This is a genomic window from Pseudoxanthomonas sp. Root65 (genome assembly GCF_001427635.1).
In the GTDB taxonomy this organism is placed as follows: Bacteria; Pseudomonadota; Gammaproteobacteria; order Xanthomonadales; family Xanthomonadaceae; genus Pseudoxanthomonas_A.
The window spans coordinates 567,388-952,500 of the sequence record NZ_LMHA01000001.1 but is presented as its reverse complement, the minus strand read 5'-3'; the positions used below and the strand labels follow the sequence as shown (position 1 = coordinate 952,500).

Genomic DNA, 385,113 nt, shown 5'->3' with positions numbered 1-385,113 from the left:
CCGGGGAAAGGCGGTAGGTTTGGATCTTTGGCAAATCCGGGATCCTTTAAGACCGAGCACCGAGACGAGTCCTTTTGGACGAAGTCACTGATACCACGCTTCCAGGAAAAGCTCCTAAGCTTCAGCTCACGCAGACCGTACCGTAAACCGACACAGGTGGGTAGGATGAGAATTCTCAGGCGCTTGAGAGAACTCGGGTGAAGGAACTAGGCAACATGGCACCGTAACTTCGGGAGAAGGTGCACCCTCTTTGGTGGCCCATGCGGGCTATAGCTGAGGGGGGTCGCAGAAACCAGGCCGCTGCGACTGTTTATCAAAAACACAGCACTCTGCAAACACGAAAGTGGACGTATAGGGTGTGACGCCTGCCCGGTGCTGGAAGGTTAATTGATGGGGTCAGCCGCAAGGCGAAGCTCTTGATCGAAGCCCCAGTAAACGGCGGCCGTAACTATAACGGTCCTAAGGTAGCGAAATTCCTTGTCGGGTAAGTTCCGACCTGCACGAATGGCGTAACGACAGCGGCGCTGTCTCCACCCGAGACTCAGTGAAATTGAAATCGCTGTGAAGATGCAGCGTTCCCGTGGCAAGACGGAAAGACCCCGTGAACCTTTACTATAGCTTTACATTGAACGTTGAGTTCGTCTGTGTAGGATAGGTGGGAGGCTATGAAACCTAGGCGCTAGCTTCGGTGGAGCCAACCTTGAAATACCACCCTGATGTGCTTGACGTTCTAACCTAGGTCCGTAATCCGGATCGGGGACCATGTATGGTGGGTAGTTTGACTGGGGCGGTCTCCTCCCAAAGAGTAACGGAGGAGCTCGAAGGTACGCTCAGCGCGGTCGGACATCGCGCACTGTGTGCAAAGGCATAAGCGTGCTTGACTGCGAGATCGACGGATCAAGCAGGTACGAAAGTAGGACTTAGTGATCCGGTGGTTCTGTATGGAAGGGCCATCGCTCAACGGATAAAAGGTACTCCGGGGATAACAGGCTGATACCGCCCAAGAGTTCATATCGACGGCGGTGTTTGGCACCTCGATGTCGGCTCATCACATCCTGGGGCTGTAGTCGGTCCCAAGGGTATGGCTGTTCGCCATTTAAAGTGGTACGCGAGCTGGGTTCAGAACGTCGTGAGACAGTTCGGTCCCTATCTGCCATGGGCGTTGGAGATTTGAGAGGGGCTGCTCCTAGTACGAGAGGACCGGAGTGGACGAACCTCTGGTGTTCCGGTTGTCACGCCAGTGGCATTGCCGGGTAGCTATGTTCGGAAGCGATAACCGCTGAAAGCATCTAAGCGGGAAGCGCGCCTCAAGATGAGATCTCCCGGGGCACAAGCCCCCTAAAGGAACCATCAAGACTAGGTGGTTGATAGGTCAGGTGTGTAAGTGGGGCAACCCATTGAGCTAACTGATACTAATGATCCGTGTGGCTTGACCATATAACCTCAAGTGGCCTTGGACTCGACGATATCGTCAGAGAAAATCCAATGCCCGCTACGTCACAAGACCCTATGAGAGATTGGCGCCTTAATCCGTTACCTGGATGGCGACACTCCAACCCTCTCCCTGGTGAAATTAGCGCTGTGGTCCCACCCGTTCCCATCCCGAACACGCGCAGCCGCGCCGATGGTAGTGTGGCTTAAGCCATGCAAGAGTAGGTCATCGCCAGGGGCTTTACCCCAAAACCCCCAGCCAAAAGGCTGGGGGTTTTTTCTTGTGCAGCTTTCGCCAACAATCCTGCTTCATCTCACGAAGGGGCGGATGCATGACGTTGTGTCGAGTGGCCTTGGCCAGTGCGCTGGTGCTGATCTGCATCGATGGCGCAACCGCGAAGGAAGCGGGCGCGGATGCGCGACGCGTCCACGAAGAAACGCTGGTGCTGGACACGCACCTGGATACGCCCGCCAACTTCCGTCGGCCCGGCTGGAACATCGCCGACAACCATCAGCATGAAGGCGATCTGTCGCAGGTGGATCTGCCGCGCATGAAAATGGGTGGCCTGGATGGCGGCTTCTGGGTCATCTACACCGCGCAGGGCGCGCGCGACGAGGCAGGCAAGCGTTCTGCGCGCGATCATGGCCTCGAGCGCCTGGTCAGCATCCACGAGATGCTCGCCGCCCACGCGTCGGAGCTCGAGTTGGCGCGCACCGCCGAGGATGCGGAGCGGATCGCCGCATCAGGCAAGCGGGTGTCCTTCATCAGCATGGAAAATGCCGCGCCCCTGGCCAGCGATCCCAGCCTGCTCACGGCCTACCATCGGCTCGGTTTGCGGATGCTGGGTATCACCCATGTCCGCAACAACGATTTCGGCGACTCCTCGACCGATCCCGCGGGCGCCGAGTGGAAAGGCCTGAGTCCGGCAGGGCGCGCCCTGGTGGAGGCGGCAAACGATTTGGGGATCGTGCTGGATGCCTCGCACGCGAGCGATGCCGTGTTCGACCAGGTGCTCGAGTTGTCGCGGGCGCCCATCGTGCTTTCGCATACCAGCGCCGACGCGCTGTACGACCATCCCCGCAACATCGACGACGCCCGGCTGCGCCGACTGGCCGCTAAGGGTGGTGTCATCCACGTCAACGCGTATGGCGGCTATCTAATCGATATCCCCAAGATCCCCGAGCGCGAAGCGGCCATGGAGGCCCTCGGCAAGAAGTACGGCGCTGAGGGCCAACTGTCGGTCGAGCAGGCACGCGGCTATCTGGCCGAGCGGCGCGAGATCGAAGCCCTTTATCCGGTGAAGCAGGCGACATTCGACGATTACATGGCGCATCTGCTTCACATCCTGAAAGTGGCCGGCGTGGATCATGTCGGTATCGGCGCGGATTGGGACGGTGGCGGCGGCGTGATGGGCATGGAAGACGTCAGCGCGCTGCCGCGGATCACCGAGGCACTGCTTGCCGCCGGCTACACGCAGCAGGATGTCCGCAAGATCTGGAGTGGCAACCTGCTGCGGGTGATCAGGGAAGCTCAAGCGATCGCAAAGGACTGACGGCTTTCGCGGCCACCAGGCCCACGCATGCGAGCAAGACAACATTCCGGTCTCCGCCACGGAGGTAGACGTCATGGAAGAGTCCATCACGGCGCGGCGGTTCACCGCGACGCTTTCCCGCGACATTCCGCGGCACTGGTTGCCGGGCAACGAAGTGGTGTCGTCGCTGCTCAACGCCTACACCATCCTGGTGCCGGCAAATGAAGCGTTCTACATCCGCACGCTCAATGCCTGTACGCCCCGGCTGCAGGATGACGGTCTGCGCCAGCGCTGCCAGGCCTTCATCCGGCAGGAGGCGCAGCATGGGGTGGCGCACAAGCGTTACTGGGACAACCTGGACGCACAGGGGTATGCGTATCGCGGCATCGAGCGTGTGGTGGACCGTGGCATCTTCCGGGTCATGGACCGGGTGGCGCCGCTGTGGCTGCGGGTGTCGCTGGTGAGTTGCGTCGAGCACATCAATGCGTTCCTCGGCTACAAGTTCCTCTCGCAAGCCATCCTCGCCAACGCCGATCCACGCGTGCGCGACCTGATGGAGTGGCATTTCGCCGAGGAGATCGAGCACCGCGCGGTCGCGTTCGATCTGCTGCAGGCGGTATCGCCCCGTTATCCCGTGCGCGTGATCGGTGCGGTGATGACCACCACGCTCTTCTATCTGTTGCTCGCCAGTCTGGCGGCGTTGCTGCTCGCGCAGGATCGCCGCTTGTGGCGAATGGCCACGTGGCGGCAACTGATGCATCACCTCGGCGCCGGGCACGGCATGGCTCGACGCACCGTTGGACACCTGCGCGACTACCTGCGTCCCCGATTCCATCCCTCCCGTCTGGCGGACGCCGATGCCCTGGCCACCACCGTGTTGGCGCGGCAGGCGGCTGCGGAGCCGCCTTCGATCGTGCCAATGCCGCCGTGAACCTGAATGAAAACCCGCCTGTGCTTCAGCCAGCGGGCGGCCACGGACTGGACGTCGCCGGACGGATTCGCAAGCCCATGATTCCAAAGGCTATCCGGGCGCGGGTCCGGCGCGCGTATTGTCGTTGCACGGCTGGAACAATACGGAACTTCCGGCACGGTTAGCAGTCGAACCCCCCGACTGCTAACATCCTTGCCCATGAGCCAGATGACCCCCACTACCGCCCTGGTCGCCAACAACCTCCCGATCCCCAGTGCCCTCGGATCGCTCGACGCCTACATCAGCGCCGTGCACCAGATTCCGGTGCTGACGGTCGAAGACGAGCGCTCGCTCGCCAACCGTTACCGCGAGGACGAAGACCTCGACGCCGCGCGCGAACTGGTGCATTCGCACCTGCGCTTCGTCGTGCACGTCGCCCGCGGCTACAACGGTTACGGCCTGCCGCTGGGCGACCTGATCCAGGAAGGCAATATCGGCCTGATGAAGGCGGTGAAGCGCTTCGATCCCGACATGGGCGTGCGCCTGGTGAGCTTTGCGGTGCACTGGATCCGTGCCGAGATGCACGAGTTCATCCTGAAGAACTGGCGCATCGTGAAGGTTGCCACCACCAAGGCGCAGCGCAAGCTGTTCTTCAACCTGCGCAAGTCGAAGACGCGCCTGGGCTGGATGAATGCCGAGGAAGTCAGCGCCATCGCCAAGGACCTCAACGTGTCCGAACGCGAAGTGATGGAGATGGAATCCCGTCTGTCCGGGCGCGACATCGGCTTCGATGCGCCGTCGGATGAAGACGAAGACCATGCGCCGCCTTCGCCCGCCAGCTATCTGGTGGCGCGCGACGAGGATCCGTCGCAGGCCTACGAGCGTGCCGACAGCGAAGACAACCAGATGGAACTGCTCCGCGAAGGCCTTGCGAACCTCGATGAGCGCTCTCGCGACATCATCAAGCGCCGCTGGCTCGACGGCGAAAGCAAGGTCACGCTGCAGGAGCTGGCCGACGAGTACGGCATCTCCGCCGAGCGCGTCCGCCAGGTCGAAGCCAATGCGCTGAAAAAGATGAAGGCGTTGTTCGCGGCCTGACCTGCTGCTGAGTGATGCGATATCGAAGAGGCCCCTGTGGGGCCTCTTTTTTTTGGTGCCGACCGGCGACGGATGTGGTCCACTACGCCGCGATCCGCCCGGGGGCGGCACGACATCGAGAGGAGCAGCGCATGGGGTGGGGCAACAAGCGGCAGTGGGGACTGGCGGTGGTGTTGGCGTGCGGCGTGCTGGCGGGTGCGGGCATCGCGCCGGCCATGGCGGCGGTAAGCGACAACACCAAGTCGCAGGGCGAAGAACGCGGTGTGCGTTTCAGCATCGATCGCGAGGAGTACGACGCCCAGGCGCGTGCCGCGATGCAGGTCGATCCCGTGGTATCCGCCCATCTGGGCGCGATCCGCAAGGTGGCGTTGGACGATGCAGCGAGCATGGACGAACCCGGCCCTGACGTGCTGGTGTTCGATGTCGAAGGCAGCCGCGGCAAGGGCCGCGTCACGGCACGCTTCCTCACCGTCAGCGCCACGCAGGAGGCGCTCGGTCCCGGCGTGCTGGTGATGGCGGATGGCACCGAGCATGCGATCGAAGGCGATGCGGATGCATTGGCGGCCGAGGACGATCATCACGGGCACGACCATGATGAAGACCTCGAGACAGGCGCCGGTCTCTTTACCCGCCAGGCGCAGGACGCCGCGCAACGCTATCCGCTGATCCGCCAGCACATCGGGCAGATCACCGCGTTCGAGATCGACACCGACGCGACCGGCGCTGCGCCGGGCATGAACACCTTCGTGTTCGACCTGACCGGCGACAAGGGCCGTGGCAGACTCGAAGCCGATTTCATCACCGTCAGCGCCGATACCGAACGGCTCGGCAAGGGCGTGCTGACGCTGGCCGATGGTCGTCGGCTGCCGTTCGATGGCGAACCGCCGGGCGAGGACGAGGCCACCGATGGCGTCGATGTCGATGACCTGTTCGGCGACATGCAGGACAACATCTTCACCCGCCAGGCCCGCGAGGCCGTGCAGCGCTACCCGCTGGTCCAGCAGCATATCGGCGCGCTGAGCACGTTCGAGATCGACATGATGGCCAGCGGCGAGGCCGAAGGCGCCGACGCATTCGTGTTCAACCTGGTGGGCGACAAGGGACGCGGGCGTATCCTCGCCGACTTCATCACCGTGGACGCCGATACCGAGCGCCTGGGCAAGGGCGTGCTGACGCTCGCCAACGGTCGCGAGATCGCCTTCGAGGGCGAGGCGCCGATGGAGGGCGAACAGGCTGCGGCGCGCATCGATGCGGACCGCGGCGAGGCGCCGGACACGTTCGCGCGCGAGGGCGGCATTTTCGTGCTGCAGGCCAATGCGGCGATGCAGGCGCATCCGGTCGTGCAGCGCCACATCGGCGACCTCCGCGAGGCGGCGTTCGATCGCGACGCCTCCTGGGCTGCGGAGGGCGAGCGTTACGTCTTCGATCTGAGGGGCAGCAAGGGCCAGGGACGGCTGGAAGCCGAATTCATCACCGTCGATGCCGACAGCGAACGCATCGGCGATGGCGAGCTGGTCATGGCCGACGGCAAGCGCTATCCGCTGGATCCGAAGTAGCGCGCAACAAGATCCGGATAGCGCCACCTTCCGGGCGGCAGCAACATGGCATCCCGCCTACCGCAGCGTGATGCCATGTCGTTCGTGATCCGCGGGCTGTCGCCCGAACCCTTCCGTCCCCTGTCCGCCCTCGACGATGCCGCACTGGCGGCGCGTAACATCCGCCGTGTCGTCGCCGATGCCGACCATGGCTTTCCCTGTCGCGTGTCGCTGCAGGATGCGCGGCAGGGCGAGACGTTGTTGCTGCTCCCCCATCAGCACCACGATGTCGCCGGCCCGTACCGTGCCAGCGGCCCGATCTTCGTCAGCGAAGCCGCCCTGCAGGCGGCGGCGGTCGAATTCCGCGACACCCTGCCGCCTTCGTTTCCGCGCCGCCTGCTGTCGCTGCGTGCATACGACGCCGACGGCATGATGCGCGATGCCGAAGTGGTGGAGGGAGTCGACGCACTGACGTATCTGCAGCGCCTGCTCGACCTGCCGGGTGTCGCCTACCTGCACGTGCACAACGCACGCCGCGGCTGCTACGCCTGCCGCGTCGATCCGGCCTGATCGTCGTCCTTGCCCAGGATGATCCGCGCGCCGCGCTGGTAGCTCCAGTACGCCCAGAACCAGTTCAGCAGCACGACCAGCCGGTTGCGGAAGCCGATCAGGAAGAACACGTGCGCGGTCAGCCAGAACCACCAGGCGAGCAGGCCGGAAAACTTCAGCCGGCCGAAATCCACCACCGCCGCCATGCGCCCGATGGTCGCGAGATTGCCGTAGTCCTGATAACGGAAGGCGCCGGGTGCGGAACTACCCGACAACCGCGCGCGCAGCACCTGAGCGACGTGTCGGCCCATCTGTTTGGCGGCCGGCGCCACGCCGGGGACGGGCTTACCGTCCGTGGTCAACGCAGCGAGATCGCCGGCGACAAAGACGTCCGGGTGATCCGGTACGCTGAGGTCCGGCTGCACGAGTACGCGTCCAGCGCGGTCCAGCGGCGCGCCCAGTGATCGCGACAGCGGTGACGCGGCCACGCCCGCGGCCCACACCACCGTTTTCGCGGGCACGAATGTCTCGCCCAGCCGATAGCCCTCGTCGGTGATGTCGCTGACGGGGGTGCCGGTGACGACCTCCACGCCCAGTTTCTCCAGTTGCTTGCGCGCCTTGGCCGACAGTGCCTCGGGAAACGAGGCCAGCACGCGCGGCCCGGCTTCGACCAGCCGCACACGGGCCTGCGAGGGATCGATGCGGCGAAACTCGTTCTTCAGCGTGTGGCGTGCGATCTCGGCCAGCGTGCCCGCCAGCTCGACGCCGGTCGGTCCGCCGCCGACGATGGCAAAGCTCAGCCACGCGGCGCGCTTGTCGGGATCGGTCTCGGCTTCGGCACGCTCGAAGGCGAGCAGCAGGTGGCGGCGCAGTTGCAGCGCATCGTCGAGCGTCTTGAGTCCGGGTGCGTGCTGCGCCCATTCGTCATGGCCGAAGTACGCGTGTGTCGCGCCGGTGGCCAGCAGCAATGTGTCGTAGGCGATCGTCGTGCCGTCGGTGAACACGACCTGCCTGTCGTCCGGCGCGATCGAGGCGACGTCGGCCAGCCGTACCTCGACATTCTCCTGCTCGCGCAGGATGTGGCGCAGCGGCGCGGCGATGTCGGGCGCGGACAGTCCCGCGGTCGCCACCTGGTACAGCAGCGGCTGGAACAGATGATGGTTGTGGCGGTCGATCAGGGTGATGCGCACCGGCGCCGAGGCCAGCGCGCGCGTGGCCCAGAGGCCGGCGAAACCCCCGCCGACGATGACGAAATGGTGGGCTGCCTGCATGCCGTCTCCCGTGGCCACGGGCTGCGTGGCGCCTTATTGTGAATTGTCGCATGCCGTGGCGGCGGTGGCCGCTCATTCGCCGCGACGTTAGACTGGATGCGACGCCACACGCCGGAAACGTATGGAGACGCAGCCGATCGCACTCTCGGACGTGCTGATCGTGGAAGACAACATCCATGCCGGGCAGCGCCTGCAACGCTTGGTAGCAGACCTGGCCAACGAGGTGCGGATCGACGTGGTCGATACGCTGGATGCGGCGCAGTTGCAGCTACGGGCGCATCCTTACACCCTCGCGCTTGTCGACATGTATCTGCCCGATGGCGACGGCAACCGTCTTATCGCGTGGATGCGGGTGCACGTCCCCGAAGTGGCTGCAGTGATCGTCTCGTCGTTCGCGGAGGAAGAGAGCGTACTGACCGCCTTGCGCAGTGGTGCGGTTGGCTACCTGTTGAAGGAGCGGGACGACGAGGAACTCGTGGTGTCGCTGAGGAGCCTGCAACGCGGCGGCGCCCCCATCGACCCTTCCATCGCACGCCGCATCCTGGCGCTGCTGCCTGCCAGTGCCGATCCCGCATTGCCGTCCTCTCCCGCGCCGCCGCTGTCGCCACGCGAGTTGGAGATCGTGCAACTGGTGGCGCAGGGTTTCACCAACCGCGAGATCGCCGAACTGGTCACGCTGTCGCGACTGACCATCGAAACCCACGTCAAGAACATCTATCGCAAGCTGGCCGTCGGGTCGCGGACCGAAGCGGTCTACGAGGCGCGTGCTCGGGGCCTGCTGAAGTGACACGCCTCGTCCGCTGCCTGCTCTTCCTTTTGGCGATGCTCGCCGCGCTGCCTGTACAGGCGCAGGACGTGACGCGGATCGACCAGGCGGAAGCCGTGCGGTCGGACTGGTCAGCGCAGACGCCTCCCCCGGAGGGTTGGGTACCGGTCGAACTGCGCGACCTGTGGGAGAAGCGCTGGCCGGATCACGACGGCGTAGTGTGGTACCGCGTGCGCTGGCAGCAGGCGGACGCGTCGCAGCCCATAGGATTGCTGCTCGACTACACTTGCCTGGCCGCAGCGGTCTCCCTCAATGGCCAGCCGATCGACCGCGACGCTTCCCTGGTGGAACCGTTGTCGCGCAAGTGGCACGTGCCGCGTTACTACACGGTGCCGCCAGCGCTGCTGCGCGAAGGACAGAACGAACTCCTCGTGCGGGTCTCCGGCCTGGCCGCCTATCAGCCCGCGTTCGGCACCGTCAGCGTGGGCGATCCCGTCGTACTGCGCGGCCAGTACGAGCGGGAGCGCTTCGCACGCCGCGACATGCAGATATTCGATGCCGCTGTGGGACTGGTGCTGGCGGCCATGATCGGCATCTTCTGGCTGCTGCGTCCCCAGGACACGTTGTACGGCTGGTACGCGTTGAGTGCCGTGTTCGGCAGGTTGTACGACTGGAATTTCATCGCCGGCAGCCCGTGGCCATTCCGCACCACGGACGGCTGGCAGGCATTCATCGCCGCGGTCTTCGTTGCCTCCGCCGCCACCCACACGATTTTCCTGCTGCGGTTCTCGGAGCGGCAATGGCCGCGCTTCGAGCGCGCGCTCCTGGCGTTGGCGGGCGTCGCCCTGATGCTGGCGCTGTTGTTGCCGCAGTGGATGGGGCCGCTGCGCAATCTGTACGTGAGCCCCACTATCCTGTTCCTGTACGTGGTCAGCGTGGTCTTTGTAGTGTTTGCTTTGCGTAGCGGACGACGCGATTTCCAGGTGCTCGCGGCATGCATCAGCGTGCCCTTGCTGGTGTCGCTGCATGACCTCGGCGTATACATGGGCTGGTATGGCGGCGTGAGTTATCTGGGATCGTTCACCTCGCCGGTCATGCTGCTGGGCATGGGGTTCGTGCTGGCCTATCGCTTTGCGCAGACCATGAAGCGGGTGGAAGGCTTCAACGCCGAGCTGCAGCGGGAAGTGCAGGCTGCCACCACGACGCTGGCGGACACGCTCAACCAGCAGCACGCATTGGCGCTGGCGCACAGCCGCGCAGGCGAGCGTCTGCAACTGGTGCGCGATCTGCACGATGGCTTCGGCGGCACGCTGGTGGGTGCCATCACCCGTTTGCAGCAGGCACCGGATGACACGCCGAAGGCCGAGGTCGTCGACCTGTTGAGGGACATGCGCGACGACCTGCGGCTCGTCATCGATACCACGGCGCAGGAGCAGGCCGACCTGGCCACGCTGATCGCTCCGTTGCGCCATCGTGCCAGTCGCTTGCTGGAAGCCGCGGACATCGACGCGCATTGGCAGGTGGATGGGCTGGAGGGCCTGCAGTTGGGCCCTGGCCGCAGCCTGGACCTGTTGCGGTTGCTGCAGGAGGCGCTGACGAACGTGTTCAAGCACAGCCGTGCGGCGCGCGTGGATGTCCAGCTGCAGCGTGCCGGCGATCGGCTGCAGCTGCGCGTTCGCGACGACGGCGTCGGTCTGGCCGGCGCGCGTGCACCCGCAGAGGCGCGCGTCGGCGCCGGCTTGGCCAGCATGCGTCACCGTGCCCAGCGGCTCGGCGCGGAACTGCGCATCGCAGGCGACATCGAAGGGAAAGGCACCACACTGGAACTGGACCTGCCGCTGGCCGTGTAAGCGCGGATCGGCGCGCTTTACCTGATTTCAGGGATACCCCTGCCGGGAGGCGGCACCTACCGTATGCGCCATCGTCGCCGGTGGGTGGCCGCGCCATGGGCGCGGCGGCCGGCGGTATGCCACAGGGGGCATCGCCATGCGTACGTATCGCCGCAACATCACTGCTGTCCGTCACTTCATGCTGCCGCTCGTTGCGGGTGGCAGCCTGCTTGTATTGACGATGTCGGCCGACGCCCAAGTGATCGGTGGTACCACACCGACGCAGCCGTGCAGCCAGAACACGGCCAGCGGCGGCATGGCATGTATGTCGGGTAGTACGGTGGGCGCGAATGGCAGCGACGGCCCAGCAGTGCCAGGCTGGTCGTCCTCGCCCGGTGGGCCAGGCAACGAAACCGGCAACGTCGCAATAGGCGAAAACAGCGGTGCAGGCAACGGCGGGCAGGGCGCGACCGGCACTGCCGGCGGCACGGGAGGCACGGGCGGCGCGGGTGGTGCGGGGAACCTGGCGCTTGGCGCGGACAGTCGCGCAGGCAATGGCGGTGCCGCAGGCAACGGTTCCGCAGGCGGCACCGGCGGCGCAGGCGGGATGGGCGGCAACAACAACATCGCCATCGGCAACGGCAGCAGCGCCGGCACGGGTGGACAGGGGGCGGAAGGGTGCTGTGGCTTCTCAGGCGCCTCGGGTTCCGCCGGCACCCACAACAACATCGCGCTTGGCACCGGCGCATCGGCCAATGGCGGCGGCTCAGTCGCGCTGGGCTACAACAGCAATGACGGGGGCCGGGCGAACGTGGTGTCGGTCGGCTCGTCGGGCCAGCAGCGGCAGGTCACCAACGTCGCGGCCGGTACCGCCACCACCGATGCGGTCAACGTCGGACAGCTGAGCGCGGTCGCGGGGACCGCCACCAACTACACCGACACGCGCGAAGCTGCCGTGCGCAATGATATGGGGGCAGGCGATGCGGCAACGCTGACCACGGCCAACGGCTACACCGACACGCGCGAAGCGTCTGTTCGCAACGACATGGCATCGGGTGACGCGGCCACGCTGGCAACAGCGAACAACTACACCGACACCCGCGAAGCCGCGGTCCGCAACGACATGGCGGCGGCCGATGCGGCGACGCTGGCGACGGCCAACGGCTACACCGATACGCGCGAAGCGGCCGTACGCCTCGACATGGCGGCAGGCGATGCGACCACGCTGGCGACGGCGAACGAATACACCGACGCGCGCGAAGCCACGGTGCGCGTCGAAATGGCGGCGGGCAATGCCGCCACGCTGGCGACCGCCAACGGTTATACCGACACGCGCGAAGCGGCCGTGCGCATTGACATGACGGCAGGCGATGCGGCCACGCTGGCATCGGCGCAGGACTACGCCGATGCCGGCGACGCCACCACGCTGGCCTCGGCCAATGCCTATACCGATGCGCGCTTCACCGAACTCTCCGGACTGAGCGACGACTTCAACGCCTTCCGCGGCGACGTGGACCGCCGCATCAACCACCTCGACCGCCGCATCGACACCATGGCCGCCATGAGCGGTGCCTACGCCGGCATGGCGATGAACACCGCGGGCCTGGCCGGCAAGAACCGCGTAGGCGTGGGCATCGGTACGCAGGGTGGTGAGCAGGCGATGGCGGTGGGCTACCAGCGTGTGATCGGCAACCGCGCCAGCCTGTCGCTGGGCGCGGCGTTCGGTGGTGGCGAAAAGAGTCTGTCGGCAGGTGCCGGATTCAGTTGGTAGGGGCACGTCGGGCAGGGTGCAAGGCAATGGCACGGCCAGGGAGACGGGGAGCCGGCGGAAAAGGCATTTTCCTGGTCGTGCTGGCGCTGCTTCTGGCCTGGCTGGTGATGCTGCCGTGGATCCTGGTGGCAGAGGAGGATCTCGAACTGAGGCCTCTGCCCTCGCCCGTGGACCCGGCGACTGTACCGTGACGGGGCGCGTCAGTCCGGGTCGCGGTCGATCAGCGAGGTCTCGCGCGTGTCCGGCATCCACAGATACACCAGCAGCGAGCAGGCGATGCAGGCGGTGACGTACCAGTAGAAGCCGGTCTCGTGGCCGATGTCCTTGAACCATAGCGCCACCATGTCCGCGGTACCGCCGAAGATCGCCACGGTCAGCGCGTACGGAAGACCGACGCCGAGCGCGCGGATCTCGACCGGGAACATCTCCGCCTTCACCACCGCATTGATCGCGGTGTAACCGCTCAGGATCACCAGCGCGGCCATCACCAGCCAGAACGCCTGCACGGGGCTGGACACGGTCTGCAGCGTCGACAGGATCGGCCAGGTGCACAGCGTGCCCAGCACGCCGAAGGCGATGAGGATGCGGCGCCGGCCGATTCGGTCCGACAGCGCGCCTACGACCGGTTGCAGCAGCATGAAGAAGAAGAGCGTCGCGGCGTTGATCAGGCTGGCCGTCTCGCTGGCCATGCCGGCGCTGTTGACGAGGAATTTGTGCACGTAGGTCGTGTACGTGTAGAACGCGAGCGTGCCGCCCATCGTCAGTCCGACCACGGCGAGCACCGCACGCGGATGCTGCATCAACGCGCGCAACGTGCCCTGCGCCTCCTGCTGGGACGAGGCGCCCGCGGCTTCGCCACGCGCGAACGATTCGGTTTCCACCATGTTCCGGCGCAGCCACAGCGCCACCAGCGCCGCCACCGCGCCGATCGCGAACGGAATGCGCCAGCCCCATTCGCGCAACTGCTCATCGGTCAGGAACACGCGCTGCAGCGCGATCAGTACGGCCAGCGCGATCAGGTGGCCCATCACCAGCGTCACGTACTGGAAGCTGGACCAGAAACCGCGGTGTCCGCGCGTGGCCATCTCGCTGAGGTAGGTCGCCGACGTGCCGTACTCGCCGCCGACCGACAGGCCTTGCAGCAACCGCGCCAGTACCAACAGGATCGGCGCGGCCACGCCGATGCTGGCGTAGCCCGGCGTGCAGGCGATGATCAACGAGCCGGTGCACATCATCACCACCGACAGCATCAGGGCGCGCTTGCGGCCATGGCGGTCGGCGTAGCGGCCGAGCAGCCAGCCGCCCAGCGGACGCATCAGGAAGCCCACCGCGAAAATAATTGCCGTGTTGAGCAACTGCCTGGTGTCGTTGTCCTCGGGGAAGAACGCTTCAGCGAAGTACAGCGAGAACGCCGCGTACACGTACCAGTCGTACCACTCCACCAGGTTGCCGACCGAACCGCTGAAGATGCTGCGCAGGCGCTGGGCGGGCGTGAGGGCGGCGCGGGGTGTCGGCGTCATCAGTACAGGTCCATGGGATCGACATCGAGCGACCAGCGCGTGCGGCGCGCTTCGGGCAGGGCATGGATGTCCGGCAGGGCGAGGTCGAGTGCGCGGTGCAGCGTGCGGCGCTCCGGCGAGGACAGCAGCAACTGCACGCGGTGCAGGCCGGCGCGGCGCGGCATCGGCGCCGGCAGCGGCCCGTGCAGCTCCAGCGTCGCATCGTGCCGGCGCAACGCCTGCTTCGCCGCCTGCAGGAACTGCTGCGCAGCCTCGACATGCTGGGCTTCCGCGCGCAGCAGGGCGAGATGGGCGAACGGCGGAAACCCGGCCATCTGCCGCTGCTCCAGTTCGGCCTCGGCGAAGGCGTGGTAGCCGCCGCTGATCAGCGTGTTCAACAGCGGATGGTCCGGATGGTGCGTCTGCAGCCACACGTCGCCGCGCTTGCCCGCGCGTCCGGCGCGCCCCGCCACCTGGATCAGCTGCTGCGCCAGCTTCTCGCCGGCGCGGAAGTCGGTGGAGAACAGGCCCTCGTCCACGCCGACCACGGCCACGCGGGTCAGGTGCGGCAGGTCGTGGCCCTTGGCCAGGATCTGCGTGCCGACCAGGATGCCGGGCGCGTCGCCCAGCTTGGCCAACTGCTGCGCCAGGCCGTCGCGCTTCTGGGTAGTGCTGCGGTCCACCCGCAGCACCGGCACGTCGGTGAACTGCTCGGTCAGCAGTTCCTCCAGCCGCTCCGTACCGATGCCCTGCGGCTGCAGCGCCAGCCCGCCGCAGTCGGGGCAGGCGGGTGGCGACGCCTGGCGCGCGCCGCAGTGATGGCATTGCAGGCGCCGGCCGCCGGCGTGCACGGTCATCGCGCTGTCGCAGCGCTTGCAGTGCGCGCTCCAGCCGCAGTCGTGGCATAGCAGCACCGGCGCGTAACCCCGGCGGTTCTTGAACACCAGCACCTGGCCGTCGGCATCCAGCGCCTGCCGGATCGCCTGCAGCGTGTCGGCCAGCAGGCCGGCCTGCTGGGCGCGCTTGCGCATGTCCAGCACGCGCACGGCCGGCGGTTGCGCCTCGCCGGCACGCCGCGACAGGCGCAGGTGCGCATAGCGGCCGCTGCGGGCGTTGTGCAGCGTCTCCAGCGACGGTGTGGCGCTGCCCAGCACCACCGGCACGTCCAGCGCCTTGCCGCGCACCAGGGCGAAGTCGCGCGCGTGGTAGCGGATGCCGTCCTGCTGCTTGTAACTGCCGTCGTGTTCCTCGTCGACCACGATCAGTCCGGCCTCCGGCAGCGGCGTGAACACCGCCGAGCGCGTGCCCACGATCACCCGTGCCTCCCCACGCAGGCACGCCGCCCACGTGCGGGCGCGCTCGCCATCGTTGAGGCCGGAGTGCAACGCGTGCACCGGCACGCCCAGCCGTTCGCGGAAGCGCGCCAGCGTCTGCGGGGTCAGGCCGATCTCCGGCACCAGCACCAGCGCCTGCCGCCCGCGTCGCAGGCAGTCGGCGATCGCCTGCAGGTACACCTCGGTCTTGCCGCTGCCGGTCACGCCATCCAGCAGCAGCGCGCCGAAGCCGGCCGTGCCGGTGATCGCGAGCGCGGCCGCCTGCTGTTCGTCGTTGAGCGCCGGGCCCGGTCGCGGCGAGGGCAGCGGCGGGGAGGCAGCGGCAGCGAAACGTTCCGCCAGCCCGCGCTTGCCCAGGTCCCGGGCGGTGGCCCGGCCGGCGTCCAGATGAAGATCCAGCACGTCCTCGTCGAGCGAAGCGTGTTCGGCCAGCAGGTCGGCCAGGCGGCGCGGGCGGCTGCCGGCGCGCAGGCGATCCCGCTGCAGCCGACCAGCCTCGGTCAGGCGCCAGTGCCAGGCGTGGGTGTCCGGCAGCGGCTCGCCCTGGCGCAGCAGGACCGGCAGGGCGGTCGCCACCACTTCGCCCAGGGGGGCGTGGGTGTAGCGCGCCAGCCAGTGCAGCGAGTCCAGCAGCTCCCCGTGCAGCAGCGGGGCGGCGTCCAGCAGGGCCTCCGCGTGGCGCAGCTCCAGGCCGGGATCGGCGGGCGGAGCCACCCCGGCAATGAAACCGGTCAGCGCCCGGTTGCCGAACACCACGCCCACCCGCTTGCCGACGTCCCCGGGCGAGGCGGCGTGGCCTGCCGGAGGCAGGTAGTCGAACAGCCGTGGCAGCGGCACGGGCAGGGCGACTTGCAGGACGGAAACAGGCGACATTGCGTGCAGTGTATCGGCCCGCCCGGACGCGGGTCAGATCTCACATAGTTGCGGTGATGTCCTGTCAAAATCTTGACGAAAATCACGCAAGTGCCCATCCCGGAAGGAGATTCCGGTTTATCCACACCTGCTGTGGATAAATCTGTGCATGGCGCCCATGCTTCACGGCGCGACGGCGCTGCTGCAAGCGTCCGGGCCGGGTTGGCCAAAAAAGTGCCATCAACCCTTTTTCCATTTGAATCATGCAGTTAGGCGTGAAACCGAACTGAAACATTGAGCCCCGGGGGGCGGCCGTCCGTCTGCATGACGAAACGATGACCGCTGTGCACAACGTTTTTCGCGGAAACCCTTGTGGCGCCGCAGAGAGCAGATTTCGGCGCTCTGTCAAGCGTCCATACCGGTGCGCCGGGTCACTATGATCGACCCATCCGCAACCGGTTCCACGATGGCCCCTTCCGACTCCGCCGCGCCCCTTCCCCCCGCTGCGCTCGCCGCCTTCCTGCGCGGCTGCGAACGCCGCGGAGCCGTCTTCGCCGAACTCCAGTGCGGCGACGCCGACCGCGGCGATGTCGCCCTGGCCGCCGCCCTGCGGGCATTCCGGAGCAAGGCGGCCGCCCTGCCGATGGCCGACTGGCCGGCGCGCTTCTGGTCGCTGCTCTCCGCCACCCCGCAGCTGCGGACCGACGGCCCCAACGCGCGCTGGCCCGGCGCGTTCGCCGCGCTGGCCCGGCCCGCACCGGCCGACCGTGCCGCCCTGCTGCTGCGCCTCGCCGGTGGCCTGCAGGAGGCCGAGGCCGCCGACGTGCTGGGTCTCGACGGTGCCGCGTACCGCGATGCCCTGGCCCGTGCCTGCCCGCGCGACAGCCTGGGACATCCCGATGCCGCCGCCTGGCGGGTGCTGGCCGACGCCATCCAGCAGCACCTGCGCGAACTGCCGGCCGACCGGCTGGCCACGCTCGCCCGCCTGCGCGAAGAAGCGCTGGCCGGCACGCGCCTGCCCCCCGCCGTCGTGGCGCAGGCCGTCGAGCCTGCGGCGACCCCGGCGCCACACCGGTGGCCTTGGGTCCTGTTGGCCGCGGTCGTGCTGGCGGCGGCGGCCGGTGCCGCGCTGTGGGCGTGGCGGGGACCGGGACTGCCGTCGTCCCCGTTGCCCCAGGCGCTCCCCACGGACGAACCGGGCGTCGCCATGCTGCCGCCGGATCCCGAGATCGCGTCTGTCGAACTGCCACCGGCGGAGGCGCCTGCCGCACGCGCGGAGCCGATGACCGCGCCCGAGGCGCACCCCGATTTCCTGCTGCTCGCCGATGCCGACGACGAAGCGCGCGCACGTGAAGCGGATTTCCTGGCCTGGTACGTCGCCGGGGCCGGCGCCACCTCCGCCGCGACAACCGACGCAGGAGACCCCGATGCGACACGCTGACCGGCGTCGGGGACGCGTCGTGGCCGCCGGCCTGGCCTTGCTGGCCGCCATGGCGACGTCATTTGCCCAGGACGCTACATACGCGACCCGCTGGGCGGCGATGTCGCCGGCCGCGCAGGCCGCGTGGCAGCAGCGGCGTCTGGCCTGGGACGCCTTGCCCCACGAGGAACAGGCAGACCGCCGCGCGCGCTATGCCGCCTGGCGCGCGCTCGACGAAGTGCAGCGTGCACGCCTGCGCGCCGCCGCCAGCGAGATCGCCGCCTTGCCGCCGGAGCACCAGGCCGCGTTGCGCACCCAGTTCCGCGTGCTGGATGGCATGCAGCGGCAAGGCTGGCGACTCGGGCCTGACCTCGGCGCCGACTGGCCGCGCCTGCAGCCGCTGTTCGCCTACGTACCGCCCGGCGAACGCGACGCCCTGCTGTCGCTGCTGCGGCGGATGGACGCCGAACAGCGCGACGACCTCGCCGCGCTGGCGCAGCGCCTGCCCCCGCAGGACCGCGCCGCCTTCCGTCGCGAACTGCTCGCCGTACCCGAAGGCCAGCGCCGCACGTGGCTGCGCCAGCGGCGCGACCGCTGACACGGGGAGCGCCGGAACGTGGAAGCGGATCGACCGCGTCCCACGTAGCGTGCGCCATGCGCACGAAGCGGATGGGGTGGTTGTGGGGTCGTGAGGTCGTGCGCACGGCGCACGCTACGACGGCGTGCATGTTTCGACGGCGCGCATGATCGAACAAGAGAGATCCCGTTCGTGGCGAGCCCGTCGAACCACGCTGTTCGCGCCAAAGCCCGACCACCGCGGCCTGACGATCCATCGCAAAGTGCGTGGTTCGACAGGCTCACCACGAACGGCATTCGAGGCGTCGTGCTCGCGTGACGACGCGGTACATCAAATCGCCACGGACTCCTCAAGGCGTTCGCCCGTAGCGTTCGCCATGCGCACGACCTCATGACCCCACCCTCGCGCGACGCCCCTCGTGCGCACGGCGCACGCTACGAAGACGCCTCGCCAGGCTCAGCGCGCCGCTACGCGTTCACCAGGCTGGTCAGGGACAGCAGGACCATGGCGGTGACGACCAGGAAGAAGTACAGCATGCCCAGGGCCAGGTACTTCAGCAGCGTGACGACCGGGTGCTGGCGATAGACGCGCTGCTGCATCCAGAACAGGTACACCGGCATCCAGCACATGATCAGCAGCTCGGCCATCCACACCGGTGCGCGCGCCACGGTCGCCTGCGCCGGCAGCAGGCCGTCGAGGAAGGACAGGGCGAAGAACACCAGCACGCACAGGCACAGGTAGGCGTGGCTGTAGAGCGCCACCACCAGGTGTTCCAGATACACGCGGCCCGTGCCGAGGTAGGCCAGTTTCAGCAGCAGCGCGAACACCGGCACCAGCACGAACAGCGCCGACGGCACGGCGCCCATCAGCGCGTTCTTGAACAGCTCCGGATCCTTCTGCAGGCGCGGGATGTTGTCTTGCGCCCGCGCGATCTTCTTGTTCAACCAGCGGTTGCCGAAGGCGGGCAGCCAGTCCACCTGGACCGGATTGTCGGTCTGGTGCCAGGGCTTGCCGTTCTGCGAGAACAGCGAGCCGGTGGAGTCCGGCATCGGCCCGTTCTCCGGAATCCGGTCGGGTTCGGCCAGCGCCGGATGGTCGGGCTGCAGCGCGGCGATCCGCGCGCGTGCCCGCGCCTGGGTGCTACGGATGTTGTTCTCCACCTGCTCGCGTGCGAACGCCAGCGGCGGTGGGAGGGCGGCGCGTGCGGCCAGCAGTCCGTCGATGGTGCGGTCGCGCAGGCGGATGACGTCGTCGGCGCTGGTCAAGGCGTCGAAATCCACGCCCTCGTCTCCTGCCCCGGTCACCTGGACGGTGGTGCTGCCTCCCGTGCCGCCGGCAACCGCGGGCGGGCTCAGCGGGTCGCCGCCGCCGGTGGCGAACTTGCCCACGAAGAACGTCAGCACACTCAGGATCACGAACAGCCGCAGCGGCGCCACGTACGGCGCGCGGTGGCCGGCCAGGTAGGCGTTGGCCAGTTTGCCTGGCGAGAGCAGTGTGCGCAGGGTGCGGAAGATGCGGCCGTCCAGGTGCCAGAACGACTCGAACACCTCCTCCACCGCATGCCCGAAGCTGCGTAGCGGGTTGTGCGCGTTCTGCCCGCACTGGTGGCAGAAGCCGCCCTGCAGCGGTGTCTTGCAGTTGTCGCACGCGGCAGCGTGCACGGCATCGTGCGATGGGGTCATGGGGCGTTGGGGTGGCGCGGCGGGCGAGCGGGTAAGATACCGGCCTCCCGTGACCCGGTGCCAGCGCGCAACCGCGCGACCGTAGTCCGGTGGTTGATCCCCATGTCCCTTTCCCCCTCTCCGACCCCGCGCTTCGGCCAGGAAGTGCGCTCGACGGCCACGCTCGCCCTGCCGCTCGTGCTGGGCCATGTGTCCACCGGCCTGATCGGCTTCGTCGATAACGTCATCGCCGGCCACCACGCCACCGCCACGCTGGCGGCCGTCACCGTGGGCACGGCCCTGCTGTGGCTGCCGATGATGGTGCCGATCGGCACGCTGATCTCGCTCACCGCCTCGGTGTCGCAGCTCGATGGCGCGAACCGGCGCAGCGAGATCGCGCCGCTGTTCCGCCAGGCGCTGTGGCTGTCGCTGGGCCTGGGCCTGCTGATGTTCGCCTTCCTCAGCGTGGCGCCGTATGCGCTGGCCGCGTTCGGCATTGCGCCGGACATCATCCCGGGTGCGACCGCGTTCCTGCACGGCATCCGCTGGGGCGTGCCGGCGCTGACGTTCTACTTCTGCATGCGCTATCTCAGCGAGGGCACGCACTGGACGCTGCCGACCATGATCCTCGGCTTCGGCGGCCTGCTGGTGCTGGCGCCGGTGGGCTACGTGCTGGCGTTCGGCAAGTTCGGGTTTCCCGAGTTGGGCGCCGGCGGCCTGGGCATCGCCTCGGCGCTGACCATGTGGTTGCAGGCCATCGCGTTTGCGATCTACCTGACCCGCGCGCGCCGCTTCGCCGACCTGCAGCTGTTCGCGCACTTCGATCCGCCACGCCGCGAGCCCATCCTGCAGTTGCTGCGCACCGGCCTGCCGATCGGCATCACCGTGTTGATGGAAGGCAGTCTGTTCATCGTCACCGCGCTGCTGATCGCGCGGCTGGGCGCCACGCCGGCGGCGGCGCACCAGATCGCCATCAACGTGTCGGCGCTGTGCTTCATGATCCCGATGGGCGTGGCCGAAGCCACCACCGTGCGCGTGGGCCATGCGGTCGGTTCCGGCGATACGCAGGGCATCCGCCGCGCCGCGCACGCCGGCTACGTCATCGTGCTGGCCACGCAGGCGATCTCCGCGCTGTTCCTGCTGCTGGGCCACGACCTGGTGGTGTCGCTGTACACCGACGACCTGGCGGTGGCCGCGCTGGCCGGCACGCTGCTGCTGTTCGCCGCCGCCTTCCAGTTCCCCGACGGCATCCAGGTGCTGTCGGCCGGCGCGCTGCGCGGGCTGAAGGACACCCGCGTGCCGATGTGGCTGGCGGTGCTGTCGTACTGGGGCCTGGGGATGCCGCTGGGTGCGGGGCTGGGCCTGGGGCTGGGCTGGGGTCCGCAGGGCATGTGGCTGGGGCTGATCGTCGGCCTGACCGCCGCCGCCGTGCTGCTGGGCTGGCGCTTCGAGCGCAGCAGCCGGCGCTGGCAGGCCGTCAGGTCAGCCTGACGGGTGACCAAAGGGGCATGAAACCCTCACACCCGCACGCTACAGTGGGGTCAGTTTTCCGGAGTTTTCCATGAGCCAAGTCGCACCCGCCCCCCCTCCCCGCCGCAATCCGGTCGTCGCCTTCTTCGCCGGCCTGTGGGATGTGATGAACTTCACCCGCAAGCTGGTCCTCAACCTGATCTTCTTCGGGTTGCTGTTCCTGATCTTCATCGTCTTCGTCATCGCCGCCGGCAGTGGCGGGGTGAAGCCGCTGATGGAACGCACCACCTTCGTGCTGGCGCCGGAAGGCCGCCTGGTGGAGCAGTTCACCGCCGATCCCGCCACCCGCGCGCTGGCCAAGGCGTTCGGCGACAAGAGCGCCGAGGAAGTGCAGCTGCGCGACCTGCTGCGCGCCATCGACGCGGCGCAGAAGGACGAGAAGATCGAACGCATGCTGCTGCGCGTGGACCAGCTGCAGCCCACCGGCTACGCCTCGCTGCGCGAAGTCGCCGCCGCGCTGGCCAAGTTCCGCGCCTCGGGCAAGCAGATCGTCGCCTTCGGCGAGAACCTCAGCCAGACCCAGTACCTGCTGGCCGCGCAGGCCGACGAGGTCTACATCGACCCGATGGGCAGCCTGATGCTGGAGGGCCTGGGTCGCTACCGCCAGTACTACCGCGAGGGCCTGCAGGACAAGCTGGGCGTGGACGTGCACCTGTTCAAGGTGGGCGAGTACAAGTCCGCCGCCGAACCCTACGTGCTGGACGCCGCGTCGAAGGAAGCCAAGGAAGCCGATCTGTTCTGGATGAACGATGTGTGGCAGCGCCTGCTGGCCGACATCGCCAAGGTCCGCAAGACCACGCCCGAGGCGCTGGCCGCCGGCATCGACACGATGCCCGAAGGCATCGCCGCCGCCGGTGGCGACCTGGCCAAGTACGCCCTGCAGCAGAAGCTGGTGGACGGTCTGAAGACGCAGGAAGACGTGGAGAACCTGCTGATCGAACGCGGCGTGGCCGATGAGGATTCGGATACCGGCTTCCGCGCCATCGGCCTGACCGGTTACCTGACCCAGCTCGACGCCAAGCTCAATCCGCTCGACAAGCGTCCGCAGGTCGCGGTGGTGGTGGCCGAAGGCGAGATCACCGACGGCGACCAGCCGGCCGGCCGCGTCGGTGGCCTGTCCACCTCGGCGCTGCTGCGCGAGGCGCGCGACGACGAGGACGTGAAGGCCGTGGTGCTGCGCGTGGATTCGCCCGGCGGCGGCGTCTACGCCTCCGAGCAGATCCGCCGCGAAGTGGCCGCGCTGAAGAAGGCCGGCAAGCCGGTGGTCGTGTCGATGGGCGACCTGGCCGCGTCCGGCGGCTACTGGATCAGCATGAATGCCGACCGCATCTACGCCGATCCGTCCACCATCACCGGTTCCATCGGCATCTTCGGCCTGATCCCCACCGTGCCGCGCACGCTGGAGAAGATCGGCGTGCGCACCGACGGCGTGGGCACCACCCGCTTCGCCGGCGCGTTCGACATCAGCCGCCCGCTGGACCCGGCCGTCGGCCAGGTGATCCAGTCCGTCATCGACAAGGGCTACGCCGACTTCACCGGCAAGGTCGCCGAGGCGCGCAAGAAGCCGGTCGACGAGATCGACGCCGTCGCCCGCGGTCGCGTGTGGAGCGGCGCGCAGGCGAAGGAGCGCGGCCTGGTCGACGAACTGGCCGGCTTCGACGCCGCCATCGCCGACGCCGCCAAGCGCGCCAAGCTGGGCGAGGCCGGCAAGTACCGCGTGCGCTACATTGAGAAGATGTCCTCGCCGTTCTCGCAGTTCATGGGCGGCTTCGCCGGCAGCCGGATCGGTAGCGCCTGGCTGAAGGACTCCGATTTCGCCCGCGCGCTGCTGGCGCGCAGCCTGCCGGAGATGGACGCGCAGCTGCGCTTCGTCGACGAGGCCGTGAACGACCGCCATGGCGCCCCGGTGAAGAGCCTGGCGTACTGCTTCTGCGGGTTCTGAGTTCTTCCGACATCGTGTGATCGACGGGCCGCGCGGGCAACCGCGCGGCCCGTTGCGTTTGCGGGTTCGCCGCTCGCCTGCGGCACGCGACGCGCCGTGTCCGGCGCTCGGGGCATGGCGTCCGGAACGGGGAACGTCGGGTCTTCAACACGGCGACCTGGGCCGGAAACGGCGCGTCCCGAGTTCGGAACCCGCAGCGCGGCGTCCGACGCAGGGCGCGCCGCGTCCGGAGCCCCGGATATCGCGTCTTCAACTCAGCGATCCGGGTTGGCAACGTCGCGTTCCGAGTTCAGAACTCGGAATGCCGGGCCCGGAACCCGGAACGTCGGGTTCGACACGGGGCGCAAGGCGTCCGGAATACAACGCGCGGGGTTCTGCAGGTGATGCTCCGAGTCCAGGCCTCGGCGCACCGGGTTCCGGACTCGGTCTGCAAGGTTGCCGACGCCGCATCACGGGCGGCGTCGCGCATCGGGATCTTCCCCGGCGCCCCCCGGACGCCGACGACGATCCATCGTCATACCGGCGGCGCGATGGATTCTGCAGGGCATCTTGTGCGGAAGCGTGCCGGCGCCAGCGGCCAGCATCGCAGGCACGTGGCTGCCAAACCGATCCTGGACGTCGAGGAGGAGGGACGGTGGGTGGGAGGAGGCGGGGTCTGGACACGCCTGGCGATCGCCGGACGGCGGGCGCGGGATCGCGTCCGCCCGCTGGCGCACACCCCTACTGGAGGCGGGACTATGGATCGTATATGATTCATATATTCCTGTTCCCCGAGAGCTCCCCATGGGCATCGTCAACATCGACGACGCGCTGCACGACCAGTTGCGTCGTGCCTGCACCGTCAGTCACCGCTCGATCAACGCGCAGGCCAACTTCTGGATCAAGGTCGGCATGCTCTGCGAGATGCATCCGGAACTGAGCTTCCAGGACATCGTGGCCAACGAGCTGCGTGCCGCCGGGGTGCAGCCGGCACCGCTGCGCGCCGGCCACACGTGATCAAGACCGAGGCCGAACTGGCGCGCATGGCGGAGGCCGGCGCGCTGCTGGCGTCCGTGTTCGACCGGCTCGGCCGGCTCTCGCTGGAAGGCATGAGCACGATGGCGATCAACGATGCCGTCGAGCGCATGATCGTGGACGAGCTGCACGCGCGCCCGGCCAGCAAGGGGCAGTACGGCTTCCCGTACGTGCTCAACGCCTCCATCGACGACGTCGTCTGCCACGGCATGCCCTCGCATCAGGACGTGCTGCGCAGCGGACAGATCGTCAACCTCGACATCACGCTGGAGAAGAACGGGTACCTCGCCGATTCCAGCACCACCTACCTGGTGGGTGAGGTGGCGTATCCGGCGCGACGGCTGGTGGCGGCCACGTACCACGCCATGTGGAAGGGCATCGCTGCCGTGCGTCCCGGCGCGCGCCTGGGCGACATCGGCCACGCCATCGCGCAGTACGCGCGCCAACAGGGCTACAGCGTGGTCAGGGAGTACGGCGGCCACGGCATCGGCCGCGAGATGCACGAAGCCCCGCACGTGCATCACTACGGCAGGCCCGGTACCGGTCTGGTGCTGGAGGAAGGCATGGTGTTCACCATCGAACCGATGCTCAACCAGGGCCGCGCCGCGATCCGCTCGCACCCGGACCAGTGGCCGGTGCATACGCGCGACGGCACGCTGTCCGCGCAGTTCGAGCACACCGTCGCGGTGACGCGCACCGGCGCGCGCGTGCTGACGCTGCGCAGTGATGAAACGCCGTTGTGCGAACTGGGGTAGTCGGACGGCCCGAAAGGACCCTCAGACAGTCGCCCGCAGCGTGGCATTGAGCACGTATACGACCTCGCCGTGCGCCACGATGTGCAAGCCCTCCTGGACGGTGAACGCGAATCCAGGATAGAGACGGCCTGCCTGATACTCGGGCGCGAGAAGCCAGAGCTGCGCTCTCGTTGTGGCCCCGGGGGAGACCGAGTCGACACCGATGTACTCGTGGTGCGCGTCATTGAGCATGCCCTCGACGCCGAAATCATGAGTTGGTCGGTATCCGGAAAGGGCCGGACCCGATCTGCCGCCCTCATCGGTGCTCAGGAAGCGGATATCGGCTTCGATGTCGGGTGGGCGGCCAGGTCTGCTCATGGTGTCGAACGCGTGACGGGACGGAAGAGTGGAAAGGAACTTCAGTCGTCGCGCTTGAAGGCTGACCAAACAGGTTCGGGGTGAGCAACGACTCAGGCCGCGACGCTGTCCGTATCCGCCTGCGGTTCCGGCGGTTCGTCGGTTGGTGGGGGTTCGGGGGCGCGGCAGGCGGTGCAGGCCAGCAGCACGGCGGCGAGCAGGGTGAGGCGGATCCGGGTCACGGCGACGGTCCTCCTGGGGCGTGGCGCTATGCTACGCCCATCGACGAAGGAGGCGCATGTGGCGGCGAACCGGTGGCGGCTGGACGGACAACGGGCGCTGGTGACCGGCGCCAGCGCGGGCATCGGCCTGGCGATCGCGCGCGAACTGCTGGGGCTGGGCGCGGACCTGCTGATGGTGGCGCGCGACGTGGACGCGCTGCAGGACGCACGCGCCGACTTGGGCGATGAGTTTCCCGAGCGCGAGATCGGCACGCTGGCCGCCGATGTCGCCGATGACGAAGACCGCCGCGCCATCCTCGACTGGGTGGAAGACCACGGCGACGGCCTCAACATCCTGGTCAACAATGCCGGCGGCAACGTCACCCGCGCCGCGGTGGACTACACCGAGGACGAATGGCGCGGCATCTTCGAGACCAACCTGTTCTCCGCGTTCGAGCTGTCGCGCTACGCGCATCCACTGCTCGCGCAGCATGCGACCTCGAGCATCGTCAACGTCGGCAGCGTGTCCGGCATCACTGCCGTGCGCAGCGGCGCGCCCTACGGCATGACCAAGGCCGCGCTGCACCAGCTCACCCGCAACCTGGCCGCCGAATGGGCCGAGGACGGCGTGCGCGTGAACGCGGTGGCGCCGTGGTACATCCGCACGCGCCGCACCTCCGGCCCGCTGTCGGACCCGGACTACTACGACGAGGTCATCGCCCGCACCCCGATGCGCCGCATCGGCGAGCCGGACGAAGTCGCCGGCGCCGTCGCGTTCCTGTGCCTGCCTGCCGCCAGTTACGTCACCGGTGAATGCATTGCGGTGGATGGCGGATTTTTGCGGTACGGGTTCTGAGGCGTCGTCGGGTCGTGGCGTGCGGTATGAAATTGCTTGGCCAGAATCTACTTCTTGGCATCAGCCTCATGCTCATTCCCGCGCTGGCGGAAATGGCGACCGCACTTCTTGGCCACCATCCAGGCATTGGCTTGGACATACTGCTTTATCGCCCTTTCCATTTCGCATTCGCGGGACTGGCGATTCTGCTGTTCGCTGCACTCAATGCCCGGATTTTCGCGCGATCAGCGGGATCCAAGCTGGGCGGCGCTTTGGTGGGAGCGGTTTTCGCAGTCCTGTGGTTCGCTCTAGCGTTCGTTGCGGTGGCTCAGCTGCACCTGATCCGTGGAGGCTCGTTATGAGCATGAGCCGAAGCATCCGGATGCAGGCGATGCGCGAGCCTCCCACTGCGTGCATCGCATCGGATGGCCGCTGCGTTACGGCGTACGGGCGGCCGCCTCCGGCGCGCTGAACACCACGCGGCCGTCGGCATCCAGCACTTCGATGCGGGCGTCGCCGGTGCGATCCACGCGCAGGCGGATGCGGTCCTTGCCGCGGGCGTCGGCCAGCAGGATCTCGGCATCGTTGTGCTGGTTCTGCACGGCGATGCGGCGGGTGGCCTGTTTGGCCGCGTCCAGCACCTTCACGTGCGACGGCACGGCCTGGTTGATCTGCAGGCCGCTGCTGATCGGTTCGCCGTCGGCGCCGATGCGCGTCATCAGGCCGATCGCATCCATGTTGGGATTATCGAAGGCGAGCGCGGAGACCTTGCCGGCCTCCACGTCGGTCAGCGCCAGTCCGCCCACTTCGTTGCCCTTGCGGTCGTAGAACACCAGCCCGGCCGGGGTGACGGCGCGCTTGAAGGTTTCGCCGTTCAACATGGGCGGCGGAAAGCGCTGCTGGTTGGCCAGCACCACGCGCGTGGCGCCATCGGCATCCACGATGTCCAGCCGCTCCACCGACAACCGCTGGAAGTGCGGGTCCGGCGCCTTGAACGCCGTCAGCAGCACGGCGATGAAGGCCAGCGTCAGTGCGCCGGCGTAGAGGCGCAGCAGGCGCATTTCGCGCAGCAGGCGGTGCGTCGGATCGTGCGGCATCGGAGGTCCTGGTGGTGGAAATGTCCGATTCTAGCGACGCGTCCGGGGCGGTTCCCGCACGGGTGTCCGCAATCCCGACAAGCCACCGCGCGCGTGGCGCGATTGAAGTTCGTTTTACATGCCGTGCGTAGCGTGCGGGTATCGACGGACGATGGGTGCGGACATGAAACGATGGATCACGTGCGGCCTGCTGGCCTGCGCAGCGAGTGTATTGCTGGCCTGCGCGGGCGGTTTCTTCTACGTGCAGACGCTGGACCTGGACAGCCAGCCGCTGCCGGACCCGGCCAGCACGGTGGCGGATCTGGATTTCATGCGTGAGCCGATGCCGGCGACACGCGGCAAGATCCTCGCGGTGGTGACCAGTACCTCGCACTTTCCGGGCGGGGACAAGAAAGCAGGCTTCGAACTGAGCGAACTGGCGCGCGCGTATTACGTGTTGCAGGCCAATGGCTACGAGGTGGACATCGCCAGTCCCCAGGGCGGATCACCGCCGATGCGGCTGGACGACGAAGACGCGGTGGCCGCCGATTACGCGTTCCTCAACGATGCGGCGGCACGGCGCAAGCTCGACGGCAGCCTGCCGCTGCGCGAGGTGGATGCCACGCGCTACGTGGCGGTGTACCTGGTCGGCGGCAAGGGCACGATGTTCGACTTTCCCGACGATCCCGACCTGCAGCGCATCGTGCGCACCGTCTACCAGCGCGGCGGCGTGATCGGCGCGGTCTGCCATGGACCTGCCGGCTTGCTGGAGGTGATGCGGGACGATGGCACGCCGCTGCTGCGCGGCCGTCGCGTGACCGGCTTCAGCAATGCCGAGGAACTGTTCCTGATCCAGGATGCGCGCGTGCGCTTTCCGTACCTGCTGCAGGACCGCATGGTCGAAAAGGGTGCGCAGTACGTCGAAGGCACGATGTATCTGGACAACACCGTGGTCGATGACCGGCTGGTCACCGGACAGAACCCGTGGTCGACGTGGTCCACGGCCGAGGCGATGGTGCGCGCGCTGGGCCAGGTGCCGGTCGCGCGTGCACCGGGACGCGACGAACTCGCCGTGCAGGTGCTGGCGGTCTATCACCGCGAAGGCATCGAGGCCGCGCGCGCGGCGCGCGCCGCATTGCCCGAGGCGGACAAGCGCCTGCTGCTGATGCATGCGCTGGTGGCGGGCATGCAGGGGCGGCTGGGCGAAGCGTGGCAGCTGCAGGCGCTGGCGCGCGGGTGAGTGCCGCTTACGCGCCGCAGGTGCTCTCGGCGACGATGCGCGCCACGCGCTCGAAGTCGGCGCGGTTCTTCTCGGCGTTCTCGGGGCGGGCGAAGCGGGCGGCCACTTCGGTTTCGTCGCGGCGCTTCTTCCAGGCATCGCACAGCGCGCCATCGGGCACGCGGGCGCAGGTGTCGCGGACGACTTCGCAGGCCTGGCCGGCGCCGGACTGCGGGTTGCCGTCCAGGCCGACGGTGCGCAGCGTCACGCAGCGCGAGGCGGGAATCGGATCCTCGGTGACGTAGCTGTCCTTGTCGTGGGTGGTGCACTGGAACAGCACCGGCGGCGGCAGGCGGCGCGCATCCGACGAGGGCGGTACTGCGTCGGCCGCGGGTGGCGTCGGTGCGGTCGTAGCCGGAGCAGGTGTCGTCGCCGCGGCGGCCGCGGGCGCTGCGTTAGGCGTCGCCGTGCCGGCCTGGCCCGGGGCCATCGGCACGGTGTTGATGCCCTGCATGGTGCGCTGTTCCTGCTTCATACCCTTGGGGCAGGGCGCGTTCTGCAGGGTCAGCGCGCCGCTGGCGTCGGTGCAGCGGTAGATGACGACCTCCGCACGGGCGGCGGGGATGCCGGCATGCCAGGACAGGCCGAGCATCGACAGCACTGCGAGGGAACGTACGACGGATTTCATGCTCATCTGCACTCGTTGGCCAGGCGCGCATCGATACCGCGCTGTTCCAAGTCTAGCGTGCGGCGGTCGCTGGGCAGCGCGGCGCCGTAACGGCGCAGGATCTCGTAGCGGCGATCGGACAGGCGTGCGCACACTTCTTCCTGCGGCAACGGATGGCAGGTATCGCGCACCCAGCCGCCGCCGGGCACGAACACCGGGCCGGGACGCGGCCCCGGATGATGGCCACCGCCGGGTGGCCGCGGCCGTGAGCGGTCGCCGCTTTGGAAGGCGAGGTTGCCGTTGCCGATCGACACGCTGCCCGAGACGCTGCCGCCGCTGCGCGGCCACGCCGGATAGGCCGAGTAGCCGATGCCGTACGGCACCCAGCGCGGATTGCCGTCGCCGTTGTCGCTGGTATAGACCTGGCCCTCCGGCGTGGTGCATTCGTACATCGGCTTGGGCGGGGTGAGGTACACCACCCGGGTGGTGGCGGGCGGTGGCGCGGGAACGGTCTGTGTGGCGGGCGGCGGCGCCACGGCCGGGGCGCGCGGGGGATCCTGCGGGCGCTGCATCGCGCGGACTTCCTGCTTCTCGCCCTTCAGGCAGGGCGAGTCGCGCAGGGCGACGGTGCCGTTGGCGGCGACGCAGCGGTAGATGGTGACCGGCGTGGCAGGGGGGGCGGCCGACTGCGCGTGCGTGGCCGACGGCGAAGCGGTCAGCAGGGCAAGCAGCAGGGGCAGGAGGGCGCGGGGCATGTCCCCATGGTGCGCGCCGGGGCGGACGATGGAAAGGCGATGGCGCGGCCCGTATGGCCGTCAGTCACGCAGCGACTGGCCGGTCAGGGCGTCGCGGATCGCGGTGGGACGGTCCAGCCCGCCGGTGGCGCCCGGTACCACCGCGTCGACGCGCGCCAGCAGGGCAGGGTCGAGCGCGGCCTGCTCGCTGACCGCCGGTTCGCCGCTGAGGTTGGCGCTGGTCGACACCAGCGCGCCGCCGTAGGCCTGGCACAGGCCCACCACGACCGGGTGCTCGCTGACGCGCACGGCGATGCCGCGGTGCGCACCGGTGATCCAGCGCGGTGCCTGCGCGGTGGCCGGCATCACCCAGGTGTACGGGCCGGGCCAGCTGGACAGCACCTCGGTCAGGCGCTCGGTGGGCACGGCGGACACGTCGATCAGCGGCTTGAGCTGTTCCAGCGTGGCGGCGATCAGGATCAGGCCCTTCTCGACCGGCCGTTGCTTGATCGCCAGCAGCCGGTGCACCGCGCCCTCGTCGAACGGATCGCAGCCCAGCCCCCACACCGCTTCGGTGGGATAGGCGACGATGCCGCCGCTGCGGATGGTCTCGGCGGCTTCCTCGATGGTCCTTTCGATCGGCATGGCCTGGGTCCTTCCCGCGGCGTCAGAACGGGGCGTCGTCGCCGGTCGCGGCGGTGGCGGTCTTCTTCACCGTCGTCTTCTTGGCGACGGCTTTCTTGGGGGCGGTTTTCGTCGCGGTCTTCTTGGCGGCTTTCTTGGTGGCCTTCTTCGCCGGCGCCTTCTTGGCGGCGGCCTTCTTCGGCGCGGCTTCTTTCTTCACCGCCGCCTTCTTGGCCGGCGCCTTCTTGCCGAAGCCCTTGCGCACCGGCTTGCCGGTTTCCTCCAGCAGCTTGGTCACTTCGTCGAAGGTCAGCGACGCCGGCTCGCGATCCTTGGGGATCTTGCCGTTGAGCTTGCCATCGCTGATGTACGGGCCGAAGCGACCGTTCAGCACCTGGATGTCGCTGCCGTCGAATTCCTTGATGATGCGGTTGCGCGCGATCTCTTCCTTCTCTTCGATCAGGAACACCGCGCGCGCCAGGTCGATCGTGTACGGATCGTCTTCCTTCTTCAGCGACGCGTACACGCTGCCGCGCTTGGCGAACGGACCGAAGCGGCCGATGCCGACGCTGACCTCTTCATCCTTGTCCTGGCCCAGCTTGCGCGGCAGCTTGAACAGCTCCAGCGCGTCTTCCAGGGTGATGGTGTGCATGGACTGGCCGGGGCGCAGCGAGGCGAACTCCAGCTTCTCGTCGGTGTCCTTGTCGCCGATCTGCGCGTACGGCCCGTAACGGCCCAGCCGCACGCTGACCGGCTTGCCGGACTTCGTATCGGTACCCAGCTCGCGCGCGCCGGTGGCTTCGCTGCGGTCGACGGTCTCGGCTTTCTCGTCCACCAGTTCCTTGAACGGGCCCCAGAACTTCTCCATCAGCGGGATCCACTCTTCCTCGCCGCGGGAGACGGCATCGAGCTCGTCTTCCAGCTTGGCGGTGAAGTCGTAGTCCACGTACTGGGTGAAGTGGCCGGACAGGAACTTGGACACCGCGCGGCCCACGTCGCTGGGCTTGAACGCGCGGCCTTCCATTTCCACGTACTTGCGGAAGATCAGCGTCTGGATGATCGAGGCGTAGGTGGAGGGACGGCCGATGCCGTATTCCTCCAGCGCCTTGACCAGCGCCGCTTCGGTGAAGCGCGGCGGCGGCTGGGTGAAATGCTGGTCGGCGTGGATGCGGTCCAGCGGTACGGTGTCGCCGGGCTTCATCGGCGGCAGCTTGCGCCCTTCGTCGTCGTCCTCGGCGTTCTTCTGGTCCTTGCCTTCCTCGTACACGGCCAGGAAGCCCGGATCGACCACGGTGGTGCCGCTGGCGCGGAAGCTGTGCTGGCTGCCGGCGGCGAGGTCGACGCTGACGGTGTTGAGCGTGGCCGGCACCATCTGGCAGGCGACGGCGCGCTTCCAGATCAGGTCGTACAGCTTGCGCTCGTCGTCGCTCAGGTACTTGGCCACCTGCGCCGGCGTGCGCAGTGCGCTGGTGGGGCGGACGGCTTCGTGCGCTTCCTGTGCGTTCTTCGACTTGGTGACGTAGACGTTGGGCTTGTCCGGCAGCGCCTGCACGCCGAAGTCGCGCGCGATGACGTCGCGGATCTCGGCCAGCGCGTCCTGCGACAGGCTCACCGAGTCGGTACGCATGTAGCTGATCAGGCCGACGGTGCCTTCCTCGTCGCCGATGTTGACGCCTTCGTACAGTTTCTGCACCACCTGCATGGTCTTGCGGGTGGTGAAGCCGAGCTTGCGCGAGGCTTCCTGCTGCAGGGTGGAGGTGGTGAACGGCGGCGCCGGGCGGCGCTTGCGTTCCTTGCTGGTCACGTCGGTGACGTGCAGCATGCCCTGCGCGGCCTGCTGGATGCGCAGGCGCGCCGCTTCGGCGGTATCGCCGTCAGTGACGGTGAACTGCTCGAACTTCTGCCCGTCGAGCTTGGTGAGCTTGGCGGTGAAGGCCTGGCGCGGATGCGCGCACTCGGCCTCGATGCTCCAGTACTCGCGGGCGATGAAGGCTTCGATCTCTTCCTCGCGCTCGACGATCATGCGCAGCGCCGGCGACTGCACACGGCCGGCGGACAGGCCGCGCTGCACCTTGCGCCACAGCACCGGCGAGAGGTTGAAGCCGACCAGGTAGTCGAGCGCGCGGCGCGCCTGCTGGGCATCGACCAGGTCGCCGGCGATCTGTCGCGGCTGGGCCATGGCTTCCTTGATGGCGCGCGGGGTGATTTCGGTGAACACCACCCGGTGCAGCGGCTTGTCCTTCAGCAGGCCGCGTTCCTTCAGGATCTCGGCGATGTGCCAGCTGATGGCCTCGCCCTCGCGGTCCGGGTCGGTCGCCAGGAAGATGTCGTCGGCGCCCTTGGCGGCCTTGGCGATGGCATCGACGTGCTTCTCGTTCTTCTCGATCAGGTCGTAGCGCATCGCGAACCCGTTGTCGGGGTCGACCGCTCCTTCCTTCGGCACCAGGTCCCGGACGTGGCCGTAGGACGCCAGGACGGTGAAGTCCTTGCCGAGGTATTTATTGATCGTCTTGGCCTTGGCGGGCGACTCGACGATGAGCAGGTGCTTGGGCATGTCAGGGGTTCAGGGCTCGGGTGGGCCGTCCGGGGGGCGGCTAGGGTGCCCCGGATGCGGGCGCCAGAGAAGCGGACGCCCGGGGCAGGGGCCCCGGGCGTTCAGTTTCCTATTTATAGTGGTGTCACGGCCGGGGCAGGGCTGTCAAGCCGGATCGTCACCGCCGGTCCGGGGCCGCGACCCCGGTCACGCCGCCGGCGGGCGGGCTCAGCGGCCGAGGGCGGCGGCCGCGCCGATGGCCGCGATGACCAGCAGGATGGCCCCCACGAAGAGCAGGCCGCCGATGATCAGGACGACCAGGGTCACAGTGCCCAGTTCCTCGCGCTGGCGGTCCGGGTAGGCCGTGAAGGCCCATTTGTCCACCACCAGGGTGTCGCACATCATGTCGTGCAGCGCCTGCTTGCGCTCGGTGAATCCGGCCATGACGTAGCCGATGAACAGGATCAGTCCGCTCAGGATCATGGCGAAACAGCGACCCACCGCGCGCAGGAAGCTGATGGGCTCGCCGTCGCTGCGGGTGACCTTGATGCCGATGGCGAGTTTGCCGGGCGTTGCCTGCAGCGACGAGGACTGGAACCACGAGAAGTAAACGACACTTATCGCGAAGCCGACCAGGCCGGAGACCAGTTGCAGCAGCACCATCCCGCTGTCGTCGGCAAATCCCATCATGCCGCCCATGACGGCGCCGATGATCATGCCGACAAAGCCGCCGATGACGCTGGTGATCAGGTAATCGATCAGGTAGGCCGCCGTGCGCTTCCAGAAGCCTGCGTGGACCACGTGTCCCGCCGACACGACGGCCGCGTAGGGACGCACGCCGATGTCGGCACGCGGCGCGGCATAAGGCGAATCGGCGGCCGAAGCCCCCGTTTCGGCGCGCATCACCGGCGGCGGTGTCGCGTAGCTCGGTTCGCTTGCGGTGAACACGGCGCGACCGGTCAGCGGTCGCTCGACGGGGGGCTCGATGGCGGCCTCCTGGGCCGCCGCCGGCGGTGCGGCCACTGGCGTGGCCGCGATGCCCAGTCCCTCGGCCAGATCGCCCAGCGGCGTCCACTGGCTCATGCCATCGCGCCAGGCGAGCGTGGAGGTGTTGAGGGCGCCTGTGCGGAACAGCGACACCAGCGCATCCTGCGCCACCGGACCCTGGCGCTCATGGCGCAGGTCGACGTAGTACCACTCGGTCATGACAGGTCCTTCATCAGCATCATGCCCATCACCGCGTAGATCGCGATGCTGCCGACGATCGCCAGGCCGGCCAGGGCGAGGATCACGATGGTCACCACGCCCAGCTCGTCGCGCTGGCGTTCGGGATAGGCGGTGAACGCCCACTTGTCGACCACCAGGGTGTCGCACAGCATGTCGTGCAGCGCCTGCTTGCGCTCGGTCAGCGCCACCATCAGGCCGGAGATCAGCACGCCCAGGCCGCAGGTGACCATGGTGAAGACCAGATAGGCCAGCGAGCGCAGGAAGCCGCGCCAGAAGCTCATCCGCTGGCCGTCGGTACGCGCCACCTTGATGCCCACCGCCAGCTTGCCCAGGCTGGCCTGCAGCGAGCTGGACTGCATCCAGCCGAAGTAGATGCAGGGCGCCAGGAACAGGATCGGATAGATGGCCAGCATGGAGGCGAGGCCGGCCCCGGTGGCGAACGGATTGTCGGAGCCGCCGGCGCCCATTACGCCCACACCGATCAGCATCAGCGGAATCATCAACGCATAGCTGATGACGGTGGTGACGATGCTGTCGATGAAGCTGGCGGCAAACCGCTTCCACAGGCCCGCGTGCACGAGATGGCCGGCGACGATGGTCTGGAAGGACGCCAGGTCCGCCGTCGGCGGCGTATACGGCGCGTCCGCTGCCGGCACGGCGACGTCCACGTCCGGCGTGGCGATGGCATCGAGTTGCAGGTCAAGTTCCGTGGCGACCGCGCTCAGCGGCTGCCAGTCCTGCAGCCCCTCGCGCCACACCAGCGATGCGGCGCCCAGGCGCGCATGGCGCACGTGGCTTTCCAGTTCCTCGGCCGAGAACGGCCCGTGCCGCTGCCCGTTGGCATCGGCGTAGTACCACTGCGTCATTGCGTCATTCCCCGGTGAAAAGCGTGGCCCGCGTCGCCACGCTGACGTTGTTCAGCCCCGGCAGTCCAGCGGCAGGTACTTGTCGTCGATCTCCGACGAGCAGTGCCACTCGCTGTTGTCGCTGCCGAGGTCCCACCACAGCTTGCGGCCATCGATCTGCGCGTTGCCGGTGTTGGCGAATTCCAGCTCGAAGCCGCAGGTACCGTCGTCGAACTCGCCGATGACGGCGCGAGTGACATAGGTGCCGGCATAACTTTCGGGCGTGCCGAACGTTCCTTCGCCGTTGCTTGGGCAGCGGCCTTCGGCGTCGAAGAATGCCTTCACTTCGCCACGCAGCTCGACGTTATCGACCGTCGCTTGTGTGACCTTGGTGCGAAGCGTGTAGTCGTTGTAGGCCGGAAGCGCGATCGCGGCGAGGATGCCGGCGATGCCGATACACGGCACCACCATCACCGCGGCGACGATCAGCGCGATCTTGCCGCCGGACATGCGTGGTTTGGCGACCGGCGCGGCGGGCGTGCGCAGCAGGCGGTCCTGCGGCGCGGCGGCGGCAGAGGGGCCCGCAGGCGCGGACGGCACCGGAGGCGGCGTGCCGACTGTATCGACCGGTGCGGGGTTCAGGCCGAGTTCGTCGGCGAAATCGCGTAGCGGTTGCCATTGCGGCAAGCCTTCGCGCCAGACCAGGCTGTCCAGCGCAACGCGCCCGAAGCGGTAGTGGGTGACCAGTTCATCCGATGAGACCGGACCGTGCTGTTCACGGTTCCGGTCGGCGTAATACCAACCCGACATGCTTCCCCCTGAAGCGGATCAACGCCTCAGTGTACCGGCTCGGGCTCGTCGGCAAACATCTGGGTCTCCATCCACGCGTAGGCGGCCTCGGACCCCGGCTGGTTGAACAGCACCATCAGCACGACCCATTTCAGGTCGTCCAGGTCCAGTTCGTCCTGGTCCAGCGCCATCGCCCGGTCCAGCACCAGCTCGCGCTGGTCGGCATCGAGGACGCCATGCTGTTCCAGGAACAGCAGGAAGCCGCGGCAGTCGACGTCCAGCTTCTCGAGTTCCGGGCCATGGAAGACCCGGGTCGGACCGCCGACGCGCGGCGTCGACGCCGCCGGACGCTGGTCGGCCAGGGCATCCAGCCAATCGAAGGCCTTGCTGATCTCGGTGGGGCTGAAGCCGGCCTGGATCAGGCCGTTCTGGAGAGAGTCGCGGTCGCGGACGGGGTCCGCATCTTCGGTGAAGTAGTGTTCGAACAGGTACAGCAGTACATCCAGGATGCTCTCTTTCATTGCCCCTCGGCCTGCGTCATCGACGCTGTGGAGGTGAAGAAACCGGTCTTTCTCTGGTATCGGCCGTGTTCCGCCGTTACTAAGCCATCCAGTTCCATGACCAGCAGCATGGAGGACAGTTCCGCGGCCGTCAATCGGGTGCGTGAGACGAGCTGATCCATACCTGTTGGGTCATGACCGAGCGCTTCCCACAAGCACTGGTAGTCGACGTCCAGACGGGGTGGCATCTCGCCCGGGCCTGCGATCACCCCCGATTCAGTCTCGCCGAGCCGCGCACGCAGGGCATGGGCCAGGTCGTTGGCCAGCGGGGCGAGCGCCTCGACCACCTCGCGAGGCTCCTCCACCAGCGCGGCGCCGTCGCGGATCAGGCGGTGGCAGCCCCGGGCCTTGGGGTTATGGATGGAGCCGGGAACGGCGAACACCTCGCGTCCCGCCTCGCCGGCCTGGCGGGCGGTGATCAGCGCGCCGGACTGTTCGGCCGCCTCGACGACCAGCGTGCCCAGCGAAAGTCCAGCCAGGATCCGGTTGCGGGCGGGGAAGTGACTGCGCAGTGCGGCCGTGCCGGGCGGGTATTCGCTGACCACGGCGCCCTGTGCGGCCAAGTGGTCGCGCAGGCGGTCGTGCGTGGGGGGATAGGCGATGTCGGGACCGGTACCGACCACCGCGACCGTGGTGCCGGCGCCGGCCGCCAGCGCGGCTTCGTGGGCGGCCGCATCGATGCCGCGGGCCATGCCGCTGACCACGACGATGCCGGCCGCCGCCAGCGACCGCGCGAAGAAGTGGGCGTTGTCGCGACCGCCGCTGGTCGGGCTTCGGCTGCCGACGATGGCGACGGCGGGTCGCCAGAGCAGGTCGGGATCGCCGTCCACGAACAGGGCCAGCGGAGGGCTGGAGATCGTCCGCAGGGGCGCGGGGTAATCGGCATCGTGCCAGCCGATCAGGTGATGCCCGGGCGTCTCCAGCCAGCGCCAGGTGCGCTCGAGCGCACCGTCGGGGTCGCCACCCTGCAGGCGGGCGATCTGCGCGGGGTCCAGTCCCTCCGCGCGCCACAGGGCGATGCCCGCTGCGAGCGCCTGCGCAGGGGTGCCATGGCGTTCCAGCAGGCGGCGGCGGGGCAGGACGGGGCCGCCGGCCAGCACCAGCCTGGCCAGCGCAATCAGATCGTCGTCGGGCATGCGGCCAGCGTAGGTCGCATATGACGACGGCGCCCTCAGGCGCCGTCGCGGTGTTGCGTAGGAATTGCCTGACCCCGGTCAGTAGGCCGCGTCGGGGTGCTTCAGTTCGTAGCCGACGCGCGTGACGTCCACGCTTTCCATCACCAGCGCATAGCTGACCTTGTCGAAAGTGCGGAACACCATCGCGTGGCTGGCGTACTCGTCGGGCAGGCTGACGCGGCCGGCGCCGGACTTGGTCGACTCGCTGATGCGCGAAGACTCCGGGTGGGCCATGCGGTTGGCGGTGTGGCTGCCATTGCGCCAGATCGAGAAGACCGTGCCATTGTCCACACCGTCCAGGCGACCACCGGAAATGGCGATCACGTCGCGCGTGCCGCCCGAGGTGAGGGCGTCGGCCACTGCCAGCACGCGCAGCTTGCCGGCCGGGTCGCTGGCGGGCGGGTGCGGGAAGAAGTGCAGGTCGTAGGGCTGGGCGTCGACCGGGATCAGGCGGTCGCCGACGCGCACCTCATGGCCGCCGATGTCGGCCACCAGCGTGCTGACCTCGGTGCCCGGGACCACGCCGCGGGTGAAGGTGGCGACGTTGACCTTGGCCAGCTCGTAGCCCAGGAAAGCACCCTTGCCCGATTGCTCGACGATGTCCTTCCACTGGTCGATTTCGCCGCGGATCGTCCGGCCCCGGAAGTCCAGGTCCTGCGCACGCGGGTTGTCGGTGAACTTGGCGGTAGGACGCACGACCAGGAAACGCTGGCCGGCCTGCGCGCCGTCCAGGCCGCGGACGTAGATGTTGTGGCCGCCGGAACCGCGCAGGCGGTCTTCTTCCAGGCCGGCGACATGCGGCAGCTGCTCGAAGCTGTCGACGACGCGACGGTCCTTCAGGTAGGCCTCGATGTCGGACAACGGGATCGCGCTGAGCGGCGCCTCCTGGCGCGGACCCGGCTGCACCGCCACGCGGTCCAGGTAGGCCAGGCTGATGACGTCGCCCGGATAGATCAGGTGCGGGTTCTGGATCTGCGGATTGGCCTGCCAGATCTCGGGCCACAGCCACGGCTTCTTGAGGAAGCGCGCGGAAATGTCCCACAGCGTGTCGCCACGCTTGACCACGTAGGTATCAGGATGGCTTGCCGCCATCTCGGCGGCAGCCGCATAAGTGCCGACGGTCAGCACCGCAACGGCGAAAACCGTACGAAAACATTTAAACATGGCGGTATCTACCTGATTCCCCGACAGGTGGTCAGCACTATAGTCCAGAAAACCCGGCGCAACGCAAGCGCCCGCGTTAGAATTCGTGAGGCCTTGCCGGATTCCACTGGCGCCCCCCTCCCGAGACGTACCATGGCCCTGCTCCCCATCCTCGAATTCCCTGATCCGCGCCTGCGCACGAAGGCGGTGCCGGTCGACGCTGGTGATGTGACCACGCCCGCATTCCAGCGCCTGCTCGACGACATGTTCGAGACCATGTACGACGCGCCGGGCATCGGCCTGGCCGCCAGCCAGGTGGACGTGCATCAGCGCTTCATGGTCATCGACATCAGCGAAGAGAAGAACCAGCCGCAGGTCTTCATCAACCCCGAGCTGAGCGACAAGCTCGGCGAGCAGGTCTACCAGGAAGGCTGCCTGTCGGTGCCCGGCATCTTCGCCGACGTCACCCGTGCCGACGAGGTGACCGTGCGCTTCCTCGACCGCCAGGGCCAGCCGCAGGAACTGCGCGCCGACGGCCTGCTGGCCGTGTGCATCCAGCACGAGATGGATCATCTGGACGGCAAGCTGTTCGTCGACTACCTCTCGCCGCTGAAGCGCGAGATGGTGCGCAAGAAGCTGGCCAAGCAGCGCAAGCACGTGGCGTAACGCGGCAAGGCGGGAACGGGGAACCGGGAATGACGGTTCGCTGCCGCTCCGGCGGCCCCGTCGTCGCCACGGCCGTGGTCTTCCCTTCTCTGTTTCCCATCTCCTGTTTCCCGCGCCCATGAGAATCGTCTTCGCCGGCACGCCGGCGTTCGCTGTGCCCTGCCTTCGCGCCGCCCATGCCCACCATGAGGTGGTCGCGGTCTACACCCAGCCCGACCGGCCGGCTGGTCGCGGCCGCGGACTGACGCCTTCACCGGTCAAGCTGGAGGCGATCCAGCGCGGCATCCCGGTCCTGCAGCCGCTGTCGCTGAAGAAGAAGTCCACCCAGGACGCCCTGCGCGAGATGCAGCCGGATGTCATGGTCGTGGTGGCGTACGGCCTGATCCTGCCGCAGGCGGTGCTCGACATTCCGCAGTACGGCTGCTGGAACGTACACGCCTCGCTGCTGCCGCGCTGGCGGGGTGCGGCGCCGATCCAGCGTGCCATCGAGGCCGGCGACGACGAGACCGGCGTCTGCCTGATGCAGATGGAGGCCGGCCTCGATACCGGTCCGGTGCTGCTGGCGCAGAGCCTGCCGATCGGGCCCGACGACACCGGCGGGCAGTTGCACGACCGCCTCTCCGACCTCGGCGCGCAGGTGCTGCGCGATGCCTTGGGTCTGCTGCGGGCCGGCGTCCGTCTGCCGCCGCATCCGCAGTCGGAGGTGGGCGTCGAGTACGCGCACAAGCTGGACAAGGCGGAAGCGAAGCTGGACTGGACGCAGCCGGCCGAGGTGCTGGCGCGCAAAGTGCGCGCCTTCAACCCGTGGCCGGTGGCGGAAGCCCTGGTCGCCGGCGAGCGCCTGCGTATCCACGGTGCGGTCGCGGTCGAACAGGCGCATGCCGCGTCGCCCGGCAGCCTGCTGGCCGCCAGCCGGCAAGGGCTGGATATTGCCTGCGGCCGCGGTGTGCTGCGACTGCGCGTGGTGCAGCGCGAAGGCGGCAAGGCGATCACCGCCGCCGACTACCTCAACGCGCGACGCGACCTGGTGTTGCCGTGAGCACCCAGGCTGGGGTGGCGGTGCGGGTCCTTGCGACCCGCGTAGTGGACGCCGTGATGCACCGCGGCCGTTCGCTGAAGGCCGAACTGGCCGCGACCCTGCCCCGGATCGAGGACGTGCGCGATCGCGCCTTGCTGGAAGCGATCTGCTTCGCGGTGCTGCGCTCGCGCGCCCGCAGCGAGGCCGCGCTCGCGGCATGGATGCCCAGGCCACTGGCGCGCGCCGACAACGAGCTGCGCGCGCTGCTGTATGTGGGCTTCGCGCAGGTGGTGGTGATGGAACTCCCAGCCCATGCCGCGCTGTCGGCGACGGTCGAAGCGGTGCGCGCGCTCGGGCGTCCGCACCAGGACAAGCTGGTGAACGCCCTGTTGCGGCGCGCGCAACGCGAAGGTCTGCCGACGGCGCCGGCCGATGCCCTGTGGCCGGCGTGGTTGCGGAAGCAGGTGCGCGAGGACTGGCCGCAGCACGCGGACGCGATCTTCGCCGCCAGCCAGCAGGAGGCGCCCCTCTGGTTGCGGGTCAACCGGCGCCACGGCACCCGCGACACGTACCGGCAGCGGCTGCTGGACGCGGGCATTGCGGCGGCATCGGTGGACGGCATGGCCGACGCCTTGGTGCTGGACGCGCCGGTCGCGGCCACGATGCTGCCCGGGTTCGCCGCGGGAGACGTATCGGTGCAGGACGGCGCGGCGCAGCGGGTCGCCGACCTTTTCCAGGATCTCTCGACGGGCGCGCGCGTGCTCGACATGTGTGCCGCGCCCGGTGGCAAGACCGCACATCTACTCGAGCGGGATCCCTCCTTGCAGGTGCTGGCGCTGGATGTCGACGAACGGCGCCTGCAGCGCGTACGCGAGACCCTGCAGCGTCTCGGCGTGGAGGCGGCGCTGCGCGCGGCCGACGCGACCGACACCGCCTCGTGGTGGGACGGCCAGCCCTTCGACGCGGTCCTGCTGGATGGGCCCTGTTCGGCGACCGGCATCGTCCGCCGGCAACCGGATGTGCTGCTGCACCGGCGCCCGGAAGACCTGGTGGCGCTGACCGGCCTGCAGGCGCGCCTGCTGGATGCGGCGTGGCAGGTGCTGCGCCCGGGCGGGCGACTGGTCTATGCGACCTGTTCGCTGGTGAAGAGGGAAAACGCGGAGCAACTCGCTGGCTTCCGTGAGCGACATCCGGACGCCGTGGCGGAGTCGTTGGGAGACGACTGGGGCCACGCGGCCGTGGACGGTCGACAGCGCCTGCCCGGCGAGCGCGCGATGGATGGCTTCTTCTACGCATCGCTGCGCAAAGCGTGAGTCGCGTTACAGGATGCTGCGACGAATGATCGTCTCACGCTAGAGAGCGCAACCGGAATGGCCGGCGTGCGGCATACTTCGCAGGCGCCACACGTCTATCGGTTCACGTTCCGTTGACGTTGTGACGACATGGACGGCGCAGACTTCCTCGTCGCAGGAAGTTCCGGTTGCCACCCCGATGATCGTGCCGTTGCCATTCGCAGGACCCGAAGTGATGCAGGGAAGTAGTACACGTCGACAGGATGTCGCGCGCGGGCTCGCGTGGCTGGCCGGATTCAGTGCCGCAGCGCTGTTGGTGGTGCCGAAAGGTCTGTCGGTCTTCGCCGCGTTGATGCTGGCGTCAACCGTCGTGGCCCTGCCCGATGCGTGGCGCAGCGGGCGATCCGTGCCGCGCACGGTGTACGTCCTGTTGGCGGCTGCGTTGGGCGTGATCGCGGTCGTTGCAGTGTCCATGTGGATGAGTGGCGCGTCGCTGGAGGTGTTGGACAACCCCTCGCGTGCCTTGCTGCTGCCCTGGTGCGCCTGGCTCGCATGGGTCACGCGCGTGCGCATGTCGAGCCTCTGGTACGGCGCACTGGCGGGCCTGCTGGTCGCTTTCGTGATCTCGAACGCACAGGTGTCGCTGGGCGTCGAACGGGCGGGCAGCGATGCGAATCCGATCGTGTTCGCCAATGCGGTGTTGACCCTCCTGGTATTTGCCGTCTTCTGCCGCCCGCCCCAAGGGGAATGGCCATTGCAACTGCTACTGGCCCTGGTCATCGTGCTGGCCAGCCTGGTGGTCATCCTGAGTGGCAGTCGCGGTGTCCTGCCCGGCCTGGGGCTGGTCGTGCTGATGTTGCTGGTCGGCACGGCGTCGCGTCGCCGCTGGTGGCGCCTGGGCGGAGCGGTCTGCCTGCTGGCGGGATTGTTCGTCGCCATGTGGACGGTCCCCTGGCTATCCGCCCAGTTCCGGCTCGACCAGTTGCATGCGGACGTATCGGGCTTCGCTGTCGGCGAAGTGGATCAGCCCATCAGCGCGCGCATGGCCTTGCTGTCGGTCGCCTGGGACGCCTTCCGCGAATCGCCGCTGATCGGCGTGGGGGTCGATGCCTTCGCGGCGCGGATCGATGCCAGTGCTTATTGCCTGAACGAACAGCGGCACTTCTGCGGGCTCGGCCATGCGCACAACGACGTCGCGCAATGGGGGGCCACGATGGGGCTGGTGGGGCTCGCCGGTCTTGCCCTGCTCTACCTGACGCCCTTGCTGGTCGCGGCGCGCCAGATCCGGCAGCAGCACCTGCACGTATCGATTGGCCCGTCCTGGACGGCGGGCATGCTGGTGGTGACCTACTTGGTGTCCGGCATGTCGCAGTCGATGTTTTCCCATGCGCTCAGCACCAGTGCCTTCGTGGTGTTCGGTGGACTCTTGCTGGGAAGCGCCCTGACTGGCGCCGGCCAACCCCACAGCCTCGATTCACATAAATAAACTGCAGTGAAATGCGGTGGAGACGAGGTAGCTGGCTCTCACATTTGAGTCAGACACCGCTTCCTAAAATCGGCGCTCCCCCGCAAGCCCCCTCTTTATGCCCCGCGTGAACCTGATCGGTTGGGACAACGGTGTCGGCCTGAGCCGCGACCTTCGCCTCATCGAACACGCGCTGCGGGAGGCCGGGCTGCAGGTCCATCTCCAGCCCGCGCGCGGGCGGGGCAAGCTCAGGAAGTGGTTCGGACCGTGGCTGCAGCGCGCGCGTCTGACCGGGCGGCGCCTGCTGGGCCGTGAGCGCTACGACCTCAACATCATGCTCGAGCACGTCAAGCCCGAGTACCTGCAGGCGGCGGAGCGGAACGCCTTCATTCCGAATCCCGAGTGGTGCCTGCCGGCCGACGTGCGCCGACTGCGCCACATCGACCAGGTGATGACGAAGACCCGGCATGCCGAGCCGATTTTCCAGCGACACGGCTGCGGCGTTTCGCCGATCGGCTTTACCAGTGGCGACCGTCACATGCCCGGTGTCGAGCGCCAGCGCAGCTTCCTCCACCTAGCCGGGCGCAGCAGCGCAAAGCGCACGCGCATGGTGATGGAGACATGGGCGCGGCACCCGGATTGGCCCGTGCTGACCGTCGTGCAGCACCCGCGCATGGCGGACTTCCGGCCGCGGGCGGCGAACATCGTCCACCGCGTGGACTATCTTGACGATGCTGAGCTGCGCGAACTGCAGAACGCGAACCTGTTCCACCTGTGTCCGTCGGAGACCGAGGGTTTCGGCCATTACATCGTCGAAGCGCTGAGCGTGGGCGCGATCGTGCTGACGACCGACGCAGAACCCATGAACGAGCTGGTGACCCCGGAGCGCGGCATCCTGATGCCCTATGCCCGCACGGATCGGCAACAGCTGGCCACGCGCTATCTGGTGGAAGCGGATGCGCTGGAAGCCGCGGTGGCATGCGCACTGGCGATGGACGACACGGAGGTGCGTGCCAAGCAGGACGCGGCGCGCACGTTCTTCCTCGACAACGATGCGGCGTTCCGTTCGCGGCTGGTCGATGCGGTGGTCGCCCTGGCGGGCAACCCGGTGCACGATGCGGCCACCTCGAACAGACCACCGGGACTCGCCACCGACGCCTTCGCCGACCCGGCAAGAGCGCTGCCGGCCGCGCAGGCCTGAGGCGTCAACGCCGCAGACCGTTGGCGGTAGCGGGTAGAATCCGCCGATGTCCCTTCTTCCCCTTTCGCTCGTTGTCATCACCCACAACGAAGCGGCGAACATTGCCCGCTGCCTGGACTGCGTGCCCTTCGCTGCGGACAAGGTGGTGGTGGACAGCGGCAGCCAGGACGACACCGTCGCCATCGCGAAGGCGCACGGCGCCCGGGTGGTGCACCAGGACTGGCTGGGCTTCGGACCGCAGCGCAATTTCGCCAGCACGCAGGCGGCGCACGACTGGATCCTCGTATTGGATGCGGACGAGTTCCTGTCGCCCGAGCTGGCCGCTCAGCTCGAGGCTGGGCTGCCCGGGCTTATGGCGTCGGCGAAGGCCGGTGCCTGGCTGCGCCGACGCACCTGGCTGATGGGCGCCCCGATGCGCTGGTACCGGCCGATGGTCGGCGAGCGGTCGGCGCGCGTCTACCATCGCGGCCGCGCGCGATGGACCAATGCGCGCGTGCACGAATCCCTGCGGTTCGAAGGCGAGACCGCGGAATTCAAGGCGCCGTTCAACCACGCCGATAACCCCAGCCTGGTGCACAAGCAGCTGAAAGTGCTGCGCTATAGCGAACTGAAAGCGCTGGACTGGCGGGACAAGCGTCGCCCGGTCCGCATGTGGCTGACGCCGCTGGTCTACCTCTCGGCCTTCGTCAAGGACTACCTGCTGCGGCTGGCGTTCCTGGATGGCTGGCGAGGCTTCATCATCGCGCAGACGGCCGCCAGCTACGCCGTCTACAAGCGCATGCGCTACTACGAGATGCAGCACAACCCGGCCTCCGTCGAAGCCGCGCACCGCAAGCTCGCCCGCCACGATCTGGAACACTGATGGCCAAGCATTACCTCCTCTATGGCTCCGAGCGTTACGCGCTCGCCATCCTGCGTCCGCTGCAGGACGCCATCCGCGCGCGCGGCGGCGAGGCAGCGTGGTTCTTCGATGGCCCGGGCGCCGAAGACCTGCGTCCGGACGAGAAGCTGCTGACGACCACGGAAGAGGTCCGTCGCTGGAACGCCATCGCCGTGATCACCGGCAGCAATGCGGTGCCGCACTTCTTTCCCGGCGTGAAGGTCGAGACCTTCCATGGCTTCGATGCCGGCAAGCCGCGGCACATCTACATCCGCGGCTTCTTCGATCTGTACTGCACCACGGGGCCGAACGACACCCGCGCGTTCTCCGAGATCGCCGAGCGCGTCGGCCACTTCAAGGTCGTCGAGACCGGCTGGCCGAAGATCGACCCTTTCATGAAGGACATAGCGGGCGGGCTGCCACCGGTGCGCAATCCACCCGTCATCCTGTACCACTCCACGTTCTCGCCCTCGTGGAGTGCTGCCGAAACCTTGTACGAGGAGGTGAAACGGCTTTCGCGCAGCGGCGAATGGCGCTGGATCGTGACGTTCCATCCGAAGATGAACCCGGACACGGTGGCGAAGTTCCGCGCGCTGGAGAACGATTACCTGCGTTTCGCCGACGACGACAACATCCTCGACCTGTTCCCGCAGGTGGACATGATGTGTTCCGACACGTCCTCCGCGCTCAACGAATTCCTGCTCACCCACAAGCCGGTGGTGACGTTCAAGAATCGCCGCCCCGGCCCGCAACTGATCGACATCGACCAGGCCGGCCAGTTCGAGCCGGCGATCTGCCGCGCGCTGGCGCGTCCGCCCGAACTGATGCAGGCCATCGTCGCCTATGCCGACAGCATCCATCCGTACCGTGACGGCCGGTCCAGCGAACGCGTTCTGGACGCCATCGACGCGTTCATCGCGTCCGGATCGCGCAATCCCCGGCGCAAGCCGATGAACCTGTGGCGCAAGCTGAAGATCCGCCGTCGAATCGGCTACTGGGGTCCTGCCTGACGCCAGGCCGGCGGGCACTACCAGCTGTCATCAAGGCGCGGGACAATCCGCATGGGAAGCGGGCGCCGTGCCGGGCACGGACGGCGCGCACGTGGGGAGGAGCATCATGAACATCACCGTCATTGCCAGTACGTACAACGCCGAGGAGTGGCTGGAGAAGGTCCTGCTGGGCTACCGCAACCAGAGCTGGCGGGAATTCGAGCTGATCGTCGCCGACGATGGCTCCCGGGATACCACCCGCGCGCTGGTGGAGCGGTTCGCCGCGGACTATCCGGTGCCGCTGCGCCATGTCTGGCATGCCGACGATGGCTATCGCCGCCAGGAGATCCTCAATGCCGCCATCCTGGAGGCGCGGCACGACTACATCCTGTTCACCGACGGCGACTGCATCCCGCGCCGCGATTTCGTGCAGGTCCATGCGGAGCAGGCCGAGCCGGGACGTTTCCTGTCGGGCGGGTACTGCAAGCTCAGCATGAAGCTCAGCAAGGCGATCACCGCGGACGACATCCGTGACGGCCGCTGCTTCGATCGTGGCTGGCTGCGTGCGCAGGACCGTCTCGGTCTGTCGAACACGTTGAAGCTCGGCGCTGGAAGCGCGGGCGGCAGGCTGCTGGACAGCATCACCACCACGAAGCCGACGTTCAACAACTGCAATTCGTCGGCGTGGAAGGCGGATCTGCTGGCGATCAACGGCTACGACGAGCGCATGAAGTACGGCGGCCCCGACCGCGAGCTGGGGGAGCGGCTGGAGAACCACGGTATCCGCGGCAAGCAGATCCGCCACCGGGCGGTGTGCGTGCACCTGGACCATGCGCGCGGCTACAAGACGCGCGAATCGGTCGAGCGCAACCTGGCGATCCGCGCGCAGACACGTGCGCAACGGATCACCTGGACGCCCTACGGTATCGAGAAGTCGACGCCTCACAGCCCGGCGGGCTGACCGCGGGACTCAGCCGGCGTTGCGGTCCGGCAGCGACGACCATGCCGCGATCACGTCATCGGCCGGAATGTCACGCACCCGGCTGGCTTCGCCGCGTTCGCCGCCCAGCACGGTGATCGCGCCGGGGCCGATCGGGCGCCATTTCGCGGGCGAGGCGGCGCCGAACATGACCACCAGCGGGCAACTCAGGGCGGCCGCGGCGTGCGCCGGGCCGGTGTCCACCGATACCAGGCTGTGGGCCTGCTCCAGCAGGGCCAGCAAGCGTGGCACCGGCAACTCGCGGGCGGCGTTGTACAGGCGCGCATCGCGCCCGGTGGCGGCCGCAATCTCGTCCAACACACCGTGCTCGGCGGGCGATCCGCACAGCACGATGCGGGCGTGCGGCAGGCGCTGCCAGATCGCGGCGGCGACCTGTGCCCATGCGCGGGGTGGCCAGTACTTGGGATGCGATGCCGTTCCCACGTTGCCGCGTTTGTGGGTGCGCTTGTTGCCGGGCTGGAACAGCACGCATTGACCTTCCAGCTGCCGGCCGGCGCGCCAGGCCGCCAGGTCGACACGATCCGCATCGGTGATCTGCAGGTATGGAAAGCGGTAGATGGACGGTTCGACGGTGCGCGTCGGATAAGGGTGCAACGGGTCCCGCATGCCGATCCGCAGCCAACGGTCCGGCCACAGGCGGGTCACGCCGTCGCTTTCGTCGTCCTCACGGGTGCGCTGCACGATATCGTCGACGCTCAGGCCGGCACGCGACAGCAACTGCAACGTCGCGGCATCGGTATCGCAGACGTAGACCGGACCGCGGCCACGCGCGCGCAGCCAGCGCACCGCAGCCCATTGGCTCGGGCAGAGCGGATACGGCGTATTTCGGCTGCTCACGATCTGCACGTGACCGATCTCGGGCAAGGGCGTCAGCAACGGGGATGTCCAGCCGCCAGAACCCAGCACATCGACGCGCTGGCCGTAGCGCGCATGCAGCAGCCGGATCATCGTGGTCAGCATCACCACATCGCCGAATGCCCCGCAGCGGACAACCAGGGGGGGGGCGGTGAGGCTCATGCGTTTTTCCCCAGCGCATGCAGGTGGCGGTACTTGTCGATGACGGCCTGCGCGTGGCTGGCATGGAACCACCAGCCCTGGCGGCCATCGCGCCAGGCTGCGCGCAGCAGGTACATCTTCAGCCAGTACGCGGCGGCGTGGGTCCAGGGACTGAGCGCGGAACAGCGTTTACCGTCGGCATGCCGCTGCTCGGCCCACAGGCGGGCGTAGCAGGCATTCTTCGCCCGATGCGCGTCCAGCGAACGCGCGGTGTTGTGCTCGATGACGATGTCGCAGTCCCACACGCGCTTGCCGGCCAGGTCGGGTTTCTCGTGCACGCGCATCGGCAGATAGCGATGATCCGGCCGCACCAGCCGCTCCGTGCGCTCGAATCCGCTGAGCATGCGGCCGAGGAACCAGTTGCAGCGCTTCAATCGCCACACATCGGCCTGCTCGATGTCGCCACTGGCGAACAGGGCGCGCAGCGACGCCTCGCTGCCGTCGGCCAGCCATTCGTCCGCGTCCATCAGCAGCAGCCACGGCTGGGTGGCGCGGCGGATGGCTTCGTTCTTCTGGCCGGCGAAGCCCAGCCAGTCCTGGTGTTCGACGCGTGCGCCGTACGACTGCGCGAGCGCCACCGTTTCATCATCGGATCCGCAGTCCAGCACCAGGATTTCGCTGCAGATGCCCTGCAGCGAGGCGAGGCAGCGACCCAGCCGGTCGGCCTCGTTCTTGGTGATGATGACGGCGGACAGCGGAAGCGGAGAGGTCATGACGTAAGGGCGTGGCTCGGAACGGGTTACCAGTGCAGGCGGCGTCGCGCCAGCGCGGTGGTGAGCTGTTCGTGGGCGGCCCGGGCATCTGCCTCGGGCACGAAGCGCAACGCCAGCGGCGCGGCGATGCCGCTCGCGCCGGCGGTATCCAGCCAGAGCGTCGCGGTACCGAAGCGCAGGTCCAGCGGCGAGCGAGACAGGCGCAGCGCCTGCAGCTTGTCGATCTCGGCGAAGCGCCAGTAGCGCGACCACCAGCCGCTGCGAACGGCGACCAGGTGCGCGTCGAGCGCCCATCCCATGCGGCTGGCCTGCCGGCGTGCGGCATGGGCGGCGAACAGGATCCAGGCCAGCCCCAGCCATCCCCACGCACCCCAGTGCCAGGCCGCCAGCAGGGTCACCGGCAGCAGCCATGCCAGCGACGGCAACCACAGGCGCCAGCGCGCGGACGCATGCACGGCCTGCCAGTCGCCGCGAGGCCACTGCGCGTGCGGCAGCAGGTGAGTGATCAGGGCATCGCAGGCCTCGGGTGTGGCGATCGGCGCGACATCCTTGAGCGCGCGCGTGTCCTGCTGGCCCGACTTCTCCGCCACCGCGGTATCGATGCGCAGCGATCGACGACCGAATACGCGGTGCAGTACCCCCTCGTGCAGCGTCCACGCCTGGATGCGCCGGCGTGCCACGCTGGTGCGCAGGCGCGCGAACAGGCCACGCTCCACCATCAACCGGCGGGGCTCTTCGGTCAGCCGGAAACCGTGGAACTGCGACAGCGCCAGCGCCACGGACAGCAGGCGCACCAGCGCCAGTGCCACGCCGATCAGGGCGACGCCACCGGCGGCACCGCCCAGCCAGCCCAGGTGCAGGTCTTCGGCATAGCCGTACGCCTGCTGTGCGCCCTGACGGAACATCTGTTCGATCCTGTTCTCCGGCAGGATCTGCCACATGGCACCAAAGGCGGCCGCCACCACGATCATGCCGCGATTGGAGATCAGGCCCAGCCGGATGACTTCCCATGTCGACAGCGAAAGCAGCGTGGTGCCGTCCGTGCGCGTGGCCACGCCGGGTTCGGACTCTGTGGATGCCGTACCCCGTGCCTGGTGCCGCACCAGGTCCTCCAGCGCCAGCGCCTCGCGCAGGCCGAGCACGCGCATCTGCGCTTCCGGCTTCTGCCCGCCCGCCGACTCGAGGCGCACTTCCGCCACGCCGAACACACGGTGCAGCAGCGACTGGTGGACGACGACGTTGTGGATGCGCGAGAACGGGATTTCCCGCCGTGAACGATGCAGCAAGCCTTCGCGCACCGTCAGGCCGTCGCGCCCGATCGTGTAGCGGTAGGTGAAGTACTGCAGGATCGCCAGCACCACCAGCACGGCGATGCCGATGACCGGCGCGAGCGAAGCCCACAACTCGCCATCGCCTTCGCTCCTGCGCGCGCCGAACACCAGCAGCGCGACCAGCGGGAAGATGAACTGCTTCAGCTGTTGCAGCAGTACGAACAGCCACGACCACGGGTGCAGTCGGCGCTCATCGGGTCCGTTGCCGGGCTGCAGAACGTCTTCCATCACAGCGCGTCGTCGTGGTCGACCTGGGTCGCCAGGCGCTCGCGCAGGCGCTCCGCGTCGTCCGCGTCCAGGCCCGACACCGAGACCGCCGCCATCCGCGTGCCGGCCGTGTGCACCACCAGCGTGGACAGGCCTGCGCTGCGCTCCAGCGGACCGCGTTTCAGGTCGAGGTGCTGCACGCGCGAGATCGGCACGTGGGTTTCGCTCTGCCACCAGTTGCCGCGGCGCACGGCGAATCCGCGGTCGTCCAGGCGCCAGCGCGTGCGCCGGTGGCGTCTGACCGCGACCCACGCGCCCAGCACCGCCCCCACGGCCGCCGCCGCGGGAACGGCGAGCCAGGGCGACACGACATCGGTCGCGCGCGAGATGAAGAACGCCGGGAAGCCGAGCGGGAACATCAGGGCCGCGCCGCCTACGGCCGCCAGCCAGGCGCCGCGGGTCGGCAGGGCCTGCCAGTCGGGGCGCGACATGTCATCGACCGCGAGGGTCTCCAGGGGGTCACTCATTGCAGCGGGCGCGTCCTTGGTGCGTGGAAGGCGTCGTGGCGGAACGGTGCAGGTGCATGCCGTTCGCGCTCCCCAACAGGTCAGCGGTAAGGCGTGTCCTCGCCGCTGCCCGGTGGCCGCAGCGTATAGCGTTTGTACGTCCACTGGTACTGCGCGGGATCGCGGCGCGCGATCCGTTCGACGGTTGCGTTGAGCGCAGTGACCGCCGTCACCGGATCCGCATCGGCGATCGCGGGCGGTGCGGGCTCGACGTGCAGCGCGAAGTCCGGTCCCGGTCCGATCCGTTCGCACCATGCGAACAGCACGGTGGCGCCGGTGCGTTCGGCGAGCCGCGAAACCAGCGTCATCGTCAAGGCCGGCTTGCCGAAGAACGGGGCGAATTCGCCATCGCCCGCCTTGGGCTGCTGGTCGGGCAGGATGCCGACCGCGCCGCCTTCCTTCAGGACCTTCCACAACTGCCGCACGGCCGGACCTTCGGCGCGCACCTGGCGGATGTTGTCGGCGCCGCGCACGCGCAGCAGGAAGGCGTCACCGACCGGCGAGGCGGGCGGGCGGTAGACGATGGCCAGCGGACCGCGCGAGGCCAGCCACTGGTTGAGCAGTTCCCAGTTGCCGAAATGCGGCGCCGCGACGATCACGCCCTTGCCGCTGGCCAGCGCGGCGTCGTAGAGCGCTTCGCCGTGGCGTTCGCGCAGGCAGGCGAGGTTGTCCACCGGCGGGCGGGTCCAGAAGCGGAGGGTTTCCAGCGCCTGCCGGGCGGTGGTCCGCAGGATGGCCTGGTGCAGGTCTTCACGTTGACCGGGCAGCAGCTCGGGGTAGGCGATCTCGAGGTTGCGGCGGGTCACCCGGCTTTCGCGTGCGTCCGCGCGCCGCCAGGCCCACGCCATCAGATCGCCCAGCGTGCGCAGCCAGGACCAGGGAAGGCGGCCGACCAGGGCGGCGACGTGGTAGCCGAGGGCGGCGAGAGTGTCGGGTTTCATCCGTCGAGTGTAGCCAACCCGGATGGCGGTCCCTCGCGGGATCGGGCGCGCGCGACCGTTATCCTGTCGCCCCCTGTCCGGAACCCTGTCCATGCTTTCCCTGATCCAGCGTGTGACCCGGGCCTCGGTGGCGGTCGACGACACCGTCGTGGGCGCCATCGACGGCGGCCTGCTTGCACTGGTGGCCATGGAACCGGGCGACAGCGAGGCGCAGATCGCGCGCATGGCCGATCGGCTGCTGGGCTACCGGGTATTTGCCGACGACGCGGGCCGCATGAACCGGTCCCTCGCCGATACCGGCGGCGGCCTGCTGCTGGTCAGTCAGTTCACATTGGCGGCGGACACCCGCTCCGGCATGCGTCCCAGCTTCACCACGGCCGCCCCGCCCGCCGAGGCTGAACAGGGCTTCAATCAACTGGTCGCGATCTGTCGGCAAACCCACGCGGGAAGGGTGGAAACCGGGCGTTTCGGTGCCCATATGGTGATCAGCCTCGTCAACGACGGGCCCGTGACCTTCCTGCTCCGTCCCTGACGTTTCCCCCTTGACGGGCGTCGGGCGGCAGAGCCCAAGCCGGTCCGGGCTGGTATAATACGGGGTTCTCCCTTCCTCACTCCCGGTGGCGCAACCTCCATGGCCAACGAACGTCCTGCGCAGCAGTCCGACATCAAGCTCTTGATCAGCAAGGGCTTGGAGCAGGGCTATCTGACTTACGCCGAAGTCAACGATCACCTCCCGGACGACCTGGTCGATCCGGAACAGATCGAAGACATCATCGGCATGATCAACGGCATGGGCATCGACGTCCATGAAGTCGCCCCCGATGCCGAAACCCTGCTGCTGGCCGACGGCAACACCGGCAACCGCGAAGTCGACGAGACGGCCGCCGAAGAAGCCGCCGCCGCGCTGACCTCGCTCGATACCGAAGGCGGCCGCACCACTGACCCGGTGCGCATGTACATGCGCGAAATGGGCACCGTCGAGCTGCTGACGCGCGAAGGCGAAATCGCCATCGCCAAGCGCATCGAGGAAGGCCTGGGCCAGGTGCAGGCCTCGCTCGGCAACTTCCCGTGGTCGATCGAACTGCTGCTGGAAGAGTACGAACTGCACAAGGCCGGCAAGAAGCGCCTGGCCGAAGTGGTCGTGGGCTTCAACGACGTCGAAGAGCCGCCCGTCGAAGTGCCGGCCGCCGAAGAAGTCGCGGAAGCGGCCGATGACGCCGAAGACGACGATGAGGCTGGCGACGACACCGCCGAGGAAGCCGCGCCGACCGGTCCGGATCCGGAAGAGGTCGCCCGCCGCATGCAGGTGCTGGCCGACGGCTATGCCAAGTTCAAGAAGTCCTACGCCAAGAACGGCGCGGACAACAAGGCGGTGGCCAAGCTGCGCACCGAGCTGGGCGAAACCTTCGTCACGCTGAAGCTGCCGCTGCCGCTGACCGATACGCTGGTGCGCAAGCTGCGCGAAGTCGTGGCCCAGGTGAAGGACCACGAGCGCCGCGTGCTGCACCTGTGCGCCAACGTCGCCAAGATGCCGCGCAAGGAATTCCTGCGTGCATGGGAAGGCAACCAGACCAACCTCGGTTGGGTGGACGAAGTGCTGAAGCGCAAGCAGAAGTGGTCGTCCGGCCTGCGCGACGTGCGCGAGCAGATCGTCGCCGAGCAGGAAGCCACCATCGCCGTCGAACAGGCGATGCACCTGACCCTTGCCGACATCAAGGACATCAGCCGTGCGATGGCCTACGGCGAAGCCAAGGCACGCAAGGCCAAGAAGGAAATGGTCGAGGCCAACCTGCGCCTGGTCATCTCCATCGCCAAGAAGTACACCAACCGCGGCCTGCAGTTCCTCGACCTGATCCAGGAAGGCAACATCGGCCTGATGAAGGCGGTCGACAAGTTCGAGTATCGCCGCGGCTACAAGTTCTCCACGTACGCCACGTGGTGGATCCGCCAGGCCATCACCCGTTCGATCGCCGACCAGGCGCGCACCATCCGCATCCCGGTGCACATGATCGAGACGATCAACAAGTTGAACCGCATTTCCCGCCAGATGCTCCAGCAGTACGGCCGCGAGGCCACGCCGGAGGAGCTGGCCAAGGAAATGGACATGCCCGAGGACAAGATCCGCAAGGTCATGAAGATCGCGAAGGAACCGATCTCCATGGAAACGCCGATCGGCGACGATGAGGACTCCCACCTGGGCGACTTCATCGAGGACACCAACGTGGAGTCCCCGATCGAGAACACCACCAACATCAACCTGTCGGAAACGGTCCGCGACGTGCTCGCCGGCCTGACCCCGCGGGAAGCCAAGGTGTTGCGCATGCGTTTCGGCATCGACATGAATACCGATCACACGCTGGAAGAGGTCGGCAAGCAGTTCGACGTCACCCGCGAGCGCATCCGCCAGATCGAAGCCAAGGCGCTACGCAAGCTGCGTCACCCCTCGCGTTCGGAACAGCTGCGCAGCTTCCTCGATATCGACTGACGCGCAGAAGCAGCGTTTGCACCAACGAAGCGCGGCCCCTGGTGGGCCGCGTTTCTTTTTGGTGCAAGGATCGCGTTGTCGGCGCGTTGGCCTTGGCATCGTCCTCACATGTGCGCCGTTACACTATCGTCACCCCACGAGTCAGACTTCCGCGTGCAGCGACGGGACGCAGTCAAATCCGTCCTCGCCATCGCGTTGCTGGGCACCATGCCCCGCGTGATGGCGCAGGCCACGAGTGCAGCAAGCCCTGCGGCGACACCCACGCGATTCGACCTGGAAACGGTTCCACGCCTCGCACGCGCCATGGCGCGGCAGCCGTACCGCGCGCCTGATCAGCATCTGCCCGCATCGCTGGATACCGGCTACGACGCCTATCGCGACCTGCGCTTCGATCCGCAGCAGGCCCTCTGGCGCAAGGAGGCATTGCCGTTCCAGTTGCAGATGTTCCATCGCGGGTTCCTGTTCAAGCAGCGCGTGGACCTGCATCGCGTGCACGACGGCATCGCCACGCCGATCGCCTATTCGCCCGAGCTGTTTTCCTTCCCGCCAGGCGTCGATCCGGGGCTGCGCGACGACATCGGTTTTGCGGGATTCCGCGTGCACACGCCGCTCAACCAACCGGCGGTGTATGACGAACTGATCGCTTTCCTTGGCGCCAGCTACTTCCGTGCGCTCGGCAAGGGGCATGCCTACGGTCTGTCGGCGCGCGGACTGGCGCTGGGGAGCGGCGATGCCGGTGCCGAGGAATTCCCGGTGTTCCGCGCGTTCTGGATCGAACAGCCTGCCGCCGGCGCCGATCATCTGGTGGTGCACGCGCTGCTCGACAGCCCGAGTGTGGTGGGTGCGTTCCGCTTCGACATGAAGCCGGGCACCGAGACGGTCATCGACGTGCAGTCCCGCCTCTATCCGCGTGTCGATCTCGCGCGCGCCGGCATCGCGCCGTTGACCAGCATGTTCGAGTTCGATGCCGGCGATCGGGTCGGCACCGACGACTATCGTCCTGCGGTGCACGATTCGGATGGCCTGGCGATCTTCAACGGTGCCGGCGACCAGATCTGGCGCCCGCTGAGCAACCCGCGACGCGTGCAGGCCAGCGCCTTCGCCGATGCCGGTCCGCGCGGGTTCGGCCTGATGCAGCGCAAGCGTGGCTTCGCCGACTACGCCGACATCGAAGCGCGCTACCACCAGCGGCCCAGCCTGTGGATCGAGCCGAAGGGCGACTGGGGCGAGGGCGCGGTGACGCTGGTGGAGATCCCCACCGGCGACGAATACCACGACAACATCGTTGCGTTCTGGCGCCCGCAACAGCCGCTCCGCGCCGGGCGCGAGCACCGCTTCGATTACCGCATGCACTGGTGCGACGCGCACCGCTGGAGAGCCGAGCTGGCGGTGGTCACCGACACGCGCATCGGCGCCGCCCCCGATCCCGCGCGACGCCTGGTGGTGATCGATCTGGAAGGCGGCCGCCTGGCCTCGCTGCCGCGCGACAGCCGGTTGACGCCCGATGTATGGGCGGCGCGCGGCGAGATCGTCGGCGCCGTGGTGTATCCCAATCCCGAAACGCAGGGCTGGCGCCTGAGTTTCGAGTTCCGCCCGCAGGCGCAAGTGGCTGACGACCGCGATGTCGAATTGCATGCACGCGTGCTGGAGGGGCACGTGCCGTTGTCCGAAACCTGGCTGTACCGCTGGAGTCCCTGATCATGAGCGATGCCCGCCACCCCTCTCCGTCGTCGCCGTCCTGGCTGCCGCCCGAGTCGCCGTTGCCCATGCCGGTGCAGGACCTGCGCAGCGGACGCCTGTCGCCGCGTCGCCTGCCGACATCACCGGCCAGGATCGGAGGGCGGCGCGCGCTGGTGATGGGTAACGCGGTGCTGATGACGCTGTTCGCCGCCTACCAGATCTGGTGGGTGCTGCGGGGCGATGGCATCAGCGTGCTGGAAGGGGTTCTGCTGGCCCTGTTCGTTGCGTTGTTCGCATGGATCGCCTTGTCGTTCTCCAGCACGCTGGCGGGATTCGTGCTGCTGCTGTCGAAGCGCACACAGGCGCTCGGGATCGACGCGGACGCGCCGCTGCCTGTGCTGGCCACGCGCACGGCACTGCTCGTGCCCACCTACAACGAGGACCCGGACCGCGTCCTCGCCGGGGTGCAGGCGATGCATGAATCGCTGGCGCAGACCGGCCAGGGCACGTGCTTCGACTTCTTCATCCTCAGCGATACCACCAATGCAGCCGTGCGCCAGAAAGAGGGCAGGGCGGTGCGCGCGCTGCTGCATCGCCTGGGGCCTGACGCGCGCGTGTTCTATCGGCGCCGGGAGAAGAACACCGAACGCAAGGCCGGCAACATCGCGGATTGGGTGCGTCGTTTCGGCGGTGCCTATCCGCATTTGCTGATCCTGGATGCGGACAGCCTGATGACGGGCGAAACGCTGGTGCGCCTGGCCGCGGCCATGGAGCGTCAGCCGACCCTGGCGTTGATCCAGACGCTGCCGATGATCGTCAACGGGCGCACGTTCTTCGCGCGCATGCAGCAGTTCGCCGGGCGGGTCTATGGTCCGGTGGCCGCGCATGGCATCGCGTGGTGGCATGGTGCGGAGGGGAACTACTGGGGCCACAACGCCATCATCCGCACGGCCGCCTTTGCGCGGCATGCCGGCCTGCCCCACCTGGGCGGCGGCAAGCCGTTCGAAGGCGCGGTGCTGAGCCATGATTTCGTCGAAGCCGCCCTGCTGCGCCGTGGCGGTTGGGCCGTGCACATGGCCCCCGGTCTCGGCGGCAGCTACGAAGAAGGGCCGCCCTCGCTGATCGACATGCTGGTGCGCGATCGCCGCTGGTGCCAGGGCAACCTCCAGCATGGCGCGGTGGTGCCCGCGCGTGGCCTGCACTGGGTCAGTCGCCTGCATCTGCTGGTGGGGATCGGCCACTACTCCACCGCACCCATGTGGGCGATGCTGATGCTGGTGGGCCTGGCGATTCCCTTGCAGCAGGCCGGCTTCCATCTGGCGCAGCCGCATCTCGACGGCTTCACGCCCGCGCTGTACTGGCGCGGCGGCGATCCGGAGCGTTTCCTGTGGGTCTTCTATCTCACCATGGCGGTGTTGCTGGCGCCCAAGGCGATGGGATGCATCGCCACCGTGCTGGACCCTGCGTTGCGCCGGCAATGCGGCGGTGCGTTGCGGATCGCCGGCAGCGCGCTGCTGGAGACCGTGATGGCGGCGTTGATGGCGCCCGTCACGATGTACGTGCAGTCGCGTGGCGTGGCCGAAGTGCTCGCCGGACGCGATTCGGGTTGGGAAACGCAGCGGCGCGATGACGGCAGCGTGCCGCTGGCCGGCCTGGTGCGTCGCTACGCCGGCCTCAGCCTGTTCGGTGCGTTCAGTGGCGTGCTGGCCTATCTGGTCTCGCCCGCACTGGCGGCGTGGATGGCGCCTGTCGTGCTGGGCATGGTGCTCTCCGTACCCATCAACCTGCTGACGGCATCGCCCGCGCTGGGCGATCGCCTGCGCCGGGCAGGCTGGCTGCACACGCCGGAAGAAGGCGCACCGCCCGCGATCCTCACGCGCGCCCTCGAACTGCGCGCGCCGCCGCCCGACATTCCATTGACCGCCACCGCCTCCGGTACAATCCCGGCCGCGGAGGGCCTATAGCTCAATGGTTAGAGCAGAGGACTCATAATCCTTTGGTTCCAGGTTCGAGTCCTGGTGGGCCCACCAAAAAGCGATTCGAGAACATCCAGATTTGTCCGATGCCCACAAGAAAACAAAGGAATTCTTGGGGGCCGCGCCAAGGAGGAGCTGGAGTTGGCTAGGATGAACGCGCTTGTCCGCTATGCACGGTGCTTTGGGAAGGGCGTACCCGCATGGGGTGCGTCTAGGGTACTGGGAGATTTAACCGAGTACTCCTTGCCCGACACCGTCACTTCAGGCGCCTGAGAGACACGCTCGTCAGCCATTCTGGTGGGATTGAACGCACATACAGAACTGAAGCGCTGCTAGATGCGAGCGACGCTCTACACGTCCGCTGCGAGCCAATGCCCATGTTCGCACTAGGACAGCTGGAGGCTATGGACTTTGCAGAGCTATTGTCCACTCTTCAACAGCTGGTGGGACGGCTGAGGTCCGAAGTTGAGAACGATCTTCGCTTTGACCTAGCTGAGATGTCCGATGAACAGTTTCGACAACTGCCTTTGCCAGCTCACTTGGACGGCAATCAAGGATGAACTTGATGAGTATTTGTCTGGTTCCGGCCGCGGATTCATACGATCGATTCTGTCATCCCAGACCCGGCGCGATGCCCGCCACGCGCAAATTGGGGGAAAGATGTATTGCATCCTGATGGTTGCGCATGGCTCGAGCCACGCCGATCAGCCATGCGACGTCTCTCCTAGTGGGTGGCAGAACTCACACTGCATCCGCGATCTGCTGGCGGAGCCATCTATGCGCAGGGTCGCGATGTATCCGCTCCGGCCAGACCATGACCATCTCGAAGCCAGGCACGTCCAGTGGTGGCTCGACTACACGCAGGGACGTACTGCCTTGTATCAATCGAGACGGAACTAGTGCTACCAAGTCGCTACGCTCGAGTATGGTGACGAGGAAGAGAAAATGAGGGACAGACATCGCCACGCGTCTGGCCATACCAAGCTTTGCGAGCGCCACGTCGGTGACGCCTTGGAAGCCTCCGCCATCCGGCGACGCAATGACGTGATCCAGTTTGCAGAATTGTGCCAGCGTCGGACGTCGCTTCAGTTGTGGATGATCGATTCGGCCAGCTAGCACATACCTCTCGGTAAATAGAGACCGGCTGTGCAAGTCCTGTGGAGCTTCGGCAGCCGTCATGAGGGATAGATCGATCTCTCCCTGGTCCGCCTTTATCGCTACTTGTGCTGGCGCACTCTGCAGGACCGCTAGACGCGAGCGTGGGGCAGCAGCGCGAAGCCTTGCTAGAGCGGGCAACAGAATTGTGAACTCGCCGTAATCAAAGGCCGCTATTCGCCAACTCTGCGTAGATAGCTTTGGGTCGAAAGGGGTTGAGGGAAGGATGGCTTCTGTCAGCGTCGCCAATGCGTTACGCAGAGGCTCACGTAGTTCGTTGGCGCGTGCGGTTGGTCGCATGCCGCGAGGTCCAGGAAGCAGTAGCGGATCTTCAAAATACTCCCGCAGGCGGCCCAGCTGCACGCTGACGGCGGGTTGAGACAAATGCAGGCGTCGCGCCGCCCGCGTCACGTTCAGCTCGGTAAGTAACGCGTCGAGGGTAATGAGCAGGTTGAGGTCCAAGCGCCGCATGACATCAATCATGTAAATACCTGGCATGAAGAGAATTCATTTCAACTATACCGGGGATTAGCCCCATTCTTCGCGGGCAGTTCATCCCGCGCTCGCGAATCCCCAGTTCAGGAGCTCTAACCATGTCATTGCGTTCCGTAGGGCCAGCGAATCTTTGGGATTCCTCACCCTATCTGTTTAGCCAGGTTGTCTTGGCGGATGAGCCTAAGCGATTCGCCTTCATCTCGGGACAAGTTGCGCTGTCAGCAGACGGCTCACTGGTAGGTGAGGGCGATGTTGACGCTCAACTCAGGCAGATCTTCGCCAACTTACGCGCGGCACTTGCCGGCGTTGGTGGAACGTTGAACGACATAGCGACCATGACGTTGTATGTGAAAGACGTTGCTTACCACAGGAACTACATGAACTTGCAGCGCGAGGAGTTCGAGGGTTGGCGGCCTTCGGAAACGCTGGTTCAAGTTGCTGCACTGGCGCTACCGGAGTTCCTCATAGAGATTCAGGCTGTCGCGGTCCTTCGAAGTCGCTCTTCCTAGCGAGCTACTCAGGCGAGGCGTAAGTGTGAAACCTCCAGCGCCGGTAATGCTCCAGTAGCTGTCGAGGTGCGATGTGCCCACAAATCCTTCCGCAACCTGTTACAAACTCATGAGTAAGACGGTCCTTATCATTTCGGCCCAACCAGAGCCCACGTCGCTCACCCAGAGCTTGGCGAAGATATCTCGCAAGTCCTTGGAGACTTCAGGACACAAGGTTCTGGAATCCGATCTCTATGCGATGCGTTGGAAGGCAGTGTTTGACGCACAAGACTTTCCTTATCGAGCGAACCCCCAGCGCCTCTCCTTCGGGGCCGAATCGGCACACGCCTACGCGACCAATCAGCAGACAGTCGACGTCACGACGGAGCAGGAGAAGGTGCTCGCTGCCGACGCCGTGATCTTCCATTTTCCGCTGTGGTGGTATGGCATGCCCGCCATCATGAAGGGTTGGATTGACCGCGTATGGGCAGCGGGCCTTGCCCACCAGTACAAGAGCGCGGGCAACACGTATCGCTACGGTGAGGGCGCCTTCAAAGGGAAGCGCGCAATCCTTGCAGTGTCTGCAGGTGGTCCCGAAACCGACTACGGGCCGAGGGGCATCAATGGTCCTATTGAGCAGCTGCTCTTTCCGGTGACGCACGGATCGCTTCACTTCCCAGGCTTCGATGTGCTTCCAACCTTCACCGTCTATGGGGCGGGTCGCATGGGGGCTTCCGACGTAGCGCATGCCGAAGCACGATGGGAGTCGCGCTTGAAAGGCCTGTTCTCGGACGCACCCATTCCTTTCCGCGCTCAGAACGGTGGAGACTATACGGAGCGCTTTGAACTTAAGCCTAGCGTAGCAGCCGGCCAAACCGGCCTTATGGCTCACATTGCTGCCAATGACGAGCAGCAGTTGCTCGCTACGCCGGCAGGGTCGGTCTGACCGTTGCGCAGTCGAACACCGGGCCAAGCGCGGCGCATGTAGGCTGCCCGTCGGGCGTGATTGCTGCATTCCCGGACGACTGACGTCCGCGATTCGTTCTACTCACCTTGCCGCCGCTGCTCTATCGTCGGTACCTACGATGATTAGGACACCGCCCATGCATGCAGACGACACCACCGCCGCCAATGTGATCGAGGATGGGATGGACGCCGGCCCAAGAAAGGTCGTGTTCCGTACCCGCGGAAGCAAGCATGGGCCGATAACCCGGCTGGTAAGTCCCTCCGATCTAGGTCAGGTGCTCAAGCCGTTCGTGTTCCTGGATCTTTTCGACACGCGGGACATGACGTCATTTCCCAAGTTCGGTTGGCATCCGCATTCGGGCATTGCGACGTTTACCTTCCTCCACGAAGGCGAGGTCGCTTACTCGGACTCGACGGGCAAAAGCGGCATCCTCCCCGAAGGAGGCGTCGAATGGATGCGAGCGGGAAACGGCGTGTGGCATACCGGCGCCCCCGTGGGCGACGCTCCCAAGCTTGGCTTCCAGCTGTGGGTCGCGCTGCCACCGACGGAGGAAAACGCGTCACCGGAGAGCATCTACCTTGATCCCTGCCAGGTGCCACAGCAAGGACCCGCCCGGATTCTGCTCGGTTCGCATGACGGCGTAGGCAGTGGCATCCCGGCGCCGGGCGACATGACCTACCTCGGCGTCACGTTGCGCGCCGGCGAGGAGTGGACCTACCTGCCGAATGCCCGGCACGAGGTGGGCTGGCTTGCCGTCGCCACCGGAGCCTTGCGGGCCGGCGAACAGGTGAGCGCAGGCGAACTGGTCGTCTTTGTCGATTCGGAGCAGCCCATCCGGATCACCGCCGACGAAGACACGGCGTTCGTCATCGGGTCGGCAGCCCGTCATCCGCACGATCTGTGGCTAGGCAACTATTCCGTGCACAGCAGTCGAGAGCGACTGGCCCAGGGCGAGACCGAGATCCGCCGGCTCGGCATCACCTTGCGGGATCAGGGATTTTTCAGATCAGCGGACCAGCGTTAACGCCTCCCGGCCACCGAACATCGTCGAGGGCGGCGCATGCGAAAGGCGCGCCGCCGCCAGGTCGATGAACTTTGAAACCGCCAGCGGAAGATGCTTACGGCTGGGATACAGCACGCTCAGCCCGCGGCCCACGCTCCAGTGATCTTCAAGCACCACCACCAGACGCCCGGTTTCGAGTTCGGCCTTGACTGCTGGAGGCGGCAGCAGGGCGATCCCCAGGCCTTCCACCGCCGCACTTCGCAGGGTCTGCACGGAATTGCCGCTCACGCGGATCGGCATCCGGATGCGCATGGCGTGCTGCACATTGGTGGTCAGGGCCCAGCTGACGTAGCCGCCGGCCTGCGGAATGCTCACGGCGTGATGGCTCTGCAGCTCCTCCGGGCTGGACGGCATACCGAATGCGCCCAGATACCGCGGGCTGGCTACCAGACGCATCCGGCTTGGCGCCACCAGCTCGCGCCCGACATAGGCCGAGTCCTCTAGCGCGCCCTCGCGAAAGGCCACATCGATACGCTCGGAGATGAGCTCCGACTTGCCGTCGCTCGTTACGAAGTCCAGGCGCACGTGAGGGTGCTGCGCCAGGAATTCCGCCACCCACGCCATCTTGAAACAGTCGAAGAAGTCCGCCGGCACGCCGACCCTGATCAGGCCGCACGCCTGCTCACTACCCATCATCGCTTCGCGGCTCGCATCCATCAGCCTGTCCACTTGGCCGACACACCGTTCGTAGAAGGATTTCCCGGCATCGGTCAGGGACAGCTGTCGCGTGGAGCGATGCATCAGTCGCGTGCCGATGCGGTCCTCGAGCTGCTGGACGCGCCGGCTGAGCGTATTGGCGGGCACGTCCAGCTGTCTCGCAGCGGCAGCGAAACTTCCTTGCCGCACGACCTCGACGAATATCACCACGTTGTTCAGATCAAGCATGGGGCCTCCCAGGTACGGGTGTGCGTCGATGGGCATCACCAGGCAAATTTCGTTTCCAGCCGCACGTAGTCGCTGTCGTGCGCGCCCGCAGCGCGCAGCGCCGCGCCCACGGTGTACCTGACCACTTCGATCGAGCTCGACAGTGCCGGGGTGAACCGGCGCTCCGCCCTCAGTTGCGCGTATGCCCCGGTCCAGGAGCCGCCCCGGCCAGCCATTCCCGCCACCGGGATGAAGGGAAGTGTGTAGACGGCATCGCTCGTGGTTTGACGCCACAGAGCGCCGATGCCCGCCGTGAGGGTCGTATCAGCCCTCGGAATGATCGAGACAGAGGGCTTCAGGTGGATCAGGTTTGCGTATCCGGTATGCCCGCCCAGCGAGAAGTAGAAGCCATTCGGGAACAGCGGGTAGAGGGTCTCTACACGGCCATCGTGGGCGCGTCGATCACCGGATGCCACGTCGAACTGCAAGCCGATCCTGGGCGAGCCGAGCGCTCCGATAGACGAATAGCCGAGACGGGCACCGAGCGCCCACGCTGAGATGTCCGCGCGTCCCACCTTGCCGAACTGCCCCATGGCCTCCACGTCCCAATCGAAGGGTGCCCGCGTACCGACGAAGCGGACATCGACCACTTGCCTGTCCTCCTCACCGACGGCCTCGAGGTACGCGGCCTGCTTTCGTTGATACAGCGCGTAATACCCGGTCAACTCCCCGTTGCCCCATACCTGGCGCTCGAGACGGACGCCGGAAAACCGTACATCGCCGCTCGAGGTGTCATCGAAATGCTCACGATTCCTGTATGCGACCGGCTGGCTGACCATGGCATACGCTCGCCATCGCGCTGTCTCCCAACCTGCCCAGACTGCGTCGAAGGATTGGCGCACGTTGGGCCCGTCGCGGGAGGACATGAACCTTTGCAGGTCGAATGCGATGTCCTGCCGTCCGACCCGCACTTTCAGAACGCCGCGGCCCAGCGGACGGCTGTAGCCGACGAAGGCGAGCCTGAGGTCCAGCGCATTCGCATCGATGCTGCTGACGACCTTCTTGTCGAACGCCCTGACGTCCTCGACCTGTACGAACGCCTGCCAGCCGGCGCCGAGGCGAACGTCCGCATGGACCTGCGCGCGATGAAGCCCGTACGCGTCGCTGGGACTGGCGGCCACGGTACCCAGGGCAGGTGCGTCGCTGGATTCGAAGATCTCCCGCAATGTCAGCCCGAACGAAAGATAGCGATCTGGATCGCTGTCGGAGAGGGAGATGTATTTCAGGCCATCCAAGGCACGAGTGCGTTTGTCCGGCTCGGCCAGGGACGACCAGTCCTCCCGCCAACGATCCGCCTGGAGCACCGGCCGCCCCACGTCCGTGGATACCTGATCGTCGGCCATGGCGGCACGCGGCTCGAAGCATCCGGTCAGCGCTATGGCCGCAGACAGGAGCGTCCTGATGTTTCCCCGGCGCTGCATTTCGTGCCCATTCGGATATCCGGGACGCGGGCGGTTGCATCCCCGGGCGCCCAACGCCGTCATGCGTTCTGCCGCCGCTTCCATCATCGAACCTGACGGACTGCCCAATCGATTCCAATCCCGGTTCAACCAGATGCATCCTGTGGCGAGGGGACATGGGGGGGCGAGCACATCGGGCCCGATCTGCGCCACGCACCTTGTCACTTCACTGCCCGCACCGGTAGCGCCATTTTCCGTGCAGCTGTGTCCCGGGAATCGGAACGCCGGGGTGCGGCGGATTTATGTCAGGCTGTGTTGCGCAGCGGGGAACGCCAAGATGGACATCGACGACCTGATGACGTTCGTGGAACTGGCCGAGGCAGGCAGCCTGTCAGCGGCGGCACGTCGGCTCGGTGTGGCCAAGTCGATCGTCAGCAGGCGGCTTGCGCGACTGGAGTCGGAACTTGGCGTACAACTCCTCGCACGTACGACGCGCGGCGCGGCGCTCACCGAGGCGGGCATCCTCTTCCGCGAGCATGCAGCACGGGCCTATGCCGAGATCGACACCTTCCGCGAGATCCTGCAACCCGACGGCGACCTGCGCGGCCGGCTGCGTGTTGCCGCCCCTCTGTCGTTCGGCCCTACCCATTTCGCACCGGTATTCACGGAAATGGCGCGACGACACCCGCACCTCCATCTGCAGACCGTCTACAGCGATCGATTCGTCGATCTGATCGGGGAGGGCTTCGATTGCGCCATACGGGTCGGATATCTGCAGGATTCCAACCTGGTGGCACGTCGTGTTGGACCCATCTACGGAAAGCTGGTCGCCAGCCCCGCCTATATCGAGATGCACGGCGCGCCGGACAACCCGGACGAGGTCCCCGACCATCCTGCCCTGATGCAGGGCACGGAGACGTGGCAGTTCATGGATGGCGAGCGGGTGGTCACGGTGCGTCCGCAAGGACGTTTCAAGGCCGACAATGCCGTCGCGCTGGTCGATGCGGCCTTGGCGGGCCTGGGCATCGCATGGCTGCCCGACGGCCTGACGCAGGAACATGTGGCCTCCGGTGCCCTGGTACCCCTGATGACGCGCTACCCATTGCCGACGGCGGGCATCTACGTGATCCGTCCGCCCAGTCCGCACCCTTCCCGCAAGGTGCGCGTGCTGACCGAGTTGCTGATCGAGTGCTTTGAAGAGGCGCCTCCTCCCGCGAACTTCGGCCGCTAGGCGACAGGCCGTCGTTGCGGTGCGCTGGAAGTTGCTTCGCCATTGCTGACGGTATGAGGGCACTCGTGTCGCGGTGGAATGACGGACCGCCGCGCGATCCATCCATCCATGGACGACTGCACTCCCGCGCCAGCCCTTATCAAGCTCCCCTGGCAACGCTGAAGATCCTCTTCTAGCCGGGTGACTCGCTCCGCCGCCGAAGGCCCGGATCAGCGATCGCGCACCAACCCCCAAGGAGATACCCCGTGAAAGTCCGACTTGCCCTGATGGCCCTCGTGCTGTCCGGCGTTACCAGCGGCCACGCCGCAGAAACTAGCGCCGGCGCCGACCTGATCGTCTACAACGCGAAAATCCATACGGGCACGAAGTCGCAGCCGGAAGCCTCCGCGCTTGCGGTGAAAGGAGGCCGCATCTATTCGGTAGGTTCCGACACGGACATCCTGGGCCTGAAGGGAGACAAGACGCGTGTGGTGGATGCGGGGCAGAGGCGCCTGATTCCGGGCATCCATGATGCGCACACCCATGTCCTCAACGAGAGGGGTTACAACTACGTCACGCGATGGGACGGCGTTCCCACCCTCAAGCGTGCGCTCGCCATGTTGAGCGAGCAGGCAAAACGTACCCCGGAGGGACACTGGGTGAAAGTGATCGGCGGGTGGGCGCCGTATCAGTTCGAGGAAAATCGGTTTCCTACCTTGGAAGAGTTGCGCAAGGCCGTCCCAGACCGGCCGCTGATCGTACAGTACGCCTACAACCGTGCGTTCCTGAACGATCTGGCGATGAAGGCCTTCGGCGTGGGAACCGAGAAGTTCCCGACGCCACCGGGTACCGAGTTCGAGAAGGACGCGAGCGGCAATTTCACCGGCGTCGTCCACGGCTTCACCTTCACCTTCATCCCGCTCGAATTCATGGTGCCCCAGCCTTCCTTCGAGGAACAGGTGAGCTCCATCACCAACGCCATCCATGACCTCAATCGCTTCGGCATCACCTCCATCGTCGATGCGGCCCCGTTGATCGGCTATCCCGCGGGGCATGCGCCGATACGGACGCTGATTGAGGAGGACCGCCTCAACGTGCGCTTCCCGTTCATCGATCTGCAGTTCGGCGACGAAAGCAGCGCCAGCCTGGTGGACGCGGAGATCAATGCGGTCACCCGGAAATCGCCGATCAGTGCGGGTCAGAACCTGCATCCCACGATGGGCCATGGCCATGAGTACGAGGGCGCCGGGGAACTGCTCCGTATGGAAGTGCACGATCACGAGAACTTCGACAGGCCGGCCGTCATCATCGATCCCGAGCTCATGCGGACGAGGATGGAGGAGGACATCGGCAAGCTGGTCCGCCATGGCATTCCGTTCCGCATGCATGTCAGCTACAACGAGAACATATCGCCGTTTCTCGATGCCATCGAGAGTGTCGATCGCAAGACGCCGCTGGATGGGCTGCGCTGGAGCATCGAGCACGCCGAAACGATCTCGCCGGAGAACATCGCGCGGGTCAAGAAACTCGGTGGGGGCATCGCCCTGGATACGAAGATGGCCTCCCACGGCGATGGATTCGTAGCGACCTACGGGCGCGAGAAGGCCTGGTATACGCCGCGACTGCGGACGCTGGTCGATAGCGGGGTTCCGCTGGCGATGACGACGGATGCCTTCCGTGCGTCCACCTTCAACCCTTGGATCGGCATCAGTTGGATGACCACGGGCAAGTCGGTATCGGGCTCGCGGATTCTTGCGCCCGACAATGTCCTGACCCGCGCGGAGGCCCTGGCGCTATTCACGACCGGCGCCGCCTGGTTCGTCCAGCAGGAGGATGAGATGGGGAAGATCGCACCGGGCCACCTCGCCGATTTCGCGCTGCTCGACAAGGACTATTTCACGGTTCCCGAAGACCAGATCAAGACCATCTCCTCGGTGCTGACCGTCGTGGACGGCCGGGTGGTCTTCGGCGCGCAGGCGTTTACCGGTCTCGCACCTCCACTGCCGCCCACGTTGCCCGTCTGGTCGCCGGTGAAGTACTTCGGCGGTCACCATCCGGTCAAGTGAGTTCTCTCCCGCGGGGCCTGCGACGCGCGCGCCCCGCTTCCCGCTCGCTCTCCACGCGGAGGGCGAGTCTCCACCGACGTGGCCCCCCGCTCAGATCGGCAGCCCGTGGTCCCAATAGGGCTCGGGCCCGAACCGTTCGATCAGCCAGGCGATGAAGGTGCGTACCTTCGGTGCCAGTTCGCGCGAGCTTGGATAGATCGCCCACAGCGTCTGTGTGGACACCAGCGGGAAGTCGCGAAGGACGGGCACCAGTGTCCCCGCGCGTAGCTCGTCGGCCGCACACCAGGTAGCCATCAGGGCGATACCCAGTCCGTCGGCTGCCGCGTCGCGCACCGCCCCGCCATCGTTGATACGCAATGCAGGCGCTACCCGCTTTGCGAACACCTCGCCGGCGGCGTTCCGGAATGTCCACAGGTCGAGCGTGCCGACCACGAGGCACCTGTGCGCATCCAGTTCTTCCGGCGATCTAGGCGCGCCGTGGCGTTCGATATAACGTGGCGATGCCACCAGGACACGCCGGTCGGGTGCGATCCGCTTGGCGATGAACGACGAATCCTTCAGTTCCGCATATCGAACGGCCACATCAAAACCGCCCTCCACCAGGTCGACCACACTGTCGGAGACACGCATGTCGAGCCTGAGATCGGGATAGCGGTCGGTGAAATCGGGCAACCCCGGCACGATGTGCATCCGCGCGAACGACGCAGGCGCCGCAATCCTGAGTACGCCGCTCGGCGCGGCTTGCTCACGGCCCAGCGCGCCCCGGGCGATGTCGGCGGCCTCCAGCAGATGTTCGGCATGGGGCAGGAATGCGCGGCCGTCCTCCGTCAGGGTGGCCGACCGCGTCGTGCGATGGATGAGCCGCGCGCCGAGTCCCTTTTCAAATGCGGCAAGACGAGCGCTCGCCGCCGCCGGCGTGATGCCCAGATCCCGCGCCGCGGCACTGATGTTGGCCATTCGGGCGATCCGCACGAACAGGGTCAAATCGCTGAAGTCCATCACGCCCACCTCGGTCGGACCAGCACGCATGATCGCTGAAGATCCACCGCCGCGTCACGCTCGACCGCGAGTCGCGCCACCCACAGCCTGAAGCAGACCGGCCCGCCATTTTCAATCCGTGCTTGAAGCAGCTTCATGCGGCGCGTGGCTACTGCCCGGGATATCGGCTCCCACTATATCTGGCACCACACGGCCCGACCCGGGCCGTTCCCACAACGAGGAAACATGAAGATGAAAGACTCGATGAAAGCCATGGTGCTCAGCCGCTTCGGTGGAGCCGATGCGTTCGAAATGCGCGATGTGCTGGTACCGGACGTTGGTCCCCGCCAGGTGCGCGTGCGCATCCATGCGACTGCCGTCAATCCGCTCGACTACCAGATCCGGCGCGGCGACTACGTCGATCACGTGCCGCTTCCTGCGATCATCGGTCACGATGTCTCCGGCGTGATCGAAGAAGTCGGCTCGCATGTGACCGAGTTCGCCGTGGGCGACGAGGTGTACTACACCCCCAGGATCTTCGGCGGCGCCGGTTCCTACGCCGAGCAGCATGTTGCCGACGTGGAGCTGGTGGGCCTCAAGCCCACGAACCTCACCCACCTGGAAGCGGCCAGCCTGACGCTCGCTGGCGGAACGGTGTGGGAAGCGTTCGTGACGCGCGCGCAGCTCGCCGTGGGCGAGACGATCCTGATCCATGGCGGTGCGGGTGGCGTCGGCACCCTTGCGATCCAGGTCGCGAAGGCCATCGGCGCACGGGTCATCACGACCGCACGTGCCACTGATCACGCGTTCGTGCGTTCGCTCGGCGCGGACGAGGCAATCGACTTCATGACCGACGACTACGTGGAAGCCGTCGCCACGATCACCCGGGGACGTGGCGTCAACGTCGTCTTCGACACGATCGGCGGCGATACGCTGGCCAGGAGCCCGCTGGTGCTCGCCGACGCCGGGCGCGTCGTCAGCCTTGTGGACATCGCGCAGCCGCAGAACCTCATCGAAGCCTGGGGCCGGAATGCCAGCTACCATTTCGTCTTCACCCGCCAGAATCGCGGAAAGCTTGACGCGCTGACGGCACTGGTCGAACGCGGCCAGGTGAAGCCGGTCATCGGCGCGGTCCTGCCGCTTGCGCGCATCGGCGAGGCGCATGCGTTGCTGGAGAACCCCGGCCCCTACGCGCTGCGCGGCAAGGTCGCCATCGATGTAGTGGGGCAGACGGTCTCACTGCCGGCCGGCTCTACGCCGTCCGCCACAGTTGCTTGAGGACGCCCACCATGGTGACCGAACTGGCCCTCCTGAGTATCCGGCCCGGTGAACAAGCATCCTTCGAGGCCGCGTTCGCACGCGTCAGCGTACTCCTCGCGGCGGCCGACGGTCATGACAAGCACCGTCTCGTGCCTTCCTTGGATCAAGCCGACCTCTATGTGCTTGAAGTCCAATGGCGGGATCTCGCGGCGCACGTGGACATGTTCGAGCCCAGCGACGCGCACGCGCGGTTCATGGCGGCACTGGAGCCGTTCTTCGCTGCCGAACCTCGTGTGATCCACGTGCCGGCACGCAGTGCGGACGACTGACACGACGGCCGTGATGCACGGCCGATGTCGCCAACCCGTCAAGCCTGGGCGCGATCTTTCTCTCCCTCTCCTGCTCATCATCCTCCAAACAAGGAACCAACTCCCATGAAATCCCCTGTCACCACCTTCGTCTTCTTCCTGCTTGCAGCCACTTCCTCGGCGACGTTCGCCCGTGAGCCGGTTGCCGAGCCTCAGAGCGCCCGCACTGAAGCCACAGCGGAGCGCAGCAGCACAGCGCCTGAAACGGCACCGACACCCTCGACGCGCCCGTCTTCGTCGGTGGATACCCGCAAGCAGAAGCGCTGCCGCCATTCCTACAAGACCGTGGGCATCGCCTGCCGGAAGCCCGCGTCGCGCTGATCACTACGAGAGCGCTCGAACAGCGATGTCGATACGGAAGTTAGGGTGTGGGGGCGCTATTAGCGTCCCCTCGCCTAAACGCTTCAGACTCCGGCCCGCTCTCATGTTTGCTTCTGGCCGGAAGCAGACAAAGATGGCACGGCATACTGGAGCGCCCGAGGAGATGCAAAGCGAGCCGGTAAAGAAGTGAGGCGAAAAGTGAGCCGCATCTTGAGCTGAAACGGGCTAGATTCAGGAAGATCAATTTAGTGAGATTGGTATTCGAGTGCGGGTGGCACCAGAAAAGCAGTCCGAGAACATCCAGATTCGTCTGATAGTCGCCGGGAATCGGCCATCCCCGTAGGCGGCGCGGTGGCATCCGGCGAGCACGTGGTCTCCGCGTTCGCGCATGGCCACTGGCACTGGTTCTTTATCGACGCGATCGCACTCCTGATGGCGGTGATCTTCTGACGCATGGCGGTCGCGGTGCGGCGGCGCGCTCGCACCGGGGATCCGCACGGTGTATGGCCTTTGCGGCCCGTTGTCGGACGCTGCGGGCCAGCTCGCGACGAGCACTCATCCCCTGCATCCGCCACAGCACACCGATGGCAGGCGTTCTATCGCCTGGGGCGCCAATCAGTAGCCGGTTTCGGCGAATTCGTGCAGCAACTCCACTGCCAGCGCGCTGGTCGAATAGCGCAATGCACCCACCGTACTGTCGCGATCGAACATGAGGGCGGGGTCGAGATCGAGCAGATGGCGTGCGAGGGGGGGGGGCAGCTGGGCCGGCGCATCATACAGACGGATGACGTAATCGATGACTGACTCCGTGACGCGCTGCGCCGCTTGGAGGTGCTGCAGCGGGGCAGTTGCTTGGTGACGACCAGCTCGCCCTTCATCAGGGTGGAAGTGCCGGAAGCGAAGTTTTCACACGCGCGCGTGGACATAAGCCGCGAAATGTGAGTTACGCTACGTTTGAGCCGTTGAATCCCTTGTCCATGAGCCAACACGAGTTGCCGTCTCCACGCGTTGCCGTTGTCGAGGATGAAGACGAACTGCGAGGCATGATCGTCGACGAGCTGAGCGAGCGTGGCTACGACGTGGTGGGCCTGGCGAGTGCAGAAGCCCTGTACCGCCACATGAGTGTCCAGGCCCTCGACATCGTGGTCCTGGACATCGGCCTGCCCGGAGAAAGCGGGCTGGAGGCGGCGTCGCACCTGCGGCAGCTTGCTTCGGTAGGCATCATCCTGCTGACCGGCCGCGGCGGCAAGAAACTCATGGCGAAGAGCCTTGCGATGGGCGCCGATCTTTTCCTCACCAAGCCCATCGATTACGACGTGCTGGCCTTGGCTGTCGCCAATCTCCATCGTCGGCTGGCACCCGCGATGAATGGCGCGGCACTGGATGACCAGGATGCGCCCACCTGGTCGTTGTCCGACGCAGGCTGGACGTTGCATGGACCCGATGCCAGGACGCTGGCGCTCAGCGAGGCGGAGCGCACGATCCTAGCCCGGCTTCTGGAGCGGCCTGGAACGCCCGTGTTCAGAAAGGCGCTTATCGAGGTGCTTACCGATCAGCCCTGGGATTTCGATCCCCATCGGCTGGACGTTCTTGTCCATCGTCTTCGCGGAAAGGTCAACAGCCGTTTCTCGCAGCCGCTGCCGCTGCGCGCCGTGCGGGGAATCGGCTATGTATTCGCACCCTGACGCTCGCCTCCTGTGAGAATCGGTGAGTTTGGGTGAGCCACCGTCATTGATGCCCGTCCCAACGCAATAGAGACTTCGCGCACCTCCGGCGCCGGCATCGGCACTGGAGTCGCACCGCACGAGCGGTGATGTCTTCTCGCCATCCCGAGGGTCGATCCCCGCCACGGTTGCTGCCGTGACGCGGGCAAGGCCGTCCTGATGGCTTGCCGGGTTCGATCCGGCCAGGTGGAACAGGGGAAAATCAGTGAACGAGCAGGGTGAGCCGACATCGATCGGCGGATGCGCGCGCGCGCGCGCGGGTTCGACGGGGTGGTCGCTGCGGAATCGCAGCCGGGCGTGGCGCTGGATGACCTTGGCGACATGGCTGCTGGCACCTGCCGCACTGGCGGCCGATCTGCAGATCACGGACCTTTCCGACACGGGCTACGATCCGACGCCGGCCGGCGGCGAGGTGGTCTACAACGTCACGGTCGAGAACGGCGCCGCCGATACGGTGCCCAACGCCGTGGTGATCTTCGACCTGCCTGCCGGCACGGTGGCCGGCACGTTGCCGGCATTCTGCAGCGCCGACGCCGCCGTAACCACGCGCGTGGTGTGCGCGGTGGGCGAACTGGTGGGCACGCAGACGGCGCAGGGCGCGCCGGTCAGTTTCCAACTCGGCGTCGATACGGGCGGCCAGGCACCGGGCACGGTGACGATGCGGGGCGCCATCGGTTTCGGTTCCGCGGTACCGCCGGCCGGCACGCCGATCACGGCGCTCACCCCGGGCGATGCGTTCTTCGCCAGCGACACCAACACCGCCAACAACCAGCGCAACGAAGCCACCACCCTGACGATCGCTGGCGACCTGCGCCTGCTCAAGAGCGCCACGCCGGATCCCGTGGTGGGCGGTGGCGAAGTCACCTACACGCTGACCGTCTTCAACGACGGCCCGAGCGCATCCACCAACTTCCGTGTCGTGGACACGCTGCCGGCAGCGGCGACGTACGTGGCCAGCAGCTTCAATGGCGCTGGCTGGACGTTCAACAGCGGCACCATGACCGCGACCCACGCCGGAACGCTGGCGGTGGGGTCGAGCAGCAGCTTCACCTTCCGTGCCCGCGTGAACGCCGGCAGCGGCAACATCATCAACGCGGCGACGGTGGAAGCCATCGGCACGCCGGATGCGGATCCGAGCAACAACGATGCCAACGTCACCACCAGCATCACGCCGGGTGCCGACCTGGCACTGAGCAAGTCCGCGGCACCCGCGCCCGCGATCGCGGGCCAGTCCGTCACCTTCACCCTGACCGCGCGCAACCTCGGCCCGAGCGTGGCGCAGAACGTCAGCATCACCGACGCACTGCCGGCGGGCTTCGTGATCACCGGTGGCACCCAGCCGGGTGGCTGGAGCTGCAGCAACGATGGCGCCAACGGCACGCGGACGTGCACGCGCGCGGCGGCCATGCCGGTCGGTGCGGTGGAGACACTCACCATCGTCGCCACCGTGCCCTCCACGGGCGCCAACAGCAGCGGCGACGTCACCAACACGGCGACGATCAGCTCCACGACGCCGGATCCGAACGGTCCCGTCCTGGGCGTGAACAACAACAATGGCAGCGTCACCTTCACCGTGCTGGCCGACGGTGCCGACCTGTCGATGACCAAAAGCAAGTCGCCGGCGCTGGTCGCAGTGTGGGATGGCGTCGGCCCCGACACCGACAGCCGAATGACCTCGCTGATCCGCGTGCGCAACCTGGGGCCGCGCGCCGCCAGCGGACAGGTACAGGTGGTCGACGAACTCGCCGCGGGTGAAGAGTTCGTGTCCGCATCCGGTCCGTGGACCTGCGCGGTCGACAATCCGTATGCCGTGCCGCCCGCACGGCAACGCGTGACCTGCGACTTGAATGCCGGTTCGCTTCCGCTGGCGGTGAACACCAACTCGCCGCAGCTGCAGATCGTCAGCCGCGCGCGTGCCGCGGGCTCGCTGACCAATACCGCGTGCACTGGCGGCTCCAACGGTTCGGTCGAACCGCTGACGGCCGGTGGCATCGACCAGGATCCGGAAACCGGAAACGACTGCAGTGGCGCGGGCACCCGCACCACCGACGAGCGCGCCGACCTGCGCATCGCCAAGCAGACCAATGGCCCGGGCGATGCGGACAATGTGCTGACCGCCGCGCAGGACACGGTGACCTATACGCTCACCATCACCAACGACGGCCCGAACAGCACCACCGGCATCGTGGTGAACGATGCGATTCCGGGTTTCGTGACCGGCCGCACCACCGTCAGCGCGAATGCACCCGTGGGCTGGAACTGCACGACCGGCGCGTCGGTCGTGTGCCGCTCCGGCACCACGGCCCTGGCGAACGGCGCCAGCGCCAGCATCGTGCTGACGGTGCAGCGCGCGCTCTTCGACAGCGCCGGACTGGGCGCGGGCACCTGTGGCGGTGTGCCCACGACCAATGCGTTCTGCAATACCGCCGGGGTCGGCATCGATGCCGCCGTGGCAGGGTCGGTCGGCGAGATCAACGCGGGCAACAACAACGCGTCGGACTGGCTGCGGATCGATCGCGTCGCCAACGTGCAGACCACGGCGAAGAGCATCAGCTCGGGCGCGACCGGCCAGGCCGGCGTCAACACGACCTACGTGATGTCGTTCCGCAACCAGGGGCCGTCGACGGTCCCGGGCGTGGTGTTCCGTGATGTGTTCACGCTGCCCGCCGACGATGCCGGCTTCGTACTGATGTCGGCCACCCGCACCGGTGGCGGCACCGCCGCGTGCGCGGCCTCGCCCGGTCCCGGCATCACCACCGCGCCCGCCGCAGGTGGCGTGTCGTACGCCAATCCGACCGCGGGCACCGCACAGGTCACGCTGACCTGCGCGCCGCTGTCGCTCGCCAATGGCCAGACCGAAAGCCTGACGGTGGTGATCCGTCCGAACGTCAATGTCGGCAACACCGGACGCGTCTTCACCAACGTGGCGGACTTCTTCTTCGACCGCAACAACGACGGTACGCCCGACCCCGCCAGCGGTTCGGACGCCAATGGCAGCTTCGATTTCAATACCGACGGCAGCGCCGGTGACGACCAGCGCAGTGCCAGCCTGCCGTTCAACAGCGGCAGCGTGGACCTGATCACCAACAAGGTGGATACCGGCTTCACCGGCGGCGTGGATCCGTTGGGCTACGACGCCGTGACAGCGGCCAACAATGCCATCACGTATCGCGTCACCGTGCGCAACAACGGACCGTCGGTAGCCACGAACGTACGCATCAGCGATACGTTGACGCCGCTCGTGGGCCGTACCGTGCGCTTCCTTGGCGTGTCCGCGTCGACAGCGGGGCCGTTCGTCGACACGGATTGCAGTGTGACCGCGGGCAGCAACCCTGCGGTGGGTGCGCCGCTGGTGCTGGATTGCGTGATGCCGGGCATCGGCTTCTCCACCAACCTGCCGGGTGTGGTGGCATCCGGCCAGACCAGCACGCTCTACCTGCGCTATGCCTACGAGACGCCGCCCGGCGCCTCCGGCGATACGCTGCTGAACTCGGCGACCGCCAGCTCGGCGGAGACCGACACCAACCTCGCCAACAACACCGCGGACCAGGACACGACGATCCGTTCGCGCGCCGACCTGGCCGTCACCAAGACCATGGTCGCGCTGGCACCCGACCCGGATCCCGCCGTGGCGCTGCCGCCCACCATCGGCTCGGTGTCGCTGCGACAGCCGTTCTATTACGTGATCGGCGGGGTCAACAACGGTCCGGGTGCGAGTCTCTCGCGCGACCGTACGGGTACCAGTCCGCTCAATGGCACCGGCACGGTGGTGACCGACACATTGCCGGCGAACCTCATCGTCACCGGTCCGATCACCTGGCGGAAGGATGGCCCCGATCCGGGCGGCGACGAACAACCCGTCGGGACGGGCACCTGCAGCCAGGCGGGCAATACCGTCACCTGCACCCTGGGCGACATGACGGTCACCGGTCGCGCACGCATCATCGTGCCCGCGCGCTGGGATGCGTATCCCGCGGGCGGTACCACCAACAACACCGCGACCATCGCGACCGAACAGGTCGATCCGGTCCCGGGCAACAACACGACCACCGTCCCGCTCGGCATCACGCGCTCCAGCCTGGCGGGCGTGGTGTTCGAAGATCGTGACCGCACCGGCGCCAACGGCGGCACCCACCAGGGCGCAGCTACCGAACCGGCCATCGCGGGCGTGACCATCACCCTGACCGGCATCGATGCGTACGGCAACGCCGTCAATCGCAGTGCCATCACCGCTGCCGACGGCAGTTACAGTTTCACCGATCTGTCGCCGGCCGATGCCGCCGGCTACACACTGACGCAGACGCAGCCTGCCGGCTTCGTCAACAGTCCCGTGGCCCTGCCCACCAGCGGTGGCGCGGAGCCTTCGCTGGGTGGCACCTACAGCGCCGGTTCGCCCAACTCGATCATCGCCGCCATCCCGGTCGGCGCCGACCAGGCCGGCGTGCGCTACAACTTCCCTGAAGTGCGCCGCCCGGCGCTGTCGGGCTTCGTCTACATCGACGGCAACTTCAACGACATCCGCGACGCGGGCGATGCGCCCATCAGCGGCGCCACGGTCGAACTGCTCGACGCCGGCACTGGTGCCGTCGTCGCGACGACGACGACGGATGGCAGCGGTGCCTACGGTTTCAGCAATCTGGATCCGCTGATCGTCTACACGCTGCGCGAAGTGCTGCCCACCGGCAGCTACCAGAACCGTCCGACGGCGGTGAATCCCGGCCAGGTCGGCGGCGCGCCGTGCGCCACGGGCTGTACGCCGGGCACCGGCGTGGCGGGTGATGCCGCCACCACCGATCGCATCAGTGGCATCGACCTGGGTGCGGGTACCGACGGCACCGTGTTCAACTTCGGCGAAGACGCCGTGGCCGGTATTTCCGGCAGCGTCTACGTGGACCGCAATGGCAACGGCAACTTCGACGGTGGCGACGCCGGCACGGTCAATTCGCGTCCCAACGGCGGGCTGCAGGGCGTCAGCGTCACGCTGACCGGTGCGGGCGCCGACGGCATTTTCGGCAATGGCGATGATCCGGCGCCGGTGACGGTGCAGACCGATGCCAATGGCGCCTACCAGTTCGCCGACCTGGTGGTCGGGCAGGACTACCGCGTCGGCGAAACGCAGCCCGCGGGCTATGCCGACGGCACCGAAAATCCCAGCAACGCCATCGACATCGCCAACCTGCCGCCGGCCGGTTCCGCCGGCAACGACTTCGGCGAAATGCTGGGTTCGCTGGCGGGTCTGGTGTTCGAGGATTTCTCGGCCACCGCCGCCAACAACAACAACGGCACCTTCGACGGTGGCGAGAATCCGATCGCCAACGTCACCGTGACGCTGACCGGTACCGATGTGCTGGGCAATGCGGTCAATGTCACCGCGCAGACCGATGCGGCCGGTGCGTACGTATTCCGCGACCTGCTGCCGCCGCAGGCCGGCACCACGTACACGATCACCGAGACGCAGCCCACCGGCTACATCGATGGCCGGCACACGCCGGGCAATGCCGCCACGCCGGGCAGCGCCACCACGTCTAACGTCATCGACGGCATCGCGATCATTGCGGGCCAGGCGGCCACCGGCTACCTGTTCGGCGAGCTTGCCAATGCCTCTATCAGCGGCACGGTCTATCTGGACCGCAACGACAACGGCGACCAGGACGGTGGCGAACCCGGCATCCCCGGCGTCACCGTGGTCATCGAAGGCGCCGGCCCGGATGGCGTGTTCGGCACCGGCGACGATCTGCCGCCGGTCACGCTGACCACCGATGCGAACGGCGGCTACAGCTACGGCGGTGCGATCACGGGGCAGAACTACCGCATCGTCGAGACACAGCCCACCGGTCTGGCCGATGGGCAGGAGAACACCTCCAACCGCATCACGCTGACCAACCTGCCGGCCGCCGGTTCCAGCGGCAACGACTTCGGCGAACTGGCAGCATCGCTGTCCGGCAGTGTGTGGCTGGATGCCAACAACAACGGCGTGCGCGAAGCAGGTGAGAACGGCATCGCCGGTGTCAGCGTCAGCCTGCCTGCCGGCACGCTGGATGCGCTGGGCAATGCCGTCGCTGCCGCCGTGACCGACGCCAATGGCGAGTACCGCTTCGGCGATCTGCTGGCCGGCACTTATGCGGTGACCGAGCAGGCTGCGCAACCCGTCGTGGGGGGTGCTGCCACGCTCAATGGCCTCACGGTGGCCGGCACTGTCGGCGGCAGCAGCAGCGGCACCGCCACGTCCGTGACGACCCTGCCCAGCGCCATCGCAGGCATCGTCCTGCCCGCGGGCGGCGATTCGGTACAGAACAACTTCGGTGAAACGCTGGGCGTGTCGCTGTCCGGCCGCGTGTTCTTCGATGCCAACAACGACGGTGTGCAGTCGGGCGCGGCTGAAACCGGTATCGAAGGCGTGACCCTCACCCTGACGGGTACCGATGACACTGGCGCGTCGGTGTCGGTGACCACGACCACCGATGCGAACGGCGACTACGCTTTCGACGGCCTGCGTCCCGGCACCTACACGGTGACCGAACCGCAGCAGCCGACCGGCACCAGCAACGGTCAGACCGTCGCGGGCACCGTCGGCGGCACGTCGACGGGCACCGCCACGCCGATCACCACCGTGCCCAGCGCGATCAGCACCATCGACCTGACCACGCCGGGCAGCGCATCGGTCGACAACCTGTTCGGCGAGATTCCGCTGAACAGCGCGATCAGCGGCCGCGTGTGGGAAGACACCGACAACGACGGCGTCATCGACCCGTCCGAGCAGGGCATCGGCAACGTGGTCGTGCGCCTGACCGGCACCGACCTGGCCGGCAACACCATCACCCGCGAGGTGACCACGCAGCCGGATGGCAGCTATGCCTTCACCGAACTGCCGCCGGGCACGTACATCATCACCGAGCCCGACCAGCCGGCCGGCACGCTCAACGGCACCACGATGCCGGGCACGGGTGGCGGCACCGCCACGCCGCCGACCAGCACACCGTCGGTGATCAGCGCTGTCGTGCTGGGCGTGGGCGAGGAAGCCAGCGGCAACAACTTTGGTGAAGTGCCTTCCGGCAGCATAGCCGGCCGCGTCTACAACGACGGCAACAACAACGGCGTGATCGATGCCGGCGAAGGCGGCTTCCCCAACGTGCAGGTCGTGCTGACCGGCACCAATGAGCTGGGCGAAACGGTGGACGTCACCGTCACCACCGACAGCGAAGGCCGCTACCGCTTCGACGACCTGCGCCCGGGCACCTACACGGTGACCGAGCCCACCCAGCCGGCGGAGACGCTCAACGGCATCACCACGCCGGGCACCCTCGATGGCACGCCGGTGGGCGTCGCCACGCCGGTGAGCACCACGCCGTCGGCTATCAGCGGCATCGTGTTGCCGCCGGGCGGCGATTCCATCGACAACAACTTCGGCGAGATCGGCGATTCGCCGGACCTGGTGGTCAGCAAGACCGCCACGCCCACCACGTTCACCGTCAACAACCCGGGCAGCTACACCATCCGTGTGCGCAACATCGGCCAGCAGCCGAGCGCAAGTGAGTACGTGGTGGAAGACCGCCTGCCGGCCGGCCTCACGCTGGCGGCCACGCCGACCGGCAACGGCTGGACCTGCACGGGTGCTTCCGGCGACAACCGCTTCCGCTGCAGCAGCGGCGCGGTGGTCGCGGCGGGTGCCACGCTGGCCGATGCCATCGTCGCGCAGGTCCGCGTGGATGCGTCGGCAGCGACCGGCACGCCGGTCAACAACGCTGTGCTGGTGGAAGGCGGCGGCGAGAACGAGTTCCGCACGCCGACCACCGACGAGCGCGCCGACTTCGAAGGCAATCCGGCCGACCTGCCGGTGTGCGATCCGGCGATCACGCAGAACGCGTGCCGCCTGCCCACCGCCGTGCAGTTGTCTGCGTCGGTGTCGGGCACGGTGTGGTTCGACCAAGGCAGCGAGTTCGGCCTGATCGACGGCGGCGACCGTCGCCTGTCCGGCTGGGTGGTGGAGGTGGTGAACGGCAACGGCCAGGTCGTCGGCACGGCGACCACGGGCGCGGACGGTACGTACTCGATCGCCGACCAGGTGCCGGGCATCCCGCTGGCCATCCGTTTCCGTGATCCGGCGACGGACGTGGTCTGGGGCCTACCGGTCAGTGGCGAAACCGTCACCGGTCCGCCGGTGCCGTGCGATGCGGGCAGTGCCGTCGCCAACGGCACGGCCAGTTCGTGCCGCAGCAGCGACAACGGCTTCACGCATCTGGCGGTGGTACTGGCGCCGGGCGCCAACCTGCCGCAGCAGAGCCTGCCGCTGAATCCCGGTGGCGTGGTGTACGACGCGACCACGCGCACGCCGGTCCCCGGTTCACGCGTCACGCTCACGCCGGTGGGTACCTGCGCGGGCTACGCGCCCGAGCAGCACGTGCTGAACGCCGCGCTGGGCGGTTACACCGTGCAGGGCACGTCGGTGTCGATGACGGTCGGTGCGGAAGGCTTCTACCAGTTCCTGCTGGGTCCGGATGCGCCTGCCTCGTGCCGCTTCCAGCTGCAAGTGACGCCGCCGGCCGGCTATGCGTTCGAGTCCGGGATGATCCCGGCGGAAACCGCGCCGCTGTCGCCGCCGTCCACGCCGGGCGTGGGGCATCCGGTGCAGACCAATGCCACCGCGCCGACGGCGCCGGTGGGCACGGCAACCCGCTACTACCTGGAGCTGACGCTGGGTTCGGCCGTGGCAGTGCCGGTGCACAACCACATCCCGCTCGACCCGCAGGTCGCACCGGGCCTGGTCATCACCAAGACCGGCGACCGCAAGACGGTGGAAGTGGGCGACAGCCTGGTCTACACCATCACCATCCGCCAGACGGCGGGTGCGTCGATGGGCACAGTCAACGTCGTCGACCGCCTGCCGCACGGGTTCACCTTCATCGACGGCACTGCGCGTGTCGATGGTGCGGGCATCGCCAATCCGCTGGGCAAGCCCGGCCCGACGCTGGTGTTCGATGTCGGTCCGCTCGCCGTCGGCGCGCAGAAGACGCTCAGCTACCGCGTCCGCGTCGGCGTGGGCAGCCAGCAGGGTGACGGCATCAACCGGGCGCGTGCCCATGGCTGTTCCATCGAGGGCGGTTGCGTGGATCCGACCACGCTGGCGCCGTACCCGAACGGCGGCGTGGTGCCGTCCAATCCGGCCGAGTACCGCGTGATCGTCAGCGGTGGCGTGTTCACCGACGAAGGCTGCGTGCTGGGCAAGATCTTCGTGGACTGCAACGTCAACCACGTGCAGGATCGGGAAGAGATCGGCATCCCCGGCGTACGCATGTACTTCGAGGACGGCACCTGGATGGTCAGCGACTCGGAAGGCAAGTACAGCTACTGCGGCCTGCCGCCGAAGAGCCACACGCTGAAGGTCGATCCGTCCACGCTGCCGGTCGGCTCGCGCCTGACCACCAGCAGCAACCGCAACCTGGGCGATGCGGACAGCCTCTTCATCGACCTGAAGAACGGCGAGCTGCACCGCGCGGACTTCATCGAGGGCAGCTGCTCCAACCCGGTGATGGAACAGGTGAAGGCGCGCCGCACGCAGGGCGAGATCCGCGCACCGGAGACCGAGCGCAACCAGCAGCCGTTGCGCTTCGACAGCAAGCCGGCGCGCGCGCCGCAGCAGGCCACCGATTCGGCCAACCAGCAGCCGATCGTCGCGCCGAGGGCGACCGCCACGGATGGAGATGAAGGCAAGGAGGTGCAGCCATGAGCCGCATCCCCTCCCGCCCCTCAGCCCCGTCGGAAGCCAAGCCCATGCGTGTCACGCGTCATTCCCACCATCCGCTGGCGCTCGCCCTCGCGCTGGCCATCGTGCCCACGCTGGCGACGGCGCAGACCGTGTCCGGCGACCAGCGCTTCACGCCCGTGCTGGGGCAGGGCACGCCCCTGTTCCCGCAATCCCCGCAGCTGCAGGACACCGCGTCGCAACCGCTGTACGCGCAGCCGGGCAACGTGGACTACCGCGTCAACGCGGGCGTCGACCGCGTGGTGGTCGATGTCGACCGCGACGGCGTCCCAGCCGATGGCCAGTCGCCGGTGCGCGTGGTGGTGCAGCTGTTCGATGCCGACGGCAAGCCGATGGCGGGCGACGCGTTCGCCACCATCGAGCACACCGGAGGGCGCATCAAGCTGCCGGACGGACGCACCGACGAACTCGGTCCCGGCCGGCTGGATGCCGACAAGGCCACGCCCGGCGTGCAGCTTCCCGTGCGCGACGGCAGGGCCGAATTCGAACTGCTCGCGCCGCACGATCCGCAGGACGTGCTGCTGCGGGTGACGTCGGGCGCGCACAGCGCCGAGGGCGTGGTCGGCTTCGTGCCGGAAATGCGCGACATGATCGCCACCGGCCTGATCGAAGGCGTGATCAACTTCCGCCGCAACGGCGACGGGTTGATCAACGGCACCCAACGCGGCGATGGCTTCGAGCGCGAGATCCGTCGCTGGGAGAAGCAGTTCAACAGTGGCAAGGCCAACGGTGCGGCGCGTGCGGCGTTCTTCGCCAAGGGCACGATCAAGGGCGAATACCTGCTCACCGCGGCTTACGATTCCGACAAGGAGGTGCGTGCCCGCCTGTTGCGCGACATCCAGCCGGAAGAGTTCTACCCTGTATACGGCGACGCCTCGCTGCGCGGCTTCGATGCGCGGTCGGCCGAACGCCTGTACGTGCGCGTGGACAAGGGCCGCAGCTACCTGCTGTATGGCGATTTCCAGACCGGCGACAACCTGGCGACGCAGACCGGCGTGGATGCCGGCAGCCGCGCCGCGCCGCGCGTGCTGGGCACCTACAACCGCACCGCCACCGGCCTGGGCTGGCACTTCGAAAACGCACGCGTGCGCGGCAATGTCTTCGCCATCGAGGATTCGCTGCGCCAGGTGATCGAGGAGCTTCCCGCTTCCGGCAGCGGTCCTTACGGCCTGCGCAACAATGCGGTGCTGGAAGGCAGCGAGCGCGTGGAAGTGGTCGTCCGCGATCGCAACCAGCCTTCGCGCATCGTCTCGGTGCGTCCGCTGGGGCGGCTGGTGGACTACAGCTTCGAGCCGTTCTCCGGGCGCATCCTGCTCAACAGCTTCCTGCCGTCGTTCGACAGCGACCTCAATCCCGTTTCGCTGCGCATCACCTACGAACTGGACCAGGGCACCGAAAAGTTCCTGGTACTGGGCGCGGATGCGCAGCTGCGCGTGGGCGAGCACGGCGAGATCGGCGGCTCGTACGTGGACGACCGAAATCCGTTCGCCGCCTTCGAGATGGGCAGCGCGAACATCGGCTACCGCCTGGGCGCGAACACGTGGCTGGTGGCCGAAGCCGCGCGCACGCGCAGCGAAGTGAACACCAACTCGGTCAACCAGTACGGCACGCCCGCGCTGCAGGGCCTCAGCGGGCTGGTGGAAGGCAACGCGTGGCGCATGGAGCTGGGACACGCCAGCGAGGACGTGGACCTGAAGCTGTTCGCCGGCCAGTCCGATCCGGAGTTCAACAATCCCGCGTCGCCGCTGTACGGCGGCCGCGGCGAGTACAGCCTGACCACGCGCTGGCGTCTCAACGACCGGTTCGAGCTGTATGCCGAAGGGCTGCGCAGCGAGGACCGCAATCCCGATGGGGGTGAACGCAACGCCGCCAGCGCGGGCACGCGGGTGAAGCTGACCGACAAGCTGACGCTGGATGTCGGCTACCGCGCCATCCGCGAGACCGTGGGCGCGTACTACACCTGGGCCACCAACAGCGGCTACGGCAACATCGGCGGATTGTCCGGCGGCTATGCCACCGGCGCCGGCGGTGGTGCGCTGGGCTATGGCCAGCAACCGCTCGATCCGTTGACCGGCCTGCCGATCATCAGCAGCGGCAACCCGAACGACGTGGCCAGCGGCCTGCCGGTAGGCACCGAACTGTCGTCGGACATGCTGCGCATCGGCGTGGGCTATCGCGCCAGCGACCGTTTCAGCCTGGGCGGCGAAGTGGAGCAGGACATCCATGGCGAGGACCGCAACCGCGTGGCGCTCGGCATGGACTACCAGCTGCGCGAACGCAGTCGCGTGTATGGCCGCTACGAAAAGCAGACCGGCATCAGCGGCGTCAACGGCCTGACCCAGGATGGGCGCGAAGCGGACACGCTCGCGCTGGGCGTGGATACCAGCTTCATCAAGGATACGCAGCTGTTCTCGGAGTACCGGCTGCGTGACGCCATCGCGGGCCGCGACATCCAGGCCGCGTCGGGCATCCGCAACCGCTGGGACCTGCGCGAGGGCCTGCGCCTGGATACGTCGTTGGAACATACCAACGTGATCTCCGGCAACGTCGGCGATTCGACCGGCATCGGCGTCGCGCTGGACTACACCGCCAATCCGATGTGGCGCGGCAGCGTGCGCGTGGAGCACCGCATCTCCGACGATGTGGCCGGCACGCCGACCAACGAGGGCTACAGCACCACGCTGCTGCAGTTCCTGGCGGCCCGCAAGCTGAGCCGCGACTGGACGCTGCTGGCGCGCAACTACCTGCTGCGCACCGAGTACGACGCGCGCGGCGACGTGTTGCAGGACCGTTTCCAGATCGGTGCGGCGTACCGCGACACGGACACCAACCGCGTCAACGCGCTGGCCCGCTACGAGTACAAGCTGGAGAAGGACGAGAGCGGCATGGACGGCTCGGGCTTCGGTTCGGGCACGGGCCAGGACATCCGCACCAGCGCGCACATCGTCTCGGCGCATGCCGACTGGCATCCGTCGCGGCCGTGGTGGCTGACCGGCCGCGTGGCCGCGAAGTGGCAGCAGGACAGCTTCTTCTATGCCGACACCGGCCGCGTCGATGACGACTTCAACGCGGTGCTGGTCTCCGGCCGCGTGGTCTACGACATCACCGAGAACTGGGACATCGGCGTGCTGGGTTCCACGTTCCGCGGCCAGGACGGCGCCAACCAGTATGCGTTCGGCGTGGAAGTGGGGCGGCTGCTGCGGCAAAACCTCTGGCTGTCGGCGGGCTACAACGCCACCGGCTTCCGCGGGGACGAGGACCTGACCGGTTACGAGTACACGCAGCAGGGCGCGTTCATCCGCCTGCGCTTCAAGTTCGACGAAGACCTTTTCCGTAGAGACGACGTCCGCTACCGCGACCCGGTGCGCTGAGGAAACACGACATGACCATCACCAAGCCCGCCCTTCTCGCCGCCGCCGTCCTCGCCACCCTGGCCATGGGCGCCAGCGCGCAGCAGACCGTGCTCACCCCGCAACGCGACCGGATCACCGACGAGGCCATCCACGCCGACCTGTCCGGCTACGAGCACACGCAGGGGCGCATCAAGGCGCTCAACGATGCCGGACGCCCGGTGCGCGACTACCACCTGTCCAAGGCGCAGTGCTGGCTGGACGTGTCCTTCCACGAATACAGCCGCAACGACCGCAGCGACTTCCCGCAGGAAGCGCTGACCGAATCGGAGAAGCTTATCGTCGGCATGGAACAGGGCGTGTCACCGCTGCCGACCGACACCCCGCTGGTGAACGGTGCCGCACGCGTGCGCGAGGACCTGTGGCAACGCCTGCGTGCCATCCATGGCACGCCGGGCTTCAGCTGCGCGCAACAGGCCGTGGCCTGTGGCGAAGTGGAACTGGTGCACGCGGGCAACGAGTTCAACCAGCAGCAGTGGCGCCACGCCAAGCCCTACATCCAGATCGCCGAGGACTGGATCAGCGACGCTGAAGCCTTGGCGCGCCAATGCGGCGCCACTCCCGACGCACCCACCGCAGTGCCCGCCGGCACCGCGCTGACCGTCAACGTGCTGTTCGAGTTCGATCGCTCCGGTCGCGACGACACCCGGGTCTACTCGCTATCGAGCCTCGATCGCGAACTGGCCCGCCTGCCCAAGGAAGGATTGACGCTGACGGGCGTGGAACTGGTGGGCCACGCCGACCGTCTGCAGGGGCGCGGATTCGACTACAACCAGGCGCTCTCCGAACGGCGTGCCCAGACCGTGCAGGCATTGCTCATGGAGCGCGGCATCGATCCGGCCATGATCACGTACACCTTCAAGGGTGACGTGGAGCAGGTCCAGCAGTGCGACGGTGTGAAGCCCCAGGCAGCCCTGCGCGAGTGCCTGATCCCCAATCGCCGCGTCGAAGTGCGGTTGCTCGTTCATTCCGCCCAGGTCGACTCACAGTAACGCCTATACTCCACCTGTCTTCGTGGATGGATGGAGTGGAGTGATGGGAAACCTGCGCGTCGTCCGGTCGTCCAGCGAGCGGATTCATGAGTGAGGGCGACATCTTCGTCGCCCGCGGGCGCCACGGTACTCCGGCATCGCGTCTGGCCCGCCTGTGGCGCGCGCCCATCGCGTGGTGGCGCAATGTACCCATCGCCGACCCGGTCGACAGGCGCAATGCGCCGATGCTGCAACTGATCTCGTCGCTGCTGGCGGTGCTGCCTGCGCTGGCATGGGCGTATCGCGCCTTTGCGGTCGATATCCCGTGGCGGCCGGGCGAACTCACCAGCATGGCGCTGAGCCTGTCGGTGTGCGCCGCCGCGGCCATCAGCTTCGTGCTGATCCGGCATGGACGTTTCGCGTGGGCTTCGCGGTTGCTGCTGGTGGTGTTCGCCGCCTCCGTGGTGCCTGCCTACCTGGCCACCGGGTTCGGTGCCCAACGCTTCGAGCAGCCCGTGCTGGTCATCTGGATGGCGATCGCGGGGCTCGTGGTGGGCAGGGCGGCGCTCTGGCTGATGTTCGCCTGCATCGTGGCCGCGTTCTTCCTGGGCATCTCGGTGGATGTGTCCCGCCAGGGCGACGCCGCCGCGCTGTACGGCGACGCCGCGTTCAGTGCCGCCATGTTCCTGATGATCGCCATCGTGCTCGACCGCAGTTCGGCCGCGTTGCGCCAGAGCCTGGGCGAAGCCACGGCGCGCGGCAACCAGCTCGCGGCAACGAACCAGCGATTGCAGCAGGAGATCAACGATCGCGAGCTCGCACAGGAGCAACTCATCCACGCCCGCAAGGTCGAGGCGGTGGGTCGACTGGCGGGAGGTGTGGCGCACGATTTCGGCAACATCATGGCCGTGATCAGCGGTTATGCGCGCAAGGGCCTCAGGGCGGGCCAGGTGGAGGAAGGCAGGGCGTCGTTCGAAGGCATCGAGGCGGCTGCGCGCCGGGCGACGCTGCTCACGCACAAGCTGATGACGTTCGCGCGGCAGGACGACTACGCGGAAGAGACCTTCCATGCCGCCAGTGCCCTGATGGAAATCCAGTCCATGCTGCGCCAACTGCTCAAGCCCGAGGTTGAACTGCGGTTCGCCCTGGACGATGCTGCGGCACCGATCCGGATGGACAGGGACCGGTTCGAGCTCATGGTCCTCAACATCGCGGCGAATGCCGATCATGCGATGCCCAACGGCGGCGTCTTCTCCATCGGCGTCGCGCAGGGTGACGACGGTGGCAGCGTGCTGGAGTTCACCGATACCGGCTCAGGCATGGGTGAAGAGGTGCTCGCACGCGTCTTCGAGCCCTTTTTCACAACAAAGCCAGCGGGGGAGGGTACCGGTCTTGGCCTGTCCGTCATCCGCGACTTGGTGACACGGGTCGGCGGTACGATAAGCGCACATAGCCAGCTGGGGGTTGGCACGACGTTCAAAGTGGCGCTACCCGCTGCAGTGTAGATGCGCTTCCAAGTGCATTCGCCGCCGGATGGCAGATGCTTATCACTGCTGTCTGCTCCTGGACGACGCGAGCGCATAGAGTCTTTGAGCAACGAGACATCATCATGCAATCTCACCGGCAGATCGAGTCGCATGGTCGTCATGCAGCCTCAAGCCCGACCCCATCTTTGTCGAGCTTCAACATGAGCTGGCGTACAGGCTGGGGTGCCTCGCAGACATATGAGCTGACTGCGAGATACTAACGAGCGAGTTGACCGAACTTCGTAGAGAACATCCACTGCAGCTCCGTCAGTCTCCCGGTATTTGGGCAGCAGCTTGTTGCCGAAATCCGCCATCCAACTCATCGTCTCGCTTGCCAAGCGGCATGCCAAGAACGTCATGGCGCAGCACCCAAGGCCGCTTCCGACCCGAAGCGGATTTCGCCGAAATAGGAGATTGGCATTGTTATCAGGCGTGCGCGTCGCGCCGCCGACTTTCCGGTAAAGCCGGCCCAGTATCAGCCAATCGGCGAGAAGCGCTTGAAGTTTTGAGCGCCTCGGCCCGCCAGCCCCGTAGTTGCTCCGCAGTAGTGTGAGAGCGGCTTCTAAGGCGATCGTGAATTCAGGAGTTGCGCTAGCCGGTCAGGGCGGCCGCTCATTCTGCGCAAATGCGGATAGCGCGCTCCCCTGTCATAGTCGATCTCCAGGTCGGACCGATACGCGCCTTGGTTGATCCGTAATGCCACCGGTTCATCAACGCTTCTCGCAATCGCGCGCAGTAGCGCTTCGCGAGAGAACGCTTCGCCATTGATCGCCTCCACTACCGCCCCTGGACCAATGCCCGCGCGGAATGCCGGGCCTTCCCACGTGACCGACTGCACTCGTCCGTGCGCGTCGACCACCATGCCAATGGAATGGCGTACATCGTAACCTCCCATCTCCGCCTCGTTTTGCAGGAAAGTGGCCGTGGGTTGTTCGTCATAGACCAGTTCCCAGCCGGCGCGACCCAAGCCGCCAAGTACCAGCGGCACGTGTGTGTCGAGCCGTTCGTCGAGATGTTTTGACCAGTCGATGGGCAACAGCCTGTGCAGGGCGGCACACAGATCATCGAAGGTGTAAGTGTGCGGACCTGGCCCAAGCTCAGCAGAGTAGAACGCGGCAGCCAAGTCGTCCAAGCCGTATCGGTCGCCGGAACCTTCGCGAAGCATCATGTCGACCTCTAGCCAGAGCAGAACTCCCTCTGTGTAGTAGTCCTTGCGGCGCTGCCACTCCGGCCACACTGCGGCGCGACTCGACATGTAAAGCGGGTCGTTGGTGGTGTCGCGCAGGGGCTTCCATGCCCGGCCATTCATCGCCTGGACAGTGGCCGCATCCAACGCGAGTTTGTCCAGCGTCTCCTGCTGGCTGCGGAGGCCGCTTCTGGCCGCCAGCACTCGCCCCCAGAACTCGGTCTGACCTTCGTAGCTCCACAGCATGCCATTGCGTATTGGAGTGTTCGGCGTGGGCGTCCACTGTCCTACCGGCACACGAAAGCGGCCATTCCATGCATGCACGTGTTCGTGGACGATCAGGTCGAGGTTGTTGAGTTGGCGGGAGCGGTTCCGGAAGTAATCCGCAGGGAGATAGATCTCAGCCGAATCGGTGTGCTCGATGCCCCCGGGAGGGAACGCGTCGCTCAGGATCACCAAGGCCTCGAACCTTTCGTACGGCGCTCGTCCGAATACCGCATGGGTTTCCCGCATCATGCGGCGCATGTCGGCCGCGTCCCGATCCGACAGTTCTGGAGTTTCCCCGCTGTCCGACAGGAGACTCAGCCGGAAGGCGGGCTGTCCGGCCAGGCCCAAGTCGTAAGAGCGGACATGTCTGGCCGCTATCGCCGGCGCGTCCAACAACGTGTCTAACGTCGTGACCGCGTACCTCACCGATCCGTCGGAGGCCTCTTCGGCATGCAACGAAGAAACAGCATGCAGGCCACTCGGGAGACGGACCGATGCCTGGACGGGGATGTTGCTCGCGTACCAGCCCGCGGGGTAGAGCAGCAGCCTTTGCCACTGCACTGCGACCAGGTCCGGTCCCAGGATGGCGTCGCCCGGTCTTACTGCGTACTGGAACTCGACGGTGATGTCGTCGACACCTTCTGGCACATCGAGGTGGAAGGCGTGCATCTCGAGCTCATCCCTCCGCCACTCCAGACGCTGCGAGCCGGCGAACACCACCGGCCCCGCCAAACTTGCCGCTGACAGCGTACGCGCGTGGCTGGATGCTTCCCACGCCGGGTACAGCAGGGTTGTCCTGCCTGGCGTCTGCACAGGAATGGTTTCCCGGACACGGAATATCCTGCGATTCAAATCGCTGGCATCGACCTCTAGGCGTATCGCGCCGTCGAATCTGCGGTCCTGCGGTGCTGGAATCTCGGGCTGCTGCGGACCCCACTGCGGGCGACCGCCTGCGGCGGGGGCCACGCCTAGCGTAGTCACCGCGCCAAGGATCAAAACCAGCCAGCGGGATCTGACGCCAAAACTTCTATGGCTTTCCACTTCGTGCCTCGCTGTCGTCGCCCCGGAGTCTGGGGCACGTACAATAGGCGCGTATAGACAAATTGTAAACAGTAGAGTATTTGAAAAGATCGCTAGGATCGGGCTACGCTGCTCGCTTCCCGCGCACCGCCACATACTGAAATGCCGAATCATCCCCGTCGTGTCGCGGCCCTCGTGCCGTATTTCCCCGTCGCCGATGCGATAGCAGCCTTGTTCCGACCCCACGTTGAAGTGGTCGTCCATGATCTTGTGACGATGAAGATCGCTCACATCGCCAATCCAATCTCCAAGCGCAAAGTGGGCGACAGCTCCAGCGGGGATCGCTTTCCGGATGAGGCGCTGGAGCATCAAGTGATCGGCCCCTATCGCAAGACGCACACGGATGGCCGCAACATGCGTTGCATAACTGCGGTGATACGCAATGAGAAGGGGCATCCACATGGAATGCTCTGCGTCAATTTCGATGTAACCATGCTGGAGCGCGTGCGCGACAGCCTGGGGATTCTTGCCTTCCTACCTCCGTCCCCTGAGCCTGAAAGCTTCTTTCACGACAACTGGCGACAAGTGCTGGAGCGGATCGTCAGCAACCATGAAACCGAGCAAGGGATGTCAGCCCGGGCATTGGGCGCTCCTGGACGCCGTGAAGTGATCGCCCGATTGCATGCTGCGGGGATTCTGGATATCCGCAACGCGGCACCCGTGGTCGCCGGCAGGATAGGCATCTCCCGTGCGTTGCTCTACCGATATCTGAAAGAGATTCGGGGAATCGACCCGGCCGACGGATAACTTTTGAGTGCCGCAGCTTGACGATCGCTTTGACTCGGGCGTTGGTCTATGTCCGCTCCTGGCCGGAAGCAGATGGCACGGCGTACTGAAGCGTCCGAGGAGATGCAAAGCGAGCCGGTAGAGAAGTGAGTCAAAAAGTGAGTCGCATCTCAATCTGAAATGCGCTGGCTTCAGGAGAATCAATCTATTGAGATTGGTATTCGAGTGCTGGTTGGCCACGGATCGCTTCGGACACACAATGGCTGTATGCCTTTCACCTAAGCTGAAAAACATGGCGCTTTTGCGCAAGGGCCGGCGGAGTTCAGTTGGCGGCTGTTCGACGTTGAAGGACACGCTCATTCTTCGCCGCTGTCACCGCCGCCCTGGCCGCCGCGTCGCTGACCGTCGCCTTCCCGCTGGTTTTGCTTCGGTAGGTCCTGGCCATCACCATCCTGTCGGCGATTGCTCTGGTCGTTTCCACCGTCATCACGCTGGTACTTGCCGTCTTCGCCTGGGCCCAACTCTCGGCTCCCTGTGGTGCGCTGGCCTTGGCCACCCTGATCGGTCTGGCCGCGCTGATTGTGGATCTGGTTCATCACGTGCTCCCGGTATCGCGAAACGGATGCGTCGCGTCGTCACACCGTGCGCTTCCGGGAGTGAAGGCGCGGTGCTTTTAGCGCCCGCAGTGCGTTTTCCAGGTAGCGCGCGGTGGGGCCCGTCGAGCGCGCGACCTTCTCCGGCGGGCCTTCGGCAACGATCCTCCCCCCGTGTTCGCCCGCCCCGGGCCCGATATCGATCACCCAGTCGCAGTCGGCGACCACCCGCATGTCGTGTTCCACCATGATGACGGTATTTCCCGCATCCACCAGGCTGTGCAGCTGCGTCATCAGTTTCGCGACGTCGGCAGGGTGCAGGCCGGTGGTGGGCTCGTCGAGCACGTACAGCGTATGGCCGCGGTGCGCCCGCTGGAGCTCGCTGGCGAGCTTGATGCGCTGGGCCTCGCCACCGGAGAGTTCGGTCGCGGGCTGACCCAGGCGCAGATAGCCGAGCCCGATGTCCTGCAGCAGGTGCAGCGGTCGCCAGACGGCCGGTTCATCACGGAACAGGTCCGATGCTTCGTCGACGGTCATCGCCAATATCTGCGCGATATCGTTTCCGCGCCAACGGACCTGGAGCGTCTTTTCATCGAACCGACTGCCATGACAGGTCGGGCACGGCGCGTACACGCTGGGCATGAAGAGCAGCTCGACATGCACGGAGCCCTCGCCTTCGCACGTCGCGCATCGTCCCTGGGCCACGTTGAAGGAGAATCGTCCGGCGCCGAACTTTCTGGCCTTGGCGGCAGGCGTGCCTGCAAACAGCTTGCGCACGTGATCGAACAGGCCCGTATACGTGGCGAGGTTGGATCGCGGCGTACGACCAATGGGTTTCTGATCCACGTTCACGAGGCGATCGATCGCGTCTGCGCCCGCCACCAACCGGCCGGACGCGCGGGCAGACGGCGGGGCCTGCCGCAGTTCGATGTCATGGTCTTCGGCGACAGGTTCATGGCCGAGATGCTCGCTCACCAGCTCGACCAGCGCCTGGCTCACCAGACTCGATTTGCCGGAGCCCGAAATGCCGGTAACCGCCGTCAGTGTCCGCAACGGAAACGGTACCTCGATGCCGTGCAGGTTGTTGCGGTGGATACCGGCCAGCCGCAACCATCCCGAGGCTTCACGGCGAATGCGCGGCGTCACTGCGCGGGTGGGGAACAGGTAGCGTCGGGTCTGGGACTCGGTGACCTGCCGCAAACCGCCGGGCGGGCCGCTGTAAAGTACGCGCCCGCCATGCTGTCCCGCGCCGGGTCCCACGTCGACGAGCCAGTCTGCGCGACGCAGCATGTCCAAATCGTGTTCGACCACGAACAGCGTGTTGCCTGCCGCTTTCAGCTGATCCAGTGCTTCATGCAGCGCATCGGCATCGGCCGGATGCAGGCCGGCGGTGGGTTCGTCCAATACGTACACCACGCCAAACAACTGCGACCGGATCTGGGTCCCCAGCCGCAGTCGCTGAAGTTCGCCCGCGGACAAGGTGGGCGTGGTGCGATCCAGTGCCAGGTAACCCAAGCCAAGTGCCTGCAATGCGGCGATCCGCCTGACCAGATCCTGGGCAATGCGTGCGGCCGCAATGCGCTTCTCCTCGGACAGGTCCGGGGTTCGCCGCACATCCGCGCTGCCGGCATGGGCACGCCCACCCTTGGCGACGCGCCGGAGGCTGTCACTGCGGCTGACCGCCTTGCTTCGCATGCCTGCGCGGGAGGGTCCGGCGAACTTCCCCTGCGCCGCCGGTGCCAACGTCTCGGCCATCCGGTCCAGGGACAATTGGGAAAGCGTGCCGATGTCGAGGCCGGCGAACGTCACCGACAAGGCCTCGGGTTTGAGCCGCCGTCCCTCGCACACGGGGCAGGGAGCACCGCTCATGAAGCGCGCCACGCGCTTCTTCATCTGCGCGCTCTGGGTGGTGGCAAACGTATGCAGTACATATTTCCGGGCACCGATGAAGGTGCCCATGTAGCCGGGTTCTGTCTTGCGACGCAACGCGGTGCGCGTCTCCGCAGGCGTGAAGCCGGGATACACCGGAACGATGGGCTGCTCGTCGGTAAACAGGATCCAGTTCCGGTCCTTTCGGGAAAGTGCCCGCCACGGCGTGTCGACGTCGTAGCCCAGGCTGACCAGGATGTCACGCAGGTTCTGGCCATGCCAGGCGGGAGGCCATGACGCGATGGCCCGTTCGCGGATGCTCAGCGAGGGGTCGGGCACCATCGACGTCTCGGTGACATCGTAGACGTGGCCGAGGCCATGGCAATGCGGACAGGCACCCTGTGGGGTATTGGGCGAGAAGTCTTCCGCATACAGCATCGGCTGGTTAGCCGGATAGGTGCCCGCGCGTGAGTACAGCATCCTCAGTGAACTCGAAAGCGTCGTGACGCTGCCGACCGTCGAGCGCACACTGGGGGTTCCGCGCTGCTGTTGCAGCGCTACGGCGGGTGGGAGTCCCTCGATGCTGTCCACATCCGGTACGCCGACCTGGTCGATCAGGCGGCGTGCGTACGGCGACACCGATTCCAGATAGCGACGTTGCGCTTCCGCGTAGAGCGTGCCGAACGCAAGCGACGACTTGCCGGACCCCGAAATGCCGGAGAAGACGACCATGGCATCACGCGGCACATCGACATCGACGTTCTTGAGGTTGTGTTCGCGCGCGCCCCGAACGCGGACGAAGCTTGCCGGCGCGCGACTGCCTGCCCGCGGGCCGCCGCTCATGCCCCTGACCCTGCTTGCGGGCCGCATGGCTTGCCGCGGATCGCGGCATTCGATGGCAGCCGGGCGGGCGTTTCAGCCAGAGGCAGTACTTGTGCAGTCTGGCAGCCACACCCGTACAGCGTGTGGAGGTGGCTTATCGCTGCGTTGTCCATTGCATCGCCTTCGCCGGCACGGGCAAGGACTGGTCGTTGTTCGCCGTGAAGGTTCATCGCCCGTTGCTCCACACGTCAGTCCGGTGTCAGCACCACCTTTCTGCATTGATCCTCCCGACCGTTGAAGATCTCGTACCCTTTTGCCGCATCCATCAGATTCATGCGGTGGGAGATGATCACCTCGGGCGCCAGGTCGCCATTGCCGATGTGTTCCAGCAGTTCCGGAAGCAGCGCCTGCACGTGGGTCTGGCCCATCTTGAAGGTGAGGCCCTTGTCGAAGGCATCGCCGAACAGGAACCCGTGGATGAAGCCGGCATACACACCGGGGACACTGACCGTCCCGCCGCGTCGGGTCGCCGCGATGCATTGGCGCAAGGCCTTGCCGCTTGAGCCTTCCAGCTTCAACGTGGTCAGTATCGTTTCGGTGGTGCTTCCCTTTGCCTCGAACCCGACCGCTTCGATGCTGGCGTCCACGCCGCGTCCCGCCGTCGCCTCGATGATGTATTCGGCCGGATCTTCCTGTTCGTCGAAATTGATCGGAATCACACCGTAGGCATCGCGCGCGAACTCAAGCCGGTACGCATTGTGATCCACCATGAAGATCGTTTCGACGCCCAGCATCCGGGCGCACGCGGCCGACATATAGCCCACCGGGCCAGCGCCGAAGATCGCCAAGGTGGAACCCGCGCCGACACCTGCGTTCAACACGGCCTGGTAGCCGGTCGGCAGGATGTCGGAGAGGAACAGGACCTGTTCGTCGGAAAGCGCATCCGGCACCACCAGGGGGCCGACGTTCGCCTTCGGCACACGCACGAACTCCGCCTGTCCGCCCGGCACGCCGCCGTAAAGATGGCTGTACCCGAACAGCGCGGCCGGCGGCTTCATCTGCTTGGCATTCAACGCGGCACCCTTGCCGGTATTGGTGGTCTCGCACGCGGCGAACTCGTTGAGGAGACAGTGGAAGCACTGCCCGCAGGCGATCACGAAGGGAATGACGACGCGATCGCCTTTCCGCACCCGGGTCACCGCCGGCCCGGCGTCTTCCACGATGCCCATGAACTCATGGCCGAGGATGTCGCCATCCTGCATGCCCGGGATCTTTCCGCGATAGATGTGCAGATCGGAACCGCAGATGGCGGTGGCGGTCACCCGCAGGATGATGTCGTCGGCGGCGATCAGCCGAGGGTCTTCGACCGTCTCTACCCGCACGTCGCGCGTGCCCTGATACGTCAGTGCTTTCATGGATTCGGCCTCGCTTATGGAAGACCACCATGTGCCTGCGGCAATCAACACGGTGTGATGCGACGGGCCGGTACGAGGTAAACCGAGAGGTCCGGATGACGCCGATGAACAGGCAGGTACCCCCAATGGCGGCCACGGCCGTCGTAATGCCGCATCACGACGGCATGGCGGACATCATGCGACGGGAACAGGGCTCGGTTGACGGGATGCATTCCTGAACGCTTCGGCCGCCTCGGCGGAATCCTTCCACGTTTCGTAATCCTCATCCATGCTCGCAAGCTCGTCCTTGGAGAACAGCTTCCTCACCATCTTGAACATCGTCGTCTCTTCTTCCTTGGCGTGATGATCGACGAATTCGCCGAGCACTTTCGCCGAGCCGGCGAAATCGGCGGAATCGACCTGCTTGGTCTTCAGATCCGGCAGCACCGTCAGTTCGACCGCTCTGTGTTCCTGCACTGCTTCGGCGTGCGTCTTCAGTCCTTCGCGGTCTGCGCGCTCCATGAAGGCCGGATAGAAGACCAGCTCCTCCCACTTGGCGTGCGGAATCAATCCCTTCTCGATGGACATCAGGATGTCCGCGCGCGATTTCTTTGCCCGGTCGCTGGTTTTCTCCATCTCGGCGAACAGTTTGCGCAGATCATCGTGTTCGTTCTTCAGGGTTTTCAGGATGTCGCGTGTCATTGCCGGTGGTTCCTCAGGGGGAGCCGCATCATGCGCCCGTCAGGTTAGGGGGCAGTGACGGTGCTGCACGCGCATGCACAGACGACATCGCCGTCCGTCGGACGATCGACAAAAAAGGTGCGCAGTCTTCGCGCGATCGTCACATGCACGGCGCTGTCACGAAACAGGGAACACAGTGCCCGCACTGCGTCATCGACGCGCTTCTTCGGAGTACACCCATGCCTACTTCCCGCAAGCCCGCCGCCAACGGGAAGAAATCCGTGGCCGGCAAGTCCGCGGCCCGCAACTCTGACAGCGCGGCTTCCTCGCCGCCGCCGCGCGCTACCGGCGATCTGCTCACCGAGCGCGCCGCCGACACGGATGCCACGGTTGCCGCACTGCCCTTCAACGAGAACAAGGCCGCCGAGTACGGCCGTGAGCTGGCGACGGATCCTCCCGAGGGCACGCAGATCATTCCGCCTTCCGATCTCGTCGGCGGCAGTACGCTGTCCGAGACGAACACCTCGGAAAAGACCGGAAGCCGCGCGCCGGAAGGTGCGAACCCGACGGTCGCGCCGCTGGACCGCGTGCGGGTGGACAGTTCCGGCCAGCGCATGACGACGAACCAGGGCGTGCCGGTCGCCGACAACCAGAGCTCGCTGAAAGCCGGGCTGCGCGGGCCAGCGCTGCTCAAGGACTTCATCCTGCGCGAGAAGATCACGCACTTCGATCATGAGCGGATCCCGGAGCGCATCGTTCATGCACGGGGATCCGGCGCGCATGGCTACTTCGAGAGCTACGGCGACCAGTCCGCGCTGACGCGCGCGGCACCGTTCCAGCAGGCGGGCAAGAGAACCCCGGTCTTCGTGCGCTTCTCCACCGTCGCCGGTGAACGCGGCAGCAAGGACACCGCGCGCGATGTCCGTGGCTTCGCGGTGAAGTTCTATACCGACGAGGGCAACTGGGATCTGGTCGGCAACAACATGCCGGTGTTCTTCATCCAGGACGCCATGAAGTTCCCGGACCTCGTCCATGCGGTCAAGCCCGAGCCGCATCACGGCATGCCGCAGGCGGCGTCGGCCCATGACACCTTCTGGGATTTCGTGTCGCTGATGCCGGAATCCACCCACATGCTGATGTGGTTGATGTCGGACCGCGCGATCCCGCGCAGCTACCGGATGATGCAGGGCTTCGGCGTGCATACCTTCCGGTTCGTCAATGCGGAAGGCCTGTCGAAGTTCGTCAAGTTCCATTGGACGCCCGTGCTGGGCACGCATGCCCTGTTGTGGGACGAGGCGGTCAAGATCTCCGGCTGCGATCCGGATTACCACCGGCGCGACCTGTGGGAGGCGATCGAATCGGGTGCCTATCCGGAATGGGAACTGGGTGTGCAGGTCTTCTCGGAAGAGGACGCCGATGCGTTCTCCTTCGATGTGCTCGATTCGACCAAGCTGATTCCCGAAGAACTGGTGGCCATCGAGCCGATCGGACGCATGGTGCTCGACCGCAATCCGGACAACTTCTTCGCCGAGACCGAACAGGTGGCGTTCTGCACGGCGCACGTCGTGCCGGGCATCGACTTCACCAACGACCCGCTGCTCGCCGGCCGCATCCACTCCTACGTGGATACGCAGATCTCCCGCCTGGGTGGCCCGAATTTCCATGAGATCGCCATCAATGCGCCCGTCGCGCCCGTACACAACAACCAGCGCGACGGCATGCACCGCCAGGCCATCCACCGCGGCAAGGTGGCCTATGAACCCAACTCGCTGGGCGGCGGCTGCCCGTTCCAGGCGGGCGGCGCGGGCTTCGTGTCGTTCCCTGAACCCATCGATGCCGACGAGGTGCGCGGCAAGCCGGAGAAGTTCGCCGAGCACTTCAACCAGGCTGCGTTGTTCTTCAACAGTCTCGCGCCGGTCGAGCAGGCGCATGTGGTCGCCGCCTACCGGTTCGAGCTTTCCAAGTTGACCGTTCCGGCCATCCGCACTCGGGTCGTGTCGATGCTGCGCAACGTTTCCGATGACCTCGCGTCCCAGGTGGCGGCGGGACTCGGGATGGCGTTGCCCGACGCCATGCCGCGTGCGCTGGCCAAGCCGCCGACGGCGGAAGTCAGCGTGTCCGCGCCGCTGTCCATGTTCGCGCGACCGGGCGTGCCTGGCATCGATACCCGGAAGGTCGCCATCTTCGTCGGCGACGGCGTCAACGCCGACACTGTGGCAGCACTGCAGTCCGCCCTGCTGGCGCAAGGGGCGACCGGTCGCCTGGTCGGTCACCGTGTGGGTCAGTTCACCGCAGCGGACGGCAGCGCCATAGACGCGGATGCCTCTTTCGAGAACGAACCTTCCGTGCTGTTCGATGCGGTGGCGGTTCCGGATGGCCAACAGGCGGCGAAAACGTGGGGCCTGGACGGCCGTGCCTGCGAATTCATCAAGGACCAGTTCCGCCATTGCAAGACGATTCTCGCAGTGGGCGACGCCGCAGCCTTCGTGGAATCCACCGGCGTGCTGAATGATCCGGCCGACACCGGCCTGATCATCCGGGACACCGCGGATACAGGATCCATCGATGCGTTCCTGACGGCCATGGCCCAACACAAGCACTTTGCCAGGGAGACGGATCCGCCCCTCCTGTGAGCAACGACGCCAAGGGGCGGTGCGCCATGACCGGGACACCGGCCATGGCGCTTCACCTGCCGCCTTGCACTCCTCTGGAGCAACGCCATGGCCGACATCATCGGATGGACCGCATCTGCGATCCTGCTGCTCACGCTGGTCCGCCAGATCATCAAGCAGGTCAAGGACAGGCAGCAGGAAGGCGTGTCCACGTGGCTCTTCATCGGCCAGGCCACGGCGTCTGCCCTGTTCGTCGTCTACTCCGTGCTGCTGGACAATTGGGTGTTCATCGTAACCAACAGCTGCATTCTGCTGACCGCACTCGTGGGTCAATGGATGATGAAGAAGACATCGCGCGAGGAATGACGAACGCGTTTCGCAAGCCCTTCACGCCAAAGTAAACGCCTCGCAATACTGCACATTGCGTTCACGGGTGTAGGCGTTCCCTAGTATCAAGCCAATACACGGACAGGTTCTCATCCTGAAGGCAATCCGGTTCGGCCCCCCTTCCAGAAACCGGAGTTGCATCATGAAAGTTCGCCACCTGTTCGTCCTCGCCGCCGTCTCGATCGGCGTCGTGTCCCTGTCCGCCTGTCGCGAAAACGACGACACTAACGACGTGATGGCGGAAACGTCGGACGCCGTGCCCGTAACGAACGCCGACCCCACCGACGAATCAACCGACACCATGGCGTCCACCGACCAACCCGATGTCCAGGCATCCATGGCCGAGCGCAACGCCCTTGGCGTGTTGAATGCGATCAACGAACATGAAATCGCCGCGGGCAAGCAGGCCCTCTCCAAAGGCGTCAAGGGCCCGGTCGCCGCGTATGCGCAGATGATGATCGACCAGCACACCGAAAACCGCGACAAGACGTCCGCGCTCAGTCCCGAGAGCGCCGCGCCCGATGCCGATGCGCAGCGCAAGAAGGGTGAGCAGGCGCTGGCGATGCTGGACGAGAAGAGCGGCGATGCCTATTCCAAGGCCTATGTCGCTGCCATGGTGAAGGACCATACGGAGGCCCTCGCGGCGCTGGACAGCAAGTTGATACCGGCCGCCGGCCGCGCCGAGGTTACGACACACCTGGCTGCAACGCGTGAGCATGTGGCCAACCATCTGGCACAGGCCAAGCAGCTGGAAAGTGCGGCGAACTAGGCCGAACCTGGCAAACGGGGTTGGTGTCGGCATCGTGCGTGCACGGTGCCGACCCTCCAGTTGAAGGCATCAATCACCGGCGGCATTCCCTACGACACCCCGGTGCAAGGACCCAGCGCAATGCAGGCAATCAAAGTCGGCTGTGCGGGCTGGTCCATTCCACGCCATAGCCTGGCGCTGTTCGGCGAAGGCGAATCGATGCTGGCGCGATACGCCACGCGTTTCCCGGTAGTGGAAGTGAACTCGTCGTTCTATCGACCGCACAAGCCGGCCACCTATGCGAAATGGGCCTCCTCGGTGCCGAGGGATTTCCGTTTCTCCGTCAAGCTCCCCAAGATGATTTCCCACGAACGGGCGCTTCGCCAGTGCGGTCCGGTGCTCGACCGCTTCCTGGGTGAGGCGGAGGCGCTTGGCAGCAAACTGGGCGGGTTCCTGCTGCAGCTTCCTCCCAGCCATGTGCTCGACGCCCGTGTCGCCTCGACGTTCTTCCGCCTGTTCCGCCGTCGCTCGGACGCGCCACTTGTCTGCGAACCCCGCCACACCAGCTGGTTCTCGGGCGCCGCGGAGGCGGTGCTGCAGCGGTACGGCGTCGGCCGCGTCGGCGCGGACCCGGCCCTGGTCGAAGACGCAGGCCGCCCCGATGCGCGATCGCCCTGGCCGTACTGGCGCTGGCACGGTTCGCCGCGGATGTACTACAGCGCGTACACAGAAGACAGCCTGCAGCAACTGGCGGCCGCGGTCGTTTCAGGCAAGTCGCCTGCCCGTCCGTGGGTCATCTTCGACAATACCGCCCACGGTCACGCGACCACCAATGCGGCTCGCCTGCAGGATCTGCTGCGGGAAACGTCATCGCGCCCTGCGACGGGACGTGCCCGTGCCTGAAGGTCCTTCCATCGTCATCCTGAAGGAAGCGGCGGCCCACTTCAGCGGCAAGACCGTCCGCAAGGCGTCGGGCAACAGCAAGCTCGACCTGGGCCGCATGGAAGGCAAGCGCGTTGTTGCGCTGCGCAGCTGGGGAAAACACTTCCTCATCGAGTTCCGTGGCTTCAGCATGCGCGTGCACATGCTGATGTTCGGGTCCTATCTGATCGATGAAGAAAAGCCCGCCAATCCCCGCATGTCGCTGGCGTTCGACAATGGCGTACTGAACTTCTACGCGTCATCGCTGAAGTACATCGAGGGATCGCTGGACGATACCTATGACTGGCGCATCGACGTGATGAGCCCGGCATGGAGTCCCCGTATCGCCAGGACGAGGTTGAAATCAAAGCCTTCGGTACTGGTCTGCGATGCCCTGCTGGACCAGGATGTCTTTGCGGGGGTCGGCAACATCATCAAGAACGAGGTGCTCTTCCGCATCGGCGTCCATCCCGCCACTGAAGTGGGCGCGCTTCCCCCGCGCAAGCTGGGCCAGATGATCGCGCAGGCGCGCGAGTACAGTTTCGAGTTTCTCGAATGGAAGAGGCAGTTCGTCTTGAGGAAGCACTGGCAGGTCCATACCAGGTCCACGTGCCCGCAGTGCGGCCAGCGCATCATCAAGGAATACCTGGGCGTACTCAAACGCCGGTCATTCTTCTGCACGCGCTGCCAGGCGCTTTTCTGACTCTGACAATCGCCTGCGTCTCTCTCCGAGCGAGGCGGGCGCAGCCCTGGCCGTTCCGGCACGCCGTTCATTCATTCCAGCGTGCTTCCTGTCCTGACACGCCTTGGCCTCAACGCAGGATCGCGTCCAAGCGCCGGTGGATCGCCGTGGCCGCAATGGCGGCGTGGCCGAACGCCACCGATATCTGGTTGAGATCCGTGGCCACATCGCCAATGGCGTAGAGGCCCGGGCGCGACGTCTGCAGATCGTCATCCGTGACGATGGCGCCGTCCTTGTCCGTCGTCGCGCCGGCGATGGCCGCCAGGTCGCTGCGCGCCGGTGCACCCATGGCGGCATAGAGGGTATCGAATCGGTGAATGCCGCCCGCCACATCGCGTGCTTCGCAGGTATCGCGCCCGCAGGTGAGCTGGGCCAGTTCCGGCAACACCTCGATACGCAGTTCGTTCGCACGGAGCACCGCGGCCTCCCGCAGATCCGCGGGGACCGGCGCGGCCTCGGCCACGGGAACCACGCTGACATGGGGCGAGAACGAGCGCAGAAAGCAGGCGTGGCGGATGCTGTGCAGCAACGGCCCCACCACCCCGATGTTCTTGTCTGTCGCCTCGTATCCGTCACAGATCGCGCACAACCGGATCAGTCCGCGCGCGATCGCGTCGTCGATGGAGCCGTGCTCCAGTTCAGGGAGTAGATCCCGAACACCCGTAGCCAGTATGACGCTCCCGGCATGCCAGGTCTGACTTTCATCCCGTACTTCCCAGCCATCGGGACCGGTCGAAAGGCCGACAACGCGACGTCGCAGTGGAACAACGCCATAGGTCGAGGCCTGCTCCCTCAGTTTCCGGAGGAGGCTTTCACCCGACACGCCTTGCGGGAAGCCGGGGCAGTTGTGCGTTTCGGGTATCCAGCGGGCCCTGCTGCGACCATCATCGAAGAGTTGCACGCGCCGGTGGAATCGGCGCAGGTAGGTCGCGGCCGTCAGACCTGCGGGACCTCCGCCAATGATGATGCAGTCGGTACGGACACCGCTGCCGTCGCTACCTCCACTGGCCTGTTGGGCGGAAGCCGCGGTCGCGGCGGGTTTGGGTTTCATCTGGGCGGTCCTTCCGGTAGCGGCTCAAGGCGCCCGGGCCGAACCGGGGCGCGTGGTGCAGAGGGACGTGCATGCAAGCGTCCCGTCCACGGAAAGGGTGGGCCTGTGTGCCGAAGCACGAACGATGCCCCGGCCGACACTAAGTCCATGTGAACCGTTGCGCGGCGCAGGCAAGCTGCCACGCACTCAGGTTGTGCTGCCTGCGGCGGGTTCGTGCTGGCCTTTGCGATAGCGTCGCCCCAGCCAGACGGCCAGCAGCGCCCACGCGGCCGTGAGGGGGAGGGCCACGCCCAGCAGGCTTCCTGGCCCCGTGCCCGCTCGCCCGCTCATCGCTTCGATCTGCGCGCCCAGCACATCGCCCAGCCGATAGACGAAGGTATCGATGAAGGCTCTGGCCTTGTACTTGTGCCCTTGCCGGACGTGCGTGAAAAGCAGTTCCCGGGCCGGGCGCGCGACGCCGCGCTGCACCGCCCGGTTGGCGGCGTCGAGCACGTACAGGATCGCGATGCCGCCGTGTGCCGCCAGCCCCGCGAAGCCGAGCGCGGTGGCCGCGGGCAGCGCCACCAGCGCATGCCCCGGGCCGACGCGGTGGCCGAGGCGGGTGGCCATCGCGAGCTGCAGCAAGAGGAAGACCAGCTGGGTCCACATGTCGATGTTCGCCAGCAGTGCCGCCATCGCATCCTGTCCTGCATCCACCCCGGCGACCAGCTGCAGTCGGGTGAGGTAGACCAGGGTGGTCATCACCGCCATCAGCAACACGTAGCCGGCGATGCCAGCCAGATAGGGCGACCGGACGACCGCCTGCGCGCCGTCCCATGCGCCGCCTCCCATCGGTGCCGCATCATCGGCGGGCTGTTCTTCCGTCTCGTCGCGCACCTCGCTGCCGCCCGGCGTGAGACGGATCAACCACCATGCGGACAGGATGCCCAGCACCAGCAACACCACCGAGAGCGGCAACAGGTTGGATGCGCCGAGCGATTGCGCAAGCCGAGACGTCAGCCAGGCGCCGAAGATCGCACCCACGGTACCGCCCACGCCGACGAGTGCGAACAGGCGCGTGCCCTGTTCGCGAGTGAAGCGGTCGGAGACCAGCGCCCAGAACACCATGGTGCCGAACACGTTGAGTACGCTGAACCAGACATAGAACACCTGGCCACTGCGCAGTCCCACGGCTGCGGAACCGAACGTCATCAGCGCCCACAGGACCAGCAGCGTCAGTCCGAAGAAGCCGTACGTCATGGCGATGGCGTGCGGTCGGCGGACGCGGGCCACCAGCAGGCCGAAGACAGGATTGAGCGCCAGCGTGACGAGCGCCGTCGTGATGAACAATCCGCGCACGCTGTCCAGGCCGCCGGCCATGCCGACGGCATCGCGCACGGGGCGCAGCAGCATCAGGGCCGTCAGTACGAAGAAGAATCCGTACGCGGCGGTCAGCAGCGGACCGAGGTCTCCCCGACGCACATCGAAGACCGTCTTCGTCCATCCCGCCACCCATCGCCGCGGCGCTCGCCGCGCGGGCGGCGTCAGGGTGCTTTCCAGCGAAGCCATCTCACCCGCGCGGCGACGGTGTCGATGCAGCACGCGGGAAGCGCGACGACCGGGCACGACGGACCGCGCGTGACGTCGTCAAGGCGCCGGGCGGCGTATTCCATCCGTGCCGAACACCGCGCCGGTCAAGCGCTCCGAGACCTGCCACAGGCGTTCGGCGACCGCCGTGTCCACGGCCTGCGGCGGCACTTTGGACGGTGCCGGATGGCCGCGCGTTTCGCCCAGCCTGTCGGGGCCGTAGTACGCACCCGCCTGCGCGGTCGATGCCGTCGCGGCGAACAGCGGCGGCAGCGCACCCTGTTCGGCGGGCTGGAACAGGAACCACAGGTATCGCCGTGCCAGGCCGGGGAGGCTGCTGGCGCCGGCGCCGTTGGGGAGCAGGTCGGTGCGCGAGATGCCGGGGTGCGCGGCGATGCTCTGGATGCCCCATCCCGCTTCCGCGCTGCGACGCTGCAACTCGAAGGCGAACATGAGGCAGGCCAGCTTCGATTGGCCATAGGCGACCATCGGCGTGTAGTAGCGCTTGGACTGCAGGTCCTCGAAGTTGATCGTGCCATTGCGTGCCGCAACGCTGGACAGCGACACCACGCGCGCGCCGCGTCCCTGGCGCAACAGCGGCAGCAACCGGGAGGTGAGCGCGAAATGCCCCAGATGGTTGGTGCCCAATTGCAGCTCGAAGCCGTCGGCGGTTTCCTTGCGCTGCGGCGGCGCCATCACCGCCGCGTTGTTCACCAGCAGGTCCAGGCTGCCGTGCGAGCGACGCAGTGTCTCGGCGAACGCTTCGATGGACTCCAGGCTGGCCAGGTCGAGCGAGCCGAACCGCACATGCGCGCGGGGCGCGGACTGGCGGATCTGCTCGACCGCCGCCGCGCCTTTCGCGGCATTGCGTCCCGCCACGATGACGTTGGCACCGGCCCGTGCCAATGCCGCGGAGATGTGGAAACCGATACCTCCGGTTCCGGTGACCACCGCGGTTCGACCGATCTGCGACGGAATATCGGATGTTGTCCAGCCTGCCATGACGCGTGCCTCGTTGATGTGGGGAAGGGAGAGCGCGTGTTGCGCGCGTAGAGCGATATCGACATCAGGTCGCTCGCCAGGCGTCGACCCACGTGTCGTGGATGAAGCGCCAGATCGGCGCCGCGATGAAGGCGCTGGCGACCCGCATCCGCGCACGCGGTCCGACACGGGACAGGGTCCCGTGCGGTGCCCGCTGCGAGCGGAGGCTCTGCTAGTGGATGAGAAGGTGGGGAGCAAGCGCGCTCAGCGGGCAGGTGGCGACGGAAAACGCGCACCGGTGATCTGCTCACTGAGGTCCCACAGACGTGCAGCGACGGTGGCATCGCGGGCGATGGCGGGAATGGCGGCCAGGCCCAGCGGTCCAGCGATCTCGTTCGGCCCGGTCGGTCCGTAGTAGACGCCACCCTGTGCGGTGGGTGCTGTGGCCGCGTACAGCGTGGGAACGGCGCCTTGGGCTGCGGTCTGCAGATTCGCGCGATTGCTGGCCCACTGGCGTCCCTGCGGACTGTCCAGGCCGGGACCGCGTGCGACCAGTTCGGTCACCGCGACGCCGGGGTGGGCGGCCATGCTCTGGATGCCCCAGCCACCGGCATCGCTGCGACGCTGCAGTTCCAGCGCGAAGGAGAGGCAGGCCAGCTTCGACTGCGCATACGTGCCCATGGGCTCGTACGCGCCGGTCGACTGCAGGTCGTCCAGATTGAGGGTGCCGCGATGGACCGCGATGCTCGACAGGGTCACCACGCGCGGCGCCTCGCTCTTGCGCAGCAGCGGCAGCAGCTCGGCGGTGAGCAGGAAGTGGCCGGCGTAGTTGGTGGCGAACTGCATCTCCAGCCCGTCCACCGACATGCCGCGCTCCGGCGGCGCCATGATCGCCGCGTTGTTGATCAGGCCATCCAGGTGCGGCAGCGAATCGCCCAGGCGCTCGCCCAGCTCACGGACCGAGGACAGGCTGGACAGGTCGACAGCCTGGAACTCCACCTGTGCCGCGGGTACGTCCTGGCGGATTTTGTCGATCGCTTCCTGGCCGCGCTGTGCGTTGCGCGCGGCGATGACCACGCGTGCGCCCGCGGAGGCCAGCGCCTTCGCATCCTCGAAACCCATGCCGCTGGTGCCGCCGGTGACCACGAAGATGCGTCCCTTCTGCGAGGGCATGTCGGCCGTGCTCCAGGTCGGCGGCGGTGTCTGCGCCGCGGCATCCAGCGCGGCCACGCCGCCGAGCAGCAGGCCGAGGGCGGCGAAGCGCCCGCGCCAGGCGGACGGTGCGGAGAGGGATGGGGTGTTTCGTGTGTCGATCATGGGCATGTCCTCGTGGGAGAGTGGGTCGTGCGTCGGTATGGAAAGCGCCAGCTCAGGCACGGCGCCGTGTGCAGGGATGCGTGGTGTCGCTGTCGCCGTCATGCCTCTTTTCCGGAAGACGACGGCGCACGGTGGTGTCCGGGCGTGGAGGAGAACTCGTGTTCCGCAGCGACGGCATGGCGCGCCTGCGCGCGTCCCAGCCACAGGCCGAGGGCGGCCCAGGCAACGGCCAGCGGCACCACCACGCTGGCCAGTCCGCCCAGTGCCAGCCCGAGCCGGCCGAGTACGCCTTCGGCCTGTGCGCCGACCACATCGCCGGTGCGGTACATGAAGGTGTCGACGAAGGCCTTGGCCTTGTACTTGTCTTCGCGGCTCACCACGGTGAACAAGGCCTCGCGTGCCGGCCGGGTGATCCCGCGCTGCACGGCGCGATTGGTCGCCTCCAGCAGCACCAGCACGACGAATGAGCCGTAGATCGCCAGTCCGATGAACCCGAGCGCAGTGGCCACGGGCAGGATCGCCAGCGCCACGCCCAGACCGAAGCGCTGGATGAGTTTGCCGGTCAGCGTGACCTGCAGCACCAGCACCGCGACCTGCGTCCACATGTCGATGCTGCCCAGGATCGCCGCGCGCGCATCCATGTCGTCGGTGACGGCGGCGACCATCTGCAGGCGGGTGAAGTAGATGAAGGTCGCCATCACCGTCATCAGCACCACATAGCCGGCGATGGCGGTCAGGTAGCGCGAGCGGAACACGGCGACGAGACCGGCCCAGGCACTGCCGCCGATGCGCGCCGGCTCCACTGCCGCGCACGTTGCGGATGTCGAGGCAGCGCCGGCCGCCTTGTCGGGTACCACCCGCAGCAGCAGCCAGGCGGTGCCCAGCGCCACGAGCAGGAAGCCGCCAGCGACCAGCAACAGGCTCGGCGTCCCCAACGGCACCGCCAGGCGCGACGTCAGCCACGGTCCGAAGATCGCGCCCAGCGTGCCGCCGACCGAGATCAGTGCGAAGAAGCGCTTGCCCTGGTCGCTGGTGAAGCGGTCCGCCAACAGTGCCCAGAACACCATGGTCACGAACAGGTTGAACACGCTGAACCACACGTAGAACACCTGGCCGCTGCGCTCGCCGACCGCGCCCGGCGCGAACACCAGCAAGGCCCAGAAACCCGCCAGACTCGCGACGAAGAACCCGTAGGTCGCGCCGATGAACTGCAACCTCCGCAGGCGCGCGACCAGCCAGCCGAACACCGGGTTCACCGCCAGCGTCGCCAGCGCGGTGCCGATGAACAACCAGCGGATGCTTTCGATGCCACGTTCCATGCCGAGCGCGTCGCGCGCTGGCCGCAGCAGCATCAAGGCGGTCAGCAAGCAGAAGAAGAACAGCGCGGCAATCAGGACCGGCGCGACTTCTTCGCGATGGAGATTGAGCAAGCGATACGGCAGGTGCCGGCGGTCGGACGTCGGCGTCGCATTCCGGTTCATTGGTGAAGGCCCTGGGGTGTGCGGTCCGTGGACGTCATTCGGCCGTGCCCGACGGATAGTGCACGCCGCTCAGCGTCTCGCTGACATCCCACAGGCGTGCGGCGGCCTCTGCATCGGTGGCGGCGTCGGGCACACGGGCATGACCCAGCGCGCCGCGTGCTTCCAGCAGGCCGGTCGGCCCGTAGTAACGTCCGCCTTGCGCATCCTGCGCCGTGGCGGCGTACAGCGTCGGCACGGCACCTCTTTCCGCTGTCTGGAAGAAGCGCCACAGCGGCGTGCTGCGTCCCTGCGACGGCAGCAGGTTGGTGCGCGACAGGCCGGGATGGCTCGCGATACTGGTGATGCCCCAGCCCTGCGCATCGCTGCGCCGCTGCAGCTCACGCGCGAACATCAGGCACGCCAGTTTCGATTGCCGGTAGGCTGCCGCCGTATCCCATTCGCGCTCGAACTGCAGGTCGTCGAAGTGGAGCGCGCCGCGTCGTGCCGCGATGCTGGACAGGGTGACGACACGGGGCGCGTCGGACTTGCGCAGCAGCGGCAGCAGGTCGGCCGTCAGCGCGAAGTGACCCAGGTAGTTGATCGCGAACTGCGACTCGAACCCGTCCGGCGTGATGTCGCGCTGGGGCGGTTCCATGACCCCGGCGTTGTTGATCAGACCGTCCAGGCGCGGCAGCGACGCAGCGAGACGGTTTCCCAGCGCATGCACCGAGGCCAGGTCGCCGAGGTCGAGCGCTTCGAAGCGCACGTTGGCACCGGGTGATTGCTGGCGGATGCCGGCGATCGCTTCCTCGCCGCGCTGCGGATTGCGTGCGGCAATGATGACCTCTGCACCGGCGGCGGCCAGTGCCCTGGCGCTTTCAAGCCCGATGCCGCTGGTGCCGCCCGTCACCACGAAGATGCGTCCCGCTTGGGACGGCATGTCGGCCGCGCTCCAGTCCGGCCTGGGCGCCGGCTGCGCGACCGTGCCGCTGGCCGTGCAGGCGGAGAGCAACAACGCGCCGGCCATGGCGAGCATCGCCGTCCAGTGGCTGCGCCTGCGATGCATCGCATTGCCAGCGGACGAGGAAGAAACGGGATGCGCAAGCACATCGGATACAAGCCGGTCGGCCACGGTCGGTACCTCGCAGGGAAACGATGGGGGAGAGGCCTGCGTACGATCAGCAGGTGATGCACTGTGCGGCGCGGACTTTAAGAAGCGTTTAAGGCTGCGTGAGCCCAGAGGGAAAGTTCACGCGATGCACATGCCGATCGGCGTGGGTGATGCCCGACCCACGACTGCGAGTACGGCACGCCGAGGTTGCGTGGTGCTTGGAACCTTTTGAACAACGGTCGTGCAACCGCTGCTGCCACACGGCATCGCGCCAGCGCACGCTGCGCGGGCGCGACGCCGTGCTTCCGCTGCCAGGCTCAATCCAGCGGAATCCGCCGGATGACATCGTCATAGGGCACGAGGTCGAGGTATGCAGTCACCTCGACGGCACGCAGGTTCTCCATCCGGAAGATCCATACGTAACTGTTCCGGTACGGCTGCCCATCGATGGCGGTAGCTTCGCCATCCCAATGCACGACCACGTGGTCGTCATCGGCCCAGACGTGCCTGACCGTCGGCCGCACGGGCGACGACAGGCGTGCGGCGAAGGGTGTGACCGCCTTCGCCATGAAGACCTCGCGTCCTTCGTAGCGGCCCGCCACCGGGCTGGTGCCCTTGATCGTCCACACCATGTCCGGCGCCAGCACGTCGTCGAAGAAGCTCTTTCCACCCGTACTCCACTGCGCGAAGGCCTGGGTGATGAACTGGCGATTGCGCTCGGTGGTGGCATCGTGCGCGTGTACCGGTGGCGTGCCGTTGACCAGCAGGGCGACGGCCAGCAGGGCGAGTGCAGCGTAGTGTCGGGTTTTCATCACGATGTCTCCTCGGGGTGTTTCGGTTTCGTCATGGCGAAGCGCTATCGGCTCAATGTGCGTGGCTTGTGGCTGCACGCGACAGGCGCGTCGATACGGTGTGCGAGATCCAGCCGGCGGTGCTGCCCAGCGCGCCGGCGCCGAACAGCTTGCCTACGCTCTCGAACGAAGGCTCCAGATGCGCGGCGAACCACGCCACCAGGCCGAGGAAATAGGCGAGCAGGTTGCTCATCACCGGCAATCCGCGCAGCGACACCACCACGATGGCCACGACGAAGACGACCAGCGGCAGCGCCCAAGCGGGCCCCGTGGTGCCTGACAGCGCTTGCAGGGTGAGTGTGGCCACCAGGCCGAGCAACAACCCCGTACCCACGCAGGCGAGATTCTCGATGGTCGAGCGCAGGCTGAGGCCGCGCATATAGAACGCGATCCAGCCGATGAACATCGCCCACACGGGCAGGGCCAGCGAGAGGCTGATGGCGCTGGCACCCGCGGCGGTTGCCGCGGCGACCAGGGTCGCCAGGAGATAGGTGTTGCTGGACGTCGTGGTGATGCTCATGGGGTACTCCAGGCGGGGTGGGAGTCGGATCTGGAAGAAGAGGGGGGCGTTACCTCGGCGATGTGCGCATCCATCGGTACGGGAGGCGGGTGCTCAGGCCATGCCGCCGTTCGCGCGGACGACCTGTCCGTTGATCCAGCCGCCTTCCGGGCCGGCGAGGAAGGACACGACCGCCGCGATGTCGTCCGGGGTGCCGAGACGTTCGAGTGGATTCATCTTCGCCATCCGTTCGATCAGCTCGGGCGATTTGCCGTCGAGGAACAGGTCGGTGGCCGTCGGGCCGGGCGCGATCGCGTTGACCGTGATCGAGCGCCCGCGCAGTTCGCGCGAGAGCACCGTGGTCATCGCTTCCACCGCGGCCTTGGTCGCGGCGTAGGGCGCGTACGTCTCCAGCCGCAGCGGCAGCACGCTGGACGAGACATTGATGATGCGGCCGCCGTCGCGCAGGCGTCGGGCCGCCTCGCGCATGCCGTTGAAGCTGCCCTTCAGGTTGATGGCGACGATGCGATCGAAGCGGTCGTCGCTGTAGTCGGCGATGGGATCGAGATCGAGGACGCCGGCATTGTTCACCAGCACATCGATGGCGCCGTGGCGCGCCTCGGCGGCATCGAACAGCGTGCGCATGGCGGCGGGATCGCTGACATCGGCCTGCACGGCGATCGCGTCGCCGCCGGTCGCACGGATGCGCTCGGCCAGCCGATCCGCGTCTTCACGACGCGCCGCATAGTTGATGATCACGGCATGACCGTCGGCGGCCAGACGCGTGGACATCGCCGCGCCGATGCCGCGGGCACCGCCGGTGACGATGGCGACCGGCCTGGATGACAGGTTCATGGGAGGCTCCATTGCACGCCGGAATGGGCGTGTGGCCACCTTATTGGCATTCATTGGCCGGATAATCCTGCATAATCCGATATCACAATTCGGATATCCGGCTAATGGATCGCTTCGATGCCATGAGGGTGTTCGCGCGGATCGTGGAGCGGCGCAGCTTCACCCGTGCCGCGGACGACCTGGGACTGCCGCGGGCCACCGTCACCGACGCGATCAAGGCGCTGGAGGCCCGGCTTGGCGTGCGCCTGTTGCAGCGCACGACCCGCACGGTCACGCCCACGCTGGAAGGCGAGGCCTTCTACGGGCGCTGCCTGCGCCTGATCGCCGATGTCGAGGATGCCGAGAGCGCTTTCCGCGATGTGCGTCCGCGTGGTCCGCTGCGCATCGAGGTGCACGGCACGCTCGCGCGCCACCTGCTGTTCCCCCGCTTGCCGGCCTTTCTCGAACGCTATCCCGAGATCGAGCTCGATATCGGCGAAGGCGACCGCTATGTCGACCTGGTGCGCGAGGGCGTGGACTGCGCCGTGCGCGTGGGAGAGCTGCGCGACAGCGACCTCATCGCCCGCCGCCTGACCGCGCTGCCGGAGGCCACCGCCGCATCGCCGGCCTACTGTGCACGCCATGGCACGCCGGACACCATCGAATCGTTGCAGGCCAGTGGCCATGTCATGGTCGGCTTCAAGTCGTCGTCGCTGGGAGGCCTGCTGCCACTGGAATTCCAGCGCGACGGGAAAGTGGAACTGGTCACGCTGCCGACCCGCGTGCGCGTGAGCGGTGCCGATTCCTACGTCGGCGCTGCCTTCGCCGGGTTCGGCATCCTCCAGGCGCCGCGTTACCGGCTCGACAGCTACTTCAGCGACGGCCGGCTGGTTCCGTTGCTCGATTCGTATCCGCCGCTACCCAGCCCAGTGTCCATCGTCTACCCGAAGACGCGCTTGCCCTCGCCGCGGCTGCGGGCGTTCATCGAATGGGCGCAGGAAACGCTGATGTCCTGAGTGGATGAGGTGGCAAGCGCGGCGCCATCGGCACGCAGGCACCATGCAATGCCATCGAACGTCAGGCCTTCGGCTTAGGCGCCGCTTTCTTCCGCGGAGTTTTCGCGGGCGTCGCGGCCGGTGGACGGAGCCGCTGCGCCTTGCCCTGCTGGGCGAGGCTTTCTTCGCCGTGCAGCGTCATCAGCGACTCCATCAGCTGCTCGTCCGAGCTCGAGCACACGCCGAGCAGCAGCACCTCGTCGCAGCCTTCGGCGGCGATGTAGGCATGGCCCATGTTGGAGTCGATGTAGACCGACTGGCCGGTCTCCAGCACGATCGGGTCGTAGAACTCCGTGTGCACTTCCATCCTGCCCTCCAGGACGTGGATGTATTCCTCGCCGGAGTGGTGGACCAGCGCGCCGAACTCCTCGATGGTCTTGGCGCGCACGCGGGTCAGTACCGGGATCATGCGCTTGCGCCGCAACTCGGGGCACAGGTAGTAGTAATCGTAGTTGGGCGTGGTGACGCGGATCGCGTCCTCGATGCGGCCGATGCTGCGGCGCGCGGTCACCGGCGGCTCCACGGTCTCCACGTCTTCGGCGAACAGCTCGGACATGCGCAGCTGCAGCCGCTGCGCCAGCTGCAGCAGCTTGTCGTAGGTCAGCGTCAGGCGGTCGTGTTCGACCTTGGACAGGGTCGAAAGCGGGATGCCGGCATGCTCGCTCATCTGCTTGAGCGTCCATCCCTTGCGTGCGCGCAGCGAGCGCAGCAGTCCGCCGATGGTGGGGTGTTGTGACGTCATCCTTGCGGGATCTCCTGGGACCCATGCACTTCTGCTGGCGTATCCAGCATGGCGGCATGATCGCCTTCCGCCATGGTCAGTGGAAAGAGCAGCGGGCTCAACGACCGCCCGCCCCCGACTTTCGGCACGGGTTGACAATTCTCTGATTGGGATCATTATCGCCGAATCAGGATATATCCGCCAGCCATGCCGCAGGCGTCGCCGGCCATCCGTTCCATCGCCTCAGTCGGGAGATCACTCGATGCGTTCGATTCACCAGATCCTGTGCGGCGCCGTGTTGACCGCGCTGGTGGCCGTGCCGCTGCTGGCGCAGGACGCCGCCGTGTCGCCGGCTGCCGTGCCGCCCGCGCCGGTTCCCGCAACGTCGCCGTCGCCCGCCGCCGCAGTGCCTGCCGCGAGCGACGCGCCTGCCGCGCCCGCCGGCACGCCGGCACTCACCCGCGACGACGTCGGCGCCTGGCTCGACGGCTTCATGCCGTATGCGCTGGCCAACGGCGATATCGCCGGCGCGGTCGTGGTGGTGGTGAAGGACGGCCAGGTGCTGGTGCAGAAGGGCTATGGCTATGCCGACCTGGCCACGCGCACGCCTGTCGATCCCGACGCCACCCTGTTCCGTCCCGGCTCGGTGTCCAAGCTGTTCACCTGGACGGCGGTGATGCAGCTGGTCGGGCAGGGCAAGCTGGACCTGGACGCCGACGTCAACCAGTACCTCGACTTCAAGCTGCCCGAACGCGATGGCAAGCCGGTGACGCTGCGCCAGGTGATGACGCATACCACCGGCATGGAGGAGCAGATCCGCGGGCTGATCACCGCGCAGCAGGACGAGATCACGCCGCTCGGCGATGCGCTGAAGCACTGGACGCCGGAACGCATCCATGTACCCGGCGCGACGCCCGCGTACTCGAACTACGCCACCGCGCTGGCCGGTTACATCGTCGAACGCGTCTCGGGCCAGTCCTTCGACGACTACCTCGACGCGCACATCTTCAAGCCGCTGGGCATGACCCGCTCCAGCTTCCGCCAGCCGCTGCCGCCGGCGCTGCTCGCCGGCATGTCGAAGGGCTATGCGAAGGCGTCGGACGGCGAAGCCAAGGAGTACGAGTTCATCAGCCTGGCGCCGGCCGGCAGCCTGGCCGCCACCGGCACCGACATGGCGAAGTTCATGATCGCCCACCTGCAGGACGGTGCCTTCGGCGACGCGCGCATCCTGGATGCCCCCACCGCGCAGAAGATGCACGGCACCGGGCAGGCCTCGGTCGGCCCGCTGAACCGCATGATGCTCGGCTTCTACGAGACCTCGGTGAACGGGCATCGCGCCATTTCGCACGGCGGCGACACCCAGTGGTTCCACAGCGACCTGCAGCTGTTCCTCGATGACGGCATCGGTGTGTTTGTGTCGATGAACAGCTCGGGCCGCGATGGCGCCACCGGGCACATCCGCTATGCGCTGTCGCGTGGCTTCGCCGACCGTTACCTGCCCGGTACGCCGGCGAAGGCGGCGGGCGTGTCGAAGGAGGATGCCGCGCTGCACGCGGGACAGCTCGCCGGCACGTACACCAGCAGCCGCCGTCCCGACAGCAATTTCGTCTCGCTGGCCAACCTGCTGGGGCCGATCAAGGTCGTCGCCAACGAGGACGGCACCGTCAGCGTGACCGCCGCGATGGGACCGGCCGGCGTGCCGAAGAAGTGGCGCGAGATCGCGCCTTACCTGTGGCAGGACACCACCAGCACCGACCGCCTGGCCGCCGATGTCGTCGACGGCAAGGTCACCCGTTTCAGCATGGAGCCGTACGCGCCGATCATGGTGTTCGAGCGGCTGTCGGCCTGGCGCGCGCTGTCGATGCCGTTGCTCATCGCCAGCCTGGCTGTCCTGCTGCTGACCGTCATCGCATGGCCGGTGTCGGCGCTGGTGCGCCGCTACTACGGCGTGCGTTACGCGCTGAGCGGGATCGATGCGCGCGCGCACCGGCTGGTGCGGATCGGCGCGTTGCTGTCGCTGCTGGCGACGTCGGCAGCGCTGGGGCTGGTGGTCGGCATGCTGAGCAAGCTGGAGATGACCAGCCCGGACACCGACGGCCTGATCATCGCGATGCGCCTGTTCGCCACCGTGGCGTTGCCGCTGGGCGCCGCCATCGCGGTCTGGAACGCGTGGCATGTGCTGCGCGGGCGCCGCACGTGGCTGGCCAAGCTGTGGGCCCTGCTGCTGGCGCTGGCCTGCCTGTTCCTGCTGTGGATCGGCATCGCCCACCACGTCATCGGCTTCGGCGCGAACTACTGATCCCCGGCGGCCGGCGGCATCCGTCGCCGGCCGCTCCCGTGTCCTTCTGCCTGCACGAGGCTGGCGTGTCCCTTCGACTGGAACTGCACAACGAACCCCTGCCGATGTCGGCGCCGTTCCGCATCGCCGGGCACGTGTTCGAGGCCATGCCGGCCACGGTGGTCACGCTGCGCGACGGCGATCTCACCGGTCGCGGGGAAGCGGCCGGCGTCTACTACCACGACGATCATCCGGACACGATGATCGTCACGCTGGAAGCATTGCGTCCGCGTATCGAAGCCGGCCTCGATCGCGCATCGCTGCGCGACCTGTTGCCGCCCGGCGGCGCCCGCAATGCGCTCGATGCCGCGCTGTGGGAACTGGAGGCGCAGCGGACCGGCACGCCGGTGTGGCAGCTGGCCGGGCTCGACGGTGTGCGGCCGCTGCTGACCACGTTCACCGTCGGTGCCGACGATCCCGGCGTGATGGCCGATCGCGCCGCCGCCTACGTGCAGGGCCCGATGCAGGCGCGCGCCTTGAAGCTGAAACTCACCGGCGATGCGGCGCTGGACGCTGCGCGCGTGCAGGCGGTGCGGGCGCGCTGTGCGGAGGCCTGGATCGGCGTCGACGCCAACCAGGGCTATGGCGGCGCGACATTGCCGGACCTGCTGCCCGCGCTGGTGCAGGCGCGCGTGTCGCTGCTGGAACAACCCTGCGTGCGCGGTCGCGAGGACGAACTGGACGGCATCGAGCGCGTGCTGCCGTTCGCCGCCGACGAAAGCGTCCTCGACCTGGCCGAACTGGAAGCGCGCCATCACCGCTTCGATGTCATCAACATCAAGCTGGACAAGTGCGGCGGCCTGACTGAAGGGCTGATGATGGCGCGCCGCGCGCGCGAACTCGGCAAGCAGGTGATGGTGGGCAACATGTGCGGCACCAGTCTGGCGGCGGCGCCGGCGTTCGTGCTGGGGCAGTTCTGCGACGTGGTCGATCTCGATGGTCCGATCTTCCTGAAACAGGACCGGACGCCCTCGGTGCAGTACGGGGACGGCCATATCCGCTGTGGTGACGAGGTCTGGGGGCCGCGGGTCGCCGCATGAGCGCTACCGCCGGCATGTCGGACAAGACCTGGTTCGGCCAGCCACGCGGGCTGACCATCCTGTTCCTCACCAACATGTGGGAGCTGTTCTCCTACTACGGCATGCGCACGCTGCTGGTCTACTACATGACCAAGCAACTGCTGTTCGCGCAGGAGAAGGCGTCCTTCATCTATGGCACCTACACCGCGCTGGCGTACTTCACGCCCATCATCGGTGGCGTGATCGCGGACCGCTGGCTGGGCAAGCGCAATGCGGTGATCCTCGGCGGCACGATCATGGCGTTCGGCCACTTCGTGATGGCGTTCGAGCCGATGTTCTACCTGGCGCTGGCCACCATCGCGCTGGGCAACGGCCTGTTCCTGCCCAGCCTGCCCAGCCAGATCAACGACCTCTACGCCGCCGACGATCCGCGTCGCGGCCGTGCCTACAACGTCTACTACGTGGGCCTGAACATCGGCGGCTTCCTCGCGCCGCTGGTGTGCGGCACGCTGGGCGAACTGTATGGCTGGCACTACGGCTTCGGTGCGGCGGGCATCGGCATGTTCCTGGGGCTGATGATCTACGTGTTCGGCCGGCACTATCTGCCGCCGGAACCCTCGCGCGTGTTGCTTGCACCCGTCGCGGACGCGCAGGTGCGGGCGGGTGGCGGGCACGCGCACCGGGTGTGGTGGCTGCTGCTCGGTGTCGGCATTGCGGCGACGATCTTCCGCGGCGCCTACGAGCAGGTCGGCAATACGCTGCCGTTGCTGATCGACACCGGCGTGGATCGGGTGGTCGCCGGTTTCACCATTCCGATGACTTGGTTCCAGTCGCTCAATCCGCTGCTGGTGATCAGCATGACGCCGTTGCTGCTGCTGCACTGGCGGCGGCGCGCCGACGCCGGGCACGACACATCGCCGGCGCTGAAGATGGCGATCGGCGCCCTGATCGTGGCGGCCGCCTATGTGCTGCTGGCGGCGCTGACCGCATCGGCGGGCGAGGCACGCATCGGCTGGGGATGGCTGGTGGCGTTCTTCGTCGTGCTCACGCTGGGCGAGCTGTACATCCTGCCGACCGGCCTGGGGCTGTTCGCGAAACTGGCGCCGCCGCGGCTGGGCGCGACGACGGTCGCGTCCTGGTTCCTGGCAGTGTTCAGCGGCAGCCTGCTGGCTGGCCTGGTCGGCACGCTGTGGTCGAAGACCGGCCATGCCGGTTTCTTCCTGCTGCTCGCGGGCCTGGCCGTGGTCGCCGCGTTCCTGCTGTGGCGGCTGGACCGCCCGATCCGCTCACTGCACTGACCCGACGGAGATCCGCCCATGCCGCGACTCAAGCCCGCCCTGCTGTTCCTCGCACTGTCCGCATGCGGGCCGGCGATGGCGGCACCTGTCGAGCGCTACGACCTGCTGATCCGCAACGGCGTGGTGTACGACGGCAGCGGCGGCGCGCCGCAGCGCGTCGACGTGGCCGTGCGCGGCGACCGCATCGTGGCGTTGCTGCCTACCGGGCAGTCCGCCGACGCAGCGCAGGTGCTCGATGCGAAGGGCAAGGCCGTGTCGCCGGGCTTCATCAACGTGCTGAGCTGGGCCACCGAATCGCTGATCGCCGACGGCCGCGGCGTCAGCGATACCAAGCAGGGCGTGACGCTGGAGATCTTCGGCGAAGGCTGGTCGATGGGACCGGTGAATCCGCGCATGAAGGCCGATGCGCTGAAGCAGCAGGGCGATATCCGCTACGACATTCCCTGGACCACGCTCGGCGGCTACCTGGAGCACCTGCAGCAGCGCGGAATCACGCCGAACGTCGCCTCCTTCATCGGTGCGACCACCGTGCGCATCCACGAATTGGGCGAAGACGATGTCGACCCCACACCGGAACAACTTGCGCGCATGCAGGACGTGGTGCGGCAGGCGATGCGCGAAGGCGCGCTGGGCGTGGGCAGTTCGCTGATCTATCCACCGGCGGCATTCGCCGAGACGCCGGAACTGATCGCGCTGGCGCAGGCGGCGGCCGAATCCGGCGGCGGCTACGTGTCGCACATGCGCAGCGAGGCCGATCGCTTCCTCGAGGCCATCGATGAAACCATCTCGATCGCACGCGCCACCGGCCAGCGCGCCGAGGCTTACCACCTGAAAGCCGCCGGCGAGAAGAACTGGCCGAAGATGCAGCAGGCGATCGACCGGATCGCCGCGGCGCGCGCCGACGGTCTGCAGGTCAGCGCCGACATGTACGTCTACACCGCCGGGGCCACCGGCCTGACCGCCAGCCTGCCGCCGTGGGTGCAGGCCGGCGGCCATGACGCGATGATCCAGCGCCTCAAGGATCCCGCCACGCGTGCGCGCGTGATCGCCGAGATGCGCGATCCCAATGCCCCGTGGGAGAACCTGCGCCTGCTCGCCGGCTCGGACGAGCGGCTGCTGCTGATCGAATTCAAGAGCGAGGCGCTGAAGCCGCTGGGTGGCAGGACGCTGGCGGCCATCGCGCGCGAACGCGGCACCTCGCCGGAAGACACCGCCATCGATCTGATCATCGAGGACAACCACCGCATCGGCACCGCCTACTTCCTGATGAGCGAAGAGAACATCGAGCTCGGCCTGAAGCAGCCCTGGGTCAGCCTGGGCTCGGATGCCGAGTCGTCGGCGCCGGAGGGCGTGTTCCTGAAATCCAGTACGCATCCGCGCGCCTACGGCAACGTGGCGCGCTTCCTCGGTCACTACGTGCGCGACCGCAGGCTGATGCCGCTGGAAGAGGGCATCCACCGCCTGACCGGATTGCCGGCGGCCAACTGGAAACTCAAGGACCGCGGCTGCCTGCGCGTCGGCTGCCATGCCGACATCGTCGTCTTCGACCCCGCCACCATCGCCGACCACGCCACCTACGAGCGGCCGCAGCAGTACGCCAGCGGGGTCAGCGAGGTGTTCGTCAATGGCGTGCAGGTGCTGCGCGCGGGCGAACACACCGGCGCCACACCGGGCCGCGTGGTGCGTGGGCCGGGCTGGGTGCCGGCGGCGGACTAGGGCGCGGTCGCGGATTTTCCAAATGTGTTGACAATTCTCTGATTGGGATCATTATCGCCAATCAGGATAGTCCTCGCGCGCCGGGTCGATGCCGGCGCCCCATCCCTCCTTCCCAACATCGCCCGGGAGCGCAGGCATGAACCAGTCCCAGTCCGCACGGCCGTGGTACCGCAAGCAACTCTCACTGGCGATCGCAGGCGCACTGGCCTGTTGCGCCGCACCCGCGCTGGCGCAGCAGGCCGAGCCGGCCGACGACGCGTCCGCCACCAATCTCGACACGGTGGTGGTGACCGCCAACAAGCGCGTGGAGAACATCCGCGATGTCGCCGCCTCGATCAGCGTGATCGGCGAGCGGCAGTTGGAGAACATCGGCGCGGTGTCGCTCTCCGACTACGCCGCCTACATCCCCGGACTGCAGGTGCAGAACGATGGCAGCCCGGGCCTGACCCGCGTGTCGCTGCGCGGCATCGCCGCGCTGTCCTCGGGTGCGACGGTGTCCACCTACATCGACGACGTGCCGGTCGGCTCCAGCGGCATCTACCAGGGCGCGAGCACGCTGATGCTCGACCTGCTGCCGTACGACATCAGCCGCGTCGAAGTGTTGCGCGGCCCGCAGGGCACGCTGTACGGTGCCGGTGCCGTCGGCGGCCTGCTGAAGTACGTCACGCGTGCGCCGGACATGTTCGGCGAAGAGGCGCGCGTCGGCCTCGGCCTGCGCGCCGTGCAGGACGGCGGCCACGCATGGAATGCCCGCTTCGGCGCCAGCCTGCCGCTGAAGGAGGACCGCCTGGGCCTGCGCATGAGCTTCGCGCGCAACGGCATCGCCGGCTTCACCGACAACGCGGTGGACGGCCGCGAGGACATCAACAAGGGCGAGCAGATCGGTGCGCGCACGGCGCTGTCGTGGGATGGCGAGGCGTTCGACCTGGGCCTGTCGGTGCTGCACCAGCGCATCCGCAGCGACGACCGTGCCGGCGTGGCGCTGGACGGCGACACGCTGGATCCGTTGTTCGGCGAGGACGACGACCTGGCCTGGCAGCCGCGGCCGTTCTCCAAGGACCTGACGCTGGCATCGCTGAGCCTGGACTGGGACCTGGGCTGGGCCAACTTCATTTCGGCGACCGGCTGGTCGCAGACCGACACCGTCGACCAGATCGACTCGACCGTGCAGTTCGGCGAAGTGGCCGACCTGCTGCTGGGATTGCCGGAGCCGGGCAGTTCGTTCGTGCGCTACAGCTTCGACCTGGACAAGGTCACGCAGGAATTCCGCCTGCAATCCAAGGGCGGCGGCACCTTCGAGTGGATGGTCGGCGCGTTCTACACCAAGGAAGACGCGCTGCAGAGCCAGTTCGCCTGGCTGGGCCAGCGCGATGGCACGGCGCTGCCGGCGCCGCTCGACGAGATGTTCGGCACGCTGGCGATCATCAACCTGCCCAGCACGTACAAGGAATACGCGCTGTTCGCCAACGGTTCGTGGCGGTTCGGCGAGCGCTTCAAGATCGACGCCGGCCTGCGCCAGGCGCGCAACGACCAGTGGTTCAGCCAGAACGTGCCGACCGGCATCCTGGCGCCCATCGGCGAATCGCCCGGCGACTCCAGCGAGGACGTGTTCACCTGGAGCCTGAGCCCGCAGTTCAAGCTGTCCGAGAACGTCATGCTGTATGCACGCGTGGCTACCGGCTACCAGCCGGGTGGTCCGAACGTCGCGCTGGCGGGCGTGCCGCCGCAGGTGGATTCCTCCATGCTCGACAGCTACGAGATCGGCATGAAGTCGCAGTTCGCCGACCGTCGCGTGACCCTCGACGTGTCCGCGTTCCGGATCGACTGGGAAGACATCCAGGTGGCGTCGTCGTTCAACGGCGTCGGCGGCCTGGTCAACGGCGGCAAGGCCACCAGCGAGGGCCTGGAACTGTCCTCGCAGTTCCGCATCACCGATGCACTGACCCTCGGTCTCAATGGCGCGTACACCGATGCGAGCATCAAGAACGATTTCGAGCCGACGGTGATTCCGCAGGGTGCGTTCGACGTGATCCTGTGGACGGGCCTCGCCGGCGACCGCATGCCCTACACGCCGAAGCAATCGTGGACCGCGACGGCCGAGTACGCCTTCTCCGTGGGCGGCCTCGACGGGCAGGTGGGCGGTGCGCTGCGCTGGGTCGACGACCGTGTCAACGACACCACCGAGCGGCAGCGTGTCACCGCGCCGGGCGATCCGGACACGCTGCTGGCGCCGGACGACATCACGGTGCCGCTGGAACTGGACAGCTACCACGCGCTGGACCTGTACGCCGGCATCGGCAGGAACAACTGGGAGCTGCGCCTGTATGCCAACAACGTCACCGGCGAACAGGCGTGGTCGACCCTGGCGCCGATGGACGGCGCGCTGTCGGGCACGAGGTCGCATGTGACCGGCGTGCCCATCCAGCCGCGGACCTTCGGGCTGGAACTCGACGTCCGCTTCTGACCGCGCGCCATCCGCCTGCCGCGGATGGCGTCCGCTCTCCCCGCGATCCGGACCCCGCACATGCAGACCGCTCTTCCGGCGTCGTCCGACGTCGACGCGCTTCCGCAACCGTACCTGCTGTTCCTCGGCGACACCGTCGAGCCCGGCTACGCCAAGACCGCGTTCGGCCTGCGCGACTGGGCGCGCGAACGCTGTGTCGGTGAATTCGCCTGCGATACGGCAGCGGTCAGCGCCGGCCTGCCGTTCCTCACGCCGGTACAGGCGCGCCAGGCCGGTGCGCGTGCCATGGTGATCGGCGTGGCCAATCCCGGCGGCCGCATTCCGCCGGCATGGACTCCGTTGCTGGTGCAGGCACTGGAAGCGGGGCTGGACCTGATCGGCGGCATGCACATGCGCCTGTCCGGCATCGAGCCGCTGCGCAATGCCGCGCGCGCCTTGGGTCGACGTCTGATCGACGTGCGCGAGCCGCCGGCGGAGATCCCGGTGGCCACCGGGGCCAAGCGCAGCGGGCACCGGCTGCTGACCATCGGCACCGATTGCGCGCTCGGCAAGAAGTACACGGCGCTGGCGCTGGCGCGCTCGTTCCGGGCGCGCGGCATCGACGCGGATTTCCGCGCCACCGGCCAGACCGGCATCCTGATCGCGGGTGCAGGCATTCCGATGGATGCCGTGGTGGCCGACTTCGCCGCAGGCGCGGCCGAAATGCTGTCGCCGGATGCGCACCCGTCGCACTGGGACGTGATCGAAGGCCAGGGATCGCTGTCGCATCCGGCGTACGCGGGCGTGTCGCTGGCGCTGCTGCACGGCAGCCAGCCGGACGTGATCGTCGTCTGCCACGAACATGGCCGCGAGCGTGTGCTCGGTTATCCGCAGTACCTGCTGCCGTCCATCGAGGAGACCATCGAGCTGGCACTGCGTCTCGGCGCGCGCACCAATCCGGCGATCCGCTGCGGCGGCGTCAGCCTCAACACCGGCATGCTGGACGCGGAGGCCGCACGCGAGGCGATCGACGCGCTGGCCGACCGGCTCGGCATGCCGGTCGCCGATCCGGTGCGGGGAGGCGACACGTTCACCGCGCTGGTAGCCGCCTGCCTCGCCCGGCAGGCCGGCTGAGGCGATGGCGGCCACGCGCTTCCAGCGCTGGATCCTGCCGGGACTGGCCTTCAAGGCCGCGGTGATCGGCGGCGGATACGCCACCGGTCGCGAACTGGCCGAATACTTCATCCCCAGCGGTCCGCAGGGCGGCCTGCTGGCGATCCTGGTGGCGATGGTGTGCTGGAGCGCGATCTGCGCGCTGACCTTCGCCGTCGCCCATGCGACACGCAGCTTCGACTACCGGCGCTTCTTCGTCATGCTGCTGGGCCGGTTCGCGTTCCTGTTCGAGCTGGCCTACCTGGTCTTCATGGTGCTCATCCTGGCCGTGTTCGGCGCGGCCGCGGGCGAGATCTTCGCAGCGATGCTGGGCTGGCCCACGCTGGCCGGCACGTTGCTGCTGATGGTGGCGATCGGGGGCTTCGTCGCCTTCGGCAATGAAACGGTCGAGGCCCTGTTCAAGTGGGTGTCGATCCTGCTGTACGGCACCTACGCGCTGTTCGTGGTGCTGGTGCTGGCCAGGTTCGGCGAGCCGGCGATGGCCACGCTGGCCATCCCGCATCCGACCACCGGCTGGCTGCAGGGCGGGCTGACGTATGCGGGCTACAACATCGTCGGTGCGGTGATCGTGCTGCCGTTGGTGCGGCACTTCCTGAGCCGGCGCGATGCCGTGGTGGCCGGCGTGCTGTCGGGGCCGCTGGCGATGCTGCCGGGCCTGCTGTTCTTCCTCTGCATGCTGGCCTGGTATCCGCGGATCGGCGACGAAGCGCTGCCCTCGGACTTCATCCTGCGCCAGTTGCAGCTGCCGGTATTCCACCTGCTGTTCCAGCTGATGATCTTCAGTGCGCTGCTGGAGAGCGGCACGGCGGTGATCCACGCCTGCAACGAGCGCATCGCGCATGCCTGGCGCGCGCGCGGTGGCGCCGGCATGGGCCGTGCTGCGCGCCTGGCGGTGGCCGCCGTGCTGCTGGTCGGCTCGATCTTCATTGCCGACCGCGTCGGCCTGGTGGACCTGATCGCGCAGGGATACCGCGGCCTGGCGTACCTGTTCCTCGTGGTCTACATCGTGCCGCTGCTGACGGTCGGCGTCTGGCGACTGCGGCATCGCCCCGCATCCGGCGCTTCGACTGCGCCCATCCTATCCGGAGATCGCCCATGAGCCTGTTTCTGAAGCTGCTGATGACGGCCGCGATGGCCACGCTGCCGGGCATGGCAATGCACGCGAAAGCGCAGGCGCAGCTGCCGGCCGGCTTCGACGCGCGGGTCGAGCAGGCGATGAGGTCGCGCGATGTGCCCGGCATGGCCATCTCCATCGTCAAGGATGGGCAGATCGTGCATGCCAAGGGCTATGGCGTGCGCCGGCTGGGTGGCACCGAGCCGGTCGACGCGGACACGATCTTTCCTACCGGTTCGACCGGCAAGGCGGTCACCGCGGCGGCGCTGGCCATGCTGATCGACGACGGCAAGCTGGCGTGGGACGACAAGGTCATCGACCATCTGCCCGACTTCCGCATGTACGACGCCTGGGTCACGCGCGAGATGACCGTCGGCGATCTGCTGCTCCACCGCAGCGGACTTGGACTGGGCGCCGGCGACCTGTTGTTCATTCCGCGCACCTCGCGCAGCCGCGCCGACATCGTACGCGCGCTGCGGCACATCAAACCCGCGACCAGCTTCCGCAGCGGCTACGCCTACGACAACATCCTCTACATCGTCGCCGGCGAATTGGTCACGCAGGCCAGCGGACAGCCGTGGGAAGACTTCGTGCGCACGCGCATCTTCCAGCCGCTCGGCATGACGACCGCAGTCAGCGACGAGAAGGACCGCTTCGCCAACCCCAATCGGGCGCAGCCGCATGCGCGCCTGGATCCGCGCCTGCGCGGACTCGGTGCGCAACAGGTGCTGCCCGAACGCGAAGGCCTGGGACAAGTCGGCGCGCCTGCGGGGGGACTGTCGTGGAGCGCGAACGATTTCGCCCGCTGGCTGCAGGTGCAGCTGGCGCTGGGCGCGCTGCCGGACGGCAAGGGGCGGCTCTACAGCGAAGCGTCGGCCCGCGCGATGTGGACGCCGCAGGTGACCATCCCGATCCGCGGCTATCCGGCGCCGATCTCCGACATCACGCCGCAGTTCTCCGGCTATGGCTATGGCTGGAACGTGCAGGACTACCGTGGCGTCAAGGTCGTGCAGCATGGCGGTGCGGTCTTCGGCGTGCTCGCCTTCGTGGTGCTGGTACCCGAGCGCAACCTGGGCATCGCGCTGCAGATCAACGCCGAAGACGTGGAGGTGATGCGCGGGCTCGGCTACGAACTGCTGGACCACTATCTCGGCCTGGAATCGCGCGATTGGGTCGGTGCGTTCGCGACGTGGAACCAGGCGCGCTTGGCTGGCGGACTCGACGCGCTGAAGAGTGCGTCCACCGCCGCGCGCGCGGCATCACGGCCCTCGCTTGCCGTCACCGGCTACGCAGGCGCCTACCGCGACGCCTGGTACGGCCCGATCAGTGTCGCCGAACAGGGCGGTACGCTGCGCGTCGATTTCAGCCAGACGCCGAACATGGCCGGGACGCTGCGCCACTGGCAGTACGACACGTTCCGCGTGGACTGGGACGACACCGCCATCGAGCCCGCCTACATGACCTTCGCCCTCGATGCCGATGGCCGCGTGGACCGCATCACGATGAAGGCGGTCTCGCCGCTGGCGGACTTCAGCTACGACTATCCGGACCTGCTCTTCGAGCCGGCGAAGTAGAACGCCGTTGCTTGGCGGCCGACCCGGCCGCGCGGGCGGTGCACCCTGTACCATCGGGCCCTCCCTCGGCTCGATGCATGCACGTGAAGTCTTCGCTCTACGGGATGCTGGCGGGTTCGCTGCTCGCATCGTCCTTCGTCATACCTGCCCGCGCGCAGTCGGCCGCATCCGCGGAAACGCTGGACCGCGTCGTCGTCACCGCCACCCGCCTGGAAGCGGTCAGCGCCTTCGATACGCCCGCGTCCACCCATGTGGTCTCGCTGGGTGAGGGCGGCGCCCGGCCACAGGCGGCACTGTCGGAGGTGCTGGACGGCATCCCGGGCCTGCTCGCGCGCGAACGGCAGAACCTCGCGCAGGACACGCAGTTGTCGATCCGCGGCTTCGGTGCGCGCTCGACCTTCGGTGTGCGCGGATTGCGGCTGTATGCCGACGGCGTGCCGGCGACCATGCCGGACGGGCAGGGCCAGGTGTCGCACTTCAACATGCTGGGCGCCGATCGCGTGGAGGTGCTGCGCGGCCCGTTCTCGGCCCTGCACGGCAATTCGTCCGGCGGTGTGATCCAACTGTGGAGCGAGATCCCCGAGGAAGGCTACGAAGCCCGCGTGCAGGCCAGCGTGGCCAGCCACGACAGCCGGCTGCTGGGCGCGCGCCTGCGGGGTGCCGGTGATGCGATCGGCTACAACGTGGCGGCGTCGGTGCTGGACACGCAGGGGTACCGCGACCACAGTGCGGCGCGGCGCGAATCGCTGAACGCGAAGCTGCGCCTGCAGCCCGGTGCCGGCACGCTGGACGTGCTGCTCAACCATTTCGACGCGCCCGACGCCCAGGATCCGCTGGGGCTGACGCGCGCGCAGGCCTGGGAGGACCCGCGCCAGGCGTCGCCGGTCGCCACGCAGTACGACACTCGCAAATCCGTTCGCCAGGACCAGCTTGGCGCGGTCTACGAATGGCCGTTCGCCGGCGGCCACCGGTTGCGTGCGATGGCCTACGGCGGTCGCCGCGAGGTGGAGCAGTACCTGTCGCTGCCGATCGCGGCGCAGGCCAATCCGCTCAACTCGGGCGGCGTGATCGATCTGGACAACGACTATGGCGGTGCCGACCTGCGCTGGTCATGGACCGGTGATCTCGCCGGGCGCCCGTTCGAGCTGAGCGCAGGCGCCAATGCCGACCGCCAGCGCCAGCATCGGCGTGGCTACGAGAACTTCGTCGGCACCGCGCTGGGCGTACGCGGCGACCTGCGGCGGGACGAGCGCAACCAGGTGGCAAATGCGGACCAGTACGCGCAGGCATGGTGGCGCTTCGCGCCGCGATGGTCGCTGCTGGTCGGTGCCCGCCACAGTCGCGTGCGCTTCCGCTCCAACGATGCCTACGTCACCGCCACCAATCCCGACGACAGCGGCCGGGTGGTGTACGCGCGCACCACGCCGGTGGCCGGCCTGGTGTTTTCTCCCTCCGACGCGCTGCGCCTGTACGCGTCGATCGGAGGCGGCTTCGAGACGCCGACGTTCAACGAGGTCGGCTACCGCGCCGACGGCGGCGCCGGACTGGCGTTCGACCTGAGGCCGGCGACCACCCGCAATGCCGACCTGGGCATGAAGTGGCGTGGCGAACAGGGACTGCGCGTCGAAACCGCGGTGTTCCGCGCCGACACGGACGACGAACTCGCGGTCGCGCGCAACGTCGGCGGTCGCAGCAGCTTCCGCAATGTGGGCGCCGCACGCCGGCAGGGCGTGGAGCTCCAGGCCGAACTGCCGCTGCAGGCCGCATGGCAGCTGCAGCTGGCCTACACCTGGCTGGACGCGACGTTCCGCGACGCCTTCCCTATCTGCACGGCGAGCGGCTGTACCTCGCCCGTGGTGCAGGTCGCCGCCGGCACCCGCATCCCGGGTGTCGCACGGCAGCAGGCCTCGGCACGGCTGCGATGGCAGGGCGAACAGTGGCATGCCGCCGCGCAGCTGCTGGCCGTGGGCGATGTCACCGTGAACGACACCGGCAGCGAACGTGCGCCCGGCTACGGCCTGCTCAACCTGGAAGTGGCCCGCGCCTGGCTGGCAGGCCATGGCCGGTTGCAGGGGTTCGCCCGCATCGACAACGCGCTCGACCGCGTCCACATCGGCTCGGTCATCGTCAACGAAGGCAATGGCCGCTTCTACGAACCGGGTGCCGACCGCACCTTCACCGTCGGCGTGCGCTGGCACTGGGCCGGCGGCGGCTGACGCGTCGCGCCCGTCAGGGGCGCGAGGCTGGCGTTGCGCGTTGGTGAGACCTGACGTGCCGCATGATGTCGACGAAGGGCGCAACCCAGTAGATGTCGGGGTGTGCGGCGAGGTGGCGCAACAGCTGGTCGTGCGCCTCGTTCGAGACGGCCAGGTAATCGCCACCGATCCCATGGAAGGTGAAGCTGACCATCGTGCCGCGTCGCGCCGCTTCCTCCACGCGTGCGATCAGCTGGTCGCCCGTGGCATCGACGGGAACATCGACGGGTACCGCAGCGGGATCGACCCGGGCCATGTCCTCGATCACGCCGCCTTGTCCCCGCTTGATCGCGACGAAGTCCGCGACGACGGCGTCGATGTAATGGCCGTCGCGTGCCCGCGTATCGCCGCAGGGCACGGTCATCGTCCGTTCGCTTCTGCCGTCGAGCGCGGCCAGCATGGCGTTCGCCAGCCGTACCTGGTCGACCATCTGCGCCACCGTGGTGGTGTCGAGGTCGCGGTGCGGCTCGACCCAGGCGCGGTCGGGCTGCGACGCCGAGCACTGGTGGAACAGCGTGTGGTTGCCGAGCTCGTGGCCGTTGCGCGCAGCGGCGATCCATTCCCGCTGGCGCGTGCGCAGCGTGTCGGAGGCCAGCGTCAGGTAGAAGCTGCCTTTCAGTCCGTGGCGATCGAGGGCGGGGATGGCGTGATCGAGCTGCGAGGGGATGGCATCGTCGTACGCGAGGCTGACTGCCGCCTTGCGTCCGCCGGGCCACGGAAAGGGTTCGCTCGCCTGTGCCGCGCCGGTCGCCATGACCAGCAGCGACAGGAGGACACGCTGTACGCCGCGCATGCCTACTGCACCAGCGTCTGGATGGCGCGTGCGGGAATCGTCACCACCGCAGAGGCCTGCCCGACATAGAAGTTGTAGTCGATCGCCTTGTCGGTCGCGTTCATCACCACCGTCGCCAGGCGGCCATCCGGGTTGACGAAGGCGGTCGCCAGCAGCGTGCTGCGGCTGGTGGCGGTGCTGACGCGGCGCGCCTCGGGCCGGATGAACTTCGAGAAGTGGCCGATGTAGTAGTAGCTGGGGGTGTAGATCAGCTCGCCCGTGCGGGTGTCGGCGTGCAGCGGCGCGAAACAGAAGTTGCCCACGTGGTTGGGGCCGCCGGTGTGGTCCAGCAACATGTTCCAGTCGGTCCAGCCGACCGCGCCGTTGTTGAAGTCGTGGATCATCGAGGTGCCGTAGCGCTCCGCGTTCGGCCAGTGCTGGTAGCGGGCAGGGTCGAACTTCTCCACCGCCGCTTCGGTCAGCAGCACGGGCTTGTCGGGGAAGGCCTCGGTCACCGCCGCCACGTTGCGGAACATCGGGTCGAAGCCGGCCCAGGTCTCGTACCAGTGGAAGCCCAGGCCCCAGGCATATTTCGCCGCTTCCGGATCGCCCAGGATCACCTGCGCGCGGTACAGCATCATGTCGCGGTTGTGGTCCCACACGATGATCTTCTTGTCGGCGTAGCCGGCGGCATGCAGGGTCGGGCCGAGGTGCAGCTTCAGGAAGTCGCGCTCCTCTTCGGCCGTGTACAGCATCGACTCCCAGGTCTGCTTCGCCATCGGCTCGTTCTGCACGGTGATGCCCCAGATCGGGATGCCTTCCTGCTCGTAGGCCTGGATGAACTTCACGAAGTAGTTCGCCCACGCATCGCGATACTCCGGCAACAAGGCGCCGCCGCGCAGCATGTGCCGGTTGGTCTTCATGAAGGCGGGCGCACTCCATGGGCTGGCATACAGCGGCAGCGCACCGCCGGCGGCGGCGATGGCCTGCCTGAGCATCGGGATACGCGCCTTGCGGTCGTGGTCGATGGAGAAGGTGGTCAGCGCCTTGTCGCCTTCTTCGATATAGGTGTAGCTGGCGGGGCTGAAGTCGGAGCTGTGGATGGTGGTGCGCGCGAGCGAGTAGCCGATGCCATCCTGGGTGTCGTAGTACGCGCGCATGAACTCGGCCCGCTTTTCCGGCGAGAGGCTGGCGTAGACCTCGGCGGTGGAGTCGGTGATCGCGCCGCCGATGCCGAGCAGTGCCTGGAATTTCCTGGTCGGATCGACGAAGACCGAGTTCTCCACCTCGGTCAGCGCGTGGCCCGGCTGCAGTGTGGCGGTGCCGGTCCGAGCCAGCCGCTGCGTGCTGTCCTGCGCCGTCGTATAGATGGTGACGGTGGTGGACGTGTCGGCCGATTGCGCGGACGGTGCGCCGCTCATCATCGACAATCCCAGCAGGGCGGCGGCAAACAGGGGCGTGTGGCGCATCGGCGTGATCCTCGTGGGCGCGGGATGGTATCCCGCGTGTTGCGCGGCTGATGTCGGAGCGGGATGGTTGACAGCGCTGTCATACAGTTGCTACACCATGCTGTCAACCGGAGGCGAGGCGCGCGACGGTGAGGCGCGGCACGGTGCGGATGCCGGTCCTGCGCGGCGCGCGGTCTGTTGCCATGCAGCATGAAGGATGCGTCGGCGGCGCCGCCTCGCGCGCGGACGGCGCAGTATCCAGCGACGCGCGGCGCTGTCAGAATCCGGCCTCGTTGCCGGAAGGGATGGGCGAAGTGGAGCGGGAACCGTCATATGCGTAGTCGGATCGAGGATGTGGCCGCCGCCGCCGGCGTTTCGATGAAGACCGTATCGCGCGTGCTCAACGACGAGCCGAACGTGCGCGACGCGATGCGCCAGCGCGTCATGGCCGCCGTCGAGCAGCTCCAGTACCGGCCGAACCTGTCCGCACGCAGCCTGGCCGGCCAGCGGTCGTATGTCATCGCGCTGGTCTACAACAATCCATCGCGCAACTACCTGATGGAGATCCAGAGCGGCATGCTGGATGCCTGCCGCGACCATCACTACAACCTGGTGCTGGCGCCGGTGGGTTCGGCCAGGCAGCGCAAGGCCGAAGACCTGAAGGTGGTGTTCGAGCACTTCGCTCCCGATGGTGTGGTGCTGATCCCCCCGCTGACCGACGATCCGGCGGTGCTGGAATTCCTGGAGCAGCACGAGGTGCCGTTCGCCTGCATCGCGCCCAAGCGCACCGATGGGCGGATCGGCGTGATGATGGACGAGACCTCGGCCGTACTGGAACTGATGGCCGGACTGGTCGCACAGGGCCACCGCCGCATCGCGCACATCAAAGGCCCGCCCGCCCATGGCGCCTGCCAGTGGCGCTACAAGGGCTATCGCGATGCGCTGAAGAAGGCCGGACTGGAATACGACCCCGCGCTGGTGGTGCAGGGCGCATTCTCGTTCGAATCCGGCATCGAGGCCGGCGATGCGCTGCTCGACCTCGCGCAGCCTCCCACCGCGATCTTCGCGGCGAACGACGACATGGCGGCCGGCGTGATCCGCGCCGCCTGCGAGCGCGGGCTGGCGGTGCCGCGCGACATCTCGGTCTGCGGCTTCGATGACACGCCGATCGCGCGCCATATCTATCCGGCGCTCACCACGGTGCGCCAGCCCACCTCCGAGATGGGCAAGCTGGCCACGCTGCAGTTGCTGTCGCGCATCCGCGCGGCCGAAGCGGGCGGCATGGTGCAGGTGGAGCACGAAGTGCTGTTCCGCGAGTCGACGCAGCCTCCCGCCACGCGCTGAGGGCATCACTGCCGGATTCCGTTGGCGCGCCATGCGCCGGTTCGCACGTGCCCGTCGCGCGCGGCATCTTCCATACCAATAGAAAACCTCAGGTCTGGTTCGGCTGGAAATTTCGTCCGGCGTCGTGTCATGGCTGCAATGCAGAAAACGATTTCAGCTGCGATGCAGCATGCTCGATATAGCTGAAAACAAGGGGTTTTGTGATCGCGAGGCCCAGAATCACGAAAAGTTGACAACGCTGTCAATCGCGCGTCCAATGCGGCCCCATGCACGGGGCGAAGGGGCCACGCGCACGTACACCACCACCATTCGTGAATTTCCGGAGAGGGGAAAGTCCATGAAGCAGTTGCAGTCCGTTCCAAGGAAGCGGGTGCTGACATCCGCGTTGTTGCTGGCGCTCGCCGGCCCCGCGTGGGCACAGCAAGCCGAGCCGCAGGGCGACACCAGTGCCGCGCCCGCCACCACCAACCAAGTGGATCCCACGGAGCTCGACACGGTCGTGGTCAAGGGCATCCGTGCCAGCCTCGAGTCGTCGATGAACCTCAAGCGCGACGCGCAGGGTGTGGTCGACGGCATCGTCGCCGAGGACATCGGCAAGTTCCCCGACACCAATCTGGCCGAATCGCTGCAACGCATCAGCGGCGTGTCGATCGATCGCACGTCCAGCGGCGAAGGTTCCAAGGTCACCGTGCGCGGCATGGGTCCGGACTACAACCTGGTGCTGCTCAACGGCCGCCAGATGCCGGCGTCCAATCTCGGCAGCGGCGGCGCAGGCAACTCCACCTCGCGCTCGTTCGACTTCGCCAACCTGGCCAGCGAATCGGTTTCGGAAGTGCGCGTCTTCAAGACCGGCCGCGCCGACAATCCCACCGGCGGCATCGGCGCCACCATCGACGTGCGCACGGCGCGTCCGCTGGAAGCCGATCCGGTGGCGACGTTCGGCCTGAAGGCGGTCAACGACAGTTCCAACCGCAACCTGCCCGATACCCTGCAGGGCAGCGATTTCACCGGTGAAATGTCCGGCATCTTCAGCCAGACCTATGCCGATGGTCGTTTTGGCGTCACCCTCAGCGGCAGCTACCAGGAGCGCGATTCCGGCTTCAACCAGGCGTCGGTGGCCGATGGCTGGCTGACGTTCTACGGCGACAACTCGAACAGCTGGCAGCGCCTGCCGCTGCCCGGCGAGACCTACTACGACCGCATCGAGAACCGTCCCGGCCCGGACGACGTGTACGCGCGTCCGCAGAACACGGGCTACAGCGTCAACGGCGTGCAGCGCCAGCGCACCAACGGCCAGGTGACCCTGCAGTGGGCGCCGACCGATCGGGTGACCACGACGCTGGACTACAACTACATCGAGAACAAGGTGCAGCAGCAGCGCAGCGAGTTGTCGGTGTGGTTCAACTACGGCCCGGGCGACAGCTCGTGGACCGACGGTCCCGTGGCGGCGCCGATCATCTACTCCGAAGACATGACCGGCGCCGACCTGTCGATGGGCGGCATGCAGCTGGCCACCAAGACGCAGGGCGATTCGCTGGGCTTCAACGTGGAGTGGGAAGTCAGCGACAATCTGAACCTCGAGTTCGACTACCACAACTCCCAGTCAGAATCGAAGCCGGACAGCCCGCTTGGCTCGGCCGGCGTGCTGGGCGTGGCCGCCTACGTGCGCGGGACCACCACGGTCGACTACTCGGGCGAGATCCCGATCGTCAACGTCGTGCTGCCGCCGGGCCAGACCGAAGTGCTGGCCTCGCAGGCCCTGGTCACCGGCTCGGTGTTCCAGAACAGCTACAACAAGTCCGAAGTCGAGCAGATGCAGGCCAAGGGCCGCTTCGAGTTCGGCGAGTACTCGGGCCTGGACTTCGGCGTGTCCGCCATGGACGTGCAGAACCGCTCGGCCTCGGCGGTGATGCAGCGCGATACGTGGGGCGGCGTGGGCACGCCGGCCGACTACGACGACAGCATCTGGTACACCGACCACATGTCGCGATACTTCGACGCGTTCGGCAACCATAACAATCCGAACTGGACCGACGCCTTCCTGGTGTTCGACTTCGAGCGCCTGCGCCAGGCCGCGATCACCGAATCCGGTTGCGCCACCTGCTACCAGATGCCGACCCAGTTCACCGACGACATCCGCACGACCGAGAAGTCGAAGAGCGCGTATGTGCAGTGGACCACGATGTTCGACTGGTCGATGCCGCTGCACCTGGCGCTGGGTGTCCGCTACGAGGAAACCGAAGTCGTCTCCACCGCGCTGGAGCGCGTCGGCGAGACCATCAGCTGGGTGGCGGCGAACGAACTGTACGTGAACTACGCGGACGGGCAGTCGTTCGGCCGTCGCGAGGGCAAGTACGACTACCTGCTGCCGAACCTGGACCTGAAGCTGGATCTCAGCGAGAGCATGGTGCTGCGCGGCAGCTACAGCCAGACCATCGGCCGTCCCGGCTGGGGCGCCATCCGTGGCGGCCAGCAGCTGGCCAACGTGGTGCGCATCAGCGGCGGCGACGGCAGTCGCGGCGATCCGGCGCTCGAGCCGCTGCTGTCCGACAACTTCGACTTGTCGTTCGAGTGGTACTACGGCTCGGGCAGCTACTTCTCGGTCGGCTGGTTCCGCAAGGACATCGAGAACTTCATCAGCGACACCGTGGTGCGCGAGGAGCCGTTCTCCCTGCATACGCCGGTGGGCGGCACGTACTGGAACAACGCGCTGGCGGCCGGCTGCCTGCCGACCGACGGCGATTGCATCCGGACCTACATCTTCGCCAACCATGCCAACGATCCGGGCGTCGACGTCGCGGCGGGCACGATCACCGGCCAGCCGGGCGATCCGATCGCCGGGTTCAACATCACCGTGCCGGCCAACCAGCGCTCGGATACGCTCGATGGCTTCGAGATCAACGTGCAGCACCTGTTCGGCGAGAGCGGCTTCGGCCTGGCGGCGAACTACACCAAGGTGGATTCGGGCCTGACGTTCGACAACACCGACCTGGGCGACCAGTATCCGCTGGCGGGCCTGAGCGATTCGGCCAACCTGGTGGCGTTCTACGACAAGGGGCCGTGGCAGGTGCGTGCGGCGTACAACTGGCGCGACGAGTTCTTCAGCGGCGTCGGCGGGCAGGGCAACAACCCGAACTACACCGAAGCCTACGGCCAGTTCGACATGAACGTCAGCTACCAGGTGACGCCGCAGCTGACCCTCAGCCTGGAAGGCATCAACCTCACCGACGAGACGATGCGTACCCACGCCCGTCACGAGAACATGGTGCGGTACGCGACCCAGACCGGCCCGCGCTACATGTTCGGTCTGCGGTACAAGTTCTGATCCTTGCTGCGTGATCCAGGGCGGAGTCGTCGGCGTGTCCGGCGGCTCCGTCTTTCTTTGTGCCATCCGTTCGGGCACGATGCCCGGGGGCTGCGCTTCTCATTACAGATAGCCTGCGAGAGCCGATGAGCCAGCATGTGCTGTTGAACAACGTCGAACATCGCACGCTGCGCGTGCACGCCGGACACGGCGCGGCACTCGGCGATGCGGTCATGCGTGCGCTGACGTTCCCCGCCGAGTTCCGTGACGTGCAGGCGCACTATCCGATCGTGTTCGCCCGCGATGGCGAGGGCCGCTTCGTACCGCTTGCGCTGTTCGGACTGGAGGATGGCGACAACCTCTTCCTCGACGGCGCGCGTTGGGATGCGACCTACGTGCCGCTGTCGATCCGGCGGCAGCCGTTTCTCGTCGGCGTTTCGGGCGAGGAGCGCCTGCTGCACGTCGACCTGGAGCATCCGCGCGTCACCACGGACGGCGGTGAGACGCTCTTCCACGACCATGGCGTCGCCACCGAATACCTCGAGCGCGTCAAGTCCGTGCTGCTGGCCCTGCATGACGGTGTGATGGCCACACCCGCCTTCATCGACGCGTTGTTGCAGCACGGACTGCTGGAGTCGTTCGTACTGGACGTGAAGCTGGACGACGGCTCGCATAATCGCCTGGCCGGCTTCCACACGATCGACGAAGCGCGCCTGCAGGCATTGCCGGGCGCGGCGCTGGAACGGCTGGCGCACGAGGGCTACCTGTTGCCCATCTACATGGTGCTGGCCTCGATGTCGCGCTTCCGCGACCTGATCGAACGGACCAATCGACGTCGTGCTGCCGCAGCCTGATGCCATCGAAGAGGTGAGCGGGTACGACCCCGCCGCCGTACCGGAATCGTTGCTGTCGGGGAGCCGTCCCGTGGTGCTGCGCGGCCTGGCATCGGCATGGCCCGCCGTGCGCGCGGCGCACGCATCCGCGCACGATGCGATCGCGTATCTCAAGCGGTTCGACCACGGCAGCATGCCCGTCGTCGCCACGGTGGCACCACCGGAGGCCGGCGGGCGTGTCTTCTACAACGACGACCTGAGCGGTTTCAATTTCCGGCGCGAAGAGGTGCCGCTGACGGTCGCGCTGGATACCCTGCGCAAGTATCTCGATACGTCCGCGCCGCCTTCGATCTACATCGCCTCGACCACGCTGGATACTTTCCTGCCAGGATTCCGCGCAGAGAATCCGATGGATCTGGGGGCGCGCGATCCGTTGGCCAGCATCTGGATCGGCAACCGCAGCCGTATCGCGGCACACCAGGACGTGCCGGACAACCTGGCCTGCGTGGTGGTGGGTCGGCGACGGGTGACGCTGTTCCCGCCGGATCAGTTGGAAAACCTCTACATCGGTCCGCTCGATCACACGCCGGCGGGACAGGCGGTGAGCCTGGTCGATTTCGCCGCGCCGGATCTGCAGCGCTTTCCCCGCTTTGCCGAAGCGATGCGTCATGCACGCACTGCGGTGCTCGCGCCCGGCGATGCCGTGTTCATTCCTTCCATGTGGTGGCATCACATGGAGGGCCTGGAACCCTTCAATGTGCTGGTGAACTACTGGTGGCGTCGTTCGCCCGCGTGGATGGACACGCCGATGAATGCGCTGATGTTGGCGATCACCAGCCTGCGCGACCTTCCGCCGCACGAGCGCGCCATCTGGAAGGACGTGTTCGACCATTACGTGTTCGGCTACGACGAGGCCGTCGACGCCGGCCATATTCCGGAATCCGCGCGGCGCGTGCTGGCGTCGCTCGACGAAGACCGTGTCCGCCACCTGCGTGCGCTGCTCGTGCAGCGCCTGAACCGATAGAGCCCACCGCATGCAAACGCCAGAACCCGTCGCCACCCCCCGTCCCGTCAAGCGCGTGGTCATCGCCGGTGGCGGCACCGCGGGCTGGATGGCCGCCGCCGCACTGTCGAAGACCCTGGGCAAGGTGCTCGACATCACCCTGGTGGAGTCCGAAGAGATCGGCACCGTCGGCGTGGGCGAAGCGACGATTCCGACCCTGGTGGTCTTCCACCGCCTGCTCGATATCAAGGAACAGGACTTCATGTCCGCCGTGCAGGGCACGGTGAAGCTCGGCATCTCCTTCGAGAACTGGAAGGACGTCGACCATCGCTATATCCACTCGTTCGGCATCAGCGGCAAGGACCACTGGTCGGCGGGCTTCCAGCATTTCTGGCTGCGTGGACGCGCCGAAGGCCTGGCCAGCGAGTACAGCGACTACTGCATCGAACTGCAGGCGGCGCTGCAGGACCGCTTCTCGCACCTGCCGCGCTACCACGTCAATTACGCTTACCACATGGATGCCGCGCTCTACGCGCGGTTCCTGCGCGACTTCAGCGCGCGCCACGGCTGCAAGCGCGTGGAGGGGAAGATCGTCGACGTGGCCACCGACGCCGAGGGGTGCATCTCCTCGATCAAGCTCGAGCGTGGCGAGGTGATCGAAGGCGACCTGTTCATCGACTGCACCGGCTTCCGTGCCCTGCTGATCGGCAAGGCGCTGGGCGTGGGCTACACCGACTGGTCGCAGTGGCTGTTCAACGACAGCGCGCTGGCCACGCAGACCACCGCCGTGCGCGATGCCGTGCCGTATACGCGCGCCATCGCGGGCACGGCCGGCTGGCAGTGGCGCATCCCGCTGCAACACCGGGTCGGCAACGGCATCGTGTATTCCAGCCGGCACATCAGCGACGACGAGGCGCGCGAGCAGTTCCTGTCGAGCGTCGAGGGCGAGGTGATCAAGCAGCCGTGGCCGATCCGCTTCCAGCCCGGCCAGCGCCAGCAGTGCTGGGCGAAGAACTGCGTGGCGCTCGGCCTGGCCGGCAGTTTCATCGAGCCGCTGGAATCGACCACCATCCACCTGATCCAGCGCGGCATCGTGCGCCTGCTGCAGACGTTTCCGCACACCATCACCCAGCCGGCGATCGACGAGTACAACGCGCGTCTGGACGAAGAGCTGCAGCATGTCCGCGACTTCGTGATCATGCACTACAAGGTCAGCGACCGGCGCGACTCGCCGTACTGGCGCGAGATCGCCGAGATGGAAATCCCGTCCACGCTGCGGCATCGCATCGACCTGTTCCGCGAGACCGGCACCGTGTTCCATGTTCCCGGCGAACTGTTCGGCGAGAATTCCTGGATCCAGGTGATGATGGGCCAGGGCATCGTGCCGAAGCGCTACCACCCGACTGCGGACGTGATGTCGCCGGCGGACCTGCAACGTTTCCTCGACGACATCCGCCGCAATGTCCTGGACACGGCCAGGCAGATGCCGGCCCACATGGACTACCTGCGCAGCTACTGTCCCGCGCCGAAGCCCTGAGCCACGCCGGCGCGGCATGGCCTATGCTGCCGGCATGATCGACACGCGACTGGAAGACTTCGTTTCGGCGCACCGGCGCCTGTTCGTGCTGACCGGCGCCGGCTGCAGTACCGCGTCCGGCATCCCCGACTACCGGGACGAGCAGGGCGCCTGGAAGCGCACGCCGCCGGTGACCTACCAGGCCTTCGTCGGCGATCGCGCCACACGCCAGCGCTACTGGGCGCGCAGCCTGCTCGGATGGCCGCGCGTCGCCGCGGCGCGGCCGAATGCGGCGCATGTCGCCCTGGCGGCGCTGGAAGCCAAGGGCGGTTGCGAAGTGCTGCTGACCCAGAACGTGGACGGCCTGCACCAGGCCGCCGGCAGCGTGTCGGTGATCGACCTGCACGGGCGGCTCGGCGGGGTCGTCTGCCTGGGCTGCGCTGCGGTATCAGGCCGTGCGCAGCTGCAACAGCGGCTGGCGCAGGCCAATCCGGCGTGGCTGTCGCTGGACGCGGGTACGGCGCCGGACGGCGACGCCGATCTGGAGGGCCGGGACTTCGGCACGTTCGAGGTGCCCGCCTGCGAGGCCTGCGGCGGACTGCTCAAGCCGGACGTGGTGTTCTTCGGCGAGAACGTGCCGCGGCTGCGTGTCGAGACCGCGATGACGCACCTCGGGCACGCCGACGCCATGCTGGTCGTCGGTTCGTCGCTGATGGTCTATTCGGGGCTGCGCTTTGTGCACGCGGCTGTCCGCCTGGGGCTGCCGGTGGCGGCGGTAGGCCTGGGTCGCACGCGCGCCGATGATCTGCTGCAGTTCCGGCTGGCGGCCCCGTGCGGCGAAGCGCTCGACTTCCTGCTGGACGATGCAGGAAGCCCGGCCCTCACTCGGCCGGCGGTTGCAGGCTGACCCAGCGCTCCAGCGAGTGCGGCGAGAGCGGACGGGAGACGTAGTAGCCCTGCAGCAGGTCGCAGTTGAGCGAAGCCAGCACGGCGCGCTGGGCGGCGTTCTCCACGCCCTCCGCCACCACTTTCAGGGACAGGCTCTCGCCGATGCGCAGGATCGAGGTGGTCAGTGCGCGCGCGGACTCGCTGTGCTCCAGGTCGCGGACGAAGCTCATGTCCAGCTTCAGTTCGCTGATCGGCAGGCGGTGCAGATGGCTCAGGCTGGAGTAGCCGGTGCCGAAATCGTCGATCGACAGGCTGACGCCCATCCGGTGGATCGCATCGATATTCGCCAGCACTTCAGGCTTCTGCGCCAGCATCACGCTTTCGGTCACCTCGACCATCAGGTGGTCGGGCGACAGCCCGCACTTGCCCAGCACGTTGCCGATGAAGGTGGGCAGGTCCTGCTGTTCGAAGTTGATCGCCGACAGGTTGACCGAGACGCGCGGCACCGGCACGCCGCGACGGCGCCAGTCGGCCATCTGCGTGCAGGCTTCCTCCAGCGTCCAGCGGCCCAGTTCGTCGATCAGGCCGCATTCCTCGGCCATCGGCACGAAGGTCGAGGGCGAGATCTCGCCGATCTCCGGGTGCCGCCAGCGCAGCAGCGCTTCGACGCCGTGCAGCGTGGCGTCGTCGTCCAGCGCGACCTGCGGCTGGTAGTGCAGGCGCAGCTGGCCGCTGCGGATCGCTTCGCGCAGGGCGTTCTCCAGCGCCAGGCGCTCCTGCATCGCCTGGTTCATTTCCAGGCTGTAGAACACGATGCGCCCGCCGCCTTCGGACTTGGCGCGGTACATGGCGATGTCGGCATGCCGCACCAGCGAGTCGACGTCCCAGCCGTCGGAGGGGAACATCGCCACGCCCACGCTGGCCTGCGGGGTGAGCATCATGCGGCCGGCGCTGACCGGCTCGGACAGGCGCGCCATCAGGCGATCGGCGAGGTTGGCGGCTTCCTCCGCGGTGCGGTCGGGCACCGCCAGCACGAACTCGTCGCCCGCCAGCCGCGCTACCACGTCGCCCTCGCGCAGTTCGCTGCCGAGCCGCTTGGCGAGTTCGCGCAGCAGCATGTCGCCGGCGGTGTGGCCCTGGGTGTCGTTGACGATCTTGAAGCGGTCGATGTCGACGAAGAGCAGCGCCACGTGGGCGTCGCGCCGGGCGGCGCCCAGCAGCATCTGTTCCACCTTGCTGTTGAACAGCGCGCGGTTAGGCAGGCCGGTCAGCGTGTCGTAGAACGACAGCTGGTGCATGCGGGCGTGGGCGCGCTCGCGCTCCATCGCCAGCGCGCACAGGTGCAGGCAGACATCGACCACGCGCTGGTGGAAATCGTCCGGCGCGCGGTTTTCCCAGTAGTACAGCGCGAACGTGCCCAGCACGCGGCCGTCGTTGTCCTTGATCGGGCTGGACCAGCACGCGCGGATGCCCAGCGCCAGGAACGGCGCGTTGTAGGCCTGCCAGCGCGGGTCGCGCTCGATGTCGCGGCATTCCACCGGTTGCCCGCTCCATGCGGCCGAGCCGCAGGCGCCGACCATCGGACCGGCGAGTTCGCCGTCGATCACCGAGGCGATGGCGTCCGGCAGGCTGGGCGCAGCCAGCGGGCGCAGGCGGCCATATTCGTCGACGCCGATCACCGACGCGACGGCTTCGGGCATGACCTTCTCCACCTCGCGGCAGATCAGCGTCAGCACGTCCCGCAGCGGCTGTTCGCGGACGATGGCGCCCAGCACCTTGCGGTGCATTTCTTCGTGCAGCTTGCTGTGGGTGATGTCGGTGTAGACGCCGAGCAGGTAGCGGATGTTGCGCTCGGGATCGAAGACCGGGTTCACCACGGCGGAGATCCACAGCGGCACGCCGTTCTTGGCGTAGACCAGCAGTTCGGTGCGGTAGCCCTGCTGCGTGTGCAGCTGTCCGCGCACCCATTCGACCGTTTCCGGATCGGTATGCGGGCCGGCCAGGAAATCGCTGGGCCGGCGTCCCACCGCGTCTTCCCGCGTGTAGCCCAGCATCCGCGTGAAGCCCTGGTTGGTCCAGGTGATGCGCGCGGAATCGTCGCAGACGACGATGGCGTTGTCGCTGTGGTCGATGACCCAGGACACGTCCGGATCGCCATCGACGATGTGCGAGGGCATGGTGATGGCGGTGGGCCTCACGGTCGGTTCTTCCCCAAAAGAACGGTTGCCGCATGATGGACAGGGTCCGCTACGGCATTCCCTGCTGAGCCGCCCCGAAGGGGACGGTACGCAGTGGTATCGGCCCCGAATCATCTCACTGTACCCGAGTTTTCGAGGCGCGCGGGCCGCCGGCGCGCCTGCAAACGCTTCCAATGGCACCGGTGGACCAGATGCGCCACGGTGGTGCAGCCGGGAGGGGGGGACGTGGCCGACTCCCCGGCTCCCGCAGGTGCCCCCGTTGGCGTCCATGCCGCTGACGCATCCCCGTCATCTACGCCGCCTAGATTTGCCGACCGCAGGACAGGGGTGGCCATGAAAACGATGTGGATGTGGATGGGCGTGGGAATCGCTCTGGGGATGACGGCGTGCGGCGATGCGGCTGCACCCGCGGCGAGCCGGGAAGAAGCGGTGGCGATCGACGTCGCAACCGGGGACGAACCCGCGACGCCGTACGAGCGGGCGACGCGTGCACTGTCCGCCGGCCGGATGCTGTCGCCCGTGGGCGACAATGCGGTGGAACATTATCTCGCCGCGCGCACACAGGCCCCGGAGCAGGCGCGCGCGCAGGCCGCACTGGCCGAACTGCAGCCGTACGTGCTGATTGCCGCCGAGCAGGCGATCGCGCGCGGTGACGCGCCGGAGGCGCTGCGGCTGCAGGGACTGATCGAGCGCATCGATGCCCGTGCGCCGGCCCTGCCGCGGTTGCGGACCGCGGTGGCCGCCCTCGTGCGCGAACAGGCGGCACGGGAGCTGGCGGTCGCTCAGGAGGCCGTGCAACCGCTGGCATCCGCACCCGTGGCTTCGACGCCCGCGTTGCCACCACCCGCCGTCGTGCCCATGACCGCGACGGCTGCGCCGCAAGCCGATCCCGTGTCTACGCCGGTCGTGCCGACCGCGGCGCAGGAACCGCCCCGACCGGTCAGCACGCCCCAGCCGGCAGCGCGCATCGCGCAGGGCACGACGACGCCGCGGTTGCTGCAGGATGCGCAGCCACGCTATCCCCTGCCGGCACTGCGTGCGCGCATCGAAGGACAGGCGGAAGTGGCCTTCACCATCCAGCCCGATGGCAGCGTGCGCGATGTCCGCCTGCTGTCGTCGACGGCGGACGGCATGTTCGATGCCTCGGCACTCGCGGTGGCGCAACGCTGGCGCTTCGAGGCGACCGGCCAGGCACACGCCTCCAGCCGCACCGTGCGGTTCCGCCTGCCGGCCGGTGAGGCCCGCGGCGGCTGAGTGGTGTCGGCGCGCGTCTGCGGCCAGAATGGCGGCATGACGACTTCCCACGCTTCCGCCGTACTCGATACCGTCGAACAGGAAACCGGCCCGGCGCCGCAGTGGTCCGTGCTGTGGCTGCACGGGCTGGGCGCCGACGGCCATGATTTCGCGCCGCTGGTGCCCGAACTGGTGCGGCCGGGCTGGCCGGCATTGCGCTTCGTGTTCCCGCATGCGCCGGTGCGTGCGGTGACCATCAACAACGGCGTGCGCATGCGCGCCTGGTACGACATCGTCGGCATGGATTTCCCCACCCGCGCGGACAGTGCCGGCATCGAGGAATCCATCGTCCAGGTGGAAGCACTGATCGAACGCGAGCAGGCGCGCGGCATCGCGCCGGAGCGCCTGCTGCTGGCCGGCTTCTCGCAGGGCGGTGCCATCACCCTGGCCGCCGGCCTGCGCCGGCAGGTGCCGCTGGCGGGGCTGATCGCGTTGTCGACCTACCTGCCCGGCGCCGGACAGGCCGCCGGCCACCTGCAGCCGGCGGCCACCGCGCAACCGGTCTTCATGGCGCATGGCAGCGGCGATCCGGTGATCCCGCTGGTGCACGCAGAACAGAGTGCCCGCGTGCTGGGCGAGCTCGGTTTCGACGTGCAGTGGCAGCGCTATCCGATGGCGCACCAGGTCTGCGCGGAGGAAATCCGTGACCTGGGTGACTGGATGGCACGGCGATTTGCGTTGTAATCCCCACGTGCCCCCGTGGATGACGCCTGACGTCGCCATGAGTACCCTAGGCCGCGGGGGATCACGCCAACGTTCACCGAGGACGCCTTTGCCGTGAAAGTGGTCATCGCCGACGACGAATCCCTTGCACGCGAGCGCCTGCGCGCCCTGCTTGCCGAACATGCCGGCATCGAGGTGGTCGCCGAAGCCGAGAACGGCCTCGACGCCCTGCAGGCCTGCTCGGAGCATCGGCCGGACATGGTCCTGCTCGACATCGCCATGCCCGGCGTGGACGGACTCGAAGCCGCCCGCCACCTGGCCGCCTTCGATCCACGTCCGGCCGTGGTGTTCTGCACCGCGTACGACGAACACGCGCTCTCCGCGTTCGAGGCCGCCGCCATCGACTACCTGATGAAGCCGATCCGTCCAGAACGGCTCGCGGCGGCGCTGGAGCGCGCCCGCACCTTCATCGCCGGGCGGGAGAACCATCCGCCGGCGGCATCGAACAGCCAGCCGCGCACCCATCTCTGCGCACGCCTGCGCGGCAGCCTGCGCCTGATCCCGGTGGATGAAGTCCACTACCTGCAGGCCGAGGAGAAATACGTGGTGGTGCACCACGCGCGCGGCGAGGACCTGATCGAAGAGTCGCTGAAGTCGCTGGAAGAGGAGTTCGGCGGCCGCTTCGTGCGCATCCACCGCAACTGCCTGGTCGCGCGGCACGAACTGGTCGAGATCAAGCGTGTCGGCGATGGCCACGTGCAGGCGATCCTGCGCCACGGCAAGGCGCCGCTGGAGGTCAGCCGGCGCTGTGTGGCCGGCCTGCGCGAGACGGTCAAGGCGCTCTGAGTTTCCGTGGCGGACGCGCCATGCGGGATAATGCCCGCATGACCACGCTGCGCATCGCCACCCGCAAGAGCCCGCTCGCCCTCTGGCAGAGCGAACATGTCGCCGACCGCCTGCGCGCCGCGCATCCCGGTCTGGCCGTCGAGCTGGTGCCGATGAGCACGCGCGGTGACGAAGTGCTCGACCGCTCGCTCGCCGCGATCGGCGGCAAGGGCCTGTTCCTGAAGGAACTGGAACTGGCGATGCTGCGTGGCGATGCGGATTGCGCCGTGCATTCGCTGAAGGATGTGCCGATGGAACTGGAGGGGCCGTTCGTGTTGCCGGCCATCCTCACCCGCGCCGACCATGCGGATGCCTTCGTCTCCAACCACCACGAAGGCCTGCTGTCACTGCCGCAGGGCGCGCGCGTGGGCACCTCGTCGCTGCGTCGGCAGGCGCAGTTGCGCGCGGTGCGTCCCGATCTGGAACTGCGCGACCTGCGCGGCAACGTCAACACGCGCCTGGCCAAACTGGATGCAGGTGAGTACGACGCCATCGTGCTGGCCTGCGCGGGCCTGGACCGGCTCGGCTTCGCCTCGCGCATCCGCGCGCGGCTCGACGCGCCGGACTGGTTGCCGGCGCCGGCGCAGGGTGCGGTGGCGGTCGAGTGCCGCGCCGAGGATCCCGCCGTGCAGGCCCTGTTCGCCGCGCTGGACGATGCCGCCACGCGCGTCTGCGTGGAGGCGGAGCGGGCGATGAACCGTGCCCTGCACGGCAGCTGCCATGTGCCGGTGGCCGCGTTCGCGCAGCGCGATGGCGACGACCTCGTGCTGTCGGGCCTGGTGGGCTCGGTGGCGGATGGTCAGGTGCTGCGCACGGAAGGGCGTGGACCGGCCACCGATCCCGACGCACTGGGGCGCCGGGTCGCCGCGCAGCTGCTTGAGCAGGGCGCGGGCGCGTTCCTCGCCTGACGGGACAGCGCTTACTTGAAGCGGTAGACCACGTTCATCGTGGTCAGGGTATCGGTCTTCTTGATGTCGGGCGCGACATCGCTGTTGTGGCGCGCCTGCCAGCCGGCCTTCAGCGCCAGGTGCGAGTTCATCGTCACCGACACGCCCAGGTCGTTCTGCGCGAACGTGTTGTACTCGCCCGATTCCACCAGCAGCTTGTTGACGATCTCGGTGTTCTCGCTCAGTGCATAGCGCAGGTCGATCAGGCCGCGACCGATGAAGCTGGCCTCGTTGCGGTCATCCAGCGTGTCGTACGCGCGGCGGAAGCCCGGGCCTACCTGCAGGTCGAGGTGCGCGCGTTCGTTCTCGATCACCCGGTTGCCGTAGCTCAAGCTCACCGACTGCTGGCGGCTGTAGGTACCGAAGTCGTCCTGTTCATGGCGTACGGACGTGTTGAGCGTGCCGCGGTCGTCCATCAGGTAGGCGCTGTTGGCCGTCACGGTGTAGCGGTTGGCGGTGGTGCGCCGGTCGCGAACCACGCTGCCGTCGTCCAGTTGCCGGTTGTATTCGGAGCGGGAATGCAGCCCGAACAGGCTGGCGCTGTGACGCCACGCGCCGCCGTCCTGGTAGGTCAGGTCCAGCCGCCCATTGAAACTTTCGTTGTTGCTGTTGCCGCTGGCGGCGGCAAACCCGAGCTCGCCGCCGCCAGTCAGGGTCGGCGCGGGAGGCGCAGGCGGCGGGGGTGTTTCCGGGATCGGGCGCACCGCCATGGCGACCACCGGGAGCGCCATTCCTTCCTGCTTGGAGAAGCCCTTGCCGGAGGACGGGGCGTCGACCTTGTCGTTGCGCGGCAGCAGCACCTCGGTGGCATGCGCCGGGAGTGCGCCGCCAGCCAGCAGGGCGAGGGCGAGCAGGGAAAAGGACATCCGGGCGGACATGGCGACTCTCGGGGAGGTGAATGACTGAAACCGGTTACATGGTAGGCAGACACCCACGCCACCACAACCCAAGTGCTTGTTCGGATTCAGGTTTGCGACATGCATTCTGGCAGGCGCATGTGTCCGATTCGCGATGGTCGTCACGATCGACGGCGCTCGCCTTGCGAGCCACTGGCGTCGTGCTGCACCCATCGGCTGCGCGCAGACAGGTGACCGTTGCCTTGAGGGTCAAGAAGGCTTCACGCGTATGCGCCCACAGCAGGCGTGCGTCGGTGAGCCGGTGCGGGCAGAGCGGTGCACGCTCCTTGCCGGAGCGTCGCGCCACAACAGCGACTTGGGTCCGCGCGTTGAGGGCGCCACGACGGTGAGGACACGCCTTGGCACCAGGCACCGCACGGGCCCAAGTCGCCGTCGGCGCAGGTCCCCCGTGCCTATTCCAACGGCGGCAGGGCGACGAAAACGGCCACCCGTCGGTGATAATCCGGGCACGCCCCCTGCCGTGCCGCCCCATGGACAAGATCGAACGCATCACCGCCCTGCACCGACTCCTCAAGGCGGCCCGCTATCCAGTGACGGTGAAGCGGCTGCAGGAAGAACTGGGCTGCTCGCGCGCGACGGTCTACCGTGACCTGGCCTACCTGCGCGATGCGCTGATGGCCCCGATCGAGGGCGATGGCGAAGCAGGCTTCCGTTACCACGCCGCCGAGAGCGACCGTTTCGAACTGCCCGGCCTGTGGCTGAGTTCGGAGGAACTGTACGCGCTGCTCGCCGCCCAACAATTGCTGGTGCGCACCGGCGGCGGCGTGCTGTCCGGTGCGCTGGCGCCGCTGCAGAAGCGCATCGAGGGCCTGCTGGCCGACCACGCGGGCGTCGACCAGTGGCCGGTCGACCGCGTGCGCGTCATCCCGCATCGCGGCCGCACGCTCGACGAAGCCAGCTTCCGCACCGTCGCCTCCGCCGTGCTGGAGCGCAAGCAGCTGCAGTTCGAGTACCGCGCCCGCTCCACCGACGAACGCACCAGGCGTACGGTGTCGCCGCAGCGCATCACCCACTACCGCGACAACTGGTATCTGGACGCGTGGGACCACGAGCGCAACGCGCTGCGCAGCTTCGCCGTCGACCGCATCGGGCAAGCGAGGATGGGCGACGAACCCGCGCGCGACCTCCCCAACGAGGAACTGAACCAGCATCTGGCCTCGAGCTACGGCATCTTCTCGGGCGAACCGAAGGGGTGGGCGACGATCCTGTTCAGCGCCAAGGCCGCGCGCTGGGTCGCCGACGAACAGTGGCATTCCAAGCAGCAGGGCCGGCATCTGTCCGATGGCCGCTACGAACTGAAGATTCCCTACAGCGTCTCGCGCGAGCTGCTGATGGACATCCTGCACTACGGCGCCGACGCCGAGATCATCGAGCCTGCCGTGCTGCGCGAACAGGCGAAAGCGCTGCTGGAGCTGGCGCTGTCGAACTACGAGAAGAAGTAACGCCGCAGGTGGCGTAGGTGCCGATATGGGTGTGGGCGTGGGTGTGGGAGCGACGTAAGTCGCGAAGCTCTTCAGCCCACTCCAAAGGCTTTCGCGACTTACGTCGCTCCCACAGCCGCGGTTTCCGTCGGTCTGCCCGTCACGGCGCCTTCGGCTCCCCGAACCCCGGCGCGCCCACCTGTTCCCGCACCTGCGGCACGCGCACCAGCTGGCGGGCGTTGATGCCGTGGTCGCGGGCGCGCTTCACTAGGTCCTGGTACTGCGCATCGGCCATCACGGGGTCCCGGGCGATGATCCAGCCCATGTCGCGGCCGGGGTAGTCGACCAGCGCCCACGAATAATCCGGCGCCACCTCGCGGATGCGCCACTTCGCCGGCACCACGCCGACGAACCACAGGGTCCATTCGCGGTTGCCGGACTCGCTCTTCACCGAAGCGCGGGCTTCGCGCGCCTGTTCGGGCTGGTCGAAGCCCTCGCGGTAGTGATAGGTCACGCCCACCTTGTCGGTGTCGCGCAGTGCGTATTCGTAGCGCGCCGCCACATGGCCACGTTCGGCGAAGTAGGGAACATGCGCCACCACGTGCCAAGTGCCCATGAAGCGGGGTAGGTCGAGCGCGGCGGGGCCTTCCCGGACGGCGCCGCGATGGCCGCAGCCGGCGAGCAGCGCCAGCAGGCAGGCCAGCAGGGCGAGGCGGGCCACGCGGGGACACAACGGCATGGGCATGTGGAACTCCTTTCTCCCCGTCATACGGACACGCTAGTCATCAGGATGCGAGGGAGATGTTAACCGGTGATGTCGCAACCCGTGAGATGCGGCTGCGCGACTGTGACGCACCGCCGACATCGACTCACAGGAGTGCACCGCCATGTTCTTCCTCCCGCATGCTTCTTCCGCCACGTCTTCCTCCGAACGCCCCGACGCGGCACTGGACCGCCTGCTGCGCCGGGTCGTGCTGACCGGCCTGGCGCTGGTGCTGCTGGTGCCGCTGGCGCGCGCCAATACCGATGCACTCGGCTGGTTGCCGCTCTGGCTGGTCGGCATGCCCGCGGTGGCGTGGTGGGCGCTGCACCGGTTCAGGATGCCCGGCCGGGCCGTCCTGGTGCGCAAGGTCGTGCGTCGCCGCGGACCGCAGGCGCGGCGCCTGCGTCTGGGCCCGGTTGGCCCGTCCCGGGCAGCCTGACCTTCGGCAGGGGGTGGCCTCCGGCCCTTGTGCTAGCGTGACATGTTCATGAACTGCACCTCCGGAGCCACCCTCGATGCCCAGACTCACCCATGCCTGCCTGGCCGCCGGCCTTGCCATGGCGGGCGCGCTGTCCGCCCCCGTCAACGCCGCGGAGGCTGACGTGTCCAACGACCCGTACGCCTGGCTGGAAGACGTCGAAGGGCAGAAGCCGCTCGATTGGGTCAAGGGTGTGAACGCGAAGGCGGAGGCCGAAATCGCCTCGACCCCGGCGTTCAAGCAACTGGAAGCGGACATCCGCGCCATCCTCGATTCCGACGCCAAGATTCCCGGCGTGCAGAAGATCGGCGACCACTACTACAACTTCTGGAAGGACAAGCAGCACGAACGCGGCCTGTGGCGCCGCACCACGCTGGCCGAGTACCGCAAGGCGCAGCCGCAGTGGGAAACCGTGCTCGACCTGGACGCACTGAACAAGGCCGAGGGCAAGAACTGGGTTTGGCATGGCGCCGACTGCCGCAAGCCCGACTACACCCGCTGCCTGGTCGCGCTGTCGCGCGGCGGCGCCGATGCCGACGAGACCCGCGAGTTCGACCTGGTCAACAAGAAGTTCCTGACCGACGGCTTCTACCGCCCCGAGGCCAAGGGCGGCCTGGGCTGGAAGGACGCCGACACCGTCTACGTCTACACCGACTTCGGCGCCGGCAGCATGACCAGCTCCGGCTATCCGCGCATCGTCAAGGAATGGAAGCGTGGCACGCCGCTGGACAGCGCGAAGGTCGTCTACGAAGGCAAGTCCGACGACATGTACATCGCCGCGTACCACGACGACACGCCGGGCTTCCAGCGCGATTTCGTCAGCCGCACGCTGGCCTTCTACAACGACGAGCTGTACCTGCGCCGTGCCGACGGCACACTGGCCAAGATCGACGCGCCGAACTCCGCCAACAAGGGCGTGTTCCGCGAATGGCTGACGCTGGAACTGCGCGAGCCGTGGACCGTCGGCGGCAAGACCTACGCTGCCGGCTCGCTGCTGGCGGAGAAGTTCGACGACTTCATCGCCGGCAAGCGCACGTTCGACGTATTGTTCGAGCCGACGGCCAGCACCTCGCTCGCCGGCATGTCCGTCACCAGGAACCATGTCGTGCTGAACGTGCTGGACGACGTCAAGAACCGGCTGAGCGTGCTGACGCCGTCGGCGACCGGCTGGAAGCGCAGCGACTTCGTCGGTGCACCAGGCTTCGGCACCGTCAGCATCAGTGCGGTCGATGCCGACAGCAGCGACGCGGTCTGGATGACCGTCACCGACTACCTGACCCCGACCACGCTGTCGCTGGTCGAACTGGGTCAGCAACCGGAACAGTTGAAGTCGATGCCGGCGTTCTTCGACGCTTCCGGCAAGAAGATCGAGCAGCACTTCGCCACGTCCAAGGACGGCACCAAGATCCCGTACTTCCTGGTGCGTCCGGAAGGCCTGAAGTACGACGGCAGCACGCCGACCCTGCTGTACGGCTACGGCGGCTTCGAGATCTCGATGACGCCGGGCTATTCCGGCGGCGTGGGCAAGGGCTGGCTGGAGAAGGGCGGCGTGTACGCGGTCGCCAACATCCGCGGTGGCGGCGAGTACGGTCCGCGCTGGCACCAGGCCGCGCTGAAGGCCAACCGCCACAAGGCGTATGAGGATTTCGCGGCGGTCGCACAGGACCTGATCGCGCGCAAGATCACCTCGCCGAAGCACCTGGGCATCCAGGGTGGCAGCAATGGCGGCCTGCTGACCGGCAACATGCTGACGCAGTATCCGGAGCTGTTCGGCGCGGTCGTCGTGCAGGTGCCGCTGCTGGACATGAAGCGCTACAGCCACCTGCTGGCGGGCGCCTCGTGGATGGCCGAATACGGCAATCCCGACACGGCCGACTGGGAGTTCATCAAGACCTTCTCGCCGTACCACCTGTTCGACCCGAAGAAGGACTATCCGCCGACCCTGTTCATGACCTCGACGCGCGACGACCGCGTGCATCCCGGCCATGCCCGCAAGATGGCGGCGATGATGCTGGACGCCGGCAAGGACGTGCGCTACTACGAGAATATCGAAGGCGGCCACGGTGGCGCGGCGAACAACGCCCAGGCCGCGCACATGAGCGCGCTGGCCTACACCTTCCTCTGGCAGCAGTTGTCGAAGTAAGTGTTTGCTCCCTTCCCCCGCCTGCGGGGGAAGGTGCCCGAAGGGCGGATGGGGGCAGCGCCGACGTCAAACGGAGTCGCTCGCCCCCACCCCAACCCTCCCCCGCAAGCGGGGGAGGGACCCGATCCCCGCTGCCATTGCATCCCGCACTCCCGGACCCCATCCATGAAGCCGACGTCCTTCCTGCTTGCCGCCACTGTCCTGATGAGCACCCCGATCACCTCCGCGCTTGCCGCCAGCACCACCCCGCCCGACGTGGCGAAGAAGCCGCATGTCGTGAAGGCGCCGCACGGCGCCGAGCGCAGCGACGAGTACTACTGGCTGCGCGACGACAAGCGCGAGAACAAGGAGATGCTCGCCTACCTCGAAGCCGAGAATAAGTACACCGATACGGTGATGGCGCCGCTGAAACCGCTGGAGGACACGCTCTACAACGAGGTGGTCGCGCGCATCAAGCAGGACGACGCCAGCGTGCCGTACCGCGAGCGCGGCTGGTGGTACTACGCCCGCTTCGTGACCGGCAAGGATTACCCCGTGCACGCGCGCCGCAAGGACGGCCCGGGCGTGGATGCGGTCTCGATCCAGAAGGCCAACGAGGCCGGCGACTTCGCCGGTGAGCAGGTGCTGCTGGACGTCAACGCACTGGGCGAGGGCAAAGACTACTACAGCGTCGGCGACTACGAGGTCAGCCAGGACAACCGCCTGCTCGCCTACGCCGACGACACCAACGGCCGCCGCCAGTACACGATCCGCTTCAAGAACCTGGACACCGGCGAGATGCTGCCGGACACGGTGACCAACGCCGAGCCGAACCTGGTCTGGTCCAACGACGGCCGCACCTTGTTCTACGTGGACAAGGATCCGGAAACCCTGCTCAGCAAGCGGGTGAAGTCGCATGTGCTGGGCACGCCGGCCAGCCAGGACAAGCTCGTCTACGAAGAGGAAGACGACAGCTTCTACATGGGCATCGGCCGTACCCGCGACGATGAATTCATCTGCATCGGCGTGGAGAGCACGGTGTCCTCGGAGATGCGCTGCACGCCGGCCGCCGATCCGGGCGTGTTCACCGTGCTGGCGCCGCGCGAGCGCGACGTCGAGTACCAGGCCGACCACCTGGGTGGCCGCTGGGTGATCCGCACCAATGCCGATGGCGCCACCAACTTCAAGGTCGTCACCGCGCCGACCGGTTCCACCTCGCGCAAGGACTGGAAGGACTGGATCGCGCACCGCGACGACGTCTTCGTCGAGGGCGTCGAACTGTTCGCCGGCTTCAGCGTGGTGTCCGAGCGGGCCAACGCGCTGGAAAGCCTGCGCGTGATCAAGGCCGACGGCAGCAGCGACTACATCAAGGCCGACGAAGCCGCTTACTCGATGGGCCTCGCTGCCAATCCCGAAACCGGCACCGACTGGATCCGCTACAGCTACACGTCGATGACCACGCCGGCCACGACCTACGAGATCAACACGAAGACCGGCGAGCGTCGCCAGCTGAAGCAGCAGCCGGTGCCGGGCTACGACGCGTCGAAGTACGTGACCGAGCGCGTGTGGGCGCCGGCCCGCGACGGCAAGACGAAGATCCCGGTGACGCTGGTGTACCGCAAGGACGTGGCGCGCGACGGCAAGGCGCCGATGCTGCAGTACGCCTACGGCAGCTACGGCTCGTCGATGGACCCGAACTTCAGCATCACCAACATCAGCCTGCTCGACCGCGGCGTGGTGTATGCGCTCGCGCACATCCGCGGTGGCCAGGAAATGGGCCGCGCGTGGTACGACGACGGCAAGCTCTACAACAAGATCAACACCTTCACCGACTTCATCGACGTCACCGACTACCTGGTGAAGGAAGGCTACGCGGCGAAGGACCGCGTCGCCGCGATGGGTGGCAGCGCCGGCGGCCTGCTGATGGGCGCGGTGTCGAACCTGGCGCCGGAGAAGTACAAGGTCATCCTGACCCTGGTGCCCTTCGTCGACGTGGTCACCACCATGCTCGACCCGACCATTCCGCTGACCACGAACGAATACGACGAGTGGGGCAATCCGGAAGAGAAGGGCTACTACGACTACATCCTGAAGTACTCGCCCTACGACAACCTGCAGGCCAAGGCCTATCCGGCCATGTTCGTCGGCACCGGCCTGTGGGATTCGCAGGTGCAGTACTGGGAACCGGCCAAGTACGTCGCCCGCCTGCGCGATCTGAACACCAGCAAGAACACCGTCGTGTTCCGCACCAACATGGAAGCCGGCCACGGCGGCAAGTCGGGCCGCTTCCGCCAGTACCGCGAGCGTGCGGAAATGTACGCGTTCATGCTGGATCAGCTGGGCGTGGCGTCGAAGTAAGCGCGGCAGGCAGGGCATCGGAGAGCCGGGGAAACCCGGCTCTTTGCTTTTCCGTCGCCGTCCGGTGCAGGCCACTTCAGGGAGGTGCCGCCATCGCCGATAACCCGGCAGGTCGTCGCGCGAGGATGAGGTGCCATGGCAGGGTGGGGCGCGGGTATCCGGTCGGCACAGAGGGTCTTTGCGCCGTCCGCCACGGATTTGCGGTACAAGGTCGCCGTGCACGACACGTCTCCCCCGCCGCCGCGTGACCTGCCCGAGGCGCGCCCCGTGCGCTTCCGCTGGGCGTGGTGGTTGCTGGCCTACGCCAGCCTGGGCATGGGCATCGTGGGCGTGTTCGTTCCCGGGTTGCCGACCACGGTCTTCATCCTCATCGCCGCCTATGCCGCGTCGCGCGGCTCCGAGCGGCTGCACCATTATCTGCTCTCGCATCCGCGCTTCGGCCCGATGATCCACGACTGGCATCTGCACCGCGCGGTCTCGCGGCGCGCCAAGTGGGCGGCCACATGGACGATGCTGGCCAGTGCGGTGATCCTGCTGGCGCTGATGCTGTGGACCGGTTCGCACCGTTGGTGGATGGTGGCGCTGCCGATCGCCTGCATGGCCACGGTCGCCGCCTGGTTGTGGCGGCGTCCCGAACCGCCGCGTGCGGCGTAGACGGCCATCGCATTCATCCCGCTGTGGCTATACTCGCGGCATGAACCGGAACGCCCGTCTTGTCCTCGCTGCCGCCCTGATGGCGGTCCTGTCCGCCTGCGGTGCCAAGGGCCCGCTGTTCATGCCGGAGAAGCCGGTGGAGGAAGCGCCGGTGACGCCGGCCGAGGCCGCCCCGCCCGCGGCCGACAGCGTCCCCGCCGAGCCGCCGATCGATCCGGCCACGGTGCCGGCCACCGACGGGAATGGCTGAGTCTCCGTACCCGCGGTCCACGGCGATGCGTTTCACCAAGATGCACGGGGCCGGCAACGATTTCGTCGTGCTGGACCTGCGCGATGGCCTGTCGCCCCCCGACGCCGCGCTGGCCGCGGCGCTGGCCGACCGGCACCGCGGCGTGGGCTGTGACCAGATCCTGACCATCGAGCCGCCGCGCAGTCCCGACGCCGTCGCGGCGTACCGCATCTGGAACTCCGACGGTTCGCCCTCGCAGCAGTGCGGCAACGGTGCACGTTGCGTGGCGGCCTGGCTGGTGCGGGATGGCGCCGCCCACGGCGACACCTTTGCGGTCGACAGTCCGCTGGCCACGCATGCGGTGGAACGCATCGGCGATGACCGCTATGCCATCGCCATGGGCGTGCCCGAGTTCGTGCCGGCCCGCATTCCGCTGCAGGGCTTCGATCAGCCGCGCGCCGAGTACGACGCCGACGTGGACGAGGGCCTCCGGCTGCGCTTCGGCGCGGTGTCGATGGGCAATCCGCATGCGGTGATCGAAGTGCCTTCCGTCGATGCCGCCCCGGTGCAGCATTACGGCCCGCTGCTGCAGCGGGCGCGGCACTTCCCGGAATCGGTCAATGTCGGCTTCGCCGAAGTGGTCGCGCGCGACCGTGTGCGCCTGCGTGTCTACGAGCGTGGTGTCGGCGAGACGCTGGCCTGCGGCAGCGGTGCGTGTGCGGCCGCGGCCGTGCTGATCCGTCGCGGCCGCGTGGACCGTGACGTGACCATCGCGCTGCCCGGTGGCGAACTGCGCATCCGCTGGCCGTCCGACGACGCGCCGGTCATCATGTCCGGGCCGGCGGCATTCGTATTCGAAGGGGAATGGACAGCATGAGCGAGACAGCGGAAAAACTGGGTGCGCACGAGGTCGCGGCGTGGCTGCGGCGGCATCCGACGTTCCTGAAGCAGTTCCCGGACCTGGCGCTGAGCATGGTGGTGCCGCGCGACGAAGGTCCGACGGCATCGCTGGCCAGCTATCAGCTGGAAGTGCTGCGCGACAAGAACCGCGAACTTTCCAAGCGCCTGGGCGACCTGTTCGCCAATGCGCAGGAGAACGAGCGCCTGGCCGTGCGCACCCACCAGCTGGCGCTGACGTTGATGAAGCAGGGCACCGCCGCCGACACCGTGCGTGCGATGGCGGCCTCGCTGGCCGAGGACTTCAACGGCGACCGCGTCAGCATCGTGCTGTTGCAGCCTATCGCCGGCCTGGAGGAAGGCGAGTGGTTGCAGGTGGTGCCGGCGGACAATCCGCACATGGCGCCGTTCCGCGACTGCCTGCGCGACGGCGAGCCGATCTGCGGGCGCCTGCAGCCGGAAAAGCACGTGCTGCTGTACGGGTCGCGTGCCGAGGAAGTCGCATCGTCCGCGTTGCTGCCGCTGCCCGGCATCGGCCTGGTCGCCGTCGGCAGCCGTGACGGCAACCGCTTCTATCCCGGCATGGGCACGCTATTCCTGCGCATGATGGGCGACACCCTGGTGACGGCGTTGAAGCGGTTCGATGGTTGAGCGGAGGCTCGCCTTTCCCGTCGTCATTCCGGCGAAAGCCGGAATCCATCTTGTCCTTGCCTGTTCGAGGTCGAGACTGCGGCAACAGCAAGATGGATTCCGGCTTTCGCCGGAATGACGGATCCTGGACATGTATACCGTCGCCGACTTCCTTGCCCATCTCGAGGTCGAGCGCCGTGTCTCCGCGCATACGCTGGATGCGTATCGCCGTGATCTCGCCGCGTTGACGGACTGGGCGCAAGCCCAGCACATCACGGACCCGGCGGACGTGCAGGCCGAGCAGCTGCGCGGCTTCGTCGCCAGCGAGCACCGGCGCGGCCTGTCGCCGAAGAGCCTGCAGCGTCGCCTGTCTGCCTGCCGCAGTTTCTACCAGTGGCTGCTCAAGCATGGCCGCATCGCCGCCAGTCCTGCCGCGGCGCTGCGCGCACCCAAGGCGCCGCGCAAGCTGCCGCAGGTGCTGGATGCGGATGAAGCCGTCAGGCTGGTCGAGGTGCCGACCGATGCGCCGCTGGGCAGGCGCGACCGCGCCCTGCTGGAGCTGTTCTATTCCTCTGGCCTGCGCCTGAGCGAACTGTGCGCACTGCGCTGGCGCGACCTCGACATGGCCGGCGGTATGGTCACCGTGCTGGGCAAGGGCAACAAGGAGCGCAAGGTGCCGGTCGGTTCGCATGCGCGCAACGCATTGGTGGAATGGCGGCAGGAGCGGCCGTCGGGCAACGAGGCCTTCGTGTTCCCCGGCCGTGGCGAGGGACCCATCTCGCAGCGCGCCGTGCAGATCCGCATCAAGCAGCTCGCGCAGCGACAGGGGCTGTTCAAGCACGTGCATCCGCATATGCTGCGGCACAGTTTCGCCAGCCACATCCTGGAATCCTCTGGCGACCTGCGCGGCGTGCAGGAACTGCTCGGCCACGCCGATATCGCCACCACGCAGATCTACACACACCTGGACTTCCAGCACCTGGCCAAGGTCTACGACGCCGCGCATCCGCGGGCGAGGCGGAAGAGCGAGAAGTGAGGGTAGAGGAGTGAGACGTGAGTAAAAGCAGAGCGGCCTTGCGTTTGCTGTCACTCACTCCTCACTCCTCTACCCTCACTCCTGGCTCTTGAACTCGCTACCCCCATCCCCACCTCTGTGGGAACACCCCGGAGGCCTCCATGGACCCCAGCCAGAATCCCCACGTCTTCCACGCCACTACCATCCTGTCCGTGCGCCGCAACGGCCATGTCGCCGTTGCCGGCGATGGCCAGGTGACGCTGGGCCATACGGTGATGAAGGGCAATGCGCGCAAGGTGCGCCGGCTCGGCCGCGATGGCCAGGTGCTGGCGGGCTTCGCCGGCGCGGCTGCCGATGCGTTCACCCTGTTCGAGCTGTTCGAGGCCAAGCTGGAAAAGCACGGCCAGCTGACCCGTGCCGCGGTCGAGCTGGCGAAGGACTGGCGCACCGAACGCCGCCTCGGCAAGCTCGAAGCGCTGCTCGCGGTCGCCGACAAGGAAACCTCGCTGATCATCAGCGGCACCGGCGACGTGATCGAGCCCGAGGACGGCATCATCGCCATCGGTTCCGGCGGCTCCTATGCGCTGTCCGCCGCGCGCGCGCTGCTTGCACACACCGAGCTGGACGCGAAGTCCATCGCGGTGGAGTCGCTGAACATCGCCGGCGACATCTGCATCTACACCAACCGCAATGTGGTGGTGGAGGAGCTCTAGGAGTGAGCGGAGAGGAGTGAGGAATGAGGGAAAGCATTCGCCGTCCCGCCTCGATCCCAACTCCGCGTACTTCTCACTCCTCACTCCTCTCCGCTCACTCCTATCCCCCGCCCCAATGCCCACACCAGACACCTCCGCCCACACCATGACCCCGCGCGAGATCGTGCAGGAACTCGACCGCCACATCGTCGGCCAGCAGGCCGCCAAGCGCGCGGTCGCCATCGCGCTGCGCAATCGCTGGCGTCGCATGCAGCTCGATGACGGGCTGCGCAACGAGGTGATGCCGAAGAACATCCTGCTGATCGGCCCGACCGGCGTCGGCAAAACCGAGATCGCGCGCCGGCTGGCGACGCTGGCCAACGCGCCGTTCGTGAAGGTCGAGGCCACGCGCTTCACCGAGGTCGGCTACGTGGGCAAGGATGTCGAGCAGATCGTCCGCGACCTGGCCGACACGGCGGTGAAGATGTACCGCGAACAGGCCAAGGCGCGCATGCGCACCCAGGCCGAGGAGCGTGCGGAAGAACGGATCCTCGACGCCCTGCTGCCGCGCCGCGAGGCGGCCGGCGGCAACGGCTTCGGTTTCGGCGCCGCCACGACCACCGTCGACATCGGTGCCGAGCCGTCCTCGAAGGAATCCGAGACGCGGCAGAAGCTGCGCCGCCAGTTGCGCAACGGCGACCTGGACGAGCGCGAGATCGAACTGGAACTGGCCGCCAACGTCGGCGTGGACATCATGACGCCGCCGGGCATGGAGGAGATGGGCCAGCAGCTGCGGCAGATGTTCTCGAACCTGGGCGGCGCCAAGACCCACAAGCGCACCGTGACCATCAAGGCCGCGCGCCCGCAGCTGATCGAGGAAGAGGCCGCCAAGCTGGTCAACGAGGACGACATCCGCGCCGCCGCCATCGAATCGTGCGAGCAGCACGGCATCGTCTTCATCGACGAGATCGACAAGGTCGCCAAGCGCAGCGGCACCATGAGCGGCGCCGACGTCAGCCGCGAAGGCGTGCAGCGCGACCTGCTGCCGCTGGTCGAAGGCAGCAACGTGTCGACCAAGTACGGCACGGTGAAGACCGACCACATCCTGTTCATCGCCTCGGGCGCGTTCCACCTGGCCAAGCCCAGCGACCTGATTCCCGAGCTGCAGGGCCGCTTCCCGATCCGCGTGGAGCTGTCCGCGCTGAGCAAGGAGGACTTCATCCGCATCCTCACCGAGCCGAAGGCCGCGCTGAGCAAGCAGTACGTGGAGCTGATGAAGACCGAAGGCGTGGCGCTGAGTTTCACCGACGATGCCATCGACCGCCTCGCCGAGATCGCCGCGCTGGTCAACGAACGCCAGGAAAACATCGGCGCCCGCCGCCTGCACACCGTGCTGGAACGGCTGCTGGATACGCTGAGCTACGAGGCGCCCGATCGCGACGGCCAGAGCGTCGTCATCGACCGCGCCTACGTCGATGCGCATCTCGGCGAACTGGTGCAGGACCCCGACCTGAGCCGCTACATCCTGTAGCGTGCGCCATGCGCACGACCGCATGAACTCATCAACACGTGATCGTGCGCGCAGCGCACGCTACGACCGGGCCGGGACATCCCGTAGCGTGCGCCATGCGCACGACCACATGAACCCATCGACACGCAGTCGTGCGCGCAGCGCACGCCACGGCCGAGCTGGCACGTCCCGTAGCGTGCGCCATGCGCACGACCGCATGAACCCATCAACACGCGGTCGTGCGCGCAGCGCACGCTACGCATGCGACAATCGCGGCTGTATCCGCTTCCCGATCCGCCATGTCGAAGCTGCCGCCGTGTCCCCAATGCCAGTCCGAGTACAGCTACGAGGACGGCGGCCAACTGGTCTGCCCGGAGTGCGGCCATGAGTGGTCGGCCGATGCGCCGGCTCCCGGCGACGACGTGCGCATCATCAAGGACGCCAACGGCAACCTGCTGCAGGACGGCGACACCGTCACCGTCATCAAGGACCTGAAGGTCAAGGGCTCGTCGCTGGTGGTGAAGGTCGGCACCAAGGTCAAGAACATCCGTCTGGTCGACGGCGACCACGACATCGACTGCAGGATCGACGGCATCGGCGCGATGAAGCTCAAGTCGGAGTTCGTGCGCAAGGCCTAAGACCGGCGCAGCGATTCAATCCTCGCCGATATCCTCGTTCCACACGTCGGGGTTGGCGCGGATGTAGTCGCCGAGCAGGGTGATGCATTCCTGGCTCTGCAGGTCGATGACGTTGACGCCGGATTCGCGCAGCCACTCGATGCCGCCCTGGAAGGTCACCGATTCGCCGACCACCACGGTGCCGATGTTGAACTGGCGCACCAGGCCGCTGCAGTACCAGCACGGGGCCAGGGTGGTGACCATGATCGTGTCGCGGTAGCGGCGCTGGCGGCCGGCCTTGCGGAAGGCATCGGTTTCGCCATGCACGGAGGGATCGCCTTCCTGCACGCGGCGATTGTGGCCGCAGCCGAGCAGGCGCCCGTCCTGGTGGTACAGCGCCGCGCCGATCGGGATGCCGCCTTCGGCGAGGCCTTGCCGCGCTTCACTGATTGCGGTTTCCAGGAGGGCACGGTAATCGGGAGAAGTGCTCATGGCGGCCTGCATCGAGGGTGTACGGGGGGAACAGGATCATACAGGCGGGGAGTGTGATGCCACGCACGGCGCGCGGGCCGCATACCCGTTAGAACGCGAAGTGCGGTGCGCGGTGCGCGTTCAGGTCAGGGGAGTGGGGATCGTGAAAGGGAAGCTCAACAAGATGTCGCGCGGTGCGCGGATCACGGCGATGCTGGCCGTGGCCTGCGGACTGTCGTTCGCGACCGCGCTGCAAGCGCAGACCATCGAGCAGGGCTTGCTGCAACTGGAGTGGGGCGATCCGCCGCCTGTGGCGGCCGGGCAAGCCCGTCTTTCGCCCCGTTTCAATGCCTCGCTGTTGAAGGATGACGGCAGCCGCATCCCGCTCGATCCCGCGCAGGCGAGGCTGGCGGCGGGCGATCTGTATGTGCTGGCCAATCGTCGCGTGGCGGTGGCATTCGCGCCGCCGGGGCGCGTGATGTCGTCCGCGCCCGCGATCCAGGCCATCGTGCCCGCCGATCGCGTCACCCAGTCGGCGCCGGTGCATGCGGCCAACGCGCGCGTGATGGCGGCGGCGCCGATCAACGGCGTCACCCGCTGGGTGACGCTGATGTGCAAGTTCAGCGATGCCGCGGACGAGCAGAAGGACCTGGCGTTCTTCCAGTCGCAGTACGGCGAAGGCGTCGGCCAGCTGGGCCACTACTGGCGCGAGGTGTCGTACAACAAGATCAATCTGGCCGGCAGCACCGCGCACGGCTGGTACACGTTGCCGAGTCCCCGTTCGACCTACGTCACCAAGGTGGACGGCAAGGACAAGGCCGACCTCAACAAGCTGTTCGCCGATTGCGCCTCCGCCGCGCCGGACACCGTCGACCTGAATGCGCCGGTCGGCATCAACATGATGTTCAACGGCGATCTCGACGGGTTCGCCTGGGGCGGACAGAGCTGCGCCACCGTGCGCGGCGCGCGGCTGTGCAAGCGGGTGACGTGGAATCCGCCGTGGTCGTTCCGCAACCTCGCGCCGCTGGCGCACGAGATGGGGCATGGCTACGGGCTGCCGCATTCGGACAACTCCGATGGCGACAGCGATACCTACGACAACCCGTGGGACGTGATGAGCGACAGCTGGAACAACGCGGTGGGCGATGCCACGTATGGCACGCGGCCCAAGCACATCAACATCTTCCAGCGCCACCGCCTGAGCTGGGTGGATACGGCGAGGCAGCGGGTCGTGCCGCTGGGCGACCTGGCCACGCGCGACATCACCCTCGACTACGCGCATCTGACCGGCTCGGCCAATGCGCAGATGCTGGTGCTGTCGCTGTCGCCGCAGGCCGATCCGTATGCGACCGTGGTGTACACACTGGAAGCACGCAAGCGCGAAGGCACTTACGAAGGCAACCTGGCCGGCAACGCGGTGATCATCCACAAGGTGGAACGGTCGGGCACGGCCTACAGCATCGACGCCGAGGTGCCGCCCGCCAACCGTTCCAACAACGAAGGTTCGATGTTCAAGGTGGGCGAGCGCTGGATCACGCCCGAGGCCTCGCACCTGGTGACGATCAAGGCGCAGACGGCGACCGGCTTCGTGCTGACGGTCGGTCCGCCGCGGGTGATGAGCAGTCCGCTGCCGGCGCTGGTGAGGCCGGCGGCGGTAAGCGCGCCGTCGTCTTCGATCGCCGTGCCCGCCACCTCGGCAACGAACACGGCAAGCGATCCTCCGCGTCGCGCGACGCCCTCGCGATGCGGTACGCGACGCGATGGAAAGGTGGCGTCCTGCGCGCTTCGCGAGCGCTGATTCGTAGGGGTTTTTCCTACACGGTGCGGGTGTCCCCCACATCGCGCGATGACGTGGTGTAGGGGGTAGAACGCATGGGGTTCGCAGGCGAATCCTGACCCGCATCCCAGTTCGCAACATCCGGGTGGAAAACGTGTCCTGTCACGTTCCTTGGCCCTCAAGGACTCACATTTGTAGCCGACACCCCCGATGACGGCGTCATTTCGACCCGTCCATCGTGAATGGGGTCGCGCGTGGTCAAGTACCGATCAGCCGACATGCGTCGCAGGGGCATGCGGGTGCTCCTTGCGGTGGGAATGTCGGTGGTGGCATGCATCTTTCCGAATCTTCCGCTGAGGGCGGAGACGGTGATGCAGGGAACTTTGCAGTTGCAGTGGGCGGATCCGCCGCGGGCGTTGCCGGGCCGCGTGCAGGCGCCACCGCAGCTGGATGCGTGGCTGGACATGGGCCCCGGGCGGCGGGTCGCGCTGGACGTGACGCAGGCAAAGCGCGCAGCCGGTGACCTTTACGCATTGGCCAATCGGCGCGTCGCGGTGTCGTACGCGATGCGCGCCGACATCGCCGCGTCATCCAAGGTCATGTCGGCGGCCAGCGCGCTGCCGTCGATCAGCGCCATCGTGCCGACCGATCGCCTGCCCCAGCGCGCGCTGGCGATGGGGGCTGATGGCCGCGTCATGGCCTCCGCACCGGTGCTGGGCGCGACGCGCTGGATCACGCTGATGTGCAAGTTCGCCGACATCACCGCCGAGCAGAAGCCGCGCAGTTTCTTCCAGGAACAGTACGGCAATGCGCCGGGCCAGTTGGGCCACTACTGGTCCGAGGTGTCCTACGGCCAGATCAATCTTGCCGGCAGTTCCGCGCATGGCTGGTACACGCTGCCGAAGCCGCGCGCGGCCTACCTGGCCGATGTCAACGGCAAGCAGAAGGCGCAGCTGTCGGAGCTGTTCGCCGACTGCGCCAACGCGGCGGATCCCGAGGTCGACTTCGCCGGCATCCAGGGCGTCAACCTGATGTTCAACGGCGAACTGGATGGCAATGCCTGGGGTGGCGGTGCCTGCACCACCCTCGATGGTGCCTACGTGTGCACGCGCGTGACCTGGAGCCCGCCGTGGTCGTTCGCCAATCTCGCCCCGCTGGCGCATGAAATGGGGCATGGCTACGGACTGCCGCATTCCAACAACTCCGATGGCGATGGCGACACCTACGACAATCCGTGGGACGTGATGAGCGATGCCTGGCGCAACGCCACCAGCGACGCCGCCTACGGGCTGTTGCCCAAGCATCCGAACATGTACCAGCGCGAACGCCTGGGGTGGTTGCCCGCGTCGCGCAAGCGCGTGATCGACGCCGGCAACCGCGAGACGCACGAGTTCGTGCTGGATGCGGGCAGCGTGCTGAAGACGTCCAATACGCAGCTGGTGGTGCTGGCGCTGCCGTCGCAGCCCGATCCCTACAAGACGGTGATCTATACACTGGAGGCGCGCCGTCGCACCGGCACCTACGAGTCCAAGCTGGCCGGCGATGCGGTGATCATCCACAAGCTGGAAGACTACGGCATTGCTTACAGCGTCGATCGCGATACGCCGGCGGCCACGCTGTCGAGCAACGAAGGTTCGATGCTGAAGGTCGGCGGGCGCTGGAACACGCCCGACGAACTGCACTGGGTGGACGTCGTGTTGGCCACGGAACAGGGCTTCGTGGTGCGGGTCGGGCCGCGGCCGCGCTCCATGAGTTCGCCCGCGCCAGCGCTGGTGCGTCCGGCGAGTGTCGCGGCCTCCTCGTCGCCAGGCGTGCGTCCGGCGGCGCCGACGCCCTCGGTTCCTCCGGCGCCCGTGATCCGCTCGGCAGCCAACCTGCATCGCCGCGCCTGTGGTGCATTGCCCGCGTTGCTGCGGCGGGCACCGCTGTGTGCCCTGCTGGAACGTTGATCGCGCCATATTCTTGGCGCGCAGGGCGCCGCATCTGCGCACCGCGTCGCACTCGGGTGTGACAGCGACGGAAATTCAGGACACGACTGCATTCGTATTCGTCACGCTGGAGTGCGCAGCGCGACGCACGTGAACGACGACCTGCGTTCCAGAACGCGAAACTGCCCGTCGCAAACGCACATCCGCTTGCCGCATTCGGCGTCGCGAGGCGATGTCGGAAGTAGTCGCGCAACAACGCGCGTTTTCGGAGAGAGGAATGTACCCGGGCCGATCGATTCGCGCCGTACGCGCGAACATGTCGCGTGTCGTCGCGTGCCTGTTGTTGATGGCCACGCCGGCGATGGAGGCGCGCGCGGACGAGATCGTGCAGGGTGTATTGCAGTTGCGGTGGGGCGACGCGCCGCCGGCGGCACGCGGCACGCCGCGCGCGGCGCATTTCGAAGCATGGCTCGATGCCGGACCGGACCGTCGCTACCGGCTCGATGCGGCGCAGGCACGCCGCGCTGCCGGTGATCTGTATGCGCTGGCCAATCGCCGCGTGGCGGTGGCGTACCGTGCGCCGGCACGGGTGAAGGCAGGGGTGAAGGCAGGGGCTGCGGCCACGGTGCCGGTGCAGTCGGCACCGGAGATCAGCGCGATCGTCGCGGCCGACCTTGCGCCGGCCAGGACGATGGCGCGCGGCGATGTGGTGGGTGCGCGCACCGTGACGCCGCTGACGGGCAGCACGCGCTGGGTCACGGTGATGTGCAAGTTCGCCGACGTGCCGACCGAACAGAAATCCCGCGCGTTCTTCCAGGCGCAGTACGGCGATGCGCCGGGACAGCTGGGCCACTACTGGTCCGACGTCTCCTACGGCCGCATCGACCTGGCCGGCAGCACGGCGCATGGCTGGTACACGCTGCCGCGCACGCGGGCCTCGTACCTGTCGGTGGTGAACGGCCGCACCAAGGCCGACCTGTCGCAGCTGTTCGCCGACTGCACCGCACTGGCCGATGCCGACGTGGATTTCCGCGGCGCGCAGGGCATCAACCTGATGTTCAACACCGAGCTCGATGGCAGCGCATGGGGCGGCGGTGCCTGCGGCACCCTGGACGGCAGCTACCAGTGCACGCGCGCGACCTGGAATCCGCCGTGGGCGTTCAGCAACCTCGCACCGCTGGCGCACGAGATGGGGCATGGCTATGGCCTGCCGCATTCGGACAACACCGACGGCGATGGCGACACCTACGACAATCCTTGGGACCTGATGAGCGATGCATGGCGCAACGCCGTCAGCGACGCCACGCATGGCCTGCTGCCCAAGCAGCTGAACATGGCGCAGCGCGACCGGCTGGGATGGGTGGGCGCGGCCAACAAGCAGATCATTGCCGCCGACAACGCGAGCACCCACGACGTGATGCTGGCCTGGGCCGGTGGCGCGGCCACGGACGCGACGCAGATGCTGGTGCTGTCGCTGTCGACGCAGCCCGATCCGTACCGCACCGTGGTTTACGTGCTCGAAGCGCGCCGCCGCCATGGCAGCTATGACGGCAAGCTGGCCGGCGATGCGGTGATCCTGCATGTGCTGGAGGACTACGGGATCGCCCGCAGCATCGACACCGACACGCCGGTGGCGGACCTGTCCAGCAACGAAGGCTCGATGCTGCGCGCCGGCGAGACCTGGCGGACGCCGGACGAGCGGCACTGGGTGGAGGTGGTGTCGATGACGGCCAGCGGTTTTCTGGTGCGCGTGGGGCCGCGCCCACGCGCGATGAGTACGCCGTCGCAGGTGCTGGTCCGGTCGAACGTGTCGGCTGCGCAGGCGGCCACGCCGTCGGTGAGGACGCCGGTCCCGCCGGCAGCGCCGAAGTCCGTGCGGCAGGCACGCGCACGGACCTGCGAGGTGCTGCCGCGCGTGCTGCGCCTGCCCACCCTGTGCGCGGTGCTGGCGCGTTGAGGCATGGGCCATGTCCCTCCGTGCGCCCGCGAGACGCTGCGCGCCTTCGGCCCTCCGCCTGGCGGGGATGCTGCTGGTGCTGGCGTCCCTGCCTGCGGGCGGTGCGGCGCAGCAGATCGTGCAGGGCGTACTGCAGTTGCAGTGGGGGGATGCACGGCCGGTAGCGGCGGGCGAGCGGCCGGCGCCGCGTTTCGAGGCCTGGCTCGACGTCGGCTCGGGCATCCGCCTGCCGCTGGATACGGCGCAGTCGCGGCGCGCGGCCGGTGACCTGCACGCACTCGCCCATCGCCGGGTGGCGGTGTCGTATGCGACGGGCCTCCACGGCGGGCTGATCGACGCCATCGTGCCGGTGGACGCGCCGTTCCCGCGCGACGCCGTCCGGCATGTCAGCGGCCGCGTGCTCGCGGCCGCAGCGGTGCAGGGCAGCACACGCTGGGTCACGCTGATGTGCCGGTTCGCCGATGTGGTGGCCGAGCCGAAGCCGCACGCCTTCTTCCAGCAGCAGTACGGGGCCGAGCCCGGGCAGCTCGGGCATTACTGGTCGGAAGCATCGTATGGCCGGATCGACTTGGCCGGCAGCACCGCCCATGGCTGGTACGCGCTGCCACGCGTGCGTGCCGCCTACGTCACCACGGTCAACGGCGTGGCCCGGGTCGATCTGAACGCGCTGTTCGCCGAGTGCACCGCGCGGGCCGACGCCGAGGTCGATTTCAACGGCGTGCAGGGCATCAACCTGATGTTCAACGCGGAACTCGATGGCCGCGCCTGGGGCGGCGGTGCTTGTGCCGACCTGGATGGCGTCTACCGTTGCATGCGCACCACCTGGAGCCCGCCCTGGGCCTTCGCCAGCCTGGCGGGACTGGCGCACGAGATGGGGCATGGCTACGGATTGCCGCACTCGGACAACACCGACGGCGACGCCGACACCCACGACAATCCCTGGGACGTGATGAGCGACGCGTGGCGACATGCGACCCACGACCCCGTGTACGGCCTGCTGCCCAAGCACCCGAGCATGGTCCAGCGCGACCGACTCGGTTGGGTGTCGCCCGCGCGCAAGCGCGTGCTGCCGATGGACAACCAGCAGGTGCACGAGATCCACCTGGATGCGGCCGGCCTGCACAATGCCGACGGCGTACAGATGATCGTGCTGGAAGGCGTCCCCCAGCCCGATCCCTACCGCACGGTCGTCCATGTCGTCGAGGCACGTCGACGCGGTGGCCACTACGAAGCCGCGCTCGCCGGCGACGCGGTGATCATCCACGGGCTGCAGGATTACGGCATCGCCCGCAGCGTCGATGCGGACGTGCCCGCGGCGGACCTGGCGGCTAACGAAGGCTCGATGTTCAAGCCGGGCGAGGCGTGGAGTACGCCCGATGGCCGGCATCACCTGCAGGTGCTGTCGGCCACCAGTACGGGCTTCATCGTGCGCATCGGGCCGCGTCCGCGCCTGATGAGTGCCCCGATGCCGGCGCGCGAACGGTCCGTCCTGCCGGCGTCGGCGCCCGCCACGCCCTCATCCACGCAACGCTTGCGCCTGCCGATGCCCGCGCTTCCGCCGCGCATCTGCAGTGCGGAGAAAGGCGTCGCGCGGCCGCGCCCATGCTTGCGGCAGGCGCGCTGAGCGGCGGGACGGGACCGGCTGGCCGGGGAGTGCGATAATCCGGCCATGAGCGAATCCCCCTACGAACGCGGCACCACCCATTTCGGCTTCCGCGATGTCGCCGCCAAGGACAAGCAGAAGCTGGTCGGCGAGGTCTTCACCTCGGTCGCCGGCAAGTACGATCTGATGAACGACCTGATGAGCCTGGGCATCCACCGGGTCTGGAAGCGCTACTTCGTCAGCACCTGCCAGGTGAAGCGCGGCGACCGCGTGCTGGACTTGGCCGGCGGCACCGGCGATATCGCCGCGTTGCTGAAGGAGCGCGTGGGCGAGACGGGCCAGATCGTGCTGGGCGACATCAACGCCGGCATGCTGTCGGTCGGCCGCGACCGCATGACCGACCGCGGCGTGGTGCAGGGCCTGGAATACGTGCAGTGCAACGCCGAGGCGCTGCCGTTCCCCGATGCGAGCTTCGACCTGGTGACCATCGCCTTCGGGTTGCGCAATGTCACCGACAAGGAAGCCGCGCTGCGCGAGATGCATCGCGTGCTGAAGGTCGGCGGCCAGGCGCGGGTGCTGGAGTTCTCGGAGGTGACCGTGGACTGGTTCAAGCCGGTCTACGACTTCCACTCGTTCAAGGTCCTGCCGAAGCTGGGCCAGCTGTTCGCGCAGGACGCCGGCAGCTACCAGTACCTGGCCGAGAGCATCCGCCAGCATCCGCCGCAGGCCGAACTGCAGGGGATGATGGACGCAGCCGGCTTCGCCCGGACCAGTTTCAAGAACCTGTCCGCCGGCATCGTGGCCATCCATACCGGCTACAAGGTCTGAACCGGGCGGCCGCGCCCCGGCGCGGTAAACTGGGCCCTTCCCCTGTAGCGCTGGAAGTCCCCTGATGCGTTCTCTGGCTTTGCTGTTGTCCTGTGCCGCCGTACTGGCGGCCGGTTGTTCCAAGGAACCCGAACCCGCCCCCGTGGCCGCCACCCCCAAGCCTGCCGTCCAGGCGCCCGTCGACCGCGACGAACATTCCTATGCCGAGCCGCAGAAGGTCGCCATCGACGACCTGGCGCTGGACATCGCCGTCGACTTCGACGCGAAGACCATCGGCGGCACCGCGACCTACACGCTGGACTGGAAGGACAAGACCGCCACCCAGCTGGTGCTGGATACGCGCGACCTGACCATCGCCAAGGTGGAGGGCGAGGCCAACGGCGCCTGGGCGCCGCTGCAGTACGCCCTCGCGCCGAAAGACGCGGTGCTGGGCAGCAAGCTGACCATCGAGACCCCGGCGCGCAACGCCAAGGTCAAGGTCACCTACACCAGCTCGCCCGAGGCCTCCGGCCTGCAGTGGCTGACGCCGGAAATGACCGAAGGCAAGCAGCTGCCCTTCATGTTCAGCCAGTCGCAGCAGATCCACGCGCGCAGCTGGGTGCCGCTGCAGGACACGCCGCAGGTGCGCTACACCTACAGCGCGCACGTGACCTCGCGTCCGGACGTGATGGTGCTGATGAGCGCCGACAACGATCCGGCCGCCGCGCGCGACGGCGACTACACGTTCAAGATGCCGCAGAAGATCCCCTCGTACCTGATGGCGATCGCCGCGGGCGACCTGGTGTTCAAGCCGATCTCCGCGCGCAGCGGCGTGTGGGCCGAGCCGGCGATGGTCGACAAGGCCACCAAGGAATTCGAAGACACCGAGAAGATGATCGTCGCCACCGAGCAGCTGTACGGCCCCTACCGTTGGGACCGCTACGACATGCTGGTGCTGCCGCCGTCGTTCCCGTACGGCGGCATGGAGAACCCGCGCCTGAGCTTCATCACGCCCACGGTGATCGTCGGCGACAAGACGCTGGTCTCGCTGATCGCGCATGAGCTGGCGCACAGCTGGTCGGGCAACCTGGTGACGTTCTCCAGCGCCAAGCACGGCTGGTTGAACGAGGGCTTCACCAGCTACGTGGAGAACCGCATCGTCGAGGCGCTGTACGGCAAGGAGCAGGCGAGCATGGAGTATGCGATCGCCCGCAACAGCCTGAAGAAGGAGATCGGCAGCATGCCGGAGGCGACCCAGTCGCTGGCGGTCAAGCCGGGCACGCAGCTGGACGCCGACGATGCGTTGAGTGCGGTGTCGTACGACAAGGGCGCGTGGTTCCTGCAGTTCCTGGAAGAGCGCTTCGGCCGGCAGGAGTTCGACGCCTTCCTGCGCGGCTACTTCGACCACTTCGCCTTCCAGAGCATCACCACCGAACAGTTCCTCGACTACGCCAAGAAGCACCTGTTCGACAAGCATCCCAACCTGGTCAGCGACGCCGAGGTCCAGGCCTGGGTCTACGGTGCGGGCATCCCCGCCAACGCGCCGCAGGTGCAGTCGCGCGGCTTCTCCAATACCGACACCGCGCGCATTGCCTGGCAGGGCAGCGGCCAGCTGCCGAACAAGCAGCTGACCGATGCGTGGGTGACCCAGCAGTGGGTGCATTTCCTCGAAGGCATGGGCGACACGCTGACCGTCGAGCAGCTGAAGCAGCTCGACGAGGCCTACCGCTTCACCGGCACCGCCAATGGCGAGATCGCGATGCGCTGGTATCCGCTGGCGATCCGCAGCGGATATGTCGATGCGCAACCGGAAATCGCGAAGTTCATCGAGCGCGTCGGCCGCCGCAAGCTGATCATGCCGATCTACGAGGAACTGGTGAAGACGCCGGAAGGTCTGGCGCTGGCGAAGGAGAGCTTCGAACGCGCCAAGCCGGGCTACCACCCGATCACCACCGGCTCGGTCGAAGCCGTGCTGGCGAAGGCGCCGGCGGCGCCGTAAGGCATGGCCGTTCGCCTGACCCGCACACGGACGGTCGCCCTGGTGGCGGCCGTTCTTGTTTGCGCGGGGGTGGCGGTCGGGATCTGGCGCGATCCGATGGCGCCGCTGCGCAACGGCTTTGCGCTGCAGGGTTGGTGGATCGGCCTGTCGGAACGGCACGTCGTGGTGGGCGACCATCGCTGGGTCTACGACGAAAGCGAGTCGGCTGATCCCGCTGCACCGACCGTCGTGATGGTGCACGGCTTCACCGGCGGCAAGGAAAACTGGTATCCGCTGGCCGAACGGTTGCGCGGCCGCTACCGGCTGGTGATCCCCGACCTGCCGGGCTGGGGCGAAAGCCAGCGCATCGCGGGTGGGGACTACGGCTTCAAGGCGCAGGCCGCGCGGCTGGCGGATTTCCTGCGCGCGGTCCGGCGCGATCGCAGTCCGGTCGTACTGCTGGGGCATTCGATGGGCGGCGGGATCGTCGCGCTCACGGCGGCGGAGCATCCGGACCTGGTCGCGCGCGTGGCCCTGGTCGATGCGGCGGGCGTGCGGTTCGCCGACAACGCCTTCGGCCTGGAGGTGCTGGCCGGCCGCAATCCGTTCGGCGTGTACGACGCCGCATCGCTGCAGCGCTATCTCGACATCGTTTTCCATGACCGCGCCGCGCAGCCCGCGATTCCCTGGCCGGCATCGAAAGCGGTGATCGACTGGCGCATCGCGCAGGCGCCGTTCGAGCAGCATGTGCTGGACCGTATCGGCCGCAGCGAGGAGCGCTTTCTGCCCGGCGAGCGGGCCGCGGCGATCCGCCAGCCGGCGCTGCTGCTGTGGTGCCGGCAGGACCGTGTGATCGATCCCAGCGCGATGGCGCTCTACGCGCAGAAGATGCCGCAGGCGCTGCAGGTTTCACTGGACGGCTGCGGCCATATGTCCATCATGGAAAAACCCGACGACGTGGCGGCTGCGGTCGCCCTGTTGATCCAGCAAGGAAAACCCCGATGACGATGAAGAACGCAACGCATTCCTTCGGACTGGCGCTGGCGTGCGCGCTGGCCGTGTCCGCCTGCGGCGACCGCGAAGCCGAACGCGCCGCCGCCGCCGCGGCGCAGGCCGCCGCCATCGAGCAGCAGGCCGATGAGCTGGCGAAGAAGTACGACAGCGCGGTGGCCTCCAACGACTGGGACATGGCGCGCATCCATGGCATCGCCCTGGTGGACCAGTACCCGCAGAGCACGGCCGCGACGCGCATCGGTCCGTCGCTGGACGAGGTGAAAGGCAAGGCCGAGACCGCTCGCGAGCAGCGGCGGATGGAAGCGCTGTGGGCCTATGCGCAGGTGCCGGCCGACGGCGGTACGCAACGCTCGGCGATGATCTACAGCAAGGAACCGGTGGACGTGGACGGCAGCGGCGCCAAGCCGGTGCAGTTGGTCTTCCGCGACCATCCAAAGTGGAAGCGCAGCAGCTACCTGGTGCTGCAGGCCAGCGACTTCGCCAAGGCCTGCTACAGCCGCTGCCAGGTGACTCTGGTGGCCGACGGCACCGCACCGAAGCGCATGTCGGCCAACCGCCCGGACACGGACGAAGCCACCGCGATGTTCATCGACGACGAAAAGGCCCTGTGGCGGCTGGTCCGCAAGACGAAGGTGCTGGAAGTCGAGTTCCTGGTGAAGGACGGCAGCCCCCGCACGGCCGTGTTCGAGGTCGGCGGGCTGGACGGCAGCCAGATGCCGGGATGGGACTGACGCCCGGATCGGTCGCCACTGCGCTGCCGGCGCTGGCGGACCTGCGGCACTGGGTGTTCGACCTGGACGGCACGCTGACGGTGCCGGTGCACGACTTCGCGCTGATCCGGCGCGCGCTGGACATCCCGACGGACGCCGACATCCTGGGCCACCTCGCTGCGTTGCCGGCGGACGAGGCGCGGCAGAAGCACGACTGGCTGATGCGGCACGAACGGACACTGGCCGAAGCCGCCACGCCAGCGGTGGGTGCCGTGGCACTGGTGCGCGCACTGCACGGGCGCGGATGTCGGCTGGGCATTCTCACCCGCAATGCACGCGTACTGGCGACAGTGGCGCTGGCCGCCATCGGTCTGGGAGACGTGTTCGACCACGCCGACATCATCGGGCGCGACGAGGCGGCGCCCAAGCCGGCACCGGACGGTCTGCATTACCTCGCGGGTCGCTGGAACGTGTCGCCGGCGCAGATGGTGATGGTCGGCGACTACCGCTTCGACATCGAATGCGGCCACGCCGCCGGCACGCACACTCTGCGGGTCAACGGCCACGATGATGCCTGGTCCGCACAGGCCACGTGGTGCCTGGCCGACTGCGCGGCGGTCCTGGCCGAGCTCGATGCCGCGTCTGCGCCGCGCAGTCGACGCGACCGTGTGGACTGAGGCTTGCGGTGGGCATCGGGCAACCCGATGCGCTGCGGGCGTGAAGCGGTTGCCCGCTACGCGACCACCCGGTTCCGTCCCATCGCCTTGGCGCGATAGAGCGCCACGTCCGCCTGGCTGAGCAGCTTCTCCAGCGCATCCGCGTGCATCGATGCGGGTGATGCCGCCACGCCCACGCTGACGGTGATGTCGAGCGTGCGGCCATCGTCGAGCGTGATCGGCTCGCTGGCCAGGTGGCGCAGCCGCTCGGCGACGCGCATCGCCGCGTCGGCGTCCAGCCCGGGCAACAGCACCGCGAACTCCTCGCCGCCGAACCGTCCGAACAGCCCGTCCTCGCGCAGGTGCTCGCGCATGCGGGTGGCGAACGTCACCAGCACGGCATCGCCGGCGGCATGGCCATGCCGGTCGTTGACCGACTTGAAGTGGTCGATGTCGAGCATCATCGCGACCACCGTGCCGCCCGTGCGTTGCGCATGCTCGGCCAGTTCGCGACCGCGGCGCAGGAAGGCACTGCGGTTCAGCGTGCCGGTCAGGGCGTCGTGGTCGGCGGCGTGGTTGAGCGTGGCCAGCAGGCGGTTGCGCGCCGCATTGACGCTGGCCACGGTCAGCGGCGCCACCGCCAGCAGTGCCATGCCCATGCGCAGCGAGATCACCGGCAGCGGGCCGTTGGCCTGCAGCTGCAGGTCGATCACGCCGGTGGCGATCGCCATCAGCGTCCAGACGCACAGCAGCAGGGTGACCAGGGCGGTGGTGAACAGGCGGTAGGCCAGTGCGCACCACAGCAGCGCGGGGACCGGGAAGGCGATGGCGCCCGGTCCGCCGATCGCCACGCCCAGCAGGATCGTCAGCAGCAGCGCCAGCAGCGGCATCACGGTCAGCGGGCGTCGCCGCACCCGCACCAGGCGTTCGCGCAGCGCATGCCTCAGCGTGGCCGGCGCCGGCGCCAGCAACACCACCGGCAGGATGGCGACGTAGCAGACCAGTTCGGCCGAGAACCAGAAGCCGCTGGTGGCCAGGAAGCCGAGCTTCATCGACGAGGTCAGGCTGCCCGCCAGTCCGGCCGCCAGCGCCGCCGCGGCGGACACCGCCAGCACCGACAGCATCGACAGCGGATGCTGCAGCTGCCGGTCCTCGTGGCGCACGCGGCGGAACACCAGGAAGCCCGCCGCCACGCCGGCCAGATTGGCGGTGGTCAGCCGCAGCGTGGTGAGCAGCGAGCTGCCGGTCAGCAGGTCGGCCGCGACATAGCCCAGCGCGGCGGCGGCCCAGCCGGCCGGCGAGGCGAGGGCCGGGTGCCGGGCGAACAGGCCCAGCAGCAGCGCATTGGTGGGCCAGAACGCGGCCAACTGGTGCTCGGGCCGGGTCAGGATGCCCAGTCCACTGGCGGCGAAGACGACGGTCACGACCAGCAGGGCCTGCAAGGCGAGCTGGCGGAGCGTCACAACGGCGGAGGCAGGGGCCGGGATGTCCTGCGAAGAAGGTTGCCGATGCTGCGCGACCATGCTGCTCCTGCCCGTTGCCGACTGCGCGGGCCAGCGCGCCCCAGGCCGCTCTCCCGGCCCTAACCTTACGTCACAAAGAGGCCCGCGTGGCGATCATCGCGTGGCGGCCGGAAGAGGCGCACCCCGGCAGATTGAGTCACATTTATTGGCGCCTCGCCGGAGGTGCGTGAGCGGGGCGCATGCCGACGTCGCAGCACGCGCCGAAAAGAAGCAGGGGCGCGCCTGATGCACGCGCGCCGTCGCCACGGCAGGCGGTGCCGCCGCTCCGCAGGCTTCCTTCGTTACAGCGCGTAACCGAACTGCTGCTTGAACTGTTCGTTGAATTCGTCGAAATCGAAGCGCTGGTTCTGCGTGCCCGGATGCTCGACCTTCAGCGCGCCCATCAGGTTGCCCATGCGGCCGATGGTCAGCCAGTCGTAGCCCTTCTCGATGCCGTAGATCAGGCCGGCGCGGAAGGCGTCGCCGCAGCCGGTCGGATCGGTCACGCGGCGCTCGTGCGCCGGCGGGATGTCGTAGGTCTTGTCGGGCGTGTGGATCTGCGAGCCGTGCGGGCCGCGCGTGGTGATGTAGGCCTTCACCCGCTTGACGATGTCGGCCTCGCTCCAGCCGGTGCGCTCCTGCAGCAGGTTGGACTCGTAATCGTTGACGGTCACGTAGTCGGTCAGTTCGATGAAGTGGCGCAGTTCCTCGCCGTTGAACAGCGGCATGGCCTGGCCGGGATCGAAGATGAAGGGGATGCCGGCCGCGGCGAACTCGGCCGCGTTCTGGATCATGCCCTCGCGCCCGTCCGGGCTGACGATGCCGAAGCTCACGCCCGGCACGTCCTTCACGTGGTTCTCGTAGCTGCGCATCATCGCGCCCGGATGGAACGCGGTGATCTGGTTGTTGTCGTGGTCGGTGGTGATGAAGGCCTGCGGGGTGAACAGTTCGTCGATCACCTTGACCTGCGACAGGTTGATGCCCTGCTCGACGAAATGCTCGCGGTACGGGCCGAAGTCCTGGCCCACCGTCGCCATCGGGATCGGATCGCCGCCCAGCAGCTTGAGGTTGTAGGCGATGTTGCCGGCGCAGCCGCCGAACTCGCGGCGCATGCGCGGCACCAGGAACGACACGTTCAGGATGTGCACCTTGTCCGGCAGGATGTGGTTCTTGAACTGGTCCGGGAACACCATGATGGTGTCGTAGGCAAGGGAACCACAGATCAGTGCGGACATCGGCAGGCTCGGCTGGAAGCGGGTGCGGCCGTCCCGGGCCGCAGGAAAAGCGGGACGTGCGCCCCATTCCCGGCGCGCCGGTGCGAAGGTTACCGGCTGGGACCGGTGCCGACCAGCCTTGGTCCGGCGATGCCGGCGGCGGGAGCGCCCGGGGCATGCATGCGGACGCATGCCGCGAAGCGCGGTTTTCCCCGGGGATTCACGAGATTTTTCCTTGCCCGCACCATGCCGGATTGTTAGGCTAGCTGACTTCTTTTTTGCCCAAAAAATCGCCACGTCAAGGCGATCCGCCCCCAGCAGGAACCCGTCCCCCGATGTTCAAGAAGCTCCGCGGCATGTTCTCCAATGACCTGTCCATCGATCTGGGCACGGCCAATACCCTGATCTACGTGCGCGGGCAGGGGATCGTGCTGAACGAGCCTTCGGTCGTGGCGGTGCGCCAGGACCGTGCCATCGGCGGCTCGCGTTCGGTCGCGGCGGTCGGCGCGGAGGCCAAGCAGATGCTGGGCCGCACGCCGGGCCACATCACCACCATCCGCCCGATGAAGGACGGCGTGATCGCCGACTTCACCTACACCGAGGCGATGCTGAAGTACTTCATCAAGAAGGTGCACAAGTCGCGTTTCCTGCGCCCCAGCCCGCGCGTGCTGGTGTGCGTGCCGGCCGGCAGCACCCAGGTGGAGCGCCGCGCCATCAAGGAGTCGGCCGAAGAAGCCGGCGCCCGCGACGTCTACCTGATCGAGGAGCCGATGGCCGCGGCGATCGGCGCCGGCATGCCGGTGACCGAGGCGCGCGGTTCGATGGTCATCGACATCGGCGGCGGCACCACCGAGGTGGCGGTGATCTCGCTGAACGGCATCGTCTACTCGCAGTCGGTCCGCATCGGCGGCGACCGCTTCGACGAGTTCATCACCAACTACGTGCGCCGCAACCACGGCATGCTGATCGGCGAGGCGACCGCCGAGCGCATCAAGCTGGAGATCGGCTGCGCCTACCCGCAGGCCGAGGTGCAGGAGATGGAGATCTCCGGCCGCAACCTGGCCGAGGGCGTGCCGAAGATGATCAAGATCAACTCCAACGAGGTGCTGGAAGCCCTGCACGAGCCGCTGTCCGGCATCGTCAGCGCGGTCAAGCTGGCACTGGAGCAGACCCCGCCGGAACTGTGCGCCGACGTCGCCGAGCGCGGCATCGTGCTGACCGGCGGCGGCGCCCTGCTGCGCGACCTGGACCGTCTGATCAGCGAGGAGACCGGCCTGCACGTGCAGGTCGCCGACGACCCGCTGACCTGCGTGGCCCGCGGCGGCGGCCGCGCGCTGGAACTGGTCGACATGCACGGCAACGAGTTCTTCGCGCCGGAATGAGGAAGGCAGGAACGAGTGGCGAGGAGTGAGAAGTGAGTGGAAGCTACTCACCCGCCCTGGCCTGCGCTGCACTCCTCACTTCTCACTCCTCGTTTCTCTCCCCTCGTCCCTAGCCCGTGCCCTCCTACGCCGGCCCGCCCGTCGCCTCCCGTCCCGGTGAAGTCGCCAGCACGCTGCGGCTGCTGGGCTATCTGGCGCTGACCATCGCCCTGGTGGTCATGGACCATCGCGGCGGCTGGCTGTCGCAGCTCCGCTCGCAGGTCAACGTGGTCGCGCAGCCGCTGTGGTGGGTCGCGGGCCTGCCGGGGCGCGTGACCACGCGGGTGCAGGACGATGCCGCCACCCGCACCGGGCTGATCGAAGAGAACGGGCGCCTGCGCAACGACCTGCTGGTGGCCAATGCCCGGCTGGCCCGCTTGCGTACCGCCGCCACCGACAACGCGCAGCTGCGTGCCCTGCTGGGCGTGAAGACCTCGCGCGGGTTGGACGTGCAGCTGGCCCCGATCCTCGACATCGACCTGGCGCCCGGCCGCCAGCGGCTGGTGCTGGACGCCGGCAGCCGCGCCGGGGCGATGGTGGGCCAGTCGGTCATCGACGCCGGCGGGCTGATGGGCCAGATCATCGACACCACGCCCGCCCATGCCACCGTGCTGCTGCTCACCGACCCGGACCACGCGGTACCGGTGGTGGTCGCGCGCAACGGCGTGCGCCTGATCGTCTACGGCCGCGGCCGCAGCGACCTGCTGGAACTGGCCGACGTGCCGCTCAACAGCGGTATCGAGGTCGGCGACGTGCTGGTGACGTCGGGACTGGGGGGCCGCTTCCCGGCGGGGTTCCCGGTCGGCACGATTTCCGCCCTGCGTCCGGACGACAGCCACGCCTTCCTGGTGGGCGACGTCACCCCGGCCGCGCGCCTGGACCGCGGCCGCCATGTGCTGCTGCTGAAGTCCGCGCCGCCGCAGCCGTTGCCGGCACCGGATCCGTCGCGGTTTTTGCCGGAGGCGGCGTCGCCAGCGGCACCCGCGGCCGATCCGGTGGAAGCCGGACCGTCCGCGCCCGCGACCCAGAGCCCCTCTCCCGCCGGGACAGGGGTTGGGGTGAGGGCCAACGAAGGCGGCACCGGTGCGGCCGCGCAGAATGCATCCGTGCCCGCGACTACCTCCGCGCAAGCCGCGCGCACTGCGAACGTCCCGACCCTCACCCCAACCCCTGTCCCGGCGGGAGAGGGGCTCAACGGCCGCGCGCCCGCAACCGGCGAGGGACTCAACCGCGGCACTCCGCCTTCGCCCCGCCCGACAGCGCAGGAGCCGCAGCGATGAGCCGCGCCCGCACCGGCTGGTTGCTGCCGTTGAGCATCATCGTGGCCCTGCTGCTGGGCCTGCTGCCGTTGCCTGACGTGCTGCAGCCACTGCGTCCGTACTGGCTGGCGCTGATCGTCGCGTACTGGGTGATCGAGGCGCCGGACAGCGCCGGCCTCGGTTTCGCCGTCATCATCGGCCTGGTCGCCGACCTGATGTTCGGCACGCTGCTGGGCGAACAGGCGCTGCGCCTGCTGATCATGGCCTTCATCCTGCAGCGCTTCCGGGCGCGGCTGCGCTTCTTCCCGATGTCGCAGCAGGCGCTGGCGATCGGCGGCCTGCTGCTCAACGACCGCATCGTCACCACCGTCGTGCACCTGACGCTGGGCGAACCGACGCTGCCCTGGCAGTACTGGTGGGCGCCGCTACTGGGCATGCTGTTCTGGCCGCCGCTGTTCGTGTTGATGGACGCCCTGCGGCTCGGTCGCCGCAGGCGGGGCTGAGCGATGATCGGGGCCCGCCGGCGCGGCAAGAACCCGCATGCCGAAGCCGACCAGTTCCGCCGCCGCGCGGTCACCGGCTTCGTGGTGGTGGCGCTGTGCCTGCTGGGCCTGGGCGCCTGGTACTTCAAGCTGCAGGTGATCGAGCACGCCGACTACGCCACGCGTTCGGAAGCGAACCGTATCCGCCCGCGACCGGTCGTGCCCGGGCGCGGCACCATCTACGACCGCAACGGCCTGCTGCTGGCGGAGAACGTGCCCGCGTTCCGGCTGGACGTGACGCCGGACAAGGTCAAGGAGCCGGCCAAGCTGATCGCCGACCTGGCGAAGATCATCGCGCTCTCGCCCGAGGACATCGAACGCTTCGAGGCCACGCGCAAGGCCACGCGCGGTTTCCGTCCGATCACGCTGAAGCTGCGCGTGGGCGAGGAGGAAATGGCGCGCTTCGCGGTCGACCGCTGGCGCTATCCCGGCGTGGAACTGGTGCCGTACCTGACCCGCCGCTATCCCTACGGCGAGCTGTTCGCGCATGTGGTGGGGTACGTCGGCCGCGTGGACGAGAAGGACCTGGAAACGCTGGGCGAGATCAACTCGGCGCTGACCCACATCGGTAAGACCGGCCTGGAGCGTTATTACGACGAACAGCTGCGCGGCAAGATCGGCTACGAGAAGGTCGAGACCAACGTGGAAGGCCGCGCGCTGCGCGTGGTCGGGCGGGTGCCGGCGCAGGCGGGCACCGACCTGCGCCTGAGCGTGGACGCGAAGCTGCAGCAGGCCATCGTCGATTCGTTCGGTGAACTGGAAGGGGCGGCCATTGCCGTCGATCCGCGCACCGGCGAGATCCTGGCGATGGTCAGCCTGCCGAGCTACGACCCCAACCTGTTCGTCAACGGCATCTCCAGCACGGATTTCAAACGGCTCAACGACAATCCCTCGCGACCGCAGTTCAACCGCCTGGTGCTGGGCGGCGTGGCGCCGGGGTCGACGCTCAAGCCGTTGATCGCCCTGGCCGGCCTGGACAGCGGCAAGCGCAAGCCGGAGGACACGGTGGTGTCCACCGGCATGTTCTACCTGCCCGGCACCAGTCGCGGCTGGGGCGATGCCAGCCGCCGCGGCCATGGCGTCACCGACCTGCGCAAGTCGATCTCGCAGTCGGTCAACACGTATTACTACCGGCTGGCGCTGGACCTGGGCATCGCGCAGTTCGACGACTACATGGAGCACTACGGCTTCGGCCAGCCCACCGGTATCGACCTGCGCGGCGAGATCGGCGGCATCCTGCCGTCGCCGCAGGCCAAGCTGAAGGCGCGCAAGGAGCGGTGGTATCCCGGCGACACGGTCAACGTCGCCATCGGCCAGGGCGACTGGAAGGTCACACCGCTGCAACTGGTGCGCGCCACCGCCGGCATCGCCAATGGGCAGATGCGGCGGCCGCACCTGGTGCGGGAGACGCGCGTCGGCTTCGACCGGCCGTGGGAGCCTACGCCGCAGCCTGCGCCCATCGCGATCAGTCCGAACCCGGCGAACGTGGAAGTGGTGCGGCTCGGCATGCAGGACACCATGCAGCCCGGCGGCACCGGTTGGCGCGTCGCGCAGGGAGCGTCCTACCTGATGGCCGGCAAGACCGGCACCGCGCAGGTGATCAGCCGCCGCGGCACGGCCGCCGTGGATCCGCGCAGCCTGCCGATGCACCTGCGCCATCGCTCGTTGTTCGTCGGCTTCGCGCCGGCAGACAACCCGACCATCGCCATCGCCATCGCGGTGGAAGGCGGCGGCTACGGCGGCAGCACCGCCGGCCCGATGGCGCGCAAGATCTTCGATGCGTATCTGCTGGGGAAGATGCCCGAGAAGGAGGGCGAGGCGGCGGCGCCCGCCACACCGCCGGCAACGGCACCCATGCAGCCGACGAATCCGAACCCTAACCCGAATCCAAGCCAGGTTCCGGGCCCCTCTCGCTCGGGCGGGGCGCCCGCTCAAAGCCCCTCTCCCATGGGGAGAGGGGTTGGGGTGAGGGTCGGCGAGGAGGGGATGGGCGGAGATGCTCATGGCGTGGCCGCGCTCGTACCTTTGCGCTCGAAGATGCCCTCCATCGCGCCTGCCCCGACCCTCACCCCAACCCCTCTCTCCCTCGGGGACTTCGTTCGGTCGCCGGGGGGAGAGGGGCTTGAAGCCGCTTCTGCGGTGCGGAGGCAGGCATGACCGACCTGCTGCGCTGGGGCTTCGACCTGCTGCGGCATCTGCTGCGCACGCTGGACTGGTGGTTGCTGGGCGCGCTGCTGGCGCTGATGGCGATCGGTCTGGCGGTGTTGTACAGCGCCGGCGGCGACGCCCTGGGTGAGCGGCTGGTGCTGGCGCAGGGCGTGCGTTTCGGCGTGGGCCTAGTGGCGATGTGGGCGCTCTCGCGGGTGACGCCCGTGCGATTGCGCGCGTGGACGCCGGGTGTGTTCGCGGTGGCGCTGCTGCCGCTGGTGCTGGTGCTGTTCATCGGCACCGGCAAGCACGGCGCGCACTGGATCGACCTGAAGTTCTTCTACCTGCAGCCGTCGGAACTGCTGAAGATCGCGTTGCCGATGATGCTGGCGTGGTACCTGCACCGCGAGCCGTTGCCGCCGGGCTGGCGCACGACCATCGTCTCGGCGCTGCTGATCGGCCTGCCGACCGGGCTGATCCTGCTGCAGCCGGATTTCGGCACGGCGATGCTGGTCGCGGCGAGCGGGGTGTTCGGCCTGTACCTGGCCGGGCTGTCGTGGTGGTGGTTCATCACCGCCGGCGTGCTCGGCGGCACCGCGGTGGGGCTGGTGATGTTCGCGCCGATCTCGTGGTTCTCGTTCCTGCGCGAATACCAGCAGAACCGCATCCTGACCTTCCGCGACCCCGAGAACGATCCGCTCGGCGCGGGCTGGAACATCCTGCAGTCGAAGATCGCCATCGGGGGTGGCGGCTGGACCGGCAAGGGCTGGGGCCAGGGCTCGCAGTCGCACCTGGACTACCTGCCGGAACACACCACCGACTTCATCTTCTCGGTGCTGTCGGAGGAATTCGGCTGGGTCGGCGTGGCGGTGGCGTTGGCGCTGTATCTGTTCGTCGTCGGCCGCTGCCTGTGGATCGCGATGGACGCGCGCGACACGTATTCACGCCTGCTCGCCGGCACGCTGGGCATGGCGCTGTTCGTCTACGTCATCGTCAACGGCGGCATGGTGTCGGGCCTGCTGCCGGTGGTCGGCGTGCCGATGCCGTTGCTGAGTTACGGCGGCACGTCTGCGGTGTCGCTGCTCGCGGGCCTGGGCCTGGTGATGGCGGTGCGTGCGCATCGGCCGGTGCATGGGTATTGAGGAGTGAGGGGAGAGGAGTGAGGAGTGAGGAACAGCAAAGCCTGCTTCCACTCACTCCTCACTCCTGTCCACTCACTCCTGCCCCCACGTTCACGATTTTCCGCACCCTGCGTGCTACCCTCGCGCCGATGATGCGACACGCACTTTCCTGTCTGCTGGTACTGGGCCTGGCGTCCTGTGCCACTCCGCAACCGCCGCCGCCCGCTGCGTCGGCGACGCCTCCCGCTACTGCTCCCACCACCCCCGCCGAAACCTCGGTCGAGCGTGTGGCCGAGGTGCCGCCGGAAGCGTTGAAACCGGTCGATTTCCCCACTGCGCGTGCGCAGTTCGTGCAGGACACGGCGGCGAAGTACGGCATCGCCCCGGCCGAGATCGAAGCCACGCTCGCAAAAGCGCAGTTCCTCGACAGCGTGGTCGCGGCCATGTCGCGGCCCGCCGAACGGGTGAAGCCGTGGAGCGAATACCGCGTCGGTTTCCTCACGCAGGCGCGCATCGACGGCGGCCGCACGTTCATCGCCGAACACCGCGACGAACTGACCCGCGTCGAGCAGCAGTACGGCGTGCCCGCCGAGGTGATCGTCTCGATCATCGGCGTGGAAACCAATTATGGCGGCTTCACCGGTCGCCACAAGGTGCTGGACGCGCTGTACACGCTGGCGTTCCGTTATCCGCGCACCGGCAATCCCGAGCGTGCCGCCTACGAGCACCGCCGCGAGCAGTTCTTCCGCGACGAACTGGCGCAGCTGTTCGCGCTGGGTCGCGAGGAGAAGCTCGACATCGCCTCGCTGACCGGCAGCTACGCCGGCGCGATGGGACTGGGCCAGTTCATGCCGTCCAGCTACCGCGAGTTCGCGGTGGATGGCAACGGCGACGGACGCCGCGACCTGTTCACCACGTATCCGGACATCTTCGCCTCGATCGCCAACTACTTCCGCAAGAAGGGCGGCGAGCGCGGTGGCTGGGTGCCGGGCGGCGCGGTGGTCGCGCGCGCGCAGCTGCAGGACGGCTTCGCCGAGTTCAATCCGGAGACGTGGACGCCGGACTACACGCTGGCGCAGCTGGCCGAGAAGGGCTACCGCCCGATCGATCCGGTCGCACCCGACGCCACCGCCACGCTGGTGCAGCTGGACGGCGCCGACGGCAAGCAGTACTGGTTGGGCTTCCAGAACTACTACGCCATCACCCGCTACAACAATTCCAAGATGTACGCGATGGCGGTGCACCAGTTGTCGCAGGCCATCGCCGGCCGCGAGATCCCGCCGGCATGAAGTGGCTGGCCCTGCCGCTGATGGCGGTGGCGTTGGCCGCGTGCAGCACGGCGCCGAAGAAGTCTCCCTCTGCGTCTCCGTTGCCGGGAACCGCGCCCCGGCCCTCGCCGGCGACGCCATCGCCGGGCATCGCCGGCAAGGATTGCTCGCGCTACGCGCCCGCCCAGGAAGACCTGTCCACGCGCGGCAACTACACCGCCGGCGGGCTCTACAAGCCGGGCGTCTCCGACACCACGCCGGACCATGTGCCTGATCTGGACTGCATCCGCGAGCCGGTCGTCACCGCCGAAGCGCGTTCGCGCGTGGGCAACAAGTCGCCCTATTCGGTGCTGGGCAAGCAGTACCGCGTGCTGGACCGTGTCGACGGCTATGTAGAACAGGGCACGGCGTCGTACTACGGCAACAAGTTCCATGGCCGTCGCACCTCCAACCAGGAGGTCTACGACATGTACGCCTACAGCGCCGCGCACAAGTCGCTGCCGCTGCCGAGCTTTGCGCGGGTCACCAACCTGGACAATGGCAAGTCGGTGGTGGTGCGGGTGAACGACCGCGGGCCCTTCCACGAAGGCCGCGTGATCGACCTCAGCTACGCAGCAGCGGTTCGCCTGGGCATCACCCAGCGCGGCACCGGGCGGGTCGAAGTGCGTGCGTTGACGCCGGACGGCAATACGTTGGCCGCGGCGCCCTCGCCTTCGCCCTCGTCGTCGGCGATGGACCAGCTGGTCGGGCAGTTGCCGAAGGATGCCGCGCGTTACCACGCGTCCGCCAAGCCGGGCGATGTGCCCAGCGCGGCCGGCTTCGATGCGTGGATGAAGGCCAATGGCGTGCGTGTGGCATCCGGCAAGCCCGGCACGCCGGTAGCGTCCCCCGCTGCCGCCGTCACCAGCACCGCGTCGCCTGCCGCTGCGGTCACGGCGTCGCCCGTGCCGGCCACCACGCCGCTCCCGGCCGCCCTGCAGCTGCAGGTCGCCAGCTTCTCCAGCCGCGACAACGCCGACCGCGCACTGGCGCGCTTGACCGCCGCCGGCATTGCCGACGCGCGGCTCAGTGACGTGCCCGGTGCCGATCGCCCGCTGTGGCGCCTGCGCGTGGGCGCGGCGGACACCGCGTCGGCGGAGGCGCTGGCGGGCAGGATCGCGAGCCTGGGCTTCGGGCGCCCGCAGATCGTCCGCGAGTAGATCGGGCCGCCCGCCGGTTTTTACGTCTTTCCAACCCACGCCGCGGCGGGTCTCCCTACAATGTTCGCCTTGAACCGACAGGCCCACGGCCTCGCCAGGAGTTTTCCGCCGATGAAGTTCCGTTTCGTCCTCGCCGCGCTCGCCACCACCGCCATGGGCCTGGCCATTGCCCAGACCCCCGCGCCGACACCGGCGCCTGCCGCACCGGCCGCTGCGGCCGTCGAGATCCCGCCGCCGCCCACGCCCACCGCCACCGCCTGGGTGTTGATGGACTACATCACCGGCCAGGTATTGGCTGGCGAGAACTACAACGAGCGCGTCGAGCCGGCCAGCATCACCAAGGTCATGACCTCGTACGTGCTGGCCGCGGAGCAGAAGAACGGCAAGATCAAGCCGACCGACCAGGTGATGATGAGCGAGCGCGCCTGGCGCGAGGGCGGCGCCGGCACCGACGGCAGCTACAGCGGTTTCGCGGTCAACAAGACCGCTTCGCTGCTGGACATGGAAACCGGCATGGCCGTGCAGTCGGGCAACGACGCGGCCATCGCGCTTGCCGAGCACGCCGCCGGCAGCCAGGAAGCGTTCGCTGCGCTGATGAACAACTACGCCGCGCAGATCGGCATGAAGGGCTCGCGCTTCGCCAACGCGCATGGCCTGTCCGCCCCCGAGCATTACTCCACCGCCTACGACCTGGCTCTGCTGGGCCGTGCGCTGATCCGTGAGTACCCGGAGCAGTACGCCTTCAACAAGATCAAGGAATTCACGGTCGGCACCATCACCCAGCCGAACCGCAACCTGCTGCTGTGGCGCGACTCGAGCGTCGACGGCATCAAGACCGGCCACCACTCCGGTGCCGGCTACTGCCTGATGAGCTCGGCCAAGCGCGGCGACCAGCGTCTGATCGCGGTGGTAATGGGTTCCACCTCCGAGAAGCAGCGCGCCGACGACAGCCTGGCGCTGTTGAACTGGGGCTTCCGCTTCTACGAAACGCACCGCCTGTACGAGCCGGGCAAGGCCATCGCCACCCAGCGCGTGTGGAAAGGCCAGGCCAAGGACGTACAGCTGGGCGTGGCGCAGCCGATGCTGGTCAGCGTGCCCCGGGGACGCTACGACGACCTGAAGCCGACGATGGACGTGCCGAAGACGCTGGTGGCGCCGATCACCGCCGGCCAGGCCATCGGCACGGTGAAGGTCACGCTGGACGGCAAGGTCGTGGCGCAGTCGCCGCTGGTGGCGATCACGCCGATCGAAGAGGCCGGCTTCTTCAAGCGCCTGTGGGATGCGTTCTGGATGTGGTGGGAGTCGGAGTGATCCGGCGCGTCACCGCATGAGATAAAGGCCGGCATCTGCCGGCCTTTTTTATTTATTGCGCCTAAAGCCCTGCAGCGATCAATGCGATGGCGAGGATCGCCAGCGGGATGGCCAACAGGTTGATGCGGCTCAGCCGCTCGCGGAACAGCAGCATGCCGGCCAGCGTACCCAGCACCACGACGCCGATGTTCATCGTGGAGAACACCACGGCGGGATTGTCCGGCAGCGCGCGATGCGCCTTCACGTAGAACAGGATGTTGCCGAAGTTCAGCACACCCAGCAGCAGGCCGGCGCCGAGCGCAGGCAGCGTGAGCGCCGGACCACCGCGCAGGCTCCGCACCACCTGCATGCCCATCATCACGGCGAAGGCGGCAACGAAAGCGACCTGCAGCGACGCGGCGAACGGCGTGCCGGCCGCGGCGATCTGCTTCAGCAGCACGTCCACGCTGGCATAGCCCACCATCACCAGCAGCGGCAGCGCCCAGCCGGTCCCGCCGCCCTCCGCCTCGGCGGATGTTGCGCGCGGGCGCAGCACCAGCAGAACGATGGCGACCAGGCCCAGCGCGAGGCCGGCCAGGCGCTGCGCATCGGCCCGTTCGCCGAACCACAGGAAGGCGGCGAGCAGCGACAGCACCAGCGACATGCGCTGGGCGATGTCGGTGCGCACGATGCCGGCCGCCCGCACCGAGGCCGACAGCGCCAGGAAGATGCCCGGCAGCAGCACCGCCAGCAGCGCCAGCGCGGCCCAGGGGGCGTGCGGCGCAGCCAGCGACGCCAGCGGCGGGTCCAGCAGGGTGAAGCACAGCAGCGAGGCGGCCAGGTAGTTCCAGGCGATGACCTGGGCGGTGTCGATGCCGCGCCGCTGCATGAGCTTCAGCAGGACCGAAACAAGCACGCTGCAGACGACGCTGGAAAGCAGGTAGGGCACGGCGGACCTCGCGGGAAGGGCGGACATTATCGACGTATCGCCCGTGTGCCTCGCCCGATGGCCTTTGGGTGTCACTCTTTTCGTGTGTAGCCAGCGAAACCGCATTCTTCGCCTATCATCGCGTTCGGGCGACCCGGCAAGCGAAGGCAGGCCACGCCCGCAACGGAAGGTCCGCGGGGTGCGGGCACCATCATTCTCAAGGAGAAACACGCGTGAACAGGGGAACCTGCAAGAAGGTAACGATGACGGCCTGCCTGCTGATGGCGGCCGCTGCGACAACGCCCGCATGGGCGCAGCGCCAGAGCGCGCAGGACCAGCGCAAGCAGCAGGCCGCGGAGATCCCGACCTGCAGCAAGCCGCTGGGCTCGATCTCGGTGATCGAACCGGAAGACGGCGTGAACTGGTGGAGCGGCCAGCAGCTGCCGGCACCGTCGAAGCTGATCAAGGTGTTCGTCAACAAGTCGCGCTGCTTCACGCTGGTCGACCGTGGCGTGGGTATGGGCGCGGCGATGGCCGAGCGTGACCTGGCCGCCAGCGGCGAGCTGCGCAACCGCTCCAACATCGGCAAGGGCCAGATCCGCGCGGCCGACTACGTGCTGGTGCCCGACCTGATCTCGCAGAACAGCAACGCCGGCGGCAACGCCATCAGCGGCCTGCTCGGTGGCCTGGTCGGCGGCAACCTGGGTCGCGTGGTCGGCGGACTGGACATGAAGAGGAAGACCGCTGACGTTGTGCTGACGGTCACCGACGTGCGCTCGTCCGAGCAGGTCGCCATGGCCGAGGGTAGTGCCAAGAAGACCGACATCGGCTGGGGCGCGGGCGGCAGCCTGTTCACTGGCAGCCATTGGGGTGGCGGTGGCGCCAGCGGCTATGCCAACACCGAAATCGGCCAGGTCATCACGCTCGCCTACCTGCAGGCCTACACCAATCTGGTGAGCGAGCTGGGCGGCCTGTCCGGCAACGCGTCGGCCTCCAACGCCCAGCAGGCGGTGGAAATGACCAAGCCGGGTCGGCTGTTCGCCAATTCCAAGGGCACCGGCAAGGCCGTGCGCGACCTGGACCCGGGCATGATGCTGTACCCCACCGGCAACAAGGACGGCGTGATGTGGGAAGTCGAGGACGAACTCGGCAACAAGGGCTGGGTCTCGTCCAGCCTGGTGCAGTTGGCGCGCTGAGCGCCCGCGCTGCAGGAACGAAGGGCCGCGCGAGCGGCCCTTCGTCGTTCCGGGACCCCGCGGCTTGGCTTTCGCCGCCGCCATCCCAATAATCCGGGCATGGAAATCAAATCCGACAACCCCGAACACGGCTTCCAGTTCCCCGGCACCTTCGAGCTCAGCGCGATGGGTACCGCCGGCACCGGCCTGGAGACCGAACTGCCCCGTCTGCTGGAAGCCTCCGGCGTGCCGGTGGTGCACGAAGACATCACCTGGAAGCACTCGGCCAACGGCAAGTACGTGTCCGTGCGCATCCGCTTCCAGGCCAATGACCGGGCGCAGTACGACGCCGCCCATGAAGCGTTGCGCGAGCATCCCGAAGTGAAGTGGACGCTGTGACAGCGACCTGCGTCGTCCGCGAACTGGGGCGGCAGCCCTACGAACCGGTCTGGCGCGCCATGCAGCGCTTCACCGATGCGCGCACCGACGCCACCGGCGACGAGCTGTGGCTGGTCGAACACGATCCGGTGTTCACCCTTGGCCAGGCCGGCAAGCCCGAGCATGTGCTGGCGGCGGGCGACATCCCGGTGATCCACGTCGATCGCGGCGGGCAGGTGACCTACCACGGTCCCGGCCAGATCGTCGCGTATCCGCTGTTCGACCTGAAGCGGCTGAAGGTCGGCGTGCGCGACTACGTCTGCAGGATCGAGCAGGCGATGATCGACACGCTGGCCGAATGGAACATCGAGGCCGTGCGCAAGGACGGCGCGCCCGGCGTGTACGTGGCCGGCGCCAAGATCGGCGCGCTCGGCATCCGCGTGCGCCGCGGCTGCACCTTCCATGGCCTGGCGTTCAACATCGCGATGGACCTGGAGCCGTTCCACCGCATCAATCCCTGCGGCTACCAGGGCCTGCAGGTGGTCTCGCTGGCCGACCTCGGCGGCCCCGCGGGCATGGACCAGGTCAAGCCGGTGCTGCTGAGGCACATGGCGGAGCAGTTCGGCCTGTCGTTGCAGCACGAAGCCGCATTGCCGGATCTTTCCGAAGCCGCGTAGCGCGGGCCGGTTGTGCAGGTGTGGGAGCGACGTCAGTCGCGATGGCGTTCCCGGGGACACTGCCGCGAGGGCGCATACGAGGTTCTCGTTGGCAGACGCACATCGTGCGTGGAGGTCTCGCGCATGATGCCCGCGTCGCGACTGACGTCGCTCCCACATTGACGATGGTGGCGCGCGTGCCGCGTGGCCCATGCCACAATCGCTTGCCATGAACGATGCGACCCTGTCCCTCGATACCGCACGCGATGCCCTGATCGAACGCGGCCTGGCGCGGCTGCGCAGCGCGTCGGCTGAGGCGGATGTCCTGCTCGCCGACGCACGCAACGCCGATCGCGTGTCGTGCGTGATCGCTGCCAGCGACTTCGCCCTCGAAACGCTGCGCAGGCAACCCGACCTGCTGGTGGCCTTGCTGCAGGACGACGGTGCTGCGCCGTGGCCGGCGCCCCCGCTGACGAGCGACAACGCCACGCAGTGGCCCGAACTGCTTCGCCGCTACCGTGCCGCCGAATCGACGCGCCTGGTGTGGCGCGATGTGCATGGCCTGGACACGGTCGATGACACCTTGGCCGGTACCACGCGCCTGGCGGAGGTCTGCCTGCAGACCGCGCTGGAAGCCCTGGAGGCCGAATTCGCACAGCGGCATGGCGTGGTCCGCGCCGCCGATGGCAGCGCGCAGCGGCTGGTGGTGTTCGGCCTGGGCAAGCTGGGCGGTGGCGAACTGAATTTCTCGTCCGACATCGACCTGGTCTATGCGTATCCGCAGGGTGGCGAATCCGACGGGGCGCGATCGCTCGCGGCCGAGGATTACTTCATGCGACTGGGCCAACGGCTGGCGAAACTGCTGGATGAACCGACCGTCGACGGCTTCTGCCATCGTGTCGACCTGCGCCTGCGCCCGTTCGGCAATGCTGGCCGCGTGGCGCTGTCGTTCGCCGGCATGGACCAGTACTTCCAGCGCGAGGGTCGCGACTGGGAACGCTATGCGTGGTTGAAGGCGCGCGCGGTGGCGGGCGACATAGAGGCCGGCGAAGGCTGGCTGGAATCGCTGCGGCCGTTCGTCTATCGCCGCTACCTGGACTACACCGCACTCGACGGCCTGCGCGAGATGAAGGCGGCCATTGCCGCCGAAGTCGCGCGGCGCGAACTGGCCGACGACATCAAGCGCGGACCGGGCGGCATCCGCGAGATCGAATTCCTGGTGCAGGCGCTGCAGCTGATCCGCGGCGGACGCGAGGCGGCCTTGCGCGAGCGCCGCCTGCGCGTGGCGCTGCCGGCACTGGTCGCTGCCCGGCAGATGTCGGCGGAGGAAGGCGATGCGCTGGCCGCTGCCTATCGCTTCCTGCGCCGGCTGGAGAATCGCCTGCAGATGCTGCGCGATGCGCAGACGCATGCGTTGCCGGAGGATCCGCTGGACCGCCATCGCATCGCCCTGGGTCTCGACTATCCGGACTGGGACGCCCTGCGCGCCGCGCTGGAGGTGCAGCGTGCGCGGGTGTCGGCCGAGTTCGCCGAACTGCTGGCACCGCGCCAGCGCGATGCCGTACCCGGCGCGCTGGCGCTGTACTGGCGTGCGCTGCCGGAGGGTGGCGAGGTGGAGACGCTGGCCGCGTCGGGTTTCCAGGAGGCGGGCGGCGCCGACGGCGCGCTGCGCGAGTTCGCGCAGTTCAGCGGCGTGCGTGCGCTGTCGGATGCGTCGCGCGCGCGGCTGGACCGCGTAGTGCCGGCGCTGCTGGAGGCCTGCGCACGTTCGTCGCAGCCGGACGCCGCACTGCGTCGCGTGCTCTCGCTGCTGCAGGCCATCCTTCGCCGCGCCAGCTATCTCGCGCTGCTGGACGAACAGCCCAGCGCGCTGGGCCGGCTGGTCGACGTGCTGGCGCGCAGCGCGCTGCTGTCCGAGCGGCTGGCGCACTACCCGTTGCTGCTGGATGAACTGCTCGACACGCGCGTATCGGGACCCATGCCGGATCGTCCCGAGTTGCGCGGCGAGTGCGAGGCCGCGCTGGTCGAGGACGATCCGGAGACCTGCCTGCGCGTGTTGAACGAGCGCCGGCTTGCGCTGAGCTTCCGCGTGGCGCTGGCCGCGCTCGATGGCCGCCAGTCGGCGCGCGACAGCGTCCGCCAGCTGGCATGGCTGGCCGACGAGGTGGTCCGGATCGTCCTGCAGGTCGCCACGCGCGATGTCGCCGCTTCGCATGGCGTCGTCGCCGCGGGACGGTTCGCGGTGATCGGCTACGGCAGCCTGGGGGGCGAAGAGCTGGGCTTCGGTTCGGACCTCGACTTGGTCTTCCTGTTCGATGCGCCTGCCGGCGCCGAGTCCGACGGCGGGCGGCCGCTGGAGGCCGGTCGCTGGTATGCGCGGCTGGCGCAGAAGATCGTCGCGCTGCTGGGCGCGGTGACCGCGGCCGGGCGGCTCTACGACGTGGACGTGCGGCTGCGCCCGGATGGCGCAAAAGGCCTGCTGGTGTCGTCGCTGGCCAGCTTCGGCGAATACCAGCGCGAACGCGCATGGACGTGGGAACACCAGGCGCTGGTACGCGCGCGCGGCGTCGCCGGCGACGACACCCTGTTGCAGGCGTTCGAGGACATCCGCAGGGCCACGCTGGCGCGGCCGCGCGAGGCGGGCGCGCTGCGCGACGACGTCAACAAGATGCGCACGCGTATGCGTACCGAGTTGGACCGCAGCGACATCGCGCGCTTCGACCTGAAGCAGGGTGCGGGCGGACTGGTCGACCTGGAGTTCCTGCTGCAGTACCTGGTGCTGCGCGACGCGGCGGCGCAACCCGCCCTGCTGTCGCCGCGCGCGACGCCCGGCCTGATCGCCGCGCTGGCGACCGAAGGCGCGTTGTCGGCGGAGCAGGCGAGTGCGCTGGAGGCCGTGCACGCGACCTTCGTCGCCGAAGGACTGGCCTGCACGCTGGACCGGCGCCCGCGGCTGGTGGTCGAGAGCGCGGCGCTGGCCACGGCGCGCGCCGTGGTGATGCGCACGACCGCCGCGCACGGACTGGCTTTCGAGGCCGTGTAGGCGCGGGCCATGCCTGCCGCCATTCGATCCTGCATCCGGAGCAACAGCATCGCGGGCATGAGGCCCGCTCCTACACGGGCGCGAGCCCCAGGCGCGATCGCACGTCCGCCGCGATGCGGGCGGTCTCGCGCAACGGTTCGCCATCTAAGGGCGGTGGTCCAGCGGCGAGATCGACGATGCGGCCGCGCTGACGCAAGGCGTCGAGGAAGCGGCGCGGGCGTCCGCTGACGCGATCCGGCTCGAACACCTGCACCGGCGCGCGCGTGCCACAGGCTTCCGACACCATGTTCACCGATTCGGGCGTGCACACGATGCGGTCGGCCCAGGCGAGCAGGCCGGCATACGGATTCACTCCATCGGCAGGGCCGCACCAGAGCACCGTGCTGGCGCGCTCCGACCATCGCGTGCGAAGCGCATCGACCACCTCGCGTGGCGTGCGGCGCGAGGTGGTGACCAGCAGGCTGCCCGCGGTCGACGCATCATCGAGAAGCACCGCCAGTCGGCCGAACGCGGCCGCGTCGAAACGGTAATGCGCGCTGTCGCCGCCGAGCAGCACCGCGGTGCGCGGCGAGGGCAGGGGTGCGAACGCGGGGAACGCGGCGCGCGCATCGGCCAGCCACGCGTCGTCGACCGGATTCAGGCTGCCGAGCAGCGTCAGCACGTTCGCACCCCGCAAGCCATCGTGTTCCGGTGCGATGACGAGGTCCCAGTGCGCCGGATCAAGGCGCGGGTCGAGGATCTGGATCGTCCGGCTGCCGCGCGTGCGCAACAGGCGTGTCGCCAGCGCGGCCTGGCGGCCGCAGCCGATCGCGACGGCGGGGGGCTGCATCTGCAGGGCATGAAATGTCGTACCGAAGGCGTGCGTCGCACCGGGTAGCATGCGCGGCGCGCTCCAGCGCCACGGTGCGCGTGGTGCCAGCACCATCGCCCGCGCCGCCACGCCGAGTGCACGCGCCAGCGACTGGGCCTGGCGTACGTTGCCGGCGTGGCCGTCGGTCAGTGTGCAGAGGTCGAGGGAATCGGCGGGGACGGGGCTGGTTTGTTCCACTGGTTAAAACAATCCGTTCCGGGTCGATTGGATGTTGCCATAGTCAGGACACTCTACACTGCCCCTCCGCGCCGCTGGCCACGCCGCTGCGGCTGTTCCCACCTTGCGACAGGTACCTCATGTCCCACGCTCTCGACGCCGCCTCGCTCGACCAGCTGTTCCGCACCGCCCGCACCTACAACGCCTTCACCGGCGAGGTCAGCGACGACACCCTGCGCCAGCTGTACGACCTGGTGAAGTTCGGTCCCACCCAGGCCAACACCACGCCGGCGCGGTTCGTGTTCGTGAAGTCGGCCGAGGCCAAGGCCAAGCTGGGTCCGGCGCTGTCCGAGGGCAACTACGAGAAGACGATGGCCGCGCCGGTCACCGTCATCATCGGCCGCGACGAGGACTTCCACGAGAAGCTGCCGTTCCTGTTCCCGCACACCGACGCCAAGGCCTGGTTCGACGGCCCGCGCGAGAACCGCAGCAAGCCGTCGTTGCGCAACATGAGCCTGCAGGCGGCGTACCTGATCATCGCCGCGCGCGCGCTGGGTCTGGATGCCGGCCCGATGACCGGCTTCGACGCCGACAAGGTCGACGAAGCCTTCTTCGCGGGCACCGCCATCAAGTCCGACATCCTGGTCAATCTGGGCTACGGCGATCCGGCCAGCATTTTCCCCCGTTCCCCGCGCCTGGGCTTCGACGAAGCCGCACGCATCCTCTGACACCCCACCACCCGGAGTTATCCCATGCGCAAGACCCTGCTCATCGCCGCCCTGTTCGCCTTCGCCGGTTCCGCGTTCGCCGCCCCGGTCACCTACAAGATCGATCCCGGCCACACCAACGTGCTGGCTAGCTGGAACCATTTCGGCTTCTCCAACCCCAGCGCCAACTTCGGCCAGGCCGATGGCACGCTGGTGTACGACGCCGAGAACGTGTCCGCCTCCAGCGTGCAGGTCACCCTGCCGCTGACCGGCCTGAGCGCGCTGGCCGACCAGTTCTACGACCACCTGACCAGCGACAAGTGGTTCGACGCCGCCAAGTACCCGGCCGCCACCTTCAAGAGCACGAAGGTGGAAGCCGCCGGCGAAGGCAAGCTGAAGGTCACCGGCGACCTGACCATCAAGGGCATCACCAAGCCGGTGGTGCTGGACGTGACCCTCAACAAGGCCGGCGAGCATCCGATGAAGAAGGTGCCGGCGATCGGTTTCGACGCCAGCGCGACCGTGAAGCGCAGCGACTTCGGCGTGGGCGCGTACGCGCCGATGGTCAGCGACGAGGTCACCCTGAAGATCACGACCGAAGCCACTGCCGACGCCAAGAAGTAATGCCCCTGCGGTCCGGCGCGCCTTCGCGCCGGACATCGACTGAGGACGCGCCGCCCCGTTCACACCGGGCGGCGTTTTTCGTTGTCCTGGCCGATTGCGTGGGCGCCCGCGGCGTCGGCTGGTAGACTGCCCGCCTTGTTCCAGACCGACCGCATCGCCATGAGCCAGACCGCCACCGCGCCCGCCAACGCCGAGAAACGCTACACCGTGTCGCGCGCGGACCTGCCGCTGAGCTGCCCGCTGCCGTCGATGGCGTTGTGGAATTCGCACCCGCGCGTCTACCTGCCCATCGAGGACGCACCCGACGGCGACGTGCAGTGCCCGTACTGCGGCGCGCACTTCGTCCTGGCCGACTGACCGGCTGATGCGGGCCCCGCGCGCGGCCCATCGCCCATGCGTCGCCTGACCGTCGTCCAGCTGCTGCCGGCGCTGGAATCCGGCGGCGTCGAACGTTCCACCTTGGAGATCGCGGACGCGCTGGTGCGTGCCGGTCATCGCGCCGTGGTCGTGTCCGCAGGTGGCCGGCTGGAACCGGCGCTGCGCGCGACCGGTGCCGAGCACGTCACTCTGGACATCGGGCGGAAGTCGCTGCTGACGCTGCGCCACGTCGGCGCATTGCGAAGCTTGTTCGCCGAGGTCGGCGCCGACCTCGTGCATGCGCGTTCGCGGCTGCCGGCCTGGCTCGGCCTGTGGGCGCTGCGTGGCCTGCCGGCCGCAGCGCGCCCCCGCTTCGTCACCACCATGCACGGGCTCAATTCGCCCAGCCGCTACAGCGCGGTGATGACGCGCGGCGAGCGCGTGATCTGCGTGTCGGACACGGTGCGTGCGTATCTGCTGCGGCACTACCCGCAGACCGATCCTTCGAGGCTGGCGGTGATTCCACGCGGCATCGATCCGGCCCAGTTCCCGCGTACCGCGCATCCCGATCGCGAGGCGCGTGCGTGGGCGGCAGCGCAGCATCCCGCACTGGCCGGTGACGGCCCGCTGTTGCTGCTCCCTGGTCGCGGCACTCGCTTGAAAGGCCATCACGATGCCATCGTGTTGCTTGGCCGCCTGTGCCGGGCGGGGATTGATGCGCGCCTCTGGATGCCGGGCGCACGCGAAGCCGGACGCGAGCAGTACATTCTCGATCTTGAAGCGGACGCTGTGCGTGCCGGGTGTGCGGAGGCGCTCGCCATCACGCCACCCACCGCGGCGATCGCACGTGCCTACGCCGCCAGCGACCTGGTGCTGCAGGTGTCGCACAAGCCGGAAGCTTTCGGTCGCACAGTGATCGAGGCCTTGTCGGTCGGTCGTCCGGTCGCCGGTTGGGCGCAGGGCGGTGTCGGCGAACTGCTGGCCGAGATGCAGCCGTGCGGCGCGGTAGCACCGTTCGATGAGGACCGTCTGTTCGCTACCGCGAAGGCGATGCTTGCCCATCCGCCGCCGCCATTGGCTACGATGGACGCCTACACCCTGCGTGCGATGCAGGACGCTACGCTCGCCCTTTACCACGATCTCGCCGATGACCGCCGATTCGCCCACGATCCCTGACACGTCCGCCCGCCGCGCGCCGCACGGCTGGCGCTGGGCGCCGGCGTGGGTGCTGACGTTCGTCGCCCTGTGGCCCGCACCGGGCTACGCCGAGGCAGTGATGGTGCTGGGCGCACTGGCGGCGATCGTGCGCCTGCTGATGGACCGCTTCCGCGACGGTGCCCGCTTGCTGAGCAGTGGCGCCTGGGCGCTGACCAGCGCGCTGTTCGCGGCCTACTGGTTGCCGCAGGCGATCTCGGCCGTGGATGCGGTCGATACGACGCGCGCGTTGCGCGAGGCGGCCGTCGACCTGCGCTATCTGCCGTTCCTGTGGCTGGTGGCGGCATCGGTAGCGAACGCGCCGGCACGACGCACCACCTTCAACGGCCTGGCCATCATCGTGGCGATCTGGACGCTGGACGCGCTGGCGCAGGTGGTCTTCGGCACCAGTCCGCTGTTCTGGGGGCTGGACCAGCTCAAGCAGGCGATCAGCGGGCGGCCGATGTGCACGGCGGAACAGATGGCCGGCATCGATCGGCTCAGCGGCTTCCTCGGTCCCTGCAATCGCAAGTTGGGCGTGGTGATGGCGAGCCTGTCGCCGTTCCTGCTGTTCGTTGCCGCCCGGCGCATGCAGGTGGCAGGCTGGTTGCTGGCGTCCGCCGCGATCGGCGTGGTGGTGCTGCTGGCTGGCGCACGCGCAGCGTGGATCACCTACGCACTGGTTCTGGTGTTCTCCGGCTGGAAGCTGCTCGGCTGGAAAAGGCTGGCGGGGGTGTTCGCTTTCGGGGCCTTGTTGCTGGCGGTGCTGACGGTCGCATCGCCGCAGGTGCGCGAGCGCATGCGGCTCACCACGCATGCGTTGACCGCCAACGAGGCGGGCGTGGACACCGCATTGTCGGGTCGGGGACAGATCTGGTCTGCGGCCGGCTGCATGATCATGCGCCATCCGGTCAACGGTGTCGGCGCACGCGGTTTCCGGGAAGCCTTCCCGGCCTGCGATGCGAGTGCCGACGGGCGACCCGCGTGGGGCGAGGGACCGGCCTTCCACGCGCACCAGATCATCCTCGAAATCCTCAGCGAAACCGGCGTCATCGGCCTGCTGCTGTGGCTGGCCGGCGCGGCGCTGGCGTGGCGCGCGTGGCGCTATGCCACGCCGCAGGCGAAGGACCGCGCGCGGCCGGCGATGCTGGCGCTGGCGGTCACGGTGTTTCCGTTGAACACGCACCTGGCCTTCTATTCCACGTTCTGGGGCGGGCTCACCCTGATGCTGGCGGCGCTGTACGCGGGCAGCCTGCTGGCACGCGATGGCGAGTGAGCGCGCGTCGGGCGTGCGTTGCGGGTTCGTAGCGCCCGCCCACCTGCTGGCGTCCGGCATCGCGCGCCTGCCGCAGGCCTGGGTGCTTGCGCTCGGACGCATCGCCACTGCCGTGCTGTGGCCGCTGTTGGGCAAGCGTCGGCGGCATGCGGCGACCAATCTGGCGCTGTGCTTTCCCGAACTGGACGAACGCGCACGCGCGCGCCTGGTGCGCGGCACCGTGTGCGCCACCGTGACCGGCGTGTTCGAACTCCTCCGCGGCTGGTACGCGCCTGCACGCGCGCTGCATGGACTGGCCGACGTGCAGGGACTGGAACACGTACGCGCCGCGCAGGCACAGGGACGCGGCATCCTGCTGTTCGGCGGCCACATCCCGCATTCGGAACTGTGCGCGCGCCTGCTGGGTGACGCCTTGGGCGAGCGCGTGACCATCGTCGCGCGTCGCAACAACAACCCCTGCATCGAGCGCCTGATGGACGAGGCGCGGCGCCGCGTGTTCGCCGACGTCATCGGCAAGAAGGACGTGCGTGGCCTGCTGCGCGTGCTGTCGCGCGGCGGCATCGTGGCGTACTCGGCCGACCAGGACTTCAACTACCAGCATGCCTTCGTGCCGTTTTTCGGCGTGCCGGCCGCCACGCTGACGGCCACGCCGGATCTCGCGCGCCGGGGCAATGCGGTGGTGTTGCCGTTCTGGTTCCATCGCGATGAGGACGGCCGCTATCAGCTGCGGGTCGAACCGACCTGGAGTGGATGGCCGAACGGCGATCCGGCACAGGATGCCGCACGTTACATGGCGGAGCTGGAAGCCGTCGTCCGCCGCCATCCCGAGCAGTACCTGTGGGTGCACCGCCGGTTCAAGACGCGGCCGCCCGGCGAGCCGGATCTCTACCGGTAGAGTTCGCCGCGCCCGTCGGGCTGGCGCTTGAAGCGCCGGTGGATCCACAGGTATTGCGTGGGCGCGTCGCGCACCATGGTCTCGATCGCGGCGATCACCCGCGCGGTGTCGGCGGTCGCATCGGAGGAGGGGAAGTCCTCGAACGCGGGCGACAACCGCAGCGTATAGCCGCCGTCGTCGCGCCGTACATGCGAGAACGCCATCACCGCCGCGCCGGAGAGCCGCGCCAGTTGGTGCGTCGAGGTCAGGCTGTAGGCGGGGTGGCCGAAGAACGGCACGAACACGCTGTCGCCACGGCGCGTGTCCTGGTCGGGCGCGAACCAAAGCAAGCCGCCCTGCTTGAGGTGCTTCAGGGCGGGGCGCAGTTCTTCGCGGGTGAACATCGCAGTGGCGTAGCGCAGCCGGCCGCGCTTGACCGCCCACTCCATCGCGCCCTGGTTGTGCGGACGGTACATGCCGGCCAGCGGTGCGTAGTCGCACATCAGGCGTGCCGAGATTTCCAGCGTGGTGAAGTGGCCCGACACCACGATCACGCCACGGCCACCCGCACGGGCGGCCGCCAGGTGTTCGAGCCCTTCCACCTGCAGGCCTTTCCGCATGGGTTCGACACTGCCCCACCAGGCGCGCGCGAACTCGAACAGGCCGATGCCCAGCTCGCCGAAACTGGCGCGTGCCAGCGCCTCCTGGCGCGACGCCTCCAGTTCCGGGAAACACAGCGCGATGTTGCGACGGGCCACGTGCCGGCGGTCGCGCAGAAGGCGGTACAGCAGCGCGCCCACGCCACGTCCGATCGGGCGCTGCAGGCGCCACGGCACGCGGGCGACCAGCCATGCCAGGCCAATGCCTAGCCATGACGGCCACTGCCGCAGGCCCATGGGCGGACGTTCGCCCGCGTCGGAGGATCGCTTCTCGGAGTCGGCCATGGCCCATTGTAACGGCGGCCCCGGGTATCCTTGTCGCCCATGTCGAACCGCACTGCCGAACGCCTGTTGCGCATCCTCTATTCGGTGGTGCTGTACCTGCTGACGCCGGTCACCGTCTACCACCTGATCTGGCGTGGTTTCCGGTATCCCGAGTATTTCCTGCGCTGGAGCGAGCGCTACGGCAGCTACGACACGCCGTCGCGTCCCGTCGACGTCTGGCTGCATGCGGTGTCGGTGGGCGAGGTCAACGCCGCCGCGCCGGTCGTCGACGCCTTGTTGAAGCGGCATCGCGGCCTGCGGCTGCTGATCACCACCATCACGCCGACCGGGTCGCAGCGCGTGCAGGCGCTGTGGGGCGAGCGCGTGCTGCATGTGTATTCGCCTTACGACCTGCCCGGTGCGGTCGCGCGCTTCCTTGCGCAGTTCCCACCGCGGCTGGCGTTGATCATGGAAACCGAGCTGTGGCCCAGTCTGCTGTTCGGCTGCCACGACCGTCGCGTGCCGGTGTACATCCTCAATGCGCGCCTGTCCGCACGCTCGCTGCGCGGCTACAGCGTGCTGCGCCCGCTGATCGCGCGCACGCTGCGCACCGTGAGCAAGGTGGCGGCGCAGTCCGGTGACGATGCGGCGCGCTTCGTGCAACTCGGTGCGCTGCCGGAACAGGTGCGTGACGTCGGCAACCTGAAGTTCGACATCCCGGTGCCGGCCAACGTGGCCGAGGTGGTCGCCGGCTTCCGCCAGCACCTGTCGACGGGGCGTCGTGTCTGGATCGCCGCCAGCACGCACGAGGAGGAGGAAGCGCCGGTGCTGGCCATTCACGCGCGCCTGCGCAAGCGCTGGCCCGACCTGCTGCTGCTGTGGGCGCCACGGCACCCCGAGCGCTTCCCCCGCGTGGCGGAATCGGCGCGCGCCGCGGGCTGGAACGTCGGCACGCGTCGCGGCGACCGCTGGCCGTCCACCGGCAACGATGTCTTCGTGCTCGACACGCTGGGCGAACTGATGGCGTTCTACGCCTGCGCGGACGTCGCCTTCGTCGGTGGCAGCCTGCAGGCGATCGGCGGCCACAACCTGCTGGAGCCGGCCGCCGTCGGCACGCCGGCCGTCAGCGGTCCGCACCTGCACAACTTCAGCGAGATTTCCCGCCGGTTGCGGGAAGCCGACGCACTGGTGATCGCAGTCGATGCCGCCGGCGTGGGCGATGCCATCGAGACCTTGCTTGCCGATGACGCGCGACGGCGCGACGTGGCCGACCGCGGGCGCACGCTGGTCGAGCACGGGCGCGGCGCACTGGCACGTACCCTGGCGATGATCGCCCCGCACCTGCCGGCACCGGTGGCATGAGCGTGGCGACGCCGCGGGCGTTGGCGGGTGTGCGCGTACTCGATCTGACCCGCGTGCTCGCCGGACCGTGGTGCACGCAGGTACTGGCCGACCTCGGCGCCGACGTCATCAAGGTGGAGCGTCCCGGCAGCGGCGACGACACGCGTGGCTGGGGTCCTCCGTTCCTGCGCGACGCCGACGGCAACGACACGGCGGAGTCCGCGTACTACCTGTGCGCCAACCGCAACAAGCGCTCGCTGACCGTCGATATCGCCACCGAGGAAGGGCAGGCCGTCATCCGTCGGCTGGTGATGCAGAGCGACGTACTGGTGGAGAACTTCAAGGTCGGCGACATGGCGCGCTACGGGCTGGATGCCGCGACGCTGCGTGGCCTCCATCCGAGGCTGGTGTACTGCTCGATCACCGGCTTCGGCCAGGACGGCCCGTATGCACAGCGTGCCGGTTACGACGTCGCGATCCAGGGCCTCGGCGGCCTGATGAGCATCACCGGCGCCGCCGACGGCGAGCCGCAGAAAGTGGGCGTGGCCGTCACCGACCTGTTCACCGGTATGTATGCCACTGTCGCCATCCTCGCTGCCCTGCGCCACCGCGATGCAACCGGCGAAGGCCAGGTGATCGACATGGCGCTGCTGGATGCGCAGGTCGCGATGCTCGCCAACCTGGGCAGCCATTACCTGGTCGGCGGTGACGTACCGCCGCGGCAAGGCAACGCGCATGCCAACATCGTGCCGTACCAGGTCTTCGCCGTGGCCGACGGGCATATCGTCGTCGCGGTCGGCAACGACCGGCAGTTCGCGCGGTTGTGCGAACTAATGGATGTATCCGCGCTGGCGGATGATGCGCGCTTCACGACCAATGCCGGGCGTGTGCGCCATCGCGACGTGCTTGTACCGCCGTTGCAGGCCGCGTTGCTGTCGCGGGGACGGCACGCGTGGCTGTCGATGTTCGAGGCGGCCGGCATTCCCTGCGGACCGGTCAACGACCTCGCCGACGTGTTCGCCGATCCGCAGGTGCAGGCGCGGGGCATGGTGGCCGGGTTACCGCATCCGCTGGCCGACGCGTTGCCGCTGGTGAACAGTCCGATCCGGCTGTCGGCGACCCCGGTCGTGCACCGGCATGCACCACCGTTGCTCGGGCAGCACACCGATGACGTGCTGCGCGAAGCGGGCTATGACGACGACGGGATTGCCGCGTTGCGCAAGCGCGGTGTGGTCTGACCCGCAAGGAGGTTGTGGGAGCGACGTGAGTCGCGAGCTCTTGGGTTGTCATTGCGCAAAAGCGTCGCGACTCACGTCGCTCCCACAACAGTCCCACAATCATCCAAAAGCCGGAAACGACAACGGCGGGCCGAAGCCCGCCGTCGTGATCGCCAATGCGGCGAAGGCTTACTGCGAAAGCGGCTGCGACGACAGCCGCGATTCGGCATCGGCGGTCAACAGGCGGTTGACGTCCTGCACATCGGCGCCGTCCAGCGTACCGGCGGCCTGTTCCAGCAGCAGGCGGTTCTGCAGGAAGTTGTAGCGGGCCTGCGCGTACTCGACCTGCGCCTGGAACAGCGTGCGCTGGTTCTGCAGCACGTCCAGCACGGTACGGGTACCGACTTCCAGGCCGACCTGCGAGGCGTCCAGAGCGCTCTGCGCGGAGAACACCGCCAGGCGGCGGGCTTCCACTTCGGTCACGCCGGCGACCAGCGCCTGGTAGGCGTTGCTGGTGTTGCGGATCAGCGCGCGGCGCGTCTGCTCCATGCCGTCGGCCGCGCGGTCGCGCTGGGCCAGCGCCTGGCGCACGCCGGACTGGGTGGCGCCACCGGAGAAGATCGGCACCGTCAGCGTCACGCCCCAGTTGTAGCCTTCGCCATCGCGCGACAGCGTGCCGGGCACGCTGTCCCAGTCGGTGCCGTTCGAGTAGCCGCCACGGAAGTTCAGCGTGGGGTAGTGCCCCGCACGCGCGCTGGACACGCCATGCTGCGCGGACTCCAGCACATACTCCGCCGACTTCAGGTCCGGGTTCTGCTCGAGGGCACGGTCCACCCACGCCTGTGCGTTCTGTTCCGGCGGAAGTTCCGGACGGAAGTCATCCGGCAGGCCCTTCAGGCCGCTGATCGGCTGGCCGGTGATCTCGGCGAGGGCGCGGTAGCTGTCGTCCAGTGCGTTGCGCGCCAGGATGGTGTTGGCGCGCGCGCTGTCGTACTGCGCGCGGGCTTCGTGCACGTCGGTGATCGGCGCCAGGCCCACATCGAGGCGCTTCTGCGCGTAGTCGAACTGCTTCTTCGACGCGGCCTCGTTGGTCTCGGCGGCGGCCAGCGACTCGATGCCGATCAGCACGTTGAAGTAGGCGGCCGAGGTGCGGGTGATCAGCGTGTTGTTGGCCGAGGCCAGGTCGTAGTCGGCGGCCTGGCTGATGGCGCGCTGCCCGCGCAGGTTGGCGATGCGGCTCCAGTCGAAGATCGTCTGGCTGACCGATGCACCGTAGGTGCGGCTCTTGCCGTCACCGGTGGGATCGCCCGGGCGGCTGCTGTGGGTGAGTTCGTAGCCGGCGCTGCCGCTGATCTGCGGCAGCAGCACGGCACGTGCCTGTACCGCGCCTTCCTTGTCGATCAGGCGGGTGGATTCCGCGATGGACAACTGAGGATCGCCGGTGCGCGCCAGCTCATAGGTCTGCATCAGGTCGGTGGCGCCGGCCGCGGACGGCAGGGCCAGGGCGAGCGCGAGTACGAGGGGGCGACGGCTCATGCGGGGTTCCTTGTTTAATCTTCAGAAGACGAACTGGGGCGCCGGTGCGGCGCCGACCAGATAGGGGAGGTCGGTTTCGAACAACGATTCGATGCGGGCGCCGTTGACATCGTCGATGTGCAGCACGCCTTCCATCACCGGCGAGGCGCCGCGCACGACGAACAGGCGGCCGCCCGGGCGCAGCCACTGCAGGAAGCGCGCCGGCACGGTGGCGACGGCACCGGTCACGCAGATCACGTCGAAGCGGCGGTCGCTGTCCCATGCCAGCGCATCGACGGCTTCGATGCGCACGTTGCTGCCCAGGCCGGTGGCGTCCAGGCGCGCACGCGCGGCATCGGCCAGGTCGGGATGGATCTCGAGGCTGACCACCTCGCGCGCCAGGTGCGCCAAGCAGGCGGTCAGGTAGCCGCTGCCGGTGCCGATTTCCAGCACGTCTTCGTTGGCCTGCGGCTTGAGTGCCTGCAGGGTGCGGCCCTCGATCACGGGCTTGGCCATGAATTCGCCATGGCCCAGCGGCAGTGCCAGGTCCGCGTAGGCCAGCGCACGGTGCGCGTCGGCCACGAAGGCCTCGCGCGGCAACGCGGCCAGCGTGTCCAGCACGCGCGCATCCAGCACGTCCCAGGGACGTACCTGCTGCTCGACCATGTTTTCGCGGGCCTGGGAGTAATCGATCGTCATGGGGGTGGTCATCCGACGCGGAGGGCTGGGCCGGGCATTTTAGCGGTCTGGCCCCGTCCGCGCTGGGCAAGGATCGCGGCACGCGCGCCGATGGGCGCAGTGCCGGAAGTCACCGCAACCTCCGTCGCCCGGGGGTGCGCTTCAGTTTCAGCGGCGGCCATAAGCCCTCAGGAACATGTCCACCGTGGCCTCGACATGCTGGCGGGCATCCATCGGTCCTGGCCGGCTGCACAGGCCGCAGGTCATGCGCGCATGCACTTCGCCCTTGATCAGGGTGAAGAACTGCACGGAGGCCGTCGCCACGTCGGGGATGTCCAGCTCGCCCTTGGCCACCAGCGCCTGCAGCATCGCGGCGAAGGCGTCGTGCGTGCGCTGCGGGCCGGCTTCCCAGAAGGTCTGCTTGAGTTTGTCGTCGATGTTGCCGGGAACCATCATCATGCGGTGCGTGCTGATGGCCTCTTCGCTGGTGACCAGCGCGAAGAAGGCCTGCGCGATGGCCTTGAGCTGGTCGCGCAGGCTGCCGGTCAGTTCGAGCTCGAACAGCGTGTCCGGCAGCATTTCCTCGCACTTGGCCTTCACGGCCGCGGCGAACAGCGCGTCCTTGTCGCCGAAGTGGCTGTACACCGTCAGCTTGGAAACGCCCGCCTCGGCGGCGATCTGGTCCATGCTGACGCCATTGAACCCCTCGCGCGCGAACAACTGCTTGGCGGCTTCGAGGATGGCGGCGCGCTTGCCCAAGTCCTTGGGGCGCCCGGGGCCGCTGGTGGCGGGCTTGGCGGGGGGCTTGGAGCGGTTGGCGGACGTACGTGGACTGGCCATTTCGCAATACTAGACTACTCGGTTCGATATTTATACTATACCGCCAAGTCCAATAATTGAAATCGCAACGGAGCGGTCATGCGCCAGACGCACTGGAACGGAGTGTTCGGGATCCTGCTGATGGGATTGGCCGCCTGCAGTGCGGAGCAGCCTGCGGAAACGCCACGTCCCGCGCTGGTGGTGCAGCCCGGCGGTGGTGCCGAGGCGGCGTTGTCGGCGTACGCCGGTGAAGTGCGGGCCCGCGAGGAAAGTCCGCTGGCGTTCCGCGTCGGCGGCAATCTGGTCCGGCGCAATGTCGATGCCGGTGCGCGCGTGCAGAAGGGCGAAGTGCTGGCGCTGCTGGATGCCGGCGATTTCGCGCTGCAGGCGCAAGCCGCGCAGGCGCAACTGGCGTCCGCCGAGGCCGACCTGGTCCGCGCGCGCGGCGACCGCGACCGCTACGCCCAGCTGGTCGGCGACCAGCTGATCAGCCAGTCCGCGTACGACGCGCAGGTGGCCGCGTACAAGGCGGCCGAAGGCCAGGCGCGTGCGGCACGCGCGCAGATGGACGTGATGCGCAACCAGGAAGGCTATTCGCAGCTGCGAGCGCCGCGTGATGGCGTGATCGCCAGCCGCCAGGCCGAAGCCGGGCAGGTCGTGGCCGCCGGCCAGACCGTCTTCACCCTGGCGGCCGACGGGGGCCGCGAGGTCGCCATCGGCCTGCCGGAAAACCGCATCCGCCAGTTCAGCGTGGGCCAGCCGGTGATGGTCGAGTTGTGGAATGCGCCGGGTCAGCGCCTGCCCGGTGCCATCCGCGAGATCGCACCCGCCGCGGATGCGCAGACCCGCACCTACGCGGCGCGCGTCAGTCTGGTCGGCGATGCACAGCAGCAGGTCGAGCTGGGTCAGAGTGCGCGCGTCTACGTGCAGGAAAACGGTACGCAGGCGGCATTGAAGCTGCCGCTGTCGGCCATCCAGCGGGGCGGCGATGGCAAGACCACGGTCTGGGTCGTCGATCCGGCGAGCGGCAAGGTGCGCGCGCAGCCGGTACGGCTCGGCGCCTATGGCGATGCCTCGGTGCCGGTGCTGGGCGGCGTGAAGGCCGGCGACTGGGTGGTAGGCGCCGGTGGGCATCTGTTGCGTGAAGGCCAGATCGTCACGCCGGTCGATCGCAGCAACCGGCCGCTGAAACTCGCGGCGGGTGGCGGCACGGCCGCCATCGCCACGCGCCAGGAGTAAGGGCATGCGCCGGTTCAACCTGTCCGAGTGGGCACTGACCAACCGCAGCCTGGTGCTGTTCGCGATGATCCTGCTGGGCCTGGTCGGTGCGTGGTCGTACCAGCACCTGGGCCAGTCCGAGGATCCGCCGTTCACCTTCAAGGCGATGGTGGTGCGCACGGTGTGGCCGGGCGCGACCGCCGAGGAAGTCTCCCAGCAGGTCACCGAGCGCATCGAGAAGGCGCTGATGACCACCGGCAACTACGAATACATCCGCTCGTACTCGCGGCCGGGCGAGTCGCAGGTGATCTTCGCCGCGCGCGACAGTCTGAAGTCGCGCGACATGCCCGAGCTCTGGTACCAGGTGCGCAAGAAGGTCGGCGACATCCGGGCGACGTTGCCGGCGGGCGTGGTGGGTCCGTTCTTCAACGACGAGTTCGGCGACACCTTCGGCAACATCTATGCGCTGACCGGCGAAGGATTCGACTACGCGGTGATGAAGGACTACGCCGACCGCATCCAGCTGGAACTGCAGCGGGTGGACGACGTCGGCAAGGTGGAACTGGTCGGCCTGCAGGACGAGAAGATTTGGATCGAGCTGTCCAACACCAAGCTGGCCACGCTGGGCATTCCGCTCAACGCCGTGCAGCAGGCGCTGGAGGAACAGAATGCGGTGACGCCGGCCGGCTTCTTCGAGACGCCGACCGACCGCGTGCAGTTGCGGCTCAGCGGCGAGTTCACCTCGGTCGACGAGATCCGCGAGTTCCCGATCCGGGCCGGCGGCCGCACGGTCAAGCTGGGCGACATCGCCGAGATCACGCGGGGCTTCGCCGACCCGGCTGCGCCGCGCATGCGTTTCATGGGCCAGCCCGGCATCGGCATTGCGGTGGCGATGAAGGACGGCGGCGACATCCTCAAGCTCGGCGAGACGCTGGAGACCGAGTTCCAGCGCCTGCAGAAGACGCTGCCGCTGGGCATGGAGCTGCGCAAGGTGTCCGACCAGCCGGCGGCGGTGGAGGAATCGGTGGGCGAGTTCGTCCGCGTGCTTGCCGAGGCGGTGATCATCGTGTTGCTGGTCAGCTTCTTCTCGCTGGGCATGCGCACCGGCCTGGTGGTGGCGGTATCGATCCCGCTGGTACTGGCGATGACCTTCGCGGTGATGCACTACTTCGGCATCGGCCTGCACAAGATCTCGCTGGGCGCGCTGGTGCTGGCGCTGGGCCTGCTGGTCGACGACGCGATCATCGCGGTGGAGATGATGGCCATCAAGATGGAACAGGGCTTCGACCGGCTGAAGGCCGCCAGCTTCGCCTACGAATCCACGGCATTCCCCATGCTCACCGGCACGCTGGTGACGGCGGCCGGCTTCCTGCCGATCGCCACGGCCGCGTCCAGCACCGGCGAATACACGCGCTCGCTGTTCCAGGTGGTGACCATCGCGCTGGTGGTGTCGTGGGTGGCGGCGGTGCTGTTCATCCCATACCTCGGCGACAAGATGCTGCCCGACCTGGGCAACCCGCAGCCGCCGAAGCCCGGCTCGCTGGCCGCGCGCTGGCAGGCGTTCCGCGCAGGCCTGGCCGACCGCTGGCCGCAGTACGCCGGCATGCTGGCGCCGAAGCCCCACGACGCGCACGACCACAACCCGTACCACACGCCGTTCTACCAGCGCTTCCGCGGCTGGCTGGCGTTCTGCCTGCGTCGCCGCTGGCTGGTGATCGGCGTGACCGCGGCCGCCTTCGTCGCCTCGATCGCATTGTTCCGGTTCGTGCCGCAGCAGTTCTTCCCGGACTCCGTGCGTCCGGAGCTGATGGTGGACCTGGAACTGGCCGAAGGCAGTTCGCTGAAGTCCACGGATGCGCAGGCACGCAAGCTGGAGGCGCTGCTGGCCAAGCGCGACGGCATCCTCAACTACGTGGCCTACATCGGCACGGGCTCGCCGCGCTTCTACCTGCCGCTGGACCAGCAGCTGCCGCAGGCGCACTTCTCGCAGTTCGTGGTGCTGACGCAGGACACCCAGGCGCGTGAATCCACCCGGCGCTGGCTGATCGACGAAGTGGCGCCGCAGTTCCCCGAACTGCAGTTCCGCGTGACGCGCCTGGAGAACGGTCCGCCGGTCGGCTATCCGATCCAGTTCCGCGTGTCCGGCGAGCATATCGATCGCGTGCAGGCGATCGCGCGGCAGATGGCGGAGAAGGTGCGCGCCAGTCCGCATGTCACCAACGTCAACCTGGACTGGAGCGAGCCGAGCAAGATCGTGCGGCTGCAGATCGACCAGGACCGCGCGCGCGCGCTCGGCGTCAGCACGGCGCAGGTATCGCACTTCCTGTCCGGGTCGCTGTCGGGCCTGAGCGTCAGTACCTACCGCGAGGGCAACGAACTGGTGGAGATCCTGCTGCGCGGGCCGGAAGAGGAGCGCACGCGGCTGGACCTGTTGGGCAGCCTGGCGGTGCCGACCAGCAGCGGCGGCAGCGTGCCGCTGTCGCAGATCGCCAACCTCGAGTACGCCTTCGAGGACGGCATCATCTGGCATCGCGACCGCCTGCCCACGGTGACGGTGCGCGCCGACCTGGCCAGCGACGACGTGACGGCGCCGACCGTGGTGGCGCAGATTTCGCCCACGCTGGACGAGATCCGTTCCACGCTGCCGCAAGGCTATCTGCTGGAAACCGGGGGCACGGTGGAGGACTCGGCCCGCGGGCAGAAATCGATCGCCGCCGGCATGCCGCTGTTCCTGCTGGCGGTGACCACGCTGCTGATGCTGCAGCTGCGCAGCTTCTCGCGGATGGCGCTGGTGCTGCTGACCGCGCCGCTCGGACTGATCGGCGTGACCCTGGCGCTGCTGGTGTTCCGGGTGCCGTTCGGCTTCGTCGCCATGCTCGGCACCATCGCGCTGGCCGGCATGATCATGCGCAACTCGGTGATCCTGGTGGACCAGATCGACCAGGACATCCAGGCCGGCCACGATCGCTGGCACGCGATCATCGACGCCACCGTGCGCCGCTTCAGGCCGATCGTGCTGACCGCGCTGGCGGCGGTGCTGGCGATGATCCCGCTGTCGCGCAGCGCCTTCTTCGGCCCGATGGCGGTCGCCATCATGGGCGGCCTGACGGTGGCCACGGTGCTGACCCTGTTCTTCCTCCCGGCGCTTTATGCGGCGTGGTTCAAGGTTCGGCCGGAAGAATCCGCCACGCGCTGACGCCGGGGGGGTTCAAGAACCCCCCCGCCACAGCCGATACTGGAAAGGTCGAAGCCCCCGGACCCCGTGCCCGCCGTGCGCTGCCTGTTCCTCACCGGCCTGAGTCTGCTGGTCCTGCTCGTCGGCGCGCCCGCGTGGGCGCTCGACCCTGCGCGCAAGGTCGACGAGTACACGATCTCGCGCTGGACCATGGAAGACGGGCTGTCGCACAACCTGGTGCATGCCATCCAGCAGGATGCCGACGGCTATCTGTGGACGGGCACGTGGGAAGGCGCGGCGCGCTTCGATGGTCGCCGCTTCACCGCTTACGACGCCGGTACCGTGCCGGGGCTGGAGATCGAAGGCGTGCGCGCCATCGCGCCGCGCCCGCAGGGCGGGATGGCGCTGAGCCTGGGGCGCGTCGGCCCGGGCGTGGTGCGCTTCCACCAGGGCCACTGGCAACGTCTGCCGGGGAAAGCGGGCACGCTGCCCGATGTATCGGTGCTGCGCTTCGGTCCCGACGGCGTGCTGTGGATCGGCACCGACCATGCGCTGTTCCGGCGGGAGCCCTCGGGCCAGCTGCAGGAAATCGAGAGTGCCCATGCGCGCCTGGCCAACGAGCGCGTGCTGGCGATCCTGCCGCTGCCGGACGGGCGGGCGCTCGTGGGCAACCGGCATGGCCTGTTCCGGATCGACCGCGGGCGGGCTACCGAATGGGGGCGCGAGGTGGGGCTGCCGGAGACGTCGGTGCTGGCGGTCCAGCCCTCGCGCTGGGGAGGGCTGCTGGTGGGCGGCAGCGCCGGCGTGTGGCGGCTGGAACATGGCCGGGCGCAGCAGATCACCGGCGACCGCGTCGAGGCCATGCTGGAAGACCGCAACGGCAATCTCTGGGTCTCCACGCTCGATGGCCTGCGCCGCTACACCCAGGGGCGCTACGAGACGCTGGGCGAACGCGACGGCCTGATGGGGCGCCTGGCGCCGGCCTTGTTCGAGGACCGCGACGGCCTGCTGTGGGTCGGCACCACCAATGGTCTGTACCGCATCTCCGACGGGCCGGTGTTCGGGTTGGGACGCAGCAACGGGCTGCGCGACATCTATGTGCGCGCGATCATCGAGCGGCCGGGGCAGGGCGTATGGATCGGCCACCCGATGGGCGTGGACGCCTGGCAGGCCGGCCAGAGCCGTGCGGTGCCGCTGGCGTTCGATGGCAAGTCCGACCCCTCCGTCCTCTCGCTGGCCAACGCGCGCGACGGCGGCCTGTGGATCGGCACCTACGACCAGGGCGTCATCCGCCTGCCTGCGGCGGGCGCCGAACAACAGGCGAAGCCCTGGCGCCTGGACGAGTCCGGCGGCCTGCCCTCCAACCATGTGCGCGCGCTGCTGGAACGCGCCGACGGATCGCTGTGGATCGGCAGCAACGAAGGCGTGACCGTCTATCGCGATGGCCGCATCACCCGCCACTACGACGCCGACGACGGCCTGCCGGATGGCAACGTCTACGTGCTGTACGAAACCGCGCAGGGCGTGCTGTGGATCGGCACGAGCAACGGCATGGCGATGATGCGGCGCGACGGCACGGTGCGCCGATGGACGCCGATGTCCGATTTCCCGGCCGTGGCGGCCTTCGACTTCCTGGCCGACGCGGACGGCAGCCTGTGGATCGCCTCCGACCGTGGCCTGCTGCATTGGCGCGACGGCGCGTTCGTGCAGTTCGATCATCGCCAGGGCCTGCCGAACAACCGCCTGTTCCGGTTGCTGGAAGACGACAACGGCGACTTCTGGGTGTCGAGCAACCGCGGGGTGTTCCGCATCTCGCGGCCGGCACTGACGGCGGTGGAGAACCGCCACCTGAAGCGGCTGCCGGTGGAGGCCTTCACCCACGCCGACGGACTGCCCAGCAGCCAGGCCAATGGCGCTTCCGCGCCGGCGGGCTGGCCGATGCGCGACGGCAAGCTGTGGTTCGCCACGGCGAACGGGGTGGGCGTGATCGACCCCGACGATGCGCGCCTGCAGCGCACGCAGGGCGTGACGCTGGTGATCGAATCGGTGGAGGCCGACGGCCGCGTGCTGCCGCTGCAGGCGCGCTACGCCCTGGCAGCGGACCTGCGCCGCGTCGTCATCCGCTTTACCGGCCTGAACCAGCGGGCACCCGAACGCCTGCGCTATCGCTACCGGATGGTCGGCTTCGATCGCGACTGGGTCGAGACCGACAACGGCATCGCGCACGATGCGGTGTACACCAACCTGCCGTCCGGGAAACTCCGCTTCGAAGTGCAGGTGATGAACGCGCCCGCAGACTGGAGCAAGACCGAAGGCCGGGTGATGCGTTCGGTGGACCTGGACAAGGCCGCGCCCTGGTGGCTAAGGGCGTGGGCGATGATGGCCTACCTCGTGCTGCTGGGCCTGCTGGGCTGGGGCGTGCTGCTGCTGGCGATGCGTCGCCACCGCCATCGCCAGCACCGGCTGCAGGCGCTGGTGGACGCGCGGACATCGGAGTTGAGCGACAAGAACGCGCAGCTCGAACAGGCAGGCGAGGCGAATGCGCAGCTGCTGGAACAGCTGGCCTACCAGGCACGCCACGATCCGCTGACGCGACTGGCCAACCGCCGTGCCGGCGACGCGTTCCTGGCCGAGGCGCTGGACACCAGCCGCCGCGAAGGTCGCCCGCTCTGCGTCGCATTGCTGGACATCGACCACTTCAAGGCGATCAACGACCGCTACGGGCACGCCTTCGGCGACGACGTGCTATCGCAGGTCGCGGCGCTGGCCGAACAGGGGATCGGCCACCACGAAGGTGTGCTGATCGCGCGCTGGGGCGGCGAGGAATTCCTGGTCTGCCAGCAGTTGCCGTGGTCGATCGCGCGCGCGCGCCTGGAGGCGCTGCGCGAAGGCATTGCCCAGGCCAGCATCGACGCGCCCGACGGCGGCCGCCTGCGCTGCACGATCAGTATCGGCGTGGCGGAACTCGAAGCCGGCCAGGATCTGCGCGACCTGCTGCGTGTCGCCGACGAGCGCCTCTACCGCGCCAAGCAGCAGGGACGCAATCGTCTGGTTGCGGGTTGATCGGTGGGGCGTCCCGGGTCGCGGTCGTCAGCGGCCGACGAAGCGCAGCCCGCCCGCTTCGCCTTCACCAACGGTTTCCGGATCGGTCACCAGCGCATTCTCGAAACCGCCGCCACTGCCGTTGTAGAGCAGGTAGACTGGCTTCTCGTTGCGCAGCAGGTCGATCGCGTTCTGGAAATCGTCCAAGTGGTAGTTCAACTGCGGCTGGGTGCCATTGAGGCCGTCGGCAGGCAAGGCCGCGCCGTTGGCATGGAACACCAGCTGGCCGACGTAGGCGCCGCCGGCCATCAGGCCGATGCGGCGGCGGAACGTGTTGGCGGAATAGATGACGTGGTACTTCTCGATCTGCGTCGTGGGCATCGTGCCTGTCCTGTGCGTGCATCCCCTGCGTATCCGTCAACGCAGGGGATGCCGCGATCAGGTCACGCGCGTCAGTCGCGCAGTTCCGCCACGTAGCACTGCGCCTGCATCTGCTCCAGCACGGCCTGCGTCGCCACCTGGGTGGACACCCCGCGGCCGCCGGTGGCCAGGTCGTTGGTGAAGACCTGCGCATTGAGCGCACCATCGACCGCACGTTCGATGCAGTCGGCTTCCTCGTGCAGGCCCAGCGAATGGCGCAGCAGCAGCGCGCAGCTGAGGATGGTGGCGTAGGGATTGGCGATGCCCTTGCCGGCGATGTCGGGGGCCGAGCCGTGGATCGGCTCGTACAGGCCGACCTTGCCGTCGCCCAGCGAGGCCGAGGGCAGCAGGCCGAGCGAGCCGGCCAGCATCGAGGCCTCGTCGGTCAGGATGTCGCCGAACATGTTCTCGGTGACGATCACGTCGTACTCGCGCGGCTTGGCCAGCAGGTGCATCGCCATTGAATCGACCAGCTGGTGTTCCAGCTTCACGTCCGGAAACTCCTCCTGGCCGATCCGCGTGGCCACGTCGCGCCACAGGCGCGAGGTTTCCAGCACGTTCGCCTTGTCCACCGACACCAGGTAACCGCGGCGCTGGCGCGCCAGCCTGAAGGCGCTGCGCACCACGCGCTCGATCTCGGTGACCGAGTAGCTGCACAGGTCGCTGGCCCCGCGCGCGTCGCGCGTCTTCTCGCCGAAATAAATGCCGCCGGTCAGTTCGCGCACCACCACGATGTCCACACCGGTCAGCAGGTGCGGCTTGATCGGCGAGGCGTTCAGCGCGGCCGGGTGCGGCCGCACCGGGCGCAGGTTGGCGAACAGGCCCAGGCCCTTGCGCAGTGCCAGCAGGCCCTGCTCGGGGCGGACCTTCGCATTGGGGTCGGACCACTTCGGCCCGCCGACGGCGCCCAGCAGCACCGCGTTCGCCTGCTGGCAGCCGTGCAGCGTCGCCTGCGGCAGCGGCTCGCCGTGCCTGTCGATGGCGATGCCGCCGATGTCGTACTCGTGGAAGTCGAAGGTGTGGCCGTGTCGGCGCGCCAGCGCGCGCAGTACGGTGACGGCGGCGGCGGTGACTTCCGGGCCGATCCCGTCACCGGGCAGGAGGGCGATGTCAGCGTGCATGGCGGGTGGCCTCGTAGTGTTCGATGTCGGGGTGACGGGCCAGCAGGTAGCCCAGTTCGTCGACGCCCTGCAGCAGGCAGGTCTGCGCGAAGGCGTCGAGCGGGAAGGAGAAAATGTCGCCGCCGGGCGTGCGCAGTTCCTTCGCGGCGATATCAACGACCAGTTCATCATCCGGCCGCTGCATCAGCGCCTGCACGGTGGCTTCCGGCAACACCACCGGCACCAGCCCGTTCTTCAGGCTGTTGTTGCGGAAGATGTCGGCGATCTCGCTGCTGACGATGGCGCGCAGGCCCAGATCGGTCAGCGCCCACGGTGCGTGCTCGCGCGAGGAACCGCAGCCGAAGTTGCGACCGGCCAGCAGGATCTGCCGGCCGCTGTTCTGCGGCTGGTTGAAGGCGAACGCGGGGTTCGGCGACCCGTCAGCCTGCCAGCGCCAGTCGTTGAAGGCGTGCTTGCCCAGGCCGGCGCGTTCGGTCGTCGACAGGAAGCGCGCCGGGATGATCTGGTCGGTGTCGATGTTGGTCTGCGCCAGTACCACGCTCTTCGAGCGTATTTCGTTGAAACCGGCCATCACGCGACCTCCTTCTGCGTGGCGAAGAGATCGCGCGGATCGCTGACGCGTCCGTTGACCGCCGCCCACGCCGCCGTCAGCGGCGAAGCGAGCAGCGTGCGCGCACCGGGACCCTGACGCCCTTCAAAGTTGCGGTTGCTGGTGCTGACGGCCAACTGGCCGGGTGCCACCAGGTCGCCGTTCATCGCGATGCACATCGAGCAGCCGGGCTCGCGCCATTCGGCGCCCGCGTCGCGCACGATCCGGTCGATGCCCTCGGCTTCCGCCTCGCGCTTGACGATCTCCGAACCGGGCACCACCAGCATGCGCACGCCGGCGGCGACCTGGCGGCCACGCAGCACCTGCGCCACTTCGCGCATGTCGCGCAGGCGGCCGTTGGTGCAGGACCCGACGAACACCACGTCCACCGGTGTGCCTTCCAGGCGTTGGCCGGCGCTCAGGTGCATGTAATCCAGGCCTTTCTGCGCCGCTGCGTCGGCGGGCGCGGGAATCAGGGCATCCACCGCGATCGCGGTACCGGGATGCGTGCCCCAGGTCAGGGTCGGGCGGATGTCCGCCGCGTCGATGCGCACCTCGGCATCGAACGTGGCGCCTTCGTCGCTGCGCAGCGTCGTCCAGTAGGCGACGGCGCTGTCGAACGCCTCGTCCTTCGGGCCGCGTGGCGTCTTCGCCACCCAGTCGAACGTGGTCCGGTCCGGCGCCACCATGCCGGCACGCGCGCCGGCCTCGATCGACATGTTGCACAGGGTCATGCGCTGCTCCATGTCCAACGCCTCGATGGCGCTGCCGCGGAACTCGATGACATGGCCGGTGCCGCCATTGACGCCGATCACGCCGATCACGTGCAGCACGATGTCCTTGGCGCCCACGCCCGGTGCCAGCGCGCCGTCGACGGTGATGGCCATGGTCTTCGGCTTGCGCTGCAGCAGGCATTGCGTGGCCAGCACGTGGCCGACTTCGCTGGTGCCGATGCCGAACGCCAGCGCGCCGAACGCGCCGTGTGTGCTGGTGTGGCTGTCGCCGCAGACGATGGTCATGCCCGGCAGGGTGAAACCCTGCTCAGGTGCAATGACGTGGACGATGCCGCGGTTCGGCGAGGCCATGTCGAACAGCTCGATGCCGTGCTCGGCGCAGTTGCGCGCCAGCGTGTCGACCTGCGTCTCGGCGGCCTGCGTGTAATAGGGCAACCTGCCGTCCGGCCCGGCGGGCAGGGTCGGCGTGGAATGGTCCATCGTCGCCTTGGTGCGGTCCGGCCGTCGCGGCGACAGGCCGCGCGACGCCAGCTCGGTGAACGCCTGCGGCGAGGTGACCTCGTGGATCAGGTGCAGGTCGATGTACAGCACGGCGGGCGCCGCATCGGTCTCGGGGACGACGACGTGGGCGTCCCACAGTTTGTCGAACAGGGTGCGTGGTGCGGTCATGCGGGGGTTCCGATGGTGCGTTGGAAAAGAGAAGTGAGTGGAGAGGAGTGAGGAGTGAGCGAGGGCAGTGCTTTTACTCGCTCCTTGCTGCTCTCCGCTCACTCCTGCCGTTCAAGCGGCGGCGACTTCCTGCTGCTCGACGCGCCGCTGCCGCAGCAGCCGGTTCGCCACGTCCAGCCAGGCCAGCGCGCTGGCCTCGATGATGTCCTTGCTGGTGCCGGTGCCTTCGTGGTCTTCGCCGTCGCAGCGCACCGACAGGCTGGCTTCGCCGCGTGCATCGGCGCCGATGCCGACGCTGTGCACCTGATAGCTCTCCAGTTGCAGCTGCACGCCGGTGGCGGCAGCCAGCGCGCTGAACAGCGCATCGACCGGGCCATTGCCCTGCGCGGTTTCCGAGATGCGGTTGCCGTCCGGGTCGGACAGTTCGACCAGCGCGTTGGCGCGGCTGCCCACATCGCTGATGGTCATCGATGACAGCCGGTAGCCGTCGCTGACCGCGGCGTCCTGCATCAGCGCCTGCAGGTCGGCATCGCCGACCACGCGCTGCTTCTCGCACAGCGCCTTGAACTGCTCGAACACCAGCTTCAGCTCGTCCTCTTCCAGCCAATAGCCGAGCGCGCGCAGGCGCTGTTCGACGGCGGCGCGACCGCTATGGCGGCCCAGCACCATCTGCGACGACGGCCAGCCCACGTCCTGCGGCTGCATGATCTCGTAGGTGCCGCGGTGGCGCAGCATGCCGTGCTGGTGGATGCCGGATTCGTGCGCGAACGCATTGGCGCCGACGATCGCCTTGTTGCGCTGCACCGGCATGCCGACCAGCCGCGACAGCAGCTGCGAGGTTGGCACGATGCGCTGCGTGTCGATGCGCGTGTCCAGGTTGTAGAAGGCATTGCGCACCTTCAGCGCCATCACCAGTTCCTCGATGGCGCAGTTGCCGGCGCGCTCGCCGATGCCGTTGATCGAGCCTTCCACCTGCCGCGCGCCACCCTCGATGGCGGCCAGCGAGTTGGCCACGGCCAGGCCGAGGTCGTTGTGGCAGTGCGCGCTGAAGACCACGTTGTCGGCCCCCGGTACGGTGGCGATGGCGCGCTCGAACATGCCGCGGATCTCCTCCGGCGTGGTGAAGCCCACGGTATCCGGCAGGTTGATGGTGGTGGCGCCGGCGGCGATGGCGGCGGCGATGGCCTGGTGCAGGAAATCTTCTTCGGTGCGGGTCGCATCCTCGGCCGAAAACTCGATCTCGTCCACATGCCCGCGTGCCAGCCGCACGTGCGTGTCGATGGATTGCAGCACCTGCTCGCGGCTCATGCGCAGCTTGTGCTCGCGGTGCAGCGGGCTGGTCGACAGGAACAGGTGCAGGCGCGGCCGGGCGGAGGCCGACAACGTGCGCAGCGAGGTGTCGATGTCGCCCGGCAGGCAGCGCGACAGCACCGCCAGCGTGGTCTCGCGCAGCTCGCGCGAGATAAGCGCGTGTGCCTCGCGATCGGACTGCGAGCTGGCGGGAAAGCCGGTCTCGATGATGTCCACGCCCAGCTCGGCCAGGCCGCGGGCCATCACCAGCTTCTGCTGCGGCGTCATGCTGCAGCCGGGGGACTGCTCGCCGTCGCGCAGGGTGGTGTCGAAAATTCGGATCTGCGCCGGGGCGGAAGGGGTTGGCGTATTCACCAGATGGATTCCTCGTGTACTTCTGTTGCCAGGGCGGGGGCCGCGATGCGGCGTGCGCCCGTCTTGATGGGGGTGGTGGAAGCGGCCGCGCGCGTGGCGTCGCGGCCGCCCGCAAGCGAAGGCTCGCCCTCCACGGCGCGGCGTCGCGGCTTGCGTGGCGGGCGCGGGCGGACGTCGGACAGCAACTGCGCCAGCACGGCGGCGTCGATGTTACCGCCGGACACCACGGCGCACTTGCGCTTGCCGGCGACGCGACGACCGGCGGCCAGCGCCAGCGCACCGGCGCCCTCGGCGATCAGGTTCTCTTCCAGCGCCAGCCGCACCAGCGTCTCGCGCAGCTCGGCCTCGCGCACGATCACCACGTCGTCCAGCAACTGCGTGCACAGGCGGCGGGTGATGAAGCCGGGCACCTTGACGCGCACGCCGTCGGCCAGCGAGGCGACGGGGTCGAGCGGCGAGACATCGCCCTTCATCGCGCGGATCATCGCATCCACGCCTTCCACCTGTGCACCGACCACGCGCACGCCCTGCGACTTCAGCGCCAGCGCGACGCCGGAGGCCAGGCCGCCGCCGCCGATCGGCACGATCACCACGTCGGGCGTGTGCGGTGCGATTTCGATGCCGACCGTGCCCTGGCCGGCGATCACGTCCGGATCGTCGAACGCGGACAGGAAGCGGTAGCCATTCTGCTCGGCCAGTTCTTTGGCGAAGGCGAAGGCTTCGTCGTAGCTGTTGCCGTGCTGGCGCACGGTGGCACCCCAATGCGCGACGCCGGCGATCTTGGTCGCCGGCGCGCCATGCGGCATCACCGTGATCGCCTGCACGCCCAGGCGATACGCGGCCCAGGCCAGGCCCTGCGCGTGGTTGCCGGCGGACGCGGCGATCACCGGGCGCTGGTCGCCACGTTCGCGCGCGGCCAGCAGTGCATTCAGCGCGCCACGGACCTTGTACGAGCCGGTGCGCTGCAGGTTCTCCAGCTTCAGCATCACGCCGAAACGTTCGGCGTGGTGCATCGGGGTCGGCGGCAGGTAGCGGCGGAGCCGCGCCTGCGCGGCCAGCACGTCGCCCACGGTGACGACGACGTCGCCTACGTCGGGGTCGCTGCTTGCGCTGGCGCGGCCGGCATCAGGCATCGCGGCACGGCTGCGGCTGATGTGGAAGAAGATGCCTCCGGAGCACGACGTCCGCGTTGGCGGAGGTGGCGTTCATGCGGCGCGGTCCTGCGGGCGACGGTCCCGGCTCAGCTCCTGCACGGCACTGAAGGACAGTTCCTCGACGTCGTAGATCTTGAGCAGTTGCTGGCGCAGGGTTTCCGGCGCGCGGGTACTGTCGATCACCAGCGCCAGCGCCCAATAGCCTTCGCTGTCGTGGGTGGCATGGACGGCATGGGGCGGAAAACCACGGCGCTCGATCATGCCCAGCACGCGCACCAGTGCGCCCTCGGCAGGTTTGAGCTTGAGTTCAAGCCGGTAACGCATTCTTCTTCTCCGGGCCGTCGGCCGTGACGGCAGGCTCGGCGGATTGCTTGGCCGGATTGGCATCCAGCATCGAGCTGTTGGCGTGGTTGGGCGGTACCAGCGGCCAGACGTTCGCCTTGATGTCGATGGTGACGTGCAGCAACGCCGGACCTGGCGTGGCCAGCAGGTCGGCCAGCGCCCCTTCGACTTCATCGCGCTGGCTGATGTGGTACGCGGGGATGCCGAACACGCGCGCCAGCGCGGCGAAGTCGGGATTGTCGGACAGGTCGATCTCGCTGTAGCGCTCGGCGAAGAACAGTTCCTGCCACTGCCGCACCATCCCCAGCGCACTGTTGTCGATCAGCACGATCTTCACCGGCAGCTTGCAGCGGGCGATGGTCGCCAGCTCCTGCACGTTCATCATGAAGCCGCCGTCGCCATTGACCAGGATGACGGTGCGGTCGGGACAGGCGAACTGCGCGCCCATCGCCGCCGGCAGGCCGAAGCCCATGGTGCCCAGTGCGCCGCTGGTCAGGTGGTTGCGCGGATGGGTGAACTTGCAGTGCTGCGCCACCCACATCTGGTGCTGGCCCACGTCGCAGGCGACGATCGCATCGGCCGGCGCCACTTCGCTCAGCCGCTTCAGCAGGCCGGGCGCGTAGATGTCGGTGCCGGGCGCGTCGTAACGGAAGCCGAAACGCTCGCGGTGGCCCAGGCAACGCGTGCGCCAGGCGTCGCAGGTGCTGCGTGCGGCCGTCAGCGCCTTCAGGCTGGTGGCGACGTCGCCGGGCACCGCGATGTCGGCGGTGCGCAGCTTGCCGATCTCGTAGGCGTCGGCGTCGATGTGCAGCACGCGGGCGAACGGCGCGAACTCGGCGAGCTTGCCGGTGGCGCGGTCGTCGAAGCGCGCGCCGACCACGATCAGCAGATCGCATTCCTGGGTGGCCATGTTGGCCGCCCGCGTGCCGTGCATGCCCAGCATGCCCAGGTAGTGCGGATGGCTGGCCGGCAGCGCGCCCAGGCCGCGCAGCGTCAGCACGGTGGGGATCTTCGTGGCGTCGACGAACTGGCGGAAGGCCTCGACCGCATCGGCGATGCCGATGCCGCCGCCGCCGTAGATCAACGGTTTCTCGGCGCCGGCGATGGCCGCCAGCGCGTCGGCCAACTTCGCATCGTCCGGCGCCGGCAGCGGGTCGACGCTGGCCGGCACGTGGTCGGGCAGATGCGAGGCATCGGCCATCTGCACGTCCTTCGGCAGATCGATCAATACCGGGCCGGGACGTCCCTCGCGCGCGATGCGGAAGGCATCGGCCACGACCGCCGGCAGGTCGTCCACGCGCCGCACGATGAAGCTGTGCTTGACGATCGGCAGGGTCAGGCCGAACACGTCCAGTTCCTGGAATGCGTCGGTGCCCATCAGCGTGGTGGCGACCTGGCCGGTCAGGCAAACCATCGGCACCGAGTCCAGCATCGCGTCGGCGATGCCGGTCACCAGGTTCGACGCGCCAGGACCGGAGGTGGCCACGCAGACGCCGACCTTGCCGCTGGCGCGGGCATAGCCGTTGGCGGCCAGCGCCGCACCCTGTTCGTGGCGTACGAGGATGTGCTTCAGCCGCGAATCCACCAGCGCGTCATAGAACGGCATGATGGTGCCGCCGGGATAGCCGAACAGCGTGTCTACGCCCTCGGTTTCCAGGGCGTGGGCCAGCCAGCGGGCGCCATTGCGCGGAGCAGTGGCCGCAGCAGCGTTCATGCGGCGGCCTGCTCGTCTGTATCGGGTTGCGCGGCGTTGGCCTGCAGCCACACCATCTTCGCGCGCAGCTCCCTGCCGACCTTCTCGATCGGGTGGTCCTTGTCGGCCTGCTGGAACTTCTTGTAGTTCGGCAGGCCGGCGTCGTACTCGGCCTGCCAGTTGCGGGTGAAGGTGCCGTTCTGGATGTCGGTCAGCACGTCCTTCATGCGCGCCTTCACCGAGGCATCGATGACGCGCGGGCCGCTGACGAAATCGCCGTACTGCGCGGTTTCGGAGATGAACTCCAGCATGCGGGTGATGCCGCCTTCGTAGAACAGATCGACGATCAGCTTCAGTTCGTGCAGCACCTCGTAGTAGGCGATCTCCGGCTGGTAGCCGGCTTCCACCAGCGTCTCGAAGCCGGCCTGCACCAGCGACGACGCACCGCCGCACAGCACGGCCTGCTCGCCGAACAGGTCGGTCTCCGTCTCTTCCTTGAAGGTGGTCCTGATGATGTTGGCGCGCGCGCCGCCCAGGCCGCCGGCGTAGGCCAGCGCGAACTGCTCGGCCTTCCCGCTCTTGTCCTGGTGCACGGCGTAGATGCACGGCACACCGCGGCCGATCTCGTACTCGCGGCGCACCAGCGCACCCGGACCCTTGGGCGCCACCAGCACCACGTCCAGGTCGGCGCGCGGTTCGATCATGCCGAAGTGGACGTTCAGGCCGTGCGCGAACAACAGTACCGCGCCCTGCTTCATGTTCGGCGCCAGCACGTCGGCGTAGAGCTTCTTCTGCACCATGTCCGGCGTCAGCACCGCGACCAGGTCGGCGTCCTTCACCGCGTCGGCCGGTGCCTTGACCACGAAGCCATCGGCTTCCGCTTTCGCCTCGGTCGGGCCGCCCGGGCGCAGGCCGACGGTGACGTCGAAGCCAGAATCGCGCAGGTTCAGCGCATGCGCGCGGCCCTGGCTGCCGTAGCCGACGACGGCGATCTTGGGTTGCGGGAGAGCGTTGGCGGTGGTCATGGAGCGTGATTCCTGGAGGGTTGAGGAAAAGGGAAAGGCGCTTAAACAAAAAACCCCGCACTTCTCAGTGCGGGGTTTTGCGAATCTGGCGTTGCTTGCTGCTTACACGCCGGTCCGTCCCGCAGTTGTGGGCGAGGTAATAATGACGAGTACGAGGACGGGCGCCGCAGTCGGTGCGGTGAGGTCGGTCGTCGTGGGCGTGTGGCGCTGCAACATGCGGCAAGAGAAACATGCCGCTCGGAAGCGTGTCAAGCGATTCGGCGGGCTTTTCGACGATCGGATGATTTCACTCGATATGGTTGCAACTGAAACCGTGGAAAGCCAGCAGAATCGAGGCTTCCCACGTCGTCGCCGCATCGCTGGTTTTCATGCCCGAGTACCGCTCCAAGACTTCCACCCACGGTCGCAACATGGCCGGCGCCCGCGCGCTGTGGCGCGCCACCGGCATGAAGGACGAGGACTTCCACAAGCCCATCGTCGCCATCGCCAACTCGTTCACCCAGTTCGTGCCGGGCCACGTGCACCTCAAGGACCTCGGCCAGCTGGTCGCGCGCGAGATCGAGCGCGTCGGCGGCGTGGCCAAGGAATTCGACACCATCGCGGTGGACGACGGTATCGCGATGGGGCACGACGGCATGCTGTATTCGCTGCCCTCGCGCGAAATCATCGCCGACTCGGTGGAGTACATGGTCAACGCGCACTGCGCCGACGCGCTGGTGTGCATCTCCAACTGCGACAAGATCACGCCGGGCATGTTGATGGCCGCCATGCGGTTGAACATCCCGACCGTGTTCGTGTCCGGTGGCCCGATGGAGGCCGGCAAGACGCGGCTGGCCGGCCACAAGCTCGACCTCGTCGATGCCATGGTGATGGCGGCCGACCCGAACGTATCCGACGAAGAGGTCGCGGCCGTGGAGCGCAGCGCCTGCCCGACCTGCGGCTCGTGCAGCGGCATGTTCACCGCCAACTCGATGAACTGCCTGACGGAAGCCCTGGGCCTGGCGCTACCGGGCAACGGCACCGTCGTCGCGACGCATGCCGACCGCGAACAGCTGTTCAGGCGCGCCGGCGTGGCGGCGGTGGAGCTGTGCCATCGCTGGTACGGCGGCGAAGACGCGAGTGCGCTGCCGCGCGGCATCGCCACGTTCGAGGCATTCGAGAACGCGATGACGCTGGACATCGCGATGGGCGGCTCCACCAACACCATCCTGCACCTGCTCGCCGCGGCGCAGGAGGGCGACGTGCCGTTCGACATGCGCGACATCGACCGGCTGTCGCGGCGCGTGCCGCAGCTGTGCAAGGTGGCGCCGAACACGCAGAAGTACCACATCGAGGACGTGCATCGCGCCGGCGGGATCATGGCGATCCTCGGCGAACTGGCCCGCGGCGGACTGCTGCACACCGGCGCCGCCACCGTGCATGCGAAGACGCTGGGCGACGCCATCGCGAAATGGGACGTCACCCAGAACGACGACGATGCCGTCGCGACGTTCTACAAGGCGGGACCGGCCGGCATTCCCACCCAGGTCGCCTTCAGCCAGGCCACGCGCTGGCCGTCGCTGGACACCGACCGGGCCGAAGGCTGCATCCGCAGTGTCGAGCACGCGTTCTCGCACGAAGGCGGCCTGGCCGTGCTCTACGGCAACCTCGCGGTCGACGGCTGCGTGGTGAAGACGGCCGGCGTGGATGAATCGATCCACGTCTTCGAAGGTTCGGCGCGTGTGTTTGAAAGTCAGGACGCGGCGGTGGCCGGCATCCTCGGTGACGAGGTGAAGGCCGGCGATGTGGTGGTGATCCGCTACGAAGGCCCCAAGGGCGGGCCGGGCATGCAGGAAATGCTGTATCCGACCAGCTACCTGAAATCGAAAGGCCTCGGCAAGCAGTGCGCGTTGCTGACCGACGGTCGCTTCTCCGGCGGTACCTCCGGTTTGTCGATCGGGCATGCGTCGCCGGAAGCGGCGGCGGGCGGTGCCATCGGTCTGGTGCGCGATGGCGATCGCATCCGCATCGACATTCCGCAGCGGTCGATCGAGCTGCGCGTGTCCGACGAGGAACTGGCCGCACGGTGCGCCGCACAGGACGCGACCGGCTGGAAGCCCGCACAGTCACGCCCGCGCAAGGTCAGCACCGCCTTGAAGGCATATGCCCTGCTCGCCACCAGCGCCGACAAGGGCGCGGTGCGTGACAAGGCCCTGCTGGATGCCGTCTGATACGCGGATGATCGCGCGCTTCGTTCTGGCCCTGCTGCTGACACTCGCGGCGCTGCCCCTTTCCGCAAAGGAGGAAGCGCGTACGCCGTGGGTCGTCGCCACCTACGCCTATCCGCAGCGCGATCGCGCAGCGGCGATCCAGCCGCTGGCCGACTACCTGGCCCGGCGCGGCCGCCATCCTGTGCAGGTCAAGGTGTTTCCGTCACCGAGCGCGCTGGTGCAGGCGATGCGCGACGGCCAGGCCGATGTCGCGGTGCCCAATCTGCACGGCTACCTGCAGGCGCGTCGCGACGTCGCACAGGTGACCACGCTGCCGGTGCCGCAGGTGCCGGCGTTGCAGGCGGATCGCTACCGCGCGGTGCTGGTGGCGCGGCAGATCGTGTCGCCCGCCGAGTTGAAGGCGAAAGCGGGCCAGCTGCACCTCGTATTGGTCGGTCGCGATTCGGCGTCCGGCGGCTTCGTGCCGGTGCAATACCTGCGTGACGCGGGACTGGATCCGGCCACGGCCTTCGCATCGGTCACGTACGCGGGTTCGCACGCGGCGGCGTTGCAGGCCGTCGTCGAGGGACGTGCCGATGTCGCCGCGCTGGCCGGCGATGTCCATGACGCGGCCCGTCCGGACAACATCAACGTGCTGTGGCGCTCCGATCCCATTCCACCCGGACCGCTGCTGTGCCGTGCGGCGACCGGCGTGCCGTGCCAGGCCATCGTCGCGTGGCTGCTGGAGGCGCATGCCGAGGCGCCGGACGTGATGGCCGCGCTGCGCGCCGGCTGGCCCGAATTCGGCGATGCCACGCGCTTCGTTCCGGCTGACATGGTCCGCGTGTCCGACGTGGCCCTTCGACTGGACTGAGTACCGGGCAGGCCCGAAAAGCGCGCTCAATTCCTCTCTCCGTCGGCCGCTACCGGTAGACGGGGGAGAGAAAAATGGCGGCGACAGAAGACAGGCAGGCCGGGGCTATGACCAAGGAAAGTGTCCTGCCGGATGCGCCGGTGGGACTGGTGCGGCTGGATGCCGCCGCGCGCGTGGTGGCGGCCAACCGCGCCGCGTGGGACCTGCTGGCGCTGGCGCCCGATGCGGTGCTGGGGCAGCCCTGCGAATGCCTGTGGGGCCTGCCGGCCACCGCGCTGGACGATGAAGAAGGCACCTGGTGCGCACCGGGCGGCGATCCCGCGCGTCGCATCCGCTACCAGGCCGACCGCGACGGCGAGGGTTGGCTGCTGTCGCTCCCGCATCCGGAAACCGCCGCCCTGTTGCGCGACGCCGCCCGACTCGCGCAAGGCGAGACGCCTGCCGCGATCACGCCACCGCTGCGCGAGCTTGCGCGACGGCTGGCGGAGGCCGCCACCGAGCGTGCGCTGCTGGAACGCATCGGCGGCCTGCTGGGGGGCTGCGACCTGGATCTCGCGCTGCCCGATGCGCAAGCCGCGCACCCGTTGTCGCGGCAGATCGCCGCCGGCTTCGGCAACCTGGCCGAGGCCATCCGCCAGGCCGTGGCGTTGTCGGTGCAGGTGGCGGCGGAAGTGCCGCACCTGGTCGGCGACAACGGTGAACTGCTGGACCAGTCGCAGGCGCAAGTCGCCGCGCTGGACACCGTGCTCGACGCGACCCGGCGACTGCTGCAGGGATTGCAGGGTGCGGGTGAGGAACTGCAGGCGGTGATCGGCGTGGCGGCCAGTGCCGACGCCAGCGCCCGCCAGGGCATGGAAGCCGCACGCCAGCTGGGCGATGCGATGCGCGAAGTCGAACGTCGCTCCGCCCGTGCCGGCGACGTCATCGAAGTCATCGACGCGGTGGCGTTCCAGACCAACATCCTGTCGATCAACGCCAGCATCGAAGCCGCCCGCGCCGGCCCGGCGGGACGCGGCTTCGCCGTGGTCGCCACCGAGATCCGCCGGTTGGCCGAACAGGCTGCCGCCGCGGCGCGCGATGTCCGTGTGATCCTCGACGAAAGCGGGCGAGCGCTCGGCGAAACCGCGGCATCGGCCGAAGCGACCGGACAGGTGCTGGGTGGTATCGGCGACCTGCTGGCGCGTGCGAGCCGGGCGATGGAATCGGTGGTCGAGCGCGTGTCGGCGCAGGACGACGAGATCACCGCCATCGATGCCGCCGTCGAACGCGTGGCGGCGCTGAGCCGCAGCAACCTGGAGCACGCAGGCCATGTCGCGGCGCGCGGCACTGCGCTAGCACAGGGCACCGACACCCTGCGCGATTGCGTGGGCCTGTTCCGGTTGCCGGCCGATCCGCTCGGCCATCGCCGCCATGCCCGCGTCCGCGATCTGGCGCAGGCCGCCGCGGTCCGCATCGGCCAGGCGCTGGCGCAGGCGCTGCATGACGGGCGCATCGAGGCGGACGGCCTGTTCTCGCGCGACTACACGCCGGTGCCCGGGGTGGAGCCGGCCAAGTTCACCACCGCCTTCGACGCACTCTGCGACGAACTGCTGCCGCCGCTGCAGGAGCCGGTCGCGGCCCGGCACCCCTGGATCGTCTTCGCCATCTGCGCCAACCCGGACGGCTACGTGCCGACGCACAACCTGCGCTTCACCCAGCCGCTCACCGGCGATCGCGCGGTGGACCTGGTGGGCAACCGCACCAAGCGTATCTTCGCCGACCGGGTCGGCCGCAGCGTCGGCGCACACACCGACCCCTACCGCCTGCAGGTGTACCGGCGGGACACCGGGCAGATCATGTTCGACCTCTCGGTCCCCGTGTTCGTCGATGGGCGGCACTGGGGCGGCTTCCGCGTGGGCTACACGCTGGAATGAACTCGCCTGCCCGGCGTTTGTGCTCTAATTCGCCCCGAAGCGGGGGTATCGCCGGCCGGGCCGGTGATTGAGACAGACCCTTCGAACCTGATCCGGTTGAGACCGGCGTAGGGAAGCTTCGCAGGCTGCGCCGTGTTGCCGTGTCGCCCCTCGTGGCCCCGCCATCCGTCCGCTGCCGCGCCGCCGCTTCGTCCGTGATGCGATTCCCTCGCGTCGCATTATGCGAATCCCTCGCAAGAGCCCGCACATCCAGGTGCGGGGATTCAAAAGGACGATGCCGATGAATGCCATTCCCAAGCCCGCCACCGACCTGCTGCAGCAGACCGGGCAACTTTCCGAATCCGTGACCCGTCCGATCCCCGGCTCGCGCAAGATCTTCGTGCAGGGCTCGCGCGCCGACCTGCAGGTGCCGATGCGCGAGATCGCGCTGACCCAGACGCCCACCATCTTCGGCGGCGAAGACAATCCGCCGGTCACCGTCTACGACACCTCTGGCCCGTATACCGATCCGGCCGCGACCATCGACCTGGCCGCCGGCCTGCCGGCGTTGCGTGCGAAGTGGATCGAGGAGCGCGGCGACACGGAACAGTTGCCGGCGCTCAGCTCGGAGTTCGGCCGCTCACGCGAGACCAACGCCAAGCTCGACAGCGTGCGCTTCCCGGGCCGCATCCTGCCGCGCCGCGCCAAGGCCGGCGCCAACGTCAGCCAGATGCACTACGCCCGGCGCGGCATCGTCACGCCGGAGATGGAATACGTGGCCATCCGCGAAAACCAGCGGCTGGACGCGGTGCGCGATGCGATGCTGCTGAAGCAGCATCCCGGCGAGGCGTTCGGCGCCAGCATCCAGAAATTCATCACGCCGGAATTCGTGCGCGACGAGATCGCTCGCGGCCGCGCCATCCTGCCGAACAACATCAACCACCCGGAAAGCGAGCCGATGATCATCGGCCGCAACTTCCTGACCAAGATCAACGCCAACATCGGCAACAGCGCGGTGTCCTCCGGCATCGCCGAGGAAGTGGAGAAGCTGGTGTGGTCGATCCGCTGGGGCGGCGATACGGTGATGGACCTGTCCACCGGCAAGCACATCCACGAGACCCGCGAGTGGATCATCCGCAATTCGCCTGTTCCCATCGGTACCGTCCCGATCTACCAGGCACTGGAGAAGGTCGACGGCCGCGCCGAGGCGCTGACCTGGGAGATCTTCCGCGACACGCTGATCGAACAGGCCGAGCAGGGCGTGGATTACTTCACCATCCACGCCGGCGTGCTGCTGCGCCACGTGCCGCTGACGGCCAAGCGCGTGACCGGCATCGTCTCGCGTGGCGGTTCGATCATGGCCAAGTGGTGCCTGGCGCACCACAAGGAGAACTTCCTCTACACGCACTTCGAGGACATCTGCGAGATCATGAAGGCCTACGACGTGGCCTTCTCGCTGGGCGACGGCCTGCGTCCGGGCTGCATCGCCGATGCCAACGACGCCGCGCAGTTCGGCGAGCTGGAAGCGCTGGGCGAGCTGACCAAGATCGCCTGGGAGCACGACGTGCAGTGCATGATCGAAGGCCCCGGCCACGTGCCGATGCAGCTGATCAAGGAGAACATGGACAAACAGCTGCGCGAGTGCGGCGAAGCGCCGTTCTACACGCTCGGCCCGCTGACCACCGACATCGCGCCCGGCTACGACCACATCACCAGCGCCATCGGAGCGGCGATGATCGGCTGGTTCGGCACCGCGATGCTCTGCTACGTGACGCCGAAGGAGCATCTGGGCCTGCCCAACCGCCAGGACGTGCGCGACGGCATCATGGCCTACAAGATCGCCGCGCATGCGGCCGACCTGGCCAAGGGCCATCCCGGCGCGCAGGTGCGCGACAACGCGCTGAGCAAGGCGCGTTTCGAGTTCCGCTGGGAAGATCAGTTCCACCTCGGCCTGGATCCGGAAAAGGCGAAGGAATTCCATGACGAAACGCTGCCGAAGGACGCGCACAAGCTGGCGCACTTCTGCTCGATGTGCGGCCCGCATTTCTGTTCGATGAAGATCACCCAGGACGTACGCGACTACGCGGCGGAGCATGGGGTGGAGGAGCAGGCGGCGCTGGAGGCCGGCATGGCGGAGAAGTCGGCGGAATTCCTGGCGCAGGGCGCACAGGTGTATCGTCAGGGCTGATCCGGCCGGACGAGACGCATCCGGCCCGGGCCGGCACGCGTAGTGTTCACGGGACGTGCGCCATGATGGCGGCGTCCCCGACTGGAGAACGATCATGGCCCGATTCGCCCGCAATGCCGGCCGCTGGCTGATGGCCGCCGGTGTCCTTCTACTCGCCGCCTGCGCCACGGGTCCGCGCGTCACCAGTGACGTGGACCCGTCCGCCAACTTCGGCCAGTACCGCAGCTTCGCCTTCTATTCGCCGCTGGCGATCGAAGGGCAGGGGTATGCCACGCTCACCAGCGGCCGGACCAAGGACGCCGCGCGCAGGCAGATGGAAGCGCGCGGTTACGTCTACGACGAGACCTCGCCCGACCTGTGGGTGAACCTCAACGCCTACATGCAGGAAAAGACCGACGTGGTGAACACGCCGGAGGTCGATTACGACTACTACTACAGCTACCGCGCGCGCCGCTATGTGTCGGTGCCGTACTGGCGCGACCGCACCGACGTGTACACGTACACCGAAGGCACCTTGAACGTGGACCTGGTGGACGCGAAGCAGAACCGCCTGGTCTGGACCGGCGTGGCGGTCGGCCGCGTGGGTCGTACCAAGCCGGAAGAACGCGGCGCGAAGATCGATGCGGCGGTGGCGGAGATCTTCCTGCGCTATCCGTACCGTGCCGGCAGCGGCACGCCGGCGGCGACGCCGTGAAGGGCAGCGGTCCGGGCATTGCCAAGGCCGGCATCGGCTTCGGCACGGCGCTGGCCATCACCATTTCGTGGAGCGCCAACAAGTCGCTGCTGTGGGCGGTGATCCATGGCCTGTTGTCGTGGATCTACGTGGTCTATTACGCCCTGGTGTACCACTTCAAATGAGTAACGCCGCGTGACGACACCTCTGCGTTGGCTGCGCTGGCTGGTGACCGCGCGGCGGCACCCCTGCGCCTTCCTGCTGATCGTGCAGCTGGCCGGCATCCTGCTGTACCCGGTCATGGAAGATACGCCGGCCGGCCGCGCACTGTTCGGCGCCTTCGGCATCCTGGTGCTGGCGCTGGCCCTGTGGGTGGTCAACCGCAGCGCAGCCGTGAACTGGATCGCGTGGTCGCTGGCGATTCCGTCCGTCCTGCTGTCGGTGTTCGCGGCGGTCTTCGACGTGCAGGCACTGTGGATCTATGCCCACCTGCTGGAGAGCGGACTGTACTTCTATACTGCCGGCAGCCTGATCGCCTACATGCTGCAGGACCATTCGGTCAGCAGCGACGAGCTGTTCGCGGCCGGCGCGACCTTCACGCTGCTGGCGTGGGCCTTCGCGTTTGCCTTCTCGGTGTGCCAGCAGTGGTATCCGGGCAGCTTCACCGCCGCGGTGGATCCGCAATCGCCGCGCAGCTGGATGGAGCTGCTGTTCCTCAGCTTCAGCCTGCTGTCGGGCGTGGGCCTGAGCGACGTCGTGCCGATCCTGCCGCAGGCCCGCGCACTGGTGATGCTGGAGCAGTTCGCCGGTGTGATGTACATCGCCGTGGTGGTGTCGCGGCTGATCGGCCTGACCATCCTGAAATCGCCCGCGCGCAAGGCGGAGTGAGCTTCTTCGCGAGATAAAAAATTCGCGCCTTGCGGCGCGAATGCTGGAGCTCGTGTAGTAGGACGTCGGCGAGAGAGAGAGTTTGCCTGTGATGCTCCCGTTCAGGGCGAGCACGAGGGTCACTGTAAAATGCACCGCGACGGTGCGCTTTCCCCGTACTGCCTTGGCACTTTGCCGAATCTGCCGGATCGCTTGGCCCGACGCGCGGCAGGCATTAAGGCACATGACGGACCCTGGACGACAGCGCAGCATTCGCTCCCGATGAGATCCCCCGACTCCGCCACTCCACCGCCAGGCGATCGCCTGAAGGTGGGGGAATGCCTGGTTGATGTGCCGCTGCGTGAAATCCACGCACCAGGCGCGCGCCGACCTGCCCGCATCACGCCGAAGTCGATGGGCGTGCTGCGCGTGCTGGCGGAGCATCCGTCGCGCGTGGTCACCCGGGAGGCGCTGCTGGCGGCCGTGTGGCCCGATACGTTGCCGACCAACGATGTGGTGACCCAGGCCGTCACGCAACTGCGCAAGGCCTTCGGTGAGCGCGCGGAGGGCCCGCGTTACATCGAGACCATCGCCAAGAGCGGCTATCGCCTGCTGGTGGACGTGGAATGGCTGCCGCGCGAGGCCGAGGAAGATCCGGTAGCCGAGCAGACGGATGTCGGCAGTGACGCCGCGCCGGCACCCGTCCAGGTGCAGTCGGCACCCGCGACGGCAGTGGGCGCCGACGCGCGCCACGCGTTGTTGTTCCGGCGCTGGCGATGGGGGCTGGGACTGGGTGTGCTGGCGATCGCGTGCATGGCGGCCGCGCTCTGGTGGTCGGGAGCCCGTCGCCCTCCGCTCGGCGCGCAGGACGAAGTGACCGCGTTGCTGCCGGCGGCCAGGCCGTACCGGCTGATCACCTCGGCGCCAGGATTCGAGATGTCGCCCACGTTGTCGCCGGACGGCTCGCAGGTCGCCTACCTGTCCAGCATGACCGAAGAACTCGCGGGCACCGCGATCCTGGTGCAGACCACGGAACCCGCCCAGCCGCGCACGCTGACGTTCCCGCCGGAAGGCGCCTGGGACACCAACCCCGAATGGTCGCCCAGTGGCCGCGAGATCGCCTTCCTCCGCCGCTCTCCCGGTGAGGACTGCCGCATCATGGCGGTCCAGGCCAGCGGGGGCGAACCGCGCGTGCTGGGCCAATGCGATCCGCACAACCGGCCCTCGTTCGACTGGACGCCCGACGGCAACGGCCTGGTGTTCAGCAGCCCCTTGAGTGGCGATGGCGAACCGGGGCTGCGCCTGCTCGACCTGGCGACCGGCCGCTGGCGCGCACTCGATTACGGTGCCAGCGCGCAGGACGTGGACACCGCGCCGCGCTTCTCGCCGGACGGGCAATGGATCGCCTTCATCCGCAACACGCCATTGGGCGACCTGTGGCGGATTCCCGCCGGCGGAGGACGGGCCGAGCGCCTGACCCACCAGCGCGCGGAGCTGCGCGGATGGGACTGGACCTCCGACGGCAAGGCCATCGTCTTCGGCCGTCGGGTGGACAGCCATACGCGCCTGTACCGGCTCGACCTGGCGGCGCGGACGATCAGCGACCTCGGCATCGAGGATGCCCAGGCGCCGGCCGTCGCCGCGCAGGCCGACCAGTTGGCCTTCGTGCAGCGCAAGCCGCAGTTCGGGCTGTACCGCATCGGTGAGGCGGCCGCTGGCGGCGGCGAACGGCCCCTCCAGCGCCTGTTCCCGTCCTCGGGCCGCGACTCGCTGCCGTCGGTGGCGCCGGATGGTCGGCAGATCGCGTTCACGTCCGACCGCTCCGGCGAATTCGCGCTCTGGTGGGCCGACATGGAGCGGCCTGCGTCGTTGCGGCTCATCGAAGGCATCCGCCCCGAGTCCCGCCACCTGCCGGCCTGGTCGCCGGACAGCGGCCGGCTGCTGGTGATCGGCACCGATGCCAGGGGGCACTATGGCCTGCACGAACTCGAACCCGTCAGCGGCCAGTTGCGTCCGCTGCCGGTGCCGGTGCCCGCCGGGGACCTGCTGTTCGCCACCTACATGCCGGACCCCGACCACGTGCTGGTGGTCGCGGGGAACGGCGACGGCCAGCAGCTCGTGCTGTTCGACCGCCGGAGCAGCCCGTGGCGGCGCTTGGCCAGCATCGAAGGCGTGTCGTTCGCGCGCGCGGACCTGGCACAGGGCCGGGTGTTGTTCACCCGGCTCGCCCGCGACGGCCTGTGGCAGTCGGACCTGGGCCTGACCGCCGCCAGCATCCGCCAGGTCGATGGCAGCCGCCCCGCCAGTCAGCGCTACCGGACCTGGACGGTGACCGAGGATGGCCAGATCGAATACCTCGAACAACTGCCCGGGTGCTACGTCAGCCTGCGCCACATCGGCGTCGGGCGCGCCCACGCGCCGCCGCGATGCCTGGAGCCCACCCACCTGGCCACCGTCAACGGATTCAGCGCACATGCCCGTGAACGTGTGACCTATGTCTCGATGGCGGTCGTGGATGGCTCCGACATCGGCTTCCTGTCGCTGGATCCTGCGCCGCCGCGCACGGGTGGCGGCTTTCGCTAACTCCTTGGTGTGCAAGAAGAAGTTTCCTTCGTAACTTTATCGGAACCGCGTTCGGCAAGATTTCGTCGACATTTCCGACAAACTTCCTGCCTGTCCCCGCCCCGACACGGCACATCACGTCCACACGTCATGCAAAGTGGAACGACCGATGGAGCAAACATGGTGGGCCGACCGCGGACAGCTGGTCCGGCTGGAGGCGGTGGATGGGGCGGCACCGAGCGGCTGTGTCGCGGTGTCGCGGCTGGGGGGCGCGCAGGCGGGCGGTGACCTGTTCACGATATGGGTGCAGTTGCGCGGCGCCTCCTGGGTCGAGGCGAAGGAAGGGCGGTTCCGCCTGCGGCGCGGACAGTGGATCGCACTGGATCGCGATTCCAAGCCGCTGGTCCAGAGCGATCGCCACGGGCTGTGCCTGGGCATCGTGCTGAGCAGCGACGGCGTGAAGGCGATGGCGCGGTTCGCCGATGGGCCACTGTATTCGGGCCGTGGCCGCATGAGCCGGCGCGATGCGCTCACCCTGCTCCGCTTGTGGCGGGCGGCGTCGGAGCGCGGCAACGATGCCGGGGATACGTTCGCATTGCGTCCGCTGCTGCTGCATGTCGCCGCCGTCCAGCAGGAACTCGACCGCTACATCCAGCGTTGCCCGGGCCGCTCGCGCTCGCGCAAGCGCCAGGTGTTCGGCCGTCTGCAACGCGCACGCCTTTATCTGGAAGGCAATTGCGACCGCGTGGTCCGCATCAGCGAGCTGGCGGAACTGACCAGCTTCTCGAGCTGGTACTTCTCGCGCACGTTCTACAGCCTGTACGACGAAAGCCCGCAGGCGGCCGCGGCGCGCCTGCGGCTTGAACACGCGGCGGACCTGCTGCGCAGCACGTCGATGATGGTGGGCGAGGTGGCGGCGGCGTCGGGCTTCGACAACTGCTGCAGTTTCGCGCGCGCGTTCCGGGCGCGCTTTGGCACGTCGGCCAGCCGCTATCGCACCGCCTCGTTGGCGTCGAGGACAGACTCGGCAAAGTCATCGGGCGTCGGCCGCAAAGCGGTGTTGAAGACTGGAACGTAAGTTTGCAAGGCGTTTTAACACGCCCATAACGCAACACGTTCCTCTGAGGAGAGATTGAATGAACCACCGCAATTCGCGTCGCGCGATGCGGGTCGGCATGCTGCCGGCCGGTATCGCCATCGCACTGATCCCGGCGTTCGCCAGCGCGCAGGAAGCCACCGCTGAGACGTCCAGCACGACCACGCTGGACCGCCTGGAAGTGACCGGCTCGCGCATCCGCGGCGCCGACATGGAAACGCAGCAGCCGATCATCACGATCGGGCGTGAAGACATCGAGAAGCAGGGTTTCACGTCGGTCGCCGACGTGCTGCAGAACCTGACGTCCGCCGGCTCCCCGGCGATCGCTCGTTCGGAAGCGCTGGCCTCGGGCGAGAACGTGGGCGGTTACTACGTCGACATCCGCAACCTCGGCGCCACCCGCACGCTGGTGCTGGTCAACGGCCGCCGCCTGGGCGCCACCACCGGTGGTTACCAGGATCTCAGCCAGATCCCGATGTCGGCGATCGACCGCATCGAAGTGCTGAAGGACGGCGCCTCGGCCATCTACGGCTCCGACGCGATCGCCGGCGTGGTCAACGTGATCACGCGCAAGCGCTTCGAAGGCGCCGAGGCTTCGGCCTACATCGGCCAGACCGGTGAAGGCGATGGCGACGTCAAGCAGTACTCCTTCACTGTAGGCTCGGCCAGTGATCGTGGCGGCGTCACGCTGTCGGTCGAATACTCGAAGGAAGATCCGATCTCCGCCGCCGACCGCTGGTTCTCCAAGGACGGCAATGCCGGTCCGGATTACCCGGGTTCGGGCTGGAGTCCGATCAGCCAGAACGGCTCCTTCTGCGACCCGTGCTCGCCGGCCGCATCGGCCGTGTGGTACACGCTGCGTGCCGGTGGCAACCCGGCCAATCGCGCCGACTACGTCGTGCACACCGCGGACTACAACGCCAACGCCAACCAGCAGATGTTCCTGTCCACGGGCATCGAGCGCCGTTCGGTGTTCGTCAACGCCAACTACGACGTGACGGACAACGTCTCGTTCAACGCGGACGTGCTGTACAACCACCGCTCCACCCAGCAGCAGATCGCCGGTTATCCGTACCAGTCGGCCGCGTTCGGCACCCCGCTGTCGGCCGACAGCGCGTTCAACCCGATGCCGGGCGACACCACTTTCCGCCGTCGCCTCTGGGAAGTGCCCCGCACGACCGACAGCGAGTTGGAAACCTACCGCTTCGCCGGTGGCTTCTCGGGCTTCTTCGAAGTCGCGGGCAGGACCTGGGACTGGGATGTCGGTGCGCTGATCAACCGCAACCAGTCGACCAAGCGTGCGCACGGCGACATGAGCCTGATCGCCTCGGAGCAGGCGTTGGGCCCGTCCTTCATCAATGCCGACGGCATCGCCCAGTGCGGCAGCGCCGCCGATCCGACGCCGCTGTCGGATTGCCGCCCGTGGAACCCGTTGCTGCCCTACGGCGTGGCAGGCCAGGGCTCGCTCGCCGATCCGGACCTGCAGCGCTTTCTGTTCCCGTGGTTCACCGACACGGGCCTGACCCGCACCACCAGCTACACCGCCAACCTGTCCGGTTCGCTGTTCGAACTGCCGGCCGGCGATCTGGGTATCGCGGTCGGCGTCGAGCACCGCAAGGAGCAGGGCCGCTTCGTGCCGGATGCGTTCGCGCAATCGGGCCAAAGCACCGGCCTGGGTGCGACCACGACCGAAGGCGACTACTCGGTCGATGAGGTCTACCTCGAACTGAACATCCCGCTGCTGGCCGACGTGGCGTTCGCGAAAGAGCTGACCATCAACATGGCCAGCCGCTACTCCGACTACAGCAACTTCGGCGACACCATCAACAGCAAGTTCGGCTTCACCTGGCGTCCGATCGACGAACTGCTGGTCCGCGGCACCTACGCCGAGGGCTTCCGTGCGCCGACGATCGACAACCTGTACGGCGGCATCGGCACGAGCTTCGAGAACTACACCGATCCCTGCGGTACCGGCGCGGTCAACAGCGTGAACGGCAATGCGGCCTGCACCGGCGCCGGCGTCCCGCTGGGCTACGTGCAGCTGGGCCAGGGCCTGGTGCCCTGCACGACCTACCCGTGCGCCACGCCTGACCAGTTCATCACCGGTTCCAACCCGGCGCTGGTCCCCGAAACCTCCAAGAGCAAGACGGTGGGCCTGGTGTGGTCGCCGCGCTGGGTGCAGGGCCTGGACATCTCGCTGGACTGGTACCGCTACGAGCTGACCAACATGATCATCTCGGACAGCGTCGACCGCATCCTGCGCGACTGCTACGTGCTGGGCAACAGCGCGCGCTGCGAGGGCATCGTGCGTGCGGACGACGGCCACATCACCAACCTGTTCTACGGCCTGGCCAACCTGGGTGCGATGGAGACCGAAGGCTTCGACCTGGGCGTGAAGTACGCCCTGCCGGAACAGTCGTTCGGCAAGATCGCGTTCGACTGGACCTCGTCCTACACCAGCGTGTACGACGAAGAGGCCGAGAACTCGGCCGGTGAGAAGATCATCGTCGGCAACGTGGGCAACTCCGGCATCTTCCGCCTGCGCTCGAACCTGGGCGTCGACTGGTCGCTGGGTGCGTTCGCGGTCAACTGGACGGCCCGTTACTACTCGGGCATGAAGGAAAGCTGCGTCACGGCGCGTCCCTGCACGGAACCCGACCACATCGCCAACGGCGAACCGGACGCGATCCGCAAGGTGGGCTCCAACACGTTCCACGACATGCAGGTCAGCTACCAGGCGCCGTGGAATGCCACGATCGCCGTGGGCGCCAACAACGTGTTCGACCACAAGGGTCCGCTGATGTTCTCGAACTCGGCGTACCGCCACAGCGACTTCGCCTACTACGGCGGTTTCGATTACGACCGCTTCCTGTACGTGAAGTACACCCAGCGCTTCTGATCGCAGGATCGGCAGTCTGATGCTTGACCACGACGGCCCCGCAAGGGGCCGTCGTGCTTTCCGGAGATGCCGCTCGGCGCGCTCGGCGCCGTGCGCGGCCGTTGCTATGATCGGTCGGCCCGCTTCCGGGCTGACGCCCGTCTTCGATGAAACTCCCCGCGCCCTTCATCCAGTTGCCATTGAGCTTCGATGCCGGCGCGCTCGCGCGCGAGATCTCGGCCATCGACGAGGCGCACTGGCGTTCGCATCCCGGCGGCATCCCCGGCAACAGCGCGTTGCCGCTGATCACCACGGGCGGCGATCCCGACAGCGACCAGGTGACCGGGGCGATGCGGCCGACGCCATGGCTGGAGCGGCTGCCGTACCTGATGCAGGTGCTGGAAACGCTGGGCGCCACCTGGGGGCGTTCGCGCCTGATGCGCCTGTCCGGCCAGTCCGAAGTGACCGGGCATGTGGACATCAACTATTACTGGCGCGAACACATGCGCGTGCACGTGCCCATCGTCACCACGCCGTCGGTGCGTTTCCAGTGCGGCGAGGACGAGGTCAACATGGCCGCGGGCGAATGCTGGATCTTCGACACTTGGCGGCATCACCGGGTGCTCAATCAGGGCAACGAAACGCGCATCCACCTGGTGGCCGACACGGTCGGTGGCGTCGGCTTCTGGAACCTGCTGGAACAAGGCCGGACGCCGGAGCGGCGCGAGCCGGGATGGGCGCCCCGCAGGATCGCGCCATCCGCCGGGCACCGGGCGACGCTGGATTACGAGTCGTTCAATGCCTCCCCGGTGATGACGCCGTGGGAACTGCGCGAGTGCATCGGCTTCCTGATCGGCGAAGCCGAGCGGGGCCCGCAGGTGCCCGCGATCCATGCCGTGCTGACGCGGTTCGCGCGCCACTGGCATGGCGTGTGGGCCTGTCATGGTGACCAGCCTTCGGGACTTCCGCGTTACCGTGAGCTGCTCAAGGACGTGCAAGCCGCCATCGCGCAGGCCGGCGCGGCCCAGGTCCGCCTGCAGAACGGCCTCGGCCTGCTGCCCGCGTTGAAGGCGCACATCTTCAGCATGGCGCTGACCGTGGACGCCGATGCCGCCGCATTGCTCGATCCGCATGGCGCCCGGCCGCTGGCCGACGGCGGCAAGGACAACCGGCAGATTGCCGCGAGCGCCCCGTCCTTCGATCGCCCCGTCTTCATCGTCAGCCCACCACGGTCGGGCTCGACGCTGCTGTTCGAAACGCTGGCGGCGGCGCCCGGGGTGTACACGATCGGCGACGAGAGCCATCAGCTGATCGAAGGCGTGGAGGGCCTGGCGCCGTCGCAGCGTGAGTTCCACTCCAACCGGCTGGCGCGCGCCGATGCCACGGCTGATGTCGTGCAGGCATTGCGCGGGCGCTTCTTCGAGGCGCTGCGCGACCGCGAGGGCAACGCGCCGGGGTCGGGTGCCACCGTCCGCATGCTCGAGAAGACGCCGAAGAATGCCCTGCGTATTCCGTTTCTGAAAGCCGTGTTCCCCGACGCGAAGTTCGTCTACCTGCATCGCGATCCGCGGCAGGTGTGGGGCAGCATGATCGATGGCTGGCAGTCGGGCCGCTTCCGCATGTACAACCTGCCGGGCTGGGAGGGTCCCATGTGGTCCTTCCTGCTGACGCCGGGCTGGCGGGCACTCAACGGACAGGCACTCGGCGAGATCGTGGCGAGCCAGTGGGAGACCGCGACGCGGCTGATGCTGGACGACCTGGAGGCGCTGCCGCCGGAGGACTGGATCGCGGTGGACTACGGACGTTTCCTGCAGGATCCGCAGAGAGAAGCGGTGCGCCTGAGCGGGTTCGCCGGCTGGTCGTGGGATCGCGAACTCGGGGCGCAGCTGCCGCTGTCGCGCTACACGCTGTCGCAGCCGGACCCGGACAAGTGGCGCCGGCATGCGCAGGAGATCGAGCCGCGTCTGGTGCAGTGGAAGGACACGGTCGAACGCGCCGCGCGCGCGGCCGGCGTCTGAAACCGGCAAAAAAGAAGGCCGCCCAGGGCGGCCTTCTCGTCCACGAGCGCGTTGCCGCGCCGGGGCTCAGAACTTGTGCTTCTCGTCTTCCGGCTGCGCGGCCTGGCGGGCGATGGCGTCGACCAGCACGGCCTTGGCTTCGGCGGCATTGCCCCAGCCGTCCAGCTTGACCCACTTGCCCTTCTCCAGATCCTTGTAGTGCTCGAAGAAGTGGCCGATGCGCTCCAGCCAGTGCGGGCTGACCTGGTCGATGTCGCTGATGTGGCTGTAGCCGGCGAACACCTTGTCGACCGGCACGGCCAGCAGTTTTTCGTCGCTACCGGCTTCGTCGCTCATGCGCAGCACGCCCACGGGACGGCAGCGGATCACCGAACCCGGGATCAGCGGCAGCGGCAGCACCACCAGCACATCGGCCGGGTCGCCGTCGCCGCACAGGGTGTGCGGCACGTAGCCGTAGTTGCAGGGGTAGCGCATGGGCGTGGAGAGGATGCGGTCGACGAAGATCGCGCCGCTGGCCTTGTCCACTTCGTACTTCACCGGCTCGGCATCCTTGGGGATCTCGATGATGACGTTGATTTCGTCCGGCGGGTTCTTGCCGGCGCTGACCAGATCCAGGCCCATTGCGTGCTCCGAGGGGGTGCGGTGATTGAGGGCCGGCATTTTACGCGCTTGGCTGCTGCGGCGCAGCAGCGCCCGGGCCGGACTGGCCGGCCGTCGGCGCCGGGCGCGTGATTCAGGGTGCCCTTCAGCTTGCCGGGCCTAGAATCCGCCGCCCATGACGCTTCTCCGTGCCGCCGCCGCTCTGCTGCTGACGGGGCTGGCTCTTGCCAGCCCGGACGCGGCCGCGCGCACGGTGTACCGATGCGTGCAGGGCGGGACGGTCAGCCTGGCCACCGCGCCGGAGCCCGGCTCCAAGTGCACGGCCAAGGAGATCGACGACAACGCCGTCAGCACGCCCAACCTGTGGGGATCGATGGGCGTGTTCAGCGGCACGCTGTACGAGCGCGAGCAGGACGGGCAGAAGGTGTATTCCACCCGCAACCTGCCCGGTTCCACGCCGTACCTGAAGTTCACCGTGCAGACCCCGCCCGGCGAGCCGGCGCATCCCGGCCTGGGCCGGGTGGGCAAACCGCGGCTGGACCGCTACCCGAGCGAGTTCAAGGCCGCGTCGCGCCGGACCGGCGTGGACGACGCCTGGCTGCGCGCGGTGGCACACGCGGAAAGCGACTTCGACGCCAAGGCGGTGTCGCCGAAGGGCGCGATGGGTGTGATGCAGCTGATGCCGGAGGTGGCAAAGGAATACGGCGTGGCCGACCCGTTCTCCTCCAGCCAGTCGATCGACGCCGGTGCGCGCCACCTGGGCCTCTTGATGAAGCGCTACAAGGGCGACCTGACGCTGGTGGCCGCTGCCTACAACGCGGGCATCGGCACGGTGTCGCGCTATGGCGGCGTACCGCCTTATGCCGAAACGCAGGAATACGTCTCCAAGGTCACCGCGCTGTACGAGCTGTACCTGCGCGCGCTGGGCCGCAAGCAGGCGCCGGAACGCCCCGCACTTTGAGCGGCACGTCGGCTGCGCCGGCGTCCACCTTCACCTCGCGTCCGCAGCCGCGCGCCTAGCGTGTAACGGTGGCCCGGCCTTCGTCTGCCGGGCAGGAGATCGCCATGAAGCACCGCCGCGTATTCAGCGCCCCCTCCGTCGCCGTGGCCGAAGCCGCCCTGCGGCGTGCCGTCGGCGCGGGCATCGCCCCCGACCATGTCGCCCTGATCGGGCGTCCGGAGACCGAAGTCCGTGACGTGCCCGACCACGAAAAGGAAGCCGCCCCGACCGACTTCAAGCAGGCCGCCTTGCGTGGCTTGGTGGGCGGCGCGGTGCTCGGCCTGCTGCTGGGCGGCGCCGCGATGCTGGTGCCTGCAGTCGGTATCCACCCTGCCGGCGTGGCCGTGTGCGTGGCGATCGGCGGCTGCGTGGGCATGTGGGCGGCGTCGCTCGCCGGCTCGGCGGTGCCCAGCGAAGTCCGTCGCGACTACGAGGCGCAGCTCGAGGCCGGGCAGGTGCTGCTGGTCATCGACGACGAGGACGATGCGCGCTTGGAGCAGGCCACGGCGGCGGTGCTGGCGACCCCCGGCGTCGCGCGCCTGCAGGTGCTGCCGCACGGCCTGCTGCAGTAGCGCCGACCGCGACGTATCATCGCCACCACACCGTAAGAGGACGGGCGCATGCGTCGTTGGGCGATCACGGGAATGCTGTTCTTCGCGGGCACGGGACTGGCGTCGGATACGGCGCAGTGGGAGAAGTTCGGCGCCGACCTGCCCACCGGTCCCGTGGTGCCGCTGGCCAGCGCACTGGCCGATCCTGCTTCGCATGTGGGACAGGCCAGGGTGTTCAGCGGCCGCGTCGTCGATGTCTGCCAGAAGAAGGGCTGCTGGGTGATGCTGGAAGACGAAGGGCAGGGTGCCCGCGTGCTGCTTGGCGACCACGACTTCTATGTGCCCAAGGACGTACGCGGCCAGGCCCAGGTCCATGGCGTGCTGTCGCGGGTCGAACTGTCGCCGGACGCGCAGCGGCATACCGCGCAGGAAACCTCCGGCGCGGCGGTGCCGGCCGTGGAGTACCGCATCGTCGCCGACGGCGTGCAGGTACTGGCCGACGATCCCGGCGCCTGACCCGTCTGGTCAGGCGAGCAGGCGTTCGGAAGCGACGACGTGCCTGCCCCGCGGCGCATGCAGCGCCGCCTGCAGCAGCGCATCGGCAACCCGTTCCGCCGGCACGATGCGGTAACGCCGCGGCAGCACCCCGTCCAGCGCGCCCATCACGCGCAACGCAATCCGTTCGCCGCCGCGATGTTGCCTGCGCTCGCCGCCCAGCAGTCCCGGCCGCAGCAGCGTCAGCGACGCGAAACCTAGGGCGCCCAGCGCCTGTTCCACCTCGCCCTTGGTGCGCGAGTAGAAGAGGCGCGAATCCGCATCCGCCCCCATCGCCGACACCAGCACGAACGTCGTGGCGCCGTGTGCATGCGCCTGCCGTGCGATCGCCAGCGGATAGTCGTGATCCACCCGGCGGAAGGCGTCCTGCGAGCCGGCATCGCGGATCGTCGTGCCCAGTGCGCACGCCACGGCGTCCACGCGCCACCAGTCGGCGTCGGCGGGCAGCGTGTCGAAGTCCACCACCGGATTCACCAGCTTGGGATGCGGCGCGAGTGGCCGGCGCGTGGGCGCGACCACCTGCAGCACGCGCGGGGAAGCGAGCGCGCGCTGCAAGGCGGCCTCACCGACCAGGCCGGTGGCACCGGCCAGCATCAGACGGGTCATGGGATATGCCTCACCGGCGGGAAGACGGTGCCATCTTGCCAGTCCCGCTGCCGGAGGAGTGCACGGCATCGGTTACCCTGCCACGACGGGCGTGGCCCGATCACACGGAATTCCTGCATGCACCGCCTCGCCGCGCCGGCTTCGACCCTTGCCATGGACACCGGCCGATGAACCTGCCGCTCCACTACGGTGTGCTCGGAGCGCTGGAAGCGGGATTGATCGCGCTGATGATCGGCCTGCTGTGTTTCCTGTTCTGGAATGCGCTGTGCGTGCGGATGCGCTGGTCGATGGGTCATGCGATTGGCTGGTCGTGCCTGTCCGCCGTGGTCATCGGCGCAGGCGTGGACATCTGGAACATGTTCTACCTGGGCATCGCGCGACTCGAATCGCCGCTCTACGCGCGCATCGCGCTGCAGGGCATCCACGATCCCGACGGTCTGGGCTCGCGTGTCGTGCTGGAAATCGCCGGCGCGTTGACCGGCGTGGTGCTGGGTTGGCAATGGTTCAGCAAAAAAACCGATGACGCCGCATCGACGAAAAGCACCGAAAAAACGGATGCGTAACACCAAAGCTGGCGCGGCATCACGCATTCCACGCGCCGCAGACGCGGTGCTCACGGGCGCCTAACACCGGGCTAGCCGATGGCGGAATCCACGTGGTTAAGCACGCGTGCACGTTCATGTCGCGCCGCAAATTTCGTTCAGAACGACGGCGGCAAGGTGGGGCCGTGCGCAATCGGACGCACTCCCACAGAACGGAGCACTGACATGACGAACAACAACCGCAAGCCGCTGATCGCCCTGGTCGCCCTGAGCGCCGCGCTGGCCATGCCGCTGGCCTTCGCGCAGGAAAAGACCGACGACGGCATGCAGGAGCAGCAGACCGAGCAGAGCGCCGAACAGGCCACGGGCTCGGCCACCACGCCGACGCAGAGCACCGACGCTGGTGCCACCCAGGCCAAGCAGGGCTGGGCTGACGTCGACACCAACGCCGATGGCAACATCAGCAAGGAAGAGGCGGCCGCCAACCCGGGCCTGAGCCAGGTGTTCGACCAGGCCGATGCGAACGCCGACGGTTCGCTGACCGCGGACGAGTACAAGGCGTTCGTGAGCAAGAACTACGGCGACCAGCAGAAGTAAGCATCGCCGCCACACGGGGTGACGCCGCGCATGCTGCGTGATGCGCCGCCGTCGCCCTCCTGAAGGGGCGGCCTCTCGTGCCGCCCCTTCCACTTCCCCACACCCATCCCACTGGAGGCATCCATGAGCACGACCCGGAAGACGCTGTCCTGGCGTGGCCTGACCATCGCACTGGCCTTCGCCATCGTGCCGTTGGCACAGGCGCAGGATGCCGCCGAGCGCACGGAACGGCCCGCTGCATCCGCCGCCGAGCCCACCAGCGCACCGCGCACGTTCGAGGAGCTCGACCAGAACGCGGATGGCGCGATCAGCAAGGACGAAGCAGCGGTCGATCCGCCCCTGGCGCAGGTGTTCGGCACGCTGGATAAGGATGCCGATGGTCGCCTGAGCCCAGAAGAGTACGCAGTACATCTGCAGGGCACGCCCTGACGCACCACCCTCTCCCACGAACGAACGCATGGAGGAACCCATGAAGCCTTCTACCCACAGACTGACGATGGGCCTTGGCCTGGCGCTGTTGAGCGCGGGCCTGATGACGGCCTGCGGCCCGGAACCGGAAGATACCCCGCCGCCGAGCCCGCCCGAGCCGGTGGAGACCACGCCGCCCACCGACAACATGACGCCGCCGGCCCCCACGCCGACGGATCCGTCGGTACCGCCCACCGACTCGACGCTGCCGCCGCCGGCCAACCCGAACGCGCCGGAGACCACGCCGCCACCCGCGGATGGCACCACGCCACCGCCCAGCACGGGCGGTTGATAGTCGACACTGTCGATACGCGTCGATCACCCCACGGCCGCCCTGAAGAGGGCGGCCGTCTTCGTGTACGAAGGCGTGGCTGCTATCCTTCGCGGCCTTCGCAGAAAGGGAAGGACGGTATCCGATGGCGCGCATCCGATGGGTCGGCTTCGACGGCGACGACACGCTCTGGAAGAGCGAGGATTACTACCGGCAGGCAGAAGCGGACTTCGAGGCGATCCTCGGCACCTATGTCGATCTCGCCGATGCGCGCACGCACCAGCACCTGCTGGAAGTCGAACGCCGCAACCTGAAGATCTTCGGCTACGGCGTGAAAGGCATGACGCTGTCGATGCTGGAAACCGCGATCCAGGTGACCGACGAACGGATCAGTGCGCACGACCTGCATCGCGTGATCGAGATCGGGCGCGCCACGCTGCAGCATCCGGTCGACCTGCTGCCGGGCATCCGCGACGCGGTCGAGCGCATCGCCGCCGACCATGAGATCGTGCTGATCACCAAGGGCGACCTGTTCCACCAGGAAGCCAAGATCGCGCAGTCGGGCCTGGCCGACCTGTTCCATCGCATCGAGGTGGTGTCCGAGAAGGACCAGGCGACCTACGCGCGCGTGCTGCGCGAGCTGGAGGTGGCGCCCTCGGACTTCGCGATGGTCGGCAACTCGCTGCGCTCGGACATCGAGCCGGTGCTCGCACTGGGCGGCTGGGGCATCCACATGCCCTACCACGTCACCTGGGCGCTGGAGGCCGAGCATGGCGTCGCTGCCGATGCGCCGCGCCTGCACGTGGTGCAGAACGCCGGCGAACTGGTGGATGCGGTCGCCAGGATCGAAGCGACGCCCGACGCCTGAGCGTGCAGGCAGGCATGGCGAGGCTGGGGCACAATGGCACGGTGAAACGCGCGCTGCCGATGGCTGTCCTGCTGTGGTGCCTTGCCGGGGTGCCCGGCGTGTCTGCGGCTGCGCAGGATGTCCCGGCTGCGGCCTATACGCCTGCCAGCGGTGATGCATCGGTGGACCGGCATCTGGCCGACATCAACGATTACGCAAGCCGTTATCCCGCCGCGTTCGCGGACGAAATGGCCCGCTATTACGCTGTGCCGCGCGCCTACGTGGAAGCGATGCAGCAGCAACCCGACTGGACCGCCGGCGACATCTTCATGGCCTGCGCGCTGGCGCAGATCGTCGGGCAGCCCTGCCGTGCGGTCGTGCGCGAGTGGTCGCGCGACCACGAAGGCGGATGGAAGGCCGTCGCCGCCGGCCTTCAGGCAGAGCCGGGAAGCGCGCAGTACCGGCGCTTGCGCAGTGCGCTCGCAGCGACCTATCGACGCTGGGATCGGCCAGCGCCTGGGGCTGAGAAGTGAGTGGAGAGAAGTGAGGAGTGAGGAGTGAGTAAAAGCAGGCTTCCGCTTACTCCTCACTTCTCTCCACTCACTCCTGCTTCCTCCCGTACATGATCAGCAGCACCAGATCGTCCTCGCCGTGCTGGCGGATGGCGTGGGCGCTGCCGGGTCGGGTCAACATCGCGTCACCGGCCCGCACTTCGCGTGCGACGCCGTCCAGTTCGTAGATGCCGCGGCCACCCAGCACATAGTAGATCTCGTCCTTGTGGTGCTGGTGCAGGCCGATGCCGGCGCCGCGGTGAAGGACGCGCTTGCGGAACTCGAAGCCGAGCGCCGGTGCTTCCTTGAAGAAGGGATACGCCGTGGTGCTGCCCGCGCCACCATGCGGTCCGGGCTGCTCGATGGCGATCTCGCGCTCGTTCGCGATCAATGACGGATGCGCCTGTGCCTTGCGGTCTGACAGCGCCGTGCCTGGCGCCCCGCAGTCGGTGTCGCGCTTCACGTGCGCGGCGAGCGACGGGTGGACCTGCTTCCAGCCGGCCACCACCATGCAGGCCACCATCACCGCGCCGCGCTGCTGGAAGTGGGTGTCGTCCTGCTGATCCTGCGCGGGCACGTGCATGAAGTACGCCTTGCTGGCGTCGTCGCCGGCCGCGCGCAGCCAGTCCATGCTGAGGGTGGTCAGGTCGACCAGGCCCACCTGTTCGCGCTGCGCCAGGTCGCGCACCGCTTGTGCGTACAGGCCATGCGTATCGAGGAGTTGCCCGCGGTCGAACTTGCGACGCGCCACCGGCGTCACCAGGATCGGCGTGGCGCCCTTGCTGCGCGCCAGTTCGACATAGCGCATCAGCCACGCCGGGAACGCGCGCTGCGGCTCGTTGTAGCGGGTCGGGTCCTCGATCTTCTCGTCGTTGTGGCCGAACTGGATCAACAATACGTCGTCGGCACGCATCTCTTTCGCCATGCCGTCGAACCAGCCCTCGGCGACGAAGCTGCGCGAGCTTCGTCCACTCTGGGCATGGTTGCGGACCACGTAGGCGTCCTCATCGAGGAACGACTGCAACTGCTGGCCCCAACCCTCGCGCGGTGCGCGCTCGGGTCCGTAGTGGCTGGCGGTGGAATCGCCGGCGATGAAGACCTGGCGCGGGGGTGCGGCGTAAGCGAACGCACAGCAGACGAAGAGCGACACCGTGGCAAGCCAGCGCAACATCATCAGTGGTCTCCTCGACCGGTCTCCTGTGGGAGCGACGTCAGTCGCGATGACGGATCGGGATACCCATTTCGCGACTGACGTCGCTCCCACAGCATCCCTTACCGAGGTTCGCTGCGCGTCAGCGCGCCAGCCAGCCACCATCGACCGGAATGACCGCGCCGTTAACGTAGTCCGACGCGCGCGAGGACAGGAACACCGCCGTACCGCCCAGGTCCGACGGCTCGCCCCAGCGGCCGGCCGGGATGCGGTCGAGGATCGCCTTGTTGCGGTCTTCGTCCGCGCGCAGCTGCGCGGTGTTGTCGGTGGCCATGTAGCCCGGTGCGATGGCATTGATGTTGATGCCCTTGGCGCCCCACTCGTTGGCAAGCAGCCGGGTGATGCCGGCGATGCCGCTCTTGGACGCCGTATACGACGGCACGCGGATGCCGCCCTGGAACGACAGCATGGAGGCGATGTTGATGATCTTGCCGCTGCCCTGCGCGATGAAATGGCGACCGGCGGCCTGCGACATGAAGAACGCGGACTTGATGTTGACGTTCATCACGTCGTCCCAGTCCTTTTCGCTGAAATCCACGGCATCGGCACGACGGATCAGGCCGGCATTGTTGACCAGGATGTCCAGCCCGCCCAGGCCCTCGACGGTTTCCTTCACCAGCCGCTCGACCGGATCGATGCTGATCAGGTTGGCTTCCAGGTTGAGGAAGCGGCGACCGAGGGCGCGCACCTTCTCGCCGGTCTCGGCGGCTTCGACGATACCGGCGGCGGCGATGTCGGCACCGGCTTCGGCCAGCGCCACGGCGATGCCCTGGCCCAGGCCAGTGTTGGCGCCGGTGACCAGCGCGATCTTGCCTTCGAGACTGAACGGATTGCTTGCCATCGTGGATTCCCTCGGTGTGGTGCGCTTCTGGTGGAACGGAGCATGCTCCGCTGCGCTGGGTACATCGGTTTCGGATGGTGGTTCAGCCGAGCACGCCCGGCTCTACGCGATGTCGGTTACTTCAGCTGGCAGATGTCCAGCACGTGCATGTCGGTGTAGTCCAGGTTCTCGCCACCCATCGCCCAGATGAAGGCGTAGTTGCTGGTGCCCGAACCCATGTGGATCGACCACGGGGGCGACACCACGGCTTCGTCGTTCTGCACCACGATGTGGCGCTGTGCGTCCGGCTCGCCCATGAAGTGGTAGACGCGGTCGTTGTCGGCCAGGTCGAAGTAGAAATACACCTCGCTGCGGCGGTCGTGCAGGTGCGGCGGCATGGTGTTCCACACGCTGCCGGTCTTCAGCACGGTCAAGCCAAGCAGCAACTGCGAGGACTGGCAGGTGGCCGGCACGATGAACTGGTAGATCGTGCGCTCGTTGCTGGTTTCCAGCGCACCGCGCTCCAGCGCCACGGCGTCCTTGATCGACAGCTGCTTGGTCTCGAAGCGCGCATGCGCCGGCGTCGAGGTCAGGTAGAACTTGGCGGGGTTGGCGGAGTCATCGGACTCGAACGCCACGTCGGCGCTGCCCATCGCCACGTACAGGCCGTCCTTCGGGCCGAGCGCATAGGTCGTGCCGTCGACGGTGACCTTGCCCGCGCCACCGCCGACGTTGATCACGCCCAGCTCGCGACGCTCCAGGAACGGCTTGCCGGCGGCCGAGGCGGGCTCGGTCTGGCGCGGCAGGTCGACCTTCTTCGACACCGGGGCCGCACCGCCGATCACGAACCGCTCGTTGTGCGAGTAGTTCATCTGCACCGTATCCGCGACGAACAGGTTGCCGATCAGGTAACGGTCGCGCAGCTGGTCGTTGCTGGCGCCGTCCATCATGTCCGGGTGGGTGGCGTGGTAGGTCTTGCAGAACATGGGCGGGGCTCCGTGGATGCGGACGCCCGGGGAACGGGGCGTCGGGGAAGGTCGTGGGGCGATTCTACGGCCTCTGGTAACCGGTGTCATTTTGCGGTGCGGCAGGAGGCCGGGAATGGGTAATCGGGAGTAGGGAATGGGAAACAGAAGGGGCGGGAAGGCTGCACCGGCACTTCCCGGTGGTTTGAAGGCGCTAATCCCTCTTCACCATTCCCTATTCCCGGCCTTTCACTCCGGCGGCTGCGAGGAGTCGCGGATGATCAGGTGCGGGCGGATGCTGGCGGCGGCCAGCACCGGCGTGCCTTCCGGCTGGATCAGCATGGCGGCGGCGGTGCGGCCGGTGTCGCGGGTGTTGCGGCGGACCGAGGTCAGCGAGGGCCACAGGCGCGAGGCGAGCGGGCTGTCGTCGAAACCGACCACCGACAGCTGGCGCGGTATGTTGATGCCGGCGCGCATGGCGACCTTGTAGACGCCGGCGGCCATTTCGTCGTTGCCGGTGAAGATGGCGGTGGGACGGTTCTTGCCCGACAGCAGCTTCTCGGCGGCGACCACGCCGGACTCGAAGGTGTAGCCGGCTTCGATGATGCGCGACTTCGGAATCTCCAGGCCGCGCTTGGCCATCGCCTGCACGAAGCCGTCGGTGCGCTCGATCGACGAACGGTACGCGGCCGGCCCGGTGATTAGAGCGATGTCGGTATGGCCGAGCGACAGCAGGTATTCGGCGGCTTCCGCCGCGCCGTCGCGGTCGTGGGTGACCACCATGCGCGCGGGCGTGTCCATCGACACCGAGGCGATGCGCGAATAGCGGCAGCCGATCTCGGCCAGCATGTCGGCCAGCGCCTGGTCTTCCGACGCGCGCGGCACCAGCATCACGCCGTGCAGCTTCTGCTGCTGCACGAAGCGGCGCACGCCGTCGATATAGCCGGGGCTGCGGCTGTCGCAGGGATGCACGACCAGCTCGAAGCCCGAATCGCGCAACGCGTCCAGCGCGCCGTACTGCATGTTGACGATGTACTGCGCGGTCGGATTGTCGTACACCATGCCGATCAGGAACGAGCGGCGGAACGCCAGGCCGCGCGCCATCGGGTCGGGCACGTAGCCGACTTCCCGCATCAGCGTCTCGACCTTCTCCCGGGTGTCCTTACGGACCAGCGGCGAGTGGTTGATGATGCGCGAGACGGTTTTCTTGGAGACACCGGAGAGCCGCGCGATGTCGTTGATGGTCGCCGCCTTGCCACCGGTGGTCAGGGCAGCGGGGGTTTCGGGCTTCTTGCGCGCGGGCATGGGGCGGGGCGGGTCCGTTCGTCGGTCGGAAGGATTCTAGCGGCTGGGGATCAATCCAGCGCGCGATAGCGGAAATTACGGAAATGCACCTTGCCCTGGCCGGCGGCGTACAGCGACGGCTTGAGGGCCAGGAAACCGCCGGCGACGTTGTGGTGGTAGCCGGAGACTTCCATCTGCACCGGATACTTGGTCCAGGTGCTGCCGTCGGTGCTGGTATGGATCGTGACGATGTGGCGGTCGTGCTTCACCCGCAGCCAGAGCCTGCCGCCCCGGGCGCTGGGCGCCAGCTTGCCGGGGCGCTCAAGGCCGTAACGGTGCATGACGAACTGCTCGCCATTGCTGCCCACGCCGGCATACAGGCGGTCGTTGTAGAACAGCACGGCGCCACCCTGCGCGCCGGGTTCGACCTCCATCTCCACCTCGAACTGGTAGGCCAGGTCGCCGGCGATGACGCCCAGCGGCGAACTGTCGCGCGGCGAGGTGCCCTTGCCCTGCAGCGTCATCACGCCGTCGCCGACGCCCAGCCGCGCGGCTTCGCCCGGTGCCGGATCGTAGAACGCCCACTGCGGACCCAGCTTGCCGCTGCGGAAGTCGTCCGACAGCGCCATGCCGTGCGGCGAAAGCGCCTCGCCCGCCGGCTTGGGCAGCGGCTGGCTCAGGTCGCCGCCCTTGGCGACGAACCAGCCGTCCTCAGTCCATTCGATCGGGTCGAGCAGCGCCTGCCGGCCCAACGTCCAGAAGTCGCGCTCATAGCCGTGGTAGATCATCCACCACTGGCCGCCGGCATCCTCCACCAGCGTGGCGTGGCCGCGCGACCACCAGTACTGCTCGCGCGAGGTGGTACGCACCACCGGATTGTTCGGCGCGTTCTGCCACGGCCCGTGGATCGAGCGCGAGCGCGCGACGATCACCATGTGCCCGGTCGGTGGACCGGCGGTGCCGCCGACCGCGGTGATCATGTAGTACCAGCCGTTGCGGAAGGTGATCTTCGGGCCTTCCTGCGCATAGCCTTCCACGTCCCACGATTCCGGATAGCGCCAGCCGTCGTAGACGTGCTTCACCTCGCCGACGGTGCTCAGCCCGTCGTCGGCAAGCTGCACGTAGTCGCCGGCGCTGAGGAACAGGTAGCGCTTGCCGTCTTCGCCGACCGCATGGCCGGGGTCGATGTGCCCGGGCAGGCCGATGTCGATCGGTTCGCTCCACGGGCCGCGGATGTCGTCGGCCCACACCACGAAGTTGCTGCGGCGGGGCGATTCCGTTCCGCCGACACGCGCGGGGAAGTAGATGTAGTAACGGCCCTGGTGCTTGACCAGGTCGGGCGCCCAGATCGAGCCGACGTTCCTGGTAATGGCATGGCCGACCGGCTGCCAGTTGATCAGGTCGCGCGAATGCCATACCGGCAGGCCGGGATAGGCGGTGAACGAGGACAGCGTGAGGTAGTAGTCGTCGCCGTCCTTCAGCACCGACGGATCGGGGCGGTCGCCGGCGAGCACGGGATTGAGGAAGGTGCCGTCGCCCAGGTCCGCCTGACGCTGGTGTTCGATGCCGCGCTTCCATGCCGGCTCGCGCTGGCCGTCTTCCGCCAGCGCTGCCATGGGGGCGAACAGGCACAGGGCGATCATCCACGACTTCATTGCCATCAGGAATCCTCTACTTCGACGACGCGTGTTGCGATGTCCATTGCGGGTATTCGGTCGACAGCAGCCGCTTGGGCCAGCTGCCGTACCACTCGTAGCCGGTGCGGCGCTCGCGCGGAATGTCCTCGTAGCGCGTGACCCGCACGCTGTCCCGCGTCGCCAGCACCACGCTGTTGTCGTTCGCATCGTAGAAGCGCGCCCACAGGCCGCTGGCGGAGGGGTCGGCGACCAGGCGACGGTCCTTCGCGCTGCTGTGGAACTGGAACTGTTCCGCCGGCGCGTCGAAGGTCTCGATGCGCCAGCCGGTGATCTCGACGCGACGCAGCCAGGCCACGGCGCCGTCCACGGCCGCGACAACGGCGGGCGAGGGATCCGGGATCGACATCAGGTAGCGGACCACGCCGACGGTCTCCTGCCCCGCGATGGACGGCAGCTCGAACTTCCGTCCCTGGGCGGGCAGCAGGGTCCGCGCGTCGTACTGGCCCGCCCAGCCGGCCAGCGTGTCGCCCTGCCGCACCTGCAGGCGCAGCAGGCAGGCGTCGCCGGCATCGATCGCCGTCTGCACGCGTGCGCGCAAGGCGGCATCGACGAACGCATAGCGGCGCGTATCCGACACCACCTTGCGCAGGGTGCCCAGCACGCCGGCCGTGACGTCGTCGGCGATGGTGATGTGCGGGTGATACGGTTGCGTGGCCGGTACGGTATGCGGCCAGCCACCGCACGACGGGATCTGCTGGGCCAGCGTGAACGCGATGCCCTTCAGGCTGCCGTCGCGATAGCGCGCATCGCCGGTGATCGCATACGCCGTGGCCAGGTAGTCCAGTTGCGTGTAGATGTTGCGGTTGTCGAAACTGCCGCCGGACTTGCGCGCCTCGGCATCGAAGCGTGCCTTCTCCGCCTCATCCAGGATGCGGGCAGGATCCTGGTTCTCGATCCAGCCACCGTCCGTACGCTGGTAGCGCAGGATGTTGTCGGCGATCTTCGCGACCTCGTCCGGTGCATGACGGGGGTATTGGTCGCCGTGCACGTTGCGCCAGTGGTGGATGGCATCCTCGAAGCCGTCCAGCGAGGGCGTCTCCGCCCCTGTGGCGGTGCCCACAGATCCGGTCACCGCCAATACGGCGGCGCAGAGCAGGCGAGCGCGCAGGCGCTTCATTACTTGATCGCCCGCGGCAGCCACAGCGACAGTTCGGGGAACAGCGTCACCACCATCAGTACCGCCAGCCCCGCCAGCCAGAACGGCCAGATCGTGCGCATGCTCTGCGCGATGGTGATCTTTCCGATGGCGGTGCCGATGAAGAGCACCGAGCCCACCGGTGGCGTTACCAGGCCGATACCGCCGGTCAGCACCAGCACCAGCCCGAAGTGGATCGGGTCGATCCCGTAGGCCTTTGCCACCGGCAGGAAGATCGGCGTGCAGATCAGGATCATCGGCGCCAGGTCCATGAACGTGCCGAGCACCAGCAGCACCAGCACGATCAGCAGCAGCACCGTGTACTTGCTGTGGGCGATCGACTGCAGCGCGTCCACGGCGGCAGCCGGCACCTGCAGGTAGGCCAGCAGCCAGCCGAACACGGCAGCGGTGGCGATCACGAACAGGATCACGCCGGTGGTGCGCGCCGCGTGGGTCACGGTGGCGAAGAACTCCTTCAGCGACAGCTGGCGGTACAGCACGCTCGTCACCAGCAGCGCATAGACCACCGCAATAGCGGCGCTCTCCACCGCGGTAAAGATGCCCGCACGGATACCGAAGAAGATCAGGCCCACCAGGCCGAGGCCGGGCAGTGCCGCGACCAGTCGCAGCATCACCGCGCGCATGCCGGGGAACGGTTCGGTGCCGTAGCCGCGCTTGCAGGCCACCGCCCATCCCGTGAACATCAGCACGACGGTCATCAGCAGCGCGGGCACGATGCCGGCGGCGAACAGGTCGGCAATGGACAGGCCACCGCCGGCCGCGGCCGAGAACAGGATCAGGTTGTGCGAAGGCGGCACCAGCAGCGCCACCAGTGCGGCGGTGATGCTGACATTGACGGCGAAGTCGCGGTCGTACCCCCGCTTCACCATCTGCGGGATCATCGTGCCACCCACTGCCGAGACGTCGGCGATCGCCGAGCCCGACACGCCGCCGAAGAACAGCGACGACAGGATGCTCACCTGGCCCAGGCCGCCGCGCAGGCGGCCGACCAGCGAGGCGGCCAGGCTGATCAGGCGCTCCGAGATGCCACCGCGCAGCATGATCTCGCCGGCGAAAATGAACAGAGGAATCGCGATCAGCGACGCCGAGCCGGTGCCCGACGAGATCTGCTGCACCAGCACGATGCTGGGCAGGTCCAGGTAGAACAGCGTGGCCAGCGAGGCGGCCGCCAGGGCGTAGGCGACCGGCACGCCGATCAGCAGCAGGATCGCAAAAATCGAGAACAGCAGGGTGATCGCCATGGCTCAGCGGGCCTCGTCGGTCAGCGGCGCGCGCAGCACCAGGAGCAGTCGGTACAGGGCGAACACCACCATCAGCACGCCCCCCAACGACAGCGGCAGGTAGCCGATGCTCTGCGGCATCGGAGCCCCGGCGATGCGGATGTCCAGGCCGTCGAACAGCAGCACCGCACCCCAGTAAGCCATCACCGCGCCGATCGCGGCGATCACCAGCGGAGATACCGCGTGCAGCAGCTTCTTCAATCGGGGGGCGGCAGCGTCGGCCAGCAGGAAGAAGCCGAAATGGCGGTTCGTATGAACGCCTGCCGCGGCCCCCAGGCTCATGGCGGTGGTCAGCAGCAGGACGGTCACCGGCTCGGTCCAGCTCGGCGAGTCGTTGATCACGTAGCGGGCGATCACTTGCCAGCCCTGCACGACGACGAGGCCCAGCAGCGCGGCGACGGCGATGGCGATGGCGGTGTTGGACAGCACGTCCAGGCCGCGCTGCAGCGGCGTGGCGGGAGGCGGCGTGGTTTCTTCTGACATCATCGGTCCTCAGGCCAGGTCGCGGATGCGGCGGTACAGGGCGTCGATCGCCGGGTCTTTGCGGTACTGGGACAGCAACGGCTGGGACGCCTGCGCGAACGCATCGAGATCGGCCTCGTTGTGCTTCACGCCGGCTTCGAATACCGCGTCGCGCGCCTTGGCCTCCGAGGCATCCCAAAGGGTGCGCATCACGCCTACCGACTGGCGCGCGGTGTCGACCAGCAGTTCGCGGTCGCGCGGTTGCAGCGCATCCAGCGTGCGCTGCGATACCAGCAGCACGTCCGGTGCGTAGGAGTGGTTGGTCTGCGACCAGTACTGCGCCGCCTCGAAATGCCGGCTGGAATGGAAGCTGCGGATGTTGTTCTCGGCGCCGTCGATCATGCGCGTCTCCAGCCCGGAGAACACCTCGCCCAGCGACAGCGGCGTGGGGTTGGCGCCGAACAGTCGCAGCATCCGGATGAAGATGTCCGACACCGGCACGCGGATCTTCATGCCATGCAGGTCCGCGGGCTTCTCGATGGCGCGGCGTGCGTTGTAGAAGCAGCGCGCACCGGAGTCGTAGATCGCCAGGCCGACCAGCCCGCGGCGGGAGAAGCCGTCCAGCACGGCCTTGCCCACGCCTTCGTCCATCGCGCGGCGCATGTGCGGCACCGAATCGAACACGTAGGGCAGGCACAGCGCCTGGGTCAGCGGGAATGCGTTGTTCAGCGCGCCGGCGTACACGCGTGTCATGTCGATGGCGCCGAAGCGCGCCATGTCGATGGCTTCCGACTCGCGGCCCAGCTGGCCGGAATGGTACTGGCGCAGCGTCACCCGTCCACCGGTTTCGCGCGCCATCGTCTCGCCGATCCAGCGCACGGCTTCGACGGTGGGATAGTCCTTCACGTGCACGTCGGTCGCGGTCAGCACGTGCCGGCCCTCGTCGGCGAAGGCCCGGCTGCCCGCCAGCGGAAGGGCGATCGCGGCCCCGAGGCCGGTGCCCAGGAAGCGACGACGGTTCATCATGCGCGCCAGTCCCCTTCGTCCTTCGCCGTCGCGGCGGTCGCGACGCAGGCAATGCTGCCATGGCCATCGAACTCGATCAGCGCCTGCTGGCCCGGCAGGATGTCGTGGATGCCCGTCGCGTTGCCGGTGGCGATCAGGTCGCCGGCCTTCAGCGGCCGTCCACGGCGCGCCGAGCGCGACAGCGCGAACGCGAACGCCGCGCGCAGGCCGCCGGGCAACGTGGTGGCGCCACCACGGCCGACCTGGCGCCCGTCGATCGACGTGGTGCAAGTCAGCGAGGCATCGCTGCGGTCGGCCCAGTCCGGGATCTCGGCACCCATCACCAGGCCATTGTTGTTGCCGAAGTCCGACACGACTACGCGCGGGCCCAGCTGGTTGATCGTCGCCAGCGGACTGCTGGCCACTTCCATGCCGATGAACAGCGTGGACGGCACGGCCGCGGCTTCCTCCGGTGTCCAGTCGTGCTTGTCGGCCGGAACGTCGGCGTCCAGGCGCAGGACGTACTCCGCTTCCACCGCACCGAAGCCGCCCGAGAACACCTCGAACGTGGACTGACCACCGGTAGTCATCTGTAGCTGGCGGGCGAAGATCGGACCGAGCAGTCGCTCGTCCCCGGACGCATCGCGCCGCTCGGGCGCGATGAAGCCGACCTTCCAGCCGACCACGCGGTCCGGCCAGTGCGCGATCGCCAGATCCTGCACGCGATAGGCGGTGACCAGGTCATCCGGGATGTCGCCGGGAAAGTCGGGCAAAGCACGGCCCTGGCGGCGCGCAGCGACGAAACTGCCGGCCACGGCGGCCAATGCGGGAGCTGCGGCGCGTGCATCGGCGAGGGCGTTGTGGTCGTTACTCAAGTGGGTTCTCCCCGCTCCGTTTTGTTGCACTGCCGAGTGACAGTGCAGGCTGATGGCCTGTATATGGTAAACCGGTGTCATTGACAATGTGCACTGCCGCAAAACCCATCCCGATGCCACGATGCGTCGATCCACTCCTGGGAGGGAGCCAATGCTTGATATCCGTTTTCCCGCGCGGGTCCGCGGGCTGACCTGCGGCCTGGCCGCGCTGCTGATGGCATTCGCCACGGCGCCGGTGCTCGCCGCCGATGCGCCGGCGCTCGCGTTCCCCGGCGCGCAGGGCGCCGCGGCGCACACGCCGGGCGGGCGCGGCGGCAAGATCGTCCGCGTCACCACGCTGGCGGCCGACGGGCCGGGTTCGTTCAAGGAGGCCGTCACCGGTAAGGGCCCGCGCATCGTGGTGTTCGAGGTGGGCGGCGTGATCGACCTCGGCATGAAGGAACTGCGCATCAGCGAACCGTTCCTGACCATCGCCGGCCAGACCGCGCCGCACCCCGGCGTGACGATCATCAAGGGCGGCCTGACCATTGCCACGCATGATGTGGTGATCCGGCACCTGCGCATCCGGCCGGGCGACGGCGGGTTGCCGAAGCGCTCCGGCGACATCGACGCCATCACCACCGTGCGCGGCGCGCACGATGTGATCGTCGACCATTGTTCGCTCACCTGGGCCACCGATGAGAACCTCAGCGCCTCCAGCACGCGCTTCCACGGCGAGAACGAAGCCGAATGGATGGCCAACGCCTCGCGCCGGATCACCTACAGCAACAACATCGTCAGCGAAGGCCTGGCCGATTCGATCCATGCCAAGGGCGAACACTCCAAGGGTTCGCTGATCCACGACCACGTCAACGAGGTGCTGATCGTCGGCAACCTGTATGCGCACAACTACGAGCGCAGCCCGCTGTTCAAGGGCGGCGCTCGCGGCCAGGTGATCAACAACCTGATCTACAACCCCGGCCAGCGCGCCATCCATTACAACCTGATCGCGGAAGAATGGAGGGGCCATCCCTACTCGAAGGGCGAGATGGTGGTGCGCGGCAACGTGATGCGCGCGGGCAAGTCGACCGAGCCGCTGGCGTTCCTGATGATCGGCGGCTCCGGCGACCTGGATGTGTATGCGCAGGACAACCTGATCGTCGATCGCGTCGGCAAAACCAGCATCCAGGAAACCGGCAGTTACACCACCGCACCGGTGAAACTCAACCGCGTGAAGAATGCGCCGGCCTTGCCATTCGGCGTCAGCCTGCTGCCCGCCGCGAAGGTGCAGGATGCGGTGATCGAAAACGTGGGCGCCACGCCGTGGAACCGCGACCTGATCGACCGTCGCATCGTCGCCGATGTCATCGAGGGGCGTGGCGAGATCATCGACAGCCAGGACCAGGTCGGCGGCTACCCGCAGTACAAGGAAACCCGCAAGCTCTTCGTCGACAGCGAATGGAACCTCGACGTGATGGAACCGAAGTCGGGTAGCTATCCGCGCGGCGAACCGCTGCGCTGAGTCCGCGCGGGCCGGCATCGCCGCCGGCCATGCACGGCACCGAAGGCCCGCCGCGAGACGGGCCTTTCGTTTGTCCGGCTGACTGGGCAATCGAAGAAGCATCAAGAGGGTGCCGTCAGGGATACGCGCCACCGGCGCACCCTTCGATCAGGGAGTGCCCGGATGCGTGCGGCAGCCTCCGGGCCGGGAAAGAGACGCGGCGGACGCGCCGGCAAGCGCGCCCGCCCGACACGGTCAGAAGTTGAACCGCGCGCCCACGTAGTACTGTCTGCCGGTGTGGTGATACACCGAAGCGCGGTCACCGGCCGAGTCGACGTACTGGTCGTTGAACTCGTCGGTCAGGTTGAGCCCCTCGAAGGTGAGGGTCAGGTGCTTGTCCCACTTGTACGACATCGAGAAATCGACGCTGCGCGCGCTGCGCTTGCCTTCCACGTCGTTGTTGTTCTGCCCGGGCACCCGTTGCAGGTAATCGTCGCGGAACGACGTCGACACACGTGCGCTGAACTTGTTGTTGTCGTAGTACAGCGTCGCGTTGTACGAATCGGGCGACAGGTTGACCAGGTCGTTGGCGATGTACGTGACGGGGAACGTGCCCGGGACCGCGTAGTCGATATCCGAGGTGACGTGCGTGTAGTTCAGCAGCACGCCGAAGTGGCGGAAACCCCCGGGCAGGAACGAGAACGGCTGCTGGTAGTTCAGCTCGAAGCCCTTCAGCGGACCGCCGGGCGTGTTGATCGGCGTACGCACGTCGAACTCCACATCCCAGAATGTCGACGGCACCCACTCCAGCGGCAGGCCGGTGTCGCGGTAGGCGATGTTCTCGCGCAGTTCCTGGATGTAGGTTTCGATGTCCTTGTAGAACAGCGCCAGCGACAGTACCGAGTCCTCGGCGAAGTACCATTCGGCACTGAAGTCGTAGGTCTTAGCGCGGAACGGATCCAGGTAGGGATTGCCGACACGGATGTTGGGCGTGCCCGTGGTGGTGACGCCGGCACCAGGCGACAGGTTGCCCAGTTGCGGGCGCGCCATCACCTTGGCGGCGCCGAAGCGCAGCACCAGTTCGTCGGTGACGTCCCAGGCCAGGTTCAGCGACGGCAACCAGTCCTTGTAGTCGTTGGTCACGGTGACCGGACTACCGCCGCCGACCGACGTATAGCCGCTGGCGTCGATGTCGGTGGTGGCGTAACGCACGCCCACGTTGCCACGTAGCGGGCGTCCCCCCAGGTCGGTATTGAAGTCCAGCTGCAGGTAGCCGCCCCAGTCCTCTTCGCCGATGCTGCGGTTGTTACCGCGTGCATTGCCATTGGTGATGCTGCTGAGCGTGAAGTCGCCGCCTGGCACGCCGGTGTTGCAGTTGCAGTAGATATCGAAGAGGTCGGCGATCGCGCCAAGATCCGGGATCAGCCATGTGCTCGGTCCGCGCCCATCGAGGCCGCGCCCGAAGCCGGTCACCAACGTGGACAGGTCGGCCAGCGTGGTCCCGGCGGGCAGTGCCGGCACCGCCGTCTCGCTGGCGCGTCTGAACTCCCACGTGTCCATCTGGAACTTCTTGTACGACAGCCCGCCGCGCAAGGTGAAGGTCTCGTTGATGGCGAAGTCCAGGTCGAGCTTGCCCGTATCGAAGGTGTTGTCCACGCCCTGGGGACGGATGCGGATCTCCGAGCCCGTGGTGTTGGCGGCGGGACTGCTGATCCAGCGCCATGCGGAGGGACTGGTGACATCCAGGTTGCCGTAGGTGATCACGGGCAGACGGCTGTTGCCACGGTAGTCCCAGCTGTAGCCATCGAGGTTCTGGATATCGAACGTCACCGTGGTTTGCACGGGATTCTTGAACTCCGACGTCGAGGTTCCCACCATCGCATTGAGTTGGAGGCGGTCGGTGAGGTCCTGCTCCAGGCTCAGGCTGTACTGGCTGAACTCCGTGGACAGTTCGTCGAAACGCGACTCCGAACGAACATCCACGTTGTCGAACACGCCGTAGACCAGGTTGCCGCGTTCATCCACTTCGGCCTGCCGCACGTGCGTTTCGTACTTGCCACCCTGTGCGTTCGAGCGGCTGAAGGAGATCGTTTCCAGGAAGTCCTCCTGGCGCGTCGCATCGAGCTTCGAATACATCGCGTCGAAGCTCAGCAGCGTGCGGTCGCTCGGCTTGAACTGCAGCGCCGCCGTGACGCCCAACCGCTCCTGCTGGTGGGTGAGGCGGCCATAGCGCGGCAGGCGCGGGTGGAAGGTGGTCGTTGCCGATGCCAGCCGGTAAGCATCGTTGTTCGCCTGGGTATTGGCCGGGCGCGGATTGCCGGTGGAGCAGTTCAGCGCGGTGGTGCCGCGGCCACTGTTGTTGGCGTTGTTCTGCGGGGTGTAGCCGACCGGACTGCAGAAGCCGTTGGACGATGGACCGTTGTCCCAGCGCACAGCGCTATAGCCTTCTTCCAGCAGGTTGCGTTCGCTGTACGCCGCCGAGAGCAGTGCGCCGAACTTGCCGTCCGCCCAGGTGTTGCTGACCAGGGCGGAAAAGCGGGGGTCCCACTGCTGCGACAGGTCGTTGTAACCCATCTGGCTGGTGACTGTGCTGGTGAAGCCGTCGTAGTCGAACGGCCGCGCGCCGCGCAGGTCGACCGTTGCGCCCAGCGAGCCCTCGTCCACCTGCGCAGATTGCGTCTTGCGCACCGTCAGTTTGCTGAAGAGTTCGGCGGCGAACACGTTGAAGTCGAAACCTCGGCCCCGGTTGGCGCCACCGGAGCTGTCGGTGCCACCGGTGGTGGCCAGGGCTTCGAGTCCGTTGATGCGCACGCGCGTGAAGTCCTGGCCCAGGCCGCGCACGGTGATCGAGCGGCCTTCGCCGGCATCGCGATCGATCGCCACGCCCGGGATGCGTTGCAGGGCTTCTGCGAGGTTGAGGTCCGGGAACTTGCCTATGTCTTCGGCGACCACGGCGTCGATCTGCTCGGCGCTGTAGCGTTTTTCCTCAAGTGCTTTTTCCAGACTGGCGCGGAACGTGCCGACCACCTCGATGCGATCCAGTTCGGTGGTGGCGGGTGTGGCGGCAGGCGTCGACTGCGACTGCGCGAACGCGGGTGCATGCAGCGCGACGGCGATCGAGAATGCGAGTGCGGTAACCGGTGTCTTCCGGCGATTCGGATAGTGGTTCATGACATCCCCCTCCCAAGGGCGGCCAACGATTTTCGATATGCCGTCGTGTGCCGACAGCGTGGAATTCCCCCGAACATTCCAGCGCGGCATCGAGCTGATGACACCGCTGGTCAAAACGCTAACAGAGAGTGCACTGCAACAACAACCGGTTGATTTGGCTGGAGAAAATGTCCCGGGACAGCCGTCTGTTGGACATGGCCTTCCTGTCGCTGACGGACATCGCGCGCGAAAAAAAGCCCGGCCGGGAGAGGCGGCCGGGCTTCGGGTGCCCCTCCGCAGGGGAGGGGCGGGACGGTCAACGCATCAGAACTTGTAGCGCAGGCCCAGCAGATACTGGCGGCCGGTCTCGCTGTAGTCCAGCGGGAGCTGGCCGCTGGCGTTCTGCACCCACGACTCCTGCGGCTCGTCCGTCAGGTTGATGCCTTCCAGGCTCAACTCCAGCTTGTCGTTGAGCTTGTAGCGCAGCGCCATGTCGATCGTGGTGGTGCCGGTCTGCCCGTGCACACCATCGATGTTGTAGCCCGCTTCGGTACCGGGTGCCTGCAGCAGGTAGTCGTCGCGGTTGGTCGCCGAGACGCGGCCGGAGAAGCGCTCGCCTTCGTAGTACAGCGTGGCGTTCCACGAGTGCTTCGACATGCCGGTCCATGGCGCCTTCAGCACGTTCACGCCCTGGCTGTTGACGTACTGGATCTCCGTGTCGACGTAGGTGTAGTTCAGCTGCGTGCCGAAGTTGGACCACTTGCCGGGCAGAAAGGAGAACGGCTGGACCAATGTGGCTTCGAAGCCCTTCACCTTGCCGCCCGGCGTATTGACCGGCACGCTGAAGACGAAGTCGTCGTTGACCGTCGCGCCCGTCCCATCGAGCAGGCTGGCGGGCAGACCGCTGGAGGCGTAGCTGCGCACCTCGCGCGTGGTCTGCACGAAACCCTCGATGTCTTTGTAGAACAGACCCAGACCCAGCATCGCGCCTTCGTTGAAGTACCACTCGAAGCCCAGGTCCGCCGTCTCCGCGCGAACCGGATCGAGGTTGGGGTTGCCACCGCTGACGGTGCGAGCGCCACCGGCGACGCTGACCGTCACGCCGGGCGTCAGCGAACCCAAGCCGGGGCGCGACATCACCTTCGCCGCACCCAGGCGGATCAGGAAGTCCGGCGTGATCTCCGCCACCAGGTTCATCGACGGCAGGGTATCGCTGTACTCACGGCTCACGGTCGTAGCGACCGGCGTGCCGCTGGCGGTCGCGATGCCGGTCGAGCTCTGCTTGGTACGCACGTAACGCACGCCGAAGTTGCCGGAGACGGGGATGGCGCCCAGATCGGCAGAGAACTCGCCCATCAGGTAAACACCGCGATCCTCTTCCTTCACGCTGCGGGTATTGACCGGACGATCGACGACCGCATAGATGCCGCTGTTGCTGTAGATGTCGAACAGGTCGGCGATGGCCTCGTAATCCGGAATCACCCAGGTGCCTGGCGAACCGTTGACGCCACTCAGGCTGGCCAGCTCGGTGAGATCGGAAGGCACGATGGTGGTGCCGCCGTTGAATGTGGGCACCACCAGTTCGGACGCGCGACGCAGCTCGCGCGTGGAGAACGAGTAATCCTTCGACTGCACGCCACCCTTCAGGCGGAAGCCCGGGCTGATGTTCCAGTTGAAATCCAACTGCGCGGTATCGAAGTCGTTGGTCACGTACTGCGGACGGATGCGGATCTCCGCCAGCGTCCAGCCGTTCGGATCCGTCGGATCGATACCGTAGTTGAGGATTGGCTTGTAAGGATCGTTGCGGTAGTCGTAGCTGTAATTGTCGACGTTCAGCTTGTCCATGATGATCGTCGTCTGGATCGGATTCTCGTGCTCCGACTTGGACGTTCCGACCTTGCCGCTGATCTTGAAGTTGTCGGTGAACTCGTGCTCGCCTTCCAAGTTGAACTGGGTGAATACGGTGTTCCACTCGTCGTGACGGCTTTCCGAGCGGATGTCGACGTCGTCGAACAGACCGTACACCAGCGCGCCGTTCTCGATCACGCCGTCACGGACGACGGTCTGCGGCTTGCCGGTGCCGCTGCGGCTGAACGAGATCGCTTCGATGTACTTCTCGTCGCGGGTGGCATCGATCTTCGAGTACAGCGCGTCCAGGGCGAACTGGGTACGGTCCGTCGGTTTGAACTGCAGCGAAGCCGCCACACCGGTGCGCTTCTGGTCGTGTTCCATCAGCGTGTAGCGGGGGAAGCGCGGGTGGTAGACATCGGCGCCGCGCGCCGCCGCGAACGGAGAGGTCGCGCTGAAGTTGCCGTTGCTCGTGCCCTGCGCCCAGCGGCCGCTACCGGAACCTTCTTCGAGCGCCTGGCGCTCGGAGTAGGCGACCGACAGCAGGGCGCCGAACTTGCCATCAGCCCAGGTATTGGCGATCAGCGCACCGATCCGGGGATCGGTCTTCTCGGCCATATCGTTGTAGCTGGCCTGGCCGCTGGCGCTGAAGGTGAAGCCGTCGTAGTCCAGCGGGCGTGCGGTGCGCAGGTCGACGGTAGCGCCCAACGAACCTTCCTCCACATCGGCCGACGGCGTCTTGCGCACGATCAGCTGCGAGAAAAGATCCGAAGCGAAGACGTTGAAGTCGAAGCCGCGCCCCCGGTTCGTACCGCCATTCTGGTCGGTGGCACCCACCGTGGTGAGAGCCTCCATGCCATTGATGCGGACGCGGGTCAGGTCCGGGGGTAGGCCACGGACCGAGATCTGGCGGCCTTCGCCGCCTTCGCGCGTGATGACCACGCCCGGGATGCGCTGCAGCGATTCGGCCAGGTTGAGGTCGGGGAACTTGCCGATGTCCTCGGCGACGATGGCATCGACCACGCCGGCTTCGCCGCGCTTGATGTCGAGAGCCTTCTCCACGCTGGCGCGGTAACCGGTGACGCTGACAGTGTCGAGCGTATCGACACTGTCCGCCGGTGCGGGCTGAGCGGACTCGGCCGGCTGTGCCGCTTCCTGAGCGTGTGCGACTGCACTCATCTGCAGCGCGAACGCGATCGAGACGGCAAGCAAGGTAACCGGTGTCTTCCGGTTGTGATGACTGACTGGCATGTTCTCCCCTCCTCAAGGGACCATGGCCGCGTACCGCGACTGTTTTGATGGCAAAAAAGCTTGTTTATTCCCTTCCGGATCTTGCCAGCTGGTAAAATGACACCGCTGGTCAAAAACAACGCTAACAGAGTGTGCGCTGCAACAACAACTGTCAGTCGAGCCGGTTAATCTTGTCCCAGGGACAAGCCGAAACGGCCTGCAGGCTGCGCCGCATCCACGCCACGGGAGGAGAGGGGAGATGGGAAAGATCGTCTGTTTCGGTGAGCTGCTGCTGCGTCTGGGCGCACCCGGTCGCCAGCTGTTGTTGCAGTCGCCGGCACTGGAGGTGCACGTCGGCGGCGCGGAAGCGAATGTTGCCGTGTCGCTGGCGCGCTTCGGCCATGACGCCAGCATGGTGGGCCTGGTGGCGGACAATGCACTGGGCGAAGCCGCGCTGGGCGAACTGCGCCGGCATCGCGTCGATACGCGCGCCGTGCAGCAGGCGCCCGGACGCATGGGTTTGTACTTCCTGACCCACGGCGCCCTCCAGCGTCCCAGCGAGGTGCTGTACGACCGCGCGGATTCGGTCTTCGCGCGCGCCGGCGGTGGTGCACACGATTGGCCTGCGCTGCTGGCAGGGGCGGACTGGTTGCATGTGTCGGGCGTGACGCCCGCGCTGGGCCAACAGGCAGCCGATGGCGTGCTTGCGGCAGTGAAGGCGGCACGTGCCGCCGGGGTGAAAGTATCGTTCGACGGCAACTTCCGTCCCAAGCTGTGGGACGCGTGGGGTGGCGACGCGCCGACGATCCTGCGCGGCCTGATGTCCGAAGCCGATCTCCTGTTCGCCAGCCATCGCGACCTGCAGGTGGTGCTGGGCCTTGAGTTTCCGCAGGCGACACCACAGGAACGCTTCGCGGCGGGTGCCGCTGCGGCGTTCAAGGCATTCCCGCATCTCCGGCAGATGGCGGCCACCGTGCGCGTGCAGCGCAGCGTCGACCATCACGTGCTGTCGGGCATCACCGCCTTGCGCGACGGCAGCCTGCTGACCACGCCTTCCTACGAGATCTCCCCGATCATCGACCGCATAGGAACCGGCGACGCCTTCGCCGCTGGCGTACTCCATGGTGGCCTGGCCGGCATGCAGGCCGTCGATGCGCTGCACTTCGGGGTGGCTGCGGCCTGCCTTAAGCATTCGCTGCCGGGCGATTTCAATTTGGTGGCGGCCGCCGATGTGCACGCCTTCCTCGGTGAAAACGGTCTGGACGTGAAGCGCTGACAGGGCGGCGGGAAGCAGGATTATGTTGCGTTGCCGCATCGCGTAACGCAGCAAAATCTATCGTTTGAAGATGCCGCGCCGGGGCTTTGCCGCCGGCCGGATTCCCGCAGACTGCGCGCCATGAGGAGCGCCGTCCATGCGTAGCAAGCTGTTCGTGCCCGGAGACCGCCCGGCGCTGTTCGCCAAGGCCATGGCGGGCGCTGCGGACGTGCTGTCCTTCGATCTGGAGGATGCCGTCGCCGCGAGCGCCAAGGCGGAGGCCCGCACGCAGGTGGCGGCCTTTCTGGGCGACGCGCCGCACCGGGTGGCGGGCAAGCAGGTGATCGTGCGGGTGAACGCGTGGCATTCGCCGCTGTGGGAAGACGATCTGCGTGCGGTGCTGGCGCTCGACGTGGACCTGATCAACCTGCCCAAGATCGAATCGGCCGAGCAGGTCCGGCAGGCGGTGGCGGAAATCGAGGCCATCGAAGCGCGCCTGCACACGCGCCACGCGCCCGGCCTGCTGGTCAACATCGAAACGCCGCGCGCCCTGCGTCATGCAGCGGCGATCGCATCCGCGCACCCGCGCATCCGCGGCCTGCAGCTCGGGCTCGGCGATCTGTTCGAGCCGCATGGCATCCGCCGGAGCGCGCTGCAGAACGTGCACGCGGCGCAGTACGCGCTGCGCATGGCCGCAGCCGAGGCAGGCGTGTTCGCCTACGACGCCGCCTTTCCCGGTCTGGATGACGAAGCGGGCTTCCGTACCGAAGCCGAGTCCGCGCGTGCGCTGGGCTATGTCGGCAAGAGTTGTGTGCATCCGCGCCAGGTGGCGTGGGCGAACGCGGTGTTCGCGCCGACACAGGACGAGATCGAAGCGGCGCGCCATATCGTCGATGCTGCGCGGGATGGCGTGTATGCCGTGGACGGACGCATGGTGGACGCGCCGTTCCTGGCCCGCGCCCGCGCCGTGGTCGCACTGGCCGACGGGAACCGCGCATGACTGTCCGCCGCCATTTCCGGTCCCTCGCGCCTGCGTCGTTGGTATCCATGCTTCGCCGTGCGGCCTGGCTGGGCGTGCTGCTGCTCCTGCTGCCGGCATCGGCATGGGCCGAAAGCCTGACGGAACTGCGCCACGCAACGCTTCCCGCACCCTCCGCGTCCGTGCATGGTCTGCGCACGGCAGGCGGCCGCCTGCTGGCGTTCTCCGACGACCAGGTCCTGGCCTGGTCCGCCGGCTCGACGCAATGGCAGCCGGTCGCCATGCCCGCGGGCGCGACGGCACGCGATCAATGGCAGAACGCCGCCATCGATCGCCTCTACCGCATCGCCGCTGCCGCGGACAGCAGCGCCACGGCGCTGGAGCGCGTGGAACTGACAGGCGGGCGGCTGTCGTTGACCGCGCTTCCCGCATTGCCGCTCGCCCTGCGCGAGATCCGCCTGGCCGAACACGCGGGCGTGCTCTATGCGGCCGGCCTCGACGCGGCAAAGCAGCCGCATCTGCTCCGGCGCGACCTGTCCCAGGCTACGGCGGGATGGCAGGCCATGGCGCCATGGCCGGGCGGAGCGGCAGCGGGCACCCTGATCGCCCAGCGCGGCGAACTGATCGTCACCACGTCCGCCCAACCTCAGGACGCACTGTGGCGCTGGTCGGCGGACAACGGGTGGCAGGCGCTTGCGCCCGTTCCCGGTCGTGTCGCGGCCGCCGAAGGTGCACGCCCGACGGGCCAGTCGCACGTCGTGTATCTCCTGCAGTCCGCGGACGGCACGTCGCGTCTGGCCACCTTCCATACCATCACCCGCGCCTGGGCCGACCTGCCCGGGTCGGGTACGCCGGTTGCCTCGACCCTGACCGCATGGGGCAATGGCTTCGCCGGCTGGGATGCGCAGACGTCCTCGCTCGCCACGGTGGAACTGACGGCGCGCACCTACCTGCTGAAGTGGCTGGACTGGCTGGTGATCGTGGTCTACCTGGCCGCGATGGTCGGCATCGGTCTGTACTTCTACCTGCAGGAGAAGCGCGCCTCGACGGCGGACTTCTTCGTGGGCGGGCGCAGCATTCCGTTCTGGGCGGCGGGCGTCAGCCTGTACGCCACCAACACCAGTTCGATCAGCTTCATCGCCATCCCGGCCAAGGCGTTCGAGACCAACTGGCAGTACCTGACCAATAACCTGATCGCCGTGATGGGCCTGATGTTCGTGGCGATATGGATCGTGCCGCTGCTGCGCAGGCTGGACCTGATGTCGGTGTTCTCCTACCTGGAGAAACGGTTCCATCCTGCCATCCGCATGCTGGCCAGCGCGCTGTGCATCGCCATGCAGATCGGCAGCCGCATGAGCGTGATCCTGTTCCTGCCCGCGCTGGCCATCGCCACCATCACCGGCCTGGACGTGGTGTGGAGCATCCTCATCATGGGGGTGTTCACCATCCTCTACACCACCCTCGGTGGCATGAAGGCGGTGATCTGGACGGACTTCGTGCAGGTGTTCGTGATGTTCGGCGGCGCCATCTTCGCCATCGGCTTCATCATCTACCACCTCAACGGCGGGTTGCCGGAGTTCCTCGAAGTCGCGCGGGCCGAGCACAAGACGCAGCTGTTCGACTTCAGCTTCGACCTGACCAAGGCGACCGTCTGGGGCTTCATCTTCCTGGTCGTGTTCGACGTGGTGCTGACCTTCCCGAAGGACCAGGTGTTGATGCAGCGTGTGCTGTCCACCAAGTCCGACAAGGAAGCCGGCCGCTCCATCTGGACCTTCGCGGCAATCATGATTCCCGGCGGTTTCATCTTCTACGCCATCGGCACGGCACTGTACGTGTACTACCAGTCGCATCCGGAGCGGATGAACCCGCTGCTGCCCATCGACGCGACCTTCCCGCTCTTCATCGCGGCCGAACTGCCGATGGGGGTCACCGGGCTGATCATCGCCGGCATCTTCGCGGCGGCCATGTCCACGCTGTCCAGCATCATCAACAGCGTCTCGACGCTGGCCTCGGTCGACTTCTACGAGAAGCTGGCGAAGAACCCGAGCCCGAAGAAAAGCGTGCTCTTTGCCGAAATCATGGGCGTGCTGGTCGGCCTGACCGGCATCGGTATCGCGCTGCTACTGTCGCGCTACGACATCCATTCCCTGTTCGACGTCTCCATCGAGCTGGCCGGCCTGCTGGGCGGCGGCTTCGCCGGTGCCTACACGCTGGGCATGTTCACCCGCCGGGCGAACTCGCAGGGTGTGGCCATCGGCATCGGCTCGAGCATCGTGCTGACCCTGCTGGTCTGGTCGATGGATCTGGTGCATCCCTACTTCTATCTCGCCATCTCCATCCTGCTGTGCATCGTCATCGGCTATGCCGCGAGCTGGCTGTTCCCGCCGCCATCGCAGTCGCTGCAGGGCCTGACCATCCACCGCCAGGACGCGGTGAACGATGCGGCGTGACCGTGCATGCGCCATCGGTCACATCGCCGGCCCGCCCGCGCTCGTGTAGCCTGACGCCGAAAACGGGAGGCGCGTGGACACCCAGTTCCTGAATACCTTCGTGGTGGTGGCCGATCGCGGTTCGATGGCCGCGGCGGCGCGCGTGCTCAACATCACGCCGGCGGCCGTCGCGCAGCAGATCCGCACGCTGGAACGCGAGCTCGGTGCGCCGCTGATCGCCCGCGCCGGCCGCACCGTCAGCCTGACCGAGGAGGGCGCGCGCATCCTGCAACGGGCGCGCGACCTGCTCCGCGACGTGTCCGACATGCGCAGCGTCGCCAACGACAGCGACGTGTCCGGCGAACTGCGGCTGGGTGCGTGCCCGACCGCACTGGCGGGCATGCTGCCGGACATCCTGGCGCGCATGGTCGACACGTTCCCGCAGATCAACGTCTACATCCGCCCGGCCTATTCGGCGGAGCTCTACCGCGCGGTGGAGGCCGGTGAGCTGGATGCCGCGCTGGTGCTGCAGGCGCCCTACAGCCTGCCCAAGACCTGCGACTGGCTGCTGCTGCGCGAGGAGCCGCTGGTGATGATCGCGCCGGCCCGCATGGCCGGTCGCGACCCGCACGAGCTGTTGCGCAGCGAGCCGCTGATCCGCTACGACCGCAACCAGTGGGGCGGTCGCGTGGCCGACGACTATCTGCATGCCGCCGGCATCGTGCCGCACGAGCGGTTCGAGCTGAACGGGCTGAACGCCATCGCGGTGATGGTGGACCGGGGACTGGGTGTGTCGCTCGTCCCGGACTGGGCGCGTCCGTGGCCGGAAGGCCTGGACCTGGTGCGCATCCCGTTGCCGCTGCCCAGCGAGCCGCGGCGGATCGGCATGGTGTGGTCGCGTTCGTCGGTGCGCATCCGCCTGGTCACCGTGTTGCTGCAGGAGAGCCGCGCCGCCACCGGCCATGCCTGAGCGGTGCGATGTTGCAGTGCACGCTACAAAAACTAGCCTGTGAACATATCGGCGGACGATTCTTCCGCGGCTGGCGTCGACCTACGCTTGGAGCATCGTCGGGTTCGAGCGTCTGGGAGGAACGCTGGGCACGCCGGCCGCCTCCGCGGCCTTCTCGCATACACATCCTTGTCGCGGAACGTGTCGCCTGCTGCGCGACCGTGCCGTCCACCGCCGCATTCCGAGAATCGATCATGAAACAGGTACCCGCCGCGTTCGGCGTTTTCCTGCTGGCCGCCGCCGTCAGCGCCAGCGTCAAGGCCCAACAGACCACCCCGCCGCCGCAGGATGCAGCCGCCGCAGAGGAACGGGCCAGGGATGCCGTCGACCTGGACCAGGTGATCGTCACCGGCGTGCGTGCGCCCAAGTCGATCGACCGGATTCCCGGTGCTGTGTCGCTGGTGTCGAAGGAAGAGGTCAAGCACACGCTGGCGGTCACGGAAGACGCCACGGCCGTGCTCGCTCGTACCGTACCGGGTTATGCCGAGTCGTCGCAGGCCATGAGCAACACGGGCGAAACGCTGCGCGGCCGCATCGCGCTGCGCCTGTTCGATGGCGTGCCGCAGGGCTCGCCGTTGCGCGAAGGTGGCCGCAATGCGACGTTCACCGACATGGGCATCGTCGACCGGATCGAGGTGATCAACGGTCCGTCGGCGTCGGAGGGTATCGGCGCGGCAGGCGGCATCATCAACTACATCTCCACCGTGCCCACGAAGGAAGGCAGTGAGTTCCGCTTCCTGAGCCGGTACTCCACGCAGTTCAAGGACGACAGCGCCGGTTGGAAACTCGGGCTGAACTACGCGTTCAAGCAGGAGAACCGGGACCTGGTGGTCGGCGTCTCAACCATCGACCGCGGCATGGCCTATGACGCGGACGGTCGCCGGGTGGGCATGAACACCAGCGGCTCGGTGTCGGATTCGGTAGCGCGGAACCTGTTCCTGAAGGGCGGCATCAACTTCGGCGAAGACGGCGTGCAGCGCATCCAGCTGAGTTACAGCAACTTCAAGATCGAAGGCAACGGCGACTACATACAGGTCGAGGGCTGCCGCCCCGGAACCTGCGCCAATCCCGTGACCAATACGTCCGAGCGTGGTCAGATCTTCGGTAGCAAGGCGGAGTTCAACGACTTCGAGCAGTTGAACGCGCTGTACACGCACGGCGACTTCCTGGGCGGCAACCTGGTCCTCAACGCCTACTGGGCCGACCAGGCCATGCGCTATCTGCCGGAGGACGGCGACGATCGCCAACTGGTGTGGCCGCTTCCCCCGGGTGCGGAGCGCATCTTCGATCAGTCCGAAATCACCAGCAAGAAGTGGGGTTTTCGGCCTTCGTGGACCCGAACCTCGGTGTTCGGCGTCGATGGACTGGAGCTCCGGGCCGGTGTGGACTACGTCTACGACGAGGCGCAACAGCGTCTGGCGCTGACCAACCGGCTGTGGGTGCCGCCCATGGAGTACACCAGCGTCGCGCCCTACGTCCAGCTGAGCTATGACCTCGGCCCGGTGACGGTGAGTGGCGGTTTCCGTCGCGAAGACGGCGAGCTGCGCGTGGACAGCTATACCACCACGCCCTTCCGCAACAGCGTCTTTGTCGAAGGCGGTGGCGTGGAGTACACGGAGAACCTGGTGAACTTCGGCGCTATCTGGCGCATCGCCGGTGGCTGGTCCGTGTTCGCGTCCTATGGCGAAGGGTTCAGCCTGCCCAACATCGGCATCCCGCTGCGCAACATCAACGTGCCCGGCCAGTCGGTGGACCGTATCCGCGATCTGCAGGCCATCGTCGTCGACAACCGCGAGTACGGCTTCAACTGGCGCGGCGACCGCGGATCGCTGGGCGGCTCCTATTATGACTCGCGCTCGCCGTTCGGTACGTCCCTCGCGGTCGATCCGGCGACCAATGACTACGTGCTCAACCGCGCCCCGACCCGTATCAAGGGCATCGAGCTGAGCGGCGAGTGGCGCTTCAATCCGCAGTGGAAGGTCAACGGTCTGTACTCCCGCATCCGCGGCGAGACCGCGTTCTGGAATGCCGATCTCCGGGATCGCTACCCTGCCGGTGGTCTCAACAAGCCCATCGGCGTGTCCGACATCAATCCCGACAAGATCGGTGCGTCGGTCAACTGGCGCTTCAGCGAGCAGGGCGACGTCACCCTCAATGCGACGAAACTGCTGGACCGCGACTTGTACGCGTCCGAAACCCGCGCGTTCGATGGCCAGTTCTTCGAGTTCAGGGAGAACACCCGCGGATACACGCTCTTTGACTTGAGTGCGAACTACCGTTTCGAGAACTATGGCCGCGTGACCCTGGGCATCGAGAACCTGACCAACAAGCAGTACATCCTCAGCTGGTCGCAGGTGGACTTCTTCAAGAACTATTTCGCCGGTCGCGGACGCATGTATTCCGTCACCTACGAATACACGTTCTGACCCATCATCCGCGGATGCCGGCACTCTCCCACGTCGCCTCCCCCCGCGCCGTCCCCTCTCCAGGGCGGCGCGGGCTTTGGATGGTACTAATGCTTTCGCTCGCCGCCTGTGCGACAGCCACGCCACCGCCGCAAGCGCTGCCGCGTGCGCCGCTGGATGAGGTGCTGTCCACGGTCGTGGGTGGGCACGGATACCTGGGCGCCGTCGCTGTGGTTGCAGATCACGGCACGACGGTCTATCGGGGGGTGTTCGGTCATGCGGACCTGCAGGGGCGTCAGCCGCTGCGCGAAGATGCCATCTTCCGCATCTACTCGATTACCAAGCCCGTCACCTCGGTGGCGGCGTTGATGCTGGTGGAGGAGGGCAGGTTGCAGCTCGATGCGCCCGTCGCCACCTATCTGCCGGCATTCGGCGGATTGCAGCGCCTCGAGGGAGGCACTGTCGGGTCGCCTGCACTCGTGCCGGCACAGCGCGCCCTCACTGTCCGCCACCTGCTGACCCACACCGCCGGGTTCGCCACTGGCGGCGACGACATCCGGGTGGCGTCCGAACTGCTGCAACGGCAGGCGCCGGAAGCAGCCGGCGACCTGGCCGGCTATGCGGAACGTGTCGCCAGCGCGCCGCTGGCGACCGAACCCGGCACGCGCTTCCGCTACGACGGCGTCAACACCGAAGTCCTCGCCCGCGTGATCGAAGTCGCCAGCGGGCAAACGTTAGACGACTTTCTGCGCACGCGCATCCTGCAGCCGCTGCGGATGCATGACACCGGATTCGAGGTTCCTGTCGCGCAGCGGGGGCGCGTCATGGCGCTGACGACGCGCGATGCGGACGGACGGCGCGTGCTCGCCGATACGCCGACGGCACGCGAACCCGGCAGTCGCCTGCGCGCCTACGACAGCGGCGCGGGCGGGCTGTATTCCACCGCCGCCGACTACCTGCGCTTCGCGCGGATGCTGGCCGAAGGCGGCGCACTGGACGGCGTGCGCCTGCTGCGCCAAGACACCGTGGCGATGATGATGTCCGACCAGCTGGCCGGCTTCGATCCGCCGGTGCCGGCGCCGGAACCGGGCGAAGGCTTCGGCCTGGGCGGCTATGTCGTCACCGACACGGCGAAGAGTGCGCGACCGGGTTCGCCCGGACAGTTCGGCTGGTCCGGTGCCGCGTCGACCTATTTCACCATCGACCGTTCGCGCGGACTGGTGATCCTGCTGCTGTCGCAGCACCTGCCGACCGAAGGCGCCGCTCCGTTGCCCAAGCTCGCCGCGCCGTTCTACCGCGCCGTCTATTCGGCGGTGTCGCCGTGAGCACGCGGACGGGGACCGTGCTGGTCGCCGGTTCGGCCAACCTCGATTTCGTGGTGCGGGCGCCGCATGTACCGGCACCGGGCGAAACCGTGCTGGGCCGCGACTTCGCCACGTTCCCCGGCGGCAAGGGCGCCAACCAGGCCGTGGCGAGCGCGCGGGCCGGCGCCGTGCCCACGCGCATGCTGCTGGCGCTGGGCGAGGATCCGCAGGCGACCGTGCTGGAACAGGCACTGGCCGAGGCCGGCGTCGCCACCCAGATCGTGCGTGTGCCCGGGGTCGCCAGCGGCACCGCCTTCATCTGCCTGTCCGACAGCGCCGAAAATGCCATCACCGTCGCCCCCGGCGCCAACGCGGGCCTGCGACCGCACCATCTGCCCTCGTTGCGCGGCGTGAGCCATCTGCTGCTGCAGCTCGAGACGCCGCTGGACACCGTCGCCACGTTCGCCCGCCTGGCGCGCGACGCCGGCGTGCGCGTGGTGCTCAACGCGGCACCGGCGACCACGCTGCCGGACGGCCTGCTGCACGACGTCGACGTGCTGGTGGTCAACGAAGGCGAACTGGCCACGCTGGCAGGCGGTGGCACCGTCGCCGCGCAGGCCGCGCGCCTGGCGGTGCCCTGCGTGGTGGTGACCCTGGGCGAGCGAGGCTGCTTCGCGCGCCGGGGCGCCGAACTGTTCCTGCAGCCCGCCTTCGCCATCGATCCGGTCGACACCACGGCGGCCGGCGACACCTTCTGCGGCGCGCTCACCGCACGCCTGTCCGAACATGCCGGCTTCGCCGACGCGCTACGCTTCGCCAGTGCGGCCTCGGCGCTGGCCTGCACCCGGCTCGGCGCCCAGGCCAGCATTCCGGCGCGATCCGACGTCGACGCGTGGCTGGCCACGCAGGCCGACGATCCCTCGCGACGGGCCGCGCTGGCGGCCTATTGCGGCATCCCCTGATCCGATCCCAGACGAACGCATGACCACCCCCACGCCCCCCGTCCCGCCCGCGCACGACGACGCACCGCCCGCGGTGACGACCGAATACAAGTTCTCGCACGTCACCACCCAGCGCTATCTGCCCACGCCGGGCAAGGCGCCCGGCTGGCCGTTCGCCGACATCGGCCAGTGGAAGATCGACGCCAACGCCTCGGCCGACGACTGGGTCGCGGAACTGAAGGACTGGCGCCGCGAACATCTCACCCGCATCGGCTACGACGACGCCAATTACCGTCGTCCCGAACTGCAGTGGGCGCAGCGCAATTTCGTGCACGCGCAGGTGATGGTCGAGGACCGTTATCTCTACGACCCCGTCGCCGGCCGCTATACGGTCGATCGCTACCTCGACGACCTGGACGCGCGCTACGGCGGCCTGGACAGCGTGCTGCTGTGGTGTGTCTATCCCAATATCGGCGTGGACGACCGCAACCAGTTCGACTTCGCCCGCAGCCTACCGGGCGGCCTCGAGGCGTTGCGTGGCGCGGTCGACGATTTCCATCGCCGCGGTGTGCGCGTGTTCCTCACCACCATGCCGTGGGACAACGGCACCCGCGACGAAGGCGAGCCCGACTGGCAGGCCATCGCGAAGATCGTCAAGGCGGTCGGCGCGGACGGCATCAACGGCGACACCTACAACGGCGTGCCGCGCGCGTTCTTCGACGCCTGCGATGCGTTGGGCCATCCGGTCGTCGTGCAACCCGAGTCCACGATCAGCGCCGAAGAACACCTGATCTGGAACGTGCAGAGCTGGGGCAAGAAGGCGCCGAATGAGGTCGTGCCGCCGGTGGCCAAGTTCAAGTGGCTGGAACCGCGCCACATGATCAACTACGAGAACCGCTGGGGCCGCGACCGCAATCACGACCTGCAATACATCTTCTTCAACGGCGTGGGCTACAACGCGTGGGAAAACGTCTGGGGCCTGTGGAACCAGTTGACCGCGCGCGATGCCGAATCGCTGCGCCGCATCGCCGCGATCTACCGCCGCTTCCCGTCGCTGTTCGTCAGCCTGGACTGGCGCCCGTACGAGCGCACCCTGCAGGCCGGCATCTTCGCCAGCCGCTTCCCGGGCGAGGGCCGCACCGTGTGGACGCTGGTCAATCGCCATGAGTACCCGATCGAAGGCGAACAACTCGCCGTGCCGCATGTCGACGGCACGCAGTACATCGATCTTTGGAACGGCGCGGCATTGCAGCCGCGCATCATCGACGATCAGGCGGTCCTGGAGACCACGCTGGAAGGCCGCGGCTTCGGCGCGCTGCTGGCGCTGCGCGACGGTGTGCACGAAGACGGTCTGGAAACCTTCCTGGCCCGGATGGCGGAGCGTGCCGCCACGCCGCTGGCCTCGCTGTCCTCCACGTGGATCGCACTGCCGCAGATCCTGCAGGCCATCGCGCCGACCCCGCCGCACCCTGTCGCGCCGGACGGCATGGTGACGATCCCGGCCGGCGAGTTCCTGTTCGCCGTGCAGGGCATCGAGATCGAAGGTCAGGTGTGGGAAGGCGTGGACGTGCAGTTCCCGTGGGAACCGACCGCGCGCCGCCACCACCGCCGTCGCATGCCGATGCAGGCCTTCCACATCGACCGTCACCTGGTGACCAACGCGCAGTACAAGGCCTTCGTCGATGCGACCGGTTATGCACCACGCGATGCGCAGCACTTCCTGCGCGACTGGCGCGACGGCGCCCCGCAGCCGGGTTGGGAGAACCGGCCGGTGACGTGGGTGTCGATCGAGGATGCGCGCGCCTACGCCGCGTGGGCGGGCAAGCGCCTGCCGCATGGCTGGGAATGGCAGTACGCCGCGCAGGGCACCGACGGTCGCCTGTATCCCTGGGGCAACGCCTGGCGCGAGGACGCGGCACCGCCGGTGTTCCGCGGGCGCGTGCTGCCGCCGCCGGCCGAGGTCGGTGCGTATCCCGCCGGCGCCAGTCCGTTCGGCGTGATGGACCTGGTGGGCCACGTCTGGCAGTGGACGGACGAATTCCATGACGAGCACACCCGCGCCGCCATCGTGCGCGGCGGCAGCGACTACGAGCCGCGCACCTCGCACTGGTACTTCCCGCAGGCCAAGCGGCTGGACCAGCACGGCAAGCTGTTGCTGATGGCGCCGGGCAAGGACCGTTCGGCGCGGATCGGCTTCCGTTGCGTGGTGGACGCGGCGTGACCGGCGTGACGGTTCCGACCGGCCGGGATGCTTCGTCGCGAGCGGGCGTGACGCTCGGCGGACTACTGGGCGATGCCCTCGACGCCAACCGGCGTGGTCGCCTGTCGCACTTCATCACCGGCGCCGACAGTCCGGCCATCGCGCTGTTCTCGCCGGCGCACCGCGCGCACAACACCGAGGGCGACTGGTATGGCGAACATGCCGGCAAGTGGCTGTCCGCCGCGGCGCGCGCCTACGCCCGTAGCGGCGACGCCGCGCTGGGCGCGCACCTGCGCGAGGTCGCCGACTACCTGCTGTCGGTGCAGGAAGACGATGGTTACCTCGGCACCTACGCGCCCGAGCGACGCTTCACCCGGCCACAGCCGCCGAAGCCGCCCAGCTGGGACGGCGCGCCGGCGCTGCGCACCTGGGACATGTGGGTGCACGCCTACCTGATCCTCGGGCTGGTGGAAACCGCGCGCGCACTGGGCGACGCGCGCTACACGCAGGCCGCCGGACGCATCGCCGACCTGTGCGCGCATGCACTCGACAGCGGCATCGACATCACCACGCTCGGCAACCACCACGGCATGTCGGCCACCGTCCTGATGGACGCCGCGCTGGAACTGCATGAGGAAACCGGCGATGCGCGCTTCCTCGTCCTGGCGCAGCAGGTGTTCGCGCAGGCCAATGCGCATCCCGCACTGCGGCTGCTGCCGGCCATCGAAGCCGGCGCTGACGCCTCCGAGATCGCCACCGGCAAGGCCTACCAGCTCCTGTGGAACCTGGTCGGCGTGGTCAAGCTGTGCCGCGCCACCGGGGACGCCGCGCTTCGCCGCGCCGTCGAGGCGATGTGGGAGAACATCCACCAGTACCACCTGACCCTGGGCGGCGGGCCGTGGGGCGGCGTGGCCCACCGCTCGCGCGAGGTCTTCAACGCGCGCGGCACGTTCAGCCCGCTGGCCTATGTGGAAACCTGTTCGCTGCTGTCGTGGATCCAGTTCAACCGCGAGCTGCTGCGCCTGACCGGCGAGGCGCGCTACGCCGAGGAGATCGAGCGCACCGCCTACAACGACCTGCTGGGCGCGTTCGCGCCCGACGGCGAGGACTGGTGCTACTACTCGTTCCCCAACGGCCGCCGCGTGCACACCACGTATTGGCGCTGCTGCAAGTCCAGCGGCGCGATGGCGCTGGAGGAACTGCCGGCCGTGGCGTACGCGCTCGAGGGCGAGGCCGCGCGCGTGCAGCTGTACGGCGCCGGCGAGGCGCGACTGGCGCATCCGGCCGCCGGCATGCTGGTGCTGCGCCAGCACACCGGCTACCCGTTCGACGGTGACATCGCGCTGGAGATGCAGCCCGAGCGCGAGGCCACGTTCGCGCTGTGCCTGCGCATCCCGTCCTGGGCCGAAGGCGCCAGCGTGGCCGTCAATGGCGAAGCGGTCCGCGTGCCGGTGGTGCCGGGCACGTTCGCGACGGTCCATCGCCACTGGCGGCCGGGCGACCAGGTGCAGCTGCGGTTGCCGATACGGCCGGTGCTGCACCGGCAGGTGCTGCGCAACGTGCAGGAATCGCGTGCGCCCGACGGATCCGAGGTGCGCCAGCAGGTGCTGGACCTGCACTACGCCGGCGTGACGCGCGGACCGCTGGTCTACGCCACCGGGCTGATCGACGGCTTCAAGACCGAAGAAACCATCCGCCTGCCGGACGGGCCGCAGGACGACTGGCTGCAGGTGCTGCCGCTCGCCGACGACGATGAAGGTCCCGGCATCACCCTGCAGCTCGGCTACCGGCCGCCGCTGCTGTTCTGGCCGTACTACCGGACCGGCGGACGCGTGGACGGCGCCTGGCGCCTCACCTGGCTGTCGCTGCCGCCGGCATGAACAAGCACGCGCTCGCAAGAATTTGTGGCCGCAGAAACAACGTCGGCCGACTGTATCCGCTGCATCGCCTGCACCAGACTGGTCCCCGGCCAGCAGGCGACGGTTGAAGGAGCCTTTCCCCATGGACACTGCCTCTCCCTTCCGCGCCCCCCGGCGCCACGGCCCGGCCGGGCCGCTGAGCGGCGTCAAGGTGCTCGACCTGAGCGCCTACATCGCCGGTCCGTACGGCTGCACGCTGCTGGCCGACCAGGGCGCCGACGTCATCAAGGTCGAGCCGCCCGACGGCGACAACCTGCGCCAGTACCCGTCGACGCTGGAAAAGGAAAGCCGTGCCTTCCTCGGCGTCAACCGCAGCAAGCAGGGCATCGTGCTGGACCTGAAGCAGCCGGCCGACCACGCCGCGCTGCTGCGGCTGGTGCGCGAGGCCGACGTGCTGGTGCACAACTTCCGCCCCAGCGTGCCGAAGCGGCTGGGCATCGACTTCGACAGCCTGTCGGTGATCAACCCGCGGCTGATCTACTGCGCGGTGACCGGCTACGGCGAGAGCGGGCCGATGAAGGACAAGGCCGGCTACGACCAGGTGCTGCAGACCATGACCGGCATGTGCACGCTGCAGGGCAAGCGCGGCGGCGCGCCGGAGATCATCTACGGCTCGGTGGTGGACTACTACGCCGCGGCGCTGCTGGCCGGCGGCGTGTCGTCGGCGCTGTACGAGCGCGAGCGCAGCGGGCTGGGCCAGTTCGTCGGCGTGTCGCTGTTGCGCAGCGCATTGACCATGCAGTCGGCGCGGATGATCTGGGCCGAAGGCGAGGCGCTGGACATCGGCCGCGACATGCGCTCCGGCGGCGTCACCGGCATCCATCCCGCCCGCGACGGCTACCTGTACCTGTCCGCCAACACCGCGCGCTTCTGGAAGGCGCTGTGCCGCCTGACCGGCCTGCACGCGCTGGCCGACGATCCGCGCTACGACACCGTGCGCAAGCGCGCCGCGCATGCCGCCGAGATCGTGCCGCAACTCCACGACGCACTGCAGGCGCGCACCGCGCAGGAGTGGGAAGCGCACTTCGGCGACGAGGTGCCGTGCGCAGCGGCGCGGCGCGTGGAGGACATGTTCGAGCATCCGCAGGTGCTGGCCGAGGACATGGTGGCGGAGATCGCGCACCCGGTGGTCGGCAGCTACCGTGGCGTCACCCGGCCGATCGCCTTCGGCCGCACGCCCGGGCCGGCACCGTTCGCCGCGCCCACCTTCGACCAGGACGCGGACCACGTGCTCGGCCGCCACGGCAGAACTCGCGCGTCGGGCTGATCGCGCGCACGCTTTACGCCGAATTTACGCCGCGGCCCATGCCGCGCATGGCGGCTTTACGCGACCCGGGAACAGACTTTCGCGGTCGGCGGAACTCCTCCCGCCTGGATCGCACCCATGTCGTTCTCCTCTTCCGTTTCGCGCAGGCGTACGCCTGCGTTCGCCACGCCTTGCCTTGCCGCCGGCCTGCTGCTGGCAATGGCGTCCCCCGCGCAGGCCGCGACCTTCACCGGTTCCGGCGCGCTCACCACCGACTACGTCTGGCGCGGCACCACCCAGACCCAGGGCGACCCGGCCGTGCAGGCCGGCTTCAAGGCTACGGCCGACAACGGCCTGTATGGCGCAGTGTGGGGCTCGAACGTCGAGTTCGCCCCGGAGACCAAAGCCAGCAGTGAACTCGACGTCACCGTCGGCTGGGGCGGTACGCTGACCGAGGACTGGGCGCTCGACGTCAACCTCACCCACTACCGCTATCCCTCCACCACCGTCGACCTCGACTGGACCGAGGCCATCGGCACGCTGACCTGGAAGCAGAACACCTGGGCGCAGCTCGGCTATTCCAGCGACGCACTGGCCAGCGGTGAAGCCGGCGCCTATGCACAGCTCGGCGCCAAGTTCCCGTTGAGCGACCAGCTCCGCCTGGAAGGCGCCGCCGGTTACTACTGGCTGGAAGACGCCTACGACGACAGCTACGCGCATGCGCAGCTCGGCGCGGTGTGGGCGTTCAAGGCCCCGTTCGAACTGCGCGTCACCGCGCATGCCACCGACCGCAGCGCGAAGACGCTGTTCCCGGGCCTGGCCGGTTCGCGCGTGGAAGCGGCGCTGCAGGCGTCGTTCTGAGCGCCGCCATGTTCACCGACTTCCTCCACCTGGTGCTGACGCTGGCGGGCGTGCTCGCCGGTGCCGGCCTCCTGTTCCTGCTGATCACGCGGCGCACGCGTACGCCGATGGATGACTCCCATGACTGAATTCCTGCTTGTGTTCGCGCTCGCCATCGCCCTGGGCTGGCCGCTGGGCCGGTACCTCGCCGCGGTGATGCGTGGCGCGCCGATGCGCGGCGATGCGCTGTTCGGTCGCATCGAGCGCCCGCTGTACCGCCTGCTGGGCATCGATCCGGCGCAGGGCATGGACTGGAAGGCGTATGCGAAGGCCTTCCTGCTCAGCAACCTGGTGCTCGGCGTGATGGTCTGGGGCATCTTCATGACCCAGGCCTGGCTGCCGCTCAATCCCAACGACGCCCCCAACATGCGCTGGGACCTGGCGCTGCACACCATGGTGTCGTTCCTCACCAACACCAACCAGCAGCACTATTCCGGCCAGGCGCAGTTGTCGTACCTGGCGCAGATGACCGGCATCGTCGGCCTGCAGGTGGTCACGCCCATGATGGGCCTGGCGCTGGTGGTGGCGACGCTGCGCGGTCTGTTTGGCGGGCGCGAGAAGAGCGCCGTCGAGAGCCACGACAACGGTGACGCCGACGTCGGCAACTACTGGGCCGACGTCCTGCGTCCCGCCGTGCGCGTGATGCTACCGCTGTGCCTGCTGTGGTCGCTGCTGCTGACCTGGCAGGGCGTGCCGTCCACGTTGCAGGGCGGTCCGGTCGCCACACCCATCGATGCGTCGGCGCAGATGGCCGAACAGAAGATCCCGCTCGGCCCGGTCGCGCCGATGGTCGCCGTCAAGCAACTCGGCACCAACGGTGGCGGCTGGTACGGCCCCAACAGCGCCGTGCCGCTGGAAAACCCCACGCCGTTCTCCAATCTGCTGGAAACGCTGGCCCTCATCCTCCTCCCGGTCAGCATCGCGTTCATGGTGGGCAGCTTCACCGGCCGGCGGAAGTTCACCGCGCTGGTGTTCGGCACCATGCTGACGATGTCGCTGGTCTCGGCCGCCGCGGCGCTGTGGTCCGAAAGTCTGTCCGGTACCTCCACCGACATCGCCATGATGGAAGGCAAGGAAGTGCGCTTCGGCGCCGCGCCGTCCGCGGTGTGGGCCGCGCTGACGACACAGACCTCGAACGGCTCGGTCAACGCGATGCACGACTCGCTGGCGCCACTGAGCGGCCTGGTGACGATCGGCAACATGCTGGTCAACAGCATCTGGGGCGGCATCGGCTGCGGCCTGCAGCAGTTCCTCGTCTACCTGCTGCTCAGTGTGTTCCTCGCCGGCCTGATGACCGGCCGTACGCCGGAACTGTTCGGCCGCAAGATCGAGGCGCACGAAGTGAAGCTGCTGGCCGTGCTGGTGCTGCTGCAGCCGCTGGTGCTGCTGGGCCTGACCGCGCTCACGCTGGCGGTGCCGGCGATCACCGGCAACTCCAATCCGTCGTTCCACGGCATCAGCCAGGTGTTCTACGAGTACACGTCCGCGTTCGCCAACAACGGCTCGGGCTTCGAGGGCCTGGGCGACGCGACGACCTGGTGGAACCTCAGCACCACGCTGGTCCTGCTGCTGGGGCGCTATCCCGCGCTGATCATTCCGCTGGCCATTGCCGCCTCGCTGGCCCGCAAGCGCGTCGCGCCGGACGGTGTCGGCACGCTGCAGGTCGAAACCCCCACCTTCGCACTGACGCTGATCGCGGTGGTCGTCATCCTGACCCTGCTGCAGTTCATGCCCGTGCTGGTACTCGGCCCCGTGGCCGACCACCTTGCGCTGATCGCGTCCTGAGGATCGCTTCCATGACTGACTCCACCTTGCAACACCCGCCGCGTCGCCACGCCGCGCTGCTCGACGCGGCCGGCTTCCGCTCCGCCGTGTCCAGCGCCTTCGCCAAACTCGCCCCGCAGCACGCCTTCAGGAACCCGGTGATGGCCGTGGTCTGGCTGGGCACGCTGCTCACCGCCGGCCTGACGCTGGCGGGCATGAGTACGCCCGGCGTCGGCGGCGCGGTGACCGCGCTGCTGTTCGTCACCGTGCTGTTCGCCAACTTCGCCGAAGCCGTCGCCGAAACGCGCGGCCGCGGCCAGGCGGCATCGCTGCGGCGTGCGCGCAAGGACCTGGTGGCGCGTCGCGTCGACACGCCGCTCGGCGGCAGCGAGCGCCGCCTGCCGGCCGCCGAGCTGAAGCCGGACGACTACGTCATCGTCTCTGCCGGCGAACAGATTCCCGCCGACGGCGAGATCGTCAAAGGCCTGGCCACCATCAACGAGTCCGCCGTCACCGGCGAATCCGCCCCCGTATTGCGCGAAGCCGGTACCGACCGCAGCGGCGTGATCGGCGGTACCACGGTGTTGTCCGACGAGATCGTGGTGAAGATCACCGCCGAGCCCGGCCACAGCTTCCTCGACCGCATGATCGCGCTGGTCGAGGGCGCCAACCGGCAGAAGACGCCGAACGAGATCGCGCTGGGACTGCTGTTGCTGACCATGACGCTGACCTTCCTGATCGTGGTGGTCACGCTGCCCTTCATCGCCGGCTTCGTCGGCGCGAAGCTCGACCCGCTGCTGCTCATCGCGCTGCTGGTCTGCCTCATTCCCACCACCATCGGCGGCCTGCTGCCGGCCATCGGCATCGCCGGCATGAACCGCGCGCTGGCCGCCAACGTGCTGGCCAAGTCGGGCAAGGCGGTGGAAGTGGCCGGCGATGTCGACGTGCTGCTGCTCGACAAGACCGGCACCATCACCCACGGCGACCGCCAGGCCACGCTGTTCCACCCGCTGGCCGGCATCGACCATGCGCAACTGCGCGACGCCGCCATGCTCGCCTCGCTGGCCGACCCTACCCCGGAAGGCAAGTCCATCGTGCGGCTGGCGCGCGAGCAGGGCGCGGCCGCGGTGGAACCGGCGCAGGCGCGATTCGTGGCCTTCACTGCGCAGACCCGCATGTCGGGCGTGGACCTGGACGGCGGTGCGCGCGTGATCCGCAAGGGGGCCAGCGATGCGATCGAACGGCATGTCGCCGCGCTGGCCGGCAGCACGCCGGCCGAACTGCGGGCACGCGTCGAACAGGTCGCCCGCAACGGCGCCACCCCGCTGGTGGTCAGCGATGGCAGCCATGTGCTGGGCGTGGTGGAACTGTCCGACGTGGTCAAGCACGGCATCAAGGAAAAGTTCGCCCACATGCGGGCGATGGGCATCCGCACCGTGATGATCACCGGCGACAACCCGCTGACCGCCGCCGCCATCGCCGCCGAAGCCGGCGTGGACGACTACATCGCCGAGGCGCGTCCCGAAGACAAGCTGGCGCGCATCCGTCAGGAACAGGCCGGCGGCCGCCTGGTCGCCATGGTCGGCGACGGCACCAACGACGCGCCCGCGCTGGCGCAGGCCGACGTGGGCCTGGCGATGAACTCCGGCACACAGGCAGCGAAAGAGGCCGGCAACATGGTCGACCTCGATTCCGACCCCGCCAAGCTGCTGGACGTGGTGGAGATCGGCAAGCAACAGCTGATCACGCGCGGCGCACTGACCACGTTCTCCCTGGCCAACGACGTGTCGAAGTACTTCGCCATCCTGCCGGCGCTGTTCGCCGCCGCCATCCCCTCGATGGCCGCGCTCAACGTGATGCAGCTGTCCAGCCCCACCAACGCGGTGATCGCCGCGCTGATCTTCAACGCGATCATCATCCCGCTGCTGATCCCGCTGGCGCTGCGCGGCGTGCGCTTCCGCCCGGCCGCCGCCACCGTGCTGCTGCGCCGGAACATGCTGGTCTACGGCGTGGGCGGCGTGCTGCTGCCGTTCGCCGCGATCAAGCTCATCGACCTGCTGCTGGCCGCCGTCTTCGGCGCCTGAGGAACTGCCATGAACGCTTCCACGCCTGTTTTCCCGCGCAGCACGCTGCGTGCCCCCCTGATGCTGACGGCTGTCACGCTGCTCGGCTTCGGTCTGCTGTACTCGCTGGCCGGCACCGGCCTGGGCCGCGTGCTGTTCCCGCACCAGGCCACCGGCAGCGTGATCGAGCGCGACGGCCGCGTGGTCGGCTCGACGCTGGTCGCGCAACCGTTCGCCGATGACCGCTACTTCCAGTCGCGGCCCTCGGCATCCCACTACGATGTGATGGCGCTGGCCGGCAGCAACCAGGCGCGCACGAATCCCGACTTGCGTTCGCGCATCGACGAAGCACGCAGCGCGGTTGCTGCGCGCGAGGGCATCGATCCCGCCGACGTACCCGGCGACCTGGTGACGCAATCTGGCGGTGGTATCGATCCGCACCTGTCGCCCGCCGCCGTGCGCATCCAGATCGCCCGCGTTGCCCGGGCGCGCGGCATCCAGGCGGTGGACGTGGAACGCCTCGTCGCCACGCATACCGAAGCGCCGCAGTTCGGCGTCCTGGGCGCCCCCCGCGTCAACGTACTGGCGTTGAACCTGGCGCTGGACCAGGCGCAGGCATCGGAGTGATGCGGCATGACGCATCCGCGATGTTTCAAGATCGCTTCAGTGCGTGGGCGGCGTCCCGCGGCGTGGTGGCGCGTACTCGTGTTCCGCGTGGCCGTGTTCGCAGCGGCACTGGGCTATGCGGTGCTGGTCGTGGTGGTTGCGCATCGCGTGCCGGTGGGGTGACTGGCTTTCTTCATAACCCGGAGCAATGAACCCGCGTCTCCGCCCTGTATGCCCGCCTCCCTCTCCCCGTGCAGCCGGGAGAGGGTGCCGAAGGCGGGTGAGGGGCGACGGCGCCGCGATGCTCGTCAGCGAACAATGGGTCGAGTGTCGTGGCGCAAAACGGGTGGGAGTCGAAAGAGAACACCCCCCGGCCGAGCCACAAAGGGTCGTGGTCGAAGCAGAACGCCTTGTGCACGAAGCTCAACGCTGAGACGACGAAGCAAAAAGTCTCGCGCGCAAGGCTCAAAGATGCGACGACGAAGCAAAAAGCCTCGCGCACGAGGCTCAAAGATGAGACGGCGAGGCTTTCTTCTTCGGACGTCGCACCAAAAAAGTGCCTGCGAGAGGCTTTTCGGTGAGATGACAAGGAACATGTCCGGGCGGCCGCACCGGAAAGCCTCGCGGCCGAAGCAGAAAGCCTCGCGGCCAGAGCAAAAAGCCTGGCGGGCGAAGCAAAAAGCCTCGCAGCCGAAGCAGCAAGCCTCGCGCATGAAGCTTTTCGGCCTGCCATCGAAGCGTTCTGCCTCGCCGTTGCCGCTCACCGCTTCGCGCCAGGTAGCAGGCGCAGCGATACCGGCACCCGCGCCACCGTTCGACGTGACATGACAACAGGCAGAATAGTCCGATGACCGACCCCCGCGACCGCCAGGCCGACGCCCTGATCGACCACCTGCAACGCGAGCAGGGCGGGCGGTTGACCATCTTCCTGGGCGCCGCACCCGGCGTGGGCAAGACCTACACCATGCTGTCGCGCGCCCGCGAACTGCGCCGGCAGGGAAAGGACGTCGTCGTCGGCATCGTCGAGACGCACGGGCGGGGCGAGACCGCCGCGCTGACCGACGGGCTGGAGATCCTGCCGCGCCGGCGGATGGAGTACCACGGCCGCTGGCTGGACGAGATGGACCTGGACGCGCTGCTGGCGCGTCGCCCGCAGATCGCGCTGGTGGACGAACTGGCCCACCGCAACGCGCCCGGCAGCCGCCACGAGCGCCGCTGGCAGGACGTGATCGAACTGCTCGATGCCGGCATCGACGTGCATACGACGATCAACATCCAGCACCTGGAAAGCCTCAACGACGTGGTCCACCGGATCACCGGCGTGCGTGTCAGCGAGACCGTGCCGGACGCCGTGTTCGACCGCCTGCGCGACATCGTGCTGGTCGACCTGCCGCCGCGCGAGCTGATCGAGCGGCTGCACCAGGGCAAGGTGTACCTGCCGGAACAGGCATCGCAGGCGCTGCAGGCCTTCTTCTCGCCGTCCAACCTGATCGCGTTGCGCGAACTGGCCATGCAGACCGCCACCGACCGCGTGGACAGCGACCTGCGCGAGGACCAGGCCGCCCGCGGCCTGCCGGGCCTGCCGCTGCGCCGGCGCGTGCTGGTCGCCATCGACGGGCTGGGATCGTCGGAGTACCTGGTGCGCGCCGCGCGCCGCATCGCCGAGCGGCGTGACGCGCCGTGGAGTGTGGTGACGGTGCAGTCCGACAGTGCCGATGCGGCCCGCCAGCGCGAGATCGACCAGGCGTTCGCATTGGCACGGCGACTGGGGGCCGAGGCGGAAGTCCTGCGCGGCACCCGCATCGCCGACGCGCTGCTCGACCATGCCGCGCAGAACGGCGCCTCGACGCTGGTGCTGGGGCGCACGCGCGAGCGGCCGGTGGCGCGCATGTTCAACCGCACGCTGACGCAGCAGATCCTGCAGCGCGGGGCGCACTATGAGCTGGTCATCATCAGCACGCCGGAAGCGCGTGCCCGCGCGCGCCGCATGACCGGCGAGACGCGCGGCGGGTGGTCGCGCAGCGATGTCGGCTTCGCCGCGCTGGCCTCGCTGCTGGCGGTGGGCGTGGCGTGGCTGGCCGAGCGCTGGGTGGGGCTGGAAGACCTGTCGATGGTGTTCATCGTGGCGGTGGTGCTGGTGGCGGCGCGCACGCGCATGTCCGCCGCGGTGGTGGCTGCCCTGCTGAGTTTCCTGGCCTACAACTTCTTCTTCATCGAGCCGCGCTTCACCTTCAACATCGGCGCGCGCCAGGGCGTGACCACGGTGTTCCTGTTCCTGGTGGCGGCACTGGTGGCGGGACGGCTGGCCTCGCGCCTGCGCATGCAGGTGGTGGCGCTGCGCGCGGCCAACGTGCACGCCACGGCGCTGCAGGCACTGGGCCGCGAACTCGCCGCAGCCGCCGACCTGGGGCAGGTGCTGGCCGCCGGACGCAAGGCGCTGGAGCGCGCGCTGTCCGTCGATGCATGGCTGCGCGTGCAGGGGCGCGAGGAACCGGCGGATGCCCTGCTGCCCGACATCGACCGCGCCGCCGCCGACTGGGCACAGCAGCACGGGCAGGCGACCGGCCGCCATACCGACACGCTGGCCGGCGCGGGCCGCTGGTTCCTGCCGTTGCGCGGCGAGGGCAGCACGCTGGGCGTGCTTGGGCTGCGCTTCGATGCGCCGTCCCGGCTGTTGCCGGAACAGCGGCGGCTGGCCGAGGCGATGGCCGAGGACATCGCGCAGGCGGTACTGCGCACGCGCCTGGTCGCCGAACTGGAAGACGCGCGCGTCGGCGGCGAGACCGAACGCCTGCGCTCGGCGCTGCTGTCGTCGGTCTCGCACGACCTGCGTTCGCCGCTGGCCTCGATGATCGGCTCGGCCAGCAGCCTGGCCAGTTACTGGGATGCGATGGGCGGCGACGATCGCCGCAGCCTGCTCGACACCATCCAGCAGGAGGGCGAGCGGCTGGACCGCTACATCCAGAACCTGCTCGACATGACGCGCCTGGGTCACAGCGGCCTGACCCTCAACCGCGACTGGATCGGCGTGGACGAACTGCTGGGCTCGGCGGTGTCGCGCCTGCAGCGCTACCAGCCGGACGTACGCGTGCAGATCACGGTCGCGCCCGATGTGCCGACGATCTGGGTACATCCGGCGCTGATTGAGCAGGCGGTGTTCAACGTGCTGGAGAACGCGGGCAAGTTCTCCCCGTCGGGCGAACCGGTGCAGGTGGAAGCGAGGCTTGTCGACGGCGCGCTGCGCATCGATGTACGTGATCGCGGGCCGGGCATTCCCGAAGACGAGCGCAGCCGCATCTTCGACATGTTCTACAGCGTCGAGCGTGGCGACCGCGGCCGCCATGGTACCGGCTTGGGCCTGGCGATCTGCCAGGGCATGGTGGGCGCGCACGGCGGCAGCGTGCAGGCGCTGCCCGGGCCGGATGGCCGCGGCACGGTGATCCGGATTACCCTGCCGCTGCTCACTCCCACGCCACAGGCACCGGCTTGACCTACAGCGCGCCACCGCCCGCCACGTCCGCACCGCCGGCGCGCATCCTGGTGATCGACGACGAGCCGCAGATCCGGCGCTTCCTCGACATCAGCCTGCGCGCGCAGGGGTATGTGGTGGCGTTGGCCGACAGCGGCCACGCCGGTCTGGCCGACCTGGCCGCGCAGGGGGCCGACCTGGTGGTGCTGGACATCGGCCTGCCCGATCTGGACGGCCACGAGGTGCTGCGCGAACTGCGGCAGTGGTCGCAGGTGCCGGTGATCATGCTGACGGTGCGCGATGGCGAGGCGGAGAAAGTCGCGGCACTGGACGGCGGCGCCAACGACTACGTCACCAAACCGTTCGGCGTGCAGGAACTGATGGCACGCGTCCGCGGCCTGCTGCGCACACGCATCGCCGCCAGCGACGCGGCCATGCCCCTGTTCGACGACGGCCATCTGCACGTCGACCTCGGCCGCCGCGAAGTGACGCTGGCAGGCGAAGCCGTCGCGCTGAGTCGCAAGGAATTCGCCCTGCTCGCCCTGCTACTGCAACACCCAGGTCGCGTGGTCACTCAACCGCAACTGCTGCGCGAACTCTGGGGCCCCGACCACCAGCACGACACGCATTACCTGCGCATCCTCGTCGGCAAGCTGCGGCAGAAGCTGGGTGATGATGCGACGGCGCCGCGGTATATCGCGACGGAGCCGGGGGTGGGGTTGCGGTTTGTTGGGGTGGGGTGAGGGGCGCTCAACGTAGTTGTTGGCGGACGCTGGCAGCCCTAAGATCGAGTCGTATCCGATGGACTGGACTCGCACCGTGCACCAAACGAAGCTTCTTATTCTTGATCTCGACGAGACACTCATCCATGCAAACGAAGGTGGCCTGGATCGCGATCCTGATTTCGAAGTCGGACCCTACGCTGTATACAAGCGTCCTGGGCTCGACGGGTTTCTCGCTGCGATAAAGCCGTACTTCGACGTAGCCGTCTGGACATCGTCCACGCGACTTTACGCCGCTCCGGTGGTGGCGAGCATCTTTCCCTCCGACTTCGAACTCAAGTTTGTATGGTCCAGAGAGCGCTGCACGATGCGCTTCGATCCGGAACACCACGACTACGAATGGGCCAAGAATCTCGGGAAGCTGAAGCGACGCGGCTACAGGTTGGAGCAGGTGCTGATGGTGGATGACACGCCCGCGAAGTTGTCCAAGCACTACGGCAACCTCGTCAGAGTCAGGCCGTTCCTGGGTGATCCAGCGGACCAAGAGCTGGCCCAGTTGGGGGTGTATCTCCCTACGCTGGTGGACGTACCCAATGTTAGGAAGGTCGAAAAGCGATTCTGGCGCAAGGCCAATGCTGTCGCGCTTCAACCATTTGGCCGGGAGGATTCTGCTTGCGGATCGGCCTGATCCGGGGCGACACAAGGTTGGGCTGAGCCGTCGACGCCAATATCGCGATGCAGGATGCATAGGGTGTCGGGCTTCACTTCGTTCACCCCAGCCTATGTGGTCCCGGGCATGGCCTTGCGGGGAAGGGCTCGAAGAGCCGCAAGGTACAATGCCGCCATGACGTCCCCCCGCATTCCCCACGAAGCCTTGCGCCTTTCCGTCGCCCCGATGATGGACTGGACGGACACGCACTGCCGCGTGTTCCACCGGTTGCTGGCGCCGAACGCACGCCTGTACACCGAGATGGTGCATGCGCAGGCGGTGATCCATGGCGACCGCGACCGGTTGCTGGGCTTCGATGCCGTTGAGCATCCCGTCGCCTTGCAGCTCGGTGGCAGCGAGCCGGCGCACCTGGCGCAGGCCGCACGCATCGCGCAGGAGTGGGGCTATGACGAGGTGAACCTCAACGTCGGCTGCCCATCCGACCGCGTGCAGGCGGGGCGCTTCGGTGCGTGCCTGATGAAGGAGCCGGCGCTGGTGTCAGAGTGCGTGGCGGCGATGATCGAGGCCGTTGACATCCGTGTGACGGTGAAGTGCCGTCTTGGCGTGGACGAGCAGGAGGATTACGACCTGTTCCGCGCCTTCATCGACACCGTCGCAGACACCGGCTGCCACACGTTCTTCGTGCACGCGCGCAAGGCCTGGTTGCAGGGTCTGTCGCCGAAGGAGAACCGCGAGATTCCGCCGCTTCGCTACGACTGGGCCTATCGGCTCAAGCGCGAGCGGCCAGAGCTGACGGTGGCCATCAACGGCGGCATCACCACCACGACGCAGGTGCACGAGCACCTGCAACACAGCGATGGCGTGATGATCGGCCGCGCGGCGTACCACGAGCCTTACGTATTGCATGAGATGCAGGTCGCGCTGTTCGGCGGGCAGATGCGCCCGCGCGCCGACCTGCTGCGCGCGTGGCGGCCCTACGTGGAGGCGCAACTCGCCAAGGGCGTGGCGCTGAAGCACCTGACCCGGCACGTGCTGGGCCTGTTCCATGCGCAGCCCGGCGGGCGGGCGTTCCGCCAGATCCTCAGCGAGGGCGCGCACAAGCCCGGCGCGGACTGGTCGCTGGTCGAGCAGGCACTGGCCGCGACCGTGCGCGAACTGCGGCCGGCGGCCTGAGCATGATCACGCGCGACGTCACCGCGTTCGTCGCGCATGCGCGCACGCTGGCGCCGGACGTCGGCCCGGCGACGGCGCGGGCGGCGTTCCTGGTGTCGCCGGACGGCTTCGTGCGGGCCGAACAGTCGGCGCAGGACAACCGCTACATGGCCGATGCCGAGGCCTTCGACACTGGCAAGGCGCTGCGCGAGCACCATGCCCTGCACCGCGCACTGGCGCAGGACGTGCCGGTGGTGTGCTTTCCCGGCGACGAAGCGACGCCGGATGCGGTGTTTCCCAACAACGTCTTCGCCACCGCGCGTGTCGACGGCGAGGCGCGCCTGATCGTCGGACGGATGCGCCATGAAGTGCGCCAGCGGGAAGCGGGGCGGTCGGACATCCGCCGTTTCTTCCGCGACACGCTGGGCTATGCCGAAGTCGACCTGTCCACCCAGCCGCACCCCTGCGAGCTGACCGGTGCGCTGGTGATCGATCGTGCCCGCGGCATCGGCTTCTGCGGCCTGTCCGAGCGCTGCGACGAGGCGGGTGCGGCTCGAATGCACGACGCTTTTGGCCTGCGCGCCACGCTGCTGTTCGACCTGGCCCCGGGCGAATACCACACCAACGTCCTGCTGGCGGTGCTGGCCGGTCGCGCCGCGCTGGTCCATCCGGGCGGCGTGGATGCGCCGGCGCTGATCCCGGCGCTGGAGGCGCTGTACCCGGGTGGTGCGATCGAGCTGACCGACGCCGAGCAGGCCGCCTTCGCGGGCAACGCCATCGCGCTGGCGCCCGGCAAGGTATGGATGAGCCGGCGCGCCCACGAGGCCCTGCGGCCGGTCACGACAGCCCGGCTGGAGGCGACGGGCCTGGCGGTGCACAGCGTGGCGCTGGACGCGATCGAGGCGGGCGGGGGCTCGCTAAGGTGCTGTGTGGCCGAGGTTTTTTGACCATTCAGCTCGCTGAATGCGGCGCGTCGACCTGTGGATAAATTCAGAACCGATTCACTGCCCGGGTCCAAGACTTCACTTCCATTCTCCAGAGGCGGTTTCGGGTTCCGTTCAGTTTCAAGAACCCAGTTCCGTTACGATTCCGTTATGCGTTTTCGTGCCCCCACTCTTGCCGCCGTTGCCCTCGCGGTCTTCGCTGCCCTCGCCGGCACCCCCGGGGTGCAGGCGCAGGATGAGGGCGGCCGCGGCGATGCGCCGCCCCGCGAACGCGGCGCGCCGCGCAGCGACGATCGTGGTCATCGCAGCTCCATGTCGGATTCGGTGCGCCGCGTGCGCAGCGAATCGGGCAACCAGGTGCTGAGCGTCGAACGCATGCAGTACGACGGCCGTGATGTCACACGCGTCAAGTACATCGATGAGCGGGGCCGCGTGCGTACGGAGACACAGGATGACGTCGGCCCGTCGCGCCGCGATTTCGGCTCGCCCGTGCGGCCGCGCCGCGACATCGCGCCGCCGCCGCAGTCTGCACGCGGCGATAACCCCCCGCGCCCGTAGTCTTACGTAGAATTCAAGGCTCAACAGAGCACGTCCCGCGCGGTCCGATGCCGCGCCGCATTCCCAAGGAGAGTCCATGCGTATCCTGCTGGTCGAAGACGAAGCCCCCCTGCGTGAAACCCTTGCCGCGCGCCTGAAGCGCGAAGGCTTTGCGGTGGACGCGGCCCAGGATGGCGAGGAAGGCCTGTACATGGGTCGCGAAGTGCCGTTCGACGTGGGCATCATCGATCTCGGCCTGCCCAAGATGTCGGGCATGGAGTTGATCAAGGCCCTGCGCGACGAAGGCAAGAAATTCCCGGTGTTGATCCTGACCGCGCGTTCCAGCTGGCAGGACAAGGTCGAAGGCCTGAAGCAGGGCGCCGACGATTACCTGGTCAAGCCGTTCCACGTGGAAGAGCTGCTGGCGCGCGTCAACGCGCTGCTGCGCCGCGCCGCCGGCTGGAGCAAGCCGACGCTGGAATGCGGTCCGGTGGCGCTCGACCTGGCCGCGCAGACCGTCAGCGTCAACGGCAGCAACGTCGACCTCACCAGCTACGAGTACAAGGTGCTGGAGTACCTGATGATGCATGCCGGCGAACTGGTCTCGAAGGCCGACCTGACCGAGCACATCTACCAGCAGGACTTCGACCGCGACTCCAACGTGCTGGAAGTCTTCATCGGCCGCCTGCGCAAGAAGCTGGATCCGGACGGCGAGTTGAAGCCGATCGAGACCGTGCGCGGCCGCGGCTACCGCTTCGCCATCCCGCGCAGCGGCGAAGGCTGATGCCCCGCGCCGGCATCGCCTGCACTTGATGCCTGCGCCACCCTCCGGCGCCGCACCTGCCGCCCCCGTCGGCCGTGACCGGTTCGACGGCTGGCGGCCGCGCTCGCTGCGCGCGCGCCAATTGCTGGCGGCCAGCCTGGCGCTGCTCGCCTTCCTCGCCCTGGCCGGCTACGCGCTCGACCGCGCCTTCGTCGATACCGCCGAGGACAACCTGCGGCAACGCTTGAAGAGCTATGCGCTGTATTACACCGACAAGGTGGAGTTCGGGCGCAACGGCACGCTGATCCCGCCCTACAACACGCCCGATCCGCGCTTCGACATGCCCGACAGTGGCATCTACGCGCAGGTGGTGCTGCAGGGCGTGCCGCCGTGGGGTTCCAACTCCACGCTCGGCCCCGAGCTGCCGGTGCCGCGCATGCTGGGCGCGCTGGAGGAATCGTTCGAGGGGCCGCTCCCGATCCGCCGTGCCGACGGCAGCGACAGCCAGGCCTACCGGTATGGCGTGGGGTACGCCTGGCCGGCGACCCACCAGCATCCCGAGATTCCCTACAGCATCTACATCTTCGAGGACGCGCAGGCGCTGAGCGCGCAGATCCGCGTGTTCCGCGGTTCGCTGTGGGTCTACCTGGGTGGCGCCGGGGTGATCCTGCTGCTGTTGCAGATGCTGGTGCTGCGCTGGAGCCTGCGCCCGCTGCAGCGGGTGATCTTCGAGCTCAGCCGCGTGCAGCGCGGTGAGCTGTCGGGCATGACCGAGCGCCACCCGCGCGAACTCGAGCCGCTGACCGACAGCATCAACGCCTTCATCGAAAGCGAGCGCGAGAACCTGGAGCGCCAGCGCAACACGCTGGCCGACCTGGCCCACAGCCTGAAGACGCCCATCGCGGTGCTGCGCACGCAGCTGGACAGCGGTGGCGGCGATCCGCAGGCCTTGCGCGAGGAACTGGACGTGCAGCTCAAGCGCATGAACAACCTGGTGTCGTACCAGCTGGCGCGGGCGGCATCGAGCGGGCACAAGCTGTTCTCCGCCGCGGTGGAAATTGAGCCGCATGCCGAGGAGATCGTGCGCGGTCTTGAAAAGGTGTACGCGACGAAGGGCGTGATCTGCGAGTTCGAGATCGATCCGCGTGCGCGTTTCCATGGCGAGACAGGCGACCTGCAGGAGTTGATCGGCAACCTGCTGGAGAACGCGTTCAAGTGGGCGCGCTCGCGCGTGCTGCTGACGGTGAGGGTCGGTGCGACGGCGCCGCAGCGGCGGCCCGGCGTGTTCATCGCGGTGGACGACGATGGTCCCGGCATCGCCGAAGACGACGTGGCCAAGGTCCTCCAGCGTGGCGTGCGCGGCGACGAGCGCGTGCAGGGCCACGGCATCGGACTGTCGATCGTGCAGGACCTGATCCGCGACTATCGCGGCGAGCTGCAGGTACGCCGCTCGGAGGAACTGGGCGGTGCGCGCTTCGAAGTGCGCCTGCCACCCGGCCTCTGACTCAGTCGCGCGCGACCGCCATCGGCGATGGACCGTAGAAGCGCTGCAGGTGCGCCGCCACCTCCGGCATGGCCTCGGCCAGCACGTCGGGCGCGGAGAAGTGGTACTCGGTGACCACGGCGAAGAATTCCTCCGGCGCCTCCGCTGCGTAAGGGTCGATGGCGGTGTCGCGGCCCAGGTCGACCTGCATGCGGAAGTCGTCGTAGGCGCGCTGGAAGTCGCGTGCCCAGCGGCCATGCCAGGCGTCCGGCAAGGGCGGCGTCCCGTCCAGTTCGCCATCCAGCACGTCCAGCTTGTGTGCCATCTCGTGCACCGCCACGCAGAAGCCGGCGTCCGGTTCGGCGATATCGGCCTGCACGTCGGCCCAGGACAGGATCAACGGTCCCTGGTCCCAGGCCTCGCCCGCCAGGTCGTCTTCCCACTCGTGCAACACGCCGGCGGCATCGGTATGCGTGCGCTGCACGCGGAAGGCATCCGGGTAGACGATCAGCTGCGACCAGCCGCGCAGTCCGCCTTCGCCGAATTCCAGCAGCGGCAGGCAGCACAGCGCCGCCAGCTGCGCACGCTGTGCCTCGTCCAGGCTCAGTCCGGCCAGCGGGGTGATGGTCTTCTGGTGCAGGAAGCGCGCGGTCAGCGCACGTAGCCGGTCGGCGCGCGCATCGTCCAGCGCCGCCACCCAGGGGGTCGCGGCACGCACGTGCTGCCAGAGATTGTCGTCAATCGACGGGGAAGGGCGCCGCAGGCGGCGCAGGAGTCCAATCACCGGATACCGCCGCCCGCGTCAGCGGAACATGCCGGGCAGGAAGCTGTGCCACTTCGAGCTGCGGCTGCGCGGCAGCGGGGTGTCGTCGTCGTCGCCACCGCCACGGGTGGCGGTGGGCGAGGTCAGGGACGCCGGCGCGCCGTACTTGCTGCGCACGGCGGTGGCGCGTGCGCGGCGGGCGTCGGGTGCGGTCGGCACGGCATCGACGGGACGCTCGGCGACCGCGCGGTCGGCGACGTCCTGGCAGGTGCCGGTATTGCCGTTGGCGATGCCGCGCCCGTTCTGGGCGAACACGGCCGCCGAGGCGACCAGGAGCAGCAGGGCAAGGCTGGCGCGAAGCATCGGAAGGACTCCTGTCGGTCGGTTACAGCGGCCAGATGACGCCGCCGACTATAGCCGGATTGGTGCCGGCCGGCATGAATCCGCCCGCCCCGTGCGACGAAATGCCGGCCCGTGGCGACGGATCGAGGAAAACCGCCGCCGGGCTGCTGCGTCGCAACAGGCTGGCGCTCGCGCTTGCGGCAGACTCGCGCCATGCCAACGCCTTCCGACCGTCCACTGACCGCCCCCGCCCTGCGCCGGGCGCTGATCGCCGGCGCGCGCCGGGTCATCGCCGCGCGCGATGGATTGAACCGCATCAACGTGTTCCCGGTGGCCGACGGCGATACCGGCAACAACCTCGCCTTGACGCTGGGCAGCGTGCTCAACGGCGCGTTGAGCCAGCCCAGCCAGCATGCCGGCGACCTGCTCAGCCGGGTCGGCAACGACGCCATCGACGGCGCGCGCGGCAACTCCGGCGCCATCCTGGCGCAGTTCCTCCACGGCGTGGCCGAGCGCGTGCGCACCCTGCCCGAACTGGATGTCCGTTCGCTGGCCGCGGCGGTGCGGCAGGGAGCGCTGAGCGCGCGGCAGGCGCTGGCGCAGCCGGTCGAAGGCACCATCCTGAGCGTCATCACCGCCTTCGCCGACGAACTGGACGCGGCGGCCGACAGTGCGCAGCCCGACACGCGCAGCGGGTTCACCCGTGCGCTGGTCCGCGCCCGGCGCGCGTTGGCGGATACGCCGCGGCAGATGGCGCTGCTGCAGAAGGCCGGGGTGGTGGATGCCGGTGCGCAGGGCTTCGTCGACCTGCTGGAAGGCATCGCCGAGTTCGTCGAAGGCGGTCCGCGTGCCGTGCGCGTGCGTGCCGGCGCGCCGGTCGCGGCCAACGACGCGGGCGCGCTGCCGGTGCACGATCACGTGATCGATCCGGCGCGTCGCTGGTGCACCGAGTGCCTGCTGCTCGGCGAAGGACTGGACCGCGACCGCCTGCGCGCGGCGCTGGAAGCGGGAGGAGCCGATTCCATCGTCATCGCCGGTGGCAGCTCGCGCCTGCGCGTGCATGCGCACACCGGCTCGCCGCAGGCGCTGTTCGACGCCTGCGCGCAGCAGGGGCGCGTGGAAGCCATGAAGGCCGACGACATGATCCGCCAGCAGGCGGTCGCCGCCGCACCGCAGCCGTGGGTGGTGGTCACCGACAGCGCCGCCGACCTGCCGGACGACATCGCCGAGCGCTACGCCATCGGCGTGGTGCCGGCGCGCGTGGACCTGGATGGCCGCGAGTACCTGGACAAGATCGGGCTGTCGACCGCCGAGTTCTACCGGCGCATGGCCGCGTCGCATCAACTCCCGCGCACCAGCCAGCCGCCGCCGGGCGATTTCCGCCGCCAGTTCGAGCTGTCGCTCGCGCACCACGCCCGCGTGCTCTACGTGGGCCTGTCGCGTGCGCTGTCGGGCACGCTGCAGTCCGGCGAACACGCGGCGGCGCGCGATCCGGACCGGCGCGTGCGCGTCTTCGATACGGTCAATGCGGCCTGCGGACAGGCGCTGCTGGTGTGGCGTGCCGCGGAGCTGGCGGCGCAGGGGCAGGACGACGCGAGCGTGGTGGCCGAACTGGAGCGCCTGCGCCCGCTGACGCGGATGTGGGCCATCGCGCCCGACATCTCCCACGCCGTGCGTGGTGGCCGCATCCCGCGCTGGGCGGCGCCGATCGCGCGGCTCAGCGCATTGACGCCGATGGCGAAGATGAGCGTGGACGGGCGCATGGTGGTCGCCGGCCTCCTGCTGACGCGCGCACAGGCACCCGAAGCCTTCGCGCGTCGCGTGGCGCGCCAGTTGCCGGCCGGCCAGCGATGGCGGCTGATCGTCGGCCACTGCGACGACCGCGCCGGTGCCGAGCGGCTGCTGGCGGCGTTGCGCACGCGCCTGCAGATCAGCGAGGACCGCCTGGTGGAAACCGGCGCGGCCATCGGCGCGCATGCGGGGCCGGGTGCGCTGATCGTGGCGGTACAACCGGCGCCCGAGCCCTGACCGCGCGGGAGCGTGGCCCATAATGGCGGCATGCTCACCGCCTGCCTGCTCCTGCTGTTCGCCTACCTGATCGGCTCCGTGTCGGGCAGCCTCGTACTCGGCCGCCTGCGCGGTGTCGATATCCGCACGCAGGGCAGCGGCAACGCCGGCGGCACCAATGCCTTCCGCACGCAAGGCGCGAAATTCGCGCTGGGCGTGGTGCTGGTCGATATCGGCAAGGGCGCACTGGCGGCCTGGCTGGCGCTGCGGTTCGCGCCGCTGGATGGCCCGCTGTCGCCGCGCGCGCTGGGATTGCTGGCGGCGTTTGTCGCGGCGATGGGGCATGTGTGGCCGGTCTGGCACGGCTTCCGCGGCGGCAAGGGCGTGGGCACGCTGCTGGGCGGCCTGGCGGTGCTGTGGCCGATGGCGTTGCTGCCGCTGTTCGCGGTGTGGGTCGGCGTGCTGGTGGCGACGGGTTACGTCGGCCTGGCCTCGATCATCGCCACCGCCTGCCTGATACCGCTGGCGTGGTGGCTGCACACGGATCGCGCCACCCAGCTGTTCGCCCTTGCCGCGGCGCTGCTGGTGCTGTTCACCCATCGGGTCAATGTGCGGCGCCTGCGCGAGGGAACCGAGTCGCGCTTCGAGCGCGTGCGCGTCTGGCGCCGGCGCGCATGACCGGCGAGCGCGCCCTGTTGCAGCGGTTGATCGACGGTCCGGTGTCCGGACATGCGCTGGCGGACGAGGCGGGACTGACGCGTGCGGCGATGTGGAAGCGCATCGAGGCACTGCGCGAAGGGGGCCTGCGCATCGAAGCGCAGCCCGGGCGCGGCTACGCGCTCGCCGACCCGGTCGAGTTGCTGGAGGCCCCACGCATCCGTGCGCAGTTGCAGGCCACGACGGCCAACGCGCTGTCGTCGCTCGACGTGGCGTGGTCGCTGGATTCGACCAACAGCGAACTGCTCCGCCGTAAAGCGCCCGAGCATGGCGTCGACGTGTTGCTCGCCGAGCAGCAGACCGGCGGCCGGGGCCGGCGTGGACGTCAATGGGCGTCGCCGATCGCATCGAATCTTTATCTGTCGCTGTCGCGTCAGTTCTCCGGCGGGCTCGCCCGGTTGGGCGGGCTGAGCCTGGTGGTTGGCGTGGCGGTCGCCGAAGCGCTGCGCCAGGCCGGTTACACCGAGGTAGGCGTGAAGTGGCCCAACGATCTGCTCGTGCGCGGGCGCAAGCTGGGCGGCATCCTGGTGGAAGGCGGTGGCGAACACGGCGGGCCGGTGCGTGCGGTGATCGGCATCGGCGTGAACGTGCGCATGCCGGCCGCCGTCGCCGCGACCATCGATCAGGCGTGGACCGATCTGGCCGGACTTGCCGAGGGCATGCCATCGCGCAACGCGCTGGCGGCGCAGCTGCTGGAGGCGCTGTTGCCGGCGCTGGAGCAGTTCGACCGGGAAGGGCTTGCGCCTTTCCTGGCCCGGTACGCCACGCTGGATGTGCTGGCGGGACGCACCGTCACCGTGCATGGTCCGCAGGGCGATGAGCACGGCGTGGCCGAGGGCATCGGCGAGGACGGTGCGTTGCGGGTGAGGGTGGGGCAGGCCATGCGGCTGGTGCATGCGGGCGAGGTGAGCGTGAGGGCGACATGACGCAGTGGGTCTTCGATCTGGGCAATTCGCGGGTGAAGTGCGCGCCGCTGCGTGCGGACGGCACGCTGGGCGATATGCATGCGTTCGCGTACGACGACGGGCTCGTCGCCTCGCTCGACCAGGCGATGCCGGCCAACGCGACCCGCGAGAACTGCACGGCTGTCGTGGCCAGCGTGGCGTCGCCGGTCCGCACGGCGTCGGTCGTCGAATGGCTGACCGCGCGCTTCGGCGCCATCTCCTTCGCCCGCACCCAATCCGCGCTGGCCGGCGTGCGCATCGCCTACGCAGACCCCGCGCGGCTCGGCGTGGATCGCTTCCTGGCCTTGCTGGCGGCGCGCCGACGCGGCACGGCGCCGTGGCTGGTGGTCGGCGTGGGCACGGCGGTGACGGTCGACCTGCTGGATGCGGCGGGGCGCCACCACGGCGGGCGCATCGCGCCCTCGCCGCAGCTGATGCGGGATGCCCTGCACGCGGCCGCCGCGCAGCTGCCCGCGCAGGGGGGCGACTATGTCGAATTCGCCGCCGACACGGTCGACGCGCTGGCATCCGGCTGCGACGGCGCGGCGCTGGGCCTGATCGAACGCAGCCTGCAGCAGGCGCAGGAAGCGCTGGGGCAGCGTCCGTCGCTGCTGCTGCATGGCGGCGGTGCGGCGGCGCTGGCATCGCGACTGGGCGAAGGCGAGAGGGCGCCGGCGCTGGTGCTTGAAGGGCTGGCCGTCTGGGCGCGGCTCGGTGCCGAGGCGTGAGCGCGGCTAGAATCGCCGCATGCTGATCCGTGCCCTGATCGTCCTGTTGGTGGTGTTGAACCTCGGCACCGCCGCCTGGTGGCTGACCCGTCCTGCGCCGGTGCCCGCGCCGGAACCGGACCTGCCCGCGGGTGTCGCCCGCCTGCAACTGGTGGACGAGCCGGCGCAGGTCACCACGCCGTCCGTTTCGGCACCGGTCGCCTCGCCCGCGCCGGTCGCCCTCTGCTTCAGCCTGGGGCCGTACACCAGTGAGACCGCCGCCACGCGGGCACAGGCCGCTGTCGCGGGCCAGTTGCGGCAGGCCCGCCTGCGCGAGGTGCCGCGCATCAGCGCCAGCGGGTACCAGGTGGTGATCCCGCCGGCCGCGTCGCTGGAGGACGCGCAGGCGGTGGCGGCGCGGATCGGCGCGGCCGGCTTCGATGATTTCCTGGTCGTGCGCCAGGGCGAGCAGGCGAACGGCATCGCGCTGGGGCGTTACCGCAGCCGCGAGGCGGCGGAACGGCGGCTTGCGCAGCTGCAGGCGGCCGGCTTTGCTGCGCAACTGCAGCCGGTGGGCCGCGCCGGTCCGGGCCTGTGGTGGCTGGATGCGGGCGTCGCCGATGGCATCGATGCGGTCGCGATCGCGCGCGCGGCGTCCAGCAGCGCGCCGCAGCCGCTCGAATGCACCGCGCTGCGCTAGAATTGCGCCCCGCGCCGCTTTAGCTCAGCTGGTAGAGCAACCGCCTTGTAAGCGGTAGGTCATCCGTTCGATTCGGATAAGCGGCACCATCTTCCAGGCGTGCGATGGCGTCCATGCAAGTACAAGATCCACGGCAAGCCCGCAGACATGCGGGCTTTTTTTGTGGGTCAGGGTCCATGGATGCGCAGCTGAAGTGCCGCCTTGATGGCGAAGAGAAGCAGCGGCCGACAGGGGTGTGTCCCGAGGTCTGCCTGAAGGAGGAACCGGCAGGCGGGACTCGGCGTGCCGCGATCTGCGGGCAGGACAAGAGCCTTCGCTTGATGGTGGTCCCGCGTGGTGGCGACGCGGCGCCACGGAACGGCGCGCCGCTGCGCCATCGTCCGCACGTATCTCACTTCCCGGGGCATGACCTCGTGCGCGCCACCTCAAGCGCTACTCACGCCCTGGCGGCCGACGAACGGTGCGGGGCCGCCTGCGTTTTGCCCGCGGATCGCGTTATGGTCCGCTTCGGGGTGAAAGGGGAAGCCACATGGGACGTGGTCGTACGACATTCTTCGATGCCATTGCGGCGCTGCCGTGGCCGGTCGGGCTGGGCGTGGGCGTGTGCGGGTATCTCGCCATCGCGCATGGCATTCCGTTGCTGTTCGCGCGCGCCGATGCGCTGGGCACGGCGTTCCGCGATACCCATCCCTTCATGCCGCTGGCCTGGGTATTCCTGGGGTTGTGTGCGCTTGCGGCGTTGGCGTCGTTCCTGGCGGCGCGGCGCAGACGTCGCCTGCTGGAGTCGCGCACGGGTCTGGAGAGCATCGCGGCGTTGGGCTGGCGCGATTTCGAGCGGTTGGTCGGCGAGTCGTTCCGTCGTCGCGGCTATACGGTGGAGGAGACGGGCTTGGGCGGCGCCGACGGCGGCATCGACCTGGTCCTGCGCCGCGATGGCAAGCGCACGCTGGTGCAGTGCAAGCAGTGGCGACGCGAGAAGGTGCCGGTCAATGTGGTGCGCGAGATGTACGGCCTGCTGGCGCATCACCGCGCGGACGCGGTGCGCATCGCGGCGCGGGGGGGATTCACGGCGGACGCGGCGAAGTTTGCCGAGGGCAAGCCGATCGAACTGATCGATGGGGCGGCGTTGTTGGGGATGATTCGGGAGGTGCAGGCCAAAGGCGCTGCACCCATATCGGTCCCGACAAGAATCGAGCCTGTGTTGAGTAGCGATGTAGCGAGCGATTCCGCAGTACCAAGTTGTCCGAAGTGCGAGGCGGTGATGGTGCGACGGAACAACTCGCGGACGGCGGAGACCTTTTGGGGATGCTCTACGTTTCCTGTGTGCAGAGGTACGAGGTAGATTTCCGCTGCCGACCTGAAGCGGACGCTGCAAAGTGGTGGTTAGATAACTCCCAAGTAGTTGCTGCTACCTCCGCACGATCGTTAGAAGAAGTGCATGAGCGGCTGACGTAGGCCAGCCTCAAGGAAAAATGGAGAAAGAGTCACGCATGGGCAGAACTGAGCCAGGCAGGAACGAACCCTGCCCGTGTGGAAGCGGCAAGAAGTTCAAACGCTGCCACGGCGGCCCCAGGGCCGACTATGAAGAGATGATCTCGCGAGGCGCTGAGGAAGCTCAGCGCAGGGCCGAGATCCATTGGGTACAGCAGCGGCGACAGCAAGGCCTCGGTCGTCCCATCATCACCGTCCAGACAGCCGGTAAGCGGATCGTCGCTGTGGGCCATCGTCTATTTGAAGGCAAATGGACAACCTTTCATGATTTCCTTTATAGCTACATCTTCGATGTTCTGGGGCGCGACTGGTTCGAAGCCCAGACGCAGCTGAGGCAGAACGAACGCCATCCTGTCATCGAGTGGCATGAAAGGCTCCTCGTGGCATCCAAAGCCGCCAACCTAGCGTCTGGCGAGACACGCCAGACGCCGATGACTGGCTCGATCAGCGCGTTCCTGACGCTGGCGTATGACCTCTACACCCTGGAACACAACAACGATCAAACGCGAACCCCTGAGCTACGGAAATCATTGATTGGTCGTTTGAAGAGCCACGATCAGTTCATCGGGGTGCGTTATGAGATCCGTGTCGCGGCTATGCTGTTGCGAGCCGGGTTCGAGCTTGAATGGGAAGATGAAACCGATCGCCGATCCAAGCATGTGGAATACACCGCCAGCTATCCGCGCACCGGAAAAGCCTTTGGCGTGGAGTGCAAGATCCGAAACCAGGATGCTGCGAAGAAGGCCAACCAGCGTCTTGGGAAGTTTGCTGGGCTGGTGAGCGATGCGCTGAGGAAGACAACGCCACATGACCGTTTGATCTTCGTTGACTTGAACACGCAGGCCTACCCATATGTTCCGGGCGGGCCACATGATTGGCGAACGATCAGCATCAATACGTTGCGGAAATTCGAGGGGCAACCCAAGGCAGCGACCCTGCCGCCCGCCGTGGTGTTCATCACCAATTACCCCGACCATCACCACCTGGACAGCCAGGTGCCCGATGCGGGAGCCACCGTTGAGGGGTTCAAGATCGATGACTATCGGACCGGTCGATTGCTGACGCTGCCGGAGAAGATTGAGATGCGCGCACGTAATCCTGAGGTCGAGGCACTCTTGGCATCGATCCAAGAACATATCGACCTGCCCTCTACATTTGAAGGGGAAATTCCTGGGTTGCCGTCAAACCGCCTGCTCATCGGGCACCGTTATGAGATGGATGATGGTGCGGTGGGCACCTTGGAAGACGCCTGCGTGATGGACGACAACGGCAAGGTCGCATTGATTTTTGATCGGGACGAAGGCGGGCGAGCGATCTACACCAACCAGCTCTCCCCCGAGGAATTCGCCGCCTGGAAGCGCTATCCAGAGACCTTTTTCGGGCAGATCCGCCAGAGACCGGGTCCGATCAATGATCCAATTGAGCTTTATGACAGCTTGAAATCTACTTACGTCCGTACCCCCAAGGAAAAACTACTTCAGTTCATGGGGGAACATGGCGACCGGTTTGCCGCGCTCACGCAGCCCGAGCTGTTGGACGTCTATGTGCAAGGCATAGTGAACTCTTTGATGGAGCGGGCGGGACCGCAAGAAGTCCCGGTGCATATCCAAAGAATCAAGCCGCCGCCGACTCGGGCTGTTTAGACAGTAATTCGCTTAGGTAATCGGCGCAGGCGTGGGGATGAATGACCGAAATCCACGGGTGCGGACTTTGGCCTTAGCCAGTGCGCGGAGATTCAAAAATTGATGACCGCTCCTGGCCCTTAGCGGCCATCACCGTCAGATTGGGGTGAGTGACGTGAACCCCAGAATCGATGCCATCAGGCACGGAGCGGTGGGGTTTTAAGGCCCAACTCCGTCCATGCCTGGCATCATGCCGGCACCACATCGCCGCAAGCTACATTGCATGCCCACCGTAACCGGCACCTGCCACTGCAAGGCCGTCGAGTTCGAAGTCGACCTCGTCGACGGCCACCAGAACATCCGTCGCTGCAACTGCTCCCTGTGCAGCCGCCGTGGCGCGATCATGGCCGGCGTCACCCTCGACCGCCTGCGCATTACCCGGGGCGAGGACAAGCTGAGCCTCTACCAGTGGAACACCAGGATCGCCAAACACTGGTTCTGCAGCGTGTGCGGCATCTACACCCATCATCAGCGCCGCAGCGTGCCCACCGAGTACGGCTACAACCTCGCCTGCATCGACGGGATCGACCTCACGCAGATCGGCGAGATCGGCAAGAGCAACGGCGCCGCGCAGACGCTGGTTTCATCCTGATCCGGGCGGATCGCGCCTCACCCGACGTCTCGCTCCATCACCCGCTTCGGTGGTGGCGTGGCGGAACCGATGCGGCGGCGACGCCCGCGAAGGCGCTCTTCTCACACAAAGATCCGGCGACGGGCGAAAAACATCCGGCGTTGGCCGAAAAACATCCGTTCTTCTCACACTAAGGGCCAACGTTGGCCGGAAAACATCCGACGTTGGATCAAAAAGGGTCGCTCTTCTCACACAAAGGTCCGGCGACGGGCCAAAAACGTCCGGCGTTGACCGAAAAACATCCGTTCTTCTCACACTAAGGGCCAACGTTGACCCGAAAACATCCGGCGAAGGATGAAAAAGGGTCGATTAGGTGCCGACAGGGTCCGGCGGGGCTGGGCGGTGCAAGGTGGGATCGGTGGGCCTGGCTGTCGGGATGCCGGGATGCCGGGATTCCGCTGCGCTGCATCCCAGCCTCGGGGGATGACGGGGCGGCGCCTTGGGTGATCGGGTGGCGCGGCCGTTTCACAGCTAAATCATGAGGCTGCTTCGACCGGGCCGGTCGGATAAGCGCCTGCCGTCGCGGCCGCGTGCTGCGATGCCACAGCCCCGTCATCCCCGACCGCATAGACTGTGCGCCTGTTTCCGCAGGACGTACCCATGAGTCGAGTCTTCCCCCCCGTGTCCCTGATCGGCGTGCCCACCGACGTCGGTGCCGGCCATCGCGGCGCCCGCATGGGGCCGGATGCGCTGCGCATCGCGGGGCTGGGCGAAGCGCTGGCGGCGCGCGGCGTGGACGTGATCGACACCGGCAACGTGCAGGGACCGGCCAACCCCTGGACCGGCCCGGTCAGCGGTTACCGCCATCTGGACGAGGTGGTGGCGTGGAACCGCGCCGTGATGGAGGCCACCGCCGCCGAACTGGCGCGCGCACGGCTGCCGATCATGCTGGGCGGCGACCATTGCCTGGCGATGGGCTCGATCACCGCCGTGGCCCGGCACTGCCGCCAGACCGGCAAGCGCCTGCGCATCCTGTGGCTGGACGCGCATTCGGACTTCAACACCAGCGAGGTCACCCCGTCGGGCAACATCCACGGCATGCCGGTGGCCTGCCTGTGCGGGATCGGTCCGGACGCGCTGACCCGGCTGGGCGGCGATTCCCCGGCCATCACGCCGTCGATGGTGCGGCAGATCGGCATCCGCTCCGTCGACCCGGAGGAGAAGAAGCTGATCAAGGACCACCAGGTCGATGTGTACGACATGCGCTACATCGACGAGGTGGGCATGAAGCGCACGATGGAAGCGGCGCTGGAAGGCATGGACGCCGACACCCACCTGCACGTCAGCTTCGACGTCGACTTCCTGGACCCCAGCATCGCGCCGGGCGTGGGCACCACCGTGCCCGGCGGCCCCAACTACCGCGAGGCGCAGCTGGTGATGGAGATGATCGCCGACACCGGCCTGATGGGCTCGCTGGACATCGTCGAACTGAACCCGGTGCTGGATCGCCGCAACCGTACCGCCAAGCTGACCGTGGACCTGGTGGAAAGCCTGTTCGGCAAGTCGACCCTGATGCGCGACTGACGGAACCGCCGCGCGGGGCAAACTGCGGCTGAATCGCCGGAGGGGTGCTTCACGCGGCCTATACGCGCCGGCGTCGAAGGTGCACGCACACGCCGCCACACGGTGGGACGCACCCGCTGGCGGCACCCCTATCCACCCAGGAGATGACACATGAAGCGTGCAATGATGCTGCTGCTGACGGCGATGTTCTCGATGGCGGTCCTGTCGGGCTGCAACACCATGGCCGGTGCCGGCAAGGACGTGCAGAAGGTCGGCGAGAAGGTCGAGGACAAGGCCCAGGACTGCAAGGACGGCAAGTGCTGATGCACGTTGTCTGACGGCGGGCGCCCTCCGGGGTGGCCGACACGGGGGCCGGGAAACCGGCCCCTTTCCGTTTCCGGCCCCGGATGGTCAGCCGCCAGCCAGCGTGCTTGAATGACACTGCGCGGGTGGTGCGGCAAGGCCCGGCCCTCCGGGATGCGCCGCTCCAGTCCGCCAATACCGTCCACAGGAGTCGCTTATGAAGCGTGTCGCTGCGTTGCTGATGTTGTCCCTGTTCTCCATCGCCGTGCTGTCCGGCTGCAACACCGTCAAGGGGTTCGGCAAGGACGTGCAGAAGGTGGGCGAAAAGGTCGAGGATTCGTCGGGCAAGTAAGCGTCAACGCCCGCGACTTCGATGATTCCCGACGGGCCGCCTTGCGGCCCGTTTTCGTTGCGGTCCCGTCCGTCGGCGTGCGCCTTGCGTATTCATCCGCGCGAACGGACCGTCATGCCACTGAATGCGTCGGCCCGTCGTAATGGTGCGTTGACGCGCGGTTGATCGGATGGCAACCCCGGCCTTGCGATGCTGTCTCCGCGGCGCCCCCTGCCGCTCAATCAAGCGAGGCATCACCATGAATCAGGACATCATCGCCGGCAACTGGAAGCAGCTGAAGGGCAAGATCCAGGCCAAGTGGGGTGATCTGACCGACGACGACTTCAAGGTCGCGCAGGGCAACGCCGAATACCTGGAAGGCCGCCTGCAGGAGCGCTATGGCTACGACCGCGACCGCGCGCATACCGAGGTCGAGGATTTCCAGCGCACGCTGCGCTCGGACAAGACCTTCAAGCACTGACGCCGCGCGTTTGCATCGGCGGGAACAAACACAACGGGCCACCCTCGGGCGGCCCGTTTTCCATGCTGCGCTCGGCGATAGCGCGGCGGGTCGGCCACGAAGCCGCCGGGAAACGCACGCGGCGTGTCATCGCGGCGGATCGGGCCGTGGTGGCGACGCGGCAGGATGCCCATCGCCACGAGGCGGCGGTGTTCGTCGTAGCGCAGTTCGCTGACCTGCTCCGGCTGGCGGGTCGCACGGTCGAAGCCGGTGCGTGAGGTCGGCGCCCACTCGCGCCCGCCATGGCCGGTGCCGATGCTCTGCTGGCGTGCGGCATCGTCGGCGACGATGCTGCGCGCCGATGCCGCCGGCGCGGCGGCTTCGGCTTCCATCCGCTTCTCCATCGTGCCGCGCGCGATCGGCGGCGGCGTGTAGTTCGGATAGCGGTACGTGCGCGCCTCGCGGAAGGCGGCCACGCCGATCACGCCGACATGGCGCGGACGCCCCGTGCGCGCGGCGTAGCTGTCGCCGAGGTCGGTGAACACGAACTGCGCCACCTCCCGCATCGACTTGCGCCAACCGCTGATCTCGGTGGTCTGCCACGGCTCCAGCACATAGCCGGCCTGCGAGGGGTCGGCGGTCTGGCCGGTGACGGCGTTGATGCCGTCGACCGACAGCACGACCAGCACGCGCTCGCCGGTGGTGTTGGCCAGACGCACGCTGTAGCGGTGGCCGGGCGTGCCGGCGACCCAGAGATCGCCACGGTGCGGATAGCGGGCCAGCGATTCGCCGGTGTCGCGGTCGATCACGCTGACATCGACCAGAGGGCTGGCGTGGGCGGGTGCGCACGTGACCAGCAGCGCCAGCGTGGCAAGGGAAGCGAGGATGCGAGGCAGCATGTCCGTTCTCCAGTGGGGACGGTGCTGGGAACGGGCCGGCAGCGGCAACGGGGTTGGCCGCGTTCGCGACGGCGCGACCGGTTAAGCCGCCAGCAGGTCGCCGGCTGCGACCCCGTGTCGCAGGCGCGCGGCCGGCATCGCCCGTCCCCAGCCGGTAAACTGGCTGCTTTCCCGCATTCCCCCGATTTGCACATGACCACCCGCGTCCTTACCGGCATCACCACCTCGGGCACGCCGCACCTGGGCAACTACGTGGGCGCCGTGCGCCCCGCGGTGGCCGCCAGCCGTGCGGCGGACACGGAGAGCTTCTACTTCCTGGCCGACCTGCACAGCCTGATCAAGGCGCAGGACCCGGCGCGCACCCAGCGCTCCACGCTGGAGATCGCCGCCACGTGGCTGGCCTGCGGCCTGGAGCCGGACAAGGTGTGGTTCTACCGCCAGAGCGACGTGCCGGAGATCACCGAGCTGACCTGGTTCCTGACCTGCGTGGCGGGCAAGGGCATCCTCAACCGCGCGCATGCCTACAAGGCGGCGGTGGACAAGAACAACGCCGACGGCGAAGACCCGGATGCCGGCGTCAGCGCCGGCCTCTTCATGTACCCGGTGCTGATGGCCGCCGACATCCTGATCTTCAATGCGCACCAGGTGCCGGTGGGCCGCGACCAGATCCAGCACATCGAGATGGCGCGCGACTTCGGCCAGCGCTTCAACCACGTGTACGGCAAGGAGTACTTCACCCTGCCGGAAGCGCTGATCGACGACCATGTGGCCACGCTGCCCGGCCTGGACGGCCGCAAGATGAGCAAGAGCTACAACAACACGATTCCGCTGTTCGTGCCGCGGGACGAATTGAAGAAGCTGGTGTTCTCGATCCTGACCGACTCGCGCGGCCCGGGTGAGCCGAAGGACACCGAGGGCTCGGCGCTGTTCCAGCTGTACCAGGCGTTCGGCACCACTGAAGAGACGCGCGCGTTCGCGCAGAAGTTCGCCGACGGCATCGGCTGGGGCGATGCCAAGCAGCAGCTGTTCGAGCGGATCGACGCGGAAATCGCCCCGCTGCGCGAGAAGTACGAAGCCTTGATGGCGAAACCGGCCGACATCGAGGCCATCCTGCGCGATGGCGCCCGTCGCCTGCGCGAGCGTTACGCCACGCCATTGCTGGCCGAACTGCGCCGCGCCGTGGGCCTGCGCGACCTGTCGCAGCAGCCGGCGGTGGAAGCAAAGCCCGCGGTGTCGAAGGCGGCGCTGCCGGCGTTCAAGCAGTACCGCGACACCGATGGCCGGTTCTACTTCAAGCTGACCGATGCCGACGGCAACGTGCTGGTGCAGAGCAACGGCTTCGACTCGCCGAAGGACGCCGGCAAGCTGATCGCCGTGCTGAAGCAGGCCGAGCAGGCCGATGCGATGGAGACACCGGAGATCGTGCTGCAGGTGCCGGTGGCGGACGTGCTGGCGGCGCTGGCCGCGTTGCGCGCGGCGGAGGCCTGAGCCATGCCGTATCTGGCGGTGATCCTGTTCCTGCCGTGGTTCCTGCTGCTCGGCTCGCTGTACTGGCTGTTTCCGCGCCAGCCGCGCAGTGCGCGCCGGCAGGGGTTCGATCTGACGGTGCTGGCGGTGGCGTTCGTGCTGAGCTTCGTCGGCATGCAGTGGGGCTACGGACTGGGGGCGGCGGAAGTCGGCACCGGAGCGATCTGGAAGCAGGTGCTGGCCACGCTGGTGGCCTATGGCGCTTTCCTGTTCGTGCTGACCCTGGCGGTGCCGTTGCGTGGCTGGTGGCTGTCGCGCGGTTGAGCCTGCGCGCAGGCGGGTTCCACCAAAGACGGGTCGTGCGATCGCGGCGCGGGGACTAGAATCGGTCATCCGTCCCCACACAGGCCTGCGGATGAGCCTCCACGGCATCCACACCATCGACACCGCGTTCCATCGCGATCATTTCGACGCTGCGTACCTCGTCGTCGAGGAAGGCCGTGGCGCCTTCATCGACTGCGGCACCAACCATTCGGTGCCGCACCTGCTGGCGGCGCTGCAGCAGGCGGGGCTGGCGCCGGAAGACGTCGATTTCCTGATCGTCACCCACGTGCATCTCGACCACGCCGGCGGCGCGGGCCTGCTGCTGCAGCACCTGCCGAATGCCACGCTGATCGCGCATCCGCGCGCGGCGCCGCATCTGATCTACCCGGCGAAGCTGGTCGAAGGCGCCACCGCGGTCTATGGCGAAGAAGAGATCCAGCGCAGCTACGGCACCGTCCAGCCGGTACCGAAAGCACGCGTGCGCATTGTCGAAGACGGCGAGACGCTGATGCTGTCGGGGCGCCCACTGCAGTTCATCGACACGCCGGGCCATGCCCGCCACCACCATTGCATCTGGGACGCCCGTAGCCGCTGCTGGTTCACCGGCGACACCTTCGGCCTGTCCTACCGCGAACTGGATGGACCGCAGGGTGCCTTCATCCTGCCGACCACCACGCCGGTGCAGTTCGAGCCGGTGGCGTTGAAAACCAGCATCGCGCGCATGGTCGCGCACGGACCCGACGGCATGTACCTGACCCACTACGGCCGCGTCGGCGAGGTGCCGCGGCTGGCGCAGGCGCTGTACGAACAGATCGATGCGATGGTGGCGATCGCCGAGGCCTGCGACGGGCGTGCGGACCGCCACCGCTGCCTCACCGCCGGCCTCTCCGCCCTGTATCTCGAACGCGCGCATGCGCTGCAGGTGCCGCTGGCGGACGAGGACGTGCTGCGCATCCTCGCCATGGACATCGAATTGAACGCGCAGGGCCTGGCCGTGTGGCTGGATCGCGGGCGGCCGTGACGCGCTGCGGATGCGCTGCGCCCTCCTGTGGGAGCGACGTCAGTCGCGATGAAGCCTGCGGGATGTTTCTTTCGCGACTGACGTCGCTCCCACACCGATCATCTGGACTCCATCGTCGATGGAGCAAGGAAATTCTCACATGAAGCGAAGCATCCCTTTTCTGCTCCTCTCCCTCTGCACCTCGCCGGTATTGGCCACCGACATCCCCGGCGGCGGCATCAGCGCCGACAACCTGTCGCGCCACGTGCGCGTGCTGGCGTCGGACGAATTCGAGGGGCGCGCGCCGGCGACGCCCGGCGAGGAGAAGACGATCGCCTACGTGGTCGGCGAGCTGGAGAAGGCGGGCGTGCAGCCCGGTGGCCGCAACGGCGCATGGACGCAGGATGTGGCATTGGTGCGCGCGCAGGTGGACGGCGAGGTGTCGGCGGCGGTGAAGGTCGGTGGCGCACTGCAGGCCCTGGCCAATGGCGATGACGTCGTCCTGCAGAGCCTGAGTCCGGTCGAGCGCGTCGACATCACCGATGCGCCGCTGGTCTTCGTCGGTTACGGCATCAGCGCGCCCGAGCGCGGCTGGGACGATTACAAGGGCGCCGACCTGAAAGGCAAGGTCGCCGTGGTCTTGGTGAACGATCCGGATTTCGAGACGGCGGCGGCTGGCGCCTTCGATGGCCGCGCGGTGACCTACTACGGTCGCTGGACCTACAAGTACGAAGAACTGGCGCGGCAGGGCGCGGCGGGCGTGCTGATCGTGCATGAGACCGCGCCGGCGGCCTATGGATGGGCGACCGTACGCGCATCGGGCCTGTCGCCGGTGTTCGACATTCCGCGCGATGACGCTGCGCAGTACCACACGCGGCTGCGCGGCTGGATGCAGCGCGACCTGGCGGTGTCGCTGTTCCAGCGTGCAGGGCTGGATTTCGAGGCGGAGAAGCGTCGCGCGCAGACGGCCGCGTTCGCACCCGTGGCGCTCGGCGATGCCACGATGTCCGCCGCGTTCGCGCTGAAGCGCGACCAGGTGGTCACCCGCAACGTCATCGGCAAGCTGCAGGGCGCGCAGCGTCCGGATGAGACCGTCATCTATTCCGCGCACTGGGATGCGTTCGGCATCGGCGAACCCGACGCGAGCGGCGACACCGTCCGCCATGGCGCGATCGACAACGCGACCGGTGTCGCCGCGGTGATCGAACTGGCGCGCGTGTTCGCCGCCGGTCCGCGGCCGCAGCGGACCCTGCTGTTCATGGCGCTGACCGCCGAGGAAAAGGGCCTGCAGGGCGCGACCTACTACGCCGCAAACCCGGTGGCGCCGCTGGAGAAGACGGCGGCGGTGCTGAACATCGAAATGCTCAGTCCCGACGGTCCGAACCGCGACATCGCCTCGTGGGGCAAGGGTCGTGTGTCGCTGGAGGACGACCTGAAGCGCGTGGCGGAAGCGCATGGCCGCAGGTATTCGCCCGACCCCAACCTGGAAGCCGGCTTCTTCTACCGCGCCGATCATTTCGCGTTCGCGCGCGCCGGCGTTCCCGCGATCACCGTGGGCGCGGGGCTGGATCGCATCCACGGCGGTGTCGCGAGCGGCAAGGCGCTGCGCGATGCCTACTTCGCCCGCTGCTACCACCAGCCGTGCGATGCGTGGACGACCGCATGGGACGCGAGCGGGCAGGTGCAGGATGTGGAACTGCTGTACGCGCTGGGCCGCGAGATCGCCGACAGTCGCGCATGGCCGCGCTGGCTGAACGGTTCAGAATTCAAGGCCGAACGCGAACGCAGCGAGACTGAACGGAAATAGCGGCGCTGGCGCACGCCGTTCATGTGATTCGGCGCGCTATGCTGCGCGTCCTTTCGCGGCACCGGAACATCTGTGGCTCCTCTTCACGCGCTGGTCTATCGAAGCCAGGCCACGCATCCGCTGGATGTCCACGATCTCGACCAGTTGCTGCTGGACGCGCGTGTGGCGAATGAACTCGCCGACGTGACGGGTGCGCTGCTGTACGGTGGACTGCGTTTCGTGCAGTACCTGGAAGGCACGCGCGCCGACGTGGAGCAGATCTACGCGCGCATCACCCGCGCCAGCCAGCATCACCAGCTGGAGATCCTGGAGCAGGGCCGGGTGGAGAAGCGCCTGTTCCAGCGCTGGCACATGGGCTTTGCGCATGCGCCGCAGACGCTGGTGCAGCAGCTCAGCCAGTCGCAGTGGCAGCGCGAGGTGCCGTGGCTGGAGGACGAGTCGGCCGCGTCCCCCGGCCTGGCGCGCCTGCTGGCGTTCTGGAAGGAAGAAGCGGTGCTCGCGCGCTGAGGCGCGTCAGGGCCAGCGGTTCGGCGCGCCGCGCGCGCTGGCCTCGTCCATCGGCACCACGCAGAAGCGGTGCCCGGTCGGCGCTTCCATCACCCACCAGCGGTTGTGCAGGTGCTGCACGCGCCTGGCGCCGAGTGCTTCCAGTCGCGCGACTTCGGCGTCGATGTCGTCGGTCTCGATGTCCAGATGCACGCGCGCCTCGTGCTTCACCTTCTGCACTTCGATATGCAGCCCGCCCGGACCGGGCTCGAACTTGTCGTAGAGCCCCACGCCGCCGTCATCGGGATGGGTGACCTTCAGCCCCAGGGCGGCACTCCAGAACGCGGACGCGGCGGGCAGGTCGTCGACCTGGCTGTCGATGATGAAACCGGCAAGACGGCTGCGGTGGGTCATGCGAAGTCTCCGTCGTGGTGGTACGTCCGTAAGAGCGCCCCGTGGGCGCGATGCTTTTTACGCTGAGCGGCGAAAGCATCGCGCCCATGGGGCGCTCCTACAAGGGAGATGGACCCGACATCCGCGCGTAGAGGTCAGCCGGGCAGGGCTAGGTCGTCGATCATCGCCTTGAGGAAGCGCGCCGCTTCGCCGCCGGTGCAGGCGCGGTGGTCGAACGTCACCGACAGCGGGATGACCTTGTGCGACTCGAAGCCGCCCATCACCGGCGTGACCTGGTGGCGCGCGCGACCGGCGGCGACGATGGCCACGCACGGCGGCACCACCACGGGCGTGGCGTAGCGGCCGGCGAACATGCCAAAGTTGCTCAGCGAGATCGTGTAGCCGGTCAGTTCCGACGGCGGAATGCTGCGGTCTTCCACCTGCGTGCGCAGGCGGTTGATGCTCTCGCGCACGCTACCGGCGTCCAGCAGGTCGGCATTGCGCAGTGCGGGCACGAACAGGCCGTCATCGGTATCCACGGCGATACCGATGTCCACCTGCGGGTGCAGCGTGCGGGTCAGCTTGTCGCCATCGAACCACGCGTTCATCGCCGGCACCGTCTTGCAGGCGCGGACGATGGCGCGGACCAGGCGGCCGGTCATGTCGTTGCCGGGTGTCCAGGCGTGAATGTCGGCGTCGTCGCTGAGCGTGGTCGGCACGACCTTGGCATGCGCATCGGCCATCACGCGCGCCATGTTGCGGCGTACGCCCTTGAGCTGCTCGGGCTGGCCACTGACCGACACGCCCGGCGGCTGCGTGCGCATCGGCTTGCCGCTGGCGGACAGCGCGGTGCGCTGGTCTTCCCTTCGCCCCTCGGGAGAAGGTGCCCGAAGGGCGGATGAGGATTCGGTGCGAGCGTGAGCAACCGGATGCTGCGCACCTTCACCCCCGACCGCTCTCGCGGTGGGAGAGGGGAGCAGGGTGGAACCATCGGCGGCGGCCTGCTTCACGTCCTGCATGGTCACCGCGCCATCGGCGCCGCTGGCGCGCACGCGCGACAGATCCACGCCCAGCTTCTTCGCCATCGCGCGCACGGCCGGCATGGCCTTGACGCCGCCGACGGCGATCGCCTGTTCGGTGTGCACCGCATTGGACGACTGCATGGCGCCGACCACGGTGCCGGCGTCGGCTTCTGTGGGAGCGACGTCCGTCGCGATGGGGGCTGCATCGGGTGTCGGATTCGCGACTGACGTCGCTCCCACAGCAGCAGGCTTCGGCGGGCCGTGGTGGTGGCCGGTGTCCTGGCCTTCGGCGCGTTGCGGCAGGCTGGCATCCGGCTCGAACATCGCCAGCATGCTGCCGGTGACGACGATGTCGCCGGCCGCACCGGCCAGTTTCAGCACCTTGCCGGAGACGGGCGAGGGAACCTCGACCACGGCCTTCGCGGTCTCCATCGACACCAGCGGTTCGTCCAGCCGGATCACGTCGCCTTCCTTGACGAACCACTCGACGATGGTGGCGTCCGGGAGGCCCTCGCCCAGGTCGGGCAGGTGGAAGGTCTTGCTCTCGCTCATGCGGATGTCTCTTCGGAAGTCGTTTCGTTGTCGTTGATCGGGTCCAGGTCGCGCGCAGGCAGCCAGCCGTTGCGGCCGTCGGCGTGCGTGCACCACCACCAGTCACCCAGTTCGTACTGCAGCGCGACGGTGTCGCCGGCCTGCGCGTCCAGTTCCTGCGCGGAATAGTCGCGCAGCGCGATGGCGTGGCCGTCGTCCCGCGGTTGCAGCCAGTCCACCGGCGCCCAGCCGGCGTTGCCGTCGGCGGTGGTGGTCCAGGCGAAGGCCGGCCACTCGGTGTCGCGTGCGCCGAGCGCGACCACGTCGCCGCACGCGAACCGGATGGGGGTCGCGTACTGCGTGCGGTAGTCGCGGAGGACGCGTGCCCGCATCAGCCGTTCGCCATCGCCCGCCTGGCCGCGGCGACGATCTTGTCGACGCTGGGCAGGTATTTCATTTCCAGGCGGAACAGCGGGATGTGGGTGTCGTAGCCGGTGACGCGTTCGACCGGGGCCAGCAGGTCGTACATCGAGTGCTCGGCCAGGCGCGCGCCGATCTCGGCGCCGAAGCCGGCCGTGCGCGGTGCCTCGTGCACGATCACGCAGCGGCCGGTCTTGGCCACCGATTCGGCGATGGTGTCGAAGTCGAGCGGGCGCAACGTGGCCACGTCGATGACTTCGGCGCTGATGCCTTCGCCGGCCAGTGCGTCGGCGGCCTCGAGCGCTTCCTTCACCTGCGCGCCCCAGGTCACCAGGGTCACGTCGGTGCCGTCGCGCAGTACGAAGCACACGTCCAGCGGCAGCGCTTCGCCGTCGTCGGCGACCACTTCCTTGTACTGGCGGTAGATGCGCTTGGGCTCCATGTAGATGACCGGGTCCGGATCGCGGATCGCGGCCAGCAGCAGGCCGTAGGCGCGCTGCGGCGAGGACGGCATGACCACGCGCAGGCCGGGCACGTTGGTGAAGATGGCCTCGTTGGCTTCGCTGTGGTGCTCCGGCGCGCGGATGCCGCCGCCCCACGGCACGCGCAGCACCATCGGGCAGTGCAGGCGACCGCGCGTGCGGGTGCGCAGGCGGGCGGCGTGGCAGATGATGTGGTCGACCATCGGGTAGACGAAGCCGTCGAACTGCGCTTCGGCGACCGGCTTCATGCCCTGTGCGGCCAGGCCGATGGTCAGGCCGGCGATGGTGGTTTCGTCCAGCGGCGTGTCCAGCACGCGCTCGGGGCCGAACTTCTGCTGCAGGCCGGCGGTGGCGCGGAACACGCCGCCGTTCACGCCCACGTCTTCGCCCAGCACCAGCACGGCATCGTCGTGGGCGATCTCCCAGGCCAGCGCCTGGGTGATGGCTTCGATCAGGGTGATGGCGGTCGGCGTGGAGACGATGTCGGTTTTCGCGACTGACGTCGCTCCCACAGTCTTGTTCTCGGGCTTCATGACGGTGCTCATGGGCGGTTCTCCGCGGCGATGGCGGCGGCGCGTTGCTGCAGCAGTTCGGGCGGCGGATCGGCGTACAGGTAGTCGAACATCGCCTCGACCGGTTGCACCGGCGTGTTGAGGTAGGCGTTGACCTCCTCGTCCACGCGCGCGCCGCACTCCTGCTTCCACGCGGCTTCGTCGGCCTCGTTCCAGGCGCCCTGTGCGGTCAGCCAGGTACGCAGGCGGGTCATCGGTTCGCGTTCCCAGCCGGCCTTCACTTCGGCGTCGTCGCGGTAGCGGCGGGCGTCGTCGGCGGTGGTGTGGTCGGACAGGCGATAGGTCACGAACTCGATCACCGTGCCGCCCTGGCCCTTGCGGGCGCGCTCGCTGGCGCGGCGCATGCCTTCGAGCACGGCGATCAGGTCGTTGCCGTCCACCTGGAGGCAGTGCAGGCCGCCGGCCAGGCCTTTCTGCGCCAGCGTCTGCGCGCCGGTCTGGGCACTGCGCGGCACCGAGATCGCCCAGCCGTTGTTGATCACGCCGAGCACCAGCGGCAGCTCGTAGGCGCCGGCGGAATTCAGCGCGGCGTAGAAATCGGTCTTCGACGAACCGCCGTCGCCGCAGGTCGCCACCGCGATGTGCGGCTGCCCGCGCAGCTTGAACGACAGTGCCGCGCCGGCGGCGTGCAGGCATTGCGTAGAGATCGGCACGCAGAACGGGAAATCGTTGCGGGCGTCGCTGGCGCGGTCGTAGTCGCTGCCGCGCTCGTCGCCACCCCAGTACATCAGCACGTCGCGCGGCTTCACCCCGCGCATGAACATGGCGCCGTACTCGCGGTAACTGGGGGCGTAGACATCGCCGCTGCGCATCGACGCGCCGATGCCGACGTGGGTGGCCTCGTGGCCCAGGCAGCTGGCGTAGGTGCCCAGCTTGCCGGTGCGCTGCAAGGCAATCGCCTTGGTGTCGAAGGTGCGCACCAGCAGCATCTGCTTGAACAGCTCGCGCAGGCGGGCGATGTCGCGCCCGGCCTCGGGCAGGTCGTCGCGCACCAGGGCGCCGTCGGGGCCCAGGTACTGGAGGTATTCGATCTCGAAGCTTGCGGCGATGCTCATCTGGACGGTGTTCTCGTCAGTGGCGGAATTGGTTTCAAATGTAATTTTAGGAGCAGGGCGCCGCACAGCTGTCGTGCAATGCAACAAGACGGGGGTGGATGGCGGCCGGCCGGGCGCGGAAAACGGTGCGGAAACAGGCGCTTGCCCGGCTGTCGTTCGGTGTCAGTCTGCAGCCTGGTGAACCGGCCACGGGGTGATGCGCGTCGCGGGCTGCGCAAACGACAAGGGGCGCGGTTGCCCGCGCCCCTGTCGACCCCACGATGGCGCGGAAGTTCAGCGGATGCGCTGGACCAGGCGGTCGTGGTTGTTGGCGGGGTTCGGGTCCGTCGTCGTGCTGCTGACGGTGGCCTCGAACTCCAGTTGCGTACCGCGCTTGGGCTTGCCCGGCACCACCAGCGCGAACGCCAGCGTCTGCACGCCGCGCGGCATGGCGCCACGGCGGGTGCAGTCGGCGGCGGCGCCGTCGGTGGTATCCGCCACGCGCGTGCAGCTCCAACCGCTGGGGGCGGCCACGGCGGCGTAACGGGCTTCCACATTGCTGGTCAGTCGCACGGTGACCTGCTCGGCCGCATCCGGACCGGCGTTGCGCACCGGCACGAGCAGCGTGGCGATGGTCCCGCGACGCAGCGGCAGGGCGGCGCCGAGCAGCTGCACCGACAGGTCGGCGCGGGTCTGCGGCAGTGCGGCCACGGCCACCGAGACCGCGGCGGTGTTGTCGCCGTTGGCCGGGTCGAGCACGGTCGAGTTGGCCGACACGCCCAGGCCGAGCGTGGTGCCGGCTGCGCTGGCGGGGACGAGGGCGTCGATCGCGAACGTGGCGTCAGCGCCCACCGCCAGCGACGGCGTGGTGCAGGCCACGCGGGTGGTGCCGGCGGTGACCTCGGCCGCGTCGCAGCTCCAGCCCGCCGGCAGCGTGGCCAGCGACGGCGACAGTTCGGCCGAGAACACGAAGGCGAACGCCGCCGGCGACGCCGCGCCGGGACCGGCGTTGCGCACCGTGGCGGTGTAGCGCACGGTCTCGCCGACGCTGGCGCTGCTGCGGTCGGCCGACACCGTGGCCGACAGGTCGGCGCGGGCGAAGCTCGGCACGCGGATGCTCAGGCGCACCGGATCGTGGTCGGAAGAACGGATCGCCAGCGAGGCATCGCCGAAGTTGTCCGCGCCGAAGTCCGCGTTGATGCGGGCGTGGTCCACGCGCAGGCCGGCGTCCATCACCAGCGACTCGTTGACCAGCACGTGGTCCAGCGTCTGCGCATTGCCCTCGAACACGTACGAGTAGCGATGGGCCGGATCGGCGATCAGCTGCGATCCATCCACCAGCGGCACGGTCAGCGGGCTGGGCATGTACGTCAGCACCTGGTCTTCCGGTGCCGCTTCGCCCTTGATGATGCCCAATACGTCGACATAGCCGTCGTTGAACTCGAACGCGTTGAAGTCGCCGACCAGCACGATCTTCTCGTCCGGGTTGGCCTGCTGCATCTCCTCCACCAGCTGGGCCAGGTAGACCGCCTGCGCGCCGCGCTTGACCCGCACGCGCTCGCCGCCGGTGGCCCAGCCGCTGCTGCCCGGCAGGGTGTCGTTGATGTCGTTGAGCGACCGCAGGTGGTTGACGATCACCGTCAGCGGATAGCTCGAGGCGGCATCCTGATGCACGCGGGCGCGCAGGCGCAGCGGCGGACGGTCGTTGAGCAGGCTGGTGGTGCCGTTCGGGTTGGCGATGGTGGTCTCCTTGCCGAACTGCGCCACGTCCAGCACCTCGACGCGGGCCACGCCGTCGGCGGTCAGGCGCGAACTGACCAGGAAGCCGACGTTGATGCCGCCCACGTCGTTGCCCGGCTGCAGGTACGGCACATAGCCCGGGCGCGCGGCGCAGGTGGCGTCGATGCGTTCTGACAGCAGTTGCAGCACGCGGACGTTCTCCACTTCCACCGCGCCCAGGATGTCCGGCGCCTTCAGGTAGTCGCAGATCGCCAGCGCCGCCTTGGCCAGGCGCTTGTCCAGCGCTTCCGGCGTCAACGTCACCGCGCCGTTGCTGTCGTTGACCTCATCGAACAGGCGCAGCAGGTTGAAGCTGCCGACGGTGACTTCGTCGTAGCTCGCATCGTTGACGGCTTCCGGCAGGCGGCCGCCGGTGACGGCAGGCGGCGTGGCCACGTCGGGCAGCAGCGCCCAGGTGCCGGCGAAGTAGTCCAGCACGCCCAGCAGGCCCGCGACCTCGGCGCCGGTGTCGACCGACAGCGGCTGTGCGCCGACCTGGCCGCGGCTGCGCACCATCAGGCGTTCCTGGTTGGTGTCGAAGCGCGGCGGGTTCTTGCCGGCAGGCAGGGTGATGGCGTCCATCGCGCCGATGCCGGCCTCGCGGAATGGCCGCGCCACGCCGGGCAGAGTGACGTGGAACACGCCATCGCTGAAGGCCAGCGCGTCATTCTCGTCCAGGCTGCCGCCCGAGGGGGCGATGACCACCGACTGCGCCACGCTCACGCGCATGCCTTCCAACCGCTCCAGCGTGCCGGGCAGGGCGTCGGGGGACAGCTCGGCGGCGGTCAGTTCGATCGCGGCGGGCAGGGCCACGCCGGTTTCCAGCGCCTCGACCGTCGGCGTGACGATCTCGGTGATCGCCAGCTGGTGCGGGTTGGACGACGGGGTGAACTCCTCCACCGTACCGGTCACCCGCACGCGGTTGCCCACCGCGGCGGAGGCCGGCGGCGCGCTGCTGGTGAAGACGAACACGGCGTCGGAGGTGGCCGGGTCGCCGTCATCGTTGGCGGCCTGCAGGAAGAAGCCGTTGTTGAACTTGAGCGCGGTGACGATGCCCTCGGTGACCACGCGCTTGCCGTTGTGCGGCGACAGCAGGCCGGTGCCCTGGATCTGCGCGATGGTCAGTGCCAGTGGCGGGTCCGGCGGTTCCGGCGGCTCGGCGCCGCTGTTGCGCGGATTGGGCGCGCCGACCGCGAAGTCGGCGCCGTTGTTGTTGGTATCGATGCTGCCATCGCCGCCGCGCAGGGCGGCGGTGGTGTTGCCGAGCGTGCCGGTCGGCGCGCTGCCTTCGAAGCAGGTGGCGGCGCTGCCGAAGCCGACGAAGTCGGCCACGTTGGCATCGGCGGTCGGGCAGGCGCCGGTCAGCGCCGTGGTGCTGCGGCTCAGCGCCACCTTGCCGGCGGTGCCGGACATGGCGATGGTGCCCACCGCGTCGGGCGTGGGCAGGTCCACCGTGCCGCCGGCGCCCTGCGCCTGCTGCACCAGGTAGAAGCCGCCGGCCGGAATGCTGCCGCTGAGGTTGGTGCGGCCGTTCCAGGTGGTGCCGCCGGAGGAGGTGTACTGCACGCTCCAGCCGGTCAGGTCCACCGCGGTGGGGCCGTTGTTGCGCAGTTCGATGAAGTCGTTCTTCAGCGTGGCGCCGCTGTTGCCCCCACCCCCGTAGACCTGGCTGATGACCACCTGTGCCTGCGCCGACGAGGCGGCGAACAGCAAGGCGAAAGACGCGAACACGGCCGCAAGGCGGCCCCGTGGCATTTCCATGTTACGGAATCTCCCTCAGTGGATTTGGACGCCGCCCCCGGTCGGAAGCGGATCCGCCCCCGGCCGACGCAATGTAGCCCAAGCCTGTGGTACGCGCATTGCATGGGCGTGACATGAGTGGCGGTTTTCCGTCGCCTTGCCGGGGTGGCCCGCCCGCATCGGTTACGCTGGCGCCCCCGCTGCGCCCGTGGCGACCCGGTTGATCGACGGATGGCCGTAGAGAAGAACGAACGCCCGCTGGAAGCAGGCATCCACACCGACCTGTCCGGCCGCCTGAGCTATGGCGGCTACCTGCAATTGGACCGGCTGCTGTCGGCGCAGCACCCGGTGTCGGACCCGCCGCACCACGACGAGATGCTGTTCATCGTGCAGCACCAGGTCTCGGAGCTGTGGATGAAGCTGATGATCCACGAGCTGGGCGCGGCCATCGGCTTCCTCCAGCGCGACCAGGTCTGGCAATGCCGCAAGGTGCTGGCGCGCAGCAAACAGGTGCTGCGGCAGCTGACCGAGCAGTGGTCGGTGCTGGAGACGCTCACCCCCTCCGAATACATGGGCTTCCGCGACCTGCTGGGGCCGTCGTCCGGCTTCCAGTCGCTGCAGTACCGCACCATCGAGTTCCTGCTGGGCAACAAGAATGCCGCGATGCTGAAGGTGTTCGCGCACGACCCCGACGGCCATGCCGGGCTGGAGTCCGCGCTGGCCGCGCCCAGCCTGTACGACGAGTTCCTGATCTACCTCGCGCGCTGGGGCCACGCCATTCCCGCCCAGCACGTGCAGCGCGACTGGCGCCAGGCGCATGCGGCCGACGCCGCGCTGCTGCCCGTGTTCGAGGCGATCTACGAGGACACCGACCGCTACTGGCGCGAATACGCGCTGTGCGAGGACCTGGTGGACCTGGAAAGCCAGTTCCAGCTGTGGCGCTTCCGGCACATGCGCACGGTGATGCGGATCATCGGCTTCAAGCGCGGCACCGGCGGCTCCAGCGGCGTGGGGTTCCTGAAGCAGGCGCTGGAACTGACGTTCTTCCCGGAGCTGTTCGACGTCCGCACGTCCATCGGACCCGGCCGCTGAGCGATGGCGGCCGGGTGGGCGCGGAACCTCGCCCCCCACGCCATGCCGGCCCCCGCTGAGGCAGCGCGGAAAGCGTGACTGGTAGCATGCGGCGGACCCTATCCGCAGGACCGCTCCCGACGATGACCCCCGCTACCCAGGACGCCGCCCCCCGTTCCCTCACCACCCGCCTGCTCGACCTGATCGAACGCACGGGCAACCGATTGCCGGACCCGGCGGCGCTGTTCCTGATCCTGATGGTGGTGGTGTGGCTGGTGTCGTGGTGGTTGTCGGGGGTGTCGTTCAGCGCCATCGATCCGCGTTCCGGCCAGCCCATCCAGATCGTCAACCAGGTGGCCGGTACCTCGCTGACCGGCTTCATGGCCGGGCTGGTAAAGACCTTCGTCAACTTCCCGCCGTTGGGCGTGGTGCTGGTGGCGATGCTGGGCCTGGGCGTGGCCGAGCACACCGGCTTCATCAACGCCGTGCTGCGCAAGATCCTGTCGGTGACGCCGCGCACGCTGCTGACCCCCATGCTGATCCTGGTCGGCATCCTCAGCCACGTGGCCGTCGACGCGGGCTACGTGCTGGTGATCCCGCTGGGCGCGGTGATCTTCTATGCGGCGGGCCGCCATCCGCTGGCCGGCATCGCGGCCGCCTTCGCCGGCGTGTCCGGCGGCTTCTCGGCCACGGTGGGTATCCCCTCGTCACTGGATCCGATGCTGGCCGGGCTGACCCAGACCGCGGCGCAAGTGGTCGCGCCGACCCTGGAGATCAATCCGCTCAACAATTTCTATTTCACCACCGCGTCCACGCTGCTGATCGTGGGGGTGGGCTGGTTCCTCACCGACCGCGTGATCGAGCCGCGCCTGCGCGGCACGCCGGTGGACGGCGATCCGGCCGGGCTGCCGCAGATGGAAGCCGTGGCGCGCGCGGAGAACCGCGGCCTGGCGTGCGCACTGGGCGCGATGGCGGTGGCGCTGGCGCTGTTCGCGTGGAGCCTGTCCGGCGACGATTCGCCGTGGCGCGCCGCGGCCGAGCAGGTGCCGCCGCAGACGCATCCGCTGCTGGCGCCCGCCGCACCGCTGATGCAGTCCATCGTGGCGCTGATCTTCGTGTTCTTCCTGGTGCCGGGCATCGTCTACGGCTATGCCGCCGGCACGGTGAAGACGCACCGCGACATCGTGCAGGGCATGGCCAAGGCGATGAACGGCATGGGCTACTACATCGTCATGGCGTTCTTCTGCGCGCAGTTCATCGCCGCGTTCGGCAACTCCAACCTGGGCGCGCTGGTGGCGGTGGAAGGCGCGGACCTGCTGCGCTCGCTCGGACTGCCGATGGGCATCACGCTGGCCGGCATCATCCTGCTCACCGGTTCGGTGAACCTGCTGATCGGTTCGGCATCGGCCAAGTGGGGACTGATCGGCCCGATCCTGGTGCCCATGCTGATGCAGCTGGGCGTGTCGCCCGACCTGACCCAGGCCGCCTATCGGGTGGGCGATTCGACCACCAACATCATCACGCCGCTGATGCCGTACTTCCCGCTGATCGTCGTCTACTGCCGGCGCTACGTCACCGGCACGGGCATCGGCACGCTGATCGCGATGATGCTGCCGTACTCGCTGGCCCTGCTGGGCACGTGGACGCTGTTCCTGCTGGGCTACTGGGCGCTGGGGCTGCCGCTGGGCGTGGGCGCGAGCTACGAGTACGTGCCCGGCTGACGCCGGCGCCGGGACCACAAATCCTTTCGCTTGCAACCACTTAGCTCGCTGAACAGCGGGAGCGGCGCGTGTGCGGCGCTTCCGCGAGGTTTGACGCCCGCGGTCCGCGTCGGTAATCCTCGCGCGTCCCGTGCCGGTGGCACGGACCGTTGAAGTCCTGAATCACTTTAGAAGGGGGAGCCCGCATGAGCGGAGCCGTCGCGTCACCAACGCCGGAACGGATACCGGAATTCAAGCAATTGCTGGGTCATCCGCGTCCGCTGTGGATGTTGTTCATGACCGAGTTCTGGGAACGCTTCGCGTTCTACGGCATGCGCTGGGCCCTGGCGCTGTACATCGTCGCCCAGTTCTACGGCGGCGACAGTGCCGGTGAGGCGCCCGCCAGCCGGCTCTATGGCGCTTACCTCGCGCTGGTCTATGCGGCAGCGCTGTTCGGCGGCTATGTGGCGGACCGGGTGATCGGCTATCAGCGTTCGATCCTGCTCGGCGCGGTCATCATGGCGGCCGGCCTGTTCCTGATCATGTTGCCCAACGAAGCGCTGTTCAAGCTCGGTCTGGCCACCGTGATCGCGGGCAACGGTCTCTTCAAGCCGAACATCTCGACGATGGTCGGCAAGCTGTATGCGACCGGCGACGAGCGACGCGACTCGGGTTTCACCCTCTTCTACATGGGTATCAACCTGGGCGCGATGATTGCTCCTTGGCTGACCGGATTGCTGGCCGAGCGGATCATGGGCGGCTCTCCCGCCATGCCGGCCTACAAGGTGGTGTTCCTGGTCTCCGGCATCGGCATGCTGATCAGCCTGGTGTGGTTCTGGTTCGGGCGCGCGCAGTTGCAGGGCATCGGACGGCCCCATGAGGGTGCAGAAGGTGCCGGTCGCGTCCTTGTCACGGCGGTCTGCGCCATCATCGCCATCCCGGTGATCTATTTCCTGCTGTCGATCGGTGCGGGCGCGCTACAGTGGATCCTGACCGGTCTGTTCGTCGGCCTCTGCGCGCTGATCCTGAAGGAAGGCTTCAAGGACGGCGCGATACGGCGCGACATGGCCGTGGCCATGCTGATCATCTTCGTGTTCAACGTGCTGTTCTGGTGCTTCTTCGAGCAGGCCGGCAGTTCGTTCAACTTCCTTGCGCAGAACATCGTCAACCGCGACTTCGGTGGCTGGGTGTTCCCGGTGGGCTGGTTCCAGTCGGTCAACTCGCTGGCGATCATCACCCTTGCGCCGGTACTGGCCTGGTTGTGGGTCAAGATGGGCAGCAAGAATCCGTCGATCCCGCGCAAGTTCGGCCTGGGCCTGATCTTCAACGGCCTGGCCTTCCTGCTGCTGATGATCGCGTTGTCCAGCCTCGTCGATCCGGAGACGCTCAAGATCCCGTTCTGGACGCTGTTCATGGTCTACGTGATCCAGTCGGTCGGCGAGCTCTGCCTGTCGCCGATCGGCCTGTCGATGGTCACCAAGCTGGCGCCGGTGCGCCTGGTCGGTTTCGGCATGGGCGGCTGGTTCCTGTCCACCGCCATCGGCAACAACCTGTCGGGCATCTTCGCCAGCCACGTCAGCGGCGAGACCGGCATGACGGTCGAGTCGGCGCACGCGGGCTACACGATGGGTTTCTGGATCCTGATGGGCTCTGGCGTGCTGCTGTTCCTGATCGCCCCGCTGATCCAGAAGCTGATGCACGGCGTGAAGTGACGCATCGGCGCGCGCCCACAGGGCGCGCCTTTGCCAATGCGTCATCCCCGCGAATTGATGTTCAACAGCCGCATGGCTGGTCAAGCGGGGATCCATAGGAAAACGGCGGCCATCGGCCGCCGTTTTTCGTTTCCGGATCTGGAAGGCCTCAGCCTTCGATGCGCCTCACGCCTTCACCCGCCAGCTTGTCTATCAGCTGGTCCAGCATGGCGCGTTCCTCGTCGCTCAGCGGTTCCAGCATGCGCTGGTGATACTCGATGACCATCGGCGCGACTTCGTCATAGACCCGGAAACCCTCGTCGGTCAGCGCCAGCACCGAGCGGCGGCGGTCGTCGCCGTGGATCTCGCGCTGGATCAGCGCCCGTTCCAGCAGGCGGGCCACCGCCCGGCTGACCGCTACCTTGTCCATGGCGGTGCGGCCGGCCACCTCGCCGGCCGACAGGCCGGGGAAGCGCCCCAGCACCGCCATGACCCGCCATTCGGTGATGGCCAGGCCGAAACGGCGGTGGTATTCGCGGGAAATCGCACTGCTGATCCGGTTGGACAGCACGCTCAACCGGTAGGAGAACAGGCGGTCGAGGTCGAAATCGGCGTGGATGGCGGGGCTGGCTGGCTGGCTCATGCTGCGCTGCTACTTGTTGTTGGTTTCAGCTGAAACTATAGAATGGGTCAAATCCCGGCAAGCCTAGCGAGGCGCCCCATGACCGCACAACCCAATTCTGGCATCCAGCCCACGACGTTCGACAACCCGATGGGCATCGATGGCTTCGAATTCGTCGAGTTCGCCGCCCCGCAGGGCCAGGCGCACCACCTGCACGACTACTTCCGCAAGCTGGGCTTCGTGCAGGTCGCGCGGCACAAGACGCGCGCGATCAGCACCTACCGCCAGGGCGACTGCACCTTCCTCATCAACGAGGATCCGGACTCCTTCGCCGCGCGCTTCGCCGCCGAGCATGGCCCCAGCGCCTGCGGCTTCGCGATCCGGGTGAAGAAGCTGGCCGAGTGGGCGCGCGTGCAGGCACTGAAGAACGGTGCCGAATCCTTCGACGCCGCCGACGAGCTGACCAAGGCCGTCGCCGCGCCCGTCATCAAGGGCATCGGCGACTGCATGCTCTACATCGTCGACCGCTACGACGACCAGGGCACCATCCACGATCCGGACTACGAATACCTGCCGGGCGTCGACCTGATGCCGAAGGGCTTCGGCCTGACTTTCATCGACCATCTGACCCACAACCTCTACCACGGCAACATGGCCAAGTGGGCGGACTACTACGAGCGGCTGTTCAACTTCCGCGAGATCCGCTACTTCGACATCAAGGGCGCCAAGACCGGCCTGCTGTCGAAGGCGATGACCGCGCCGGACGGCATGGTGCGCATCCCGCTCAACGAGTCGAGCGACCCGAAGAGCCAGATCAACGAGTACCTGGACGCCTACAAGGGCGAGGGTATCCAGCACATCGCCTGCTTCACCGACGACATCTACACCACCGTCGAGCGCATGCGCGAAGCGGGCGTGGCGTTCCTGGATACGCCGGACACCTACTTCGACGTCATCGACCAGCGCATCCCCGACCACGGCGAAGACGTCGCGCGCCTGGCGCGCAACAAGATCCTGATCGATGCCGACGTGGAGACCAAGCAACGCAAGCTGCTGCAGATCTTCACCCAGAACGCGCTGGGCCCGATCTTCTTCGAGATCATCCAGCGCAAGGGCAACGAAGGCTTCGGCGAAGGCAACTTCCAGGCGCTGTTCGAGAGCATCGAGCGGGACCAGATGAAGCGCGGGGTGCTGTAAGGTCTCTTCGAGCCCCTCTCCCCTTGGGAGAGGGGTTGGGGAGAGGGACGGCGAAGCCTTGTCGCTTGCTGATTCAGGAAAGCGGATCAGCCAGGACAGGAGGTCCTGCATGAGTAAGCCACGCTTGCCGACCCACACGCTCGATCATGCCAAGCAGTTGCGCATGGGCATGACCGATGCCGAACGCCGGCTGTGGCAGTACCTGCGGGCAGGACGCCTGGAGGGCATGAAATTCCGGCGCCAGCATCCCGTTCCGCCCTACATCGTCGATTTCTGCTGCGTCGAAGCGGGTTTGGTGGTGGAACTGGATGGTTCGCAGCATTCGCCTGCCGCGGATGCCGCAAGAACGCGATACTTGCAGTCCCAGGGATGGAGGGTCGTCCGATTCTGGGACAACGATGTGCTGAGGGAGGTGGAGGCGGTGGTCACGGCGATCTGGGATTTCGCCTCGCGACCGGCCCTCTCCCCAACCCCTCTCCCGCCGGGAGAGGGGCTTTGATCGGGACACGATGAGCATGAATGCGAACAGCGCCAGCAACTACCAATCCGGCTTCGGCAACCACTTCGCCAGCGAGGCGATCCCCGGCACGCTGCCGGAAGGCCGCAATTCGCCGCAGCGGGTCGCGCACGGGTTGTACGCCGAGCAGTTGAGCGGCACCGCGTTCACCGCGCCACGCGCGGAGAACCGTCGCAGCTGGCTATACCGCATCCGCCCGGCGGCGATGCACGGTCCGTTCGCGCCGTACGCGCAGCACCGCCTGCACAGCGACTTCAGCGCGGGCCCGGTGTCGCCGGACCAGATGCGCTGGTCGCCGTTGCCCATGCCGGAGACGCCGACGGATTTCGTCGATGGCCTGTACACGATGGCGGGTAACGGCTCGCCGGACGCGCTGCATGGCGTCGGCATCCACCTCTATGCCGCCAACCGCTCGATGCAGGGCCGCTATTTCTACGACGCCGACGGCGAGCTGCTGATCGTGCCGCAGCAGGGCAGCCTGCGCATCGCCACCGAGTTCGGTGTGATCGAGGTCGAGCCGCAGCAGATCGCGGTGATTCCGCGTGGCGTGCGTTTCCTCGTTGAATTGCCCGATGGCGAAGCGCGCGGCTATGTCTGCGAGAACTTCGGCGCCGCGTTGCGCCTGCCCGACCTGGGCCCGATCGGCTCGAACGGGCTGGCCAATCCGCGCGATTTCGAGACGCCGATGGCGGCGTACGAGGACGTCGAGGGCGCGTTCGAGCTCATCGCCAAGTTCCAGGGCCATCTGTGGCGCGCCGACATCGGGCATTCGCCGCTCGATGTGGTGGGCTGGCACGGCAACTATGCGCCGTACCGCTATGACCTTCGCCGCTTCAATACCATCGGCTCGATCAGCTTCGATCATCCCGATCCGTCGATCTTCCTGGTGCTGACCTCGCCGAGCGACACGCCGGGCGTGGGCAACATGGATTTCGTGATCTTCCCGCCGCGCTGGCTGGTGGCGCAGGACACGTTCCGGCCACCGTGGTTCCACCGCAACATCGCCAGCGAGTTCATGGGCCTGATCCACGGCATATACGACGCCAAGGCCGAGGGCTTCGCACCGGGTGGTGCATCGCTGCACAACTGCATGACCGGGCATGGCCCGGATGCGGCGACGTTCGAGAAGGCATCCAACGCCGATCTGACCAAGCCCGATGTCATCACCGGCACCATGGCCTTCATGTTCGAGACGCGGGCGGTGATCCGGCCGACGCGGCAGGCCGTCGACGCCGCGCATCGCCAGCGCGACTACCAGGCGTGCTGGGCGGGCCTGCAGAAGCACTTCACGCCGAAGGGCTGAGGCGGGCTCAGGGCAGGGCGCGCTCCGTCTGCGCATCGAGCAGGTGCTGCAGGCGCTGCGCCGCTTCGTGCGGCAAGGCCTCCATCAGGCGGTCGCGGATGCGGCCGGCGAGCGTGGTCGCCATGCGCGCTTCGAGGAAGCGCAACGCGTCGCCCAGCGCTTCCAGCATCGCGTCGTCGTCCAGTCTCGCCAGCAGGCGCTCGCGATGGTGGCGCGCACCGTCATCGCGCTGCAGTTCCAGCATGCCGGACAGGTAGACCTTGGCGGCGACGAGCGAGCGTCGCGGTCCGGTCGTCGCAGGTGCAGGCGCGGGCGCGGGCGCGTGTTCGACCGCAGGCGGCGGCGCCGGCTGACGCGCCGCACCGGCGATGCTCAGGTAGCCCTCGCTCACCAGCCGCTGGATCAGCAGCGGTGCATCCTGTCCCAGCAGCTGCACCAGTTCCGCCAGGTCGCGTTGCCCGTTGCAGAGGATCAGCGCGCGCCGCTCGCGCATGCCGAGCGCACCCGTGTGGGCCTGCAGTGTCTGGCGGGCGAGATCGGTCTTGGACGGATGCATGCGGGAGGTGCCGGAAGATCGCGCGCAGGCTAGTCGCGGGCGATGAAGTGCGGATGACAGAACGGGCTTCATCGCGGCGACTTAACGCGCCAACGCTAGGATTCAGCTTTGTGCAATGGAGAGAGCCGATGAAGTCGATGTTGCCGATCGTGATGGTCGTCACGCTGTTGTCCGCATGCCAGCGCGAGGAAGCCCGCGCGCCGGCAGTGGAGCCGCAGACCACCGCGACCAGCACGCCGATGGCGGAAGCGCCGGCGCCTACGCCCGCAGTGGACGACACGGCCGCACCGGCCGGGCCCGTGAGCCAGGCCAGTTTCTTGGGCTACGGCGACATGAAGCTGGGCAGCACGATCGAGGAAGCGCGTGCGGCCTGGGGTGGCGAGCTCAACGGCGCGCCGATGGAAGGCACGACCTGCCATTACCTGTGGCCGAAGTGGATCACCCGGCCCGCCGACTTCGCCTTCATGATGGAAGAAGGCAAGTTCGTCCGTTACGACGTGGGCACCGACAAGGAGACCGCGCCGGGTGGCGGCAAGGTCGGCATGAGTGTCGACGAACTGCAGAAGCTCTATGGCGGCGCGTTGAAGGCCTCGCCCCACAAGTACACGCAGGGTGGCCAGTACCTGGCGATGGACGCGGGCGACGTGGCACCGACCCAGCTGATCTTCGAGGCCGATGCCAACGGCAAGGTCACCGCGTGGCGCGTGGGCCTGTCGCCACAGGTCGCGTACGTGGAAGGCTGCTCCTGATCGTGGCCGCCCGGCTGGCCGCACCGGCGGGCCGGGCATAGAATCGCCGCACACCACACGGGAAGGGGGCGGCGATGACGGAAGCCTGGGGATACTTCGTGCTGGGGCTGGTGCTGCTGGCACTCGGCGGCGATTCCATCGTCAAGGGCGCCTCGGGCCTGGCCCAGCGCCTCGGTGCATCGCCCTTCGTGGCCGGCCTGCTGCTGATCGCGTTCGGCACGTCGCTGCCGGAACTGGCCGTCAATGCGCGGGCGGTCTGGGTAGGTTCGCAGGAACTCGCGCTCGGCAACGCGGTGGGCAGCAACATCGTCAACCTCGGCCTCACGCTGGGCCTGGCGGCGCTGGTCGCGCCGGTGCTGGTGCGCATGCGCGTACTGTCCCCGCTGCTGGTGCTGCTGGCGCTGGCCTCGCTGGCGCTGATCGTCTTCGGCCTGGACGGCGTGGTCAGTCGCGTCGAAGGCGGTGCGCTGCTGCTGGGTTTCGTGGCGGCGCTCGCGTTCCTGCTGGCGCGCGCGCCCCGCGAGGACGCGGGCGTACGCACTGAGGTCGAGGGCTTCGCCACCACGCACACCGTGCTGTGGATAAATCTGTTGCGCTTCGTTGTGGCGGCCGCGCTGCTGTATTACGGCGCCCGCTTCGTCGTACAGGGTGCCCCGGTGATCGGCGCGCACTGGGGCCTGTCGCCGCTGCTGACCGGCCTGTTGCCGCTGGCGATCGGGACGGCGCTGCCGGAAATCGCCGCTGCGGCGATGGCGGCGCGGCGCGGGCAGGGCGACATGGTGGCGGGACACGTCATCGGTTCCAGCCTGTTCAACCTGCTGGTGGTGGTGGGCGGCATGGCGGCGTTCCGGCCGCTGGCGCTGCCGGAGTCCTTCGTGCGGCTGGAGCTGCCTGCGGCCATCGCCTTCGTGCTGGTGCTGTACCCGATGCTGCGCGGCGACCTGCGTATCAGCCGCGTGGAAGGCGGCATCCTGCTGGCGGCCTTCATTGGCTGGGTGATCATCGAGATCGCATTGCTCGCCTGAACTGAACGGCGGGTCAGGCGTATGTGAACGGGTTTGTTAAACTCGGGGCGATTGCTCGCGAATGACGCATTCCCTGCAAGGCAAGGCGGTTGATGATTCCTTTTCTCGAAATCCTGCTGGCGCTGCCGTTCGTGCTTGCGCTGGTGGTGGCGCTGGCGCGCGGCATTCCCCGTGGCGCGACCGCGTGGCTGGCCGGCCTGGCGCCGCTGCTGGGCCTGGTGCTGCTGGCGTGGATGACGCCGAGCGTGCTGCAGGGCTGGAACCTGCGCGCCGACCACGCCTGGATCCCGCAGATCGGCCTGGCCTTCACGCTGCGGCTTGACGGGCTGGCCTGGATGTTCGCCGGCCTGGTGCTGGCGATCGGCGCGCTGGTGGTGATGTACGCGCACTACTACCTCAGCGCAAAGGACAGCGCGCCGCGCTTCTTCGCCTGCCTGCTGCTCTTCATGGGCTCGATGCTCGGCGTGGTGTTGGCCGGCAACCTGTTGCTGCTGGTGGTGTTCTGGGAACTGACCAGCATCAGTTCGTTCCTGCTGATCGGGTTCTGGTCGCATCGCCAGGATGCACGCGAAGGCGCGCGCATGGCGTTGGCGATCACCGGGGCCGGCGGCCTGGCACTGCTGGGCGGCGTGTTGCTGATCGGGCGCATCGTCGGCAGCTACGACCTTGACGTGGTGCTGGCCTCGGGCGACCTGATCCGTGCCAGCGCGCTGTATCCGTGGGCGCTGTTGCTGGTGCTGGGCGGCGTGTTCACCAAGAGCGCGCAGTTTCCGCTGCATTTCTGGCTGCCGCACGCGATGGCCGCGCCCACGCCGGTGTCGGCCTACCTGCATTCGGCGACGATGGTGAAGGCCGGCGTGTTCCTGCTGGCACGGCTGCACCCGGCGCTGGCGGGCACCGACCTGTTCTTCTACGTGGTCACCACCGTGGGTGCGCTGACGCTGCTGGTCGGCGCGTGGTTTGCGATCTTCCAGCACGACCTGAAGGGTCTGCTGGCGTATTCCACCATCTCGCACCTGGGGCTGATCACGCTGCTGTTCGGCATCTCCACGCCGATGGCGGTGGTCGCCGGCGTGTTCCACATCCTCAACCACGCCACGTTCAAGGCGTCGCTGTTCATGGCGGCGGGCATCATCGACCACGAGACCGGCACGCGCGACATGCGGCGGCTCGGCAACCTGCGGCGTTACCTGCCCTGGACCAGCGCGCTGGCGATCATCGCGTCGCTGGCGATGGCCGGCATCCCGCTGCTCAACGGCTTCCTGTCGAAGGAGATGTTCTTCGCCGAGGCCATCGATATTCCCGGACACCGCGCCATGCGCGATGCGATCGCGGTGGCGGCGCTGCTCTACGGCATCTTCGGCGTGGCCTACAGCCTGCGATTCGTCTACGAAACGTTCTTCGGCGATGATCCTTATGTCGGCGGCGTGGCGCCGCATGAACCGCCGCGCTGGATGAAGATCCCGGTGGAAGTGCTGGTGGTGCTGTGCGTCGCGGTGGGCATGTTCCCGGCGTGGACGGTCGCGCCGGTGCTGCATGCGGGCGCCGGTGCCATCCTCGGCGACGCGATGCCGGCGTACAGCCTGTCGGTGTGGCATGGCATCAACACGCCGCTGCTGATGAGCCTGGCCGGGATCGCCGGCGGCATCGTGCTGTATTTCGGGTTGCGCCGGCTGTTCGGCCTGCATGCGAACGTTCGCCGCTCGCTGGGGCGCCACGTGTTCCGCTGGAACATGGAGGCGCTGTATGCGCTGGCCGGCCGCTTCACCCGCCGCATCGCCAACGGCAGCCTGCAGCGCAGCCTGCTGTTCCTGGTGTTGGCGGCATTGATCGCCGGCGCGGCGCCCTTTGTCGCCGGCGATGCCTTGCCGCTGCAGTGGCGCACACCGCAGCCGATGCCGCTGCTGGGCTGGTTGCTGTGGCTGGTGCTGGTGGTCTGCGCGGTGTGGACGATCCGGCTGTACCGGCAGCGGCTGCTGGCGGTCGTCGTGCTGGGCGGCGCCGGCCTGGTGGTCAGCCTGACGTTCGTGTTCCTGTCCGCACCGGACCTGGCACTGACGCAGCTGATGGTGGAAATGGTCAGCCTGGTGCTGTTGCTGCTGGGCCTGCACTACCTGCCGCCGCGCTCGCCGCCGGAGCGCACGCCACGCCGCCGCCTGCGCGACATCGTCGTGGCGCTGGCCGCGGGCACCGGCGTGGGCCTGCTGGCCTACCAGATGATGACGCGGCCTGCCGACACCATCAGTGGCGAGCTGCTGGCGCGTTCGTTGCCCGAAGCCTATGGCGCCAACGTGGTCAACGTGATCCTGGTGGACTTCCGCGGCTTCGATACGTTCGGCGAGATCACCGTGTTCGGCATCGCGGCGCTGATCGTGCACGCGCTGCTGCGACGCGCGCGCATGGCGCCGGAAAAGATCATGTCGGGCCCGCCGGTCAAACTGCCGGTGCCGGCGGACCTGGCGCAGATCATGTTCCCGCTGACGCTGACGGTCTCCGTCTTCCTGTTCCTGCGCGGGCACAACGCGCCGGGCGGCGGCTTCATCGCCGGCCTGGTGCTGGCGGTGCCGCTGCTGGTGCAGTACGTGATCCAGGGCGCGGCGTCGGTGGAGTCGCGCTTCGGCTTCGACTACGTGCGCTGCATCGGCGTGGGATTGATCATCGCCGGCCTCAGCGGCGTGGCGTCGATGGGCTTCGGCGTGCCGTTCCTCACCAGCGGCCATCTCGATCTCGAGTTGCCGGTGATCGGCACGGTGCCGCTGGCCAGCGCCATCGGCTTTGATACGGGCGTGTATCTGGTGGTGTTCGGCGGCGCCATGCTGATCCTGTCGATGATGGGCACCATCCGGCCCTCGCGCACGCGCGTGTCGCACCTCGGGGTGATGGAGCCGGGCGAGCGTTCCACCCGCACGGGAGAGCTGCGTTGAGGGAGATGTCCTGATGGAACTGGCGATGGCAAGCGCGATCGGCATCCTCACCGCGGCCGGGGTGTACCTGCTGCTGCGCGCGCGCAGCTTCGACGTCATCCTCGGGCTGACCTTGCTTTCGTACGCCACCAACCTGCTGATCTTCAGCGGTGGCCGGCTGCTGCCGGGCAAACCGGCAGTGCTGCGCGAGGGCGTGGCGCCGACGCTGGCGAACTACACGGACCCACTGCCGCAGGCGCTGGTGCTGACCGCCATCGTGATCGCCTTCGCCATGACGGCCGTAACAGTCGTCCTGTCGATCCGCAGCCGCGGCGACAACGACAGCGACCACGTCGACGGCAGCAAGGCCGAGCGCGAGTTCCTCGCCAGCGAACAGCGCCGGCATGAAGAAGCCCGCGATGCCGCCAAGGCCGACGAGGCGGAGCCGCACGCATGAACCATCTGCCGGCGCTGCCGATCCTGATCCCGCTGTTCGCCGCCGCGATCGTGCTGTTCTTCGAGCACCGGCGCTTCGGCATGCTGCCGCAGCGCATCGTCGCGTGGGCCTCGCTGGCCGCCATGCTGGCCGTGGTCGGCGTGCTGGTGGCGTCGGCGGGATCCGGCGAGGTCTCGGTCTACCTGCTCGGCGACTGGCCGGCGCGGCTGGGCATCGTGCTGATGGTCGATCGCCTGTCGGCGCTGATGCTGCTGGTCGGGCTGCTGCTGGGGGCGGCCTGCCTGCTGCATGCCTGCGCCGGCTGGGACCGCCGCGCCCCGCACTTCCATGCGTTCTTCCAGTTCCAGCTGATGGGCTTGAACGGCGCGTTCCTCACCGGCGACATCTTCAACCTGTTCGTCTTTTTCGAAGTGCTGCTGATTTCCTCGTACGGCCTGCTGCTCAGCGGCGGGCGTGGCGAACGGATGCGCGCCGGACTGCATTACGTCACCTTCAACATCGCGGCATCCACGCTGTTCCTGGTGGCGCTGGGCCTGCTGTACGGCCTGCTGGGCTCGCTCAACATGGCCGAGCTGTCGGTGCGGGTGGCGCAGCTGCCGCCGGGCGACGTGGCGCTGGTGCAGGCGGCAGCGGGCCTGCTGTTCGTGGTGTTCTGCGCGAAGGCCGCGTTGTTGCCCATGTACTTCTGGTTGCCCGAGACCTATACGCATGCGCCGGCAGCGGTCGCCGGCCTGTTCGCCATCATGACCAAGGTGGGCCTGTACGCCGTGCTGCGGCTGGGCACGCTGAGCTTCGGTGCGTCGGGGCCGCTGGACGGCTTCGCCTGGCCTGCCTTGCTGGTGCTGGGCGCGGTGACGCTGGTGCTGGCGTCGCTGGGCGTGCTGGCGGCGGTCCGGCTGCGCGCGCTGGCGGCGTACCTGGTGCTGGGCTCGGCGGCCACGCTGTTCGTCGCCTTCTCGCTGCACACCACCGGCACGATCGGCGCGGGGCTGTACTACCTGGTGCACAGCAGTTTCGCCGGCGCCGCGCTGTTCCTGCTCGCCGACCTGATCCGTCGCCGCCGCGGCCGCGCGAGCGACCGCAAGGACCTGATTGCCGCACTGCCGGACAAGACCGTGCCCGGCCTGCTGTTCCTGGTCGCCGCGGTTTCGCTGGCGGGCCTGCCGCCACTGTCGGGCTTCATCGGCAAGCTGCTGCTGCTGGAGGCGGTGCCGGCCGGCCCGCGCACGCTGTGGATCTGGGCGCTGGTGCTGGGCACGAGCTTCCTGATGCTGGTCGGCCTGGCGCGCGCGGGAACGCGGCTGTTCTGGCGTGTCGAGCCATGGCCGGATGCGGGCGTACGGAAGCTGGAAGCCTATACGCCGGAGCAGGACCTGGTGTCCGCGCCTTCGCGCCCGCTCGAAACGATGGCCATCGTCCTGCTGCTGGCCTACGGCATGGCCCTGGTGCTGGCCGCCGCGCCGGTGCTGGACTACACGCGCGCCACCGCGGCGCAGCTGCAGGCGCCGGGCGATTATGTCGACCACGTGCGCACCGCCGCGCCGATCCTGAGGGAGCCCTGAGCATGGCCGCGACATGGCGCAAGCGCTGGTTGCCGTCGCTGCCGCTGAGCGCGACGGTGTTCTGCTTCTGGCTGCTGATGAACGACGACGTCAGCGCCGGCCACGTGGCGTTGGCGCTGCTGCTGGCGCTGCTGATCCCGCCGTTCGCGGCGCGGCTGGATCGTGAGTTCGCCAGCATCGGCCGCCTCCGCAGCGTGCCGCGCATGCTGGGCGTGCTGCTGCTGGATATCGTGCAGGCCAACGTCACCGTGGCGCTGCAGGTGCTGGGTCCCGAGCGGAAGATCCGGCCGGGCTTCATCTGGGTGCCGCTGGACATCGACAACATCCATGGCATCGCGGCGCTGACCAGCATCATCACGCTGACGCCGGGCACGGTGTCGTCGGCGCTGTCGGACGATCGCCGCCACCTGCTGGTGCACGTGCTGAACCTGGACGACGCCGACGCGGTGATCCGGCAGATCAAGACGCGCTACGAGGCGCCGCTGAGGGAGATCTTCCCATGACACCCACGGAACTGGTGATGTACGCCATCGTCGGCTCGATGCATGTGGTGGGGCTGGCGATGCTGCTGGCGCTGGTCCGGCTGGTGCGCGGCCCCAGCGTGCCCGACCGCATCCTGGCGCTGGACACCCTGTTCGTTTCGGTGATCGCATTGCTGGTGCTGTTCGGCATGTACCTGGGCACGGCGGTCTATTTCGAGGCGGCGCTGATCATCGCGATGCTGGGCTTCGTCGGCACGGTGGTGCTGAGCAAGTACGTGCTGCGCCGGGACATCGTCGAATGAACTGGGTCTTCGCCATCCTGCTGGTACTGCTGCTGGCGGTGGGCAGCTTCTTCATCCTGGTCGGGTCCTTCAGCCTGCTCAAGCTGTCGGAGTTCTTCAAGCGCCTGCACGGCCCCACCAAGGCCAGCACGCTGGGCGTGGGCTGCATGCTGGTCGCCTCGGTCGGCTACCACGCCCTGGGCGGTACCGATCCGCAACCGCGCGAGCTGCTGATCACCGCCTTCCTGTTCATCACCGCGCCGATCAGCGCGCACCTGATGGCGAAGGCCGCCCTGTCGCTGCACATGGCCGAGCGGCCGCCGATGCCCGGGGGCGAGCCGACGCAGCCCGTCGATGCGGTCGACGAAGACGCCGGTCCGGCCGCCTGATCCGCGATGCGTACCGCCCTCGTGTTCGGTGCCAGTGGGCAGATCGGCGAGGCGCTGCTGGCGCGGCTGTCGGCGTCGGCGTGGCAGGTGTTCGCGGTATCGCGCACGCCGCGCGCGTCGTCGTCGAACGTACGCTGGCTGACGGGCGAGTTCGCCGGCATCGCGGGATTGCCTGACGCCGTCGATGGGGTCTTCAGCACCGGACCGCTGGACGGATTCGCGCAGTGGTACGCGCGCGGGCAGGTCGCCACGCCGCGCGTGGTCGCGTTCGGTTCCACCAGCCTCGATACGAAGCAGGCGTCGGGCGATGCGTACGAACGCGACATCGTCGCCCGTCTCCAGGCTGCCGAGCAGCTCGTCTTCGAGACGGCGGCATCGAAGGGGGCGGCGGCCACGGTGCTGCGCCCGACTCTGGTCTATGGCGCCGGCCGCGACCAGACGCTGGCGCGGATCGCGGCGATGGCGCGGCGGATGGGCTTCTTCGCGCTGCCGCGCGGCGCGGACGGGAAACGCCAGCCGGTGCATGTCGACGATCTCGCCGACGCAGCGCTCGCCGTGGTGGATGTGCCCGCCACGCACGGGCGGGCCTACGCGTTGCCCGGCGGAGAAACACTGGTCTACCGCGAGATGGTGGCACGCACGCTGGCGGCGCTCGATCCGCCGCGGACGCTATGGCAGGTGCCGAAGCCGGTGTTCGGGATAGCGCTGTCGCTGGCCCGCGCGGCGGGCGTGATGCGCGGACTCACCGACGACGCGGTGGCGCGCATGCGCGAGGACCTGGTGTTCGATGCCGCGCCGGCGCGCAACGACTTCGGTTACGCGCCGCGGACTTTCATCGTCGACAAGCGTGCGGTGGGTTCGTAGAGCGGAGCTTGCTCCGCTGCTCTTCGCGGCGTCAGGGCGCTGCCCTGCACGGCATCCGCCGAGGACGCTCGGCTCCAGTCAGTACCGCCAGCCCATCTTCCGGTAGAACTTGCTGAGCACCCACACCGGGCCGATCAGCAGGTAGGTGAGGTCGGTCAGGAAGCTGGGCTTCTTGCCTTCGATCTTGTGGCCGACGAACTGTGCGATCCAGGCCAGCACGAAGACTGCGATGGCCAGATAGAGCAGGTTCTGCAGGCCCAGCAGCGACTCCAGCCAGCGGGTCAGCCATGCCATGGCGATGAAGATCGCCAGCATGCCGAAGCCCAGCGGGCGCGACAGCTTGTAGTAGTACATCCAGGCGCCGAACATCGCGATCGCCGCCCACGCGCCGGACTTCACCCAGGTGCCGAACACCGGGATGCACCAGAGCAGCGCCACCACCGTCCACAGGATCGCCGGCACGGCGAAGACATGGATCAGCTGGTTGGTCTCGTTGACGTGATCACCGGAATAGCTGGCGAACCAGCGGTCCACCGGACGTTGCGCGGTCGCGTTCATTCATCCCTCCCGAGGATGGCAATGCGGCAGGGTATGGAGCATACCCCAGCCCGGGAGGGGTTGCCGGGCCGGCCGTCAGGCCAGTGGACGGGCGCGGTGGTGGGAGCGACGTCAGTCGCGATGGGGTGTGCAGTCAGCCTTCGTCGCGACTGACGTCGCTCCCACAAGACCCTTCAGCTCAGTCGACGACGATGCCGGCGAGTTTCTGCAGCGCTTCGGCGTACTTGGCGCGCGTGCGTTCGATGACCTCGGCCGGCAGCGACGGGCCGGGGGCGATCTTGTTCCAGTCCAGCGTTTCCAGGTAGTCGCGCACGAACTGCTTGTCGTAGCTCGGCGGGCTGGTGCCGACGTCGTACTGGTCCGCGGGCCAGTAGCGCGAGGAATCCGGTGTCAGCATCTCGTCCATGATGTAGAGGCGGCCGTCTTCATCCGTGCCGAACTCGAACTTGGTGTCCGCCAGCAGGATGCCGCGCTCGGCGGCGAAATCCGCGGCGAAGCGGTAGATGCGCAGGGTGGCGTCGCGCACGCGTTCGGCCAGTTCGGCGCCGACGGTCTTCACCATGGCGTCGAAGTCGATGTTCTCGTCGTGATCGCCCACGGCGGCTTTCGTCGACGGGGTGAAGATCGGTTCGGCCAGTTTCTCGGCCTGGCGCAGGCCGTCGGGCAGTTCGATGCCGCTGACCTTGCCGGTGCGCTGGTAGTCCTTCCAGCCGCTGCCGATCAGGTAGCCGCGGGCGATGGCTTCCACCGGCACCGGCTTGAGCTTCTTGGTGACCACCGCACGCCTGGCGTACAGCGAGGCGTCCACGCCGGCCGGCAGCACCGACGCGACATCGATGCCGGTCAGGTGGTTGGGCATCAGGTGCGCGGTCTTGGCGAACCAGAAATTGGAGATCTGGCAGAGCATCTCGCCCTTGCCGGGAATGGGGTCGGGCAGCACCACGTCGAACGCGCTCAGGCGGTCGGTGGCCACCATCAACAGGCAATCGCCCTCGGGCGCATCGGCGGGCAGGCGGTCGCGGGGCAGGTCGAACACGTCGCGGACCTTGCCGCGGTGGCGCAGGGGGAGGCCGGGCAGATCGGATTGGAGCAACGTCGTGGGCACAAACACTCCTTGGGGAGTTCCGGAAACCAGCGAGGCGTACAGCGTCGTGGGGGCGTGCGGCTGGCCGTGCGCCCGCATCCCGGGGTGGCCTCCACCCGCTGCTGCGGGGCCGGGTACCGTACCGGGCCGCGTAGTGTACGGCGCTTGGGGCCGCCGTGTGCCGTAAAATGCCGCGATTGCCGGAGAAGGCGGGCCGAATGAAGCGCTGGTACGGAAAACTGCTGGGATTCGTGGCCGGTTGGCTGCTGATGCGCCATCCGTTGGGCGGACTGGTGGGCCTGATCATCGGCCACGCCTTCGACCAGGACTGGTTCAAGCTCAGCCGCGACAACCCGTACCGCGTGCTCGACCTGACCAGCGATGCCAGCGACGCCGAGATCGACCAGGCCTACCGCCGGCTGATCTCGCAGTACCACCCCGACAAGATGGCCGGTGCCGCGGAAGACCTGCGCGACCACGCCGAACAGAAGGCGCGCGAGATCAATGCCGCCTACGACCGCATCAAGACCCTGCGCAAGCGCAAGTGAGCCCCTCCATGTCGAACTGCATCATCGCCCCGTCCATCCTGTCCGCCGATTTCGCCCGCCTGGGCGAGGAAGTCGACAACGTGCTGAAGGCCGGCGCCGACTGGGTGCACTTCGACGTGATGGACAACCACTACGTGCCCAACCTGACGATCGGCCCGCTGGTGTGCAGCGCGTTGCGCAAGCACGGCGTCACCGCACCGATCGACGTGCACCTGATGGTGGAGCCGGTGGACCGCATCGTGCCGGACTTCGCCGAAGCCGGCGCCAGCATCATCAGCTTCCACCCCGAAGCCTCGAAGCACGTGCACCGCACCATCCAGCTGATCAAGTCGCTGGGCTGCAAGGCCGGCCTGGTGCTCAACCCCGGCACGCCGGTCGAGGTGCTGGACTGGGTGCTGCCGGAACTGGACCTGGTGCTGCTGATGTCGGTGAACCCGGGCTTCGGCGGGCAGGCGTTCATTCCGTCGGCGCTGGACAAGCTGCGCGCGGTGCGCGCGATGATCGACAAGACCGGCAAGGACATCCGCCTGGAGATCGACGGCGGCGTGAAGGCCGACAACATCGCCCAGATCGCCGCGGCGGGCGCGGATGCCTTCGTCGCCGGCTCGGCGATCTTCAATGCGCCGGACTACAGGGACGTGATCGATCGCATGCGCCACGCCGTGGCGGAAGCGCGCGGCTGATCCTGCCTGGCGCCGGGCTTGCCCGGCTTTCTGCGGACGCACATGTCGCGCCAGCGGAGCAGGCTCCGCTCTGCGGCCATGGAAAAGGGCGATGGCTTTCGCCACCGCCCCGGAAGATTGGAGGCTGATCCTGCCTCCGCCCATCGTCCCTGCTATGGCCTTCCACACTACGGACCGACTATGACGGGTCCGTGACAAGGGGAGGCACGTTGTGGGAGCGACGTAAGTCGCGAGCTTTTCAGTCGGTCAACGCGATCCCTCATCCGCCGTGGGTTCCGGCCACGATGTTCGCGACTCACGTCGCTCCCACCCCCGCACCCGCTATGCTCGCGCGTCCCTCAAGGAATCGCCCATGACCTCCCCCCGCTGGCGCCTGATCCTCAACGGCAAATCCGCCGGCGACGATGACCTGCGCAAGGCCGTGCAGGCCATGCGCGGGGACGGCATCGCACTGTACGTGCGGGTGACGTGGGAGGACGGCGATGCAGACCGCTACGTCGCCGAGGCCATCGCCGACGGCGTGGCGACCGTCATCGCCGCCGGTGGCGACGGCACCCTGAGCGAGGTGGCCACGACGCTCGCCCATCGCGGCGAGACCGCCGAGGCGCTGCCATCGCTTGGACTGGTGCCGCTGGGCACGGCCAACGATTTCGCCACCGCCGCGGGCATTCCGGATGAAGCGCTGGCCGCGCTGCAGCTCGTCCGCGACGCGGCCGCCGTGCCGCTCGACCTGCTGCGCATCGATACCGGAGACGGCACGCACTGGTGCGCCAACCTGGCCAGCGGCGGCTTCGGTACCGAAGTGACCGTGGAAACCGACGAGGGCTTGAAGAAGATGCTCGGCGGCCTGGCTTACCTGATCACCGGCGTCGCCCGGCTCGGCCGCATCGAGCCGATGACCGCGCGCGTGCACGGCCCCGACTTCGACTGGCAGGGCGATTTCATTGCCCTGGGCATCGGCAACGGGCGCCAGGCTGGCGGTGGGCAGGCGCTGTGTCCGGATGCGCTGGTCGATGACGGCCTGCTGGACCTGACCATCGTTCCGGAACTGTCCGGGGAAGTCGCCGCCACGCTCGGGACGCTGGTCAAGGAAGGCAAGCATGCGGCGCTGGACCGCGTCGCCACCCGCACCCGCCTGCCGTGGGTGGAACTGGAGGCCGACCAGCCGTTGACCCTCAACCTGGACGGCGAGCCGGTGCAGTCGCGGCGTTTCCGCATCGAGTGCGTCCCCGGCCGCGTGCGCATGCATCTGCCTGCGGGCTGTCCGTTGCGTCTGCAACCATAGAACGCGCTGAAGACGCTCCCTTGCCCGTCATTCCCGCGGCTTTCAACAGACGCACGTCTGGTCAGGCGGGAACCCAGCGTCTTGGCTTTTCAACGACATGAAGTCACTGGGTCGCCCCATCGCGGGGATGACGGAAACAATTCCTGCGTTTTCCAGTGGTCGTCGGGCCGATGCCTCGGGTAAAGTAGCCCCGTGTCCCATCCCGCGCTCCCGCTTTCCAAAGATTCCGCACGCCCTGGCTGGCGATGGTGGCCCGTAGCCGTCGCCCGTACCGCCACCGTGTCCCGGAAGGAAAGCCCGCTTGATCCCGCACGCCCAGTTCCAGCAGTACGCTGCTGAAGGCTTCAACCGCATCCCCGTCGTCCGTGAAGTGCTGTCCGACCTGGACACGCCGCTTTCGGTCTACCTGAAACTCGCCGACGCGCCGCATACCTACCTGTTCGAGTCGGTGGAAGGCGGCGAACGCTTCGGCCGCTATTCCATCATCGGCCTGCCGGTGCGCCGCGTGGCGACCTTCCGCGGGCACACGCTGCAGATCCACGACCACGGCGAGTTGATCGAGACGCGCGAGGTCGCCGATCCGTTCGCCGAAGTCGAAGCCCTGCGCGCCGCGTATGCCGTGCCGAAACTCGAAGGCCTGCCCGGATTCACCGGTGGCCTGGTCGGCTGGTTCGGCTTCGAGTGCATCGGCTACATCGAGCCGCGGCTGGCGAGCGGCGAGAAGCCCGACGAACTCGACACCCCCGACATCCTGTTGATGCTGTCGGAAGAAGTGGCCGTCTTCGACAACCTCAAAGGCCGCCTGTACCTGATCGTCCACGCCGACCCGCGCGCACCGGAAGCGTGGGAGCAGGCGCAGGCGCGACTGGATGTGCTCACGACCAAATTGCGCCAGCCCGGTTCGTATCCCGCGCCGATCACCCGCGACGTGCTGGACGAGAGCCACTTCGTCTCCGGGTTCACCCACGACGGTTTCATCGCGGCGGTCGAGCAGTCGAAGGAATACATCCGCGCCGGCGACATCTTCCAGGTGGTGCTGAGCCAGCGCCTGAGTGTGCCGTTCAATGCGCGGCCGGTGGATGTGTATCGCGCGCTGCGCGCACTGAATCCCTCGCCGTACATGTATTTCCTGGACGTCGGCGATGTGCAGGTGGTGGGCTCGTCGCCGGAGATCCTGGTGCGGCTGGAGCAGGGCGAGGTCACCGTGCGCCCGATCGCCGGCACCCGCCCGCGCGGGAAGACGCACGATGAGGACGTGGCGCTGGAAGCCGAACTGCTGGCCGATCCCAAGGAGCGCGCCGAGCACCTGATGCTGATCGACCTGGGCCGCAACGACACCGGTCGCGTGTCCGAAGCCGGCACCGTGCAGGTGGGCGAACAGTTCGTCATCGAGCGCTACAGCCACGTGATGCACATCGTCAGCGAGGTCACCGGCAAGCTGTTGCCCGGCCTCAGCTACGCCGACGTGCTGCGTGCGACATTCCCGGCCGGCACGGTCAGCGGCGCGCCGAAGATCCGCGCGCTGGAAGTGATCCGCGAGCTGGAACCGATCAAGCGCAATGTCTATGCCGGCAGCATCGGCTACATCGGCTGGCACGGCGACGCCGATACCGCCATCGCCATCCGTACCGCCGTCATCAAGGACGGCCGCCTGCACGTGCAGGCCGGTGCCGGCATCGTCTACGACTCCGATCCCGAGAAGGAATGGGACGAGACGATGAACAAGGGTCGCGCGCTGTTCCGCGCCGTGGCCGAAGCCGCGAGGGGCTTGTGATGGATGTGGCGACCGCCAACGCGAAGATCAGCCTGCGCAACGATTACAGCGAGGGCGCGCATCCGCGCCTGCTGCAGGCACTGGCCGTGGCGAGCGCCGAGATCAACCGCGGCTACGGCCTGGACGTGCACAGTGAGCGCGCCGCCGCGCTGATCCGCGACCGGCTCGGTCGCGATGCCGATGTGCATTTCCTGGCCGGCGGCACGCAGACCAACCTGGTGGCCTTGGCCGCCTTCCTGCGCCCGCACGAAGCGGTGATCGCACCGGCGAGCGGCCACATCGCCACGCACGAGACGGGCGCCATCGAAGCCTCGGGCCACAAGGTGCTGACGGTGGCCACGGCGGACGGCAAGCTGAGCCCCGAGCTGATCCTGCCGTGCCTCGACGGCCACCGCAGCGAGCACATGGTGAAGCCGCGGCTGGTCTACATCTCCAACACCACCGAATGGGGCACCGTCTACAGCGCGGCGGAACTGCAGGCGCTGGGCGGCTTCTGCCGTGATCGCGGCCTGCTGCTCTACATCGACGGCGCGCGCCTCGCCTCGGCGTTGACGACGGAAGGCAACGACGTCGACCTGGCCCTGCTGGCCGGGCAGGCCGATGCGTTCTACATCGGCGGCACCAAGAACGGCGCGCTGCTGGGCGAGGCGCTGGTCATCGTGAATCCGGGGCTGCGTACCGACTTCCGCCATGTCATCAAGCAGCGCGGTGCAATGCTGGCCAAGGGCATGGTGGTCGGCGCGCAGTTCGAGGCGCTGTTCGAGGACGGCCTGTACTTCGTGCTGGCGACCCATGCGAACGTCATGGCGCAGCGCCTGCGGGACATCCTCCAGAAAGCCGGCGTGCCGCTGGCGGTCGATTCGCCCAGCAACCAGCTGTTTCCGGTGCTGCCGGACGCGGTCGTCGCGCAGCTGCAGCAGTGGGTCGAGTTCGAGACTTGGGAGCGGCGCGGCGATGGCACGACGGTGATCCGCCTGATGACGTCGTGGGCGACGCCGGAGTCCGCCATCGAGGCTTTCGCTTCGGTTGTATCCATGCTGCAGGTAAGGCTTTCAACAGCAACCGCAACACCGACGGTAGAAGGGCTCTGATTTGTGCACTTCGAGCGCGGGCGCATTAAGAGCGATATCGCGAACATCAGTGATTGACATCTGCTCACACCGTCCGATAGTGGCTTCGCTTTTGACGGCGAGCGCTCTTTGGCGGGGTTGCAGTAGAAGGGAGGGGATGTGATGTCCACATTTAGTGAACGCATGGGTCTGAAGCCGATCAGGACGATCGTTCAGTTGAACGACATGGACGATGACCTTCGCAATAGTCTGTGGAATGTCCTAGATAGAAGGCTTTTCGGTCTAAGTGACTTTGATAGCGAGCGCTTCACAGAGGCCCTATGGTGGCACTTCTTCAAGAAGCCAGTGGATAGACGGCAGATCTATCACTCTGGTTTCGGCTCCCCCAACTACAGTGAAGTATGGGAGGAGGTGCGGTCATTCTTCTTCAAATGCAAGTGGAATGAGGTCTACGACTTCATTGAATTCGTACTCAGAGCGTTTCCCGCCAATAGATCGATTAGGGATCTACTAAACAAGACGCTTGAGCGAGAGAGTTCTGGATTCAGAGTCATCGACGGAAGATTGGCTCCCATATCTGATGAGATTGAAGTTGGAGAGGTTTCTAAGGCCATTGGAGAAGGAAGTCCAAGTGTGATCGCGCACCTTAGGGGCGCTCTGGAACACCTCACCGACAGGTCAAATCCGGACTACAGGAACTCTATAAAAGAGGCCATATCTGCTGTTGAATCAATGGCGAAGATCGTAAGTGGGCAGCCGAAAGCAACGCTGGGGGACGCGCTCAAGAGCCTTGAGAGGAACGGAAAACTTCATCCTTCCCTGAAAGAAGCATTCTTGAAACTCTACGGATACACCAGCGATGCGAATGGAATAAGGCATGCGTTGCTCGGTGAAAGTAGCCTCAATCAAGCTGATGCGAGGTATTTCTTGGTTGTGTGTAGTGCGTTTATCAACTTGATAAAGGTAGAGGCGGCTTGACATGCTGTTGATGATCGACAACTACGACAGCTTCACCTACAACCTCGTGCAGTACCTGCAATCGCTGGGGGCCGAGGTGAAGGTGGTGCGCAACGATGCGATGACGGTCGACGAGATCGCGAAGCTCGCACCCGAGCGCATCGTCATTTCGCCCGGTCCCTGCACACCCAACGAAGCCGGCGTGTCGCTGGAGATCATCGAGCGGCTGGGTGCCAGCACGCCGATCCTCGGCGTCTGCCTGGGTCACCAGAGCCTGGGGCAAGCCTATGGCGGCAACGTCATCCGCGCAGGCCGCATCATGCACGGCAAGACCTCGCGCATCCGCCACGAAGGCAAGGGCGTGTTCGCCGGCCTGCCGGATGCCTACGAGGCCACGCGCTACCACTCGCTGGTGGTCGAACGCAGCAGCCTGCCGGCGGCGCTGGAAGTCACCGCGTGGACCGAGAACGACGATGGCAGCTTCGAGGAGATCATGGGGCTGCGACACCGCGAGTATCCGGTGGAAGGCGTGCAGTTCCATCCCGAGTCGATCCTGACCGAGCATGGCCATGCCCTGCTGAAGAATTTCCTCGAACGATGACGTAGGGCGGGCCTTGGCCCGCCATCGCCACGCCGGTGGGCCAAGGCCCACCCTATGGAGCCACCATGCCACTGACCCCCCAAGAAGCCCTGCAACGCACCATCGAGCATCGCGAGATCTTCCACGACGAGATGGTGGACCTGATGCGCCAGATCATGCGCGGCGACGTCTCGCCGACGATGACCTCGGCCATCCTGACCGGCCTGCGGGTGAAGAAGGAAACCGTCGGCGAGATCGCGGGCGCTGCCACGGTGATGCGCGAGTTTTCGCGCACGGTGGAAGTCGCCGACCGCACTCACCTGGTCGACATCGTCGGCACCGGTGGCGATGGTTCGCAGACCTTCAACATCTCCACGTGTTCGATGTTCGTCGCGGCGGCGGCCGGTGCGCGGATCGCCAAGCATGGCAACCGCAGCGTGTCGTCGAAGTCGGGCAGTGCCGACGTGCTGGAGACGCTCGGCGTGGACATCGAGCTGCAGCCTGAGCAGGTGGCGCAATCGATTGCACAGACCGGCATCGGCTTCATGTTCGCACCGGTGCATCACCCGGCGATGAAGGTGGTCGCGCCGGTGCGCCGCGAAATGGGCGTGCGCACCATCTTCAACATCCTCGGCCCGCTGACCAATCCGGCCGGCGCCCCGAGCATCCTGATGGGGGTGTTCCATCCCGACTTGGTCGGCATCCAGGCGCGCGTGCTGCAGGAACTCGGCGCCGAGCGCGCGCTGGTGGTCTGGGGCCGCGACGGCATGGACGAACTGTCGCTGGGCGCCGGCACGCTGGTCGGCGAGCTGCGCGATGGCCAGGTGCGCGAGTACGAACTGCATCCGGAAGACTTCGGCATCGCGATGGCGGCCAGCCGCAACCTGCGCGTCGCCGATGCGGCCGAGTCGAAAGCGATGCTGCTGGGCGTGCTGGACAACCGGCCGGGTCCCGCACGCGAGATCGTGGTGCTCAATGCCGGTGCGGCGTTGTATGTGGCCGGTGTATCAGAGAGCATCGAGGACGGCATCGCCGCCTCGCGCGACGCGATCGCCAGCGGCAAGGCGCTGGAGCGGCTGCAGCAGTTCGTGGCCACCACGCAGGCGCTGGGCCGGCAGAACAGAGGGGCATGACATGGCCGGCGATGGATTCGCGTCGCTCCCCAAGCCGCCGTACTACGCGGTGATCTTCTCGTCGCAGCGCAACGCGTACGACGATGCCGGTTACGGTGCGATGGCCGAGCGCATGGTGGAACTGGCGGCGCGGCAGCCCGGCTTCCTGGGCATGGAATCGACGCGCGGAACGGATGGTTTCGGCATCACCGTGGCCTACTGGGAGAGCGAGGACGCCATCCGCGCCTGGCGCCAGCATGCCGAACACACGGCCGCGCGCGAACAAGGGCGGCGCGACTGGTACGACCATTTCGAGCTGCGCGTGGCCAAGGTCGAACGGGCCTATGGCTGGGACCGCACGAAAGGCGGGTAGGAGCGGCTTCACCGGGCCGGACGTCGCCAACGCACCGGGGGCGTGTCCGATCGCCGCCGGAATCGTGCCCTGCCAGGGCTGAAGCCCCTCCTGCACGGGAGCGGATGCGACAATGCGCCGTGCCCTGTGCCGGCACGGGAACCGAACCAGGATCTACATGAGCGACATCCTCAACACCATCCTCGCCCGCAAGGCGGACGAGATCGCCGAGCGCAGCGCCCGCGTATCGCTGGCCGACCTGCGCGCGCGCATCGCCGACGCGCCGCCGACGCGCGGCTTCGCCGATGCGCTGAACGCGATGGTCGCGCAGGGCGATCCGGCGGTGATCGCCGAGGTCAAGAAAGCCAGTCCGTCGAAGGGGGTGATCCGTCCGGATTTCCGTCCCGCCGACATCGCCGTGAGCTACGAATTCGGCGGCGCAGCCTGCCTGTCGGTGCTGACCGACGTGGACTTCTTCCAGGGTGCGGACGAGTACCTCAAGCAGGCGCGCGAGGCCTGCACGCTGCCGGTGCTGCGCAAGGACTTCACCGTCGACCCGTACCAGGTGTACGAAGCGCGCGTGCTGGGCGCGGACTGCATCCTGCTGATCGTGGCCGCGCTGGACGATGGCCAACTGGTCGACCTGTCCGGCCTAGCCATGCAACTGGGCATGGACGTGCTGGTGGAAGTACACGACATCGACGAACTGGAGCGCGCGCTGCAGGTGCCGGTGCCGCTGGTCGGCATCAACAACCGCAACCTGCGCACGTTCGAGGTGTCGCTGCAGACCACGCTGGACATGAAGGAGGCGGTGCCGAAGGACCGCCTGCTGGTGACGGAAAGCGGCATCCTGGTGCCCGAGGATGTCGCCACCATGCGCGACGCGGGCATCAACGCGTTCCTGGTGGGCGAGACCTTCATGCGCGCCGAAGAACCCGGCGAAGCCCTGCGTCAGCTATTCTTCGCCGCATGATGGACGCTGCCTATCCGACACCCCGCGCCGATGCGCCGGTCGTGGTCTTCGATTTCGACCATACCCTGTACGACGGCGATTCCGGCGGCCATCTGGTCAAGTGGCTGATCCAGCGCAATCCGCTGCGCATGGCGGTGGCTGCGGCTGCGTCGGTGGTGCTGGGACCGATGGTGGCGTTCCTGCCGACCCGACGGCGCGGGATTTCCGGCTACATCTGGATCGGTACGTTCGGCCTGCACGGTCGCCGCAGCTTCGATGCGTTGATCGACCAGTACGTGGCCAGCCATCGCGACGACGTGCAGCACCGGTTGCTGCCGCACGCGCTGGAGGTGTTCCGTGAGCACCGGGCACGCGGCGACAACGTGGTGGTGGCCACCGGCGCACCGCCGGAGCTCGCACGCGCGATCCTCAGTTTCGTGGCGCACGAGGACGTACCGGTCATCGGCACCGCCGTCGGCCCGCGCCTCGGGGCGGTGGTGGCCACGCGCCACTGCCACAACGAGGAGAAGATGCGCATGCTGCGCGAGCGCGGCTACGGCGAAGTGGCCGTGGCGTACTCGGACAGCAGTGCCGACCTGCCGCTGCTGAAGGCGGCGCGCGCACCGGTGGTGGTGAATCCGAAGCCCGCACGCGTGGCCATGTTCCGCCGCGTGCTGCCGCCGGGCACGCCCATCCTCAACTGGGGCTGCAAGGACCGCGGCGGGGCCGGCACGGCCTGACTGCCGCGCGCTGGTTCAGATCCGCTCCGGCGCGTTCCAGTCCTTGATCAGGTCGGCCAACTCGATCTCGGCGAAGTCCTGATACTCGCCGGCATCATAGAAGCGGCCATAGCAGTTCTTGCAGCTTTCGAACCAGATATGCGGCTGCTGCGGATCCACCATGCGGATCAGGTCCCACCTGCCGATGCAGACCGGGCATTTGATCCGGTCCACCTTGTTGCATTCCTCGCCCTGCGCCGGGTCGCCGGTGTCGATCTCCTCGGCCCGGTGCTTGAGCGTCTCGTGCGCCATCATCTCGAACCAGAGCCCCTTGCAGCGGGTGCAGCGATGCGCGCTGGCCTCGGGTTCGACGATGAGTTCCATCGCACCTTGGCATTTCGGGCATTGCATGGCGGCATCTCGGGAGGGGGGACGGCCGGATTCTACTCCGCTCACCGCCTGTTGCCAGGGATGGACGTGCTACAACCGCAGCGGCGCGACCTCGACCTTCGGCATCAGGCGCCTGGTGAAGTAACTGTCCTTGTAGTAGCGCACCTTGCGGCACAGGATGGGGTGGGCGAGGCCTTCGTACAGCACGATCTCCTTTTCCGGGCCCATCGCCTTCAGCTCCTGCGGCAGCATCAGGGCGCGCTTCTCCAGCACCTCGTTGTCGGACACGTTGCGGCCTTGGCCGTGCGAGCGCGTGCGGGCGCGGCGCTTGATGGTGGTATAGCCCAGCATCTCCGAATAATCGTTGGCGTCCTGCTGCTCACGCGGGGCATAGATGATCTGCAGCGCGTGGTTGGTGATGATGGTGCGCGAGAGTTCCTTGCCGTAGACCGCGTCCAGCTGCGCCATCGACTGGATGATCGGCAGCAGCCGCAGGTTGTAGCCGGCCATGTAGGCCACGGCCTTGGCGATGATGTCGACGCGGCCGATCGCGGTGAACTCGTCCATCAGCAGCAGGCACTGATGCTTCAGCGTCGGGTCGTTCTGCGGCAGCACCTTGGTGTTGACGTTGATCAGCTGGCTGAAGAACAGGTTCACGATCAGCCGGCTTTCGGCCAGCTTGTTCGGCTGGATGCCCACATAGATCGTCATGCGGCGACGGCGCACGTCGTCCAGCCTGAAATCATCGGCACTGGTGGCCGCATCCAGCACCGGGTTGAGCCAGGGATTCAGCGGCTCGCGGAACGAGCCGATGATGGACGCGAACGTCACGTCCGCCTGCGACAGCAGGCCCGCGAAGGCCGTGCGCGCCTGTCCGCTGAGGAAGGGCGCTTCCACCAGTTTCTGCAGGTAGGGCTTCAGCTCGCCGCCATCGCCCGAGGCCAGCCGCAACACGGCGCCGAGCGTGGGCAGTTCCGCGGTGCGATCGTGGTCATGCCGCTCGAACAGGTACAGGGTGAACGCCAGGAAGGCATTGCGTGCCTGGCTGATCCAGAACTTGTCCTTGTCGTCGCCGTCCGGATACAGCATGGCGGCGATGCTCTGCAGGTCGGAGACGCGGAAGGCCGGGTCCTGCGAGACGTAGGTCATCGGATTCCAGCGATGGCTGCGTCGGTCTTCGGCGAACGGATTGAACAGGTACACCTCATGCCCGATCGACTGGCGCCAGCCCGAGGTCAGATCGAAGTTCTCCTGCTTGATGTCCAGCACCACCGCGGATTCGCGGTAGTCGAGCAGGTTGGGGATCACCACGCCCACACCCTTGCCCGAGCGCGTGGGGGCCGCCAGGATCACGAACTGCTGCCCCGACAGGCGCAGCAGCTTGCCGTTCATTTGCCCGACCACGATGCCGGTGTCCTTGCTCGACAGGAAGCCCTTGTTGGCCAGGTCGATCATGCCCGCGAAGCGCGCACGTCCGTGCAGGTTCCGATAGCTGCGCAACTTGTAGACCATCACCGACAGTGCGGCCCAGACCAGCAGCATGATGCCGCCGCCGAGCGCGCCCGCCGTCTTGATGCGCCACGCGTACGGTTGCACGCGGGGGTGGTCGAGGTGCCTGAGGTAGTCGACGTAGGTGCCCCATCCGACCAGGCCCCCATCCAGGCCGAGGAACAGCAGGGCCAGATAGCCGGAGAGATAAAGCGCGCCGACGGCCGCCAGGGCCGCCAGTGCCAGGATGATCAGAATACGCGTACTGCCCACGTTGCCCCCTGTTTCCCCGTCCGCCACCCGCGGACGCTTGTTCCATGACGATGCTCGCGATCTCAGCGTCCGCTAGTGCTGCGCGCTTCCTGTTCGCCCGACGTATCGATCAGTACGTACTGATCGTTCTTCTGCCAGCGGGGAAGTCCCTCCTGCAGCCGGATGCACGGCTGCCCGCTGCAGGAGGTGATGGTGACCTGCTGCAGCGCTTCCAGCACTTCCGCATCCACCTTCGCCTGCGCCGCGCGTTGCAGGTTGTGCCGTGCCGCGTAACCGCTGCCTGCCACCAGCAGCAGGCAGGCGACGGACAGCACGCCCAGCGATTTCCAGCCGAGGAAGCGCGCGCGCTGCGTGAGCTGCGCCTGCTCCTGTTGCAGGTGATCGGCGACCTGGCGTAATCGCGCTGCCGTCTCGCCGATGCTGTGGGTGGCGGCGGGTATCTCCTGTGCCAGCGCGTCGTGGATGGCGCCACGTGTCTGCTCACCGATCTCGCGCCTGCCATCGTCGATGGTCTTGCCGACCGCGATGGCCGACGCCTGCAGTTCCTTCGCCGCCGCCTGCTGTGCGGCGGCGGCCTTGTTGCACTGGTCTGTCAGGTGCGCCGCCAGCAATGCCGCGTTGGCGACGAACTCCTCCATCTTCGACGGTTCCATATCGCTCCTTGTCACGCTATGCGTGATCGCCACTTCGATACCAGCATGATGCAACAGATGTTTTTCATTCAAGCGATGGCGATCGGTTCGGACGATGGCGTAGGAAATTTCCTACATGGCATAGATTCTTGCGCGTTATCACACGCGCGCATGCACCTTCATTCATCGCAGTGAAGATTGATTTCACATTGGATGTGACGTCGTTCGTGTTTTCACGCGCACCTTCACATTCCTGATCGAACCTGCTGTGTCGATTTAATCCTATTGCAACAAGTCCCTTGTTTTATAGGGTTTCGCAAGGTTTCTTGATGTAGCTGAAGATCGACATACACATGTTTACTTTTTCAATTCTGTTGACGCCGCAAAAGCGCGTGGATATGTTCGGCTCGACTGTCGTGATGCAGTACGCGAATGGAACGTGCGACCCGCGTTAAAGGTCGCACGAGTGTCGAAGGAGCGTTGACGCATGGATGCGAATACAGGGGGCAGTGCGCAGGAAGGTAGCCTGCGCGAGGCGATAGCCGCGGGATTGTCGTGGATCCCGGCGCGCAGGCGTGCATTGCCACCCGCTGACATTCATCAGTGCCGTGACGCATTCCAACGGGAACGCGCATCGGACGTGTGTTGCTGGCGATTGCAGAAAGGTGGATTCGTGATCCCGAACGTCGTTCTTCGCAAGATGATGTTGTCGTGTGTCGTGATGGTGCCGATGGTGGTCGCGGGATGCGCCACGCCACAGGCTGCCGATATCAACGGGCGCTGGCGGCCGGTGAACCGGTTTGCGGAGGCGCCGCAGGCCATCCCGCTGCAGCAGGTCTACATCTACCAGGCCTCTCCCGCGGACGGCACGCTCAAGACCATGCTGGGCCGCTGGGCCAAGGACGCCCGTCTCACGCTGGCGTACCTGCACCCGAACGACTACACGCTGCACGCGCCCATCGCGAACATCCGCACGGGAAGCCTGGAGGACGCCGCCGCCGCGCTGTCGGCGGCGTATGCGGAGCAGGGCGTGCAGGTGTCCGTCGAGCGCCCCCGGATCATCGTGAGCCAGGCGCTGCCGCCGTCGGCGGACGTGGCGCCGACCGCGCCGCTCGGCGACTGAAGGCGACGGCCCGCGCATGTTCAGGAAAAAGACCTCTTCCCCCGATATCGATCGCGCCGTGGCGCAGGGCGTGAGCTTCGAACTGACGCTGGCCGAGCGCGCGCGCAAGAGTGAACGGCGCGCCTGGCTGGTCGCGTGGTCGGCCATCGTGATGTCGCTGATCCTGGCAGGCGGCTACTTCCTGTTCCTGCCGCTGAAGGAGAAGGTGCCGTATCTGGTGATGGCCGATCCCTACACCGGGACCGCCAGCGTGGCGCGCCTGTCGGGCAACTTCCAGGACCGCGATGTCACCACCGAGGAAGCCATCAACAAGAGCAACGTGGCGCAGTTCGTCCTTGCCCGCGAGTCCTACGACTCCGGCCTGATCGGTCAGCGCAACTGGCGCACCACGTTGTCGATGGCCGGGCCTGCGGTGGCGCCGGCCTACACAGCACTCCATTCCGAGAGCAATCCGGATCGGCCGTTCCGCCTGTATGGCGGCGGCCGCGCAGTCCGCGTCCGCATCCTCAGCATCGTGCTGATCGGGGGCACCGGCGGACAGCGCCCGACGGGAGCGACCGTGCGCTTCCAGCGCAGCGTCTACGACAAGGGACGCGGAAGCTCGCAGGCGCTGGACAGCAAGATCGCGACGATGGAGTTCACCTACAACCCCGACCTCCGCCTGGGTGAAGAGGACCGGCTGCTCAATCCGCTCGGATTCCGCGTGACCAACTACCGCGTGGACGATGACTTCGCAGCGGCAGCCTTGCCCGAGCGCGAGTTCCCCGTGCCGCCGGCCGCGCCGGGTCCCGCAACGTCGTCGGCGGCACCACAGGCGGTGGATCCCGCAGCGGCAGCGGCTGCAGCGCCGGCGAGCGTGCCCGGCGACAACGAAGTATCGACAGCGCCGCTGCCGGCGGAGCAATCGGAAACAGAGACTCGACCTGGAGTGCCGCCACAATGAGGTTGAAGGACACCCTGCTGCGTTTGGCTGCCCTTGGCTTGCTGCTCATGACACTGCCTGCGTTCGCGCAGGTGATCGAGGAGTACACCTACGCGCCGGACAAGGTGTATCCGGTACGCACCGGCCTTGGCATCACCACCCAGATCGAGCTCTCGCCGCACGAGGAGATCCTGGACTTCAGCACCGGCTTCAGTGGCGGCTGGGACATCAGCCGTCGCGGCAACGTGTTCTACCTGAAGCCCCGCAACGTCGACGTGGATACCAATCTGCTGGTACGCACCGCCGCGCACTCGTACATCTTCGAACTCAAAGTCGTTGCCACGGACTGGCGCGTGCTCGACCAGGCGCGTGCGGCCGGCGTGCAGTACCGCATCACCTTCGCCTATCCCGGCGACACCAGCTTCGCCGGCGCCACCGCCAGCGCACCGCAGGAAGTCGCGTCCGAGCTGAGCACCGAGGTCGAGCCGGGGCGGGCGTACCACTTCAACTACGAATACGCCCAGCGCAAGCGGGGCCCGACATGGCTGGTGCCGGCGACGGTCTACGACGACCGCCGCTTCACCTATATCCGCATGGGCGACCGCACGCGCTTCCCCAGCGGCAACTTCCCGGTGGTGTTCGCGCGGGACAGCGAGGACGGTGACGAATTCGTCGTCAACTCGACGGTGCAGGACGACACCATCGTGGTGCACGGCACCTATCCCTACTTGGTCATCCGCCACGGCGACAACGTGGTGGGCCTGCGCAGGAGCCCGGAATGACGAACCAGACGCCCAACGACCATCCGGATGCGGGCCCCGAGCGGGTCGTTCCGCAGAATCCTTACCAGCGGGCGGCACCTGAGGCCGATCCGGACCTGGACGCGAACGCGCCCTACCTGCGCTCGGCCGATGTGCAGCGGCTCAACCGCAAGGCGCTGGTCTTCCTGGCAGGCATCATCGCGCTGATGCTGCTGGTGGTGTTCTGGATCTTCAGTGGCGGCCTGTCGTCGAAGCAGGGCGACGCGCCCACCAAGGCCCCGGGTGAGCAGGTCGTCATTCCCGCCGCCCCGCGCGATCTGCCCGAGCTGCCGCCCGAGGCGCCCCCCGTGCCCGTCCAGCCGGACCTGCCGCCGCTGCCGGTCGTCGATGAGACGGGCCCGTCGACGGCATCCATGATGGCCATGCCCTCCGGCATGCCGGGCCGACAGGAGCCGTCACTGCGCGAGCGCCGCATGCTCGACATGGCCACCACGTTCGGCGAAGGCGGCGATCCGGAGGCCGCTGCGGGCGCCGGCATGGAGGATGCCGGCATGGCGCAGTACGCCGCGTTGATGGGGCAGGGACAGGCGCCTGCCGCGCCGCGCGAACCGCCCGACGGCATGACCAGCGCCAAGCCGCTCTACAACCCCAACACGCTGCTGCTGCGCGGCACTTACATCCGCTGCGTGCTCGAATCGCGTGTGATAACCGACGTGCCGGGCTACACCTCGTGCGTGGTGACCGAGCCGGTCTATTCGGTCAATGGCAAGCGTCTGTTGCTGCCACGGGGCTCGAAGGTCATGGGCAGTTACAACTCCGACGCCATCATCGGCGAGCGCGCCGCCATCGTGTGGGACCGGATCACTACGCCCACGGGCATGGACGTCAACATGCGCAGTCCTGGCACCGACATGCTCGGAGCGGCCGGCAATCCGGGGCACTACTCCGCGCACTGGGCCCAGCGCATCTCGTCGGCGCTACTGATCAGCATGCTGAGCGATGCGTTCAAGTACGCAGGCGCGAAGAACGGTCCGCAGGAGACAGCCATCGTCAATGGGGCGATCTACCAGAATCCCTACGAGAGCAATACCGCACGCACCATGGAGCGTCTGGCCAACATGGCGCTGGATCGCAACATGGCGCGGCCGCCGACGGTGACGATCAACCAGGGCACCATCGTCAATGTCTACGTCGCACGCGATGTCGACTTCTCCGCGGTGATGCGCTGACAGGCGGGCAGGCATGGACACGCAGAACGAGCCCCTTGCCCGCGTCTCCAACGAGTTCCTGGACTACCAGTACCAGGTGCTCGGGATCGGCGAGCACATGCACTCCTCGGAGGTCACCGAGATCTGCATCAACCGCCCGGGTGAGCTCTATCTCGAAACGGCGCGCGAAGGCTGGTTGAAGGCCGATGTGCCGTCGCTCACCTTCGAGCGCGCCCGCCAGTTCTGCACTTCGGTAGTCAATGAGAGCAATACCGGGCAGCGCATCACCGACATCGATCCGATGGTCTCGCTGACGTTCCCCACCGGCCAGCGCGCCCAGTTCGTGATTCCGCCGGCCTGCGATGCCGGCAAGGTGTCCATCACCATCCGGCTGCCGGCGAAATTCAGCAAGTCGCTGGAACAATACGAGCAGGACGGTTTCTTCGACGAGATCCTCGAGCAGCAGCAGGTGCTCGGCGACCACGACCAGGAACTGCTGGAACTGCGCCGCAGCCGCAACTACGCCGAGTTCTTCCGCAAGGCGGTGCACTACCACAAGAACATCGTGGTAGCCGGTGCGACGGGCAGCGGCAAGACCACTTTCATGAAGTCGCTGGTCAACCACATTCCGGACCAGGAGCGCCTGGTGACGATCGAGGACGCCCGCGAACTGTTCATCCGGCAGCCCAATGTGGTGCACCTGCTGTATTCCAAGGGCGGCCAGAGCGCCAGCAACATCACCGCGAAGAACTGCATGGAAGCCTGCCTGCGCATGAAGCCGGACCGCATCATTCTGGCCGAGCTGCGCGGCGACGAGTCCTTCTATTTCATCCGCAACTGCGCCTCCGGCCATCCCGGCTCCATCACCAGTTGCCATGCCGGCAGCACGGCACAGACCTGGGACCAGCTGGCCCTGATGGTGAAGGCCTCAGCCGAAGGCGCGGGGCTGGAATTCGAGGTCATCAAGCGCCTGCTCAAGATGACCATCGACATCGTCGTGCATATCAAGGCGCATGCGGGTCGTCGTTACATCACCGGCATCGATTTCGATCCCGCGCGCGCGCTCGCGTCCTGACAGGGAGGGAAGCACATGAACATCACACATCCGTCCCAGGGCCATCGCACATCTCCTTGTTCGCGGAGGATCCGCTGATGCTGCCGGGCATGGAACTGATGGGCTGCACCGGACTGGCGGTTCCGCCGACGGTGATGGAGCACGTCGTGAAGGTCGAGTCCTCGTTCAATCCCTATGCGATCGGCGTGGTGGGCGGACGGCTGGCCCGGCAGCCGCGCAATCTGCCGGAAGCACTGTCGACCGCGCGCATGCTGGAGGAGCGCGGCTACAACTTCTCGCTGGGGCTGGCGCAGGTGAACCGCCACAACCTGGCACGGCAGGGGTTGGACAGCTACGAGAAGGCATTCGCTGTCTGCCCCAACCTGCAGGCGGGCTCGCGCATCCTGGCGGAGTGCTACTCGCGTTCCGGCAGCGACTGGGGCAAGGCCTTCAGTTGCTATTACTCCGGCAATTTCACCACCGGGTACCGGCATGGCTACGTCCAGAAGGTGTTCGCGTCCTGGCAGCGGCAGGCGGGCAGCGACACGGCGGCGGCCATTCCGGTGATCGACCGGCATGGCGCGGCCAAGCGGCGTCCTTCGGGCGTGCGCGCTGTGGCCACCGGCGCAGCGTCGTCCCTCGTTGCGCGCCGCATCGAAGAGGCAAAGACCGAACGGGCCACCGCGCAGCGCACGGCCAGTCTCGCGGCGGCCGACGTTCGGCCGGCGCCAGCAGCGGTGCGCGCGGTGCCGCCGTCCGCTGCGCCCGTGGCCGCGCCCGCCATCGCCCAGGCATCCGCCGAGGCGCCGGTCACGGTGCAGCCTTATCACCAGAACACCACCTCGGCGCCGCAAGCGCCGCAGGTCGTGCAGGCATCCGGGAGGGATGACGCTTTCGTCTTCTAGCAGCACCCGCCAGGGATGGCTCAACGGCACGCGAAAGTGCCAACCACCGTTGCAATCACCACTTGGGGTCTACCATGAACAACACGTCTATCATCCAAGCAAAGCAGGTCTTCACCGCCCTGGCCATCGCGGCCGTTGCCGTCGCCGCACTGGCGTTTCCGGAACTGGCCTTCGCCCAGGACGGGTCCGGCGCCAAGACCAGCGTCACCACGTTCTTCACTAACCTCAATGGCCTGCTGAACGTGGCATCGATCGCGATCGTCACGATCGCCGTCATCTTCGCGGGCTACCAGATCGCCTTCAACCATAAGCGCGTCGGGGACGTGGCGCCGGTACTGATCGGTGGCTTCCTGATCGGTGCGGCGGCGCAGATCGCCAAAATGCTGTTGCCCGAAGACGTGACATCGACGGCCATGGCCCTGGGCCAGATGCTGGTCAACTATGCATAAGAACGTGCTGTTCAGGGGGTGCACGCGCCCGCCGATGTTCATGGGGGTGCCGTACGTGCCCTTCACGATCGCGGCGGGTGGCTGCCTGCTGCTCACGTTCTACTTCAACATGTTCTTCCTGGCCCTGCTGCCGGTGGTCATCTTCATCATGCGGCAGATGGCGCGCCGCGACGAGATGATCTTCCGGCTGCTCGGGCTGCGGTGGCAGTTCCGGACCCGCGTCCGGAATCTTCGCCACCACGAAGGCATGTGGGTGTTCACGCCCAATACGTACCGCAAGCGCTTCGACGACTCGATTCCGGACTGACCCCATGCTCGCGCCCGACCTGTCCATCGCCGAGTTCATTCCCTTGTCCGCCCACGTGTCGCCGCACGTGATCAAGACGACGGGTGGCGACTTCCTGCTGACGTGGCGGCTGGACGGGCTGCCCTTCGTCGGGCGCGAGGAATGGGAACTGGAGCATCGCCACAACAGCTTCAACCGCATGCTGCAGACGCTACGCGCGCCGGATTTCGTCAACGTGGCGTTCTGGGTGCACGACCTGCGCCGTCGCGGGCGGATCCGCTCCGGCGCGCGGTTCGCCCAGGCCTTCAACCAGACGCTGTCGGACGAGTACTTCGATGCGCTGACCGCGCAGAAGATCATGCAGAACGAGCTGTACCTGACCATGATCTACCGGCCCATCGTGATGGGGAAGAAGTTTGTCGAGAAGTCTGCCAACGTGCCCCGCCTGCAGGCCGAGCAGGAACAGGCGGTGGACAAGCTGATGGAGTTGGCCGGCAACGTGGAGGCGGTGCTGAAGGACTACGCGCCGGTGCGGCTGGGGATGTACGAGTCGGACGCCGGCGGGGTGTTCTCCGAGACGCTGGAGTTCTTCGGCTTCGTGCTCAACCGGATTTCCGAGCCGGTGCCGGTGCTGCGCGCGCCGCTCTACGACTACCTCGCGGTGAGCCGGCACATGTTCTCGTCCAAGACCGGCGACTTCGTGGTCAGCACGCCGGACGGAAAGAACCACTTCGGCGCCATCCTCAACATCAAGGAATACACGGATGGCACCTGGCCCGGCATCCTCAATGGACTGAAGTACCTCGACTTCGAGTACGTCATCACGCATTCGTTCAGTCCGATGGGCCGCCAGGACGCGCTCAAGGTGCTGGACCGCACCAAGGGCATGATGATCTCGTCCGGCGACAAGGCGGTCAGCCAGATCGTCGAGCTCGACGGTGCCATGGACCAGGTCGCCTCGGGCAACTTCGTGCTGGGCGAGTACCACTTCATCATGACCCTGTACGCGGAAGACCAGCAGCGCCTCTCGCAGAACGTGGCGGTGGCCCGGGCGGAACTGTCCAACGCCGGCTTCGTGTCCGCCAAGGAAGACCTGGCCGTCTGCTCGTCGTTCTATTCCCAGTTGCCGGCGAACTGGCGCTACCGGACACGGCTGGCCAATGTCAGCTCGCTGAACTTCCTGGGCCTGTCGCCGCTGCACAACTTCGCCACCGGCAAGCGCGACAACAATCCGTGGGGCGACAGCGTCACGGTGCTGCAGACCACCAACGGCCAGCCCTACTACTTCAACTTCCACGCCACGCACCCGGCCGAGAACTCGCTGGGCGAGAAGGCCATCGCCAACACCATGGTGATCGGCAAGTCCGGTACCGGCAAGACGGCGCTGATCAACTTCCTGCTCAGCCAGGTACAGAAGTTCGATCCGGTGCCGACCATCTTCTTCTTCGACAAGGACCGTGGCGCGGAGATCTTCGTGCGCGCCTGTGGCGGCAACTACCTGGCGCTGGAGAATGGGCAGCCCACCGGCTTCAACCCGTTCCAGTGCGAGCGCACGGACGGCAACGTGCAGTTCCTCGCCGGGCTGATCAAGGTGCTGGCGGCGAAGACCCATTACACCGCACGCGAGGACGAGGACATCTTCCGTGCGGTGGAATCCATGCTCGACATGCCACTGCACCTGCGGTCGATGACCAACTTCCAGAAGAGCCTGCCCAACATGGGCGACGACGGCCTGTACGCGCGCCTGCGCAAGTGGACCGCCGGCAACGCGCTGGGCTGGGTCTTCGACAACCCGGTGGACACCATCGATCTGGGCCGGGCCAGCATCATCGGGTTCGATTACACCGACGTCATCGAGAACGCCGAGATCCGCGTGCCGGTGATCAATTATCTGCTGCACCGGCTGGAGGAACTGATCGACGGCAGGCCGCTGATCTACGTGATGGACGAGTTCTGGAAGATCCTCGACGGCGGCGGTGCGCTCAAGGACTTCGCCAAGAACAAGCAGAAGACCATCCGCAAGCAGAACGGCCTGGGCATCTTCGCCACCCAGAGTCCGGAGGACGCGCTGGCCAGTGACATTTCGGCGGCCCTGATCGAACAGACCGCCACGTTGATCCTGTTGCCCAATCCGAACGCGGCACGAGAGGACTACATCGAGGGCCTGAAACTGACCGACGCGGAGTTCCAGGTCATCAAGAGCCTGGACGAACGCTCGCGCTGCTTCCTGGTCAAGCAGGGCCACGCATCGACCGTATGCCAGCTCAATCTGCGCGGCATGGACGACGCACTGGCGGTCATCTCGGCCAGCACCGACAACATCGAGATCATGCATCGGATCGTCGACGAAGAGGCCGAGCGCCTCGGGATCGACAAGGCCGACCTCCTGCCCGAGCAGTGGCTACCGCGCTTCCAGGAGGAGCGGAAGGGGTCGCGCAGCCGTCGGGAGACGCCCACCACATCGCCAAATCGGGAAGACCGTTCCAACGGCCCGCGCTCCACGCGGCCCACTTACTCCAGCATCCAGCGCTGACCGAGCGTAGAGGACATCACCATGAATCCGTTGACACACCGCCACATCGTCATCGCCCTGCTTGTCATGGGACTGGGAGCGGCCTCCAGCGCCCAGGCGCAATGGCGGGTGATCGACCGGGACGCGAATAGCAAGCTCCAGGACATGAATGGCCGCATCGGTACGACCAGCGCGACCGGCAACGGCAACGGCACGGTGAACGGCAACCTGCGTGAGCTTTACCAGCAGCAGGTGTTCGAATCGTTCAACGGCAACAACGAGGACAGCAAGGCGGCGCCGGAGCCTGAGGAAAAGCTGCAGCATGCTCAGCCCACTCAGAGTGGCGTCAACATGAATGCTGACAACCGCTGCAAGCAGGCCGCCAGCGGTATCGCCCAGCAGCAGTACCAGCTGTGCCGCGAAATCGTGAACACCGAACTGGCAAAGTACAACTACTCGCTGAAGATGTACGAAGTGACCACGCAGCGCCAGCGCTACCTCGACGAGCTGAAGCGCCAGCGTGGCAGCATACAGAGCCACGAAGTCGGCAAGCTCCAGGACAACACCAACCGCATCCTGCTGTTGATGTCGCAGATGGAGATCGATCGGCAACAGCAGCAGACCTACATGGACGCCTATGTTGCCCGCATCGGCTTCCTGCAGGAAGCCAGCAAGACGCTCGCCCAGCAGGCGCTGGAAGGCAAGGGCGATTCGGGCGGCGGTGGACTGGGCGGCGCCATCGGCGGGGCGGTCGGCATCGCCACCCTTAAGGCGGCACTGGAAGTCGCGCAGTCCAGGCGGCGCAACTGATCCCCGACCGTAACCTGTGCCGCAACGCAGGACGCGTTGTGGCGGCACGAAGGAATGAACATGGTGCACTTGCCTTCATTGGATAACGGACTCGCGGCCCTGCTGCGCGGCATGGAGGCGGCGATCGGCGCCGTGGAACGCTGGGCCTTCTTCCGTCTGGTGTTCGACTGGGTGGACGAGGAGATCAACATCTTCCGCGACAACCTGCTCGGCGCGATGGCCGAGTGGGTCGGCGGCATCGCCTTCGTCCTGCTGACGCTCTGGGTGCTGCTGCAGGGTTATCGCATCGTCACCGGCCAGTCGCGCCAGTTCATGATGGAACTCGTGGTGAAGTCGCTGAAGTGGGTGCTGATCATCACGGTCGCCACGACGTTCTCGTTGGGGAGCAGCGACATCCATCGGCTGCTCACCGACGATATGCCGACCACCATCAACCAGATGGTGACAGGTGAAGACGAGGGCCCCGAGGACTCCATCGACGACAACCTGCAGACGATGGAAGCCGCGATGGTCGCCATCGATGCGCTCTATACCAGCTTCGACGAGACGCTGCAGGCCGCCAAGACGCGGACGATGTGGTTCACAGGCGTGGGGGTGGCCGGACCTTCGTTGATGGGAGGAGCGATCCTGCTGATGTACAAGATGGCGATGGCGCTGTTCATCGGTCTGGGACCCTTCTTCATCCTGTGCCTGGGCTTCGAGCAGACCAAGGGCATGTTCCAGAAATGGGTCTGGTACGGTATCGGCACCATGTTCTCGCTGGCGGTGTTGAGCTTCACCGTGTCGATGATCTCGAAGCTGCTCGGCGCCGTAGCGGTTTCTTATGTCGCCCAGTACCTGGCTACGCTCGCGGCGAACACTTCTCCCCAGGGCGTCAGCAGCATGGCCATGCAACAGGGCGGTCTGGGACTGCTGATGACCCTGTTCCTCGTTACCGTGCCGCCCATGGCCGCCGCCTTCTTCCAGGGCACTGTCGGACAATTCATGGCGTACAACGCGTTTGGGCAGGGGCAGGCGATGCAGCCGACGCGGCCGGGTGGGGGGTATGTTCCCGCAGCCGGAGGAGAGGCGAGTAATCCGAATAGTGCTGCGGTGCACAGTCATCGGGGGACAATCGCATGAGCAGAGAGTTTTTGGAGAACTTCTCGGTAGCCGTCATTCTGGTGGTCGCCGGCACACTGCGTTCGCCAGCCGTACTCGCTCAGACAGCGTGCCCTCAGGGCGTTACGCCAGGCAGTTCGCAGTGCCTGCCTAGTCCTCAAGGCGGAAATCAGGTAGTCCAGGAGGCGACTCCACGTTGGAAACTGACCTGGGGTGCGATTTCCCTTGATGACAAGACTGTCTCGATTGGGACGGCTACAGGACAGGCATCGCGTCGAGCTGCGGTGAAAGAAGCGACAAGAAAGTGCGAGTCAATCGGTGGGAAAGAGTGCAGGATCATTCTCTACTACGAGAATCAATGTGCTGCGATCGCGGAGCCTGTAGCAGACATCGGAACGATGATTGCTTCATACAAGGTTGGTCTTTCCTCTCAAGAAGCAGTCGATATGGCGGTGCAGGAGTGTGAAAGAAGAAATAATGCGGGAAGGTGCAAGCCCATCTACTCGAACTGCACGACTCCCATAAGGATCAGATAGTTTCAAGCCAAGTCATGAAATTTTCGTTCTCACTAGTGCTTTTATCTCTACCTGGATTTTGTTCGGGAGCGCAGGTCGAGACTGCGTGCCCGCAAGGCGCCATCCAGGGAAGTTCACAGGTGTCTGCCGACCGGGTCGATTGCTACGCAGCCTGAGACCGATGCCGTCACCTTGGCGGGCAAACAAGGATCATTAAAAGAAGAAGGACCTTCCATGAGCAGAATTTCACTACTTATTCTTGGAGTTTTATCGGTCGCTGCTTGTGCCTCCATACCGGCAAACCTGGCGGCGAACAAATGGGTTGGAAAGACGATGAACGATGCACTCTCCTCTTTTGGCCCGCCTCGAGAGACGCAGACGCAACCTGATGGAAGGACGAGGAACGTGTGGCGTTTCGAGCGCTATGTGGACGAGGTTGTCCCGACCGGGAACGTCCTTGGCAGGGATGCTGGCGGACGGCCCACGCTTTACGCGACGCAGGGCATCAGGCGGGTCAAGTTCTCCTGCGACCTGACCCTCGTGAGCGAGGGCGACACCGTGGTGGATGCCCGCCCGAAGCCGGTGGCGGGCATCGGTCCAGCGATGGCAGGTGGTTGTGACGGGCATGGGATTTGAGATTCCCAGCCGTCGTTGTTATCAGCAAAGGAGTTGGCGATGGATGAGAGACCCATGGGGCGAAGTCGACCAGCGAAGGCGGCCGTCGTTCTCCTTCTCCTTTCCCAGACAGCCTGCAGTGGTGCCATGAACAATCAAGCCAGCCCCCAGTTCACTGAGAATCCCACTCCGCGCCAGGCCTATCGGCTGACGCTGCGCATCGAAGGTGCGCCCGGCCCGTTGGAGGTCGTGTCCAGCGCCGCGCAGTACGACGTGGTCAATCACGAGTGCCTGCCGCCGCCGAAGGACAATCCGGGGGGACATACCTCGCCGGTCCCCACCCACGACATTCCGTTCCGTCTGGAGCGCGTATCCGACAGCGAGTACGCAGGCGTCTTCTATACGGACGGCATGGTCGATGCCGAGTACCACGGTCGCGGCGTCTGTCGGTGGGAGCTGATCCAGGCGCAGGTACAGCTGCGTGCGCCGGGACACCAGGGAGACACCCACTTCATCGCCAAGCTCAATGGCGACGAACTGCCGCAGGGAACGCCGAAGGCGTTCCACTACTGGAAAGCACGCTATCCGAAGGAATCGGGATCGGAGGGCTACCGGGATTACGGCCAGCCCGACCTGCAGAAGGTGCCGGCGGATCAGCGCGATGACTTCTTCGGCGTGGTGCTGACCGTCAAGGAGGCCTGAGCATGGGACTTACCTCGCAGCAATACGCGCATCTGGCCGACCACAGCTACGACCGTGGCGGGCAGATGCAGGACCTGCTCAACAAGGATGTGGTGATCGGCGGAGAGCGCTACCGGGTAATCGACTATGTCGACAATCCCCGGACCGGTTACCAGGGCACCATCTACCAGCACGAGGCCACCGGCGCCGTGGTGGCTGCGCATCGCGGCACCGAGTTCGGCCGCGAAGCCTTCCGTGACGGCGTGATCGCCGATGCCGGCATGGTGTTCACGCGCACCAACAGCCAGGCGGCGGACGCGGTCGAACTGACCCGTCGTGCGGTCGAGTATGCGGAACGCCAAGGGCGCGAGCCCGGCAGGACCGCGCCCGAGGTCACGGTCACGGGGCATTCGCTGGGCGGAACGCTGGCGCAGGTGTCGGCGCACCATTTCGACCTGCGTGGCGAGACATTCAACGCCTACGGTGCCGCCAGCCTGGGCCGGCGCATCCCGGAAGGGGGCGGTCGCGTGACCAACCACGTGATGGCGGTCGATGCGGTCAGCTCCGCCAGTCCGCATTACGGGCAGCTGCGCATCTACGCTACACCGGCGGAGATCGAGACTCTGCATCGCACCGGGTACCACGACAACATCGTGCGCGACCTGCTGCAGCGGGACATGCCGCTGACCGCGTCCGTCCTGTCCGGCGGCTCGCACAGCATGCACAACTTCCTTCCCGTGGATGGCGAAGGCCGCCCCGACCGTTCCGCGCTGGACGATCCGGCCGCGCGACGCCTCGCGGAGGAGCACCGCGGCATCATCGCCGATTACCGCGACGATGTCGGTGACCTGCGTCGTGGCGTCACCGTGACGGCCCGCGGCCCTGTCGGTCTGGTGCTGGATGGAATCGATCGCATCCGTGGTCCCGTGCCGGCAGGCGAGCCAGCAGTACGCGATGAGCGCGAACGCCAGGATCGCACGTCGCAAGCCGACACGCCGCACCGCATCGACGCGACGCTCGACGCACCGCAGATGTCATGGCGCCCGAGCCCCGAAGTGGAGCGATTGCTGGCGGCGGCGGGCGAGCGCGATCCCGCGGCGCTGCAACGTGCACAGCACGATCTGCACGCGTCGCCGACGGGCCAGGCGTGGCGTGAGCGGGTCGAGGCGCACCAGCGGGATCTGGCAGCCCACGAGCGCGCGCCGGACTTCCAGACCGAGCAACGGATGCCGGCGCAGATGGACATTGCACGCTGACAACCGTATCCCGTATCAAGAGGAATGCAGCCATGAAACGGAGCATCAAACTTCTCATCCCGCTGGGCATGCTGGTGCTGTTCGATCTCAGCGCCCAGTCCGATGGCTACTACCAGCGCCTCTACTACCGCATGGACGACCCGTTCGTGTTCTGCACGCAGGGCCAGGACGTCAGGAAGAATCCGATGCCGTGCTGGAAGCCCATGCCGCCTTTCACCGGCGCTTACGTGCAGATGCCGTACTGCGATCCGCCAAACCCCTACGGAAAACCCTGGACGCAGGACGACACACTCTCCTTGGCCCAATACAAGTCGGTCTGCCCGAAGGCGATCGACTCGGGTCGCTGGGAAGGTGGCGGTCGACCCGAAAACACGCCCATCCGCCATTGAGGCGGCCGGTTGCTTGCGAATGAACGCCCTTGTCATGGAGTCGTCCACATGAGGTTGCAGCGCATGAAGGTCCTTTCCCCTCTGCTACTGGCCGCGATGGTGGTCCTCATCGGCGGTTGCGATGCGCCGGCACCACGAAGTGCGAATACCGCAGAGCAGGCGGCCTCCCCCCAGAAGAAGGAAGAAGACATGTCGGAGCTGAAACCGCCCTCCGCGGACAGCGTGTTGTATTTCATCTACCAGCGCGACGGCGATGGTGCGGTCAGCTACCAGGTCGACGGCGGCGCCACCGTCAGCTACTGGTACGGCCATGCGTTCGACCTCAACGGAAAGCACTACTTCACCGGTTTCGGTGCCAAGAGCCAGGGCGAGGGTCCCGAAGGCGACGACGGCATGATGGATCCTGAGCACGTCGCGATTTCGCAGGCAACGTTCACACGCATCGAGAAGGACGGCAAGGTGGAGTGGTCGAAGCCGGATACCGATGGTTACGTCGGTGAGTTCGGCAGGATGGCGCGGCCGGAAGAAATCGATACGTCACGCAAGGCGCAGAGCCACGCGACGGGCGACGGGCGCTATCTGCTGGCTGTGCCGACCCGGGACTTCACGAATGGCGAGGAGGTGCAGTCGTTTGCGCTGTTCCTGTTCGATCCCGACAACGTCGACAAGCTGCGTTTCCGGCAATGGGGATACGTGGGAAGCGTCCCCGTCAGCAGGGAGAACAGCGCTGCGTGCGACGACAGTCAGGTGATGCCGTGCGTCGCCAGTACCGGCAGCCTGACGTTCGAGCCTGCCGGCGAGGGTCTCCCCAGACTGAAAGTGTCCTCCAAGGGGACCACCATCGCGTCTCCGGGCAAGGTCCGCGAAATGACGGCCGCGGATGCGGTGACCTACACCTTCGACGAAGCGAGCGAGCACTACCGCCAGTAAACCTTTTCCAGTTGACCGACTTGCATCAGGCCCATGGAGGGGCCCGGTTGACGTCCTGCGACCCACGGGTCGCGTACATCAGCAAAGGAGCCAACGATGGCCAGTGAGTACACGCGTGACCAGATCCTCGACATCATCGAACGCCAGGCGCAGGCCAGCGGCATTCCCCGCGAGGATTTCCTCCGGTTCGCCTATATCGAGACCGGTGGACGCTTCAATCCCGATGCCAGCAACCCTAGCGGCGCGAAGGGACTTTTCCAGTTCATGCCGAGGACGGCCGAGCAGTACGGCATTGCCGGGCGCGAGTTCGATCCGGCAGCCAGCACGCGTGCCGCCGCCGAGCTCTACGGCGACAACCTGGCGGACATCGCCCGCCGGCAGTCGCGCAGCGGACATGATTTCCTCTCCGGGCAGGAAACCCCCAGCGGTCTGGATCTGTATCTCGCCCACCAGCAGGGTGCCGCAGGCTATGCGTCCATCCAGAGCGCGATCGCGAACGGCGAGTTCACCCGCGACGACACGCGACGCAACATCCTCAACAACATCAGTGCGCGCGATGTCGAGCGTCTGACCGGCCATTCGGCTGCCGAACTGCGTGGACTCGACGATCGCGCGTTGGCCACCACGTTCTCGCAGTACTGGAACACCAAGTACGCCGCTATCAGCATCCCCGATCGCGGTATCCATGCCAGCCAGCCCGATGCGGCCGTGCGCGAGCGCACGTCACCGCTGGCCGATGGCGTGCTGCAGAACGGCGAGAGGGGCGAAGAGGTGCGCGCCTTGCAGACGTCGCTGAACCAGCTTGGGTTCCGTGATGGCCAGGGCGCAGAGCTGGAGACGCGCTCGGGCATCTACGGCGGCAGGACGCAGGAGGCCGTCCGCGCTTTCCAGACAGCGAATCAGCTGGAAGCCACCGGTAACGCCGATGCGCGCACGCGCGATGCCATCGCGCAGCAGCTCGCGTTGCCCGAACAGCAGCGCAACCGCGCCCAGCTTGAGGAAGCGCAGCCGCGCGAAGGCGGACTGGCGTGGCCGACGCCGGGCAATCGCGACATCAACGAGGCCGACAAGCCGCGCGAAGGGCGAGGCGAATTCGGTACGGCGCGCAGCGGTGGTCGGCGGCATGGCGGCATCGACATCCAGGGCGATGTCGGCGATCCGGTGGTGGCGGTCGCCGGCGGGACGGTGGTGGTGCGCCCGAACAATGGCGCGGCAGGCAATACGGTGCACGTGCGGCACGACGACGGGTCTCTCACCAAATACTTCCATCTGGATGAATTCAGCGTACGCAACGGCCAGCGCGTGGAGGCCGGGCAACAGATCGGCACCATGGGGCGGACCGGCAACACGCCGGCACAGGGCGACACGCACCTGCACTTCGAGATGTGGCGCGATGGCCGCCAGGTCGATCCGTTGCCGCTGTTGCGCGGAGCCGAGCGGGACGCGTCGCTGCCGGCCCGCACTGCAGCGCCCGAAGTGTTGCGGGACGGCGCTTCGGGCGCCCCGGTGCGCGAGTTGCAGCAGCAACTCAACCAGCTGGGGTATCGGGGCGCCGATGGCAAGCCGCTGGAAACGGCGTCGGGTATGTTCGGGCCTCAGACCGAGCACGCGCTGCGCGCCTTCCAGGCCGATCGCGGGCTGAAGGTGGATGGTGTTTACGGCGACCGCTCGCGCGATGCGCTGGCGACTGCCACCCGCGACACGGTACGCGACGCCGCCCCTGCAGACACCACGCCGCAGCAGGTGCGTAGTGAGGATGCGCAGCGTTCGTTCGTCGATCGGATGTTCTCCGCCATGCACGGAGGCGACGACCGGGCAATGCGCCAGGCGCTGGACGATTACCTTAAGACGCCGGCCGGCCAAGGCTGGCAGAAAGAGCAGGTCGCCGTGGATCAGCAGGTCGCGCAGCAACGCGACCAGGCCGGTCCATCCCGCTGACCCTGCGAGGAAAGGCGCGGGTCGGCCCAGCCGGCCCGCGCTTTTCGCCACGATCCACGCGCGACTTGGCTTGCGTGACGGGGCAGGTCAGATGCGCTCTGCGGCGCTGGCGGGTGTGCAGGCGTAGCCCGCATGGGCTCAGCAGGGCGGCCATATCGTCGAGGCCACTGATCGTCGGGGTCACCGGGCTGGCCGGTGCGGATATCGAGAAGGCCCGGACGTAGGCATCGGCGGCGGCAGGCCTCAGAGGGCCAGCCGCTCGCCCATGCGGTCAGCGGGTGCCGTAAAGGACGACGGTCTTGCCGCGTGCGTGGAGGGCACCGTCGGCCTGCAGCTTCTTCAGCACGCGACCGGCCATTTCACGCGAACAGCCGACCAGACGCGCCAATTCCTGGCGGGATACGCGCAGTTGGGTCCCCTGCGGGTGGCTCATGGCCTCGGGCTCGCGGGCCAGGTCGTGCAGGGTGCGGATGATGCGGTCGGTCACATCCAGGAAGGCCAGGCGGCTGGCCTTGCGGCTGGTGTCCAGCAGGCGCCGGGAGAGCTGGGCGCCGATGGCGTACAGCAGCTTCGGGGCGTCTGCGGACAGCGTGCCCAGGAACAGCTGGTGCAGGCGCTCGTAGCTGACTTCCGCGAGCTCGCACTGGGTGCGGGTACGCAGGATCACCTCGCGGCGGTCGGATTCTATGAAAAGGCCCATTTCGCCGACGAACTCGCCGGAACCGAAGTAGCCGAGGACCAGTTCGCGGTCGTCGTCCTCCTCGGTGATGATGCTGACCGAGCCGCTGACCACGTAATAGAGCGTGCCCGCCGGGTCGCCCGGTCGGAACACATCGGCGCGCGCCGGATATCGGCGCCGATGGCTGTGGGCCAGGAAGCGCTCAAGCGTGGCGTTGTCCGGCGTCAGCGGGCTGGCGGCGGTGCGAGCGGGGGCTACTAGGGGGATGCCTGGGCTCATGGTGGTCACGGCGTGTAATTCAGGAAGCTTAGTCCGAATACGTAGCCGACGGCAAACGCAGGCCATGCAAGCGCTGGGCCAATATGTGACAGTCTACCGACGGGCGGGTGGCGGACATTTCACTGTCACCCCGTATGGCGCATAATCCGCCCCCTCATCCGCCTCCCCCAAGAGGGACCACCACCGTGGTAAAACCCCTGCCTCGCCTGCGTCTGCAGGGCTTCAACAACCTGACCAAGGCGCTGAGCTTCAACATCTACGACGTGTGCTACGCATCGTCCGAGGACGAGCGCCGCCGCTACATCGAGTACATCGACGAGGAATACAACGCCGATCGCCTGACCCAGATCCTGACGGATGTGGCGGAAATCATCGGCGCCAACATCCTGAACGTGGCCCGCCAGGACTACGACCCGCAGGGTGCGTCGGTGACGATCCTCATCTCCGAGGAGCCGGTGATCGACAAGAAAGATGCGGGCAAGGAGATCATCTCCGACGCGGTGGTGGCACACATGGACAAGTCGCACATCACGGTGCATACGTACCCGGAAACCCATCCGGACAACGGCATCGCGACCTTCCGCGCCGACATCGACGTGGCCACCTGCGGCGTGATTTCGCCGCTGAAGGCGCTGAACTACCTGATCGAGAGCCTGGAATCCGACATCGTCATCATGGATTACCGCGTGCGCGGCTTCACCCGCGACGTGAAGGGCAAGAAGCACTACATCGACCACAAGATCAACTCGATCCAGGACTTCCTGGCCAAGAACATCAAGTCGCGCTACGAGATGCTCGACGTGAACGTCTACCAGGAGAACATCTTCCATACGAAGATGCACCTGAAGGAGTTCGACCTGGACAACTACCTGTTCGAGGAGAAGGCCAAGAACCTGTCGTTCAAGGAGCGCATGAAGATCGAGGCGCGCCTGAAGCGGGAGATCGAGGAGCTGTACCACGGGCGCAACCTGCCGGAATGACGGGTTGGCGGCGCGCGCGGGTTACATCCGGTTCGGAAGGCCTGCGCTAGTCTGTCCACACACATGGCGGGACGACCCGCCAGCGGCGCAAGCCGCGCACCACGACCGACGGCGGTCCGGAACGCGAGTTCCGGGCCGTTTCGCTTTTTGGCCCGGGCAATCAACCTGAGGAGGTGACGTATGGCGTGGGTCTATCTGGTGTTGGCGGGACTGCTTGAAGTCGTATGGGCCGTCGGCCTGAAGTATTCGGAGGGTTTCACTCGCCTGTGGCCCAGCCTGATCACGGCCGTGGCGGCCGCGGCCAGCTTCTGGTTGCTGGCGGTAGCGCTCAAGCACATCCCGCTGGGCACCGGCTATGTGATCTGGGTGGGGATCGGAGCCGTCGGCACCGCCTTCGTCGGCATGTGGCTGTTCCACGAGCCGGCCACGGCGGCGCGCCTGGTCTGCATCGGCCTGATTGTGGCTGGCATCATCGGCCTGAAACTCGCCTCGTAGCGTGCGCCCCGCGCACGACCGCATGAGTCCATCACCGTCCCTGGTCTCCAAGTAGAGCCAAGCTTGCTTGGCTCCGCATGGTGGGGCGCGTGAGGCCCAACCCCAGAAGCAGCGGAGCAAGCTCCGCTCTACGGATCACAGCCGGTAGGTGACCGCTTTCATCAGCTTGGAGGCGCCGGCCATCAGCGTCGGGATCGGTGCGGGCAGAAGGCGGGCGCCCGCTTCTTGGGCATGCTCGGCGTGGCGGGCTTCGTCGGCCTTCATGACGGTCAGGATTTCGCGGCTGCGCAGGTCGGCCGGCGGCAGGATTTCCAGATGTTCGTCCAGGTGGGCCTCGACCTGTCGTTCGGTTTCCACGACGAAGCCCAGGCTCCAGCCGTCCCCGCGCAGGCCGGCGAGGGCGCCGAGCGCGTAGCTGCCGGCGTACCACAGCGGATTGAACAGGCTGGGCCGGCTGTCCAGCTCGCGCAGGCGATCCGCGCACCATGCAAGGTGGTCGGTTTCCTCCTGGGCGGCGTCGAGCAGGTGCGCGCGGGTGGCGTCGTCACGGGCCACGGCGGCCTGTCCGAAGTAGAGGCCCTGGGCGCAGACCTCGCCCACGTGGTTGATGCGCATCAGGCCGGCGGCATGGCGTTGCTCGGCGGGGTCGAGGGCGACTTCGGGGGTGTCCCCGGCCGGGTTGGCGCGCTGGGCGGGCGGGTTGCCGAAAACGGTGTCCAGGCCGCGCTGGGCCTCCACCAGCCAGTGATCGAGGGGCGAGAAGGTCCGCATGTTCATGCCGCCATTGTGCCGCCTGGCCGGATCCCCGTCTGCCCCGGCGACCTTCCGGCGCCGTCTGGCCGGGCTTGCGCGCCGCAGCAACGCCCCGTACAATCCCGCGTCTTCCGTTTCACCCTTCACAACGCGTGGCAAAGTTCCGCCCGGGAAACCGCGGAATCCGCCCGACCAGACAATGAGATTCACATGAGCACCTTTACCGCCAAGTCCGAGACCGTCCAGCGTGACTGGTACGTCGTCGACGCAGCAGGCAAGACCCTGGGTCGCCTGTCCACCGAGCTGGCCCGCCGCCTCCGCGGCAAGCACAAGCCCGTCTATACCCCTCACGTTGATACCGGCGACTATCTGGTCGTGATCAACGCCGAGAAGATCCACGTCACCGGCAACAAGCTGGCCGACAAGAAGTACCACCGCTTCACGGGCTACATCGGCAACCTGAAGACCGAGACCCTGGCGCAGGCGCTGGAGCGCCACCCGGAACGCGTCATCGAAACCGCCGTGAAGGGCATGCTGCCGAAGGGCCCGCTGGGTCGCGACATGTATCGCAAGCTCAAGGTTTACGCCGGCCCGAATCATCCGCACGCCGCACAGCAGCCGCAGGTCCTGGACATCTAATCATGGCTATCACTCAGAACTACGGCACCGGCCGTCGCAAGTCTTCCACCGCCCGCGTGTTCCTGCGCAAGGGTTCCGGCAACATCACGGTCAATGGTCGTCCGCTGGACGAGTTCTTCGGCCGCGAAACCGGCCGCATGATCGTGCGCCAGCCGCTGGAGCTGACCAAGAACACTGAGACCTTCGACATCACCGTGACCACCACCGGTGGCGGCATCACCGGCCAGGCCGGCGCCATCCGCCTGGGCATCGCCCGCGCGCTGGTGGAATACGATGAAACGCTGAAGCCGGAACTGCGCAAGGCCGGCTTCGTGACCCGCGATGCCCGTGAGGTCGAGCGCAAGAAGGTCGGTCTGCACAAGGCGCGTCGCGCCACGCAGTTCTCCAAGCGCTAACAGACGCGCTACACTACGCGTCACTGGTTACACAGCCCCGTCGCCAAGCGGTAAGGCACCTGACTCTGACTCAGGCATTCGGTGGTTCGAATCCATCCGGGGCTGCCAACTCGAAGTCCTTTGGACATCCGCAAAAGCCCGCCTCTGGCGGGTTTTTGCGTTGAGGGGTTTGCATGGTCGCAATGTTCCAACCGCCGTTCTGTCCCCCCGATGACGCGCTGCGCCGCATGCAGGAGCGGGGCTACGTCGTCCTCGAGCCGCGCGCCATGGCCGAGGCGGTGGAGGTGGAACTCGAAGCGCTGGATGCCCTGTTGCCCAGTTGGGACCGGCTGGACGTGGACGGCTATCTGAAGGACGGTGGACGCTACCGGCGACGCCGGCATTCCTGCTTCGTGGTCGAGGCCGATCGCGTGCAGCAGGCGCCGCACCGTGCGCACTGGCAGTCGCTGGACTACAACGCCCTGCATGGCGGCATGCAGCGCTGGTTCGAGCCGGTCGAAGCCGGAGTGGCTGGTGCCCCGGCGTGGCGGCAACTGCTGCAGGGACTCGGCCGCTGGTGCTCCACGCTGAAGGGCGAACGGGCTTGGTACGTCGAGGCGCACCAGTTCCGCATCGATACCACCGACGGCATCGGTCGGCCGACGCCGGAAGGCGCGCATCGCGATGGCGTGGATTTCGTCGCCGTACTGCTGCTGGGTCGCGCGGGCATCAAGGGCGGCGAGACGCGGGTGTTCGCGGCGGCCGGACCGGATGGCCAGCGCTTCACGCTGGAGGCGCCGTGGTCGCTGCTGTTCCTGGATGACGAGCGGGTGATCCACGAGTCCACGCCCATCCAGCCGCTGGACGGACATGGCCACCGCGATACGCTGGTGCTGACGTTCCGGAGGGATGGCTTCCAGGGCGATGCGACGGCGGGCTGATCGCGCCGGCGATTTGATTACAATTGAAACCATGGCGCGTGGGCGCCGGCATCTGGAGTTCCGATGAAGCTGGGTTCCCTGAAGGAAGGTGGTCGCGACGGCACGTTGATCGTGGTGTCGCGTGATCTGGCCCGTGGTGTGCGCGCCACCGGCATCGCGCCGACGCTGCAGCGCGCGCTGGAGGACTGGAGCAACACCGCGCCGCGCCTCAATGCGCTGTACGAATCATTGAATGCCGACGATGCCGACGATGCCGACGGTGCGTTCGATCTCGACATGCAGGCGCTCGCCGCACCGCTGCCGCGCGCCTACGAGTTTGTCGACGGCAGTGCCTATCTGCCGCACGTGGAGCGCGTTCGCCGCGCACGCGGGGCCGAAGTGCCGGAGAGTTTCTATACCGATCCGCTGATGTACCAGGCCACCAGCGCCGCGTTCTATGGTCCGCGCGATCCGGTGAAGGTGGTCAGCGAGGACTACGGTATCGACCTGGAAGCGGAAATCGTGGTGATCACCGACGATGTGCCGATGGCGGTGACGCCCACGCAGGCGGCCGGCCACATCCAGCTGATCGGCCTGGTCAACGACGTGTCGCTGCGCAACCTGATCCCGGGCGAGCTGGCCAAGGGTTTCGGCTTCCTGCAGTCCAAGCCTCGCTCGGCGCTGTCGCCGGTGTTCGTGACGCCGGACGAGCTGGACGACGCCTGGCGCGACAACAAGGTGCACCTGCCGCTGGTCACCCACATCAATGGCGCGTGGTTCGGCGCGCCGGAGGCGGGCGTGGACATGCAGTTCGACTTCGCCCAACTGGTCGCACACGCGGCCAGGACGCGGCCGCTGTCGGCCGGTACCATCGTCGGCTCCGGCACCATCGCCAACGAGGACACCTCCCTGGGCGCGTCGTGCTTCGCCGAGCAGCGTACGGTCGAGACGCTGCGCGATGGCAAGCCGTCCACGCCCTTCATGAGCTTCGGCGACGTGGTCCGCATCGAAATGATGAATCGTGACGGCCGTTCCATTTTTGGTGCGATCGAACAACGGATCGAGCCGCAACCCTTGCCTTGAAGGCGCGCCCGGGCCCAGTGTGACCGCAGGAAGCAGGGGGCAGGGCATGGACGCGGAATCCGGGCAATCGAAGGCGCAAACCGCGGGGAGCGGCTTGCATGGCTGAGCAACTCAGGCTGTATTCCTACTGGCGCTCCAGCGCCGCGTACCGCGTGCGCATCGGCCTGAACCTCAAGGGCCTGGCCCACGAGACCGTGCCCGTGCATCTGGTCCGCGACGGCGGACAGCAGCATGCGCCGGAGTACGTCGCCAAGAATCCGCAGCACATGGTGCCCACGCTGCAGCATGGCGCGCGCGTGATCCGGCAATCGCTGGCGATCCTCGAATACCTCGACGAGGCCTGGCCGTCACCGCGCCTGCTGCCGATGACGGCCCGCGACCGCGCCCGCGTGCGCGCGCTGGCGCTGATGGTCGCCTGCGACATCCATCCCCTGAACAACCTGCGCGTGCTGCAGCACTTCGAGGGCACCTGGAACGTGCCGCAGGCCGAGCGCGACGACTGGGTGAAGCACTGGATCGTCGAAGGCTTCGCACCGATGGAAGCGTTGCTCGCCAGCGAAGCCGCGACGGGCGCCTTCTGCCACGGTCAGACGCCGGGCTTGGCCGACTGCTGCCTGGTGCCTCAGGTGTTCAACGCGCGCCGATTCGGCGTGGACATGACGGCGTTCCCGACCATCGTCCGCATCGAGCAGGCCTGCCTGGCGCTCCCGGCGTTCGACCTGGCGCGGCCCGAGAACCAGCCCGACGCCAACGCCTGATCCGAGTGGCGCGAACCCCATGAAAACGGGCGGATTTCTCCGCCCGCTCAGGCCCGCGATGCCGCGCCCGGCCCTCAGCCGAAGCCGTGGGTGATGCGCGGTGAACTGCTGCCGCTGTCGTAGTCCGCGTACGGATCGTGCTCGCCCTTGCTGCCCTCGGACAGGCGGAACTTCAGCGCCAGGCCGTCTCGCGAGTCGGCCGCGCGCAGCGCTTCCTCCTGCTCGATCTGGCCTTCCTTGACCATGCGGAACAGGCACTGGTCGAAGGTCTCCATGCCTTCCTCCAGCGATTCCTCCATCGCCGCCTTGATCTCGTGCACCTGCCCGCGGCGCAGCAGGTCGCGGATCATCGGCGTGTTGATCAGCACTTCGGCGGCCGGCATGCGGCGCCCGTCGGTGCCCTTCACCAGGCGCTGCGACACCACCGCGCGCAGGTTGAGCGCCAGGTTCATCAGCACGTTCTTGTGCGCGCTCTCGGGGAAGAAGTTGAGGATGCGCTCGATGGTCTGGTCGGCATTGTTCGAGTGCAGCGTGGCCAGGCACAGGTGGCCGGTCTCGGCGAAGGCGATGGCGGCTTCCATCGTGGTGGCATCGAGGATTTCGCCGATCAGGATGACGTCCGGCGCCTCGCGCATCGCGTTCTTCAGCGCGTTGTGGAAGGCATGGGTGTCCAGGCCCACTTCGCGCTGGTTGACGATCGACTGCTTGTGCTTGTGCAGGTACTCGATCGGATCCTCGATGGTGAGGATGTGGCCGGTGCTGGTGGTGTTGCGGTAGTCGATCATCGACGCCAGCGAGGTCGACTTGCCCGATCCGGTGGAGCCGACGATCAGCACCAGCCCGCGCGGGGTCATGATGATGTCCTTCAGCACCGGCGGCAGGTTCAGTTCCTCGATGGTCGGGATCACGCTGCGGATGGCGCGGATGACCATGCCCACTTCGCCGCGCTGCTTGAACACGTTGACGCGGAAGCGGCCGGCGTCCTGCAGGGCGATGGCCATGTTGAGCTCGAGTTCGCGCTCGAACACCGGCACTTGGCCTTCGTCCATCAGCGAGTAGGCGATCTTCTTGACCATGCCGGGCGGCAACCCGGTGTTGCCCAGCGGGTAGAGCTTGCCCTCGATCTTGATGTAGACCGGCGCCCCGGTCGTGAGAAACATGTCCGAGGCGTTCTTCTCGGTCATCAGCTTCAGGAAATAGCCGATGTCCATGTGCAAAGCTCCCCAAGATGCGCGGCGCCACGTTGCAACGGCGCCACAGGCTTCCGACAATGGCCGCGCGCACCCCTCAACGACACGGCACCCTAATGACAGCTAGCTTCTCACACTTCCGACGGCCCCTGCATGTGATGGCCGCCGCAGTAGCGGCATTGGCCCTGTCGGGTGCACCCGCCTTTGCGCAGAGTGCGCCGACACCGGAACTGGAAGCGGCGGTGCAGGCCGTGCAGCGTGCCGGCCAGGCCGACGCCGACCAGTACGCCCCCGAGCCGCTGGCCGCTGCACGACAGGCGCTGGCGCAGGCCCAGGCGGCGCATGCGGCACGCGACAAGAAGGAAGCATTGGATCTCGCGCAGCGGGCAGCGGTGGATGCCGATCTGGCCCGCGCACGCAGCCTGGAGGCGGTCGCCTTGGCGGAAGTGGCGCAGCGCAAGGCGGAAGTCGCTGACCTGCAGCAGAAGTTGGGTGCGGAGGGTGGCCGATGAGTACGTCCTGCCCGCGGATCCTCCCGGTTGCTCTGGGTCTCGCCTTGGCCATGGCGTCGTTGACGGCCAGTGCCGCCGACAACCCGCTCATCGTGCAATGGAACCAGCGCCTGGCCGCGCTGCAGGCGGATCCGGTGCTGGCCGACGTGGCGGCCTACGAGAAGCTGCAGGCCCAGCATGCGATCGCCGCGTTCGACAAGGCACGCCGCAGCCAGCGCGAGACCGCGCAGTATGTAGCGGAGCGTCGTGTCGAGATCGCCGAGACCGCTGCGCGCGCGCAGGCGGCCCGTCGCGATGCGGAACGGCTTGATCGCACCCGCAGCGAGCTGCTGGTGGAGGCGAGCCGGCGCGAAGCCGAGCGCGCCCGTCGCGAGGCCGAGCGCCTGCGCGTGCAGGCGCAGATCCAGGCCGAGGAGGCCGAACGCCTGCGCCTGGCCGCCGAAGCCGAAGCGCTGGCGCGGCAGGAAGCGGAAACCACGCTCGACACGGTGGCCGGCCAGCAGGCCAACCGGCTGAGCGCGGCGCGCCAGCGCGAGCTGAAGCTGGCGCGCGAGGAGGCCGAACTGGTCTCCGGCGCCAAGCTGCCCGTCTCGAAGTTCGAGACGCGAGGCGAGGTGTTCACCCTGGGAGCGGACGTGTTCGCCGGCAATTCCGCCAAGTTGTCGAGCGGCGGTGCCGCCAGCGCGAGCGCGCTCGCGGCCTACCTGCAGGCCAACCCCAAGGCCCGGGCGAGGATCGACGGCTATGGCGACAAGCAGACGCCCGGCCAGCGCCGCGCGGACGCCCTGCGTGATGCGCTGACGGCGTCGGGCATCCCCCGGTCGCGCCTGCAGAGCGCCGGCAAGGGCACCGGAACCAAGGCGCGCGCGCTGGAAGTCGTCATCACGCATTGATTTCGTCATGTGAATCAATGGGTTGGACGAATTTTGGCGGTTTTCGGGCCGGTTGCCTGAATGCCCGCCTAGGATGGTTTTCCCGGGGAAATCAATCGCTTGTCTCGGCCCTTGCCGGGCTGGAAGTCGAGGAGTAGGGTCGTATACCCAAGTGGCTCCCGCCGCTTGGCTCACCGGAGAATCGACCCGATGACGCCCGTACCGACCCCGCAGGAGACCGCCGCCGGCAAGCCGCCTGCGGAGGACATTCCGACCGGACGTGTACCCGCCGCCGGCCAGATGCTCCGCTCCCAAGCCAACGCCCCGTGCCTGTGAAGGCCGGGGCGTTCGTGTTTCCGCTGAAGGAGGTAACGATCATGTTCGAAGGTCAACCGCAGGCCGATATCGATGCACTCATCAAGGCCGATCCGGAGTTCAAGCAGCTGTACCAGCGCCATCGCGAGCTCGACAAGAAGGTCACCGACGCCGAACTCGGCGTGCTGCCCATCGACGACACGCTGCTCGGCCAGATGAAGCGCGAAAAGCTGCACGCCAAGGAGCGATTGCTCCGGATCTACGACGCCAAGCCCCACTGACCCTCCCCTGACTTTCTTGTCGCGGGCGGCGGCGGCCTCCTCGTCGGCCGTCGCCGTCCGCGTCACCCAATGCGATAATCCCGGCCTGTACCGCACCGGATGCACGGCCGCATGGCGATCCACTCTTCCGTACTCGAGCTGATCGGCGACACGCCGATCGTCCAGGCCAGGCGCCTCGACACCGGGCTCTGCACCCTCTACCTGAAACTCGAAAGCGCCAACCCCGGCGGGTCCATCAAGGACCGCATCGGCATGTCGATGATCGAGGCCGCCGAGAAGCGCGGCGACCTCAAGCCCGGCGCGACCCTGGTGGAAGGCACGGCCGGCAACACCGGCATCGGCCTGGCACTGGTGGCCCAGCAGAAGGGCTACAAGCTGATGCTGGTGGTCCCGGACAAGATGAGCCGGGAGAAGATCTTCAACTTGAAGGCGATGGGCGCCGAGGTGATCCTGACCCGCTCCGATGTGGCCAAGGGCCATCCCGAGTACTACCAGGACCTGGCCGAGCGGATCGCCCGCGAGACGCCGGGCGCCTATTTCATCAACCAGTTCGGCAACCCGGACAACCCGGCTGCGCACGAATTCGGCACCGGTCCCGAGATCCTGCGGCAGATGGACGGGCAACTGGACGCTATCGTCTTCGGCTGCGGCAGCTCCGGCACCATGACCGGCCTGTCGCGCTGCTTCGCCGAGCATTCACCCCAGACCGAGCTGGTGCTGGCCGATCCGGTCGGCTCGATCCTGACCCAGTACATCAACGAAGGTGTTCTGAGCACTAAGTCGGGCAGCTGGCTGGTCGAGGGCATCGGCGAGGACTTCCTGCCGCAGATCTCGGATTTCAGCCGGGTGAAGAAGGCCTATGCGATCAGCGACGCGGAGAGCTTCCACACCGCGCGCGACCTGCTGGCGAAGGAGGGCATCCTGGGCGGCTCGTCCACCGGCACCCTGTTGGCCGCGGCGCTGAAGTACTGCCGCGAGCAGACCGAACCGAAGAGGGTGCTGGTCTTCGTATGCGACACCGGCAACAAGTACCTGTCGAAGATGTACAACGACTACTGGATGCTGGACAACGGCTTCATCGAGCGTCCCCAGAACGGCGACCTGCGCGACCTGATCCTGCGTCCGTACAGCCAGCGCGACACGGTCGTGGTCAGTCCCACCGATCTGCTCACCACCGCCTACCAGCGCATGAAGCTGTACGACGTCTCACAGTTGCCGGTGATGGAAGGCGACAAGCTGGCCGGCATCGTCGACGAAAGCGACGTGCTGCTGCATGTCTACGGCGACGAGGCCCGCTTCCGCGACCCGGTTTCCACCGCCATGGTCAGTAAACTGGACCGCCTGGACGTGCGCTCGCCCATCGAGGCCTTGCTGCCGGTATTCGACCGGGGCCAAGTGGCCATCATCACCGACGGGGACGCCTTCCTCGGCCTGATCACCCGCATCGACCTGCTCAACTATCTGCGACGCCGCGCACAGTAGACCCCGCGCGCCCGCGCGCCCGCGCGCCCGCGCTACCGGCGCGGGTGACGGCATGGCATGGACGGCACGTTAAGGCCCGGCTGGTAGAATGCCCGGCTGTTTGAAGGAACATGAACATGGCGCACTCTTCCAACCCCGCCAGCGGGGCGCCCGGCGACCTTGCCCTGGGCACGCTGGCCATCCATGGCGGGCAGTCCCCGGACCCCAGCACCGGCGCGGTGATGCCGCCGATCTACGCGACGTCCACGTACGCGCAGAGCAGCCCGGGCGTGCACCAGGGCTTCGAGTATTCCCGCACCCACAATCCCACCCGATTCGCCTACGAGCGCTGCGTCGCCGCGCTGGAAGGCGGCACCCGCGGCTTCGCCTTCGCCTCCGGCATGGCCGCCACCTCGACCGTGCTGGAACTGCTGGACAGCGGCAGTCATGTCATCGCCATGGACGACCTGTACGGCGGCAGCTACCGCCTGTTCGAGCGCGTGCGCAAGCGCACCGCCGCGCTGGATTTCAGCTTCGTCGACCTGACTGACCTGGCGGCGTTCGAGGCCGCGATCCGCCCCGAAACGCGGATGGTGTGGGTGGAAACGCCCACCAATCCCATGCTGAAGATCGTCGACATTGCCGCCATCTGCGAGATCGCACACAAGCATGGCCTGCGCGTGGTGGTCGACAACACCTTCGCCTCCCCGATCCTGCAGCGCCCGCTGCAACTGGGTGCCGACATCGTGATGCACTCGGCCACCAAGTACCTCAACGGCCACTCCGACATGGTCGGCGGCATGGTAGTGGTGGGCGACGACGCGGAACTGGCCGAGCAGATGGCCTTCCTGCAGAACTCCATCGGCGCGGTGCAGGGACCGTTCGACAGCTTCCTCGCGCTGCGCGGCCTGAAGACCCTGCATCTGCGGATGAAGGCGCACTGCGAGAATGCCCTGGCGCTGGCGCAGTGGCTGGAGACGCATTCGGCGATCGAGAAGGTCATCTATCCCGGACTCCCTTCGCATCCGCAGCATGCGCTTGCCGCAAAGCAGATGCAGGGGTATGGCGGCATCATTTCCATAGTGCTCAAGGGTGGATTCGAGGCCGCGAAGAAATTCTGCGAGAACACGAAGTTGTTCACGCTCGCCGAGTCGCTGGGTGGCGTGGAGAGCCTGGTCAACCACCCTGCGGTGATGACCCATGCGTCGGTGCCGGTGGAGCGGCGGGAGAAGCTGGGGATCAGTGAGGGGTTGGTGCGGTTGAGCGTCGGCGTCGAAGCGCTGGCCGACCTGCAGGCCGATGTCTCGCAAGCGTTGCGGAGCTGAGCCTGTGCGATTGCGTTTGGAAAACTATCATCGACTGCTCTCTCTGGTGGGGGCGCTCTCGTGGCGCGACATCGCGAGCCGTTATCGTGGCTCCACTCTCGGCTGGCTGTGGACGTTGCTCAATCCGCTGTTGTTGCTCGCCGTATACGCATTGGCGTTTGGCTACGTCTTCAAGGCGAAGTGGGGGGATGGTAATACGAGCGGCGATTTCGTCCAGTTGCTCTTCATCGGAATCGCCGTACACGGATTCTTCGCCGAATGCCTTATGCGGGCGCCTTCCGTAATCACGGCAAATCCGAGCTTCGTCAAGAAGGTGGTGTTCCCGCTAGGAGTTTTGCCAGCCACGCTGCCTATGGTCGCGCTGTTCAATCTCGGCGCTATCTTGCTGGTGTTCGTACTGGTTCGCGCAGTGATGGGACATTGGCCAGGCGCGTCATATCTGCTCTTCCCAGTGCTGCTGATGCCGATGTTCCTGCTCGCGCTCGCAATGTCGTACTGCCTGGCGTGCCTGGGCGTGTACTTCAAGGATCTGAATCTTCTGGTGCCGAGCCTCAATACGGTGCTGCTGTTTATCTCGTCCGCCATTGTTCCCGTCGCGAGTTTGCCGCCCGAACACCAGAAATGGTTTTATCTCAACCCGATCACTTTCTACATCGACCAAGCACGCAATCTTCTGCTGTGGGATACATCCTTGGACTGGACGGGACTGGCCGTTCGCCTAGCGATCTCGCTTGTATTGTTGGTCCTGTCCGTTGGATTGTTCCGCCAGGCACGCAGGGGGTTCGCGGATGTCATCTGAGAGTGCCATCGTCGCGATGGGCCTGGGCAAGGTCTATACCACCTATCGCAAGCCGTTCCACCGGTTAGTCGAACTGTTCCTTCCTGCGGCGGATGGAGAGCGGCTGGGGAAATCCTTCCATGCGCTGAGCGACGTGGGTTTCGAGATCAAGAAGGGCGAGACGTTCGGCATCCTCGGGCGGAACGGCTCGGGCAAGTCGACCTTGCTGCAGGTCATCAGCGGCATTCTGGAGCCCACCACTGGTGAAGTGCGTGTTGCCGGGCGCATCGCGGCCTTGCTGGAACTGGGTGCGGGTTTCAATCCCGAGTTCACCGGTCGGGAGAACGTGCGTCTCTACGGAGGCCTTCTTGGCATGGACGCCGCGACTCTGGATCGCCGTTTGCCCGAGATCCTAGAGTTCGCCGATATCGGCGACTTTATCGATGAACCAGTCAAGCATTATTCCAGCGGTATGTACGTGCGGCTCGCGTTTTCGG

The 385,113-nt window shown here is 67.5% G+C and carries 327 protein-coding genes, 3 tRNA genes, 2 rRNA genes, 1 pseudogene and 1 riboswitch (2 of these 334 cut by a window edge); of the genes and pseudogenes, 236 read left to right on the top strand and 97 right to left on the bottom strand.

Annotation, left to right across the window (positions count from 1 at the left end):
• The 7 genes from ASD77_RS04165 to ASD77_RS04135 form a co-directional block, all read left to right on the top strand.
• A 23S ribosomal RNA gene (locus ASD77_RS04165) occupies nt 1-1,437 on the top strand; it begins 1,442 nt to the left of the window's first position.
• A 126-nt stretch (nt 1,438-1,563) separates the two neighbouring features.
• A 5S ribosomal RNA gene (gene rrf / locus ASD77_RS04160) occupies nt 1,564-1,669 on the top strand.
• A gap of 94 nt (nt 1,670-1,763) precedes the next feature.
• Nucleotides 1,764-2,984, top strand: a complete 1,221-nt coding sequence (locus tag ASD77_RS04155; RefSeq protein ID WP_055937725.1) for a dipeptidase — start codon at nt 1,764-1,766, stop codon at nt 2,982-2,984.
• Nucleotides 2,985-3,057: 73 nt separating this feature from the next.
• A complete protein-coding gene (locus ASD77_RS04150) occupies nt 3,058-3,894 on the top strand; it encodes a metal-dependent hydrolase (RefSeq protein WP_055937723.1) in 837 nt (278 codons plus the stop codon).
• Between the two features lie 198 nt (nt 3,895-4,092).
• The gene (gene rpoH, locus ASD77_RS04145; protein ID WP_055937719.1) at nt 4,093-4,971 is read left to right on the top strand and encodes an RNA polymerase sigma factor RpoH; all 879 of its coding nucleotides are present in this window, start codon (nt 4,093-4,095) and stop codon (nt 4,969-4,971) included.
• Nucleotides 4,972-5,102: 131 nt separating this feature from the next.
• Nucleotides 5,103-6,527 (top strand): hypothetical protein, encoded by a 1,425-nt coding sequence (locus ASD77_RS04140; RefSeq protein ID WP_055937717.1) that lies wholly within the window; start codon nt 5,103-5,105, stop codon nt 6,525-6,527.
• 75 nt (nt 6,528-6,602) lie between these two features.
• Nucleotides 6,603-7,076, top strand: coding sequence for a DUF1203 domain-containing protein (locus ASD77_RS04135; RefSeq protein WP_055937714.1), 474 nt, complete (start codon nt 6,603-6,605; stop codon nt 7,074-7,076).
• Here the strand turns inward: ASD77_RS04135 and ASD77_RS04130 are convergent.
• Nucleotides 7,049-8,326 (bottom strand): NAD(P)/FAD-dependent oxidoreductase, encoded by a 1,278-nt coding sequence (locus ASD77_RS04130; protein WP_055937711.1) that lies wholly within the window; start codon nt 8,324-8,326, stop codon nt 7,049-7,051. The two genes, ASD77_RS04135 and ASD77_RS04130, sit on opposite strands and share 28 nt — an antisense overlap.
• Before the next feature lie 121 nt (nt 8,327-8,447).
• On the opposite strand from ASD77_RS04130, the gene ASD77_RS04125 reads away from it, so the two are divergent.
• The 3 genes from ASD77_RS04125 to ASD77_RS04115 all read left to right on the top strand — a co-directional run bounded on the left by ASD77_RS04125 (nt 8,448) and on the right by ASD77_RS04115 (nt 12,692).
• Nucleotides 8,448-9,113, top strand: a complete 666-nt coding sequence (locus tag ASD77_RS04125; RefSeq protein WP_055937708.1) for a response regulator transcription factor — start codon at nt 8,448-8,450, stop codon at nt 9,111-9,113.
• Nucleotides 9,110-10,942, top strand: a complete 1,833-nt coding sequence (locus tag ASD77_RS04120) for an ATP-binding protein (RefSeq protein WP_156383462.1) — start codon at nt 9,110-9,112, stop codon at nt 10,940-10,942. The genes ASD77_RS04125 and ASD77_RS04120 overlap by 4 nt, the downstream gene beginning before the upstream one ends.
• A 136-nt stretch (nt 10,943-11,078) precedes the next feature.
• On the top strand, nt 11,079-12,692 hold the full coding sequence (locus ASD77_RS04115) for a YadA-like family protein (protein WP_156383461.1): 1,614 nt from the start codon (nt 11,079-11,081) through the stop codon (nt 12,690-12,692).
• A 200-nt stretch (nt 12,693-12,892) separates the two neighbouring features.
• On the opposite strand, the gene ASD77_RS04110 is transcribed toward ASD77_RS04115, so the two are convergent.
• Both ASD77_RS04110 and ASD77_RS04105 read right to left on the bottom strand, forming a co-directional pair.
• A complete protein-coding gene (locus ASD77_RS04110; protein ID WP_055937698.1) occupies nt 12,893-14,212 on the bottom strand; it encodes an MFS transporter in 1,320 nt (439 codons plus the stop codon).
• On the bottom strand, nt 14,212-16,398 hold the full coding sequence (locus ASD77_RS04105) for a primosomal protein N' (protein WP_055937695.1): 2,187 nt from the start codon (nt 16,396-16,398) through the stop codon (nt 14,212-14,214). The genes ASD77_RS04110 and ASD77_RS04105 overlap by 1 nt, the downstream gene beginning before the upstream one ends.
• 445 nt (nt 16,399-16,843) lie before the next feature.
• On the opposite strand from ASD77_RS04105, the gene ASD77_RS04100 reads away from it, so the two are divergent.
• Nucleotides 16,844-17,818 (top strand): hypothetical protein, encoded by a 975-nt coding sequence (locus ASD77_RS04100; RefSeq protein ID WP_055937692.1) that lies wholly within the window; start codon nt 16,844-16,846, stop codon nt 17,816-17,818.
• Nucleotides 17,805-18,395: a DUF3106 domain-containing protein gene (locus ASD77_RS04095; protein WP_235578474.1), complete on the top strand. Its 591-nt coding sequence runs from the start codon at nt 17,805-17,807 to the stop codon at nt 18,393-18,395. The genes ASD77_RS04100 and ASD77_RS04095 overlap by 14 nt, the downstream gene beginning before the upstream one ends.
• Nucleotides 18,396-18,841: 446 nt before the next feature.
• Here the strand turns inward: ASD77_RS04095 and ASD77_RS04090 are convergent, their stop codons facing one another.
• On the bottom strand, nt 18,842-20,056 hold the full coding sequence (locus ASD77_RS04090) for a DUF3667 domain-containing protein (protein WP_055937686.1): 1,215 nt from the start codon (nt 20,054-20,056) through the stop codon (nt 18,842-18,844).
• Between the two features lie 102 nt (nt 20,057-20,158).
• Between ASD77_RS04090 and ASD77_RS04085 the strand changes: the two genes are divergently transcribed.
• The 4 genes from ASD77_RS04085 (at nt 20,159) to map (ending at nt 25,276) form a co-directional block, all read left to right on the top strand.
• On the top strand, nt 20,159-21,526 hold the full coding sequence (locus ASD77_RS04085; protein ID WP_055937683.1) for an MATE family efflux transporter: 1,368 nt from the start codon (nt 20,159-20,161) through the stop codon (nt 21,524-21,526).
• Nucleotides 21,527-21,596: 70 nt separating this feature from the next.
• Nucleotides 21,597-23,507 (top strand): signal peptide peptidase SppA, encoded by a 1,911-nt coding sequence (gene sppA, locus ASD77_RS04080; protein ID WP_055937680.1) that lies wholly within the window; start codon nt 21,597-21,599, stop codon nt 23,505-23,507.
• Between the two features lie 783 nt (nt 23,508-24,290).
• On the top strand, nt 24,291-24,503 hold the full coding sequence (locus tag ASD77_RS04075; RefSeq protein ID WP_055937677.1) for a ParD-like family protein: 213 nt from the start codon (nt 24,291-24,293) through the stop codon (nt 24,501-24,503).
• Nucleotides 24,500-25,276 (top strand): type I methionyl aminopeptidase, encoded by a 777-nt coding sequence (gene map, locus ASD77_RS04070; RefSeq protein ID WP_055937674.1) that lies wholly within the window; start codon nt 24,500-24,502, stop codon nt 25,274-25,276. The genes ASD77_RS04075 and map overlap by 4 nt, the downstream gene beginning before the upstream one ends.
• Before the next feature lie 21 nt (nt 25,277-25,297).
• On the opposite strand, the gene ASD77_RS18010 is transcribed toward map, so the two are convergent.
• Together ASD77_RS18010 and ASD77_RS18590 are read right to left on the bottom strand one after the other, a co-directional pair.
• Nucleotides 25,298-25,633: an elongation factor Tu gene (locus tag ASD77_RS18010; RefSeq protein ID WP_156383460.1), complete on the bottom strand. Its 336-nt coding sequence runs from the start codon at nt 25,631-25,633 to the stop codon at nt 25,298-25,300.
• 92 nt (nt 25,634-25,725) lie between these two features.
• Nucleotides 25,726-25,854 (bottom strand): hypothetical protein, encoded by a 129-nt coding sequence (locus tag ASD77_RS18590; protein ID WP_268793360.1) that lies wholly within the window; start codon nt 25,852-25,854, stop codon nt 25,726-25,728.
• A gap of 58 nt (nt 25,855-25,912) precedes the next feature.
• Between ASD77_RS18590 and ASD77_RS04060 the strand changes: the two genes are divergently transcribed.
• A complete protein-coding gene (locus tag ASD77_RS04060) occupies nt 25,913-26,689 on the top strand; it encodes an SDR family oxidoreductase (RefSeq protein ID WP_156383459.1) in 777 nt (258 codons plus the stop codon).
• Between the two features lie 26 nt (nt 26,690-26,715).
• On the top strand, nt 26,716-27,030 hold the full coding sequence (locus ASD77_RS04055) for a hypothetical protein (protein ID WP_156383458.1): 315 nt from the start codon (nt 26,716-26,718) through the stop codon (nt 27,028-27,030).
• A gap of 75 nt (nt 27,031-27,105) precedes the next feature.
• Here ASD77_RS04055 and ASD77_RS04050 read toward each other — a convergent pair whose 3' ends face one another.
• A complete protein-coding gene (locus ASD77_RS04050) occupies nt 27,106-27,765 on the bottom strand; it encodes a hypothetical protein (protein WP_055937661.1) in 660 nt (219 codons plus the stop codon).
• Between the two features lie 163 nt (nt 27,766-27,928).
• Between ASD77_RS04050 and ASD77_RS04045 the strand changes: the two genes are divergently transcribed.
• A complete protein-coding gene (locus ASD77_RS04045) occupies nt 27,929-28,984 on the top strand; it encodes a type 1 glutamine amidotransferase domain-containing protein (RefSeq protein ID WP_162247585.1) in 1,056 nt (351 codons plus the stop codon).
• 7 nt (nt 28,985-28,991) lie between these two features.
• Here ASD77_RS04045 and ASD77_RS04040 read toward each other — a convergent pair whose 3' ends face one another.
• The 10 genes from ASD77_RS04040 to ASD77_RS03995 form a co-directional block, all read right to left on the bottom strand.
• Nucleotides 28,992-29,657, bottom strand: coding sequence for a DUF4124 domain-containing protein (locus ASD77_RS04040; RefSeq protein WP_055937655.1), 666 nt, complete (start codon nt 29,655-29,657; stop codon nt 28,992-28,994).
• Complete coding sequence (locus tag ASD77_RS04035) at nt 29,654-30,385, bottom strand: hypothetical protein (protein ID WP_055937652.1); 732 nt, start codon at nt 30,383-30,385, stop codon at nt 29,654-29,656. The genes ASD77_RS04040 and ASD77_RS04035 overlap by 4 nt, the downstream gene beginning before the upstream one ends.
• 60 nt (nt 30,386-30,445) lie before the next feature.
• Nucleotides 30,446-31,009 carry an L-threonylcarbamoyladenylate synthase gene (locus tag ASD77_RS04030; protein ID WP_055937645.1) on the bottom strand — a complete coding sequence of 188 codons (564 nt, stop codon included), beginning with the start codon at nt 31,007-31,009 and terminating at the stop codon, nt 30,446-30,448.
• A 22-nt stretch (nt 31,010-31,031) separates the two neighbouring features.
• The gene (locus tag ASD77_RS04025) at nt 31,032-33,542 is read right to left on the bottom strand and encodes a DNA topoisomerase I (protein WP_055937642.1); all 2,511 of its coding nucleotides are present in this window, start codon (nt 33,540-33,542) and stop codon (nt 31,032-31,034) included.
• 207 nt (nt 33,543-33,749) lie between these two features.
• Nucleotides 33,750-34,727, bottom strand: a complete 978-nt coding sequence (locus tag ASD77_RS04020; RefSeq protein WP_055937638.1) for an RDD family protein — start codon at nt 34,725-34,727, stop codon at nt 33,750-33,752.
• Nucleotides 34,724-35,614, bottom strand: a complete 891-nt coding sequence (locus ASD77_RS04015; RefSeq protein WP_055937635.1) for an RDD family protein — start codon at nt 35,612-35,614, stop codon at nt 34,724-34,726. The genes ASD77_RS04020 and ASD77_RS04015 overlap by 4 nt, the downstream gene beginning before the upstream one ends.
• A gap of 51 nt (nt 35,615-35,665) precedes the next feature.
• Entirely contained in the window at nt 35,666-36,403 is a 738-nt protein-coding gene (locus ASD77_RS04010) for a GYF domain-containing protein (RefSeq protein ID WP_055937632.1), read from the bottom strand.
• A gap of 26 nt (nt 36,404-36,429) precedes the next feature.
• Nucleotides 36,430-36,903 (bottom strand): DUF494 family protein, encoded by a 474-nt coding sequence (locus ASD77_RS04005; RefSeq protein ID WP_055937630.1) that lies wholly within the window; start codon nt 36,901-36,903, stop codon nt 36,430-36,432.
• Complete coding sequence (gene dprA, locus ASD77_RS04000) at nt 36,900-38,078, bottom strand: DNA-processing protein DprA (RefSeq protein WP_055937628.1); 1,179 nt, start codon at nt 38,076-38,078, stop codon at nt 36,900-36,902. The genes ASD77_RS04005 and dprA overlap by 4 nt, the downstream gene beginning before the upstream one ends.
• Before the next feature lie 78 nt (nt 38,079-38,156).
• Nucleotides 38,157-39,281 carry a LysM peptidoglycan-binding domain-containing protein gene (locus tag ASD77_RS03995; RefSeq protein WP_055937625.1) on the bottom strand — a complete coding sequence of 375 codons (1,125 nt, stop codon included), beginning with the start codon at nt 39,279-39,281 and terminating at the stop codon, nt 38,157-38,159.
• A 132-nt stretch (nt 39,282-39,413) separates the two neighbouring features.
• Here ASD77_RS03995 and def point away from each other — a divergent pair, with 132 nt between their 5' ends.
• The 8 genes from def (at nt 39,414) to ASD77_RS03955 (ending at nt 47,732) form a co-directional block, all read left to right on the top strand.
• Nucleotides 39,414-39,926, top strand: coding sequence for a peptide deformylase (gene def, locus ASD77_RS03990; protein ID WP_055937616.1), 513 nt, complete (start codon nt 39,414-39,416; stop codon nt 39,924-39,926).
• A 118-nt stretch (nt 39,927-40,044) separates the two neighbouring features.
• On the top strand, nt 40,045-40,965 hold the full coding sequence (fmt, locus tag ASD77_RS03985; RefSeq protein WP_055937613.1) for a methionyl-tRNA formyltransferase: 921 nt from the start codon (nt 40,045-40,047) through the stop codon (nt 40,963-40,965).
• Nucleotides 40,962-42,257 carry a 16S rRNA (cytosine(967)-C(5))-methyltransferase RsmB gene (gene rsmB / locus ASD77_RS03980; protein ID WP_055937610.1) on the top strand — a complete coding sequence of 432 codons (1,296 nt, stop codon included), beginning with the start codon at nt 40,962-40,964 and terminating at the stop codon, nt 42,255-42,257. Before fmt ends, rsmB begins: the two co-directional genes overlap by 4 nt.
• Before the next feature lie 178 nt (nt 42,258-42,435).
• Nucleotides 42,436-43,722, top strand: coding sequence for an O-antigen ligase family protein (locus ASD77_RS03975; RefSeq protein WP_055937607.1), 1,287 nt, complete (start codon nt 42,436-42,438; stop codon nt 43,720-43,722).
• A 97-nt stretch (nt 43,723-43,819) separates the two neighbouring features.
• Nucleotides 43,820-44,902 (top strand): glycosyltransferase, encoded by a 1,083-nt coding sequence (locus ASD77_RS03970; protein WP_055937604.1) that lies wholly within the window; start codon nt 43,820-43,822, stop codon nt 44,900-44,902.
• Nucleotides 44,903-44,948: 46 nt separating this feature from the next.
• A complete protein-coding gene (locus ASD77_RS03965) occupies nt 44,949-45,764 on the top strand; it encodes a glycosyltransferase family 2 protein (RefSeq protein WP_055937601.1) in 816 nt (271 codons plus the stop codon).
• Nucleotides 45,764-46,792: a CDP-glycerol glycerophosphotransferase family protein gene (locus tag ASD77_RS03960; RefSeq protein ID WP_055937599.1), complete on the top strand. Its 1,029-nt coding sequence runs from the start codon at nt 45,764-45,766 to the stop codon at nt 46,790-46,792. Before ASD77_RS03965 ends, ASD77_RS03960 begins: the two co-directional genes overlap by 1 nt.
• A 106-nt stretch (nt 46,793-46,898) precedes the next feature.
• On the top strand, nt 46,899-47,732 hold the full coding sequence (locus ASD77_RS03955; protein WP_055941032.1) for a glycosyltransferase family 2 protein: 834 nt from the start codon (nt 46,899-46,901) through the stop codon (nt 47,730-47,732).
• 9 nt (nt 47,733-47,741) lie between these two features.
• Here the strand turns inward: ASD77_RS03955 and ASD77_RS03950 are convergent, their stop codons facing one another.
• The 5 genes from ASD77_RS03950 to ASD77_RS03930 all read right to left on the bottom strand — a co-directional run bounded on the left by ASD77_RS03950 (nt 47,742) and on the right by ASD77_RS03930 (nt 52,585).
• The gene (locus ASD77_RS03950; RefSeq protein ID WP_082563113.1) at nt 47,742-48,788 is read right to left on the bottom strand and encodes a glycosyltransferase family 9 protein; all 1,047 of its coding nucleotides are present in this window, start codon (nt 48,786-48,788) and stop codon (nt 47,742-47,744) included.
• Nucleotides 48,785-49,540, bottom strand: coding sequence for a glycosyltransferase family 2 protein (locus ASD77_RS03945; RefSeq protein ID WP_055937593.1), 756 nt, complete (start codon nt 49,538-49,540; stop codon nt 48,785-48,787). The genes ASD77_RS03950 and ASD77_RS03945 overlap by 4 nt, the downstream gene beginning before the upstream one ends.
• A 26-nt stretch (nt 49,541-49,566) precedes the next feature.
• Nucleotides 49,567-51,099 carry a PH domain-containing protein gene (locus ASD77_RS03940; RefSeq protein WP_055937590.1) on the bottom strand — a complete coding sequence of 511 codons (1,533 nt, stop codon included), beginning with the start codon at nt 51,097-51,099 and terminating at the stop codon, nt 49,567-49,569.
• Nucleotides 51,099-51,605, bottom strand: a complete 507-nt coding sequence (locus ASD77_RS03935; protein WP_235578473.1) for a PH domain-containing protein — start codon at nt 51,603-51,605, stop codon at nt 51,099-51,101. The genes ASD77_RS03940 and ASD77_RS03935 overlap by 1 nt, the downstream gene beginning before the upstream one ends.
• A gap of 80 nt (nt 51,606-51,685) precedes the next feature.
• The gene (locus ASD77_RS03930) at nt 51,686-52,585 is read right to left on the bottom strand and encodes a lauroyl acyltransferase (RefSeq protein WP_055937588.1); all 900 of its coding nucleotides are present in this window, start codon (nt 52,583-52,585) and stop codon (nt 51,686-51,688) included.
• A 91-nt stretch (nt 52,586-52,676) separates the two neighbouring features.
• Between ASD77_RS03930 and dtd the strand changes: the two genes are divergently transcribed.
• The 5 genes from dtd to ASD77_RS03905 all read left to right on the top strand — a co-directional run bounded on the left by dtd (nt 52,677) and on the right by ASD77_RS03905 (nt 58,780).
• The gene (dtd, locus tag ASD77_RS03925) at nt 52,677-53,117 is read left to right on the top strand and encodes a D-aminoacyl-tRNA deacylase (protein ID WP_055937585.1); all 441 of its coding nucleotides are present in this window, start codon (nt 52,677-52,679) and stop codon (nt 53,115-53,117) included.
• A 99-nt stretch (nt 53,118-53,216) separates the two neighbouring features.
• A complete protein-coding gene (rpoD, locus tag ASD77_RS03920) occupies nt 53,217-55,070 on the top strand; it encodes an RNA polymerase sigma factor RpoD (RefSeq protein ID WP_055937581.1) in 1,854 nt (617 codons plus the stop codon).
• A 153-nt stretch (nt 55,071-55,223) separates the two neighbouring features.
• Nucleotides 55,224-56,768, top strand: coding sequence for a glucan biosynthesis protein G (locus ASD77_RS03915; RefSeq protein ID WP_200947358.1), 1,545 nt, complete (start codon nt 55,224-55,226; stop codon nt 56,766-56,768).
• Between the two features lie 2 nt (nt 56,769-56,770).
• Nucleotides 56,771-58,714: a glucans biosynthesis glucosyltransferase MdoH gene (gene mdoH, locus ASD77_RS03910; RefSeq protein WP_082563111.1), complete on the top strand. Its 1,944-nt coding sequence runs from the start codon at nt 56,771-56,773 to the stop codon at nt 58,712-58,714.
• Nucleotides 58,705-58,780, top strand: a tRNA-Ile gene (locus ASD77_RS03905). Before mdoH ends, ASD77_RS03905 begins: the two co-directional genes overlap by 10 nt.
• A gap of 687 nt (nt 58,781-59,467) precedes the next feature.
• Here ASD77_RS03905 and ASD77_RS17650 read toward each other — a convergent pair.
• The gene (locus ASD77_RS17650) at nt 59,468-60,379 is read right to left on the bottom strand and encodes a LysR family transcriptional regulator (RefSeq protein ID WP_235578472.1); all 912 of its coding nucleotides are present in this window, start codon (nt 60,377-60,379) and stop codon (nt 59,468-59,470) included.
• Nucleotides 60,380-60,474: 95 nt separating this feature from the next.
• Here ASD77_RS17650 and ASD77_RS03900 point away from each other — a divergent pair, with 95 nt between their 5' ends.
• The 3 genes from ASD77_RS03900 (at nt 60,475) to ASD77_RS03890 (ending at nt 62,855) form a co-directional block, all read left to right on the top strand.
• Nucleotides 60,475-60,885, top strand: a complete 411-nt coding sequence (locus ASD77_RS03900) for a RidA family protein (RefSeq protein ID WP_082563110.1) — start codon at nt 60,475-60,477, stop codon at nt 60,883-60,885.
• Nucleotides 60,886-60,994: 109 nt separating this feature from the next.
• A complete protein-coding gene (locus ASD77_RS03895; RefSeq protein WP_055937575.1) occupies nt 60,995-61,810 on the top strand; it encodes an NAD(P)H-dependent oxidoreductase in 816 nt (271 codons plus the stop codon).
• Between the two features lie 157 nt (nt 61,811-61,967).
• On the top strand, nt 61,968-62,855 hold the full coding sequence (locus ASD77_RS03890) for a pirin family protein (protein ID WP_162247584.1): 888 nt from the start codon (nt 61,968-61,970) through the stop codon (nt 62,853-62,855).
• On the opposite strand, the gene ASD77_RS03885 is transcribed toward ASD77_RS03890, so the two are convergent.
• Complete coding sequence (locus tag ASD77_RS03885; protein WP_055937572.1) at nt 62,838-63,779, bottom strand: LysR family transcriptional regulator; 942 nt, start codon at nt 63,777-63,779, stop codon at nt 62,838-62,840. The genes ASD77_RS03890 and ASD77_RS03885 overlap by 18 nt on opposite strands.
• Nucleotides 63,780-63,814: 35 nt before the next feature.
• Nucleotides 63,815-65,161 carry an alginate export family protein gene (locus ASD77_RS03880; protein WP_200947356.1) on the bottom strand — a complete coding sequence of 449 codons (1,347 nt, stop codon included), beginning with the start codon at nt 65,159-65,161 and terminating at the stop codon, nt 63,815-63,817.
• A 394-nt stretch (nt 65,162-65,555) separates the two neighbouring features.
• Between ASD77_RS03880 and ASD77_RS03875 the strand changes: the two genes are divergently transcribed.
• Both ASD77_RS03875 and ASD77_RS03870 read left to right on the top strand, forming a co-directional pair.
• The gene (locus ASD77_RS03875) at nt 65,556-66,449 is read left to right on the top strand and encodes a LysR family transcriptional regulator (RefSeq protein WP_055937565.1); all 894 of its coding nucleotides are present in this window, start codon (nt 65,556-65,558) and stop codon (nt 66,447-66,449) included.
• A gap of 245 nt (nt 66,450-66,694) precedes the next feature.
• On the top strand, nt 66,695-68,494 hold the full coding sequence (locus ASD77_RS03870; RefSeq protein WP_200947355.1) for an amidohydrolase: 1,800 nt from the start codon (nt 66,695-66,697) through the stop codon (nt 68,492-68,494).
• A 90-nt stretch (nt 68,495-68,584) separates the two neighbouring features.
• Here ASD77_RS03870 and ASD77_RS03865 read toward each other — a convergent pair whose 3' ends face one another.
• Entirely contained in the window at nt 68,585-69,493 is a 909-nt protein-coding gene (locus ASD77_RS03865) for a LysR family transcriptional regulator (RefSeq protein WP_055941020.1), read from the bottom strand.
• Nucleotides 69,494-69,718: 225 nt separating this feature from the next.
• Between ASD77_RS03865 and ASD77_RS03860 the strand changes: the two genes are divergently transcribed.
• The 8 genes from ASD77_RS03860 to ASD77_RS03830 all read left to right on the top strand — a co-directional run bounded on the left by ASD77_RS03860 (nt 69,719) and on the right by ASD77_RS03830 (nt 88,791).
• Nucleotides 69,719-70,750 (top strand): zinc-dependent alcohol dehydrogenase family protein, encoded by a 1,032-nt coding sequence (locus tag ASD77_RS03860; RefSeq protein WP_200947354.1) that lies wholly within the window; start codon nt 69,719-69,721, stop codon nt 70,748-70,750.
• 11 nt (nt 70,751-70,761) lie between these two features.
• A complete protein-coding gene (locus ASD77_RS03855; RefSeq protein ID WP_055937559.1) occupies nt 70,762-71,061 on the top strand; it encodes an antibiotic biosynthesis monooxygenase family protein in 300 nt (99 codons plus the stop codon).
• A gap of 105 nt (nt 71,062-71,166) precedes the next feature.
• Nucleotides 71,167-71,421 carry a hypothetical protein gene (locus tag ASD77_RS18005; protein ID WP_156383456.1) on the top strand — a complete coding sequence of 85 codons (255 nt, stop codon included), beginning with the start codon at nt 71,167-71,169 and terminating at the stop codon, nt 71,419-71,421.
• Between the two features lie 977 nt (nt 71,422-72,398).
• On the top strand, nt 72,399-73,106 hold the full coding sequence (locus ASD77_RS03850) for a response regulator transcription factor (RefSeq protein WP_055937557.1): 708 nt from the start codon (nt 72,399-72,401) through the stop codon (nt 73,104-73,106).
• 346 nt (nt 73,107-73,452) lie between these two features.
• Nucleotides 73,453-82,869, top strand: coding sequence for an SdrD B-like domain-containing protein (locus ASD77_RS03845; RefSeq protein ID WP_055937554.1), 9,417 nt, complete (start codon nt 73,453-73,455; stop codon nt 82,867-82,869).
• Nucleotides 82,866-86,276, top strand: a complete 3,411-nt coding sequence (locus ASD77_RS03840) for a hypothetical protein (protein WP_162247583.1) — start codon at nt 82,866-82,868, stop codon at nt 86,274-86,276. Before ASD77_RS03845 ends, ASD77_RS03840 begins: the two co-directional genes overlap by 4 nt.
• 11 nt (nt 86,277-86,287) lie before the next feature.
• On the top strand, nt 86,288-87,307 hold the full coding sequence (locus ASD77_RS03835) for an OmpA family protein (protein ID WP_055937547.1): 1,020 nt from the start codon (nt 86,288-86,290) through the stop codon (nt 87,305-87,307).
• 224 nt (nt 87,308-87,531) lie between these two features.
• Nucleotides 87,532-88,791 carry an ATP-binding protein gene (locus ASD77_RS03830; RefSeq protein WP_162247582.1) on the top strand — a complete coding sequence of 420 codons (1,260 nt, stop codon included), beginning with the start codon at nt 87,532-87,534 and terminating at the stop codon, nt 88,789-88,791.
• Between the two features lie 583 nt (nt 88,792-89,374).
• Here the strand turns inward: ASD77_RS03830 and ASD77_RS03825 are convergent.
• Nucleotides 89,375-91,576: a M61 family peptidase gene (locus ASD77_RS03825; RefSeq protein ID WP_235578471.1), complete on the bottom strand. Its 2,202-nt coding sequence runs from the start codon at nt 91,574-91,576 to the stop codon at nt 89,375-89,377.
• On the opposite strand from ASD77_RS03825, the gene ASD77_RS03820 reads away from it, so the two are divergent.
• Nucleotides 91,481-92,092 (top strand): PAS domain-containing protein, encoded by a 612-nt coding sequence (locus tag ASD77_RS03820; RefSeq protein ID WP_055937537.1) that lies wholly within the window; start codon nt 91,481-91,483, stop codon nt 92,090-92,092. The genes ASD77_RS03825 and ASD77_RS03820 overlap by 96 nt on opposite strands.
• A 335-nt stretch (nt 92,093-92,427) precedes the next feature.
• On the opposite strand, the gene ASD77_RS03815 is transcribed toward ASD77_RS03820, so the two are convergent.
• The 4 genes from ASD77_RS03815 to ASD77_RS03800 all read right to left on the bottom strand — a co-directional run bounded on the left by ASD77_RS03815 (nt 92,428) and on the right by ASD77_RS03800 (nt 97,385).
• Nucleotides 92,428-92,667 carry a hypothetical protein gene (locus ASD77_RS03815; protein ID WP_055937534.1) on the bottom strand — a complete coding sequence of 80 codons (240 nt, stop codon included), beginning with the start codon at nt 92,665-92,667 and terminating at the stop codon, nt 92,428-92,430.
• A gap of 39 nt (nt 92,668-92,706) precedes the next feature.
• Nucleotides 92,707-95,376 carry an excinuclease ABC subunit UvrA gene (locus tag ASD77_RS03810; protein WP_055937531.1) on the bottom strand — a complete coding sequence of 890 codons (2,670 nt, stop codon included), beginning with the start codon at nt 95,374-95,376 and terminating at the stop codon, nt 92,707-92,709.
• Between the two features lie 227 nt (nt 95,377-95,603).
• Nucleotides 95,604-96,770 (bottom strand): zinc-dependent alcohol dehydrogenase, encoded by a 1,167-nt coding sequence (locus tag ASD77_RS03805; protein ID WP_055937528.1) that lies wholly within the window; start codon nt 96,768-96,770, stop codon nt 95,604-95,606.
• A 174-nt stretch (nt 96,771-96,944) separates the two neighbouring features.
• Nucleotides 96,945-97,385: a hemerythrin domain-containing protein gene (locus ASD77_RS03800; RefSeq protein WP_235578470.1), complete on the bottom strand. Its 441-nt coding sequence runs from the start codon at nt 97,383-97,385 to the stop codon at nt 96,945-96,947.
• Here ASD77_RS03800 and ASD77_RS03795 point away from each other — a divergent pair.
• The 5 genes from ASD77_RS03795 to ASD77_RS03775 all read left to right on the top strand — a co-directional run bounded on the left by ASD77_RS03795 (nt 97,361) and on the right by ASD77_RS03775 (nt 102,801).
• Nucleotides 97,361-100,063 (top strand): catalase, encoded by a 2,703-nt coding sequence (locus ASD77_RS03795; protein WP_235578469.1) that lies wholly within the window; start codon nt 97,361-97,363, stop codon nt 100,061-100,063. The two genes, ASD77_RS03800 and ASD77_RS03795, sit on opposite strands and share 25 nt — an antisense overlap.
• An 87-nt stretch (nt 100,064-100,150) precedes the next feature.
• A complete protein-coding gene (locus tag ASD77_RS03790) occupies nt 100,151-100,408 on the top strand; it encodes a PQ-loop domain-containing transporter (protein WP_055937519.1) in 258 nt (85 codons plus the stop codon).
• Between the two features lie 163 nt (nt 100,409-100,571).
• Nucleotides 100,572-101,198, top strand: coding sequence for a DUF4142 domain-containing protein (locus ASD77_RS03785; protein ID WP_055937516.1), 627 nt, complete (start codon nt 100,572-100,574; stop codon nt 101,196-101,198).
• Between the two features lie 120 nt (nt 101,199-101,318).
• Nucleotides 101,319-102,080, top strand: coding sequence for a DUF72 domain-containing protein (locus tag ASD77_RS03780; protein WP_055937514.1), 762 nt, complete (start codon nt 101,319-101,321; stop codon nt 102,078-102,080).
• A complete protein-coding gene (locus ASD77_RS03775) occupies nt 102,073-102,801 on the top strand; it encodes a DNA-formamidopyrimidine glycosylase family protein (protein ID WP_055941014.1) in 729 nt (242 codons plus the stop codon). Before ASD77_RS03780 ends, ASD77_RS03775 begins: the two co-directional genes overlap by 8 nt.
• Nucleotides 102,802-102,910: 109 nt before the next feature.
• Here the strand turns inward: ASD77_RS03775 and ASD77_RS17645 are convergent, their stop codons facing one another.
• The 9 genes from ASD77_RS17645 to ASD77_RS03730 form a co-directional block, all read right to left on the bottom strand.
• A complete protein-coding gene (locus ASD77_RS17645; protein ID WP_082563107.1) occupies nt 102,911-103,891 on the bottom strand; it encodes an NAD(P)/FAD-dependent oxidoreductase in 981 nt (326 codons plus the stop codon).
• A gap of 186 nt (nt 103,892-104,077) precedes the next feature.
• Entirely contained in the window at nt 104,078-105,439 is a 1,362-nt protein-coding gene (locus ASD77_RS03765) for an MFS transporter (protein WP_055937508.1), read from the bottom strand.
• A 78-nt stretch (nt 105,440-105,517) separates the two neighbouring features.
• Nucleotides 105,518-106,459, bottom strand: a complete 942-nt coding sequence (locus ASD77_RS03760) for an SDR family oxidoreductase (protein WP_055937504.1) — start codon at nt 106,457-106,459, stop codon at nt 105,518-105,520.
• Nucleotides 106,460-106,702: 243 nt separating this feature from the next.
• Nucleotides 106,703-107,755 (bottom strand): SDR family oxidoreductase, encoded by a 1,053-nt coding sequence (locus ASD77_RS03755; protein ID WP_055937500.1) that lies wholly within the window; start codon nt 107,753-107,755, stop codon nt 106,703-106,705.
• 98 nt (nt 107,756-107,853) lie between these two features.
• Nucleotides 107,854-109,236, bottom strand: coding sequence for an MFS transporter (locus ASD77_RS03750; protein WP_055937497.1), 1,383 nt, complete (start codon nt 109,234-109,236; stop codon nt 107,854-107,856).
• A gap of 34 nt (nt 109,237-109,270) precedes the next feature.
• Nucleotides 109,271-110,281 carry an SDR family oxidoreductase gene (locus ASD77_RS03745; protein WP_055937493.1) on the bottom strand — a complete coding sequence of 337 codons (1,011 nt, stop codon included), beginning with the start codon at nt 110,279-110,281 and terminating at the stop codon, nt 109,271-109,273.
• Nucleotides 110,282-110,643: 362 nt separating this feature from the next.
• A complete protein-coding gene (locus ASD77_RS03740) occupies nt 110,644-111,138 on the bottom strand; it encodes a nuclear transport factor 2 family protein (protein ID WP_055937490.1) in 495 nt (164 codons plus the stop codon).
• A 52-nt stretch (nt 111,139-111,190) separates the two neighbouring features.
• Nucleotides 111,191-111,697, bottom strand: a complete 507-nt coding sequence (locus ASD77_RS03735; protein ID WP_055937487.1) for a DUF1097 domain-containing protein — start codon at nt 111,695-111,697, stop codon at nt 111,191-111,193.
• A gap of 93 nt (nt 111,698-111,790) precedes the next feature.
• Complete coding sequence (locus ASD77_RS03730) at nt 111,791-112,531, bottom strand: SDR family oxidoreductase (RefSeq protein ID WP_055937483.1); 741 nt, start codon at nt 112,529-112,531, stop codon at nt 111,791-111,793.
• 104 nt (nt 112,532-112,635) lie between these two features.
• Between ASD77_RS03730 and ASD77_RS03725 the strand changes: the two genes are divergently transcribed.
• Nucleotides 112,636-113,526, top strand: a complete 891-nt coding sequence (locus ASD77_RS03725; RefSeq protein WP_055937478.1) for a LysR family transcriptional regulator — start codon at nt 112,636-112,638, stop codon at nt 113,524-113,526.
• Between the two features lie 61 nt (nt 113,527-113,587).
• Here ASD77_RS03725 and ASD77_RS03720 read toward each other — a convergent pair whose 3' ends face one another.
• Nucleotides 113,588-114,307, bottom strand: coding sequence for an XRE family transcriptional regulator (locus tag ASD77_RS03720; protein WP_055937475.1), 720 nt, complete (start codon nt 114,305-114,307; stop codon nt 113,588-113,590).
• Between the two features lie 241 nt (nt 114,308-114,548).
• Here ASD77_RS03720 and ASD77_RS03715 point away from each other — a divergent pair, with 241 nt between their 5' ends.
• The 9 genes from ASD77_RS03715 (at nt 114,549) to ASD77_RS03675 (ending at nt 129,177) form a co-directional block, all read left to right on the top strand.
• The gene (locus ASD77_RS03715; RefSeq protein WP_055937472.1) at nt 114,549-116,585 is read left to right on the top strand and encodes a serine hydrolase domain-containing protein; all 2,037 of its coding nucleotides are present in this window, start codon (nt 114,549-114,551) and stop codon (nt 116,583-116,585) included.
• 65 nt (nt 116,586-116,650) lie between these two features.
• Nucleotides 116,651-117,664, top strand: a complete 1,014-nt coding sequence (locus ASD77_RS03710) for a dipeptide epimerase (protein WP_235578468.1) — start codon at nt 116,651-116,653, stop codon at nt 117,662-117,664.
• Nucleotides 117,661-118,941: a peptide MFS transporter gene (locus ASD77_RS03705; RefSeq protein ID WP_055937468.1), complete on the top strand. Its 1,281-nt coding sequence runs from the start codon at nt 117,661-117,663 to the stop codon at nt 118,939-118,941. The genes ASD77_RS03710 and ASD77_RS03705 overlap by 4 nt, the downstream gene beginning before the upstream one ends.
• Nucleotides 118,942-118,959: 18 nt before the next feature.
• Nucleotides 118,960-120,657, top strand: coding sequence for an amidohydrolase family protein (locus ASD77_RS03700; protein WP_055937465.1), 1,698 nt, complete (start codon nt 118,960-118,962; stop codon nt 120,655-120,657).
• A 136-nt stretch (nt 120,658-120,793) separates the two neighbouring features.
• A complete protein-coding gene (locus tag ASD77_RS03695) occupies nt 120,794-123,121 on the top strand; it encodes a TonB-dependent receptor (protein ID WP_055937462.1) in 2,328 nt (775 codons plus the stop codon).
• A 60-nt stretch (nt 123,122-123,181) separates the two neighbouring features.
• Complete coding sequence (locus tag ASD77_RS03690; RefSeq protein ID WP_055937458.1) at nt 123,182-124,234, top strand: DUF1611 domain-containing protein; 1,053 nt, start codon at nt 123,182-123,184, stop codon at nt 124,232-124,234.
• Nucleotides 124,235-124,238: 4 nt separating this feature from the next.
• Complete coding sequence (locus ASD77_RS03685; protein ID WP_055937455.1) at nt 124,239-125,372, top strand: hypothetical protein; 1,134 nt, start codon at nt 124,239-124,241, stop codon at nt 125,370-125,372.
• Nucleotides 125,369-126,961 (top strand): serine hydrolase, encoded by a 1,593-nt coding sequence (locus ASD77_RS03680; RefSeq protein ID WP_200947353.1) that lies wholly within the window; start codon nt 125,369-125,371, stop codon nt 126,959-126,961. Before ASD77_RS03685 ends, ASD77_RS03680 begins: the two co-directional genes overlap by 4 nt.
• Nucleotides 126,962-127,038: 77 nt before the next feature.
• On the top strand, nt 127,039-129,177 hold the full coding sequence (locus ASD77_RS03675; RefSeq protein WP_162247580.1) for a TonB-dependent receptor: 2,139 nt from the start codon (nt 127,039-127,041) through the stop codon (nt 129,175-129,177).
• 13 nt (nt 129,178-129,190) lie between these two features.
• Here the strand turns inward: ASD77_RS03675 and ASD77_RS03670 are convergent, their stop codons facing one another.
• Both ASD77_RS03670 and ASD77_RS03665 read right to left on the bottom strand, forming a co-directional pair.
• Nucleotides 129,191-130,009, bottom strand: a complete 819-nt coding sequence (locus ASD77_RS03670; protein WP_055937447.1) for a polysaccharide deacetylase family protein — start codon at nt 130,007-130,009, stop codon at nt 129,191-129,193.
• A gap of 2 nt (nt 130,010-130,011) precedes the next feature.
• A complete protein-coding gene (locus ASD77_RS03665; protein WP_235578509.1) occupies nt 130,012-131,412 on the bottom strand; it encodes a glycoside hydrolase family 30 protein in 1,401 nt (466 codons plus the stop codon).
• Between the two features lie 357 nt (nt 131,413-131,769).
• Here ASD77_RS03665 and ASD77_RS03660 point away from each other — a divergent pair, with 357 nt between their 5' ends.
• The 6 genes from ASD77_RS03660 to ASD77_RS03635 all read left to right on the top strand — a co-directional run bounded on the left by ASD77_RS03660 (nt 131,770) and on the right by ASD77_RS03635 (nt 140,343).
• A complete protein-coding gene (locus ASD77_RS03660; protein ID WP_055937443.1) occupies nt 131,770-132,780 on the top strand; it encodes a LacI family DNA-binding transcriptional regulator in 1,011 nt (336 codons plus the stop codon).
• A 337-nt stretch (nt 132,781-133,117) separates the two neighbouring features.
• Nucleotides 133,118-136,105, top strand: coding sequence for a TonB-dependent receptor (locus tag ASD77_RS03655; protein ID WP_055937440.1), 2,988 nt, complete (start codon nt 133,118-133,120; stop codon nt 136,103-136,105).
• A gap of 125 nt (nt 136,106-136,230) precedes the next feature.
• Nucleotides 136,231-136,938 carry a SapC family protein gene (locus tag ASD77_RS03650; protein WP_055937437.1) on the top strand — a complete coding sequence of 236 codons (708 nt, stop codon included), beginning with the start codon at nt 136,231-136,233 and terminating at the stop codon, nt 136,936-136,938.
• The gene (locus ASD77_RS03645; protein WP_055941003.1) at nt 136,925-137,941 is read left to right on the top strand and encodes a cupin-like domain-containing protein; all 1,017 of its coding nucleotides are present in this window, start codon (nt 136,925-136,927) and stop codon (nt 137,939-137,941) included. Before ASD77_RS03650 ends, ASD77_RS03645 begins: the two co-directional genes overlap by 14 nt.
• A 10-nt stretch (nt 137,942-137,951) precedes the next feature.
• Entirely contained in the window at nt 137,952-139,457 is a 1,506-nt protein-coding gene (locus tag ASD77_RS03640) for a tryptophan halogenase family protein (RefSeq protein ID WP_055937433.1), read from the top strand.
• A 34-nt stretch (nt 139,458-139,491) separates the two neighbouring features.
• On the top strand, nt 139,492-140,343 hold the full coding sequence (locus ASD77_RS03635; RefSeq protein ID WP_082563220.1) for an NAD-dependent protein deacetylase: 852 nt from the start codon (nt 139,492-139,494) through the stop codon (nt 140,341-140,343).
• Here the strand turns inward: ASD77_RS03635 and ASD77_RS03630 are convergent.
• Nucleotides 140,318-142,522: an EAL domain-containing protein gene (locus tag ASD77_RS03630; RefSeq protein ID WP_235578467.1), complete on the bottom strand. Its 2,205-nt coding sequence runs from the start codon at nt 142,520-142,522 to the stop codon at nt 140,318-140,320. The genes ASD77_RS03635 and ASD77_RS03630 overlap by 26 nt on opposite strands.
• 333 nt (nt 142,523-142,855) lie before the next feature.
• On the opposite strand from ASD77_RS03630, the gene ASD77_RS03625 reads away from it, so the two are divergent.
• From ASD77_RS03625 to hemC, 4 genes are all read left to right on the top strand, one after another.
• The gene (locus ASD77_RS03625; protein WP_082563105.1) at nt 142,856-143,776 is read left to right on the top strand and encodes an energy transducer TonB; all 921 of its coding nucleotides are present in this window, start codon (nt 142,856-142,858) and stop codon (nt 143,774-143,776) included.
• A 36-nt stretch (nt 143,777-143,812) separates the two neighbouring features.
• Nucleotides 143,813-144,499, top strand: a complete 687-nt coding sequence (locus ASD77_RS03620) for an alpha/beta hydrolase (RefSeq protein ID WP_055941000.1) — start codon at nt 143,813-143,815, stop codon at nt 144,497-144,499.
• A 93-nt stretch (nt 144,500-144,592) separates the two neighbouring features.
• Nucleotides 144,593-145,324 carry a LytTR family DNA-binding domain-containing protein gene (locus ASD77_RS03615; protein ID WP_055937421.1) on the top strand — a complete coding sequence of 244 codons (732 nt, stop codon included), beginning with the start codon at nt 144,593-144,595 and terminating at the stop codon, nt 145,322-145,324.
• A gap of 38 nt (nt 145,325-145,362) precedes the next feature.
• Nucleotides 145,363-146,271, top strand: coding sequence for a hydroxymethylbilane synthase (hemC, locus tag ASD77_RS03610; protein ID WP_055937418.1), 909 nt, complete (start codon nt 145,363-145,365; stop codon nt 146,269-146,271).
• An 11-nt stretch (nt 146,272-146,282) separates the two neighbouring features.
• On the opposite strand, the gene ASD77_RS03605 is transcribed toward hemC, so the two are convergent.
• Entirely contained in the window at nt 146,283-147,188 is a 906-nt protein-coding gene (locus ASD77_RS03605) for a DUF481 domain-containing protein (RefSeq protein WP_235578466.1), read from the bottom strand.
• Nucleotides 147,189-147,697: 509 nt separating this feature from the next.
• Between ASD77_RS03605 and ASD77_RS03600 the strand changes: the two genes are divergently transcribed.
• Nucleotides 147,698-148,669 (top strand): YafY family protein, encoded by a 972-nt coding sequence (locus ASD77_RS03600; protein ID WP_055937415.1) that lies wholly within the window; start codon nt 147,698-147,700, stop codon nt 148,667-148,669.
• Between the two features lie 139 nt (nt 148,670-148,808).
• Here ASD77_RS03600 and ASD77_RS03595 read toward each other — a convergent pair whose 3' ends face one another.
• Nucleotides 148,809-149,387 (bottom strand): lipocalin family protein, encoded by a 579-nt coding sequence (locus tag ASD77_RS03595; protein WP_235578465.1) that lies wholly within the window; start codon nt 149,385-149,387, stop codon nt 148,809-148,811.
• Between the two features lie 148 nt (nt 149,388-149,535).
• Between ASD77_RS03595 and ASD77_RS03590 the strand changes: the two genes are divergently transcribed.
• From ASD77_RS03590 to ASD77_RS03540, 11 genes are all read left to right on the top strand, one after another.
• Entirely contained in the window at nt 149,536-149,850 is a 315-nt protein-coding gene (locus ASD77_RS03590; RefSeq protein ID WP_055937407.1) for a hypothetical protein, read from the top strand.
• A gap of 76 nt (nt 149,851-149,926) precedes the next feature.
• A complete protein-coding gene (locus ASD77_RS03585) occupies nt 149,927-152,032 on the top strand; it encodes a prolyl oligopeptidase family serine peptidase (protein ID WP_055937404.1) in 2,106 nt (701 codons plus the stop codon).
• Nucleotides 152,033-152,197: 165 nt separating this feature from the next.
• The gene (locus tag ASD77_RS03580) at nt 152,198-154,369 is read left to right on the top strand and encodes a S9 family peptidase (RefSeq protein WP_055937402.1); all 2,172 of its coding nucleotides are present in this window, start codon (nt 152,198-152,200) and stop codon (nt 154,367-154,369) included.
• Between the two features lie 216 nt (nt 154,370-154,585).
• Complete coding sequence (locus ASD77_RS03575; RefSeq protein WP_268793359.1) at nt 154,586-155,023, top strand: YbaN family protein; 438 nt, start codon at nt 154,586-154,588, stop codon at nt 155,021-155,023.
• A 40-nt stretch (nt 155,024-155,063) separates the two neighbouring features.
• On the top strand, nt 155,064-155,273 hold the full coding sequence (locus ASD77_RS03570; RefSeq protein WP_055937399.1) for a lipoprotein: 210 nt from the start codon (nt 155,064-155,066) through the stop codon (nt 155,271-155,273).
• A gap of 25 nt (nt 155,274-155,298) precedes the next feature.
• Complete coding sequence (gene dapF, locus ASD77_RS03565) at nt 155,299-156,129, top strand: diaminopimelate epimerase (RefSeq protein ID WP_235578464.1); 831 nt, start codon at nt 155,299-155,301, stop codon at nt 156,127-156,129.
• Complete coding sequence (locus ASD77_RS03560; protein ID WP_055940992.1) at nt 156,126-156,800, top strand: DUF484 family protein; 675 nt, start codon at nt 156,126-156,128, stop codon at nt 156,798-156,800. The genes dapF and ASD77_RS03560 overlap by 4 nt, the downstream gene beginning before the upstream one ends.
• Before the next feature lie 130 nt (nt 156,801-156,930).
• On the top strand, nt 156,931-157,815 hold the full coding sequence (xerC, locus tag ASD77_RS03555) for a tyrosine recombinase XerC (RefSeq protein ID WP_055937394.1): 885 nt from the start codon (nt 156,931-156,933) through the stop codon (nt 157,813-157,815).
• A gap of 140 nt (nt 157,816-157,955) precedes the next feature.
• Nucleotides 157,956-158,507, top strand: a complete 552-nt coding sequence (hslV, locus tag ASD77_RS03550) for an ATP-dependent protease subunit HslV (protein ID WP_055937391.1) — start codon at nt 157,956-157,958, stop codon at nt 158,505-158,507.
• Between the two features lie 115 nt (nt 158,508-158,622).
• On the top strand, nt 158,623-160,017 hold the full coding sequence (hslU, locus tag ASD77_RS03545) for an ATP-dependent protease ATPase subunit HslU (RefSeq protein ID WP_055937388.1): 1,395 nt from the start codon (nt 158,623-158,625) through the stop codon (nt 160,015-160,017).
• 278 nt (nt 160,018-160,295) lie between these two features.
• Nucleotides 160,296-160,634, top strand: coding sequence for a zinc ribbon domain-containing protein YjdM (locus tag ASD77_RS03540; protein WP_055937385.1), 339 nt, complete (start codon nt 160,296-160,298; stop codon nt 160,632-160,634).
• A gap of 15 nt (nt 160,635-160,649) precedes the next feature.
• Here the strand turns inward: ASD77_RS03540 and ASD77_RS03535 are convergent, their stop codons facing one another.
• On the bottom strand, nt 160,650-161,105 hold the full coding sequence (locus tag ASD77_RS03535; RefSeq protein WP_055940989.1) for a nucleoside deaminase: 456 nt from the start codon (nt 161,103-161,105) through the stop codon (nt 160,650-160,652).
• A 142-nt stretch (nt 161,106-161,247) separates the two neighbouring features.
• Here ASD77_RS03535 and ASD77_RS03530 point away from each other — a divergent pair, with 142 nt between their 5' ends.
• From ASD77_RS03530 to ASD77_RS03490, 9 genes are all read left to right on the top strand, one after another.
• Nucleotides 161,248-162,882: a hypothetical protein gene (locus tag ASD77_RS03530; RefSeq protein ID WP_156383452.1), complete on the top strand. Its 1,635-nt coding sequence runs from the start codon at nt 161,248-161,250 to the stop codon at nt 162,880-162,882.
• Nucleotides 162,883-163,232: 350 nt separating this feature from the next.
• Nucleotides 163,233-164,810, top strand: coding sequence for a hypothetical protein (locus tag ASD77_RS03525; RefSeq protein ID WP_156383451.1), 1,578 nt, complete (start codon nt 163,233-163,235; stop codon nt 164,808-164,810).
• Nucleotides 164,811-165,105: 295 nt separating this feature from the next.
• Nucleotides 165,106-166,746, top strand: a complete 1,641-nt coding sequence (locus tag ASD77_RS03520) for a hypothetical protein (RefSeq protein WP_055937374.1) — start codon at nt 165,106-165,108, stop codon at nt 166,744-166,746.
• Nucleotides 166,747-166,756: 10 nt separating this feature from the next.
• Nucleotides 166,757-168,370 carry a hypothetical protein gene (locus tag ASD77_RS03515; RefSeq protein ID WP_156383450.1) on the top strand — a complete coding sequence of 538 codons (1,614 nt, stop codon included), beginning with the start codon at nt 166,757-166,759 and terminating at the stop codon, nt 168,368-168,370.
• A 45-nt stretch (nt 168,371-168,415) separates the two neighbouring features.
• Nucleotides 168,416-169,177: a bifunctional demethylmenaquinone methyltransferase/2-methoxy-6-polyprenyl-1,4-benzoquinol methylase UbiE gene (ubiE, locus tag ASD77_RS03510; protein ID WP_055937368.1), complete on the top strand. Its 762-nt coding sequence runs from the start codon at nt 168,416-168,418 to the stop codon at nt 169,175-169,177.
• A gap of 64 nt (nt 169,178-169,241) precedes the next feature.
• Nucleotides 169,242-171,155, top strand: a complete 1,914-nt coding sequence (locus ASD77_RS03505) for a M1 family metallopeptidase (RefSeq protein ID WP_055937366.1) — start codon at nt 169,242-169,244, stop codon at nt 171,153-171,155.
• Nucleotides 171,156-171,158: 3 nt separating this feature from the next.
• Nucleotides 171,159-172,139 carry an alpha/beta hydrolase gene (locus ASD77_RS03500; protein WP_055937362.1) on the top strand — a complete coding sequence of 327 codons (981 nt, stop codon included), beginning with the start codon at nt 171,159-171,161 and terminating at the stop codon, nt 172,137-172,139.
• A 2-nt stretch (nt 172,140-172,141) separates the two neighbouring features.
• Entirely contained in the window at nt 172,142-172,879 is a 738-nt protein-coding gene (locus tag ASD77_RS03495; RefSeq protein WP_055937359.1) for a hypothetical protein, read from the top strand.
• Entirely contained in the window at nt 172,870-173,535 is a 666-nt protein-coding gene (locus tag ASD77_RS03490) for an HAD family hydrolase (RefSeq protein ID WP_055937356.1), read from the top strand. Before ASD77_RS03495 ends, ASD77_RS03490 begins: the two co-directional genes overlap by 10 nt.
• A 56-nt stretch (nt 173,536-173,591) precedes the next feature.
• Here the strand turns inward: ASD77_RS03490 and ASD77_RS03485 are convergent, their stop codons facing one another.
• Nucleotides 173,592-175,037 carry a GGDEF domain-containing protein gene (locus ASD77_RS03485; RefSeq protein WP_156383449.1) on the bottom strand — a complete coding sequence of 482 codons (1,446 nt, stop codon included), beginning with the start codon at nt 175,035-175,037 and terminating at the stop codon, nt 173,592-173,594.
• A gap of 281 nt (nt 175,038-175,318) precedes the next feature.
• Nucleotides 175,319-176,251 carry a carbohydrate kinase family protein gene (locus ASD77_RS03480; protein ID WP_055937353.1) on the bottom strand — a complete coding sequence of 311 codons (933 nt, stop codon included), beginning with the start codon at nt 176,249-176,251 and terminating at the stop codon, nt 175,319-175,321.
• Between the two features lie 314 nt (nt 176,252-176,565).
• Here ASD77_RS03480 and ASD77_RS03475 point away from each other — a divergent pair, with 314 nt between their 5' ends.
• The 8 genes and pseudogenes from ASD77_RS03475 (at nt 176,566) to ASD77_RS03440 (ending at nt 186,499) form a co-directional block, all read left to right on the top strand.
• Nucleotides 176,566-177,612, top strand: a complete 1,047-nt coding sequence (locus ASD77_RS03475; protein ID WP_055937350.1) for a rod shape-determining protein — start codon at nt 176,566-176,568, stop codon at nt 177,610-177,612.
• A gap of 116 nt (nt 177,613-177,728) precedes the next feature.
• On the top strand, nt 177,729-178,931 hold the full coding sequence (mreC, locus tag ASD77_RS03470) for a rod shape-determining protein MreC (protein WP_055937347.1): 1,203 nt from the start codon (nt 177,729-177,731) through the stop codon (nt 178,929-178,931).
• Complete coding sequence (gene mreD / locus ASD77_RS03465) at nt 178,928-179,413, top strand: rod shape-determining protein MreD (protein WP_055937344.1); 486 nt, start codon at nt 178,928-178,930, stop codon at nt 179,411-179,413. The genes mreC and mreD overlap by 4 nt, the downstream gene beginning before the upstream one ends.
• Before the next feature lie 3 nt (nt 179,414-179,416).
• Nucleotides 179,417-181,255, top strand: a pseudogene (mrdA, locus tag ASD77_RS03460) (penicillin-binding protein 2); the annotation flags it as partial.
• Nucleotides 181,256-181,605: 350 nt separating this feature from the next.
• Complete coding sequence (rodA, locus tag ASD77_RS03455) at nt 181,606-182,742, top strand: rod shape-determining protein RodA (RefSeq protein ID WP_055937341.1); 1,137 nt, start codon at nt 181,606-181,608, stop codon at nt 182,740-182,742.
• Nucleotides 182,743-182,870: 128 nt separating this feature from the next.
• Nucleotides 182,871-184,010, top strand: coding sequence for a lytic murein transglycosylase B (gene mltB, locus ASD77_RS03450; protein WP_055937339.1), 1,140 nt, complete (start codon nt 182,871-182,873; stop codon nt 184,008-184,010).
• Entirely contained in the window at nt 184,007-185,188 is a 1,182-nt protein-coding gene (locus tag ASD77_RS03445; RefSeq protein ID WP_055937336.1) for a septal ring lytic transglycosylase RlpA family protein, read from the top strand. The genes mltB and ASD77_RS03445 overlap by 4 nt, the downstream gene beginning before the upstream one ends.
• A gap of 111 nt (nt 185,189-185,299) precedes the next feature.
• Nucleotides 185,300-186,499 (top strand): D-alanyl-D-alanine carboxypeptidase family protein, encoded by a 1,200-nt coding sequence (locus tag ASD77_RS03440; protein ID WP_055937333.1) that lies wholly within the window; start codon nt 185,300-185,302, stop codon nt 186,497-186,499.
• 61 nt (nt 186,500-186,560) lie between these two features.
• Here the strand turns inward: ASD77_RS03440 and ASD77_RS03435 are convergent, their stop codons facing one another.
• On the bottom strand, nt 186,561-187,427 hold the full coding sequence (locus tag ASD77_RS03435; RefSeq protein WP_055937330.1) for an EamA family transporter: 867 nt from the start codon (nt 187,425-187,427) through the stop codon (nt 186,561-186,563).
• A gap of 242 nt (nt 187,428-187,669) precedes the next feature.
• On the opposite strand from ASD77_RS03435, the gene ASD77_RS03430 reads away from it, so the two are divergent.
• The 4 genes from ASD77_RS03430 (at nt 187,670) to glnE (ending at nt 192,658) form a co-directional block, all read left to right on the top strand.
• On the top strand, nt 187,670-188,602 hold the full coding sequence (locus ASD77_RS03430) for a CsgG/HfaB family protein (RefSeq protein ID WP_055937327.1): 933 nt from the start codon (nt 187,670-187,672) through the stop codon (nt 188,600-188,602).
• Nucleotides 188,603-188,701: 99 nt separating this feature from the next.
• Entirely contained in the window at nt 188,702-188,980 is a 279-nt protein-coding gene (locus ASD77_RS03425; RefSeq protein WP_055937324.1) for a DUF493 family protein, read from the top strand.
• Nucleotides 188,968-189,636 carry a lipoyl(octanoyl) transferase LipB gene (gene lipB / locus ASD77_RS03420; protein ID WP_055937322.1) on the top strand — a complete coding sequence of 223 codons (669 nt, stop codon included), beginning with the start codon at nt 188,968-188,970 and terminating at the stop codon, nt 189,634-189,636. The genes ASD77_RS03425 and lipB overlap by 13 nt, the downstream gene beginning before the upstream one ends.
• 208 nt (nt 189,637-189,844) lie before the next feature.
• Nucleotides 189,845-192,658: a bifunctional [glutamate--ammonia ligase]-adenylyl-L-tyrosine phosphorylase/[glutamate--ammonia-ligase] adenylyltransferase gene (gene glnE, locus ASD77_RS03415; RefSeq protein ID WP_082563100.1), complete on the top strand. Its 2,814-nt coding sequence runs from the start codon at nt 189,845-189,847 to the stop codon at nt 192,656-192,658.
• Between the two features lie 70 nt (nt 192,659-192,728).
• Here the strand turns inward: glnE and ASD77_RS03410 are convergent, their stop codons facing one another.
• Nucleotides 192,729-193,706: a mitochondrial fission ELM1 family protein gene (locus tag ASD77_RS03410; RefSeq protein WP_055937319.1), complete on the bottom strand. Its 978-nt coding sequence runs from the start codon at nt 193,704-193,706 to the stop codon at nt 192,729-192,731.
• Nucleotides 193,707-193,825: 119 nt separating this feature from the next.
• Between ASD77_RS03410 and ASD77_RS03405 the strand changes: the two genes are divergently transcribed.
• The 6 genes from ASD77_RS03405 to ASD77_RS03380 all read left to right on the top strand — a co-directional run bounded on the left by ASD77_RS03405 (nt 193,826) and on the right by ASD77_RS03380 (nt 198,738).
• Nucleotides 193,826-194,413 (top strand): malonic semialdehyde reductase, encoded by a 588-nt coding sequence (locus ASD77_RS03405; RefSeq protein ID WP_055937316.1) that lies wholly within the window; start codon nt 193,826-193,828, stop codon nt 194,411-194,413.
• Between the two features lie 24 nt (nt 194,414-194,437).
• A complete protein-coding gene (locus ASD77_RS03400) occupies nt 194,438-195,016 on the top strand; it encodes a YceI family protein (RefSeq protein ID WP_055937313.1) in 579 nt (192 codons plus the stop codon).
• A gap of 159 nt (nt 195,017-195,175) precedes the next feature.
• On the top strand, nt 195,176-195,373 hold the full coding sequence (locus ASD77_RS03395; protein WP_055940979.1) for a zinc-finger domain-containing protein: 198 nt from the start codon (nt 195,176-195,178) through the stop codon (nt 195,371-195,373).
• 36 nt (nt 195,374-195,409) lie between these two features.
• Nucleotides 195,410-196,549: a glycosyltransferase gene (locus ASD77_RS03390; RefSeq protein WP_055937310.1), complete on the top strand. Its 1,140-nt coding sequence runs from the start codon at nt 195,410-195,412 to the stop codon at nt 196,547-196,549.
• On the top strand, nt 196,521-197,843 hold the full coding sequence (locus tag ASD77_RS03385; protein WP_055937307.1) for an O-antigen ligase: 1,323 nt from the start codon (nt 196,521-196,523) through the stop codon (nt 197,841-197,843). Before ASD77_RS03390 ends, ASD77_RS03385 begins: the two co-directional genes overlap by 29 nt.
• Nucleotides 197,833-198,738: a hypothetical protein gene (locus ASD77_RS03380; protein WP_082563099.1), complete on the top strand. Its 906-nt coding sequence runs from the start codon at nt 197,833-197,835 to the stop codon at nt 198,736-198,738. The genes ASD77_RS03385 and ASD77_RS03380 overlap by 11 nt, the downstream gene beginning before the upstream one ends.
• Here ASD77_RS03380 and lpxL read toward each other — a convergent pair.
• Nucleotides 198,729-199,661, bottom strand: a complete 933-nt coding sequence (gene lpxL, locus ASD77_RS03375; protein WP_055937301.1) for an LpxL/LpxP family Kdo(2)-lipid IV(A) lauroyl/palmitoleoyl acyltransferase — start codon at nt 199,659-199,661, stop codon at nt 198,729-198,731. The genes ASD77_RS03380 and lpxL overlap by 10 nt on opposite strands.
• Nucleotides 199,662-199,700: 39 nt before the next feature.
• On the opposite strand from lpxL, the gene waaA reads away from it, so the two are divergent.
• Nucleotides 199,701-201,002: a lipid IV(A) 3-deoxy-D-manno-octulosonic acid transferase gene (gene waaA, locus ASD77_RS03370; RefSeq protein WP_055937299.1), complete on the top strand. Its 1,302-nt coding sequence runs from the start codon at nt 199,701-199,703 to the stop codon at nt 201,000-201,002.
• Nucleotides 200,999-202,219 (top strand): CaiB/BaiF CoA-transferase family protein, encoded by a 1,221-nt coding sequence (locus tag ASD77_RS03365; protein WP_055937296.1) that lies wholly within the window; start codon nt 200,999-201,001, stop codon nt 202,217-202,219. Before waaA ends, ASD77_RS03365 begins: the two co-directional genes overlap by 4 nt.
• A 168-nt stretch (nt 202,220-202,387) precedes the next feature.
• On the opposite strand, the gene ASD77_RS03360 is transcribed toward ASD77_RS03365, so the two are convergent.
• The 3 genes from ASD77_RS03360 to ASD77_RS03350 form a co-directional block, all read right to left on the bottom strand.
• Complete coding sequence (locus ASD77_RS03360) at nt 202,388-203,734, bottom strand: TolC family outer membrane protein (protein ID WP_055937293.1); 1,347 nt, start codon at nt 203,732-203,734, stop codon at nt 202,388-202,390.
• Nucleotides 203,735-203,755: 21 nt separating this feature from the next.
• Nucleotides 203,756-204,412 carry a protein-L-isoaspartate O-methyltransferase gene (locus ASD77_RS03355; RefSeq protein WP_055937290.1) on the bottom strand — a complete coding sequence of 219 codons (657 nt, stop codon included), beginning with the start codon at nt 204,410-204,412 and terminating at the stop codon, nt 203,756-203,758.
• Between the two features lie 147 nt (nt 204,413-204,559).
• The gene (locus ASD77_RS03350; protein ID WP_055937288.1) at nt 204,560-205,231 is read right to left on the bottom strand and encodes a TetR/AcrR family transcriptional regulator; all 672 of its coding nucleotides are present in this window, start codon (nt 205,229-205,231) and stop codon (nt 204,560-204,562) included.
• A 78-nt stretch (nt 205,232-205,309) separates the two neighbouring features.
• Between ASD77_RS03350 and ASD77_RS03345 the strand changes: the two genes are divergently transcribed.
• From ASD77_RS03345 to ASD77_RS03335, 3 genes are all read left to right on the top strand, one after another.
• Complete coding sequence (locus tag ASD77_RS03345; protein WP_055937285.1) at nt 205,310-206,449, top strand: efflux RND transporter periplasmic adaptor subunit; 1,140 nt, start codon at nt 205,310-205,312, stop codon at nt 206,447-206,449.
• A gap of 4 nt (nt 206,450-206,453) precedes the next feature.
• Nucleotides 206,454-209,624, top strand: a complete 3,171-nt coding sequence (locus tag ASD77_RS03340) for an efflux RND transporter permease subunit (RefSeq protein WP_055937282.1) — start codon at nt 206,454-206,456, stop codon at nt 209,622-209,624.
• A 66-nt stretch (nt 209,625-209,690) separates the two neighbouring features.
• Nucleotides 209,691-212,666: a ligand-binding sensor domain-containing diguanylate cyclase gene (locus ASD77_RS03335; protein ID WP_055937279.1), complete on the top strand. Its 2,976-nt coding sequence runs from the start codon at nt 209,691-209,693 to the stop codon at nt 212,664-212,666.
• A 27-nt stretch (nt 212,667-212,693) separates the two neighbouring features.
• Here the strand turns inward: ASD77_RS03335 and ASD77_RS03330 are convergent, their stop codons facing one another.
• The 9 genes from ASD77_RS03330 to ilvC form a co-directional block, all read right to left on the bottom strand.
• Entirely contained in the window at nt 212,694-213,026 is a 333-nt protein-coding gene (locus ASD77_RS03330; protein ID WP_055937277.1) for a hypothetical protein, read from the bottom strand.
• A 71-nt stretch (nt 213,027-213,097) separates the two neighbouring features.
• Nucleotides 213,098-214,186, bottom strand: coding sequence for a 3-isopropylmalate dehydrogenase (gene leuB, locus ASD77_RS03325; RefSeq protein WP_055937274.1), 1,089 nt, complete (start codon nt 214,184-214,186; stop codon nt 213,098-213,100).
• A complete protein-coding gene (gene leuD, locus ASD77_RS03320; RefSeq protein WP_055937271.1) occupies nt 214,176-214,757 on the bottom strand; it encodes a 3-isopropylmalate dehydratase small subunit in 582 nt (193 codons plus the stop codon). The genes leuB and leuD overlap by 11 nt, the downstream gene beginning before the upstream one ends.
• The gene (leuC, locus tag ASD77_RS03315; RefSeq protein ID WP_055937269.1) at nt 214,757-216,178 is read right to left on the bottom strand and encodes a 3-isopropylmalate dehydratase large subunit; all 1,422 of its coding nucleotides are present in this window, start codon (nt 216,176-216,178) and stop codon (nt 214,757-214,759) included. Before leuC ends, leuD begins: the two co-directional genes overlap by 1 nt.
• A 111-nt stretch (nt 216,179-216,289) precedes the next feature.
• Nucleotides 216,290-217,843 carry a 2-isopropylmalate synthase gene (locus ASD77_RS03310; RefSeq protein WP_055937266.1) on the bottom strand — a complete coding sequence of 518 codons (1,554 nt, stop codon included), beginning with the start codon at nt 217,841-217,843 and terminating at the stop codon, nt 216,290-216,292.
• Nucleotides 217,840-218,976, bottom strand: coding sequence for a threonine dehydratase (locus tag ASD77_RS03305; RefSeq protein ID WP_055937263.1), 1,137 nt, complete (start codon nt 218,974-218,976; stop codon nt 217,840-217,842). The genes ASD77_RS03310 and ASD77_RS03305 overlap by 4 nt, the downstream gene beginning before the upstream one ends.
• 72 nt (nt 218,977-219,048) lie before the next feature.
• Complete coding sequence (locus ASD77_RS03300) at nt 219,049-219,321, bottom strand: ACT domain-containing protein (protein WP_055937260.1); 273 nt, start codon at nt 219,319-219,321, stop codon at nt 219,049-219,051.
• The gene (gene ilvG / locus ASD77_RS03295; RefSeq protein ID WP_055937257.1) at nt 219,305-221,053 is read right to left on the bottom strand and encodes an acetolactate synthase 2 catalytic subunit; all 1,749 of its coding nucleotides are present in this window, start codon (nt 221,051-221,053) and stop codon (nt 219,305-219,307) included. The genes ASD77_RS03300 and ilvG overlap by 17 nt, the downstream gene beginning before the upstream one ends.
• Nucleotides 221,050-222,057, bottom strand: coding sequence for a ketol-acid reductoisomerase (ilvC, locus tag ASD77_RS03290; protein WP_055937254.1), 1,008 nt, complete (start codon nt 222,055-222,057; stop codon nt 221,050-221,052). The genes ilvG and ilvC overlap by 4 nt, the downstream gene beginning before the upstream one ends.
• 368 nt (nt 222,058-222,425) lie before the next feature.
• Between ilvC and ilvD the strand changes: the two genes are divergently transcribed.
• From ilvD to ASD77_RS03240, 11 genes are all read left to right on the top strand, one after another.
• Nucleotides 222,426-224,267, top strand: a complete 1,842-nt coding sequence (gene ilvD / locus ASD77_RS03285) for a dihydroxy-acid dehydratase (protein WP_055937251.1) — start codon at nt 222,426-222,428, stop codon at nt 224,265-224,267.
• Nucleotides 224,257-225,120 carry a PhnD/SsuA/transferrin family substrate-binding protein gene (locus tag ASD77_RS03280; protein WP_235578463.1) on the top strand — a complete coding sequence of 288 codons (864 nt, stop codon included), beginning with the start codon at nt 224,257-224,259 and terminating at the stop codon, nt 225,118-225,120. The genes ilvD and ASD77_RS03280 overlap by 11 nt, the downstream gene beginning before the upstream one ends.
• A gap of 74 nt (nt 225,121-225,194) precedes the next feature.
• Complete coding sequence (locus ASD77_RS03275) at nt 225,195-227,033, top strand: methyl-accepting chemotaxis protein (RefSeq protein WP_055937245.1); 1,839 nt, start codon at nt 225,195-225,197, stop codon at nt 227,031-227,033.
• A gap of 31 nt (nt 227,034-227,064) precedes the next feature.
• Nucleotides 227,065-227,165, top strand: a riboswitch (TPP riboswitch).
• A gap of 148 nt (nt 227,166-227,313) precedes the next feature.
• On the top strand, nt 227,314-229,200 hold the full coding sequence (thiC, locus tag ASD77_RS03270) for a phosphomethylpyrimidine synthase ThiC (protein ID WP_055940977.1): 1,887 nt from the start codon (nt 227,314-227,316) through the stop codon (nt 229,198-229,200).
• Nucleotides 229,201-229,294: 94 nt separating this feature from the next.
• Entirely contained in the window at nt 229,295-229,894 is a 600-nt protein-coding gene (locus ASD77_RS03265) for a DUF4136 domain-containing protein (protein WP_055937243.1), read from the top strand.
• Entirely contained in the window at nt 229,891-230,058 is a 168-nt protein-coding gene (locus tag ASD77_RS18360) for a hypothetical protein (protein WP_200947390.1), read from the top strand. The genes ASD77_RS03265 and ASD77_RS18360 overlap by 4 nt, the downstream gene beginning before the upstream one ends.
• A gap of 10 nt (nt 230,059-230,068) precedes the next feature.
• Complete coding sequence (locus ASD77_RS03260; protein ID WP_235578462.1) at nt 230,069-230,761, top strand: ion channel; 693 nt, start codon at nt 230,069-230,071, stop codon at nt 230,759-230,761.
• A gap of 261 nt (nt 230,762-231,022) precedes the next feature.
• Nucleotides 231,023-233,323, top strand: coding sequence for a winged helix-turn-helix domain-containing protein (locus ASD77_RS03255; RefSeq protein ID WP_235578461.1), 2,301 nt, complete (start codon nt 231,023-231,025; stop codon nt 233,321-233,323).
• A gap of 148 nt (nt 233,324-233,471) precedes the next feature.
• The gene (locus tag ASD77_RS03250; protein WP_055937240.1) at nt 233,472-234,380 is read left to right on the top strand and encodes a helix-turn-helix domain-containing protein; all 909 of its coding nucleotides are present in this window, start codon (nt 233,472-233,474) and stop codon (nt 234,378-234,380) included.
• 58 nt (nt 234,381-234,438) lie between these two features.
• On the top strand, nt 234,439-237,297 hold the full coding sequence (locus ASD77_RS03245; protein WP_055937237.1) for a TonB-dependent receptor: 2,859 nt from the start codon (nt 234,439-234,441) through the stop codon (nt 237,295-237,297).
• Nucleotides 237,298-237,443: 146 nt separating this feature from the next.
• Nucleotides 237,444-239,294: a sulfotransferase gene (locus ASD77_RS03240; protein WP_082563097.1), complete on the top strand. Its 1,851-nt coding sequence runs from the start codon at nt 237,444-237,446 to the stop codon at nt 239,292-239,294.
• A gap of 66 nt (nt 239,295-239,360) precedes the next feature.
• Here the strand turns inward: ASD77_RS03240 and ppa are convergent, their stop codons facing one another.
• Nucleotides 239,361-239,915 (bottom strand): inorganic diphosphatase, encoded by a 555-nt coding sequence (ppa, locus tag ASD77_RS03235; RefSeq protein WP_055937232.1) that lies wholly within the window; start codon nt 239,913-239,915, stop codon nt 239,361-239,363.
• Nucleotides 239,916-240,069: 154 nt separating this feature from the next.
• On the opposite strand from ppa, the gene ASD77_RS03230 reads away from it, so the two are divergent.
• The 3 genes from ASD77_RS03230 to ASD77_RS03220 all read left to right on the top strand — a co-directional run bounded on the left by ASD77_RS03230 (nt 240,070) and on the right by ASD77_RS03220 (nt 241,961).
• Entirely contained in the window at nt 240,070-240,855 is a 786-nt protein-coding gene (locus tag ASD77_RS03230) for a lytic transglycosylase domain-containing protein (protein ID WP_055937228.1), read from the top strand.
• Nucleotides 240,856-240,959: 104 nt separating this feature from the next.
• Nucleotides 240,960-241,466, top strand: a complete 507-nt coding sequence (locus tag ASD77_RS03225; protein WP_055937225.1) for a hypothetical protein — start codon at nt 240,960-240,962, stop codon at nt 241,464-241,466.
• A gap of 48 nt (nt 241,467-241,514) precedes the next feature.
• Nucleotides 241,515-241,961, top strand: a complete 447-nt coding sequence (locus tag ASD77_RS03220; RefSeq protein ID WP_082563096.1) for a DUF4920 domain-containing protein — start codon at nt 241,515-241,517, stop codon at nt 241,959-241,961.
• 9 nt (nt 241,962-241,970) lie between these two features.
• Here ASD77_RS03220 and ASD77_RS03215 read toward each other — a convergent pair whose 3' ends face one another.
• A complete protein-coding gene (locus ASD77_RS03215; protein WP_055937219.1) occupies nt 241,971-242,606 on the bottom strand; it encodes an NAD(P)H-binding protein in 636 nt (211 codons plus the stop codon).
• A 167-nt stretch (nt 242,607-242,773) separates the two neighbouring features.
• Here ASD77_RS03215 and ASD77_RS03210 point away from each other — a divergent pair, with 167 nt between their 5' ends.
• The 6 genes from ASD77_RS03210 to ASD77_RS03185 all read left to right on the top strand — a co-directional run bounded on the left by ASD77_RS03210 (nt 242,774) and on the right by ASD77_RS03185 (nt 245,864).
• Entirely contained in the window at nt 242,774-243,169 is a 396-nt protein-coding gene (locus ASD77_RS03210) for a hypothetical protein (RefSeq protein WP_055937210.1), read from the top strand.
• 204 nt (nt 243,170-243,373) lie between these two features.
• Nucleotides 243,374-243,745, top strand: coding sequence for a hypothetical protein (locus ASD77_RS03205; protein ID WP_055937207.1), 372 nt, complete (start codon nt 243,374-243,376; stop codon nt 243,743-243,745).
• A 123-nt stretch (nt 243,746-243,868) separates the two neighbouring features.
• The gene (locus ASD77_RS03200) at nt 243,869-244,174 is read left to right on the top strand and encodes a hypothetical protein (RefSeq protein WP_055937204.1); all 306 of its coding nucleotides are present in this window, start codon (nt 243,869-243,871) and stop codon (nt 244,172-244,174) included.
• Between the two features lie 40 nt (nt 244,175-244,214).
• Nucleotides 244,215-244,505, top strand: a complete 291-nt coding sequence (locus tag ASD77_RS03195; protein WP_156383447.1) for a hypothetical protein — start codon at nt 244,215-244,217, stop codon at nt 244,503-244,505.
• 124 nt (nt 244,506-244,629) lie between these two features.
• The gene (locus tag ASD77_RS03190) at nt 244,630-245,352 is read left to right on the top strand and encodes an HAD family hydrolase (RefSeq protein ID WP_055937197.1); all 723 of its coding nucleotides are present in this window, start codon (nt 244,630-244,632) and stop codon (nt 245,350-245,352) included.
• Nucleotides 245,353-245,393: 41 nt separating this feature from the next.
• The gene (locus tag ASD77_RS03185) at nt 245,394-245,864 is read left to right on the top strand and encodes a hypothetical protein (protein WP_156383446.1); all 471 of its coding nucleotides are present in this window, start codon (nt 245,394-245,396) and stop codon (nt 245,862-245,864) included.
• Nucleotides 245,865-245,931: 67 nt separating this feature from the next.
• Here ASD77_RS03185 and ASD77_RS03180 read toward each other — a convergent pair whose 3' ends face one another.
• The 10 genes from ASD77_RS03180 to ASD77_RS03135 all read right to left on the bottom strand — a co-directional run bounded on the left by ASD77_RS03180 (nt 245,932) and on the right by ASD77_RS03135 (nt 256,636).
• Nucleotides 245,932-247,056, bottom strand: coding sequence for a GDSL-type esterase/lipase family protein (locus ASD77_RS03180; RefSeq protein WP_156383445.1), 1,125 nt, complete (start codon nt 247,054-247,056; stop codon nt 245,932-245,934).
• Between the two features lie 118 nt (nt 247,057-247,174).
• The gene (gene kduD, locus ASD77_RS03175; RefSeq protein ID WP_055937192.1) at nt 247,175-247,933 is read right to left on the bottom strand and encodes a 2-dehydro-3-deoxy-D-gluconate 5-dehydrogenase KduD; all 759 of its coding nucleotides are present in this window, start codon (nt 247,931-247,933) and stop codon (nt 247,175-247,177) included.
• 116 nt (nt 247,934-248,049) lie between these two features.
• Nucleotides 248,050-248,898 (bottom strand): 5-dehydro-4-deoxy-D-glucuronate isomerase, encoded by an 849-nt coding sequence (gene kduI / locus ASD77_RS03170; RefSeq protein WP_055937189.1) that lies wholly within the window; start codon nt 248,896-248,898, stop codon nt 248,050-248,052.
• Nucleotides 248,899-249,126: 228 nt separating this feature from the next.
• Nucleotides 249,127-250,182, bottom strand: a complete 1,056-nt coding sequence (locus ASD77_RS03165; protein WP_055937186.1) for a LacI family DNA-binding transcriptional regulator — start codon at nt 250,180-250,182, stop codon at nt 249,127-249,129.
• Between the two features lie 50 nt (nt 250,183-250,232).
• Nucleotides 250,233-251,822 carry a family 43 glycosylhydrolase gene (locus ASD77_RS03160; protein ID WP_055937183.1) on the bottom strand — a complete coding sequence of 530 codons (1,590 nt, stop codon included), beginning with the start codon at nt 251,820-251,822 and terminating at the stop codon, nt 250,233-250,235.
• 10 nt (nt 251,823-251,832) lie between these two features.
• Nucleotides 251,833-252,975 carry a pectate lyase gene (pelA, locus tag ASD77_RS03155; RefSeq protein ID WP_055937180.1) on the bottom strand — a complete coding sequence of 381 codons (1,143 nt, stop codon included), beginning with the start codon at nt 252,973-252,975 and terminating at the stop codon, nt 251,833-251,835.
• A complete protein-coding gene (locus ASD77_RS03150; protein ID WP_055937176.1) occupies nt 252,975-254,255 on the bottom strand; it encodes a TRAP transporter large permease in 1,281 nt (426 codons plus the stop codon). The genes pelA and ASD77_RS03150 overlap by 1 nt, the downstream gene beginning before the upstream one ends.
• 3 nt (nt 254,256-254,258) lie before the next feature.
• Entirely contained in the window at nt 254,259-254,777 is a 519-nt protein-coding gene (locus ASD77_RS03145) for a TRAP transporter small permease (protein ID WP_055940968.1), read from the bottom strand.
• Between the two features lie 9 nt (nt 254,778-254,786).
• Nucleotides 254,787-255,782: a TRAP transporter substrate-binding protein gene (locus ASD77_RS03140; protein ID WP_055937173.1), complete on the bottom strand. Its 996-nt coding sequence runs from the start codon at nt 255,780-255,782 to the stop codon at nt 254,787-254,789.
• A complete protein-coding gene (locus ASD77_RS03135) occupies nt 255,779-256,636 on the bottom strand; it encodes a 2-keto-4-pentenoate hydratase (RefSeq protein WP_055937171.1) in 858 nt (285 codons plus the stop codon). The genes ASD77_RS03140 and ASD77_RS03135 overlap by 4 nt, the downstream gene beginning before the upstream one ends.
• A gap of 151 nt (nt 256,637-256,787) precedes the next feature.
• Between ASD77_RS03135 and ASD77_RS03130 the strand changes: the two genes are divergently transcribed.
• On the top strand, nt 256,788-258,137 hold the full coding sequence (locus ASD77_RS03130; RefSeq protein WP_055937168.1) for a pectate lyase: 1,350 nt from the start codon (nt 256,788-256,790) through the stop codon (nt 258,135-258,137).
• A 234-nt stretch (nt 258,138-258,371) separates the two neighbouring features.
• Here the strand turns inward: ASD77_RS03130 and ASD77_RS03125 are convergent, their stop codons facing one another.
• Entirely contained in the window at nt 258,372-261,287 is a 2,916-nt protein-coding gene (locus ASD77_RS03125) for a TonB-dependent receptor (RefSeq protein WP_055937165.1), read from the bottom strand.
• A 303-nt stretch (nt 261,288-261,590) separates the two neighbouring features.
• A complete protein-coding gene (locus ASD77_RS03120; RefSeq protein WP_055937162.1) occupies nt 261,591-264,365 on the bottom strand; it encodes a TonB-dependent receptor in 2,775 nt (924 codons plus the stop codon).
• A gap of 238 nt (nt 264,366-264,603) precedes the next feature.
• Here ASD77_RS03120 and ASD77_RS03115 point away from each other — a divergent pair, with 238 nt between their 5' ends.
• The 23 genes from ASD77_RS03115 to ASD77_RS03010 all read left to right on the top strand — a co-directional run bounded on the left by ASD77_RS03115 (nt 264,604) and on the right by ASD77_RS03010 (nt 295,125).
• On the top strand, nt 264,604-265,620 hold the full coding sequence (locus tag ASD77_RS03115; protein ID WP_055937159.1) for a sugar kinase: 1,017 nt from the start codon (nt 264,604-264,606) through the stop codon (nt 265,618-265,620).
• Between the two features lie 136 nt (nt 265,621-265,756).
• Complete coding sequence (locus ASD77_RS03110) at nt 265,757-266,599, top strand: CoA ester lyase (protein WP_055937156.1); 843 nt, start codon at nt 265,757-265,759, stop codon at nt 266,597-266,599.
• A 47-nt stretch (nt 266,600-266,646) separates the two neighbouring features.
• Nucleotides 266,647-269,028, top strand: a complete 2,382-nt coding sequence (locus ASD77_RS03105; protein ID WP_055937153.1) for a sodium:solute symporter — start codon at nt 266,647-266,649, stop codon at nt 269,026-269,028.
• A gap of 73 nt (nt 269,029-269,101) precedes the next feature.
• Nucleotides 269,102-269,977: a LysR family transcriptional regulator gene (locus tag ASD77_RS03100; protein WP_055937150.1), complete on the top strand. Its 876-nt coding sequence runs from the start codon at nt 269,102-269,104 to the stop codon at nt 269,975-269,977.
• Between the two features lie 233 nt (nt 269,978-270,210).
• Nucleotides 270,211-272,442 (top strand): TonB-dependent receptor, encoded by a 2,232-nt coding sequence (locus ASD77_RS03095; protein WP_235578460.1) that lies wholly within the window; start codon nt 270,211-270,213, stop codon nt 272,440-272,442.
• 89 nt (nt 272,443-272,531) lie between these two features.
• Nucleotides 272,532-273,746 carry a serine hydrolase domain-containing protein gene (locus ASD77_RS03090; RefSeq protein WP_055937148.1) on the top strand — a complete coding sequence of 405 codons (1,215 nt, stop codon included), beginning with the start codon at nt 272,532-272,534 and terminating at the stop codon, nt 273,744-273,746.
• Nucleotides 273,743-274,687, top strand: a complete 945-nt coding sequence (locus tag ASD77_RS03085; RefSeq protein WP_200947352.1) for a ribokinase — start codon at nt 273,743-273,745, stop codon at nt 274,685-274,687. The genes ASD77_RS03090 and ASD77_RS03085 overlap by 4 nt, the downstream gene beginning before the upstream one ends.
• Nucleotides 274,688-274,706: 19 nt before the next feature.
• The gene (locus tag ASD77_RS03080) at nt 274,707-276,887 is read left to right on the top strand and encodes an SUMF1/EgtB/PvdO family nonheme iron enzyme (protein WP_082563093.1); all 2,181 of its coding nucleotides are present in this window, start codon (nt 274,707-274,709) and stop codon (nt 276,885-276,887) included.
• 5 nt (nt 276,888-276,892) lie between these two features.
• Nucleotides 276,893-278,746 (top strand): beta-L-arabinofuranosidase domain-containing protein, encoded by a 1,854-nt coding sequence (locus tag ASD77_RS03075; protein WP_235578459.1) that lies wholly within the window; start codon nt 276,893-276,895, stop codon nt 278,744-278,746.
• 121 nt (nt 278,747-278,867) lie between these two features.
• Nucleotides 278,868-280,052: a CoA transferase gene (locus ASD77_RS03070; RefSeq protein WP_055937138.1), complete on the top strand. Its 1,185-nt coding sequence runs from the start codon at nt 278,868-278,870 to the stop codon at nt 280,050-280,052.
• 117 nt (nt 280,053-280,169) lie between these two features.
• Entirely contained in the window at nt 280,170-280,892 is a 723-nt protein-coding gene (locus ASD77_RS03065; RefSeq protein ID WP_082563092.1) for a TorF family putative porin, read from the top strand.
• Between the two features lie 120 nt (nt 280,893-281,012).
• The gene (gene kdpA, locus ASD77_RS03060) at nt 281,013-282,716 is read left to right on the top strand and encodes a potassium-transporting ATPase subunit KdpA (RefSeq protein WP_055937133.1); all 1,704 of its coding nucleotides are present in this window, start codon (nt 281,013-281,015) and stop codon (nt 282,714-282,716) included.
• A gap of 11 nt (nt 282,717-282,727) precedes the next feature.
• Entirely contained in the window at nt 282,728-284,779 is a 2,052-nt protein-coding gene (gene kdpB, locus ASD77_RS03055) for a potassium-transporting ATPase subunit KdpB (protein ID WP_055937130.1), read from the top strand.
• A gap of 9 nt (nt 284,780-284,788) precedes the next feature.
• Nucleotides 284,789-285,385, top strand: a complete 597-nt coding sequence (kdpC, locus tag ASD77_RS03050; RefSeq protein WP_055937127.1) for a potassium-transporting ATPase subunit KdpC — start codon at nt 284,789-284,791, stop codon at nt 285,383-285,385.
• A gap of 6 nt (nt 285,386-285,391) precedes the next feature.
• Entirely contained in the window at nt 285,392-285,547 is a 156-nt protein-coding gene (locus ASD77_RS18000; RefSeq protein ID WP_156383444.1) for a hypothetical protein, read from the top strand.
• Nucleotides 285,548-286,211: 664 nt separating this feature from the next.
• Nucleotides 286,212-288,854 carry a sensor histidine kinase KdpD gene (locus ASD77_RS03045; protein ID WP_055937124.1) on the top strand — a complete coding sequence of 881 codons (2,643 nt, stop codon included), beginning with the start codon at nt 286,212-286,214 and terminating at the stop codon, nt 288,852-288,854.
• Nucleotides 288,851-289,576 (top strand): response regulator transcription factor, encoded by a 726-nt coding sequence (locus tag ASD77_RS03040; RefSeq protein ID WP_055937121.1) that lies wholly within the window; start codon nt 288,851-288,853, stop codon nt 289,574-289,576. The genes ASD77_RS03045 and ASD77_RS03040 overlap by 4 nt, the downstream gene beginning before the upstream one ends.
• A gap of 58 nt (nt 289,577-289,634) precedes the next feature.
• Nucleotides 289,635-290,243, top strand: a complete 609-nt coding sequence (locus ASD77_RS03035; protein WP_055937118.1) for an HAD family hydrolase — start codon at nt 289,635-289,637, stop codon at nt 290,241-290,243.
• A gap of 156 nt (nt 290,244-290,399) precedes the next feature.
• Entirely contained in the window at nt 290,400-291,398 is a 999-nt protein-coding gene (gene dusA, locus ASD77_RS03030; protein ID WP_055937115.1) for a tRNA dihydrouridine(20/20a) synthase DusA, read from the top strand.
• 2 nt (nt 291,399-291,400) lie between these two features.
• The gene (locus tag ASD77_RS03025; RefSeq protein ID WP_055937111.1) at nt 291,401-292,324 is read left to right on the top strand and encodes an arginine deiminase-related protein; all 924 of its coding nucleotides are present in this window, start codon (nt 291,401-291,403) and stop codon (nt 292,322-292,324) included.
• A 147-nt stretch (nt 292,325-292,471) separates the two neighbouring features.
• On the top strand, nt 292,472-292,879 hold the full coding sequence (locus ASD77_RS18295; protein ID WP_162247579.1) for a hypothetical protein: 408 nt from the start codon (nt 292,472-292,474) through the stop codon (nt 292,877-292,879).
• 76 nt (nt 292,880-292,955) lie between these two features.
• Entirely contained in the window at nt 292,956-293,642 is a 687-nt protein-coding gene (locus ASD77_RS03015) for a response regulator transcription factor (RefSeq protein WP_055937106.1), read from the top strand.
• 28 nt (nt 293,643-293,670) lie between these two features.
• Nucleotides 293,671-295,125 carry a sensor histidine kinase gene (locus ASD77_RS03010; RefSeq protein WP_082563091.1) on the top strand — a complete coding sequence of 485 codons (1,455 nt, stop codon included), beginning with the start codon at nt 293,671-293,673 and terminating at the stop codon, nt 295,123-295,125.
• Between the two features lies 1 nt (nt 295,126).
• Here ASD77_RS03010 and ASD77_RS03005 read toward each other — a convergent pair whose 3' ends face one another.
• Both ASD77_RS03005 and ASD77_RS03000 read right to left on the bottom strand, forming a co-directional pair.
• Complete coding sequence (locus ASD77_RS03005) at nt 295,127-295,822, bottom strand: M90 family metallopeptidase (protein WP_235578458.1); 696 nt, start codon at nt 295,820-295,822, stop codon at nt 295,127-295,129.
• Between the two features lie 84 nt (nt 295,823-295,906).
• Nucleotides 295,907-296,230, bottom strand: a complete 324-nt coding sequence (locus tag ASD77_RS03000) for a hypothetical protein (RefSeq protein ID WP_055937104.1) — start codon at nt 296,228-296,230, stop codon at nt 295,907-295,909.
• A 192-nt stretch (nt 296,231-296,422) separates the two neighbouring features.
• Here ASD77_RS03000 and ASD77_RS02995 point away from each other — a divergent pair, with 192 nt between their 5' ends.
• From ASD77_RS02995 to ASD77_RS02935, 13 genes are all read left to right on the top strand, one after another.
• Entirely contained in the window at nt 296,423-298,237 is a 1,815-nt protein-coding gene (locus ASD77_RS02995) for a DegV family protein (RefSeq protein ID WP_055937101.1), read from the top strand.
• Between the two features lie 30 nt (nt 298,238-298,267).
• Complete coding sequence (gene plsY, locus ASD77_RS02990; protein ID WP_055937098.1) at nt 298,268-298,894, top strand: glycerol-3-phosphate 1-O-acyltransferase PlsY; 627 nt, start codon at nt 298,268-298,270, stop codon at nt 298,892-298,894.
• Nucleotides 298,891-299,859, top strand: coding sequence for a bifunctional biotin--[acetyl-CoA-carboxylase] ligase/biotin operon repressor BirA (birA, locus tag ASD77_RS02985; protein ID WP_055937095.1), 969 nt, complete (start codon nt 298,891-298,893; stop codon nt 299,857-299,859). Before plsY ends, birA begins: the two co-directional genes overlap by 4 nt.
• Nucleotides 299,856-300,605, top strand: coding sequence for a type III pantothenate kinase (locus ASD77_RS02980; RefSeq protein ID WP_055937092.1), 750 nt, complete (start codon nt 299,856-299,858; stop codon nt 300,603-300,605). The genes birA and ASD77_RS02980 overlap by 4 nt, the downstream gene beginning before the upstream one ends.
• A gap of 19 nt (nt 300,606-300,624) precedes the next feature.
• Nucleotides 300,625-301,284, top strand: coding sequence for an SPOR domain-containing protein (locus tag ASD77_RS02975; RefSeq protein ID WP_055937089.1), 660 nt, complete (start codon nt 300,625-300,627; stop codon nt 301,282-301,284).
• Between the two features lie 13 nt (nt 301,285-301,297).
• Nucleotides 301,298-301,373, top strand: a tRNA-Thr gene (locus ASD77_RS02970).
• Nucleotides 301,374-301,813: 440 nt separating this feature from the next.
• On the top strand, nt 301,814-302,626 hold the full coding sequence (locus ASD77_RS02965) for a restriction endonuclease (protein ID WP_055937087.1): 813 nt from the start codon (nt 301,814-301,816) through the stop codon (nt 302,624-302,626).
• A 148-nt stretch (nt 302,627-302,774) separates the two neighbouring features.
• Nucleotides 302,775-304,418, top strand: coding sequence for an SEC-C domain-containing protein (locus tag ASD77_RS02960; protein ID WP_200947351.1), 1,644 nt, complete (start codon nt 302,775-302,777; stop codon nt 304,416-304,418).
• 262 nt (nt 304,419-304,680) lie between these two features.
• On the top strand, nt 304,681-305,049 hold the full coding sequence (locus ASD77_RS02955; protein WP_235578457.1) for a GFA family protein: 369 nt from the start codon (nt 304,681-304,683) through the stop codon (nt 305,047-305,049).
• A 639-nt stretch (nt 305,050-305,688) separates the two neighbouring features.
• On the top strand, nt 305,689-306,612 hold the full coding sequence (gene rocF, locus ASD77_RS02950; RefSeq protein ID WP_055940949.1) for an arginase: 924 nt from the start codon (nt 305,689-305,691) through the stop codon (nt 306,610-306,612).
• Between the two features lie 150 nt (nt 306,613-306,762).
• Nucleotides 306,763-306,915 carry an entericidin A/B family lipoprotein gene (locus ASD77_RS02945; RefSeq protein WP_055937078.1) on the top strand — a complete coding sequence of 51 codons (153 nt, stop codon included), beginning with the start codon at nt 306,763-306,765 and terminating at the stop codon, nt 306,913-306,915.
• 196 nt (nt 306,916-307,111) lie between these two features.
• Nucleotides 307,112-307,246, top strand: coding sequence for an entericidin A/B family lipoprotein (locus ASD77_RS02940; RefSeq protein ID WP_055937075.1), 135 nt, complete (start codon nt 307,112-307,114; stop codon nt 307,244-307,246).
• 238 nt (nt 307,247-307,484) lie between these two features.
• Nucleotides 307,485-307,706: a CsbD family protein gene (locus ASD77_RS02935; RefSeq protein ID WP_055937072.1), complete on the top strand. Its 222-nt coding sequence runs from the start codon at nt 307,485-307,487 to the stop codon at nt 307,704-307,706.
• On the opposite strand, the gene ASD77_RS02930 is transcribed toward ASD77_RS02935, so the two are convergent.
• The gene (locus ASD77_RS02930) at nt 307,628-308,584 is read right to left on the bottom strand and encodes a hypothetical protein (protein WP_082563089.1); all 957 of its coding nucleotides are present in this window, start codon (nt 308,582-308,584) and stop codon (nt 307,628-307,630) included. The two genes, ASD77_RS02935 and ASD77_RS02930, sit on opposite strands and share 79 nt — an antisense overlap.
• 192 nt (nt 308,585-308,776) lie before the next feature.
• Between ASD77_RS02930 and ASD77_RS02925 the strand changes: the two genes are divergently transcribed.
• The 5 genes from ASD77_RS02925 to ASD77_RS02905 all read left to right on the top strand — a co-directional run bounded on the left by ASD77_RS02925 (nt 308,777) and on the right by ASD77_RS02905 (nt 313,689).
• Nucleotides 308,777-310,072, top strand: a complete 1,296-nt coding sequence (locus ASD77_RS02925) for a tryptophan--tRNA ligase (RefSeq protein ID WP_055937070.1) — start codon at nt 308,777-308,779, stop codon at nt 310,070-310,072.
• A gap of 3 nt (nt 310,073-310,075) precedes the next feature.
• Nucleotides 310,076-310,375: a hypothetical protein gene (locus tag ASD77_RS02920; protein ID WP_055937066.1), complete on the top strand. Its 300-nt coding sequence runs from the start codon at nt 310,076-310,078 to the stop codon at nt 310,373-310,375.
• A 91-nt stretch (nt 310,376-310,466) separates the two neighbouring features.
• Complete coding sequence (locus tag ASD77_RS02915; protein WP_055937061.1) at nt 310,467-311,396, top strand: MBL fold metallo-hydrolase; 930 nt, start codon at nt 310,467-310,469, stop codon at nt 311,394-311,396.
• A 139-nt stretch (nt 311,397-311,535) separates the two neighbouring features.
• A complete protein-coding gene (locus tag ASD77_RS02910; protein WP_082563088.1) occupies nt 311,536-313,182 on the top strand; it encodes a M28 family metallopeptidase in 1,647 nt (548 codons plus the stop codon).
• A 72-nt stretch (nt 313,183-313,254) separates the two neighbouring features.
• Nucleotides 313,255-313,689: a BLUF domain-containing protein gene (locus ASD77_RS02905; RefSeq protein WP_082563087.1), complete on the top strand. Its 435-nt coding sequence runs from the start codon at nt 313,255-313,257 to the stop codon at nt 313,687-313,689.
• A gap of 6 nt (nt 313,690-313,695) precedes the next feature.
• Here ASD77_RS02905 and ASD77_RS02900 read toward each other — a convergent pair whose 3' ends face one another.
• The 6 genes from ASD77_RS02900 to ASD77_RS02875 form a co-directional block, all read right to left on the bottom strand.
• Nucleotides 313,696-314,082 (bottom strand): VOC family protein, encoded by a 387-nt coding sequence (locus ASD77_RS02900; protein WP_055937057.1) that lies wholly within the window; start codon nt 314,080-314,082, stop codon nt 313,696-313,698.
• Nucleotides 314,083-314,216: 134 nt separating this feature from the next.
• Nucleotides 314,217-315,635: a dihydrolipoamide acetyltransferase family protein gene (locus tag ASD77_RS02895; protein WP_055937055.1), complete on the bottom strand. Its 1,419-nt coding sequence runs from the start codon at nt 315,633-315,635 to the stop codon at nt 314,217-314,219.
• Nucleotides 315,632-316,006, bottom strand: coding sequence for an SH3 domain-containing protein (locus tag ASD77_RS02890; RefSeq protein ID WP_055937052.1), 375 nt, complete (start codon nt 316,004-316,006; stop codon nt 315,632-315,634). Before ASD77_RS02890 ends, ASD77_RS02895 begins: the two co-directional genes overlap by 4 nt.
• On the bottom strand, nt 316,006-317,049 hold the full coding sequence (locus ASD77_RS02885; RefSeq protein WP_055940942.1) for an alpha-ketoacid dehydrogenase subunit beta: 1,044 nt from the start codon (nt 317,047-317,049) through the stop codon (nt 316,006-316,008). Before ASD77_RS02885 ends, ASD77_RS02890 begins: the two co-directional genes overlap by 1 nt.
• An 8-nt stretch (nt 317,050-317,057) precedes the next feature.
• Nucleotides 317,058-318,143 (bottom strand): pyruvate dehydrogenase (acetyl-transferring) E1 component subunit alpha, encoded by a 1,086-nt coding sequence (pdhA, locus tag ASD77_RS02880; protein WP_055937050.1) that lies wholly within the window; start codon nt 318,141-318,143, stop codon nt 317,058-317,060.
• A 273-nt stretch (nt 318,144-318,416) separates the two neighbouring features.
• A complete protein-coding gene (locus ASD77_RS02875) occupies nt 318,417-321,632 on the bottom strand; it encodes a lamin tail domain-containing protein (RefSeq protein WP_162247578.1) in 3,216 nt (1,071 codons plus the stop codon).
• Between the two features lie 240 nt (nt 321,633-321,872).
• Between ASD77_RS02875 and ASD77_RS02870 the strand changes: the two genes are divergently transcribed.
• From ASD77_RS02870 to ASD77_RS02860, 3 genes are all read left to right on the top strand, one after another.
• Nucleotides 321,873-322,733 (top strand): tryptophan 2,3-dioxygenase family protein, encoded by an 861-nt coding sequence (locus ASD77_RS02870; protein WP_055937046.1) that lies wholly within the window; start codon nt 321,873-321,875, stop codon nt 322,731-322,733.
• A gap of 122 nt (nt 322,734-322,855) precedes the next feature.
• Entirely contained in the window at nt 322,856-324,433 is a 1,578-nt protein-coding gene (locus ASD77_RS02865) for an AbgT family transporter (protein ID WP_055937044.1), read from the top strand.
• 185 nt (nt 324,434-324,618) lie between these two features.
• On the top strand, nt 324,619-326,124 hold the full coding sequence (locus ASD77_RS02860) for an oligopeptide:H+ symporter (protein ID WP_055937041.1): 1,506 nt from the start codon (nt 324,619-324,621) through the stop codon (nt 326,122-326,124).
• A gap of 148 nt (nt 326,125-326,272) precedes the next feature.
• Here the strand turns inward: ASD77_RS02860 and ASD77_RS02855 are convergent, their stop codons facing one another.
• The gene (locus ASD77_RS02855; protein WP_055937038.1) at nt 326,273-326,746 is read right to left on the bottom strand and encodes a MarR family transcriptional regulator; all 474 of its coding nucleotides are present in this window, start codon (nt 326,744-326,746) and stop codon (nt 326,273-326,275) included.
• A gap of 78 nt (nt 326,747-326,824) precedes the next feature.
• On the opposite strand from ASD77_RS02855, the gene hppD reads away from it, so the two are divergent.
• From hppD to hmgA, 3 genes are all read left to right on the top strand, one after another.
• Nucleotides 326,825-327,922 carry a 4-hydroxyphenylpyruvate dioxygenase gene (gene hppD / locus ASD77_RS02850; protein ID WP_055937036.1) on the top strand — a complete coding sequence of 366 codons (1,098 nt, stop codon included), beginning with the start codon at nt 326,825-326,827 and terminating at the stop codon, nt 327,920-327,922.
• A gap of 109 nt (nt 327,923-328,031) precedes the next feature.
• Entirely contained in the window at nt 328,032-328,421 is a 390-nt protein-coding gene (locus ASD77_RS02845) for an endonuclease domain-containing protein (RefSeq protein ID WP_055937034.1), read from the top strand.
• Nucleotides 328,422-328,437: 16 nt separating this feature from the next.
• On the top strand, nt 328,438-329,742 hold the full coding sequence (gene hmgA / locus ASD77_RS02840) for a homogentisate 1,2-dioxygenase (RefSeq protein WP_055940940.1): 1,305 nt from the start codon (nt 328,438-328,440) through the stop codon (nt 329,740-329,742).
• Between the two features lie 7 nt (nt 329,743-329,749).
• Here hmgA and ASD77_RS02835 read toward each other — a convergent pair whose 3' ends face one another.
• Nucleotides 329,750-330,298 (bottom strand): hypothetical protein, encoded by a 549-nt coding sequence (locus ASD77_RS02835; RefSeq protein WP_055937031.1) that lies wholly within the window; start codon nt 330,296-330,298, stop codon nt 329,750-329,752.
• 128 nt (nt 330,299-330,426) lie between these two features.
• On the opposite strand from ASD77_RS02835, the gene ASD77_RS02830 reads away from it, so the two are divergent.
• The 9 genes from ASD77_RS02830 to ASD77_RS02790 all read left to right on the top strand — a co-directional run bounded on the left by ASD77_RS02830 (nt 330,427) and on the right by ASD77_RS02790 (nt 339,010).
• A complete protein-coding gene (locus ASD77_RS02830) occupies nt 330,427-331,047 on the top strand; it encodes a lectin (RefSeq protein WP_235578456.1) in 621 nt (206 codons plus the stop codon).
• Nucleotides 331,048-331,121: 74 nt separating this feature from the next.
• Nucleotides 331,122-332,072 carry a calcium/sodium antiporter gene (locus tag ASD77_RS02825; protein WP_055937028.1) on the top strand — a complete coding sequence of 317 codons (951 nt, stop codon included), beginning with the start codon at nt 331,122-331,124 and terminating at the stop codon, nt 332,070-332,072.
• A 92-nt stretch (nt 332,073-332,164) separates the two neighbouring features.
• Entirely contained in the window at nt 332,165-334,996 is a 2,832-nt protein-coding gene (locus tag ASD77_RS02820) for a monovalent cation/H+ antiporter subunit A (RefSeq protein WP_055937025.1), read from the top strand.
• Nucleotides 334,997-335,009: 13 nt separating this feature from the next.
• A complete protein-coding gene (locus ASD77_RS02815) occupies nt 335,010-335,432 on the top strand; it encodes a Na+/H+ antiporter subunit C (protein ID WP_055937022.1) in 423 nt (140 codons plus the stop codon).
• Nucleotides 335,429-336,994 (top strand): monovalent cation/H+ antiporter subunit D, encoded by a 1,566-nt coding sequence (locus tag ASD77_RS02810; RefSeq protein ID WP_055937019.1) that lies wholly within the window; start codon nt 335,429-335,431, stop codon nt 336,992-336,994. The genes ASD77_RS02815 and ASD77_RS02810 overlap by 4 nt, the downstream gene beginning before the upstream one ends.
• Nucleotides 336,995-336,996: 2 nt before the next feature.
• Nucleotides 336,997-337,497 (top strand): Na+/H+ antiporter subunit E, encoded by a 501-nt coding sequence (locus ASD77_RS02805; RefSeq protein WP_055937016.1) that lies wholly within the window; start codon nt 336,997-336,999, stop codon nt 337,495-337,497.
• Nucleotides 337,494-337,778 carry a K+/H+ antiporter subunit F gene (locus ASD77_RS02800; protein WP_055937013.1) on the top strand — a complete coding sequence of 95 codons (285 nt, stop codon included), beginning with the start codon at nt 337,494-337,496 and terminating at the stop codon, nt 337,776-337,778. The genes ASD77_RS02805 and ASD77_RS02800 overlap by 4 nt, the downstream gene beginning before the upstream one ends.
• Entirely contained in the window at nt 337,775-338,146 is a 372-nt protein-coding gene (locus ASD77_RS02795; RefSeq protein WP_055937010.1) for a Na+/H+ antiporter subunit G, read from the top strand. Before ASD77_RS02800 ends, ASD77_RS02795 begins: the two co-directional genes overlap by 4 nt.
• 6 nt (nt 338,147-338,152) lie before the next feature.
• Nucleotides 338,153-339,010: an NAD-dependent epimerase/dehydratase family protein gene (locus ASD77_RS02790; protein ID WP_055937007.1), complete on the top strand. Its 858-nt coding sequence runs from the start codon at nt 338,153-338,155 to the stop codon at nt 339,008-339,010.
• Nucleotides 339,011-339,088: 78 nt separating this feature from the next.
• Here the strand turns inward: ASD77_RS02790 and ASD77_RS02785 are convergent, their stop codons facing one another.
• Both ASD77_RS02785 and ASD77_RS02780 read right to left on the bottom strand, forming a co-directional pair.
• Nucleotides 339,089-339,568 carry an Mpo1-like protein gene (locus tag ASD77_RS02785; protein WP_055937003.1) on the bottom strand — a complete coding sequence of 160 codons (480 nt, stop codon included), beginning with the start codon at nt 339,566-339,568 and terminating at the stop codon, nt 339,089-339,091.
• A gap of 178 nt (nt 339,569-339,746) precedes the next feature.
• The gene (locus tag ASD77_RS02780) at nt 339,747-340,673 is read right to left on the bottom strand and encodes a phosphoribosylaminoimidazolesuccinocarboxamide synthase (protein ID WP_055940934.1); all 927 of its coding nucleotides are present in this window, start codon (nt 340,671-340,673) and stop codon (nt 339,747-339,749) included.
• A 197-nt stretch (nt 340,674-340,870) separates the two neighbouring features.
• Between ASD77_RS02780 and ASD77_RS02775 the strand changes: the two genes are divergently transcribed.
• The 11 genes from ASD77_RS02775 to ASD77_RS02730 all read left to right on the top strand — a co-directional run bounded on the left by ASD77_RS02775 (nt 340,871) and on the right by ASD77_RS02730 (nt 350,705).
• A complete protein-coding gene (locus ASD77_RS02775; RefSeq protein WP_055937000.1) occupies nt 340,871-341,200 on the top strand; it encodes a DnaJ domain-containing protein in 330 nt (109 codons plus the stop codon).
• Nucleotides 341,201-341,208: 8 nt separating this feature from the next.
• Nucleotides 341,209-341,883: a ribulose-phosphate 3-epimerase gene (rpe, locus tag ASD77_RS02770; RefSeq protein ID WP_055936997.1), complete on the top strand. Its 675-nt coding sequence runs from the start codon at nt 341,209-341,211 to the stop codon at nt 341,881-341,883.
• A 352-nt stretch (nt 341,884-342,235) separates the two neighbouring features.
• Complete coding sequence (yegS, locus tag ASD77_RS02765; RefSeq protein WP_055936993.1) at nt 342,236-343,168, top strand: lipid kinase YegS; 933 nt, start codon at nt 342,236-342,238, stop codon at nt 343,166-343,168.
• A gap of 301 nt (nt 343,169-343,469) precedes the next feature.
• Nucleotides 343,470-344,942, top strand: a complete 1,473-nt coding sequence (trpE, locus tag ASD77_RS02760; protein ID WP_055936990.1) for an anthranilate synthase component I — start codon at nt 343,470-343,472, stop codon at nt 344,940-344,942.
• The gene (locus ASD77_RS02755; protein WP_055936987.1) at nt 344,942-346,033 is read left to right on the top strand and encodes an aminotransferase class I/II-fold pyridoxal phosphate-dependent enzyme; all 1,092 of its coding nucleotides are present in this window, start codon (nt 344,942-344,944) and stop codon (nt 346,031-346,033) included. The genes trpE and ASD77_RS02755 overlap by 1 nt, the downstream gene beginning before the upstream one ends.
• 141 nt (nt 346,034-346,174) lie before the next feature.
• On the top strand, nt 346,175-346,990 hold the full coding sequence (locus tag ASD77_RS17990) for a hypothetical protein (protein ID WP_268793358.1): 816 nt from the start codon (nt 346,175-346,177) through the stop codon (nt 346,988-346,990).
• A 1-nt stretch (nt 346,991) separates the two neighbouring features.
• Entirely contained in the window at nt 346,992-347,570 is a 579-nt protein-coding gene (locus ASD77_RS02750; RefSeq protein ID WP_055936984.1) for an aminodeoxychorismate/anthranilate synthase component II, read from the top strand.
• Nucleotides 347,571-347,635: 65 nt separating this feature from the next.
• Entirely contained in the window at nt 347,636-348,682 is a 1,047-nt protein-coding gene (gene trpD, locus ASD77_RS02745; RefSeq protein ID WP_055936982.1) for an anthranilate phosphoribosyltransferase, read from the top strand.
• 1 nt (nt 348,683) lies between these two features.
• Nucleotides 348,684-349,034 (top strand): antibiotic biosynthesis monooxygenase, encoded by a 351-nt coding sequence (locus tag ASD77_RS02740; protein ID WP_055936979.1) that lies wholly within the window; start codon nt 348,684-348,686, stop codon nt 349,032-349,034.
• Between the two features lie 157 nt (nt 349,035-349,191).
• Nucleotides 349,192-349,986 (top strand): indole-3-glycerol phosphate synthase TrpC, encoded by a 795-nt coding sequence (trpC, locus tag ASD77_RS02735; protein WP_055936976.1) that lies wholly within the window; start codon nt 349,192-349,194, stop codon nt 349,984-349,986.
• Entirely contained in the window at nt 349,986-350,705 is a 720-nt protein-coding gene (locus ASD77_RS02730) for an HAD-IB family phosphatase (protein WP_055940930.1), read from the top strand. The genes trpC and ASD77_RS02730 overlap by 1 nt, the downstream gene beginning before the upstream one ends.
• Before the next feature lie 15 nt (nt 350,706-350,720).
• Here ASD77_RS02730 and ASD77_RS02725 read toward each other — a convergent pair whose 3' ends face one another.
• The 3 genes from ASD77_RS02725 to ASD77_RS02715 form a co-directional block, all read right to left on the bottom strand.
• Entirely contained in the window at nt 350,721-351,095 is a 375-nt protein-coding gene (locus ASD77_RS02725; protein WP_055936973.1) for a zf-TFIIB domain-containing protein, read from the bottom strand.
• 69 nt (nt 351,096-351,164) lie between these two features.
• Nucleotides 351,165-352,820 carry a type IV secretory system conjugative DNA transfer family protein gene (locus ASD77_RS02720; RefSeq protein ID WP_156383564.1) on the bottom strand — a complete coding sequence of 552 codons (1,656 nt, stop codon included), beginning with the start codon at nt 352,818-352,820 and terminating at the stop codon, nt 351,165-351,167.
• Nucleotides 352,821-352,897: 77 nt separating this feature from the next.
• Nucleotides 352,898-353,488 carry a hypothetical protein gene (locus ASD77_RS02715; RefSeq protein ID WP_055936970.1) on the bottom strand — a complete coding sequence of 197 codons (591 nt, stop codon included), beginning with the start codon at nt 353,486-353,488 and terminating at the stop codon, nt 352,898-352,900.
• A gap of 682 nt (nt 353,489-354,170) precedes the next feature.
• Here ASD77_RS02715 and ASD77_RS02710 point away from each other — a divergent pair.
• The 17 genes from ASD77_RS02710 to ASD77_RS02635 all read left to right on the top strand — a co-directional run bounded on the left by ASD77_RS02710 (nt 354,171) and on the right by ASD77_RS02635 (nt 370,922).
• Nucleotides 354,171-354,590, top strand: coding sequence for a TcpQ domain-containing protein (locus tag ASD77_RS02710; protein ID WP_235578455.1), 420 nt, complete (start codon nt 354,171-354,173; stop codon nt 354,588-354,590).
• A 16-nt stretch (nt 354,591-354,606) separates the two neighbouring features.
• Nucleotides 354,607-355,533 carry a type IV secretion system protein gene (locus tag ASD77_RS02705; protein ID WP_082563086.1) on the top strand — a complete coding sequence of 309 codons (927 nt, stop codon included), beginning with the start codon at nt 354,607-354,609 and terminating at the stop codon, nt 355,531-355,533.
• The gene (locus tag ASD77_RS02700; RefSeq protein WP_055936964.1) at nt 355,530-356,294 is read left to right on the top strand and encodes a TrbG/VirB9 family P-type conjugative transfer protein; all 765 of its coding nucleotides are present in this window, start codon (nt 355,530-355,532) and stop codon (nt 356,292-356,294) included. Before ASD77_RS02705 ends, ASD77_RS02700 begins: the two co-directional genes overlap by 4 nt.
• On the top strand, nt 356,291-357,502 hold the full coding sequence (locus ASD77_RS02695) for a TrbI/VirB10 family protein (RefSeq protein WP_055936962.1): 1,212 nt from the start codon (nt 356,291-356,293) through the stop codon (nt 357,500-357,502). Before ASD77_RS02700 ends, ASD77_RS02695 begins: the two co-directional genes overlap by 4 nt.
• A 13-nt stretch (nt 357,503-357,515) precedes the next feature.
• A complete protein-coding gene (virB11, locus tag ASD77_RS02690) occupies nt 357,516-358,556 on the top strand; it encodes a P-type DNA transfer ATPase VirB11 (protein WP_055936958.1) in 1,041 nt (346 codons plus the stop codon).
• A gap of 89 nt (nt 358,557-358,645) precedes the next feature.
• A complete protein-coding gene (locus tag ASD77_RS18655; protein WP_162247624.1) occupies nt 358,646-359,440 on the top strand; it encodes a lytic transglycosylase domain-containing protein in 795 nt (264 codons plus the stop codon).
• Nucleotides 359,441-359,514: 74 nt separating this feature from the next.
• The gene (locus tag ASD77_RS02680; protein ID WP_055936955.1) at nt 359,515-359,889 is read left to right on the top strand and encodes a TrbC/VirB2 family protein; all 375 of its coding nucleotides are present in this window, start codon (nt 359,515-359,517) and stop codon (nt 359,887-359,889) included.
• Entirely contained in the window at nt 359,882-360,196 is a 315-nt protein-coding gene (locus ASD77_RS02675; protein ID WP_055936952.1) for a VirB3 family type IV secretion system protein, read from the top strand. The genes ASD77_RS02680 and ASD77_RS02675 overlap by 8 nt, the downstream gene beginning before the upstream one ends.
• A 4-nt stretch (nt 360,197-360,200) precedes the next feature.
• Nucleotides 360,201-362,708, top strand: coding sequence for a VirB4 family type IV secretion/conjugal transfer ATPase (locus ASD77_RS02670; protein ID WP_055936949.1), 2,508 nt, complete (start codon nt 360,201-360,203; stop codon nt 362,706-362,708).
• A gap of 21 nt (nt 362,709-362,729) precedes the next feature.
• Nucleotides 362,730-363,497 carry a hypothetical protein gene (locus ASD77_RS02665; protein WP_055936946.1) on the top strand — a complete coding sequence of 256 codons (768 nt, stop codon included), beginning with the start codon at nt 362,730-362,732 and terminating at the stop codon, nt 363,495-363,497.
• A gap of 54 nt (nt 363,498-363,551) precedes the next feature.
• Nucleotides 363,552-364,619 (top strand): type IV secretion system protein, encoded by a 1,068-nt coding sequence (locus ASD77_RS02660; RefSeq protein WP_082563085.1) that lies wholly within the window; start codon nt 363,552-363,554, stop codon nt 364,617-364,619.
• Between the two features lie 728 nt (nt 364,620-365,347).
• A complete protein-coding gene (locus tag ASD77_RS17985; protein WP_156383439.1) occupies nt 365,348-365,749 on the top strand; it encodes a hypothetical protein in 402 nt (133 codons plus the stop codon).
• A gap of 126 nt (nt 365,750-365,875) precedes the next feature.
• On the top strand, nt 365,876-366,430 hold the full coding sequence (locus tag ASD77_RS02655; RefSeq protein WP_055936940.1) for a hypothetical protein: 555 nt from the start codon (nt 365,876-365,878) through the stop codon (nt 366,428-366,430).
• A 2-nt stretch (nt 366,431-366,432) separates the two neighbouring features.
• Nucleotides 366,433-367,665 (top strand): hypothetical protein, encoded by a 1,233-nt coding sequence (locus ASD77_RS02650; RefSeq protein ID WP_055936937.1) that lies wholly within the window; start codon nt 366,433-366,435, stop codon nt 367,663-367,665.
• 32 nt (nt 367,666-367,697) lie between these two features.
• Nucleotides 367,698-368,054, top strand: a complete 357-nt coding sequence (locus ASD77_RS02645) for a hypothetical protein (protein ID WP_055936934.1) — start codon at nt 367,698-367,700, stop codon at nt 368,052-368,054.
• Nucleotides 368,055-368,108: 54 nt separating this feature from the next.
• A complete protein-coding gene (locus tag ASD77_RS02640) occupies nt 368,109-368,984 on the top strand; it encodes a hypothetical protein (RefSeq protein WP_156383438.1) in 876 nt (291 codons plus the stop codon).
• 96 nt (nt 368,985-369,080) lie between these two features.
• Nucleotides 369,081-370,922, top strand: a complete 1,842-nt coding sequence (locus ASD77_RS02635) for a peptidoglycan-binding protein (RefSeq protein ID WP_055936928.1) — start codon at nt 369,081-369,083, stop codon at nt 370,920-370,922.
• Between the two features lie 271 nt (nt 370,923-371,193).
• Here the strand turns inward: ASD77_RS02635 and crp are convergent, their stop codons facing one another.
• Nucleotides 371,194-371,880, bottom strand: coding sequence for a cAMP-activated global transcriptional regulator CRP (crp, locus tag ASD77_RS02630; protein ID WP_055936925.1), 687 nt, complete (start codon nt 371,878-371,880; stop codon nt 371,194-371,196).
• A gap of 185 nt (nt 371,881-372,065) precedes the next feature.
• On the opposite strand from crp, the gene speD reads away from it, so the two are divergent.
• Both speD and sugE read left to right on the top strand, forming a co-directional pair.
• Nucleotides 372,066-372,860, top strand: a complete 795-nt coding sequence (gene speD / locus ASD77_RS02625; protein WP_055936923.1) for an adenosylmethionine decarboxylase — start codon at nt 372,066-372,068, stop codon at nt 372,858-372,860.
• Nucleotides 372,861-373,040: 180 nt separating this feature from the next.
• On the top strand, nt 373,041-373,355 hold the full coding sequence (gene sugE, locus ASD77_RS02620) for a quaternary ammonium compound efflux SMR transporter SugE (RefSeq protein WP_055936921.1): 315 nt from the start codon (nt 373,041-373,043) through the stop codon (nt 373,353-373,355).
• A 135-nt stretch (nt 373,356-373,490) separates the two neighbouring features.
• Here the strand turns inward: sugE and coq7 are convergent, their stop codons facing one another.
• Nucleotides 373,491-374,132 (bottom strand): 2-polyprenyl-3-methyl-6-methoxy-1,4-benzoquinone monooxygenase, encoded by a 642-nt coding sequence (gene coq7, locus ASD77_RS02615; RefSeq protein ID WP_055936919.1) that lies wholly within the window; start codon nt 374,130-374,132, stop codon nt 373,491-373,493.
• A gap of 186 nt (nt 374,133-374,318) precedes the next feature.
• Between coq7 and rplM the strand changes: the two genes are divergently transcribed.
• The 6 genes from rplM to maiA all read left to right on the top strand — a co-directional run bounded on the left by rplM (nt 374,319) and on the right by maiA (nt 377,882).
• Nucleotides 374,319-374,747 carry a 50S ribosomal protein L13 gene (gene rplM, locus ASD77_RS02610; RefSeq protein ID WP_055936916.1) on the top strand — a complete coding sequence of 143 codons (429 nt, stop codon included), beginning with the start codon at nt 374,319-374,321 and terminating at the stop codon, nt 374,745-374,747.
• Between the two features lie 2 nt (nt 374,748-374,749).
• Nucleotides 374,750-375,142: a 30S ribosomal protein S9 gene (rpsI, locus tag ASD77_RS02605; protein WP_055936912.1), complete on the top strand. Its 393-nt coding sequence runs from the start codon at nt 374,750-374,752 to the stop codon at nt 375,140-375,142.
• A 33-nt stretch (nt 375,143-375,175) separates the two neighbouring features.
• Nucleotides 375,176-375,250: transfer RNA gene (locus ASD77_RS02600), tRNA-Gln, on the top strand.
• A gap of 65 nt (nt 375,251-375,315) precedes the next feature.
• A complete protein-coding gene (locus ASD77_RS02595; protein WP_200947349.1) occupies nt 375,316-376,062 on the top strand; it encodes a 2OG-Fe dioxygenase family protein in 747 nt (248 codons plus the stop codon).
• A 63-nt stretch (nt 376,063-376,125) separates the two neighbouring features.
• Nucleotides 376,126-377,124: a fumarylacetoacetate hydrolase family protein gene (locus ASD77_RS02590; RefSeq protein ID WP_055936906.1), complete on the top strand. Its 999-nt coding sequence runs from the start codon at nt 376,126-376,128 to the stop codon at nt 377,122-377,124.
• Between the two features lie 98 nt (nt 377,125-377,222).
• A complete protein-coding gene (gene maiA, locus ASD77_RS02585; protein ID WP_055936903.1) occupies nt 377,223-377,882 on the top strand; it encodes a maleylacetoacetate isomerase in 660 nt (219 codons plus the stop codon).
• 74 nt (nt 377,883-377,956) lie between these two features.
• Here the strand turns inward: maiA and ASD77_RS02580 are convergent, their stop codons facing one another.
• Nucleotides 377,957-379,093, bottom strand: coding sequence for a PilT/PilU family type 4a pilus ATPase (locus ASD77_RS02580; RefSeq protein WP_055936900.1), 1,137 nt, complete (start codon nt 379,091-379,093; stop codon nt 377,957-377,959).
• A 95-nt stretch (nt 379,094-379,188) separates the two neighbouring features.
• Here ASD77_RS02580 and ASD77_RS02575 point away from each other — a divergent pair, with 95 nt between their 5' ends.
• The 8 genes from ASD77_RS02575 to ASD77_RS02545 all read left to right on the top strand — a co-directional run.
• On the top strand, nt 379,189-379,584 hold the full coding sequence (locus tag ASD77_RS02575; RefSeq protein WP_055936897.1) for a DUF4398 domain-containing protein: 396 nt from the start codon (nt 379,189-379,191) through the stop codon (nt 379,582-379,584).
• A gap of 50 nt (nt 379,585-379,634) precedes the next feature.
• Nucleotides 379,635-380,477 carry an OmpA family protein gene (locus ASD77_RS02570; RefSeq protein WP_235578454.1) on the top strand — a complete coding sequence of 281 codons (843 nt, stop codon included), beginning with the start codon at nt 379,635-379,637 and terminating at the stop codon, nt 380,475-380,477.
• A 189-nt stretch (nt 380,478-380,666) separates the two neighbouring features.
• Nucleotides 380,667-380,792, top strand: a complete 126-nt coding sequence (locus ASD77_RS18585; RefSeq protein WP_268793357.1) for a hypothetical protein — start codon at nt 380,667-380,669, stop codon at nt 380,790-380,792.
• Nucleotides 380,793-380,833: 41 nt separating this feature from the next.
• A complete protein-coding gene (locus ASD77_RS02565; protein ID WP_055940917.1) occupies nt 380,834-381,052 on the top strand; it encodes a YdcH family protein in 219 nt (72 codons plus the stop codon).
• Nucleotides 381,053-381,163: 111 nt separating this feature from the next.
• Nucleotides 381,164-382,534, top strand: coding sequence for a pyridoxal-phosphate dependent enzyme (locus tag ASD77_RS02560; RefSeq protein WP_055940914.1), 1,371 nt, complete (start codon nt 381,164-381,166; stop codon nt 382,532-382,534).
• Nucleotides 382,535-382,650: 116 nt separating this feature from the next.
• On the top strand, nt 382,651-383,838 hold the full coding sequence (locus ASD77_RS02555; RefSeq protein WP_055940911.1) for a cystathionine gamma-synthase: 1,188 nt from the start codon (nt 382,651-382,653) through the stop codon (nt 383,836-383,838).
• A gap of 4 nt (nt 383,839-383,842) precedes the next feature.
• Nucleotides 383,843-384,637, top strand: coding sequence for an ABC transporter permease (locus ASD77_RS02550; protein ID WP_162247576.1), 795 nt, complete (start codon nt 383,843-383,845; stop codon nt 384,635-384,637).
• Nucleotides 384,627-385,113, top strand: the beginning of a protein-coding gene (locus ASD77_RS02545; protein ID WP_055936888.1) for an ABC transporter ATP-binding protein. The gene runs 899 nt beyond the window's last position; 487 of the gene's 1,386 nt are visible here — the first part of the coding sequence; it begins with the start codon at nt 384,627-384,629; its stop codon lies beyond the right edge, outside the window. Before ASD77_RS02550 ends, ASD77_RS02545 begins: the two co-directional genes overlap by 11 nt.

Bases quoted from the DNA above. Each gene is read 5' to 3' on its own strand.
- ASD77_RS04130 (WP_055937711.1), bottom strand. From the start codon at position 8,326: ATGCAGGCAGCCCACCATTTCGTCATCGTCGGCGGGGGTTTCGCCGGC.
- ASD77_RS03845 (WP_055937554.1), top strand. From the start codon at position 73,453: ATGACCTTGGCGACATGGCTGCTGGCACCTGCCGCACTGGCGGCCGAT.
- sugE (WP_055936921.1), top strand. From the start codon at position 373,041: ATGGCGTGGGTCTATCTGGTGTTGGCGGGACTGCTTGAAGTCGTATGG.
- ASD77_RS03945 (WP_055937593.1), bottom strand. From the start codon at position 49,540: ATGACCTCTCCGCTTCCGCTGTCCGCCGTCATCATCACCAAGAACGAG.
- rpsI (WP_055936912.1), top strand. From the start codon at position 374,750: ATGGCTATCACTCAGAACTACGGCACCGGCCGTCGCAAGTCTTCCACC.
- ASD77_RS03780 (WP_055937514.1), top strand. From the start codon at position 101,319: ATGCAGGCAATCAAAGTCGGCTGTGCGGGCTGGTCCATTCCACGCCAT.
- ASD77_RS03045 (WP_055937124.1), top strand. From the start codon at position 286,212: ATGACCGACCCCCGCGACCGCCAGGCCGACGCCCTGATCGACCACCTG.
- ASD77_RS18655 (WP_162247624.1), top strand. From the start codon at position 358,646: ATGGAACTGATGGGCTGCACCGGACTGGCGGTTCCGCCGACGGTGATG.
- ASD77_RS02680 (WP_055936955.1), top strand. From the start codon at position 359,515: ATGAACAACACGTCTATCATCCAAGCAAAGCAGGTCTTCACCGCCCTG.
- ASD77_RS04125 (WP_055937708.1), top strand. From the start codon at position 8,448: ATGGAGACGCAGCCGATCGCACTCTCGGACGTGCTGATCGTGGAAGAC.
- ASD77_RS03865 (WP_055941020.1), bottom strand. From the start codon at position 69,493: ATGGACTTCAGCGATTTGACCCTGTTCGTGCGGATCGCCCGAATGGCC.
- ASD77_RS03480 (WP_055937353.1), bottom strand. From the start codon at position 176,251: ATGTCCGCACTGATCTGTGGTTCCCTTGCCTACGACACCATCATGGTG.
- ASD77_RS03275 (WP_055937245.1), top strand. From the start codon at position 225,195: ATGGCGGCGACAGAAGACAGGCAGGCCGGGGCTATGACCAAGGAAAGT.
- ASD77_RS03970 (WP_055937604.1), top strand. From the start codon at position 43,820: ATGCCCCGCGTGAACCTGATCGGTTGGGACAACGGTGTCGGCCTGAGC.
- ASD77_RS03535 (WP_055940989.1), bottom strand. From the start codon at position 161,105: ATGAGCACTTCTCCCGATTACCGTGCCCTCCTGGAAACCGCAATCAGT.
- ASD77_RS04020 (WP_055937638.1), bottom strand. From the start codon at position 34,727: ATGACCGAGTGGTACTACGTCGACCTGCGCCATGAGCGCCAGGGTCCG.
- ASD77_RS02810 (WP_055937019.1), top strand. From the start codon at position 335,429: ATGAACCATCTGCCGGCGCTGCCGATCCTGATCCCGCTGTTCGCCGCC.
- ASD77_RS03000 (WP_055937104.1), bottom strand. From the start codon at position 296,230: ATGCTTCGCGCCAGCCTTGCCCTGCTGCTCCTGGTCGCCTCGGCGGCC.
- ASD77_RS02890 (WP_055937052.1), bottom strand. From the start codon at position 316,006: ATGCGGGCACGCGTCCTCCGCGACTACCGCACGCAGTACGCGACCCCC.
- ASD77_RS04015 (WP_055937635.1), bottom strand. From the start codon at position 35,614: ATGACGCAGTGGTACTACGCCGATGCCAACGGGCAGCGGCACGGGCCG.
- ASD77_RS04030 (WP_055937645.1), bottom strand. From the start codon at position 31,009: ATGCCGATCGAAAGGACCATCGAGGAAGCCGCCGAGACCATCCGCAGC.
- ASD77_RS02960 (WP_200947351.1), top strand. From the start codon at position 302,775: ATGGGCAGAACTGAGCCAGGCAGGAACGAACCCTGCCCGTGTGGAAGC.
- ASD77_RS04155 (WP_055937725.1), top strand. From the start codon at position 1,764: ATGACGTTGTGTCGAGTGGCCTTGGCCAGTGCGCTGGTGCTGATCTGC.
- ilvC (WP_055937254.1), bottom strand. From the start codon at position 222,057: ATGACCACCGCCAACGCTCTCCCGCAACCCAAGATCGCCGTCGTCGGC.
- ASD77_RS02885 (WP_055940942.1), bottom strand. From the start codon at position 317,049: ATGAAGCCCGAGAACAAGACTGTGGGAGCGACGTCAGTCGCGAAAACC.
- ASD77_RS03110 (WP_055937156.1), top strand. From the start codon at position 265,757: ATGCGTAGCAAGCTGTTCGTGCCCGGAGACCGCCCGGCGCTGTTCGCC.
- ASD77_RS03160 (WP_055937183.1), bottom strand. From the start codon at position 251,822: ATGGCAATGAAGTCGTGGATGATCGCCCTGTGCCTGTTCGCCCCCATG.
- ASD77_RS02740 (WP_055936979.1), top strand. From the start codon at position 348,684: ATGGCCGGCGATGGATTCGCGTCGCTCCCCAAGCCGCCGTACTACGCG.
- ASD77_RS02705 (WP_082563086.1), top strand. From the start codon at position 354,607: ATGTTCAGGAAAAAGACCTCTTCCCCCGATATCGATCGCGCCGTGGCG.
- ASD77_RS02800 (WP_055937013.1), top strand. From the start codon at position 337,494: ATGACACCCACGGAACTGGTGATGTACGCCATCGTCGGCTCGATGCAT.
- pelA (WP_055937180.1), bottom strand. From the start codon at position 252,975: ATGAAGCGCCTGCGCGCTCGCCTGCTCTGCGCCGCCGTATTGGCGGTG.
- ASD77_RS03440 (WP_055937333.1), top strand. From the start codon at position 185,300: ATGAAGTTCCGTTTCGTCCTCGCCGCGCTCGCCACCACCGCCATGGGC.
- ASD77_RS02580 (WP_055936900.1), bottom strand. From the start codon at position 379,093: ATGGACATCGGCTATTTCCTGAAGCTGATGACCGAGAAGAACGCCTCG.
- ASD77_RS03015 (WP_055937106.1), top strand. From the start codon at position 292,956: ATGCGTATCCTGCTGGTCGAAGACGAAGCCCCCCTGCGTGAAACCCTT.
- ubiE (WP_055937368.1), top strand. From the start codon at position 168,416: ATGAGCGAATCCCCCTACGAACGCGGCACCACCCATTTCGGCTTCCGC.
- ASD77_RS03500 (WP_055937362.1), top strand. From the start codon at position 171,159: ATGGCCGTTCGCCTGACCCGCACACGGACGGTCGCCCTGGTGGCGGCC.
- ASD77_RS03665 (WP_235578509.1), bottom strand. From the start codon at position 131,412: ATGATGAGCGGCGCACCGTCCGCGCAATCGGCCGACACGTCCACCACC.
- ASD77_RS02935 (WP_055937072.1), top strand. From the start codon at position 307,485: ATGAATCAGGACATCATCGCCGGCAACTGGAAGCAGCTGAAGGGCAAG.
- ASD77_RS03165 (WP_055937186.1), bottom strand. From the start codon at position 250,182: ATGCCCGCGCGCAAGAAGCCCGAAACCCCCGCTGCCCTGACCACCGGT.
- ASD77_RS02700 (WP_055936964.1), top strand. From the start codon at position 355,530: ATGAGGTTGAAGGACACCCTGCTGCGTTTGGCTGCCCTTGGCTTGCTG.
- leuB (WP_055937274.1), bottom strand. From the start codon at position 214,186: ATGCACGCTGACATCGCCCTCCTGCCCGGTGACGGGATCGGCCCGGAA.
- ASD77_RS02570 (WP_235578454.1), top strand. From the start codon at position 379,635: ATGGCGTCGTTGACGGCCAGTGCCGCCGACAACCCGCTCATCGTGCAA.
- crp (WP_055936925.1), bottom strand. From the start codon at position 371,880: ATGAGCCCAGGCATCCCCCTAGTAGCCCCCGCTCGCACCGCCGCCAGC.
- ASD77_RS03120 (WP_055937162.1), bottom strand. From the start codon at position 264,365: ATGCCAGTCAGTCATCACAACCGGAAGACACCGGTTACCTTGCTTGCC.
- ASD77_RS02730 (WP_055940930.1), top strand. From the start codon at position 349,986: ATGGACGCTGCCTATCCGACACCCCGCGCCGATGCGCCGGTCGTGGTC.
- ASD77_RS03400 (WP_055937313.1), top strand. From the start codon at position 194,438: ATGCGCAAGACCCTGCTCATCGCCGCCCTGTTCGCCTTCGCCGGTTCC.
- ASD77_RS04095 (WP_235578474.1), top strand. From the start codon at position 17,805: ATGCGACACGCTGACCGGCGTCGGGGACGCGTCGTGGCCGCCGGCCTG.
- ASD77_RS03840 (WP_162247583.1), top strand. From the start codon at position 82,866: ATGAGCCGCATCCCCTCCCGCCCCTCAGCCCCGTCGGAAGCCAAGCCC.
- trpD (WP_055936982.1), top strand. From the start codon at position 347,636: ATGCCACTGACCCCCCAAGAAGCCCTGCAACGCACCATCGAGCATCGC.
- ASD77_RS03025 (WP_055937111.1), top strand. From the start codon at position 291,401: ATGATCACGCGCGACGTCACCGCGTTCGTCGCGCATGCGCGCACGCTG.
- ASD77_RS04090 (WP_055937686.1), bottom strand. From the start codon at position 20,056: ATGACCCCATCGCACGATGCCGTGCACGCTGCCGCGTGCGACAACTGC.
- ASD77_RS03065 (WP_082563092.1), top strand. From the start codon at position 280,170: ATGTCGTTCTCCTCTTCCGTTTCGCGCAGGCGTACGCCTGCGTTCGCC.
- rpe (WP_055936997.1), top strand. From the start codon at position 341,209: ATGTCGAACTGCATCATCGCCCCGTCCATCCTGTCCGCCGATTTCGCC.
- ASD77_RS02900 (WP_055937057.1), bottom strand. From the start codon at position 314,082: ATGACCCACCGCAGCCGTCTTGCCGGTTTCATCATCGACAGCCAGGTC.
- leuC (WP_055937269.1), bottom strand. From the start codon at position 216,178: ATGACCGCACCACGCACCCTGTTCGACAAACTGTGGGACGCCCACGTC.
- ASD77_RS03930 (WP_055937588.1), bottom strand. From the start codon at position 52,585: ATGAAACCCGACACTCTCGCCGCCCTCGGCTACCACGTCGCCGCCCTG.
- ASD77_RS02830 (WP_235578456.1), top strand. From the start codon at position 330,427: ATGAAGTCGATGTTGCCGATCGTGATGGTCGTCACGCTGTTGTCCGCA.
- ASD77_RS03105 (WP_055937153.1), top strand. From the start codon at position 266,647: ATGCTTCGCCGTGCGGCCTGGCTGGGCGTGCTGCTGCTCCTGCTGCCG.
- ASD77_RS03200 (WP_055937204.1), top strand. From the start codon at position 243,869: ATGAGCACGACCCGGAAGACGCTGTCCTGGCGTGGCCTGACCATCGCA.
- mdoH (WP_082563111.1), top strand. From the start codon at position 56,771: ATGAGCGATGCCCGCCACCCCTCTCCGTCGTCGCCGTCCTGGCTGCCG.
- ASD77_RS03635 (WP_082563220.1), top strand. From the start codon at position 139,492: ATGATCGACACGCGACTGGAAGACTTCGTTTCGGCGCACCGGCGCCTG.
- ASD77_RS03265 (WP_055937243.1), top strand. From the start codon at position 229,295: ATGGCCCGATTCGCCCGCAATGCCGGCCGCTGGCTGATGGCCGCCGGT.
- ASD77_RS03130 (WP_055937168.1), top strand. From the start codon at position 256,788: ATGCTTGATATCCGTTTTCCCGCGCGGGTCCGCGGGCTGACCTGCGGC.
- ASD77_RS03640 (WP_055937433.1), top strand. From the start codon at position 137,952: ATGCAAACGCCAGAACCCGTCGCCACCCCCCGTCCCGTCAAGCGCGTG.
- ASD77_RS03625 (WP_082563105.1), top strand. From the start codon at position 142,856: ATGAAAACGATGTGGATGTGGATGGGCGTGGGAATCGCTCTGGGGATG.
- ASD77_RS03505 (WP_055937366.1), top strand. From the start codon at position 169,242: ATGCGTTCTCTGGCTTTGCTGTTGTCCTGTGCCGCCGTACTGGCGGCC.
- ASD77_RS03580 (WP_055937402.1), top strand. From the start codon at position 152,198: ATGAAGCCGACGTCCTTCCTGCTTGCCGCCACTGTCCTGATGAGCACC.
- ASD77_RS03125 (WP_055937165.1), bottom strand. From the start codon at position 261,287: ATGAACCACTATCCGAATCGCCGGAAGACACCGGTTACCGCACTCGCA.
- ASD77_RS02860 (WP_055937041.1), top strand. From the start codon at position 324,619: ATGAGCGGAGCCGTCGCGTCACCAACGCCGGAACGGATACCGGAATTC.
- ASD77_RS02670 (WP_055936949.1), top strand. From the start codon at position 360,201: ATGCTCGCGCCCGACCTGTCCATCGCCGAGTTCATTCCCTTGTCCGCC.
- ASD77_RS03355 (WP_055937290.1), bottom strand. From the start codon at position 204,412: ATGACGATCGATTACTCCCAGGCCCGCGAAAACATGGTCGAGCAGCAG.
- ASD77_RS03090 (WP_055937148.1), top strand. From the start codon at position 272,532: ATGCTTTCGCTCGCCGCCTGTGCGACAGCCACGCCACCGCCGCAAGCG.
- ASD77_RS03485 (WP_156383449.1), bottom strand. From the start codon at position 175,037: ATGGTCGCGCAGCATCGGCAACCTTCTTCGCAGGACATCCCGGCCCCT.
- ASD77_RS03750 (WP_055937497.1), bottom strand. From the start codon at position 109,236: ATGAACCGGAATGCGACGCCGACGTCCGACCGCCGGCACCTGCCGTAT.
- ASD77_RS03880 (WP_200947356.1), bottom strand. From the start codon at position 65,161: ATGGCCGACGATCAGGTATCCACGGACGTGGGGCGGCCGGTGCTCCAG.
- ASD77_RS03975 (WP_055937607.1), top strand. From the start codon at position 42,436: ATGATCGTGCCGTTGCCATTCGCAGGACCCGAAGTGATGCAGGGAAGT.
- ASD77_RS04100 (WP_055937692.1), top strand. From the start codon at position 16,844: ATGGCCCCTTCCGACTCCGCCGCGCCCCTTCCCCCCGCTGCGCTCGCC.
- trpC (WP_055936976.1), top strand. From the start codon at position 349,192: ATGAGCGACATCCTCAACACCATCCTCGCCCGCAAGGCGGACGAGATC.
- ASD77_RS04105 (WP_055937695.1), bottom strand. From the start codon at position 16,398: ATGTCGCCTGTTTCCGTCCTGCAAGTCGCCCTGCCCGTGCCGCTGCCA.
- ASD77_RS03150 (WP_055937176.1), bottom strand. From the start codon at position 254,255: ATGGCGATCACCCTGCTGTTCTCGATTTTTGCGATCCTGCTGCTGATC.
- birA (WP_055937095.1), top strand. From the start codon at position 298,891: ATGACCGGCGAGCGCGCCCTGTTGCAGCGGTTGATCGACGGTCCGGTG.
- ASD77_RS02825 (WP_055937028.1), top strand. From the start codon at position 331,122: ATGACGGAAGCCTGGGGATACTTCGTGCTGGGGCTGGTGCTGCTGGCA.
- ASD77_RS03600 (WP_055937415.1), top strand. From the start codon at position 147,698: ATGGACAAGATCGAACGCATCACCGCCCTGCACCGACTCCTCAAGGCG.
- ASD77_RS03900 (WP_082563110.1), top strand. From the start codon at position 60,475: ATGTCATTGCGTTCCGTAGGGCCAGCGAATCTTTGGGATTCCTCACCC.
- ASD77_RS02710 (WP_235578455.1), top strand. From the start codon at position 354,171: ATGTTGTCGTGTGTCGTGATGGTGCCGATGGTGGTCGCGGGATGCGCC.
- ASD77_RS02590 (WP_055936906.1), top strand. From the start codon at position 376,126: ATGAAGCTGGGTTCCCTGAAGGAAGGTGGTCGCGACGGCACGTTGATC.
- ASD77_RS03755 (WP_055937500.1), bottom strand. From the start codon at position 107,755: ATGATCGACACACGAAACACCCCATCCCTCTCCGCACCGTCCGCCTGG.
- ASD77_RS03525 (WP_156383451.1), top strand. From the start codon at position 163,233: ATGCAGGGAACTTTGCAGTTGCAGTGGGCGGATCCGCCGCGGGCGTTG.
- ASD77_RS03255 (WP_235578461.1), top strand. From the start codon at position 231,023: ATGAGATCCCCCGACTCCGCCACTCCACCGCCAGGCGATCGCCTGAAG.
- ASD77_RS03720 (WP_055937475.1), bottom strand. From the start codon at position 114,307: ATGACGTCACAACACCCCACCATCGGCGGACTGCTGCGCTCGCTGCGC.
- kdpC (WP_055937127.1), top strand. From the start codon at position 284,789: ATGAACGCTTCCACGCCTGTTTTCCCGCGCAGCACGCTGCGTGCCCCC.
- ASD77_RS03010 (WP_082563091.1), top strand. From the start codon at position 293,671: ATGCCTGCGCCACCCTCCGGCGCCGCACCTGCCGCCCCCGTCGGCCGT.
- ASD77_RS03590 (WP_055937407.1), top strand. From the start codon at position 149,536: ATGTTCTTCCTCCCGCATGCTTCTTCCGCCACGTCTTCCTCCGAACGC.
- ASD77_RS03800 (WP_235578470.1), bottom strand. From the start codon at position 97,385: ATGGAGAAAACCAGCGACCGGGCAAAGAAATCGCGCGCGGACATCCTG.
- leuD (WP_055937271.1), bottom strand. From the start codon at position 214,757: ATGGCCGGTTTCAACGAAATACGCTCGAAGAGCGTGGTACTGGCGCAG.
- ASD77_RS04115 (WP_156383461.1), top strand. From the start codon at position 11,079: ATGCGTACGTATCGCCGCAACATCACTGCTGTCCGTCACTTCATGCTG.
- ASD77_RS03395 (WP_055940979.1), top strand. From the start codon at position 195,176: ATGAGCCAGACCGCCACCGCGCCCGCCAACGCCGAGAAACGCTACACC.
- rpoH (WP_055937719.1), top strand. From the start codon at position 4,093: ATGAGCCAGATGACCCCCACTACCGCCCTGGTCGCCAACAACCTCCCG.
- dtd (WP_055937585.1), top strand. From the start codon at position 52,677: ATGCTTTCCCTGATCCAGCGTGTGACCCGGGCCTCGGTGGCGGTCGAC.
- ASD77_RS03475 (WP_055937350.1), top strand. From the start codon at position 176,566: ATGTTCAAGAAGCTCCGCGGCATGTTCTCCAATGACCTGTCCATCGAT.
- ASD77_RS03345 (WP_055937285.1), top strand. From the start codon at position 205,310: ATGCGCCAGACGCACTGGAACGGAGTGTTCGGGATCCTGCTGATGGGA.
- ASD77_RS02955 (WP_235578457.1), top strand. From the start codon at position 304,681: ATGCCCACCGTAACCGGCACCTGCCACTGCAAGGCCGTCGAGTTCGAA.
- xerC (WP_055937394.1), top strand. From the start codon at position 156,931: ATGTATACCGTCGCCGACTTCCTTGCCCATCTCGAGGTCGAGCGCCGT.
- ASD77_RS03875 (WP_055937565.1), top strand. From the start codon at position 65,556: ATGGACATCGACGACCTGATGACGTTCGTGGAACTGGCCGAGGCAGGC.
- ASD77_RS02845 (WP_055937034.1), top strand. From the start codon at position 328,032: ATGAGTAAGCCACGCTTGCCGACCCACACGCTCGATCATGCCAAGCAG.
- ASD77_RS18295 (WP_162247579.1), top strand. From the start codon at position 292,472: ATGCGTTTTCGTGCCCCCACTCTTGCCGCCGTTGCCCTCGCGGTCTTC.
- ASD77_RS18010 (WP_156383460.1), bottom strand. From the start codon at position 25,633: ATGAGCAGACCTGGCCGCCCACCCGACATCGAAGCCGATATCCGCTTC.
- ASD77_RS02820 (WP_055937025.1), top strand. From the start codon at position 332,165: ATGATTCCTTTTCTCGAAATCCTGCTGGCGCTGCCGTTCGTGCTTGCG.
- rplM (WP_055936916.1), top strand. From the start codon at position 374,319: ATGAGCACCTTTACCGCCAAGTCCGAGACCGTCCAGCGTGACTGGTAC.
- ASD77_RS03675 (WP_162247580.1), top strand. From the start codon at position 127,039: ATGCACGTGAAGTCTTCGCTCTACGGGATGCTGGCGGGTTCGCTGCTC.
- ASD77_RS03305 (WP_055937263.1), bottom strand. From the start codon at position 218,976: ATGCCTGATGCCGGCCGCGCCAGCGCAAGCAGCGACCCCGACGTAGGC.
- hppD (WP_055937036.1), top strand. From the start codon at position 326,825: ATGACCGCACAACCCAATTCTGGCATCCAGCCCACGACGTTCGACAAC.
- ASD77_RS03810 (WP_055937531.1), bottom strand. From the start codon at position 95,376: ATGAGCGGCGGCCCGCGGGCAGGCAGTCGCGCGCCGGCAAGCTTCGTC.
- ASD77_RS03220 (WP_082563096.1), top strand. From the start codon at position 241,515: ATGCGTCGTTGGGCGATCACGGGAATGCTGTTCTTCGCGGGCACGGGA.
- ASD77_RS03885 (WP_055937572.1), bottom strand. From the start codon at position 63,779: ATGCTTGATCTGAACAACGTGGTGATATTCGTCGAGGTCGTGCGGCAA.
- ASD77_RS03540 (WP_055937385.1), top strand. From the start codon at position 160,296: ATGTCGAAGCTGCCGCCGTGTCCCCAATGCCAGTCCGAGTACAGCTAC.
- ASD77_RS03745 (WP_055937493.1), bottom strand. From the start codon at position 110,281: ATGCATCGCAGGCGCAGCCACTGGACGGCGATGCTCGCCATGGCCGGC.
- ASD77_RS03765 (WP_055937508.1), bottom strand. From the start codon at position 105,439: ATGGCTTCGCTGGAAAGCACCCTGACGCCGCCCGCGCGGCGAGCGCCG.
- ASD77_RS03280 (WP_235578463.1), top strand. From the start codon at position 224,257: ATGCCGTCTGATACGCGGATGATCGCGCGCTTCGTTCTGGCCCTGCTG.
- plsY (WP_055937098.1), top strand. From the start codon at position 298,268: ATGCTCACCGCCTGCCTGCTCCTGCTGTTCGCCTACCTGATCGGCTCC.
- ASD77_RS02855 (WP_055937038.1), bottom strand. From the start codon at position 326,746: ATGAGCCAGCCAGCCAGCCCCGCCATCCACGCCGATTTCGACCTCGAC.
- ASD77_RS04110 (WP_055937698.1), bottom strand. From the start codon at position 14,212: ATGACGCCGACACCCCGCGCCGCCCTCACGCCCGCCCAGCGCCTGCGC.
- kduD (WP_055937192.1), bottom strand. From the start codon at position 247,933: ATGGCAAGCAATCCGTTCAGTCTCGAAGGCAAGATCGCGCTGGTCACC.
- ASD77_RS03670 (WP_055937447.1), bottom strand. From the start codon at position 130,009: ATGCGCGGCGTACAGCGTGTCCTCCTGTCGCTGCTGGTCATGGCGACC.
- ilvG (WP_055937257.1), bottom strand. From the start codon at position 221,053: ATGAACGCTGCTGCGGCCACTGCTCCGCGCAATGGCGCCCGCTGGCTG.
- ASD77_RS17650 (WP_235578472.1), bottom strand. From the start codon at position 60,379: ATGCCAGGTATTTACATGATTGATGTCATGCGGCGCTTGGACCTCAAC.
- ASD77_RS04050 (WP_055937661.1), bottom strand. From the start codon at position 27,765: ATGCCGCACGATCCGACGCACCGCCTGCTGCGCGAAATGCGCCTGCTG.
- ASD77_RS03815 (WP_055937534.1), bottom strand. From the start codon at position 92,667: ATGAACCAGATCCACAATCAGCGCGGCCAGACCGATCAGGGTGGCCAA.
- ASD77_RS02995 (WP_055937101.1), top strand. From the start codon at position 296,423: ATGCCAACGCCTTCCGACCGTCCACTGACCGCCCCCGCCCTGCGCCGG.
- ASD77_RS03950 (WP_082563113.1), bottom strand. From the start codon at position 48,788: ATGAGCCTCACCGCCCCCCCCCTGGTTGTCCGCTGCGGGGCATTCGGC.
- ASD77_RS03490 (WP_055937356.1), top strand. From the start codon at position 172,870: ATGGGACTGACGCCCGGATCGGTCGCCACTGCGCTGCCGGCGCTGGCG.
- ASD77_RS02895 (WP_055937055.1), bottom strand. From the start codon at position 315,635: ATGAGCGAGAGCAAGACCTTCCACCTGCCCGACCTGGGCGAGGGCCTC.
- ASD77_RS03385 (WP_055937307.1), top strand. From the start codon at position 196,521: ATGACCGCCGATTCGCCCACGATCCCTGACACGTCCGCCCGCCGCGCG.
- ASD77_RS02835 (WP_055937031.1), bottom strand. From the start codon at position 330,298: ATGCATCCGTCCAAGACCGATCTCGCCCGCCAGACACTGCAGGCCCAC.
- yegS (WP_055936993.1), top strand. From the start codon at position 342,236: ATGACCTCCCCCCGCTGGCGCCTGATCCTCAACGGCAAATCCGCCGGC.
- ASD77_RS03830 (WP_162247582.1), top strand. From the start codon at position 87,532: ATGCTGCAACTGATCTCGTCGCTGCTGGCGGTGCTGCCTGCGCTGGCA.
- thiC (WP_055940977.1), top strand. From the start codon at position 227,314: ATGAATGCCATTCCCAAGCCCGCCACCGACCTGCTGCAGCAGACCGGG.
- ASD77_RS02865 (WP_055937044.1), top strand. From the start codon at position 322,856: ATGACCCCCGCTACCCAGGACGCCGCCCCCCGTTCCCTCACCACCCGC.
- ASD77_RS02925 (WP_055937070.1), top strand. From the start codon at position 308,777: ATGACCACCCGCGTCCTTACCGGCATCACCACCTCGGGCACGCCGCAC.
- ASD77_RS03685 (WP_055937455.1), top strand. From the start codon at position 124,239: ATGGCGGCCACGCGCTTCCAGCGCTGGATCCTGCCGGGACTGGCCTTC.
- ASD77_RS03805 (WP_055937528.1), bottom strand. From the start codon at position 96,770: ATGAAAGCACTGACGTATCAGGGCACGCGCGACGTGCGGGTAGAGACG.
- ASD77_RS03205 (WP_055937207.1), top strand. From the start codon at position 243,374: ATGACGAACAACAACCGCAAGCCGCTGATCGCCCTGGTCGCCCTGAGC.
- ASD77_RS03425 (WP_055937324.1), top strand. From the start codon at position 188,702: ATGGAAATCAAATCCGACAACCCCGAACACGGCTTCCAGTTCCCCGGC.
- dprA (WP_055937628.1), bottom strand. From the start codon at position 38,078: ATGCCCGACGACGATCTGATTGCGCTGGCCAGGCTGGTGCTGGCCGGC.
- ASD77_RS03835 (WP_055937547.1), top strand. From the start codon at position 86,288: ATGACCATCACCAAGCCCGCCCTTCTCGCCGCCGCCGTCCTCGCCACC.
- ASD77_RS03080 (WP_082563093.1), top strand. From the start codon at position 274,707: ATGACCACCCCCACGCCCCCCGTCCCGCCCGCGCACGACGACGCACCG.
- ASD77_RS03330 (WP_055937277.1), bottom strand. From the start codon at position 213,026: ATGCCCACGACGCAGATCGAGAAGTACCACGTCATCTATTCCGCCAAC.
- ASD77_RS04035 (WP_055937652.1), bottom strand. From the start codon at position 30,385: ATGCCCCGCGCCCTCCTGCCCCTGCTGCTTGCCCTGCTGACCGCTTCG.
- sppA (WP_055937680.1), top strand. From the start codon at position 21,597: ATGAGCCAAGTCGCACCCGCCCCCCCTCCCCGCCGCAATCCGGTCGTC.
- ASD77_RS04150 (WP_055937723.1), top strand. From the start codon at position 3,058: ATGGAAGAGTCCATCACGGCGCGGCGGTTCACCGCGACGCTTTCCCGC.
- ASD77_RS03715 (WP_055937472.1), top strand. From the start codon at position 114,549: ATGCGTTCGATTCACCAGATCCTGTGCGGCGCCGTGTTGACCGCGCTG.
- ASD77_RS02910 (WP_082563088.1), top strand. From the start codon at position 311,536: ATGAAGCGAAGCATCCCTTTTCTGCTCCTCTCCCTCTGCACCTCGCCG.
- kdpB (WP_055937130.1), top strand. From the start codon at position 282,728: ATGACTGACTCCACCTTGCAACACCCGCCGCGTCGCCACGCCGCGCTG.
- ASD77_RS03940 (WP_055937590.1), bottom strand. From the start codon at position 51,099: ATGGAAGACGTTCTGCAGCCCGGCAACGGACCCGATGAGCGCCGACTG.
- lpxL (WP_055937301.1), bottom strand. From the start codon at position 199,661: ATGGCCGACTCCGAGAAGCGATCCTCCGACGCGGGCGAACGTCCGCCC.
- kdpA (WP_055937133.1), top strand. From the start codon at position 281,013: ATGACTGAATTCCTGCTTGTGTTCGCGCTCGCCATCGCCCTGGGCTGG.
- ASD77_RS04075 (WP_055937677.1), top strand. From the start codon at position 24,291: ATGGGCATCGTCAACATCGACGACGCGCTGCACGACCAGTTGCGTCGT.
- ASD77_RS02785 (WP_055937003.1), bottom strand. From the start codon at position 339,568: ATGAACGCGACCGCGCAACGTCCGGTGGACCGCTGGTTCGCCAGCTAT.
- ASD77_RS03115 (WP_055937159.1), top strand. From the start codon at position 264,604: ATGGGAAAGATCGTCTGTTTCGGTGAGCTGCTGCTGCGTCTGGGCGCA.
- pdhA (WP_055937050.1), bottom strand. From the start codon at position 318,143: ATGAGCATCGCCGCAAGCTTCGAGATCGAATACCTCCAGTACCTGGGC.
- virB11 (WP_055936958.1), top strand. From the start codon at position 357,516: ATGGACACGCAGAACGAGCCCCTTGCCCGCGTCTCCAACGAGTTCCTG.
- ppa (WP_055937232.1), bottom strand. From the start codon at position 239,915: ATGGGCCTGGATCTGGTCAGCGCCGGCAAGAACCCGCCGGACGAAATC.
- maiA (WP_055936903.1), top strand. From the start codon at position 377,223: ATGGCTGAGCAACTCAGGCTGTATTCCTACTGGCGCTCCAGCGCCGCG.
- ASD77_RS04140 (WP_055937717.1), top strand. From the start codon at position 5,103: ATGGGGTGGGGCAACAAGCGGCAGTGGGGACTGGCGGTGGTGTTGGCG.
- ASD77_RS02575 (WP_055936897.1), top strand. From the start codon at position 379,189: ATGACAGCTAGCTTCTCACACTTCCGACGGCCCCTGCATGTGATGGCC.
- ASD77_RS03515 (WP_156383450.1), top strand. From the start codon at position 166,757: ATGTCCCTCCGTGCGCCCGCGAGACGCTGCGCGCCTTCGGCCCTCCGC.
- ASD77_RS03340 (WP_055937282.1), top strand. From the start codon at position 206,454: ATGCGCCGGTTCAACCTGTCCGAGTGGGCACTGACCAACCGCAGCCTG.
- ASD77_RS03095 (WP_235578460.1), top strand. From the start codon at position 270,211: ATGAAACAGGTACCCGCCGCGTTCGGCGTTTTCCTGCTGGCCGCCGCC.
- ASD77_RS17645 (WP_082563107.1), bottom strand. From the start codon at position 103,891: ATGAAACCCAAACCCGCCGCGACCGCGGCTTCCGCCCAACAGGCCAGT.
- ASD77_RS04040 (WP_055937655.1), bottom strand. From the start codon at position 29,657: ATGAGCATGAAATCCGTCGTACGTTCCCTCGCAGTGCTGTCGATGCTC.
- ASD77_RS02815 (WP_055937022.1), top strand. From the start codon at position 335,010: ATGGAACTGGCGATGGCAAGCGCGATCGGCATCCTCACCGCGGCCGGG.
- ASD77_RS04135 (WP_055937714.1), top strand. From the start codon at position 6,603: ATGTCGTTCGTGATCCGCGGGCTGTCGCCCGAACCCTTCCGTCCCCTG.
- ASD77_RS03230 (WP_055937228.1), top strand. From the start codon at position 240,070: ATGACGCTTCTCCGTGCCGCCGCCGCTCTGCTGCTGACGGGGCTGGCT.
- ASD77_RS03560 (WP_055940992.1), top strand. From the start codon at position 156,126: ATGAGCGAGACAGCGGAAAAACTGGGTGCGCACGAGGTCGCGGCGTGG.
- ilvD (WP_055937251.1), top strand. From the start codon at position 222,426: ATGCCCGAGTACCGCTCCAAGACTTCCACCCACGGTCGCAACATGGCC.
- ASD77_RS02805 (WP_055937016.1), top strand. From the start codon at position 336,997: ATGGCCGCGACATGGCGCAAGCGCTGGTTGCCGTCGCTGCCGCTGAGC.
- ASD77_RS03740 (WP_055937490.1), bottom strand. From the start codon at position 111,138: ATGAAAACCCGACACTACGCTGCACTCGCCCTGCTGGCCGTCGCCCTG.
- ASD77_RS18000 (WP_156383444.1), top strand. From the start codon at position 285,392: ATGACGCATCCGCGATGTTTCAAGATCGCTTCAGTGCGTGGGCGGCGT.
- mltB (WP_055937339.1), top strand. From the start codon at position 182,871: ATGATGCGACACGCACTTTCCTGTCTGCTGGTACTGGGCCTGGCGTCC.
- ASD77_RS02675 (WP_055936952.1), top strand. From the start codon at position 359,882: ATGCATAAGAACGTGCTGTTCAGGGGGTGCACGCGCCCGCCGATGTTC.
- coq7 (WP_055936919.1), bottom strand. From the start codon at position 374,132: ATGAACATGCGGACCTTCTCGCCCCTCGATCACTGGCTGGTGGAGGCC.
- ASD77_RS03380 (WP_082563099.1), top strand. From the start codon at position 197,833: ATGGCGAGTGAGCGCGCGTCGGGCGTGCGTTGCGGGTTCGTAGCGCCC.
- ASD77_RS03225 (WP_055937225.1), top strand. From the start codon at position 240,960: ATGAAGCACCGCCGCGTATTCAGCGCCCCCTCCGTCGCCGTGGCCGAA.
- ASD77_RS03655 (WP_055937440.1), top strand. From the start codon at position 133,118: ATGAAGCAGTTGCAGTCCGTTCCAAGGAAGCGGGTGCTGACATCCGCG.
- ASD77_RS04045 (WP_162247585.1), top strand. From the start codon at position 27,929: ATGAAACGATGGATCACGTGCGGCCTGCTGGCCTGCGCAGCGAGTGTA.
- ASD77_RS03495 (WP_055937359.1), top strand. From the start codon at position 172,142: ATGAAGAACGCAACGCATTCCTTCGGACTGGCGCTGGCGTGCGCGCTG.
- ASD77_RS03360 (WP_055937293.1), bottom strand. From the start codon at position 203,734: ATGAGCCGTCGCCCCCTCGTACTCGCGCTCGCCCTGGCCCTGCCGTCC.
- ASD77_RS03895 (WP_055937575.1), top strand. From the start codon at position 60,995: ATGAGTAAGACGGTCCTTATCATTTCGGCCCAACCAGAGCCCACGTCG.
- hslV (WP_055937391.1), top strand. From the start codon at position 157,956: ATGGACCCCAGCCAGAATCCCCACGTCTTCCACGCCACTACCATCCTG.
- ASD77_RS03890 (WP_162247584.1), top strand. From the start codon at position 61,968: ATGCATGCAGACGACACCACCGCCGCCAATGTGATCGAGGATGGGATG.
- dapF (WP_235578464.1), top strand. From the start codon at position 155,299: ATGCGTTTCACCAAGATGCACGGGGCCGGCAACGATTTCGTCGTGCTG.
- ASD77_RS03760 (WP_055937504.1), bottom strand. From the start codon at position 106,459: ATGGCAGGCTGGACAACATCCGATATTCCGTCGCAGATCGGTCGAACC.
- ASD77_RS03695 (WP_055937462.1), top strand. From the start codon at position 120,794: ATGAACCAGTCCCAGTCCGCACGGCCGTGGTACCGCAAGCAACTCTCA.
- ASD77_RS03180 (WP_156383445.1), bottom strand. From the start codon at position 247,056: ATGATGTTGCGCTGGCTTGCCACGGTGTCGCTCTTCGTCTGCTGTGCG.
- rpoD (WP_055937581.1), top strand. From the start codon at position 53,217: ATGGCCAACGAACGTCCTGCGCAGCAGTCCGACATCAAGCTCTTGATC.
- ASD77_RS04010 (WP_055937632.1), bottom strand. From the start codon at position 36,403: ATGTCGGGTTGGTATTACGCCGACCGGAACCGTGAACAGCACGGTCCG.
- hmgA (WP_055940940.1), top strand. From the start codon at position 328,438: ATGAATGCGAACAGCGCCAGCAACTACCAATCCGGCTTCGGCAACCAC.
- ASD77_RS02565 (WP_055940917.1), top strand. From the start codon at position 380,834: ATGTTCGAAGGTCAACCGCAGGCCGATATCGATGCACTCATCAAGGCC.
- ASD77_RS02715 (WP_055936970.1), bottom strand. From the start codon at position 353,488: ATGGAACCGTCGAAGATGGAGGAGTTCGTCGCCAACGCGGCATTGCTG.
- ASD77_RS03190 (WP_055937197.1), top strand. From the start codon at position 244,630: ATGGCGCGCATCCGATGGGTCGGCTTCGACGGCGACGACACGCTCTGG.
- ASD77_RS02975 (WP_055937089.1), top strand. From the start codon at position 300,625: ATGCTGATCCGTGCCCTGATCGTCCTGTTGGTGGTGTTGAACCTCGGC.
- ASD77_RS03250 (WP_055937240.1), top strand. From the start codon at position 233,472: ATGGAGCAAACATGGTGGGCCGACCGCGGACAGCTGGTCCGGCTGGAG.
- ASD77_RS03935 (WP_235578473.1), bottom strand. From the start codon at position 51,605: ATGAGTGACCCCCTGGAGACCCTCGCGGTCGATGACATGTCGCGCCCC.
- glnE (WP_082563100.1), top strand. From the start codon at position 189,845: ATGAACGATGCGACCCTGTCCCTCGATACCGCACGCGATGCCCTGATC.
- ASD77_RS03700 (WP_055937465.1), top strand. From the start codon at position 118,960: ATGCCGCGACTCAAGCCCGCCCTGCTGTTCCTCGCACTGTCCGCATGC.
- ASD77_RS03850 (WP_055937557.1), top strand. From the start codon at position 72,399: ATGAGCCAACACGAGTTGCCGTCTCCACGCGTTGCCGTTGTCGAGGAT.
- waaA (WP_055937299.1), top strand. From the start codon at position 199,701: ATGTCGAACCGCACTGCCGAACGCCTGTTGCGCATCCTCTATTCGGTG.
- ASD77_RS04025 (WP_055937642.1), bottom strand. From the start codon at position 33,542: ATGCCCAAGCACCTGCTCATCGTCGAGTCGCCCGCCAAGGCCAAGACG.
- mreD (WP_055937344.1), top strand. From the start codon at position 178,928: ATGAGCCGCGCCCGCACCGGCTGGTTGCTGCCGTTGAGCATCATCGTG.
- ASD77_RS03520 (WP_055937374.1), top strand. From the start codon at position 165,106: ATGTCGCGTGTCGTCGCGTGCCTGTTGTTGATGGCCACGCCGGCGATG.
- ASD77_RS17990 (WP_268793358.1), top strand. From the start codon at position 346,175: ATGTCCACATTTAGTGAACGCATGGGTCTGAAGCCGATCAGGACGATC.
- ASD77_RS02660 (WP_082563085.1), top strand. From the start codon at position 363,552: ATGAACATGGTGCACTTGCCTTCATTGGATAACGGACTCGCGGCCCTG.
- ASD77_RS03145 (WP_055940968.1), bottom strand. From the start codon at position 254,777: ATGTCAGAAGAAACCACGCCGCCTCCCGCCACGCCGCTGCAGCGCGGC.
- ASD77_RS03585 (WP_055937404.1), top strand. From the start codon at position 149,927: ATGCCCAGACTCACCCATGCCTGCCTGGCCGCCGGCCTTGCCATGGCG.
- ASD77_RS03240 (WP_082563097.1), top strand. From the start codon at position 237,444: ATGAAACTCCCCGCGCCCTTCATCCAGTTGCCATTGAGCTTCGATGCC.
- def (WP_055937616.1), top strand. From the start codon at position 39,414: ATGGCCCTGCTCCCCATCCTCGAATTCCCTGATCCGCGCCTGCGCACG.
- ASD77_RS03620 (WP_055941000.1), top strand. From the start codon at position 143,813: ATGACGACTTCCCACGCTTCCGCCGTACTCGATACCGTCGAACAGGAA.
- ASD77_RS02555 (WP_055940911.1), top strand. From the start codon at position 382,651: ATGGCGCACTCTTCCAACCCCGCCAGCGGGGCGCCCGGCGACCTTGCC.
- ASD77_RS03650 (WP_055937437.1), top strand. From the start codon at position 136,231: ATGAGCCAGCATGTGCTGTTGAACAACGTCGAACATCGCACGCTGCGC.
- ASD77_RS02725 (WP_055936973.1), bottom strand. From the start codon at position 351,095: ATGCAATGCCCGAAATGCCAAGGTGCGATGGAACTCATCGTCGAACCC.
- ASD77_RS03405 (WP_055937316.1), top strand. From the start codon at position 193,826: ATGTCCCACGCTCTCGACGCCGCCTCGCTCGACCAGCTGTTCCGCACC.
- dusA (WP_055937115.1), top strand. From the start codon at position 290,400: ATGACGTCCCCCCGCATTCCCCACGAAGCCTTGCGCCTTTCCGTCGCC.
- ASD77_RS03210 (WP_055937210.1), top strand. From the start codon at position 242,774: ATGAACCTGCCGCTCCACTACGGTGTGCTCGGAGCGCTGGAAGCGGGA.
- ASD77_RS03215 (WP_055937219.1), bottom strand. From the start codon at position 242,606: ATGACCCGTCTGATGCTGGCCGGTGCCACCGGCCTGGTCGGTGAGGCC.
- ASD77_RS03140 (WP_055937173.1), bottom strand. From the start codon at position 255,782: ATGATGAACCGTCGTCGCTTCCTGGGCACCGGCCTCGGGGCCGCGATC.
- kduI (WP_055937189.1), bottom strand. From the start codon at position 248,898: ATGTTCTGCAAGACCTACCACGCCACCCACCCGGACATGATGGACGGC.
- ASD77_RS03070 (WP_055937138.1), top strand. From the start codon at position 278,868: ATGGACACTGCCTCTCCCTTCCGCGCCCCCCGGCGCCACGGCCCGGCC.
- ASD77_RS02965 (WP_055937087.1), top strand. From the start codon at position 301,814: ATGGGACGTGGTCGTACGACATTCTTCGATGCCATTGCGGCGCTGCCG.
- ASD77_RS03680 (WP_200947353.1), top strand. From the start codon at position 125,369: ATGAGCCTGTTTCTGAAGCTGCTGATGACGGCCGCGATGGCCACGCTG.
- ASD77_RS02790 (WP_055937007.1), top strand. From the start codon at position 338,153: ATGCGTACCGCCCTCGTGTTCGGTGCCAGTGGGCAGATCGGCGAGGCG.
- ASD77_RS03430 (WP_055937327.1), top strand. From the start codon at position 187,670: ATGACGGCCTGCCTGCTGATGGCGGCCGCTGCGACAACGCCCGCATGG.
- ASD77_RS03735 (WP_055937487.1), bottom strand. From the start codon at position 111,697: ATGAGCATCACCACGACGTCCAGCAACACCTATCTCCTGGCGACCCTG.
- ASD77_RS02915 (WP_055937061.1), top strand. From the start codon at position 310,467: ATGAGCCTCCACGGCATCCACACCATCGACACCGCGTTCCATCGCGAT.
- ASD77_RS02980 (WP_055937092.1), top strand. From the start codon at position 299,856: ATGACGCAGTGGGTCTTCGATCTGGGCAATTCGCGGGTGAAGTGCGCG.
- ASD77_RS02775 (WP_055937000.1), top strand. From the start codon at position 340,871: ATGAAGCGCTGGTACGGAAAACTGCTGGGATTCGTGGCCGGTTGGCTG.
- ASD77_RS04055 (WP_156383458.1), top strand. From the start codon at position 26,716: ATGAAATTGCTTGGCCAGAATCTACTTCTTGGCATCAGCCTCATGCTC.
- ASD77_RS03955 (WP_055941032.1), top strand. From the start codon at position 46,899: ATGAACATCACCGTCATTGCCAGTACGTACAACGCCGAGGAGTGGCTG.
- ASD77_RS03605 (WP_235578466.1), bottom strand. From the start codon at position 147,188: ATGTCCGCCCGGATGTCCTTTTCCCTGCTCGCCCTCGCCCTGCTGGCT.
- ASD77_RS03350 (WP_055937288.1), bottom strand. From the start codon at position 205,231: ATGGCCAGTCCACGTACGTCCGCCAACCGCTCCAAGCCCCCCGCCAAG.
- ASD77_RS02755 (WP_055936987.1), top strand. From the start codon at position 344,942: ATGGATGTGGCGACCGCCAACGCGAAGATCAGCCTGCGCAACGATTAC.
- ASD77_RS18585 (WP_268793357.1), top strand. From the start codon at position 380,667: ATGACGCCCGTACCGACCCCGCAGGAGACCGCCGCCGGCAAGCCGCCT.
- ASD77_RS02930 (WP_082563089.1), bottom strand. From the start codon at position 308,584: ATGCTGCCTCGCATCCTCGCTTCCCTTGCCACGCTGGCGCTGCTGGTC.
- ASD77_RS02695 (WP_055936962.1), top strand. From the start codon at position 356,291: ATGACGAACCAGACGCCCAACGACCATCCGGATGCGGGCCCCGAGCGG.
- ASD77_RS03995 (WP_055937625.1), bottom strand. From the start codon at position 39,281: ATGTTTAAATGTTTTCGTACGGTTTTCGCCGTTGCGGTGCTGACCGTC.
- ASD77_RS03195 (WP_156383447.1), top strand. From the start codon at position 244,215: ATGAAGCCTTCTACCCACAGACTGACGATGGGCCTTGGCCTGGCGCTG.
- ASD77_RS02650 (WP_055936937.1), top strand. From the start codon at position 366,433: ATGGGACTTACCTCGCAGCAATACGCGCATCTGGCCGACCACAGCTAC.
- ASD77_RS03445 (WP_055937336.1), top strand. From the start codon at position 184,007: ATGAAGTGGCTGGCCCTGCCGCTGATGGCGGTGGCGTTGGCCGCGTGC.
- ASD77_RS02560 (WP_055940914.1), top strand. From the start codon at position 381,164: ATGGCGATCCACTCTTCCGTACTCGAGCTGATCGGCGACACGCCGATC.
- rocF (WP_055940949.1), top strand. From the start codon at position 305,689: ATGAGTCGAGTCTTCCCCCCCGTGTCCCTGATCGGCGTGCCCACCGAC.
- hslU (WP_055937388.1), top strand. From the start codon at position 158,623: ATGCCCACACCAGACACCTCCGCCCACACCATGACCCCGCGCGAGATC.
- ASD77_RS03960 (WP_055937599.1), top strand. From the start codon at position 45,764: ATGGCCAAGCATTACCTCCTCTATGGCTCCGAGCGTTACGCGCTCGCC.
- ASD77_RS03785 (WP_055937516.1), top strand. From the start codon at position 100,572: ATGAAAGTTCGCCACCTGTTCGTCCTCGCCGCCGTCTCGATCGGCGTC.
- ASD77_RS03855 (WP_055937559.1), top strand. From the start codon at position 70,762: ATGGTGACCGAACTGGCCCTCCTGAGTATCCGGCCCGGTGAACAAGCA.
- ASD77_RS03035 (WP_055937118.1), top strand. From the start codon at position 289,635: ATGGACTGGACTCGCACCGTGCACCAAACGAAGCTTCTTATTCTTGAT.
- ASD77_RS03300 (WP_055937260.1), bottom strand. From the start codon at position 219,321: ATGCGTTACCGGCTTGAACTCAAGCTCAAACCTGCCGAGGGCGCACTG.
- ASD77_RS03965 (WP_055937601.1), top strand. From the start codon at position 44,949: ATGTCCCTTCTTCCCCTTTCGCTCGTTGTCATCACCCACAACGAAGCG.
- ASD77_RS02645 (WP_055936934.1), top strand. From the start codon at position 367,698: ATGAAACGGAGCATCAAACTTCTCATCCCGCTGGGCATGCTGGTGCTG.
- ASD77_RS03690 (WP_055937458.1), top strand. From the start codon at position 123,182: ATGCAGACCGCTCTTCCGGCGTCGTCCGACGTCGACGCGCTTCCGCAA.
- ASD77_RS03730 (WP_055937483.1), bottom strand. From the start codon at position 112,531: ATGAACCTGTCATCCAGGCCGGTCGCCATCGTCACCGGCGGTGCCCGC.
- ASD77_RS03660 (WP_055937443.1), top strand. From the start codon at position 131,770: ATGCGTAGTCGGATCGAGGATGTGGCCGCCGCCGCCGGCGTTTCGATG.
- ASD77_RS03245 (WP_055937237.1), top strand. From the start codon at position 234,439: ATGAACCACCGCAATTCGCGTCGCGCGATGCGGGTCGGCATGCTGCCG.
- ASD77_RS03790 (WP_055937519.1), top strand. From the start codon at position 100,151: ATGGCCGACATCATCGGATGGACCGCATCTGCGATCCTGCTGCTCACG.
- ASD77_RS04085 (WP_055937683.1), top strand. From the start codon at position 20,159: ATGTCCCTTTCCCCCTCTCCGACCCCGCGCTTCGGCCAGGAAGTGCGC.
- hemC (WP_055937418.1), top strand. From the start codon at position 145,363: ATGACCACGCTGCGCATCGCCACCCGCAAGAGCCCGCTCGCCCTCTGG.
- ASD77_RS03595 (WP_235578465.1), bottom strand. From the start codon at position 149,387: ATGCCGTTGTGTCCCCGCGTGGCCCGCCTCGCCCTGCTGGCCTGCCTG.
- ASD77_RS02635 (WP_055936928.1), top strand. From the start codon at position 369,081: ATGGCCAGTGAGTACACGCGTGACCAGATCCTCGACATCATCGAACGC.
- ASD77_RS02940 (WP_055937075.1), top strand. From the start codon at position 307,112: ATGAAGCGTGTCGCTGCGTTGCTGATGTTGTCCCTGTTCTCCATCGCC.
- ASD77_RS02795 (WP_055937010.1), top strand. From the start codon at position 337,775: ATGAACTGGGTCTTCGCCATCCTGCTGGTACTGCTGCTGGCGGTGGGC.
- ASD77_RS03705 (WP_055937468.1), top strand. From the start codon at position 117,661: ATGAGCGCTACCGCCGGCATGTCGGACAAGACCTGGTTCGGCCAGCCA.
- ASD77_RS02665 (WP_055936946.1), top strand. From the start codon at position 362,730: ATGAATCCGTTGACACACCGCCACATCGTCATCGCCCTGCTTGTCATG.
- ASD77_RS02920 (WP_055937066.1), top strand. From the start codon at position 310,076: ATGCCGTATCTGGCGGTGATCCTGTTCCTGCCGTGGTTCCTGCTGCTC.
- ASD77_RS03570 (WP_055937399.1), top strand. From the start codon at position 155,064: ATGAACCGGAACGCCCGTCTTGTCCTCGCTGCCGCCCTGATGGCGGTC.
- ASD77_RS03860 (WP_200947354.1), top strand. From the start codon at position 69,719: ATGAAGATGAAAGACTCGATGAAAGCCATGGTGCTCAGCCGCTTCGGT.
- ASD77_RS17985 (WP_156383439.1), top strand. From the start codon at position 365,348: ATGAGCAGAATTTCACTACTTATTCTTGGAGTTTTATCGGTCGCTGCT.
- ASD77_RS02870 (WP_055937046.1), top strand. From the start codon at position 321,873: ATGGCCGTAGAGAAGAACGAACGCCCGCTGGAAGCAGGCATCCACACC.
- ASD77_RS03390 (WP_055937310.1), top strand. From the start codon at position 195,410: ATGCGTCGCCTGACCGTCGTCCAGCTGCTGCCGGCGCTGGAATCCGGC.
- ASD77_RS02750 (WP_055936984.1), top strand. From the start codon at position 346,992: ATGCTGTTGATGATCGACAACTACGACAGCTTCACCTACAACCTCGTG.
- ASD77_RS03725 (WP_055937478.1), top strand. From the start codon at position 112,636: ATGGATCGCTTCGATGCCATGAGGGTGTTCGCGCGGATCGTGGAGCGG.
- ASD77_RS02655 (WP_055936940.1), top strand. From the start codon at position 365,876: ATGAACAATCAAGCCAGCCCCCAGTTCACTGAGAATCCCACTCCGCGC.
- fmt (WP_055937613.1), top strand. From the start codon at position 40,045: ATGAGAATCGTCTTCGCCGGCACGCCGGCGTTCGCTGTGCCCTGCCTT.
- ASD77_RS04005 (WP_055937630.1), bottom strand. From the start codon at position 36,903: ATGAAAGAGAGCATCCTGGATGTACTGCTGTACCTGTTCGAACACTAC.
- ASD77_RS18005 (WP_156383456.1), top strand. From the start codon at position 71,167: ATGAAATCCCCTGTCACCACCTTCGTCTTCTTCCTGCTTGCAGCCACT.
- ASD77_RS03365 (WP_055937296.1), top strand. From the start codon at position 200,999: ATGAGCGTGGCGACGCCGCGGGCGTTGGCGGGTGTGCGCGTACTCGAT.
- ASD77_RS02945 (WP_055937078.1), top strand. From the start codon at position 306,763: ATGAAGCGTGCAATGATGCTGCTGCTGACGGCGATGTTCTCGATGGCG.
- ASD77_RS02595 (WP_200947349.1), top strand. From the start codon at position 375,316: ATGGTCGCAATGTTCCAACCGCCGTTCTGTCCCCCCGATGACGCGCTG.
- rodA (WP_055937341.1), top strand. From the start codon at position 181,606: ATGACCGACCTGCTGCGCTGGGGCTTCGACCTGCTGCGGCATCTGCTG.